Source organism: Pantoea sp. EKM101V (genome assembly GCF_011800325.1).
GTDB lineage: Bacteria > Pseudomonadota > Gammaproteobacteria > Enterobacterales > Enterobacteriaceae > Pantoea > Pantoea anthophila.
Window position 1 is genome coordinate 395,708 of the sequence record NZ_JAALFP010000001.1, and the last position, 406,090, is coordinate 801,797.

The 406,090-nt window shown below is 57.7% G+C and carries 370 protein-coding genes, 3 tRNA genes, 1 other RNA gene, 1 pseudogene and 1 other annotated feature (1 of these 376 only partly in view); of the genes and pseudogenes, 173 read left to right on the plus strand and 202 right to left on the minus strand.

The window, feature by feature from the left end; translation table 11 throughout:
- The 4 genes in view from rhaB to rhaM are tightly spaced (at most 11 nt apart) and all read left to right on the plus strand, a layout consistent with a single transcriptional unit that may run on beyond the window.
- Positions 1–76, plus strand: the 3' portion of a protein-coding gene (rhaB, locus tag HFD92_RS01960) for a rhamnulokinase (RefSeq protein ID WP_167428173.1). It extends 1,397 nt beyond the left edge of the window; the window shows 76 of its 1,473 coding nt (coding positions 1,398–1,473); its start codon lies off the left edge, out of view; the stop codon is at positions 74–76.
- On the plus strand, positions 69–1,325 hold the full coding sequence (locus tag HFD92_RS01965) for an L-rhamnose isomerase (RefSeq protein ID WP_167428174.1): 1,257 nt from the start codon (positions 69–71) through the stop codon (positions 1,323–1,325). Before rhaB ends, HFD92_RS01965 begins: the two co-directional genes overlap by 8 nt.
- An 11-nt stretch (positions 1,326–1,336) precedes the next feature.
- Positions 1,337–2,179 carry a rhamnulose-1-phosphate aldolase gene (gene rhaD / locus HFD92_RS01970; protein ID WP_033736246.1) on the plus strand — a complete coding sequence of 281 codons (843 nt, stop codon included), beginning with the start codon at positions 1,337–1,339 and terminating at the stop codon, positions 2,177–2,179.
- Positions 2,169–2,483 (plus strand): L-rhamnose mutarotase, encoded by a 315-nt coding sequence (gene rhaM / locus HFD92_RS01975; protein WP_058957921.1) that lies wholly within the window; start codon positions 2,169–2,171, stop codon positions 2,481–2,483. The genes rhaD and rhaM overlap by 11 nt, the downstream gene beginning before the upstream one ends.
- A gap of 33 nt (positions 2,484–2,516) precedes the next feature.
- Here rhaM and HFD92_RS01980 read toward each other — a convergent pair whose 3' ends face one another.
- Complete coding sequence (locus HFD92_RS01980) at positions 2,517–3,167, minus strand: TetR/AcrR family transcriptional regulator (RefSeq protein ID WP_167428175.1); 651 nt, start codon at positions 3,165–3,167, stop codon at positions 2,517–2,519.
- A 308-nt stretch (positions 3,168–3,475) separates the two neighbouring features.
- Between HFD92_RS01980 and HFD92_RS01985 the strand changes: the two genes are divergently transcribed.
- Positions 3,476–3,733, plus strand: a complete 258-nt coding sequence (locus HFD92_RS01985) for a DUF1471 domain-containing protein (protein WP_009090125.1) — start codon at positions 3,476–3,478, stop codon at positions 3,731–3,733.
- A gap of 36 nt (positions 3,734–3,769) precedes the next feature.
- A complete protein-coding gene (locus tag HFD92_RS01990; protein WP_046101861.1) occupies positions 3,770–4,027 on the plus strand; it encodes a DUF1471 domain-containing protein in 258 nt (85 codons plus the stop codon).
- Positions 4,028–4,090: 63 nt separating this feature from the next.
- On the opposite strand, the gene HFD92_RS01995 is transcribed toward HFD92_RS01990, so the two are convergent.
- From HFD92_RS01995 to HFD92_RS02010, 4 genes are all read right to left on the minus strand, one after another.
- Positions 4,091–5,275, minus strand: coding sequence for a sugar transporter (locus tag HFD92_RS01995; protein ID WP_167428176.1), 1,185 nt, complete (start codon positions 5,273–5,275; stop codon positions 4,091–4,093).
- 173 nt (positions 5,276–5,448) lie between these two features.
- Complete coding sequence (gene cybB, locus HFD92_RS02000; protein WP_046101860.1) at positions 5,449–5,988, minus strand: cytochrome b561; 540 nt, start codon at positions 5,986–5,988, stop codon at positions 5,449–5,451.
- Between the two features lie 111 nt (positions 5,989–6,099).
- Positions 6,100–6,360 carry a hypothetical protein gene (locus HFD92_RS02005; protein ID WP_009090129.1) on the minus strand — a complete coding sequence of 87 codons (261 nt, stop codon included), beginning with the start codon at positions 6,358–6,360 and terminating at the stop codon, positions 6,100–6,102.
- 178 nt (positions 6,361–6,538) lie between these two features.
- Entirely contained in the window at positions 6,539–7,744 is a 1,206-nt protein-coding gene (locus HFD92_RS02010) for an MFS transporter (protein WP_167431218.1), read from the minus strand.
- 144 nt (positions 7,745–7,888) lie between these two features.
- On the opposite strand from HFD92_RS02010, the gene HFD92_RS02015 reads away from it, so the two are divergent.
- The 4 genes from HFD92_RS02015 (at position 7,889) to HFD92_RS02030 (ending at position 12,499) form a co-directional block, all read left to right on the plus strand.
- Positions 7,889–8,794, plus strand: coding sequence for a LysR family transcriptional regulator (locus tag HFD92_RS02015; protein ID WP_167428178.1), 906 nt, complete (start codon positions 7,889–7,891; stop codon positions 8,792–8,794).
- A gap of 118 nt (positions 8,795–8,912) precedes the next feature.
- Positions 8,913–10,130, plus strand: a complete 1,218-nt coding sequence (locus tag HFD92_RS02020) for an ROK family protein (protein ID WP_058957924.1) — start codon at positions 8,913–8,915, stop codon at positions 10,128–10,130.
- Between the two features lie 113 nt (positions 10,131–10,243).
- Positions 10,244–10,942, plus strand: coding sequence for a dethiobiotin synthase (bioD, locus tag HFD92_RS02025; RefSeq protein ID WP_167428179.1), 699 nt, complete (start codon positions 10,244–10,246; stop codon positions 10,940–10,942).
- A gap of 180 nt (positions 10,943–11,122) precedes the next feature.
- Positions 11,123–12,499: a uracil-xanthine permease family protein gene (locus HFD92_RS02030; protein ID WP_167428180.1), complete on the plus strand. Its 1,377-nt coding sequence runs from the start codon at positions 11,123–11,125 to the stop codon at positions 12,497–12,499.
- A gap of 267 nt (positions 12,500–12,766) precedes the next feature.
- Here the strand turns inward: HFD92_RS02030 and osmV are convergent, their stop codons facing one another.
- The 4 genes from osmV to HFD92_RS02050 are packed head-to-tail and all read right to left on the minus strand — an operon-like array spanning position 12,767 to position 16,205.
- On the minus strand, positions 12,767–13,903 hold the full coding sequence (gene osmV / locus HFD92_RS02035; RefSeq protein WP_009090137.1) for an osmoprotectant ABC transporter ATP-binding protein OsmV: 1,137 nt from the start codon (positions 13,901–13,903) through the stop codon (positions 12,767–12,769).
- The gene (osmW, locus tag HFD92_RS02040; protein ID WP_167428181.1) at positions 13,903–14,550 is read right to left on the minus strand and encodes an osmoprotectant ABC transporter permease OsmW; all 648 of its coding nucleotides are present in this window, start codon (positions 14,548–14,550) and stop codon (positions 13,903–13,905) included. The genes osmV and osmW overlap by 1 nt, the downstream gene beginning before the upstream one ends.
- Positions 14,551–14,559: 9 nt before the next feature.
- Positions 14,560–15,471, minus strand: a complete 912-nt coding sequence (locus HFD92_RS02045) for a glycine betaine ABC transporter substrate-binding protein (protein ID WP_167428182.1) — start codon at positions 15,469–15,471, stop codon at positions 14,560–14,562.
- Between the two features lie 17 nt (positions 15,472–15,488).
- On the minus strand, positions 15,489–16,205 hold the full coding sequence (locus tag HFD92_RS02050; protein WP_009090143.1) for an ABC transporter permease: 717 nt from the start codon (positions 16,203–16,205) through the stop codon (positions 15,489–15,491).
- A 391-nt stretch (positions 16,206–16,596) separates the two neighbouring features.
- Between HFD92_RS02050 and HFD92_RS02055 the strand changes: the two genes are divergently transcribed.
- Positions 16,597–18,063, plus strand: coding sequence for an MDR family MFS transporter (locus HFD92_RS02055; RefSeq protein ID WP_111208398.1), 1,467 nt, complete (start codon positions 16,597–16,599; stop codon positions 18,061–18,063).
- Between the two features lie 39 nt (positions 18,064–18,102).
- Here HFD92_RS02055 and HFD92_RS02060 read toward each other — a convergent pair whose 3' ends face one another.
- A complete protein-coding gene (locus HFD92_RS02060) occupies positions 18,103–18,402 on the minus strand; it encodes a DUF1161 domain-containing protein (protein ID WP_009090146.1) in 300 nt (99 codons plus the stop codon).
- 45 nt (positions 18,403–18,447) lie between these two features.
- Positions 18,448–18,771, minus strand: a complete 324-nt coding sequence (locus HFD92_RS02065; RefSeq protein WP_167428183.1) for a DUF1283 family protein — start codon at positions 18,769–18,771, stop codon at positions 18,448–18,450.
- Positions 18,772–18,904: 133 nt separating this feature from the next.
- Here HFD92_RS02065 and HFD92_RS02070 point away from each other — a divergent pair, with 133 nt between their 5' ends.
- Positions 18,905–19,231: a YnfA family protein gene (locus HFD92_RS02070; RefSeq protein WP_033736535.1), complete on the plus strand. Its 327-nt coding sequence runs from the start codon at positions 18,905–18,907 to the stop codon at positions 19,229–19,231.
- A gap of 30 nt (positions 19,232–19,261) precedes the next feature.
- Here HFD92_RS02070 and ydfG read toward each other — a convergent pair whose 3' ends face one another.
- Positions 19,262–20,008 (minus strand): bifunctional NADP-dependent 3-hydroxy acid dehydrogenase/3-hydroxypropionate dehydrogenase YdfG, encoded by a 747-nt coding sequence (gene ydfG, locus HFD92_RS02075; RefSeq protein ID WP_167428184.1) that lies wholly within the window; start codon positions 20,006–20,008, stop codon positions 19,262–19,264.
- 401 nt (positions 20,009–20,409) lie between these two features.
- Here ydfG and guaD point away from each other — a divergent pair, with 401 nt between their 5' ends.
- From guaD to dcp, 5 genes are all read left to right on the plus strand, one after another.
- The gene (gene guaD / locus HFD92_RS02080; protein WP_167428185.1) at positions 20,410–21,738 is read left to right on the plus strand and encodes a guanine deaminase; all 1,329 of its coding nucleotides are present in this window, start codon (positions 20,410–20,412) and stop codon (positions 21,736–21,738) included.
- Positions 21,735–23,177 (plus strand): xanthine dehydrogenase small subunit, encoded by a 1,443-nt coding sequence (gene xdhA / locus HFD92_RS02085; RefSeq protein ID WP_167428186.1) that lies wholly within the window; start codon positions 21,735–21,737, stop codon positions 23,175–23,177. The genes guaD and xdhA overlap by 4 nt, the downstream gene beginning before the upstream one ends.
- Positions 23,167–25,533, plus strand: a complete 2,367-nt coding sequence (xdhB, locus tag HFD92_RS02090) for a xanthine dehydrogenase molybdopterin binding subunit (RefSeq protein WP_167428187.1) — start codon at positions 23,167–23,169, stop codon at positions 25,531–25,533. Before xdhA ends, xdhB begins: the two co-directional genes overlap by 11 nt.
- Entirely contained in the window at positions 25,520–26,296 is a 777-nt protein-coding gene (gene xdhC, locus HFD92_RS02095) for a xanthine dehydrogenase accessory protein XdhC (RefSeq protein ID WP_167428188.1), read from the plus strand. The genes xdhB and xdhC overlap by 14 nt, the downstream gene beginning before the upstream one ends.
- Before the next feature lie 61 nt (positions 26,297–26,357).
- Positions 26,358–28,403, plus strand: coding sequence for a peptidyl-dipeptidase Dcp (dcp, locus tag HFD92_RS02100; protein WP_167428189.1), 2,046 nt, complete (start codon positions 26,358–26,360; stop codon positions 28,401–28,403).
- 38 nt (positions 28,404–28,441) lie between these two features.
- Here the strand turns inward: dcp and hpxO are convergent, their stop codons facing one another.
- Positions 28,442–29,599 (minus strand): FAD-dependent urate hydroxylase HpxO, encoded by a 1,158-nt coding sequence (gene hpxO / locus HFD92_RS02105; protein ID WP_167428190.1) that lies wholly within the window; start codon positions 29,597–29,599, stop codon positions 28,442–28,444.
- Between the two features lie 603 nt (positions 29,600–30,202).
- Here hpxO and HFD92_RS02110 point away from each other — a divergent pair.
- The 5 genes from HFD92_RS02110 to HFD92_RS02130 all read left to right on the plus strand — a co-directional run bounded on the left by HFD92_RS02110 (position 30,203) and on the right by HFD92_RS02130 (position 33,885).
- Positions 30,203–31,384, plus strand: coding sequence for a glycosyltransferase family 4 protein (locus tag HFD92_RS02110; protein WP_009090167.1), 1,182 nt, complete (start codon positions 30,203–30,205; stop codon positions 31,382–31,384).
- 67 nt (positions 31,385–31,451) lie between these two features.
- The gene (locus HFD92_RS02115) at positions 31,452–31,697 is read left to right on the plus strand and encodes a hypothetical protein (RefSeq protein WP_009090169.1); all 246 of its coding nucleotides are present in this window, start codon (positions 31,452–31,454) and stop codon (positions 31,695–31,697) included.
- Between the two features lie 29 nt (positions 31,698–31,726).
- Entirely contained in the window at positions 31,727–32,881 is a 1,155-nt protein-coding gene (gene ampC / locus HFD92_RS02120) for a class C beta-lactamase (protein ID WP_167428191.1), read from the plus strand.
- An 81-nt stretch (positions 32,882–32,962) separates the two neighbouring features.
- Positions 32,963–33,415: an antitoxin Xre/MbcA/ParS toxin-binding domain-containing protein gene (locus HFD92_RS02125; protein ID WP_009090172.1), complete on the plus strand. Its 453-nt coding sequence runs from the start codon at positions 32,963–32,965 to the stop codon at positions 33,413–33,415.
- Positions 33,415–33,885, plus strand: coding sequence for an RES family NAD+ phosphorylase (locus HFD92_RS02130; protein WP_167428192.1), 471 nt, complete (start codon positions 33,415–33,417; stop codon positions 33,883–33,885). The genes HFD92_RS02125 and HFD92_RS02130 overlap by 1 nt, the downstream gene beginning before the upstream one ends.
- A gap of 17 nt (positions 33,886–33,902) precedes the next feature.
- Here HFD92_RS02130 and HFD92_RS02135 read toward each other — a convergent pair whose 3' ends face one another.
- The 3 genes from HFD92_RS02135 to HFD92_RS02145 all read right to left on the minus strand — a co-directional run bounded on the left by HFD92_RS02135 (position 33,903) and on the right by HFD92_RS02145 (position 38,009).
- A complete protein-coding gene (locus HFD92_RS02135) occupies positions 33,903–35,726 on the minus strand; it encodes a glycoside hydrolase family 15 protein (protein ID WP_167428193.1) in 1,824 nt (607 codons plus the stop codon).
- Positions 35,727–35,816: 90 nt separating this feature from the next.
- A complete protein-coding gene (locus HFD92_RS02140) occupies positions 35,817–36,710 on the minus strand; it encodes an SDR family oxidoreductase (RefSeq protein WP_009090177.1) in 894 nt (297 codons plus the stop codon).
- A gap of 264 nt (positions 36,711–36,974) precedes the next feature.
- On the minus strand, positions 36,975–38,009 hold the full coding sequence (locus HFD92_RS02145) for a LacI family DNA-binding transcriptional regulator (RefSeq protein WP_167428194.1): 1,035 nt from the start codon (positions 38,007–38,009) through the stop codon (positions 36,975–36,977).
- Positions 38,010–38,223: 214 nt separating this feature from the next.
- On the opposite strand from HFD92_RS02145, the gene HFD92_RS02150 reads away from it, so the two are divergent.
- The 4 genes from HFD92_RS02150 to HFD92_RS02165 all read left to right on the plus strand — a co-directional run bounded on the left by HFD92_RS02150 (position 38,224) and on the right by HFD92_RS02165 (position 43,442).
- Positions 38,224–39,252, plus strand: coding sequence for an ABC transporter substrate-binding protein (locus HFD92_RS02150; RefSeq protein ID WP_167428195.1), 1,029 nt, complete (start codon positions 38,224–38,226; stop codon positions 39,250–39,252).
- Between the two features lie 90 nt (positions 39,253–39,342).
- Positions 39,343–41,565 (plus strand): iron ABC transporter permease, encoded by a 2,223-nt coding sequence (locus tag HFD92_RS02155; protein WP_009090181.1) that lies wholly within the window; start codon positions 39,343–39,345, stop codon positions 41,563–41,565.
- Positions 41,562–42,632 (plus strand): ABC transporter ATP-binding protein, encoded by a 1,071-nt coding sequence (locus HFD92_RS02160; protein ID WP_167428196.1) that lies wholly within the window; start codon positions 41,562–41,564, stop codon positions 42,630–42,632. The genes HFD92_RS02155 and HFD92_RS02160 overlap by 4 nt, the downstream gene beginning before the upstream one ends.
- A 15-nt stretch (positions 42,633–42,647) precedes the next feature.
- Positions 42,648–43,442, plus strand: a complete 795-nt coding sequence (locus HFD92_RS02165) for an inositol monophosphatase family protein (protein ID WP_009090185.1) — start codon at positions 42,648–42,650, stop codon at positions 43,440–43,442.
- Between the two features lie 34 nt (positions 43,443–43,476).
- On the opposite strand, the gene HFD92_RS02170 is transcribed toward HFD92_RS02165, so the two are convergent.
- Positions 43,477–43,905: an N-acetyltransferase gene (locus HFD92_RS02170; RefSeq protein WP_140028554.1), complete on the minus strand. Its 429-nt coding sequence runs from the start codon at positions 43,903–43,905 to the stop codon at positions 43,477–43,479.
- A 187-nt stretch (positions 43,906–44,092) separates the two neighbouring features.
- On the opposite strand from HFD92_RS02170, the gene hipB reads away from it, so the two are divergent.
- The 4 genes from hipB (at position 44,093) to HFD92_RS02190 (ending at position 48,595) form a co-directional block, all read left to right on the plus strand.
- Positions 44,093–44,341: a type II toxin-antitoxin system antitoxin HipB gene (hipB, locus tag HFD92_RS02175; protein ID WP_009090189.1), complete on the plus strand. Its 249-nt coding sequence runs from the start codon at positions 44,093–44,095 to the stop codon at positions 44,339–44,341.
- Entirely contained in the window at positions 44,341–45,654 is a 1,314-nt protein-coding gene (locus tag HFD92_RS02180) for a type II toxin-antitoxin system HipA family toxin (RefSeq protein ID WP_167428197.1), read from the plus strand. Before hipB ends, HFD92_RS02180 begins: the two co-directional genes overlap by 1 nt.
- 102 nt (positions 45,655–45,756) lie before the next feature.
- Positions 45,757–46,401, plus strand: coding sequence for a LysE family translocator (locus HFD92_RS02185; protein ID WP_046101837.1), 645 nt, complete (start codon positions 45,757–45,759; stop codon positions 46,399–46,401).
- Positions 46,402–46,549: 148 nt separating this feature from the next.
- Positions 46,550–48,595, plus strand: coding sequence for an FUSC family protein (locus HFD92_RS02190; protein WP_167428198.1), 2,046 nt, complete (start codon positions 46,550–46,552; stop codon positions 48,593–48,595).
- A gap of 178 nt (positions 48,596–48,773) precedes the next feature.
- Here the strand turns inward: HFD92_RS02190 and HFD92_RS02195 are convergent, their stop codons facing one another.
- From HFD92_RS02195 to HFD92_RS21740, 7 genes are all read right to left on the minus strand, one after another.
- Entirely contained in the window at positions 48,774–49,109 is a 336-nt protein-coding gene (locus HFD92_RS02195) for a gamma-glutamylcyclotransferase family protein (protein ID WP_167428199.1), read from the minus strand.
- 72 nt (positions 49,110–49,181) lie between these two features.
- A complete protein-coding gene (locus tag HFD92_RS02200) occupies positions 49,182–49,898 on the minus strand; it encodes a fimbrial assembly chaperone (protein ID WP_167428200.1) in 717 nt (238 codons plus the stop codon).
- Entirely contained in the window at positions 49,864–51,189 is a 1,326-nt protein-coding gene (gene stbD / locus HFD92_RS02205; RefSeq protein ID WP_167428201.1) for a fimbrial usher protein StbD, read from the minus strand. Before stbD ends, HFD92_RS02200 begins: the two co-directional genes overlap by 35 nt.
- 1 nt (position 51,190) lies before the next feature.
- Entirely contained in the window at positions 51,191–53,755 is a 2,565-nt protein-coding gene (locus HFD92_RS02210; RefSeq protein ID WP_370525215.1) for a fimbrial outer membrane usher protein, read from the minus strand.
- The gene (locus tag HFD92_RS02215; RefSeq protein ID WP_167428202.1) at positions 53,727–54,473 is read right to left on the minus strand and encodes a fimbria/pilus periplasmic chaperone; all 747 of its coding nucleotides are present in this window, start codon (positions 54,471–54,473) and stop codon (positions 53,727–53,729) included. Before HFD92_RS02215 ends, HFD92_RS02210 begins: the two co-directional genes overlap by 29 nt.
- 57 nt (positions 54,474–54,530) lie before the next feature.
- On the minus strand, positions 54,531–55,076 hold the full coding sequence (locus HFD92_RS02220; RefSeq protein ID WP_167428203.1) for a fimbrial protein: 546 nt from the start codon (positions 55,074–55,076) through the stop codon (positions 54,531–54,533).
- Positions 55,077–55,096: 20 nt separating this feature from the next.
- Positions 55,097–55,711, minus strand: coding sequence for a LuxR family transcriptional regulator (locus HFD92_RS21740; protein ID WP_255461683.1), 615 nt, complete (start codon positions 55,709–55,711; stop codon positions 55,097–55,099).
- 2,285 nt (positions 55,712–57,996) lie between these two features.
- Here HFD92_RS21740 and uraH point away from each other — a divergent pair.
- A complete protein-coding gene (uraH, locus tag HFD92_RS02230) occupies positions 57,997–58,419 on the plus strand; it encodes a hydroxyisourate hydrolase (protein WP_167428204.1) in 423 nt (140 codons plus the stop codon).
- A gap of 22 nt (positions 58,420–58,441) precedes the next feature.
- Here the strand turns inward: uraH and HFD92_RS02235 are convergent, their stop codons facing one another.
- Positions 58,442–59,365 carry a LysR family transcriptional regulator gene (locus tag HFD92_RS02235; protein ID WP_140028545.1) on the minus strand — a complete coding sequence of 308 codons (924 nt, stop codon included), beginning with the start codon at positions 59,363–59,365 and terminating at the stop codon, positions 58,442–58,444.
- A 152-nt stretch (positions 59,366–59,517) separates the two neighbouring features.
- On the opposite strand from HFD92_RS02235, the gene HFD92_RS02240 reads away from it, so the two are divergent.
- Together HFD92_RS02240 and HFD92_RS02245 are read left to right on the plus strand one after the other, a co-directional pair.
- Positions 59,518–60,267, plus strand: a complete 750-nt coding sequence (locus HFD92_RS02240; protein ID WP_046101828.1) for an SDR family oxidoreductase — start codon at positions 59,518–59,520, stop codon at positions 60,265–60,267.
- Positions 60,268–60,412: 145 nt separating this feature from the next.
- Positions 60,413–61,513: an NADH:flavin oxidoreductase/NADH oxidase gene (locus HFD92_RS02245; protein ID WP_167428205.1), complete on the plus strand. Its 1,101-nt coding sequence runs from the start codon at positions 60,413–60,415 to the stop codon at positions 61,511–61,513.
- Positions 61,514–61,649: 136 nt separating this feature from the next.
- On the opposite strand, the gene HFD92_RS02250 is transcribed toward HFD92_RS02245, so the two are convergent.
- Together HFD92_RS02250 and HFD92_RS02255 are read right to left on the minus strand one after the other, a co-directional pair.
- The gene (locus HFD92_RS02250; RefSeq protein ID WP_111208425.1) at positions 61,650–62,168 is read right to left on the minus strand and encodes a glutamate racemase; all 519 of its coding nucleotides are present in this window, start codon (positions 62,166–62,168) and stop codon (positions 61,650–61,652) included.
- 126 nt (positions 62,169–62,294) lie between these two features.
- Positions 62,295–62,693 (minus strand): VOC family protein, encoded by a 399-nt coding sequence (locus tag HFD92_RS02255; RefSeq protein ID WP_167428206.1) that lies wholly within the window; start codon positions 62,691–62,693, stop codon positions 62,295–62,297.
- Positions 62,694–63,121: 428 nt separating this feature from the next.
- Between HFD92_RS02255 and HFD92_RS02260 the strand changes: the two genes are divergently transcribed.
- Positions 63,122–64,153, plus strand: coding sequence for an NADP-dependent oxidoreductase (locus HFD92_RS02260; protein ID WP_167428207.1), 1,032 nt, complete (start codon positions 63,122–63,124; stop codon positions 64,151–64,153).
- 42 nt (positions 64,154–64,195) lie between these two features.
- Here the strand turns inward: HFD92_RS02260 and HFD92_RS02265 are convergent, their stop codons facing one another.
- From HFD92_RS02265 to HFD92_RS02295, 7 genes are all read right to left on the minus strand, one after another.
- On the minus strand, positions 64,196–65,056 hold the full coding sequence (locus HFD92_RS02265; RefSeq protein WP_009090220.1) for a PfkB family carbohydrate kinase: 861 nt from the start codon (positions 65,054–65,056) through the stop codon (positions 64,196–64,198).
- A 2-nt stretch (positions 65,057–65,058) separates the two neighbouring features.
- Positions 65,059–65,916 carry a MurR/RpiR family transcriptional regulator gene (locus HFD92_RS02270; RefSeq protein WP_009090221.1) on the minus strand — a complete coding sequence of 286 codons (858 nt, stop codon included), beginning with the start codon at positions 65,914–65,916 and terminating at the stop codon, positions 65,059–65,061.
- The gene (locus HFD92_RS02275; RefSeq protein WP_167428208.1) at positions 65,916–66,887 is read right to left on the minus strand and encodes an ABC transporter permease; all 972 of its coding nucleotides are present in this window, start codon (positions 66,885–66,887) and stop codon (positions 65,916–65,918) included. The genes HFD92_RS02270 and HFD92_RS02275 overlap by 1 nt, the downstream gene beginning before the upstream one ends.
- Positions 66,888–66,919: 32 nt before the next feature.
- Entirely contained in the window at positions 66,920–68,422 is a 1,503-nt protein-coding gene (locus HFD92_RS02280) for a sugar ABC transporter ATP-binding protein (RefSeq protein WP_167428209.1), read from the minus strand.
- 16 nt (positions 68,423–68,438) lie between these two features.
- On the minus strand, positions 68,439–69,479 hold the full coding sequence (locus HFD92_RS02285; RefSeq protein ID WP_009090224.1) for a substrate-binding domain-containing protein: 1,041 nt from the start codon (positions 69,477–69,479) through the stop codon (positions 68,439–68,441).
- 67 nt (positions 69,480–69,546) lie between these two features.
- A complete protein-coding gene (locus HFD92_RS02290; RefSeq protein WP_058958215.1) occupies positions 69,547–70,527 on the minus strand; it encodes a TIM barrel protein in 981 nt (326 codons plus the stop codon).
- A gap of 295 nt (positions 70,528–70,822) precedes the next feature.
- The gene (locus HFD92_RS02295; RefSeq protein ID WP_167428210.1) at positions 70,823–73,180 is read right to left on the minus strand and encodes a membrane-bound PQQ-dependent dehydrogenase, glucose/quinate/shikimate family; all 2,358 of its coding nucleotides are present in this window, start codon (positions 73,178–73,180) and stop codon (positions 70,823–70,825) included.
- A gap of 330 nt (positions 73,181–73,510) precedes the next feature.
- Between HFD92_RS02295 and HFD92_RS02300 the strand changes: the two genes are divergently transcribed.
- The 3 genes from HFD92_RS02300 (at position 73,511) to HFD92_RS02310 (ending at position 76,359) form a co-directional block, all read left to right on the plus strand.
- Entirely contained in the window at positions 73,511–73,846 is a 336-nt protein-coding gene (locus HFD92_RS02300; RefSeq protein ID WP_167428211.1) for a hypothetical protein, read from the plus strand.
- 2 nt (positions 73,847–73,848) lie between these two features.
- Entirely contained in the window at positions 73,849–74,859 is a 1,011-nt protein-coding gene (locus HFD92_RS02305) for a GT-D fold domain-containing glycosyltransferase (protein ID WP_167428212.1), read from the plus strand.
- A 177-nt stretch (positions 74,860–75,036) separates the two neighbouring features.
- Positions 75,037–76,359 (plus strand): MFS transporter, encoded by a 1,323-nt coding sequence (locus HFD92_RS02310; RefSeq protein WP_167428213.1) that lies wholly within the window; start codon positions 75,037–75,039, stop codon positions 76,357–76,359.
- Between the two features lie 75 nt (positions 76,360–76,434).
- Here HFD92_RS02310 and HFD92_RS02315 read toward each other — a convergent pair whose 3' ends face one another.
- From HFD92_RS02315 to HFD92_RS02335, 5 genes are all read right to left on the minus strand, one after another.
- Complete coding sequence (locus tag HFD92_RS02315) at positions 76,435–77,850, minus strand: cytosine permease (RefSeq protein WP_167428214.1); 1,416 nt, start codon at positions 77,848–77,850, stop codon at positions 76,435–76,437.
- Between the two features lie 226 nt (positions 77,851–78,076).
- Positions 78,077–78,709: a DapH/DapD/GlmU-related protein gene (locus HFD92_RS02320; protein ID WP_167428215.1), complete on the minus strand. Its 633-nt coding sequence runs from the start codon at positions 78,707–78,709 to the stop codon at positions 78,077–78,079.
- 630 nt (positions 78,710–79,339) lie between these two features.
- Complete coding sequence (locus HFD92_RS02325; protein WP_046101813.1) at positions 79,340–80,641, minus strand: sorbosone dehydrogenase family protein; 1,302 nt, start codon at positions 80,639–80,641, stop codon at positions 79,340–79,342.
- A gap of 12 nt (positions 80,642–80,653) precedes the next feature.
- A complete protein-coding gene (locus HFD92_RS02330) occupies positions 80,654–81,061 on the minus strand; it encodes a DUF2231 domain-containing protein (protein ID WP_009090233.1) in 408 nt (135 codons plus the stop codon).
- A gap of 162 nt (positions 81,062–81,223) precedes the next feature.
- Positions 81,224–82,339 carry an ABC transporter substrate-binding protein gene (locus HFD92_RS02335; protein WP_009090234.1) on the minus strand — a complete coding sequence of 372 codons (1,116 nt, stop codon included), beginning with the start codon at positions 82,337–82,339 and terminating at the stop codon, positions 81,224–81,226.
- A 326-nt stretch (positions 82,340–82,665) separates the two neighbouring features.
- Between HFD92_RS02335 and HFD92_RS02340 the strand changes: the two genes are divergently transcribed.
- The 6 genes from HFD92_RS02340 (at position 82,666) to HFD92_RS02365 (ending at position 87,016) form a co-directional block, all read left to right on the plus strand.
- The gene (locus HFD92_RS02340; RefSeq protein WP_255461684.1) at positions 82,666–82,899 is read left to right on the plus strand and encodes a hypothetical protein; all 234 of its coding nucleotides are present in this window, start codon (positions 82,666–82,668) and stop codon (positions 82,897–82,899) included.
- Positions 82,900–83,172: 273 nt separating this feature from the next.
- Entirely contained in the window at positions 83,173–83,487 is a 315-nt protein-coding gene (locus HFD92_RS02345; protein WP_111208434.1) for an antibiotic biosynthesis monooxygenase, read from the plus strand.
- Between the two features lies 1 nt (position 83,488).
- On the plus strand, positions 83,489–83,899 hold the full coding sequence (locus HFD92_RS02350) for an amino acid-binding protein (protein ID WP_009090237.1): 411 nt from the start codon (positions 83,489–83,491) through the stop codon (positions 83,897–83,899).
- Complete coding sequence (locus HFD92_RS02355) at positions 83,877–84,587, plus strand: helix-turn-helix transcriptional regulator (RefSeq protein ID WP_167428216.1); 711 nt, start codon at positions 83,877–83,879, stop codon at positions 84,585–84,587. Before HFD92_RS02350 ends, HFD92_RS02355 begins: the two co-directional genes overlap by 23 nt.
- A 316-nt stretch (positions 84,588–84,903) precedes the next feature.
- Positions 84,904–86,211, plus strand: coding sequence for an MFS transporter (locus HFD92_RS02360; protein WP_304623148.1), 1,308 nt, complete (start codon positions 84,904–84,906; stop codon positions 86,209–86,211).
- A gap of 10 nt (positions 86,212–86,221) precedes the next feature.
- Positions 86,222–87,016 carry a substrate-binding domain-containing protein gene (locus HFD92_RS02365; protein ID WP_167428218.1) on the plus strand — a complete coding sequence of 265 codons (795 nt, stop codon included), beginning with the start codon at positions 86,222–86,224 and terminating at the stop codon, positions 87,014–87,016.
- Here the strand turns inward: HFD92_RS02365 and HFD92_RS02370 are convergent.
- The 10 genes from HFD92_RS02370 to HFD92_RS02415 all read right to left on the minus strand — a co-directional run bounded on the left by HFD92_RS02370 (position 86,991) and on the right by HFD92_RS02415 (position 93,903).
- Positions 86,991–87,890, minus strand: coding sequence for a LysR family transcriptional regulator (locus HFD92_RS02370; RefSeq protein WP_009090241.1), 900 nt, complete (start codon positions 87,888–87,890; stop codon positions 86,991–86,993). The genes HFD92_RS02365 and HFD92_RS02370 overlap by 26 nt on opposite strands.
- 111 nt (positions 87,891–88,001) lie before the next feature.
- The gene (locus HFD92_RS02375; protein ID WP_046101808.1) at positions 88,002–88,442 is read right to left on the minus strand and encodes a thiol-disulfide oxidoreductase DCC family protein; all 441 of its coding nucleotides are present in this window, start codon (positions 88,440–88,442) and stop codon (positions 88,002–88,004) included.
- Positions 88,411–89,034, minus strand: a complete 624-nt coding sequence (locus HFD92_RS02380) for an ATP-binding protein (protein ID WP_167428219.1) — start codon at positions 89,032–89,034, stop codon at positions 88,411–88,413. The genes HFD92_RS02375 and HFD92_RS02380 overlap by 32 nt, the downstream gene beginning before the upstream one ends.
- Positions 89,031–89,468 carry a PTS sugar transporter subunit IIA gene (locus tag HFD92_RS02385; protein WP_046101806.1) on the minus strand — a complete coding sequence of 146 codons (438 nt, stop codon included), beginning with the start codon at positions 89,466–89,468 and terminating at the stop codon, positions 89,031–89,033. The genes HFD92_RS02380 and HFD92_RS02385 overlap by 4 nt, the downstream gene beginning before the upstream one ends.
- 9 nt (positions 89,469–89,477) lie before the next feature.
- On the minus strand, positions 89,478–89,747 hold the full coding sequence (locus HFD92_RS02390; protein WP_058958229.1) for a hypothetical protein: 270 nt from the start codon (positions 89,745–89,747) through the stop codon (positions 89,478–89,480).
- Between the two features lie 85 nt (positions 89,748–89,832).
- Positions 89,833–90,675 carry a class II fructose-bisphosphate aldolase gene (locus HFD92_RS02395; protein WP_009090250.1) on the minus strand — a complete coding sequence of 281 codons (843 nt, stop codon included), beginning with the start codon at positions 90,673–90,675 and terminating at the stop codon, positions 89,833–89,835.
- Positions 90,662–92,029: a PTS sugar transporter subunit IIC gene (locus HFD92_RS02400; RefSeq protein ID WP_009090252.1), complete on the minus strand. Its 1,368-nt coding sequence runs from the start codon at positions 92,027–92,029 to the stop codon at positions 90,662–90,664. The genes HFD92_RS02395 and HFD92_RS02400 overlap by 14 nt, the downstream gene beginning before the upstream one ends.
- Positions 92,022–92,336 (minus strand): PTS sugar transporter subunit IIB, encoded by a 315-nt coding sequence (locus HFD92_RS02405; RefSeq protein WP_009090254.1) that lies wholly within the window; start codon positions 92,334–92,336, stop codon positions 92,022–92,024. Before HFD92_RS02405 ends, HFD92_RS02400 begins: the two co-directional genes overlap by 8 nt.
- A 10-nt stretch (positions 92,337–92,346) precedes the next feature.
- Positions 92,347–93,327 (minus strand): 6-phosphofructokinase, encoded by a 981-nt coding sequence (locus tag HFD92_RS02410; RefSeq protein WP_111208439.1) that lies wholly within the window; start codon positions 93,325–93,327, stop codon positions 92,347–92,349.
- A gap of 282 nt (positions 93,328–93,609) precedes the next feature.
- Entirely contained in the window at positions 93,610–93,903 is a 294-nt protein-coding gene (locus HFD92_RS02415; RefSeq protein WP_111208440.1) for a hypothetical protein, read from the minus strand.
- Here HFD92_RS02415 and HFD92_RS02420 point away from each other — a divergent pair.
- Positions 93,902–94,816 (plus strand): pyridoxal-phosphate dependent enzyme, encoded by a 915-nt coding sequence (locus HFD92_RS02420; protein WP_111208441.1) that lies wholly within the window; start codon positions 93,902–93,904, stop codon positions 94,814–94,816. The genes HFD92_RS02415 and HFD92_RS02420 overlap by 2 nt on opposite strands.
- A 39-nt stretch (positions 94,817–94,855) precedes the next feature.
- Here the strand turns inward: HFD92_RS02420 and HFD92_RS02425 are convergent, their stop codons facing one another.
- The 8 genes from HFD92_RS02425 to HFD92_RS02460 all read right to left on the minus strand — a co-directional run bounded on the left by HFD92_RS02425 (position 94,856) and on the right by HFD92_RS02460 (position 102,201).
- Positions 94,856–95,440: a YceI family protein gene (locus tag HFD92_RS02425; RefSeq protein ID WP_046101799.1), complete on the minus strand. Its 585-nt coding sequence runs from the start codon at positions 95,438–95,440 to the stop codon at positions 94,856–94,858.
- An 84-nt stretch (positions 95,441–95,524) separates the two neighbouring features.
- Positions 95,525–97,831, minus strand: coding sequence for a pyrroloquinoline quinone biosynthesis protein PqqF (gene pqqF, locus HFD92_RS02430; protein ID WP_167428220.1), 2,307 nt, complete (start codon positions 97,829–97,831; stop codon positions 95,525–95,527).
- Positions 97,831–98,997: a pyrroloquinoline quinone biosynthesis protein PqqE gene (pqqE, locus tag HFD92_RS02435; RefSeq protein WP_167428221.1), complete on the minus strand. Its 1,167-nt coding sequence runs from the start codon at positions 98,995–98,997 to the stop codon at positions 97,831–97,833. The genes pqqF and pqqE overlap by 1 nt, the downstream gene beginning before the upstream one ends.
- Complete coding sequence (gene pqqD / locus HFD92_RS02440; RefSeq protein WP_046101796.1) at positions 98,960–99,238, minus strand: pyrroloquinoline quinone biosynthesis peptide chaperone PqqD; 279 nt, start codon at positions 99,236–99,238, stop codon at positions 98,960–98,962. Before pqqD ends, pqqE begins: the two co-directional genes overlap by 38 nt.
- A 3-nt stretch (positions 99,239–99,241) precedes the next feature.
- Positions 99,242–99,997 (minus strand): pyrroloquinoline-quinone synthase PqqC, encoded by a 756-nt coding sequence (gene pqqC, locus HFD92_RS02445; protein WP_009090267.1) that lies wholly within the window; start codon positions 99,995–99,997, stop codon positions 99,242–99,244.
- A 3-nt stretch (positions 99,998–100,000) separates the two neighbouring features.
- Complete coding sequence (gene pqqB / locus HFD92_RS02450) at positions 100,001–100,918, minus strand: pyrroloquinoline quinone biosynthesis protein PqqB (protein ID WP_140925317.1); 918 nt, start codon at positions 100,916–100,918, stop codon at positions 100,001–100,003.
- A 52-nt stretch (positions 100,919–100,970) separates the two neighbouring features.
- On the minus strand, positions 100,971–101,042 hold the full coding sequence (gene pqqA, locus HFD92_RS02455) for a pyrroloquinoline quinone precursor peptide PqqA (RefSeq protein ID WP_009090272.1): 72 nt from the start codon (positions 101,040–101,042) through the stop codon (positions 100,971–100,973).
- A gap of 142 nt (positions 101,043–101,184) precedes the next feature.
- A complete protein-coding gene (locus HFD92_RS02460) occupies positions 101,185–102,201 on the minus strand; it encodes a dipeptidase (protein WP_167428222.1) in 1,017 nt (338 codons plus the stop codon).
- 164 nt (positions 102,202–102,365) lie between these two features.
- Here HFD92_RS02460 and leuA point away from each other — a divergent pair, with 164 nt between their 5' ends.
- A complete protein-coding gene (gene leuA / locus HFD92_RS02465) occupies positions 102,366–104,081 on the plus strand; it encodes a 2-isopropylmalate synthase (RefSeq protein ID WP_167428223.1) in 1,716 nt (571 codons plus the stop codon).
- On the opposite strand, the gene HFD92_RS02470 is transcribed toward leuA, so the two are convergent.
- Positions 104,002–104,781 carry a helix-turn-helix transcriptional regulator gene (locus tag HFD92_RS02470; protein ID WP_058958239.1) on the minus strand — a complete coding sequence of 260 codons (780 nt, stop codon included), beginning with the start codon at positions 104,779–104,781 and terminating at the stop codon, positions 104,002–104,004. The genes leuA and HFD92_RS02470 overlap by 80 nt on opposite strands.
- Complete coding sequence (locus tag HFD92_RS02475) at positions 104,778–105,638, minus strand: NAD(P)-dependent oxidoreductase (RefSeq protein ID WP_167428224.1); 861 nt, start codon at positions 105,636–105,638, stop codon at positions 104,778–104,780. Before HFD92_RS02475 ends, HFD92_RS02470 begins: the two co-directional genes overlap by 4 nt.
- 195 nt (positions 105,639–105,833) lie before the next feature.
- Here HFD92_RS02475 and pqqU point away from each other — a divergent pair, with 195 nt between their 5' ends.
- Both pqqU and HFD92_RS02485 read left to right on the plus strand, forming a co-directional pair.
- Positions 105,834–107,954 carry a TonB-dependent receptor PqqU gene (gene pqqU / locus HFD92_RS02480; RefSeq protein ID WP_185185183.1) on the plus strand — a complete coding sequence of 707 codons (2,121 nt, stop codon included), beginning with the start codon at positions 105,834–105,836 and terminating at the stop codon, positions 107,952–107,954.
- Positions 107,955–108,298: 344 nt separating this feature from the next.
- Positions 108,299–111,094, plus strand: coding sequence for an autotransporter outer membrane beta-barrel domain-containing protein (locus HFD92_RS02485; protein ID WP_167428225.1), 2,796 nt, complete (start codon positions 108,299–108,301; stop codon positions 111,092–111,094).
- Between the two features lie 75 nt (positions 111,095–111,169).
- On the opposite strand, the gene HFD92_RS02490 is transcribed toward HFD92_RS02485, so the two are convergent.
- The 3 genes from HFD92_RS02490 to HFD92_RS02500 form a co-directional block, all read right to left on the minus strand.
- Positions 111,170–111,727 (minus strand): isochorismatase family protein, encoded by a 558-nt coding sequence (locus HFD92_RS02490; RefSeq protein WP_167428226.1) that lies wholly within the window; start codon positions 111,725–111,727, stop codon positions 111,170–111,172.
- Positions 111,728–111,736: 9 nt separating this feature from the next.
- Positions 111,737–112,168 carry a MarR family winged helix-turn-helix transcriptional regulator gene (locus tag HFD92_RS02495; protein WP_154928147.1) on the minus strand — a complete coding sequence of 144 codons (432 nt, stop codon included), beginning with the start codon at positions 112,166–112,168 and terminating at the stop codon, positions 111,737–111,739.
- Positions 112,169–112,234: 66 nt separating this feature from the next.
- Positions 112,235–112,792 carry a helix-turn-helix domain-containing protein gene (locus HFD92_RS02500; protein ID WP_167428227.1) on the minus strand — a complete coding sequence of 186 codons (558 nt, stop codon included), beginning with the start codon at positions 112,790–112,792 and terminating at the stop codon, positions 112,235–112,237.
- Between the two features lie 143 nt (positions 112,793–112,935).
- Between HFD92_RS02500 and HFD92_RS02505 the strand changes: the two genes are divergently transcribed.
- The 4 genes from HFD92_RS02505 to HFD92_RS02520 all read left to right on the plus strand — a co-directional run bounded on the left by HFD92_RS02505 (position 112,936) and on the right by HFD92_RS02520 (position 121,027).
- Positions 112,936–114,108: a benzoate/H(+) symporter BenE family transporter gene (locus tag HFD92_RS02505; RefSeq protein ID WP_370525217.1), complete on the plus strand. Its 1,173-nt coding sequence runs from the start codon at positions 112,936–112,938 to the stop codon at positions 114,106–114,108.
- A 171-nt stretch (positions 114,109–114,279) separates the two neighbouring features.
- Complete coding sequence (locus HFD92_RS02510; RefSeq protein ID WP_167428229.1) at positions 114,280–115,701, plus strand: SrfA family protein; 1,422 nt, start codon at positions 114,280–114,282, stop codon at positions 115,699–115,701.
- Positions 115,702–115,703: 2 nt separating this feature from the next.
- Positions 115,704–118,667 carry a virulence factor SrfB gene (locus HFD92_RS02515; protein WP_167428230.1) on the plus strand — a complete coding sequence of 988 codons (2,964 nt, stop codon included), beginning with the start codon at positions 115,704–115,706 and terminating at the stop codon, positions 118,665–118,667.
- Positions 118,664–121,027, plus strand: coding sequence for a virulence factor SrfC family protein (locus HFD92_RS02520; protein WP_046101787.1), 2,364 nt, complete (start codon positions 118,664–118,666; stop codon positions 121,025–121,027). The genes HFD92_RS02515 and HFD92_RS02520 overlap by 4 nt, the downstream gene beginning before the upstream one ends.
- An 89-nt stretch (positions 121,028–121,116) precedes the next feature.
- Here the strand turns inward: HFD92_RS02520 and HFD92_RS02525 are convergent, their stop codons facing one another.
- The 3 genes from HFD92_RS02525 to HFD92_RS02535 form a co-directional block, all read right to left on the minus strand.
- The gene (locus HFD92_RS02525) at positions 121,117–121,380 is read right to left on the minus strand and encodes a barstar family protein (protein WP_167428231.1); all 264 of its coding nucleotides are present in this window, start codon (positions 121,378–121,380) and stop codon (positions 121,117–121,119) included.
- Positions 121,380–121,814, minus strand: a complete 435-nt coding sequence (locus HFD92_RS02530; protein ID WP_009090297.1) for a ribonuclease domain-containing protein — start codon at positions 121,812–121,814, stop codon at positions 121,380–121,382. The genes HFD92_RS02525 and HFD92_RS02530 overlap by 1 nt, the downstream gene beginning before the upstream one ends.
- Before the next feature lie 86 nt (positions 121,815–121,900).
- Positions 121,901–122,242: a helix-turn-helix domain-containing protein gene (locus tag HFD92_RS02535; RefSeq protein ID WP_009090299.1), complete on the minus strand. Its 342-nt coding sequence runs from the start codon at positions 122,240–122,242 to the stop codon at positions 121,901–121,903.
- Positions 122,243–122,543: 301 nt separating this feature from the next.
- Between HFD92_RS02535 and HFD92_RS02540 the strand changes: the two genes are divergently transcribed.
- Positions 122,544–123,698 carry an efflux RND transporter periplasmic adaptor subunit gene (locus tag HFD92_RS02540; protein WP_167428232.1) on the plus strand — a complete coding sequence of 385 codons (1,155 nt, stop codon included), beginning with the start codon at positions 122,544–122,546 and terminating at the stop codon, positions 123,696–123,698.
- Positions 123,699–123,710: 12 nt separating this feature from the next.
- Complete coding sequence (gene oqxB / locus HFD92_RS02545) at positions 123,711–126,863, plus strand: multidrug efflux RND transporter permease subunit OqxB (RefSeq protein ID WP_046101785.1); 3,153 nt, start codon at positions 123,711–123,713, stop codon at positions 126,861–126,863.
- A 144-nt stretch (positions 126,864–127,007) separates the two neighbouring features.
- On the opposite strand, the gene HFD92_RS02550 is transcribed toward oqxB, so the two are convergent.
- From HFD92_RS02550 to HFD92_RS02565, 4 genes are all read right to left on the minus strand, one after another.
- Positions 127,008–127,307 (minus strand): contact-dependent growth inhibition system immunity protein, encoded by a 300-nt coding sequence (locus HFD92_RS02550; RefSeq protein ID WP_167428233.1) that lies wholly within the window; start codon positions 127,305–127,307, stop codon positions 127,008–127,010.
- 8 nt (positions 127,308–127,315) lie between these two features.
- The gene (locus HFD92_RS02555) at positions 127,316–128,134 is read right to left on the minus strand and encodes an RNase A-like domain-containing protein (protein WP_167428234.1); all 819 of its coding nucleotides are present in this window, start codon (positions 128,132–128,134) and stop codon (positions 127,316–127,318) included.
- 256 nt (positions 128,135–128,390) lie between these two features.
- Positions 128,391–128,885, minus strand: coding sequence for an Rrf2 family transcriptional regulator (locus tag HFD92_RS02560; protein ID WP_046101782.1), 495 nt, complete (start codon positions 128,883–128,885; stop codon positions 128,391–128,393).
- 207 nt (positions 128,886–129,092) lie between these two features.
- Entirely contained in the window at positions 129,093–130,277 is a 1,185-nt protein-coding gene (locus HFD92_RS02565; protein WP_167428235.1) for an MFS transporter, read from the minus strand.
- A gap of 200 nt (positions 130,278–130,477) precedes the next feature.
- On the opposite strand from HFD92_RS02565, the gene tus reads away from it, so the two are divergent.
- A complete protein-coding gene (tus, locus tag HFD92_RS02570) occupies positions 130,478–131,407 on the plus strand; it encodes a DNA replication terminus site-binding protein (RefSeq protein ID WP_167428236.1) in 930 nt (309 codons plus the stop codon).
- Between the two features lie 39 nt (positions 131,408–131,446).
- Here the strand turns inward: tus and fumC are convergent, their stop codons facing one another.
- Entirely contained in the window at positions 131,447–132,844 is a 1,398-nt protein-coding gene (gene fumC / locus HFD92_RS02575) for a class II fumarate hydratase (protein ID WP_009090312.1), read from the minus strand.
- A gap of 197 nt (positions 132,845–133,041) precedes the next feature.
- On the opposite strand from fumC, the gene manA reads away from it, so the two are divergent.
- From manA to add, 3 genes are all read left to right on the plus strand, one after another.
- Positions 133,042–134,217 (plus strand): mannose-6-phosphate isomerase, encoded by a 1,176-nt coding sequence (gene manA, locus HFD92_RS02580; protein WP_167428237.1) that lies wholly within the window; start codon positions 133,042–133,044, stop codon positions 134,215–134,217.
- A gap of 131 nt (positions 134,218–134,348) precedes the next feature.
- Positions 134,349–135,848: a YdgA family protein gene (locus tag HFD92_RS02585; RefSeq protein WP_046101779.1), complete on the plus strand. Its 1,500-nt coding sequence runs from the start codon at positions 134,349–134,351 to the stop codon at positions 135,846–135,848.
- 189 nt (positions 135,849–136,037) lie between these two features.
- Positions 136,038–137,033: an adenosine deaminase gene (add, locus tag HFD92_RS02590; protein WP_046101778.1), complete on the plus strand. Its 996-nt coding sequence runs from the start codon at positions 136,038–136,040 to the stop codon at positions 137,031–137,033.
- Between the two features lie 70 nt (positions 137,034–137,103).
- On the opposite strand, the gene HFD92_RS02595 is transcribed toward add, so the two are convergent.
- From HFD92_RS02595 to HFD92_RS02615, 5 genes are all read right to left on the minus strand, one after another.
- A complete protein-coding gene (locus HFD92_RS02595) occupies positions 137,104–138,150 on the minus strand; it encodes an oxidoreductase (protein WP_009090319.1) in 1,047 nt (348 codons plus the stop codon).
- Between the two features lie 79 nt (positions 138,151–138,229).
- Positions 138,230–139,147 (minus strand): arabinose operon transcriptional regulator AraC, encoded by a 918-nt coding sequence (araC, locus tag HFD92_RS02600; protein ID WP_009090320.1) that lies wholly within the window; start codon positions 139,145–139,147, stop codon positions 138,230–138,232.
- Positions 139,148–139,223: 76 nt separating this feature from the next.
- Positions 139,224–140,207 carry an L-arabinose ABC transporter permease AraH gene (araH, locus tag HFD92_RS02605; protein ID WP_009090322.1) on the minus strand — a complete coding sequence of 328 codons (984 nt, stop codon included), beginning with the start codon at positions 140,205–140,207 and terminating at the stop codon, positions 139,224–139,226.
- 12 nt (positions 140,208–140,219) lie between these two features.
- The gene (gene araG, locus HFD92_RS02610; RefSeq protein WP_058958391.1) at positions 140,220–141,740 is read right to left on the minus strand and encodes an L-arabinose ABC transporter ATP-binding protein AraG; all 1,521 of its coding nucleotides are present in this window, start codon (positions 141,738–141,740) and stop codon (positions 140,220–140,222) included.
- Between the two features lie 99 nt (positions 141,741–141,839).
- Positions 141,840–142,823, minus strand: coding sequence for an arabinose ABC transporter substrate-binding protein (locus HFD92_RS02615; RefSeq protein ID WP_009090326.1), 984 nt, complete (start codon positions 142,821–142,823; stop codon positions 141,840–141,842).
- 365 nt (positions 142,824–143,188) lie between these two features.
- On the opposite strand from HFD92_RS02615, the gene HFD92_RS02620 reads away from it, so the two are divergent.
- The 3 genes and pseudogenes from HFD92_RS02620 to HFD92_RS02630 all read left to right on the plus strand — a co-directional run.
- Positions 143,189–144,892, plus strand: a complete 1,704-nt coding sequence (locus HFD92_RS02620) for a ribulokinase (RefSeq protein WP_167428238.1) — start codon at positions 143,189–143,191, stop codon at positions 144,890–144,892.
- A 202-nt stretch (positions 144,893–145,094) separates the two neighbouring features.
- Positions 145,095–146,594, plus strand: coding sequence for an L-arabinose isomerase (gene araA, locus HFD92_RS02625; RefSeq protein WP_167428239.1), 1,500 nt, complete (start codon positions 145,095–145,097; stop codon positions 146,592–146,594).
- Positions 146,595–147,849: 1,255 nt separating this feature from the next.
- Positions 147,850–148,137: pseudogene (locus HFD92_RS02630) on the plus strand (GNAT family N-acetyltransferase); the annotation flags it as partial.
- A 30-nt stretch (positions 148,138–148,167) separates the two neighbouring features.
- On the opposite strand, the gene yjfF reads toward HFD92_RS02630, so the two are convergent.
- The 4 genes from yjfF to ytfQ form a co-directional block, all read right to left on the minus strand.
- A complete protein-coding gene (gene yjfF, locus HFD92_RS02635) occupies positions 148,168–149,154 on the minus strand; it encodes a galactofuranose ABC transporter, permease protein YjfF (protein WP_167428240.1) in 987 nt (328 codons plus the stop codon).
- The gene (gene ytfT, locus HFD92_RS02640) at positions 149,151–150,167 is read right to left on the minus strand and encodes a galactofuranose ABC transporter, ATP-binding protein YtfT (protein WP_009090336.1); all 1,017 of its coding nucleotides are present in this window, start codon (positions 150,165–150,167) and stop codon (positions 149,151–149,153) included. The genes yjfF and ytfT overlap by 4 nt, the downstream gene beginning before the upstream one ends.
- Positions 150,160–151,680, minus strand: a complete 1,521-nt coding sequence (locus HFD92_RS02645; RefSeq protein WP_046101773.1) for a sugar ABC transporter ATP-binding protein — start codon at positions 151,678–151,680, stop codon at positions 150,160–150,162. Before HFD92_RS02645 ends, ytfT begins: the two co-directional genes overlap by 8 nt.
- A gap of 63 nt (positions 151,681–151,743) precedes the next feature.
- The gene (gene ytfQ / locus HFD92_RS02650; protein WP_046101772.1) at positions 151,744–152,700 is read right to left on the minus strand and encodes a galactofuranose ABC transporter, galactofuranose-binding protein YtfQ; all 957 of its coding nucleotides are present in this window, start codon (positions 152,698–152,700) and stop codon (positions 151,744–151,746) included.
- Positions 152,701–153,385: 685 nt separating this feature from the next.
- On the opposite strand from ytfQ, the gene ydgT reads away from it, so the two are divergent.
- From ydgT to HFD92_RS02700, 10 genes are all read left to right on the plus strand, one after another.
- On the plus strand, positions 153,386–153,601 hold the full coding sequence (gene ydgT, locus HFD92_RS02655; RefSeq protein WP_046101771.1) for a transcription modulator YdgT: 216 nt from the start codon (positions 153,386–153,388) through the stop codon (positions 153,599–153,601).
- A gap of 109 nt (positions 153,602–153,710) precedes the next feature.
- A complete protein-coding gene (locus HFD92_RS02660; RefSeq protein ID WP_009090340.1) occupies positions 153,711–154,154 on the plus strand; it encodes a DUF2569 domain-containing protein in 444 nt (147 codons plus the stop codon).
- Positions 154,155–154,277: 123 nt separating this feature from the next.
- The gene (rsxA, locus tag HFD92_RS02665) at positions 154,278–154,859 is read left to right on the plus strand and encodes an electron transport complex subunit RsxA (RefSeq protein WP_003853423.1); all 582 of its coding nucleotides are present in this window, start codon (positions 154,278–154,280) and stop codon (positions 154,857–154,859) included.
- Positions 154,859–155,437, plus strand: coding sequence for an electron transport complex subunit RsxB (rsxB, locus tag HFD92_RS02670; RefSeq protein WP_009090345.1), 579 nt, complete (start codon positions 154,859–154,861; stop codon positions 155,435–155,437). The genes rsxA and rsxB overlap by 1 nt, the downstream gene beginning before the upstream one ends.
- Positions 155,430–157,922, plus strand: a complete 2,493-nt coding sequence (gene rsxC, locus HFD92_RS02675; RefSeq protein WP_167428241.1) for an electron transport complex subunit RsxC — start codon at positions 155,430–155,432, stop codon at positions 157,920–157,922. Before rsxB ends, rsxC begins: the two co-directional genes overlap by 8 nt.
- The gene (gene rsxD, locus HFD92_RS02680; RefSeq protein WP_058956537.1) at positions 157,923–158,981 is read left to right on the plus strand and encodes an electron transport complex subunit RsxD; all 1,059 of its coding nucleotides are present in this window, start codon (positions 157,923–157,925) and stop codon (positions 158,979–158,981) included.
- Positions 158,982–158,984: 3 nt separating this feature from the next.
- Positions 158,985–159,617 (plus strand): electron transport complex subunit RsxG, encoded by a 633-nt coding sequence (gene rsxG / locus HFD92_RS02685; RefSeq protein ID WP_058956538.1) that lies wholly within the window; start codon positions 158,985–158,987, stop codon positions 159,615–159,617.
- On the plus strand, positions 159,610–160,314 hold the full coding sequence (locus HFD92_RS02690; protein WP_009090356.1) for an electron transport complex subunit E: 705 nt from the start codon (positions 159,610–159,612) through the stop codon (positions 160,312–160,314). Before rsxG ends, HFD92_RS02690 begins: the two co-directional genes overlap by 8 nt.
- Positions 160,311–160,943: an endonuclease III gene (gene nth, locus HFD92_RS02695; protein ID WP_009090357.1), complete on the plus strand. Its 633-nt coding sequence runs from the start codon at positions 160,311–160,313 to the stop codon at positions 160,941–160,943. The genes HFD92_RS02690 and nth overlap by 4 nt, the downstream gene beginning before the upstream one ends.
- A gap of 160 nt (positions 160,944–161,103) precedes the next feature.
- Complete coding sequence (locus HFD92_RS02700; RefSeq protein WP_167428242.1) at positions 161,104–161,835, plus strand: HPP family protein; 732 nt, start codon at positions 161,104–161,106, stop codon at positions 161,833–161,835.
- Positions 161,836–161,890: 55 nt separating this feature from the next.
- Here the strand turns inward: HFD92_RS02700 and HFD92_RS02705 are convergent, their stop codons facing one another.
- Entirely contained in the window at positions 161,891–162,586 is a 696-nt protein-coding gene (locus tag HFD92_RS02705; RefSeq protein WP_167428243.1) for a CTP synthase, read from the minus strand.
- A gap of 578 nt (positions 162,587–163,164) precedes the next feature.
- On the opposite strand from HFD92_RS02705, the gene dtpA reads away from it, so the two are divergent.
- Together dtpA and gstA are read left to right on the plus strand one after the other, a co-directional pair.
- Positions 163,165–164,661 carry a dipeptide/tripeptide permease DtpA gene (dtpA, locus tag HFD92_RS02710; RefSeq protein ID WP_009090360.1) on the plus strand — a complete coding sequence of 499 codons (1,497 nt, stop codon included), beginning with the start codon at positions 163,165–163,167 and terminating at the stop codon, positions 164,659–164,661.
- A 147-nt stretch (positions 164,662–164,808) separates the two neighbouring features.
- Positions 164,809–165,414 (plus strand): glutathione transferase GstA, encoded by a 606-nt coding sequence (gene gstA, locus HFD92_RS02715; RefSeq protein ID WP_167428244.1) that lies wholly within the window; start codon positions 164,809–164,811, stop codon positions 165,412–165,414.
- Positions 165,415–165,446: 32 nt separating this feature from the next.
- On the opposite strand, the gene pdxY is transcribed toward gstA, so the two are convergent.
- The 4 genes from pdxY to HFD92_RS02735 all read right to left on the minus strand — a co-directional run bounded on the left by pdxY (position 165,447) and on the right by HFD92_RS02735 (position 168,775).
- Positions 165,447–166,307, minus strand: coding sequence for a pyridoxal kinase PdxY (pdxY, locus tag HFD92_RS02720; protein WP_009090363.1), 861 nt, complete (start codon positions 166,305–166,307; stop codon positions 165,447–165,449).
- A gap of 56 nt (positions 166,308–166,363) precedes the next feature.
- Positions 166,364–167,638 carry a tyrosine--tRNA ligase gene (gene tyrS / locus HFD92_RS02725; RefSeq protein ID WP_009090365.1) on the minus strand — a complete coding sequence of 425 codons (1,275 nt, stop codon included), beginning with the start codon at positions 167,636–167,638 and terminating at the stop codon, positions 166,364–166,366.
- 140 nt (positions 167,639–167,778) lie between these two features.
- Positions 167,779–168,435, minus strand: a complete 657-nt coding sequence (gene pdxH / locus HFD92_RS02730) for a pyridoxamine 5'-phosphate oxidase (protein WP_009090367.1) — start codon at positions 168,433–168,435, stop codon at positions 167,779–167,781.
- A 25-nt stretch (positions 168,436–168,460) separates the two neighbouring features.
- Positions 168,461–168,775, minus strand: a complete 315-nt coding sequence (locus HFD92_RS02735) for an MliC family protein (protein ID WP_140925254.1) — start codon at positions 168,773–168,775, stop codon at positions 168,461–168,463.
- A 189-nt stretch (positions 168,776–168,964) separates the two neighbouring features.
- Between HFD92_RS02735 and HFD92_RS02740 the strand changes: the two genes are divergently transcribed.
- The 5 genes from HFD92_RS02740 (at position 168,965) to ycgZ (ending at position 171,146) form a co-directional block, all read left to right on the plus strand.
- The gene (locus HFD92_RS02740; protein WP_009090370.1) at positions 168,965–169,168 is read left to right on the plus strand and encodes a hypothetical protein; all 204 of its coding nucleotides are present in this window, start codon (positions 168,965–168,967) and stop codon (positions 169,166–169,168) included.
- Between the two features lie 382 nt (positions 169,169–169,550).
- Complete coding sequence (locus HFD92_RS02745) at positions 169,551–169,784, plus strand: YgdI/YgdR family lipoprotein (protein ID WP_009090372.1); 234 nt, start codon at positions 169,551–169,553, stop codon at positions 169,782–169,784.
- Between the two features lie 15 nt (positions 169,785–169,799).
- Positions 169,800–170,030: a YgdI/YgdR family lipoprotein gene (locus HFD92_RS02750; protein ID WP_009090374.1), complete on the plus strand. Its 231-nt coding sequence runs from the start codon at positions 169,800–169,802 to the stop codon at positions 170,028–170,030.
- Positions 170,031–170,408: 378 nt separating this feature from the next.
- Complete coding sequence (locus HFD92_RS02755) at positions 170,409–170,681, plus strand: hypothetical protein (protein WP_167428245.1); 273 nt, start codon at positions 170,409–170,411, stop codon at positions 170,679–170,681.
- A gap of 225 nt (positions 170,682–170,906) precedes the next feature.
- Complete coding sequence (gene ycgZ / locus HFD92_RS02760; protein WP_009090377.1) at positions 170,907–171,146, plus strand: regulatory protein YcgZ; 240 nt, start codon at positions 170,907–170,909, stop codon at positions 171,144–171,146.
- Positions 171,147–171,220: 74 nt separating this feature from the next.
- On the opposite strand, the gene HFD92_RS02765 is transcribed toward ycgZ, so the two are convergent.
- Positions 171,221–171,835: a TetR/AcrR family transcriptional regulator gene (locus tag HFD92_RS02765; protein WP_140925478.1), complete on the minus strand. Its 615-nt coding sequence runs from the start codon at positions 171,833–171,835 to the stop codon at positions 171,221–171,223.
- Positions 171,836–172,032: 197 nt separating this feature from the next.
- Positions 172,033–173,274: an MFS transporter gene (locus HFD92_RS02770; protein ID WP_167428246.1), complete on the minus strand. Its 1,242-nt coding sequence runs from the start codon at positions 173,272–173,274 to the stop codon at positions 172,033–172,035.
- A 346-nt stretch (positions 173,275–173,620) separates the two neighbouring features.
- Here HFD92_RS02770 and HFD92_RS02775 point away from each other — a divergent pair, with 346 nt between their 5' ends.
- Positions 173,621–174,502, plus strand: a complete 882-nt coding sequence (locus tag HFD92_RS02775; RefSeq protein WP_046101760.1) for a LysR family transcriptional regulator — start codon at positions 173,621–173,623, stop codon at positions 174,500–174,502.
- Positions 174,503–174,622: 120 nt separating this feature from the next.
- Here HFD92_RS02775 and umuC read toward each other — a convergent pair whose 3' ends face one another.
- From umuC to HFD92_RS02790, 3 genes are all read right to left on the minus strand, one after another.
- Positions 174,623–175,891, minus strand: coding sequence for a translesion error-prone DNA polymerase V subunit UmuC (gene umuC / locus HFD92_RS02780; RefSeq protein WP_167428247.1), 1,269 nt, complete (start codon positions 175,889–175,891; stop codon positions 174,623–174,625).
- Between the two features lie 2 nt (positions 175,892–175,893).
- On the minus strand, positions 175,894–176,313 hold the full coding sequence (gene umuD / locus HFD92_RS02785; RefSeq protein ID WP_009090412.1) for a translesion error-prone DNA polymerase V autoproteolytic subunit: 420 nt from the start codon (positions 176,311–176,313) through the stop codon (positions 175,894–175,896).
- A gap of 649 nt (positions 176,314–176,962) precedes the next feature.
- Positions 176,963–177,187 carry a hypothetical protein gene (locus HFD92_RS02790; RefSeq protein WP_009090413.1) on the minus strand — a complete coding sequence of 75 codons (225 nt, stop codon included), beginning with the start codon at positions 177,185–177,187 and terminating at the stop codon, positions 176,963–176,965.
- A gap of 550 nt (positions 177,188–177,737) precedes the next feature.
- Here HFD92_RS02790 and HFD92_RS02795 point away from each other — a divergent pair.
- From HFD92_RS02795 to HFD92_RS02805, 3 genes are all read left to right on the plus strand, one after another.
- Positions 177,738–177,995 carry a biofilm development regulator YmgB/AriR family protein gene (locus HFD92_RS02795; protein ID WP_033736266.1) on the plus strand — a complete coding sequence of 86 codons (258 nt, stop codon included), beginning with the start codon at positions 177,738–177,740 and terminating at the stop codon, positions 177,993–177,995.
- 277 nt (positions 177,996–178,272) lie between these two features.
- Positions 178,273–179,121: a manganese catalase family protein gene (locus HFD92_RS02800; protein ID WP_167428248.1), complete on the plus strand. Its 849-nt coding sequence runs from the start codon at positions 178,273–178,275 to the stop codon at positions 179,119–179,121.
- Between the two features lie 71 nt (positions 179,122–179,192).
- Positions 179,193–180,056, plus strand: coding sequence for a glucose 1-dehydrogenase (locus HFD92_RS02805; protein ID WP_009090416.1), 864 nt, complete (start codon positions 179,193–179,195; stop codon positions 180,054–180,056).
- Here HFD92_RS02805 and HFD92_RS02810 read toward each other — a convergent pair.
- Positions 180,053–181,057, minus strand: a complete 1,005-nt coding sequence (locus tag HFD92_RS02810) for a UV damage endonuclease UvsE (RefSeq protein WP_111207395.1) — start codon at positions 181,055–181,057, stop codon at positions 180,053–180,055. The genes HFD92_RS02805 and HFD92_RS02810 overlap by 4 nt on opposite strands.
- Positions 181,058–181,158: 101 nt before the next feature.
- Between HFD92_RS02810 and HFD92_RS02815 the strand changes: the two genes are divergently transcribed.
- On the plus strand, positions 181,159–181,524 hold the full coding sequence (locus HFD92_RS02815) for an MmcQ/YjbR family DNA-binding protein (protein ID WP_111207397.1): 366 nt from the start codon (positions 181,159–181,161) through the stop codon (positions 181,522–181,524).
- Positions 181,525–181,603: 79 nt separating this feature from the next.
- On the opposite strand, the gene zinT is transcribed toward HFD92_RS02815, so the two are convergent.
- Positions 181,604–182,254 carry a metal-binding protein ZinT gene (gene zinT, locus HFD92_RS02820; protein WP_369974594.1) on the minus strand — a complete coding sequence of 217 codons (651 nt, stop codon included), beginning with the start codon at positions 182,252–182,254 and terminating at the stop codon, positions 181,604–181,606.
- A gap of 386 nt (positions 182,255–182,640) precedes the next feature.
- Here zinT and katE point away from each other — a divergent pair, with 386 nt between their 5' ends.
- Positions 182,641–184,905, plus strand: coding sequence for a catalase HPII (gene katE, locus HFD92_RS02825; RefSeq protein ID WP_046101753.1), 2,265 nt, complete (start codon positions 182,641–182,643; stop codon positions 184,903–184,905).
- A gap of 85 nt (positions 184,906–184,990) precedes the next feature.
- Here katE and HFD92_RS02830 read toward each other — a convergent pair whose 3' ends face one another.
- Positions 184,991–186,649, minus strand: coding sequence for a methyl-accepting chemotaxis protein (locus HFD92_RS02830; RefSeq protein ID WP_167428249.1), 1,659 nt, complete (start codon positions 186,647–186,649; stop codon positions 184,991–184,993).
- Between the two features lie 214 nt (positions 186,650–186,863).
- On the opposite strand from HFD92_RS02830, the gene HFD92_RS02835 reads away from it, so the two are divergent.
- Positions 186,864–188,120, plus strand: coding sequence for a mechanosensitive ion channel family protein (locus HFD92_RS02835; protein ID WP_009090423.1), 1,257 nt, complete (start codon positions 186,864–186,866; stop codon positions 188,118–188,120).
- 36 nt (positions 188,121–188,156) lie between these two features.
- Here HFD92_RS02835 and HFD92_RS02840 read toward each other — a convergent pair whose 3' ends face one another.
- Positions 188,157–188,450: a hypothetical protein gene (locus HFD92_RS02840; protein WP_046101752.1), complete on the minus strand. Its 294-nt coding sequence runs from the start codon at positions 188,448–188,450 to the stop codon at positions 188,157–188,159.
- Between the two features lie 413 nt (positions 188,451–188,863).
- On the opposite strand from HFD92_RS02840, the gene treZ reads away from it, so the two are divergent.
- From treZ to HFD92_RS02860, 4 genes are all read left to right on the plus strand, one after another.
- Positions 188,864–190,648, plus strand: coding sequence for a malto-oligosyltrehalose trehalohydrolase (gene treZ, locus HFD92_RS02845; protein WP_167428250.1), 1,785 nt, complete (start codon positions 188,864–188,866; stop codon positions 190,646–190,648).
- On the plus strand, positions 190,645–193,173 hold the full coding sequence (gene treY / locus HFD92_RS02850; protein ID WP_167428251.1) for a malto-oligosyltrehalose synthase: 2,529 nt from the start codon (positions 190,645–190,647) through the stop codon (positions 193,171–193,173). Before treZ ends, treY begins: the two co-directional genes overlap by 4 nt.
- A gap of 50 nt (positions 193,174–193,223) precedes the next feature.
- Positions 193,224–195,299, plus strand: a complete 2,076-nt coding sequence (gene glgX / locus HFD92_RS02855; protein WP_111207478.1) for a glycogen debranching protein GlgX — start codon at positions 193,224–193,226, stop codon at positions 195,297–195,299.
- Positions 195,300–195,419: 120 nt separating this feature from the next.
- Positions 195,420–196,184, plus strand: coding sequence for an SDR family NAD(P)-dependent oxidoreductase (locus HFD92_RS02860; RefSeq protein WP_009090434.1), 765 nt, complete (start codon positions 195,420–195,422; stop codon positions 196,182–196,184).
- A 98-nt stretch (positions 196,185–196,282) separates the two neighbouring features.
- Here the strand turns inward: HFD92_RS02860 and HFD92_RS02865 are convergent, their stop codons facing one another.
- Positions 196,283–196,555 carry a hypothetical protein gene (locus HFD92_RS02865; protein ID WP_009090436.1) on the minus strand — a complete coding sequence of 91 codons (273 nt, stop codon included), beginning with the start codon at positions 196,553–196,555 and terminating at the stop codon, positions 196,283–196,285.
- 381 nt (positions 196,556–196,936) lie between these two features.
- Here HFD92_RS02865 and HFD92_RS02870 point away from each other — a divergent pair, with 381 nt between their 5' ends.
- From HFD92_RS02870 to HFD92_RS02880, 3 genes are read left to right on the plus strand one after another with little or no spacing between them, the layout of a single operon-like run.
- The gene (locus HFD92_RS02870) at positions 196,937–197,095 is read left to right on the plus strand and encodes a hypothetical protein (RefSeq protein ID WP_167428252.1); all 159 of its coding nucleotides are present in this window, start codon (positions 196,937–196,939) and stop codon (positions 197,093–197,095) included.
- A 3-nt stretch (positions 197,096–197,098) separates the two neighbouring features.
- On the plus strand, positions 197,099–197,638 hold the full coding sequence (locus HFD92_RS02875) for a TetR/AcrR family transcriptional regulator (RefSeq protein ID WP_167428253.1): 540 nt from the start codon (positions 197,099–197,101) through the stop codon (positions 197,636–197,638).
- Positions 197,638–198,798, plus strand: coding sequence for an MFS transporter (locus HFD92_RS02880; protein ID WP_167428254.1), 1,161 nt, complete (start codon positions 197,638–197,640; stop codon positions 198,796–198,798). Before HFD92_RS02875 ends, HFD92_RS02880 begins: the two co-directional genes overlap by 1 nt.
- Before the next feature lie 96 nt (positions 198,799–198,894).
- Here the strand turns inward: HFD92_RS02880 and HFD92_RS02885 are convergent, their stop codons facing one another.
- The gene (locus tag HFD92_RS02885; protein ID WP_009090441.1) at positions 198,895–199,131 is read right to left on the minus strand and encodes a hypothetical protein; all 237 of its coding nucleotides are present in this window, start codon (positions 199,129–199,131) and stop codon (positions 198,895–198,897) included.
- A gap of 296 nt (positions 199,132–199,427) precedes the next feature.
- On the opposite strand from HFD92_RS02885, the gene HFD92_RS02890 reads away from it, so the two are divergent.
- The 3 genes from HFD92_RS02890 (at position 199,428) to HFD92_RS02900 (ending at position 201,722) form a co-directional block, all read left to right on the plus strand.
- On the plus strand, positions 199,428–199,949 hold the full coding sequence (locus HFD92_RS02890) for a GNAT family N-acetyltransferase (RefSeq protein ID WP_009090443.1): 522 nt from the start codon (positions 199,428–199,430) through the stop codon (positions 199,947–199,949).
- Positions 199,950–200,049: 100 nt separating this feature from the next.
- Positions 200,050–201,261, plus strand: coding sequence for a diguanylate phosphodiesterase (locus HFD92_RS02895; protein WP_009090445.1), 1,212 nt, complete (start codon positions 200,050–200,052; stop codon positions 201,259–201,261).
- A gap of 227 nt (positions 201,262–201,488) precedes the next feature.
- Positions 201,489–201,722, plus strand: coding sequence for a DUF4060 family protein (locus HFD92_RS02900; RefSeq protein WP_009090450.1), 234 nt, complete (start codon positions 201,489–201,491; stop codon positions 201,720–201,722).
- 46 nt (positions 201,723–201,768) lie between these two features.
- Here HFD92_RS02900 and anmK read toward each other — a convergent pair whose 3' ends face one another.
- Entirely contained in the window at positions 201,769–202,890 is a 1,122-nt protein-coding gene (gene anmK / locus HFD92_RS02905) for an anhydro-N-acetylmuramic acid kinase (RefSeq protein WP_154928346.1), read from the minus strand.
- Between the two features lie 282 nt (positions 202,891–203,172).
- Here anmK and slyB point away from each other — a divergent pair, with 282 nt between their 5' ends.
- Positions 203,173–203,640: an outer membrane lipoprotein SlyB gene (gene slyB, locus HFD92_RS02910; RefSeq protein WP_009090452.1), complete on the plus strand. Its 468-nt coding sequence runs from the start codon at positions 203,173–203,175 to the stop codon at positions 203,638–203,640.
- Between the two features lie 37 nt (positions 203,641–203,677).
- On the opposite strand, the gene slyA is transcribed toward slyB, so the two are convergent.
- A complete protein-coding gene (gene slyA / locus HFD92_RS02915; protein WP_009090453.1) occupies positions 203,678–204,115 on the minus strand; it encodes a transcriptional regulator SlyA in 438 nt (145 codons plus the stop codon).
- Between the two features lie 150 nt (positions 204,116–204,265).
- Here slyA and HFD92_RS02920 point away from each other — a divergent pair, with 150 nt between their 5' ends.
- Genes HFD92_RS02920 through HFD92_RS02930 form a run of 3 tightly spaced genes read left to right on the plus strand, consistent with a single transcriptional unit; the run spans position 204,266 to position 207,338 of the window.
- Positions 204,266–204,502 carry a DUF1656 domain-containing protein gene (locus HFD92_RS02920; protein WP_167428255.1) on the plus strand — a complete coding sequence of 79 codons (237 nt, stop codon included), beginning with the start codon at positions 204,266–204,268 and terminating at the stop codon, positions 204,500–204,502.
- 5 nt (positions 204,503–204,507) lie between these two features.
- The gene (locus HFD92_RS02925) at positions 204,508–205,365 is read left to right on the plus strand and encodes an HlyD family secretion protein (protein ID WP_009090458.1); all 858 of its coding nucleotides are present in this window, start codon (positions 204,508–204,510) and stop codon (positions 205,363–205,365) included.
- Positions 205,362–207,338, plus strand: coding sequence for an FUSC family protein (locus HFD92_RS02930; protein ID WP_167428256.1), 1,977 nt, complete (start codon positions 205,362–205,364; stop codon positions 207,336–207,338). The genes HFD92_RS02925 and HFD92_RS02930 overlap by 4 nt, the downstream gene beginning before the upstream one ends.
- A gap of 24 nt (positions 207,339–207,362) precedes the next feature.
- Here the strand turns inward: HFD92_RS02930 and HFD92_RS02935 are convergent, their stop codons facing one another.
- The 4 genes from HFD92_RS02935 to HFD92_RS02950 all read right to left on the minus strand — a co-directional run bounded on the left by HFD92_RS02935 (position 207,363) and on the right by HFD92_RS02950 (position 209,768).
- Positions 207,363–207,830, minus strand: coding sequence for a hypothetical protein (locus HFD92_RS02935; RefSeq protein ID WP_009090461.1), 468 nt, complete (start codon positions 207,828–207,830; stop codon positions 207,363–207,365).
- Positions 207,831–207,960: 130 nt separating this feature from the next.
- Positions 207,961–208,479 carry a superoxide dismutase family protein gene (gene sodC / locus HFD92_RS02940; RefSeq protein WP_167428257.1) on the minus strand — a complete coding sequence of 173 codons (519 nt, stop codon included), beginning with the start codon at positions 208,477–208,479 and terminating at the stop codon, positions 207,961–207,963.
- Positions 208,480–208,563: 84 nt separating this feature from the next.
- On the minus strand, positions 208,564–209,460 hold the full coding sequence (locus HFD92_RS02945) for an aldo/keto reductase family oxidoreductase (protein WP_167428258.1): 897 nt from the start codon (positions 209,458–209,460) through the stop codon (positions 208,564–208,566).
- A gap of 68 nt (positions 209,461–209,528) precedes the next feature.
- Complete coding sequence (locus HFD92_RS02950; RefSeq protein WP_009090473.1) at positions 209,529–209,768, minus strand: DUF1289 domain-containing protein; 240 nt, start codon at positions 209,766–209,768, stop codon at positions 209,529–209,531.
- 174 nt (positions 209,769–209,942) lie between these two features.
- On the opposite strand from HFD92_RS02950, the gene HFD92_RS02955 reads away from it, so the two are divergent.
- The 4 genes from HFD92_RS02955 to rnt all read left to right on the plus strand — a co-directional run bounded on the left by HFD92_RS02955 (position 209,943) and on the right by rnt (position 212,999).
- Positions 209,943–210,539: a TetR/AcrR family transcriptional regulator gene (locus HFD92_RS02955; protein ID WP_167428341.1), complete on the plus strand. Its 597-nt coding sequence runs from the start codon at positions 209,943–209,945 to the stop codon at positions 210,537–210,539.
- Between the two features lie 50 nt (positions 210,540–210,589).
- Positions 210,590–211,687: an alkene reductase gene (locus HFD92_RS02960; protein WP_167428259.1), complete on the plus strand. Its 1,098-nt coding sequence runs from the start codon at positions 210,590–210,592 to the stop codon at positions 211,685–211,687.
- 116 nt (positions 211,688–211,803) lie between these two features.
- Positions 211,804–212,211 carry a lactoylglutathione lyase gene (gene gloA / locus HFD92_RS02965; RefSeq protein ID WP_009090478.1) on the plus strand — a complete coding sequence of 136 codons (408 nt, stop codon included), beginning with the start codon at positions 211,804–211,806 and terminating at the stop codon, positions 212,209–212,211.
- A 119-nt stretch (positions 212,212–212,330) separates the two neighbouring features.
- Complete coding sequence (gene rnt / locus HFD92_RS02970; protein WP_009090480.1) at positions 212,331–212,999, plus strand: ribonuclease T; 669 nt, start codon at positions 212,331–212,333, stop codon at positions 212,997–212,999.
- A gap of 43 nt (positions 213,000–213,042) precedes the next feature.
- Here the strand turns inward: rnt and HFD92_RS02975 are convergent, their stop codons facing one another.
- Positions 213,043–213,378, minus strand: a complete 336-nt coding sequence (locus HFD92_RS02975) for a Grx4 family monothiol glutaredoxin (protein WP_179291196.1) — start codon at positions 213,376–213,378, stop codon at positions 213,043–213,045.
- Positions 213,379–213,743: 365 nt separating this feature from the next.
- On the opposite strand from HFD92_RS02975, the gene HFD92_RS02980 reads away from it, so the two are divergent.
- Positions 213,744–214,532 carry a C40 family peptidase gene (locus HFD92_RS02980; protein ID WP_140925203.1) on the plus strand — a complete coding sequence of 263 codons (789 nt, stop codon included), beginning with the start codon at positions 213,744–213,746 and terminating at the stop codon, positions 214,530–214,532.
- A gap of 47 nt (positions 214,533–214,579) precedes the next feature.
- Here the strand turns inward: HFD92_RS02980 and HFD92_RS02985 are convergent, their stop codons facing one another.
- On the minus strand, positions 214,580–214,669 hold the full coding sequence (locus HFD92_RS02985; RefSeq protein WP_122983609.1) for a YnhF family membrane protein: 90 nt from the start codon (positions 214,667–214,669) through the stop codon (positions 214,580–214,582).
- A gap of 281 nt (positions 214,670–214,950) precedes the next feature.
- On the opposite strand from HFD92_RS02985, the gene purR reads away from it, so the two are divergent.
- The gene (gene purR, locus HFD92_RS02990; protein ID WP_009090485.1) at positions 214,951–215,976 is read left to right on the plus strand and encodes an HTH-type transcriptional repressor PurR; all 1,026 of its coding nucleotides are present in this window, start codon (positions 214,951–214,953) and stop codon (positions 215,974–215,976) included.
- Here purR and punR read toward each other — a convergent pair.
- Complete coding sequence (punR, locus tag HFD92_RS02995) at positions 215,973–216,878, minus strand: DNA-binding transcriptional activator PunR (protein ID WP_140925201.1); 906 nt, start codon at positions 216,876–216,878, stop codon at positions 215,973–215,975. The two genes, purR and punR, sit on opposite strands and share 4 nt — an antisense overlap.
- A gap of 106 nt (positions 216,879–216,984) precedes the next feature.
- Between punR and punC the strand changes: the two genes are divergently transcribed.
- Both punC and cfa read left to right on the plus strand, forming a co-directional pair.
- On the plus strand, positions 216,985–218,187 hold the full coding sequence (gene punC / locus HFD92_RS03000; RefSeq protein ID WP_033736272.1) for a purine nucleoside transporter PunC: 1,203 nt from the start codon (positions 216,985–216,987) through the stop codon (positions 218,185–218,187).
- 308 nt (positions 218,188–218,495) lie between these two features.
- A complete protein-coding gene (cfa, locus tag HFD92_RS03005) occupies positions 218,496–219,644 on the plus strand; it encodes a cyclopropane fatty acyl phospholipid synthase (protein ID WP_167428260.1) in 1,149 nt (382 codons plus the stop codon).
- 238 nt (positions 219,645–219,882) lie between these two features.
- Here the strand turns inward: cfa and HFD92_RS03010 are convergent, their stop codons facing one another.
- Positions 219,883–220,542: a riboflavin synthase gene (locus tag HFD92_RS03010; protein ID WP_009090489.1), complete on the minus strand. Its 660-nt coding sequence runs from the start codon at positions 220,540–220,542 to the stop codon at positions 219,883–219,885.
- 208 nt (positions 220,543–220,750) lie between these two features.
- Between HFD92_RS03010 and HFD92_RS03015 the strand changes: the two genes are divergently transcribed.
- The 6 genes from HFD92_RS03015 (at position 220,751) to HFD92_RS03040 (ending at position 224,826) form a co-directional block, all read left to right on the plus strand.
- On the plus strand, positions 220,751–222,124 hold the full coding sequence (locus HFD92_RS03015; RefSeq protein ID WP_167428261.1) for an MATE family efflux transporter: 1,374 nt from the start codon (positions 220,751–220,753) through the stop codon (positions 222,122–222,124).
- A 153-nt stretch (positions 222,125–222,277) separates the two neighbouring features.
- Positions 222,278–222,354: transfer RNA gene (locus tag HFD92_RS03020), tRNA-Val, on the plus strand.
- A gap of 3 nt (positions 222,355–222,357) precedes the next feature.
- Positions 222,358–222,434, plus strand: a tRNA-Val gene (locus HFD92_RS03025).
- Between the two features lie 11 nt (positions 222,435–222,445).
- Positions 222,446–222,522, plus strand: a tRNA-Val gene (locus HFD92_RS03030).
- A gap of 351 nt (positions 222,523–222,873) precedes the next feature.
- Positions 222,874–224,286 carry a pyruvate kinase PykF gene (gene pykF / locus HFD92_RS03035; RefSeq protein WP_009090491.1) on the plus strand — a complete coding sequence of 471 codons (1,413 nt, stop codon included), beginning with the start codon at positions 222,874–222,876 and terminating at the stop codon, positions 224,284–224,286.
- Between the two features lie 303 nt (positions 224,287–224,589).
- Entirely contained in the window at positions 224,590–224,826 is a 237-nt protein-coding gene (locus HFD92_RS03040; RefSeq protein ID WP_009090492.1) for a major outer membrane lipoprotein, read from the plus strand.
- 76 nt (positions 224,827–224,902) lie between these two features.
- On the opposite strand, the gene HFD92_RS03045 is transcribed toward HFD92_RS03040, so the two are convergent.
- From HFD92_RS03045 to sufA, 7 genes are read right to left on the minus strand one after another with little or no spacing between them, the layout of a single operon-like run.
- Positions 224,903–225,928: a L,D-transpeptidase family protein gene (locus HFD92_RS03045; RefSeq protein ID WP_167428262.1), complete on the minus strand. Its 1,026-nt coding sequence runs from the start codon at positions 225,926–225,928 to the stop codon at positions 224,903–224,905.
- 56 nt (positions 225,929–225,984) lie between these two features.
- The gene (sufE, locus tag HFD92_RS03050; RefSeq protein ID WP_009090494.1) at positions 225,985–226,401 is read right to left on the minus strand and encodes a cysteine desulfuration protein SufE; all 417 of its coding nucleotides are present in this window, start codon (positions 226,399–226,401) and stop codon (positions 225,985–225,987) included.
- A 21-nt stretch (positions 226,402–226,422) separates the two neighbouring features.
- A complete protein-coding gene (gene sufS / locus HFD92_RS03055) occupies positions 226,423–227,646 on the minus strand; it encodes a cysteine desulfurase SufS (RefSeq protein WP_058956645.1) in 1,224 nt (407 codons plus the stop codon).
- Positions 227,646–228,926, minus strand: a complete 1,281-nt coding sequence (gene sufD / locus HFD92_RS03060; protein ID WP_167428263.1) for a Fe-S cluster assembly protein SufD — start codon at positions 228,924–228,926, stop codon at positions 227,646–227,648. The genes sufS and sufD overlap by 1 nt, the downstream gene beginning before the upstream one ends.
- Positions 228,901–229,647 (minus strand): Fe-S cluster assembly ATPase SufC, encoded by a 747-nt coding sequence (sufC, locus tag HFD92_RS03065; protein ID WP_009090499.1) that lies wholly within the window; start codon positions 229,645–229,647, stop codon positions 228,901–228,903. Before sufC ends, sufD begins: the two co-directional genes overlap by 26 nt.
- 42 nt (positions 229,648–229,689) lie before the next feature.
- A complete protein-coding gene (sufB, locus tag HFD92_RS03070; protein WP_046101730.1) occupies positions 229,690–231,183 on the minus strand; it encodes a Fe-S cluster assembly protein SufB in 1,494 nt (497 codons plus the stop codon).
- A 7-nt stretch (positions 231,184–231,190) separates the two neighbouring features.
- Positions 231,191–231,565 (minus strand): Fe-S cluster assembly scaffold SufA, encoded by a 375-nt coding sequence (sufA, locus tag HFD92_RS03075; RefSeq protein ID WP_009090504.1) that lies wholly within the window; start codon positions 231,563–231,565, stop codon positions 231,191–231,193.
- Positions 231,566–231,953: 388 nt separating this feature from the next.
- Here sufA and HFD92_RS03080 point away from each other — a divergent pair, with 388 nt between their 5' ends.
- Positions 231,954–232,358 carry a hypothetical protein gene (locus HFD92_RS03080; RefSeq protein ID WP_009090506.1) on the plus strand — a complete coding sequence of 135 codons (405 nt, stop codon included), beginning with the start codon at positions 231,954–231,956 and terminating at the stop codon, positions 232,356–232,358.
- 33 nt (positions 232,359–232,391) lie between these two features.
- Here HFD92_RS03080 and HFD92_RS03085 read toward each other — a convergent pair whose 3' ends face one another.
- Positions 232,392–235,445, minus strand: coding sequence for an FAD-binding and (Fe-S)-binding domain-containing protein (locus tag HFD92_RS03085; protein WP_167428264.1), 3,054 nt, complete (start codon positions 235,443–235,445; stop codon positions 232,392–232,394).
- Positions 235,446–235,649: 204 nt separating this feature from the next.
- Here HFD92_RS03085 and ydiK point away from each other — a divergent pair, with 204 nt between their 5' ends.
- A complete protein-coding gene (gene ydiK / locus HFD92_RS03090; RefSeq protein WP_370525216.1) occupies positions 235,650–236,768 on the plus strand; it encodes an AI-2E family transporter YdiK in 1,119 nt (372 codons plus the stop codon).
- Between the two features lie 292 nt (positions 236,769–237,060).
- Positions 237,061–237,168, plus strand: an RNA gene (rprA, locus tag HFD92_RS03095) — antisense sRNA RprA.
- Positions 237,169–237,246: 78 nt separating this feature from the next.
- On the opposite strand, the gene ppsA is transcribed toward rprA, so the two are convergent.
- Entirely contained in the window at positions 237,247–239,631 is a 2,385-nt protein-coding gene (gene ppsA, locus HFD92_RS03100) for a phosphoenolpyruvate synthase (RefSeq protein ID WP_167428265.1), read from the minus strand.
- Between the two features lie 430 nt (positions 239,632–240,061).
- On the opposite strand from ppsA, the gene HFD92_RS03105 reads away from it, so the two are divergent.
- Entirely contained in the window at positions 240,062–240,889 is an 828-nt protein-coding gene (locus HFD92_RS03105; protein ID WP_009090518.1) for a pyruvate, water dikinase regulatory protein, read from the plus strand.
- 153 nt (positions 240,890–241,042) lie between these two features.
- On the plus strand, positions 241,043–242,089 hold the full coding sequence (locus tag HFD92_RS03110) for a 3-deoxy-7-phosphoheptulonate synthase (RefSeq protein ID WP_046101726.1): 1,047 nt from the start codon (positions 241,043–241,045) through the stop codon (positions 242,087–242,089).
- A 7-nt stretch (positions 242,090–242,096) separates the two neighbouring features.
- Here HFD92_RS03110 and HFD92_RS03115 read toward each other — a convergent pair whose 3' ends face one another.
- The 15 genes from HFD92_RS03115 to HFD92_RS03185 form a co-directional block, all read right to left on the minus strand.
- Positions 242,097–243,548, minus strand: coding sequence for a YdiU family protein (locus tag HFD92_RS03115; protein ID WP_167428343.1), 1,452 nt, complete (start codon positions 243,546–243,548; stop codon positions 242,097–242,099).
- Positions 243,549–243,633: 85 nt separating this feature from the next.
- Complete coding sequence (locus tag HFD92_RS03120) at positions 243,634–244,380, minus strand: EAL domain-containing protein (RefSeq protein WP_058956570.1); 747 nt, start codon at positions 244,378–244,380, stop codon at positions 243,634–243,636.
- 294 nt (positions 244,381–244,674) lie between these two features.
- Positions 244,675–245,133 carry a C40 family peptidase gene (locus HFD92_RS03125; RefSeq protein WP_009090526.1) on the minus strand — a complete coding sequence of 153 codons (459 nt, stop codon included), beginning with the start codon at positions 245,131–245,133 and terminating at the stop codon, positions 244,675–244,677.
- Positions 245,134–245,201: 68 nt separating this feature from the next.
- Positions 245,202–245,951 carry a vitamin B12 ABC transporter ATP-binding protein BtuD gene (gene btuD / locus HFD92_RS03130; RefSeq protein ID WP_167428266.1) on the minus strand — a complete coding sequence of 250 codons (750 nt, stop codon included), beginning with the start codon at positions 245,949–245,951 and terminating at the stop codon, positions 245,202–245,204.
- Positions 245,952–246,497: a glutathione peroxidase gene (locus tag HFD92_RS03135; RefSeq protein ID WP_167428267.1), complete on the minus strand. Its 546-nt coding sequence runs from the start codon at positions 246,495–246,497 to the stop codon at positions 245,952–245,954. It abuts the gene before it with no gap.
- Positions 246,498–246,537: 40 nt separating this feature from the next.
- Positions 246,538–247,521 (minus strand): vitamin B12 ABC transporter permease BtuC, encoded by a 984-nt coding sequence (gene btuC / locus HFD92_RS03140; RefSeq protein WP_167428268.1) that lies wholly within the window; start codon positions 247,519–247,521, stop codon positions 246,538–246,540.
- Between the two features lie 170 nt (positions 247,522–247,691).
- Complete coding sequence (ihfA, locus tag HFD92_RS03145) at positions 247,692–247,994, minus strand: integration host factor subunit alpha (RefSeq protein WP_003853259.1); 303 nt, start codon at positions 247,992–247,994, stop codon at positions 247,692–247,694.
- A 4-nt stretch (positions 247,995–247,998) separates the two neighbouring features.
- Complete coding sequence (gene pheT, locus HFD92_RS03150; RefSeq protein ID WP_167428269.1) at positions 247,999–250,386, minus strand: phenylalanine--tRNA ligase subunit beta; 2,388 nt, start codon at positions 250,384–250,386, stop codon at positions 247,999–248,001.
- Positions 250,387–250,400: 14 nt separating this feature from the next.
- Complete coding sequence (gene pheS, locus HFD92_RS03155; RefSeq protein WP_009090534.1) at positions 250,401–251,384, minus strand: phenylalanine--tRNA ligase subunit alpha; 984 nt, start codon at positions 251,382–251,384, stop codon at positions 250,401–250,403.
- 71 nt (positions 251,385–251,455) lie between these two features.
- Positions 251,456–251,581, minus strand: a sequence feature (Phe leader region).
- A complete protein-coding gene (pheM, locus tag HFD92_RS03160; protein WP_106120997.1) occupies positions 251,532–251,576 on the minus strand; it encodes a pheST operon leader peptide PheM in 45 nt (14 codons plus the stop codon). (Overlaps the previous feature by 45 nt.)
- A 117-nt stretch (positions 251,582–251,698) precedes the next feature.
- Complete coding sequence (gene rplT / locus HFD92_RS03165) at positions 251,699–252,055, minus strand: 50S ribosomal protein L20 (RefSeq protein ID WP_006118956.1); 357 nt, start codon at positions 252,053–252,055, stop codon at positions 251,699–251,701.
- Between the two features lie 40 nt (positions 252,056–252,095).
- Entirely contained in the window at positions 252,096–252,293 is a 198-nt protein-coding gene (gene rpmI / locus HFD92_RS03170) for a 50S ribosomal protein L35 (protein ID WP_009090535.1), read from the minus strand.
- 100 nt (positions 252,294–252,393) lie between these two features.
- Positions 252,394–252,945, minus strand: a complete 552-nt coding sequence (gene infC, locus HFD92_RS03175) for a translation initiation factor IF-3 (RefSeq protein WP_033736278.1) — start codon at positions 252,943–252,945, stop codon at positions 252,394–252,396.
- A 3-nt stretch (positions 252,946–252,948) separates the two neighbouring features.
- On the minus strand, positions 252,949–254,877 hold the full coding sequence (gene thrS, locus HFD92_RS03180) for a threonine--tRNA ligase (protein ID WP_009090537.1): 1,929 nt from the start codon (positions 254,875–254,877) through the stop codon (positions 252,949–252,951).
- 246 nt (positions 254,878–255,123) lie between these two features.
- A complete protein-coding gene (locus tag HFD92_RS03185; protein ID WP_009090538.1) occupies positions 255,124–255,885 on the minus strand; it encodes a YdiY family protein in 762 nt (253 codons plus the stop codon).
- A 350-nt stretch (positions 255,886–256,235) separates the two neighbouring features.
- Here HFD92_RS03185 and ghoS point away from each other — a divergent pair, with 350 nt between their 5' ends.
- Positions 256,236–256,556 (plus strand): type V toxin-antitoxin system endoribonuclease antitoxin GhoS, encoded by a 321-nt coding sequence (gene ghoS, locus HFD92_RS03190; RefSeq protein ID WP_167428270.1) that lies wholly within the window; start codon positions 256,236–256,238, stop codon positions 256,554–256,556.
- 78 nt (positions 256,557–256,634) lie between these two features.
- Entirely contained in the window at positions 256,635–257,528 is an 894-nt protein-coding gene (locus HFD92_RS03195; protein ID WP_009090540.1) for a fructosamine kinase family protein, read from the plus strand.
- A gap of 8 nt (positions 257,529–257,536) precedes the next feature.
- Here HFD92_RS03195 and HFD92_RS03200 read toward each other — a convergent pair whose 3' ends face one another.
- Entirely contained in the window at positions 257,537–258,073 is a 537-nt protein-coding gene (locus HFD92_RS03200) for a YniB family protein (protein ID WP_009090542.1), read from the minus strand.
- Positions 258,074–258,217: 144 nt separating this feature from the next.
- Here HFD92_RS03200 and hxpB point away from each other — a divergent pair, with 144 nt between their 5' ends.
- From hxpB to HFD92_RS03230, 6 genes are all read left to right on the plus strand, one after another.
- Positions 258,218–258,886, plus strand: coding sequence for a hexitol phosphatase HxpB (gene hxpB, locus HFD92_RS03205; protein ID WP_167428271.1), 669 nt, complete (start codon positions 258,218–258,220; stop codon positions 258,884–258,886).
- A 174-nt stretch (positions 258,887–259,060) separates the two neighbouring features.
- Positions 259,061–259,897 (plus strand): 5-dehydro-4-deoxy-D-glucuronate isomerase, encoded by an 837-nt coding sequence (gene kduI, locus HFD92_RS03210; protein ID WP_058956577.1) that lies wholly within the window; start codon positions 259,061–259,063, stop codon positions 259,895–259,897.
- A 16-nt stretch (positions 259,898–259,913) separates the two neighbouring features.
- Positions 259,914–260,675 (plus strand): 2-dehydro-3-deoxy-D-gluconate 5-dehydrogenase KduD, encoded by a 762-nt coding sequence (gene kduD / locus HFD92_RS03215; RefSeq protein WP_046101719.1) that lies wholly within the window; start codon positions 259,914–259,916, stop codon positions 260,673–260,675.
- A 138-nt stretch (positions 260,676–260,813) separates the two neighbouring features.
- Positions 260,814–261,404 (plus strand): metal-dependent hydrolase, encoded by a 591-nt coding sequence (locus tag HFD92_RS03220; protein ID WP_009090554.1) that lies wholly within the window; start codon positions 260,814–260,816, stop codon positions 261,402–261,404.
- Between the two features lie 151 nt (positions 261,405–261,555).
- Positions 261,556–262,947 (plus strand): L-cystine transporter, encoded by a 1,392-nt coding sequence (locus HFD92_RS03225; RefSeq protein ID WP_167428272.1) that lies wholly within the window; start codon positions 261,556–261,558, stop codon positions 262,945–262,947.
- Positions 262,948–263,134: 187 nt separating this feature from the next.
- Positions 263,135–263,527, plus strand: a complete 393-nt coding sequence (locus HFD92_RS03230; protein WP_167428273.1) for a DUF6515 family protein — start codon at positions 263,135–263,137, stop codon at positions 263,525–263,527.
- A gap of 104 nt (positions 263,528–263,631) precedes the next feature.
- Here HFD92_RS03230 and osmE read toward each other — a convergent pair whose 3' ends face one another.
- Positions 263,632–263,967: an osmotically-inducible lipoprotein OsmE gene (gene osmE, locus HFD92_RS03235; RefSeq protein WP_009090559.1), complete on the minus strand. Its 336-nt coding sequence runs from the start codon at positions 263,965–263,967 to the stop codon at positions 263,632–263,634.
- A gap of 296 nt (positions 263,968–264,263) precedes the next feature.
- Between osmE and HFD92_RS03240 the strand changes: the two genes are divergently transcribed.
- The 4 genes from HFD92_RS03240 to cho all read left to right on the plus strand — a co-directional run bounded on the left by HFD92_RS03240 (position 264,264) and on the right by cho (position 268,282).
- Positions 264,264–265,466 carry a multidrug effflux MFS transporter gene (locus HFD92_RS03240; protein ID WP_046101715.1) on the plus strand — a complete coding sequence of 401 codons (1,203 nt, stop codon included), beginning with the start codon at positions 264,264–264,266 and terminating at the stop codon, positions 265,464–265,466.
- Positions 265,467–265,584: 118 nt separating this feature from the next.
- The gene (gene nadE, locus HFD92_RS03245; RefSeq protein WP_140028465.1) at positions 265,585–266,409 is read left to right on the plus strand and encodes an ammonia-dependent NAD(+) synthetase; all 825 of its coding nucleotides are present in this window, start codon (positions 265,585–265,587) and stop codon (positions 266,407–266,409) included.
- A gap of 60 nt (positions 266,410–266,469) precedes the next feature.
- A complete protein-coding gene (gene yddG / locus HFD92_RS03250; protein ID WP_111207448.1) occupies positions 266,470–267,354 on the plus strand; it encodes an aromatic amino acid DMT transporter YddG in 885 nt (294 codons plus the stop codon).
- Positions 267,355–267,421: 67 nt separating this feature from the next.
- Entirely contained in the window at positions 267,422–268,282 is an 861-nt protein-coding gene (gene cho, locus HFD92_RS03255; RefSeq protein WP_009090566.1) for an excinuclease Cho, read from the plus strand.
- 73 nt (positions 268,283–268,355) lie between these two features.
- On the opposite strand, the gene spy is transcribed toward cho, so the two are convergent.
- The 6 genes from spy to HFD92_RS03285 all read right to left on the minus strand — a co-directional run bounded on the left by spy (position 268,356) and on the right by HFD92_RS03285 (position 275,243).
- The gene (spy, locus tag HFD92_RS03260; protein WP_009090567.1) at positions 268,356–268,850 is read right to left on the minus strand and encodes an ATP-independent periplasmic protein-refolding chaperone Spy; all 495 of its coding nucleotides are present in this window, start codon (positions 268,848–268,850) and stop codon (positions 268,356–268,358) included.
- Positions 268,851–269,157: 307 nt separating this feature from the next.
- Positions 269,158–270,153, minus strand: coding sequence for a succinylglutamate desuccinylase (gene astE, locus HFD92_RS03265; protein ID WP_111207449.1), 996 nt, complete (start codon positions 270,151–270,153; stop codon positions 269,158–269,160).
- A gap of 50 nt (positions 270,154–270,203) precedes the next feature.
- Positions 270,204–271,532, minus strand: a complete 1,329-nt coding sequence (gene astB / locus HFD92_RS03270) for an N-succinylarginine dihydrolase (RefSeq protein ID WP_167428274.1) — start codon at positions 271,530–271,532, stop codon at positions 270,204–270,206.
- Complete coding sequence (gene astD / locus HFD92_RS03275) at positions 271,529–272,998, minus strand: succinylglutamate-semialdehyde dehydrogenase (RefSeq protein WP_167428275.1); 1,470 nt, start codon at positions 272,996–272,998, stop codon at positions 271,529–271,531. Before astD ends, astB begins: the two co-directional genes overlap by 4 nt.
- Positions 272,995–274,026 carry an arginine N-succinyltransferase gene (gene astA / locus HFD92_RS03280; RefSeq protein ID WP_009090571.1) on the minus strand — a complete coding sequence of 344 codons (1,032 nt, stop codon included), beginning with the start codon at positions 274,024–274,026 and terminating at the stop codon, positions 272,995–272,997. The genes astD and astA overlap by 4 nt, the downstream gene beginning before the upstream one ends.
- Positions 274,023–275,243, minus strand: a complete 1,221-nt coding sequence (locus tag HFD92_RS03285; RefSeq protein ID WP_058956582.1) for an aspartate aminotransferase family protein — start codon at positions 275,241–275,243, stop codon at positions 274,023–274,025. Before HFD92_RS03285 ends, astA begins: the two co-directional genes overlap by 4 nt.
- 909 nt (positions 275,244–276,152) lie before the next feature.
- On the opposite strand from HFD92_RS03285, the gene HFD92_RS03290 reads away from it, so the two are divergent.
- Positions 276,153–277,226 (plus strand): porin, encoded by a 1,074-nt coding sequence (locus HFD92_RS03290; RefSeq protein WP_276558942.1) that lies wholly within the window; start codon positions 276,153–276,155, stop codon positions 277,224–277,226.
- A 38-nt stretch (positions 277,227–277,264) separates the two neighbouring features.
- On the opposite strand, the gene HFD92_RS03295 is transcribed toward HFD92_RS03290, so the two are convergent.
- Entirely contained in the window at positions 277,265–278,836 is a 1,572-nt protein-coding gene (locus HFD92_RS03295) for a bifunctional diguanylate cyclase/phosphodiesterase (RefSeq protein ID WP_167428276.1), read from the minus strand.
- 407 nt (positions 278,837–279,243) lie between these two features.
- Here HFD92_RS03295 and HFD92_RS03300 point away from each other — a divergent pair, with 407 nt between their 5' ends.
- The 3 genes from HFD92_RS03300 (at position 279,244) to HFD92_RS03310 (ending at position 281,892) form a co-directional block, all read left to right on the plus strand.
- Positions 279,244–280,788 (plus strand): methyl-accepting chemotaxis protein, encoded by a 1,545-nt coding sequence (locus tag HFD92_RS03300; protein ID WP_046101708.1) that lies wholly within the window; start codon positions 279,244–279,246, stop codon positions 280,786–280,788.
- Positions 280,789–281,109: 321 nt separating this feature from the next.
- The gene (locus HFD92_RS03305) at positions 281,110–281,589 is read left to right on the plus strand and encodes a MarR family winged helix-turn-helix transcriptional regulator (protein ID WP_255461685.1); all 480 of its coding nucleotides are present in this window, start codon (positions 281,110–281,112) and stop codon (positions 281,587–281,589) included.
- Positions 281,590–281,691: 102 nt separating this feature from the next.
- A complete protein-coding gene (locus HFD92_RS03310) occupies positions 281,692–281,892 on the plus strand; it encodes a hypothetical protein (RefSeq protein ID WP_046101707.1) in 201 nt (66 codons plus the stop codon).
- A 90-nt stretch (positions 281,893–281,982) separates the two neighbouring features.
- On the opposite strand, the gene HFD92_RS03315 is transcribed toward HFD92_RS03310, so the two are convergent.
- From HFD92_RS03315 to HFD92_RS03350, 8 genes are all read right to left on the minus strand, one after another.
- A complete protein-coding gene (locus tag HFD92_RS03315) occupies positions 281,983–283,305 on the minus strand; it encodes a PAS domain-containing methyl-accepting chemotaxis protein (protein WP_167428277.1) in 1,323 nt (440 codons plus the stop codon).
- Between the two features lie 176 nt (positions 283,306–283,481).
- Positions 283,482–284,909 (minus strand): YchO/YchP family invasin, encoded by a 1,428-nt coding sequence (locus tag HFD92_RS03320; protein WP_167428278.1) that lies wholly within the window; start codon positions 284,907–284,909, stop codon positions 283,482–283,484.
- Between the two features lie 170 nt (positions 284,910–285,079).
- Entirely contained in the window at positions 285,080–285,877 is a 798-nt protein-coding gene (locus tag HFD92_RS03325) for an SDR family oxidoreductase (RefSeq protein WP_167428345.1), read from the minus strand.
- 11 nt (positions 285,878–285,888) lie between these two features.
- The gene (locus HFD92_RS03330) at positions 285,889–286,956 is read right to left on the minus strand and encodes an ABC transporter permease (RefSeq protein ID WP_167428279.1); all 1,068 of its coding nucleotides are present in this window, start codon (positions 286,954–286,956) and stop codon (positions 285,889–285,891) included.
- 17 nt (positions 286,957–286,973) lie between these two features.
- Positions 286,974–288,500, minus strand: coding sequence for a sugar ABC transporter ATP-binding protein (locus HFD92_RS03335; protein WP_150030006.1), 1,527 nt, complete (start codon positions 288,498–288,500; stop codon positions 286,974–286,976).
- 10 nt (positions 288,501–288,510) lie between these two features.
- The gene (locus HFD92_RS03340) at positions 288,511–289,122 is read right to left on the minus strand and encodes a DUF2291 family protein (protein WP_167428280.1); all 612 of its coding nucleotides are present in this window, start codon (positions 289,120–289,122) and stop codon (positions 288,511–288,513) included.
- A 45-nt stretch (positions 289,123–289,167) separates the two neighbouring features.
- Positions 289,168–290,103 carry a D-ribose ABC transporter substrate-binding protein gene (locus tag HFD92_RS03345; RefSeq protein WP_046101702.1) on the minus strand — a complete coding sequence of 312 codons (936 nt, stop codon included), beginning with the start codon at positions 290,101–290,103 and terminating at the stop codon, positions 289,168–289,170.
- A gap of 55 nt (positions 290,104–290,158) precedes the next feature.
- A complete protein-coding gene (locus HFD92_RS03350) occupies positions 290,159–290,956 on the minus strand; it encodes a GolD/DthD family dehydrogenase (RefSeq protein WP_167428281.1) in 798 nt (265 codons plus the stop codon).
- A 352-nt stretch (positions 290,957–291,308) separates the two neighbouring features.
- Between HFD92_RS03350 and HFD92_RS03355 the strand changes: the two genes are divergently transcribed.
- Positions 291,309–292,121, plus strand: a complete 813-nt coding sequence (locus HFD92_RS03355; protein WP_111207471.1) for a DeoR/GlpR family DNA-binding transcription regulator — start codon at positions 291,309–291,311, stop codon at positions 292,119–292,121.
- Between the two features lie 200 nt (positions 292,122–292,321).
- On the opposite strand, the gene cobA is transcribed toward HFD92_RS03355, so the two are convergent.
- The 7 genes from cobA to HFD92_RS03390 form a co-directional block, all read right to left on the minus strand.
- The gene (gene cobA, locus HFD92_RS03360; protein WP_167428346.1) at positions 292,322–293,155 is read right to left on the minus strand and encodes a uroporphyrinogen-III C-methyltransferase; all 834 of its coding nucleotides are present in this window, start codon (positions 293,153–293,155) and stop codon (positions 292,322–292,324) included.
- Entirely contained in the window at positions 293,155–295,773 is a 2,619-nt protein-coding gene (locus HFD92_RS03365; RefSeq protein WP_167428282.1) for a nitrate reductase, read from the minus strand. The genes cobA and HFD92_RS03365 overlap by 1 nt, the downstream gene beginning before the upstream one ends.
- Positions 295,770–299,834, minus strand: coding sequence for a nitrite reductase large subunit NirB (gene nirB, locus HFD92_RS03370; protein WP_167428283.1), 4,065 nt, complete (start codon positions 299,832–299,834; stop codon positions 295,770–295,772). The genes HFD92_RS03365 and nirB overlap by 4 nt, the downstream gene beginning before the upstream one ends.
- Positions 299,835–299,844: 10 nt before the next feature.
- Positions 299,845–300,633, minus strand: a complete 789-nt coding sequence (locus HFD92_RS03375) for an ABC transporter ATP-binding protein (RefSeq protein WP_111208531.1) — start codon at positions 300,631–300,633, stop codon at positions 299,845–299,847.
- 10 nt (positions 300,634–300,643) lie between these two features.
- Positions 300,644–301,516, minus strand: coding sequence for a nitrate ABC transporter permease (gene ntrB, locus HFD92_RS03380; RefSeq protein WP_167428284.1), 873 nt, complete (start codon positions 301,514–301,516; stop codon positions 300,644–300,646).
- A gap of 11 nt (positions 301,517–301,527) precedes the next feature.
- On the minus strand, positions 301,528–302,778 hold the full coding sequence (locus HFD92_RS03385; RefSeq protein WP_167428347.1) for a CmpA/NrtA family ABC transporter substrate-binding protein: 1,251 nt from the start codon (positions 302,776–302,778) through the stop codon (positions 301,528–301,530).
- A gap of 262 nt (positions 302,779–303,040) precedes the next feature.
- On the minus strand, positions 303,041–304,255 hold the full coding sequence (locus tag HFD92_RS03390; protein WP_167428285.1) for a nitrate regulatory protein: 1,215 nt from the start codon (positions 304,253–304,255) through the stop codon (positions 303,041–303,043).
- Positions 304,256–304,742: 487 nt separating this feature from the next.
- Between HFD92_RS03390 and HFD92_RS03395 the strand changes: the two genes are divergently transcribed.
- The 8 genes from HFD92_RS03395 (at position 304,743) to HFD92_RS03430 (ending at position 313,749) form a co-directional block, all read left to right on the plus strand.
- Positions 304,743–305,234 carry a hypothetical protein gene (locus HFD92_RS03395; RefSeq protein ID WP_009090601.1) on the plus strand — a complete coding sequence of 164 codons (492 nt, stop codon included), beginning with the start codon at positions 304,743–304,745 and terminating at the stop codon, positions 305,232–305,234.
- A gap of 85 nt (positions 305,235–305,319) precedes the next feature.
- Positions 305,320–306,537, plus strand: coding sequence for a type IVB secretion system protein IcmH/DotU (icmH, locus tag HFD92_RS03400; RefSeq protein WP_009090602.1), 1,218 nt, complete (start codon positions 305,320–305,322; stop codon positions 306,535–306,537).
- The gene (gene tssM / locus HFD92_RS03405; RefSeq protein ID WP_167428286.1) at positions 306,537–308,651 is read left to right on the plus strand and encodes a type VI secretion system membrane subunit TssM; all 2,115 of its coding nucleotides are present in this window, start codon (positions 306,537–306,539) and stop codon (positions 308,649–308,651) included. Before icmH ends, tssM begins: the two co-directional genes overlap by 1 nt.
- A 13-nt stretch (positions 308,652–308,664) precedes the next feature.
- Entirely contained in the window at positions 308,665–309,363 is a 699-nt protein-coding gene (gene tagF / locus HFD92_RS03410; protein WP_009090607.1) for a type VI secretion system-associated protein TagF, read from the plus strand.
- Between the two features lie 36 nt (positions 309,364–309,399).
- Complete coding sequence (gene tagH / locus HFD92_RS03415) at positions 309,400–310,536, plus strand: type VI secretion system-associated FHA domain protein TagH (RefSeq protein WP_154928098.1); 1,137 nt, start codon at positions 309,400–309,402, stop codon at positions 310,534–310,536.
- Entirely contained in the window at positions 310,533–311,309 is a 777-nt protein-coding gene (locus HFD92_RS03420; protein WP_009090611.1) for a PP2C family serine/threonine-protein phosphatase, read from the plus strand. The genes tagH and HFD92_RS03420 overlap by 4 nt, the downstream gene beginning before the upstream one ends.
- A 14-nt stretch (positions 311,310–311,323) precedes the next feature.
- On the plus strand, positions 311,324–312,277 hold the full coding sequence (locus HFD92_RS03425; protein ID WP_167428287.1) for a hypothetical protein: 954 nt from the start codon (positions 311,324–311,326) through the stop codon (positions 312,275–312,277).
- Between the two features lie 44 nt (positions 312,278–312,321).
- Positions 312,322–313,749, plus strand: coding sequence for a serine/threonine-protein kinase (locus HFD92_RS03430; RefSeq protein WP_167428288.1), 1,428 nt, complete (start codon positions 312,322–312,324; stop codon positions 313,747–313,749).
- Positions 313,750–313,827: 78 nt separating this feature from the next.
- Here the strand turns inward: HFD92_RS03430 and HFD92_RS03435 are convergent, their stop codons facing one another.
- Both HFD92_RS03435 and chaB read right to left on the minus strand, forming a co-directional pair.
- Positions 313,828–314,502, minus strand: a complete 675-nt coding sequence (locus HFD92_RS03435; RefSeq protein WP_167428348.1) for a gamma-glutamylcyclotransferase — start codon at positions 314,500–314,502, stop codon at positions 313,828–313,830.
- A 225-nt stretch (positions 314,503–314,727) separates the two neighbouring features.
- Positions 314,728–314,958 (minus strand): putative cation transport regulator ChaB, encoded by a 231-nt coding sequence (chaB, locus tag HFD92_RS03440; protein ID WP_009090618.1) that lies wholly within the window; start codon positions 314,956–314,958, stop codon positions 314,728–314,730.
- A gap of 372 nt (positions 314,959–315,330) precedes the next feature.
- Here chaB and chaA point away from each other — a divergent pair, with 372 nt between their 5' ends.
- Positions 315,331–316,422: a sodium-potassium/proton antiporter ChaA gene (gene chaA / locus HFD92_RS03445; protein ID WP_046101690.1), complete on the plus strand. Its 1,092-nt coding sequence runs from the start codon at positions 315,331–315,333 to the stop codon at positions 316,420–316,422.
- A 62-nt stretch (positions 316,423–316,484) separates the two neighbouring features.
- Here the strand turns inward: chaA and kdsA are convergent, their stop codons facing one another.
- Genes kdsA through hemA form a run of 6 tightly spaced genes read right to left on the minus strand, consistent with a single transcriptional unit; the run spans position 316,485 to position 321,807 of the window.
- The gene (gene kdsA / locus HFD92_RS03450; RefSeq protein WP_009090621.1) at positions 316,485–317,339 is read right to left on the minus strand and encodes a 3-deoxy-8-phosphooctulonate synthase; all 855 of its coding nucleotides are present in this window, start codon (positions 317,337–317,339) and stop codon (positions 316,485–316,487) included.
- A gap of 25 nt (positions 317,340–317,364) precedes the next feature.
- Entirely contained in the window at positions 317,365–318,174 is an 810-nt protein-coding gene (gene sirB1, locus HFD92_RS03455) for an invasion regulator SirB1 (protein WP_009090623.1), read from the minus strand.
- Between the two features lies 1 nt (position 318,175).
- Complete coding sequence (locus HFD92_RS03460) at positions 318,176–318,568, minus strand: SirB2 family protein (RefSeq protein WP_167428289.1); 393 nt, start codon at positions 318,566–318,568, stop codon at positions 318,176–318,178.
- Between the two features lie 24 nt (positions 318,569–318,592).
- Positions 318,593–319,426 (minus strand): peptide chain release factor N(5)-glutamine methyltransferase, encoded by an 834-nt coding sequence (gene prmC, locus HFD92_RS03465; protein ID WP_167428290.1) that lies wholly within the window; start codon positions 319,424–319,426, stop codon positions 318,593–318,595.
- On the minus strand, positions 319,426–320,508 hold the full coding sequence (gene prfA, locus HFD92_RS03470; protein ID WP_009090629.1) for a peptide chain release factor 1: 1,083 nt from the start codon (positions 320,506–320,508) through the stop codon (positions 319,426–319,428). Before prfA ends, prmC begins: the two co-directional genes overlap by 1 nt.
- Positions 320,509–320,550: 42 nt before the next feature.
- Entirely contained in the window at positions 320,551–321,807 is a 1,257-nt protein-coding gene (gene hemA / locus HFD92_RS03475; RefSeq protein WP_009090632.1) for a glutamyl-tRNA reductase, read from the minus strand.
- Positions 321,808–322,023: 216 nt separating this feature from the next.
- Here hemA and lolB point away from each other — a divergent pair, with 216 nt between their 5' ends.
- From lolB to HFD92_RS03495, 4 genes are all read left to right on the plus strand, one after another.
- Positions 322,024–322,647 carry a lipoprotein insertase outer membrane protein LolB gene (gene lolB / locus HFD92_RS03480; protein ID WP_009090634.1) on the plus strand — a complete coding sequence of 208 codons (624 nt, stop codon included), beginning with the start codon at positions 322,024–322,026 and terminating at the stop codon, positions 322,645–322,647.
- Positions 322,644–323,501, plus strand: coding sequence for a 4-(cytidine 5'-diphospho)-2-C-methyl-D-erythritol kinase (gene ispE / locus HFD92_RS03485; RefSeq protein ID WP_009090636.1), 858 nt, complete (start codon positions 322,644–322,646; stop codon positions 323,499–323,501). The genes lolB and ispE overlap by 4 nt, the downstream gene beginning before the upstream one ends.
- A gap of 136 nt (positions 323,502–323,637) precedes the next feature.
- Complete coding sequence (gene prs, locus HFD92_RS03490; RefSeq protein WP_009090638.1) at positions 323,638–324,585, plus strand: ribose-phosphate diphosphokinase; 948 nt, start codon at positions 323,638–323,640, stop codon at positions 324,583–324,585.
- Between the two features lie 213 nt (positions 324,586–324,798).
- Positions 324,799–325,950, plus strand: a complete 1,152-nt coding sequence (locus HFD92_RS03495; RefSeq protein WP_167428291.1) for a GGDEF domain-containing protein — start codon at positions 324,799–324,801, stop codon at positions 325,948–325,950.
- Here the strand turns inward: HFD92_RS03495 and ychH are convergent.
- Positions 325,947–326,222 carry a stress-induced protein YchH gene (ychH, locus tag HFD92_RS03500; protein ID WP_009090642.1) on the minus strand — a complete coding sequence of 92 codons (276 nt, stop codon included), beginning with the start codon at positions 326,220–326,222 and terminating at the stop codon, positions 325,947–325,949. The two genes, HFD92_RS03495 and ychH, sit on opposite strands and share 4 nt — an antisense overlap.
- A 255-nt stretch (positions 326,223–326,477) precedes the next feature.
- Here ychH and pth point away from each other — a divergent pair, with 255 nt between their 5' ends.
- Together pth and ychF are read left to right on the plus strand one after the other, a co-directional pair.
- Entirely contained in the window at positions 326,478–327,065 is a 588-nt protein-coding gene (pth, locus tag HFD92_RS03505) for an aminoacyl-tRNA hydrolase (RefSeq protein ID WP_009090644.1), read from the plus strand.
- Positions 327,066–327,172: 107 nt separating this feature from the next.
- Positions 327,173–328,264 carry a redox-regulated ATPase YchF gene (gene ychF, locus HFD92_RS03510; RefSeq protein WP_167428292.1) on the plus strand — a complete coding sequence of 364 codons (1,092 nt, stop codon included), beginning with the start codon at positions 327,173–327,175 and terminating at the stop codon, positions 328,262–328,264.
- Between the two features lie 879 nt (positions 328,265–329,143).
- On the opposite strand, the gene HFD92_RS03515 is transcribed toward ychF, so the two are convergent.
- Complete coding sequence (locus HFD92_RS03515) at positions 329,144–329,476, minus strand: DUF805 domain-containing protein (protein WP_255461693.1); 333 nt, start codon at positions 329,474–329,476, stop codon at positions 329,144–329,146.
- A 1,766-nt stretch (positions 329,477–331,242) separates the two neighbouring features.
- Between HFD92_RS03515 and HFD92_RS03520 the strand changes: the two genes are divergently transcribed.
- The 11 genes from HFD92_RS03520 (at position 331,243) to HFD92_RS03570 (ending at position 347,628) form a co-directional block, all read left to right on the plus strand.
- Positions 331,243–331,986 carry a hypothetical protein gene (locus HFD92_RS03520; RefSeq protein WP_255461686.1) on the plus strand — a complete coding sequence of 248 codons (744 nt, stop codon included), beginning with the start codon at positions 331,243–331,245 and terminating at the stop codon, positions 331,984–331,986.
- A gap of 88 nt (positions 331,987–332,074) precedes the next feature.
- Complete coding sequence (locus HFD92_RS03525; protein WP_167428293.1) at positions 332,075–332,557, plus strand: hypothetical protein; 483 nt, start codon at positions 332,075–332,077, stop codon at positions 332,555–332,557.
- Between the two features lie 79 nt (positions 332,558–332,636).
- Positions 332,637–333,785: a tellurite resistance domain protein gene (locus HFD92_RS03530; protein ID WP_167428294.1), complete on the plus strand. Its 1,149-nt coding sequence runs from the start codon at positions 332,637–332,639 to the stop codon at positions 333,783–333,785.
- Between the two features lie 47 nt (positions 333,786–333,832).
- A complete protein-coding gene (locus HFD92_RS03535; RefSeq protein ID WP_167428295.1) occupies positions 333,833–335,350 on the plus strand; it encodes an SrfA family protein in 1,518 nt (505 codons plus the stop codon).
- 17 nt (positions 335,351–335,367) lie between these two features.
- A complete protein-coding gene (locus HFD92_RS03540) occupies positions 335,368–338,436 on the plus strand; it encodes a virulence factor SrfB (RefSeq protein WP_167428296.1) in 3,069 nt (1,022 codons plus the stop codon).
- Positions 338,436–341,111, plus strand: a complete 2,676-nt coding sequence (locus HFD92_RS03545) for a virulence factor SrfC family protein (protein WP_167428297.1) — start codon at positions 338,436–338,438, stop codon at positions 341,109–341,111. Before HFD92_RS03540 ends, HFD92_RS03545 begins: the two co-directional genes overlap by 1 nt.
- Positions 341,105–342,106, plus strand: a complete 1,002-nt coding sequence (locus HFD92_RS03550; RefSeq protein ID WP_167428298.1) for a hypothetical protein — start codon at positions 341,105–341,107, stop codon at positions 342,104–342,106. The genes HFD92_RS03545 and HFD92_RS03550 overlap by 7 nt, the downstream gene beginning before the upstream one ends.
- Positions 342,103–344,064, plus strand: coding sequence for a vWA domain-containing protein (locus tag HFD92_RS03555; RefSeq protein ID WP_167428299.1), 1,962 nt, complete (start codon positions 342,103–342,105; stop codon positions 344,062–344,064). Before HFD92_RS03550 ends, HFD92_RS03555 begins: the two co-directional genes overlap by 4 nt.
- Positions 344,064–344,792: an ABC transporter ATP-binding protein gene (locus HFD92_RS03560; protein ID WP_140925125.1), complete on the plus strand. Its 729-nt coding sequence runs from the start codon at positions 344,064–344,066 to the stop codon at positions 344,790–344,792. The genes HFD92_RS03555 and HFD92_RS03560 overlap by 1 nt, the downstream gene beginning before the upstream one ends.
- Positions 344,782–345,996, plus strand: coding sequence for an ABC transporter permease (locus HFD92_RS03565; RefSeq protein WP_167428300.1), 1,215 nt, complete (start codon positions 344,782–344,784; stop codon positions 345,994–345,996). Before HFD92_RS03560 ends, HFD92_RS03565 begins: the two co-directional genes overlap by 11 nt.
- 48 nt (positions 345,997–346,044) lie before the next feature.
- Entirely contained in the window at positions 346,045–347,628 is a 1,584-nt protein-coding gene (locus tag HFD92_RS03570) for an SUMF1/EgtB/PvdO family nonheme iron enzyme (protein ID WP_221412760.1), read from the plus strand.
- 252 nt (positions 347,629–347,880) lie between these two features.
- On the opposite strand, the gene HFD92_RS03575 is transcribed toward HFD92_RS03570, so the two are convergent.
- The 8 genes from HFD92_RS03575 to HFD92_RS03610 all read right to left on the minus strand — a co-directional run bounded on the left by HFD92_RS03575 (position 347,881) and on the right by HFD92_RS03610 (position 356,283).
- Positions 347,881–348,489 carry an ANTAR domain-containing response regulator gene (locus HFD92_RS03575; protein ID WP_140028435.1) on the minus strand — a complete coding sequence of 203 codons (609 nt, stop codon included), beginning with the start codon at positions 348,487–348,489 and terminating at the stop codon, positions 347,881–347,883.
- Positions 348,486–349,643, minus strand: coding sequence for a transporter substrate-binding domain-containing protein (locus tag HFD92_RS03580; protein WP_167428302.1), 1,158 nt, complete (start codon positions 349,641–349,643; stop codon positions 348,486–348,488). Before HFD92_RS03580 ends, HFD92_RS03575 begins: the two co-directional genes overlap by 4 nt.
- A 43-nt stretch (positions 349,644–349,686) precedes the next feature.
- Entirely contained in the window at positions 349,687–351,393 is a 1,707-nt protein-coding gene (locus tag HFD92_RS03585) for a nitrilase-related carbon-nitrogen hydrolase (RefSeq protein WP_167428303.1), read from the minus strand.
- Positions 351,393–352,886 (minus strand): cytosine permease, encoded by a 1,494-nt coding sequence (locus HFD92_RS03590; protein WP_167428304.1) that lies wholly within the window; start codon positions 352,884–352,886, stop codon positions 351,393–351,395. Before HFD92_RS03590 ends, HFD92_RS03585 begins: the two co-directional genes overlap by 1 nt.
- A gap of 320 nt (positions 352,887–353,206) precedes the next feature.
- A complete protein-coding gene (locus HFD92_RS03595) occupies positions 353,207–353,848 on the minus strand; it encodes a response regulator transcription factor (RefSeq protein WP_058956608.1) in 642 nt (213 codons plus the stop codon).
- Positions 353,841–355,319, minus strand: a complete 1,479-nt coding sequence (locus HFD92_RS03600) for a PAS domain S-box protein (RefSeq protein ID WP_255461687.1) — start codon at positions 355,317–355,319, stop codon at positions 353,841–353,843. The genes HFD92_RS03595 and HFD92_RS03600 overlap by 8 nt, the downstream gene beginning before the upstream one ends.
- A 126-nt stretch (positions 355,320–355,445) precedes the next feature.
- Complete coding sequence (locus HFD92_RS03605; RefSeq protein WP_058956610.1) at positions 355,446–355,991, minus strand: RNA polymerase sigma factor; 546 nt, start codon at positions 355,989–355,991, stop codon at positions 355,446–355,448.
- 34 nt (positions 355,992–356,025) lie between these two features.
- Entirely contained in the window at positions 356,026–356,283 is a 258-nt protein-coding gene (locus HFD92_RS03610) for a hypothetical protein (RefSeq protein WP_140028432.1), read from the minus strand.
- Between HFD92_RS03610 and sctW the strand changes: the two genes are divergently transcribed.
- Genes sctW through sctU form a run of 11 tightly spaced genes read left to right on the plus strand, consistent with a single transcriptional unit; the run spans position 356,266 to position 366,620 of the window.
- Positions 356,266–357,408 carry a type III secretion system gatekeeper subunit SctW gene (gene sctW, locus HFD92_RS03615; protein WP_167428305.1) on the plus strand — a complete coding sequence of 381 codons (1,143 nt, stop codon included), beginning with the start codon at positions 356,266–356,268 and terminating at the stop codon, positions 357,406–357,408. The two genes, HFD92_RS03610 and sctW, sit on opposite strands and share 18 nt — an antisense overlap.
- Before the next feature lie 10 nt (positions 357,409–357,418).
- Positions 357,419–359,542, plus strand: a complete 2,124-nt coding sequence (sctV, locus tag HFD92_RS03620) for a type III secretion system export apparatus subunit SctV (RefSeq protein WP_167428306.1) — start codon at positions 357,419–357,421, stop codon at positions 359,540–359,542.
- Positions 359,543–359,544: 2 nt separating this feature from the next.
- Positions 359,545–360,411: an FHA domain-containing protein gene (locus HFD92_RS03625; protein ID WP_167428307.1), complete on the plus strand. Its 867-nt coding sequence runs from the start codon at positions 359,545–359,547 to the stop codon at positions 360,409–360,411.
- Complete coding sequence (gene sctN, locus HFD92_RS03630; protein ID WP_140028429.1) at positions 360,411–361,769, plus strand: type III secretion system ATPase SctN; 1,359 nt, start codon at positions 360,411–360,413, stop codon at positions 361,767–361,769. Before HFD92_RS03625 ends, sctN begins: the two co-directional genes overlap by 1 nt.
- The gene (locus tag HFD92_RS03635; RefSeq protein WP_058956615.1) at positions 361,747–362,211 is read left to right on the plus strand and encodes a hypothetical protein; all 465 of its coding nucleotides are present in this window, start codon (positions 361,747–361,749) and stop codon (positions 362,209–362,211) included. The genes sctN and HFD92_RS03635 overlap by 23 nt, the downstream gene beginning before the upstream one ends.
- Complete coding sequence (locus tag HFD92_RS03640) at positions 362,208–362,756, plus strand: type III secretion system HrpP C-terminal domain-containing protein (RefSeq protein ID WP_150030031.1); 549 nt, start codon at positions 362,208–362,210, stop codon at positions 362,754–362,756. The genes HFD92_RS03635 and HFD92_RS03640 overlap by 4 nt, the downstream gene beginning before the upstream one ends.
- A complete protein-coding gene (locus HFD92_RS03645; RefSeq protein ID WP_167428308.1) occupies positions 362,753–363,796 on the plus strand; it encodes a FliM/FliN family flagellar motor switch protein in 1,044 nt (347 codons plus the stop codon). Before HFD92_RS03640 ends, HFD92_RS03645 begins: the two co-directional genes overlap by 4 nt.
- A gap of 5 nt (positions 363,797–363,801) precedes the next feature.
- Entirely contained in the window at positions 363,802–364,455 is a 654-nt protein-coding gene (gene sctR, locus HFD92_RS03650) for a type III secretion system export apparatus subunit SctR (protein WP_058956618.1), read from the plus strand.
- A gap of 7 nt (positions 364,456–364,462) precedes the next feature.
- A complete protein-coding gene (gene sctS, locus HFD92_RS03655) occupies positions 364,463–364,723 on the plus strand; it encodes a type III secretion system export apparatus subunit SctS (protein ID WP_111208903.1) in 261 nt (86 codons plus the stop codon).
- On the plus strand, positions 364,723–365,538 hold the full coding sequence (gene sctT, locus HFD92_RS03660; RefSeq protein ID WP_058956620.1) for a type III secretion system export apparatus subunit SctT: 816 nt from the start codon (positions 364,723–364,725) through the stop codon (positions 365,536–365,538). Before sctS ends, sctT begins: the two co-directional genes overlap by 1 nt.
- Complete coding sequence (gene sctU / locus HFD92_RS03665) at positions 365,535–366,620, plus strand: type III secretion system export apparatus subunit SctU (RefSeq protein ID WP_167428309.1); 1,086 nt, start codon at positions 365,535–365,537, stop codon at positions 366,618–366,620. The genes sctT and sctU overlap by 4 nt, the downstream gene beginning before the upstream one ends.
- Positions 366,621–366,647: 27 nt before the next feature.
- Here the strand turns inward: sctU and HFD92_RS03670 are convergent, their stop codons facing one another.
- From HFD92_RS03670 to HFD92_RS03720, 11 genes are all read right to left on the minus strand, one after another.
- Positions 366,648–367,058, minus strand: coding sequence for a type III secretion system chaperone (locus HFD92_RS03670; protein ID WP_111208906.1), 411 nt, complete (start codon positions 367,056–367,058; stop codon positions 366,648–366,650).
- Between the two features lie 35 nt (positions 367,059–367,093).
- Entirely contained in the window at positions 367,094–372,493 is a 5,400-nt protein-coding gene (locus HFD92_RS03675) for an AvrE-family type 3 secretion system effector (protein WP_167428310.1), read from the minus strand.
- 62 nt (positions 372,494–372,555) lie between these two features.
- Positions 372,556–372,741: an HrpT family type III secretion system protein gene (gene hrpT, locus HFD92_RS03680; RefSeq protein ID WP_058956625.1), complete on the minus strand. Its 186-nt coding sequence runs from the start codon at positions 372,739–372,741 to the stop codon at positions 372,556–372,558.
- A 17-nt stretch (positions 372,742–372,758) separates the two neighbouring features.
- Positions 372,759–374,807: a type III secretion system outer membrane ring subunit SctC gene (gene sctC, locus HFD92_RS03685; RefSeq protein WP_167428311.1), complete on the minus strand. Its 2,049-nt coding sequence runs from the start codon at positions 374,805–374,807 to the stop codon at positions 372,759–372,761.
- A 24-nt stretch (positions 374,808–374,831) separates the two neighbouring features.
- On the minus strand, positions 374,832–375,059 hold the full coding sequence (locus HFD92_RS03690) for an HrpF protein (RefSeq protein ID WP_058956626.1): 228 nt from the start codon (positions 375,057–375,059) through the stop codon (positions 374,832–374,834).
- 76 nt (positions 375,060–375,135) lie between these two features.
- Positions 375,136–375,732 (minus strand): type III secretion system stator protein SctL, encoded by a 597-nt coding sequence (gene sctL, locus HFD92_RS03695; protein ID WP_167428312.1) that lies wholly within the window; start codon positions 375,730–375,732, stop codon positions 375,136–375,138.
- Positions 375,719–376,303: a serine kinase gene (locus HFD92_RS03700; protein ID WP_167428313.1), complete on the minus strand. Its 585-nt coding sequence runs from the start codon at positions 376,301–376,303 to the stop codon at positions 375,719–375,721. Before HFD92_RS03700 ends, sctL begins: the two co-directional genes overlap by 14 nt.
- Positions 376,304–376,306: 3 nt before the next feature.
- Positions 376,307–377,071, minus strand: a complete 765-nt coding sequence (gene sctJ / locus HFD92_RS03705; RefSeq protein WP_185185184.1) for a type III secretion system inner membrane ring lipoprotein SctJ — start codon at positions 377,069–377,071, stop codon at positions 376,307–376,309.
- Between the two features lie 5 nt (positions 377,072–377,076).
- Positions 377,077–377,445 carry an EscI/YscI/HrpB family type III secretion system inner rod protein gene (locus tag HFD92_RS03710; protein ID WP_167428314.1) on the minus strand — a complete coding sequence of 123 codons (369 nt, stop codon included), beginning with the start codon at positions 377,443–377,445 and terminating at the stop codon, positions 377,077–377,079.
- A 62-nt stretch (positions 377,446–377,507) separates the two neighbouring features.
- The gene (locus HFD92_RS03715; RefSeq protein WP_058956631.1) at positions 377,508–377,747 is read right to left on the minus strand and encodes a hypothetical protein; all 240 of its coding nucleotides are present in this window, start codon (positions 377,745–377,747) and stop codon (positions 377,508–377,510) included.
- 140 nt (positions 377,748–377,887) lie between these two features.
- Positions 377,888–378,880: a sigma 54-interacting transcriptional regulator gene (locus tag HFD92_RS03720; RefSeq protein ID WP_167428315.1), complete on the minus strand. Its 993-nt coding sequence runs from the start codon at positions 378,878–378,880 to the stop codon at positions 377,888–377,890.
- A 463-nt stretch (positions 378,881–379,343) separates the two neighbouring features.
- On the opposite strand from HFD92_RS03720, the gene HFD92_RS03725 reads away from it, so the two are divergent.
- Together HFD92_RS03725 and HFD92_RS03730 are read left to right on the plus strand one after the other, a co-directional pair.
- A complete protein-coding gene (locus HFD92_RS03725) occupies positions 379,344–380,012 on the plus strand; it encodes a hypothetical protein (protein WP_167428316.1) in 669 nt (222 codons plus the stop codon).
- A 15-nt stretch (positions 380,013–380,027) separates the two neighbouring features.
- Entirely contained in the window at positions 380,028–381,086 is a 1,059-nt protein-coding gene (locus HFD92_RS03730; RefSeq protein WP_167428317.1) for a hypothetical protein, read from the plus strand.
- A 188-nt stretch (positions 381,087–381,274) separates the two neighbouring features.
- On the opposite strand, the gene HFD92_RS03735 is transcribed toward HFD92_RS03730, so the two are convergent.
- The 20 genes from HFD92_RS03735 to HFD92_RS03830 form a co-directional block, all read right to left on the minus strand.
- Positions 381,275–383,134 (minus strand): hypothetical protein, encoded by a 1,860-nt coding sequence (locus tag HFD92_RS03735; RefSeq protein WP_167428318.1) that lies wholly within the window; start codon positions 383,132–383,134, stop codon positions 381,275–381,277.
- 191 nt (positions 383,135–383,325) lie between these two features.
- Positions 383,326–384,234: a LysR family transcriptional regulator gene (locus HFD92_RS03740; RefSeq protein ID WP_058956636.1), complete on the minus strand. Its 909-nt coding sequence runs from the start codon at positions 384,232–384,234 to the stop codon at positions 383,326–383,328.
- A gap of 170 nt (positions 384,235–384,404) precedes the next feature.
- Positions 384,405–385,226 (minus strand): M55 family metallopeptidase, encoded by an 822-nt coding sequence (locus HFD92_RS03745; protein ID WP_167428319.1) that lies wholly within the window; start codon positions 385,224–385,226, stop codon positions 384,405–384,407.
- Complete coding sequence (locus HFD92_RS03750) at positions 385,223–386,266, minus strand: P1 family peptidase (protein ID WP_167428320.1); 1,044 nt, start codon at positions 386,264–386,266, stop codon at positions 385,223–385,225. Before HFD92_RS03750 ends, HFD92_RS03745 begins: the two co-directional genes overlap by 4 nt.
- 2 nt (positions 386,267–386,268) lie before the next feature.
- Positions 386,269–387,153 carry an ABC transporter permease subunit gene (locus tag HFD92_RS03755; protein WP_046101680.1) on the minus strand — a complete coding sequence of 295 codons (885 nt, stop codon included), beginning with the start codon at positions 387,151–387,153 and terminating at the stop codon, positions 386,269–386,271.
- A complete protein-coding gene (locus HFD92_RS03760; protein WP_167428321.1) occupies positions 387,150–388,082 on the minus strand; it encodes an ABC transporter permease in 933 nt (310 codons plus the stop codon). The genes HFD92_RS03755 and HFD92_RS03760 overlap by 4 nt, the downstream gene beginning before the upstream one ends.
- Positions 388,083–388,166: 84 nt before the next feature.
- Entirely contained in the window at positions 388,167–389,708 is a 1,542-nt protein-coding gene (locus HFD92_RS03765; protein ID WP_167428322.1) for a glutathione ABC transporter substrate-binding protein, read from the minus strand.
- A gap of 22 nt (positions 389,709–389,730) precedes the next feature.
- Positions 389,731–391,596 carry an ABC transporter ATP-binding protein gene (locus HFD92_RS03770; RefSeq protein ID WP_167428323.1) on the minus strand — a complete coding sequence of 622 codons (1,866 nt, stop codon included), beginning with the start codon at positions 391,594–391,596 and terminating at the stop codon, positions 389,731–389,733.
- Between the two features lie 15 nt (positions 391,597–391,611).
- Positions 391,612–392,577, minus strand: coding sequence for an N-acetyl-D-Glu racemase DgcA (gene dgcA / locus HFD92_RS03775; RefSeq protein ID WP_167428324.1), 966 nt, complete (start codon positions 392,575–392,577; stop codon positions 391,612–391,614).
- 1 nt (position 392,578) lies between these two features.
- Positions 392,579–393,586 carry an N-acetyltransferase DgcN gene (gene dgcN, locus HFD92_RS03780; protein WP_167428325.1) on the minus strand — a complete coding sequence of 336 codons (1,008 nt, stop codon included), beginning with the start codon at positions 393,584–393,586 and terminating at the stop codon, positions 392,579–392,581.
- Between the two features lie 348 nt (positions 393,587–393,934).
- Positions 393,935–395,020, minus strand: coding sequence for an ADP-ribosylarginine hydrolase Tri1 (gene tri1, locus HFD92_RS03785; protein ID WP_167428326.1), 1,086 nt, complete (start codon positions 395,018–395,020; stop codon positions 393,935–393,937).
- Positions 395,021–395,238: 218 nt separating this feature from the next.
- Positions 395,239–396,012, minus strand: a complete 774-nt coding sequence (locus HFD92_RS03790; protein WP_167428327.1) for a hypothetical protein — start codon at positions 396,010–396,012, stop codon at positions 395,239–395,241.
- Between the two features lie 700 nt (positions 396,013–396,712).
- Positions 396,713–396,919 (minus strand): hypothetical protein, encoded by a 207-nt coding sequence (locus HFD92_RS03795; protein WP_167428328.1) that lies wholly within the window; start codon positions 396,917–396,919, stop codon positions 396,713–396,715.
- Positions 396,920–396,924: 5 nt separating this feature from the next.
- Positions 396,925–401,343 (minus strand): RHS repeat-associated core domain-containing protein, encoded by a 4,419-nt coding sequence (locus tag HFD92_RS03800; RefSeq protein WP_167428329.1) that lies wholly within the window; start codon positions 401,341–401,343, stop codon positions 396,925–396,927.
- A gap of 3 nt (positions 401,344–401,346) precedes the next feature.
- Complete coding sequence (locus HFD92_RS03805; protein ID WP_140925093.1) at positions 401,347–401,787, minus strand: DcrB-related protein; 441 nt, start codon at positions 401,785–401,787, stop codon at positions 401,347–401,349.
- 14 nt (positions 401,788–401,801) lie between these two features.
- The gene (locus HFD92_RS03810; protein WP_154928076.1) at positions 401,802–402,650 is read right to left on the minus strand and encodes a hypothetical protein; all 849 of its coding nucleotides are present in this window, start codon (positions 402,648–402,650) and stop codon (positions 401,802–401,804) included.
- A 71-nt stretch (positions 402,651–402,721) separates the two neighbouring features.
- A complete protein-coding gene (locus tag HFD92_RS03815) occupies positions 402,722–403,432 on the minus strand; it encodes a hypothetical protein (protein WP_255461688.1) in 711 nt (236 codons plus the stop codon).
- Positions 403,433–403,582: 150 nt separating this feature from the next.
- Positions 403,583–403,945: a hypothetical protein gene (locus tag HFD92_RS03820; RefSeq protein ID WP_140923100.1), complete on the minus strand. Its 363-nt coding sequence runs from the start codon at positions 403,943–403,945 to the stop codon at positions 403,583–403,585.
- Between the two features lie 332 nt (positions 403,946–404,277).
- Positions 404,278–405,057, minus strand: a complete 780-nt coding sequence (locus tag HFD92_RS03825; protein ID WP_167428330.1) for a hypothetical protein — start codon at positions 405,055–405,057, stop codon at positions 404,278–404,280.
- Positions 405,058–405,165: 108 nt separating this feature from the next.
- Positions 405,166–406,090: type VI secretion system Vgr family protein (locus tag HFD92_RS03830; protein WP_167428331.1), on the minus strand; the 925-nt coding region annotated here is incomplete at its 5' end.

The window sequence follows — 406,090 nt, forward strand, 5'->3', positions numbered from 1 at the left end:
TTCAGACGTCTTCGCGGCCAGTCAGGCCCGCTTCGCGACGCTGAGTCAACCCGCAGAGGAACCCGCTTATGACTAAGCAGACAGAACAGGCCTTTGAACTGGCTAAACAACGCTATGCCGATATTGGGGTTGATGCTGAACAGGCTATTCGCCAGCTCGACACGATCCCGGTTTCCATGCACTGCTGGCAGGGCGACGATGTGCGGGGATTTGAAAACCCGCAGGCAGCCCTCACCGGCGGCATACAGGCGACCGGCAACTATCCGGGACGTGCACGCAACGCCAGCGAACTGCGCGGTGATATCGATAAGGCGATGTCGCTGATCCCTGGCCTCAAGCGTCTGAACCTGCATGCACTCTATCTGGAGAGCGACAGGCCGGTTGAGCGGGACGCTATTGAGCCGGTGCATTTCGCGCGCTGGGTCGAATGGGCCAGGGAGCGGGGCGTGGGGCTCGATTTTAACCCCAGCTGCTTTTCACATCCGCTCAGTGCTGACGGGTTTACGCTGTCGCACAGCGATCAAACCGTGCGCCAGTTCTGGATCGACCACTGCAAAGCCAGTCGCCGCATCTCCGCCCACTTTGGTGAGCAGCTTGGCACGCCTTCAGTGATGAACATCTGGGTACCGGACGGCATGAAGGATATCACCGTCGATCGGCTGGCGCCGCGTCAGCGTCTGATGAGCGCCCTGGATGAGGTCATTGCGGAAAAACTCAACCCGCAGCATCACATCGATGCGGTAGAGAGCAAGCTGTTCGGTATCGGCGCAGAGAGCTACACCGTGGGATCAAATGAGTTTTATCTCGGCTACGCCGCCAGCCGTCAGACGGCACTGACCCTGGATGCGGGTCATTTCCATCCTACCGAGGTGATCTCCGACAAGATCTCCGCCGCCATGCTCTATGTGCCGCGCCTGCTGCTGCACGTCAGCCGTCCGGTGCGCTGGGACAGCGATCATGTGGTGCTGCTGGATGATGAAACGCAGGCTATTGCCAGTGAGATCGTCCGTCACCGGCTGTTATACAAAGTGCATATCGGCCTCGATTTCTTTGACGCGTCGATCAACCGGATTGCGGCCTGGGTTATCGGCACCCGCAACACCCAGAAGGCGCTGCTGCGCGCCCTGCTGGAGCCGACCGATCGTCTGCGTCAGGCTGAGAATAGCGGAGATTACACCGCGCGGCTGGTCTGGCTGGAAGAGCAGAAATCACTGCCGTGGCAGGCGGTGTGGGAAGCCTGGTGCCTGCGTCATGACGTTCCGGCTGACGCCAGCTGGTTAAGTGATGTGCGCCATTATGAACAGCAGATTTTGAGCCAACGTTAAGGGATTTCATTATGCAAAGCATTCTTGCTTCAGAGTTTGTAAAGGGAATGGTTAAGGCAACCAGCGACATGTGGCTGAAGGGATGGGATGAACGCAATGGTGGCAACGTCAGCCTGCGGCTGAGTGAGGAGGAGGTGAGCCCCTTCAGGGCTGATTTCTGCCAGGAGCCTCGCTGTTTCGAGCTGAGTCAGCCCGCCCCGGCGCTGGCAAACGACTGGTTTCTGGTGACCGGGTCGGGAAAATTTATGCGCAACGTTCAGCTGGACCCCGCGGACTGCCTGGCACTGCTGCAGGTCGACAGCCAGGGGCTCTCCTGCAAAATTCACTGGGGGCTGGTCAATGGCGGGCTGCCGACCTCCGAGCTGGCGTCACATTTTCAGTCGCATGCGGTGCGCAAGGCAGTCAGCGGCGGCAGAGATCGGGTGATTATGCACTGTCATGCCACCCACTTTATGGCCCTGAGTTATGTGGTTGAGATGGAGTCGGCGCGCTTTACCCGCCTGCTGTGGGAGGGGAGCACCGAGTGTCTGGTGGTCTTCCCTGATGGCGTGGGCGTGTTGCCCTGGATGGTGCCCGGCACCGATGAGATCGGCGCCGCGACGGCGGCGCAGATGCAGTCGCACACGCTGGTGATGTGGCCGTTCCACGGCGTCTTTGGCACCGGCCCGACGCTTGATGAGACGTTTGGGCTGATTGACACCGCCGAGAAATCATCTGAAGTGATGGTTAAGGTGCTGTCGATGGGCGGGATACGTCAGAGCATCACCACAGAACAGCTGGTCGCGCTGGGTAAACGTTTTGGTGTCACGCCCTGGCAACCGGCACTGGATGCGGGGCCTGCCCATGTTGCGTAAAGCCTTTGTGATGCAGGTCAATCCGGATTGTCATGCGGAGTATGAGCGTCGTCACTCACCCATCTGGCCCGAACTGGCTGAAACGCTGAAAGCACATGGTGCCCGTAATTATGCCATCTGGCTGGATGAGGAGCGGCATCTGCTCTTTGCCAGCGTTGAAATTGAATCGGAAGCGCGCTGGAACGCGGTGGCGCAAACGGCAGTCTGTCAGCGCTGGTGGGCCTCCATGAAGGATCTGATGCCCTCTCATGCGGACAACAGTCCCGTCAGTCAGCCGCTCCGGCCGGTCTTCTTTCTCAGCTGAACGTGCAACAGGGCGGGAATCCCGCCCTGAATCTTACCGCTGAGCCTGACACAGTCCTGTCAGGGTAGGCCACATCGCCATCAGCGTATCGATAATACTCTCCAGGTCTGCGCGCTCCGCACCCTCCCGCGCCCGCACTGACATGCCCTGAAGCAGACAGCTCAGATAGCGCGACAGCGCAGCAATGTCCACTGACTCTCCCAGTTCACCACGCTGCTGACGCGAGCAGAGGAAATCCTTTAAAACCTGCTCCTGTGACTGATGCTGCTCTTGCAGCATGGCCGCAATATCCGCGGAAGCCGCCGACAGGGCGCTTGAGGTGCAGATAAAGAAGCAGCCGCCGGGCGAATCGCGTTCGGTAAAGCAGGCCGCGGTAGCGCGGAAATAGGCCTCAACCGCCTCTGAAACCGCCAGCTTATCATCGCCCAGGGCCGCGTCACGCCAGGCGCTGAATTTCTCAACATAGCGCTCCATCGCGGCGCGGAACAATCCCTCTTTATTGATGAACTCCGCATAGAGCGTCGGCGCTTTAGCACCGGTAGCGGCCACCAGATCGGCGAGCGAGGTGCCTTCGTACCCGTGGGTCCAGAACAGGGTCAGTGCCTTATCGAGCGCGGCTTCACGATCGAACACTTTGGGACGGCCACGACATTTCCGGGTATCGCAATCCTGAACCTGACTCATACATCCTCTCTGACTGGGGAACACTCTATTAAATTACCGATCATTATAAAAATGTGCAAGGGCGGAGAGGCAGGCCGTCCTCCGGGGTTGCCATTTTGTGCGCCAGCCCGGTTTTATCGCCCCTATGGTTAAGTCAGAAAAGGGGCTGAAGCCCATAATCACGCCACTTCGCGATTAAAATAACGCTCATTAAATAAATATTGACGGCCAGCCTGATCGGGGTCTATCATTTATTTAACGGTCGTTAATTAAATAGCGACAACCGATTTCAGACCCACTGAACACGATCACTGAAAAGAGAGAAGATTATGAAAACCATCAAAACTACCCTGGCTGTTCTGGCACTCACCACACTGACTTTTGGCGCGTCTGCCGCTGACCTGGTTACCAGCGAACCGGCTAATCAGCAGCCTGTCGGCACCATCTCTGTGCTGGGCGGCACCAACCTGAGTTCAGTCGAAGCGCAGCTCAACGCCAAAGCGGATGAAGCCGGTGCGAAATCGTTCCGCATCACCTCAACCAGCGGTCAGAACAAACTGCACGGCACGGCGGTGATTTATCAGTAACCGGGCATCCGGCAGAAAATGAAGAAGGGGTTCGTTATGAAACGTATCAGCATGATAGTGGCCGCGGCCCTGCTCAGCGGCCTCTCGTTCACCAGCGTGGCGGCGCAGCAGGTGAGCAGCACGCCTCTTGATCAGCAACGCGTGGGCGTCATCAGCGCGACGGGGAGCAGCAATCTGACCTCGCTTGAGCAGCAACTGTCAGAAAAGGCCAGCGATGCCGGAGCAAAGTCTTTCCGCATCACTTCGACCTCTGGCAGCAACAACCTGCATGGCACCGCCATTCTCTATAAATAAGAGAAACAGGCTTCAGATAACCTGATTATCTGAAGCCTTTTTTTTATCCTCTTCGCGCCGGTCTTAGCCATTACTGCGAAGCTGAGGATAACGGCGGAAAATATAGACACACCACAGTAACGCCACCAGACCGATCATCCCCCCGACGTTCCCGACTTCCGACATATTCAGATAGAGACTGACCTGGCTTCCCAGCAGCGCGCCTGCGCCTATGCCGATATTGTAGATGCCGGACATGAGTGACATTGCCACATCCGTTGCATCCGGCGCCAGAGACAGCACCCGCACCTGCATACCCAGTCCAATCATCATCATCGCCATGCCCCAGAGGATGCACAGGATAGCGATCGCCGTCGGACGAACCGCAGCAAAGATCAGCAGTCCCATGCAGAGGGTAATCAGCGCAATCGCGGCAATCAGCAGCGCGGAAGGGAATTTATTGCCCAGGGTGCTGAACAGCACGCTGCCCAGAATACCCGCAGAGCCAAACAGCAGCAGCAGCAGGGTGGTGAAATTGCCGCTGGATTGCGCCACGCTCTGCATAAAGGGTTCGATGTAGCTGTAGGCCGTATAGTGCGCGGTCACCACAATGGTCACCAGCAGATACATGCTGACCAGCGCCGGACGGCGAAACAGCATCGGCACGCTGCTCAGTGAGCCGGTGTGTTCACTGGGCAGACGCGGCAGTATCCGTACCAGCATGATCATCAGTACCAGTGCCGACAGGCCAATCGCGCCGAAGGTGGTTCGCCAGCCAAGATACTGACCCACCACACGGCCAATCGGCACCCCCAGCACCATGGCCAGTGCGGTTCCGGTCGCCAGCATACTCAGCGCCTGCGTTTTCTTTCCGGCCGGGGCCACGCGAATAGCCAGTGAAGCCGTGATCGACCAGAACACCGCGTGAGAGAGGGCGATGCCGACGCGTGAAACCATCAGCGACCGAAAGTCCCAGGCGAAGGTCGACAGAACGTGACTGACGATAAAGATCGTAAACAGCACTCCCAGCAGCAGTCGCCGCTCCACGTTGCGTGTCAGCAGCATCAGCGGCAGTGACAGCAGCGCGACCACCCAGGCGTAGATCGTCAGCATGATCCCGACATCCGCCGTCTGCATGGAAAAGTCAGCCGCGATGTCCGAAAGGAGACCCACCGGTACAAATTCGGTGGTATTAAATACAAAAGCCGCGATGGCCAGCAAGACCACGCGTAGCCAGGCAGTTTTACGTGAAACAGTTGTTGGTTGCATGAGGTGTCAAATCTGTCAGTACAGCGAATTCGGATGTGGCAGACATCCAGCGAAAGTGACCTGCGTCACAAATTACAGACCATTGTAGTGAATAAAGCGGGAAGCGAAACCTGATAACCGGCTTTTAAGGCGGAAATTTTTTTATCGCCCCGTTCAGGGGCGACGGGATGAGATTACTGACCGCGGCGAGGCGGCATCATGCGCAGCAGGGTATTGTCTTTGAGCAGATAGTGATGAAACAGCGCCGCCGCCGCATGCAGCCCGATCAGCCAGTATCCCAGCGGTGCCAGGGTTTCATGCCAGTCGATCAGCGTATCCGCCAGGTCAAAATTGGGCTCCGGTGCAACCGGCATGCTGATGCCAAACAGCCACCACTCCCGCCCCTTAAGATAGCGCGACGACAGGCCGAGGATCGGCAGGGTGATAAACAGGGCATAGATCAGGGTGTGCGTCAGATGAGCCACCCCGGTCTGCCAGCGCGGCGCGGCTGGCGTAATGGGCGGCGTGCGATGACGGGTACGCAGAAACAGGCGGGCGATCATCAGCACCAGAACGGTCGCACCTGCGCTGAAGTGGGTGATGATCATGGCGTACCCCTGCCAGGAGCCGCGCTGCACAAAGCCGCGCAGCTCAATGGTGGCGTAGGCTGTTACGACCAGTAAAAAGGTCAGCCAGTGAAGGGCGATCTGAGAACGCGCAAACTTATCCCGCATCGTGCTTTCCATCAAAAAGAGTCAGGAAGAGTAACATAACGGAAAACGGCGCTGATGCTTAACAAATTAGCGCAGCGGTAGGTAAATTTCACGCCGACACCCTCCGACAGCTTAGCGTGACCCCGGCGTATGTTTCTGGGCGACGCTGAGCGGCGTCTCCGGCAGGTGGCTGGCATTAATCGGGCAGCAGTTCTCACAGCCGATAGCTCCCACGTAATATTTTTTTGCCTGAAGAATGGCGGCATTGACGTGATAAAAACTGCCCAGAAACAGTCGGTTTTCCATGTCGGGAAGATGCGGGCAGCCAGCGGCATGCACCACATGATTATCGTTATATCCCGATTGTTTATTGACGTAGTAGTAGAGAGCCACAGGCGTTCCTTGTTGCCGTGTTAAGAGGCAAAGCAGATGAAATGATTCAATAAAACCGATTATAGCGGGAATTGTGGTGTTTTTTCGCGGGGGATTTTCAGGGAAGAGGATGAGCGACAGTCAGCGTGTGGTGCTGCCAGGCCTGGTGAGGCCATCCGGGCCTGGCAGAAGAGGGAAATCAGAGCTTTTTGCGGTGCAGATGCCAGGCCACCAGCAACGCCAGCAGCAGCAGGGTGCTGATAAACAGCGTGATGCCGTGCCAGCCAAAGTTATGCCAGAACAGACCGCCCAGCGTCCCGGCGACGCTGGAACCCACGTAGTAGCTGAACAGATAAAGCGATGAGGCCTGGCCCCGCGCCCGGCGTGCGCGCGGGCCAATCCAGCCACTGGCAACCGCATGGGCGGCAAAGAAGCCAGCGGTGAACAGCATCATCCCCGGCAGGATCAGCCAGAGCGAGTTGAACGCCGTGATCAGCAGTCCCAGCAGCATAATGGCGGTCGCACCCAGCATCACCGGTCCCCGTCCCAGCCGGCTGGTCAGCGCACCCGCTTTCGGCGAACTCCACGAGCCGGTGAGATAGACCACCGACAACAACCCGACCACGGCCTGACTCAGATGCCAGGGGGCATCCAGCAGCCGGTAGCCGATGTAGTTAAACAGCGTGACAAAGGCACCCATCAGCAGGAACCCTTCGGCAAACAGCCAGGGCAGGCCGGGATCGCGCCAGTGCAGCCGGAAGTTAATCAGCAGGTTGCGCGGACGCAGCGTGATGGGGCGAAAATGACGTGACGCGGGAAGGATCTTCCAGAACATCAGCGCCGAAGCCAGCGAAAACAGGCCAATCACCGCCACGGCGATCCGCCATGAGAAGAGGTCGGTCAGCACACCGCTCAGCAGACGCCCGCTCATGCCGCCGATAGAGTTTCCGCTGATATAGAGCCCCATAGAGAAGGCGACGACCCGCGCATCCATCTCCTCGCTGAGGTAGGTCATGCCCACCGCCGCCACCCCGCTGAGCGACAGCCCCATCAGCGCCCGCATGATCAGAATGCCGTGCCAGCTGCTCATGGTGGCTGAGATCAGCGTGCAGATGGCGGCCAGCATCAGGGCTGTTACCATCACCGATTTGCGGCCGACAGCATCCGAAAGCGGCCCGGTCACCAGCAGGCCCAGCGCCATCAGGCCGGTTGAGATAGAGAGTGACAGGCTGCTGGTTGCCGGTGAGATGCCAAACTGATGCGAGAGCACCGGCAGGATCGGCTGGACACAATAGAGCAGGGCAAAGGTCGCCAGACCGGCGGAGAAGAGCGCCAGCGTCACGCGCATAAACTGCCGCGAACCCCGACGGATATAACCTGACGCAGCCACCGGTTCTGAAGGCATACAACCCGCCTCTTCATTTACCGCGGCGGCCTCTGTTGAGTGACTCACACACTTTCCTTTAAGAGTAAAAAACCTGTCGTCAGCTTAGGCAGGCATCATTATGATGTCTAATATATTAATAATCTTAAATGAGACGTTTCAGATATGAATATTGAGTTGCGTCACCTGCGCTACTTTATTGCGGTGGCCGAGGAGCTCCATTTCGGGCGCGCGGCCCGGCGGCTGAACATCTCCCAGCCGCCACTCAGTCAGCAGATACTGCAACTGGAGGCAGAAACCGGGGCCCGACTCTTTAACCGGACCAACCGCAGCGTTCAGCTGACCGCTGCCGGACAGCAATTGCTGAACGATGCCCGCGCCATCCTGCTGCAGGTTGAGCAGGCGGCCGACCGGGCAGCCCGGCTGCATCGGGGAGAAGAGGGCGGGCTGCGAATCGGTTTCACCTCCTCGGCGCCTTTTACCGCGGTGGTCTCCGACGCGCTGTTTCGCTTTCGCCAGCGCTGGCCGCAGGTGCATATTCAGATGCAGGAAATTAATACCCGCCAGCAGCTGGCCCCGCTGCATGAGGGGCGGCTCGATCTTGGCGTGATGCGCAACACGCCGCTGCCCGCCGATCTCGCGCATCAGCTGCTGATGAGCGAGCCGCTGTGTGCGGTGGTGCACAAAGCGCATCCGCTGGCGGATGCCGGCGCGATCTCCGTCACCGCGCTGGCCGCCGAACCCTTCGTCTTCTTTGATGCGCAGGGCGGAACTGCGCTCTACAGCGATATCCTGGCGCTGCTGCATCGCTATCAGATCCAGCCCTATATCACCCAGGAAGTGGGGGAAGCGATGACCATTCTGGGGCTGGTGGCAACCGGTCTTGGCGTCTCCATTCTGCCCGCCTCCTTCCGCCGGGCGCAGCTGGCCGATCTGGTCTGGCTGCCGCTGACGGAAGAGGATGCCATTTCAGAGCTGTGGCTGGTCTGGTCAGCCAGCCGCGAAATCACCGCACCGATGGCGAATATGATGGCGCTACTGCGGGAGAACCGGCCCGGAAGCGCACCCTGACAGAGGCCAATATGTGCGATAAATCACATTTCTAATCAAATATTTGACGCTGTTGCCTGATCTGCCTCACCATGGCGCATGTTTATTTAGAAGCGCGAAAATAACCGGGAGCAGGGTTGTGAATCCGGACAGTCAACCTGGCCATATTGACCAGATCAAGCAGACCAATGCAGGTGTCGTATATCAGCTGATTGACCGTTATGGTCCCATTTCGCGTATCGAACTTTCCCGCCGTGCCCAGCTTGCGCCAGCCAGCATCACAAAAATTGTGCGTGAAATGCTGGACGCGCATCTGGTGCAGGAGACGGAGTTTCAGGAACCCGGCAGTCGTGGCCGTCCGGCCATCGGCCTGATTCTGGACACGGTGGCCTGGCACTATCTGGCCATTCGTCTGCATCGCGGTGCCATGACCTTTACGCTGCGCGATCTCAGCAGTCAGGCGCTGGCCGAAGAGAGCCTGCCGCTGCCCGATGAATCCGCTCAGCCGCTGCTGACCGCCCTGATTGAACAGGTGGATGCCTTCTTTATCCGTCATCAGAAAAAGCTGGAGCGTCTGACGGCCATCGCCATCACGCTGCCGGGGCTGATTAACGCCGCGTCAGGCGTGGTGCATCGGCTGCCGGGCTATCAGGTGCGTGATATGCCGCTGGGCGATGCGCTGGAGGCGCACACGGGATTGCCGGTGTTTGTGCAGCACGATATCTCCGCCTGGACACTGGCGGAGTCGCTGTTCGGCGCTTCGCGCGGCGCGCAGGATGTGATTCAGATCGTGATCGATGAAACGGTCGGCGCCGGGGTGATTAGCGGCGGCCAGCTGCTGCATAAGCGGGGGCGGGCGCTGGTCGAGATCGGCCATACGCAAATCGATCCTTATGGTCAGCAGTGCTACTGCGGCAATCACGGCTGTCTGGAGACGGTAGCCAGTACCGGCAGTCTGCTGGCGCTGGCGGCGCAGCGTCTGGCGGCCCAGCCCGACAGCCTGCTTAATCGTCAGGAGCTGACGCTGTCGTCATTATGTGAGGCCGCCCTGTCGGGCGATCGCCTGGCGCGCGACACCATCGCCAGCGTCGGTCATCACGCAGGCCGGATTCTGGCGATGATGGTTAATATTTTTAATCCACAACATATTCTTATCGGTTCTCCGCTGAATGCGGCGGCAGAGGTGCTGTTTCCGGCGGTGAGCAACACGATTCTGCAGCAGTCCCTGCCTGCCTACAGTGCGGGGATTCAGCTGGCTCCCACCGAATTCAGCGAACCGGGCACACTCGGTGCCGCCGCGCTGATCAAAGACGCTCTCTATAACGGACACCTGTTAGTGAAACTGTTGCAAGGTTAAGCGGGCCTGAACTTGCGCTAACGCAATCTGTTCTCATTCTGGATTCCTTAAAATGCCGTTTCGCAGCAGAGCTAATCACCGATTAGCCGCAACGCTTTGAGAGGAGAAGTGGAGTGAACAGACTATTTGTTACCGGCACCGATACGGCTACAGGCAAAACGGTGGTGTCCCGCGCCCTTTTGCAATGTTTTATTCAGAGCAACGTCAGTGCCGTCGGCTATAAGCCTGTCGCGCGCTGCGCGGTCAAAACCGCTGATGGCCTGCGTAACAAAGATGCACAGGTTCTGCGAAGCGCTTCATCCATCGACCTGCCTTATGAGGCGATTAATCCGCTGGTGTTTGAGGAGGAGGAGATCTGTACCCACCCCAGCCAGATGATCGACTATTCCCGGCTGACTCAGGGTCTGACACATCTGACGCAGCAGGCCGAACAGGTGGTGGTGGAGGGCACCGGCGGCTGGCGCAGTCTGATGAACGACGGACGTCCGCTCTCGCGCTGGGTTGCAGAACAGCAGTTGCCGGTTGTGCTGGTGGTCGGTATCCAGTCGGGCTGCATCAGTCATGCGCTGCTGACCGCGGAAGCCATCGCGCACGATGGCCTGCCGCTGGTGGGCTGGGTGGCTAACCGCGTCAATCCGGGGCTGGCGCACTACAGTGACATCATTGAGGTGCTGCGTGAAAAGATTGCGGCACCGCTGCTGGGTGAACTTCCTTATCTGCCCCGTCCTGAACAGCGCGATCTGACCTCCTGGATCGATATTTCTCTGCTGGAGCAGCCCGATCTGCACGCTGTGAGTGCAAAGATCGCCTGATAATGAAACAAAACAAGTCATCTGAGCGGGTCGTGAGCCTAAAGTTTCAGGCTCGCGACCCGTTTCCTGCAACTATTTCCGCTTATATTTGAATGACCTGGATCGTTAACCGCAAATCCCCGACGTGATGGCGCAGAAAATGCATTAACTCCGCTAACCACACAGAGCTGGAGCACCACCATGTCGCACTCGCACGAGAAAGGTTTGTTATATGGGCTTGAAGCCCGCATTGGTCCCGTACCGGCATTCTTTGCCGCACTGCAGCATCTGCTTGCCAGCGTCGTCGGCATTATTACCCCGCCGCTGATTATCGGTTCGGTGCTGGGACTGCAGGCCTATATTCCTTATCTGATCAGCATGTCCCTGTTTGTTTCCGGTCTGGGCACCTTTATGCAGGCCCGGCGCTTTTATGGCGTCGGTGCCGGGATGATCTGTCTGCAGGGCACCAGCTTTGCGTTTCTGGGGGTGATCCTGTCGGGTGGGTTAATGATCAAGGGGCGTGGCGGTTCACCTGAAGAGATTCTGGCGATGCTGTTTGGCTGCAACCTGGTGGCGGCACTGATCCCGGTGGTCATCAGCCGCTGCGTCGGCGCGCTGCGCAAGGTGCTGACGCCGGTCGTCACCGGCACAGTGATTACGCTGATTGGTATCAGCCTGATCAAAGTGAGCATCACCGACTGGGCGGGCGGTCACAATGCCACGGACTTTGGCGCGCCGGGAAATCTGGCGCTGGGTGCGCTGACGCTGCTGGTGATTGTGGCGCTGAACCGCTCGCGAAACCGCTGGGCGCGGCTGGTAGCCGTGGTCGCGGGTATCGCCGTGGGGTGTGTGGCGGCGGCGTTAACCGGCCATCTGCAGCTGAAGGCTGCGCCGGAGAGCAGCTGGCTGGTGCTGCCGGCCTTTTTCCGCTTTGGTTTCGCCTTCGACTGGACCATCTTTCTGCCTATCGCGCTGGTATCTGTCATCGCGGTGATTGAAGCGGTGGGCGATCTGACGGCCAACTGTCTGATTTCACAGCAGCCGATCATCGGTAAGCCTTTCCAGCAGCGGTTGCAGGGCGGTATCGTCGCCGATGGCCTGAGCTGCGTGCTGGCCGCGGTTTTTTCGGCCTTTCCTAACACCACCTTCGCGCAGAATAACGGTGTCATCCAGATGACCGGCGTTGCCAGCCGCTACGTGGGGATGCTGCTTGGCATTATGCTGGCGCTGCTGGGGCTCTTTCCGGCGGTTGGCTCCCTGCTGCAGCAGATCCCACCGCCGGTACTGGGCGGCGCGACCGTGGTGATGTTTGGCAGCGTGGTTGCGGCCGGTATCCGGGTGATGACCCAGACACCGCTTGGTCGCCGCGAGATGCTGATCGTCGCCATCGCCTTCGGCATCGGGCTGGGTGTGGAAGCGGTGCCGGACGTGCTGAAGCAGTTCCCGCCGCTGATCGGCAGCCTGTTTGGACATGCGGTCACCACCGGTGGCATCCTGGCCATTGTGCTGAATCTGGTGCTGCCGGATGAGGCGCGGACGGTGGAAGAGGTTGAGGCAGAGACGCTGACGGAGGGATGACCGGCTGAGAGGAATCCGCCAGCGGGACGGGTTGCCAGCCTGTGGCCCGGCTTGCTGTAAGATCGCACCTGCGCAGGGAACAGGGTCAGATCGGAAAGACGCAAAAGATGTCATCCATGACAGGCTCGGCCCGCGCCATCCCTGGCGCGGGACGCTTTCCTCTTCTGACCCTGTTCCCTTCGCCTTAAGCAACGTTATTGCGGTTTAATTCGGGCCTGTCGGCGGTAACAAAAAAGGGCCGTGTGGCCCTTTCATCAACAGAGGTGTTTACGTATTCAGACGACGACGCGTGCGGCCTGAACTCAGGTAGTCGGCGATATAATCCTGCGAAATCTCACCGCTGTAGCGACCCTCCTCATCAACAATCGGCATCCAGACCGTGTTGTGTTCATAGAGCTTTGACAGCACCACGCGCAGGTTCTCTTCCGCTTTGCCGGTCACCTTAAAGGTGTGCAGGCGCTCTTCACAGCGGCCGCTGACGTTGCGCGCCTCGCGACGCTTCACAAAGCCCAGCGGTTTGCCATCCTCATCGACCACGGTAATCGAGCGCATATCGTTCTCATCCATGGTGCCAAAGGCTTCCTCCAGCGGCGTAGAACGACGCACGGTAATGGTGGGCTGCTGATCGGTGACGTCCCCCGCCTGCACCAGCAGCAGGCGCTTCAGCGTGCGGTCCTGACCGACAAACGAGCCGACGAAATCGTTCGCCGGTGTGGCCAGCAGCTCATCCGGGCTGGCGCACTGCACGATCTTACCCTGACCAAACACCGCAATCCGGTCGCCGAGCTTCAGCGCCTCATCGATATCGTGACTCACCAGCATCACGGTTTTCTTCAGCTGACGCTGCATATCAAGAAACTCGTTCTGAATGACTTCACGGTTAATCGGGTCAACCGCCCCGAAAGGCTCATCCATCAGCAGCACCGGTGGATCCGCCGCCAGCGCACGAATCACCCCGATGCGCTGCTGCTGACCGCCGGACATCTCTCGCGGATAGCGATGCAGGAATTTAGTCGGGTCCAGCGCCACCATGCTCATCAGCTCGGTCGCGCGCTCGTGACACTGTTTCTTATCCCAGCCCAGCATGCGCGGCACCACGGTAATGTTCTCTTCGATGGTCATGTTCGGGAACAGTCCAATCTGCTGGATCACATAGCCGATGTTGCGACGCAGGGTGGTGGTGTCCTGCGTACTGGTATCTTCGCCATTAATCAGAATCCGGCCACTGGTGGCAGGGATAAGGCGGTTAATCATCTTCAAGGTGGTGGTTTTTCCGCAGCCCGATGGCCCCAGCAGGACGCACATCTCACCGGCTGGCACATGCAGGCTGACGTTATCGACGGCTTTATTGGTGGTACCGTTTTTCTGGGTAAAGGTTTTCGTCAGGTTTTCCAGCGTGATCATTATCGAATCCCCTTAGGAGTCAGCGCCTGCTGCAAACGGTGCAGCAGCCAGTCAAGAAAAATAGCCAGCAGACAGATCATCAGTGCCCCGGCAATTAACATGCGAATATCACTGCCGCTGATGCCATCCAGCAGCAGCTGGCCCAGGCCACCGGCTCCAATCACGGCGGCAATCGCCATGACGCCGACGTTCATCACCACGGCGGTGCGGATGCCGCCAAAAATGACCGGCAGCGCCATCGGGATCTCCACCCAGCGCAGACGCTGCCAGAAGGTCATGCCGATACCACGACCCGCCTCACGCAGACCGCCCGGCAGGTTCTCCAGTGCGGTGTGCGTGTTGCGCACAATCGGCAGCAGAGAATAGAGGAACACAGCGGTGATGGCGGGCAGCGCACCGATGCCCTGACCGATCATTGAAAAGAGCGGGATCATCAGACCAAATAGCGCAATGGTCGGGATGGTCAGCACCACGGTGGCAATGCCGAGAATCGGGGCCGCCAGCCACCGGACCCGGACAATCAGAATGCCGAGCGGCACGCCAATGACAATTGCCAGTCCGACCGCGACCAGCACCAGCCAGCTGTGCTGCCAGCTCAGGGTCAGCAGGGTATTCCAGTTATCCATGATGTAGTGAAGGGTATCCACAGTGCCTCCTTACAGCATGTTTTTGGATTGAAGGAAATCACGCGCCACTTTCTCTGGTGACTGGTGATCGATGTCGACCCGCTTATTCAGCTCGGTAATCGCCTCATCGGTGATCTGCGCAGAGAGCTGATTGAGCGCGGTGTCCAGACCCGGATGGCTCGCCAGCACATCCTGACGCACCACGGGCGTCACGTTGTAGCTGGGGAAGAAATGCTTATCATCTTCCAGCACTTTCAGGTCGAATCCTTTTACCCGGCCATCGGTGGTGTAGATCAGACCGGCATCGACAAAGCCGTCGCGAATGGCGTTATAGACCAGGCCGGGGTCCATCTGCCGGATCTGCGGGCGATCCAGCGCCAGGTCGTAGGTTTTCTGCAGCGGCTTCATGCCGTCGCTGCGCCCTGAAAACTCCAGGTCCAGCCCGAGTCGCCAGTTATGGTCCGGGTCGGTCTTCCGCACCTGCTCAATCTTTGAGACCAGCTGCGACATCGTGCTGATACCCTCTTTTTCGGCCCGTTTCCGGGTCATGGCAAAGGCGTAGGTGTTGTTCATCGGTGCCGGATCGAGCCAGACCAGCCCCAGTTTTGCATCCAGTTTTTTCACCGTCTCATAGGCCTGCTGAGACGACATCGGCTGGCTGATGTGGTTGAAAATAATCAGTGAAGTCCCGGTGTACTCCCAGACCATATCGATCTGCTTATTCAGCAGCGCGTTACGGCCGATGGTGGTGGCAATATTCCGTTTGGGCACCACCTCAAAGCCTTTCTTCTTCAGCCACAGGACGGTCATGGCGGAGAGAATATGCTGCTCGGTAAAACTCTTGGTCGCTATCACCAGCGGGGCAGCCGCCTGTGCCGTCTGGCTTAGCAGCAGCGTCGCGGTAAGCGCCACCACGCTCTTCTTTATCCAGTGCGTTAGCATTGCAAAGCTCCTTGTGGTCAGACCGCCGCGTGCGGGCTCAGTAAGCGGCCCAGTGCAGCCAGCAACATATCCAGCACCAGTGCCACCAGTGCGGTAGCGACAGCGCCGAGGATCAGCGTCGGAAAGTCATTCAGATAGATGCCGGGGAAGATCAGCTCGCCGAAGCTGCTGGCCCCGATCAGGAACGCCAGCGGGGCGGTTCCGACATTGATGGCCGTTGCGATGCGCACGCCGGAGAGGATCACCGGCAGGGCGTTGGGCAGCTCCACCCGGCGCAGACGCTGCAGTTTAGTCATACCGATGCCGTTGGCGGCTTCAATCAGTGACGGGGGAACGGCGCTCAGGCCGGAGAAGGTGTTGCGGACGATAGGCAGCAGCGAGGCCAGAAACAGGGCTATCAGCGCCGGACGGTCGCCAATCCCGATAATGACCATCGCCAGAGCCAGCACCGCCAGCGGCGGCAGGGTGTTACCGATGTTGAAAATCTGCATCACATACTCGGCCCAGCGGCGGGCAAACGGGCGACTGAGCAGGATGCCGCTGGGAATACCGACCAGCAGGGCGAACAGCATCGACCAGAACACTAAGAAGAGGTGTTGTTGCCCGAGATAAAGCAGGTCGACCTTACGGGCGACCAGCTGATCCCAGCCGAGGCCCCAGATCAGCACCGCAATCACTGCGACCACTGCAAGCAGTGCCAGACCGGCGCGTCGGGCCAGTGAAGCATTTTGCATAGGAGAATCTCCCTGATAACGATCTCAATTGTTATAACAGCGCTAAACAGTCCGACAGATGCAGCAAAAAAGGCCGCCGCACCCAAAACCGAAACTGCGATAAAATGTAGACAAAATGCGTATTTACCTACTCTTTTTCAGTCAACACTGAGAAAGATGCTTTACTGCTATAGCAGCCCTTTACCCGGCAAGCCAGCTTTTCAGCCTTTCTCAGGCGAGTGAGAAACTGGTTAAAATGGTGTTAAGGCCGCGTAGCCACTGGGCTGATGCGTCAATAAAAAAAATTCATCGACTTTTAGTGACACCGTCACAGATGGTGCAGGAAATGCGCACGTTCAGGAAACTGCACGGGCTGATTTTCAGCTAGCCTTGCTGATAAAAAAGGAACCCTATGACTGAAAGCGCACAACTCCGGACCGGACACCGCCACTGGATACTGATTGCCTGCATGCTGGCGATGTTTATGGCGGCTATCGAAGTCACCATCGTGGCCACCGCCATGCCAACCATCATTGCCGACCTCGGCGGTTTTTCGCAGTTTGGCTGGGTCTTCTCCATCTATCTGCTGACGCAGGCGGTCAGCGTGCCACTCTATGGCCGGCTGGCGGATAAGGTGGGGCGTAAAACCATGTTTTTTACCGGCACCTCCCTTTTCCTGATCGGATCGGTGCTGTGTGGCTTCGCCCACTCCATGACCTGGCTGATCCTGTTCCGGGCGTTTCAGGGGCTGGGGGCGGGGGCCATCATGCCGATCAGCTCCACCATCGTGGCGGACATCTATTCGCCGCGCGAGCGCGCCAGCGTTCAGGGCTGGCTCTCCAGCGTCTGGGGCGTGGCGGCCATCGTCGGGCCGCTGACCGGTGCCTGGCTGGTGCAGCACTTCAGCTGGTCCGTGATTTTCTGGGTCAATCTGCCGATTGGCCTGATCAGTATGCTGATGCTGGCGCGCTGGTTACCGGCGCATCAGCAGGAGGAGAAATCGGCTCCCCTCAACCTCGCGGGCAGCGGCTGGCTGATGCTCTGCGTCTCCGCGCTGCTGGTGGCGCTGTTGCAGGCCGAGCTGCTCGGATACTGGCTGATCCCTTTTCTGCTCTGTTCACTGCTGGCAGGCTGGCAGCTAAAACGCCACGAGCAGCGGGCCGCGGCACCGCTGTTTCCGCTGGTGATCTGGCGCAGCCGGCTGATCATTGCCGGTAATGCGGGCAACCTGATTATCGGGGCGGCCATGATGGGGATCAGTGCGTTTCTGCCGACCTGGATTCAGGGGATCCGCGGCGGTACGCCGTTACAGGCGGGCAGCGCGCTGGCGATGATGTCGATTGGCTGGCCGCTGGCCAGCACCCTGAGCGGCAGACTGATGCTGCTGACCTCCTATCGCTTTACCGCCCAGCTCGGCGCGCTGCTGCTGGTCAGCGGCAGCGCCTTACTGCTGCTGCTGCAGCCCGCCAGTTCACTCTATCAGGCGGGCTTTACCGCCTTCCTGATTGGCACCGGCATGGGGATGACCAGCACCACGTTTCTGGTCTCCGTGCAAAACGAGGCGGACTATCAGATTCGCGGCATCTGTACCGCCTCGGTGATGTTCAGCAGGATGATCGGTTCGGCGGTGGGTACGGCGATCATGGGAGCAGTGCTCAATCTCAATCTGCAGTGGCGGCTGCCGCAGGTGGCCGATCCGGTGCAGCAGATTATGTCTGAACCCAGCCGTCAGCAGCTGGCGCCGCAGGCGCTGCAGCAGATGGTGCAGGCGATTGCAGCCTCACTGCACTGGGTGTTTGTGGTGGCGCTGGTGATTGCGCTGTTTGCGCTGGGTGTGGCGTGGATGATGCCGCGTCAGCGGCCGGAACAGGCGGAGTAAACGGCAGGGCGACAGACCGTCGCCCTGATTAACACAGGTTTATTGCTGCGCAGGCGCGTCCTGAGAACTGCCGGCACTGGCGGGCACGCTGGCCTCGTCATCCCGGCCGGTACGCTTGTAGACAATCTTCTGGCTGTCGTTTTCACAATGCCCGACCACCTGACCGCCCGCCTGATCGACCTGATCGTTGGCGACGATGTCGAGAGTGAAGCCCGATTCAGGCACGCCGTTCTGAACAATTTTCTGACTGATGTCGGCTTTTACCGATTCGCAGGAAGCCTGCGCCATCAGCGGCAGCGAGAACAACGCTGCGGTGAACAAAACCCTCTGTAGCTTCATCACGTCTTCCTTATGTTAGTCGTCCGTCATTACTATAGCGCAAATTCAGGGAGTGACCGGGCGGCCTGAGCGGCGGTCCAGACAGCGCAGAGTGTTGGGCTCCCAGTAGGCGTTCAGATTGAGGCTCTGCTCGCACTTGTCGCGGGTGTCGAACGCGCGGTCGGTTTTATCAAACTCTTTTTCTACGCGGCTGTTCACCTTGTTGCGTAGCATCCGCGTGTCATTCCATTGCTCTTTATTCTGGCGAGCCGCTTCGTTACTCAGCGCAGAACTGCCATCTTCGATGATCAGGCGGTTGGTGGTCGCACCCGCCGTTAAGGCGGTACCAGACAGCAGAACCAGAAGCAGAGCAGGGATCATTTTTTTCATCAGGCTATCCTTTCGTTATCGCCAACATCGCCATCCGGGACGGCTGTTGCAGCGGGTCCGGGTAGTATATCATCGCCGTTTCTTTGCTCACCAGTGGTGCGTGGTTTGTTTAAGTTCAGGAGAGGTATGGGTGCTGATTAAAACCGCCTTGCTGTTTTTTATCACCGCCCTGGCGGAGATCACGGGCTGTTTTCTGCCGTGGTTATGGCTGAAAAAAGGCGGCCCGGTCTGGCTGTTACTGCCGGCGGCGGCCAGCCTGGCGCTGTTTGTCTGGCTGCTAACCCTGCATCCTGCCGCCAGCGGCCGGGTCTATGCCGCGTATGGGGGCGTCTATGTGCTCACTGCGCTGCTCTGGCTGCGGGTGGTGGATGGCGTGAAGCTGAGCGTCTGGGACTGGAGTGGCGCACTGATCGCGTTCAGCGGCATGCTGATTATCGTTCTGGGCTGGGGACGTGGCTAGCGCCAGCCGGGAGAGCTGGCGCGCAGAGGATTAAGGCTTGTGCACCTTCAGGCCCGCCAGCGTCTGGCTGACCGGCATCATCTCCAGCGTGTTGATGTTGACGTGCGCTGGCAGTGTGGCCACCCAGTAAACCGCTTCCGTGACATCTTCCGGGGTCAGGGCAGTGGCACCTTCATAGACCTGACCAGCTTTGTCATCATCACCTTTAAAGCGGACGTTAGAGAACTCGGTGCCGCCCACCAGCCCCGGTTCGATATCGGTCACGCGCAGCGCGGTGCCGTGCAGATCGGTGCGCAGGTTCAGGCTGAACTGCCGCACAAATGCCTTTGTGGCCCCATAAACGTTGCCGCCGGCATAGGGCCAGCTACCGGCAATCGAGCCGATATTGATGATATGGCCCACGTTACGCTCGACCATCTGCGGCAGCAGGGCGCGGGTCATATAGACCAGGCCTTTCGTGTTGGTATCGATCATGTTTTCCCAGTCTTCCACACTGGCTTTGTGCGCGGGCTCTATGCCCAGCGCCAGACCGGCATTGTTCACCAGGATATCGATAGCGCGCCACGCCGCCGGTAACTGCGCCACAGCCTCTTCAATCGCGGCGCGGTTCCGCACGTCCAGCTGGACGGTGTAGAGATTCTCACCCAGCTCATCTTTCATCGCTTTTAAGCGTTCGGCGCGGCGTCCGCTGGCGATCACTTTGTGCCCGTTTTTGATAAAGCGGCGGGTAATACTTTCACCAAAACCGGCCGTCGCACCGGTGACAAAAATAATCATCTCACTGTTCCTTATGCCATTTTCAACGTCGATGGCTTCACCATAGCATGCTATTTCGGCTTCTGCGCGCAGAAAAACGGGCAGGGGGGGAAACCCCTTTTTACGGGCAACGTCCTGCGCCTTTTCGGGGCGCACTGCACCGTTAAGGGGCAGGGCAGCAGCCAGCCTGTGCGTCAGACACGCCGCCAGAATCGGCAATTGCGCTTAGCAACCGATTGCGACATGAAAGCAAACGGTTGCTATGCTTTTTACAGGCTTTTTTGTTGCGCAACAAGCGCGAGTTTATATAAGCACTTGATATTTATAGGTTTTAAAGCAGATTAAATCTGGCACGCAGGTTGCAAAGAGTTAAACAGAGAGTTAACTGCACCACCTCATCGCGCTTTCAGAAAGGAAACAGCATGCACCCAGCAACCGACACGGCGATACGCGCCAGCTTCTTTGACTTCACCGGCGTGGTGGATCATCCCGATGATCTGGCAACGCAGGCCCGCTATCTGGAGGATGGCGTGTTGCTGCTGCGTGACGGACGTGTGGCCGGGCTGGAGAGCTGGGAGACGGCTGAGGCGAAGCTGGCGGGCCAGCCGTTCACTGACCTGCGCGGCCGGCTGATCGTGCCGGGCTTTGTGGACACCCACATACACTATCCGCAGACGGAGATGATCGGTGCCTTTGGCGAACAGCTGCTGGAGTGGCTGAATCACTACACGTTCCCGGTGGAGGCGCAGTATCACTGCCCGGATCATGCCGCCCGGATGTCCGCCTTTTTCCTGCATCAGCTGCTCTCCAATGGCACCACCAGCGCGCTGGTCTTTGGCACCGTGCACCCGCAGTCGGTCGAGGCGCTGTTCAGCGCCGCCGAAGCGCTGAACATGCGGCTGATTGCCGGGAAAGTGATGATGGATCGCAATGCGCCCGACAACCTTACGGAAACCCCGGAACAGAGCTATCAGCAGACCCGGGCACTGATTGAACGCTGGCATCAGCGCGGCCGACTGAGCTATGCGCTGACGCCGCGTTTTGCCCCGACCTCTTCGCCGCAGCTGCTGGAAAAAGTGCAGCAGCTGCGTCAGGAGTTTCCCGACACCTGGCTGCACACCCATCTCAGCGAAAACCCGCAGGAGGTGGCCTGGGTTAAAGCACTCTTTCCGGAACGCGACGGCTATCTGGATGTGTACCACCATCATCAGCTCACCGGCCGCCGCAGCGTGTTTGCCCACTGCCTGCATCTGGAAGAGAAGGAGTGGCAGTGTCTGCACGACACCGACTCCTCAATTGCCTTCTGTCCCACCTCTAACCTGTTCCTCGGCAGCGGCCTGTTTAATCTGAAACGCAGCTGGCAGCAGGGCGTGAAGGTGGGAGTGGGCACCGATGTCGGCGCGGGCACCACCTTTAACATGCTGCAGACCCTGGGCGAAGCCTACAAGGTGGGCCAGTTGCAGCACTACCGGCTCAGCGCCGCCGAAGCCTTTTATCACGCGACGCTGGGCGGGGCGCGGGCACTCGATCTCGACCACGCCATCGGGAATTTCAACACCGGCAAAGAGGCGGATTTTGTGGTGCTCGATCCGGCAGTTTCTGCCCTGCAGCAGCTGCGCATCGGCAACAGCAAAGATATCTGGGAAAAACTTTTTGTCTTAATGACGCTGGGCGACGACCGCAATATTGCCCAGACCTGGGTGGCCGGTCGCCCGGTCTGGCAGCGTGACGCACAGGAGCAAGCCGCATGATCCAGTTTCTGCTCAATAACCAGCTGGTCAGCGAAACCGCGCTCGACCCCAACCTCACTATCCTTAACTATCTGCGAACCCGTCAGCAGCGGCCCGGCACCAAAGAGGGCTGCGCCTCAGGCGACTGTGGCGCCTGCAGCGTCACCCTGGGCAAAGCGGTGGATGGCAGGATGCAGTATGAAACGGTCAACAGCTGCCTGACCCTGGTCTCCACGCTGCAGGGTAAACAGCTGATCACGGTTGAAGATTTACGTCACGGACGGGCGCTGCACCCGGCGCAGCAGGCGATGGTTGACTGCCACGGCTCGCAGTGCGGCTTCTGCACGCCGGGCTTTGTGATGTCGCTGTTCACGCTGCAAAAAAATGCCACGGGCTGGGATCGTCATCAGGCGGAAACCGCGCTGGCGGGCAATCTCTGCCGCTGCACCGGCTACCGGCCCATCATGGCGGCCGCCGAGCAGCTCTGTTCGCAGCCGGTGACGGATCAGTTTGATCACAGCGCCGCGAGTACCGTGCAGCGTCTTGAAGCGCTGGCGACCCCGGAGATGCAGGAGACGGGCGCAGCAGGGCGGCGCTGCTTCCTGCCTAAAACCCCGGCGCAGCTGGCGGAGATCTATCTGGCGCATCCCGAAGCGGTACTGATTGCCGGTGGCACCGATCTCAGCCTGCAGATCACCCAGCAGCATAAAAGGCTGCCGCTGCTCATCGCCCTGGAGCAGGTTGCCGCGCTCAAGGTCTGCAGTGAATTTGATGACCATTATCTGCTGGGTGCAGGCGCGTCGCTGCAACAGGTCAGCGATTTTCTGGCCAGCCGCATCCCTGGCGTGAGCGAGATGCTGCAACGCTTTGCCTCCCTGCAAATCCGTCTGCAGGGCACGCTGGGCGGTAATATCGGCAACGCCTCTCCAATCGGAGACGCGTCGCCCATGCTGCTGGCGCTGAACGCAAGCCTGATACTGCAACGCGGCGAGCAGCAGCGCTGCCTGCCGCTGAACGACTTTTTTACCGGCTACCGGCAGACCCGGCTGGAAAAAAGCGAGTTTATCCGCGCGATTCGTATCGATAAGGTGACGGTGTCACCTGACTTTGTCGCCTGGAAAGTTTCCAAACGGCTGGATGACGATATCTCAGCGGTCTTTGCCGCCTTTAACCTGCACACCGAACAGGGCATCGTGACCGATGCCCGCGTCGCCTTTGGCGGCATGGCGGCCACGCCGCAGCGGGCGCAGCACTGTGAACAGGCGTTGATTGGTCAGCCCCTCAATGCCGTGACGGTGTCACGTGCAGCGGCCGCACTGGCCGACGATTTCCAGCCGCTCTCAGATTTTCGTGCCAGCAGCGCCTATCGGCTGCAGGTGGCGCGTAACCTGCTGCGCCGCTTTCTTCATCGCTATAACGGCGAAATAACCTGTACCGAGGTGACCCGCTATGTCTCATAACCGTCCTGAACTCAACGAAGCGGTAATCGAGGCGCAGTATGCCGCCGATCTGCAGAGCGGCGTGGGCCGCAGTAACCGCCATGAAAGCGCGGAAAAACATGTCTCCGGGGAAGCGCGCTTCATCGACGACAAGCCGGAGCTGCCGGGTCTGCTGCATCTCTGTCCGCGCCTGAGCGAGCATGCACATGCGCGGATTGTGCGCATCGACGTGCAGCCCTGCTACGCCGTGCCGGGCGTGGTCAGCGTGTTAACCTGGCAGGACGTTCCTGGCATCAATGATGTCGGGCCGCTGGAGCCGGGCGACCCGCTGCTGGCGCATGACAAAGTCGACTATCTGGGGCAGATCGTCCTCGCCGTGGCGGCGGAGTCGCCGGAGGCGGCCCGTCTCGGTGCCGCCGCCGCAGTGATTGACTATGAGGTGCTGGAACCGCTGCTGGATGTGGAGCAGGCGCTGGCGCAGCGCAGTTTCGTTCAGGAACCGCACGTGCATCAGCGCGGTGATGTGGAAGCGGCACTGGCACGTGCGCCACATCGGGTCAGCGGCGCGTTTCACATCGGCGGACAGGAGCATTTTTATCTGGAAACCCAGACGGCGATGGTGGTCCCCGGCGAAGATCACCAGCTGCAGGTCTTCTCCTCAACGCAGAACCCCACCGAAGTGCAGAAGCTGGTGGCAGAGGTGATGGGCATCAGCCTGAATCAGGTGACCATTGATATGCGGCGTATGGGCGGCGGCTTTGGCGGCAAAGAGACGCAGGCGGCCGGTGTGGCCTGCCTCTGCGCCATTGTCGCCCGTCAGACCGGGCGGGCGGCGAAGATGCGGCTCTCCCGCCGCGACGACATGCGTGTCACCGGCAAACGTCACCCCTTCTTTGTGCGTTATGAGGCGGGCGTGGAGGAGGATGGCCGGCTGTGCGGTATCAAAATCGATCTGGCGGGAAACTGCGGTTATTCACTGGATCTCAGCGGATCGATTGTCGATCGTGCCATGTTTCATGCCGATAACGCCTATTATCTTGGCGATGCGCGGATCACCGGCTATCGCTGCCGCACCAATATCGCCTCTAACACCGCCTATCGCGGGTTTGGCGGCCCGCAGGGAATGGTGGCCATCGAGCAGATTATGGATCACATCGCGCGGGAACGCGGGCTGGACCCGCTGGAACTGCGCAAGCGTAACTACTATGGCAAGCAGGAGCGCAACATCACTCATTACCACCAGCAGGTAGAGGACAATCTGCTGGATGAGATCACGGCGCAGCTGGAGGCCAGCAGCGACTATCAGGCGCGCCGGGCGGAGATCAGCGCCTTCAACGCCCGCAGCCCGCTGCTGAAGCGCGGACTGGCGCTGACGCCGGTGAAATTCGGCATCTCCTTTACCTCCAGCTTTCTCAATCAGGCAGGTGCCCTGATCCTGATTTACACCGACGGCACGGTGCAGCTAAACCACGGCGGCACCGAGATGGGCCAGGGACTGAACACCAAAGTGATCCAGATTGTCGCCGAGGTGCTGCAGATTGAGGTCGATAAGATCCAGATCACCGCCACCGACACCGGTAAAGTGCCTAACACCTCGCCAACCGCGGCCTCCAGTGGCGCGGATCTCAACGGTAAAGCGGCGCAGAATGCCGCTGAGATCCTGCGTGACAGAATGACGGAGATGCTCTGCAGGCTGCATGAGTGTGATGCCAGCGCGGTGAGTTTCCGCAACGGCGTGGTGCGCGCCGGCGAGAAGCATTACACCTTCGCCGAGGTGGCAACGCTGGCGTGGCTGAATCAGGTGCCGCTCTCCGCCACCGGCTACTACCGCGTGCCGGGGATTCATTACGACCGGCTGGCGGGGCGCGGCAAGCCGTTCTACTACTTCGCTTACGGGGCCGCCTGCTGCGAGGTGGTGATCGACACCTTAACCGGCGAATCGCGCCTGCTGCGTGCCGACATCCTGCATGATGTCGGGGCCTCGCTGAATCCGGCCATCGATATCGGTCAGGTGGAAGGGGGATTTGTGCAGGGCGTGGGCTGGCTCACCTGTGAAGAGCTGGTCTGGAACGACAAAGGTCAGCTGCTGACCGATGGACCGGCGAGCTACAAAATTCCGGCCATCAGTGATGTGCCGGCCGATCTCAGGGTCACGCTGGTGGAGAACCGCAGGAATCCAAAGGATACGGTGTTCCACTCCAAGGCCGTGGGTGAGCCGCCGTTTATGCTGGGCATTGCCGCCTGGTGTGCACTGCAGGATGCGGTTGCCAGCGTCGCCGACTACCGGCAGCACCCTCATCTGGATGCCCCTGCCACGCCGGAGCGGATCTTCTGGGGCGTGCAGCGTCTGGCAGGAGCAGAACATGATTTACCATGACTGGATAGGCGTCCTGCATCAGCTGCGGGAGAAGCGGCAGAGCTGCGTCCTGGTCACCGTGCTCAGCGAGCACGGTTCGGTGCCGCGTGACAGCGGCAGCAAAATGGTGGTGACGCAGCAGGAGAGCTTCCTCACCATTGGCGGCGGTCATCTGGAGTTTCAGTGCATCGCCCAGGCCAGGGCGATGCTGCAGAGCGGGGCAGGCGCGCCCCACACCGAGGAGTACAGCCTGGGCGCACGACTGGGCCAGTGCTGCGGCGGCAAAACCACACTGCTGTTTGAGCCTCTGCTGCAGGCGCAGCCGGAAATCTATCTGTTCGGCGCCGGGCATGTCGGCCAGGCGCTGGTGAACCTGCTCTCTACGTTACCCTGTCACATCAACTGGATCGACAGTCGTCCCGGTCAGTTCGGCCACGTGCCTGCCGGTGTGGTGACGCAGCAGCCGGAGGAACCGATCGAGTGCGTGGCGGAGGCTCCCGCCGGGAGCTACTTCATTATCATGACCCACCACCATCCGCTCGATTTTGCGCTGTGCGAAGCGGTGCTGAAACGCAACGACTTTGCCTATGCCGGGGTGATCGGTTCAGAAACGAAAAACCAGCGTTTTCGCTACCGGCTCGCTGGCCGTGGCGTTGGCACGGAACCGCTGGCGCGGCTGCGCTGTCCGATCGGTCTGCCTGACGTCAAAGGCAAGCTGCCCGCCGAAATCGCCGTGGCGATTGCAGGTGAAATAATCAGCTTCTATCAGCAGCGCATCGCCTGAGTTGTCGCCTCAGCCGCAACCTGTCAGGATAGGTCTTTGCGATGCCCATCAGGAGCGAACCATGAACGCCCGTCAGAATCCCTTCTTCAGCGTCAGCACACTGCCTTATCAGGCGCCCCCTTTTGATCAGATCCAGCAGCAGGACTTCCTGCCCGCGCTTGAGGCGGGCGTTGCGGAAAAGCGTCGGGAGATCGATGCGATTGCCCATAACAGCGAGGCTCCCACCTTTTCCAACACCTATGAGGCGCTGGAGAAGAGTGGACAACTGCTCAACCGGGTCAATCTGGTGTTCAGCGCCATGACCTCCGCGCATACCAGCCCTTTGCTGCAGCAGGTGGATGAGGAGATTGCGCCGCAGCTCACCGCACTTAACGATGACATCATGCTCAACCGGCCGCTCTTTTCCCGGCTTGACGCTGTCTATCTGCAGCGCGCCAGCCTGGACAGCGAATCAAAGCGGCTGGTCGAGGTGGTCTGGCAGCGCTTTCAGCTGGCGGGAGCTAACCTGCCGGAGGCGCAGAAACTGCAGCTCAAAACGCTGAATCAGGAGGCGGCGCGTCTCAGCACCCGCTTCACCAATAAACTGCTGGCGGCGACGCAGGCGGGCGGTCTGGTGGTCCGGGATGCGCAGCAGCTGGCGGGGCTCTCCCCGGCCGACCTCGCGGTGGCGCAGGCGGAAGCGCGGGCGCGCGGGCTGGAAGACAGCTGGCTGCTGGTGCTGCAGAACACCACGCAGCAACCGGCGCTGCAGAGTCTTTCCGATCGGGCGACCCGTGAAGCGCTGTTTCAGGCGGGCGTGACGCGCACGGAAAAAGGGGATGACAACGATACCCGCGAGCTGGTGTTACGGCTGGCGCAGGTCAGGGCGGAGCAGGCCCGGCTGCTGGGCTTTACCAGCTATGCCGCCTGGAAGCTGCAGGATCAGATGGCAAAAACCCCTGAGGCGGCGCTGGCCTTTATGCGCAACATCGTGCCTGCCGCGCGTGCCCGTGCGGAACGGGAAGCCGCCGCGATACAGCAGACGATCGATCAGCAGCAGGGCGATTTTCTCCTGCAGGCCTGGGACTGGCGTTTTTATGCCGAACAGGTGCGGCGTGCCCGTTACGATCTGGATGAAAGCCAGATCAAACCCTACTTCGAGCTGAACGCGGTGCTGCATAATGGCGTCTTCGAGGCGGCAACGCGGCTCTATGGCATCCGTTTTACGCCGCGTCAGGATCTGCCGGTTTATCACCCGGATGTGCTGGTCTATGAGATTTTCGATGCTGATGAGACGCCGCTGGCGCTCTTCTACACCGATTTCTTCAAGCGCGACAGCAAAGGCGGCGGCGCATGGATGAGTAATTTTGTAAACCAGTCGATGCTGCTCGACAGCAAACCGGTGATCTACAACGTCTGCAACTACACGAAACCGCCTGCCGGTGAGCCGGCGCTGCTGAGCTGGGATGACGTGATCACGATGTTCCACGAATTTGGTCATACGCTGCACGGCCTGTTTGCCACGCAGCGCTATCCGGGGCTCTCAGGCACCGAAACCCCGCGCGATTTCGTCGAATTTCCGTCGCAGATTAACGAGCACTGGGCCAGCGAGCCGTCGCTGTTCCGTCACTACGCCCGTCACTATCAGACCGGGGAGGCGATGCCGGATGCGCTGCATGAGAAGATCGTCCGCGCCGCTCAGTTCAACAAAGGCTATGAGATGAGCGAGCTGCTGGCTGCCGCCCTGCTGGATCAGCACTGGCACGGCCTGACGCCGGACAACGCACCGCAAAGCGTGGCGGGATTTGAGCAGCAGTCGCTGCAGAGCGACAACCTGGCGCTGGCGGCGGTGCCTCCGCGCTATCGCTCCAGCTATTTCCAGCACATCTGGGGCGGCGGCTATGCTGCCGGTTATTACGCCTATATCTGGACGCAGATGCTGGCGGACGATGGCTATCAGTGGTTTGTGGAGCATGGCGGGCTGACGCGGGAAAACGGCGAGATCTTCCGGCAGAAAATTCTGTCGCGGGGCAACAGCAGCGATCTGAAAACGCTGTATGAAAGCTGGCGGGGCGCCGCGCCTCAGCTGGAGCCGATGCTGAAAAATCGCGGTCTGGCGGAGGAGTAAGGTGACGGGCTGTCTCACTGACAGCCCGGTTCAGGATCTCAGCCCAGCGGGCCACCTTCGATGGTTTCACACATACCGGCCAGCACCCGCTCGCCGGTTTCGCTTTTCAGTGACTGATACCACGCCGCGGTGATCGCCGGGTCGTGCGCGTGGGTCACCTCGCAGCGTTTACGGGCTTTCAGCACCAGATCTTTGACCCGTTCCACCCGTCGCGCCTGATAGCGCAGCAGCGCATCTTCGATCCCCAGTGAGTGAGACGCCAGCGTCGCGGCCAGCACCACCGCATCTTCCATCGCCGCGCAGCCGCCCTGACCGATATCGGGGGTGGTGCTGTGCGCCGCATCGCCGAGCAGGGCGACGCGGCCCTTTACAAAACGGCTGAACGGTTCGATGTCATGGATCTCAACCCGGTTGGTGGTCTCAGGATTGATGGCCGCGATCAGCTGCTGAACCGGCTCAGCCCAGCCCTGGAAATAGCCGGTTAAATCGGCTTTCACCGTGCTGCGATCCTGCGGCAATCCTTTCGGCAGCGGCACATCAAAGAAGAAGTAGAACCGGTTGCCACTGACCGGCATCAGCGATACCCGCTTGCCGTCACCGACAAACGTCGTCCACTGATCGGCAGGCGCGATGCGTTCATCAATGGTCACCAGTCCGTTCCAGTTAACGTAACCGGCATAGCGGCGCTCCAGCTTCTGCTCCAGCACATACTCGCGCACCACCGAATGGGTGCCGTCGGCGGCAATCAGAAAGTCGCCCCGCACCTGACTGTTATCGGTGAAGGTGGCAATGACGCCCTCTGCAGTCTCTTCGACCTGGATGACCCGCTTGCCAAACTGCACCCGTTCACGGCCAAAGGTATCAATCAGCATCGCCTGCAGTTCAGCACGCGCCACCGGGCAGGGGTATTCGCCGACCTGCTGCACCAGCGGGGCCATACTGAAGCGGGTCAGGGGCGCGCCGGTTGCGCCGTCGTGATAGGCCATATAGGCCATGTTGCCGCCCAGTGCGCGCAGTTGCTCTTTCATGCCCAGCGCATTCAGGCACTTTACGCCATTAGGCCAGATAGAGATCGCCGCGCCGACCGGCTTCATCTCCTGCACGGCTTCAAACACCTCGACTTCTATTCCGGCTTTTTCCAGCGCAATGGCGCTGCTCATACCGCCAATCCCGCCACCAATCACGATTGCTTTCATAATGCTCTCCTGTCTGCATAGAGAGGTCGCTGCAACTTTTGTACCAGACCGGCGCATTCAGGGTGCGGGTTGATATTTGAGTTTTAATTCATTGGCTTAGTGGGAGGAAAGGGCGTTTATGGCGCAGGGCCTGACACCCGCAACTGCACCATGATGTGGCAAAGCAGCGGGTCAGCGTGGTGCAGTCGCGGGTGCGCTGTATCATTTGTTTCATCGGCCGTGGGCTGACCACCTGGCGTAATCATCAGCGCGTAGGGGGAACCGTCCGCGTTCTGTTTCGTTTGTTTAAAAGTTTTAAACTATATGCGTCATTTCAGGCGATATTAATTTTCACAAATAATTAAACATTCACATAACAAATGGTCCGTTTATTGCCCGAACAAATAGTGGGATATTCAACAAGGGGTTAGCCTGACACAAAAAAACACAGGTGTTACGAAACTGAGAAAAGATCGCTTTCATGCCTGCTTTATCACCGAAAGCAATCATTAGAAAAAGCGGAGAGGCCGCGCCACGCGGGCCTTTTTAGGATATTGCTCAGACGAAACAGCCGCAGCTGCATGCTATAGATGATGCCGTATACAAGGACTCTGGAGAGCGTGCATGAAAATTGGAATTACGAATAATCAATATCCGGAGCAGCGTAATATTTTAGTGAATCCGGCAAACGAATATATCAATCTGAAAAAAGGCAATCTGTTCTATTTTATTAATCCCCTCCGGACCCGCCTGCTTAAGAAAAATAAAACCTTCGTCTTTCAGCCGGTGCCGTTTTCCGGCGCTTCACGGGCTGACATCCTCCATCTGTTCAATGAAGTTGCGATCACCCACCAGAAGTGGGTCGCCTCGTTTGAAACCGAGCTGCCGCGCGTGCTGCCGGTGCCCGGCGTCGCCAAGCGGGATAACCCGGAGCTGAAGCGCTTAATTCCTCATCTGTTAAAAGAGAACTGCCTCGGATTGATCGCAATCTCCGACGCGACGCTGAATATTCAGATGAAGCTGTTCAGCCCGGATGAGGCGCAGAAAATCCGGCGGAAAACGCTGGTGCTGCATCCGCCCCAGACGCTGTTTGTGCAGCATAAGGCGCCACGCCAGCCGGGTGTGCTGAAGCTGGTCTTTGCCGGTAATGAGTTTTATCGCAAAGGCGGGGCGGAAGTGGTGCTGGCGATCAGTGAGCTGATTGAAGAGCGCCGCCTGGAGGAGTCGCAGCTGGACGTGCAGCTGATCGGTGAACTCACCAAACGTCACAACGTCGCCCATCGCCAGTTTCAGGATGATGACGCCTTTTATCGCGGCATCGAGAGCCGCATCGCCCGTTACCGCTGTTTCACGCATCAGGCGCGGATGGATAACCGTGAACTGATGCAGCTGTTCCGCGAGAGCGACGTCGGCCTGTTGCCGACCTGGCAGGAGACCTACGGCTTTTCCGTGCTGGAGATGCAGGCTAACGGCTGTCCGGTGATCACCAGCAATGTGCGGGCCCTGCCGGAGATCAATCCTGCCAGCGCGGGCTGGGTCATCGCCAGTCCGCTGAACGCCGATCGCGAATACAGCATTACCACGCCGGAGCAGAAATCGCAGCTGCGCCGGTCGCTGGTGGAGGGGCTGAAAGCGACGCTGCTGGAGATCGTTGAGCAGCCGGAACGGCTGCAGGAGAAAGGCGAGGCGGCGATCCTGCGCATCAAAGAGCAGCATGATACCCAGCGTTACATCGCCAGACTGAACGATATCTACACCCGTGGCGTAATAAATGCCACCCAACACCCGCCTGTGGTCTCAATTTGATAAGATTTCCCTGACGCTGCCCGCCAGACTGGCCATACTAGGGGCAGCGTCCTACAGGAGAACTCTTATGAAACGCATCATCACGCTGCTGCTGTCCGGATTACTGGGTAGCAGCGCTTTCGCTCAGCCCGCTTCGCCTTTTCCGGCCCGCGCCCCCCTGGTTCAGCTGACCCCTGCGGCGGCCCGCTGCGATCTGGCGGCCTGTCAGTCCAACTGCTATGTCGAACGCTCCCACTGTAATACCCGCGACAGCGGTGCCTGCAGTACGCAGGCGCAGATCTGCGTGCAGGCATGTGCTGACCAGTGTAAATAATCTGACCCGGTGAACCCTCTTCGTTGCTAATGAAAAAGTCTCTGTTTTGTTTTGTTCTGCTTTCGCTTTCTGTCCGCTGTGTCGCCGCCGATCTCTCTTCACAGCAGGTCACTTCTCTGGTTAAAGCCGCGATTGAACCGCTGATGGAGCAGCAGGCGATCCCCGGTATGTCGGTGGCGGTGCTTTACAAAGGCCGGACGCAGTTTGTGAATGCGGGCGTGGCCGACACCGATTCGGGCCGCCGGGTCACAGAAAACACGCTGTTTGAGCTGGGCTCGGTGAGTAAAACCTTCACCGGCACCCTGGCGGGGATTCTGATCCGCAACGGTGAACTCCGCCTGAACGATCCGGTGCAGAAGGTCTGGCCGCAGCTGACGGGGGCGCAGTGGCGTCCGGTCCGGATGCTGCATCTGGCGACCTACACGGCGGGCGGGCTGCCGCTGCAACTGCCGGAGGCGGTCACCGATCAGGCGTCGCTGCTTCGTTTCTATCAGGAGTGGCAACCGCAGGCGGCACCCGGTACGGTTCGCCAGTACTCTAACGCCAGTATCGGTCTCTTCGGCGCGCTGATGGTGAAGGGGGACTTTGAGGCGACGATGGTGAAATCGCTGTTTCAGCCGCTGCGCCTGACACGCACCTTTATTACCGTGCCGCCGTCGATGATGATTAACTACGCCTGGGGCTACAAAAATGGCCAGCCGGTGCGTGTTTCCCCCGGCATGCTGGATGCCGAAGCCTATGGGGTTAAATCGACCGCTCGCGACATGCTCACCTTCATGCAGGCCAACAGCGATCCAAACGGCCTCTCTGCCGGCAATGCTGTGCTGCGCAATGCCATCCGCACGGCGCAGTCGCGCTACTTCAGAACCGCCAGTTTCTATCAGGGGCTGGGCTGGGAGATCTATGACTGGCCCGTCAGTGCTGACACGCTGATCGCCGACAGTGAGAATGGCGTGGCGCTGAAGCCGCAACCGGTGACCCGCGTGGAACCGGTCGGGCCCTCCCGACGCGCCAGCTGGGTGCATAAAACCGGGTCGACCAACGGGTTTGGTGCCTATATTGCGTTTATCCCCGAGAAGAACACCGGCATTGTGATGCTGGCCAACAAGAGCTACCCCAATCCGCTGCGCATCAGGGCGGCGTGGCAGATTATGCAGGCGCTGGAGCAGGGCGCAGCAGAGTAAGGACGGATACGCGCCGGACTTGCGGTGGTGCCTTCTGTTCATTTGCGCTAAAATAAAAATCAAATGAACAGGAGGGCTGCTATGTCCATCGCCATCTACACACCCGCTCAGCCTCGCCGCCACGCGTCGCTGCTGCATGCCCTTAACCTGCCGGAAACCCTGCCGGATGCGCATCAGCGTATCGCGACAGGGTTCAGCAGCGGCGTGCTGAAACGCACCGCGTCGTTGTCCACCTTCGACGAGGGGTGGCTGTGCCGTCTGGCGGGCATCGATCGCACCACCTACAACCGCAAAGTGAAAGATCCGGCGCAGACCTTTTCGCCCGACCAGAGCGGACGCATCTACATGCTGATTCGCGTTCTCTCTGCCGCCAGCAACCTGTTCCGCGACGACAGGGCGCGTCTGGTGCAGTGGCTGGAAACGCCCGCCAAAGCGCTGGGCGGAAAAAAACCGGCGGAGATGACCACCACGGTGGCAGGGGCGGAAGCGGTGATAAACCTGATCGGCCAGCTCGAGCACGGTGTCATCACCTGATGGCGGTTCCCTTTTTTCGCCTGGTGAAGCGTGAATATGCGATGACCGCCTTTGATGGTTTTGGTGCCCGCACGTATGGCGGGCGCTGGAATTCGGTGGGATCGGTCTGTGTCTACCTGGGGTCGAGCCGGGCGCTCTGCGTGCTGGAGGCACTGGTGCATCTCACCATTCAGGATCTGTCACGCGACTACAGCATGATCGCGATCAGCGTGCCGGAGTCCCTGATCACCGAACTGGCACTGACGGCGCTGCCGGATGAGTGGCAGGCCGACCCCGCGCCCGCGTCCACCCGGCAGATCGGCGATGAGTGGCTCGCCAGCCTGGAGAACGGCCTGATACTCAAAGTGCCCAGCACGCTGACCGGTGAGTGGAATGCGCTGTTCAATCCCCGTCATCCGGCAGCGGCGGGCATCATTGCGAAAGCGGTCGTGGAGCCGTTTTTCTTCGACCCGCGCTTCCAACTGCAATAGTCACCCTGATGCCTTTCTTAAACCTCTCCTTTTGATTCCGATAGCGCCTGTGCCGCGCAGATCAGCGCCAGATGGCTCAGTCCCTGTGGCATGTTGCCACGCCAGCTCTGACTGCGGACGTCATACATCTCATTAAAGATATCGACGTTACCCTGACCGTCCAGCGTCGCCAGAATCTCCTGCATCGCCTGTTCCGCCTGATTCGTGTCACCCATCTGGACCCAGGCTTCCACCAGCCAGAAGGCGCAGGCGAGAAAGGTACTCTCCTCCTGCCTGGCACCGCTGTAGCGATAGAGCATGGCGCTGCCGTCGCCCAGCTTCTGCCGGATAGCACGGTAGGTGGCGAGCATTCGCTGCGGATTTACCGCATTGCCATAGCTGTGAACCAGCGCCAGCGAGGCGTCCAGGCGTGCATCACTGCCGGCGTAAAAGAGATAAGCCTGTAGCTTTTCCGACCAGCAGTGCGACTCAATCCAGTCGCGGATGCGGTCACGTTCCCGCTGCCAGCGGCCCAGCCAGGTCGGTTCGATATGTTTACTTTCCGCCAGCGCCACCGCCCGATCCAGCGCTATCCAGCAGGCCATTTTGGAGTGGGTATAGTGCTGCAGCTCCGGCAGCTCCCAGATGCCGCAATCTTTCTGTCGCCAGTTGTCGGCGCAGCAGTTCGCCAGGTCGCCCAGCAGGCGTGAGGTGGTGATATCCAGCACGTGCCCCGCTTCAATAAAGCGCTGCGCGGTCATGAGCATATCGCCATACATACTGAGCTGCAGCTGATCGCGGGCATTGTTGCCGATGCGCACCGGCTGAGAATGCTGATAGCCGCTCAGGGGCGGATAACGCTCGGCGGGCACCTCATCGCCATTCAGGGTATAGCAGGCGCGCAGCCTGACGCCGTGACGGATGATGGTCTGTGACAGCCAGGAGAAGGCCGCCTTGCAATCTTCCAGCGCGCCGAGATAGACAAAGGCTTTGATAATCAGGCAGGCGTCCCGCACCCAGGCGTAGCGGTAGTCATAGTTTTTCTCGCCGCCGATGCCCTCCGGCAGCGACGTGGTGGCCGCGGCGGCCAGCGCGCCGGTCGGGGAGTACCAGAGAAACTTCAGCGACAGGGCAGAGCGCCTGACCAGCGCCGGGTAGCTGCCGTCATAACTCAGGCTCTCCACCCAGCTGGTCCAGCCGGTGTGGCTGGTTTCAATCCGCTGGTCGATAGCCTCCAGCGGCGGCACGGCCAGCGGCTCCTTTTCGGTGATCAGCAGGGCGCAGAGCGAGCGCGAACCGGCGGTGGTGCGCAGCGTGGCGCAGACCTGTTCATCATCCAGTTCGGTAATGGTGATGTCGTCGCTGGAGCGGAACATCGCCATCGTTTCGGCGATGTGAAACACCTTGCCTTTCTCATTGTCGGCCACCCAGGGGGAACGGGTTTCAGCGGCGGTGCCGAAGCGCAGCGTGATCTGCAACTCCACCTCGCCCTCAACGCCTTCGATGCGGCGGGCCAGCTCACACCAGGGCAGACGGCCCGCCAGCGTGCTGTTGATCGATTCGGTAAGCAGGACGGCGCCGCTGTCGGTGTCAAAGCGGGTCTCCAGCACGTTGCTGTTGTCACGATAGCGTCGCGTAACCTGATAGCTGCCGCGCGGGACGACCTGAAAGTAGCCGCCCAGCCCGGCGTCCAGCAGGCGATCAAACAGCGGTTTCGCATCGAGATTGGGGGCACACCACCAGTCAATGGAGCCATCCGGCGCAATCAGCGCCACCGAACGGCCTTCACCAATGGCGGCATAGTCGCCCAGCCCCGCAAAACCTTCTTTTCTGACCGGCGAATGAAAAACCGGGTTTTTCATGTTCTTTTTCCTTATACCAGGCACAACGATTCGGAGGGGGAGAGAGGCAGGACAAAAAAATGGCCGCTTTACGCGGCCACCAGAAGGGGATTACAGGGTGCCGGTGCCGCCATCAGAGCACCAGACCTGACCGGAGGAGTAGCTGCTCTCGGTCGAGGCCAGGGTGACGTAGAGCGGGGCGATCTCAACCGGCTGGCCCGGACGGCCCATCGGTGAGTCGGCACCAAACTGCTTCACTTTCTCCATAGGCTGCCCGCCGCTGGATTGCAGTGCGGTCCAGTATGGACCCGGCGCTACCGCGTTGACGCGGATGCCGTCGCCGCCCAGCTGTTTCGCCAGGGATTTGGTAAAGGCCACAATCGCCGCTTTGGTCTGCGCATAGTCCAGCAGGATATCGCTGGGTTTAAACGCCTGCACTGACGAGGTGTTAATAATGGATGCGCCGCGTGGCAGATATTCCAGCGCCGCTTTGGTGATCCAGAACATTGCATAAACGTTGGTTTTAAACGTCGCGTCAAAATCTTCTGTACTCAGGGTACGAATGGACTCATTAAATTGCTGACGACCGGCGTTATTAACCAGAATATCCAGACCGCCTAATTTGTCGGCCGCCTCTTTGACCAGCTGCTGACAGAATTCTTCTGAACGAATGTCACCGGGAATAGCGAAAACTTTACGGCCTTCCGCTTCGATTAATTTAACCACTTCATCGGCATCCGGCTGTTCTTCCGGCAGGTAGTTAATCACCACATCGGCGCCTTCACGGGCATAAGCAATCGCAACGGCACGGCCAATCCCGGAGTCGCCGCCGGTGATCAGCGCTTTACGTCCGGTCAGACGACCGGTGCCACGGTAGCTGGTTTCACCGTGATCGGGAACCGGAACCATTTTGCTGGCAAGGCCTGGCGCCTGCTGGGGCTGATCCTCAAAAGGAGGCTTAGGAAAATGATCCAGATCGAGCGTCTTGTTAGTGGGTGTGGCCATTGTATGCTCCTTGAACAGTGTTATCTGAGACTGTAAGCCTGGCACAAATGTGATGTTTGTCACATCTGACTGCTGATTCATTGAGCAGATAAAACCAGAGTAAATTAATAATGCAGATAAAGCGTAGACAGGAAATCGCGATTGCGGGGCGAAGCGGCCGAATATTTTTCCGGGCAGGAGATCGCTATTTAAAGCGAAGCGTAAAACCGGTACTCAATTATTTCGCTGAGAAATAACGTACCGGCTGAAAATAAAGAATGGCGCTCATCCGCCGCGCACCGAACCCCGCCAGACCACATCGACCGGATATATTTTCCGTGCCTGCGGCTGTTCTGTTCGTGGCAGGAGACTTTCCGGTTGCGCCTCTGCCGCCACCAGCCAGTCAATCGCATCGCGGGCGAACTGCTCTACCGGCTGCGCAAAGGTGGTGAGGTCGTAGGCGCTCCAGCCCGACTGCGCGATGTTGTCGTGTCCGATGATGCAGAGATCCTCCGGGATACGCAGCGCAAAACGGTGACGCGCCTCATCCATAAAGCCGCAGGCGAGCAGGTCGGTGGCGCAACAGACCGCATCCGGGCGGACGCTGCGCGTCAGCAGACGCTGCGCCAGAATCTGTCCGCTCTCATAGGAGGTGCTGCCGAACCGTTCCACCTGCACGGCAATGCCGGCCTGCTGCGCCGCAGTCAGAAAATCGGCTTCCCGTTTCAGCAGGCTCGGCGTTCCCGCCAGCGAATTCACAAAGGCGATGCGGCTGCAGCCCGCGCGCAGAAAGGCGTTAACCGCCATCTCCGCCGCCGGACGGGAGTCGAGGTTAAGGCTGAGCGTGCCGGGCAGGGCGTCGTCGCGGTTAATCAGCACCAGCTGCTGACCGTGCCGGTAGCAGAGCCGGGTAATGCCACTGTCAGGCATGCCGGAGAGAATGATCGAGGCGTCGGCGCGGAAATGGATCGCCTGCTGCAGCGCGGCGGAAACCCGCTCATCCGACCGGTCGGTGTTAATCAGCATCGCCACCTTGCCCGCTTCCTGCAGATACTGGGTCATCCAGCGCACCAGGCTGGCACGGTAGGGCGTATCCACCTCTGAGGCGATCAGGCAGACAATGCCGCTGCGGTTTCGTACCAGGCCGCGCGCCAGATGATTGACGTGATAGCCCAGCTCTTCCGCCGCTTTTATTACCCGCTGCCGGGTGGCGTCCGACACGCTGGCCCCCGGTGTAAAGGTGCGGGAGACCGCCGAGCGCGAGACGCCCGCCCGATCTGCCACATCCTGTGCACTCACCACTGCCCTGGGCTGCTGCATCTTCTCTCCTCGTCCTGCCGTTAACCGCACTGAGTCTGCCTGAAAATGCAAGGGTGTGCAAAAGATAACAGGGCAGCGAATGTTTCAAATTTGTGACAGCGACTGACAATTGCTCAACAAGTGAATTGACAGCATGACAGGGTCGCCGTACTACTTTGCACACATGTGCAAAAGCTGGCGCACGCCCTCATCATCCGGCCTCAAGGAGAATCCCATGCGTTATTCCTCTCTGCTCGCTGCTGTTATCGTCAGTTGCCCGGTGTTGCCGTTTGCGGCCACGGCGGCGGGCAGCCTTAATATGATCTGCTCCGCCGATGTGGTGGTGTGTGAACAGATGACCACGCTGTTCAGCCAGTCTCATCCCGATATCCGGCTCAGCATGGTGCGGCTCTCAGCCGGTGAAGCCTACGCCCGAATCCGCAGCGAGGCGCGCAATCCCCGCACCGATATCTGGTGGGCGGGCACCGGCGATCCGCACATGCAGGCCGCAGAAGAGGGGCTGAGCCAGCCCTACAAGTCCCCTTTACTTGACCAGCAGCAGCCCTGGTCACAGAAGGTGGCGGAAATTTCCGGTTACCGGACCGTTGGCGTCTATGCCGGTGCGCTGGGCTGGGGCTACAACACCCGCCTGCTGGCGGAGAAAAAGCTGAAGGTGCCTGCCTGCTGGGCGGATCTCCTTGATCCCGGTTTTAAGGGCGAGATTCAGATCGCCAACCCCAACTCCTCCGGCACGGCGTACAACACGCTGGCGACGCTGGTGCAGATCATGGGGGAAGATGACGCCTTTGCCTACCTGAAGAAGCTCAACGCCAATATCTCGCAATACACCAAGTCCGGCTCGGCACCGGTAAAAGCGGCTGCGCGCGGTGAAACCACCGTCGGGATTGTCTTTATGCACGATGCGGTTGCGATGGAAGTTGAAGGCTTCCCGATCAAACCTGTCGCCCCCTGTGAAGGCACCGGCTATGAGATTGGCTCCATGTCGATTATCAAAGGGGCGCGCAACCTGGCGAATGCCCGGGCCTGGTATGACTGGGCGCTGAGTGCGGATGCGCAGTCCCATATGAAAGAGGCGAAATCGTTCCAGCTGCCCTCCAACCGTCAGGCGGAAATCTCCGAGTATGCGCCGCGTTTCGAGAACATCCGCCTGATCGATTATGACTTCAAAACCTATGGCGACTCGGCGAAACGCAAAGCGCTGCTGGGGCGCTGGGACAGAGAGATTGGTGCCAGCGCGCACTGAAGCGTGGCACCGCCCGGCCATCAGACGCCGGGCACGGGCCGAACCGCGGTGGCATCAGCCAGTTGTCCGCTTCTCCAATCGAGGTGATGTATGAATGCGCACAATCGCCGTTTAACCGGCGCGCTGCTGGCGGGGGCCGTGGCCCTGACGCTGCTGCCCTGGTACAGCCTGGAGCAGGGATTCTTTGCGGGTGACTGGCTCTTTCGTTCTGCGGAGGAGAACAGTGCACCGGCCCTGTGGCAGCTCGCTCAGCAGCCCTGGCTTCTGGTCGCCGTGGCGCTGTGGGGAGGCGTTACCGCCTGCGCCTTTCTGCCTCCCGGCCGGACCCGCAGCACGCTGCTGCTGCTGTTCAGCGTCTCCGGCATCCTGTTTCTGCTGCTGGAGGGGCATGCCATTGGTTTCAGCGGCTGGAACTGGCTGTGGCTGGAGCACCTTACCGGGCCGCTGGCTCAGGGACAGCCCGCCATGGGCGCGGGGGCCTTACTGCTGCTGACCGTTTTTCTGCTGATCTTTGCCTTTGCGCTGGCAGAGCGCGGTGTCCTGAAAGGCGATGCCTTTGTGGTGGCGGCGATTGTGCTGCTGGTGGCGCTGGTCACCACCTTCGTGCTCTATCCGGTGCTCAGCCTGTTTGTCGCCGCGGTGCAGGACAGCGATGGCAGCTTTAAACCCGATGGGCTGATCGCCAGCCTGCAGGACCCGGCCATCTGGAGCCTCGGCTGTTTTACCGGCGGCAACTGCGGGACGGCCTGGCGAACGCTGGGACTGGCGCTGATGACGGCCAGCGGCTCGACGCTGCTGGGGCTGGCGTTTGCGCTGGCGGCGACGCGCACGGCACTGCCGTGTAAGAAAGCGCTGCGGATGCTCACCGTCCTGCCGATTATCACGCCGCCGTTTGTCATCGGTCTGGCGCTGATTTTGCTGTTTGGCCGCTCTGGCGTGGTCACCGAGTCGCTGGCGTCGCTGTTCGGCATTGCGCCGGGACGCTGGCTCTACGGGCTGACCGGGATCTGGATTGCGCAGGTGCTCTCGTTTACGCCGGTGGCCTTCCTGGTGCTGATCGGGGTGGTCGAGGGCGTCAGTCCCTCACTGGAGGAGGCGTCGCAGACGCTGCGAGCCAGCCGCTGGCGGACCTTCTCCCGCGTGTCGCTGCCGCTGATGGCTCCGGGGCTGGCCAACGCCTTTCTGATCAGCTTTATCGAAAGCATGGCGGACTTCGGCAATCCGATGGTGCTGGGCGGCAGTCACGGCGTGCTCTCTACGGAGATCTTCTTTTCAGTGGTCGGCGCGCAAAACGACCCGAGCCGTGCGGCGGTGCTGGCGATGATCCTGCTGGCTTTCACGCTGGCGGCCTTTCTGCTGCAGCGTCTCTGGCTTGCCGGGAAAAGTTTTACCACCGTCACCGGGAAAGGCGACGGCGGCCGTCATGCCATGCTGCCGCGTCCGGTCAGATTTGGCGTATACGGGATGGTGATCCCATGGGGACTCTTTACTCTGGTGATCTACGGCATGATCCTCATTGGTGGCTTTGTCCACTCCTGGGGGCTCGACAACAGCCTGACGCTGGATCACTACATCCGCGCCTTCCGTGTCACCCTCACTCAGGGGGAGCTGGTGTGGCAGGGCGTGGCGTGGAACTCCTTCTGGACGACGCTGGAGATTGCCCTGATTGCGGCGCCTCTCACGGCGATTGTCGGGCTGCTGACCGCCTGGCTGATCGTGCGTCAGCGCTTTGCCGGACGGCAGACCTTTGAGTTCATGCTGATGCTGAGCTTTGCCATTCCCGGTACGGTTATCGGCGTGAGCTATGTCATGGCCTATAACCTGCCGCCGCTGGAGATAACCGGCACCGCGATGATTCTGATTGCCTGTTTTGTCTTCCGTAACATGCCCGTCGGGGTGCGTGGCGGCATTGCGGCGATGAGCCAGCTGGATAAAAGCCTGGATGAAGCGTCACTCACGCTGGGCGCAACCAGTTTCCGTACCCTGCGCAAGGTGGTGCTGCCGCTGCTGAAACCGGCCATCAGCGCGGCGCTGGTGTACGCCTTTGTGCGCGCCATTACCTCCATCAGCGCGGTGATCTTCCTGGTCAGCGCGCAGTACAACATGGCGACCTCGTACATTGTCGGGCTGGTGGAGAACGGTGAATATGGCGTCGCCATTGCCTACTCCTCGGTCCTGATTCTGGTGATGCTGCTGATTATTGGTCTCTTCCAGCTGCTGGTGGGCGAACGCCGCCTGCGCCGTGTTACCCGACCGGCGGCCCTCGCCGCCACTCCCTCTGCATCCACCCTGACTCAGGAGAGCACCGTATGACGACACATCAGGCCGGATCGGTGGTTTTTGACCATGTCTCAAAACGTTTTGCCGGCTTCAGTGCGGTGCCGGATCTGTCACTCACCGTGGAGCCCGGCACGCTGGTGACGCTGCTCGGCCCCTCCGGCTGCGGCAAGACCACCACGCTGCGGCTGCTGGCCGGGCTGGAACATCCTGACGCGGGCCGCATCCTGATAGGCGGTAAGGATGTTACCCATCTGCCCGCCAACGCGCGGGACGTGGCGATGGTCTTTCAATCCTACGCGCTGTTTCCGCACATGAACGCCCTCGACAACATTCTCTATGGGCTGAGCGCCTCGGGGATGAGCCGGCGCGAGGCGCAGGATCGGGCGCGTGAGGGGCTGAAGCTGGTGGGGCTGGAGAGTCAGGGGCAGCGGCTGCCCTCGGAGCTTTCCGGCGGGCAGCAGCAGCGCATTGCGGTGGCGCGCGCGCTGGTGCTGGAGCCGCAGGTGCTGCTGCTCGATGAACCGCTGTCGAACCTGGATGAGCGTCTGCGCCGTCAGGTGCGCACCGATATCCGCGATCTGCAGCAGCGGCTCGGCTTTACTGCGGTCTATGTCACCCATGACCAGGAGGAGGCGCTGGCGGTCTCCGATAAGATTATTGTCATGAAAGAGGGGGATATTGCTCAGGAGGGGACGCCGGAGACGCTTTACCATTCTCCCCGTTCGGTCTTTATCGCGGACTTTATGGGTGAGGCGAACATTCTGCCCTGTGAGGTAGAGCAGGCCGGCGCGGAAGAGGCGCTGATCCGTCTCGGCACGCAGCGCTTCCGGCTGCCCGGAGCGGGAATGCGGACCGGCCCGGCTCAGCTGGCGGTGCGGCCCCGCTTCATGACCCTCTCCGGCGACGGACAGGGCGCACTGCAGGGGGAGATCACCCACAGCACCTGGCTGGGTGACCATATCGAATATGAAGTGGCCACTGAACTGGGCGCGCTGTTCATTATCGATCCGCTGATGGAGCAGCGTCTCCCGCTCGCCACCAGGGTTGGCGTTAACTTCAGGGCGCAGGGGCTGGCCCTGATCGCGCACGAATCTGATTAAAACTGAGGAGCTGGCATGGCATCACATGATGAAATAATGGCGCGTCTGGCTGTCGCTGAGGCCGTTGCCCGTGAAGGCGGCGCGACCGCGCTTTCCTACTTTAACCGTCGCGAGACGCTGGTGGTGGAAACCAAATATGATCTGCAGGATGTGGTCTCGATTGCTGACCGCGACGTGGAGCAGCAGATCGCGGCCCATCTCCGCGCCGCCTTTCCCGATGATGGATTTCTGGGTGAGGAGAGCGGTCTGCAGCCGGGAGCATCGGACTACACCTGGGTAGTCGATCCTATCGATGGCACCAGCCCGTTTCTGAACGGGATGCCAAACTGGTGTGTTTCGGTGGCCGTGCTGCGCGGCGACCTGCCGGTCATCGGGGTGATCTTTGCCCCCCTCTATGATGAATGCTACGTCGCGGCGCTGGGGCAGGGCGCGACGCTCAATGGTCGCCGTCTGGCCGTCGATCCGGCGCGCACGCTGCAAAACCACGTTACCGGATTCGGGGCGAACAGTCACGTGACCCCGCAGCAGGTTGGCGAGATCGTGGCCGCATTGCTGACGGCAGGCGGTAACTTTATCCGACTGGGTTCCGGCGCGCTGATGCTGGCATGGGTGGCCGCCGGACGGGTGGTGGGTTACTACGAGCCCTATATGCACGCCTGGGATTGTCTGGCGGGCTACTGCCTGGTGAAAGAGGCGGGCGGCTGGTATCACCCGTTTAATACTGAAGGCGACCGCCTTACCCGCGGTGCGCAGGTTCTTGCCGTGGCACCCGGTGCCGAAGCCGACCTGCGCCGCATCGCCGGTCTGTGACCCTGTCACGCCAGCGCGATGCGGATCGGTGTGGTTATGCCGGCCGGAGTGTTTTCGTCAGATAGTGACGCTGCATGCCGGTCTGCGGAAAGTCGGGCAGGGACATCTGCTGCTGATATCCCTGCTTCTGATAGAACGGCAGCGCCTGAAAGCTGAACGTATCCACCAGCGCACAGAGACATCCGTCCGTCACCGCCGCCTGTTCCGCCGCGCTGAGCAGTTCACTGCCCAGACCGCTGCCCCGCAGCGTCTCGTCCACCCACAGAAAATCGATACAGAGCCAGTTTCCTTTGCGGGACGCGATTAATCCGCCCCGTAATGTCCCCTGTGTGTCGCGATGCATGACCGACAGCGGCCCCCAGTTCTCAGTCTGGATAAACTGCCGGTTGTACCCGCCGAGTCCTGCCAGTAATGCTTCGCGGTCCTGCTCGCTGATCTGATGGGTGATGCTGAATCTGCTCATTCTCTTCCTCTTTTCTCCGTGGATTATGCGTCCTGAATTATCCCTTACGAGGGATAAATTCCTCATTATCCTCTACAGGGTATAAAAGATAACTTATCCCTTAAAGAGGATAAAAGCACATTTATACCCTTTCGGGGATAATACGGCTGCGCTATGCTTACCCTCTGTGATCCAGAAGGAGTCACCCATGATATATAGTCCGATTCAGCTGGCAAACCGGCTGAAACTTATCCGCCAGCGCAACGGCTGGACCCAGAGTGAGCTGGCAAAAAAAGTGGGCCTGAAGCAGGCGACGATCTCTCACTTTGAAAATGCACCTGACAGCACCTCGCTGGCTACGCTGTTTAAGCTGCTGCAGTCGCTGGAGCTGAGCCTGGAGGTTCAGGAAAAAGCGGCACCGGCGCCAGCGCCACTCAATGACGAGGATGACTGGTGATGCAGAAGCTGATGGCCTGGATGAACGGCGAGCGGGTGGGGGTGCTGACCCGGCAGCGAAACGGCGCACATGAGTTTGAGTATGATGCAGGCTGGCTGCGCAATCCGCTGGCGCGTCCCCTTTCCCTCTCTATGCCGCTGCAGGTCAGGCCGATCACCTCCGCCGCCGTGATTAACTTTTTCGATAACCTGCTGCCTGACAGCCCGGCGATCCGTGACCGGATTGTGGCGCGCTATCAGATAAAATCCCGCCAGCCGTTTGATCTGCTGCAGGAGGTGGGACGTGACAGCGTTGGCGCGACCATGCTGCTGCCGCCGGAGATGGCGCTGCCGCCGCTGCAGGCACGCTATGAGGTGCTGGATGAGGCGCGGCTGGAGAAGGTGTTGTCGGCCTATCAGTCCGATATTCCGCTGGGGATGCTGCGTGAAGAGACCGATTTTCGCATCTCGGTGGCGGGCGCGCAGGAGAAAACGGCCCTGCTGCTGACCGATGAGGGCTGGAGCATTCCGGCCGGGGCGACGCCCACCTCCCACATCATCAAGCTGCCCATCGGGGAGATTAAGCAGCCTGCCGCCACCCTGGATATGCGCGAAAGCGTGGAGAATGAGTATCTCTGTCTGGCGCTGGCCCGGGCGCTGGGAATGGCGGTGCCGCAGGCGACCATTATCCGCGCCGGGGCGATGCGGGCGCTGGCGGTGGAGCGGTTTGACCGGCGCTGGTCCCGCGATAAGACCCGGCTGATCCGGCTGCCGCAGGAGGATATCTGCCAGGCGCTGGGGCTGCCATCCTCAACCAAATATGAGTCAGACGGCGGGCCGGGCATAGAGACGATCATGCAGCTGCTGATGGGCTCCAGCCAGGCGATAGCGGATCGCTACCGCTTTATGCAGTTTCAGGTTTTCCAGTGGCTGATCGGCGCAACCGATGGCCATGCAAAAAACTTCTCCCTGTTTATTGAGCGCGGCGGCAGTTACCGGCTGACGCCATTTTATGACGTCATCTCAGCCTATCCGGTACTGGGTGGCACCGGCCTCAACAAGCGGGCGCTGAAGCTGGCGATGGGGCTGTGCGCCACCAAAGGTAAAAAGATGGCGATCGACAAAATCTATCCGCGCCATTTTATCGCCACGGCAAAGCGCGTCAGTTTTGATCCGGCCAGTATAGAGGAGATTTTTGACTTCTTTATCCGGGCCTTTCCCCAGGCGGTGGTTTCGGTGCGGGAGGCGCTGCCCGCCGATTTTCCGCAGCACATCGCCGACGCCATTTTCAGTCACTCCCTGATCATGCTGGAGCGGTTACGGCACAGAACGTGATGGAGAGCGCGCACACCGGTAAGAGGATGATGGCATTTGGAAAAGGGCGTCCGGGCTGATAAGTTAACGAAAGGTTAAATCTTATTGCTGTCAGGAGTTTTCATGCTGGATATTGTTCATTTTCCGCTGTTTCTGGCGTCGGTGGTGCTGCTCTGCATTACGCCGGGCCCCGATCTCGCTTATGTTGTCGGACAAAGTGTGGCTCGGGGGCGACAGGCCGGTGTTCTCTCGGCGTCGGGCGTGGCGCTGGGAAGCTGTACGCATGCGGTTGCCAGTGCGCTGGGCTTAACGGCGCTGATTGCGGCCTCGCCGCTGCTGTTCACCGTCATTAAATATACGGGTGCAGCCTACCTGATCTATCTGGGGACGAAGATGATCGTGGCGACGTTCCGCGTCCGTCACGTCGTCAGGCCGGAGGGAGTGGAGGCGGTCGCACAGACTGAAACCCGTCAGCTGCTGCTGCGCGGCTTTATTACCTCGATAACCAATCCCAAAGTGCTGCTGTTCTTCATCGCCTTCTTTCCTCAGTTTGTGACGGTGGAGGGCGATCATCATGCCGTCTCCTTTCTGCTGCTGGGTCTGGCCTATGCGCTGACGGGCCTGATAACGGATGTGCTGTTTGCCCTGCTGGCGGGCGGTGCCGCTGGCGCCGTTGCGAAGAATCAGACCCTGCAGAAGGCGCTCGATCGGGTGGTGGGTGCCACCTTTATCGGGCTGGGCATCCGTCTGGCGCTGACGCGTCGTTAACCGCTTTTCATCCCGCCCGAACCAGACCTGTCTCCCCTGAAACCGGCCCCGTCAGGCCGGTAATAATTTGTATAAGTTAACTGAGAGTAAAACGCAGGCGCATCTGTCAGGATACGCGCCTCAGAAAGCTCCTGGTTGCTCTCATTCGATGAAATGGTTTACCAAAAACGCGGTTTTGTTTGCCTGCAAAACTTCTCTTGCCGCGTTTATTGCACTCTCTGTGGCGCTGCTTCTTAACTTTGAAAAACCTGCCTGGGCGCTCACGACCGTTTTTGTGACTTCACAGCTCTATGCGGCCTCAACCGTGTCTAAATCCCTGTTTCGTCTGCTGGGTACGCTGCTGGGGGGCCTCTTTATTCTGCTGATCTACCCCGAAACGGTGCAGTCGCCGGTTCTGTTCAGCCTCTGCGTGTCACTGTGGGTAACGGTCTGCCTCTATCTCTCGCTGCATGACCGCACGCCAAAGAGCTACATCTTTATGCTGGGCGGGTATAGCGCCGCCATTATGGGCTTTCCCGACGTGGATACGCCGTCAGCCATTATCAATACGGTCATTTCACGTATTGAGGAGATCACGCTCGGCATTCTCTGCAGCACCCTGGTTCACCGGCTGGTGTTTCCGGTGTCGATGCATCATCTGCTCGGCCAGAGCGTGAATCTCTGGTTTCAGAATGCGCGCAGGCTATGCGATGAGCTGATCAGCGGAATGGCAAAGAACAAATCACTGGAGCGGGAAGATATCCTGATTCAGATGGCCGGTTATCCGCTGAACGTTGAAACGCTGCTGACCCACTGTGTCTATGAGGGGGAGGCGGCGCGTAACGTCATCCGTCTGGTCAGCGTGCAGTATCAGCATCTGACCTATCTGCTGCCGACGCTCACCGCGATTGAGTCACGGCTGGGCGTACTGGCGGAGCTGAACATTCGTTTTCCAGCGTGCGTGACCGATGTGTTTCAGCAGTTTCTGTTGTGGCTGCATCACGATCGCGTCAATGACATCAACGGACTGCGTGAGGCGATCAATGCCGGGCAGGCCAGCCTTGAGCAGTCGTGGCGGGCAGGGGAACTGGCGACCGAGGAGAGCCTGCTGCTGATCGGTCTGCTGGAGCGGCTGGCCAACTTTGTGCGCATTGCCGATGCCTATGAGAATGTCAGCGCCCGCGCCGGGGATCTCTACAGTCATGGCGACGGGGCGGCTATCCGTAATATCCGTGAGCATCGCCATATCGACAAAGGGCTGTTGAGGCTGTCGGCGCTGACGGCTTTTCTGGCGACCTTTCTCTCCAGTCTCTTCTGGATCGGCAGCGGCTGGGCCGACGGGGCGAATGCACCGCTGATGGCGGCGATTATCAGTTCATTTTTTGCCGGTGTCGATTCGCCGGTGACGCCGATGAAGCTGTTTGTCAAAGGGGTGATGATTGCGCTGGTCGTGAGCCTGTTTTACATCGCTTTTCTCATCCCGCAGGCGAACACCTTACAGGCGCTGATGATCTGTCTGCTGCCTGGTCTGATGTTGCTGAGCCTGGTGATTGCGAATCCGGCCACCAACCTGATCGGGCTGAGCGTGGCGATTCAGATCCCCGGCTTTATCGGGCTGAGTCACCACTTCGTGCCCAACCTTATCGTCACCCTGAATGCGGCGATCTCTTCGATGGTGGGGATTATGTTTGCCGTTGTGCTGACGGCGCTGATCCGCAACAAACGGCCTTCATGGATAGCGCGAAGAGCGGTACAGCGCGGCCTGCGCGATCTGTTAGGGTTTATCAAAATGGTGGAGCGTAACGCCGCCACGCTGCTGTCACGGCAGCAGTTTATTGCACGCATGCTCGACAGGGTGAATATCATTCTGCCGCGGAAACGGCTCGACCCGGTGCCGGATATCGTGGTGGGGGGCTATCTGATTACGGAAACCTGGCTGGGGGCGAACTGCTATGACTTTTATGCGCGCTATCGCGAGGTGCTGGAACGGCATGGAATTGATAGCGCGCAGATGTTTCACGAGCTGGCGCTCTATCTGAAGCGCAAGATGAAGTCGCTGCAGTTAACACCGCATCAGGATTTGCTGGAGGAGCTTGATCTGCTGCTCCTGCGTCTGGAGCCCCTGGCCCGGCAGGATAGTGAGGCAGTCGCGCCCCTGATCCACCTGTTTAACATCCGGGTCTCGCTGTTTCCGCATCAGCGCTGGCCGGAATGAAAGGGCAGAAACGCGGGCTGGTGGCCCGGAACAGGTCATAACGACACTCTATTTTAGTTACATCATACATTAAATCTTTTCATATAACTTGATTTCGGCATAGTGGCTGTTTGTCATGTCTGGCAGAAAAGGGAGGCGGGCTGACAGAATCGCGCCCGGAAGCAGGGCGCGAGGGGTATCAGCCCTGTTCACGGGGCTGAAGCTGATAAATCCAGGCGCTGAGCTGCTGATTATCGTGGGTAGAGACGCACACTTCGACGCGATCATAGCCTTCCTCAAACGCATCCAGCATCGGCCAGTGAGCCGCCAGCTTATCGGAGGTAAAGAGAAAACCCGGCACCTGCGGCCCGTGCTCATCCAGAATAATGCCAGGAAAATCAGCCGCTGCACCCCAGCCGCGTTCATAGAAGGTGCCCGTGACCGAACCGGCGAGCCACTCTCCGCCGATATTCTCCAGGATATGCGCATTTTCACGTCCAGGGCAGAGCGTGCCGTAAACAAATAAACGTTTCATTTTCCCTCATCCAGCCTGCAAACCGAAACAGGCAACTTTAGCGTGCCGGGACGCCATTGTCCTGCAAAACATTCACTTAAAAGCCGTGGTGTAGTTAACCGGAATACCCTGGTCGTTGATCACCGTATAGTTCAGCGCCGTTCCGGGAGAGAGCATGGCCTGGCTCTCTGCCTGCAGTTCCGCGTGCGGGGCGATCATCAGGTTTTTAATCGCTGCCTGACCTTGAGGTTTGACATTCAGGCTCATAAACCAGGGCGTCGGGTTGGTTATCGTGATTTTATCTCCCGTGACGGCGAAACGAAGCTTTTCCGGGTCGGTCGCCTGAGGCGCGTGAAGTCCCGCAGGCCGGATAAGAATCTTCAGCCGGATTCGCAGCGGCAGCACGACTCTGCGTTCAGCCGCATCAGGCGCTTTTTTCAGCGCCGGAATCTGGTAAATATTCAGCCAGAAAAGGCTCTCTTTACCGGCGGGCAGCGCATCGCGTGAAGTCAGCATCAGGCGCAGCGATCGCATCTCGCCCGGAACCATTTTTACCACTGGCGGCAAGACAAGCACGGGCGTGATGCTGGCATCCGGTGACAGCGTCACGTTGCCATCATCCGTCCAGAGTTGCAGAAACGTCTCGGTGTTGCCGCTGTTGACGACGTTAATCGACTGCGTCAGATCGGCCTGATTAAAGATGATCCGGGTCTTATCCACGTTGACCACCGCCCAGACGCTGGACGAGAGCAGAACGCCAGATAACACAATGAGGTTACTGAAAACTGACCACAACCTGTAATTGCGCATTCACTGCTCCTGCTATAAGGGTTTGCCCGCTGATGGCTTCAAGGGAGGCGGTAAAATCACCGCTGTAGATATCACTGCCTCCGGAGGAGACCTGCGAGGTTAAATCTTTGTAGGCATACCAGCCGCGGCTGTTGCCGGTGCCGGTGCTGGCGCGGTCCGGCAGTAAATTGATGGGGGTATTGTTGCTGTCATAAATTCTGATACCGACGCCGGAGGCGGCAGTGCTGCTGCCATAATGGGTATCCAGCAGCCAGGTTAACCCGCCGCCCGAGGTGGTCAGCCCCAGATTTCTCGCCTGTATAACCGCATTAGACTGGTTAACCAGAAAGCCCATGGCGACATTGGCCGAAGTGGTCGTCGACGTGGCGGTGCCGGAGAGTGCGCCCGATTCGCACTGGATGGTGATCGTAAATGGAGCCTGGCTTTTTCCGCCTGCCGCGAGCGTGCTGGCGCTCACGGTAGGCAGCAGTACCACCGACGGATAATCCTGAACTTCACACAGTGCGCCGCGCACATAGGTGACGTTAGAGTAGGTGCTCCACGCTGCCGGCCAGTTACGGTACCAGCCGTACCAGTAAGAGAGGCTGTCCTGGCCCACCTGGAGGCTATTGGTGTCGAGTCCCGGACCTTTGAAAGCGATGTAACCCCGCGGCTGTGTCCAGGTGTCCACGTAACGATTACTGTTGCTGGCGTAATAGCGGGTTGAGTCAATTTTAAACATCTCATACAGCACATTGCTGAAGGCGCTGGCCGGGATGTAGATATAGGTGCCATCGGAATACCAGTCGCTGGCCGTCAGCTGACGCGCTTTCCAGTAGCGGCTGTAATATTCGCCGGTTGAGAGGTTAGTCAGCCTGACCGCGACATTTGCGGCGACATCATAATAAGCCCCGTCCACTTCAGACGTGATGTATTGCCCGGCATAGGGACTGTCGCCGTTGGTGGCGTACATCTCATACAGGCTGTCGGCATCCGCCACGGCGCAGCGGTAGAGAATCTGATTAGCCGAGTAGGGAACGTTGCTGGCCGAGGAGAGAAAGCTCCCCACCGAACTGGCCAGCAGGGTGCCGGAGGGCTGAAAGGTCTTTCCGCTGTTAATGCTGATCACGGACGGCAGCCCGACATTCCCGGAACAGGTGTCGCAGGCACCGGTCCAGCTGGCGGCGGTGTAGCCCGCCGCGATGGCGCTCTGAGAGAGCGAAGAGGTGGAGGTGACCACGCTGCAGTTCGCCCAGGCGGGCACATTAAGCAGCAGTAACACGATATACAGGAGTAATTTTTCGATTCTCACACTATTCACCCTTGCGGCAGACGGCATCCAGGCGAACGATATTCTCATTCACGCGTCCGGTTATCTGATAATTAACGAGGCAGGTTTTATGGCCTTTATTTTGCCAGCTGACCCTTAAGGTGCCGGAATCATGCGGAACGCGGGCATAGACCTGTCCGCCCTGACCGACAATGCCGATGACGGTATTATCCGCGTCACGGACTTCACTCCCCATCGGCGGAATCTCCTGATCGTCACTCTTCAGCGCGATCAAGACCGCCTTGCCCTGCAGGGTGGCAAAATGAATCCGCGTCACGGAACCGGCATAGGGCACCACGCGCTGGCTGCCGCCACTTAATTCCGCATCGCTATTCATGTAGCGGGTATCCAGGCTGACGGTATTCGCCTGATAAGGCGTGAGCGAAGGCAGGATGGCGTAACCCGCATGATCGATAACTGCGCCCTGACCGTTACGCACGCTGGCGCCCTGAGCGCCTTCCGCATGAATCAGCGCAAAGGTATCGCTGGTATAGGGGCCGGCTGTCATGCCGCCGGAATGGATCAGCAACGTGCCTGACAGACCCAGACCCGCCTGACGGTAGTTATCACCCTGGCCATAGTTCGCTCTGACGCCGCCCACGCGGGTATTCTGCTGCACGTTTCCGCCAAACGAGGCGCGCTGGCTGCCGCTATTCTGCGTCTGCCCGGTTCCGCCATACAGCGACCAGGAGAGCTGGTTATTCTCGCCCGATGAACCGGTAAGTGAGAGCGTGGAATTGCGCGTCTCTTTAGACTGGTTGTAGTTGTAGGCCACGGAGGCGTTGTGATTGCTCCAGTTCAGCGGGACGGAAACATTCAGGGCAACAGTATTCTCGGTGTACTTCTCCCGATAGCTATTATCGCCATCGTCCAGGCTCAGCCCGAAGCGATCGCTGCTCCAGGTGGTGCGCTGGCGGGCGACGTTGAGGCTGTAACTGATGTTATGCCAGCTGTTGTTGTAACCGAGCTGAAGCTGGGTAATGCGGGAGCGGTTATTGTAATAATCCGCTGTGCTGGCGCTCAGGCTGATCAAGCCATAGTCAGCCATTGTCTGACTCAGCGTGACAGAAAAGTTATTACGCTGATGCAGCGTGTCGGAGTAGTAGCTGAGGCCACCATCCTGCTGGCGACGCACGCCCAGCACATCCTGCAGGTCGCGATAACCGCTGGTTGAGTAGCGATAGGCAGCCAGGACCACGTTGGTGCCGGTGGTAAAGGTTTTGCTGTAGCTCAGTTCAGCGCGCCATCCCGTGGCAGTCTGGTTCTGTGCCACCTTTGCATCCGAGAAGGTGGTATTCAGTCCCACGGCGCCCGCCGCAGAGCTCCAGACACCACCAAGCAGCCAGGCCTGATAATCCTCAGCCAGGCGCGAACCCGCCGTCGCGGTCAGCTGGTTGCTGATACCGCGCTGCAGCAATCCTTCAAAGAAGGTGTTATTGACGGAGTAGAACTGTCGCACCCGTCCCAGGGCAACGGAGTAGTGCCAGTTACCCGGCCTGACCGAATCGGGCACCGAGGCATAGGGGACGGTAAACGAGGACGTTTTGCCACTCGCTTCAACAATCTCCACGTCGAGATCGCCCTGGCTGCGGGTATTGTACAAATCGTTAATGACAAAAGGCCCCGGAGCCACGCTGGTCTCATAAATAACGCGATTGAGCTGCCTGACGATAACCCGCGCGCTGGAAGAGGCCACGCCCCGGATCTCCGGCGCGTAACCCCGACGGCTTTGCGGGCGCATCCTCTCATCCGTTGTCAGCTTAATCCCGTTATAGGACAGGCTGCCAAACTGCGAACTTTCTGTGTAGCTGTCGCCAACGGTCAGCACACTGTTCAGCGGTTCGATGGGGCGCTGAAGCCAGGTTCTGACCGTGGTATAACGCGCGTCGCTGCCGGTGACGTTATTGTCGATAACCCGCAGATTGCCCTGATGGCGCAGCTGCCAGTTATCGATATTGGTGCCCGCCGTGACACCGCTCCAGAGATACTGATATCGGTAACCGGAGGCAGTATTTTCCGTCCAGCTGTAGTTGGTGTTATGCCGGATGAAAAGGGCGGTGATCCCTTTATCCCACTCGGAAACGGGTATGGTTCCGCGAGGCAGACGGATTAACTCCGCATCCGGAATCGTCAATTGCAGCCGCAGTGATGACTGATCAAATTGCCAGCTGGCCGCGGAGGACCAGTGACGCAAAGGCTGGCATTGCTCGCGGGCTGCGGTTTTATTCAGTGACTTAAGGCGCAGTGATTCCGCCACCTTCAGGGGAAGGCAGGGTTCAATGGGCTGACCTTTTTCTGCTGATAAAAAGGTGAGGGTGACACCGCTTTTGATCAGCTTATTATTCAGATAAATGTCGACATAATAGCTGCCGGGGGCAATCGTCTGATGATTAAACTGTTCGATGTTCTGGCCAAAAGCCGAACCTTTAAACAGCGAAGGATCAAAGTAATATTCCTCAGCGTGTCCATACGTTGAAAAAGTGAAGGAGGCACAGAGAGGTAAAAAAAGGGTGCGGATATTACCTGGCTGCAAGCGGATAATCTTCACTGACTTTCGCTCCCTGGTCATTCATTGCTGAAAGAGAGACCACGCTGTTCGCGGGTAACGCGTGCGTTGCCGCTTTGCACCTGACAATTTTTTTAGAGAAGGGCGCAATCATATCGGCGTCGCAGGCTATTTTTTTGTCTGCTGTTTTTAGGGTTACGTCGGTCAGCGAGAAAAACCAGGGCTGGGTGTTATTGATTTCGAGGCCCTCTTTTTTCGCCGTTATTTTTATTCCGCTGAAAATATCCCCCGGCTGACCAATCGCCGTAGGCCGGTAGAAGAGTTTCATGCGGTTGCGTAACATTAAAACGATACTGTTACGGCCTGACTCGCCCTGAATATTGGCGGGCGGAATTTGCAGGGAGTTGAACCAGTGGACCGTTTCGCGATCCTGCGGTAAGGAGGCCTCTGGCGTGAAGCGGATCCTCAGCACCTGACCAGTCAGAGGCTGAATCCGGAATAGCGGAGGGGTGATAATAAAAGGCACGTCACTCTTATCGCCCGGTTGTGAATCCATATTGCCATTATCAAACCAGGCCTGAATAACATACGGAATATTATCGTTGTTCTTTAACTGAACATCGACGGAGAGAGCATTGCCGGGATAAATAATACGGCTACCCAGAATCGTGACGCTCGCCTGGACTTTATCCGAAATAAACGTCATCAACAGAATGAAAATGACGAACAGTGAGGGGTAGAGCACAATGCGTGAATACATGTCAGAGATCTCAAGCGTGGCGTGCGTACCCGGGATACCGGATACGCACGAAAACGATTACTGATAAGTCACGGCGTATTGCAGTGATGCGGTCACGGTCCCGGCCGTTGGCGTGCCTGATGCATAGTAGCGGGCAGAGTAGGTGGCTGAGCCTGAGGTTTCCCCTGCCTGAAGCGTCATATCGCCGCTGCCGGTGTAACCGCTGGTCAGATCGACGACGGTATCTTTCGGGTCGAGGATCTGAACCTCAACGTTTTTCGCGGTGCCGGTGTTCGACAGGTTGCCGGCAGCGCTGACGTTATTGCCCACGAAAACCGTGGAGATTTTCGTGGTCTTGGTGCTGTCACCGGTACAGCCGCTTACGCCCACGGTGAAGGGGGTTTCGCCCGCTGTCGCACCTGAGGCCGCAAGGTCAGAGGTACTCACGGTTGGCAGCAGAACGACAGGTGAAGCGTTGTTACCGTTCACCGACACCGAACAGGTTTCGGTGGTCACTTCGCCCTGGAAGTTAATGGTGTTATCAGAAGCCGCAGAGACGCTGGCTGAAACCAGCGCGGCACTGATTAACACCGCAAGATTAAGCGTTCTGAAATGGGTGTGCATGTCATACTCCTTTATCATCGTTATACGGAAAGCAATTGGTTGAGGCTGATGCCCATTTTCCGGCGAATAGCCTCTTTGATGTTATAAACACGCTTGATTTCAACTCCCATTTCTCTGGCAATAATCGGCAGTGAGAGTCCATTCACTGCCAGATCAAGGAACTGAACTTCATCCTGTTTAAACGCATTCACTTTTTTCCTGACGTCGCCCTTCAGGCCGAAATAGCAGCCATTGATCTGACGGCTTATCTCATCACGCGACTGATCGGCATAAATAACGGTCTGGATACGCAGGTCTTCTTTTTGCCAGAACGCGGCAAGGGATTGCATATAGCGATCGCTGACAATAATCAGCATCAATCCCGTATTTTTTAAATATTCAATCCAGTTACTGTTGGTAAAATACCTGACATTCTCTCTTGAGAAGTCAATAAATATGCATCCCCGGCAAAAGATGCTTTCATATTTACCCGCCACCATGCTAAGCAGGGATGAAGAGAAAAAATGATTTCTTCCGGGCCAGGTGGTAATTTTTTGCAGCGGACATCGGTGATAAATGTCTGATGCGCGATGGGCGAGATCGCAGCCATATTTACAACTGGCGCAGCGAATTTCCTCTCTGGTTATCTTTATCATAATATTCTGGTGCTGTTGCGAGAGTTGTATTTATTTTATCGATAAAAATCTCCGCGTTTCAAGGCGATGAAAATTACCCGTTATTTCCTGCATTCGGATTTTTCTTAACGCACCCCCTCCGTGCTCCGGCGTAATATTGATTGAAAATTCGGGACAAAAACGTCTGCCGTCCACTCAATCGTACTGAGAGACCTGGATTTTTTTACGTCTGTTAGGAATATTTCGCAAATAACGCTGTTTTGATCAATAAAAATTCCGCACGCAAAGCTAAATATGCGCGAATTTTGATCAGTGTCATTTTTTGTATATTTTTGACGCCGGATTGTTGTTGGGGAATAACCTGTTTTTGTCGCTCTTAATGCAAATCCTCTTATTAATACCCGTTTGTTATTTTTCTAATCCTGTTGAGTCAGAACTTCAGAACTACTATTTATCGCTCAGGAAATCCTTTTATTAAGAAAAGTCCTGGTAACAAAGATGTTAATTGACGCATCTGCAAGAAATATTGATCTAAATCAGTAATTTAGCGCGTGTTATCTGTTCTGTTTTCAGCATTGTCATTAATTCTCTATTTAATTTTACGCAGGAAATGATTATTCAGCTTTTGTATAAAATAATCGCTGCGCATTGACGTTTAGCTGCTCTGGCCGGTTTTAATAAACCAGTAAGGCTGATTACTGAACAGACAGAGCAGGGATGTTATGTTGTTTTGTCTCCCGTAAATGTCTTATCAAAACCGGCTATCTCTGACCGAATCTCTGCAGGTCATCAACAGGCGCGGCCGATGCGGCAGGCCTTATCATGACGATGCGCGGACGTGTACAGGAGCAGGCGTTGTTCGCGCCGCTGAGCGAGAGTAAAAAGCAGGCATTCAGGAGACGCATTTACAGCATTTCTGTGGCCGTCAGCCCTGATAAGAGCGCTAATTTTCACGTAGCGACGTCTCTGGCGGAGTGCGGAAAGCCGCCGGATGGCGTTAAGCGAGCAAAGTGCAGAGATGTACAGACCGGACGCACAATCCAGAGCAAGGTGAAGAGCGATTGAAAAGCTGAGCGCGCAGCATGTCGTGAGCGCTCAATTCATTCACTTAGCCGTAAAGATGAAGCCGGGTGTGATATCTTCGGCATCGGACATTGAAGAGAGTGAGTGAATCAGGCTGCGAAGAGAATGCCGGACGGATGCGCAGCAAATCACAAGGCATTCAGAAAAGCGGATGCGTGGTGGTGAGAAGATGAGGCTGAGTTGCACAGAGATTTACGGCCAGGCAAAAAACAGCCAGGATCGGTGCCGAAAGGTAAACAGCGAGGCCCAACCCTGATAATGATAAATATGCGCATAATGTATATTATGTTAAATAAGATATCTGGTAACGGCTGTGGCTGCGTTATCTCGTTCCCTGCCGTGCTGCTGCCGACTTCGTTCCTGTCCGTCTGATGAGGCAATTATGATTCCCGGTCAACCCGATAACGGCTGTTCCCTTAGCGACGATAACTTTCCGCGTATTCATCTTCCGGCACGTCTGCTGATTAACATCAGGCGATTCTTTGCTTCCACTGATTTGTGCTGCCTGCACTGAAACCTTATCAATCTCTTCGCACTCTCCGAAAGAAAAATGTCCGCCTCACCCGATGATTCCTCTTTCACAGCCATCACCACTATTCCCGGCGTTCCCTGAAAGCCAGCGCTTCTGGCGTGCGTGACTTTGCTGCTTTGCGGATGATGATGCCGGTAAGATCCTGGGTAAATGCATCCTGGCTACCTCTGCTGCCAACGGATTCTGTTTCACGGCCAGTTCAGTAACGGGCGCAGATGACGCCCTGACAGGCAAAGTATTCAGCGTGCGTCGCGCAGGCATACCGGCCCGACGACGCAAACCGCGTGGTTTACGGGCTGTTCGGTGAGCATGGCCCTGAATCTTCTCATCCCTCTGAATCAGCTGGATTTTATCAGCCATCAGAGGCTACAATCCGGGAACTGCAACGGAATAAACCTCTGACACCTGACGGGTTTCTGTGACGCTGTCACGCTTTCTTCACTGTTTTCCGGCCTGCGATTCTGCTGCCCTCTCCTTTTGCATACCTTCTGCCCGCCGCTTCATCCTGATCAGCGATTTCAGCACAGAGCTCAACTCAGGTAATGAGAGAGAGAGTATGTATGATGTAACTAAAAAGACATGCTCTTCTGGGAAATTTCACATTTAGCGCCGTTAAATGTCTCTTTCGCCTCAACCCGATTACGCTTCAGCACAACAACACGCACTCCAACAGTCAATAAAGGAAACATTGATGAAAAAGACAACGGCTCTGATTGCCACCTTACTGATGACCTCTGGCGTATCTGCTGTCGCCGCTCAGCCTGCCGCTGCGAAAAATCCACTCAGCGTACACGTGCTCAACCTGCAGACCGGTCAGCCCACCGCGGGCATTCAAGTCGAGCTGGATCAGAAGCAGCAGGATAACTGGGTGAAACTGGCTTCTGGTGTGACGGATAACAATGGCCGCATCAGCGCCCTGTTCCCGCAGGACAAAACGGCCAGCGCCGGCAGCTATCGCGTGGTATTCAAAACCGGTGATTTTTATAAGAAGAGCAGCCAGAAAACCTTCTTCCCGGAGATCCCTGTGGAGTTCAACATGGAAGCCAGCGGTGAACACTACCATATTCCCTTACTGCTGAGCCCGTTTGGTTACTCAACCTATCGCGGCAACTGATTGATTCTGCCCAATCCGGCATTCAGGTGCCGGATTGGGCCTCTCCCGCTATCCGCGCCGGAAAAGAGGCCACCAGCCAGTCGATAAACACCCGCAGGCGTTGCGTGACGTGCCGGTTCTGCGGATAAACCAGATGAAACGGATACCCGGCAGGACGCCAGTCGCGCAGGATCTCTACCATCTCACCCTGCCGCAGAATCGACGACAGCGAATAGCTGAACGTCTGAATGATCCCCAGCCCGGCCAGCCCCGCAGCCAGATGTCCGTTGCTCTCATTGACGCCAATGCGATGCGCACTGGTTACCTCGATTTTTTCCCCGTCACGTTCAAACCGAAACGGAAAAGGCCTGCCGGTCTGCGGAGAGAGATAGCTCACCAGCCGGTGGCCGTTGCGCAGTTCATCCGGATAGGCCGGTACGCCAAAGGCTTTCAGATAGGCGGGCGTTGCACAGGTGATCAGCGTGGCGTGCCCAATCAGACGGGCGATCAGTGAGGAGTCCATCAGCGGACCGCCGCGGATCACACAGTCAGCATTGTCACTGATCAGGTCGATCGGACGATCCGAAACGCCGAGATCCAGCGTAATGTCAGGATAGCGGGCAAAGAAATCGGGCAGCAGCGGAATCAGAACGTCCCGGGCAGTCGAACCGCCGACATCAATGCGTAACTGCCCGCGCGGCTTACTGCGCAGTGCATTAAAACAGGCATCCACATCCTCAAGGTCGTGCAGAATACGCAGCGCCTTCTCATAATATTCCCGCCCTTCCGCAGTCACGGTCACGCGCCGTGTGGTGCGCTGCAAAAGCCTGACGGAGAGATGCGCCTCCAGCTCCTGCACCAGCTTGCTCACCGTCGCTTTCGGCATGTTCAGCGTATCTGCAGCACGGGTAAAACTGCCGCTCTCTACCACCCGTGAAAAGGCTCTGATCGCCAGCAACTGATCCATTCTCTGCCCCTATTGTCCACCCGTGTGGATAGTCATTTTCATTTTAGCGGATTTATCCGTCAATCCCGCTCTTTTACAGTGGCCCCCTGTCCGGCAGCGACGCTGACCGGGAAGCTTATCCTCATTCACTGACCGACTCCGGAGACGACTTTATGAGCGCATCACTCGCAGGAAAAATTGCCCTGGTAACAGGCGGAACAAGCGGAATTGGCCTGGCCACCGCACGGGAACTGGCGTCACAGGGCGCGCAGGTCTTTATTACGGGTCGCCGTCAGGCGGAACTGGATGCCGCCGTCGCGGACATCGGTGGAACGGTCACCGGTATCCGGGCCGATGCGTCACAGCTGCACGATCTCGACGACGTGTATGCCCGGATTGCGTCACAGTCGGGCCATCTGGATATCCTGTTCGCCAACGCCGGCGGAGGCGACATGCTGCCGCTGGGGGCGATCACAGAGGCGCATTTCGATCGTATCTTCGATACCAACGTACGCGGCGTGCTGTTTACGGTTCAGAAAGCTCTACCACTGCTGGTTGATGGCGCGTCGGTTATTCTTACCGGCTCTACCGCCTCGGCTCAGGGTACCGCAGCCTTCAGTGTCTACAGCGCCAGTAAAGCCGCCGTGCGCAACTTTGCCCGTTCATGGGCGCTGGATCTGAAAGATCGCGGCATCCGGGTGAATGTGGTGAGTCCCGGCCCTGTCCGTACTCCGGGCCTGGGCGGGCTGGTCAGTGATGATCAGCGTCAGGGCCTGTTTGATGCGCTGGCTGCGCAGATACCGCTGGGTCGCCTGGGTGAGCCGCAGGAGGTGGCCAGAACCGTTGCCTTCCTGGCGTCAGATGCCGCCAGCTTTATCAATGCGACAGAACTGTTTGTCGATGGCGGAATGGCGCAGGTGTAACGTTACGCTTCAGACCCTGTGGCTGTCACAGCAGGGTCTGAACCGGGACACAATCACAAAATGTCACGTTGCATTACCCACGGTCTCCTCAATCCCCCGCTATAGTTATTGCCTGTCACATTCGTCATAACACCATGGAGATCACATGAGCCAACTTTTTTCCACTGTCTCACTGGGCGACCTTACGCTGGATAACCGCATTGTGATTGCGCCGATGTGCCAGTACTCAGCCGAAGCCGGTAATGCTACAGCCTGGCACCGCATCCACCTGGGTCAGCTCTCTTTTTCCGGCGCAGGCCTGATGATTATCGAAGCCACGGCGGTAGAAGACATTGGCCGCATCTCTCCCGGCGATCTCGGATTGTGGAATGATGAGAATGAAGCCGCACTGAAAACGGTGCTGGAGGATGTGCGCCGTTACTCCTCGATTCCGGTTGGCATTCAGCTGGGCCATGCCGGACGTAAAGCGTCGTGCGCGGTGCCCTGGGAAGGCGGCAAACAGATTGCACCGGATGCCGGCGGCTGGCAGACCATTGCCCCGTCAGCCGTGAGCTACAGCGCGGATGAAGTCAGACCGGTCGCGATGAGCGCCGATGACCTGGCCCGGGTGAAGCAGGCCTTTGTGGAGAGCGCCCTGCGTGCAGAGCGTCTGGGGCTGGATCTTATCGAAGTCCATGCTGCGCACGGCTATCTGCTGCATCAGTTCCTCTCTCCGCTCTCGAACCAGCGCACCGATGAGTATGGCGGATCGCTGGAGAACCGTATGCGCTTCCCGCTGGAAGTGTTCAAAGCGGTTCGTGACGCGGTTCCGGCCTCACTGCCGGTAGGCGTTCGCATTTCCGCGACGGACTGGGTCGAAGGCGGCTGGGAAATCAAACAGTCCATCGCCTTCTCGCGTGAGCTGGAAGCACTGAACTGCGCCTATATCCACGTCTCCAGCGGCGGACTGTCGGAAGATCAGAAAATCAGCGTCGGCCCTAATTACCAGGTTCCGTTTGCCCGCGATATCCGTGAGCAGGTTTCCGTTCCGGTGATCGCGGTCGGCCTGATCACTGAGCCACAGCAGGCCGAGGATCTGCTGCAACAGGGCGAAGCCGATCTGGTGGCTCTGGCGCGCGGGATCCTCTACGACCCGCGCTGGCCATGGCATGCGGCCGCTGCGCTGGATGGCAAGGTGCAGGTGCCACCTCAGTATCTGCGCTCCGAACCGCATGACGTAAAAGGCATTCTGACCCAGGATCAGTAAGCCTTTCCCGGCAGACCGCTTATACAGCGGTCTGCCGTTAACTTATAAAATGCCCTTCAGCCGCAGATGCTGCAGCAGCATGATGGTCCTGGCATCCATGATTTCGCCCTCTCGAAACCAGGCTGCAATACCCCCATTATCTGAGATCGTAGCAGGCCTGCAGCGCGAGATCGGGGCCGGTGAGCGGACGCTGTGCGGCGGGAAACCGCTGCGCCACCGGCGTCATTGAGCTTTGCGCCAGAGCCACCGCCACCGCGCCCTGCTGATAGGCCCGCTCTGTCGCCGCCGCAATCAGGTCAAAATAGCGGGTCGTGTTACCCGCCTTAAAGGCATCCCATGCCCCCGCCACCAGCTCCGTGTTCACCTGCGTGCCGGGCTGACAGAACAGCGCCCGGGTGGCCGCCACGGTCGATTCTGCCGCGCAGAGCGCCACCGCAGGCCCCGCCTGGCGATGCAGCGCCTCCGCCAGCATTCTGTCGGTGCGCATGACCCTTTCCTGCACGGGGAAATCGTCGGCTACCGGGGCCAGCGTCGAACAGGTGATCAGAATGGCATCAAACTGCGGCAGCACGCCCTCAATCAGCCGGGCCATCCTGAGACGTAAGTCACTGTCCATCCCGCCGCGCTCTTCGGCCTCAGCCAGCAGTGCAGGCATGACCAGATGATTCAGCGGCGGGGTGTGACGCGCCAGCGAGGCGGCGGCAGCATCGAAAATCGCAATGTTACTGGCCGCGGTGTGGAAGCAAAGTATGTTCAGGGGACGCTCCGTTTCATTAAAAGATCAGCTTTCGACATGCCAGGCTGCATGCTGAATCACCACACGATAACCATCATCGTCACTGAATGTCACGCCCTGCCGATCCCAGTAAGGATTAAAAGAAGGCACCCGCCGGAACCCTGCCTCATCCATCGCGGCGCAACGGGCCAGCCAGTCAGGCCAATGCGGCAGGTAAAGCACCAGCAGATCCTCTTGCGACGGTGACGGCGTCAGGGGATGCGTAAGTGACTGTGTAAATTCCAGATGCCAGGCCAGACCCGGCGCGCCCAGCATCACGCCACTGAATTCCTCATGGTCGGTAAAGGCACCAATTTTCTGCAATCCTAACCCGTGACAATAGCGCTGAGACATTTCTGTCAGGCTGGTAACCGGCCGTGCGATTCGCATGTGCTGAATGTGCATGGTTCTCTCTCCTCTCTGTTTACTGAGTTCTATCACACTCATCCGCCCGTCCCCTGGCCCCGGATGCGCTGCAGAATCGCGTGAAGCAGATTAATCAGGGCGCGATTTTGCAAGAGAATGTGAATATCACGCCGTCCGGGCAAGGGGCCGTCATCGCCTGACAGACGCTGTGTCACCCTGCCCGCAACGCTGCAATCGCTGATCAGGGCGCGATTTTGCAAGAGAATGTGAATATCACGCCGTCCAGGCAAGGGGCCGTCATCGCCTGACAGACGCTGTGTCACCCTGCCCGCAACGCTGCAATCGCTGGTGAGGGGAACGGTCTGCCGCCCATCGTGCTAAAGGCATTCCCCTCTCCGTCATCTACACTTTTCCGGTATTCATACGGCGATGCCCTGTGCATTGCCAGGCCATAAAAGGATGACAATATGACTGAAAACGCGCCTCAGAATCACGCCTGGTTACTGGCTTCACGCCCACACGGTGAGCCGACCAAAGAGAATTTCCGCCATGTGGCTCAGCCCGTGCCGGAACTGAAAGAGGGTGAAATTCTGCTGAAGACGATCTACCTGTCGCTCGATCCCTACATGCGTGGCCGGATGGATGAGGGGAAATCCTACGCCCCGCCAGCAGAGCTGGATCAGCCGATGGTGGGCGGCACCGTCTGTCAGGTGGCCGAATCAAAAAACAGCGAGTTTCAGAAAGGCGACTGGGTCCTGTCGCAGAATGGCTGGCAGGAGTATGCCGTTTCCGATGGCAAAGAGATCGCGAAGCTGGGCAACGACCTGCCCAACCCTTCCTGGGCGCTGGGCATTCTCGGTATGCCAGGCTTTACCGCCTATATGGGCCTGATGGACATCGGCCAGCCGAAAGCCGGTGAAACCCTGGTGGTCGCCGCCGCAACCGGTCCGGTCGGCGCAACGGTGGGTCAGCTGGGGAAACAGAAAGGCTGTCGCGTGGTCGGTGTGGCGGGCGGTGAAGAAAAATGCCGTTATGCCATCGAAACCCTGGGCTTTGATGCCTGCCTCGATCACCACAGTGCTGACTTTGAAGAGCAGCTGAAGAACGCCTGCCCGGATGGCATCGATATCTATTTCGAAAACGTGGGCGGTAAAGTCTTTGATGCCGTGTTCCCGCTGCTGAACACCGCCGCGCGTGTGCCGGTCTGTGGTCTGGTGTCGGCGTACAGCCAGCGCGAGCTGCCGGAAGGCCCGGACAGAACCTCCCTGATCATGGCGGGTATCCTGAAACGTCGTATCCGTATGCAGGGCTTTATCATCTTCCAGGATTACGGCGACCGCTACCCTGAGTTCCTGAAGGCGATGACGCCGCTGGTGGAGAGCAAAAAGATCCACTATCGCGAGCACATGATTGAGGGATTGGAGAACGCGCCACAGGCGTTTATCGATATGCTGAACGGCAAAAACTTCGGCAAGACCGTAGTGAAGGTCGGCGGCTGATGGAATTTGTGTGCCACGTCAGTGACGTGGCACACGTCTCGATCAGTGTGGCTGCCGGGAAACGTGTTCGGCAGCCGCTCGGTTAGCCTCTTCTGCCGCTTCTCTCAGCGTTGCCCCGATGCTCAGACGCTGACACAACACGCCGACAAAACAGTCCCCGGCACCATGGGTGCTGACCAGCGTCACCTTCTGCGCCACCAGCGTGTGCGTCTCTCCCGCCTCGCTGAAAGCGACGCCGTGTTCCCCTGCGGTCACGACCACCCTGGCAAAGCGTCCCGCCAGCGATTCCGCGGCCGCGCGGGCTGACGTCAGATCCTGTACGCTTATCCCGCACATATCGCGCGCTTCAATGGCATTGACCACCAGCAGGTCGATACACGCTTCAAACGCCGCCGACAGGGGGCGTGCGGGCGCGGCATTGACGCAGACCCTAATCCCTCGCTGTTGCGCCGCCCGGGCCGCACAGAGATTGACCGTTTCCGGCACCTCGTTTTGCAGCACAAGCAGTGAGACATCCTGCCAGAAGCCTGGCTGTTCGAAAGTCTCCAGCGGAATGTGCTGATTGGCATTGGACACCACGACGGCACCGTAATCCCCTTCGGCATCGGTAATCGCGACACTCATGCCGGAAGGTATCGCCTCGATCACACTCACCGCCGTGCAATCGACGCCAGCCTGCTGCAGAAAGTCCCGCAGAAACTGGCCCTGCTGATCGCGTCCCACCGAACCGGCGAACCGCACCGCAGCCCCCGCCCGGGCCGCCGCCACCGCCTGATTTCCGCCCTTGCCGCCAGACTTATAGTGACAGGCACTGCCCATCACCGTTTCGCCTTTCTCCGGACGATGAGGCGCGTCCAGCATAATGTCGTAATGAAGACTGCCGGTGACTGCAATTTTGCTCATAGCTAGAATTCCCGCAGATCCTGAACCGCATGCTGGGTTTTCATCAGGTTCTTCTCCGCCCGCTTCAGATCTTTCTTGGCGATAGCGACAAACAGCGCGTCCAGAATATTGAGCTGGGCGATGCGTGACGCGGCGTTTTCACCCAACAGATGCGATCCCTGAGAGGTTGAATTGAGGACCACATGCGCACTCTGCGCGATCGGCGATTCGGCGTAGTTGGTAATGGCGATCACTTTCGCACCATTTCTTCCCGCCAGTTTGACCGGATCGTTCACTGCGCGTGTTGCACCCGAGTGGCTGATGGCGATAACCACATCGTCATCAGATAACACGGCGGCTGACATCAGCATGATATGGGCGTCATCATAGGCGGTCGACTTGATGCCTATCTTCAGCATCTTGTGTGACAGATCCCGCGCGACGGCGGCAGAACCGCCGACGGCATAGAGATCGATATGACGCGCTTTAAAGATAATGTCCGCCGCCCGATTGAACTCAGAAACATCCAGAATTGATAAGGTCTCTTCAATCGCCTGGATTGAGGTTCTGAACACTTTGGCCAGCAACTGCTCCGACGAATCATCCGGCTCAATTTCCGCATGCAGCCCCGCTACTTCAGACTGGTTGTAATAGATCAAACCACTTCTGAAATGTCTGAAGCCGGTGAAGTTAAGCTTTTTGGTGATCTTAACGATCATCGCTTCAGAGACATTATTCTCCTGCGCAATCTCTTTTAAGGATGACTGCTCGGTAATGTCGGTTCGGGCAATGATGGCCTCAGCCACCCGACGTTCTAACGGCGTCAGCTGGGGCAAACGCATACGAATCTGAGCACCAATGGCTCGCGGATCTTGCTTCATTACCTGCCTCGGGTCGCCCGGTCAATCAACATCGCTATGATAATAATAAGGCCGGTAGCGAGCAATTGGTAAAAGGCCTGAATGTTCAGCAAGGTCAAGCCATTACGCAGCACGCCGAGGATCACCACGCCAATCAGCGTCCCGAAAATGCTCCCTTTTCCCCCCATCAGTGAAGCCCCACCAATGGCCGCCGCCGCGATAGCGTCCAGCTCCCACAGGTTACCAATGGTTGGCTCGGCAGCACCCAGGCGGCCAATCAGAATCAGCGCGGCCAGTGAGGCCAGCAGGCCGGAGAAGATGTAAACCGTCACCTTGGTGCGCTTCACGGGCACACCGGCAACCCGTGCCGCCTCTTCGTTGCCGCCAATCGCCAGAATATATTCCCCCAGCGGGGTTTTATTCATGACCGTCCACAGCAGCAGCGCGATGATCGCCACAATCACGATGGGGGTCGGGATACCTAAAATCGTGCTGTTGATCAGGCTGCGAAATGTCAGCGGAATACCGAAAACCGGATTTCCGCCGGTCGAGATCAGCGCAATGGCCCGGAACAGCGACAGGCCACCCAGTGTCACAATAAACGGCTGCAGCCCGGCATAAGCGATGAGTGACCCGCTGAACAGACCACACATCGCGCCGACGCCCAGCGTGGCGAGGATCGCCAGCGGCACCGGTACACCTGACGCCATCAGGGTCGCCCCCAGCACCGCCGAGAGAGCCGCGGTGGGGCCGACCGAAAGGTCAATCCCGCCGGAGATGATCACCAGCGTCATGCCCAGTGCAATCAGGGCGTTGATCGAAGACTGCTGCAGAATATTCAGCAGATTTGGCAGTGTGAAAAACACCGGCGACAGAAACGAAAATGTCACCACGATAATCAGTAAGCCGATTAAGGTACCGGCATCCCGTACGTTAAATTTAAGCCGCAGCGCGGGACGGGTATCCGGCCCGGTAGAGGTCTGAGTGGTCATAGTTATCACCTTGGTGAATGTCAGGTAAGCGGTCAGGCAGGCTGGTCGCTCTCTTTAATGGCATAACGGGCAATGTTCTCTTCGGTGATGGCGCTGCCGGTAAGCTCTCGGGTGATCCGCCCTTCTCGCATCACCAGCACCCGGTCTGAGATGCGCATAATCTCGGTCATCTCTGATGAGACCACCACAATGGCTTTGCCCGACTGCGCCAGCTTTTCAATCAGATGATAGATCTCAGACTTGGCGCCAATGTCGATGCCACGCGTCGGCTCATCAAACAGAAACACATTGGCGTCCGCCGCCACCCAGCGACCGATGATCACTTTTTGCTGATTACCGCCGCTCAGCGTGCCGATGGTTTTTTCGATATCGAGCGGGCGCAGCTTCAGATCGCCCATTACGCGCAGCGCTTCCCGATCAAGCCGGGCCTGATTCATCAGCCCCGCCGACGTGAAACGGTGCATCGACGGCAGCGCCATATTCATCTTCACGGCCCGCTCTTTGATGATGCCCTCTTTTTTGCGATCTTCCGGCACCAGACCAATGCCCGCCTTAATGGCGGCGCGCACGTTGTGGTTCTGCACCGGGTTGCCGTTGACGCTCACTGAGCCACGCGTACGCCGATCAATACCGGCAATCAGCTTCAGCAGTTCAGTGCGACCCGCGCCGACCAGCCCGGCGATCCCCAGCACCTCGCCAGCCCGCACGCTGAAGTTCGCCCCAACCACCTCCTTGCCGCGCGTCAGATCCTCGACCCGCAGCACTTCACGATCGCTGACAAACGTCTGATGATGGAGTTTGTCGATCTTCCGTCCGACCATCTTCGCGACGATGCTCTCTTCATTCTCCTCACGGATATTGACCACGCCCACCTGCTTACCGTCACGCATAATGGTCGCGCGGTCGCAGACCCGAAAAATCTCATTCATCTTGTGCGACACGTAGATCAGCGAAACCCCCGTCGACTTCAGATCGCCAATCAGCTCGGCCAGACGGTCAAACTCCCGTGGCGTCAGGCTGGAGGTTGGCTCATCCATCGCGATGATTTTTGCGTCGTCCAGCAGCGCACGGGCAATCTCAACAATCTGCTGCTGCGACACTTTGAGATTCCGGATCGGTGTATCGGGATCGATAGTGGGATCCAGCGTCTTCAGGATCAGCGCAGCCCGCGCCAGCTGTGCTTTTTTATTCACCCATAAGCCTCCGGCGCAGGTTATCGGGCGACCCAGAAACATGTTCTGCGCGACGGAGAGCTCCGGAACGTGCTGCAACTCCTGATGGATCATCGCAATCCCGGCCTGCCGGGCGCTGAGGGGGCTGCGGATCTGAACCTGGGTGCCGTTAACGCTGATCTCTCCGCTGTCCGCACCGCGTACGCCGGAGAGGATGTTCAGCAGCGTCGACTTGCCCGCGCCATTTTCTCCGATCAGCGCATGCACCTCGCCGGGCCGCACCGTAAAATCGACATCCTGCAGCGCGGCGGCGTTACCGTAACTTTTACTGATGCCGCGCATCATTAAGCGAAACTGTTCCATACCCGCTCCCGCTGACTTATTGCTGAACCAGCAGCTGACGCAACCGCGCGTTATCTTTGGTTGAGAACGCGTCGACATTCTCTTTGGTAATCAGCGCCTGAGGCGTTGAAACCACACGCGACAGCTTCTGACCGTTGATCAGACGGATCATGACGTCCATTGCCACTTCACCGGTAAGAACCGGAAAGCTGTCTACCGTGCCGGTCAGTTCACCGCGTTTAATCGAGGCGTAAGCATCAGAAATGCCGTCGGTGCCAAAAATCGCCACCTGTGACGCTTTGTTCTGCGCACGCACCGCTTCCACCACGCCCAGCGCCATCGTGTCGTTGTTGGCGTAGATGCCGATCAGATCAGGGTGCTGCTGCAGAATGGTCGACGCGGCATTAAAGGCCTGCTCGCGACTCCAGTTTGCCGGCACGCTGGCGACAATGGTGAACTTCCCGGCGCTGTCCAGCGTCTCTTTGAATCCACGGGTTCGCTGACCGGCGGCATACACCCCCGGCTGCCCTTCAATGACCGCCACTTTGCCGCCCTGCGGATGGTGCTGAATAAACCATTTTGCTACCCGCACGCCGTTATCTTTCTGGACGTTGCCGACGTAGTAGCGCGCATCCGGCATCACAGCGTCATTGACGTTGACCACCGGAATATTTTTACTGCTGGCACTCTCCAGCGCAGGCTGCAGGTTAATGTCGGTCTGCGGCGAGACCAGCAGGCCATTGAAGCCCTGCGAGATCAGGGTTTCCGCAATCGACAGCTGGCCAAGCTGATCGTCTTCATTAGCCGCCGCCTGATAAGCCACCGTGATGCCATATTTCTTTGCTGCGTTCTGGTAGCCCTGGCCGAGTGAGCGCCAGTATTCATTGGTCAGGGTTTTTGACACCCCGCCAATCTTCAGCGCCTTGTCGACTTTTGGCAGGGCACCATATTTGCTGTCGAGCTGCGTCCAGTCGGTACGATCCGGTTCCGTATCTGACTGCAACGGGGCCAGGTCTGCCGCATAGACGGTGCTGCAGAGCAGTGAGGAGGCGATAAGAGCAAGCAGGCGTTTTTTCATTTTTTTATTCTCAGGGTGTGGGTAACGTTTTTTGTTCTACAGACTCAGGTTACGCAGAAGCGGGCTGTTATCGCGCCAGCATGATGTCATTGACGATCTGCTGGGAGGCAACCGCATCCTGACGCTCGATGGCCGCCAGTAATGCCGCGTTGCCATGCAGCTGGTCACACAACCTCAGCAAGCGGGTGACGGTCGCGATATTGCTTTCCGCTTCCCGAATCGGGTCAAGGCCGCTGGCATCCGGGAACGTATCGAAGTAGTAGGCACCGCGGTAGCCGTCGCGCTGCATCTGCCAGAGAAACTCCAGCGTGGCGCGCGGATTGACCGAGCCGACCATCAGCCCGTCGTCGCGTTTGCCCCAGCCATCATTCAGGTCCAGCCCCAGCAACCGCGAGCGGCGTGCCACCATCGCGGCGGCGAAGGCCGGGATCTCATTGGCAAACAGCACGTGAGCAAAATCCAGAGTGATCCCCAGATTGGCGCAGCCCGCCTCTTCCACCGCCAGCAGACAGGTGGTGGCGTTGGGAAAGATGCTGTAGGCGCGCGGTTCGTTGGGCTTATATTCAATGCTGACATCCACATCCGGGGCGTACTCCGCCACCTCACGCACCGCGCTGACGGCATCCTCCCAGATCTTCTTATAGTCCGCCTGAAAGCAGTAATCGAAACCGTCCTGCCCCATCCACAGCGTCATCAGCCGTGAACCAAACTCCCGACCGGCGTCGATACCGCGTTTGGTCAGCTCGATCGCTTCGCGACGCACTCTGGCATCAGGATGAGTGAACGCGCCAATTTTGAACTGGGGCGCATCCCAGCGCATCTGCATCCCGTTGACCGCCAGACCCGCATCGCTGATCGCCTGGCGCAGCGTGGGAATGTCGCTGGTGAGATGCTGCGGATAGTTAAGATCGAGATGCGTCAGACCTTTAACCTTGCCTGCACGGGCCACCATCTGCAGTACCGAGGGCTTGCCCTGCTGGCCGGGCCAGTAGAGGTGCGCCCCCGAGGCGAAAGAGTTAAGACGGGTAGCAAATTTCAGTTCCGACATGAGCGTCAATCCTTCAGAGTGCGTATTGTGAAGTACTTTTCATATTCACGATTAGTTGTGAAGTTATGGTTTACTCTACGCTTCGCGGCTCAATGCGCAAGTCGGACAGGCCAGGCAAATCGCTAAACCGCGAGCGCTGTCACGAAATAGTTTCGATACGGTATCATCGATAAGGCAGGTTATGCTGGAAGAATAGAAAGGTAATACAACGGGTTGTGGTGCAGAGAGAGAGGGCGAATCGGGCGGACAGAAAAGTAAAAAAACTGAGCGCCAGTATGGCGCTCAGTCTCTGAGGTTACTTCAGGCGGAAAGCGACCACGCTGTCGCCCGCCGTGGTGCCGAGCGAGCCATGCCCCCCCGCCGCAATCACCACATACTGCCGGCCATCTTTACCCATAAAGGTCGATGGTGTGGCCTGCGCACCGGCACTCAGCTCCGTCTGCCACAGCAGTTCGCCGGTGGTGCTGTCGTAAGCGCGGAAGAAGTTATCCGCCGTCGCACCGTGGAACACCAGATCACCCGCCGTCAGCAGCGGCCCACCGTGCGCCACCATGCCCATCGGGAATCCCAGCGGGAAGCGGCCAGGCAGGAAACTGATCTTCAGGTTTTTGGTGGTGCCGACGCGGCGCAGCCACGCGGTTTTACCGGTAGTGAGATCCACCCCCACCATCCGCCCCCACGGCGGCGCAATGCAGGGAATGCCCAGCCCGGAAGCCATCTGCTGAATATGGATCGCGTAGTCACCGTGGAAGTTCTCATTCCAGTATGGCGTGCCATCTTTGGTGAAGGTTCGCTGCGTTTCCGTTTCCGGCGTGCGTTTAATCAGGTTGTATTTGTAGGCCAGACGCACCGGGGTCGCTATCAGCATCTGACGCTGCGGATCGACAGCGACAGAGCCCCAGTTAAAGACACCGATGTTGCCGGGGAAGATCAGCGATCCTTTTTCCGTTGGCGGCGTCCACGGATTGCCATCGTAGCGCAGCTCGCGGAACGTGATGCGGCAGGCTATCTGGTCAAACGGCGTAATGCCCCACATGGCGCTTTCCGTCAGCGGCTGCGGAATGAAGTTCAGGCTGGAAACCGGCTGGGTTGCCGCATACTGCTCGCCCGGGATACCGTCCGTGGAGACCTTCACCTGCTTAACCGGATAAACCGGCTCGCCGGTCAGACGGTTCAGCACAAACAGATTGCCGGTTTTGGTCGGCAGGATCACCGCCGGTTGTGGCTTGCCCTGGTAGCTGATGTCCACCAGCGAGGGCTGCGACGGATTATCGCGGTCCCAGAGGTCGTGGTTCGCGCTCTGATAACGCCATCTGAAAGCACCGGTTTTCAGATCCAGCGCCACCAGCGCATCACGGAATTTCTCGGTATTGCTGGCCGGATCGCGAGCCGTGCCAACTTCATCCGGTGAAGCATTACCAAAGGGTACGTAGACCAGGCCGTTTTTCAGGTCGGCGCTCAGGGTTGCCCAGGCGACCGGGGTATCCTGCGGATAGATGACCGCGTCAGCAACAGGCGCGCTCTTTTCCGGGTTAGCCGGATCGAAGTTCCACACCAGACGCCCGGTGACCGCATCATAGGCACGGATGACACCTGACGGATTGCCGGTGTTAAACCCGTTATCCATGACCGAACTGCCCACGATCACCAGATTACCGGCCACCAGCGGTGCGGCCGTCTGCATCAGTGCGTGCGGACGCAGCTCGCCCATGTTAGCGCGCAGATCCACCTCACCGTTGTTGCCGAAGTCAGCGCAGGGTTTGCCGGTGTCGGCATCCAGCGCCCGCAGGCGGGCATCGGTGGTGGCGTTAAAAATTCGCTTGCGGCAGAGGGCCGGTGCCCTTTCCGTCGCCTGCTGCACCAGTTGACCGGCATCGAAGTAGCTCACACCGCGACAGGTCTGATGCTGCTGCAGCCAGGAGCGGTTTTTATCCGGGACGGCTTTCCATTTCACCGCCCCGGTTTCCGGGTCAAGCGCATGCACTTCGTTGTGCGGCGTACAGAAGTAGAGCATGCCATTAGCTTTCAGCGGCGTCGCTTCAAAGGTGTACTCGGTGGCATCGCCCTCCTGACGCAGATCGCCGGTGTGATAGGTCCACGCCACTTCCAGATTTCTCACGTTATCTTTGGTGATCTGTTTCAGCGCCGAAAAACGCTGACCCTCCGCTGTCCCGCCATAGGCGCGCCACTCCTCATCCGCGCCACCGGTGACGGAACTGTTACGGGCTGTCGTGATGGTCCCCTGCTGCGGCAGCGGATCGTAGAAGCAGAGGCCGGCGACCAGCAGCAGCATCACAATAACCGAGCCGCCCAGAAAAGGATGAAAACGGCGCTGTCCCTGAAACAGAGGACGTACCACCCAAGGCAGCGCCAGCCAGACGCCGAGCACCCCGAACAGATCCCCGCGCGGGATCCACTGCCACTTATCGAAGCCCACTTCCCGGATCATCCAGAACAGCGTGATCCACATCAGCAGCGCATAGAGCGTCAGCGCGCTGCGTTTTTTCATCCACAGCAGAACTGCGCTAAGCAGTACGCCCACACCCATCAGCGCATAAAATGCGCTGCCTCCTGCCAGCAGGAGTTGTCCTCCCATGTAAATCAGGGCAACAGCAAATATCACCATGATTATACTGGTTATTTTATTGATCATGATCCTTCCTCGAGTCATTAGCAGCGTCAGAAACGTTAAATGTGAAACATAATTTCAACGAGATTTTAACTTACGCATGAAATATGTAAAAACGTGTAGAGACGTAAATCATTAATGACTTTTATTAAACCGCACCCGATCCAGACCGGTATTACCGCTTTTTCTGCTTCCGGAAGGGACAATAACGCGATATTCATCACAATAAATTAACCTCAGGCCGCAGGTTATCGCACCTTTTGTTCAAAAGTGGAGAAATATCAGACAAGCCGGGCTTCAGTAACGCTCACTTATGCGTCATCGCTGAATAAAAACGAGTGTCAAATAATCATAATGCTTTTTAATCCCTGTTCAGGGTTTAATCTTATTGCTGAAACTGGCAACGCGACTGTTCCGCATCTTTTATTTTCCAGCGAGCCCCGACTGACGCAGCGCGAAATTATTTTTCGCCCGTTTATTCGGGATAAACATTTATCACCGCCCTGTTTAACCGGCCGGAAAGCAATAATTAATACATTAATGCAGGAAGGCATTCCGGCGCTGAAAACGATTTCAGACTTTCCGCAGCCTGCCGCTTCATTTATCTGTGATATATATCAGCATTATCTTTCCAGTTTATCCGGCCATCAGGCAGGATTTTTTTCATGCAGCAATAACTCAGGCAGGTAATTATGTCCGCATTGAATGCGATTTATCGCAAGCTTCGTTTTCCGTTTAAATTTATACACGCCGCGATTCGTTACCCTGCCGCCCAGGCGCGGGTAAAACGTTATTCGGTTATGTCGATAGAAGAGACGATTGACCTGTTATTGCGTAATCCCCAATTATCGCTGGCCCGTTATGGTGACGGTGAACTGGAGATGACCTGGTATAAAAACATCGGCTTTCAGCCCTTTGATCCGAACCTCTCTGCACGGCTCAAGGCCCTGCTGCAGCAGGATCCGCAGGCCAACCCGAACTGTCTGATCTGCCTGCCCGATGCCTTTCGCACCACCCGTAATATGCGCAGTGGATCGGCCCTGTTCTGGTTCTTCCATAAATCCTTTTATTTCAGGCATTATGACGCGCTGCTGAATAGTCAGTACCGCTATGGAAATACCTCCGTGACCCGCCCCTATCACGACTATAAAGGCAAACAGTTATCCCGGACGATATTTGATAAATTTAAACAGCTCTATAAGGGCCGCCGGGTATTAATTGTCGAAGGCAGCGGAACGCGTCTGGGATTAGGCAACGATTTACTGGATGGTGCCCTGGAGGTGAAACGTATTACCACGCTGAACCGTAATGCCTTTTCTGTTTACGATCGTCTTTTTGACACGGTATTAGCGCAGGCGGTCAGCTTTGATCTGGTCTTAATTTCATTAGGCCCGACCGCTACCGTGCTGGCTTATGATTTAAGTCAGCACGGCATTCGCTGTATTGATAGCGGACACGTTGATATTGAATATGAATGGATGCTGGCCAGCGCCACACATAAAATGAAAGTCGAAGGCAAAAACGTGAATGAGGCGGGCGTACTGCTGGGTGAACAGACCACGGTGGAAGATGCAACCTATCAGCAGCAGATCCTGCAGCACGTTGGCGCAATGCCACCGGCAAAGCCGGGTTCTGATGCCGCGGTGGTCGCGGTCGTGGTTCCCCTGCCGCACGTCAGCACGACTCACCATAACGCGGCCTGAGGCTCCCCATCGGCAGGCAGTGACTGCACTGCATTGATGCGCAGGCGAATAATTAGCGCGATCACTGCCTGATGTGGCGGGCGGGCTGCCCGGCCCGCCGGGCTTTGCCGGACGATGCGCTTTTCCGGCATCAATTTTGCTTCAGCTCTCCTGAAACTATCAATCAGGAGAAGTGAGATGACACCCAGCCGTTACCGTTACACCATATTTTCACTGCTGTTCCTGATCGCGCTGATTAACTATATCGATCGCGGCGCCCTCTCATTCGCAGCCAACGCCATTGCGGCGGAATACCATTTCAGTAAGGTGCAGCTCGGCGCCGTGCTGGGCTACTTTGGCTTTGGTTATCTGTTTGGTTCGCTATGCGGCGGGTTTCTGGCTGACCGCATCGGCACCAAAAAAGTCTGGCTGCTGGCGGGCGTACTCTGGTCGTTACTGGAGATCGCCACCGCCTGGGCGGGTGAGCTGGGTATGGCACTGTTTGGCGGCTCAGCCATTATGGGCTTTGCTGCCCTGCGCATTCTGTTCGGCTTTTCCGAAGGCCCGGCCTACGCGCTGATGAACAAGGCGATTGCCCACTGGGCCCCCGACAACGAGCGTGGCTTTGCGCTGGGCATCGGCCTGCTCTCGACCCAGGTCGGCGCGCTGCTGACCGCCCCGATCGCCGTGGGCCTGCTGCTGCTGACCCATGACTGGCGCATGATGTTTATTCTGCTGGGGGGCTTTTCCCTGCTGGCGATGGCGCTGTTTGCCCGGACCTTCAGTGACAGCCCGGAAAAGAGCGCCGCCACCAATCCGGCCGAGCGCGCGCTGATCCACGCCGGGCAGCGCCGCAGCGCGGCCGACAGTGTGCCTCTGCCCTGGTGGCGCTTTTTCACCAGCCGGACGCTGGTCTGCAACGCGCTGGGCTACTTCTCCTTCCTCTACATCACCTTCACGCTGGTGACCTGGATGCCGAAATATCTGCAGGATAATTTCCACTACGATTTGCACTCGCTGTGGTACGTGGCGATGATCCCATGGAGCGGTGCCTGCCTCACGGTCCTGCTGGGCGGTCGCATCGCCGATGCGCTGCTGGCGCGCTTCCATAACCTGCGGCTGGCGCGCAACCTGTTCGCCGCCGTGACGCTCTGCGGCACCGCCTGCTGCTTTATGGCGATCCCCTATATGCAGTCGGCCGCCGGCATTATTGCGCTGATGACCCTGGGCAACGCACTCAATGCGCTGGTGAATAATGTCTACTGGTCGGTGGTGATCGATGTCAGCCCGAAAGCCTCGGTAGGCACCTTCAGCGGCATGACGCTGGCGATTGCCAATCTGGCGGCGATTATCTCACCGATGCTGTGCGGCTGGCTGGCGGAGTATTACGGCTATAACGCGATGTTCACCGTGACGGCGCTTATCGCCTTTGGCAGCATGCTGGCCATGACGCTGCTGCAGCCGGAAAAACCGCTGGTGGCTGACGCCGGGAGCGGCACCGCCGACGTTTCTGCTGCCTGACAGGTCAGCCGCTGGGGCGCACCCGCACCATCTCAGCACGACAGTCAAAAAAGCCGCCCCTCAGGGCGGCTTTTTTTATCCCGCAGAGGGCTTGCCGCGGCGATCCCAGCGGCTGGCGACGAGCCATAGCAGTGCGGTGACACACCAGCCGATGATCCAGGAGACATCATTGCCGGCAAAAATCCACGTCAGTGAGCCATGATGCAAAGGGTTGTCAATAAACGGCAGCTGCACCGCCACGCCCAGAAAGTAGACCACGATGCCGGTGAGGTTCCAGCGACCATAGCGTCCCTCGGGACGGGAAAGTGCCGGGATATCGACGCGGCCTTTGGTAACGAGGTAGAAATCCGTCAGGCTGATGGCGCTCCAGGGCACAAAGAACGCCAGCAGAAAGAGCAGGAAGTGGGTAAAGGATTTCAGGAAGGCCGGTTCACTGAGCAGAGCGATGACGCAGGCCAGCGTAACCATCAGCACCACAAACAGGATGCGCCCGCCCTGGCTCAGCGTCGTTTGCTGCCGAAAGCCAGAGACAATGGTGGTCAGGGACATGAAACTGCCGTAGGCATTCAGCGTGGTAAAGGTAATCTTGCCAAAGCAGATCGCGAAATAGATCACCATCGCCATCGTGGCCGTGCTGCCCAGACTCACAATGTAGCCGACCTCATTGCCTGAAAACGCGCTGCCGGCAATCGCGGCCACGATCACCCCCAGCGTCATCGACGCCTGGGTGCCCAGCACGGTGCCAAAAAAGACGGCACTGAAGAGTCTCTTCGCGGAAACCTGCGCGGGCAGATAGCGGGAATAGTCGGAGACGTAGGGACAGAACGCGATTTGCCAGGAGGAAGAGAGCGAAACCGCCAGCAGAAAATTTGCCGGGGTAAAGTGCTGGTTCTGCCACACCGCCGATAAATCATGGGTGGTAAACAGGGTAATGAAGAGATAGGCAAAGGCTGCCACGCCAATCACGCTCGCCAGTTTTCCCAGCTGATGGATGACGCGATAACCCAGTACCGCAATGACCACAATCAGGACGCTGAACACCACCATGCCGGTGGCGTTGCTGACGTGAATCAGTCTGGCCAGCGCCTGTCCCGCTAATACCGTTCCGCTGGCTGAAAAGCCCACATACATAATACAGACCAGCACCAGCGGGATCACGGCACCAAAGACGCCAAACTGCATACGGCTGGTAATCATCTGCGGTAAGCCCAGGCGCGGTCCCTGAATCGCATGCAGGGCCATGATCCCCGCCCCCAAGATCTGCCCCACCAGTAAACCGGCCAGCGACCACACCACATCACCACCCAGTACGACAGCCAGCGCACCCGTCACGATCGCCGTAATCTGCAGATTGCCGCCAAACCAGAGTGTGAACTGACTGAAGGGATGACCGTGACGCTCCTGCAAGGGAATGTAATCAATCGAGCGGGTTTCCGACAGGCGCGGTTTCTCTGCGCCTGGATAGTCTGATACAGAGGGTTTGACCGACATAGAGTCCTCGCTGGAACAGTGAGAGATGCGTTGAGTAAAAGAGATCAGTCAGTAAGACGGTTGAAGATACATGTCTATACATGTATCGATGGTGTCATGCGCACCGGAAAGTTACAAGGCAACCTGTCATTCGAAAATGTGATGATAACGACAGGTCCGCCAGGTCGATTATCCTTCCGCGATGACCCGCTGACGATAGCGGGTCCATTTCAGCGTATTCTGCTCACTACTCTCCGTGCCGCTGGCAGAACGCGTCGATATCGCCGTGCTGAAAGTCAGGCAGGTTCGCCAGCAGTTTCTCCAGCGGCCAGTTCCACCAGGCTATGCGCTGCAGGCGGGCGGCAATCGCAGGGGTAAAGCGCATCCGCAGCGGACGCGCCGGCACGCCCCCCACCACGCTGTAGGGGGCGACATCTCTGGTCACCACCGCGCCCGCCGCCAGCACCGCACCATCACCGACGGTCACGCCGGGCAGCACAATTACCCCATGCCCAATCCAGACGTCATTGCCTATCACCACCCGGTCGGCCCGGCGGGCGGCAAAGAAGCCCTGATCGCGGCGGGCGCTGGCGTGATAATACTCCGGGCAGTAGGTAAAGCGGTGCTGTGAGGCGCGATCCATCGGATGATTCGGCGCGCCGATGCGCACCTGATTCGCGATGGCGCAGAAGCGGCCCACGCGGGTATCCGCCAGGCAGCAGTGTTCGCCAACATAGGAGAAGTCACCCAGCTCACTGTATTCCAGCAGGCTATGCGCCAGAATTTCACACTGCTGTCCCACGGTGGTTTCCCGCATCCGCACACTGCCGTCGATCCAGGTGTGCGCAAGCCGGGCAGGCATAACGGCGGCAAGAGACATAATCGTTCCGGTCAGGTAAGCCACGCCCCGCTGGCGTGCTTTTGTCGCCCCACCTTACCCGCTGCGCATGACAGAGAATTGACAAAGAAAAAAGGCGGAGTGGTTAGCTCCGCCTTGTTTCAAGTTCCGGTTAACCTGCGTGACCGGTCAGTTGCATAAGGGCAACGATGATCTGCAAGATGACCCGGATAAGATCCAGAATCAGCTTAGTCAGTTCCATCACTTTCCTTCTCCTTTTACAGGAGCGCGCTGTTCGGCAACCAGGGCTTTGACTCTACCCGCCGGGCGCCTAAGCACATCTTTGTGGAGAGGGCTGAGCGGCACTCAAGGTTAAAGCCACAGGCCAGCACCACCTGATACCTGCCGGGATTTTAAAACCGTGCCCCTGGGAGCGGCCAGTCGACAATGAGGCGAGGCTCAACACTCAACACATGTATAAACATACAGTATTTTGGCGAAACTTGAAATCCTTAGCCGCACATTTTACAATCTGTTCTGTGGAGAGTGCTGAGCACCCCGTTCGCAGCGCGGTTACCAGCCGGGTAGCGAACAAAAAAATAAAGGATTTGGCGCGATGCCAAATCCTTTTTTTATGCCTGCTTTCCGGTAGTGAAAACGGACCCGTCCGGGTTACCTGGCGGCGCTGACCCGCCAGATGGTGTTCCCTGCGTCATCCGCAATCAGCACACCCCCCTCTCTGTCGCTGGCGAGACCTACCGGCAATCCCCGCACCTGCTTTTGATCATCCGTCAGGAAGCCCGAGACCACCGTCTGCGGCTGCCCCACCGGTTTGCCGTTCTCAAATTTCACCCACACCACTTTGTAGCCATTCAGCGGTGTCCGGTTCCAGCTGCCGTGTTCACTGATAAAGGCACCGCCACGATACTGCGGCATGTTATCTGCGCCATAGAAGAGCAGACCCAGCGGGGCGACATGTGAGCTCAGGGCGTAATCGGGTTTGATCGCCTTCGCCACCAGATCGGGACGCTGCGGTTCGGCGCGGGTATCAACATGCTGACCAAAGTAGCTGTAGGGCCAGCCGTAGAACCCTTTGTCCTGCACCGAGGTCATGTAGTCGGGCACCAGGTCCGAGCCGATTTCATCACGCTCATTGACGATAGCCCAGAGTTTGCCGCTCTGAGGTTCCCACTGTAAGCCGGTTGGATTGCGCAGCCCGCTGGCAAAGATGCGGCTGGCGCCGGTGGCGGCATCCACTTCCAGCACCGCGGCACGGCGATACTCTGCGCCAATGCCGTTCTCGGTGACGTTACTGTTGGAACCGACCCCGACATAGAGCTTGCTGCCATCGGGGCTGGCCAGCAGCGCCTTGGTCCAGTGGTGGTTAATCGGGCCGCCCGGCAGTTCGGTCACCTCTTCCGGCGCGGTGCGAATCTCGGTTTCCCCTTCGCGATACGGGAACTTCACCAGGCTGTCCGCATTGGCGACATAGAGCGTGTTGCCAATCAGCTGCATGCCAAACGGGGAATGCAGATTCTCAATAAAGCGGTGCTGCTCCCATTTGCCGTTCACCTTGCGCAGCAGCGTAATCCGGTTGCCGCCTGCACCGCCCTTACCTGAGGCTTTCTGTACGATGCCCATGATGAGCTGCTTCGGCCGGGTCGTCGGTTTGGCCGGGCCGTTTGATTCCGCCACCAGCACGTCATCGTTCGGCAGGACATAGACCTGACGCGGATGCTGCAGATTGTCAGCAATCTTTTCAATCTTCAGCCCGTCAGCCACTTTGGGCATCTCACCCGCCTTCCAGGGCGTGCCTTCCGGCACCTGCATCGGCGGCATAAAGAAACTCTTCGCCTTTGGCAGTTCAGGATTCGGACCGGTCTGCTTCTGGGGGTCGATTTGTGCACCATCATCACAGCCTGCCAGCAGGGCTGCCAGGGTCAGCGCGAGCAGCGTTTTATGCGGTATCTTCATGGTGGCTCCTCCTTAAGCGCTACGCTGACGTAACGCAAGTTGCACATTCGCCAGCAGCAGCAGCGCCACCACCAGCGTCGAAAGCGTCACGCCCAGCGGGATCACCGCGGCGGCATCACGGCTGTGAATAAACGCATTAACGACAGCGATCACAACCGCCACCAGCCAGAGCCAGAAATGGCTCTTCTCCGCACTGTCACTGCCGCGAAACAGATAAACCAGCGCGATGAGTCGCGGCACAATGGCCAGAATCAGTCCCAGCGCAATCAGCCAGCCTGCGGCGTCAGTCCAGAACTGCACAAAGGTCTGACTGTAGAAAATGTCAAACAGCCAGGCCGCAACAAAAAAGCCCAGCGGCACCGGCTCCAGCAGAGCGTACAGCGTCACGGCAAAGGCCGATCTTCCCGAGGTATTGCGCATGTTTCTCTCCATTTTTAGCGTGAATGCGGACGACGACACGTCATGCTGCTCAGAGCAAACGAGGCCGCGCCTGTAAAAGGTTAGTAAATCTGAAGGGAAAGAGCGGGTTTATTCGGCGGGAAGTGCAATGCTGGCGATGACATCCCTGTCATCGCCGGTCAGTCAGGGTTTATCTGCGGGCAACGTCACCCAGTAGCCTGGCTGGTAAGGCAGCGGCAGGAACTTCTGATGAAATTCGCGGAACGTTGCGTCGGGATCGAGATCGGCAAAGAGATCGGGATGCAGCCACTTCGCCAGCGCCTGGATAGCCACAAACTGATAAGGACTGTCGTAGAACTGATGCCAGATCGCGTGGACGTTGCCATTGTGCGCCACCGGCAGGGTTTTAAACGCATCGCGCATCATCAGCGCCTTCAGACGCGCCGTCGCCTCGGTCACATTGGCGCCCGGACCGACGCCGACCCATTTGCCCACGGTATTGTAGTTCTTCCAGTTGGCCCCGGTGACCACCACCACATCGGGCTGACTGGCGATGATCTGCTCCGGGTTCACGGTGCCGAAGGTGCCGGGGATAAGATCTCTGGCAATATTACGTCCGCCCGCTATCTCCACCATCTGACCGAAGTTCTCATTACCAAACGACATGCAGCACTCATCGCTGTAGCCACCGGCGCGGTCGATCATCACTTTCGGGCGATAGCCGGTAAAATTCTTCAGCCGCGAAGTCACCCGCTCAATCTGCTGCTGACGGAACTGGATGATCTCCTGCGCCCGCGCCGGTTTGTTCACCAGTTCGCCCATGATGCGGATACTTTTCTCCGCGTTCACCATCGGCGCTTCACGGAAATCGATAAACACCACCGGCACACCGACCGCCTGCAGTTTTTCTGTCAGCTTGCCTTCATCCGTGGCCGCTTTCGATTCCAGATTCATCAGCACCAGATCGGGCTTCAGGGTTAACGCCTGCTCAATGTTAAAGGTGCCATCTTTCGCCCCGCCGAAGGTCGGCAGTTTCCTGATTTGCGGATAGCGTTTTTCATAAGCCTGATAGCCATCCCAGTCTGCCTTGTGGAGATCGTCCCGCCAGCCGATGACCCGCTTAAAGGGCGCGTCGGTGTCAAAGGCTGCCAGCAGATAGATCTGACGCCCCTCACCCAGAATGATGCGCTTCGCCTCCTGCGGCACCTCAACCTGACGGCCTGCGACATCAGTAATCATTTTGGCCGACGCCATTCCTGACAGCGTGAGCATCCCCAGTGCGAAAAACCATTTTTTCATTGTAAAAACCCATACAGATGATAATGAGAATTATTAATGTAAAGCGGCGTTACTATCACTTAAATCAGCGATCAGGGGAAGAGCGTGAATGAAAAGTTTTTTGCCGTCGTGTGGAGTGGATTTACGTCTGAACAGAGAAAAAAATTTCTGAAAAGGGTTGTCGGATAACTGAATGATTAGCCGGGATTTCCTCTGCATCCCGCGCTGCGCTTAGGCCCGGGTTAAAAATCATTCCATCCCATTCCTGTACAAAATAAGGATCGCTGTATAACTTTAATAGCAACACCAGTGCATTTTTTAACCCGAAACAGGACAATAATATGCCGATGCAAAACACTCTGACCCTGCCGGTCAATCCCACTCTCCCGACCCAAACCGGGTTCAGCTCCTCTTTTGCTGCCTCTGAACAGGACAAACTTAATTTCCTGATCGAGGAGTTACTGGAAGCGGGCAAGGAAAAAAGCTGCATGGAACTGCTGCGCTATCTCGCCTCCGCAGACAGTGCCGAAGAAGAAGCGTGCTGCCGTGAACTGCTGACCATGCTGATGGCGCGGAAATGATGTCTGCTCGTTTTTGTTCCCGCTCCGCGCTCCTCTCTCTGCTTCTCGCCTGACTCCTCTCCGGGTTCAGGCGCAGTTCGCTCTGCCTTTTCCCCGCCCGTAAACCTCGATCTCATTCAGCCAGACCCTTGTCTGCAATATCCGGATATGCCGGATGCGTGCGTTTGTCACATCTGTCCGCGACCAGAGCAGCCGCGCTTATTTCGTTTCCGGCCGAAGCATTAACGCCTCCCGCCCGCTATTTTCCGGCTATCACCCCCAAGGAGAAGCGCAATGATTGCCGTGTTATTTGAAGCTGAAGCCCTGCCGGAACACCAGATGCGTTACAGGCAACTGGCGGCGGACCTCAAACCGCTGCTGATGGAAAACGAAGGATTTATCTCTCTGGAGCGTTTTCAGAGCCTGACCGATGAGAAAAAAATCCTTTCACTCTCGTGGTGGCGCGATGAAGAGTCGATCAGAGCCTGGAAGCGCAATCTGTGCCATCAGGCTGCCCAGCGCGAAGGCCGTGAGACGCTTTTTGCCGCTTATCATCTGCGCATCGTCACCCTCGTCAGAGAATATGCGTTTAACCCGGGAGAAATGTAATATGTTCGACATTCATGTGATCCTGCAAAATAGCCCGGGCACGCTCTCCCGGCTTACCACGTTGCTGGGCGATCAGGGGATTGGACTGGAAGGCGGTGGCATGTTCTCGTCCGGCACACTGAGCCACGCCCATTTTCTGGTGGCAGAGGGTGAACGGGCCCGAAGGGTGCTGGAAGCGGAAGGGATCGCGGTTGAAGCCGTCCATGTTCCACTCATCCGCCGGCTCCCTCAGCAGCGTCCCGGCGAACTGGGTGCCATTACCACACGCCTGGCCGCAGCAGGGATAAATATCCTGGTGCAGTACAGTGACCACGCCAACCGGCTGATCCTGATCACCGACAACAACCTCTCAGCCGCCGGGCTGACTACAGAATGGGCCGTATCCTCCGATGGCAACACCGCAACCCCATAATGCCCCCGACGACAGTGACGCGCTGGAAAACGCCATTGCCGGTGTCGCCGCCGCGATGGCCGATCCCTCGCGGGTCAGGATGCTGTCAGCGCTGATGGATGGACGCGCATGGACGGCCACGGAGCTCTGTGCCGTCACGGATGTCGCGCCCTCCACCGCCAGCGCACATCTGACCCGGCTGATGAATAGCGGGCTAATCGTGTGCCTGGCGCAGGGCCGTCACCGTTATTACCGGCTGAATGGCAGTGATATCGCCACGCTGATTGAGAACATGATGGGCGTGTCGTGGCAACGGATTGCCGCCCCTGAGAGCACAGCGCCACGCGCGCTTCGCACCGCCCGCACCTGTTATGACCATCTGGCAGGTGAAATTGCGGTGCAGATCTATGCCTCACTGGTGCATCAGGGCTGGATCACGCCCGAAGGCAGCGCGGTCACGCTTCACGGCAGACAGCAGTTTCTGGCATTGCAGATTGACCTGTCACAACCCGGACGGCGCAAAGCGTGCTGTGGCTGCCTGGACTGGAGTGAGCGGCAGTTTCATCTCGGGGGCTACGCGGGCGCCGCGCTGCTGACCGGCTTTGAACAGCAGGGCTGGCTGACCCGGCAGGCAGGCTATCGGGAAGTGGCTTTCACCGTGGCGGGTCTCCGCCATCTGCAACAGATTTTCGGTGTCACCCCGCGTTAACGCATAACATGACCTTTTGTTTCCTGCCGCCAGACCCCTTCTGGCGGCACGACAACCGGCGCATCCCCTGCCAGAACCTGTAACACGCCTATGAATCCTGTCACATTTCCGCAAACTCACGTCAGCACCGGTAACAGAAGCAGTCAAAACGCGCAGCTGTCCAACCTTCTGAATCGTAAGCCTTTAAATTGATAACGCCGGGCAATCATGCGGCTGACACATCAATTGATTCTCATTTTGCACTTATTTAGCGCCGGGCGCTGATCCACTCTTCAGTCACAGGCGCGGCAAAAAGCGTCATACCTTACTGGAGCTTCTGATGCAGACCACCTCACCCATGACTCACCGCGCCAGGATTGGCGCAATTTTCCGTGTGACCTCTGGCAACTTCCTCGAACAGTTCGATTTCTTCCTGTTCGGTTTCTATGCCACCTATATCGCTCACACCTTCTTTCCGGCCAGCAGTGAGTTCGCCTCCCTGATGATGACCTTTGCCGTGTTTGGGGCCGGTTTCCTGATGCGCCCTATCGGCGCGGTCGTGCTGGGAGCCTACATCGATAAGGTCGGCCGTCGTAAGGGACTGATCGTCACGCTCTCCATTATGGCGGCGGGCACCTTTCTGATCGTGCTGATCCCCTCCTACCAGAGTATTGGCCTGTGGGCGCCGCTGCTGGTGCTGATCGGCCGCCTGTTGCAGGGCTTCTCGGCCGGTGCCGAGCTGGGTGGTGTGTCGGTCTATCTGGCCGAGATCGCCACGCCAGGCCGCAAAGGCTTCTACACCAGCTGGCAGTCAGGCAGCCAGCAGGTGGCCATTATGGTCGCCGCCGCGATGGGCTTTATTCTCAACGCCGTACTGGCAGAAAGTGAAATCCGCGAGTGGGGCTGGCGTATTCCCTTCCTGTTCGGCTGTCTGATCGTGCCGTTTATTTTCGTGCTGCGCCGCAAGCTCGAAGAGACGCAGGAGTTCAACAATCGTCGCAGCCATCCCGAAGTGAAGCAGGTGTTCCGTATTCTGCTCACCAACTGGCAGGTCGTGATTGCCGGCATGCTGATGGTCGCGATGACCACCACCGCGTTTTATCTGATCACGGTTTACGCCCCGACCTTTGGCAAGAAAGTGCTGCTGCTCAGCGCCTCTGACAGCCTGCTGGTGACGCTACTGGTGGCGGTATCGAACTTTATCTGGTTGCCGATTGGCGGCGCGCTCTCCGACCGCTTTGGCCGTAAGCCGATCCTGGTGGCGATGACCCTGCTGGCGATGGCGACCAGCTATCCGGCGCTGAGCCTGCTGGCGGCGGCCCCCGGCTTCTCAATGATGCTGGGCGTGCTGCTGTGGCTTTCGATGATCTACGGTCTCTACAACGGTGCGATGATCCCGGCCCTGACCGAAATCATGCCGGCTGAAGTGCGCGTCGCGGGCTTTTCACTGGCCTACAGCCTGGCGACTGCTCTGTTCGGCGGCTTTACCCCGGTGATGTCCACCGGCCTGATTGAGCTGACCGGCGATAAAGCGTCGCCCGGCTACTGGATGAGCTTTGCGGCTGTCTGCGCCCTGCTGGCCACCCTCTACCTCTATCGCCGTACCAGCCGTGCGTTATCCCACGCCGGTAAGACCTTTAGCTGAGGAACTGAGAATGAAATCTGCTTTACTGTTAATCCCCCTGTTACTGGGCAGTGCCGGTGCGCAGGCCAAAGAACTGACGGTGATGATCTCCGGCGGGTTTAAAGCGGCCTGGGATACCCTCTCGCCGCGCTTCGCCCGGCAGGAAGGGATCACCCTCCATACGGTTGCCGGTCCGTCGATGGGCAAGACCCCACAGGCGATCCCGGCGCGACTGGCGCGCGGTGAACCGGCCGATGTGGTGATTATGGTCGGCGACGCGCTGACCGGACTGGAGATAAAGGGTGAGACGCTGCCGGGTTCCCGGGTAGAACTCGCCGACTCGCGCATCGGCGCGGTCATCAGACAGGGGGCGACGCCGGTTAAAATCGGCAGCGAAAGTGAACTCCGCGCCACCCTGCTGAAGGCCGGTTCCATCGCCTATTCCGACAGCGCCAGCGGCAAATATGTCAGCAGCCAGCTTTTCAGCCGGCTGGGCATTGAGGATCAGGTCAGGAATAAAGCCGTGAAGGTTGAGCGCATTCCGGTGGCGTCAGAGGTGGCGGCCGGGAAATACAGTATCGGGTTTCAGCAGGTGAGTGAGTTACTGCCCGTGCCAGGCGTCACCTTTATTGGGGAGCTGCCGGCGAAGCTGCAATACACCACCCGCTTTGCCGGTGCCGTGGTTCGCACCTCCGGGCAGCCGGATGAGGCGAGTAAGCTGCTCCACTGGCTCGCGTCGCCGGAAAACCAGAAGGCCGTGCTGGCCAGCGGACTGCACAGCGTGACGGCCTCAAAACCGGTCAGAGAAGCTGATACTGTTCAGTAATCAGGTTTTCCAGTTCGCCCGCGATATGCGACAGCATCCGGCCATTTTTGCGCAGCAGGCCGATGGTGCGTTTCACCTCCGGGTCGGTTAACGGCACGCCCGTCAGCAGGGCGTGATCGTAACCCGGCATCGACATGGCGGGGACGGCAGCAATGCCGAGCCCCGCCTCAACCATTCCCAGCATGGTCGTGACGTGCCGGGTTTCGCAGACACAGGGCTTCTCCGGCACGATCGCCTGCAATGCCTGATCCAGCAGGTTGCGATTACCGGAGGTCTTATCCAGCCCGATCCACTCATACTGATAAAACGCCTGCCAGCTCAGACTCTTTTTTCCGGCAATCGGATGATCGCGCCGACAGGCCGCCACGTAAGGGTCCTCCCTCAGCGGCTGAAAATGGACATCCGGCTGCGAACGGCTGGAGAAGCTGATGCCGAAATCCGCCTGCCCGCCAATCACCGCGTCATACACATTGGCCGCACTGCTGTCGATCAGTTTCACCCGCACTCTGGGGTAGCGCACCTGAAACAGCCGGATGATATTGGGCATGAAGTAGTAGGCCGCTGACGGCACGCAGGCGACCGTAATCAGCCCCGTGCGGGCGAGGCTGACCTCACTGAGATCGGCCATCACCTCTTCGAAGTCTGTCAGCAGCTTGTCTGAGCGCTGCGCAAACGCGTGCCCTTTCAGCGTCAGCGTTACGCGGCGCGTGGTGCGCTCAAACAGTTTGATCCCCAGTGTGGTTTCCAGTTTATCGATCCGGCGGCTCAGCGCCGACTGGGAGAGACAGATCGATTCCGCCGCCAGGCGAAAGTTACCAAACTCCACCAGCGCGCGAAACGCGTAGAGATCGTTGAGATCGAAGTTAACCGGCATGCATCCCTCTATCCGTTGTCTGGCAGCACAGGCGTGCTGTGGTCATGGGCAGCAACAATAACCCCAAGGATATCATTGATCTCAGTGCCGCCCACAGCCACCTTTCGCACTTCAGCGCGGGGCATCAACCTGATGCAGAAAACGTCCGGGATAATCGGGGACAATCGCATGCTGGCTGCTGTAACGGCCAAACAGCCTGTAGCGGTTTAACGCGATGCGGTCATAGGCAAAGTTACTTAGGGTGTCGGGGAAGTGACGCAGCACCGCCAGCCCGCGCCACGGCAGAGGGAGATGCTGCATAACGCGGAATACCGCCTGCGCCCGCAGCCAGTGCTGGTCACCTTTAATGTAGACAATGGTGCTGATCTTCTCTTCCGGCAGTCCGGCCCAGCGCAGCAGCGCCTTGCCCTGCTCGCTCTGCACCGAGGCAAAACGAACCTGCCGCGCCAGCCGGTGGCGCAGCAGAAACTGAACCCAGCCGTTACACAGCTTACAGACGCCGTCATAGAGCACGGCGCTTTCACCGGTTTGCAGATAGGGGGGTGATGTCATCCTGCCGCTCCTCACGTCGCTCATGATGAGCTGAAGTGTAGCGGGTTCTGGTCAGCTGATGTTGCAGCCAGTGAATTACGGCCGTGTCGTCCCGGGCGCAGGCGTCAGTCTCACAGACCGGCCCCAGCGCCATCGGCCTGGCCTGATGCGCCAGCTGGCGCAGCTCCGGCAGATACTCGGCACCGGGATGTCCCGGCAGCCGCTGCGACAGCCGTGCCTGATAGCGCGCCACCGCCACCTCCGGATCAATCTTCAGCCACAGCTCAAGCGCCTCCTCCACGCCGGCCTGTTTCAGCCCCTGCTCCAGCAGCGCACGCGGCTGAAACCCGAACCAGGCGTCGATCAGCCAGATCTGACTGGCCGGTGCCTGACCAACGATGTTCCAGATCGCCTGGTAGGCCGCGCAGCCCAGCTGCCGGTTTCGCGCGCGGTCGACCGGGGTAAAGCAACGCATAAACGGCTCTTTGAGCGCGTCGAGCGTCAGCACCGGCCAGCCAAAATGGTGAGAGAGCGCCTGCGTCAGGGTACTTTTACCCGACGCCGGGATGCCGTTCACCAGCACCACCCGTTTTACCGTATTTGTCAGCGTCATAAGATATCGATGACCTCCGCTGCGCTGCTGGCCTGACGTAACCTGACCAGCGTCTCCTCATCCTCCAGCAGCGACACAATGGCCCGGATCCCCTCTTCGATGTGCGCGTTACTGTCGCGCGCACCAAACATGATCACAATGTCCGCCTTATCGCTGCCCGCAAAGGAGATCGGTTCCTTCAGCAGGATCAGACTGAAACAGTCGCGGATCACCCCCGCTTCCGGTCGCGCATGAGGAATGGCAATGCCCTCCTCAAAGACATAGTACGCGCCATGCGTCAGCGTATTGGCAATCACCGCCTCCGGATAGGAGGCGTGAAGATAGCCGCCGCTGACCAGCGGAGCCGCGGCCAGGGCGATAACCTGACGCCAGTCCGTGGCGTCAATGCCGGTCTGAATGGCGTCGGCCTCCTGTAATAACTGCTTAATGGTCATCCGCTCTCCTCAGATCGACTGGCGAACCACATTGCGCAATTCATCTATTTTGACAAACAGCGCATCGATTTCATTGCGGTAGCGAGGGCTTTTCGCAAATAAGCTTAACGCCCGGTTATATTCCAGCATTAATTCTTTCTGCGTTGCGCCATCGCGCGGATTAATAGCCAGCTGCTCCTCCAGCTGCGTTATTTTGCCGCGGCTGAGTTCCGCCAGATGGTCCTGCTGCTGCGGGCTGACCGGTTCGCCCGCCGGTGACTTTTTCAGAAATCCAAACATAGGCTCTCCTGCCCCGGATTATTTCAGGGGTTCAGTTAAGGCATGAAATAAAAACGTTACGACTGACTGATAACCGATCCGGCGATCAGCGGAATAACTGCATCTTCTCCACCAGCACGTTGGTCACCGCGTCATTTGCCGGCACCAGGAAATTACGCACGCTGTCATTGACCTTGCCTTTTTCAAAGGTCGATTTGCACTGTGCCACCCACTGAACGTTCATTTCCGTTCCGACGTTGACCTTTTCAATCCCGCTGCTCACCGCCAGCCGCATATCTTCGTCGCTGACGCCGGTGCCGCCGTGCAGAACCAGCGGCGTGCGGGTGGCCGCCGTAATATCGGCCAGCCGCTGATGCTGAATGTGCGCCTTGCCGGTGTAAAGCCCGTGCACGGTGCCGATGGAGATCGCCAGCATATCGACGCCGGTTTCCTCCACAAAGCGACGCGCATCCTCCACCGGCGTAAAGGCAATCGCCTCCATCTCCAGGCTTTTGCCATCCTCCGAGCCGCCAATCGCCCCCAGCTCCGCCTCGACCGAGACGTTGTGCGGTCGCGCCATATCGATCACCCGACGGGTGTTGGCAATATTCTCCTCAATCGGCAGATGAGAGCCGTCATACATGACAGAGCTGAAGCCGGCGTCGATCGCCGTCTGAATAGCCGTCAGATCCGAGCAGTGATCGAGATGCAGACACGTCGGCACGCCGGTGCTCTCTGACAGCGATTTAATGGCGTCGACCAGCAGCTTATGGCCGAGATATTTCGCCGTACCGGTGGAGATCTGGATCATTAACGGGCTGCTGGTTTTCTCTGCCGCTTTAAAATAGGCGGGGAGCATCTCCAGACAGTGCAGATTAAAAGATCCCACCGCTTTAAAGTCACGCTGTTTAGCCAGCTGAAGCAGGTCGGCGAAATTATAAAGTTTCATGGATTTTTTCCTCGTGAGGTCGGGTGGATTTGCCATTAACAAACCAGGCAAGCGCGGTAACAAAGGCAATAAACAGGGCGACGAACAGCCAGTTGTTCTGGAAAGCGTGGCCGAGTACCAGTCCGGTACTGATGACGTCGGAATCGCTGAAGGTCACGCCAGTGAAGCCGTAGCTTTCCAGCATCGGCACCAGGATGGCGGGCAGGAACGTGATAAAGAGGCCGTGAACAAAGCCGCCGATCATCGCGCCGCGCCGCCCGCCCATGGCGTTACCAAAGACCCCGGCGGTGCCCCCGGCAAAGAAGTTGGTCAGCAGACCGGGCAGGATCATCGCCAGACCCATCATCGGGAAGAGAAGCATGCCGACGATGGAGCCGAGCGTGGTAGCGAGGAAGCCGACAATTACCGCATTAGGGGCGTAAGGAAACATCACCGGACAGTCCAGCGCCGGTTTCGCATCCGGCACCACCCGCATGGCGATACCGCGGAACGCAGGCACCAGCTCGTTAAGCAGCAGGCGAACGCCGCTGTAGAGCACAAACACCCCGGCAACAAACTGAATCGACTGCATAAAGGCGTACATCAGGTAGTTCATGCCGTTGCTGTACTGTGCGATGAAGGCCGGGCCGGCGGCCAGGGCGGGGATCAGATACATCGGCACCATCACCAGCGCCATCGACAGATAGGTGTCCTGCAGAAACTTAAAGTTATCCGGCAGCTTCAGATCTTCGGTTGAGCGGGAGCCTTTGCCGACCACTCTGGCGACCGCAGCCGTGACCAGATAGCCAATGGTGCAGAAGTGACCCAGCGCGACATCATCCGACTCGGTAATGCGCCGCACCACCGGCTGCGCCAGCGCAGGCATGATGACCGCCATGATGCCGCCGAAGATGCCGCCGGTCAGGATCAGCGGCAGGCCGGTCAGTCCCGCTTTGTAACCGATGACGGCGCCGATCGTCGCCATCCAGAGCAGCGCCTGTCCCGTCAGGAAGATGTACTTAAAGGGCGTCAGGCGCGCGATGATGATGTTGACGATAAAGATCGCCAGCAGCGTCAGCGCCACTTCCGACCCCAGCTCACGGTTTGCCAGCCCGGCAATGGCGGCCACATCGGTGATATAGCCGCGCATGCCGAATCCGTGGGTAAAGATGGTATTCAGAAAGGTCAGCGTACCGACGATAATATTGATACCCGCCATCATAATTAAAAATCCGAGCAGGGTTTTAAAGGTGCCTTCCATCACCTTCCCTGCCGATTTTTTTTGCAGCAGCAGACCGATAAGGGCAATAAAGGCGATCAGAATCGATGCCTGTCCCAGCAGATCTTTGACCAGAAAATCAATCACACTATTCATGGGCGGCGACCTTCAGGTTGCGTTCTTTTAAAAAGGCCAGGATCTTCTGCTCTATTTCCGCTTTATCGGTGAGCCGGTTAAGAATAATGACCCGTTTAATCTGCTCTGGTGTGGCATCCGCATTTAATACATCGGCAAAGGCTTTTTGCGTCAGGATCATATCTGACTTAAACGCATTCGCTTCTGAAATGGTGGTGTGATCGATATCGGCCTCAATTTCCAGTTTTTTTAAAACGGCCTTTGCGCTCATCTCAATGGCAAAACTGGAGCCTAATCCACAACCACAGACACATAATATTTTCAGCATGTTCTTCTCCTCACACGATGTTGAGTTGTTTAGCGAGTTTGTAATAGTGCCCGTCAATATCGACCAGGCGTTTTTGCATGCTTATTAAATCAATCGGGATCGGTTTATTGCTGCCGTTAATAATGACCGCTTTATTCCGCATGCCTGACTGAATACAACGCACCACCTCACTGGCCATAATGGTGCCCTGATAAATCTCTTCGCAGGTGGGGTCACCATTACGCAGTCCGTAACCGAGAATGGTTTTACGGATCCGAACGCCAATCAGGGGTTCAAGCTGTTTGATTAAGGTGTCGATAGCGCCCTGAAAACCGGGCGAATATTCCCGGGTGTAACCTTCTGAACAGAGAATCACCACGCTGTTCTGCTGTTCCAGCCGCCGGGTAATGCGCTGCGCCAGCTGCGGCACCGGGATCTGGCACTCCGGGATAAGCGCAATATCCGCGTTGGCTTTAATCGCGGACTGCAGGGTCAATTCACCGCAGTAGCCGCCGAGCAGCTCCACCATAAATACCCGGCCCGGTAAGGCGCGCCCGGTATTACGCAGCTTCGCCACCTCTTTTAAGACCTGCTCGCAGGCGGTGGAAAAACCCAGGGTGTAATCACTGCCGAAAACATCGTTGTCGATGGTCATGCCGACACCAAAGCAGTTCACCCCGCTCTGTGAGAGCGTGTGAAGAAACTGCAGCGATCCGTCGCCGCCCGCCAGAATCAATACGTCAATCCGGGCGTTTTTCAGCTGGCGTGCAATCAGCTCGTACTCGCTCTGCACCAGTTTTTTTTCGGTGCGTCCCGACTGAATGACCGGAATCGCGGCGATGGAGAAGTCCAGCAGATCGCGCTGGCTGATTTCACGGTGGTTATTGGCCAGCAGGCCGGGAATGCCGCCGTCAAATATCACCATCCCGGCCTGGGTCAGACGGCCAATCTGAAAAACAAAATTATTAATCCCGGTGACATCGCCGCCACTGATGACCATTCCAATCCGCATCATCCTCTCCTCGCTGGCTGAATCTGCTGAGGGTCATTCTTCCGGTAAGCGGAGTTGCACTTTGCAGGTGAGGTCACATTTATGAGCGGTTTTTCGCTGACCGGAATATTGACAGCGGGTTATGAGGCGCATGATTTGTGATGTGAATCACGTTATTCCGACTTATTACATCTGAGACGAATCGATATAAATCATCGGGTTAGCGTTCGGGCTGGCGGGATGAGGAGAACGGCGGAAAAAGCCGTAATCAGGCGAGACAGTGACGTTGCGAATTTGTGACTTTCACCTCATTTTTCCCGGTTTCGCCGCCGGCCGGCGGATAAAAGGATGCCGATATCCCCTGCCCATCGTCATGTTAATCAGATTCAGCATCGCTGTTGCGAACAGGTAACACTCTTCTGTATAACGATTAAAGCCGACAGAAAATGCAGCAGAAGCATGATGATTTGTAAGGAGAATCGTGCGCCTTATCTTCGGCGAGGCGGACGCCTCCTCTGTCCGACGCTGCTCTCCCGCACCCCCGGCCTGACAGTCAGCCGGTTTGTCATCAACGCCTTTGATCAGGATAAGACGCATGGAAATCACTATCCGCACCCCGCTCATTTACTCCCTGCCACTCAGTCAGCACAGCGGGAGCCATGTCTGGCTGAAAATGGAATCAGCACAGCCGACCGGGTCATTTAAGCTCCGGAGTGCGGCCCACATCTGCCGCCATTACGCCGTGCAGGGCGCAAAAGCCTTTATCAGCTCCTCCGGCGGCAATGCGGGTATTGCCGTGGCCCACAGTGGACGCCGGCTGGGACTGCCGGTCACGGTGGTGGTGCCTGAAACCACCTCGGCGCGCGCCAGACAGCTTATTGAACAGGAAGGCGCCAGGCTCATCGTCCACGGCAGGGTCTGGAGTGAAGCGAATGCATATGCCCTGTCGCTGGCGACAGCGGAGAATATCTATATTCACCCCTTTGACAACCCGCTGCTGTGGGACGGCATCAGTACGCTGGTGGATGAAGTGATCGACGAAGGGCTGCGTCCGGATGCCGTCATCCTGTCGACAGGCGGTGGCAGCCTGCTCTCCGGCGTGATGCAGGGACTGGAAAAACATCAGCTCGGCCATATTCCGGTTTATGCGGTGGAAACAGAGGGAACCGCCTCCCTTAACGCCGCGCTGAAGACGGGCGAGCGGGTCACGCTGGAGAGCGTCAGTGGCATTGCCACGACGCTGGCGGCCAGTCAGGTGTGTGAAAATGCGTTTACGGTGGCGCGCCGTTCAGACGTCCGGGGAATGGTGGTGACCGATGATGAAGCCGTGAACGCCTGTCGCCGCTTTCTGGACGATCATCGTGTTCTGACAGAACCTGCCTGTGGCGTGTCGCTGTCGATGCTCTATGACGGGAAGATTAGCTTTAAGCCGGAAGAGAAGGTGCTGGTTATCGTCTGTGGCGGGGCTTCTGTCACGCTGGAGAGCCTGCAGGGCTGGCTGACAGCGTGAGAAACGTGGCGCAGCCGCACGGGCTGCGCCGCCAGCCTGTTATTTCGCGTAGGCTTCGGTAGACAGAGTCAGGGTGACCTCGTCGCTGACCGCTGGCACATATTTATCCAGTTTGAAGTCAGAACGTTTGATGGTGCCGGTGGCATCAAAACCAATCGCCTGCTTCTTCACCATCGGATGCTCGCCCTGCTTGTTCAGCGTAGCGTGCAGCGTAACCGGTTTGGTGATCCCTTTCAGGGTCAGGTTACCTTCAACATCAAATTTGTTGTCGCCTTTCGCGACCACTTTAGTGCTGTGGAAGGTGGCCGTCGGGTATTTCGCGGTATCGAAATAGTCCGCGCCTTTGAATTCTTTCGTCAGTGCTGCAACGTGGCTGTCGATTTTGCTGACCGGCAGGGTCACGTCAACGCGTGAAGCTTCCGGATGATCTTTGTCAAACACCAGCGTACCGGTGGCATCCGGGATATCCGCGGTCGGGTTGGAGAAGCCGAAGTGGTTCCAGGCAACGATAACGGACGTATGCTCAGGGTTCAGCTGGTAGTGCATCGCCTCAGCCTGGGACAGGGGAGCATACAGGGTCGCAGCGGCTAACAGGGGCAGTGCAATACGTTTGAAGTTCTTCACGGTCAATTCCTTATGCGGACAAAAGTGCACTAAGTGTGGTGCAAATTTCCCGTTTTAGACAGTGAAGAGATTTGTCGGTAATTTTCAAATAAATTCAGCAACTCTCTGCCAGGCCTGTGTCCGTTCTCCGTCTGTGAACAGCACCCGCCAGCGGCGGCGATCCTGCATCAGCGTGCGATGCAGCTGCTGCAGATCCCTGAGATCCAGCGCCTGGATCTGCGCCGCATCGGGTTCGGCCAGGCCATTCTCCTGACGCAGCCGTGCCAGCGGCTGATCGCTTTCTCTGCTGAGCAGGCGGGTTTTCAGTGCCACCAGATCGCACTCGCCCAGCGTCGGCGTCAGCGAGCGCAGGAAGTTGCGGCAGTAGCGCAGCAGGGAGAGCGCGCTGTAGTCGGGTGACTGCAGCGCAAACAGTACTCCGTCTTCGTCGGCGCAGCGCAGATAGCGGCTGCTGACCACGTAGCCCACCGGCTGTTCGACCCGATAGCGCTGGAAAAAGCGCGGCTCGTAGATCAGGGCCAGCGCCCGCAGCGCAGCCAGCTGTTCACTCTGCTGCAGCGGGATAAAGAGCAGCAGCGCATTATCGGTGCTGGCATGGGGCAGACGCGTCAGACCGGTCCGGGGCGTCATGCGCGTCGGCGGCGCGGCCGGGTTGACCGGCAGCGACAGCGCACTCAGCCGCCGGGCAATCAGGGCGTGCAGCGCCGCGTTGCCCCCTTTCAGTGCCGCCCGCCAGCTGCCGGGCGCAACGTTTACCGCCAGCTCATAGGGTAACTGCTGCAGCAGCGCACGAATGGCGATGCTCTCCACAGGCGGAGTCGGCCCGGATTCGGCAGGCGGCGTGAGAGCAGGCACAATCAGGCTGAGCGCCCTGTCGGCCACCGCCGCATCCGGCGGCAGCTGCAGCGTCAGTTGCCACACCCCCTCCACTTCCTGCCAGCGCCCATGACCGCCCTGATGGCGCAGCGCGGCAAACAGCGGACGCAGCCGTTTTTCCAGCGCCAGGCCCCTCTCCGGCGTAAAAGTTGTCCAGAATTCCGGGCGCAGGATCAGCGTAGCGTCCCCGTCGTCAGGCTGATGATGGGGTAAGTCTACCGCTGTGGCAGGCAACGGTTCAGCGGTGGCGACGCTGCTGAGCGGATAAAAGGTAAATGAGGCCGGGGATGGCTTCGTGCGGGGAAACGCATTCCGTGGGGAGAGCGGCAGGCTGAATCCCTGCGTGACCAGATTCACCGCCGCCGGTTGCGGCGAGCAGATCAGCCAGCTTTGCGGCGCGCGGCAGAGCGACGCCAGCAGCAGCGGCAACGCAGACTCTGCCTCATCCGGCGCAAAGCCGAAGGCGCGCTGGCGTAACTGATCCAGCGGCGCGAGCGCGGCAAAACGCTGCTGTGCCAGCCGCTGATAGTGCTGATGCTGCGATTCAGTGGTCTGGCGCAGCGCAGCCAGATAGTCATCGATCATGCTGTCTGTCAGCTCAGGCTGGTCGGTCTCCACCTTCAGGGCCAGCCAGTGCGCGTCATCGGCCTGATAGATCCATTGCAGATCCAGCGCCTCCGCCAGCTTCCGCTCGCGCAGCGTCGCCAGCAGTGAACCGGGCGCTTCATCGAGCAGAAACTCACGCCATAACGTGACACCGTCACTACTGTCCAGCAGCCAGCTGCGCCACAGCGCCGCGGGTGCGCCCTCCGCCAGCTGCCAGACAGCCTCACCTGTCAGTCCGGGCGGCGACAGATCCTGCTGCGCGTGACCGGACGGCAGCCCGGCGGCAAAATCCCGCGCCAGCTGCTCCAGCTCATCCAGCGTCTGCGGTCCCTGCAGCCAGAGCCGCATAGTGCCGGAAACGTAATAGCGCTGGTGGAACTGGCGCAGCGCCCGCTGCAGAGCGGGAAGATCATCGCCAAAGGTGGCGCGACTCCCTGCCTGGAAGCGACGGAATGCGGGGGGTGATGTGGCGGCGTGCAGCAATGCCGCCTCCGTGCGTGTCGGCTGATGGCGCTGTAACAGCTGATACTCTGCGTCGATCACTGCCACTTCCTGCCCGATCGCCTGATTGTCGAGCAGCGGATGGGCAATCATATCCTGCAATCGCAGCAGCCCGTCAGCCAGCAGCGATGGCGTAACTTCAAAGAAGAAGGCGCTGCGGCGGGCCTGCGTGGTGGCGTTAACTCTGCCACCCTGCGCCTGGATCCAGCTCATCAGCCGCCCCTCATCAGGCCAGCCGGTGCTGCCGGTGAAAAGCAAATGCTCAAGCAGATGCGCCAGGCCTGGCCAGCGGTCAGGCTCGTCGTGGCTGCCTGCCGCCACCTGAATCAGCGCCGCGGCCTGGCTGGCGTCGGCGTGATGCACCAGCTCAATCGTCAGGCCATTGATCGCCAGACCACGCGTCATCATCAGAGGTTCCGGGTTTTGTAGATTAGCTGTGAGTTACTGCGGTTGCGGAACTGCAGCTGACCAATCCTGATGTCGCTGCAATCCGCCTCGCGGCGGGCCTCAAGGATTTTACCGTGATGCGGTGATTTGCTGCAGACCGGGTCGGTGTTGTCGGCGTTGCCGGTCAGCATATACGCCTGGCAGCGACAGCCGCCGAAGTCTTTCTCTTTCTCGTCACAGGAGCGGCACGGCTCTGGCATCCAGTCGAAACCGCGATAGCGGTTAAAACCGAACGAGTTGTACCAGATATCGTCCAGACTCTGCGTCAGCACCGACGGAAACTCCACCGGCAGCTGGCGCGCACTGTGACACGGCAGCGCGGTGCCTTCCGGCGTGACGCTGAGGAAGATGGCACCCCAGCCGCCCATGCAGGGCTTGGGCCGCTCTTCGTAATAGTCAGGGGTCACAAACAGCAGATTGGTCAGGCTGCCGCTGTCGCTCATGCGCTCACGGTAACGGTTTACCACCGCTTCCGCCTGCGCGATCTGCTCACGGGTAGGCAGCAGGCCTTCGCGGTTCAGCTGCGCCCAGCCGTAGAACTGACAGGTCGCCAGCTCGACATCATCCGCTTCCAGCTCAATACAAAGGTCGATAATTTTATCGATCTGATCGATGTTGTGGCGATGCAGCACGAAGTTGAGCACCATCGGATAGCCGTGGGCCTTCACCGCCTTCGCCATCTCCAGCTTCTGCTGAAACGCCTTTTTCGAGCCTGCCAGCGCGGCATTCAGGGTTTCATCACTCGCCTGGAAGCTGATCTGGATATGGTCCAGACCCGCCTCGCTGAAGGCATCCAGCTTTTTCTCTGTCAGGCCGATGCCGGAAGTAATGAGGTTGGTATAGAAGCCGAGATCGCGCGCGGCCTTAATCAGCTCCGGCAGATCTTTGCGGGTCAGCGGCTCGCCGCCGGAAAAACCGAGCTGCACGCTGCCCATGGCGCGCGCCTGGCGAAACACCTCAATCCACTGCGCCGTCGTCAGCTCCTTCTCCTGCTGTGCAAAGTCGAGCGGATTCGAGCAGTAGGGACACTGTAGCGGGCAGCGATAGGTCAGCTCGGCCAGCAGCCAGAGCGGCGGATTTACGCCAGGTTTATGCGGGGTCACGGAACTGTATCCACTTCTGTTCATAGGCTGACTGCAGGAACTCTAAAACGTCTGCACCCACGCCGCCCGCTTCCGGGAAACGGCTGTCGAGCGTCGCGATAATCGCGGCGATATCCTGTTTGCCATCCACCAGCTCAAGAATGGCGGCGGCGGTTTCATTCAGTTTCGCCATCCCTTCCGGATAGAGCACGACGTGGCTCTCCTGGGCGGCTTCCCACTGCATGCGGTAGCCGCGACGAAACGCGGCAATCGAGTTCTCATTCATCGGTTATACCAGTCGGGTGGTGTGCCACGCCGCCTTGTCAGTGACGGTGTGATAAGGCGGACGTTTCAGCTCGTAAGCCATGGTCATCGCATCCAGCATGCTCCATAAAATATCGAGCTTAAACTGCAAAATTTCCAGCATGCGGTTCTGGCTCTCTGCGGTGGTGAAAAAGTCCAGCGCCAGCGCCAGGCCATGTTCCACATCGCGGTTCGCCTGACCCAGGCGGCTGCGGAAGTAGAAGTAGCCCTCTTCTTTAATCCATGGATAGTGCTGCGGCCAGCTGTCGAGCCGCGACTGATGGATCTGCGGCGCGAACAGCTCGGTCAGTGAACTGCACGCGGCCTCCTGCCAGTTGGCGCGGCGGGCAAAGTTGATATAGGCATCCACCGCAAAACGCACGCCGGGCAGCACGTGTTGCTCCGACAGCAGTTCCTCACGCGTCAGACCGACGGCCTCGCCCAGCCGCAGCCAGGCTTCGATGCCGCCCTCTTCGCCATTACTGCCGTCATGGTCAAGGATGCGCTGCACCCATTTGCGCCGGGTAGCCGGATCGGGACAGTTCGCCATGATCGCCGCATCTTTCAGCGGAATGGTGGTCTGGTAATAGAAGCGGTTGGCCACCCAGCCCTGAATCTGCTCGCGGGTCGCCTGACCGTTGTGCATCGCAATGTGATAAGGGTGATAAATGTGGTAGTACGCACCCTTGTCGCGCAGAGCCTGTTCAAAAGCCTGTGGCGACAGCGTTTCGGTGATCTGCATGATTTAGCCCTGAAGGTGGATCGCCATTCCGTCCCAGCTCACCTCGATGCCCTGCTCTGTCAGAAACTGACGCTGGGGTGACTGCTCGTTAAGGATCGGATTGGTGTTGTTAATGTGGATCAGAATTTTGCGTTTTGCCGGCAGCGACGCCAGCAGCGCCATCAGCCCCTGCTCTTCTGCCAGTGCCAGATGGCCCATCGCCCTGCCGGTGTTGTGGCCTACGCCGGTGGCGAGCAGCTCATCATCCTGCCAGACGGTGCCGTCAATCAGCAGGCAGTCTGCCTTGTGCAGCCACGGCAGAATGACGTCATCAGGCTCTCCCAGACCGGGTGCATAGAGCAGCGTCTGGCCGCTGGCGCGGTTTTCGATAAACAGCGCCACGTTGTGACCCGGCAGCGGCCGATCGCGATAGGGCGAGTATGGCGGCGCGTTGCTGATGATCGGAATCGCGGTAAACACCAGATCGCGACAGACATCAACGCTGAACGGCGTCAGTGGCGCAATGGGCCGGTGCTGTAAGCCGCCGTTCCAGTGGCTGAGCATCGGAAAAATGGGGAAGCCGGTGCTGAGGTCGGCATGCACCTCAGGGGTGCACCATACCTGATGCGGACAGCCTTCACGCAGGCTGAGCAGCCCGGTGGTGTGATCGATCTGACTGTCGGTCAGGATAATGGCACCTATCGCGGTGCCGCGCAGTACCCCTTTGCGGGTCAGCTCGGGCGTATGCAGGATCTGTTGACTGATATCGGGAGAGGCATTGCACAGCACCCAGTCCTCGCCGTTATCGCTGAGGATAATCGACGACTGTGTACGCATGCTGGCCTGAATCGTGCCGTTTCGCACGCCGTGGCAGTTGGCGCAGTTGCAGTTCCACTGCGGAAACCCGCCACCCGCGGCCGAACCGAGGATTTTGATAAACATAGAGGAAAACCAGAAGTTGAAAAAATGCCCGCTCAGAAGGCGGGCATAACGATTAACGGTTGGAGATGTAGAGAGTCACTTCCAGACCGAGACGCAGATCAACGAAGGTTGGTTTTTTCCACATAATTTATATCCTCTTTATTAACAGTAATTTAGCTGCCTGGAATCAGCGTGACAGTGATTAAATGAGAGCACTGTCACAATTTCCAGGCAGATGGTGCGCCAATGGCGCGTCGGGATCAAGTCCGGACGTAAGGAAATTGTTATCACAGCCCGGTCAGATGTAAAACCCGCTGCCAGTTTCCCCATGCCAGCTTCTCTGTCAGTGTCTGATCATAGCCCGCTTCCCGGAAAGCCGCGAGCAGACGCGGCATCCCGCTGACATCCCCCAGCGCATCCGGCGGGGTGATGCCGTCGAAATCGGAGCCAAAGGCCACATGGTCGCTGCCCATTATCCTCAACAGATGATCACAATGCTTAACAATTTCTGTTAATGGCGTGTCGGCATCGCGTTTACCGTCCGCCCGCAGAAACGCGTTGCCGAAGTTGATGCCGACCAGCCCCCCGCTGTCGCGGATCGCCATCAGCTGCGCATCCGTGAGATTGCGCGGCTGCGGGCAGAGGGCGTGCGCGTTAGAGTGGCTGGCGACCAGCGGCACAGCGGCGATCCGGGCAGTGTCCTGGAAGGCCTTTTCATTCATGTGAGAGACGTCGATCATCATATTGAGTGCGCTGGCCTGCTGGATCAGCCGTTCACCGGCCGGGGTCAGCCCCGGCCCGGTATCGGGCGAGCCGGGGAAGCTGCCGCTGACGCCCTGACCAAAGCGGTTAGGCAGATTCCAGAACGGCCCGATGCTGCGCACCCCCGCCTGCCAGAAAGCGTGCAGCTGTTCGCCCTCTTCATCCAGCGCATCGGCCCCTTCGATATGCGCCATCATCGCCAGCACACCCGCCGCCCGGCACTCTGCAATCTCCTCCACGCTGCGGCAGAGACGCGCCCGCCCCCCTGATTCATCGGCCAGTTGCTGCAGGATCTGCAACTGCTGCCACATGATCTCAAGCGGTTGCCAGGGTTCACCGGCACGGGCTGGCACGGTGCGGGCAATGTACTCCTGTGGCGGCACAAAAATCGCAAACAGCCCGCCGCCAAAGCCGCCCTGCTGAATGCGCGGGAAATCGAGGTGGCCCCGTTCAATACCCTGATAAAACGCCTGCGCAGGCGCATCCCGATGATGCAGCCAGAGGTTAAGCAGCAGGTCGTTGTGACCGTCAAAAATCAGCATAAGTGTTCACCCGGAGAAACAGGCGATCATGCTAACCCCGCCCGGCAGATTCATCAAACCGGAGCGCACGCAGGGTGTTGTCACTTTTGCGCATCAGGTTGTCAGCATTGCGCGCGCGGCGGAGAGGCGCTGGCGGCAGACTGATAAAAAACAAGGAGAACCCTATGCTGACGCAACCCGCTGATAAATACCGTCCCGCCCCGCTGATGTCGCTGCCCGATCGTCAGTGGCCTTCACGCCAGCTCACTCAGGCACCGCGCTGGCTCTCTACCGATCTGCGCGATGGCAATCAGGCGCTGGCAGAGCCGATGGATCGCGAGCGCAAGATGGCCTTCTGGGATCTGCTGCTGCGCTGCGGTTTCCGGGAGATCGAGGTCGCCTTTCCCTCAGCATCGCAGACAGATTTTGATTTCGTTCGCGATCTGATTGAACAGCAGCGCATTCCGCAGGATGTAACGCTGCAGGTGCTGACGCAGGCGCGTGCCGATCTGATCGCCCGCACCTTCGAATCGCTGCATGGGGTGCCGCGCGCCATTGTGCATCTCTATAACGCTACTGCGCCGCTGTTTCGCGAGCGGGTTTTTAAACAGAGCAAAGCGGAGATTATCGCCCTCGCCACCGCAGGCGCGCGGCAGATCCGCGCCGGATGCGAGGCGCAGCCGGCAACCCACTGGACCTTTCAATATTCACCCGAGACGTTCTGTTTCACCGAACCGGCGTTCGTTCTGGAGATTTGCGAGGCGGTGGCGGATGTCTGGCAGCCTGATGTCACGCGGCCGATGATCATCAACCTGCCCGCCACGGTGGAGGTGAATACGCCGAATGTCTATGCCGATCAGATCGAGTATTTCTGCCGCCACTTCAGCCGCCGCGATGCCGTCTGTATCAGCGTCCATCCGCATAACGATCGCGGCACCGGCGTCGCCTGCGCGGAGCTGGCTCTGCTCGCGGGCGCTGACCGGGTTGAAGGCTGCCTGTTTGGCAACGGCGAGCGCACCGGCAATGTCGATCTGGTCACGCTGGCGCTGAATCTCTACACGCAGGGCGTTTCGCCGCAGCTCGACTTCAGCAAAATGCAGGAGGTAATTGAGGTGGTGACCCGCTGCAACCAGTTGCCAGTGCATCCCCGCCATCCCTACGCGGGGGAGCTGGTCTTCACCGCCTTCTCCGGTTCGCATCAGGACGCGATCAAAAAAGGGTTCGCCATTCGCGCCGAACAGCAGGAGACGCTGTGGCAGATGCCCTACCTGCCCCTTGACCCGGCCGACATCGGCTGCAGCTATGAGGCGGTGATCCGTGTCAACAGCCAGTCAGGCAAAAGCGGAGCCGCCTGGCTGCTGGAACAGAATCACGGTTTACAGCTGCCGCGTGCCCTGCAGCAGGATTTCAGCCGTTGTGTGCAGCAGGAGACAGACCGGCACGGTGGCGAGATGACGCACTTCGCGCTGTGGCAGCTCTTTTGCCGCCGCTACGGTGTGACGCAGCCGGCAATCACCCTGGAGCAGGCTGACAGCCAGAGCGACAGCGCCGGACAGACGCAGATGCGCGCCAGCGTCCGCTGTCAGGAGCGTCCCGTGACGCTCACCGGCCGGGGCAATGGCTGGCTGTCGGCGGCGGTCAATGCCCTCGCGGGTGCGTTCGATCTTCATCTGACCATTGAGGATTATCATGAACACACGCTGGGGCGGCGCAGTGACAGCCGTTCCGTGGCCTATATCAGCTGTGTGGATGCGCGTGGGGTGCGGGCCTGGGGTGTGAGCATCGACAACGACACGACCCGTGCGGCCCTGCAGGCACTGCTCAGCGCGGCGGGCTGCTTTCTGGCGGCGGAAAGTAGTCCGTCGGTGACACGCCCAGCAGACGACGAAACATCGCACTGAAGGCGCTGGGGCTTTCATAGCCCAGCTCCAGCGCCACCCGCAGCACCGCGTCGCCCTGCGCCAGTCGCGTCAGGGCGATCGCCAGCCGGGCGCGTCGCACCCAGTCGCTGAACTGCAATCCGGTTTCGCGCATAAAATGGCGGGCCAGCGTCCGGCCCGAGACGTTCAGGTGGGTACTGGCGCGCAGTAGCGTCCAGTTTTCGCCGGGGGTCTGCTGGATCCGCTCACACAGCGCCTGAAGCCGGGCGCTGTGTGGCGTCGGCAGCGCAAACGGCAGCACATCCATGCCGCGAATTTCATCCAGAATCAACTCCATTACCCGCTCAGCCCGGCTGCCTGCTTCGTAATGCACCGGCAGCGCGAGTGCGGTAACAATCAGCTCACGCAGCAACGGCGAAATCTGCACCACCTGACAGCTGGCGGGCAGATCGGCGCGTGCCAGCGGATCGATAAACAGCGTGCGCGCCGCGACGCTGCCGGTAATCTGCAACGCATGACGGGTAAATGCGGGCAGCCAGACGCCGCGGCTCGGTGGCACGATCCAGCTGCCATACTCCGTTTCCACCCGCACCACGCCGCTCAGCGTGTGGATCAGCTGTGCGCAGGTATGGTGGTGCCAGGGCTCACTGGCACCGTGCAGGTAGTCGTGCGCCAGCGGCACCAGCGGACGATGGCTGAAGTCAACCGGCTGCTGGCTCATTGCGCCTTCAGATAGCGGTAGATCACCGCCAGATCCTCTTCACCGTGTCCTTCATCAACCGCCTGCTGCCAGAGCCGGGAAATATTCTCCAGCGCCGGCAGCGGCGTTTCTGCGGCATCGAGCGCCAGTCGGGCATCCTTCAGCGCCCAGACCAGATGCATCTGCGGGGTGTAGTCATCGCGGGCCATCATCTCCAGCTTCATTTTTGCATAAGGGGCCGCGAGCGGACCGCCCTCCAGCACCTGCCAGAGATCGTCGGTGGAGAAGCCGAACTGCGCTGCCAGCTGGGTACTCTCAGCCAGGCTCTGCATCATGCCAATCAGCCAGCTGTTGATCACCAGCTTCATACGGCTGCTTTTACCCGCTTCGCCCAGCCACTGCGTACCTTTACCGATGGCGGCAAACACCGCTTCTGCCGCCTGCGCCCGGCTCTGATCGCCACTGGCGAGCACCAGAATCTGCGCGTTTTCGGCCGGTGCCTTGGTGCCGGAAACCGGCGCATCAATAAACAGCAGATCGGGACGGGCCTCTGCGAAAAAGGCGATCAGCGCGTCCGTTTTTTCCACCCCGATGGTGCCCATCTGGCACAGCGTTGCACCCTGTTTAAGGGCTTCCTTAACCTGATGCAGCACCTGCTCAGTGGTATCACCGTCCGCCAGCATGGCGATCACGACATCCGCCTGCCGCACCGCCTCGTCCGGCGAGTCAGCCAGCTGCAACCCCGCGTCCAGCAAATCTTCGCCGCGTGCGCGGGTGCGATTCCAGCCGTGCACGGTAAAGCCTTTCTTCAGCAGATTAGCGGCAAATGCGTGCCCCATTGCGCCTAATCCCAGAACCGCTACTTCAGGTTGTTTCATGCTGACTCCCTTGAGTTATCTGACGGCACCCCACAACGGTAGATGCCCGTGACCAGTAAAGTTGCGTTTCAGCCTGGCGGTAAACAGAGAAAAAATCCAGCCCGAAACGGTGTACCCCAACCGGGCAAACCCTTACCATACGCGACAATTGTTCCATCTGGTTCAATACCTCTTCTCTTTTCCAGGCGACTTATAATGAAAATAATTTCTCTGCGTCAGATGACGCTGGTCATGTTGCCCGCCATGCTGCCGCTGCCGCTGCTGGCGGCGGATAATGACGCGACCCTGGTCGTCACCGCCGCACCGTCAGAACAGGGCCTCAACGAACTCGATACCCCCGCGGCTCTGAGCGTGGTCAGCGGCGACGATATGCGCCAGGCCGCCCCGCGCGTGAACCTGTCGGAAAACCTCAGCAGCGTGCCCGGTCTGCAGATCCAGAACCGGCAGAATTACGCTCAGGACCTGCAGATTTCGATGCGCGGCTTTGGCTCCCGTTCCACCTATGGCGTGCGCGGCCTGCGCATTTATGTGGATGGCATTCCGGCGACCATGCCGGATGGGCAGTCACAGACCTCAAATATTGATATCGGCTCGGTTGACCATGTTGAAGTGCTGCGCGGCCCCTTCTCTGCACTCTATGGCAATGCGTCAGGCGGGGTCATCAACGTCACAACACAGCAGGGGCAGCAGCCGGCGACGCTGGAAGCCGGCAGCTGGTACGGCAGTTATGGCAGCTGGCGTAACAGTGTCAAAGCCAGCGGCGCGACCGGTGACGGCACGCATGCCGGCGATGTGAACTACACCGTTTCTGCCTCCCGCTTTACCACCCACGGCTATCGCGACCACAGCTCCGCCCAGAAAAACCTCGGAAACGCCAGACTCGGCGTGCGCATTGATGATGTCAGTACCCTGACGCTGCTGTTTAACAGCGTTCACATCGACGCACAGGACCCGGGCGGCCTGACCGCGGCACAGTGGCGCGACAATCCGCGTCAGGTGGTGAACAATGTCTCGCTCTATAACACCCGCAAAACGGTCGATCAGACCCAGGGCGGTCTGCGCTATCAGCGCCAGATGAGTGAAAATGACGACCTCAGCCTCATGCTCTATGCGGGCATGCGCGAAACGACCCAGTTCCAGTCGATTCCCGCCGCCGTGCAGCTTAAACCTTCCCATCCCGGTGGCGTGATCGCCCTGACCCGCCATTATCAGGGTGCAGACACCCGCTGGACTCATCGCGATACCCTGCTCTCCATTCCGGTGGCGCTGACCGGTGGCCTCGACTATGAAACCATGAGCGAGCGCCGTAAGGGCTACGAGAACTTCACCGTCAGTGATGGCGTTACGCACCTGGGCGAACAGGGCAATCTGCGGCGCAACGAGCGCAACCTGATGTGGACGCTCGATCCCTACCTGCAGACTGCCTGGCAACTGACGGATAAGCTTTCGCTCGATGCGGGCGTGCGCTTCAGCACCGTCAACTTTGACTCGAATGACTTCTACATTCGTCCCGGCAACGGCGACGACAGCGGGAATGCGCGCTATCACAAGTGGCTGCCCGCGGCGGCGCTGAAGTATGCCGTTGATCCCGGCTGGAACGTGTGGATCTCTGCCGGGCGCGGCTTTGAAACCCCGACCATCAATGAGCTTTCCTATCGTTCGGATAATGCGACCGGCCTGAACCTGGGACTGAAACCCGCCACCAGCGACACGCTGGAGGCAGGCACCAAAAAACGTATTGGCAATGGCCTGCTGAGCGCGGCGCTGTTCCAGACTGACACCCGCGATGAGATTGTGGCAGATGCCAGCAGCGGCGGTCGTACCACCTATAAAAACGCTGGTCAGACACGCCGTCGCGGTCTTGAGCTGAGCCTGGACCAGCAGTTTGCCTGGGACTGGCGGCTGAAGATGGCTTACACCCTGCTGGATGCGCGCTATCGCAGCAACGCCTGCGGCAGTGACAGCTGTGACGGCAACCGTATTCCGGGCATTGCCCGCAACATGGCCTACGCAGGCCTGGGCTACCTGCCGGAAGAGGGTTTCTATGCGGGAAGTGAAGTGCGCTACCTGAGCCAGATTGCCGCTGAAGATCAGAACAGCGTTAACACCCCCTCTTACACGGTGGCCGCACTGAACAGTGGCTATAAATGGAAACTGGACGCGTGGACGCTGGATCTGTTTGGGCGGGTCGATAACCTGTTTGACCGGCATTACGTGGGGTCGGTGATTGTGAACGAGAGTAATGGCCGTTATTTCGAGTCTGCGCCCGGTCGTAATTACAGCGCTGGATTCACGGTGAGTTACGCATTTAACTAATTTAATAAGTGGCTTTTATAAAGCCACTTATTACCGCCCAACCCTGCATTGCCAATTAATAATATCCGTTACGTTCTTAGTTGATTAATAACCCACACAAGCCCGCACTCATAAGAAAAGCCCCTTATTTACCCACCCCCGTAACCTTAATGTAACCAGAACCCTCTTTTGATAATAGAAACCGGGACACATTTGGGATAAATCAAAAATAGAATCTGCCTTCCCTGATAAATTATTATCAGCTCAAACGTATCTGCTTAGCCGCACATTGAATAATTAATCTTTCTGTGTGCGCGTTGATTTTTTCGTGCCACACAGGGAATGTTTTGCTGATGAATAAGATAATGAGTCGTTTAACGCCGCTGGCGTTACTGACAGGATTTATGATGAGCGGTAACGTGGCGGGTGAGAATATCGGAAGCCAGACAGGGGCCAATATAACCCTGAATGATGGCGACATTCTGACCGGAGACGCCACCTATTCAGGCGGGCTATATGGCGTCGTCAATCCCTACAATCAGACCGGAATTGTTAATCTGGGTCGTCACGCTGTTATAAACGTTACTGATGCCGATAATTATGCACGCGGTGTAGTCATCTGGGGGAATGAGAGCCAGCTGTCTGCGGAAGGACTTACTCTCAATATCAGTGGAAATAGTGCCCTGGGCATTAATATTACGGGTCAGGATATTACTGCCGATCTGGGGACGGGAACCACTGTCAATGTGACCGGAACCGCTACCGCTTCCGGCATCCTGATTCGGGGAGCGTCATCGCTGAAAGCAGAAGCGCTTACGGTGAATCTGACAGGAGACAGTGGTTTAGGCCTCAGCGTCAGCAATGCGGGCACCCGCGTGGATCTGGGAAGCGGCAGCACCATTTCGACTCAGGGTACTGGCAGCCACGCTATCAGGGTCCATACCCTGAATGGGAGAGCATCATCCAGCCGCACATCACTGACCGCAAATCAACTGACGCTCACCACGACAGGCGATAATGCTTATGGTCTCAATCTGCAGGCCGATTCGCTCGCAACACTGGGATCCGGAAGCACCATCACGACAAGTGGCGCGAAGGCCTTTGGCATCTGGAGTTATGGCGAACTCTCCGCTGATAATCTGACCATTAATACGACAGGAAGCGGATCAATCGGTCTTGAGGTGCGTCAGAATGGCGTTGCTGATATTGGTCCCGGCAGTCAGGTAACGTCTGCTCAGGCTGGCAGCATCGTCGCCAGCGGCACGTCAGCAATCATTAACTTCAAAGGAACAGCAGAACAGCGAAACAGCCTTCATTCAGGCGGTTCTTATGCCGCATCTGCCCAGACGTCTGGCTCCTTTGTCACGCTTGATGAGACCGATATTACCAGCGCCGACATGGCGCTGTGGGCGCTGAACGCGGGTCATATCTCGGCGAATAATGTTTCCATCAGTAGTTCAGTGACTCCCAGAGCGGCGCTTTATGCAATGACAGGCGGCGAGATCAATCTGACCGGTAATGTCGATATCGCTATGGCTTCGGCAGATCAGTTCGCCATCGCCACGCAATATAACGAAGGTTATGCACAGGGCGTGGTTAATATCGACGGCAAACTGAATATGACGGGTTCCGTTTATTCCCGCGGCGGATTCGTTGATTTAGCGCTGCAGCCCGGTTCGGTCTGGCAAGGCGCAGCCATCAGCGACGGTGTGAATAAGGGGTATCTGAATACGACACTGGATAAGAGTGACTGGTATGTCAGCGCAAATTCAAATGTAGACCGGTTAAACATGAATAAGGGGCGGATTGATTTTACCCGGTCAATCTCTGCATCCGACTATTCCACCTTAACCGTTGCCGATCTGTCAGGTAGCGGTAATTTCAATATGCGTGTTGATCCGGTGGGTGAAGGTGATGGCGTTAATAACCGGGGCGATAAGCTGGTTGTCACCAACAGCAGCCAGGGTGACTTCACATTGTCATTTGTTAATCAGGGCAGTCTGGCGACAACAGGCCATGAGTTATTAACCGTGGCAGAAACTCCTGACGGGATAGCAAATTTTACCACAGCATCAGATATTGAACTGGGCGGCTATCTCTACTCAGTGCGTAAAACCGGCACGAACTGGGAACTCTACTCTTCCGGCGCCGCATCAGCACCGGAACCAGAACCCGCTCCGGATCCGGCACCAGAGCCAGCCCCTGCCCCAACACCCGCGCCAGCTCCGGCACCGACGCCAGCCCCTCCGATTACCACCACGGCAGATGCAGGCGGTAATTTCCTGCATATCAGTTACCTGATGAACTATGTCGAAACGCAAACCCTGCTTCAGCGCCTGGGCGACATCCGTCAGGACAATGCGAAAGGGAATGTCTGGCTGCGGGGCTTCGGCGGTAAACTGAACACCTTCTCAGGCGGCAGACTGAGTGACTTTGAAATGGGCTACAGCGGCTATCAGTTTGGCGCAGATAAGCACCTGGCCGACGATATAAATGTGTCAGGCGGCCTGTTTATGGGGACCACCCACGCCTCACCTCACTACCGCGGGGGCGAGGGTACGGCCAAATCAGAACATGTGGGGGGCTATCTGACCTGGGTCGCCGATAACGGTTTTTACATCGATCAGGTCGTTAAGATCAACCGCATCCGCAATCAGTTTACGGTAAAAGATAGCCAGCAGAATCTGGTTTCCGGTCAGGCCAAATCAAACGGATTCACATTTTCCGTTGAGGCGGGCAGGCGTTTTCACTTCTCTCCTGATGACCAGGGCTTTTATCTCGAACCTCAGGCTCAGATTACCGCAGGCCGGCAGAAAGGGTCTCAGACCCGGACCAGCAACGGTCTGATTATCGCGTTTAAAGATTATCATTCCGTTAACGGTCGGGCAGGCGCGCTGGCAGGATACAGTCAGAAAAGTGGAGCCACGAATTACAATGTCTATTTCAAAACCGGCGTGGAACGCGAGTTTTCAGCCAGCATGCAATATGCTCTGAACGGTTCAACGGAGAAAGCGGATTTCAGCGGAAATGCCTTGCGCAACGGACTGGGAGTCAGTGCCGATATAGACACCGCACATCATCTTTATCTGGAAGCCGATTTAACGACCGGTCAGCGCTTTGATCAACGCCAGCTTAATGCCGGTTACCGTTTTAGCTTTTAACTGAAGAGTTGACGTGCAGCCATCCCTGTCCTGCCCTCCGTGGCAGGACTTTTTTTTGCCTGATACTCAGTCAGATCAGGCCTGCGGCAGCAGCGCAACAATCTCCTCACAGCTGCCGGTTTCACCCAGGCGCGGGAAGATCAGTTTGATGCTGTTATTGTGCGTATCAATGTTGAGATCGGTCATCGCATCGGTCGCCAGCGTGACGTTGTAACCCGACTCATAGGCCTGTCGCGCCGTGGACTCCACGCCGATACTGGTGGCGATCCCGCAGATCACCACCTGGGTGATGCCGCGCTGCTGCAATTCCTCGTGCAGCGCCGTGGCCTGAAACGCGCCCCAGCTCTTTTTGGTGATGGTGATGTCATTCTGCTGCGGCGTCATTGCCGGAACCAGCGTCGCCCAGTCGGCAGGCAGTTCACCGCTGTGACGGGCCTGCTCAGTGCGGCCTGGCGCACCACCGGCCACGTTAACCAGCACAACCGGCAGATTATGCTGGCGGAATGCCGCCGCCAGCGCGGCACAGCGTTCGATCACCGGCTGCGGCTCATGAACCAGTGGCAGCGCCACAATGCCATGCTGCAGGTCGATAACAATCAGCGCCGTTTTTGCATCAAGTGTGGTTACAGCCATATTAAATCCTTAAAGTGAATGGTCAGCGAGTCGCTGCAGTAAAGGGAGAACATCGGTCAGTTGCTGCTGTTCAGCCGCTGTCAGCCGGGCCTCCAGCGTCCGTACCAGCCAGTCGTCACGCATCGCGCGGCTGGAAGCAATCACCGCCAGGCTGGCCGCGGTCGGCAGGTAACGGGTCTTGCGTCCATCGTGCGGGTCGGGTTCCCCTGTCACCAGATCCGCCGCCAATAACCCCGCAACGGTGCTGCCCATCGACTGGCTGCGCACGCCTTCCGCCGCGGCCAGCTGCGTCACCGTCATCGCCCCGTCCCGCACCAGATGGCCCAGTACGGCCACCTGTGACCAGGTTAACTCACCGGGTGGGGCCGATTCGCGCAGGCGGCGACTCAGCTTACCCACCAGCATGCGCAGCAGGGCTGCTGATTCAGTCAGATCGCTCATTGCCGGTCTCCATAGCCAGGCGAAAGTATAGAGATACGAAGGTAAACTGTGTAGTTTGCTCAGGTATCAATTTGTAACGTCCGGCCGCTGCAGATAGTGGATCAGACTGTGAAAACGCAGTGGCGTCGCCAGCGGATTACGGTAGCTGTGTGTCACATCCGCCCTGAACTGAAACGCCTCTCCCGCCACCAGTCGTCGCCAGATATCACCGACGCCCAGCAGCAGCTCGCCCTCAATCACCACCACCTGCTCGACACAGCCCGTTTCATGGGGGGACGACTGGCTCTGCGCGCCCGCTGCCAGCTCAACCGCCAGCAGATCAAAACGCAGCTGCGGATCGTAAGGCAGCAGCGGATGAACCGTCATCTCGGCGTTGGCCTGGCTGAACCCGGCGACCGCGCCAGAGGGAAGCACCCGTCCGTCGATAAAAAAGGAAAAGGGAACGCTGAAACCGGTGGCGATCTTCCACAGCGTGGCCACGGTCGGACTCGATTCGCCGCGCTCAATCTGCCCCAGCATCGCTTTACTGACGCCGGTTCGCTCCGCCGTGAGCGTCAGGCTCCAGCCGTTGGCCTGGCGCAACTGTCTGAGCGCGGCGCTCAGGTGTTGCTGAAAATCTGCCATTTTTTCTCCTGCATTTTTCGTCAATGAGCTGACGTTATGCTGCCAGTGTAGCACTTGTGCGTTATAGCGTATCATGCAATCATGTGCGCTATAACGCACAACCCAGATTCACCTTCGCTGAGGGTGAGAGAGAGCGAGCGATGATGAAAAGAGTGGAACATCCCCGTTTTACCCTGCCGATGGTGGTTTCCGGCTTTGTCGCCGTGCTGGTGGGCTACAGCAGCAGCGGCGCCATTATTTATCAGATGTTTCAGGCGGCGGGCGCCACACCGGCGCAGATCGGCGGCTGGCTCTCCGTACTGGGCATCGCGATGGGGATCGCCTCGCTGGGATTGTCGCTGCGCTACCGCATGCCGGTGCTGGCCGCCTGGTCAACACCCGGCGCGGCGCTGCTGGCCACCAGCTTTCATGGCATTTCGCTGAACGAGGCGGTGGGCGTCTTTGTGTTCTCCAATCTTCTCATCGTCCTGTGCGGGGTCACCGGACTGTTTGCCCGACTGATGAATCACATTCCCGCTTCGCTGGCGGCGGCGATGCTGGCCGGTATTCTGCTGCGCTTCGGGCTGCAGACCTTTGCCGATTTGCAGACCAACTTTGTGCTCTGCAGCAGCATGTGTCTCGCCTGGCTGCTGGCCCGCCGCTGGCTGGCCCGCTATGCCATTCTGGTCACCCTGCTGATCGGTATCGCCGTCGCGCTGGCGCAGCACGCCATTCACTTTCCGCCGCAGCCCTTAAGCGTAATGCTGCCCGAACCGGTGATGCCGCACTTTACCCTGACCACCCTGCTGGGGATGGGTGTGCCCTATTTCCTGGTTACGATGGCGTCGCAGAACGCCCCCGGTATCGCGACCTTACAGGCGCACGGTTATCGTGCACCGGTGTCTGCCCTGATGAGCTGGACTGGCCTGACGGCGCTGCTGTTATCACCGTTTGGCGGTTTTTCCGTCTGTGTGGCGGCCATTACCGCGGCGATCTGCATGAGTGATGAGGTCGACCCCGATCCGCAGCAACGCTGGCGCGCGGCGGTGCTGGCGGGAATTTTCTATCTGCTGGCGGGTGCGTCCGGGGCGTTGATCGCCGTGCTGTTCAGCGCCCTGCCTGGAGTGCTGATTGAAGCGCTGGCGGGACTGGCTCTGCTTGCCACGCTGGGCGGCAGCCTGCAGCGCGCGCTCGAACAGCCTGCTGAACGCGACAGCGCGCTGATCACTTTTCTGATCACCGCATCAGGCGTCTCGCTTCTGGGTATTGGTCCGGCCTTCTGGGGCCTGGTGGGCGGCATTGTCGCCCATCTGCTGCTGGTGCGCAGACGCGCCTGAATCTTCTGATCTCACTGAACTGGCGGTTGTTTTTCCGCCAGCCAGTGAAAAAAACGCTGGATTTAGCCCCTTTTCTGCCGTTTGATTTGTCATTGCCCCGCGTAAAATCAACGTAATCGTCGATAACACGCGATTTTCTGCCTCAGACAACGACCGATAAGGGCCCAACAGGTGGCAAAAACTTTTCTGCGCAGCGGTAATTTAGATGCAGTTCTGGCATTAGGTGAAAATGGCCAGCCGGTCTACGCCTCAGCACTGCAAATTCGTGAAACCCTGCGCCTGCGCCGTCAAAGCGCACTGGCAGATTGCCTGGCCATTCCCCAGGCCAACGACCGGGGCGACCGCCTCGACTGGTATGCCCCTTTCAGCGGCCGGGTGAAATCCTGGCTGGGCGCGAGCGATCATGAGCGTCGCGCGGCGCTGCAGCACCTTACCGCCTGCCAGCAGGATATGCAGGATCTCAGTGCGCGCGCGCGCGCGGCAGAGAATCCGTCTATGCGCCTGTTTGGCGCGCTGCTGAGCAAAACCCTGCAATTTCCCGACCAGCAGTATGTTTATCTGGTCGATGGCAAACCGGTGATCACGTTCTGGGGCTTTGTCGACGCACAGGCGCGCAGCCGCGATGACGCGCTGGCCTGCCTGCGTGACACCCTGGAAGAGAATCTGCCGGTGGCGCTGGTTGAACCGCCACCGGCTGTGTTGCCTGCCGCGCCTGTCGTGGCAGAGCCGGAGATCCTCGCGCCGCCACCGGTTCCGGAACCTGAGATCCTGCCTGAACCGGAACCCCAGCCTGCTGCGCCTGTCGACGCTCAGCCCGTTGCGCCTCTCCCGGCGCGTCGCCGTTTCCGCGTCTGGTATCTGCTCCCACCGGTCGCGATTGCCGCCGCCGTCATGGTGGCGGTGCTGCTGCATCGTCAACCCTCTGAGTCCACCCCGGTGGCAACGGCGAAGCCAGCGGCGACCCCGGCGACGGTACCTGCTCCCGCCACGCCGGCAGTCACGGCGAGCCAGCCTCCGGTGGCTGCTGCACCGACCGAGGCCGCCAGCGTGCCCGCGGTGACGACGCCGGCCACCCTCACCCCGCCAGCGGTGACGGCCACGGCTGAAGCGCGCCCGGACACACAGCCGCAGTCAGCGGCCAGCACCACCGAGACCCCGCCTGCTGCCGCGTCTGCTACCCTTGCCAGTGAAGCGACCCCGACGGTACCGGCGAAGCCAGACGATCTGATTGTGACGCCGGATGCGGTGCGTGACGGGCAGGTGCAGGTAATCGATGGCCGCTGGCGGGTCACCATCAACCAGATGCCGACGCCAACCGGTAAGCCACCCGTGATGCGTTTCCAGTTTAAGAATGGTAAAGGCAGCGTGCAGGTCACTCAGGGTAATACCAGCTGTAAAGCCGATGTCAGCGCCGCCATGACCAGCGCCGGTAATCTGGTGATTGAGAGCCGTTACACCGCGAAGTGTCAGAACAATTCGCGCTACCGTATGCCGCTGCTTGTCTGCCACGCCAGCATTGGCGCCGCGCAGTGCGAAGCGCAGTTTGCTGAAGACCGGGTCTTCCCGATGACGATTAAGCGTGAGAGTAAATAACGATGCTGGCTCCCCTGATCGATGACAAACAAAAAATTTCGCTGATTGAAAACAGCGGCGTGCAGTTTCTGGATTTTGGCCTGCAACTCTCAGATACCCCGGCGCGCCGTCAGTTTGTGCGCCAGACGGCCAACGGCCCGCTGCTGCGCCTGAACGTCGATGGCAACAGCGGAAAGTTCCTGCTCTATCCGGAAGATGGCGGCGCTGCCGAAGTGGTGCGCCCGGAATCCGATATCGCGCTGGCGGACTCCCTGACGCTGCTGTCAGCCTGCTGGCTGCCGCTGCCCATGCTGCGCTGTGCCAGCGGACGTCGTTTTATCGGTGGCCCTGAAAACTGGGCGCGCATGCGTCTGGTTGCCCTGCCCGCACCGGACGCAGCGGGCAATACCCATCGCGTTACCCTTGCCTTTGATACCCGCTGCGTGGCGGAAGAGGATGGCGGCGAGCAACTGGGCCTTACCCCGGCGGATGCGCAGAATGGGGTCACCTTTGCCCTCGCCTGGCACAACTACGAGCTGGGCGACTTTCTCGATCTGACCTGGGTCGATGGCTGGCTGCGCGAATCCTTTACCGACCGCGTCAGCGACCGCCGCGAGCAGGCGATCAAACAAGCGCTGCGTGAATTTGAGTATCAGGCGCACTATCTGAATCTGCTGGAGCTGCTGGGCCAGCAGCTCGACCTCAGCGAGATCCACATTCAGGCCACCACACTGCAGACCCCAGCGGTCAACGTCGATATCATCCTTGATGTGGGCAACTCCCACACCTGCGGCATCCTGGTGGAAGATCACCCGGAAGAGAGCAACGGCCTGAAGCAGACCTATGAATTGCAGCTGCGCGACCTCTCTCAGCCGCATCAGGTTTACAACGAGCTGTTTGACAGCCGTCTGGAATTTGCCGAAACCCGCTTTGGTAAAGCGAACTTTTCGCTGGAGAGCGGGCGCGAACAGGCGTTTATGTGGCCGTCACTGACGCGTGTCGGTCGTGAGGCGAGCCGTCTGGCCCTGCAGCGTGCGGGACTGGAGGGCAGCACCGGCCTCTCCAGCCCGCGCCGTTATCTGTGGGATGAGGCACGCTATCAGCCGGGCTGGCGCTTTAACACGCCGGGCGAGCAGGCCGAACCGCTGGCTTATGGTGCCCCCTTTACCACGCTGCTGAATGATGAAGGCCAGCCGCTGTCGACGCTGGCGCCGGACGATCGTCTGCCGGTCTTTTCACCGCACTACAGCCGCAGTTCGCTGATGACCTTTATGCTCTGTGAGCTGCTGGCTCAGGCGCTGATGCAGATGAATAGCGCGGCTCAGCGTCAGCGTATGCCGCAGAGTCACGCGCCGCGTCAGCTGCGCCATGTGATCCTGACGCTGCCGTCCGCGATGCCCAAGCCGGAGCGTGAAATCTTCCGTCGCCGGATGCAGGAGGCGCTGGCGCTGGTCTGGAAAGCCGAAGGCTGGCTCGCGGATGAGGATGACCTGGCGCCGGCCGTCTCGCGTCAGAACCCGAAACCGCTGCCGGATGTGCAGATGGAGTGGGATGAAGCCACCTGTGGACAGATGGTCTGGCTGTTCAATGAGACGCAGGTCAACTTTGCCGGTCGCGCTGAAGACTTTTTCAGCAGCATGGCGCGTCCGGATCGGCCGCGCGATGAGGGCGAACTGCCAGGTAAAAGCCTGCGCATCGCCTCGATTGACATCGGCGGCGGCACCACCGACCTGGCGATTACCCAGTATCGTCTGGATGATGGTCAGGGCAACAACGTTAAAATCACGCCGCGCCTGCTGTTTCGCGAAGGCTTTAAGGTGGCGGGCGATGACATCCTGCTGGATGTGATTCAGCTGTGGATCTTACCGGCGCTGCAGCAGCACCTGCAGAAAGCGGGCCTGACGCTGGCGGAACCGCTGATGAACAAGCTGTTTGGTCACGACAGCCGCATGGACGGTCAGGCCACGCTGCGTCAGCAGGTTACGCTGCAGCTGTTTATTCCGCTGGCGCAGGCGGTGCTGGAACGCTATGAGAACTGGGATCCACTGGAGAGTCACGCAGAAATCAACGCCCTGTTCGGCGAACTGGTTGAGCAGACGCCTGGCGAGGCGGTGCTCGCCTTTGTCAACGGCGAGATCCAGCGCGAGCTGGGCGGCAACAGCCGCTTTGATCTGCTGCAGGTGCCGCTGGTCGTGAGCCTCGCGCAGCTGCACGGCGAGTTTATGCAGCACCGGATGGCCATCATCCCGGCGCTGCGCTCCATGTGTGAGGTGGTCTCGCTCTACCAGTGCGATGTGCTGCTGCTGACCGGGCGTCCGTCACGCTTCCCTGGCATTCAGGCGCTGGTGCGCCATCTGCAGCCGCTGCCGGGCAGCCGCATTCTGTCACTGGAAGGCTATCACACCAGCGACTGGTATCCGTTTAACAAGCACGGCCGCATCGACAACCCGAAATCGACCGCCGCCGTCGGCGCGATGCTCTGCCTGCTGGCGCTGGATCTGCGCCTCAGCAGCTTCTGGTTCCGCGCGGGCGATTTTGAACCTTACTCGACCATCCGCTATCTGGGTATGCTGGATGAAAACCAGGCCCTGACGGATGAGAATCTCTGCTACAGCGACATTGACCTCGACGATCCCGGCTTTGCGCTGGACCGGAAACGCAGTTTCCGTATCCGGGGTAACGTCTGTCTGGGCTTCCGCCAGCTCGATAACGACCGCTGGCCCGCCTCACCGCTTTACAGCCTGACGCTGAACGACCCGACGCTGGCGCGTAAAGTGGCGGGCGAAAGCGTGCTGCGCATCCGCCTGGCGGTCAAAGCCGGCCCCGGTGCGTCCGGCCCGGAAAACCTGGTGCTAAGCGATGCGCAGCTGGATGATGGCACCCGAGTGCCGCTGGAGCAGTTGAGTCTGAAGCTGAATACCCTGTCGGCGACCGGCAACGCCAATGCGCAATACTGGATTGACAGCGGGAGCGTGTGTAAACGATGAAAGCCCTGAAACCCCGCCAGCCTCAGACGCTGGCAAAACGTCTGGGCCTGTTACAGGACGCCCTGAACAACAGTCTGGAATGGATTGAGAACAGCCGTGAGCAGTCGCCGCGTCTGGCGCTGGAGGCGGAAACGCTGACGCTGCAACTGCGTCAGGCTCGCGTGCAGACCCAGGCGCTGGCACAGCAGGTCGCCCGTCCGGTGACGCTGGCCCTGTTTGGTCAGTCGCAGGCCGGCAAAGCCTGGCTGCTTAACGAGATGGTGGCCGATGCACAGGGCCAGCTGGTGACCCGCATGGGCGACAAACAGCTCTACTGGTTCCAGCATGTCAATCCCGGCAACCTGGATTTTGCCACCGCCACCCGCTTCAGCCATCAGCGCGAGCCGCTCTCGACTGAGTGGCCGGTTGAACTGACCCTGCTGAATGACGCGGAAGTTATCCGTCTGATGCTCGCCTGTTCCGCTGCAGGCACACCCGACGTGGCGCAGATCGACAGCGGGCTGCAGCGTCTGCAGCGCCATCGCCTCGCCTCGCCACTGGCCGGTCTGGACAGTGATGCGCTGGTCACGCTCTGGTCCTGGTGCCGTCGCCGTCCGCACTACGATGCGCGCCTGGATCGCCACTTCTGGCCACAGGCGGTCGAGCTGGCGCCCTGGCTGAGCGTCGACGACCGGGTGCAGCTGTTCTCCCTGCTCTGGCCCGCTGAACCGGCGCTGAGCGAGATGCTGCGCACGCTGCTGCATCTGCGCCATCAGCTGCGTAACAGCAGCCGGGTGCTCGCCCCCTTAAGCCTGCTGGTCGATAACGCCCTGCTGCCTGCCGGACAGCTGATTGTTCCAGCCAGCGAACAGGATCAGCAGCAGCCGGTGGAAGTCTGCCCGCTGAACGGCAACCGCATCGGCAAGGCCCAGCGCGTCCCGCTGGGCCTGCTGGCTCTGCTGACGCTGGAAGTGCTGGTGCCGCTGAGCTCCACCCCGCGCACCGCGCTCTATGATGACGCTGACATGCTGGAGCTGCCCGCGCCCGGTCACGCCAGTGATGTGGCGACCCAGGAAGATCGTCAGCGCCTGCAGCAGCAGGACCCGCTGCGCGCACAGCTGCTGGAACAGAAACGCGCCCTGCTGCCGGGCTTTTATGCCGCGCGACAGGCGATCGATCTGCTGCTGGTCTGCACGGCGGCCAGCCAGCGTCAGGATGCGGATCGGGTCAGCGAAACGCTGCGCGAATGGCAGCGCCAGCAGCCTGCTCAGGAGGCCGCAGAGAAACCGCGCCTAATCTGGGCCATCACCCCCTTCGACGCCCGTCATCAGCAGATTAATGTGGATGAGGCGGTGCAGCGGCAGATGGGACAGCCCGGTCAGCACTGGGGTTCCATGCTGGCCCTGGATCGCGCGGGCGTCGATCGCATGGCGAGCTGGCTGCAGGATGAGATGCAGCCTGACGCCCGCCGCGACATGCTGCTGGCCCAGCTCGCGCAGATTCAGCACACCGTCGTAGAGCGGCGTTTACTGCCGTGGACCGAAGCGGGTGCCAGCCCGGAACAGGCGGCACGCAAGCAGAACATCGCCGACACGCTGCTGAAATGTTTACAGCATCGCACCGGCCTGCATGGCGAGCTGCTGGAGCGTCTGCAGCCGCCGCGTGAAGCCCTGCGTCAGCTGTGGCTCAATCAGGCGACCCTGCCGGGCAGCAAACCGGCCCATCAGGCGCCGGAGAATCAGTTCGGCATCGGGTTTGAATTTGACCTGTTCAGTGACGCACCCGCTGACGTACCGGCTCAGCCGCGTCAGAGCCTGCACAGCAGCCAGCAGTTTCCGCGCCAGGTGCTGCTGCTGTGGCTGGATCACCTGCGTCAGCTGCCGGAAAACCGCAGCCTGCTGGCGTTACTTAACGTGGATAAGGCGACGATGGAGTGGCTGGTAGAAGAGCTGATCACCGCCGGGTTCCGCACCGATATTGCGCAGAAACTGCAGCAGGCGCTGCACGAACCTGACACGCAAAGCGTGACGCACGAATCCCGCGCCGACCGGCAGGTGACGCGGGCGATGACGGTGCTGGGCGATTTTGTGGCCTGGCTCGGCTTTTTACAGCGCCCGGAATCAGAACGTCCCGCCAGCCGCGTTAACCGCGGTCAGGTGATTTTCTCGCGCCCGCCCGCTCCCAGCGTCAGCTTCGGTGCCGGTCAGCGCCTGACCCGACTCTCTGCGGCACCGGCGAATCACACCGCCTATTACATCTACGACTGGCTGGTGGGACTGAATCAGGTGATCGTTGAGAACAACGGCTATACCGGCGGTGGGGATCTGCCGCTGGCGGCCCGCGAGGCGCTGATTGCGCTGCTGAAGCCGCTGCGCACGTAACCGATAATCGGGTGCAGTTTGCCTCTGTGCGACTGCACCCTGCCTCCCGGCCGACCTGAGACTGAGACGGCAATAAAACCGTTGCCGGCTTACTCCACGATCAGGTGCAGTTCGCCTTCCAGCGACTGCGCCGCTTCTTCCAGCAGCGCCAGCACCGGCGCTAAATCAGCCTGATGCGCCGCGTAATGCTGCAACCGCAGTGTGGCAGGCAGCGCCATGCCGCCCGTCAGCCAGTCCCACAACGCATCCAGGTTATGACCAAAGGTCGGCGGACAACCGCTCTGCCCGGCAAACTCGCGATAAAAAGCCGCGCGCGTGGTGAGTTCGCGCAGATCAAAGTCCAGTTCAAGCATCAGGGCACCTGTCTGAAGCTGCGGTAGTGATCGGTGGAGAGAAACACCAGCCCGTCAGAGGAGTAGACCAGACGATCGGCGTCGCGATGTCCGCAGCGGTAATTCACATCCGCTTCATACCACTGGCGACCCGCACGCGGGGGCAGCCGCTTTTCGCGGTTAGCAAAACGGTCACCGCCGATGGCCCTGCCAGGCAGAACCTCACACAGATTACCTTTGGCCGGATTCCAGCCGCGTTGCCGCGCTTCGTTTTTGGTCAGGTAGTAGTCCGGTAACTGCTGATGCTGCAGCACCCAGCGCGCCACGGTGTGGGCATCGGTCAGGGTGGCGATATCGGCCTGAGCCGGCGCAGAAACGGTGTTGAGATAAGGTTTAAGGCCATAAAAGCAGGCCGCGAGGACAAAGAAAAGTCCAATCCAGAGTTTTTTTGACATGATGGCATCCGTGACGACAGGATGCAGATGATACCAGTTTTGCGCCCGGAGGAAAGCGCGGGCCAGACAGGCTGGCCCTGGCGAAGTTATGCAGCGTGCGAATCACCGCTGTGACGACGCCATGCACCCGGTGCCACACCATACTGGCGTTTAAAGCTGCGGTTGAAAGACTGCTGAGAGTCAAAGCCCAGGGAAATTGCGACGTTCAGAATCGGTTCATCGGTGCTGGTCAGGCGATCGGCAGACTTTTTCAGCTTCTTCACCCGGATGTACTCACCCAGTGGATAGCCGGTGTGCTCTTTGAACATGCGCTGCAGGTGCCACTTGGAGTAGCCCGCGCGCTCTGAAACGGTATCCAGATCCAGACGTGCTTCGATGTTGTTATCAATCCAGTCGATTAAATCGTGAATAAAGGCGTCACTCATCATTCCAGTCTCTCCTGTCGCTGTAGCGAAAAGTATTAGTATCAGTTGCAGTTACACTTAAAGGTGGCTGACTATGCCATTTAATGCAAGTTTTATTGGTACATTAAATGCCGCACTTTTTTCAGGGTTTTTCCCGGATTGCTCAGGCTTTCATCGCCCCGTACTAAACCGCACATAAAGTGTATCTGTTATTCTTGCAGTTGACCGCGACGCAAGCCTACACTCCCTGCGATTAATTGCAATCTTAAAAGTTGCAAATATTGGCCTGCAGGTCGTCTTTTCTATTTATCGCGGAATAACAACAATGATTACGAACCGGGTTCGTCAGGGGTTGACCCTGTCAGGGATGGTCATATTTATCAGCCTGCTTAGCGGCTGCGATAAGGGCGTGGCGCAGAACGCCCCGCCGCCACCGCCTGAAGTAAGCGCCGCGCCGGTGCTCATCAAGCCGGTGAGCCAGTGGGACAACTTTAATGGTCGCGTTGAAGCGGTGCAGAGCGTGCAGCTGCGTCCGCGCGTCTCTGGCTACATCGAGTCAGTGAACTATCACGAAGGGGATGAGGTTAAAAAAGGTCAGGTGCTCTTCACCATCGACGACCGCAGTTATCGTGCGGCGCTGGAACAGGCCCGGGCGGAGCTGGCCCGGGCGCGCAGCCAGGCGAGTCTGGCGCGCAGCGAATCGGGTCGCAGCGAGAAGCTGATTGGCACCCAGGCGATTTCGCGTGAGGTGTGGGAACAGCGTCGCGCTGCCGCCAGTCAGGCGCAGGCGGATGTACTGGCCGCCGAAGCCGCCGTCGATATGGCGCAGCTGAACCTGGACTTTACCCGCGTCACTGCGCCGATTGACGGTCGCGCCAGCCGCGCCATGATTACCCCCGGCAATCTGGTGACCGCCGGTGACAGCGCCAGTGTATTGACCACGCTGGTGTCGCAGCAGCAGATGTATGTCTATTTCGACGTCGATGAAAACACCTTCCTGCACTATCAGGCGATGGCGCGTCAGGGCCAGCAGCGTCATGCGCTGCCGGTTGAGATTGCGCTGGTCGGCGATCAGGGTTTTCCGCATCAGGGCAAGGTCGATTTCCTGGATAACCAGCTGACCGCCAGCACCGGCACCATTCGTATGCGCGCCCTGCTCGACAATCAGGCGCGTCAGTTTACGCCCGGTCTGTTTGCCCGCGTGCGTCTGCCAGGCAGCGCACAGTTCGAGGCCATGCTGATCGATGATAAGGCGGTGCTGACCGACCAGGATCGCAAATATGTCTACGTGGTGGATGGGGAAGGCAAAGCTCAGCGGCGCGATATTCAGCCCGGCGCGATGGTGGAAGGTCTGCGCATCGTCAAATCGGGTCTGCAATCGGGCGACCGGGTGATCGTCGCCGGACTGCAGAAAGTGTTTATGCCCGGCATGCCGGTCACTGCTCAGCAGGTCGCCATGCGTGCGGCAGCCGCTCACTAATTCGAGGCCGCTATGGACTTTTCCCGCTTTTTTATCGACCGGCCTATTTTTGCGGCGGTGCTGTCAATCCTGATCTTCGTGACCGGGGTGATTGCTATCCCGCTGCTGCCGATCAGCGAATATCCCGACGTGGTGCCACCCAGCGTGCAGGTGCGCGCCGAGTATCCCGGCGCTAACCCGAAAGTGATTGCAGATTCCGTGGCGACGCCGCTGGAAGAGGCGATCAACGGTGTCGAAAACATGATGTACATGAAATCTGTGGCCGGTTCTGACGGCGTGCTGGTGACGACCGTCACCTTCCGTCCCGGCACCGATCCCGATCAGGCGCAGGTTCAGGTGCAGAACCGCGTCGCGCAGGCTGAAGCGCGTCTGCCGGAAGATGTGCGTCGTCTGGGTGTCACCACCCAGAAGATGTCGCCGACCCTGACGCTGGTCGTCCACATGTTTTCACCCAACAATACCTACGATTCACTCTACCTGCGTAACTACGCCACCCTGAAGGTGAAAGATGAGCTAGCGCGTCTGCCGGGCGTCGGTCAGATCCAGATCTTTGGCGCGGGCGAATATGCGATGCGCGTCTGGCTGGACCCGAACAAGGTGGCGGCGCGTGGCTTAACCGCCTCAGACGTAGTGACCGCGATGCAGGAGCAGAACGTGCAGGTTTCTGCCGGTCAGCTCGGCGCCGAGCCGCTGAAAAAGCAGAGCGATTTTCTGCTGTCGATCAACACGCAGGGACGGCTGGAGAGCGAACAGCAGTTTGGCGACATTATCCTGAAAACCTCAGAAGATGGTTCGCTGGTGCGCCTGCGTGATGTGGCGCGTATTGAGATGGGGTCCGGCAGTTACGCCCTGCGCTCACAGCTGAACAACAAAGATGCGGTCGGTATCGGTATCTTCCAGGCTCCGGGTGCCAACGCCATCGATCTCTCCAATGCGGTGCGCGCCAAAATGGATGAGCTGGCAACCCGTTTCCCCAATGATGTGAAATGGGCGGCTCCTTACGATCCGACGGTGTTTGTTCGTGACTCGATCAAAGCGGTGGTGCAGACCCTGCTGGAAGCGGTGATCCTGGTGGTGCTGGTCGTCATTCTGTTCCTGCAGACCTGGCGCGCCTCCATCATTCCCCTGCTGGCGGTGCCGGTGTCGGTGGTCGGAACATTCAGCGTGCTCTATCTGCTCGGCTTCTCGCTCAATACCCTGAGCCTGTTCGGGCTGGTGCTGGCGATCGGGATCGTGGTGGATGACGCCATTGTGGTGGTGGAGAACGTTGAGCGTAACATCGAGATGGGCCTGTCGCCGCGCGCGGCAGCCCATCAGGCGATGCGTGAGGTCTCCGGCCCGATTATCGCCATTGCGCTGGTGCTCTGTGCCGTATTTGTGCCGATGGCGTTCCTCTCCGGCGTGACCGGACAGTTCTATAAGCAGTTCGCTACCACCATCGCGATCTCCACGGTCATCTCCGCCATTAACTCCCTGACGCTCTCTCCGGCGCTGGCGGCGATGCTGCTGAAAGATCACCACGCGCCGAAAGACCGGCTGACGCGGATTATTGATGCGCTGTTTGGCTGGCTGTTCCGGCCCTTCAACCGCTTCTTCCAGCGCAGCGCACATGGCTATGAGTCGCTGGTTGGCCGAACGCTGCGTCGGCGTGGCGCGGTGTTCGCGGTTTACCTGCTGCTGCTGGCCGGTGCCGGATTTATGTTCCACACCGTGCCGGGCGGCTTTATTCCGACTCAGGATAAGCTCTACCTGATTGGTGGCGTAAAGATGCCGGAAGGCTCCTCGCTGGCGCGCACCGATGAAGTGATCCGTAAGATGAGCGAAATCGGGATGCAGACCGAAGGCGTCGCCTATGCGGTGGCGTTCCCCGGCCTGAATGCCCTGCAGTTCACCAATACGCCTAACAGCGGCACGGTGTTCTTCGGCCTGAAACCGTTCAGCGAGCGTAAGCACACCGCGGCGGAGATTAACGCGGAGATCAATGCGAAGATTGCCCAAATCCAGCAGGGCTTTGGCTTCTCGATTATGCCACCGCCGATTCTGGGGCTGGGTCAGGGCTCAGGCTATTCGCTCTATGTGCAGGACCGCGCGGGTCTGGGTTACGGTGCGTTGCAGACGGCGATTAATACGCTGTCGGGCAGCATCATGCAGACGCCGGGGATGCACTTCCCTATCTCCTCCTATCAGGCCAATGTGCCACAGCTGGATGTGCAGGTGGATCGGGATAAAGCCAAAGCGCAGGGGGTGTCACTGACGGCGCTGTTCAGCACGCTGCAGACCTATCTCGGCTCCTCTTACGTGAATGACTTTAACCGCTTTGGTCGCACCTGGCGGGTGATGGCGCAGGCCGACGGCGAATTCCGCGACAGCGTCGAGGATATCGCTAACCTGCGCACCCGCAACGACCGCGGAGAGATGGTGCCGATTGGCAGCATGGTCAACATCACCACCACCTACGGCCCCGATCCGGTGATCCGCTACAACGGCTACCCGGCGGCCGATCTGATTGGCGATGCCGATCCGCGCGTGCTCTCTTCAGCGCAGGCGATGCGTCAGCTGGAAACGATGTCCGGTCAGCTGTTACCTAACGGCATGAACATCGAGTGGACCGACCTGAGTTATCAGCAGTCAACGCAGGGCAATACCGCACTGATTGTCTTCCCGATGGCGGTGCTGCTGGCCTTCCTGGTGCTGGCCGCGCTCTATGAGAGCTGGACGCTGCCGCTGGCGGTGATTCTGATTGTGCCGATGACCCTGCTCTCTGCCCTGTTTGGCGTCTGGCTGACCGGTGGAGATAACAACGTGTTTGTTCAGGTCGGACTGGTGGTGCTGATGGGGCTGGCCTGTAAGAACGCGATACTGATTGTCGAGTTTGCGCGCGAGCTGGAGATTCAGGGCAAAGGCATTGTAGAGGCGGCGCTGGAAGCCTGTCGTCTGCGTCTGCGTCCGATTGTGATGACCTCCATCGCCTTTATCGCCGGTACGGTGCCGCTGATTCTGGGTGAAGGCGCGGGCGCAGAGGTGCGCGGCGTGACCGGTATTACCGTCTTCTCCGGGATGCTCGGCGTGACGCTGTTCGGCCTGTTCCTGACGCCGGTGTTCTACGTCGCACTGCGTAAGCTGGTGACGCGCCGGTCAGGAGATGCCGAAACCGTGACGGCGTAAACCCTCAACGTTAAAAGGGGCGATCGGATGATCGCCCCTTTTTTTGTCCGTCATTCACAGACCAGTGCAGCACTGCCACACGAATCAACGCTGCCCTGATACCAGGCAAAAGCTCCGGTTAACGTCATGAAACGCCGTTTACCTTTAACGTTGAAGTCTTGCACTCAGATAATTTTTTATCTTTTCCAGGAAGCTTCGTTCGGTTTCTCCCCAGGGTTCAGGATTGAACTCTCCCTGGCTGATGGATTCAAAAGTCTCAGTAAGTGATTGTTCATTCAGCGACAGCAAATACTCTGCCTCCAGACATACTTTTTCCGCTGTTTTTGGGTTCTCAGTTTCTAAATAACTGTCCAGCACTTCTTCGACCGTTTCCCCAAACAAATCATAATCCTGACCAAAAAACACCCGAATGAGGGTTCCAATATTTTTACAGCTTGTATTCATTGATAGCCTCAAAAGGACGGATATGCAGTCAGAAGATAATAGGGTTTGCCGTTAAACATTTTACGGTGCAAAACAATCCTGACAGCATAAGCTTCCAGACGGGTTGTACTACTCTGCCTGAAACCATAACCGACTACGGTCCGGGCCTGCCAGGTTAATTCCAGTATGCTTTCGCTTTTGGCTGCAGCCCAATACATGATCTTCCAGCGGTTCGCTTTCAAGCCAGCGCTGATGAATCGTTCTGCTTGCTCTATATTAACAAACGAGCTCGCAAGAGGTGTCTTTGGACTTCGTGCAAGACGTGCGAGTAAATCTGCTTCAGGAATGTTTACATGCTTAGCGATAGTATGTCCGCCAGCCTTAATACCTCTGACGGCTTCATGCTCCGCCAGCTTTAACTTACCGAATCGGACAGAGGCGACGCGTGCTGCGCCGGCAGCAAACGCAAACGCCATAGGTACAGAAATATCTACAGTTAAACCTATATTCATTGCAGTCTTATCATCAGCGCCAAGCTTTTGAGCCGTCGCTGATGCAACCTGGAAAGTTGCTGTACGCGTATTTCTGCCAGTCAGTATCTGATTAGCAGCCGCATTAATAGTATCAAGGCTGTATGCACCAACAACAACACATGCCGCTTTTGTCAATCCAGATGGATCTGGCGCGATACACAGCGCGGTTGCTCCGGTTAATTCCAGCGTTCCTAATGCAAGATTCAGCCCACCATACAATCGGTTACTGAGCGTTTCTCCTTCAGTTACCGTTTTATCCGAAATAACAGCGGTGAGCTGAACCGGGGACATCATGATTTTTATGCCATCATCCATAATGAAACCTCATTTGACCATTAGATACACAGCCGGATTGTATCGATCTTTCAGGTTTCAGATCCAACCAAAGTCAGAAAACATATTGACATAAAACTATTCATAAATGATTTCGGATGACGGGTAAAAATAATATTTTATAATTTTCATAATCTTAAATTATTGATCGTGAAGAACGGTGTCAGGCAGAGAGCTATCAGCTTTAAGTGTTTTTGAGGCAGGCATCACTATTTACTGGCATAAAAAAAGCCGCTCATCAGCGGCTTTTTTTGCAGAGATCGTCAATCTCTTCGGGTTCCGGTTCCGGCACGGCGGTGCAGTTACTGGTATCGCGCTTTTTCAGCTCATTCAGCGCATCGGCGACGGTGCGTTTTGCCAGCACATCCAGTGACGCCTGCTCGGCTTCATCGGCTATCGATTTAAAGTACCAGCAGAGGTTAGCACTGACCAGACAGCGCGGAGCGACGTCGGGACGCGCAGCCCAGATTTTTTTATCCTCAATGACGGAGACATAGATATCCTTGAGGGTAATTTCCGCAGCCGGACGGCCCAGATGAATCGAGCCGGTACGGCCCAGCGTGGAGACGATAATGCCATCACGGGTCAGCGGGACCATCAATTTTCGTATGAAACTGGGATTCGCTTCCAGCCCGTAGGCCAGAATCGCGCTGGTAGAGCGTTTTCCCATTTGCTCCGCCATCGCTACGCTCAGAACCATTTGCAAAGCTGTCGGGAAGCGGTAATCAAGCATTTATTTATCCTGAGTTGCGGTGCATCTTCTTGTTTTATTGCCGCATAAATGAACAATCAATGAGCAATAAATATAACAAACACTGTTGCTTTTTTGAAGCAAACCGGCAGTCACAAGGCACGTATTCACCAAAGGCAGAGGCCCGATAGCACAAGCTGCTTAGCCTGTTTACTGCCCTGTTCCGGCAGAATCTGGAGCCGCACGCCTTCACGCAGAACGGGTCGATGCCGCCGGTAATTGCTGCTTCAGCGCTATCACCAGTACCACGTTAAAGATTGCCAGGCCGCAAAGCAACCACAGCGTCGCCGTTGCGCCCATGCTTTCAAAGACATATCCGCCAATCAGCGGCGTCATTGCCTGCCCCATCAATGCCGGGCGCGCCATCTTACCCATCACAATGGCGTAAGACTCTGGTTTGACCATCGCCAGCGGTAAAGTTCCACGCACGATGGCACGTAGGCCATTTCCTGCGCCATAAAGCACCATACTCAGCAGCGCCATCTGCGGCATTAATGCCAGCAACAGCAGGCCCAGCGCCACCAGCCCGACAGAAAAAAAGGCGGTACGGATAGGATGGCTGCGTTTAAAAGCGACATCGACAATACGGGAGCCCACCTGACACGGGCCGATCACGGCGCTGATCGCCAGCGCCGAAGCCAGCGTGTGACCACTCGCCTGCAACAGCGTAATAAGCTGCACTGAAACGGCGGTCATGATCACTGAAGCCAGAGTAAAAATGGCGCAGAGCAGCCAGAACAGCGCTGGCGCGATCTCTGCCGTAGCCGGCTGCGCCGGACGCTTTTTTAATGACCGGGTGAGATGACCGGCAGGCAAGGCAAAGAGATAAGCAGGCAGCACGCACGCCACCATCAGCGCAGCAACGATCAGCGAGGCGTCACGCCAGCCAAAACCGTGGATAAGCAGAGCCGTTCCCGGCCAGGCCAGCGTGGTGCAGAAACCGGAAATCAGCGTGATCCCGGTGATGGCAGCCCGAGCCTGACCGCCATAGCAGGTGCCCAGCGTGGCAAACAGTGCATCATACAGGCCCATCGCCATACCCACGCCGATAATGACCCAGGCAAACAGAAACAGTGGCAACGCGTGGCTGAGCGCCATGATGACCAGCCCCACCGCCATCACCAGCCCACTGAGTGCCAGCAGGAGACGGCCACCGGTACGGGCTATGATTCTGCCTGCCAGCGGTGACAGCAGGCCCGACACCAGAATCCCGAGCGACAGCGCACCGTAAATCCACTGCTGGGACCAGCCTGTCTCAGCCGCGATGGGATTTGCCATCACCGCCATCAGGTAGAACGAGCCTCCCCAGGAAAGGATCTGCACACAGCCCAGGGTAAAAATGGCGGCGATGCCCGGTTTTATGTTCTGATTCACATCGACTCTCTTCGTTAGCAGGCAAACCGTTTTATATCATGTTCCGCAGGCAGCCTGCATGCATCACGCACTTCTGACCTGATGACCGGCAGTCTGCACGTTTTTGTATAGCTGATTTGACGTATGTTGTAACTATATGGCGCTTGCAACTGCCGCTGGCTTCTGCCACATTGTGGACGTTGTAACTATGGAGGCTCATCATGACGCGCTACGACTTAGTGGCTGATATGCATCAATGTGTTAACGACCTGGAGCAGGCGCTGGGTGAACTGCGGGAGCAGATTGAAGCGCAGCCGCTGCTGATCGCCCGCGTTTTCAGCCTGCCGCCGGTGGTGAAAGGTCGCGAGCATGACGCGATATCCCGCATTGCCGTTGAGCAGCATCTGGGCGACAGCGCGCGGAAGATGGCGCTCGACCACTACTGCCGCCTCTTTATGCAGCATCAGTCAGAGCAGCTGAGTACCAAGGCCGCCGTGCGTCTGCCCGGTGCCCTCTGCATTGAATGCGATGCAGAACGGGAAGCGGAGATCGGCGCGCTGGTCGATTTCATTAACCAGCTGAAAGCCCGGCTGGAGCAGCTGATTACGGTGGATTCCGGCCTGCCGAGTGAGGCGCGATTCGAGTTCGTTCACCAGCATCTGCGCGGGCTGATTACCCTGAATGCCTATCGCACCATCACCCTGCTCAGCGCCCCGGACAGTCTGCGGTTTGGCTGGGCCAACAAACACATCATCAAAAATCTTAAGCGCGAAGAGGTCATTGCCCAGCTGGAAAAAAGCCTGAAGGCGGGACGCGCGCAGGCTCCGTGGTCGCGCGAACAGTGGGCGGAGAAAGTGCAGGAGGAGCTGGCCAGCGTGCGCGCCCTGCCCGCTTCAGCCCGCCTGAAGATTAAGCGTCCGGTTAAAGTCCAGCCGGTGGCGCGCGTCTGGCGCGCAGAGGAGAAAAAGCAGACTCAGCTGGCATGCCCGTCACCGATTCTGGTGATCTGCCGCGATCGCAGTCAGGTTCCGGTAGTGGGCGAGTTGCTCAACTATGACGCCGATAACATTACCTATCGTCATAAACCGGCCGCTGAGCCGCTCAATCTGCTGATCCCCCGGCTGCACCTCTGGGTTGACTGCCCGGTTTAACAGAGAGGCCGGAACGAACCGGCCTCATCGCGCATCACGTTACGACTTCATGCTGCCAACCATCTCTTCCGGCCGCACCCAGGCGTCAAACTCCTCTTCGGTGAGATAGCCGAGCTTCAGCGCTGAGCCTTTCAGGGTCAGCCCCTCTTTATGCGCCTTTTTGGCAATTTCGGCCGCTTTGTCATACCCGATATGGGTATTGAGCGCGGTCACCAGCATCAGTGATTCGTTGAGCAGCTGATCGATTCGCTCGCGCACCGGTTCAATGCCGATCGCACAGTGATGGTTGAAGCTGTCCATGCCATCCGCCAGCAGGCGAATCGACTGCAGGAAGTTATGGATAACCATCGGACGGAAAACGTTCAGCTCGAAGTTACCGGATGCGCCGCCCATGTTGATCGCGACGTCATTGCCCATCACCTGACAGCAGAGCATGGTCATCGCTTCGCACTGCGTCGGGTTCACTTTGCCCGGCATGATTGAGCTGCCAGGTTCATTTTCCGGAATAGCGATTTCCCCGATGCCGCAGCGCGGGCCGGACGAGAGCCAGCGAACGTCGTTGGCGATTTTCATCAGGGACGCGGCCAGACCTTTCAGCGCGCCGTGCGCATGCACCAGCGCATCACAGGTGGCCAGTGCCTCAAACTTGTTAGGGGCCGTAACAAACGGCTGCTGTGTCAGTTCGGCCAGCGCCTTCGCCACGCGCACCGCATATTCCGGGTGCGTGTTGAGGCCGGTGCCGACGGCGGTTCCGCCCAGCGCCAGTTCTGCCACGTGCGGAATGCTCTGCTCGATATGCTTCAGGTTGTGCTCCAGCATCGCTACCCAGCCCGAGATCTCCTGCCCCAGGGTCAGCGGCGTGGCATCCTGCAGGTGGGTACGGCCAATCTTAACGATATCTTTGAAGGCGTCGGACTTCTGGCTCAGGGTAGCTTTCAGCACGTGGATCTGCGGGATCAGCTGTTCGCGCAGGGCGATCACGGCGGCAACGTGCATGGCGGTCGGGAAAACGTCGTTGGAGCTCTGGCTCTTGTTCACATCATCATTGGGATGGACCAGGCGCGACATCCCCCGCTCCCCGCCGAGGATCTCACTGGCGCGGTTCGCCAGCACTTCATTCATGTTCATATTGGTCTGGGTGCCGGACCCGGTCTGCCAGATTGCCAGCGGAAACTCATCACCATGTTTGTCAGCCAGCACCTCATCTGCCGCGCTGACAATCGCGTCCGCGCGGTCAGCAGGCAGCAGCCCCAGATCCCGGTTAACGCTTGCCGCGGCGCGCTTGGTCAGCGCCAGAGCATGAACCAGTGCCGTCGGCATCTTTTCGGTTGAAATGCGAAAGTGTTCCAGCGAGCGCTGCGTCTGCGCGCCCCACAGTTTGTCTGCCGGTACGTCGATGGGACCCATTGAATCTTTCTCAATGCGGTTGGCTGCCATGAATACGTCTCCTTAGCTTTAGTTTTAAAAATGACCGCCCGGCCGCGCTTCGCGTCTGGCACCAGGGCGTTCAGGATAGTAATACACAATAATTTAACATTATCAGAGCTTAGCGTCCTTTTGCGCTGGATATGTATTTTTACCGGCGGTTTCTGCTTTAATACCGGCAATCATTTCCCGTGAGAAAGGGTTAAACGATGCAAAAAATGAACAACTCGCTGCAGAATTACGCGTGGGGCAGTAAAACGGCGCTGACGGCGCTCTACGGTATCGCGAATCCTGAGGGTCTGCCGATGGCGGAACTCTGGATGGGTGCACACCCGAAAAGTCCCTCTGCCGTCATGGATCAGGGCCGCGAACGTTCGCTGCGCGACGTGATTGATGCTGCGCCTGACGCCATGCTGGGCGAGGCGGTGGCACAGCGTTTTGGTGAGTTACCCTTCCTGTTCAAGGTGCTGTGCGCCGACCAGCCGCTCTCCATTCAGGTTCATCCCAGCAAACACGCCGCGGAAGCGGGCTTTGCCCGTGAGAACGCGGCGGGTATTCCACTGACGGCCGCCGAGCGCAATTACAAAGATGCTAACCATAAGCCGGAGCTGGTCTTTGCGCTGACCCCATTTCAGGCGATGAACGGTTTTCGTCCGATGACGGAGATGGTTTCCCTGCTGGAGCCGGTGGCGGGCGCACATCCGCAGATTGCCCACTTCCTGCAGCATCCCGACAAGGAGACGCTGGTCACCCTCTTCCGGACGCTGCTCTCTCTGGAGGGGGACGCCAAATCGCTGGCGCTGGGCGTGCTGAAATCCGCACTTGACGCACAACAGGGTGAGCCCTGGCAGACCCTCCGCGTTATCGCGGCGGAATACCCGGACGACAGCGGACTGTTTTCCCCGCTGCTGCTGAATGTGATTACCCTGCAGCCGGGCGAAGCGATGTTCCTCTATGCCGAAACTCCGCATGCCTATCTTAACGGCGTGGCGCTGGAGGTGATGGCGAACTCGGATAACGTTTTACGCGCCGGGTTGACCCCGAAATATATCGATATTGCTGAGCTGATGGCGAACCTGAAATTTGAGGAGAAGCCTGCCAGCGCGCTACTGACCCAGCCGGTCCAGCAGGGTAACGCGCTGCGCTTCCCAATCCCGGTGGAAGATTTTGCCTTTGCCATTCATACCCTGAGTACAGAACCGCAGCCGCTGGCACAGCAGAGCGCCGCGGTGCTGTTCTGTATTGAAGGTCAGGCCGTGATCGCCAGCGCTGCGCAGCAGCTGACCCTGAAGCCGGGCGAATCATGCTTTATTGCGGCCAGCGAATCGCCGGTTACGGTCGCCGGAACGGGCCGGCTGGCGCGGGTATTTAACGAGTTGGGGTGAAGCGGCTGACGGCATCGCGGTTAACTGCTATTATTTCAATCTATTAGCGCTAAACGCCTGCGGGCGTTTTTCTTCGGTCGTCGGGGTTAACCTGCGGCATAAGCGGACTCAAGGATAAGGACGAATCAGCAATGAAAAAGACCAATGTTGCCGTAGGTGTCATCATCGCACTGGGCGTGATCTGGACAGGCGCGGCATGGTTCACCGGCAAGCAAATCGAAAGTCACAGGGATGAGCTGGTACAGAATGCCAATGCTCAGCTGAATGCTTATGCCCCAAACAGCCGACTGAAGATCAGCTATCAGGATTACCAGCGCGGCGTGTTCAGCAGCAAAGTAAACCTGGTGGTGCAGGCTGACTCGCAGACGGAAGATAATCCCCTGCTGAAGCCGGGTCAGAGCGTTATCCTGAATGAAACCATCGACCATGGCCCCTTCCCGTTCGCTCAGCTGAAGCACTTCAATCTGATCCCGAGCATGGCGTCGGTGCATACCGAACTGGCTAACACCGATGCGGTGAAGAAGCTGTTTGAGCTGACCGGCAACAAGTCGCTGATTAATGCAGACACCCGCATTGGCTACAGCGGTGCCACCGATACGGCGCTGCGCATACTGCCCGTGGATTATCAGAATGCACAAACCGGTGAGCGTCTGGCGACCAATGGCGGAACCTTCAATGTCAGCGCGGACAACAAAGGCGATAAAGTCTCGCTGGACAGTGACGTCGATAGCCTGGCACTGACCACGAAAAATGAGATGGGCCAGCCGGTTCTGTTTACCGTCAATGGACTGAAACTGAGCGGGAATACGCACCTCAGCCCGGAAGGCGTGCGGATCGGTGACCAGGCGGTGGATATTGAGAAGGTCAATGCCAGCATCAACGGTCAGGACGCTCTGACACTTCACAGGATGAAAGGCAGCTCCTCTTTCGATAACAGCAACGGCAAGATTGGCGGCAATATCGATTATAAAGTGGAAAGCGTGCAGCTCCAGAAGCAGGACTTTGGTCAGGCGGCGCTGAAGATGAAGCTGTCACAGTTTGATGCGCAGGCGGTGAAAGCCTTCTCCGATCGTTACAATGCGCAGATGCAGACGTTGCTGAATCAGCCGGGGATTACCGAGGACCCGATGCGTTATCAGGCGGGCGTCCATCAGATTCTGATGAGCAATCTGCCCCTGCTGCTGAAGGGCTCGCCTTCTGTCAGCATCGCGCCACTGAGCTGGAAAAATGATAAAGGCGAGAGCACCTTTAACCTGACGGCGAATTTCAACGATCCGTCGACCGTGACCGGCGAAGCGCAGAGTCTCAGCGCGATGGTGGATCGGGTGCTGAAAACCCTGGACAGCAAGCTGACCATCAATATGCCCATGGCGACTGAAACCATGCATAAAGTGGGTCTGGCCGAAGGTTATCAGGCGGATGACGCGCAGAAGCTGGCCGATCAGCAGGTGAAAGGTCTGGCAGCCATGGGGCAGATGTTCCGTCTTACTCAGCAGCAGGATAACAATATCGTGACCAGCCTGCAGTACGCTAACGGCCAGGTGAACATGAACGGCGATAAGATGACGCTGGAACAGTTCCTCTCCCGCTATATGCTGGGCATGCCAACCAGCGAAGGGATGCCCCAGTAATTTTCTGAGCCCCTTTAAGGCGACCTTCGGGTCGCCTTTTTTATGCCTGAAGGCCCCGGCCCCCTCGTTTAACGCCGGTAGTGCGTAATTAAGCAGCATCCGGCGCCGCTGTTGCGCAAATAACTGGCGTGGTTGCGCAAGATATTTTTATAATGCTCTGCACTTCACCGACAACTCAGCGAGTGCGCCATGATCGATTCTAAAATTCCTCTGACTGACATTCATCGCCACCTTGATGGCAACATTCGTGCACAAACCATTCTCGATTTAGGCCGCCAGTTTAACCTTGCCCTGCCCGCCTCAACGCTGGAGACCCTGCGCCCGCATGTGCAGGTTGGCGAGAATGAACCCGATCTGGTGAGCTTTCTGCAAAAGCTCGACTGGGGCGTGAAAGTGCTGGGCGACCTGGATGCCTGCCGCCGGATTGCGCAGGAGAATGTGGAAGATGCGGCCCGTGCGGGCATTCATTATGCGGAACTGCGCTTCTCGCCAGGCTATATGGCGATGACCCACAATCTGCCGATTGCCGGCGTGGTTGAAGCGGTGATCGACGGCGTGCGTGCAGGCCGTCAGCAACATGATGTTGATGTGCGCCTGATTGGCATCATGAGCCGCACTTTTGGCGAAGAGGCCTGCCTGAGTGAACTGGATGGTCTGTTGGCCCATCGCGATCACATCACGGCGGTCGATCTGGCGGGTGATGAGCTGGGCTTCCCGGGCAGTGAGTTTCTGAGCCACTTTAATCAGGCGCGCGACGCCGGTTTCCGCGTCACGGTGCATGCCGGTGAAGCGGCCGGCCCGGAGAGCATCTGGCAGGCGATTCGGGAGCTGGGCGCGGAGCGTATCGGCCACGGCGTGAAAGCCATTGAAGATCGTGCGCTGATGGATTTCCTCGCGGAGCATCATATCGGCATTGAATCCTGCCTGACCTCCAATATTCAGACCAGCACCGTGTCGTCACTGGCACAGCATCCGCTGAAGACGTTCCTGGAGCATGGCATTCTGGCGACCATCAACACCGATGACCCGGCGGTTCAGGGGATCGAGCTCGCCCACGAGTATCATCATGCCGCCCCGGCAGCGGGACTGAGCGCCGCACAGATCCGTCAGGCGCAGGAAAACGGTCTGACGATTGCGTTCCTCAGCGAAGCAGAGAAAGCGGCTATCCGCGCCCGCGTGCAGTAATCTGCCTGTAAGCCATAAAAAACGGGCCGGAAATCCGGCCCGTTTTCAGTGCTGCGTCACACGCTGCGGATCAGACGCGCTTCAGCGACATCGTCTGGCGCTTCTCGGCGGATTGCAGACCCAGTTCGATCAACTCCATCACCTGAATCGCCTCTTCCGCGGTGACCGGATTGTTTCCGCGTCCGGCGATCGCATCCCGGATGCCCGCATAATAGGCCGGATAATTTCCCGGCTGAGTCAGCTGGGTGGTTTCCGTCAGAGCATCGCCCTCGACCAGCGTCAGGGTGCCATCGCGCATGTCATAACCCCAATCCTCCTGTGGCGGGAAGTTCCCCGACTTCAGACGATCTTCCTGCGGGTCCAGACCATATTTGATGTAACTGCCTTGCGTGCCGTGAACGGTATAGCGGGCGGATTCCGCTGCCACCAGCATGCTGGCGTGTAACACCACCCGACGCTGCGGATAGGTCAGCGTGGCGTGGAAGTAGTCTGTGGTCTGCGCGCCCGGACGCATCTCTGCCAGGTCAACGTTGATGGCGACCGGCGGACCAAACAGCTGCAGCGCCTGATCCAGCAGGTGCGGCCCCAGGTCATACCAGATGCCGCTGCCTGCGCCTTTCATTTCGCGCCAGCGGTTGCGCACTTCCAGACGGAAGCGGTCAAAATGCGACTCGAAGTAGCGCACCTCGCCCAGCGTGCCTGCCTCCAGCAGGGATTTCAGCGTCAGAAAGTCGCTGTCCCAGCGGCGGTTGTGGAACACGGAGAGCAGCAGCCCTTTGGCTTTCGCCAGCGCATCCAGCTCGCGCGCCTGTGACAACGTCACGGTAAAGGGCTTATCCACGACGACATGCTTACCGGCATTCAGCGCCGCTTTCGCCAGTGGAAAATGCGTGTCGTTCGGGGTAGGAATCACAATTAACTGCAGGGTCGGGTCGTCCAGCAGTGCCTGAGGATCGGACACGACCTGAACGGCGGGCCAGTCGGCGTGGACTTTGCTGGCGTCGCTACTGGAGATGGCGGCCAGCTCAACGTCCGGCGTTCCCGCGATCAGCGGGGCGTGAAACGTTTTACTGGCAAAACCGTAGCCGATCAGACCAACACGTAATTTATCGCTCATTTTGGTTCCTCGTTGTCGCTAACCTGATTGATTTAAGACCATTAACCAGGTGAGAACAAGGCGGAATTCCCCGAAAAAACTAAGAGATAGCACTTCGGGCCAGCGGCCAGGCGGTCTGGGCGGCCAGGCTGTCGTGTGCATCCTGATTGCGGCGGCGGAAATCGCTGGGACTGACGCCGACCCGCTTGCGGAATACCCGGGAGAAGTAAAGCTGGTCGTCGTAGCCCACTTCACGGCCGACCGAAGCGATTGGCTCCTGGGTGGTCTGCAGCAGCAGTTTTGCACGGATGACCCGCTGATCTTCACGCCAGCGCAGCAGGTTAACGCCCATCTGCTCGCGGAACAGGTGCGCCAGCCGCGACGGTGACAGACAGACGTGGCGCGCCACCTCCTCTATCCTGACCTCGCTGGCGAGATGATTGGTGACATACTGGCAGGCTTCAATGACGCGCGGATCGCGGATTAACTGATGGCTGCGCGGATCTTCTTCTACCGCACGCAGCAGCAGCCGTTCCAGCAGGTTCATCGCCAGCTCTTCAGCAAAGCGGCGGCCGGAGTTATGTGTCTGTTCGATACTGGCAAACAGGCGGTCGAACTCACCGCGCAGCGACTCCGGCAGCAGCAGGCGGCCGACGCCCTCCTGCTCATCCTGCCAGCGCAGCCAGTCGTGCCAGTAGGCGCGAGGACGGAAGTAAACCCAGCGATGGAACCACTGCGGGCTATCCGGTGCGCGGCCATAATAGTGGGCGGTCTTAGGCTGAAACAGCAGCATTTCGCCGGGCTCGCAGTCAAAGGCCCGCTCGCCATCAAACACCCGCCCTTTTCCTTTAATGGTGAGATTCAGAATGTAACCTTTCATGCCGTGCGGGCGATCGATAAAGAAGTCGAGCGGTCCTTCTGCGGTGATGGGCGTCAGCCCTGCCACCAGCCAGGCATTGAATGAATAGCCGGGCAACAGGGGGTTTTGCTGCCCGGCCGGTAATTCGCGGTGATACATAGCGTCCTCACTCAGTCTGTTATTGTTCAGATAGCCCGCAGAGGCGTCAGCGTCTGCGGGCCAACGGCTCGCGCAATCAGGCTTTTTTCTGTTTGTAACGGTCGAATATCACCGCAGCTAACAGTATCAGACCGCGCACCACATACTGTGAGAATGGCGAGATATTCAGTAAATTCATTGCATTCTCAACGGTGCCGAGGATCAGGACGCCCGCCACCACGTAGGAGATTTTACCGATGCCGCCCTTCAGCGATACGCCACCCAGAACACAGGCGGAGATCACCACCAGCTCATAGCCGATGGAGGTCATGGGCTGGCCGCTGGTCATACGCGATGCCAGGATGATGCCCGCCGCCGCCGACACCAGGCCGGAGAGAACAAAGATAATGATGCGGGTCCGCACCACCGGCACACCCGCCAGCCGCGCCGCCTCTTCATTGCCACCGATCGCCAGGGTGTTGCGACCAAAGGTGGTTTTGTTGAGCAGGAAGCCGAAGATCAGCATCGTGGCCAGGGTCAGCCAGATTGGGGCCGGCACGCCAAACCAGTTCGCAAAGCCCAGTTCAAAGAAGCGCTCATCTTCAATGCCGACCGCCTTACCGTCAGAGAAGATGTAGGCCAGACCGCGCACGATCTGCATGGTGGCCAGCGTGGTGATCAGCGCATTGATTTTAAGACGGGCAATCACAAAGCCGTTGATAAAGCCGGTGATCATGCCGAGCACCAGACCGGCGGCAACGCCAATCCACAGGCTTTCGGTCATGTTGATCACCACCGCGGTAACCACCCCTGCGCAGGCGATCACCGAAGCGACCGAGAGATCAAAATCGCCGGAAGCCAGACAGAAAAGCATGCCGCAGGCGACCATGCCCGACATCGACATCGCCAGGCCCAGGCCTTTCATATTGATAAACGAGCCGAAGTTCGGCACAAAGATCGCACAGACAATAAACAGCAGTGCAAATACCACCAGCATGCCGAAGTTGTCCCAGATGCGACCTAACTGCAGGCCGCCGCGTGATGCAGGCTGCGGCGTATTTGAGGTCGTGGATGAAGCCATGATGATCTCCTGTCAGGCCACGGCGGCCGCTTGAGTGGTTTTGGGCATGGCCAGGCTCAGCGTCTGCTGCTCCGTGGCGTCGTCGTGCAGCAGTTCACCGGCGATAGCACCTTCGCGCATCACCACAATCCGGTCGGCCAGGCCCATCACCTCCGGCAGGTCACTGGAGGCGAACAGCACCGCAATGCCCCGGTTCGCCAGCTGATAAATCAGGTTATAGATTTCATGCTTGGCGCCGACATCGATACCGCGCGTCGGCTCATCGAGCAGGATCACTTTCATCTCCTCGGAGAGCCAGCGCCCCAGGATCGCCTTCTGCTGGTTCCCGCCGGAAAGGTTCATGATCAGCTGATCGGCGCTGGGCGTTTTAATGTTGAGTGAGCGGATATGGCTGTCGGCGTTTTTGCTTTCCCAGCCATTTTTAATCAGGCATCCGGCGGTCAGGTTGTGGCGACGGGCGCTGATGTTGATGTTGTCACGCACCGAGTGCACTGGGATGATGCCTTCGGCTTTGCGATCTTCCGGACAGAGCATGATCCCCGCCCGGATGGCGTCGATCGGCTCGCGCAGCGGCAGCGGTTTGCCATCCAGGATCACCTGACCCCCGCGCAGACGGGTGCCGCCAAACAAGCCTTTCAGCAGTTCGCTGCGTCCCGCGCCGACCAGACCAAACAGCCCGACAATTTCCCCGGCATGGACTTTCAGTGAAATCGGTGTCCGCACGCCCTTCGCTTCGACGCGATCCAGCTCCAGCCGCACCGCACCCACAGGCCGTGGCGCATAGCCATAAATATCGCCGAGGTTACGGCCCACCATCGCCTGCACCAGATCGTCGTGATGGGTATTGGCCATATCCGTAAAGGTGCGCACATACCGGCCATCTTTGAAGACGGTGATGGCGTCGCTGAGGGCAAAAATTTCCTCCATGCGATGCGACACATAGAGCACCACCCGGCCCTCCTGGCGGAGCTGGCGGATGACGCGGAACAGGTTGTCGATTTCACGCGCCGACAGTGAACTGGTCGGCTCATCAAAGGCGATAATACGCGCGTTGCGCGCCAGCGCTTTGGCAATCTCCACCATCTGCCACTGTCCCAGCGACAGATATTTCAGCGGCATATCGGGGTCGATATCCATGCCGAGATTTTTCAGTTGCAGGCCGGCTTCGTAACGCATCAGCCGGCGGTTGACCAGCCCATGTTTGTGCGGGATCTGACCGAGATAGATGTTCTCCGCCACGCTCATTTCCGGCACCAGATGGAGCTCCTGGTAAATAATGGCCACGCCCGCATCCAGCGCATCGGTGGTGCGCTGAAAGTTCATCGGCTGGCCTTTGATCCGAATCTCACCGCCGCTCGGCTGATAACTGCCGCTGAGTATTTTTAGCAGCGTCGATTTGCCTGCGCCGTTCTCGCCCATCAGCGCATGGACTTCACCGCCCCGGCAGTCGAAGGAGATATCCTGCAGCGCTTTCACGCCAGGAAAGGTTTTACTGATGCCATGAAACGACAGAAAAGCTGAATCAGTGTTCATGTTTATCCTCACTCTTGCACGTCGCCGGCCTGTGCGGGCGGGCGACGTGAAGCAGGCTATGCAGGATGCCAGGCGGCGAAACGCCTGGCAGGCTCAGGGTTACATCAGTCCTTTTTTCGCCAGTTCAGTTTTGAAGTTGTCACGGGTGATCAGCACCACATCGGTGACCTCAGTGAATTTCGCCGGCTCTTCGCCTTTGCTCACCCAGTTGTAGAGCATCTGGCTGCTCTTATAACCATGGATATCCGGGCTTGGCAGCAGCGAGCCGTAGAAGCCGGTCGCTTTGTCTTTCGACAGTTCACTGACCGCATCCACGCCGTTAATACCGATGCCGATGACGTCAGCCGCTTTAAAGCCCTGACCTTCCGTCGCGCGCACGCCGCCCAGCACGGTGTTGTCGTTCATGCCAACAATCAGCCAGTGTTTGACCTCAGGATGCTGCACCAGCAGGGAGTTACCGGCGTCAAAGGCGCCAGGGATGTCGTTGGATTTGGTCGGAACCTGATAGATCTGAGCGGCCGGGAAGCCCGCAGCTTTGATGGCGTCCATCGATCCACCGGTACGACGGCGTGCGGTATCCAGTTCGTTGGCGGTAATCGCCATCACGCCGGTGGTTTTCACATCCCAGCCGCGCTTCTGCATCTCTTTATAAAGCTCCTGCCCCTGACGCTCGCCGATTTTGGTGGCGGCCATCATCACCAGCGGCACGGTATCCATCGGTTTGCCTTTGGCGGTCACAAACTGATCGTCTACGGCAATGACTTTCAGGCCGTAGCCCCGCGCTTTCGCCATGATGGCGGAGCCCAGCTTGGGATCGGGCGTACAGATGACGAAGCCTTTCGCGCCGTTTGCAGCAAGGCTGTCGATAGCATTCAGGGTTTTTTCACCATCCGGGACGGCAATTTTGATGACGTCGAAGCCGAGATCTTTGCCGGCTTTATCGGCAAATTTCCATTCCGTCTGGAACCAGGGTTCTTCTGGTTGCTTGACTAAAAAACCCAGCTTCATGGTCTCGGCGATAGCGGATTGTGACATAACCGCTGCCAGGCCGATGGCCGCGAATGCTTTAGTGAATTTATGCATGATGCTCTCCGGTACCAGGTTATTTTTCGCTGCTCATAACGAATCGGTGTAAGCGCTACCAGTTGGTCTTATTTTGAGGGTACAGCCATAAATCAGTGCGTTAGGTTGCTATGTGTTGTCAGCCTGTCCAGACGCTGGGCTAGTTTTAGCGGTATTGGCGGAGAAAAATGTAGAGCGGTATCACATCTTAAAATCACGACAAAATGATCCATATATTCAGCAAATTTAACCGGAGCTTAACTTTTGCAATGGATCACAAAATCACTGCCGATGGCAGGAAAGTGCATATTGTCAGCCAGCCATGACTAACTGTTCCGGCGCGCCGAACCCAGGATACAGGAGTTAACTAACTACAGGAGATTCCGATGCGTGCTGGAGCCATCACCCTTGGGCTGGACTTTGGTAGTGATTCGGTGCGTGCGCTGGCCGTCGATTGTCACAGCGGCAGCGAGCTGCAGAGTGCGGTGTGTAGCTACCCGCGCTGGCAGCAGGGTCTGTACAGCGATCCGCACACCAATCGTTTTCGTCACCATCCACAGGATTACATCGACGCCATGGAGCAGGCGCTGCTCGGCGTACTGAACGCCCTGAGCGAAGATCAGCGCAAGGCCGTCGTCGGCATTGGCGTCGACAGCACTGGTTCGACTCCGGCGCCCATCGATCGCGACGGCAATGTACTGGCGCTGCGCCCGGAGTTCGCCGACAACCCCAACGCAATGTTTGTGCTGTGGAAAGATCACACCGCAATAGAAGAAGCGGAAGAGATCAATCAGCTCTGTCACAGCGGCCGTTTCACGGATTACAGCCGCTATATCGGCGGCATCTACTCCTCTGAATGGTTCTGGGCAAAAATTCTGCACGTGTCGCGGGAAGATGCGGCGGTGCGTGATGCGGCGGTCTCCTGGGTGGAGCTGTGCGACTGGGTGCCTGCCCTGTTAAGCGGCACGACCGCGCCCGACAGACTGCGCCGTGGCCGCTGCGCAGCCGGGCATAAAGCCCTGTGGCATGGCGACTGGAACGGCCTGCCGGATGTGGATTTCCTCAACGCGCTGGACCCGCTGTTAACGCAACAGCTGGACTCGCCTCTCTTCACTGAGACCTGGACCGCCGATCTGCCGGTCGGCACGCTCAGTCCGGAATGGGCGCAGCGTCTGGGGCTGACGCAGACCGTTACGCTCTCCGGTGGCGCGTTTGACTGCCATATGGGCGCGGTCGGAGGCGGTGCCAGACCTTACACCCTGGTGAAAGTGATCGGCACATCAACCTGCGACATCCTGATCGCTGACAGCGAAAAGGTCGGCGATCGCGATATCAAAGGCATCTGTGGTCAGGTGGATGGCAGCGTGATACCGGGAGCGATTGGGCTGGAGGCGGGTCAGTCCGCCTTTGGTGATATCTACGCCTGGTTCAGCCGGTTGCTGGGCTGGCCGCTGCAACAGGCGGCTGAGCGTCACCCTGAGCTGAAACCTCAGCTGGCGGAGATGCAAAAGAGTCTGATTAAAGATCTGACCGACGCCTGGGCTGCTAATCCGCAGCTCGACCATCTGCCGGTGGTGCTGGACTGGTTCAACGGTCGCCGCACGCCGAATGCCAATCAGCGGCTGAAAGGGGTGATTACCGATCTGAATCTGGGTACCGATGCCCCGGCGCTGTTTGGCGGTCTGGTCGCGGCGACAGCATTTGGTGCGCGCGCCATTATGGAGTGCTTCGAGCAGCAGCAGATCCCCGTCGAGAGCATTCTGACGCTGGGCGGCATCGCGCGCAAATCCCCGGCGATTATGCAGGCCTGCTGTGACGTGATGAACCGGCCACTGGATATTGTCGCCTCTGATGAGTGCTGTGCGCTGGGTGCGGCCATTTTCGCCGCCGTCGCTGCCGGTGTTCACGCCAGCGTTGCCGAGGCGCAGAAGGTGATGGCCAGCCCGATCGCCGTCACGCTGCAACCCGATCCGGCACGTGTCGCCCGCTATCAACAACTCTATCAACGCTATCAACAATGGTGCGTGACGGCTGAACCGCAGTACGCCGCCCGCCCCGCTTCCGCTACGAGCCTGGACCAGCAGGCGTAATTGTTGCAGGCAGTCTGGACACGGACAGCGCGGAACAAGCAGGCGTACACGGAGTACGTGAGGATCACTCGCTGTGCTCGCCCCTTCAGGGCCGCACTTCAGGGCGTTCAGGTTGCTAAAGCAGCCTGTGTGAGCACTGCCCGGGTTCAGAATGACAAATAAATTAGCCTATTAGGTAGGCGCAAAGTAAAGGAGTGGTTTTATGGAACAGTCAAACAGCTACAGCGTGTGGTTTGTCATCGGCACGCAGCACCTCTACGGGCCAGAGACGTTACGCCAGGTTGAACAGCATGCGCGTCAGATCGTCGAGGGCCTGAATCAGTCCGGGTTACCGCTGCGCCTTGAGCTTAAGCCGCTGGTGAAATCACCGGATGAAGCGCTGTCCCTGTGTCGCGACGCTAACTATGACCAGCAGTGCGCCGGCATCATTACCTGGCTGCACACGTTCTCTCCGGCCAAAATGTGGATTGGCGGCCTGAGCGTGCTGAATAAGCCTCTGCTGCAATTTCACACCCAGTTCAATGCGGAGATCCCGTGGGACAGCATGGACATGGATTTTATGAACCTGAACCAGACGGCGCACGGCGGTCGTGAGTTCGGTTTTATCGGTGCCCGCATGGGGCTGCAGCACAGCGTGGTGACCGGACACTGGCAGGATAGCGCCAGCCAGCAGCGTCTGGGCAACTGGATGCGTGCGGCCCTGGCGAAGCAGGCCAGTCAGCAGCTGAAAGTGGCGCGTTTTGGCGACAACATGCGTGAAGTGGCCGTGACCGAAGGCGATAAGGTCGCCGCACAGATTCAGTTCGGTTATTCGGTGAATGGCTGGGGCGTGGGCGATCTGGTTGAGGTGATCAATGGCGTCAGCGATGGCGATGTGAATGCGCTGATCGACGAGTACGAAAGCCTCTACCGCTTTTCCGATGTTGCCGCCGCCGGTGGTGACAAGCGGCAGAACGTGCTGGATGCGGCTCGTATCGAGCTGGGTCTGAAGCAGTTCCTTGAAGCGGAAGGCTGTCACGCCTTTACCACCAACTTCCAGACCCTGCATGGCATGACCCAGTTACCGGGTCTGGCGGTGCAGCGTTTGATGGGTCAGGGGTATGGTTTTGCGGGTGAAGGCGACTGGAAGACCGCTGCGCTGCTGCGTATTTTCAAGGTGCTGGCTGGCGATCGCAAAGGTGGCACCTCATTTATGGAGGATTACACCTATCACTTCTCACCCGGCAACGACCTGGTGCTCGGCTCGCATATGCTGGAGGTCTGTCCGTCGATCGCCATTGAAGAGAAGCCGCTGATCGATGTGCAGTTCCTGGGCATTGGTAATAAAGCTGACCCGGCAAGGATGATCTTCTCCACCCCGGCCGGTCGTGCGATTAATGCCAGCGTAATCGATATGGGCGACCGTTTCCGTCTGCTGGTGAATGTGGTCGATGCGATTGAACAGCCGAAACCGCTGCCGAAATTGCCGGTTGCCCGTGCACTCTGGAAAGCGCAGCCCTCCCTGGCGACCGCATCTGAAGCGTGGATTCTCGGGGGTGGCGCACACCATACGGTGTTCAGCCAGGCGCTGACGCTCGACGACATGTATCTGTACGGCGAGATGAACGATATCGAGGTGCTGGTGATTGATGAGCACACCCGCCTGCCTGCGTTTAAAGACGCGCTGCGCTGGAACGAGGCGTACTACCGGTTAAAGCGTTAATCACCCTGGGATATAGCCATGCTGCTTTTCGTTGTGATTAGCAGCGTTACCAGCGTGATTAAAAGGGTGACGCAGGAATCAGTTTTGCGTCACTTTTAAACAAATAGTGCTATTCAGTCGGGAATGACGGGCGTTCCGTAAAGTCGCCGTAAATACCTCCCTGTAGGCTCGGCCGCCGCATCCATGCGGCGGACGCTTTACTCCACTGCCCGCCATCCCTCCTTTTTGTAGCGCCTGAGCGAATGTTCAGACACCCAGTGCATCAACAATTGTGAATAAAACACCGAGTCAGATCCGCCTCCGACCCGTTCCTCCTGCCTCACATTCCGCTCGATTTTATTACAGCAATGATTAAGCCCGACCGGGAAGGAATGGTATGCCTGAAGAGCAAAGCGTCCGCGCCAGGGATGGCGCGGCCGATCCGCATGGATGCGGGAATCCTTTGCGATCAGGCATACCTTTCCTGACCTTGCACCTGCCATCAACAGCGACGCCTTTTTGTGCAACTAGCACACAAGCCCGTGCTTTTCAGTCGGGAATGGCGGGCGTTCCGTAAAGTCGCCGTAAATACATCCCTGCAGGCTCGGCCGCCGGACGACTCGCCTCATCCCTGAGGCTCGCCCGCAAGCGGGCCAACACTTCGCATTGTTCAAAAACGCTCCGGGCGTTTTTGTCCATGCGGCGGACGCTTTACTCCACTGCCCGCCATCCCCTCCTTTTTGTGACATCTAAGCGAATAATTCACAACTAATAGCATCTGTTGAGTAAGCAAACTCATGTGTTGGATGCTTTACTCCATTACTCTCCATTCCCTCACTCAACGCAATTTCGCACGGATTTCTCTCAGCAATGATCAAGCCCAACCGGGAAGGAATGGTATGCCTGAAGAGCAAAGCGTCCGCGCCAGGGATGGCGCGGCCGATCCGCATGGATGCGGGAATCCTTTGCGATCAGGCATACCTTTCCTGACCTTTCACCTGCCATCAACAGCGACGCCTTTTCGTGCAATTAACACACAAGCCCGTGCTTTTCAGTCGGAAATAATGGGCGCTCCGTAAAGTCGCCGTAAATACCTCCCTGTAGGCTCGGCCGCCGGACGATTCGCCTCATCCCTGAGGCTCGCCCGCAAGCGGGCCAACGCTTCGCATTGTTCAAAAACGCTCCGGGCGTTTTTGTCCATGCGGCGGACGCTTTACTCCACTGCCCATCATTCCCTCCTTTATGTGGTATTTGAGCTTGTCTTTAAAAGCTAAATACCAGGGCCGCATTCTGTAGCGTTATTCGTTATGAACTGGATGACATCGCGGCAAGGGAATACTGGTTGGGTGAGGTCGTGACAGACAAAAAATTCCGCGGCCAGGGCGTGGCAAAGGCACTGATTCAGCGGGCGATTGCACGTGCCAGACAACGGCAGATCGCTGAACTCTGGCTCTATACCCCCGATCAGCAGGCGTACTATCAGCGTTCAGGATGGCAGGCGGTGGAGCAGCGGCACATAGCCGGAGAAGAGGTGACCGTGATGGTGCTTAACCCTGCGCAGTAACGGGCGGCTCCTGTGAACCGCCCTCTCATATCAGGAACTCAATCGATTAACCGGCGCGTTCTGCTGACGATCCCAGATCACCGTCAGTAACCGCTGCAGGGCGATAAAGGCAAACAGCAGAATCCCGATGGCGATTTTGGTCCACCAGGAACTCAGCGTGCCGTCGAAATTTATCCATGTCTGAATCAGCCCCTGAATTAACACACCAAACAGCGTGCCTAACACCGTGCCGACACCGCCTGACAACAGCGTGCCGCCAATCACTACCGACGCGATCGCATCCAGCTCTACCCCCAGCCCGGCCAGCGCATAGCCTGCTGAGGTATAGATCGAAAACACAATCCCGGCCAGCGTGGCCAGCGTGGTGGAAAGCATATAGATCTTAATGGTGGTGGCGCGCGTCGACACCCCCATCAGCTGCGCCGATGTCAGATTGCCGCCGATGGCGTAAACCCGATTACCAAAGCGGGTGCGGTGCGCCAGAATAATCCCGCCCACCACTACCAGCAGCATAATCACTGCCAGCAGACTCAGGCGCCCGCCGCCCGGTATTTTCCACGCCAGACCCGACAGCGTCGTGTAAAACGGATGATCGATGGGAATCGAATTCTCGGACACCAGATAGCTGCATCCGCGCAGGAAAAACATCCCTGCTAACGTAATAATAAAAGCCGGGATCTTCAGCGCATCGATCAGCCAGCCCATCATGGCACCAAACAGCGCCCCCAGCGCCAGAATCAGCGCAAACGCAAGCAGCGGATTGAGATGAAAATCGCCAATTGCGCGCGCCAGAAAGACGCCGGTAAAGGCGATCACCGCGCCGACCGACAGATCGATACCCCCCGATAAAATCACGAAGGTCATTCCCACCGCGATAATGCCCAGAAACGCATTGTCGGTCAGAATGTTGCAAATCACCCGGGTTGAGGCAAAGCCCGGAAACTGCGTCAGGCAAAACAGGTAACCCGCCACAAACACCAGCAAGGTGATCATCAGCGGAAGATGACGTTTGATCATGTCGGCCGTCTCCGTTTCAACATCGCAATAAATCGCGGTGACTGCAGCAACAGCACGCACATCACCACCACCGCTTTCACCACCTGGTTCAGCTCAGGCGGGAAACCAGAGAGCAGAATCCCGGTATTCATCGACTGAATGATCAGCGCCCCAATCAGCGACAGCACCAGATTAAAACGACCGCCCATCAGCGAGGCTCCGCCGATCACCACAGCCAGAATCGCATCCAGCTCCAGCCATAAACCGGCGTTGTTCGCATCCGCACCGCGAATATCCGCCGCCACAATCAGCCCCGCCACGGCGGCACAGACACCACTGATCGCGTAGGTCGACATCACCACCAGCCAGCCTGTCACCCCGGCATTGCGGGCCGCGCGCAGGTTGATCCCGACCGCTTCAATGAACAGACCCAGCGCGGTCTTGCGCGTCAGCAGCCACACCGCCAGCGCCACCACCAGCGTAATCCAGACCGGCACCGGCAACATCCACAGCGCGCCGTTACCAAACCAGCCCAGACTGTCGCTGTCGAAGGTCACAATCTGCCCCTGCGTAATCAACTGGGCGATACCCCGTCCGGCCACCATCAGGATCAGCGTGGCGACAAACGGCTGAATGCGCAGCAGCGCCACCAGCACCCCGTTCCACACGCCGCAGGCCAGCCCGGTTCCCAGCGTGGCAAGGATGATAAACGGCACCCCGTGACCGGCTACGGTCAGCGTCGCGGCGGTTGCGCCGGCTATCGCCATCACCGCCCCCACGGAAAGATCGATGCCGCCGGTTGCGATCACCAGCGTCATACCAATCGCCAGCAAGGCGACGGGCGCCGCGCGGTTCAGGATATCGATCGGGCTGCCGAACAGACGACCCTCCTGCAGATGCACGGCAAAAAAGTTATTCGCCACCAGACTGTCAATTAACAGCACCAGCAGCAGCGCCGCAATCTGCGGCATCCCCTGCGGCAGCTTCAGCTTACGACGCGGCGTTTTTTCAGAAGTCATAGGAGACTCAAGCATGTTTTACTCCTCCGTCAGCGATGGCATTGACAATCGACGCGACCGAAAGCTGCTCCAGGGGGATTTCAGCCACCTGCTTCAGATCGCGCATGATCAACACCCGATCGGCATAGCCCACCAGCTCTTCGAGTTCAGAGGAGATCACCAGCAGCGCCAGACCGTCGGCGCACAGGGATTCGATTAAACGGATAATCTCGGCGTGCGCGCCCACATCAATGCCGCGCGTCGGCTCGTCGAGGATCAAAAACTGCGGTTTTGTCACCAGCCAGCGCGACAGCAGCACCTTCTGCTGGTTGCCGCCCGATAACAGCTCTACTGGCTGCTCCGCGTGCGGTGTACGGATGCCCAGACTTTTAATGAAACGGTCGGCAATCGCCTGCTGCTCGCGCTTTTTAATCGGGCGTAGCCAGCCACGCTGCGCCTGCAACGCCAGGATGATGTTTTCCCGAACCGAGGCCGCGCCAATAATCCCGTCGGTCTTACGATCCTCCGGGCAAAAACCCATTCCCAGCTGTGAGGCTCTGGCCGGGTTGGTAATGCGCTGCACTTTACCTTTGATCTTCGCCGTGCCGCGATCGGCGCGCCGGATGCCAAACAGCACTTCAGCGGTTTCGGTGCGTCCGGATCCTAACAGCCCCGCCAGCCCGACCACTTCGCCGGGGCGGACCGCCAGGTTAAAGGGTTCAATGGTGCCTTTTCTGCCGTAATCTTCAAATGAGACGACCGGCTGATTGCTGCGCAGCGTGCTGCCCTGCCGCTGCAGCGCCGTCTCCAGCAGTTCGCGTCCCAGCATCAGCTTGATCAGCTCAATCTGCGGCAGCGTGGCGGTATCGCGGGTGGCAATAAACTGCCCGTTGCGCAGCACGGTAATCCGATCGGTAATGCGGTACACCTGGTCGAGAAAGTGGGTAACAAAAATCAGGCTCATCCCGCGGGCTTTCAGCTGCGCCATCAGGGTAAAAAGCATCTCCACCTCGCTGGCGTCCAGGCTGGCCGTTGGCTCATCCAGGATCAGCACCTGCGCCGAAAGATCGACCGCCCGACAGATCGCGATAATCTGCTGCATCGCCACCGAATAGTGGCCCAGCGGACGGGTGACATCGAGCGAAAAACCGTAATTGCGCATTAGCGCATCGGCATCACGCACCATCCGGCGGCGATCGATCATACCGAAACGCCGTGGTTCACGGCCAATATAGAGGTTATCCGCCACCGACATGTTCGGCAGCATATTCACTTCCTGATAGACGGTGCCGATGCCCATCTCCTGCGCCTGCGCGGTGTTGTGCGGCGTAATCGCCTCGCCATTCAGGATGATGGTGCCGGCATCCCGGCTGTAGACGCCGGTCAGCACTTTGATCAGGGTCGATTTACCGGCACCGTTCTCACCCAGCAGCGCCATGATCTCCCCTTTGCGGATATCAAAGGAGACATTGTTCAGTGCTTTGACGCCGGGAAACCCTTTGCTGACGCCGCTGATGGACAGCAGCGGTGCTTCATTTTGCGTGGTCATTCTGCTCACTCCGCCTGGTCATAAAAAACCGCCCCACAGGGCGGTCTGCGGCTGGTCTGCGGATCAGTAGCCCATGCCTTTTTTCCTCTCCAGCTCCTTCTCAGCGTCAGCAGGCAGGAACAGTTTCGACTCGGTCTTGATCACTTTTGGCGGCAGCGTGCCATCTTTTTTGAATTTCTCCAGCGCATCAAACGCCGGGCCAGCCATGTTCGGCGTCAGCTCCACGTTGGCATTTGCCTCACCCGCCAGCATCGCTTTGTAAATATCCGGCACCCCGTCAATCGAGCCGGTCAGGATATCTTTGCCCGGTTTCAGACCCGCCTCTTTAATGGCCTGAATGGCACCGATCGCCATATCATCGTTGTGCGCATAGACCATGCAGATATTCTTGCCGTTGTTCTCCGCCTTGATGAAGCTCTCCATCACCTCTTTACCTTTACTGCGGGTAAAGTCACCGGACTGAGAACGGATCACTTTAATGTTTGGATGGTTGCTGATCGCTTCAGCAAAGCCTTTCTTGCGATCGATCGCGACGCTGGCCCCGACGGTGCCCTGCAGTTCCACCACGTTACACTGCTTGTCGCCGACGGTTTTCACCAGCCAGTCACCGATCAGCTTGCCCTCCAGCACGTTATCCGCCGTAACCACCGCCTGATAAAGCGACTTGTCTTTCACAACGATGGCCCGGTCCAGCAGATAGACCGGAATTTTGGCGTCTTTGGCTTCTTCCAGCACCGGTTCCCAGCCCGTCTGCACCACTGGCGCGATGAAGATGGCATCCACGCCCTGCGCGATGAATGAACGTACGGCCTTGATCTGATTTTCCTGTTTCTGCTGTCCGTCGGCGATTTTCAGGGTGATGCCGCGTTTTTTCGCTTCGCTTTTCGCCACATTGGTTTCCGCCGAGCGCCAGCCAGATTCTGAACCGACCTGCGAGAAGCCGACCGTCATGTCTGCCGCAAGCACCGGGCCGGTTAATGCGGCGCTGACCAGCGTGGTCAGAAGTAAACGTTTCCACATAGTTTTCATTCCTCTGAAGGGCGTTTGCTGTTTAGGGTAGAGAGCACGCTTAGCCTGGACTAAAAAAGGGTGCATAATGGCGACGCGCCTCACAAAACAGAGCAATTTAAAGGAGTTACGTGTAACGAGAGGGGGGTGCTGGCCGTGGCGTTATGGAGAGAACTGCTGAGAAATAAAAACTTTGCGGTTAAATAATTGTAATAAACAGAATCGCTTATGTGTAATGGCGCTGGAAACGATTACAGCCAGGCGTACAAAACGGGTTATGACGCTGAGCCGCAACAAAAAACAGGTTTTGTGACTGCCCGCACAGTCGCCTGCTGACACTGTCCGGGAGCGAAACGTTTCTCTGACGACAGCGAAGAGGTTCAGGATAACGCTGGAGTAAAAACCACGAAAAAAAGCCACTGACAGGCGATTCGCGCCGGGAGCGCAAAAACCGGCTTTTATCGTGGCAGGCAAAGCGGTTTTTTGCCGCTTCTGCCGTTGAGGATGAAACATTCACGCGCAGCCAGAGACGGGATAATGGCTGTGGACAGTGGTAAAAAAATAAAACTACGAATTTTCATCGTGTTTACGGTGCGTTAGTCTGATTTTCACCTTTTCTTACCTGCGCGATCTGGACAGGCAAGGCCCGCCCCCTATACTGAGCACTCCTTTGTTACTTCTATCTGTTATGGCAATGATGACTGCGCACGATTACCTGCTTAAATTCCGCAAAGTAAATAATTCAGACAGTCTGGAAAAGCTTTTCGACCACCTCAACTACTCACTGACGAATGATATCGAGATCATCAACATGTATCGGGCTGCCGACCACCGGCGTGCTGAGCTGGTCTCCGGCGGACGCCTGTACGATCTCGGCTGTGTTCCGAAAACAGTGTGGCGTTACGTGGTCTGACTTTCTGCTGTTAACCGCTCTTTTACCCCCTGACCTGTCCGGATGGGCGAGTCCTTCCGGACATGTTATCCTGCTGCGCTTCGACTCTCCGAGACAGGAATAACTCCCGATGAATGAACAGGTTGCTGCGCCACGTATTGGCGGCTGGCTTTTGCTGCCGCTGGCCTGGCTGATAATGACTCTGTTAACCACCGTTCTGGTGCTGGCGATGTATCTCACCCCGCTGTTCAATGCTGAATGGCGTGTGGCGCTCTTTTCGCACGGCAGCACGCTCTTCTCCTACTGGGCCATTTCCCTGCTTACGGCCGTCGCGGTCTGGGCCTACAGCCTCTGGATCAGCTGGCTGTTCTTCAAGCGATCGCATCGCCTGCCGCGTCACTACCTGCTCTGGCTGCTGATTACGGTGCTGTTAGCGCTGAAAACTTTTGCGTTCACGCCGGTTGCCGACAGCCGTGCGCTGCAGACGCTGCTGTTGTCGCTGCTGGCCGCTGCGGTTTTCGCGCCCTATTTCAAACGTTCAAAGCGGGTGAAAGCGACCTTCATTGCGCCGTAACGCTGTGAGTTATGTCAGGAATTTAATTCTGAGTGCGGTCTGCCGCTCTGCCGATGGCGCGGGTGTTGAGATACGTCGCGCTATCAATGATAATAAGCCGCTTTCTGGCTCCCAGGCGAAAAAATGACCGATTATCTGCTTCTCTTTGTTGGCACCGTGCTGGTAAATAACTTCGTTTTAGTGAAGTTTCTCGGCCTCTGCCCTTTTATGGGCGTTTCCAAAAAACTGGAAACGGCGATTGGCATGGGCCTCGCCACGACTTTCGTGATCACGCTGGCCTCGATCTGCGCCTGGCTGGTCAACCATCTGATCCTGCTGCCGCTGGATCTGGTCTATCTGCGTACCATGGCCTATATCCTGGTGATCGCCGTCGTTGTGCAGTTCACCGAGATGGTGGTGCGTAAAACCAGCCCGTCGCTCTATCGTCTGCTGGGGATCTTTCTGCCGCTGATCACCACCAACTGTGCGGTGCTGGGCGTGCCCCTGCTGAGCGTCAACCTCAACCACACCTTTATGCAGGCCGCGCTCTATGGCTTCAGCGCCTCTATCGGCTTCTCGCTGGTCATGGTGCTGTTCGCCGGTATGCGTGAGCGTCTGGTGCTGGCCAATGTTCCCGCCCCGTTTAAAGGTAACTCCATCGCCCTGATTACCGCAGGCCTGATGGCACTGGCCTTTATGGGCTTCAGCGGGCTGGTGAAATTCTGATGACCGCGATCTGGATTGCTATTGCTGTACTGAGTGCGCTGAGCCTGGTGTTCGGCGGCCTGCTGGGTTACGCCTCGCGCCGCTTTGAGGTGGAAGAAGATCCCATTGTTGAGCAGATTGATGCCGTTCTGCCGCAGAGCCAGTGCGGCCAGTGCGGCTATCCTGGCTGCCGTCCCTATGCCGATGCGGTCGGTAACAACGGTGAAGCGATCAACAAGTGCGCGCCGGGCGGTGAGCAGACCATGCTCAAGCTGGCGGCCCTGCTTAACGTTGAACCGCAGCCCATCGATGGTGACGAAACGGCGAAAGAGCCGGTGCGCACCGTGGCCTTTATTGATGAAGCCAACTGTATTGGCTGCACCAAATGTATTCAGGCCTGTCCGGTGGATGCGATTGTCGGGGCCACCCGCGCCATGCACACCGTGCTGAGCGATGTCTGCACCGGCTGCGATCTCTGTGTCGCCCCCTGCCCGACTGACTGCATCGAAATGCGTCCGGTTGCCACCACGCCAGCTAACTGGAAGTGGGATTTGAATACCATTCCTGTACGGGTGATCCCGGTAGAAACTCATGCTTAATCTGTTTAACTTCCTGAAAAAAGAGAAGGTCTGGGATTTTCAGGGCGGTATTCATCCGCCCGAAATGAAAACCCAGTCCAACGGCACGCCGCTGAGCGAACTGCCCCTGCCGGACCGTTTCGTTATTCCGTTAAAACAGCATATCGGCCATGAAGGCGAAATCTGCGTGGCGCCTGGCGATAAGGTGCTGCGCGGTCAGCCGCTGACGTTTGGAACCGGCCGTATGCTGCCGGTTCATGCGCCCACCTCCGGGGTGATTGATGCGATTGGCCAGCACATGACCGCGCATCCTTCCGGTCTGTCCGAACTCTGCATCTTTATGACGCCCGATGGCGAAGATCGCTGGGTGCCGCTCGATCCCCTGCCTGACTATCGCCAGCATCCGCGCGCCGATATTGTGCAGCGCATTCACGATGCGGGCGTGGCGGGCCTGGGTGGCGCGGGCTTCCCGACCGCCACGAAACTGAAAGGTGGCCTGCGCGGGGTAAAAACCCTGATTATCAATGCGGCAGAGTGCGAGCCTTACATCACCGCGGACGATCGCCTGATGCAGGATTATGCCGCCGAGGTGCTGGAAGGCAGCCGCATTCTCGGCTGGGTGCTGCAGGCTGAGCGGGTGCTGATCGGCATCGAAGATAACAAACCCGAAGCGATTGCCGCCCTGAAGCAGGCGCTGGGCAGTGAGCGTGATCTGCAAATCCGGGTGATCCCGACCAAATACCCCTCGGGCGGTGCCAAGCAGCTGACCCGCATCCTGACCGGCAAGGAAGTGCCACACGGCGGGCGCTCAACCGATATCGGCGTGCTGATGCAGAACGTTGGCACCGCGTGGGCGGTGAAGCGCGCCATTATCAACGGCGAACCGATTACCGAACGCGTGGTCACCCTGACCGGTGAGGCGATTGCTCAGCCGCGTAACGTCTGGAGCCGTCTGGGTACGCCCATCAGTCATCTGCTGCATCAGGTGGGATTCACCCCTGCGCCGCGCCAGATGGTGATCATGGGCGGTCCGCTGATGGGCTTTACCCTGCCGTCGCTGGATGTGCCGGTGGTGAAGATTACTAACTGTATTCTGGCGCCTTCTGCCATTGAGATGGGCAACAACGACGAAGAGCAGTCCTGCATTCGCTGTTCAGCCTGTGCCGATGCCTGTCCGGCGAAGCTGCTGCCACAGCAGCTCTACTGGTTCAGCCAGGGCGGCGATCACGATAAAGCGCGCGCTCACCATATCGATGACTGCATTGAGTGCGGTGCCTGCGCCTATGTCTGCCCGAGTAACATCCCGCTGGTGCAATATTACCGGCAGGAAAAAGCGGAACTGCGCGCCATCGATCTGGAAGCCAAACGCACGCTGGAAGCGAAAGCGCGCTTTGAAGCGCGTCAGGCGCGACTGGAGCGTGAAAAGCAGGCCCGCGAAGCACGCCACGAAGAGGCCAAGCAGCGTGTGGCTCGTACGGATAACGGTGAACTGGCCGCCGCAAAAGCGCGGGTGAACGCGCGTCCGGCTGCCCAGCCGGATGAAGCGACGCTTGAGGCGCAGCGTGAAGCCCGCCATGCGCAGGCGCGTCTGCGTCAGGCCGAGGCGCAGGCTGAAACCCAGCCGGTCACGCGTCAGACCACCGATCCGCGTAAAGCGGCGGTAGAAGCGGCGATTGCCCGCGCCAGAGCGAAGAAAGCGGCACAGCCGGAGGCGGAAACAGCGCAACCGGCTGCTGAAGTCACGCCAGATGCACCGGCCGAAACCGATCCGCGCAAGGCCGCCGTGCAGGCTGCCATCGCCCGCGCCAAAGCGAAGAAAGCCGCGCAGGCGGAGAATGCGGAAGCGTCCACGCAGGCTGTCACTGACGGCGCCGCAGACGCACCGGCTGAAACCGATCCGCGCAAAGCCGCCGTGCAGGCCGCCATCGCCCGCGCCAAAGCGAAGAAAGCCGCGCAGGCCGAGAATGCTGAAGCGTCCACGCAGGCTGTCACCGACAGCGCCGCAGACGCACCGGTTGAAACCGATCCGCGTAAAGCCGCCGTGCAGGCCGCCATTGCCCGCGCCAAAGCGAAGAAAGCCGCGCAGGCGGACAATGGGGAAGCGCCCACGCAGGCTGTCACCGAAAGCGCCGCAGACGCACCGGCTGAAACCGACCCGCGTAAGGCCGCCGTGCAGGCCGCCATTGCCCGGGCTAAAGCGAAGAAAGCCGCACAGGCGCAGCACGCTGAACCCGCTACGCCCGCCACCGACAGCGCCCCTGAGCCCTCACAGGCGGAACAGGAGGCGGACGCCGCGTCACGCGACGCCGCAGCGCTGGCGACCGCCGCGCATTTTGCGGTGGAGAAAGCGGAGCAGGCTCAGGAGCAGGCAAACAATGCGAATGCCGAACCTGAACAGGCACCTGAACTGAATCAACCCGATGATGCGCGCAAAGCCGCTATTGCTGCCGCCATCGCCCGTGCCAAAGCGCGTAAAGCGCAGTCGTCTACGACGCTTGAGGATTAAATGGCTTTTCGTATCGCAAGTTCTCCTTACACCCACAATCGCCGCAGCACCGGCAATATCATGCTGCTGGTGGTGCTGGCTGCGCTGCCCGGTTTTGCCGCACAGTGTTATTTCTTTGGCTACGGCACCCTGTTACAGGTTTTACTGGCGACGCTCACCGCCTGGCTGACCGAAGCGGCGATTCTGCGGCTGCGCAAAGCGCCGGTTGCCAGCACGCTGGCAGATAACTCAGCGCTGCTGACCGCCGTGCTGATCGGCATCAGCCTGCCGCCGCTGGCACCCTGGTGGCTGGTGGTCGTCGGTACGCTTTTTGCCGTGGTCATTGCGAAACAGCTGTATGGCGGGCTGGGTCAGAACCCCTTTAATCCGGCAATGGTTGGCTATGTGGTGCTGCTGATCTCCTTCCCGGTGCAGATGACCAGCTGGCTGCCGCCCGATACCCTTCAGGCGATCAAACCCAGCCTGCTCGACAGCCTGAGCATGGTTTTCCGCGGGCATACTCTGGCGGGCGATACCATGCAGCAGCTGCAGATGGGTGTGGATGGCATCAGCCAGGCGACCCCGCTGGATACCTTTAAAACCGGCTTACGCGCGGGTCACAGCGCTGAACACCTGCTGGCCCAGCCGATTTACAGCGGCGTGCTGGCGGGTCTCGGCTGGCAGTGGGTCAACGTCGGCTATCTGGCGGGCGGCCTGTTCCTGCTGTGGAAAAATGCCATCCGCTGGCATATTCCTGCGGCGATGCTGCTGTCACTGGCCGTCTGCGCCACGCTGGGCTGGTTCTTTTCACCGGACTCGCTCAACAGCCCGCTGATCCACCTGTTCTCCGGTGCCACCATGCTGGGCGCGTTCTTTATTGCGACCGATCCGGTGACAGCCTCAACCACTAACCGGGGCCGCCTGATCTATGGTGCGCTGATTGGCCTGCTGGTCTGGCTGATACGCAGCTTCGGCGGCTATCCCGATGGCGTCGCCTTTGCCGTGCTGCTGGCGAATATCTGCGTGCCGCTTATCGACTACTACACCCAGCCGCGCGTTTACGGCCATCAGAAGGATTAAGCGATGCTGGAGACAATTCGTAAAAATGGGGTAACGCTGGCGATGTTTGCCGCCATCACCACCGCGGCGACCGCCGTGGTAAACACCGTGACCAAACCCACGGTTGAACATCAGACGCAGTTACAGCAGAAAAACCTGCTGGATCAGGTGGTTCCGACCACGCTTTATGACAATAATATTCAGCAGGATTGTTACGTTGTCACCGATCCGGCACTGGGTAACAGCGCGCCCCATCACCTCTATCTGGCGCGCAAAGGCGATCGGCCGGTGGCTGCCGCACTGGAGACCACCGCGCCTGACGGCTATTCTGGTGCCATACAGATGCTGGTCGGTGCCGATTTCCAGGGTAAAGTACTGGGCGTGCGGGTGATTGAACATCATGAAACGCCCGGCCTGGGCGACAAGATCGAACTGCGGATTTCTGACTGGATCAACAGCTTTAACGGCAAAGTGGTTCAGGGCCCCGGCGATAAGGCCTTTGCTGTGAAAAAAGATGGCGGCGAGTTCGATCAGTTTACCGGTGCCACCATTACCCCGCGCGCGGTGGTCAATGCCACCAAACGCACCGCGCTGTTAATGAAAACGCTGCCGGAGAAACTTTCTTCGTTACCGCAATGTGGAGACGCAAATGAGTGAAGCTAAAAGTCTGCTGGTTGGCGGATTGTGGAAGAACAACTCGGCGCTGGTGCAGCTGCTGGGCCTCTGTCCGCTGCTGGCGGTCACCGCAACGGCCACCAATGCGCTCGGCCTGGGGCTGGCGACCACGCTGGTGCTGACCCTGACCAACAGTTTTATTTCCGCCTCGCGCCGCTGGGTCCCCTCGGAAATCCGCATCCCGATCTACGTGATGATCATCGCTTCGGTGGTGAGCTGCGTGCAAATGCTGATTAACGCCTATGCCTATGGACTCTATCAGTCGCTGGGGATCTTTATCCCGCTGATCGTGACCAACTGCATCGTTGTGGGCCGTGCCGAAGCCGTGGCCTCTAAAAGCAGCATTCCGCTGGCGGCGCTCGATGGTTTCGCCATCGGCATGGGCGCGACCTGCGCCATGGTGGTGCTGGGCTCGCTGCGCGAAATTATCGGCAGCGGCACCCTGTTTAACGGCGCCGATCAGCTGCTGGGGCCGTGGGCAAAATCGCTGCGCATTGAAGTGGTCCATTTTGATTCGCCGATGCTGCTGGCCATGCTGCCGCCTGGCGCGTTTATTGGCCTCGGCATGATGCTGGCGGGCAAATACCTGATCGATCAGAAGATGAAGCAGCGCGCGGCACTGCGTGCTGAAGCCGCGGCCAGCGCCGCACCGCAGGGCGCAGCCGGGAAAGCCGTGTGAATCAGACGAAACGCACCGAGATCCTGCGGCGTCTGCAGGAACATAATCCGCATCCGACCACCGAGCTTCACTTCAGCTCGCCGTTTGAACTGCTGATTGCGGTCCTGCTTTCCGCGCAGGCGACCGATGTCAGCGTCAATAAAGCCACCGCGAAACTCTATCCGGTGGCCAACACCCCTGCCGCCATGCTGGCGCTGGGAGTGGATGGCGTGAAGTCCTATATCAAAACCATCGGCCTGTTTAACAGCAAAGCGGAAAACGTCATCAAGACCTGCCGCATTCTGCTGGAACAGCACAACGGCGAGGTGCCGGAAGATCGCGCGGCGCTGGAAGCGCTGCCGGGCGTCGGCCGCAAAACCGCCAACGTGGTGCTCAACACCGCCTTTGGCTGGCCAACCATCGCTGTCGACACGCATATCTTTCGCGTCAGCAACCGCACCCGGTTTGCTCCCGGTAAAAACGTGGAGGAGGTCGAACAGAAGCTGCTGAAAGTGGTTCCGGCGGCGTATAAGGTCGATTGTCATCACTGGCTGATTCTGCACGGCCGTTACACCTGCGTGGCGCGCAAACCGCGCTGTGGCTCCTGCCTGATTGAGGATCTCTGCGAGTATCCTGAAAAAACGGACTGACCCGCTGCGGCGGGTTTTTTATCGTCTGATTGCCCTCAGCTTCTCTCTCTGCCACCGCCCTCCCTGCCGTTCTGAATAACGTCACAGTTTGTCGGGTTGTTACCTCACTGTTGATGATGGAAAATCGCCGCCCCTGACGATAAGAAAATGTTATGACCCGGTGAGTAAAGCAAAGAATGAACGGCCTCCTGCTGCGAGGCATCCTCTGCGCCAGTTCCTGGCGCGACTCTGGCCGCACCCGCTGGCGGTCACGCAAAAGCATATCCTGTTCGCCGCGCTGGGTGCCGGCTGCGGATTGATGCTGACCAGCCTGCTGAGCCACTGGATGCTGGGTGAGCTGAACCTCTGGTTTGTCGCGCCGGTCGGCGCCTCGGCCGTGTTACTGTTTGGTGTGCCCGCCAGTCCGCTGGCGCAGCCGTGGGCCATCGTCGGCGGCAACAGCCTGTCAGCGCTGGCGGGCGTGACCGTCAGCCTGCTGATCCCCGATCCGGCAATCGCCTGCGGCGTGGCAGCCTGTGTGGCGATCCTGCTGATGTTTCAGCTGCGCTGCCTGCATCCGCCCGGCGGCGCGGTGGCGCTGACCGCCATTCTGGGCGGACCTGCGGTGCAGCAGCTGGGCTATCAGTTTGTTCTGACGCCGGTTCTGCTCAACTCTCTGACGCTCGCGCTGCTGGCGCTGCTGTTTAATAATCTGGCCGGTCGCCGCTATCCGCATCCGCTGGCTCCCGCAGAGAGTAAACCTGAGCCGGTGGCGATGCCGGTGCCGCTGACCCGCGCCGATCTGCATCAGGCGATGCAGGGCGGTGAACTGCTGGATATCGATGAAGAGGATCTGCAGGCCCTGCTGCTGCGCGCTGAACAGATCGCGCAGCGCCGCCAGCTGAATCGCTGACGATTATCATCGCGCCCGACCGGTTATCCGTGACGGTGTCACCTGATGATGCCTGTCAGCGCTGCGCCAGCGCGGCCTGCATCCACGCGACCACCAGCGGAGCGTCCTTCTCCTGCAGGGCGGCGCGCTCTGACTGAAACAGCGTTGCGATAAAGAAGGGATGGTCGGGCAGCTCAACGCCGCGCACCTCACCCGCCTCATCCCAGGCGGTAATGCGCAGCGTGTTCTCGCCCAGTGCGGTACTGAATGCCGGGTTGACGCCAAAGTTGCAGTGGTAGCCTTCATCGCTGCTGAGCGCCCCATAGGCCAGGGCGATACGGGAGTTCGCTTCAAATCTTACTGTGCCGCGCTTCTCCACCAGCGAACAACTCAGTGGCGTAATCACCTGTCGCCCGCCCGTTTCCGTTTCGGCGTGACGCGCATCCTGCCAATCCAGCACATTGCGCGCGTATTCGATGACCGCATACTGAAATCCGCCGCAGGAGCCCAGGAAAGGTTTGCCGCTTTCCCGCGCCCGGCGAATGGTGTCGAAGACACCCGCGTCATTATGATAAGGACTGCCCGGCACGACCCAGATAGCATCGCTCTGCGCCAGATGCGCCTCGCTAAGCTGTTCAGTGGGGATCCATTCTGCTTCCGCAGTGATATTCAGCCGACGGGCGGCACGTTCAATCGCAAGGGGAATAGCCTGATGGGCAACCGCACTGGCGCGGTAATCACCGACCAGTGATAAACGCAGGGAGGAGGACATAGCGGGTTCCTGTAAGGGGAAATTGAGAGGCTACAGGAATGTGAATATTCTGTCGAGCGCACTCAGCAACACGGGTTTTCGTACCCGCCAGCCCCGCGCAATCGATTTCTTGTTTTACTTTCTGAAATAAATCGCCGTTTTGTGTTCCGGATCGTCACCCGGACGCTTTTTCATCAATGCGGCAGGCTTAACGTTTTAATTTTCGGCAGATCGCCTGGGAAATAGCCATCTTCTGCCGGTTAGTGCTGTTGAATTATCATCCGGCAAACGTTTAATCTGCATAAGGCGCCATTAGCAGTTAATATTAATTTCATCCAGTAAGCCGCCCTCATTTGGCATTTTTATACTGAAGTGATATTTCAGATCAATATTAAAATCTGCCTCATCGTTTATTGTAAGATTTTTAACCTGACATTATCAGGTTACACGGGGTGTCAGAAAACTCTTGCCCTGCTGCCCGTAATCAGCCAAATTAGTCGCCGCTCCTCCCTTCTGATAACAATTTTGCGCATGGAACACTCACATGACGCAGACTTAATTCCTGTCCCGAAACAGGATGTGACAAAACTGAGGTACAAGTGTCAACTGCAAACAAACACACTGATGAGGCTGTCAGCCTCAATGCGTTTAAACAGCCAAAGGCGTTCTACTTAATCTTTTCGATTGAGTTATGGGAACGTTTTGGCTTCTATGGCCTGCAGGCCATTATGGCGGTTTACCTGGTGAAGCAGCTGGGATTGTCTGAATCAGACTCTATTACCCTGTTCTCTTCATTCAGTGCGCTGGTTTATGGTCTGGTCGCCATCGGCGGCTGGCTCGGTGATAAGGTGCTGGGTACCAAACGCGTTATCGTACTGGGTGTACTGGTGCTGGCGCTGGGTTATGCGCTGGTCGCCTTCTCCGGCCACAACGTCAGTATCGTCTATCTCGGTATGGCCACCATCGCCGTGGGTAGCGGCCTGTTTAAAGCGAATCCCTCTTCGCTGCTTTCGACCTGCTATGAGAAAGATGACCCGCGTCTCGACGGTGCGTTCACCATGTTCTACATGTCGATTAACATCGGTTCGCTGTTCTCGATGATGCTGACACCGTGGTTAGCCGCAAAATATGGCTACAGCGTCGCTTTCTCCCTCTGCGTCATCGGTCTGGTCATCACCCTGTTCAACTTCCTGTTCTGCAAACGCATGGTCAAAGATTACGGCTCTAAACCGGACTTTGCGCCGCTGCAGGTCGGTAAACTGCTGATGACCCTCGTGGGCGTCGTGGTGCTGGTCGCACTGGCAAACTGGATGCTGCATCACCAGGCGATTGCACGCGTGGTGCTGGCGGTGATTGCACTGGGCATCGTGCTGGTGTTTGCCAAAGAAGCCTTTGCGCTGCAGGGCGCAGCGCGTCGTAAGATGATCGTGGCCTTCCTGCTGATGGTTGAAGCGATTCTGTTCTTCGTGCTCTACATGCAGATGCCGACCTCCCTGAACTTCTTCGCTATCCGTAACGTTGAGCACACTATCTTCGGCATTACCTTTGCTCCGGAGCAGTTCCAGGCGCTGAACCCGTTCTGGATCATGCTGGCCAGCCCGCTGCTGGCGTCGCTCTACAACAAGCTGGGCGATAAGCTGCCGATGCCGCACAAATTTGCCTTTGGTATGGTGCTCTGCTCCGCCGCGTTTCTGGTGCTGCCGCTGGGCGCGAAGTTTGCCAGCGATGCCGGTATCGTTTCTGTTAACTGGCTGATCCTGAGCTATGCGCTGCAGAGTATCGGTGAACTGATGATCTCCGGTCTCGGCCTGGCGATGGTCGCGCAGCTGGTGCCTCAGCGTCTGATGGGCTTTATCATGGGCTCCTGGTTCCTGACCACCGCCGGTGCGGCGGTGATTGCCGGTAAAGTCGCTAACCTGATGGCTGTGCCTGAAAACGTGACCGATCCGCTGATTTCACTGGCAACCTACAGCCGTGTGTTCCAGGAGATTGGTATCACTACGGCAGTGATCGCCGTGCTGATGCTGATTACTGCGCCGCTGCTGAACCGCATGACGCAGGACTCTGAAGCAAAAGCCCGGGATGTGCAGGCCTGACAGCCACCCTGTCATCTCTCAGCCGGGCTCTGCCCGGCTTTTTTATGGCTGACGTCTCCCCCTGATTATTCCCTGATCCCTGTCACTGGCAATTCTGCTCTGAGCATTTACTATGCAGTAACCCCATTGCCACAAGGAGACCGGGTTATGAAACTGTTTTGCAAAGCGGGTGCCTGTTCGCTCTCACCTCACATTGTCATGCGCGAATGCGGGCTCGACTTCACCCAGGTCAGCGTTGATCTGGCTACAAAGCTCACCGAACGCGGCGACGACTTTCGCCAGATCAATCCCAAAGGTCAGGTGCCCGCCCTGCAGCTCAGCGATGGCACCGTGCTGACGGAAGGTGTCGCCATTGTGCAGTACCTGGCGGATCTCAAACCCGATCGCCACCTGCTGGCACCGGTTGGCAGCCTGACGCGCTACCAGACCGTTGCGTGGCTCAGCTACGTTGGCAGCGAGCTGCATAAAAGTTTCGGGCCGCTGTTCAGGCCGGGTTACTCTGATGAGGTAAAAGCGCAGACCCGCGGCCAGCTGGAAGCAAAATTCCGTTTTGTCGATGAATCACTGCGTGACAGACAGTGGCTGATGGGGCTGCACTTCAGCGTGGCCGATGCGTATCTCTTCGTGGTGACGCGCTGGGCAAACGCGCTGGGACTGGATCTGTCTGAGTATACGGCGCTCAAGGCGTGGTTTGAGCGGGTTGCAGAGCGGCCTGCGGTGCAGGCGGCACTCAGGGCCGAAGGATTAGCCTGAGTGAACAGGGCCGGATAACCGGCCCTGATGCGTTACAGCTTTTCAGCCGCGAAGTGCTGGGTAGGATGGGCGATGGCATCCTGTGCCGCCACCAGCTGCAGCTCATACTCACCCATCTGATGGGTTTTCAGCATCACCTCATAAACGGCAGCGGTGACGTGCTCCAGCGCATCCTGCAGCGATTTACCGTGCAGCAGATTAACCAGCAGCAGTCCGCTGGTCAGATCCCCCACGCCGACCGGCTGACGGACGCCAAAGTCCACCAGCGGACGGCTGATGTGCCAGGCATCCTCTGCCGTCACCAGCAGCATCTCAAAGCGATCGCTGCGACGCCCCGCACGCGCCAGATGTTTCACCAGCACCACGCGCGGCCCCTGAGCGATCAGCGCCCGTGCTGCGTCCACCGCCGCGTCCACATCAGTGACGGTGCGTTCGCTCAGCATCTCCAGCTCCAGCAGGTTCGGCGCGATGATGTCGCTGGCAGGCATCGCCATTTTGCAGTGAAACTCTGCCACGCCCGGGGCGACGATACAGCCTTTCTCCGGATGGCCCATCACCGGATCGCAGAAGTACCAGGCGTTCGGGTTAGCCGCTTTGACCTGACGGACAATCTCCAGAATCTGCTCGCCCTGCTCCGCCGAGCCGAGATAGCCGCTCAGCACCGCGTCACAGGTTTTCAGACGGTCGATGTCCGCAATGCCTTTCACGATGTCGGTTAAGTGCGTTGCTGGCATCACCGTGCCGGTCCAGTGGCCATATTGCGTATGGTTGGAAAACTGCACGGTATTCAGCGGCCAGACGTTTGCACCCAGGCGGCGCATCGGAAACTCAGCCGCCGCATTCCCGGCGTGACCAAAAACAACGTGCGACTGAATCGCTAAAATATTTTTCACTTGTTTGCCCTGTCCTGCCTTGCCATAAAAAAGGGCCGGATACCGGCCCTGAAATCTTACTGCCAGTTAATCAGGCAGTAATGTTTCTTACCGCGACGCAGCAGCGTGAAGCGGTTAAACAGTTTGTCACTGTCACTGAAGCGGTATTCCGCGTCAGACTGCTTTTCACCGTTCAGAGAGACGGCGTTGGAGCCAATCATGGTGCGAGCCTGACCGCGTGACGGCACCAGCTCCGCTTTCACCAGCGCCTGCTGCAGATCGTCTTCAGCGCTCAGGGTGATGGTTGGCATGCCATCCTGCGCCAGCTGCTCGAAATCCGCTTCGGTCATATCGCTCACGGCGCCGGAGAAGAGGCTGGCCGTGATGCGTTTCGCCGCCGACAGACCCGCTTCGCCATGCACCAGACGCGTGACCTGCTCAGCCAGCACATACTGCGCACGTGGCGCGGTGCCGCTGTTTTTGTCCTCTTCTTCCAGCGCGTTGATCTCTTCAATGCTCATGAAGGTGAAGAACTTCAGGAAGCGATAAACATCTGCGTCCGCGGTGTTGATCCAGAACTGATAGAACTTGTACGGACTGGTCTTCTTCGCATCCAGCCAGACTGCGCCGCCTTCGGTTTTACCGAACTTGGTGCCGTCAGATTTGGTGATCAGCGGCACGGTCAGGCCAAACACCTGGTTCTGATGCAGACGACGGGTCAGGTCGATACCGGAGGTGATGTTACCCCACTGATCCGATCCGCCAATCTGCAGCGAGACGCCGTGGCGCTCATTCAGGCAGGCAAAGTCATAGCCCTGCAGCAGATTGTAAGAGAACTCGGTAAAGGAGATGCCCTGATCGTCACGGTTCAGACGCTGCTTCACCGCTTCTTTGTTGATCATCTGATTGACGGAGAAGTGCTTGCCGATATCACGCAGGAAGGTCAGCACGTTCATGCTGCCAAACCAGTCGTAGTTATTAGCGGCGATTGCGCTGTTGCTGCCGCAATCGAAGTCGAGGAAGGGAGCCACCTGCTGGCGGATCTTTTCAACCCATTCACCGACGGTTTCGCTGGTATTAAGTTTACGCTCTGCGGCTTTGAAGCTCGGGTCGCCAATCAGGCCGGTTGCGCCACCGACCAGTGCCACCGGCTTGTGGCCGGCATCCTGAAAACGCTTCAGGCAGAGCAGCGGTACCAGATGGCCCAAATGCAAGCTGTCGGCTGTGGGGTCAAAGCCGCAATAGAGCGAAATTGGCCCCTGCGCCAGTTTCTCTGTCAGCGCCTCTTCATCCGTCACCTGGGCGATAAGGCCCCTCTCCTGCAATTGTTGTATCAGGTTACTGCTGGTCATTACTGACTCCAAATTGATCAGACTGCACCTAGGCTGGTACACAGCTTTCCGCCGGGATGCGGAATCGAAAAAAATCAGGGCTATAGCATAAAGCGCTGACGCTCTCTGTGCCAGCGCTGATAGGGGAGAATCGTGCAGATTCAGGGCGCCAGACGGTCGATTTTCCAGCCATCGTGATCGCGCTGGTAGATGAAACGATCGTGCAGGCGATGTTCGCCCCCCTGCCAGAACTCCAGCGTATGAAATTTCACCCGATAGCCGCCCCAGAAACTGGGCAGCGGCACGTCACCCTGCTGGAACTTCTGCTTAAGCTCAAGGAACTTCCCTTCCAGAATGCCGCGCGCCGAAATACGGCTCGACTGCTTCGACACCCAGGCCCCGATCTGACTGTCACGCGGACGGCTGTGGAAATATTTCAGCACTTCCAGCGGCGAAAGTTTTTCCACTTCGCCCAGTACCATCACCTGACGCTCCAGGTAGTGCCACGGGAAGTGCAGGCAGATGCGCGGATTGTTTGCCAGCTGTAACGCCTTGCGGCTGCCGAGGTTGGTATAGAACACCATGCCCTGCGCATCGAAGTGCTTCAGCAGCACGATACGCTGCCACGGCTGGCCCTGTTCATCCACAGTTGCGACGGTCATGGCTGTCGGATCGGGCAGTTTTGCCTCGCAGGCCTGGCTCAGCCACTGTTCAAACAGGACGACGGGATCATCCGGCAGATCCTTCCGACGTAATCCGCCGCGGGTATATTCACGCCGCAGATGGGCAATGGTGTGTAGCGTTTCGCTGTCGCTCATAATGCTCGCCTTTTCAGATAAAGAGTCAGCTGGCAGGTTGCAGCTCACAATCGTTCACGACAATTTTATCGTTCCGTTCAATAAATGCGCCGTTGCCTTTAGACCAGAAAACATAGGTGCCATCGCTGTAACGGGCACCGGACGCCGATACGGTCTGCTTCAGCGTCAGCGGCTGGCCGTCCATAATGAAACTGACCTGCTGCTGACTCTCATCCAGCGTCACGGTCAGCGGCAGCGTCCCACAGCGATAGTGCAGCGTCTGCGGCGCTGGCGGCTGTTTATGCAACAGGCTGCAACCCGACAGCAGCAGCACAGCGGCAACGATTAATCCTTTCGACATAAGCGGGTCCCCTTCACAAGTGAAGCTGGCATTATAAGAAGGATTTGGCGTGAAGTAAGTGGGAATCCGCGCCAATCGAATGAATGGCGCTGACCAGAGAGAATTATTGTCGCTTTTCAGGCGGTTGTCTGAATGCAGAGGTCGCGTTATCAGGCTACGCTCTATGCATCTTAAGCGAGGGAAACCAACATGAAATTTGATAATGAAGATGCATTCAAGCTGGCTGTGGCGTTCATGAATCACAAAGAGAATGCCACCATTGCCAGCAGCTACTTTAAGACCTTTATCGACACCTACCAGAAGTTTGACCGCTGGCTGAGCGCCTCCGATCCGGTCAGCGCTATGAAGGCGGAAAAAGCGGCCGCCAAAGCAGGCGAAGACTCTGTCCTCTGATAGCCTCTCTGGCCCGGGATCGCACCGGCTTCGGGCCACTCATCCTCCTCTGCAGGAGAGCTCTCCCCGGCGCCCGCGTTCCGCGCTGCGATCTATTCTCCTGCTGACGGTTCGGACGTTAACAAAATAGCGGCCCTTATCTCCGATCTTATTTTAGCCTTTGGCTTTGTGTTTATTGTGACGGGATGCCAGCGCCGCAAAACGTCCGTGCCGACAATATAAAGTTGCAATAAATGCTATTTCCCGGACTCAGCGTCGGAAATAATCACAGCGGCCACTGTTTTTGCTTAAAAAAAACGCAACGGAGCGGGTCAGGGCCAGCAAAATTTATAAAGGCGTCTATGCTGTAAACGTCTGGATATGAATTCATGGAGAACAAAAAATGAAAATGAAATCCCTGTCAGCTATCGCATTGCTGGCTCTCTCTTTAGGCACACTGGCAGGCTGCTCTTCAAATCAATCGATTAAGACCACTGATGGCCGCACCATCGTGACCGATGGTAAACCGCAGATTGATTCAGATACCGGTCTGGTTTCTTATCGCGATGCTCAGACAGGAAAAACTGAGCAAATCAATCGCAATGAGATCAGTAATATGAGTGAACTCGATAACTAATATAAGGTGAATAAGATGAAAAAAGCGCTGATTTTACCGCTCGCCGCATTGATTGGTATGACTGTATTAACTGGCTGCACCCGCACCAGCTATGCGATTCAGACTAACGATGGACGCACCATTATTAGTGATGGCAAACCGTCAGAATCTGATGCAGGCCTGCTGGCTTACACCGATGCAAACGGCGTGAAGCAACAGATTAATAAAGCCGACGTTAAAGCGGTTTCCGAAGTACCGAATAAATAACGCTCTCTGTGGAATAAAGCCGCCTTCGGGCGGCTTTATTCTGTCTGTCAGCCGTCCGCCTCTTTTTATAAACCCCCTCTCCTTTCTCTGTTGCTGAAACAGGCGCGCTTTAATGTGACCCTGTGCCTGGCCAGAGTCGCTGGCTTATCTGAATTTCAGGCATCTCCCTCTCTGTTTAATCGTCAAAATCGCTCAGTTATTTTATGAACAGAGGTGTCTGAAATTTTTTATGCTGCAATATTAACAGGTTAGCGCTTCGCTTTGAGGTGCCGTTTATTTTGGGAAAAGACCGATCGTTTTGACCTGCTATTTCTGCTCTTTTAGTCAGAGACGCCTTTAACTAAACTGGCGTATGGCTCATTAATCAGGAGATGACATATGGTGTATTATGACAAAAACGTCGGTCATATGATTCTTGGTGAAGCGGCAATTAATCTGGCTTTTACAGAGCAGGAAATCACGCTCGTTTCACTGATTCGCCAGCTGGGTGAAATGGCCGAGCATGAGCGCAGTGATGAACGCGTCGCCCAGATTGCCGATGCGCGAAACTGGCTCAAAAGTTTCTCCGAAGCCGCATCGCGCGACCGCGCCGAACTTAACTGGCTGGTTGAGACCGGACAGGCACCGGTTTTCCTGAAAGATTACCGCTAGCTATGCTGCAGGCCAGGCTGTCGGGTGCATTCAGTCTGCGCCCGCCTGCTGGTTTTGCACCCTGCGCCGACTCCGCTCATCCTGTTTTTTACCCTGCCACTGTCAGCGCAGCCGTGCTGAATAAAAAGCAGGCGATTTCTGCCAAAATAGCTGTACAACACAGACAATATTGTATAACTTTGTACCTATTCGTTAGATGCTGAACTATCCGCCAGGAAACGACCCATGTACCCGAACCAGAGACTGCCACAAACGGCAGACGACATTGCCCGTTATTTTAATGCGGCAAGCCTGCCTTCACAGCAAGAGACGCTGGGACAGGTGGTGGTGGAAATTCTGAATGCCGGTCAGAACGTGAATCGCAAATCGATCTGCACCAAACTGCTGCGCCGCCTTGAAACAGCCTCGTCACAGGAAGAAGAGCGCCACTATCACGCGCTCATCAGCCTGCTGTTCGGCCGTTAATCGTCGGGGGCGTTTCAGCCCCCCGCGTGCCGGAGATGCTCCGGAGGGTGTCGCGTCACACAGCGGGCTCGCTGTTACCCCAGCACCTTCAATGCCAGTGCCAGCGTCTGCTGTTCATTGACCATATCGCCCACCTTGCCTGTCACCCGCATACCAAACGCAATGCAGAGAATCAGACCCGCTGCCGCTTCACTGTCCAGCGTGTTATCGATAGAGCCATCCCGTTGCCCCAGCTCCAGCAGTGAAACCAGGAAGCGCTGATTACGCTGCACAACTTCATTGATGCGCTGCGCCAGCGCCTCATCCATTGTCTGCAACGCAATGGCACTGGCGACAACCAGGCAGCCGCGCCGTCCCTCCGTCGCCCGCGCCGAATCCAGATAGAACTGTAACAGCTCGGTGATCTTCTCCCGCCCGCTCACGCAGGGGGCCAGACGACGGCGCAGATCGGCATTGCGCAGCAGCAGATAGCGCTCGAAGACCAGCAGAAACAGTGAGCGTTTATCTTTGAACGCCTTATAGATACTGCCTGCAGAGAGGTTCATCGCCTCACTCAGATCGCCGATGGAGGCTGCATGGTACCCCTTTTGCCGGAAAACGATCATCGCGTGATCCAGAGCCTGTTCGATATCGAACTCTCTGGGCCGTCCCCGCTCTCTGCTTTTTTGCGCTGTCGCTGTCGTGATCATTATTACCGGCCTGAAGAGGTGCATTTCGGTCAAATCAACCGGGGATTCTAGCGCAGGCGCAGGCAACAAGTACAGATGGTCAGCACGACAGTGCGTTATACGCCTCCGATAAAAAGCGGCAAGGCTGCAGGAAATGAGGCGCAACAGCCGGTAATGGCCGTCACGGCAGCCATCAGACTACGCCTGATGGCTGAAGATTAGTCGCGTTTTTCCATTTTTATCCAGAACACCGTGATGCTCAGCAGTAAACAGATAAACGCACCGACGCTGAACAGCAGATCAATGGCCAGATTCAGGCTGGCGTGATCCACCACCGCACCTAACAGCACAGGCACCCAGTTAGCGATATAGGCAATGACGTAAAACAGTGAAATCAGTTTTGCGTGACTGGACGCTGGGGAGATCATATTGACCAGTGTCGCGCTTCCCACAAAAATCGCACCATAAGAATATCCGGCCACGAGCAGTCCGGCACATGCCCCTGTTAAAGAGTGAGTGCTGATAGCCCAGGTAAAAAACAGGATAGAAATGACCTGAGTAAGACAGCCTGCCGCGAGAGAGGTGCGAGCGCTAATCCGGCGGCTTAAAATCTGGCTGATACCAGCGACCACCAAATAGACTGCTATTACATAGCCATACACACCCTGACGATGAATGTCGAGGAGATGCTCAGCGACCGCCGGTCCAATCGATAAAATGCTGGCGGCAAATGCCCAGCTCATAAACAACGCACCTGCACACAGAAAAAACCGTATACCCGTCGCTTTCAGTCCGGTTTTTAGTGCTGCATCCGCTGAGATGGCGGACGAGGATGACACAACCCTGGGCTGGTCATGGTGATGCGCTGGCCAGCTCAGGCGCAATCCAGTAAGGGCGATCGCGGCCGTCATCATAATCAGTACAAACGGCAGCGTCTGGCTGTAGAAATCTGTCTGAATCGCCACGCCGCTGAAAACGGGCCCCAGCGCCAGGCCGGTTGTGAAAGAGAGCGTTGCGATCAGAGCTGCAGCTTTACCACCATCTTTCGGGCCAAAACGCAAAAGAGCAATATTGGCTGCGCCGGTTAATGCTCCGGTTCCGAGGCCCGCCAGCAGACGTGCCATAAACAGACAGGCAAACGAGTCGGCCAGGGAAAACAGCAAGGCACCCGCAAAGACGGCCAGCAGCGCAGGCATCATCAGACTGCGCAGGTCAGCCACTTTACCGGCAAGATTTCCCACACTGAATAACGCAATTAAAACCCCTCCCGCATACGCACCATAGATTATCGTCAGGCTGACAGCGGTTAAACCTAACTGCTGCTGATAGAGGGGATAAAGCGGCGTTGGTGCACTGCTGTTTAATAAGGCAGCGACCAGCGCCAGTGCAATAAAGCATAAGGTGCGCATCTTTACAGTGGCGTGATGAGAACTATCCGCCATGAGGTTAACTTCTGACATGTTTATTATCCTGAGCGCATGCTTCATAAGCATGACCGGGTCATATTGACGTTCGGGCGTAATGAGAGGCGGGCATCATAGGGCCTGGCAGAGAACCGGTACATCCCCATAACTGCATCACAGGGCTTCAATAATGCTGCTTGTCACATCGGTCCAGACATGCTCAGGCTTTAAGACTACGCAGCATGGGATAAACCTGCAGCCTGTGTCGTCAGGATACGAATGGAGTCACAAACGTCACGCCGTACCGGCAGGTTATTCTGCCGTTAAAAGATTGATATTGAATCCGTGAACATTGACACTTGCCGCGGTAAGAACGTGTTCATGTTAAGGAAGAAGGTAAGAGATGAACTGGGATGATGTCCGTTTTTTCCTCGCGCTGGCGAGACAAAAAACGTTGCGGGGTGCTTCAAAATCATTGAACGTCGACCAGGCGACAGTAGGACGACGTATTGCCGCATTTGAAAGCGCACTCGGTTCGCGGTTGTTTATACGCACGCCCCGGGCCTTTACGCTGAGTGAGTTTGGCGATCAGGTGATGACAGAAGCCACGGCTATGGAAAGTGCCATGCAGGCGATGAGTCGTAAAGCCGCCTGCGGCGATAACACCCTTGCAGGTAACGTGCGCATCGCCAGCACAGACACGCTTGCCACTGTATTTGTCATGCCTGCCATTCAACGTCTGCGCGAACAATATCCGGATATCACCGTAACCCTGCTGACCGGAATCGGTTTCTCCGATATCTCATACCGCGGCGCGGATATCGCCATTCGTGGTGCCCGCCCCGATTCAGAAGAGTTAATCGTTAAACGCCTGGCGACCATTGAGATGGGACTCTATGCCAGCCAGCGTTATCTGGATCGGTTCGGAGCACCGAATCAGGAACACGGATTAAGCGGTCATCAGCTGGTCATGTTTCCGGCAGACAGGGTGCCACGTCATCGGCAAAACCTGTGTGGCTTTACAGTTAACAGTCAGCAGGTCGTGCTGGAGTGCAATACGCAGTTGCTGATGCAGTCCGCTATTAAACGCGGGATGGGTATCGGTCTGCTTTCAACATTTTTAGCTAACAGCGATCCGGAATTAATCCCGGTTTTGCCTGAAAAACGCGATCCGGTTGATATCTGGCTGGTGCTCCATCCCGATTTGCAAAAAGTCGCACGCATCAGGGCTGTGATTACGGCGCTGGAGCACTGTTTTGCCGAAGAAATCAGGGCCAGAGACTAAGGGCATCAGATAAATATCAGGTACATACTACCAGGCACCTGAAATAAATCGGGTCGCGGGGTTATCCGACATTTTTGCCTGGCATTACGACGCGGACCGCATAACTAAACAGGAGAGTCTCTATTTAAGCGCCGCCACAGGCAGATCCGTTACCCGTGTGGTATAGGCAGGCGACAACATATCGCGCTTCATCGCCCAGGCTTTGTTTACGCCCTGACCTGCAAACCACAGCTTCCCGCTACCGCGCGTGTTAATCCTGTCGATGAGTTGCATCAGCTCTTCACTATTTCGGCGTGGCTGATGTTCATCGAAGAGATCAAGCTGAGCCACTCCCTGACTGAAAAAATCCGTCAGCACAATCCCTGCCTTCATATAGCGATGGCCCTCAATCCAGATATTATCCAGACACGCCATCGCGACACGGATAATGTCGCGGGTGTCGTGAGTCGGGATCAGAAGCTGGGCGGTCGATTGGTTGCCATAAAAAGGCTCATCAGCGGCATGCGGGCTGGTGCGTACGAAGACCCCGACCTGACGACAATATTGCTTCTCGCGACGCAGCTTTTCTGCCGCACGCTCAGCATAGGCACAGACAGCTTCCCGCATCTGATGATAATCGGAGATGCGGTAGCCGAATGAGCGTGAACACATAATCTGCTGCTTATCAGGCTCGTCCGGTTCCAGATCCAGACAGGATTCGCCGCGTAGCTCTCTGACGGTACGTTCCATTACCACACTGAATTGCCTGCGGATCAAATCGGTACTTTGCTCCGCCAGATCTTTTGCCGTCATCACGCCCATCGCGTTGAGCCGTTTACTGATACGGTGCCCGACACCCCAGACGTCGGCGACATTAATCAGCGCCAGCAGCTTTCTCTGTCGTTCGGGGTTTGACAGATCAACAATCCCGCCGGTTTTTGTCCACTTTTTAGCCGCAAAATTTGCCAGTTTGGCCAGCGTCTTCGTCGGTGCAATGCCGACACCCACGGTCAGATGGGTCTCTTTACGTATCCGTTCCCGGACCTGTTGACCAAACGTCTCCAGCGCCACAGCGTTCTGCACGCCGGTGAGATCCATAAAGGCTTCATCAACCGAGTAGATCTCCACCGATGGGGCCATCTCTTCCAGTATGGTCATCACCCGATGGCTCATGTCAGCATAGAGCGCGTAATTTGAGCTGAAGACCTGTACCGCGTGACGCATCAGCTCTTCACGCATTTTAAAATAGGGAGCGCCCATTTTAATGCCGAGTTTCTTTGCCTCAGCACTGCGTGCAATCACACAACCGTCGTTATTCGACAGCACGACAACCGGCTTGCCTTTCAGATCGGGCCGGAAAACTGTTTCACATGACGCGTAAAAGCAGTTCACATCCACCAGCGCAAACATGCTTAGTGCGTCGATTTAATCACAAAGGTGACGACGCCAAACACTTCCAGCACATCTTCAGTCTGGATGGCGATGGGCTTAAATTTGGTGTTCATCGGCATCAGTTGCAGGCAGGGATGAAGCTGCAGGCGTTTCACGGTAAATTCCCCGTCGACGGCGGCTACCACGATGTCCCCATGCCCGGCGGTGAGAGAGCTGTCGACCACCAGCATGTCACCATCATTGATGCCCGCCTCTATCATCGATTCGCCGCTGACCCGGACAAAATAGGTGGCGCTGGGGTGCTGTACCATCAGGGTATTCAGATCGATACGCTGTTCAACATAGTCCTGCGCCGGGGAGGGAAATCCGCACGGGACACGTTCGATATAGAGCGGCAAGGCCATTGCGGCGCGTATGTCCGCAGGTTTGATAAATTCCATCATTGTTCTCCTCTTCCGGATTACTGTATATAAATACAGTAATATTGAATCCCCCTTTTAATCAAGCGAAACGAGGTGTTTTTAAGTAAAGCGCCTGACAACCACACACTTTTTTTAATCTTTCTTTCTGGCTGCCGCGATATTAAGCGAAATCAGATGATTTTCTCCGCAGCGATAAAATAACGCTGAGAGCGACTTACATTCATTCTTCTTATAAATTCACCCGCTGACTTTTTAACTTAAGCACAATCGGATCACGCCCGGCGGCCATTTAAACAGGCAACGCAGCCTGATTATTCCGCTTTTTTAAACGGCAACGCGCGACAGCCTTAATGCGGTGACGCTGGCTGAAGGACATTTATCGCAGGCAGAAAAAGAGAATGTTCAGCCGCGTGCGCTGAATCATTCCGGGAATGAAAAGAGGTCAGATAAGAGAGTGATCGTGCGCAAAAACAAGAAGAGCGGAGCGGTCGGGAGAAAGGAAATAAGCAGATCACAGGCTCTGCCACGCTATTCAGTCTGAGCCGGGGGCGATGAGATACCCCCTTTCCGGCAGTGCCCGACAGCGACCAATCGCAGGCTGTGCGGGACGCTGCCACCGCCCTGTTCTCTTCCGTCTCAGCGGCGGCGGCGGCCTCGCCGTCAGCGTTTAAACCGCGCTGTCGCTCTCCAGCGCATCCTGAATCGCGTCGGCCAGATTGCCAATTTCATTGGCCACTGCCTGCAGATCCCAGGAGGCTTTAGAGCCGGTAGCCGAGGTCGAGGCGCTGACGGACTCTTTTGCCACTGACAGGGCAGCCGCCACGGCGACCGAACGTTTGTGTTGCTCCTGAGTGATGCCCGCAGGCGGTATCGCGAAATAGTCGTGAACCATGATCGTTTCCTTGTGATGAATTAGGGGTCAACCTTAGTCTTCTGCCTCCGGCGTGTGAAGTGAATTATGCGTCCTGACCGGCCGGACGGTCAGGATTCCAGCAGCCGCGGTGCACGCTGATCCTGTGCACCGCAGAAACCTGTACAGGCTGTACAGGTTTCTGGAGAAAAACGGCGTAAAAAAGGCAGTTGTAACGTTTTTACCGGGTGGTCGCAAAATAAACGGGTACTTTACCCTTCCCGTAATGCTGGCCGGGATGATAAATTAACCCACTGTATTTACTCACATAAAAGAACAAAACCTGCCATTTTCCCGGAAAACTCAACCCACCAACACCTCCGACCAGTACGCTTTTATCAGATTTCATTGTACAAGTTTCTCATTCTTGTATAACTTTACTGCGTGACGATAAATCACTTGTAACGAAGGGTGCTTTGCACCGCATCTGAAGGTGTTGTGGATTTCCACCTTCAGATGCAATTTTTTTTGCGTCTGCCGGTCACCGGATCTGAATCGACGCATCAACCCCCAATTTCTTATGAGGCCTGACATGCAACCTACGATGAATACAGAGTCTCAGATTTCTGATTACTTCATGAACTCTGGCAAGACACTGACGACTGAAAAACAGGTTATCGCGGCTGTCCATGCTGAACTCGCCCGTGCTAAAGCCCACGTTTCCGATAAAGATGTCGTGCTGGGCCTGATTAACCGCCTGGAGAGTGAGCGTGACGTGGTTAAACAGGACGTTTACCGTCAGGCTCTTGAACATGTTCTGCAGCGTGCGCCGGCAGCCAGCGCCAGCTAAAAAACCTGTGTCTGTTACGATGGAACGCGAATTAGCATGGATGCGTTTCCTGTCCGGAATCTGCCCCTGATAAGGGGCTTTTTTTGTCCTGCAACCCCCCTTTCTGTCCCCTCTTTTCCGCCCTCTCTTACAGCCAGATATCGTGCCAGATTTAACCATTTTTGCCGCTTATTTCACCATCAATTGCGGTTAATTGCTCTCGGTTCGCTTTATTTATCCGATATCTGTGTCCAGGCTTTTTCTGCATCTCCTGCAAACACAGACGAGGAAAATAATCATGTTTCATCATTCATCAAAACTTCAATTTCCGGTTCGTGTAGAGAAACCCGATCCAGAGTTTGCCATGCTGTTACAGCAGGCGATCGGCGGCGTCGAAGGTGAAATTCGTGTAGCGATGCAATACTTTTTCCAGGCAATGGGCGCACGCGGTGATGTGCGGATTCGCGATCTGCTGATCTCAACCGCCACCGAAGAGCTGAGCCATATCGAAATGCTGGGCTACGCCGTGGCGCTTAATCTGGAAGGTGCCCCCCTCTCTTACCAGGAAGCCTCCGCGAAAGATCCGGTGGTCAATGCGATTCTGGGTGGCATGAACCCGCGCCATATTCTCTCTTCCGGCCTGGCCGCAATGCCGGTGAACGCCAACGGGATGCCGTTCGACATGAGCCACATCTACGCCTCCGGTAACGTTGCGGCGGATATGCTGGCCAACGTCACCGCAGAGGCCACCGGTCGCGTGCTGGCTACCCGTCTCTACAACATGACCGAAGATAAAGGCATGAAGGATTTCCTCTCGTTCCTGATCGCCAGGGACACCATGCACCAGCAGCAGTGGCTGGCGGTGATTGAGGAGATGGGCGGACTGAACGCCTCGCTGCCGATCCCGAACAGCTTCCCGCAGGAAAATGAGGCGCAGGAACACGCCTACTACTGCCTGAACACCTCACTGGATAAACCGCTGCCGGAAGGCCGCTGGAGCAGCGGTCCGGCTTACGATGGTCAGGGTCAGTTCAGCGCGAAACAGCAGCCCGATATTCTGGGTGACGAACCGCTGCTCGGTAACGCCCGCCCGGGTTCCGGTGCCCAGGCAGAGCAGATTGACGGTATCACGCCGCCGAAACCTTAATCACTCATGCTGCACGCCTGTCGGGGAGTGACGCCCTGACAGGTTTCGCCCCTTTTACTGGAGGAATAGCCATGTCATCCACTCAGCGTCCACAACCGCCTTTCGCCGAACAGCAGCAGACGTGGCCAGGTAGCACTGCCGCGATGCAGCCGCAGCCCGATCATGGCGAAGAGAGCTATCAGGGATCAGGCCGCCTGACGGGTAAAAAAGCCATTATTACCGGTGGCGACTCCGGCATTGGCCGGGCTGTCGCCATTGCGTTTGCCCGTGAAGGTGCCGATGTGCTGATCTCCTATCTCGATGAACATGAAGATGCGCAGGATACGGCCCGGCTGGTTGAGGCCGCCGGTCGCAAAGCCGTGCTGGTGCCCGGCGATATTACCGAGGCGTCTCACTGTAATGCGCTGGTCGATCGGGCCGTAGAGGCGTTCGGGGAGGTTAACATCCTGGTCAACAACGCCGCCTTTCAGATGACGCGTATGTCGCTGGATGAGATCAGCGATGAAGAGTTTGACCGCACCATGAAAACCAACCTCTACGCGATGTTTTACCTGACCAAAGCCGCCACCCGGCATATGCCGGCGGGCGGGTCGATCATCAACACCGCCTCAATCAATGCCGATCAGCCAAAACCGAAGCTGCTCGCCTATTCGGCCACTAAAGCCGCCATCGTCAACTTCTCCGGCGGACTGGCCGCTCTGCTGGCTGAAAAAGGTATCCGCGCCAATGCGGTCGCGCCCGGCCCTATCTGGACGCCGCTGATCCCCTCAACCATGCCGGTTGAACAGGTGAAAAACTTTGGCAGCGAGGTGCCGCTGCAGCGGGCCGGTCAGCCTGCTGAGCTGGCACCCACCTATGTGATGCTGGCCAGTGACGAAGGCAGTTACATTTCAGGGGCAACCATCGCCGTCACCGGCGGCGTGGCGATTATTTAACAGGACGATTCCCTGGCACACTCTGCCAGGGGATCGGCTATCCGCTGCTGCGCTATCGCCCAGGCGTAGAGCGGTTCCCGCGCCAGATTCTTCATTTTCACTTCGCACATAATGTCGAAATCCTGAAACGACAGCGCCCATCCATTCAGCGTCGGGTTAAAGAAGTAGTCAGAGTGCGCCCGCAGTTTGCTTTTGCTCACCCCCAGCGCCGCCTGATCGGGCCAGCCCTGCGGCGGAATGATCCCCTCCTGCGAAATCGAGTAGTGCAGCACCGGACGCACGCCGCGCCAGGAGTCGATGACGCGGGCAACACGCGGATCGTCTGGCTGAATAAACTCACTCTCTTTTACCCAGTGATGGTGAATATCCAGCACCACCGGACAGAGCGGTGCCGCCTGCAGCACGTCATCCAGCGAACAGGAGATCTCATCATTCTCCACCGTCAGCATCCGTTGCGCTTCCGGGCTGAGCTGCTCAAAGGCGCGTTTAAATCCGTCGAACCCCGCCTTGCCGTTCATATGGATGTTGATTTTGAAATCCTGAAACTGTTTGCCGTAGCCCATCAGCGTAGCGCAGAGCGTGTGATACTCCACATCCTCCAGCGCGCGGGTCACCACATCGGGATTATCGGAGGCCAGCACGGTGTACTGGCCCGGATGGAAGGAGAGCCGGATATCATTTGCCCGCGCCAGTTCACCACAGCGGGCAAACAGCGGATGGAGTTCGGGCAGAAACGCCGCAAACAGCGGTGTGGCTTCGGGCACGGTGTAAAGCGGCAGCAGATCGCTGCCGATACGCATCATCCGGAGAGGCGCGGGTAAGGTAGCCAGTTGCTCCAGCGTCTGATAAAGATGATTCAGGTTGGTCACGCTGATCTCATAGACCAGCTGATAACGTTCATCATGCGATAAACTCAGAAACCGTTTACGGGTGGTGGCGCGAAACGGGAAAAATTGTTTGCCATCACTGTTGAGATACTTACATGCAAAGCCTAATTTCATGACTGCTCCTGATTGATGCTTATCAGAAGTGTAACAGGCCTTTGGCGACCAGCCAGTCGCGGGGCGCAGAGGCAGGCTATAGAGTGACAGGGAGAAACGCTATGCAGGGCCATGAAATCCAGTGCATCGCCATCGACGCAGCGGAGCGGCTGCCCGCCGCCGAATGCAGCTATCCGTTCGGGCCGAAACATCAGGTATATAAAGTGTGTGGAAAAGTGTTTTTGCTGCTGACCGAACTGCGCGGGGTGCCCATCATCACGCTGAAATGCGAGCCGCAGCAGGCGGAGCTGCACCGGGTCATCTACCCCTCTATTACCCCCGGCTATCACATGAATAAGCGTCACTGGATCACGGTCTCGCCCGGTGACGGCCTCTCGCCCGGCCTGATTCAGCAACTGGTGGAGGAGGCTTATCGCCGCGTCGTGATGGGTATCCCCGCTTCGCGCCGCCCGGTCTGGGTGGGCTGACAGCGCGGCCACGGGTCAGGAGAAGGACGGCGGACAGGAGCCCGACCCGCCGTCACCCGTGAGCCATCTTACCCCGCGCTTAGTGGTGCAGCATCTCCTCCACCACCTCAGCATTCATCATCTGGTAGGGATAATAGGTCGGCCAGTTCTCCATCTCCGCCAGCAGCGCCTGGTGAGAGTCGTTGCCCGTGAAGATATGGAAATGGGCAGACTTACGCGGTCCGATCGTGTGGTCGCTGAACTGCACATATTTTGGCGCGCGGCTGTTCGCGTCTTCACAGGTAAAGAGGTAGCGCACCCCTTTTTTGCCAGAGCTGTAGGTCAGGATTTTATAGCCGTCATAGCGGTAGTGACAGGCGCTGACCTGGTCGCCCACGTGAAACTCCATGACGCCATTTTCAATACCGATGGTATCGACGCGGGTGGCATACCCTTTGCGATAATATTCTTTATATTCTGCGGCCGTTTTATGGGGATCCTGCTGCGCTTTCTTCTGCCAGACCGGATCCAGCTCGCCACTCTGCAGCAGCGGATAGACCGACTGCCACAGCCCATCCCAGTCAGAAAGCGAACGATCTTTCACGTCGCTGTCAGCAAAGACCCCTTCTGCGGCTTTCTGCTCCTGCGCTGACAGCGGTTTGCCATGTGCGTGACTGCCGTGTGCCTGCACCTGCTGCGTGATTAACAGTGCCGCCACGATCCCTATCCATTTACCTGCATGATTCACCACAACCTGACCCTCAGTAAAAGTTACAAAATGAAATGTTATGATATAACATTTCCATATTCAACCCGTTTGCCGCTTTATCAACATTAAATCTGTTTATGGTTATCTCCCCGGTTCAGCGCCTCAGCGGGGAGAGATGGCAGGTCAGGCTGGCGGAGGGAAAACAGAGCGGATGGCCTGGCGGGCGGGCACTGACGCGCCGATAAGCCAGACGGCACAGGGGGTGAATAAACGAAGCGACGAGGCGTACCCGCAGATAAGCGTGCGTTTTCAGCCGGACGAAAAAGCGGCAGCCATCCGGATTAAATGCCCCGTTTACCCTCAGCATTGTTCAGGTTGTTCTATATTTAGTGTCGTCGAAAATAAAACAACAGCCGGAGCATGGATTAATGTCGAAAGAAACTGAGAAGAAACCCCTGAGCCACCGTGCGCCCACTACCGGACCAGAGTCATCAGAGCCGGGTCTGGGTTCGCTGGCACCGAAAGATGGTTCGCATCAGCCACCCGCCGAACCCACTCCGCCAGGCAAGCAGCCTACTGCCCCAGGCAGCCTGAAAGCGCCACAGACCCACAACGCTAAACTCGACCAGCTTGAAGCCAGCCGTAAAAACGGCACGAACCAGCCGCTGACCACCAATCAGGGCACCCGCATCGCCAACGACCAGAACTCCCTGCGAGCCGGTACGCGTGGTCCGACCCTGCTGGAAGACTTCATCCTGCGTGAGAAGATCACGCACTTTGACCATGAGCGTATTCCTGAGCGTATCGTGCATGCACGCGGCTCAGCGGCACACGGCTACTTTCAGCCTTACCGCTCACTGAAAGATCTGACCAAAGCTCAGTTCCTCAGCGATCCGAATCAGACCACCCCGGTTTTCGTGCGTTTCTCCACCGTACAGGGGGGTGCTGGCTCTGCCGATACCGTGCGTGATATCCGCGGTTTCGCCGCCAAGTTCTATACCGAAGAGGGCGTGTTTGACCTGGTCGGTAACAACACCCCGGTGTTCTTTATTCAGGATGCGCATAAATTCCCTGACTTTGTGCACGCCGTTAAGCCGGAGCCGCACAATGAAATCCCGCAGGGCCAGAGCGCCCATGACACCTTCTGGGATTATGTCTCCCTGCAGCCGGAAACCATGCACAACGTCATCTGGGCGATGTCCGATCGCGGCATTCCGCGCAGCTATCGCACCATGGAAGGCTTCGGGATTCACACCTTCCGCCTGATTAACGCCGAAGGCAAAGCGACCTTTGTCCGCTTCCACTGGAAGCCGGTGGCCGGTAAAGCCTCACTGCTGTGGGATGAGTCGCAGAAACTGACCGGCCGCGATCCGGACTTCCACCGCCGCGATCTGTGGGAAGCCATTGAAGCGGGCGATTTCCCGGAATATGAACTGGGCCTGCAGCTGATCCCGGAAGAGGATGAGTTCAAATTTGACTTCGACATTCTCGATGCCACCAAACTGATCCCGGAAGCGCTGGTGCCGGTTGAAATTGTCGGCAAAATGGTGCTGAACCGTAACCCGGACAACTTCTTTGCCGAAACCGAGCAGGTGGCATTCCATCCGGGTCATATCGTGCCGGGGCTCGATTTTTCCAACGATCCGCTGCTGCAGGGTCGCCTGTTCTCCTATACCGACACGCAGATCAGTCGTCTGGGCGGCCCGAACTTCCACGAGATCCCGATTAACCGTCCGACCTGCCCTTACCATAACTTCCAGCGTCAGGGGATGCATCGTCAGGACATCGACACCAACCCGGCTAACTACGAGCCGAACTCGATCAACGACAACTGGCCGCGTGAAACCCCACCGGCGGCGAAAGGCGGCGGTTTCGAGAGCTATCAGGAGCGGATCGAAGGCCACAAGGTGCGCGAGCGCAGCCCCTCCTTCGGCGAGTACTATGCCCAGCCGCGCCTGTTCTGGCAGAGCCAGACCGAGGTTGAGCAGCAGCACATCATCGGTGCCTATTCGTTTGAGCTGAGCAAAGTAGGACGTGCCTATATTCGTGAGCGCGTGGTGGATCATCTGGCGCGCATCGATACCAAACTGGCGCAGGGTGTGGCCGATAATCTGGGCATCGCCCTGACCGACGAGCAGCGCAATATCCAGCCGCCGGCACCGGTCAACGGCCTGACCAAAGATGACAGCCTGAGCCTCTATGCCGTGCCGGATGGCGAGATCAAAGGCCGTCAGGTTGCACTGCTGCTGAGCGACGGCGTGAAAGCGGACGGTGTGCTGGCGATCCTGCAGGCGCTGAAAGCGGAAGGTGTGCACGCCAAACTTCTGGCGCCGCACATGGGCCAGGTGCGTGCCGACGATGGTTCTGTACTGCCGATCGACGCCACCTTCGCCGGTCTGCCTTCGCTGACCTTTGATGCGGTGATCGTACCGGATGGCAACATCGATGCGCTGCTGTTAAGTGGCGATGCCCGCTACTTCCTGCTGGAAGCCTACAAGCACCTCAAGGTCATTGGCCTGGTGGGCGACGCGCGCCGCTTCAAAGCGCAGTTCGGTCTGGGTGATGGCGATCAGGAAGAAGGCATCGTGCAGGGTGACTCGGCGGAAAGCGCCCTGACCTCTGAATTTACGCAGGCGATGAAAGCGCACCGCGTCTGGTCCCGCAGCCAGAAGGCACAGTCTGTTCCGGCCTGATGCCTTAAGTGAATAAAAAAACCGCCCCCCGGGCGGTTTTTTTTATGGCGGAGAAAGCGGAACCCTGACGTAAAAGGCGTTCCCGTCAGAAGCTCTGCCAGTTGTCGTTGTCGGCCACGGCGACAGGCTGACGCTGTGGCGCGGCGATCGCCTTCGCGACCGGTGCGGCTGTAAACGCGGCGTGCAGCGTGCCGGTTTTGAAAACCGCGACCGTTTTACGCAGGTAACTTGCCTGCTCCTCCAGCGAGGCGGCGGCACTGGCAGACTCCTCCACCAGCGCGGCGTTCTGCTGCGTAACGCCATCCATCTCTGAAACGGCGATGCAGACCTGCTCAATGCCACGGGTCTGTTCGGTCGAGGAGGCGGCGATCTCTTCGATCAGCTGCGTGACCCGGCTTACCGATGTCACGATGCTCTCCATCGCGCTGCCCGCCTGCGCGGCGTAACCGGCACCGGTTCTGATCCGCTCAGCAGAGCAGTCAATCAGGCCGCGGATCTCCTGCGCGGCCGTGGCGCTGCGGCCAGCCAGCGAGCGCACTTCACCCGCCACCACTGCAAATCCCCGACCCTGCTCCCCGGCGCGCGCCGCCTCAACGGCCGCATTCAGCGCCAGAATGTTGGTCTGAAACGCGATGCTGTCGATAATAGCAATAATCCCGGCGATCTGACCGGAGCTTTCGCTGATCTGATCCATGTTGGCGATGACCCGGGCCACCGTCTCGCCGCCCTGCACCGCCGTGGTTGACGCCTCTTTTGACACCGTGGTCGCCTGGCGGGCGTTGTCGGCGTTGAGTTTCACCGTCGAGGTGAGCTGCTCCATGCTGGCCGCGGTCTGCTCCAGCGCGGCGGCCTGCTGTTCGGTGCGGGAGGAGAGATCGCTGCTGCCCGCGGAGATCTCCGCCGCACCGGTGAAGATTGAACGGGTAGCGTCATCAACCGAGGTGATGGTCACCACCAGCGCATCGCGCATCTGCTGCAGCTCCTGAACCAGCAGCCCCATCTCATTGCGCCCTTCCTGCTGAATCGCGGAGGTTAAATCACCGCCCGAGATGGCACGCATGTAACCGGTCAGCCTGCCGAGCGGGCCGACCAGCAGTTTTTGCAGCCCGACCCAGACCGCTGCGGCCACCACAACGGTAATCAGACCGATGGTCAGCAGCGTCCAGAGTGCATCCGTCAGGCTGCGCTGATTATGCTCGGAGGTCGCTTTCATCAGCTGGATGTTCAGCGCACGCCAGGCCTGATAGGCGCTGTCGAGCTGATCCTGGGCGGCCTGCGCCTCCAGGTTGCCGTAAGCCGGATAGTTGCCCTGCTTCAGAAAGGTGATGGAGGCGAGCATGGTTTCACGCATCTGCTGATAGGCCGCCTTCACCTGCGTCGCCTGCGCGTCGCTCTGTTTCTCCTGCTGCGTCAGCCCCTGCCAGGCGGTGAAGTCGGCGTCGGCCGCCGCCGCAGACTGTCCCGCCTGCTCCAGCAGCGTCGCCATCGCCGCCAGCGATTTCGGGTCCTGCTGATTCTTCAGGAAACGGATCGCCACACGGTTGATGGTGACGCGGGTTTTGATCAGGGTTTTCACGGCATCGCTCAGGTGCTGCTGCTGCAGCGTCAGCTGCTCAGCGGCCACGAAGTTTTTATCGGCCTTTGCCATGCCGTTGTAGAACAGGAAACCGGTCAGGGTGAGTAAAATGATGAAGACGGCCAGCACCGCCAGAATACCGTGCGTTATTTTAAGATTTTTTATCATGTGAGCAGGCTCATATCAGAGGAGATAGTAGCGTTATCGGCCAGCGCCGCGTTTATCTGAGTGCCTGATGGAAAAGCTTTTTCACGGCGTGATGCCAGGCACACTCAGCCGGACAAAAAAAGCGCCGCGAAGGCCTCTGAGCGCATTCGCCGCTTAACATCCGCCCCTCTGCTGTGGTTGAATTCGCCCCTTACATTTTTTGCACGTGGTTATCATGCATTACATACAGAGTCTGATGCGTTTTATTGAGGGAAACAGCGTGTTGTCGGCCAGCTTCAGCCTGCTGCTGCTGATTATGGCCGGGATGGTCACTCACCTGATCTGCAAATTCTTCATCGTCAAAGTGGTCAGGAAAGTCTTCTTCAGCAGCCACAAACAGGGCGTGCCGCTGGACAAAGATGTGCGCCTCTCGCAGAAGCTCTCCAATTTTGTGCCGGTCATTGTGGTCTACAATTTCCTGCAGTTCATGCCCGGCCTGCCGGAGCATCTGAAGATCGCCGTGCAGACCATCTGCGGCATCCTGTTCTTTATCTATCTGTCGATCTTCTTCAACGAAGTGCTGGAGATCGTTAACAGCTCCTATTCGCGCAAATCGAAGCGCAAGAATCACTCGATTAAAGGCTACATCCAGATCGGTAAAATCCTGGTGCACATTATCGCCGCGATCATGATTCTGGCGATTATGTCCAACAAGTCACCGGCGATCATCATCTCCTCGCTGGGTGCGGTGGCCGCCGTCCTGATGCTGATCTTTCAGCATACGCTGCTGTCGCTGGTGGCCAATATTCAGCTCTCCTCCAACGACGTGCTGCAGCTGGGCGACTGGATTGAGATGCCGGATAACAATATCAGTGGTGAGGTGATCGATATTGCGCTGCACACCATCACCATCCGCAACTGGGACAACACCATTTCGCGCATCCCGACCAAGAACTTCCTGACCGAGACCTACACGAACTGGCAGGCGATGTTCTCCTCCGGTGCGCGCCGTATCATGCGCAGCTTTTATCTGGATCAGAAGTCGATCACCTTTGTGAATCAGGAGATGTTGCAGTCGATGAGCCAGATCCGCATCGCCAGCGAAGCGATCACCGGGCTGCTGGACGGGCGCGACATCAGCGCTGTGGGCGACCGCTGGTTTATGGAGAACGGCATTACCAATCTGATGGTGTTTCGTAAATTCCTGACCGCCTGGCTCGCCCAGCGTCACGATATTCAGAAAGAGATGTATATCGTGGTGAGGCCGCTGAAACCGTCACCGGATGGGTTACCGGTGGAGATCTACTGCTTCACCTCCTCCATTCTGTGGGTGGATTATGAGAATACCCAGGCGGAAATTTTTGAGTTTATCTATTCGATGGCCCGTCTGTTTGAACTGCAGATCTATCAGCATCCGGCGGGGTCCGATTTCGCCCGGCTGGCTCAGCCGCACCCCGGGAGCCGGGACGCGCAGCAGAGCAGCGAACAGTAACCCCCCCACGCGCGGCGGCCCCTGCTGCCGCGCGGTTCAGCTTTTACTCAGCGCATAGTTCAGCACTCTGTCATTTTTCATCTGCACGGTCAGCGTCTGCCCCTCGGTGGTATTCAGGGTGCGCGCCTCACTGTAGGTCCATTTCAGCAGGCGCTGCCCGTCCGGGTAGGGTGTTTCACTGTCGGGCTGGCCGAACAGGGCGATCAGCTGGGCTTTGGTGGTCTGACCGGCATGAATCTGCTGCAGATGCGTATTGTCCAGCCGGTGTCCGACCCGGTTAGAGCAGGCAGAAAGCAGCAGCAACACGGCTAACAGGGCGTTTTTCCTCACATCCTCTCCTTAAACATTCAGCGTCACGGGCGAGCCTGTCCGGACGTGCCTGAGCTTATAGCGAATCCGCCCCCTCCGTCAGCCTTTTCTGCGCCGTCCCCGCTTTCACTCATCCCGGATCACGCTGATACAGCGTCATAAACGCAAATTTTGTTCACCAGCCCCTCCGCCGCCCGGCGAGGGCAACATCTTAGTCTATGATTATTCACTGTAGCCGCGTGGAAGCGGTCTCACCGCCCTTTTCCACCGCATCACACTGAATACCAGTCCAGCTTCCTGGCTGAAGAGACGCGCCGGCCCACCCGGCATCCTGGTCTCGCTGGCAGGTTTATGATTTTTGACATTTGCATGATCAACATCCTTTTCGCGCGATGGACGCCATTGCGCATTTCCAGGCTAAATGAGGCAACTGAATGGAATCCAAATCTTTTTCCAAAAGCTGGGGCGCTGAACGGGTTGCCCGTGATGAGGTGCGTTTTCGCCTCTGGGCAACCGGCCAGCAACGTGTAACGCTGCGCCTCTCCGGTAAAGACATAGAGATGACCCCGCAGGCTGACGGCTGGTTTGAGACGCAGGTTGCCGGTGTGGCCGCCGGCGCGGAGTATGACTTTGTGCTGGCCGATGGCACAGCCGTGCCCGATCCCGCCGCCCGCGCCCAGAAAGCGGAGGTCAACGGCCCCTCTCTGGTGATCGATCCTGATGCTTATCAGTGGCAGAACACGGCGTGGCGCGGTCGTCCGTGGCCGGAGTCGGTGGTGTATGAACTGCACATCGGCACCTTTACCCCCGAAGGCACTTTCCGGGCCGCGATTGAAAAGCTTCCGGTGCTGGCGGAAACCGGCATTACCATGATCGAGGTGCTCCCGGTGTCGCAGTTTGGCGGCAACCGCGGCTGGGGCTACGACGGCGTGCTGCTCTATGCACCGCACGCCGCCTACGGCACACCCGATGATTTCAAAGCCTTTATCGACGCAGCGCACGGCCACGGTCTGTCGGTGGTGCTCGATATCGTGCTGAACCACTTCGGCCCGGAGGGCAACTATCTGCCCCTGCTCTCGCCTGACTTCTTCCATCAGGAGCGCAAGACGCCGTGGGGCGCAGGCATCGCCTATGACGTTGATGCGGTTCGGCGCTACATTGTGGAGGCGCCGCTCTACTGGCTGCAGGAGTTTAATCTCGACGGCCTGCGTTTTGACGCCATCGATCAGATTGACGATCCCAGCGAAAAGCATGTGCTGATTGAGATTGCCGAGCGCATCCGCTCGACGATTACCGATCGCCCTATCCATCTCACCACCGAAGACTGCCGCAATGTCACCTTCCTTCATCCGCGTGATGAAAAAGGCGACGCTCCGCTGTTCACGGGGGAGTGGAACGATGACTTCCACAACGCCGTGCATGTGCTGGCGACCGGGGAAGATCACGCCTACTACCAGGACTTTGCCGATCATCCGGCGCAGCAGGTGGCGCGGGCGCTGGCAGAAGGCTTTGTCTATCAGGGCGAAGTGTCGAAGCAGTCAGGTGAACCGCGTGGAGTGAAAAGCAGCAGCCAGCCGCCGGTGGCCTTTGTCGACTTTATCCAGAACCACGATCAGACGGGCAACCGGGCGCAGGGCGAAAGGCTCATCAGCCTGGCTGGCGCGGCGCGCACTCAGGTGCTGCTGGCCACCCTGCTGGTCTCGCCGCATATCCCGCTGCTGTTCATGGGCGAAGAGTATGGCGAAACCCAGCCGTTCCTGTTCTTCACCGATTTCCACGGCGATCTGGCTAAAGCGGTGCGCGAAGGCCGCGCCAGAGAATTTGAAGGCCATGCCGGTCACGGTGAAACCGTGCCGGACCCTAATGATGTGACCACCTTTGAACAGTCGAAACTTAACTGGCAAAAGAGGGAGACGCCGGAAGGCCAGCAGTGGCTGGCACTGACGCGCCAGCTGCTCAGCCTGCGTCAGCAGCATATCGTGCCGCTGCTGCAGAGCGCCGGGGGGGACGCCGGCCAGGTGATCACGACGTCAGAGGGCTTCCTCGCGGTGCGCTGGGACTTCCCGGCGGGCACGCTCTCCCTGGCGCTGAACGTCAGCAACCGCACGCAGCCGATCCCCGATCTGCCGGGTAAGACCCTGTTTGCCTGGCCGCAGGCCGCAACTGAACTCACGCCTGACTCTATCGTGGTGCGTCTGGCTAAGGGAGAAACCGCATGACTATTCCAACCGCAACCTATCGCATCCAGTTCCGCAACGGCATGACCTTTGACCGCGCCGCGGCGCTGGTGCCCTATCTGAAACAGCTTGGGATCAGCCATCTCTACGCCTCGCCGATCTTCAGCGCGACCGCGGAGTCCACCCACGGCTATGACGTCACCGACGTCAACGAGATCGAACCCGCCATTGGCGGACGCGAAGGATTTGATCGGATGGTCGCCGCGCTGCAGGCCGCCGGACTGGGCCTGATCCTCGACATTGTGCCGAACCATATGGCCGCGTCGCTGGAGAACCCGTGGTGGCGCGACGTGATCGAACATGGCGAACAGAGTCGCTACGCTAGCTATTTTGATATCGACTGGTCACATCGCCTGACACTGCCGTTCCTCGGTGACACCTTTGAGGCGGTGCTGGCGAATGGCGAGATCAGCGTGCAGCGTGACCCGCAGAGCGGCAAGCCGGCGCTGGCCTACTTTGACAATTTCTACCCGCTGGACCCACGGACCTGGCAGGATCGGGAAGAGGCGGTGCTCGCCCTGCGCGATGCCGCAGAGATTGCGGCCCTGCATGACCAGCAGCCGTGGCGACTGATGTCCTGGCGCGATGCGCCGCGCGACCTCTCCTACCGGCGTTTCTTTGAGGTGACCGGTCTGGTGGGCGTGCGCGTGGAGGACAAAACGGTCTTTGACGCAGCGCACCAGCTGATTCTTGAACTGGTTCACAGCGGCGCGGTGCAGGGCTTGCGGGTGGATCACGTCGATGGCCTGGCCGATCCGCGCGGCTATCTGGAGCAGCTGCGCCAGGCGGCGGGTCCCGACTGCTACCTCACCGTGGAGAAGATCCTAGGTGAGGATGAACAGCTGCCGGATGAGTGGCCGGTTTCCGGCACCACCGGCTATGAGTTTATGGCGGCGCTCGCCAACCTGCTGGTCGACAGCGATCGCCTGAGTGGCCTGCGCAAAGCCTATCAGGCGGTGATTGGCAAAACCGTGGACATGAAAGCGGAGCTGCGCGCCGCCAAGCTGTTGATGGCGAACCGTAATTTTGCCGGAGAATTTAACCGGTTACTCCAGCTGGCGCTGACGATCGCCGACGCAGAGGGCACGCCACAGCCGGAGCCTGAGCTGAAAAATGCGCTGCGCGAGCTGCTGGTAGCGTTCCCGGTCTATCGCACCTACGGCACCCCGGAGGGCCTGACCCCTGCCGACCAGCAGCTGCTGCAGCAGGTGGTCGGCCAGGTGAAAGCCAGCGCCACGGCACCAGACAGCACGGCGCTCGACTTTCTGACCCGGATTCTGCGGGCAGAGGTCGCCTCTGCGGCCCGCGAGGATGCCACGCAGTTCCGCACCCGCTTCCAGCAGCTGACCGGCCCGCTGATGGCGAAGTCTGTCGAAGATACGCTGTTCTTCCGTCAGCACATGGCGCTGGCGCTGAATGAGGTCGGCGCTGAACCGCTGGCGCGTCACTTCTCGCTGGCGCAGTTCCACGCCGAAATGCAGGCGCGGCGCGAACATCAGCCCGATGCACTGTCGGGTACCTCAACGCACGACACCAAACGCGGTGAAGATGCGCGTGCGCGGCTCTATACCCTGACCGAAGCGCCGCAGCGCTGGGCGGATTGCGTGAGCCGCTGGCGGGAGATGAATCAGGATCAGGTCGTCCGGCTGAAAGATGGCCCGGCACCGGAGCCGGCGGTCGAATGGATGCTCTATGAAGCGCTGGCTGGCGTCTGGCCGACCACCCTGCAACCGGACGACGCGGAAGGTCTGGCGGCGCTGGAGGCCCGCTTTGTGGTTTACGTAGAAAAAGCGCTGCGTGAAGCCAAGCTGCGCACCGACTGGGCCGACAACAATGACGCCTATGAAGAGGCGGTGCTGGGCTATGCCCGTCACCTGCTCTCGCCCGCCAGTCACGCCTTCCTTAATGACTTCTGCGAGGCGCTGCAGCCCTTTATCCGCGCGGGCCTGGTCAACAGTCTGACCCAGACCGTGGTGAAACTCACCGCGCCGGGCGTGCCCGATATTTATCAGGGCAGCGAGGCGCTGGACTTCAGCCTGGTCGACCCCGATAACCGCCGCGAGCCCGACTTTGACGCGCTGGCCGCCATGCTCCGTGCGCCGCAGCACGACGGCAGTGAGGCCCACTGGCGACGTGGCCAGGTTAATCAGCAGGCGATTGTGAAGCTGCTGGCGCTGCGCCAGCAGCAACCTGACCTGTTCCGCCACGGCGACTATCTGGCGCTGGAAGCCGGGGGTGGGCAGCCGGACAAGGTGCTGGCCTTTGCCCGCACCCATGGGGATCAGGCGGTGATTGTCATTGTGTCGCGCCGGGTCTTTGACGCCCTGCCGGAAAACCTGGATCAGCCGCCTGCGGCGCGCTGGGCAGAGATCAGCCTCGCCCTGCCGGACGGGCTGCGTCAGCGCCATTATGAGGATGTGCTGAGCGGTAACACGCTCGATGCAGGCGATGCGCTGGCGCTGGGCGACCTGGCGTCGCAGTGGTGCGCCGTGCTGGTGGCACGCTGAAATCTTTTTTCTGTTACGCGTCAATCTGTTCACTGAATAACGAGGCATCAATGTCAAACAGTCAGCGTTTTGAAATTACGGCGGGTTACAGCCATTTGCTGGGGGCAAACTTTGATGGTCAGGGCGTAAACTTCGCCCTGTTCAGCGCCCACGCCGAGCGGGTGGAACTCTGTCTGTACGATCCCAGCGGTAAAACGGAAATCGCCCGTCTGGAATTGCCGGAATATACCCATGAAATCTGGCACGGCTATGTGCCGGGTCTGAAGCCGGGTGCACTGTATGGCTATCGTGTCTATGGTCCCTACGACCCGGAAAATGGTCATCGCTTTAACCCGAACAAGCTGCTGCTCGATCCCTACGCCCGCGAACTGGCGGGCGACATCGCCTGGAACGAGGCGCACTTCGCCTACGATCTCTATCACGATGATAAAGATCTCACTTTTGACAGCCGCGACAGCGCGCCGTTTACACCGAAGTGCCGGGTTATCGATCCCAACGAGTTTGACTGGCAGGACAGGAACCGTCCGAACGTGCCATGGCCAAAAACGGTGATCTATGAAACCCACGTTAAAGGCTTTACCCAGCTCAACACGGCGCTGCCGCCCGAACTGCGCGGCACCTTTGACGGCATGGGCCATAAAGCGACCGTCGACTACATCAAAAGCTTAGGCATTACCTCGGTCGAGCTGCTGCCGGTGCACTGGTTCCCGGACGATCAGCATCTGCTGGATAAAGGGCTGAAAAACTTCTGGGGCTACAACACGCTGGGCTTCTTTGCGCCCGCGACCCGCTACTTCGGCCCGCGCGGCATTCAGGGCTTCCGCGACATGGTTCGCGCCTTTCATGATGCCGGCATTGAGGTGATCCTCGACGTGGTTTACAACCACACCGCCGAGGGGAATGAGCTGGGGCCGACGCTGTCGTTTAAAGGCATCGATAACTTCTCCTACTACCGGACCCTGCCGGATCAGCACCGCTACTACATCAACGACACCGGAACCGGCAACACCGTCAATACCTCGCATCCGCGCGTGCTGCAGATGGTGCTCGATTCGCTGCGCTACTGGTCTGAGTCGATGCATATCGACGGTTTCCGTTTTGACCTCGGCACCATTCTGGGGCGCGAACCGGATGGCTTTGACCCGCGCGGCGGCTTCTTCGATGCCGTGATGCAGGACCCGATCCTGTCACAGAAAAAGCTGATTGGTGAACCCTGGGATATCGGACCGGGTGGCTATCAGGTCGGCAGCTTCCCGCCAGGCTGGGCAGAGTGGAACGATCAGTATCGCGACACGGTGCGCGACTACTGGAAAGGCAACAACGTCTCGACCGACTTTGCCGCCCGTCTGCTGGGATCCGGCGATCTTTACGATCAGCACGGCCGTCGCCCGTGGGCCAGCGTCAACTTCGTGACGGCGCACGATGGCTTCACGCTCAACGACCTGGTCTCCTACAACGACAAGCACAACGATGAGAATGGCGAAGATAACAACGACGGTCACAACGACAACCGCTCGTACAACTATGGCGCAGAAGGCCCGACGGACGACGAAGGCATCAACGCCGTACGCGAGCGTCAGAAGCGCAACTTCCTCGCCACCCTGATCTTCTCACACGGCACGCCGATGCTGCTGGCAGGCGATGAGTTTGGCCGCAGCCAGATGGGCAACAACAACGGCTACTGCCAGGACAGTGAAATCTCCTGGGTTCACTGGGATAACCTGCCGGAATCCGCCGAAGCGCTGCGCGCGTTCACCCGCCAGATCCTGAGCCTGCGTGCTCAGCAGCCTCTGCTGCGTCGCGAGAACTGGCGCGACGGCATGGATATCAAATGGTTCAACGCCGGCGGCGGGTTCCAGCAGAGTGAGCAGTGGGATGAAGGCTCCACGCTGGGCGTCTATATCGGGCGGCCCGACCTGCAGACCGAAGAGGGTATCTGGCACGATGTGCTGATGCTGCTTAACCCGTTTGAGGGCAACGTGCCCTTCCGCATCCCGCAGTTTGGTGAAGGGGGCTGGGTGCTGGAGCTGACCACCAGCGACGTGGCGAAACGCGGTCTGGTTATCACCAAAGAGAAGGATTTTGAGCTGGAAGGACGCAGCTTCGCACTGTTCAGACGTCCCTGATTAGGGATGACGGTAAGGCTTCAGGCGCAGCGCCTCTGACGCTGCGCTTGAATTTCTGGCAATCACTGCCAGGCTTAACCGGTTGTTAAACGTGAAAATTGATGCTGATAAGGAGGCATAATGTCCAGATTTACGCAGAAAGTTGTGGTTGTGACAGGTGCCGGGTCCGGCATTGGTGAGGCGAGCGCAAAACGCTTTGCAGAAGAAGGCGCGTCAGTGGTGCTGGTGGGACGCACCGCGCAGAAACTCGAAGAGACGCTGGCCGGACTGACGCCGGGTGACCACCTGGTAGCGGCCTGCGACGTCTCAGACGCAGCCCAGGTTAAACAACTGTCAGAAACCGTGCTGAACAAATATGGCCGGGTTGACGTGCTGGTGAATAATGCTGGCGTGATTGTCCAGGGCCGCATCCATGAAGTGGACCTTGAGGACTGGAAAACGCTGATGAAAACCGACCTGGACGGGGTTTTCCACGGCGTTCACTACTTCATGCCTGCCCTGCTGAAGAGCAAAGGTAACGTGGTTAACATCTCCTCGGTCTCCGGCTTAGGCGGTGACTGGGGTATGAGCATCTACAATGCCGCCAAAGGGGCGATTACCAACTTTACGCGCGCCCTGGCGATGGACTACGGCGCGGACGGCGTCCGCATCAATGCGATCTGTCCGGGCTTTACCTTTACCGATCTGACGGAAGATACCAAACAGGATCCGGCGCTGCTTGAGCGCTTTTACGATCGTATTCCACTGCGTCGCGCGGGTGAGGCGGATGATATCGCCAGGGCTATTGTCTTTATTGCCAGCGATGAGGCGAGCTATATTACCGGCGTCAATCTGCCGGTCGATGGCGGGCTGACCGCATCAAACGGACAGCCTAAACAGGCATAATCCTCAGGGCAGCGTATTAACGCTGCCCTTTTTTAATTCAGACTACCCCCGCTTTTATTCCCGCCCTTATCTGCTTTCCCGGAAAAAGAGCCCGGCGCTTAATGTTTTGGCGTATGACGGGTTGGCGTGGCAGCGCGTGCCGGTTTAATTACCGTACTGCTGCCCGGACAAATAAAAGTACTCAGGCAGGCATTACAGAGAATGGCATTGGCATGATGTATTTTCGCCACGGCCAGCGCCTGCTGACGGGTATAAAGCGAACCAATAAACACGCGCTTATCGTTCTTTGACAGATTAACGCAACCTTCTTTGTGTAAAATCCATCCACCCATGGGACGCGGGCACAGATAATAATAGCTGGCTTTGAGCATGGTAGTCATCCTGATAGTTGCTGTATGTGTCTTAAAAAAACGAACCAAAATTCGTAAGAGATTTTATTTGTAATCTGAAGCTTTATTAAACTAACTGAGAATTATCCCTAAAACCACTTTATTACAGAGGGCGGACTGACTTTGAGAATATGCCCTTTTTACCCGCCTCACTCGCTTCAGCTATTTATCGCCGCCGATCCCCGCCTGCCGCTTCAGCGCGTTATAAGCATTTACCGTGCTAATGCATGCCAGAACAGCGAAAAACTATAATTATCTATAAATATCATCTATTTAATGAAATAACTTTACGGAAAATCCGCTTCTGCCGTCCGGGTCATATCAGACGCAGCGCTGAAATCACTTACCCCCGCAGGGGTAATTATGAGTATTAATGAACTGAAGCTGAAAAAGCGTGAAAGTGACAGAGGGCGCGCCTTTAAGCGGAACGCTAAGTCCCCTGGCTTCGCGGATTTATCAATACCGGTGGACGCATCCAGCCGTGCCCGGTTTGCAAAAGTAAAACGAACGGTTTACTTTTAAAGGATGAAAAAACGCGATGACATCATTCAGGCTGCCGAGCGGCTGTTTTACACCCACGGGTTCCACGCCACCAGTACCGACCAGCTCTGTCGGGAAGCGGGCGTTTCCACCCGAACCTTCTATCATCACTTTCCCTCACGCGAGGCGATGACCGCCGCGGTGATGGCGGCGCGTGAGCAGCGCTTTATGGCTGAGCTGCTGCCGGCCCAACAGCCGGAGGCGATCGCGCAGCTGTTTAGCGTGCTGGCCAGCTGGACAGAGGCAAACGGTGCGCACGGCTGCTTCTTCCTTAAAGCCTGGGGAGAATATGCCGGACGGGATCAGGCGCTGGCAGAGCAGGCGCTGGCATTCCGCGCCGCCATGCGCCGCTACATCGCCGACTGTGTAACCTGCCTGCACGGTGCCGAAGATCGATCATTGAGCGATGCCATCTGGATGCTCTTTGAAGGGGCGATTACCACCGCGCTGATTACCGGCCCCGCCGCCGCGCAGCATGCGGCGCAGATCGCCAGCCAGCTGCTGCTTCAGAAAGGGGCTTCCTGATGAGGTCGCCTGCTGCGCTGGCTCTGACCGGCTTCAGCCTGATCGCGGTAACCTATGGCATGGCCCGCTTCTCATGGGGGCTGATGCTGCCCGCCATATCGGCAGCGATCCCGTTAAGCCCGCAGCAGACGGGTCTGCTCTCCGCCTGCAGCTTTGTCTCTTACTGTCTGACCATTCTCAGCGCCGCGACGCTGGCCCGGCGCTACGGTGCGCGGCTGACGGCGCTACTCGCCTCACTCTGTGCGACAGCTGGTCTGCTGCTGCTTGCCCTCGCCACCTCGCCGCTGCTGCTGGCGGCCGGGCTCTTTATCGCCGGATTCAGTTCCGGCCTGGCATCTCCCGCCCTGGCGGCGGCAGTCAGTGCCTGTGTGCCCGCGGCGCGCCAGCCGCGCATCAACACCCTGATCAATGCCGGTACCAGCGCAGGAATTATCCTCTCCGTTATCATTCTCGGCACGCTGCCGGGCGGCTGGCGCGCCGCCTGCGGGCTCTTCGCCCTGCTCGCTCTGGCCTGTGCGCTGCCGGTGATGCGTCACATATCCTCTCACACCGCTGCTCACAGGCCGCAAAGGCGTCACGGGCAGCCACGCCTGTACTGCCGCGCACTGCGGCGGCTGATGGGCATTGCGCTTGTTTCAGGCCTGATCAGTGCGGCCTGGTGGAGTTTTGGATCGGTGCTGTTGCGTCAGCACGTCGGCGTGGATGCGGAGAGTGCCCGTTTGCTCTGGCTGATTGCCGGAGGAGCGGGCATTGCCGGTGTGCTTACCGGCCCGCTGGCTGCCCGTATCGGACTGAATGGGGTCTACCGGCTCGCGCTGTGCGGAATGGCCGTGCCGCTGCTGGTGCTGGCTTTGAGCCGGGGCGACTCTGCGGGCTTAATGGTGGCGGTGGCCTGTTGTGGCGCAGGCTATGTCACGCTGTCAGGGGTGTTACTGGTCTGGGGCGCGCAGGCCACCGCTGACGATCCGGCAACCGGTGTCGGGATGCTGTTCTTTATGCTGGCGGCAGGTCAGGTGGTGGGATCGCTGCTGTTTGGCCAGCTCTATGCCGCGCTGGGCGCCGTTACGGCTTTGACGCTGTTTGCTGCCAGTGCCCTGCTGCTGCTGTTTGTTGCCCCGCACCGTGTGAAAGCGCCACAGCGCGATCGGCGGCAGCCGTGAACAGAGCGAAAAGAGGGATAACGCACATTTTCTGGCGAATAAATATAACCTCCGCACGCGAAGTATATTAAGCGTGGCGGGCGATAGCGGAATTAATCAGTTCAGCGCCCGGATATTATTAATGCGCGGATTAATCGTCTGCTCAGTTAAATCGTCATCAGCACCAAGATAATAAGGCACGACGCAATGCCTGCCATCTTTGGTAAAAATAATCTGGTTATCGTGCAGAAATAGCGCAGTGAAATGACCGAGCACCACACCATTTAATTCAAAGCAGTGATTTCTCGCGGCGCGCAGCCCCTGCTTACTTTTCAGAAAATCAACAAATCGCATCACGCCGCACTCCCGGATATTAAATCAGCTCAACCGAAACCGCAGAGATAATAGCCCTAACACTGGAATGAATCATCCGGCTGGCGCGGTTTTCAGAAAAGGCTTAATACCCCCGGATATTGCCTCTTTCATGCTGCCTGGCATTCTGCCCTCCGATTTGCCAGGATTAATCCTGGTAAGCGAGCCGACAGGAGAGAATGCGCACCCGCAAGATTTTCATTGCGTCCCCTGACGACCCGCTATACCGTTGTTTTTTCACCAGGTACAGCCGTTAAAGATAATACCGGAGCGTGACAATGGAAATTTTTGCAGCAGAGGATGTTCATATCCCGGCGATTCAGCAGATTTACGCCTGGCATGTTCTTAATGGCACCGGCTCCTTTGAGACGGTTCCGCCTGATGTCGCCGAAATCGCCGGGCGGATGCATAAGATTCAGCAGGCGGGCCTGCCGTGGTTTATCGCCGTCAGCGACGGTGAGGTGCGCGGTTTCTGCTATCTGGCCCCCTATCGTCCGCGCCATGCGTACCGGCACACGCTGGAAGATTCGATCTATATCGATCCGGGATTTCAGCAGCGTGGCGTCGGGTCACGCCTGTTACATCATGCGATTGCCTGGGCAGAGCAGGCGGGGTTTCGTCAGCTTATCGCTAACGTGGGCGACAGCGGGAACCAGGGCTCCATTGCGCTGCATCGCGCAGCGGGCTTTGAGATGACCGGCATCCTGCGTTCGGTCGGGTTCAAACAGGGCCGCTGGCTGGATACGGTTTTTATGCAGCGTGCGCTGGGAAAAGGTGATTCAGCGCTTCCTGTCGACTAAAATAGTTCCAGAGTAAGAAAGGCGCACTCCCCCTCGTTCTCCCCAGGAGAACCTTCTGGTAAGGTGTGTTAACAAAAAATAAAAAATCCCGGAAATCTTTATGTTGTCGACAATCATCTACAGAAGCCACATCACTGAAAATGTGTCACTGGGGCTTCTGCATGATTTGGCATTAAAAGCGAACAAAATCAACAAATCATCCAGCGTCACCGGGATTCTGTTGTTCAATGGAACACACTTTTTTCAGCTGCTGGAAGGTCCGGAAGCGGCCGTAAAAGCGGTCTATAACCGGATTTGCCAGGATCCGCGCCATCATAATCTGGTTGAACTGTTGCGCGACTACGCCCCGGCGCGACGGTTTGGTCACGTCGGTATGGAACTGTTCGATCTCCGTCTGCACGATAAAGAGACGGTACTGGAAGCGGTGCTGGAGAAATGCACCACCCGCTACCAGATGACCTATTCCGACCGCGCTCTGCAGTTCCTGCGTACCTTTGTCGAAGCGCGGGAAAAAGAGAACTATTTTGAGATCCCTTCCGCCAGCGGCTGGACCTTTATCCGCGACGAGTCAGAGCAGCGTGAAGGCGATGCCGCACTGATGGCGACGGATGAGGTCAGCTTCGCGTTTCAGCCGATCGTCGATCCTTTTGCCTGTGAAATCGTTTCACTGGAGGCACTGCTGCGCGGCCCGCAGGGTGAACCGCCACTGGATTATTTTGCAGGGCTGTCACGTGAACAGCTCTATCAGACCGATCTGCAGTCGAAGAAAATCGCGTTTGCTCAGGCAAAACAGCTGGGGATTGAGGGAATGACCCTGTCGATCAACCTGCTGCCGATGACCCTGGTGGAAGTGCCCGATGCGGTTCCGTTTTTGCTGGAGGCGATCGCGGCCCAGGGGCTGGTGCCGGAGCAGATCATGGTGGAGTTCACCGAGAATGAAATTATCTCGCAGCCGGATGCCTTTGAAGCGGCCCTTCGCCAGCTGAAGGCGGCGGGCATCAGCCTCGCGCTGGACGATTTTGGCGCCGGCTTCGCCGGGCTGTCGCTGCTGACCCGCATTCAGCCGGACAAGATCAAGATTGACCGGGCGATTATCTCAGGCGTGCATAAAAGCGGACCGAAGCAGGCGATCATTCATGCCATTCTGAAATGCTGCTCGTCACTGGAAATCGGCGTGATCGCGGAGGGCATCGAACAGCCCGAAGAGTGGATGTGGCTCGAAGCGGCAGGCGTGACCCAGTTTCAGGGCTTCCTCTTCTCAAAACCTGAGCTGAACCGCATTGCGGCCGTCGCCTGGCCAGAGCTGCTTTAACCCCCTGCGACTTGGATGATTTTGCGCTTCCCTGCCTTGCCGGATCCCCTGGCGACTGCTAAATAATAAACAGCGCCGGGCAATCATTTTTCTGTCATCTTCGCCCGGCAGAGTCAGTTATTGCCCAGTCTGTGATTACCGATTTAGCAGTCAGATGTTCAGTGTTTAGGCCAGCGCAACGCGCCATGCGTGCGACGTGACTCCAGGGACAGCATTTGAGGAACTGAATGAAGCAAATCATCCGCGGTGATAAAGAACCCTCCCATATCCTGGCAGCAACCCGTGCGCTCGAAGCGCACTACGCCCGCTACGGAGAAGGCAACAAGTACCATCCCATCATCTACTCCATCGCCTACCGCAGCCGTTTTTATCAGGTCGAAGTCATTACCCGACGCGAAACCATGGTGGCAACCGTGATTACCGGCGTCCGTAACCTCACTCATCTCCCCGGTGCCGCCTGACGGTCACCCCTTACCCAGCGGGGGCTGACCGCCCCCGGTTCGCAGGTTAACGCCGGTAGAGCGCATTGGCCGGATAGATGGCGCCAATCACGCTCTTCTCCCGCGCGCCCGTTACCGCAGGCAGATTGCCCGGCAGCCCGGAGAGCGTGCGAAACGCCAGCCAGGCAAACGCCAGCGCTTCCATATCGTCACCGCTGATACCCGCCGCATCGGTGGTGGTCACTTCGGTGCCGGGAAGATGAGCAGCCAGGCGCGCCATCAGCAGCGGATTGCGGCCGCCGCCGCCGCACACCAGCAGACGGTCACAGCCATCGTTCAGCAATATCTGCTGGGTGATGGTTATGGCGGTCAGCTCCACCAGCGTCGCCTGCACATCCTGCGGAGCCAGCCCCGGGAAATAGCGCAGATGCTGCTCCAGCCAGCCCAGATTAAAGTGCTCGCGCCCGGTGCTTTTGGGTGGCGGAAGCGCAAACCAGGGCTCCCTTAAGAGCGCCTCCAGCAGCGCCGGAACCCGCGTACCGCTTCGCGCCCACTGTGCATCTTTGTCATACGGCAGGCCCTGATTCCGCCAGATCCAGGCATCCAGCAGCATATTACCGGGACCGGTATCGAAACCCCGCACCGGCTGCCCCGGTATCAGCAGCGAAAGGTTGGCGATGCCGCCAATATTCAGCACCATGCGGCGTTCCGTGGCATCCATCAGCAGGGCCTGATGAAAAGCCGGCACCAGCGGCGCGCCCTGCCCGCCCAGCGCCATGTCACGGCGACGGAAGTCGCCCACCACCGTGACGCCGGTCGCCGCCACAATCTGGTTGTTGTCGCCAATCTGCAGGGTGTTGGGCGCGTCGCTCTGCGGCTCATGCCAGACGGTCTGACCGTGACAGCCAATCGCCGTGATATCGCTGGCCTCAAGGGATTCGCGCTTCATCAGCGTGACGACCGCCTCGGCAAACAGCTGGCCGAGACGGGTGTCCAGCTGCCCCAGCTGCGACAGCGTCAGGGATTGTCCCTGACAAATCGCGAGGATCGCCTGGCGCAGCCCGGCGGGGATAGGATGCGAATAGCTCGCCTGCTGAGCCACCATATTTTCGTCAATGGCCGCCAGCACCACATCCACTCCATCCAGGCTGGTGCCTGACATTACTCCGATATAGCGTCCTGATTTCATAGCCATTCCTTACATCCGGCGGGAGGTGCAATTTATCTGCGGCTAGCCTGACAAATTACACCCGCTAATTCTATGATTAATTTGTTTTTATCCAAATGTGCTGACCGGTAACGCTGCGGGACTATTTTTGATCCACGATTGAATTATTGTTGATCTTACATAGTCTATGCTTCGTTCAACCGTGTTTTATTCGGACAGGGATTAATTTGCCAGGTTTGTGTCTTATACTGTGAGCAGGATACAGCGGTAAACGTGGCGCCTTCTCGACTAAAGGAGTTTCAGATGATTAAGCGTGTAATTGTGGTCGCTCTGACCGGTGTCATGCTGGCAGGTTGTAGCAATACCAGTACGCTGTCGGGTGATACCTACAGTGCCAGTGAAGCCAAGCAGGTGCAGAGCGTCTCTTACGGTACGTTAGTTTCCGTTCGCCCGGTGAAAATCCAGGGCGGCGATGAGAGTAACGTTATCGGTGCTATCGGCGGTGCCGTGCTGGGTGGCTTCCTGGGTAACACGATTGGCGGCGGCGCAGGTCGTAGCCTGGCGACAGCCGGTGGTGCGGTGCTGGGCGGCGTTGCGGGCCAGGGCGTTCAGGGCGCAATCAATAAAACCGATGGCGTTGAGCTGGAAATCCGTAAGGATGATGGCAACACCATCATGGTGGTTCAGAAACAGGCCGCCTCACGCTACTCCGTTGGCCAGCGTGTCGTGATGGCCTCTAACGGCAGCCAGGTCACCGTTTCACCTCGCTGAGATAGCAAAAAAAAACCGACGCCTGGGCGTCGGTTTTTTATTTCTCTTTGTTCTGCAGTTCGAGAATGTTTTTCTCAAGCCGGGCGATAAGCGTCACCATCTGGCTGATCTCTTCCCGACTGATGCCGGACAAAATGTCGTCCCGCGTCTCATCAATCACGCTCTCCACCTGCTCAATGATGGGCTCCGCCTGCTGCGTGAGTTTGATGCGCTTGGCGCGACGATCGCTGGCACAGGTCGAGCGGGTAATTAACCCTTTTTCTTCCAGCTGATCCAGCGTGCGGACCAGAGAGGGCTGTTCAATGCCAATCGCCTTGGCTAACTGGATCTGCGACTGTTCGGGCGGCAGTTGATGAATATTGTGCAGCGTCACCCAGTGAGTCTGAGTCAGCTCAAGCGGCTTCAGCCGCTGATCAATCAACGCGCGCCAGATGCGCACCAGGCGAGATAAATCCGTTCCGAGGGGCGTATCCATTTCATCTCCTTATAATTAGCTTGCTAGCTATCAAGCCAGATTCTACACTATTCTGCGAGTTTACAGGACAAATTACAAATCCCGGGCCAGGCCAGGAAATCGCGGCAGCGCTCTCCCCCTGCCGTTTGGGTTAACGAGGGATGTTATCACGTGCTCACCTCCGCTTTATCCGACGCGAAACCGCTGACCGATCTGGTCGTGGGCGCCTCACTGTTTTTTCCGCCGATATTCAAGGCGGTGCTCCTTGGCTTCTTTTTCTGGCTGCTGATCCACCCCCTGGTGCGCGGCTGGATCTACTCCGGCGACGTCTGGCATCCCACTCTGTTTGATCTCTCCCTGTTTGTGCTGTGCGTTACCGCCGCACTCTGGCTCATCGGTCACGGATAATCGATATGAAATTTAACGCGGTAAAATATTTTTCCACCCTCATCGTCTTCGCCCTGGCGCTGCTGGCGGGGGGCTGGCTCTGGAACTACTACATGCAGTCCCCCTGGACCCGCGACGGTAAGGTGCGGGCAGAGCTGGTGGATATTACCCCTCAGGTGTCGGGCCGGATTGCTCAGCTCAGCGTCACCGATAATCAGTTTGTCCATCAGGGCCAGCAGCTGCTGACGCTCGACCCGGTGCCGTGGCAGATTGCGCTCGACAACGCCGCCGCCCAGCTGAGCAAAGCGCAGGCGGATCTGGCGAAAGCGCAGCATGAATTTAACCGGCGCGCTCATCTGCCGCGTAACATTATCTCTGCAGAAGATCTCGATGCGGCACGCCTCAGCGCCGGGGCCGCGGCTGCCAGTGCCAAAGCGGCGCAGGCGGAATGGGAGCGGGCACGCTGGAACCTGCAGCAGACGACGCTGACCGCCCCGACAGATGGCTGGATCACCAATCTGACGCTGCGGCCGGGCAACTATGCCGCGGCGGGAACGCCCCTGTTTGCGCTGGTGGACAGTCACTCTTACTACGTGATGGGCTATTTTGAAGAGACCAAGCTGCGCCATATTCATCCGGGCGCCGCAGCACAGGTGGTGCTCTACAGCAATGGCGCACAGCTGCAGGGCCAGGTGGAGAGCATAGGTCGCGCCATTTACGACCAGAGCATTGAGACGGACAGCGGTCTGGTGCCCGATATCAAACCCAATGTGCCCTGGGTACGGCTGGCGCAGCGGGTGCCGGTGCGCATTCGTCTCGACCCGCTTCCGGCACACACTGAGCTGATTGCCGGTACCAGCTGCACCATCTCCATCCAGCCATGAATATGCAGTGGCTGGCCTGGGATCAGCTGCCCTGGATTAAGGCGACGGGCGGACAGTGGCGCTACGCGTTGCGCAACGCAATATCGATGTGTCTGGCGCTGAGTATCGCCTACGGTCTGGATCTTGATGAACCTTACTGGGCGATGACCTCTGCCGCCGTCATCAGCTTTCCCACGGTCGGCGGGGCAATCAGTAAAAGCCTCGGCCGCATCGCCGGCAGCCTGGTCGGGGCGAGCGCCGCCCTGCTGATTGCCGGTCACACGCTGAATGAACCGTGGCTGTTCACCTTTGCCATCGCTGGCTGGCTGGCGCTCTGCACCGGCATTGCCAGCCACTATCAGAATAATGTCGCCTACGCCTTCTCCCTGGCCGGCTATACCGCCGCCATCATCGCCTTCAGCAGCGTCAATATTACGGACATTACCGCATTGTGGACCATCGCCCAGGCGCGCGTCTGCGAAGTGATCTCCGGCATCCTGTGCGCCGGGTTGATGATGATGGTGCTGCCGAGCACTTCCGATGGTGAGACGCTGATTACCTCGCTGAAACAGATGCACGCCCGGCTGCTGGAACATGCGGTCCTGCTGCTGCAGCCTTCCGCCAGCGAGGGGATCCGCACCGCGCATGAGACGGTCATCAGCCAGATCCTGACCATGAATCTGCTGCGCATTCAGGCGTTCTGGAGTCACTATCGCTTTCGCCGCCAGAACAACGTCCTGAACTATGTGCTGCACCAGCAGCTGCGTCTTACCAGCGTGCTCTCCAGTCTGCGCCGCATGCTGCTGAACTGGCCCGACGCCCCTGCCGCGCTGTTTGAGGCGCTGCAACAGCTGCTGGCGGAGCTGGCGAAACCGGACTGCGACAAATACCGGCTGGCACAGATCCTGCGCAGCGTGACACCGGCGGCGTCGGGTGACTATCGGCAGCGCGCGTTCTCTCACCGGCTGCGCTACTTCTGCTGGATGTACCTCAACGTGCTGCGCTGGATCCGGCTGCTGGATCGTGCCGATGCGGATACCCGCTTTCAGCCTCCGCCGGTTCCGGCGCTGGCGCGCGACAGTGACAGTGCCGAAGCGGGCTGGAGCGCCCTGCGCACCTTCTGCGTTATCGTGCTGGGCTGCGCCTTCTGGATCAACACGCAGTGGTCTTCAGGCGCTTCCGCCCTGACTCTGACCGCGATCGCCTGTGTGCTCTACGCCTCTGCGCCCTCACCCGGCGGCAGCGTGACGCTGCTGCTGAAAACGCTGCTCTGGCTGTTTGCCTTCAGTTTTGTGATGAAGTTCGGCCTGATGGTGCAGATCAGCCTGCTGTGGCCCTTTTTACTGGTTCTGTTTCCGCTGCTGGTGACGCTGCAACTCTTTAAGTTACAGCAGAAACAGCGTGCCGGAATGTGGGGACAGTTCATCGTCTTTATGGGCTCGTTTATCGCGGTCACTAACCCGCCCGTCTGGGACTATCAGGCGTTCTTCAACGATAATATTGCCAAAGTGTGCGGGGTACTGCTCGCCTGGCTGGCTTTCCAGATCCTGCGCCCCAGCTCCGATGCCCGGCGCAGCCGACGGCATATCCGGGCACTGCGGCTGGCGTTCCTCGATCAGCTGCGGCGACAGCCCCGGCTCAGCGAAAGTCGCTTTGAATCGCAGATCTACCATCGCATCAGCCAGCTCAGTCACAGCCGGGATGAACAGGCGCGGGTCTGGCTGCTGCGCTGGGGGGTGGTGCTGCTCAACTGCTCGCATATTGTCTGGCAGCTGCGTGACTGGGATGCCGGTCCGGCGTCGCTGCTGCGGTTTCGCGATGAGAGCCTGCAGAATTTACAGCAGATTATCAGCAGCCGTGGCGTGCAGCACAGCTCGCTTGATCGGATGTTGCTGGAACTGGAGGAGACGATCGCCTCGCTGCTGGCGCAGGGCAGCAACGAGGCCAGTGAACTGGCGGGGATTATCTGGCGCCTGCGCTGTTCGCTGGCATAGCTGAAACAGGCGGTACCGGCCTGACTACTGACAATACTGCTGCTGCTGGCGGTTAAAATCGTCCTGCAGCTGTTGCAGCGTCTTGTGCCCCTCAAAACGGGTCTTATCCATCTCGGTCATCGGTTCGATCACCAGCGCTTTCTCATCCGGTGAGAAGATAAAGCGGCGCGTCAGTTCGCTGCCGGTGAAACTCTGACCGTGAATGCCGCCGCACACCATGGTCATGGTGCGGCGATAAATCGTGGTTTCAGTGAAATTGGTTTCCGTGGCGCTGCGGAAGACCTGATCGCACCCTTTCGCTTCCAGCCTGCGCACCGTGCTGCGGCTCAGCCATTCGCGACCTTTGGCAATCTTTTCGCAGGTGACACGCATCGGGCTGGTATCGATGGTGCGCTGAAGCTCCCGCCCGGTTTCAGTAACCAGTTGCGTATCATTGGGTTTATCGCATCCCACCAGCAGCAGACTCAGCAGTAATGCGCCCTTGAATTTCATGTTCCTGCTCCTTTCCCCATCACGCTTTCGTACCTGAATCAATATCATAGGGGGGAAATGCAGGGGATGGTACAACAATTAATAAACCGGCAGGAGAAAAGCGGGCGGCTGGCATGGGCCGCCCGGAAATTCAGATAACGCCGCAGGCGTAACGTGCCCCGCCACCGCCCAGCGGTTTGGGATGGTCGGCATGGTTGTCACCGCCGACATGGACCATCAGCGCTTTGCCTTTAATCTCACTCAGCGACTTCAGTCGTGGTGCCAGTACCGGATAGGTTGCGTTACCCTGGTCATCAACATAAACCGCAGGCAGGTCGCCCAGATGCCCTTCCGCATACGGCCCCAGATGTTTGCCGGTGTTAGCCGGATCGAGATGCCCACCGGCCGCCCCGGCAGCCACCACTTTGCCCTCAGACTCGCCCGGCTCACAACTGCCTTTGGCATGGACATGGAATCCATGAATGCCCGGCGTCAGCCCTTTCAGATCCGGTGTGAACTTCAGACCATACTCTGTCTCATCAATCTTTACGGTGCCCAGCGATTTCCCTATGCCCTCAGCGGTGACCTGATGAACCGTCACCTGTTCACTGGCGGCGTTGGCTGACCCACAGGCGATCAGCGCGAATAGCGCGACTGCTTTCATTTTCATGATGACTCCGTTTGCATACCAGGGTGTGCAATAAGTCTGGTCGCTGTTGCGCTACTCTGCTGAAAATTGACGCAGTTTTACGCTTCAGGGCACATCGTAACCCAGCGCGGCCTTACGAATGCGGAACCACTGCTGACGTGACAGCGTCACGCTCAGCGCACCGACCGCGTCGCTGACCCGCGCCGTTTTGCCCGACCCGATGATCGGCAGCGGACGCGACGGCAGCATCAGAATCCAGGCATAGACCACCTGATCCAGGCTGCTCGCCCCGGTCTCCTGACGCACCCGCTCCAGTTCATCGCGCAGTGGCTGGAAGTGGGGATCATTAAACAGGCGACCGCCACCCAGACAGGACCAGGCCATTGGCCGGATACGCAATTGCTGACACTGATCCAGCGATCCATCCAGCAGTCCGCTCTGCTGCACAGGGGAGATCTCCAGCTGGTTAGTGACCAGCGAGAACGGCAGGCGCGACTGCAGCAGGGAGAACTGGGCCGGGGTAAAGTTGGAAACGCCAAAGTGCAGTACCTTGCCGCTCTGATGCAGAGCCATAAAGGCATCGGCGACCTGATCCGCGTCCATCAGCGGATCGGGACGATGGATCAGCAGCAGGTCGAGACGATCGGTGTGCAGGTGACGCAGCGAATTTTCTGCGCTCTGGACAATATGCTGTTTATCGGTGATGTAGTGACCAATCTGGTTTTCCGGGCGGGCGCGGGTAGCGATGCCGCATTTGGTCACAATCTGCAGCCGATCGCGCAGGCCAGGAGCCAGCTTCAGCGCCTCACCAAACGCTGCTTCACACTGATAGTCACCATAGATATCGGCGTGATCAACGGTGGTAATACCGAGGCTGAGGTGATGCTCAATAAATGCGAGCCGCTCCTGAGGCGGCATGCCCCACTCCATCAGACGCCAGTACCCCATAACCAGCGGTGAAAAATCGGGCCCCTGCAGAGCAATGGCTTGCGGTTGTGACATGACGATCTCCCTGTTGCACGTTGGCTGACATTAGCGTGTCAGAGAGTATAACGGAAAGCGCCAGGCCGTCAGAATAACTCCGGCTGCTGCGGTGCGGGTGGCTCCTCGCCCTTTTGCTGGCGCAGCAGACGCTGACGCCGCATCTGGCACAGGCGAATCACCTCGCGCTTCTGGGCATCACTGAAGCGCAGCCAGTTAAACCGCTCATCACGGCTGCGTAAACATCCCAGGCAGTAGCCGCGCGCATCGCTCTCGCAGATGCCGCGACAGGGGCTGGGAACCGGGAAAAACTCAAGCTGCTCGGCCACTACGTCTCCGGAGTCACAGAATAACCAGTCAAAGTAACAGCGTAGCCTGGTTGCACAGGAAATGAGCCTCAGCCGGTCACAATAATCGGGTTGTCGCACGAACGGGTGAACACTCTGTGCCATCGTGTGGGCCGATCGTTGCAACCGACCGACTGGTCTACTATTCTCAGTGCCATGAATAAGACGCCACAACGCAACGAAACCCGCGAGCACCTGCTTCAGACAGGTGAGCAACTCTGTCTGCAACGCGGGTTCACCGGAATGGGCTTAAGCGAACTGCTGTCACAGGCGGCCGTACCGAAAGGCTCCTTCTACTATTACTTCCGTTCCAAGGAGGCGTTTGGCGTGGCGTTACTGGAACGCTACTTTGCGCGCTTCCTGCAGGATGTGGAATTACAGCTCAGCCGGACGGATGGCACCCCGCGCGAACGCCTGCTCAGCCACTTCCGTTTAGCGGTCGATCTGTTCGTTCAGCAGGGCCACATTATGGGTTGCCTGGGCGTGAAAGTCTCTGCGGAAGTCTGCGATCTCTCTGAGCCGATGCGCGATGCCCTGCAGCAGGGTGCGGCGAAAATCACCGCGCTCTATGCGCGGACGCTGACTGAGGCGGTGCAGCAGGAGTCGCTGAACCTGCCGCAGCCGCCTGCACAGATGGCGGAGTTGCTGTCGCTGCTCTGGCTGGGTGCCAGCCTGCAGAGCAAAATTTCCCGCGAGGCGCAGCCCCTGCGCCTCGCACTGAGTACCATCGAACAGTGGCTAGAACGCCACTGATTTTTAAAAAACGTGTTTGTAGACGACTGGTCTACTAATCAGGAGCTATTATGGCGAGTACCCAGCTGTTTCGTCCGCTGAAAGTTGGCGCAATTAACGTCCCAAACCGCGTCTTTATGGCACCGCTGACCCGTCTGCGCAGCATTGAGCCAGGCGATATCCCGACGCCGATGATGGCGGAATATTACCGTCAGCGCGCCAGCGCCGGTCTGATCATCACCGAAGCCACGCAGGTCTCTTTCCAGGCTAAAGGCTATGCCGGTGCGCCGGGTTTACATACCCAGCCGCAGATTGCGGCGTGGAAACGCATTAACGAAGGCGTACATCAGGCGGGCGGCCACACCGCCGTGCAGCTGTGGCACACCGGTCGTATTTCCCACAACAGCGTTCAGCCGGAAGGTAAAGCCCCGGTCGCCCCGTCGGCGATTGCGGCGGGTACCCGAACCTCACTGCGTGCTGAAGATGGCAGCGTCTACCGCGAAGAGACCTCAGAGCCACGCGAACTGACGATTCCTGAGATCCAGCAGATCGTGGCCGATTTCGGCCAGGCGGCCGCGAATGCGCGTGAAGCGGATTTTGACCTGCTTGAGCTGCACTCGGCACACGGTTACCTGATTCATCAGTTCCTGGCCCCGGATTCCAACCAGCGTACCGACGAATATGGCGGCAGCATCGAAAAACGCGGGCGTTTCGCGCTGGAAGTGGTGGATGCGGTCATTGCAAACTGGTCAGCCGATCGTATCGGTATCCGCGTTTCGCCGATCGGCAGCTTCCAGAATCTGGATAACGGCCCGGATGAAGAAGAAGCGGCGCTGTGGTACATCGGCGAGCTGGCGAAACGCAACATCGCCTACCTGCACCTTTCAGAACCAGACTGGGCGGGCGGCAAGCCTTACACGGATGCCTTCCGTCAGAAAGTACGTGACCTGTTCCCGGGTGCCATTATCGGTGCCGGTGCCTACACGGTCGAGAAAGCGGATGATTTGATTAGTCGCGGTCTGATCGATGCCGTCGCGTTTGGTCGCGACTACATCGCGAACCCGGATCTGGTTGAGCGTCTGCAGCAGGATGCTCCTCTGAATCCTCAGCGTCCGGAAAGCTTCTATGGCGGCGGCGCGGAAGGCTACATCGACTACCCGACACTGTAAACCTGTCTGGCTGCCGTCCGGGACGATGACGGCGGCCATTATTCAATGGCGATTTTCATCGCTATACTTAGCGCCTGGGTCATCCGGCGATGGCGTTTTACTTCAAAGAGGATGTTATGCGTTTACTACATACCATGCTGCGCGTTGGCGATCTGCAACGTTCAATTGATTTCTACACCCGTGTGCTGGGCATGCGTGTGCTGCGTCAGAGCGAAAACACCGAATATAAATATACCCTGGCTTTTGTGGGCTACACCGACGAAAGCGAAGGCGCGGTTATCGAACTGACCTATAACTGGGGCGTGGACAAGTATGATCTCGGCAACGCCTATGGTCATATCGCGCTGGGCGTGGATGACGCGGCAGCCGCCTGCGAACGTATCCGTCAGAATGGCGGTAACGTGACGCGTGAAGCGGGCCCGGTGAAGGGTGGCTCCACCATTATCGCTTTTGTTGAAGATCCGGACGGCTACAAAATCGAGCTGATCGAAAACAAAGATGCCGGTAAAGGCCTCGGCAACTGATCCTGCCGCCAGCCTGCCCTCCCGGGCGGGCTGAATCCCCTTCTCTGCGCTTCATCTGCTGCACCCGGCCACGTTTTTTGCCATAATGCGCGCTGCCCTTTTCCTGCAACGAGATCCTGATGTCTGAATCGAATTCACCTAATGCACTCAATCAACGTTTCCGTGGCTTCTATCCGGTGGTCATCGACGTGGAAACCGCCGGTTTCAACGCACAAACCGATGCGTTACTGGAAATTGCCGCTATCACGCTGAAAATGGATGAAGAGGGATGGATTCAGACAGACCAGACGCTGCATTTTAACGTCGAACCTTTTGTCGGATCGCTGCTGCACCCTGAAGCGCTGGCCTTTACCGGTATCGATCCCGCTAATCCGCTGCGCGGTGCCGTCAGTGAATATGAAGCGCTGCACGCCATTTTTAAAATGGTGCGCAAGGGGATCAAAGACAGCGGCTGCAATCGCGCCATCATGGTGGCGCACAACGCCACGTTTGACCTGAACTTTATGTCTGCGGCGGCTGAACGTGCCAGCCTGAAACGTAACCCGTTCCACCCCTTTGCGACCTTTGACACGGCAGCCCTGAGCGGGCTGGTGCTGGGTCAGACCGTGCTGGCGAAGGCGTGTATCGCTGCGGGAATGGAGTTTGACAGCAGTCAGGCACACTCGGCGCTGTATGATACGCAGCAGACCGCAACGCTATTCTGTGAGCTAGTGAACCGCTGGAAGCGGTTAGGTGGCTGGCCCCTGCCCTTTGCCGAAGGCGATGCAGACACCAGCGCCTCCGTCTGAGGAATGCCACAACGAAAAAGGCCGACATTGCGTCGGCCTTTTTTTATTCTGCTTCTTTAAATTTTTCTGCGGTCTCTTTAATCAGCGACTGCAGTTCACCACGCTGTAACATCTCAACGATGATGTCGCATCCACCGACCAGTTCACCGTCTACCCACAGCTGCGGGAAGGTTGGCCAGTTGGCGTACTTTGGCAGCTCTGCACGAATGTCCGGGTTCTGCAGAATATCCACGTAAGCAAAACGCTCACCGCAGGCTGACAGTGCCTGCACCGCCTGTGCAGAGAAGCCGCAGCTTGGCAGCTTCGGAGAACCTTTCATGTACAGCAGGATCGGGTTTTCTGCGATCTGGCGCTGAATTTTTTCTACAGTACTCATAATTGCCTTCCTTAATTCTTCACTTCGTGTTTGTTTATTGTAGCGACTTCGCAGCGTGACTGAAAACGAGATTTTGATCGCTGCCTGCTGAAATCGCCATCCTGGTTAAATCATGACAGGCACAGCGTGAATTCCTGATTATTAACAGCCGGTAACAGATTAATAATTCGTAATAATTTCGTTGATATAAGACGCTGAAAATGTTCATTTTCAGCACAATCGCGTGGGTTGCAAAGATTAACAATAAAAGGCATTACAGTTTTTAAAAGAACTGGACTAGAATGGCTTCGGCGCTGATCCTGGATCAGATTAATCTCAACTTTGTCGCGGTGCGTAGTGGCCCTGACAACTTAACTACTTAATGGACTATGCGTTTAATCATTACGCTTTTTATGCTGGCCTTTGCGCAACTGTTCTTCAACATCGCCGCCGCGTCTCCGCACGCTCCGGTGAACGTCAGTACGCATAAAGCAGAGAAAAAGAGTGCGCGCGAGGATGAGCGCCGCAAACGTCGCGTGGTGAAAACCACGACAAAAAAAACCCGTCTCAGCCCGGTTCAGAAACTCAAAACGAAAAAACAGAAAAAAGTTGAACTGACCGCTAAACAGACACCTGCCAAAAAAACCTCGCTTAAGACCGCCCGACTCAGCACCAAAGAGAAAAAACGCTACGGCCACCAGCGCCTGCTGAAAAACGCCGATGCCAGCGAGACCGGCACCATTAAAATGAGCAAATCTCACCGTCAGCGCTACCAGAAAGCGCGTGAAACGGCGATGACCAAGCTCATGGGCCAGCTGGGCAAACCTTATCAGTGGGGCGGCACCTCCCCCCACACCGGCTTCGACTGCAGCGGACTGGTCTGGTACGCCTATAAAGATCTGGTGAAGTTTAAAATTCCGCGCACCGCTAACGAGATGTATCACCTGCGTGACGCTGCCCCTATCAAACGTGAGTCACTGGAAAAAGGCGATCTGGTCTTCTTCCGCATTAATGGCCGCGGAACCGCGGATCACGTCGGGGTTTACCTGGGTGGCGGCAAGTTTATTCAGTCACCGCGTACCGGCAAAGATATTCAGATCAGTGCGTTAGGGGAAGATTACTGGCAGCGTCACTATATTGGTGCGCGTCGTGTGATGACGCCGAAAACCATTCGCTGAGCTGATGCAGCGTCAGAAAAAAGCCGGGAGAAGTCCCGGCTTTTTTATCAGTGCAGTACAGCGGTAAAACTAAAGGCCACAATCATCAGCAGGCAGCCGACAGTGGTCATTAACGCCAGTTTAAGATCGGTACTCATGGGTTGCTCCTTAACCACGTAATCATTGTGGTTATTCTATTTTCCCACAGCCGTGGGTAAAAATCTCGTTTTATCCGTTCAGCCTTGTTAGAATCCCGCCCTTGTTGCGCAACGCGCGCAGCCCTGATTCCGTTTGCGCACTTTTTCAGGCATTTATTCTGCGTCGGCCGCCGGTTTAATGCGCCATAACACGGCATTTTTGCGGAAAATACCCTGAGCAGACGCAAACGTTTAACACTACGCTTATCATACAGTTAGATAAGTCCTGGAGTCCGATTTTCATGGCAACAATTAAAGATGTGGCAAAACGCGCTGGCGTCTCCACGACCACGGTTTCGCACGTCATCAATAAAACCCGCTTCGTGGCTGAAGAGACGCGCGATGCGGTCTGGCAGGCGATCAAGGAACTGCACTACTCGCCGAGCGCCGTGGCGCGCAGCCTGAAGGTGAATCACACCCGGACGCTGGGGCTGCTGGCCACCTCCAGCGAAGCGCCCTATTTCGCTGAGATTATCGAAGCGGTCGAGAATCACTGTTTTGACAAAGGCTATACGCTGATTCTGGGGAATGCGCATAACGATCTGCAAAAACAGCGCGCCTACCTCAGCATGATGGCGCAGAAGCGCGTCGATGGCCTGCTGGTCATGTGCTCTGAATACCCGGACGACCTGCTGCAGATGCTGGAAGAGAACCGCAATATCCCGATGGTGGTGATGGACTGGGGCGAGTCGCGTGCCGACTTCACCGATACGGTGCTGGATAACGCCTTCCAGGGTGGCTATCTGGCGGGACGCTATCTGATTGAGCGCGGCCACCGCGACATCGGCGCCATCCCCGGTCAGATGGAGCGCAACACCGGGGGCGGACGTCATGCCGGTTTCCTTAAGGCGCTGGAAGAGGCGGGCATTCAGCCGCGCGCCGAGTGGATTGTGCAGGGTGACTTTGAGCCGGAGTCGGGCTATCAGGCGATGCAGCAGATCCTGTCGCAGAAGCAGCGCCCGACGGCGGTGTTCTGCGGTGGCGACATCATGGCGATGGGGGCGATTTGCGCCGCTGACGAGATGGGTCTGCGCGTTCCGCAGGACATTTCGGTGATCGGTTATGACAATGTGCGCAACGCGCGCTATTTTGCGCCTGCACTGACCACCGTCCATCAGCCCAAGGCTCAGCTGGGTGAGAAGGCGCTGGATATGCTGCTTGATCGCATCACCAGCAAGCGCGAAGTGTCGCAAACGATTGAAGTCCACCCCACGCTGATTGAACGCCGTTCAGTTGCGGATGGTCCGTTCCGCGACTATCGCCGTTAATCCTCGCTTAACCACTCCTGATTAAGCGTTTGCGCATCACCCAGATAGCTGAGTAACCAGCCTGTTGCCGGTGATGCGCGATCCTCTGCCCAACTGACACAGCAGGGGCTGTCCGGAAACGCCTGCGGCAGCGTGAGCTCCACCAGTGCGCCGCTGTCGAGCAGTGGCCGGGCCAGATGGCCTGGCACCATCGCCACGCACAATCCCGCCTGCACACACTCCAGCCCGGTTTGCCATTCCGGCACCACCAGCCTGCGCTGATTGTCCAGCGTCCACGTCATGCGCCGCGGCAGCGCCCGTGACGTATCCTCCAGCACCAGCGACGGCCAGTGACGCAGCGTGTCATCATCAATCCGGGTTGCCTGCGTCAGAGGATGATCGGGTGCAACTACGCAGCGCCAGTTGAGCTTCCCCATATCCCGAAACGCAAACCGTCCGCCAACCGGTATCGCCTGGGTCGCACCAATCGCGACATCGACCCGGCCATCGGCCAGGGCATCCCAGACCCCGTTGAAGACCTCATAGCTGATGTGCAGCTCCATGTCCGGGAAGTGGCGATAAAAGTCTTTAACCAGCTGCCGGGTACGCTGCGGTTTGGCGATGCGGTCAACGGCAATGCTTAGCTGTCCGCGCCAGCCGTTAGCCAGCTGCTGACACTGCTGCCGGGTTGCGAGCATTTTTTTGATGACGCTGCGCCCTTCCCTGACAAAATGCTCTCCCGCCGGGGTCAGTACCACTTCACGGTGCTGACGCTCAAACAGCGGCACCGCCAGCCAGGTTTCCAGCTGGCGAACCGTATAGCTGATGGCAGACGGCACCCGATGTAACTCCTGCGCGGCGGCGCTGAAACTGCCCCCGCGTGCAACCGCGTCAACCACTTCCAGTGCATACTCTGACCACATAATCTGCCTTCAAAAATTTTAACAGCAACCGGCAAATATTACCGTTTCACAGCCGCAAACGCACCTTTTACACTCTGCCGCGTTTACCCTGCAAAATGAGAATCTGATGTTGTCGAATAAAGGATTTATGCCCTACCTCGCTCTGCTCAGCATGCTGGGCTTTTTAGCCACCGATATGTACCTGCCCGCCTTTGGCGCGATGCAGGAGACGTTCCGCACCTCGCCCGGCCTTATCAGCGCCAGCATGAGTCTGTTTCTGGCCGGCTTCGCCTGTGGTCAGCTCTTCTGGGGCCCGCTCTCCGATCGCATCGGCCGTAAACCCGTGCTGCTGGCCGGGCTGGCACTGTTCGCCGCTGGCTGTGCGGGTATGCTGTGGGTGAATGATATCTTTCTGATGCTGGCGCTGCGCTTCATTCAGGCGATTGGTGTCTGTGCTGCCGCCGTAAGCTGGCAGGCGCTGGTCATCGACCGCTATCCGGCGGCGCGCGCCAGCAAAGTGTTCGCCACGATTATGCCGCTGGTGGCCCTCTCACCGGCGCTGGCGCCGCTGCTCGGGGCCTGGCTGATCGGCCATTTCCACTGGCGTTCGATTTTCCTGGTGCTGACCCTGATTGCGGTGGCGCTGATCCTGGTTACGCTGCGTCTGCCCGCGGTGAAACCCGCTCCGCAGGAGAAAGGGGCACAGCCAGGCTTCTTCACGCTGCTTAAATCCCGCGTCTACAGCGGTAACGTACTGATCTACTCCGCCTGCTCCGCCAGCTTTTTTGCCTGGCTGACCGGCTCACCCTTTATTCTGGCGGGCCTGGGCCTTTCCCCCGCCGACATTGGCCTGAGCTATCTGCCACAGACGCTCGCCTTTTTAATCGGTGGCTTCGGCTGTCGCGCCCTGCTCAACCGCTTTAACGGCGCCCAGCTGCTGCCCTGGCTGCTGGGGGTCTACAGCCTGAGCATTCTGGCGCTGTTTGCGGTCGCGCTTTCGGGTCAGGGAACGCTGCTCAGCCTCATGGTGCCGTTCTGCGGAATGGCGCTGGCTAACGGAGCGATCTATCCGATTGTGGTCTCCAGTGCGCTGATGCCCTTCCCGCACGCCACCGGCAAAGCCGCCGCGTTGCAGAACACGCTGCAGTTGGGCCTCTGCTTCCTCGCCAGCCTGGCGGTGTCGGCGGGATTAACTCAGGCACTGCTGACCACCACGCTGATTATGACAGTGACGATTCTGCTCGCCCTGATCGGGTACGTCATGCAACGCGCCGCAAGCGCACAAACTGTTGTTGCCACTGCGCAACCTGCCTGCCAGGATAATCATTAAGACGCTAACCTTTTAGTTAGCGCCCTAACAATAAGTCATTGAATATTGACCCGCGTGAGAATATACTCATCCGGGTCAACAAATCTGTAATAAATCAACAATATAATAACGTAATAATCTGATTGGCACGCTGTTGCCGGGACGGTATTCGCACGCGTTATTCCCTCTTACCGGCCCTGCTTCAGCCTGTTCCAGTCCTCTGTATCTTACAGATAATCGGTTTGCGGAATCCTCCGTGACGTTTCTCAATGCCTGACGAATTGGCTATTCTTTGTTCAGGTTCAGATTGGACAGGTGGTGGAAAAGCTATGAGTTCATCTTACGCAGAAGCAGTGACTCCTGAAGATAATCATTGGTATCGCATCGTTCACGAACTGCTGGAAAAAGCGGATATCGAAATAAATGGCTCACGTCCGTGGGACATCCGCATTCATCATCCCGGTTTTTTTAAGCGTGTTCTGCAGGAGGGATCGCTGGGGCTGGGCGAAAGCTATATGGAGGGATGGTGGGACTGCGACCGTCTGGATATGTTCTTCCACCAGGTGCTTAAACATAGACTGGATCAGCAACTTCCGCACCATTTCAAAGATACCCTGCGCATCGCCGCCGCCCGCTTAACCAACCTGCAGTCCCGCAAGCGGGCCTGGATCGTGGGCAAAGAGCACTATGATCTCGGCAACGATCTCTTTTCACTGATGCTTGACCCCTACATGCAATACTCCTGTGGCTACTGGAAAGAGGCCACGACGCTGGCGTCGGCGCAGGAAGCCAAGCTGGATATGATTTGTCGTAAATTAGCGCTGGAACCCGGGATGTCGCTGCTGGATATCGGCTGCGGCTGGGGCGGACTGGCGGAATTTGCCGCACGTCATTATGGCGTCAGCGTGCATGGCGTGACCATCTCCGCCGAGCAGCAGAAGCTGGCGCAGCAGCGCTGTGAAGGGCTGGATGTGACGATTCTGCTGCAGGACTATCGCGATCTGAACGAGCAGTTTGACCGCGTGGTGTCGGTCGGTATGTTTGAGCATGTCGGGCCTAAAAACTACGCGACCTATTTCGACGTGGTCGATCGTAATCTTAAGCCTGACGGGATTTTCCTGCTTCACACCATCGGCGCGATTAAAACCGATATGCGCGTTGACCCGTGGATCGATAAGTATATTTTCCCCAACGGCTGCCTGCCTTCGGTGCGTCAGGTGGCCGATGCCAGCGAGCCCCATTTTATTCTGGAGGACTGGCACAACTTTGGCGCAGATTACGACAGGACGCTGATGGCATGGCATGAACGCTTTTTGCAGGCCTGGCCTCAGCTGGCTGAGAGTTATGGCGATCGCTTTAAGCGTATGTTCGCCTACTATCTCAACGCCTGTGCCGGTGCATTCCGCGCGCGCGATATTCAGCTGTGGCAGATCGTCTTCAGTCGTGGCGTAGAGGGGGGATTGCGCGTGGCGCGGTAGAGGGCCCGGTTGCGCCGCAAGGCCTGCCGAAGTCAGATCCGCGTTAACCGCAACGGAGAAGTTAAAGGCGCAGGGAACAGGGTCAGAAGAGGAAAGCGTCACGCGCCAGGGAGGGCGCGTGTCGAGCGTGTCAGGGATGACGGCTTTTGCGTCTTTCCGATCTGATCCTGTTTCCTGCGCAGGTGCAATCTCACAGCGAATCGGGTCAGCGGTTCAACAGGCGCTGTCGCGCCTGATATTAACTCTCTGCGGCAGGTTGCCCGGTAAGCGCACTCATGGCTGCCGCAGCATCACGCTGGGCGAGCACGCGCTCCACGGTCTCGACGATCGCCTGAGTGTGTGGATCGATCTCAATATTGACCCGCTGTCCAAAGGTCTTCGCTCCCAGCGTGGTGCGCTCCAGCGTTTCCGGGATCAGATAGACGCAGAACTTCGTTCTGGTCACATCCCCGACCGTCAGGCTGATGCCGTCGATACCGACGAACCCTTTATGCAGAATATATTTCATCTGCGCCGGGTCCTGGATTTTAAACCAGACTTCGCGGTTATGTTCTGACTGGATAATTTTGCAGATCTCAGCCGTGGTCATAATGTGGCCCGACATCAGATGCCCGCCGATTTCATCGCTGAATTTTGCTGCACGCTCGATGTTGACCACGTCGCCCTCACGCAAATCGCCGAGGTTCGTCACCCGCAGCGTCTCTTTGATCAGATCAAAGCTGACGCGATCGCCGTCGATTGCCGTCACGGTTAAGCAGCAGCCGTTATGCGCGACGGATGCGCCCAGCGCCAGACCCGGCAGGAGTTCTTCCGGCAGCCGGACAGTATGGGTACGAAACAGCTCTTTCTCTTCGATGGACACGATCTCCGCCATGCCCTGCACAATTCCGGTAAACATAATCTTTGCCTCTGAAAATCCGACGTTTGTGCCAGTTTACCACAGCTCAGCCCCGCTGTTAGATTTCAGCCCCTGCCACGGCGTTGAGTCAGTGCAAACCGCATTGTGTGACAAAGATTGGCGAATGGGGTTACGCCAGTTACACTAACTCACGAAATTCCCCGGGCTTTTTGCCCCTTTTCTTTCCTATAACTCGTCAGGTGTTAACGTGCAGAAGTATTTAACAGAAGCGCGTCAATTGCTGGCCCTTGCGATCCCGGTCATCCTTGCTCAGGTGGCCCAGACCGCAATGGGATTTGTGGATACCATTATGGCCGGCGCCGTCAGCGCCACGGATATGGCCGCCGTTGCTGTCGGCACCTCTGTCTGGCTTCCGGCCATCCTGTTTGGTCATGGTCTTCTGCTTGCATTGACGCCCACCGTTGCGCAACTCAACGGTTCAGGTCGCCGCGAACGCATCGGTGAACAGATCCGCCAGGCATACTGGCTCGCCTTTTTTGTCTCCCTGCTGATTATGGTGCTGCTGTGGCACGCGGGTTACCTCATCCGCGCAATGCACGATATCGATCCCCGGCTGGCCCTGAAGGCAGAAGGCTATCTGCATGCCCTGCTGTTCGGCGCACCCGGCTACCTCTTCTTCCAGGTGCTGCGCAACCAGTGTGAGGGATTGTCGAAAACCAAGCCGGGTATGGTGCTGGGCTTTCTCGGCCTGATGTTTAACATCCCGCTCAACTATGTCTTTATTTATGGTCACTTCGGGATGCCGGCACTGGGCGGGGTGGGTTGTGGTGTGGCAACCGCGTCGGTCTACTGGGTAATGTTTATCTGCATGCGCTTCTGGGTGCGCCGGATGGGATCGATGCGTGATATCCGCATGGAGAGCCGCTGGTCGCCGCCTTCGCGTGTCATTCTCACCCGCCTGATGGCGCTGGGATTGCCGGTGGCGCTGGCGCTCTTTTTTGAGGTCACCCTGTTTGCCGTGGTGGCGCTGCTGGTGTCGCCGCTGGGCATCGTCAATGTCGCCGGCCACCAGATCGCGCTGAATTTCAGTTCACTGATGTTCGTGTTACCGCTGTCGCTGGGCGTCGCGACCACCATCCGCGTCGGCTACCGCCTGGGTCAGGGCTCCACCGAGCAGGCCCGGGTCGCCGCGTGGACGGCGCAGGGTGTCGGCATCAGCATGGCGGCGCTGACCGCGATTTTTACCGTGACGTTCCGTCACCAGATCGCCCTGCTCTACAACGACAATCCTGAGGTGGTAACGCTGGCCGCACAGCTGATGCTGCTGGCGGCGATTTATCAGTTCTCCGATTCGATTCAGGTGATCGGTAGCGGCATTCTGCGCGGCTATAAAGATACGCGATCCATTTTCTTCATCACCTTTATTGCCTACTGGCTGCTCGGTCTGCCTGCCGGGTATCTGCTGGCACTGACCGACTGGCTGGTGCCGCGTATGGGACCTGCGGGCTTCTGGTGCGGTTTCATTATCGGCCTCACCTCGGCGGCGGTGATGATGATCTGGCGCATCAGACGCTTACAGCGTTCACCGGCGACAATTATCCTCGCCCGCGCGGCGCGATAATCCACAAAAGCGGGCCATTTATGGCCCGCAGCGCCGAAAAAAACGACGGTTAGCACAGTTGCTGCGCAGTCACAGTGAAAAAACGATTTTCCCCTTGCCAGCCTCACACGCTGCCGTTAATATTCGTCCCCGCTGTCGCCCTGACAGCATGTTGCGCTCTTAGCTCAGTTGGTTAGAGCACCACCTTGACATGGTGGGGGTCGATGGTTCGAGTCCATTAGAGCGCACCAAGTGCGTCCGTAGCTCAGTTGGTTAGAGCACCACCTTGACATGGTGGGGGTCGGTGGTTCGAGTCCACTCGGACGCACCAATATTCAGTATGCGCTCTTAGCTCAGTTGGTTAGAGCACCACCTTGACATGGTGGGGGTCGATGGTTCGAGTCCATTAGAGCGCACCACTTTCAGAATTACTTCAGCTTGCGCAACTCCCTTTATATTGATCTGCATCGCGTCCCCCTTCTGCTTTTTGATTGGTTTTCGCATACTTAGCGTCTATACTGTCCCCCGTTGTTTACTTGAAAGGTTTCAGCGATCACGTGCTTACTGCGATAACTCAAATGATTTGCGCAACAACAGCGTGGTGGTTACCAACCGTAGCCGCACAACTTCCCTGCACGCCTGGCCTTCGTCACCTATTCTTATTCAGTACTGCCCTTTTCAGTTTCAGTCTCAAATCAGAAATTTCACTTCGATGCGCTGCCATCGGATTCCGCCCTTATTCATCCATCACAACTTACAGATAATCCGTCATGAAAAAGACTAAAATCGTTTGTACTATCGGCCCGAAAACCGAATCCGAAGAGATGCTGACTCAGCTGCTTGAAGCAGGCATGAATGTTATGCGTCTGAACTTTTCTCACGGCGACTACGCTGAGCACGGCCAGCGCATTACCAATATGCGCGCCGTGATGCAGAAAACCGGTCGTCAGGCCGCTATCCTGCTGGACACCAAAGGCCCTGAAATCCGCACCATGAAACTGGAAGGCGGTAACGACGCGGCGCTGAAAGCGGGCCAGACCTTTACGTTCACCACCGATCAGAGCGTGATCGGCAACAGCGAGCGCGTTGCCGTAACCTACCCGGGCTTCACGGCTGACCTGAAGATCGGCAACACCGTGCTGGTCGATGATGGCCTGATTGGGATGGAAGTGACCGAAGTCACCGAAAACACCGTAGTCTGTAAAGTACTGAACAACGGCGATCTGGGTGAGAACAAAGGCGTTAACCTGCCAGGCGTCTCAATCCAGCTGCCTGCGCTGGCTGAAAAAGACAAACGCGATCTGATTTTTGGCTGTGAGCAGGGTGTGGACTTTGTCGCGGCTTCGTTCATCCGTAAGCGTTCAGACGTGCTGGAGATTCGTGAGCACCTGAAACAGCACGGCGGTGAGCACATCCAGATCATCTCCAAAATCGAAAACCAGGAAGGCCTGAACAACTTCGACGAAATTCTCGAAGCGTCAGACGGCATCATGGTTGCGCGTGGCGACCTGGGTGTTGAGATCCCGGTTGAAGAAGTGATCTTCGCGCAGAAGATGATGATCAAGAAATGTAATAAAGCGCGCAAAGTGGTCATCACGGCGACCCAGATGCTCGACTCCATGATCAAAAACCCACGCCCTACCCGCGCAGAAGCCGGCGACGTGGCGAACGCCATCCTGGATGGCACCGATGCGGTCATGCTGTCAGGTGAGAGCGCCAAAGGTCGCTATCCGCTGGAGTCGGTCACCATCATGGCGACCATCTGTGAGCGTACCGACCGCGTGATGAAATCGCGCATCGACAGCCAGAACGATACCCGTAAGCTGCGTATCACCGAAGCCGTCTGCCGCGGTGCCGTCGAGACCGCTGAGAAGCTGGAAGCGCCACTGATTGTGGTGGCGACCGAAGGCGGCAAATCGGCTAAAGCGGTGCGTAAATACTTCCCGAACGCCACCATCCTGGCCCTGACCACCAATCAGACCACTGCACGCCAGCTGATCCTGAGTAAGGGCATTGAGACACGTTTGGTTTCTGAGATCGCGTCGACCGATGATTTCTATCGTCTGGGTAAAGAAGCGGCGCTGGAAAGCGGCTACGCTCAGAAAGGGGATGTCGTGGTGCTGGTTTCCGGTGCATTAGTACCAAGCGGAACTACCAACACCGCGTCCGTACACGTCCTGTAAAACCTGCGTCAGCGGTTATTTAGAAGCGCCTTTAAGAGGCGCTTTTTTTATTTCCTCTTAAACCAAATACCAGAAAATTCCAATCGAAAATAACTATTCAAATACTCTTAATATTAAGGTTAATCCGATTAAATCTCTCTGTTTTCGCTAAATTTTTTTATCATATTCTGGGATTCGCTGCTTCTTTGAGCGAACGATCAAATTTAAGCATCTTCTCATCAAAAATTTATTCTCAACTTAAAAAGCTTTGTGTAATACTTGTATTGCTACATGGAGATTAACTCAATCTAGAGGGTATAAATAATGAATCGTACTAAACTGGTACTGGGCGCGGTAGTTCTGGCTTCAACTCTGCTGGCTGGTTGCTCAAGCAACGCTAAAATCGACCAGCTGTCTTCAGACGTTCAGACTCTGAACGCGAAAGTTGACCAGCTGAGCAACGACGTGAACGCAGTGCGTTCAGACGTTCAGGCTGCTAAAGATGACGCAGCACGCGCTAACCAGCGTCTGGACAACCAGGCTCACTCTTACCGTAAGTAAGAGTTCTGGTTTAAAAATGGCGCCTTTATGGCGCCATTTTTTTTGCCCCTGCCAGGCTCTATCCGGCACCTTTCTGTCAGGGTTTAACGTTCTTCGCCTCCTTCCCTGCTGCCGCACTCTCTGCCGGCACAGCGGCACTTTCCAGCCCTTCGGGCGGCACGGTATCACTCTCTACCGGTTCACCACTGCTGACCAGCACAGGCATGCCTGAGCGTCGTGCGATGCTGGCTTTAATCAGCGCCCGGTCACTCTTCTCACTTTTCATAAACTGCCTGAGTCCGTCGCTGAGCGCAATGGTCTGCGTCTGCGGATCATCTTTGTCACTGCGTGACAGCGGCTGGTGCACTTCAACGTAGCGTTTACCATCCGGCTCGATAGCGTACTTCACCGGCTGATTGATAATCTGTACCCGTGTCCCCTCTGGTACGGCGTTAAACAACGCTTCGATATCTTCGGAACGCAGACGGATGCAGCCGGAGCTGACGCGCATGCCGATGCCAAACTTCGCATTGGTGCCATGGATCAGATACTGGCCCGTGCCGCGCGCCAGACGCATGGCAAACTGCCCCATCGGGTTATCCGGTCCCGCAGGCACCACGGCGGGCAGCGTGACACCCTCTTTCGCGTAGCGTTTGCGGATATTAGGGGTCGGCGTCCAGGTAGGGTTGGGGATCTTCTGGCTGATACGGGTGACCATCACGGGAGTGGCTGCCCCTAACTGGCCAATGCCGATGGGATAGACGATGACTTTGTTTTCGCCTTTGGGAAAGTAGTAGAGACGCAGCTCGGCAAGATTCACCACAATGCCTTCGCGTGGCGTATCGGGCAGGATCATCTGTAGCGGTATCGTCAGTTGCGTGCCCGCCTTTGGCAGCCAGGGATCGGTGCCGGGATTCGCCTCCAGCATCCCCAGCAGACCAACCTGGTAGCGGGCCGCAATCGCTTCCAGCGGCTGTTTGTTATCGGGGACCTGAGTCAGGACGTTTTCGCCAATCAGGCGACTGTCAGGTGGCGGCAGCGGATATTCCGTGGCGAATGCGGGTGCAGAGAGCCCAAAACAGGTCAGCAGCAATGCACCGGCTAAACGTAAAGCTGGTTTCATGCAATTTTCTCGTCAGATAAAAAAACAGACGCCGGATGGCGTCTGTCGAGTGTAGCTTAGCTGAGGTTCTGAGCGGTATGGCGAATAGACCGAATCATCGCCTCCAGCCCCTGCGACCGGGTGGGCGTCAGGTGCTGCATCAGGGCCAGTTCGCCAAACCAGTGGCGGACATCCAGCGCCAGAATTTCGGCAGGTGGCAGGTTCTGATAGAGACTAATTACGATAGCAATCAGTCCCTTAACGATCGCGGCATCGCTGTCACCTTCGAAGGCGATGGTGCCATCGGCCTGCGGCGTCATTCTGATCCACACCTGGCTCTGGCATCCCGAGATGACGTTTTCCGGCTGGTGCAGGGTTTCAGAGGATTCCGGAAGTTTCGAACCCAGTTCAATGATGTACAGGTACTTCTCTTCCCAGTTGGCGCAACGGTTAAAGTTACGCACCAGTTTCTCTTTTTCAGGCAAATTCGCCATCAGTCACTCCGTTAAAACTGTTCAGCCGCCCAGCAGACGATGAATGCGCGTCAGACCCGCAGCCAGACGATCCACCTCTTCTTCACTGTTATAGAAGGTGAAGGAGGCGCGGCACATCGCAGGCACGTTGTAGTGCTGCATCAGCGGCATGGCGCAGTGATGGCCGGTGCGGATGGCAATACCATACTGATCGAGGAAGCTGCCGACATCGTAAGCGTGGTGCTTACCGAGATTGAAGGCGATAACACCGGCGCGCGACTGCGGGCCATAGATGCGGATGTCCGGGACGGTGCCAAGTTTGTCGAGGGCATAGTTCATGAGCGCCGTTTCACGCTCATGAATGGTATCAAGTCCCAGCGCCTGCACGTAGGCCAGTGCCGCACCAAAGCCGATAATGCCGCCGGTATTGGGGGTGCCGGCTTCAAAACGCCACGGCGCGCTGTTCCAGGTGGTGCCCGTCGGCAGCATGACGCGGTCAATCATCGACCCGCCGCCCTCCCAGGGTGGCATCTGGTCCAGCAACGCTTTGCGTCCATAAAGGATACCCACGCCGTTCGGGCCGTAGAGTTTATGGCTGGAGAAAACATAGAAATCACAGCCGATATCCTGCACGTCAACTTTGTCATGCATTACCGCCTGCGCACCATCCACCAGAGTAACAACACCCGCGGCTTTGGCCTGCGCCACGATCGCTTTGACCGGGTTAACCGTGCCGAGCACGTTTGAAACATGCGTCACGGCCAGCAGGCGCGTGCGGCTGTCAATCAGCCCCGCCAGCTGCTCAAGCGCCAGCTCACCGTTGTCATTCAACGGCAGCACACGCACTTCGGCTCCGGTGCGCTCAGCCAGCATCTGCCATGGAACGATATTGGCGTGATGCTCCATCTCAGTAATGATCAGGTTATCGCCAGACCGGAGCTGACTGCTGCCCCAGCTGTTGGCCACCAGATTGATGCCTTCGGTGGTTCCTTTGACGAAAACAATCTCTTCCTGCGACGAAGCGTTCAGGAAACGGGCGGCCTGATCGCGCACGTTCTCCATATCACTGGTTGCCTGCTGGCTCAGCGTATGGATGCCGCGATGCACGGCCGCATAGCCGTGCTGGTAAAAATGACTCTCAGCATTGATCACCGAGAGGGGACGTTGTGCGCTGGCGGCGCTGTCAAGGTAGGCCAGCGGATGACCGTTGACCTCTCGCTTCAGGATAGGAAAATCAGCCCTGATGCGGTCGAGATCGAAGTTCATCATACGTCGCCTCCGGGAAAACGTTGCGCGATACGCTGCAGTACGGCCTGACGCATCACCGGATTTTCCAGTGTTTCGGTCAGTTCTGCCGCAAAGGCGTGGATAATCATGGTCTGCGCAGCATCCTGCTCAATACCGCGCGAACGCAGATAGAACATCTGCTCGTCATCGATACGGCCGATGGTGGCGCCGTGGCTGCACTTAACGTCATCCGCATAGATTTCCAGCTGCGGCTTGGTATCGACCTCCGCCAGCTTGCCCAGCAACAGGTTGTTGTTGGTCATCTGCCCGTCTGTCTTCAGTGCATGCTGTGCCACTTTGATGTGACCGTTAAACACCGCACGGCCTTTGTCGCGCACGATGGTTTTATGCATCTGACGGCTGACGCAGTGGCCTTTACTGTGCTCCAGGTAAGTACGGGTATCCGCGACTTCCTGTTTCACCGGCAACACCAGGCTGTTAATCGCCAGCGTACTGTTCTCGCCGTTCAGCTGCGTGCTGGTATTGTGGCGCGACAGACCGGCACCCAGCAGGAAGCTGGAACTGCTGACCTGCGCATCGTTACCCACCACCAGATCGTTGTGCGCAAAGTGATAGCTGTTGCTGCTTTCAAACGCCAGTTTGGTGTGGGTCAGCTTTGCATTATCTCCAATCGCGCAGGTAAAGCGCGAACCGGTGAAATGGGCCTGATCGTTGAGTGAAACGTAGTGCTCAATCACTTCCGCTTCGGCGCTCTCTTCCAGCTGCAGGTGATGACGATAATGAACAGTGTTCATGCCCGTCTGCTGACCGCTGGTGATATGCAGCAGGTAGACCGGGCGCGCTGCAGATTTACCGCGTGCCAGACGCAGGGTGGTCACCTCTTCTGCCAGGCTTTCGGTCAGATGCAGAAACACTTCCGGCTGAACGGCAGCGGGCAGCGGACGACGCTCGGCGGCCACGCTGTGCTGAATCTCAAACAGCTCGGTGTCGCGGCTGCTCAGCGCCGCCTGGAACTGACCGTCAACGAAGACCAGGCGGATGGCATCCAGCGGCAGCGCCAGTGCATCAACCTGTTCAGCGCTCAGGGTCTGAGGCGCGTCAGGCAACACAAACTGCTGTGACAGCAGCGTGTCCAGCGGGGTGTATTTCCAGTTTTCATGCTTGCGGGTTGGCAGGCCAACGCGCATCAGTTGCTGCCAGTGCTGCTGAGCCTGCAGAGAACGCACGTCGCCGCGCGACTCAAACAGGTGATGCCACTGTTGCAGCGCAGAATCACTCTTCGTCGGTAAGCCAGCCATAACCTTGCTCCTCCAGCTGTTTCACCAGCGAGAAGTCGCCAGATTTCACGATTTTGCCCTGATACAGAACATGAACGAAGTCTGGCTTGATGTAGTCCAGAATACGCTGGTAGTGGGTCACGATGATAAAGGCACGCTTTTCGTCACGCAGGCTGTTCACACCATTGGCAACGATTTTCAGCGCATCAATGTCCAGACCGGAGTCGGTTTCATCCAGAATGCAGAGCTCAGGCTCCAGCGCCGCCATCTGCAGGATGTCGTTACGCTTCTTCTCACCGCCGGAGAAGCCGACGTTAACGGAACGGGTCAGCAGATCTTCCGGCATCTTCAGCAGCTGAATTTTCTCTTCGATGAAGTCCTGGAAATCAAAGCGATCCAGCTCTTCCTGCTGACGGTATTTGCGCACCGCGTTTACCGAAGTCTGCAGGAAAAACTGATTGCTGACGCCGGGGATCTCGACCGGATACTGGAACGCCATAAAGATACCTTCACCTGCGCGCTCTTCCGGTGCCAGCTCCAGCAGATCTTTACCGTTGAAGCTCACCGAACCGCCGGTCACTTCATAATCTTCGCGGCCTGCCAGCGTGGCTGACAGCGTACTTTTACCTGAGCCGTTCGGGCCCATGATGGCATGCACTTCGCCTGGTTTAATTTCGAGATTCAGGCCACGCAGAATGGCTTTATCTTCAACACTGACCTGCAAATCTTTAATGCTTAACATACTTATTCCTTCACGTTGCTTCCGGCAAGGCGTGTGACGGCATCAGCCCACACTGTGCTCAAGGCTGATGGCTAACAATTTCTGGGCTTCCACGGCAAATTCCAGTGGCAGCTCGGAGAATACGTCTTTACAGAAGCCGTTCACGATCATCGAGATGGCGTCTTCTTCACTGATACCGCGTTGCAGACAGTAGAACATCTGATCTTCGCCGATGCGTGATGTCGTGGCTTCGTGCTCCAGCTGAGCGGTGTTATTGCGGGTCTCCACATACGGGAAGGTATGGGCGCCGCAATCCGGGCCGATCAGCATCGAGTCACACTGCGTAAAGTTACGCGCGTTGGTGGCGGTTGGCATGATTTTCACCAGACCGCGATAGGTGTTCTGACTTTTACCGGCCGAGATCCCTTTAGAGATGATGGTCGATTTGGTGTTTTTACCAATGTGGATCATCTTGGTGCCGGTATCGGCCTGCTGACGACCGCTGGTCAGCGCCACGGAGTAGAACTCACCCACCGAGTAGTCCCCGCGCAGAATGCAGCTCGGGTATTTCCAGGTGATTGCAGAGCCGGTTTCCGACTGTGTCCAGGACATTTTGCTGTGGTCACCTTCACACAGCGCACGCTTGGTCACGAAGTTGAGGATACCGCCCTCGCCTTCACCGCCAGGGAACCAGTTCTGAACCGTGGAGTATTTCACTTCGGCGTTTTTGTGGATGATCACTTCCACCACGGCCGCATGCAGCTGATAGCTGTCACGCACCGGGGCTGAGCAGCCTTCGATGTAGCTGACATAGCTGTCTTCGTCGGCAATCAGGATGGTGCGCTCGAACTGACCGGTTTTCGCAGCGTTGATGCGGAAATAGGTCGACAGCTCCATCGGGCAGCGCACCCCTTTCGGGATATAGACAAAGGTGCCGTCTGAGGCGACCGCGGAGTTCAGCGCGGCAAAGAAGTTGTCATTCGCCGGCACGACGGTGCCCAGATACTGCTTCACCAGCTCAGGGTGTTCCTGAATCGCTTCGCCAAAAGAGCAGAAGATGATGCCCTGCTCCGCCAGCTTGCCGCGATAGGTGGTGGCGACTGAAACGGAGTCGAAAATCGCGTCAACCGCCACTTCGCGGCCTTCGCGGACCGGCACACCCAGCTGATTAAAGGCGTTTTCCACTTCCTGCGTCAGATACTCACTGGCGGGCGCGCTGCCTGAGGCCTGAGTGGCACCCGGCTCCGACGCGCAGCTATCGTCACAGCTGCCGCATGAGGGCGCGGAGTAGTAGCTGTAATCCTGATAGTCGAGCTTCTCGTAGTGCGCTTTCAGCCAGTGAGGCTCTTCCATTTCAAGCCAGGCATGAAACGCTTTAAGACGAAACTCCAGCATCCACTCTGGCTCGTTACGCTTGGCCGAAATCGCGCGCACGACATCTTCGTTGATGCCGTTGGCAAATTCTTCGGTTTGCAGTTGGGTAAAGAAGCCCTCTTTGTAGTTGAGCTTGCCTTCCCAGATTTGTACATCGTCAGATGTTTCGCTGTGTCGTGACATATTTCACTTACTCGACGCCAAAGCTCTCACCGCACCCGCAGGCGTGCTGAGCTTTAGGGTTATTGAATTTAAAAATCTGATTCAGGCCTTCGCGAACATAGTCCAGCTCGGTGCCATCAACGAATGGCATCGCCTGAAGCGGCACAAACAGCGTTGCGCCGTAGAATGAAAACTGCAGATCGTCTTCGACAGGCTCTTTCACCAAATCCATAACGTAGCCGAACCCGGCGCAGCCGGATTGTTTCACGCTGAGTCGCAGCCCCTTGACATCAGGGTCCTGAGCCGCCAGATTGAGAATTTGTTGCGCTGCGGTTTCAGTCAGCGTCAGCCCTTTCCAGACGAAATCGTCAGGTGAGAAAGAGTCTGTATTAACGGATGCCATATTGATACCTCCTGAGTCCGGACCTTTTCAGGCTATCCCCCTATGGTAGTGATCTCACCGATCACTTCAACCTCTTGTTTTGCAGGGATAATCATCTTGTGCTGTTTTATTTGCTTAATAATTAAGCATAGCCTCTTCAGCTCACTGTGTGGTGAGAACGTCAGCCTTAATAAGCCAGTGATAACCTATTAATAAATCACTCATTTTAAAATAACCCTTTTTGATAAAAAGGCTTATTGATAGGTTACGCCTTTCTGCGATGTAAACAGATTGTTATTTCCGATTATACCGACAGGCAGGATAAATCGTTAAATTTTTCTGCCCGCGCATTGCAATCCCTGAACAGTTGAATATGATAATTATTATCATTCACATTCAGGATGGTTTCATGACGCTCTCTGTCTCAGCCTGGCTCCAGCACAAAATCGATGAATACCAGTTCAGCATCCGCGATATCACCGTCGACTTTTACATGGCGCAGGCAAAGCTTGATCGGGCCGACTGCACGATACATCAGCTGCGTCAGTTCAACGATGCCTGTCAGGATATGGCAGAGATCTGCCAGTTGAATGGTGACGACCAGAGTTACCTGCATGCGATGGGAAAACTGCATCATCGCCTGGTTCAGGAGATGGGAAACAGCGAACGCGACCGCCTGTTCCGTATTCAGGCTTACCAGCTGGCGCGCCTCTCCCTGACCCGCCTCTGCCATCAACTGGCTCTCGTCGGCGAGTGGAACAAAGCCTCCGCGCTGCAAAGCGACTTCGTACGTCACGCAGGCTGGATATTCTAATCCAGCCATGCCGTGACGTCGCGCACAATTTTTTTACATTAATGCTAACAAAGCCTGAAGCGGATGACGCATGCCGTTACCTTCCACCCGTTTGACCTGACTGCGGCAGGAGTAGCCGGTCGCCAGACAGCGCTGACGCGGCAGCCGCTGAAGCTGCGGATGCCATGAGAGCGCATAGATCCCCAGCGAGTTCTCCAGGTTTTTACTCTCATGGCCATAAGTTCCGGCCATGCCGCAGCAGCCGACGTTGATATTCTCCAGTTTCGCACCAAACCGGGCAAAGATATCCTGCCACTGACCGGGGGCTGAGGGCAGCGCAGTCACCTCGGTACAGTGCGCAAACAGATACCATGACTCACCGCCCGTGGCCTGTATGTCACGCTCTGCCAGCGCCCGCTGCAGCCATTCATGCACCAGTAAAACACTAAAGTCGCCGCGCGCGTCGCCCAGCGTCTGACGATACTCATCGCGATAGCAGAGCACGGTGGCCGGGTCGACCCCGACCATCGGCAGACCCAGTTTTGCCACCCGGTTGAGGAAGTCGGCCGTCCGGGCTGCGGTTCGGGCAAAGCGCTGCAGGAAGCCTTTAACGTGCTGTGCTTTACCATTGGGTGAGAATGGCAGCAGAACCGGACGATAGCCCAGCTTCTCAATCAGCCGGATGAAGTCACTGACCAGCTGCGCCTCATAGAAGCTGGTAAAGGGGTCCTGAACCACCAGCACACAACGCTCACGCTCCGCGGCGGTCAGCGCTTCCAGCTGCTCCAGCGTCATGTTCATCGCCGGATGTCCGCTGAGCTGCTGCTTCAGATTGGGCGCAGAGAGCAGAGGCAGGTCGACCATGCCGATATGCGTTTTGCTCAGCTCTTTCAGCCACGGCTGGCGCAGGAAGAAGTTGAACACTTTGGGTGCCTTCGCCATCAGCGGCGCATAGCTCTCAACCGCTGCCACCAGATGATCGCTCGCCGGGCGCAGATAGCGGGTGTGGTAGAGCTGCAGGAAGCGTGAGCGGAACGCAGGCACGTCGATTTTGATCGGACACTGGGTCGAGCAGGCTTTGCAGGCCAGACAGCCTGACATCGCCTCTTTGACCTCATGCGAGAAGTCATACTCCCCTTTGCTGGCGTGCCAGCTGTTGCGGGTACGGGCGATCAGGGCGCGCAGCGACAGACGGTTTTCCGGCAGCTGCTTCTCCAGCATCAGCGGATCGACGCCCTGCCCGGCCAGCAGTCGCAGCCACTCCCGCGTCAGGCTCGCCCGTCCTTTGGGCGAGTGAATACGGTTGCGGGTGATCTTCATGGACGGACACATCGGGCTGCGGGCATCGAAGTTAAAACATAACCCGTTGCCATTACACTCCATCGCGCCACGCCACTCATCCCGCACCGTTAACGGAATCTGCCGATCCCAGGTGCCACGCTTGACCGCATCAACCTGCATCATCTCGTCATGGCGGTTGAAGGGGGTACAGATCTTGCCCGGATTAAGACGGTTAAGCGGATCGAATGCCGCTTTGATGCGGCGCAGTTCGTTAAACAGCGTTTCGCCGAAGAAGGCCGGACTGTACTGGGCGCGGAACCCTTTGCCATGCTCTCCCCACAGCAGGCCACCGTAGCGCGCGGTCAGCGCCACCACCTCGTCGGAGATCTGTTTCATCATCATCTCCTGCTGCGGGTCACACATATCCAGCGCCGGACGGACGTGCAGCACGCCCGCGTCAACGTGTCCGAACATGCCGTAACTCAGACCGTGGCTGTCGAGCAGCGCGCGAAACTCGACAATGTAATCCGCCAGCTTCTCGGGCGGCACGGCCGTGTCTTCCACAAAGGGGATCGGTTTTGCCCGCCCTTTGGCGTTGCCCAGCAGTCCGACTGCCTTTTTACGCATGTTATAGATGCGTTCGATGCCCGCCAGGTCGTTACAGAACTGATAGCCAATCACACCGCCCTGCTGCTGCGCCATCAGCGCATCGAGGCGGGCACTGAGCCGTTCAATCTGCTGGTCGATCAGTGCGGCGTTGTCGCCGGCAAACTCAACGATATTCAGCCCCTGCATCTCTTTATCGGGCACATCGGCGATCAGTTCACGCACCGAGTGCCAGACGATATCTTCACGGGCCAGATTGAGCACCTTGGAGTCCACGGTTTCAACCGACAGCGCCTGGGCTTCTACCATAAAGGGTGCATTGCGCAGCGCAGAGTCAAAGGAGTCATATTTGATGTTTACCAGCCGCCGCACTTTTGGCAGCGGTGTGATATCAAGCCGGGCTTCGGTGACAAACGCCAGCGTCCCTTCCGCGCCACAGAGCAGCCGCGTCATGTCAAAGGTCTGCATGTCATCGCTGAAGACATGGCGCAGGTCATAACCGGTCAGGAACCGATTCAGCTTTGGAAACTTTTCCAGAATCAGCGCCCGGTGTTCACGGCAGCGGGTCAGTACCTGCTGATAGAGCCGCCCTTCGGGGGTCGCCGTCTGCGCCAGCGTTTCCGCCAACGCGGTGGCCATCGGCCGCGTATCCAGGATATCGCCGCCCAGCAGCACGGCGCGCAGGCCCAGCACATGATCCGAGGTCTTGCCATACACCAGCGATCCCTGACCCGAGGCATCGGTGTTGATCATACCGCCCAGCGTCGCCCGGTTACTGGTGGACAACTCCGGGGAGAAGAAAAAGCCGAAAGGCTTCAGCCAGGCGTTGAGCTGATCTTTGATCACGCCCGCTTCCACCCGCACCCACCGCTCTTCCGTATTGATCTCCAGAATGCGGTTCATATAGCGCGACATGTCGACCACAATCCCCTGATTCAGCGACTGCCCGTTTGTACCGGTGCCGCCGCCGCGCGGTGTAAACACCAGGCTGGCGAAGCGGGCCTCTCCCGCCACGCGGGCGAGCAGCGCCACATCCGCGGTGGAGCGCGGAAACAGCGCCGCGTCAGGCAGCAACTGATAGATGCTGTTATCGGTGGAGAGTGAGAGACGATCGGCATAGCTGGTGGCCATGTCGCCGGTAAAACCCTGCTCTTTCAGCGACTCAAGGAACGTCAGCACCAGTTGAACGAGGCCCGGTGCCTGCGAAATCTGTGGGATCATGATTGTCTGACCGAAGGTGTTGTAAACGTTTGCGTTTATGCGTTAGCGATTTCCCGTTTTAACATATTTTTTCTGCGTCTGCCGTTTTTTCAGAAAAGCCAAAACCTTTCTCTGTAACGCTGTTTAATCCTCAGTAAATAGATCATGATGAAAACCGGCATCGCTATGCCGGAAAATGAAGGATTAAGACGAGGTTATGAGTCAATGATGAAAAGCCAGTACCGGGATATGGATTTACCGCAGATTCTCTTTACCCTGATGTTCATTCTGCTGCTGATTGTCGCCTGCCTGTGGGTGGTGCAGCCGTTTATTCTGGGCTTCGCCTGGGCCAGCATGGTGGTCATTGCTACATGGCCGCTGATGCTGAAATTTCAGCGACTGCTCTGGGGACGCCGTTCGCTGGCTGTGATCGTGATGACCCTGCTGCTTTTGTTGCTGTTTATCATCCCTATCGCCCTGCTGGTCAGCAGCCTGATTGATAACAGCGCACCGGTCATTGCGTGGGTCACGCAGGGGCACACGATGCCGAAGCTGGTGTGGCTCAAAGAGATCCCGATGGTCGGCAAAAAGCTTTATGTCAGTTATGACACCCTGGTGGCGAGCGGCGGGGCCGGGATCATGGCCAAGATACAGCCCTATATCGGGCGCACCACCGGCTTTTTTGTTGCTCAGGCCGGTCATTTCGGACGCTTTATGATCCATCTGGGCGTGATGTTACTTTTCAGCGTGCTGCTTTACTGGCGCGGTGAGCAGGCCGCTCAGGGCATTCGCCACTTTGCCTTTCGTATGGCCGGACGCCGTGGGGATGCCGCCGTGCTTCTGGCGGCGCAGTCCATTCGTGCCGTGGCGCTGGGCGTGGTAGTCACGGCGCTGGTACAGGGCGTACTCGGCGGTATCGGTCTGGCTATCTCCGGTATTCCCTACGCCACGCTCTTAACAGTGCTGATGATCCTCTGCTGTCTGGTCCAGCTCGGCCCGCTGCTGGTGCTGGTTCCGGCCATCATCTATCTCTACTGGAGCGGCGACACCACCTGGGGAACCGTGCTGCTGGTCTGGAGCTGTGTGGTGGGCACGATGGACAACGTCCTGCGTCCGATGTTAATTCGTATGGGTGCCGATCTGCCGATGATCCTGATCCTCTCTGGTGTTATTGGTGGTCTGTTTGCGTTTGGCATGATTGGTCTTTTTATCGGACCATTGGTGCTGGCGGTCTCTTATCGTCTCGTTTCCGTCTGGGTGCATGAAGCGCCGGCCCCGGATAACGATCCGCAGGCGGTGGCGGAAGCCCTTGCCGATCACGATGGCACCCCGCCCGCTGTGTGATACGGAACGGTAACAGGTTCTCCCGACAGCCTGTTTAAGGATTGATTAGTGCGGTTAATGATGATTAACCGCACACCCCCCTGCGGATCGGATAAATTTCCCTTTCCATTAGCGATTTTTAAGAAAAAAGCCATTTCCGGCCCAAAACAGACCTTTTTCGGCTAAAAAAGATTATTTTCTGCACTGTTTCTTAAGCCAAATGGGGGAGTTTAGGGGGCAAAAGATTATCGGCTTTAAACTAATAAGAGGATTCTTAAAGACGCCAGCCAGCCATATGAATAACATGTTTCCTATGTTCGAAATCAACTTACTGATTTCTAAACAACCTTATTCCCCTGAGTAGAGTAAAGAATTGCTGTGTGTAGTCTTTGCCCATCCCCTGTGATGGGCTTTTTTTTTGCCTGAATCTGACCAGCAATAAAAAGAAAAAGGCCCGCAATGCGGGCCTCAGGATTTGACAACAGCAGGGGTGAGGCCGTCAGGCCGTTTTCTTTAACTGCGCCAGACTCACCCAGGTTTCCACGACGGTGTCCGGGTTGAGCGACAGACTGTCAATGCCCTCTTCCATCAGCCAGGCGGCGAAATCCTGGTGATCGGACGGTCCCTGACCGCAGATGCCCACATATTTCCCCTGCTTTTTCGCGGCCCTGATCGCCATCGACAGCAGTGCCTTCACCGCCTCGTTTCGCTCATCAAACAGCGCAGAAACCACGCCTGAGTCGCGATCCAGTCCCAGCGTCAGCTGCGTCATGTCGTTAGAGCCGATAGAGAAGCCATCAAAGTGCGCCAGGAACTGCTCCGCCAGCAGGGCATTCGATGGGATCTCGCACATCATGATAATCTTCAGCCCGTTCTCACCGCGCTTCAGCCCCTGACGCGCCAGCTCCTCCACCACCGCCTGCGCCTGGTCCACCGTGCGCACGAACGGAACCATGATTTCGACGTTGGTCAGGCCCATCTCATTGCGGACACGTTTTACCGCTTCACACTCCAGCGCAAAGCAGTCCCGGAAGCTATCGGCCACATAGCGACCTGCGCCCCGGAAACCGAGCATCGGGTTTTCCTCTTCCGGCTCATAGCGTTCGCCGCCCACAAGGTTGGCATATTCGTTAGTTTTAAAGTCGGAAAGTCGGACAATTACGCGTTTCGGTGCGAATGCCGCGCCAAGGGTAGCAATTCCCTCGGTCAGGCGGGCGACGTAAAACTCCACCGGATTATCAAATCCTTTGGTCATTTTACGAATCTGCTGCTGCAGTTCCGGGGTCTGCTGGTCGAACTCCAGCAGCGCTTTCGGATGCACGCCAATCATGCGGTTGATGATGAACTCCAGCCGCGCCAGGCCGACGCCTTCATTCGGCAGACAGGCAAAATCGAAGGCACGGTCGGGATTGCCCACGTTCATCATGATTTTCAGCGGCAGTTCAGGCAGTGAGTCAACCTGAGAGCTGGTGATATCGAAGTCCAGCAGGTCATCATAGACATAGCCGGTATCGCCTTCGGCGCAGGAGACGGTAACGTTGTGCCCCTCTTTCAGCCGATCGGTGGCGTCACCACAGCCCACCACGGCCGGAATGCCCAGCTCACGCGCGATGATCGCCGCATGGCAGGTTCGTCCGCCCCGGTTAGTGACGATAGCGGATGCCTTCTTCATGATCGGTTCCCAGTCCGGGTCGGTCATGTCCGTCACCAGCACATCCCCTTTCTCAATCCGGTTCATTTCGCTGATATCGTGGATGACCTTCACCGTACCGGCGCCGATACGATGACCGATAGCACGGCCTTCCACTACCACGCTGCCCTGCGCCTGCAGGGTGTAGCGCTCCATCACCTGACCGTTTGAACGCACGGTTTCAGGACGAGCCTGAACGATGAACAGTTTGCCGGTGTGACCATCTTTGGCCCACTCAATATCCATCGGGCGCTGATAGTGCTGTTCGATCAGCACGGCCTGCTTCGCCAGCGCCTGCACCTCTTCATCGTTCAGGCAGAAACGATCGCGTTCGGCTTCGGGCACATCTTCAATCCGCACCTGCTCACCGTGGGCCTGAGAGTCGGCGTAGACCATGCGAACCTTTTTCGACCCCATGTTGCGGCGCACGATAGCGGGACGATCGGCTGCCAGAGTCGGTTTGTGGACATAGAACTCATCCGGGTTAACCGCACCCTGCACCACCATTTCACCCAGCCCCAGTGCAGCCGTGATAAACACCACCTGATCAAAGCCGGATTCGGTATCAATGGTAAACATCACGCCAGACGCGGCCAGATCCGAGCGTACCATGCGCTGAATGCCGGCAGAGAGCGCCACACCGCGATGATCGTAGCCCTGGTGGACGCGGTAGGAGATAGCACGGTCGTTAAACAGCGAGGCGAAGACGTGCTTCACCGCCACCATGACGGCGTCAATACCTTGCACATTCAGAAAGGTCTCCTGCTGACCGGCAAAAGAGGCATCGGGCATATCCTCTGCGGTTGCTGAGGAGCGGACGGCAAACGAGGCGTCATGATCATCGGCAGAAAGCTGCTCGTAGGCGTCCAGAATGGCGGACTCCAGTTCCGGCAGGAAGGGGGTCTCAACCACCCACTGACGAATCTGTTTACCCGCTTTGGCCAGCGCTTCGACATCATCAATGTCGGTTTCATCCAGCAGCGCATAGATACGCTGGTTCAGCCCGCTTTGATCCAGGAAGAGGTTAAAGGCGTATGAGGTCGTCGCAAATCCGTTGGGCACGGAGACACCCAGCGACGAGAGATTCGTGATCATTTCACCCAGAGAGGCATTTTTGCCGCCCACCCGATCAACATCATGCATGCCAAGCTGGTTATACCAGAGCACAAGTGGCTGTGCGTCATTACTGGCCATTAAGCGTATCCTTTTCAATGAATGGGGACAGGGAGTCATCTGTCCTCAGCCTGGCATATCACTTAAGCAATCACGATCTGTTGAATCGTTAAAGCAGAATTTCAGAAGCAGTTTCGGAATTGTGAGCGTTTCATTTTGCCGTTGCGCAAAATCGCCATTTTAATATAAATAACTGATATTTCATCATAAATTAAATTTTCACCTCTGAGGGCACTGTTTTTTGTTGCGCAACAAATCCGCGCAGACGCTGCCAGAAAACCGCCCCTCAGACGGTTAAAACAGCAAAATCACCGCGTTCGCTTTGTAGCCAGTGCCTTGAATCTCCGGATAAATAACCCGGATAGCGATTCCAGAAATGAACATCCGGCATGATTTTTTTCGCCGCATGACGCATGCTGATAACTCACTCTTGTTCAGGACAGAAGCGGTTATGACAACTGACAGAAGCGTTTTCTATATTTCCGATGGTACCGCCATCACGGCTGAAGTGCTGGGCCATGCGGTGTTGTCGCAGTTCCCGGTCAATATCACCAGCCTGACGCTGCCATTTGTTGAAAACGTCCAGCGGGCGCTGGCGGTTAAAGCTCAGATCAACGCGCTGTATCAGCAGAGCGGCGTCCGGCCGCTGGTCTTTTTCTCGATAGTCACACCGGAAGTGCGCGACATCATCGTGCAGAGCGAGGGCTTCTGTCAGGACATCGTACAGGCGCTGGTCGCCCCGCTGCAGCAGGAGCTGGGTTTAGCGCCTGCGCCAGTGGCTCACCGCACCCACGGTCTGGATGCCAGTAATCTGGGGAAATATGATGCCCGCATCGCGGCGATCGATTACGCCCTGGCCCATGATGACGGCATCTCGCTGCGCGGGCTGGAGGATGCGCAGGTGATCCTCGTCGGCGTCTCACGCTGCGGCAAGACGCCCACCAGCCTCTATCTGGCAATGCAGTTTGGTATCCGTGCTGCCAACTATCCGTTCATTGCTGACGACATGGACAACCTTAAGCTGCCGCCCGCCCTGCGCGCGCATCAGAACAAGCTGTTCGGGCTGACCATCGATCCGGAACGGCTGGCGGCCATCCGCCAGGAGCGGGCGGAAAATACCCGTTACGCCTCAATGCGCCAGTGCCGGCTGGAAGTGGGCGAAGTGGAGGCCCTGTTCCGCACCCACCAGATCCGTTATCTGAACAGCACCAACTACTCGGTGGAGGAGATAGCCACAAAAATTCTCGACATCATGGGTCTGACACGCCGCATGTACTAGGAAGCGGGAGCGGGCCGACGATGTAAAGCGTTGCTGCCGTCGGTTCTGATTTCATTATCAAATTCCGGGTTGAATTCGCACCCTGATGGTTTATTGTGACCACCATCACTTCCCGGTATTTCACCGCTGCGAAGAACCGTTTTCGAGAAACTCATGAATAAAACTGACGAACTGCGTACCGCGCGCATTGGTAATCTGATTACGCCTGCCAGCCTGGCGGCTGAGCACCCTGTCTCTGCGGCGATTGCCGATAATGTCACCGCAGCCCGCAAACGTATTGCCCGTATTCTGACCGGTGAAGATCCCCGCCTGCTGGTGGTGATCGGCCCCTGCTCGCTGCACGATCCCCGAGCGGCGCTGGAGTATGCTGAGCGCCTGAATGCGCTTCGCAGTCGCTATGCCGACCGACTGGAGATTGTTATGCGCGCTTACTTTGAAAAGCCGCGCACCGTGGTGGGCTGGAAAGGATTAATTTCCGATCCGGATCTGGATGGTCGTTATGACGTGAACCGTGGCATCTCTATTGCCCGCAAGCTGCTGATCGACATCAACGCCCTGGGCCTGCCTACCGCCACCGAATTTCTGGATATGGTGATCGGCCAGTTTATTGCCGACCTGATCAGCTGGGGCGCGATTGGCGCTCGCACCACCGAAAGCCAGATTCACCGCGAAATGGCCTCCGCCCTCTCCTGCCCGGTCGGCTTTAAAAACGGCACCGATGGCAACGTCCAGATTGCCGTGGATGCGATTCGTGCCGCGCGCGCCAGCCATATGTTCCTCTCGCCGGATAAGCTGGGCCAGATGACCATTTATCAGACCAGCGGCAATCCGCATGGTCATGTAATTCTGCGTGGCGGTAAACAGCCCAACTATCATGCCAGTGACGTCGCGGCGGCGGCTGAGAGTCTGTCAGCCTTTAATCTGCCAGAGCAGCTGGTCATCGATTTCAGTCACGGCAACTGCCTGAAGCAGCACCGTCGCCAGAAGGATGTGGCCGCAGATGTCGCGGAGCAGATCAAAGCAGGCTCTCGTGCCGTGGCGGGCGTCATGATTGAAAGTTTCCTGCAGGAGGGCAATCAGAAGGTGGTGAGTGGTGAGCCCCTGGTTTACGGCCAGTCGATTACCGATCCCTGCCTCGGCTGGGAGGATAGCGAAGCTGTTCTCGCCCTGCTGGCCGAGGCGGTTTCTCACCGCCTCTGAGTCTCTGTCAGCTGGAGCAGCTCACCTCAAGCGTTTTACCCCAGTCTGGTGGCCGCTGACGATAGTCGGCGGCGGTTTCATCACTGAAGGGTTGCTGCAGCGCCTGGTGCAGACGCGCCAGCGCCCCCTGCTCTCCCTGCTCAGCCTCTTCAATCGCCTGCTGTGCCAGATAATTTCTGAGGATCACCGCCGGGTTTGCCGCCTTCATCACCGCCTGACGCTCCGCATCGCTGACCTGTTCATCCATCAGGCGGCTGCGGTAGTGCTGATACCAGCGGTCAAAGGCCTCACGATCTATGAACTCATCCCGCAGCGGTGAGCGGCTTTCCGCCTGTTGCGTCTCACTCAGTTGCCGGAACGTCAGGGTGTAATCGCTGTGCTCCTGCGTCATCAGCGCCAGCAGGTCGGTCAGGATCTGATTGTCGCTGCTCTGCTGAGTCAGTAAACCGAGTTTAGCCCGCATCCGCTCTCCCCACACCCGCATCAGTTCAGGTTCATAGGCGCTGAGTGCCGTGCGCAGTTGTTCAGTCGTCAGCAGCCCTGACAGCGCATGGGCCAGGCGGTTAAGGTTCCACATGCCTATCATTGGCTGATTTTCAAAACTGTAGCGCCCCTGATAGTCGCTGTGGTTGCAGATGAAGTCAGGCTGATAATCATCCAGAAAACCATAGGGGCCGTAGTCGATGGTCAGGCCCAGAATCGACATGTTGTCCGTGTTCATCACGCCATGCGCGAAGCCCACGCTCTGCCACAGCGCAATCAGCCGGGCAGTGCGCACCACAACGTCGGTAAACCAGCGCTGATAGCGATCCGCCTCCTCCACCAGATGCGGCCAGTGATGGCGGATGGCGTAGTCGGCCAGCTGCTGCACTTTCTCCTGCTGCTGGCTGTAAAAGAAATGCTCGAAATGACCAAAGCGCAGATGGCTGGGTGAAATGCGCATCAGCATTGCACCGCGCTCCGCCGTTTCACGGTAAACCGGCTCATCGCCAATCGACAGGGTCAGGGCGCGCGTGGTGGGGATCCCCAGATGGTGCAATGCTTCAGAGGCCAGGAACTCGCGAACGCTGGAACGGATCACCGCCCGCCCATCCCCCATGCGGGAATAGGGGGTCAGGCCCGCGCCCTTAAGGTGCCAGTCAAGTTTCTGGCCATCCTCTGTGCGCTGTTCTCCCAGCAGGATGCCGCGCCCGTCGCCCAGCTGACCGGCCCAGACGCCAAACTGATGGCCACTGTACACCTGGGCCAGTGGCTGCATGCCGGGCAGCAGTGCCGCGCCGTGCCAGACGTCATGCCCGTTACCGGCGAAGAGTGCGCTATCCAGCCCCATTGAGGCGGCCAGCGGGGCGTTATGATAGAGCAGGCGTCCGCCTGCCAGCGGCGTTGGGTTAAGCGCGGTATAGCATCCGGTAAGCTCCCGGAACCAGGTATTGTCAAAAGATAGCTTGCCTGAGGACATTGTTTCTCCCATGCGATGCTCAGCGAGACGTCGGTTTGCCAAAACCTTCAGTGTAACGCTGATACCGGGGATTAAACAGGTTCCATCAGCCAGGATGCTGAGAAGAGGGTCGGCGACTGTCGGCGCGGATCAGGGAACGCAACGCGTCAGATTTAACCACCGGGAACAGTGCGCCCTGAAAATCGACCCCACTGAGCTGGCTCACTTTATCCAGTAGCCGATCATCGTCGATGCCGCAAATAATCAGCCGGTCACAATGGGTGCGGAAATTATCGATAATGCTCTGCATGAACGGCACAAACGACGCGCGCTTTGCCAGTGAGTGAATAAACTCTTTATCCAGACAGATCCAGCTGAATAAATTATCGTAGACCGCATTCGAGGGTGTTTTGCCAGCCCCAAAATGGGAAAGCGCTAAATTAAACTCATCATGCAGGCTCGCCAGCAGCGGATTATTTTTTCCAAGCTTCAGCTGCGGAAACGTTTCAGTGATATTCAGCAGAATGAAGGGCAGCTGCTTTATTTTGCGCATCACTAATTCGCTGGCCAGCAGCGTCCGGGCCATCCCTTCATCAATACGGATAAATGCGGAGACGTCATGCGACTCGAATAACGCACGGTTCTGCTCCAGCAGGCTAATCTGACTTTGCAGCAGGCGTAACTGCTGCGACTCATCGAGCTGCGGCAGCAGCAGATCCTGAGGCAGTGTGATCGGCGCACTTTCATGCACAAACTGCGTAACCAGCTCAACAGCAGCCAGCCGTCCGTCAGCATCACAGACAGGATAAAACCAGATTTCCGACTGATAGTCGGCCGAAAGATGAATTTTCATTTTAATGCCAGAATATGCGGCGATGTTGATATCGTATAGTAATGGTCAGGCTCAGGCAATAGCGCCAAATCATTGAAGAGACGACCTTCTTTGCCCTTCCACCACCGTTTGCCAGCCTGCGATGACGCTTAAGCCAAATAGTGACGACAAAACTGCGCTTATTAGCGGAATTAAACCAGCATTTATTATGCCTAATAAAATCCCCGCTCAAAAACTGTCATTTAAAATAAAACTTTTAACGGCTGTTTTTTCTCTATTCTAAATTGGACTTAAGTCTTATTTCAGACTCTCCGGTTAAATACGGCGAGCCTGCCAGAAGACTTTGCGCCAGTAGACGTTGTCCAGCGAGGAGCGGATCACCCCCTGGCTGGTGGAAGCATGAATAAAGGCATTATCACTGTCGTAGATGCCGACATGCAGGCCATTCTCCCCGCGACCGGTTTTAAAGAAGACCAGGTCGCCGGGCAGCAGTTCATCTTTACTGATACGGGTGCCGATATCACTCTGTGCTGAGGTGGTGCGCGGCAGTTGCAGCGCAAAGCGGTCGCGGAAGGTCAGATAGACAAAGCCAGAGCAGTCGACACCGTTGCGGCTCATGCCGCCATAGCGATAGGGCGTGCCGTGCCAGTGACCGAGCTGGTCGTTCAGCTCTGCAATCACGGTAATTGAGTCGGAGAGACGACCATTAATCGGCGGGGCGTGATGACTGCATCCCGTCAGCAGCAGAACCAAAATCAGCAAACCCAGGCGCATCGCCAAATGTCCTTATCAGAAGTTGCAACCGGTTTAATGTAGCGGTAAAGCCCGCCGGGTAGCAAGTGTCAGGGCAGGACGGTCAGCAGCCTGCGTCCTTCAAGCTCAATCTGCCGGAAGGCGATGCCATAAAGCGGTGTCAGCCGCTGCGGCGTCAGAACCGCGGCCGGTTCACCCTGCGCAATGACCTGTCCCCTCTCCATCAGCCAGACCTGATTCGCCTGATGCAGCGTGTGGTTGAGATCGTGACTGCTGGCGATCACGCTGATGCCCGCCGCACAGAGTCCGGCGATCAGATCGTCCACCGCTTTCTGCTGAGCGATATCCAGCGCGGTCATGGGCTCATCCAGAATCAGCAGCCGTCCGTCTGGATTGATGCGCGGATCAATTTGCAGGCAGACCGCCGCCAGGCGGACACGCTGCCACTCCCCGCCGGAGAGCCGGGTCAGTGAGTGGGCGAGTTTATCCTGCAGCTGAAGCTGCAGCAGCAGCGTGCTGAGCCGATCTTCATCCTGCGTCCCCCTCTGTTTCAGATGCAGCCGTAAATAGTGCCAGACCGGCATCTGACTCAGGGGGGCCTGCTGCTGGGGAAGCCAGCCGCGAGCCCGGGCCAGCGCCGGGCCGCTCCACCCGGACAGCGGACGGTTATCCAGCACGATCCTGCCGGACGCGGCCTCCAGTCCGGCAACAACGCTGAGCAACGTGCTTTTTCCCGCGCCGTTCGGACCGGCGACATGCAGCAACTGACCGGCGGCAAGCTCACCGTTGAGTGAGCACAGCCGCCCGGCGAGCGCCATCTGTTGCAGGCGCAGCAGCATCTATTTCGCCAGGGCCTGCTTAATGGTTTCCAGAATAATGGGATCTTCCGGCGTCATATCAGGCGCGAACCGCTGGACAACGCGACCGTCCCGGCCAATCACGAATTTTTCAAAGTTCCACAGGATGTCGCCCGGCGCTTTCGGTCCGCGCCCTTTGCTCACCTGACGCTCATAAAAACCGCTGCCTTCGGGACGAACGGCGTCAGGACAGGCTGCGATCATCTGAGCATAGAGCGGGTGACGCCCTTCCCCATTAACGTCGGTTTTGGCAAACATCGGGAATGTCACGCCATAGGTGGTGCTGCAGAAGGTTTTGATCTCTTCGCTGCTGCCAGGCTCCTGCTCCAGAAACTGATTGCAGGGAAAACCCAGTACGCTGAAGCCGTGATCCTGCCAGGCCTTCTGCAGATTCTCCAGCTCCTCATACTGCGGGGTGAGGCCACATTTCGAGGCGACGTTTACCACCAGCAGTACCTTGCCCTGCCACGCAGAGAGCGTGGTTTTTTCACCATCAAGCGTAACCAGTTCAGTGTCATAAATGTTCATGCTGAATTCCTGTTGTGGATGCAGAGTAGCCAGCCGAAAGCTAGCGCGAAGATTTTACCAGTAAAAGAATAAACAGCGGCGCGCCGAGTGTCGCCGTGACCACGCCTATCGGTAATTCGGCCGATGTCAGCGCCAGACGCGCGACAATATCGGCCGCTAACAGCACGCCTGCGCCAGCCAGCGCAGAGGCGGGCAGCAGATAACGGTGATCGCTGATGCCGCTCAGCCGCAGCAGGTGCGGGATCACCAGCCCGACAAAACCAATGGCACCGGCCATGGCAACGCTGATACCGACCAGCCAGCCCATCGCCAGCACCAGCAGATTGCGCCAGTAGAAAAGAGAGAGACCGAGCTGACGAGCGGAGATTTCCCCCAGCGCCAGCAGATTCAGTATGGGTCCCGTCGCATTCAGGGCCAGCATCACCGGCAGCAGCGCCAGCATCATTCCGCCATAGCGCCAGTCAATGCCGCTGAAGCCGCCCATCATCCAGTACATCAGCTGACGCAGGTCGAGGCTGGTGCTGAAGTAAACAGCCCAGGTCATGATGGCACTGCAGATAATCCCCAGCGCCACGCCCGTGAGTAACAGCCGGGTCACCGAGAGCTGACGGTGCGCGAAACAGAGCAGGATCAGCGTAATCATGAGTGCCCCGGCCATCGCGGCCAGGCCGAGGCTCCACAGCGAGCCGCTGCCCAGCAGCACGCCCAGCACCAGACCGATGCCCGCTCCGTTTGAGACGCCCAGCAGGCCAGGCTCGGCCAGCGGATTGGTAAACAGCGCCTGCATCACGACGCCGCACACCGCCAGGGATGCACCGACCAGCATCACCGCCAGACTGCGCGGCAGCCGCAGCTGCCAGACAAAGAGCTGGCCGCTCTCCGTAAACCAGTCTGAGGGCGCGATCCAGCTGTCACCGGCACACAGGCTGCCACAGAGCAGCGCAAGCAGCATAAGAGCTAAAGTAATAAGCCATTTCTGGCCGCGCTGGTCGGCCTGAAGCGCGAGCGGGTCAAGCAGAGACATAGGCTGGATTTGCTGAGAAAACAGAGATTTGATTGTAGTGGGATTGCAGAAAAAAGAAAGGTGGTTGAGGCGGTGTGCGCCCTGCTGGCAGACGGGCGCGCCAGCGCAGTTACCGGCGGGTGAGACCATGAAAAAAGGCCGCTTGCGCGGCCTTTTTGAAACGCTGAAATTCAGTCAGTCTCTTTGGGTGTAGCGTTCTCTACGCGGCTTTTCAGCTTCTGTCCCGGGCGGAATGTCACTACGCGACGCGCGGTGATCGGAATATCTTCCCCCGTTTTCGGGTTTCTGCCAGGACGCTGGTTTTTGTCACGCAGGTCAAAATTGCCAAACCCAGACAGTTTTACCTGTTCTCCATTTTCCAAAGCGCGACGTACCTCTTCGAAAAACAGCTCTACTAACTCTTTGGCATCGCGTTTGCTCAGCCCGAGTTTCTCAAACAGGTACTCTGACATCTCAGCTTTTGTAAGCGCCATAGGTTCAATCCCTCAAGGTTGCCTGGAATCGCTCTTTTAATGCCGCAACACATTTGCCAACGGTCGCGGCAATCTCCTCTTCTTCGAGTGTCCGGCTGGTATCCTGCAAAATCAGGCTGATTGCGAGGCTCTTGAAGCCCTCAGAAACGCCCTTACCGCGGTACACGTCAAACAAGTTTACGCCAACTACCTGATTTACGCCAACTTTCTTACACTCCGCGATGATATCTGCTGCAGGGACGTTTTCAGCCACCACAACAGCAATATCACGACGGTTAGCCGGGAAGCGAGAAATCTCGCGCGCGTCAGGCAGGACGCGGTCTGCGACCTTATTCCAAAGCAGTTCAAAGACTAAGGTGCGGCCGTTGAGATCCAGCTTACGTTCCAGCTCAGGATGAACGACTCCGATAAATCCGATTCGTTCATCGTGCAAATAAATCGCCGCGCTCTGTCCCGGATGCAACGCCGGATTGGCTTCAGCCCGGAAGCTGATCGCATCCAGTTTGCCGGTTAAATCGAGCAGCGACTCTAAATCGCCTTTTAAATCATAGAAGTCAACTGCCTGGCGCGCCAGATCCCAGTGCTCTTCAACACGGTTTCCGCTGATAACACCGGCCAGCATAAGATCCTGACGGATGCCTAAATCTGCCTGCGTGTCGGGCACAAAGCGTAAGCCGCTCTCAAACAGACGTACGCGACTCTGCTGACGGTTCTGGTTGTAGACGACTGCGCTGAGCAGGCCGGTCCACAGTGAGAGACGCATGGTCGACATCTCGCTGGAGATCGGGCTTGGCAGCAGCAGCGCCTCTTCACCCGGATGCAGCAGCTGCTGAACCTTCGGATCAACGAAGCTGTAGGTAATCGCTTCCTGATACCCCTTATCCACCAGCAGGTTTTTCACGCGTTTCAGCGACAGGTTCGCTTCGCGATGCTGAGTCATGACCAGCCCCGCCTGCACCGGCACGTTCGGGATGTTGTTGTAGCCGTAAACGCGGGCCACTTCTTCAACCAGATCTTCCTCAATCGCCATGTCGAAGCGCCAGCTCGGGGCGATCGCCTGCCACTCACCTTCGCCTGTCGTGACGTCGCAGCCGAGACGGGTCAGAATATCGGTAACCTGCTCATCGGCGATGACATGACCAATCAGGCGATCCAGTTTTTCCCGGCGCAGGGTGATCGTCGCCGGAACCGGCAAGGCGGCCTGATGCGTCTGATCGATGATCGGGCCGGCTTCACCCCCGCAGATGGAGAGCAGCAGCGCGGTTGCACGCTCCAGCGCGATATGTTGCAGCGCCGGATCAACGCCTCGTTCATAGCGGTGTGACGCGTCGGTGTGCAGACCGTGACGACGGGCGCGGCCGGTGATCGCCAGCGGGTCAAACCAGGCGCACTCAAACAGAATGTTCTGCGTTTCGCTGTTCACGCCCGAATGTTCGCCACCAAAGATACCCGCCATCGCCAGCGCCTGCTGGTGATCGGCGATGACCAGCGTGTCTGCCTGCAGGCTGGCTTCAGTGCCATCCAGCAGCGTCAGCTTTTCGCCCTCTTTCGCCATGCGCACCACGATGCCGCCGTTAAGGCGATCGAGGTCGAAGGCGTGCATCGGCTGACCCAGTTCCAGCAGCACATAGTTGGTGATATCCACCACCGGATCGATTGAGCGGATACCACAGCGACGCAGCTTCTCTTTCATCCACAATGGCGTGGCCGCACCAACGTTAACGCCTTTTACCACGCGACCCAGGTAGCGCGGACAGGCCTCCACCGCATCAACCTGAATCGGGAAGGTGTCACTCAGCGTGGCAGCGACCGGCTGAATCTCTGGCTTGTTCAGCGGCAGACCATTCAGCACCGCCACATCACGCGCGATACCGATCAGGCCCAGACAGTCCGCGCGGTTAGGCGTGACGCTGATTTCAATGGTGTTGTCATCCAGCTGAAGCCAGGCGCGGATGTCGGTGCCCACGGGCGCATCGGCAGGCAGTTCGATAATGCCGTTGTGGTCGTCACTGATTCCCAGCTCGGAGAAAGAGCAGAGCATCCCTTCTGACGGCTCACCGCGCAGCTTGGCCGCTTTGATTTTAAAATCACCCGGCAGCACGGCACCTACAGTGGCGACGGCGACTTTCAGCCCCTGACGGCAGTTCGGCGCGCCACAGACGATATCCAGCAGACGGTCGCCGCCCACATTAATTTTGGTCACCCGCAGTTTGTCAGCATTCGGGTGCTGACCGCACTCCACCACTTCGCCAACCACGACACCGTTGAACGCACCGGCGACGGCCTCAACGCCATCCACTTCCAGACCGGCCATGGTGATTTGTTCAGACAGCGCGGCGCTGTCCAGGGCTGGATTTACCCATTCGCGTAACCAGAGTTCACTGAATTTCATTGGTTAACCTGCCCTTACTTAAATTGTTTGAGGAAACGTAAATCGTTTTCGAAGAATGCGCGCAGATCGGTCACGCCGTAGCGCAACATGGTCAGACGCTCCATGCCCATACCAAAGGCGAAACCGGAGTAAACTTCCGGGTCAATGCCAACATTGCGCAGCACATTAGGGTGCACCATGCCGCAGCCCAGCACTTCCAGCCACTTGCCGTTTTTACCCATGACGTCCACTTCTGCTGAAGGCTCAGTAAACGGGAAGTAGGACGGACGGAAACGAATCTGCAAATCTTCTTCGAAGAAGTTGTTCAGGAAATCGTGCAGCGTGCCTTTGAGATTGGTAAAGCTGATGTTTTTATCCACGATCAGCCCTTCCATCTGATGGAACATCGGCGTGTGGGTCTGATCGTAATCGTTACGGTAGACGCGGCCTGGCGCGATGATACGAATCGGCGGCTGCTGAGCCTGCATGGTACGGATCTGCACGCCGGAAGTCTGGGTACGCAGCAGACGGGTGGCGTCAAACCAGAAGGTATCGTGATCGGCACGCGCCGGGTGGTGAGCAGGAATATTGAGTGCATCAAAGTTATGATAATCATCTTCAATTTCCGGCCCGGTGACGACAGCAAAGCCTAACTCACCGAAGAAGGTCTCGATGCGATCCATCGTGCGGGTGACCGGATGCAGGCCGCCATTTTCAATGCGGCGACCCGGCAGTGACACATCGATGGTCTCTTCCGCCAGACGCGCATTCAGCGCCGCCGATTCCAGCGCCTCTTTACGCGCGTTCAGGCGGTCGGTGACCTGCTGTTTCGCTTCGTTGATTACCGCACCGGCTGCAGGGCGCTCTTCAGCAGGCAACTCGCGTAAGGTGGTCATCTGTAATGTCAGATGCCCTTTCTTACCGAGATATTCGACGCGCACCGCGTCAAGGGCGGCGATATCTGTCGCCCCGTCGATAGCCGCCGTGGCGCTGGCCACCAGTTCTGCGAGTTGGGACATAATTTCCTCTTTTTCCAGTCAGGCTGGTCAGTTCTTGTTGGGACCTGCCGGTCCAGTATGCTAACGCCAGAAACAAAAAAGCCTCCACGAGGGAGGCTTTTAGCGCGATTTTTCGTTTCTTTTCTTATGCGCAAAAGCCCCCGGATGTCAGGCGCTAAAGTAAAAAAAGAAACGGAAAATAGCAGCATTCATGCTTGCAGTTACCTTGTCATGCTTTACGAGGGCACTATTGAAATGCGCGGAGACGAAAATGTCAATCTTTTGCGCAGCTTACAGGCAATAAAAAAGGGAGCAAGCTCCCTTTTTCATCTGACTTACGCCAGAGCTGATTTCGCTTTTTCGACCAGTGCAGTGAAGGCCACTTTGTCGAATACGGCGATATCGGCCAGGATCTTACGGTCGATCTCAATGGCTGCTTTTTTCAGACCATTGATGAAACGGCTGTAAGACATGCCGTTCTGACGAGCCGCTGCGTTGATACGCGCGATCCACAGCTGACGGAACTGACGCTTACGCTGACGACGGTCACGGTAAGCATACTGACCAGCTTTGATAACAGCCTGGAAGGCAACGCGGTAAACACGTGAACGTGCACCGTAATAGCCTTTAGCTTGTTTTAAGATTTTTTTGTGACGTGCGCGAGCAACTACACCACGTTTAACGCGAGCCATGTGAGCTCTCCTGTTCTATATTCTGTTTAAAAAAATGGACTTATGCGTACGGCAGGCAGGCAGAAACCAGACCCAGATCGCCTTTTGACACCATGCCTTTAGGGCGCAGGTGACGTTTACGCTTAGTAGATTTTTTGGTCAGAATATGACGCAGGTTTGCGTGTTTACGCTTGAAGCCGCCAGAAGCGGTCTTCTTGAAGCGCTTAGCCGCGCCACGTACAGTTTTAATCTTTGGCATTTTTAAAAATATCCACTTCGCATTGTTGATAACATGACCCAGACAGGCGAACAGAAAACCGCACAACGCGAACGCTGCGCGGTTAATGTTACTTGAAAGCCTACTGTTTCTTCTTAGGAGCGAGCACCATGATCATCTGGCGGCCTTCGATCTTCGAAGGGAAGGATTCGACAATGGCCAAATCCAGATCTTCACACAGGTCTTTACGGACGCGGTTAAGCACTTCCATACCGATCTGCTGGTGCGCCATCTCACGACCACGGAAACGCAGCGTGATTTTGGCTTTATCGCCATCTTCCAGAAAGCGAATCAGGTTGCGTAGTTTGACCTGATAGTCGCCATCATCGGTTCCAGGACGGAATTTAATTTCCTTAACCTGAATAACTTTTTGCTTCTTCTTCTGTTCCTTAGAAGATTTGCTTTTTTCGTAGAGGAACTTGCCGTAATCCATAATACGGCAAACCGGCGGTTCGGCGTTCGGGCTAATTTCGACTAAGTCAGCACCCGATTCCTCGGCTTTTTCCAGAGCTTCGCGTAATGAGACGATGCCAAGTGGCTCGCCATCCATGCCCGTTAAGCGCACTTCAGTTGCGCGGATTTCGCTGTTAATTTTGTTCGGACGCGTCGGTAGTACTCGTTTTCCGCCTTTAATACTTTATTCCTCCAGTTGATGAAGATTTCGGCTGCGAATCTCTTGTTGCAACTTCTCAACAAAGAGATCGACATCCATCGACCCCAGGTCTTTACCACGGCGGGTGCGAACGGCAACTTTGCCTGCTTCCACCTCTTTATCACCGCAGACCAGCATATAAGGGACGCGACGTAATGTGTGCTCGCGGATTTTAAAGCCTATCTTCTCATTTCTCAAGTCTGCCTTCACACGAATGCCAGCATTCTGCAGCTTACGCGTTAAAGACTCAACATATTCCGCTTGTCCATCGGTAATATTCATGACCACGACCTGCTGTGGTGCCAGCCAGGTTGGGAAGAAACCAGCAAATTCTTCGGTCAGAATACCGATGAAGCGTTCCATCGATCCCAGAATCGCACGGTGAATCATCACAGGCGTCTGACGATCGTTATTTTCACCCACATACGTCGCTTCAAGACGTTTTGGCAGGGAGAAGTCTAGCTGAACGGTTCCACACTGCCAGGCGCGATCAAGACAATCGTACAGGGTAAACTCAATTTTCGGGCCGTAGAAGGCGCCTTCGCCTGGCTGGAACTCAAACTCAATGTTGTTTTCGTTCAGCGCGGCAGCCAGATCTTCCTCGGCGCGGTCCCACATCTCATCGGTGCCGATGCGCTTCTCAGGACGGGTAGAGAGTTTGACCACGATCTTTTCGAAGCCGAAGGTGCTGTACATGTCATAAACCATGCGGATACAGCTGTTCACTTCGTCACGCACCTGCTCTTCTGTACAGAAGACGTGGGCATCATCCTGGGTAAAGCCGCGTACACGCATCAGGCCATGCAGCGCACCTGATGGCTCATTACGGTGACAGCTGCCGAACTCGGCCATACGCAGCGGCAGGTCACGGTACGATTTCAGACCCTGATTAAAGATCTGAACGTGTCCCGGACAGTTCATCGGTTTAATACAATATTCACGGTTCTCAGACGAGGTGGTGAACATCGCTTCTTTATAGTTTTCCCAGTGCCCGGTTTTTTCCCACAGGACGCGGTCCATCATGAACGGACCCTTCACTTCCTGGTACTGGTACTCTTTCAGCTTGCTGCGGACAAACACTTCCAGTTCGCGGAAGATGGTCCAGCCGTCGTTATGCCAGAAGACCATACCGGGTGCTTCTTCCTGCATGTGGTAGAGATCCAGCTGCTTACCAATCTTGCGATGGTCACGCTTTGCCGCCTCTTCCAGACGCTGCAGATAGGCTGCCAGCTGCTTTTTGTCTGCCCATGCGGTGCCATAGATGCGTTGCAGCATCTTGTTGCTGCTGTCGCCGCGCCAGTAGGCACCGGAGATCTTCTGCAGTTTAAAGTGATGGCAGAACCGCATGTTCGGCACGTGCGGACCGCGGCACATGTCGACATATTCTTCATGATGATAGAGGCCAGGCTTATCGTCGTGGCTGATGTTTTCATCAAGAATGGTGGTTTTGTAGATTTCGCCGCGCGCCGCAAAGACGTCACGGGCTTCCTGCCAGCTGACCTTTTTCTTCACCACATCGTAGTTGGTCTCAGCCAGCTGATGCATGCGTTTTTCCAGCAGGTCGATATCTTCCTGGGTCAGCGTACGATCGATGTCGACATCATAATAGAAGCCGTTATCAATGACCGGGCCAATCGCCATTTTCGTATCCGGCCACAGCTGCTTGATGGCATGCCCTAACAGGTGCGCGCAGGAGTGACGAATGATTTCCAGACCGGCTTCATCTTTAGCAGTGATAATCGCTACGGCGGCGTCTTCGGTGATGGGATCGACCGCATCAACCAGTTCACCGTTCACGCGGCCAGCGATACAGGCTTTCGCCAGACCTGGCCCGATGTCCAGCGCGATATCCATCACACTGACAGGGCGGTCGAACACACGCTGGCTGCCATCAGGAAGCGTAATTACAGGCATTTCTAATCCTTATTTGCAGTGGTAGGCCACACGAAAGCCTACATGCAACGTCATGTAAAATGGGTGACCTGGCGTAACATCAGACCCACATTGTCGGAATGTCGCCAGGATTGCCGTGCGGGGCAGATGATAGCAGTTTTCCTGGTCGAGAAAAACCATCCCCTTTTTGCTAAGCCGTGGAGAGATCAAAAAAAAGCGGCCTGACAGAGTGTCAGGCCGCCGGGCAGACCACGGTTAAAAATGCGCTTACATCGCGTAGGAGAGCATAACCGAGGTTTTGGTGTCGGTGCGATCCGGCGCAGATTCCGGCGGATTGTTGTTCCAGGTCACGTTGTACGCCAGCTTCAGGGCGAAGTGGCTGTTAATTGCCACCTGCAGGCCGGTTTCAGAGTTCACGGTGGTATCTTCACCGAAGCTGCTCAGTACAGACACACCCTGGACAAATTTGGTGGTGTCAGTGAGCTGCCACTGATAGCTGACCGCGCCATAGCCCAGCGCTTTGGTTTCGTGGCCGCCATCGTGGAAATCGTCATAGCGCACACCCGGACCAAATTCCGCACGCAGTGAATGCACCGGGCCGTTCAGGATCTGACGACCGTAACCGGCTGTCAGAACGTCGCGCGAATCGTAACCATTGAAACGATCGCTTAACCAGCTCGCCTGACCAAACAGGTAGTCATAGTTGCTGACGTTGTAACGTGAACGGCCGCCGATGCTGTAGGTCTCGGAAGAGCGTTCATCGTTTGACGAGGTGTTGGCCGCGTTACCCCACAAGCTGTAAGCCATTGATGACTGATACCAGGTCATATTGGTCTGAGCGGTCATTGATGAACTGGTGGTGTTACCGGTTTGCGCCAGGTATCCCGCAGCAGCTGAGCCTTCAAACGGCTTTTTCGCCGTAGAGGGGTCATCCATTGAGGTGAATACGGCGTTATCGGCCAGTGCCTGGTGACAAAATGCTCCGGCGGAGAGCAGAAGAACAGCAGACAGCTTGTTATAGGCTTTCATTAAATGTGATCCGTGCGACAGTTTAAAAAACGAAGAGTCTGAAGCGTTTTGCCCGGCATTCAATGCAATTTACGGTAAGTTTTGTAAAAAAATATTAACTCACCCGAAATGCGTGGAATCAGCCCTGCAACACGTGTTAATTGGGACTCATCTGATTAACGTCGCGCATTATAGTGCTGCTAAAGGGAAAAGATAGCCGTAGCCGCAGAAGATTTTTCCACCCCCGCGCACCTGCCTGACAGGAATTTACGTCCGGCATCACGGCAGACACCGCGCATCCCCTTCATAATTCGCCTGATTTTTCACCATGGTCTACGCTCAGTTCAGTTTCCCTTCCCCGGAGGTGCCTCATGAGCAACAACGCCTTAACACGCTATATCGTGACCTTTCACTATCAGGAATCGGGATTAAGCGACATCCTGGAACTGACCAGCGCCATGACGGCGGCCGGTTTCACCACCACCCTGGCTGATGATGAGGGCCACCCGCATGAGCTCGGGACCAACAGCTTTGGTATTGTCAGCCCGCTGTCGCCTGAAGCGCTGCAGCAGCAGGCCACTGCGGCGGGTGAAAGCGTGCTGGGTCAGCGGCCGGACGTGACCGTGACGACCTTCGAAGCGTTTCTGCGCGACACCGCTGAACATCGCTCCACCCGCTCCGCACCAGAATAAGAGGTGCAATCGGGCTGGTTTTGGTGAATATTTACGCAGTACAATCTGTCTTACGCAGCGAATAACGAGGATAGCCCAATGTGGTCAGCCATTAGTCGTCTGTTAAGCGAGCAGTTAGGCAATGCCGAAATCACCGAACGTCACGCCCTGGCCGGCGGCGACATCCATCCCACCTGGCGTATCCGCTACGGTGATCACGACGTGTTCGTCAAAAGTAACAGCCGGGACAGGCTGTCACTCTTCACCTGGGAAGCTGACCAGCTGGCGCTGCTGGCGCGCACCGGCACGGTTCGCGTGCCGGAGGTCTATGGCGTAGGCCAGCACCGCGAGGAGAGCTTCCTGCTGCTGGAGTATATTCCGCCTCAGCCACTTGATGAGCAGAGTGCCTGGCGGCTCGGGCAGCAGCTGGCGCACCTTCATCAGTGGAGCGAGCAGACACAGTTCGGTCTCGATTTCGACAACAACATCACCACGACTCCTCAGCCCAACAGCTGGCTGCGCCGCTGGTCGGTCTTTTTTGCCGAGCAGCGCATCGGCTGGCAGTTACAGCTGGCGGCAGAAAAAGGGGTGCTCTACGGGGATACCGAGCTGATCATTGCTGCCGTGCAGCGGGTGCTGGCCTCCCATCATCCGCAGCCGTCGCTGCTGCATGGCGACCTCTGGCCAGCCAACTGTGCCAGCAGCCACAGTGGCCCCTGGGTGTTCGATCCTGCCTGCTACTGGGGCGACCGGGAGTGCGATTTAGCCATGCTGAGCTGGTACCCCGACCTGCCGCGTCAGATTTACGACGGCTATCAGTCGGTCTGGCCGTTACCGGATGGGTTCTCGCAGCGTCTGCCGGTCTATCAGCTCTACTATTTGCTGAACCGGGCTAACGTCTTTGGCGGGCACTGGCCGGACGACGCACAGTTCGCCATCGGCCAGTTGCTGGAAGAGGATGCGCTGAGCGCCAGTCAGGCCAGACCGGCCTGACGACGCCCTCAGATAAAGCCGAGCAGCGACAGCACGAAATAACCGGCTACCGCAATGACCACGGGCAGGATGTAAAGCGGGAAGATCTGCAGGAAGATGGTGTGACGGGGTACGCGCACCTTCTCTTCCAGTTGCTGACGGCTTCGCCCCTCGCTGCCCTTTGCCTGCTCCAGGATCATCTGATCTTCAATGCCCTCTCTGACATGACGGGCCTGACGCCCCATGCGCGCGCCGGATGACTCCAGGGCCAGTCCGACAAAAATCAGGATGTAGATCAGCCAGAATCCCAGGTTCATCTGACCATTAAATTCCGGCACCGGGGAGTTGTGCCAGAAGATGTTCAGGAAGGGGGTGTTAAAGCGAAGCATATCGACGATAACATGAACAAAATCGAGCATTACCGCGTCGATACCTGGCTGCTTCTCACTGTGCTTAAACATAAAGCTCAGCACCGAAATAATGGTCGACAGAAGCGCCACCAGAAAGAGCACCCAGCCTGCCACACGCTTAAGGATGGCGATGCGGCCAGCCTGTTGATAGGTCATAATATCTCCTGAACCCGAAATCCGATTTGCCGTAAGTCTACCTGCCAATGAAGAAATTTCCCAAAAAAAGCATGGCCGACGGGCGAAGCGTGCGCCAGCCGGGAATGATGCTATGGTAAAACCGACTTTAAAAGGAGACCTCTGATGCCCTATCACCGCCCTGTTCTCGCCGCCCTGTTTGATATGGATGGTTTACTGATCGATTCTGAGCCGCTGTGGGATCAGGCTGAACTGGATATCTTTTCAACGCTGGATGTTGACCTGTCACGTCGCAGTGAAATGCCCGACACGCTGGGTTTGCGCATCGACCAGACGGTGCGGATGTGGTACGAAACGCTGCCGTGGCAGGGTCCGTCGCAGCAGGAGGTCACGGAGCGGATTATCGTGCGCGCCATGACGCTGATGGATCAGACCCGCCCCCTGTTGCCGGGCGTGGAAACCGCACTGCAACTCTGTCAGGAGCAGGGACTGAAGATTGGCCTGGCGTCCGCCTCTCCGATGGCGATGCTGGAACAGGTGCTGGAGATCTTTAATCTGCGCCACTATTTTGATGTGCTCTCCTCCGCAGAAGCCCTGCCCTACAGCAAGCCCCATCCGCAGGTCTATCTCAATGCCGCCGCCAGTCTGGAGATCGATCCGCTGAACTGCGTCACGCTGGAGGATTCGTTTAACGGCATGATCGCCACTAAAGCGGCCCGCATGCGGTCGATTGTGGTACCTGCCGCTGAGCACCGCGACGATCCGCGCTGGGCGCTGGCGGATGTCCGGCTGGACAATCTGACGCAGCTTAGCCCGACGCATCTGAAAGGCTGACCCCCCGCCCGCTTTAAGCGGGCTTTTTTTTGCTCAGGTATTCTGCGGTTGATCTGAATCTCAAAAAATTAAAACAGCGTTTCATTTTTATTGAATCGCTGTCTCACCCTGCCTAAGATGCCCACATCGTCCCCTGATCGGGGGATGAATAACCTGACTCCAGAGGGGCACGAGATGGACATTCGCCAGAGCATTCACAGCGATCACGCTAAACAACTCGACACTGACGCACTGCGCCAGGCATTTCTGATTGAAAAGATATTTACCGCCGATCACTACACCCTGACCTACAGCCACATTGACCGCATCATTACGGGCGGCGTCATGCCGGTGAATCAGCCGGTCACGATGGGGGATGAGATGGGCAAACAGCTGGGCGTCGCCTGGTTTCTCGAACGCCGTGAACTGGGCATGATCAATATTGGCGGTCCGGGTCTGGTGGAGGTGGATGGCAAAACGTGGGAAATCGGTCACGAAGAGGCGCTCTATATCGGCAAAGGGGCGCGCGATCTGCTGTTTCGCAGCCTCGACGCATCGCGGCCCGCAAAATTTTATTTCAACAGTGCACCGGCGCACACCACCTTTCCGGACAGGAAGATCACGCTGCAGGAGGCGGTCAACGCCACGCTGGGCGATGCGGCAAGCGCTAATCGCCGCACCATACACAAATTTATCGTGCCCGACGTGTTGCCTACCTGTCAGCTCACGATGGGCCTGACCAGGCTGCATGAGGGCAGTCTCTGGAACACCATGCCCTGTCACACCCACGAACGCCGCATGGAAGTCTATTTCTATTTCGACATGAGTGAAGATCACGCCGTCTTCCACATGATGGGAGAGCCGCAGCAAACCCGTCATCTGCTGGTTCATAACGAGCAGGCGGTGATCTCTCCCAGCTGGTCGATACACGCGGGTGTCGGTACCCAGCGTTACGCCTTTATCTGGGGAATGGTGGGTGAGAATCAGGTCTTTGATGATATGGACGCGGTCAGAATTAGCGAACTGCGTTAAGCGGAGGACAAGCCGAATGGTACTGAACAGATTTGATTTGACAGGCAAAGTCGCCATCGTGACCGGCTGTAATACCGGGCTTGGCCAGGGGATGGCACTGGGGCTGGCGCAGGCTGGCTGCGACATTGTGGGCATCAACCGCATCGAACCGGCTGACACGCAGCATAAAGTGGAGGCACTTGGCCGCCGCTTCTGGTCCGTTTCAGCCGATCTGATGTCTCCTGAGGTCATCCCGCAGGTCGCGGAAGAGGCGGTCGCCGCGGCAGGCAGAGTGGATATCCTGGTCAACAATGCCGGGATTATCCGTCGTGAGGATGCCCTGAAATTCAGCGTGCAGGACTGGGATGATGTGATGAATATCAACTGCAAGACGGTGTTTTTCCTCTCACAGCAAATCGCGCAGAGGTTTATCGCGCAGGGAAGCGGCGGCAAAATCATTAATATTGCGTCCATGCTCTCGTTTCAGGGAGGCATTCGCGTCCCCTCTTACACCGCCTCAAAAAGCGCTGTCATGGGCTTAACCCGTCTGATGGCTAACGAGTGGGGACGGCATGGCATCAATGTTAATGCTATCGCGCCGGGCTACATGGCGACCGATAATACCGAACCCCTGCGCAAAGATGCGGCGCGCAGCGCTGAGATCCTTGATCGCATTCCGGCAGGCCGCTGGGGCGTGCCGGATGACATGATGGGGCCGGTGGTCTTTCTGGCCTCGTCTGCAGCAGACTATATTAATGGTTACACGCTGGCGGTTGATGGCGGCTGGCTGGCCCGCTAGAAAACGGGGTGAGCCGTGACATGCCGCGGCTCGCCCTGTAAAAAAATTCACTGTTAGTTACAGCGTCACATGTTCTCATTTACTGGATAAATCCCTATACTGGATGCATCGACAGTTTCTTAGCATCCAGGTTCTATCATGACGGGCGAAGGCCACATCATTTTTGCCATTGCCAGCGCTATTTTTGCCAAACGTGCGGAGCTGACCCCGGTTCTGGCGCAGGCCGATTGGTGGCATCTCGTTCCCTCAGCCCTGCTGACATGTCTGTTGCCCGACATCGATCACCCTAAATCCCTGCTGGGACAGCGGCTGCGCTGGCTCTCACAGCCGATTGCGCGCGCTTTTGGTCACCGGGGCTTTACCCACAGCCTGCTGGCGGTGGCCGCCGGTTTATGGCTTTTTCAGATTAACCTGCCCAAATCGTCACCCATACCGCCTGATGTCTTGCAGGGTCTGACCCTGGGCTACCTCAGCCATATTGTGGCAGATATGCTGACGCCTGCGGGGGTGCCACTGCTGTGGCCCTGCCGCTGGCGCTTCCGCCTGCCGATTCTGCGCAGCCAGAAAGGCAATCAGCTTGAGCGGGTATTGTGTCTGGGCCTGGTGGGCTATGCGCTCTGGTTTCCGGTGGGAATGCCTTCCTTTGGTGCAAACGGCTGGCCGACCCAGCTGTTTGATACGCTGCAGAATGGGGTCGGACGGTTAATTTCCAGTCATACCGCGCAATAAACCCACAAAAATCAACAGTTAGTTATAAACCATGCCATTTGGATATAAGGCAGCCTCTCCGGCTGCTGTTACCATTCCTGCTGTCTTAATTCGTGATTAACATTATGCGGCCTCTCCCGGACGACAGGCCGCATTACTCTGGAGTTTCGGTATGGACCTTCCTCTTACGCTTAATATCGCGGCCTTCGTGGTGCTGCTGATATTACTCTCCCGCTTCAGCCGCCATAGCTGGAGCCTGTCGAAGAAAGTGTTGATCGGTCTGGTGATCGGTGTGCTGTTCGGCCTGGTGCTGCAGCTGATCTACGGTGAAAACAGCGCCGTGGTCAAAGCGTCGATCAGCTGGTTTAACATCGTCGGTAATGGCTATGTCCAGCTGCTGCAGATGGTCGTCATGCCGCTGGTGTTCGTTTCGATTCTGAGTGCGGTCGCCCGTCTGCATAATGCCTCGTCGCTGGGAAAAATCAGCGTACTGACCATTGGCGTACTGCTCTTTACCACCGCGATTTCTGCGCTGGTCGGCGTCTTCGTGACCGGTCTGTTTGGCCTCAGCGCGGAGGGTCTGGTGCAGGGTGTCCAGGAAACCGCACGCCTGAGTGCGATCCAGAGCAACTATGTCGGCAAGGTCTCCGATCTGAGCGTGCCTCAGCTGGTGCTCTCCTTTATCCCGAAAAATCCGTTTGCCGATCTGACCGGTGCTAATCCGACCTCCATCATCAGCGTGGTCATTTTTGCCGCCTTCCTGGGGATGGCCGCTCTGCAACTGCTGAAAGATGACCAGGAGAAAGGTCAGCGGGTGCTGGTGGCGATTGACACCCTGCAGTCGTGGGTCATGAAGCTGGTGCGTTTAGTGATGAAGCTGACGCCGTATGGCGTGCTGGCGCTGATGACCAAAGTCGTGGCCGGTTCTAACCTGCAGGACATCATCAAGCTGGGCAGCTTTGTGGTCGCATCTTACCTCGGCCTGGCGATAATGTTTGCGGTTCATGCCCTGCTGCTGTCGGTAAACGGCATCAACCCGCTGCGCTTCTTCCGCAAAGTGTGGCCGGTGATTACGTTCGCCTTTACCAGCCGCTCCAGCGCCGCCAGCATTCCGCTGAGCGTAGAGACTCAGACCCGTCGCCTGGGCGTGCCAGAGTCTGTGGCGAGCTTTGCAGCCTCCTTTGGTGCCACGATCGGCCAGAACGGCTGTGCCGGTCTCTATCCGACCATGCTGGCGGTGATGGTGGCGCCTACGGTTGGCATCAACCCGTTTGATCCGCTGTGGATTGCAACGCTGGTCGGGATCGTCACCCTGAGTTCAGCCGGTGTGGCCGGTGTCGGCGGCGGTGCGACGTTTGCCGCCCTGATTGTGCTGCCTGCGATGGGCCTGCCGGTGACCCTGGTTGCGCTGCTGATCTCTATCGAGCCGCTGATCGATATGGGCCGTACCGCCCTGAACGTCAATGGCTCCATGACCGCCGGTTCACTCACCAGCCGCTGGTTAGGCCTGACCGACAGGCGCGTGCTGGAAAGTGACGACCACGCCGAACTGGCGCACCGTTAATCTCTGCTTAACCTGGCGCATCCGCGCCAGGTTAATCCCTTCCCGCTCTCCATAATCTTCCCTGTTCATGGCGACGCCGTTAAGAAAGCGTTAAGCGTGGTAAACAGGCGAAAATCCGCCGCTTTAGCGCTTGTCTTTCTTCTGTAAAAAGCGAATTCTGCCTCCACTCGTCTGTGGAGAATGCCCGATGAAAAAAATGATCGCCTCACTTCTGACGCTGACACTCTTAGCGCCCGCTCTGGCTTCTGCGCATCCCGGTGGCTGGGGACCGCATGAGGGATGGGGCCGGCACGGTGGCCCCGGTCCGCGCTGGGGAGGGCCAGGTCCGTTGCGCTTTCTGCCCGAGGCCGCCACCGCCGTGTTGATTGGCGGGCTGACCTACTACCTGCTCAACGGCAACTATTATCAGCGTCACGGTGAGGAGTATGTCGTGGTGGCGCCACCGCCAGAGACGCGGATCAGCGGTGAGATGCGGGTGCTGGATTTTAACGGCAGGCGTTTTTATGTGCAGGATGGCCACTACTACCAGCGGCAGATTGACGGCGATTATGTCGAGGTGCCGCGCCCGGCAGGATTGTAACGGCAGGCTTGCCACCCACTCTTCGCGGCGGAGGGCATGAAACAGTGCCCCAACGAAAAACGGCCCGTCATAAAGACGGGCCGTTTACCATTCAGAAGCAGCGATTACTGCTGAACCTGCGGATCGGTGTCATACTCCGCGCAGCTCTGGAAGCCGTAGTTCATGACACGGCCGGTGTCGTTATAGCTCACGAAGTAAGTCTGTGCTTTACCGTCGCGCTGACCCAGAACATACGTCTGGCAGGTGCCGCGCGCGTGAACCATGGTAATTTCAGTTGAAGGCGAACCGGCGATCTGACGAACCTGATCGCGGGTCATCCCCTTTTTAACATCCTTAACAACTGGCTTAGTCACGTAGCTTTCCGCACGATCGTAAGTCGTACAACCAGACAGTGCCGCCAGTGTCAGCGCCGCAGCGATACATCCCATCACCTTCTTCATCTTGTTGTTCCTCATTTATTGTCCATGTGGCATCAAGCCTGGAACATAAATGCAGGTTTATCAAGTTTATGGCGGCCTTTTTGTGGCAGACGGAATGTCAGGATTCCGTAAAGAAGGCTGTTTTGCTGTCAGCAGAGACGTATACTCCCCGGCATCCGAACCCTCTGATTTTGCGCCGTTTCCGTGACGCTGTCCTGCGCGGATGCCGATCAGGGTGCCCGCCGCACTGCCGGACGCTCTCTGGCGCAGGCTGGCCCGCTTTCTCTTCACCCCATCGCTGACGACCCCGAGGAATAATGACTCCTGCACACTCCAACCGCCTGGTTTATGCCATCACGCTGGGCCTGCTGGCCGCACTGGGCCCGCTCTGTATCGATCTCTATCTGCCCGCTCTGCCTCAGATGGCGCGGGACCTCAACACCGAAACCGCCACGGCTCAGCTGAGTCTGACCGCCGGCCTGCTGGGGCTGGGAGTTGGCCAGCTGCTGTTTGGCCCGATGAGTGACAAGTTCGGCCGTCTGCGTCCGCTGACCCTGTCACTGGTGCTGTTGTTTATCGCCTCGCTGGGCTGCGCACTGGCGCAGGATATCCACCAGCTGCTGGTGGCGCGCCTGTTCGAAGGCTTAGCCGGGGCCGGTGGCGCGGTGCTGTCACGGGCGATAGCGCGCGATATGTACAGTGGTCATGAACTGACGCGATTCTTTGCCCTGCTGATGCTGGTCAATGGCCTGGCGCCCATCGGCGCACCGGTGCTGGGCGGCGTGCTGATGACGATCGTCGACTGGCGCGGCATTTTTATGGTGCTGGGCGGCATTGCCATTCTGCTGATCCTGCTGGCGCGCTGGAAGCTGCATGAGACGCTGCCGGAAGCCCGCCGCAGCAAAGGATCGATCTTCTCCGCTTACGCCGCGCTCGGCCAGGTGGTGACCCATCGTCCTTTCATGGGCTTCTGCCTGACCCAGGGCTTTATGATGTCGGGCATGTTCGCCTACATCGGCGCCTCTCCGTTCGTGCTGCAGCAGCTCTACGGTCTGTCGCCGCAGGCGTTCAGCTTCTGCTTTGCGGCCAACGGCATCGGTCTGGTGATCGCCTCCCAGACCAGCGCCCGCCTCTGCCCGTTGTGGGGCGAATATCGGGTGCTGAAAGGCGGCCTGACGCTGGCCTTTGTCGCCTCCAGCCTGCTGCTGCTCTGCGCCCTGTTTCAGGCACCGCTGGCGCTGCTGCTGGTCGCGCTGTTCTTTACCATCGCCAGCAATGGGGTGATTGCCACGACCGCCTCCTCACTGGCGATGCAGAGTCAGGGCCATCGCGCCGGCAGCGCCTCTGCGGTGATTGGTGTCACCATGTTCACGCTGGGGGCGATTACCGTGCCCATCACCGGCATCGGCGGTACCTCGGTGCTGAGCATGTGCGGCACGATCTTCGGCTGCTTTATGCTGGCCATTTTAATGTTTACCGTGCTGGCGAAAAAACCCGAGCCTCAGCTAAAAACTCACTGATTTCGCAATGGTTAGCGCGAATCAGTTAGCGCTTTGGCTTGTTGTTTTCGTGAAGGCACGTTAGCTTTAATAACACGTTCGCATCGAGCCGACAGGCCACTGACCTGAGGAGAAGTTCATGTCACTGCAGCAGGAAATTATTGAAGCCCTGGGTGTGAAGCCCACTATCGACGCCGATCAGGAAGTGCGGGTCAGCGTCGATTTTCTCAAAGCCTACCTGAAACGCCACAGCGGACTGAAAACGCTGGTGCTGGGGATCAGCGGCGGCCAGGACTCTACCCTGGCGGGCGCGCTGTCGCAGCGGGCCATTACGGAGCTGCGTGAAGAGACCGGCGATAACGACTACACCTTTATTGCCGTGCGTCTTCCCTATGGGGTGCAGGCGGATGAGCAGGATTGCCAGGACGCGCTGGCCTTTATTCAGCCTGACCGCTCACTGGTGGTTAACATCAAAGAGTCGGTTCTGGCCAGCGAGCGCGCGCTGAAAGAGGCCGGGATTACCCTGTCCGATTTTATCCGCGGCAATGAAAAAGCGCGTGAGCGCATGAAGGCGCAGTACAGCATCGCCGGCATGACCAAAGGGGTGGTAGTCGGTACCGATCACGCCGCGGAAGCGGTGACCGGCTTCTTCACCAAATATGGCGACGGCGGCACCGACATTAACCCGCTGTTCCGCCTTAACAAGCGTCAGGGCAAGCAGCTGCTGAAACATCTTGGCTGTCCGGAGCACCTCTATCTGAAGAAGCCGACCGCCGACCTGGAAGATGACCGTCCGGGCCTGCAGGATGAAGTGGCGCTGGGTGTCACCTACGAGATGATTGATGACTATCTGGAAGGAAAAAGTATTCATCCTGACAGCGCGAAAATCATTGAAGGCTGGTATCTCAAAACCGAACACAAACGTCGTCCGCCGATCACGGTTTTCGACGATTTCTGGAAGTAATCCTGCGCCTCCTTTGCACAGGCAAGGGGGGCTCCTTTCATTCACGCTGTTGATCGCTACATGCCTGCCACCGTTTCACGCGCCACCCTGATCGGGCTTATCGCCATTCTGCTCTGGAGCACCACTGTCGGCCTGCTGCGCAGTGTCAGTGAGGCCTTTGGTGCCACCGGCGGCGCGGCGCTGATCTACACCACCACCGCCTGTCTGCTCTGCCTGACCCGGGGTCTGCCCAGGCCAGGGGCGATGCCTGCGATCTATCTCTGGATCGGCGGCGCGCTCTTTGTCGGCTATGAGATGGCGCTGGCGCTGGCTATCGGACTGGCGAGCGATCGCCGTCAGTCGCTGGAGCTGGGGATGATCAACTATCTCTGGCCCTGCCTGACGATCGTGCTGGCGATCCCGTTTAATCAGCAGCGTTTCCGCGTCTGGCTGTGGCCCGGTCTGCTGCTGTCGCTGCTGGGTATCGTCTGGGTGATGAAAGGCAGCGGCAGTGGCGCGCCGGCGCTGCTGTGGCAGAACATGCTGCGCAATCCCGTCGCCTATGCTCTTGCCTTTCTGGCCGCCCTGACCTGGGCGCTTTATAACAATTTCACCCGCCGCTATGCGCGCGGTGCCAACGGCGTCACGCTCTTTTTTATCCTGACCGCGCTGGCGCTGTGGCTGAAATTTGCCGTCAACCCGACACCGCTGACCTTTGCGCCGCTGCCGCTGCTGGAAGTCCTGTTTGTCGGCCTCTCCACCGCCATCGCCTATTCCGCCTGGAATCACGGCATTCAGCAGGGAAACCTGACGCTGCTGGCGACGGCCTCCTACTTTACGCCGGTGCTGTCGGCCCTGCTGGGATCGCTGTGGCTCGGCCTGACGCCACCGCTCGCTTTCTGGCAGGGCGTGGCGATGATCACCCTGGGCTCCCTCATCTGCTGGCTGGCGACACGGCCGCGCTGATCAGACGGCTGGCGATCATTTCACCGGTTTGTTATGCTGTATGGACAACCAGTAAATGGAGTCCACTTTGGTCAGACGTGCTGCCTCGCATCGCCTCGAACCCGACGCGAATGCGCTATATCAATATCCCGAACACCTGCGTGAGTGGCTGGAAGGCCTGCCGAATCACCCTGGCGTCTACACCTTCCACGGCGAGAGTGAGTCGCTGCCGCTCTATATCGGCAAAAGCGTGAATCTGCGCTCGCGGGTGATGTCCCATTTTCGCACCCCTGACGAGGCGAAGATGCTGCGCCAGTCGCGACGCGTCAGCTGGATCCCCACCGCGGGCGATCTCGGCGCGCTGCTGCTGGAAGCACAGATGATCAAAACCCAGCAGCCGCTGTTTAATAAACGCCTGCGCAAAAACCGGCAGCTCTGTTCATTGCAGATCACCCACGGCAAACCCGAAGTGGTCTACGCAAAGGATCTCGATTTCAGCCAGTCACCTAATCTCTTCGGGCTTTATCGCAGCCGGTTTGCTGCGCTGGAACGGCTCAAGCAACTCGCCGATGAGTATCAGCTCTGTCACGGTTTGCTGGGTCTGGAAGCCCTGAGTCCGCAGCGGGGCTGCTTTCGTTCGGCACTGCGCCGCTGCGCCGGGGCCTGCTGCGGTAAAGAGCCGGTCAGCGATCACCAGGATCGGCTGCTGGAAGCGCTGGAGAACGTGCGGGTCTTCTGCTGGCCGTGGCAGGGTGCCGTGGGGCTGGTGGAAGAAGGCAAACAGATGACGCAGATCCACGTCATCGATCACTGGTTCTATCTGGGGTCGGTCAGCAGCATGGAAGAGGCAAAAAAACTGCAGCGGCCCAAAGGGGGATTCGATCACGACGGCTACAAAATCCTCTGCCGTCCTATCCTCTCGGGTGACTACCCTATCCTGCCGCTGTAAAAAAACCGCCGGTGCTGTCCACTTACCTGCAGTGGACAGCACCGGCGGTCTCAGAAACGCCGCTTAGCTCAGATTATTCAGCCGGTGGTGCCGGTGGCGCCATGTTGCCTTCGCGCGGGCCTTTTTCGGTCAGGCGCTGCTCAAAGTTGGCGTTGTACTGTTTCTTCTGCGCCGGCGTCAGCACGTTATAGAGTTTGTTCTGGGTTTCCAGCATCTTCAGCGCATGCTCTTTACCGTTAGCAGACATCTTCTCTGCCTGCGCTTCGGCTTTGCTCTTATCGAAGCTGTCAGCCGCGATGATGTCGTGCATCGCACGGCGATCATCCTGTGACGGACGCTGCATATCTTTGTGGCTCTCTTTCATGATGTCGCGCATCTGGGTTTTCTGCGCGTCGGTCAGATTCAGACCGTGGAACATCATCTCCATGCCGTGGCGCATTGGCGGCTTATGCATCGCTTTTTCGCTGCCGGCTGGCGGAGGCGTCAGGGAATCCGCGGCGGCATGGACGGCGCTGGCTGCACCAAACGCCAGCGAAGAAGCCAGTAACAGGGAAGTCAGTTTGCGCATAATAGTGTCCTTATGATTCATGATAATGACGACAGCACTCTGTCGCGTCTTCGGAAACAAGAATACGACGCTGAACGTCAACTACTCAGAGCCTGAGTAAAGCCGTGAAAGCATAAAAGACAAAAATCCGGCAATCATGAAGAGAATGAGAAGAAAGGCGTGAGGAATTGAAAAACTTTATGAATTTACAGCGAATTTCGCAGAAATCGTGGAGGAGTGTAAGGGTTTCGGCAGGAAAGCGGAAGAGGATCTCCCGCTTTCCTGCCGATTTTTAGCGCGGATCGCTGTAACCCGTCAGTTACCCACGTCAGAGAGGCAGCGCCTGGGTCTGTTCGCCCTCTTCAATCAGCATCAGGCCGGCACGCAGCCCGGCAGCAACGCCAGGATTCGGGAAAAGCACATATTCCCGCGCCTGCTGCACGTAGTAGCGGGTATCCCCATCCTCGGCCAGCAGCGTGCCCTGAGGAAAGGCGGTAAAGTTCAGCGTCTCCGGCGTCATGTGCAGCCTGAAGTGCTCACTCAGCCGGGTGATCTGCTGCGCAACCCGATAGTGGCGCGGCTTCACGCGGGTGGCGGGCATGGGGTCACCAAAGAGCAGCGCCGCCAGCGCCTGCTGTGCGGCACTAAACTGGCGCAGGTCGTTTTCGCCAAACGGCAGCGCCTTCCCCAGCTCCAGGGTGCAGCTGGCCGCACCGAAATGTTCACAGCTGAAATGGGTAAAGGTTCCGCCCGGTGCGCGATGAAAGACCAGCGCCTCCAGACCGGCAGCCGCCAGCCAGTCGAGAAACGCGGAAGGCCAGGGACGATCGTTTTGCGGCATGACGCCGAACTGCGGATGGTATGAGCCGCGAATCGCCGTGTGCATATCGAGATGCCAGCGCGTCTCATCGCATTCGCCCAGCAGCCAGAAGTTCTCCAGCGCCTGCTCCAGCCGCAGCACGCGGCGCGCCTCATCGCCATCGTCCACCTGCTGCCAGCGTCCGCCAAACAGCCGGTTAATATCATAACGGACATAGCGTTTGCCGGTGCGCAGCGCAGAGGGATTGCCCAGAATCACCAGCATCCGCTGCTGTAGCGGCTTTTCGCCGCGAAGCAGCGCATTGACCAGCTGATTCATGATTTCCACCGGGGCCGTTTCATTGCCGTGGATCCCTGCCGAGAGCACCAGCGCCTGCTTAACGGGCACAACCGGCTCCATCAGCAGGATGCCGTGATACAACCACTGCCAGCGAAGATGCGCCGTTTCCCCCCTGCGCTTTCGCGGTGCCTCACCGGACAGTGTCTGCTGCAAAAAGTCCTGCATCGTTCCTCCTTTACGCCTCAGGCAGGTGGCAGCCCGTGCTGCCATCGCCTTCACTGCTGAAATGCATACACATTTCCTAAGTCTAGCAGCTTCGTCAGTTCATCCAGCGCGTCACGACCCTCCCGCAGCAGCTGCGGATCCACCAGGTCGGCCTGGGTCAGCCGATCGCGGTAGTGGCGGTCAACCCAGCTGTTCAGGGCGGCGAACAGCCGATCGTTCATCAGCACGGCGGGATTGACGGCCTGCTGCTCCTGAGGCGTCAGCACCACCCGCAAACGCAGGCAGGCTGGCCCACCGCCGTTGTACATACTTTCACGCAGATCAAACACCTTCAGATCCTTCAGCGGCCCATCCCCTTCCACCTGCTCGCACAGGTAACGCCAGACGTCCGGATGCTGACGCGACTCTTCCGGCAGCACCAGCATCATGGTGCCGTCGGGACGGCTCAGCAGCTGGCTGTTAAACAGATAGGTGTCGACCGCATCTTTTACCGACACCCGATTGTCCGGCACTTCCAGCGCCACAAATCCGGGCACGCGTGCCCGAAGCTGCGCCAGCAGTGCAGGCTGATCGACAAACGCCTGCTGATGGCAGAAGAGCATCTGCTGGTTACTCACCGCGATCACATCGTTATGAAAAACCCCCTGGTCGATAACCGCCGGATTCTGCTGCGCAAACAGCAGGTGTTCAGGTGAGAGCTGATGCAGACGGGCGACCGCTTCACTGGCCTCGCGCGTCTGGCGCGCCGGATAGCGCTGCGGGGCTTTCCCCTCATGGCTGCTGTCACGGCCATAGACAAACAGCTGTACGCCCCGCTCGCCATAGTCGCCCCCCAGGCGGTTGTGATTTGCGGCTCCTTCATCGCCGAACATCGCCACCTGAGGCAGCGCATCGTGCACCGCAAAATGGTCTCTGTCGCGGAAGATGGCGCGCAGCAGCCCGGCGGTTTCCGGGGCTTCCATCGCGCGGTGAAATTTATTGTTCAGGTTGGCCACCGTCAGGTGAACCCGGCCATCACCGCTGTCGGCTGACGGCGACACGGTGGCCGCATTGGCGACCCACATCGCCGAGGCGGAACTGGCGGCAGAGAGTAAGCCCGGCGCGGTTTTCCCGGCCGACGCCACGACCTGCTCGTCACTGCCACGGAAGCCAAGCTGACGCAGCGCCGCGATATTAGGACGCTCATGCGGGGGGATCACCCCCTGCACAAACCCCATATCGGCCAGCGCCTTCATCTTCAGCAGCCCCTGCTTTGCCGCCAGACGGGGATTCGAGGGCTGCAGCTGATTGCGGGTTGAAGCTTCATTACCAAATGAGAGCCCGGCATAGTGGTGGGTCAACCCCACCAGACCGTCAAAGTTCGCTTCGGTGGCCTTCATAGCAACGTCTCCGAGGGTGAGAAATCCAGGCCTGGTGAAAGCGTGGCGGGCAGCGTCAGATCCGGCGTCTCCAGCGAGGCCATCGGCCAGGCGCAGTAGTCTGCCGCGTACCAGGCGCTGGCCCGATGGTTACCCGAGGCCCCAATGCCGCCAAAAGGCGCGGTACTGGCGGCACCGGTGAGCGGTTTGTTCCAGTTGACGATGCCGGCCCGCGCCTCCAGCAGCAGCTGATCAAACTGCGCGCGCAGGGGGGAGATCAGGCCACACGACAGGCCGTAGCGGGTCTGGTTCGCCAGCGCTATCGCCTCGTCAAAGGTGTCGTAACGGATCACATTAAGCAGCGGGCCAAAAACCTCCTCATCCGGAATGCCCTGCACGCCGGTGATATCAATGATGCCGGGGGTCAGGATCGCGCTGTGGCGATCCGGCCAGCGCATCGCCAGCAGCACCTCGCCGCCCGCCTCTATCCGCCGCTGCCACTCCGCCATGATCTTCTCTGCCGCGCCGGTTGAAATCACGCTGCCCATAAAAGGGGGCGGTTCGGCATCCCAGGCCGCCGGCTGCAGCCGGCCTGCAACCTCTACCAGCCGCTGCAGAAACGCCTCTCCCGCCGCTCCGCGCTTCACCAGCAGGCGACGGGCACAGGTACAGCGCTGCCCCGCCGTAATAAAGGCGGATTGCAGCGTGATGTTGACCGCCGCATCCAGGTCCGCCGGATCCTCGACAATCAGGGCATTGTTGCCGCCCATCTCCAGCGCCAGCATCTTTTCAGGCTGACCGGCAAACTGGCGATGCAGCTGATAGCCGGTATGGGCGCTGCCGGTAAACAGCAGGCCGTCGATCTGGCTGCAGCTGGCCAGCGCCTGGCCCGTTTCACGTCCGCCCTGCAACAGCGCCAGCACACCGGCAGGCAGGCCTGCCGCCAGCCAGATCTGCACGGTTTTTTCGGCGGTCAGCGGCGTCAGCTCACTGGGTTTGAAGACCACGCAGTTTCCCGCCAGCAGCGCCGGCACGATGTGGCCGTTTGGCAGATGACCGGGGAAGTTATAGGGGCCGAACACCGCCAGCACGCCGTGGGGACGATGGCGCAGGGAACTTTCGCCCTGCTGCTGTTCACCGGTGCGGCTATGGTAAGCCTTCACTGAAAAGCCGATTTTATTGATCATCGCCGCCACTTCGGTCAGCGCTTCCCAGCGCGGTTTCCCGGTTTCACGCGCAATGGTATCGGCCAGTTCCGCTTTTTGCGCGTCCAGACCGGCCGCAAATTTTTCGATGATCGCCTGGCGCTCCGCCAGCGGGCGGGTTGCCCAGCCCGGAAACGCGGCGCGCGCCGCCTCGCAGGCGGCGGTGACCTGCTCTGCTGAAGCCGCCTGCCCCTGCCAGAGCGGTTCCCCTCTCACCGGGTCCGCTTTCGTCAGGTGCTCTGCCTCGCCGCTCTGCCACTCTCCCTTAATCAGGTGCGTCATGCTGTTTTCTCCTCTTTGCAGAGCGTCACCACCCGCAGGCTGTCGCCCGGCTGGCAGTGGAGCGCCCGCATCTGTTCGTCCGTCAGTTTTATGCTGTCACCGTCGGCATCTGCCGGGATCAGCGCCACACGGAACTGGCGGTAATGGTTATTGGCGACCAGGCAGAGCGGTGCATCCGCCGGATTTTCACCCCGCTCTGCGCCGCGCAGCCGGCTTTTGCGGATGGCGCGGATGCGGTCGATGTCGCACTCCAGTGTCGGGCCGCCATCAAAGATGTCGATATAGTTGAGGTAGCGGAAGCCCTCCGCTTCCAGTACGGCCCGGGCAGGTGCCGTCTGCGGGTGAACCTGGCCGATGACCGCCTGCGCCTCCGGGGTAAGATAGTCGATATAGAGCGGATGTTTCGGCATCAGTTCGGCAATAAAGGCTTTCTGGCCGGTGCCGCTGAGGAAGTCCGCTTTGCTGAAGTCCATTGAGAAGAAGCGGCTGCCGACGCTCTCCCAGAAGGGTGAGTGGCCCTGCTCATCGCTGACGCCCCGCATCTCCGCGACTACCCGCTCCATAAAACGGTCACGGAAGTTAGCCATAAACAGGAAGCGTGATTTGGAGAGCAGATAGCCATTTTTGCCGTCACGATACTCAGGGTCGAGAAACAGGGTGCAGAGCTCGCTACTGCCGGTGTGGTCGTTACTCAGCGACAGGGTCGGCAGCGCGGCGTAGACGTTCAGCTCTTTCGACGCGTGCACCTGGGTGCCGACGCGGAAGTTATACCAGGGGTCCTGCAGGCCCACCGCCACCTCAATGGCGCAGATGCCCACCGCACGATTATCTTCACTGTCGGCCAGCACAAAGACGTAGCCCTGCTCAGCGCGCGGCAGCGTATCCTGCCAGGTTTGCAGCGATCGATCGATTCGCGCCTGAAGCGTGGCGCTATCGACCGGCAGCGAGGTCAGCCCGCCGCCGGTTTTGCCTGCCAGCGTCATCAGCTGGCTTAAATCATCGCGTTCAACCGGACGGATTACCATCATGATGCGGACCCTCGAACCAGGCTTTCACAGGCCTCGGCAAAGCGTGCCATACCCAGCTTCACCTCCTGCTCGCTGATGTTCAGGGCCGGGGCAAAACGCACCACGTTCGCGCCCGCAATCAGCACCATGACGCCCATCTCAGCGGCAGCCAGGTTAATCGCTTTGGCTTTGCCGGCATACGCATCGCTCAGCACCGCACCTATCAGCAGGCCCAGGCCGCGCACCTCTTTAAACAGCTGCAGACGCTGGTTGATCTCCGCCAGAGCCGAGACGATCCACTGGTGACGCTCTGTTACTCCCGTCATAAAGTCCGGCTGATTGACCAGTTCCATCACTTTACCGGCCACCGCGCCCGCCAGCGGATTACCGCCATAGGTGGTGCCGTGTGTGCCGACACCCATCACGCTCGCCAGATCGTCGCGCGTCAGCATCGCCCCAATCGGGAAGCCACCGCCGAGCGCTTTGGCGCTGGTCAGGACATCGGGTGTGACGCCGTAGTGCATATAGGCATAAAGCGAACCGGTGCGGCCCACGCCGCTCTGCACTTCATCAAAAATCAGCACGGCCTGATGCCTGTCGCAAAGTTCACGCAGTCCGCGCAGGAACGCCGGATCGGCAGGCAGCACGCCGCCCTCCCCCTGAATGGGTTCCACAATCACTGCGCAGGTCTGGTCATTAATGAGTTCCGCCGCGGCCGCCAGGTCATTAAACGGGGCGTGCTGGATGGCAGGTGGCAGCGGCGCAAAATCCTGAGAGTAAGCGGGCTGTCCCCCGGCGGTGACGGTAAAGAGCGTGCGGCCATGAAACGCATTCTTAAATGCCACAATGCCACTTTTCTCCGGGCCGACCCGATCGTGGGCCACTTTGCGCGCCAGCTTCAGCGCCGCTTCGTTGGCCTCCGCACCGGAGTTACAGAAAAAGACCCGGTCAGCAAAGGTGGCATCAATTAACTGTTTCGCCAGTCGCAGGATCGGCTCATTGGTGTAGCCATTGCCGGTGTGCCATAAACGGGCGGCCTGCTCCTGCAACGCCTGTTGTAATGCCGGATGCGCATGCCCTAACGCATTCACGGCGATGCCACCGGCGAAGTCGACGTAGTCTTTGCCATTCTGATCCCAGACGGTTGAGCCCTCCGCGCGAACCGGGACAAATGTCGCGGGTGCATAAACCGGCATCATCCATTGATCGAAATCGTGACGTGAAACGTGCAGTGCCATAACCCATTCTCCTGCTTTCCCGGTCGGGTAAAGCTATTGTTTTAAAATTGTTAAGGGATGTTGTAATGCAGCCCTACTGTAGAGTGCAGTTAACGTGCCAGCCAGAGAATTAACTGCATAAAATCGTCACCCTGACGCAATATCAATAATTTACACGCCTCTGCTATTCACTTTTTTTGCATATATAGTGAATAATTTTCTGATTGCAGCGGCAGAGCCGGGTTTTAAATAGCGGAATTATGCAATCGCGGGATGAAATATCGCTTTTGTGATCGCTGATAAACAATCACTCCGCAAAAGGCCCGAAGAGTGCCCTGTTTTAGCGCAGCCTGCCTCGCAACGGTGCAGGATGAGGCGCAGAGTATTCAGCGAGAGAGGGTGCCGACATGCCAGGATTTAACAGAATCTTTTCATTTAAGCGGGCAGATCGACGTCTGGCCTGATTATTTTTTATGCGGAAAAATAAAATGAAAACGATTTCTTCTGTATTATTCCCGATGTGATTATTGGCAGCGAAATAACCTTTAAAATAAAGATGAACAGATATTACTACGCAGACTAATGGTTAGAATAAAACCCTTATCGCTTATTTGCGTTAATGCCTTATCCATAATTTAATCAGCGGGAATGATGATTTAAAAACATACAAAATGCCGGGAATAGAAAAGCAACAACCACCAATTAAACACTGATAATCATCACTTTTTTATTAAATAAAATAAAACCCATCAGAAGGAATTCTTATTGCATCCGAATTTAATCGTCTTTCAGACACGCATTTTCCTTTACTGAATATGCATATCACATTTTGTTACTTTTATTGCGCTTTGTAATTTTAACTTTTTGTGTCATTTTCTTTTCTCCCCGCAACCGGGGCATAATAATTAATGAATACAGGGTAATGAATAGATGATGAAGCGCACTTTACTGGCGGCTGTCATGCCGTTACTGCTCGGCCTCTCTTCAGTGCAGGCCGCAGAAATTTATAACAAGGATGGAAATAAGCTGGATCTGGTCGGCAAGATTAACGTGTCGCACCTCTTTTCTGACGACGATAAGAACAACGGTGATACCTCCTCTTATTCCCGCCTGGGTTTTAAAGGCGAAACAAAGATTACCGATCAGCTGACCGGCTACGGTTTCTGGCAGTATCAGTACAGCCTGCACAACTCAGAAGGCAGCGATGCGCAGAGCGGCAACCGTACCCGCCTGGGTTACGCTGGCCTGAAGTTTGGCGAAGCCGGTGCGCTGGATTATGGACGTAACTACGGCCTGGTGTATGACGCGCTGAGTTACACCGATATGCTGCCCTTCTTTGGCGGCGATTCCGGCTACACCGACGCCTTCCTCTCTGGCCGCTCAACCGGCGTGCTGACCTGGCGTAACAGCGATTTCTTTGGCCTGGTTCAGGGATTAAACGTTGCCGCGCAGTATCAGGGTAAAAACGATCGCAGCGCTAACACCGACGGCGTTCGTCGTTCTAACGGCGATGGCTTTGCCCTCTCTGCCTCTTATGACTTCGATTTCGGCCTGAGCTTCGCCGGCGCCTTTGCCAGCCTGGATCGCACAACGGCGCAGAACGCCGCCCCACGCGGTGAAGGCGAAAAAGCGCAGCACTGGGCGACCTCAGTGAAATATGATGCGAACCAGGTTTATCTGGCCGCGATGTATGGTGAAACCCTGAACGCCACGCCGATCACCAACGGTTTCGCAAACAAGGCGCAGAACTTTGAAGCCGTTGCTCAGTATCAGTTCCTGAATGGTTTCCGTCCGTCTGTGGGTTACGTCTCATCGAAAGGTAAAGAGATTGAGAATATCGGCGACGCCGACATTGTCAAATACACCGCGGTGGGTGCGACCTACTACTTCAACAAGAATATGTCGGTCTATGGCGAATACCGCATCAACCTGTTGAAAGACAACAACCCGCTTAAACTGGCCACGGATGATATTACGGCCGTGGGTCTGATCTATCAGTTCTGATGCCCGTGCGGCCCGGCACACGCTGCCGGGCCCGTTTTTTATCGCTGTGCCAGCTGAGCCTCCGGGTCTGGCTCAATAACGGAGACGGCGGCTTCCTGAATGAATCCCTCTGCATCCGCCGACGCCAGCAGCAGTGTAGCCTGCTCAGCCGGTATCGGACGACTGAAGAGATAGCCCTGACCGTAGTCACAACCGCGCTTTCTCAGCCATCTCAGCGTTGAGACATCCTCAATACCTTCTGCGGTAATGATGACGTTCAGCTCCTGACAGAGCGTCAGCAGGGTTTCCACCACCTTGCGCTGCTCCGACCCGGTGACGATCCCGGCAATAAACGACTGATCGATTTTGATTTTGGTAATCCCCAGCCCCAGCAGCACCGACAGGTTGGAGTAGCCGGTGCCAAAATCATCCAGCACGACCCCAATCCCCTCCTCCCTGAGGCGTCTGATCGCCTGACGGGCATCGTCGGAGATCGCCATCACGTTCTGTTCAGTGATTTCGAGCTCCAGCATCACCGGCCCGGCCTGCTGCATAATGGCGGAGAGGCAGTTGGTCAGCGCAGGTCTCAGCAGCTGCTCCGGGGTGATATTCAGCGACAGACCGAGCCCGGCAGGCCATGCCCGCGTGGCGCTGACGGCATCCTGCAGCAGCGCCACGGTCAGGCTGTCCATCAGCCCGAGCCGCTCCACCACGGGCAGAAACTGCGCGGGTGCCACCGTCTGACCGGAGGCGGTGATCCAGCGCGCCAGGATCTCAAACCCGGTGATGTTGCCGGTGCGCAGCGAAACCAGCGGCTGCAGGAAAGGCACGATGGCATGCCCGCTGACGGCGGCGGCGACCTCATGCTCCAGCTTCTCCCGCTGCAGGAAGCGCAGCGCCATATCTGGCGTGAAACGGGCCAGAGAGGCCTCTTTATTGCGCTTCGCCTCACAGAGCGCCAGATCGGCGGCCCGCACCACATCCTCCTGTCCCGGACAGTCAGAACTGGCAATACCGGCAGAGAGGTGCATAACGGTATGCGGCCCGGTGCGGATGGATGAGGCATGCTCACAGATCCTGCCGGCCTCCAGCAGCGCCTGCTCGGCCTGAGACGCCGCCACGACCAGGGCAAACTCATCGCCACCGATGCGAAACACCTGACTTTCCGTGCCAGCCGACGCGGTCAGCATCGACGCGAGCGCCACCAGGATAGTGTCCCCCTGACGATGGCCGTTGAGATCGTTGATAGTTTTGAAATCATCGATATTAAGCAGCGTCAGGGTATAGGGCATCCCACAGGCATCCAGCGCGGCGATATGCGCATTGAACGATCGGCGATTGAGTACGCCGGTCAGCGCATCGGTTCCGGCCAGCCTGAGCGCATTTTTTTCGGCCAGCAGCATTTTGCGGATCAGACCCGCAATCAGCAGCGCCGGAATCACCATCGCCAGCCCGGCGAAAGCGGTCGATGTCAGGATGAACCGTAAGCGTTCGCTGGTTTCAAAATCCAGGTTATAGCTCAGGCCGAGCAGATGAGCGAGGTGCGCCTCAAGCCCATATTCCCACAATGTGGAAAGTAAAAAGATGGTCGCAATATTCAGCATTGCGAGCCAGAAAAGTTTCAGGCGCATGCGTTAATTCCTGGTGATGAAAGGTGTCAGAGTGTTGTTTTAATTTTTCTGTAAAAAACCGGGGCGTGATGGTTAAACACGGTCTGCGCGTAGCTGACAATAATGACCCCTTTTGTTTTGCCTGGTACCAATCAGGCGTTATCACTGGCTGTGTGACAGTGAGGCAGAGGATCGCTCCTGACCGGCAGGGGCAGAACTGATCACTCATACCAGTCAGGGATCTATCGGCAGCGGCGGGCGTTTTAACAGGTCCGACCGGATAAATTAATCCCCCTGCGGGGTTTCTTCCCGGCAAGTCACTGAATAGCACGGCAATAAATAGTGCTCAATTTAGTTAATAGCAACCCTCCAGAATTGCCGCTGACGGCCGATACCGTCTTAACTAATGACCCCTTCCGGAAAAACACATGAAAATCTCAACGCGTCTGAGTGCAGGTTTTGGTTTACTGATTTTGCTGTTAGTTATCTGTGCTGGCACAGCGATTCACGCCCTGGACAGTGCCCGCGATGGCATGAACGAGGTGGTGAATGTGCGGCTGAAAAAGTATCAGACGGTGCTCGATATGCGGGGCGGCGTCCGTGATATGGCGATTGCCGTGCGCAACCTTGCCCTGCTGACCGATCCGAAGGCGATGCAGCCTGAGTGGGAACGCCTGCAGAAACAGCGGGCGCTTTACATCAGCAACCGCGAAGCGCTGGCACGCATGATGCAAACGGACGCCGGGCAGGCCGGGCGGGAAGCGATGGAGCGGATTGAGTCCAGCGAGGGTGCGGCCCTCTCCACGCTGATGACGGCGGGGAAACTGGGGCTGGAAAACCGTCAGCAGGAGGTCACAGATTATCTGTTAAACGTCGCGCGACCGGCACAGCAAAGCCTGCTGAAGGCGATAAACGATCTGACCGAGCTTGAGATGCGCAGCAGCCAGGAGACCGTCGTGGAGAATGGCAACAGCATTGGTCGCACCACCCGCATACTGATGATCCTGACGGTCATCTCCCTGCTGGCGGCGGTCGCCACCTGCACATTCATTGTGCGGATGCTGATGCGCCAGCTGGGCGGCGAACCGATCCAGGCGCAGACGCTGGCGGCAGCGATCGCGGCCGGTGATCTCACCTCGCCGGTCACGCTGCGGACGGGTGACACGACAAGCCTGCTCGCCTCACTGAACAGCATGCAGACACACCTGCGCAGCATGGTCACGCAGATTAAAGACGCCTCGGCGTCGGTTGCGCTGGCGGCCGATGAGATTTCCCAGGGTAACACGGAACTCTCTTCACGCACCGAAGAGCAGGCCGCGGCCCTGCAGGAAACCGCAGCCAGTATGGAGCAGCTGACCGCCACGGTGAAAAGTAATGCCGCAGGCGCGCAGCAGACAGCGGGTTCTGCGCGCGAGGCGGCCATGCTGGCCCATGACGGCGAAGCGGATGTGCATCGTCTGGCGCAGACCATGCAGGAGATTTCGCTGAGTGCGGTCCGGGTCCGGGATATCACCGCGGTGATTGAAGGGATCGCCTTCCAGACCAATATTCTGGCGCTCAACGCCGCCGTGGAAGCGGCGCGCGCCGGTGAAGAGGGTCGCGGATTTGCGGTCGTTGCCGGTGAGGTCCGTTCACTGGCCCAGCGCAGCGCCACAGCAGCCCGTGACATCAAACAGCTGATTGAGCAGGCCGTGACGCAGGTCGAAGGCGGTGTGAGCGTCGCGGCGGGAACGGGTGAACGTATTCTGAAGATTGTCAGCCGCGTCGGTGAACTGGCCGATGCGATGGACAACCTCTCACTCTCCTCCAGCGAGCAGATGCAGGGTATCTCTCAGGTCAGCGTTGCGGTAAGTCAGATGGATGGGGTTACCCAGAACAACGCCGCGCTGGTGGAGGAGTCCTCGTCAGCCTCGCAGTCACTGCTGGCCCAGGCGCGCGATCTGCGCGGCATGGTCGAGACCTTCACGGTTTAACGCTCTCCGGCAGACCACGCCGCGCCGAACGTGTCGGGTGGAGACGTGCTGAACGCGCAGCCGCTTCAGCACGTTGTGCACCCGGCGTGGCTGCCGGTTGGGTTGACTTCAATTTAATTTGACTCAATACTGGTTTGCCTTTCCATCCGGGGGCAACGGAACCGGTTTCTTCCCGCCGCAACGGCCCCCGACAGAGCGGGAGCCTGACAGCGTAAAGCGAGGCGGCCGCCAGGGTTGCCGACCCGGAGCAACCGCGGTGCCCTTACAGCGGAGACGCATCAGGATGCCGCCCCCCACCCCCGACTCAGAATGAGTAAACATATGAACGATGAAACCACGGGGATCTGTGAAACGCCGCCTGGCGCAGCACCGGAAACGATCGATCAGTTTCTCTGCTTTGCGCTCTACTCCGCCTCCCTCGCGATGACGAAACTGTATCAGTCACGGCTGAAGCCGCTGGGGCTGACCTATCCGCAGTATCTGGTGCTGCTGGTGCTGTGGGAAAAAGATCGCCTGACCGTTTCCGAAATCGGGGCGCGCGTCCGGCTCGACTCCGGCACGCTCAGTCAGCTTCTTAAGCGGCTGGAGAGTGCGGGCGTGATCTGCCGCCAGCGTGATACCGGCCAGGATGAGCGCCGGGTATGGGTCTCCCTGACCGAGCAGGGCCACCAGCTTAAAGTGACGGCGGCGGGCGTGCCGGCAGATATGATTTCGGTGATGGACACGGCATGCCATGAGCTCGTCGATCTGACAGCCCAGGTCGCTACACTGCGGGACAAATTAGTGAAGGCGTTACCATGATGGCCGCACACATCAGGGCGGCGGCCAGCTTGTGTATGCGGCATCGCCTCAGCAGACCGCTTTCAGAAAATATTGATCAACACTGTTGCGCGGGGGTCGCCTTTGAGCACGAATAAACCGGTCGACATGGATGAGGTGCATGCCGTGGTCGGCCACGCGGTCGCCAGCCTGCTGAAGTCTGGCCAGCCTGCGGGCGCGGAGGAGATCCTGGCGTTTCTCCGGCAGCAGGAGGCGCGCTCCGTCAACGGCCAGAGAGATATCTATACCCATGCATTACGGGTGGTGATGGCCATCGTGCGCTGACAGACGCACTGCCGGACGACAGGCTGACGGGATGCAGGCCCTGCCGGGCCGCTGTTGCGGCGGACTGTTCAGCCCGCCTTTTATGCGCGACTACTCGCCGTGTGCCGCCCGGGCAACCTCACGCACAGCGCTCTCGACCCGCTCCGAATCTTTCTGAATGCTGACGATAACCTCGCCCGCCTCACGCATCAGGCTCACTCCCTGACCGGTACTCGCCAGCGACGTTTCAATGCCGCGCAGCACCTCTCGCGCCAGTTCGTTATTGCCCGCCACAACCCGTTCGATCTCCTCAGTCGCGCTGCTGACGCTGGCGGCCAGGGTGCGCACCTCGGCCGCGACGACGGCAAAACTGCGGCCCGAGGCGCCTGCCCGCGCCGCCTCAATGGCGGCATTGAGGGCGATCAGTCGGGTCTGCATAGCAAAACGCCGGATGGTTTCTACCATGCCATCGATGCTGGCAGACTGACTGTTGAGGCGCGAGACATCGGCCGACACAACGCCCATCTCCTGAGCGATCTGGCTGATCTTCTGAATGCTGTTTTCAATCACATTGGCCCCGGCCTGCGCACTGCCCCGCGTCTGAACCGCCATATTCCAGGCGTTCAGCGCCGCGTCATATTCCTGCTGATTACGCAGCACCTGCTCAGTCACATCGGTGGCGAACTTCACAATTTTGTCGAGCTGCCCGTCGCTGTTGAAGACCGGATTGTAGGTCGCCCTGAGCCAGAGCGGTTCGCCCCGCCGGTTGAGCCGGGGAAACTGCCCCGAAAAGAATTCACCCTGATTCAGCCGCGCCCAGAACTGACGGTACTCCTCGCTCCCTGAAAGTTCTGCTGAACAGAAAAGCCGGTGATGCTGTCCCACCACCTCCGCAGCCTGATAGCCGGTGGCCTGGAGAAAGTTGTCGTTTGCCTCCAGCACAATCCCGTCAGGGCTGAAAGCGATCATCGCCATCGAGCGGCTGATCGCATTAATGATGGATTCTTTCTCCAGCGACGACTGCATCCTCTCTGAGATATCGGCGGCGATCTTGATGATTTTGAACACCCGGCCGCGTCGATCGGTCACCGGAATATAGCTGGCCTCCAGCCAGACCGGGCGCATGCCGTTAGCCAGCCGCAGATATTTGTCGCTGAAGCTCTCCCCTGCCGCGAGGCGCTGCCAGAAACGCTGATATTCAGCCGAGTTCACCAGCGCAGGCGGACAGAACATGCGGTGATGCTGACCCACGATCTCCTCCGCCCGGTATCCCATCGTCGCCAGAAACAGCGGACTGGCCCGGCGGATAATGCCAGCCGGGGTGAACTCAATCACGGCCATGGCGCCGCCCAGCGACGTGAACGACGCGGCAGCGTGCAGGCCACGCTGACGGATAAAAGAGGGAAGCAGAGTTTTCAGTACATTCAGGCGCATCAGCAAATCCGAAAAGGAGTGGGAACTGCTGTAGTTATCGGCATTTTCCCGTCACGCCTTATCCATTGCTGCGATAGTTGCGGCTGATGATTGCAACATGATGTTACTGCTTTTCAGCCCCCGCCCGGCTCAGTCAGAGCAGCCGGGACACGCCGCCGCAGAGGCCGCGGAGGTGGTTACAGCGCCGTGCCGGGAGCCATCAGATCGAAGCGATCGTTCTGCGACACGTCATCCATCGGCATCGGTGGCGCAATCTTCAGGGTGATCCAGTTCGAGGTCACGCGCTGCTGTTTGCTGTCCTCCAGCGTTACCGACAGGCGATATTCGTTGCTGGCATCGGGTGACGGATCCCACTGCGGCAGGATCACACTCCAGCCCTGCGGATCGGCATTGTTGGCAGGCGGTGTCAGGCTCAGTGCCTGCGTATCGCCCTGCCAGCTCACCGCCCGGATAGCATAACTGGCGCGCACCTGCAGCTTCAGCGGCAGACTCTCGCCACTGCTGAGCTGCCAGGGCGGGGTCGCCAGAAAGACCGACAGGGTTTTACGCTGACGGAAGGCGAGCACCGGCGTCTCACTGCGGGTCACCGTATCGTAGCGGCTGCCGCGCAGCGAGTGCGCTTCAGCGACGTTATCGGCATCAAGCTGGCGGCGCAGCGCCACGCCGAAACGGTAGTTGAGCTTCAGACCCAGCTGATCCTGGCTCTCGCCGGCGCTGCTGGTTTTGTGGGTGGCGGAGAGCGTCACCAGAGGCACCGGCGTGTAGGAGAGACCAAACGACATGGCGGAAGGGTTGTGATAGCGGTTGCCGCTGTTAAACAGATCGACATTCTCCCCCAGATAGCGCTGATAGCTCACGGAGACGCCGAGCTGCCGGTAAAACGGCAGATAGCTCTGGCTGGTGATGTCATAGCCGCGCGCCATCCGCTGCTGCCGGGAATCGCTCAGGTTTTTCCAGCCGGAGAGAGGCTGATAGTAGTTGGCGGAGAGGCGCAGCGAATCGCTCCACGCCTCTGTGCCGACCGAGGCGCGCTGCAGGCCGCTGCTGAAGGTGCGGTCGACAAAGCCGTTGTAACCCAGCAGCCAGTTACCCGCCTCCCAGCGCTGGCCCAGTCCGGCATTGCCGACCAGCCCATCGTCAGTTTCGTGCAGGCCAAGCTGGCTGAAGGTGAGCAGGCTGTTTTCATCGGCCAGGGCGCTGAAGAGATCGCCGCCGGTGCCGGTGAAGTTTCCGTCCATGTCCACTTTCAGATCGAGCTGTGCAGTGCCGTAAGGCGACAGCAGCGACTGCCCTTCGCTCTCTACCCGTTCGGCCACCTCATCCCGCAGATGATTGAACGCCCAGATGCCCGCCTGCTGGCCAAACGTGACGTTGCTGTCGTTTTTGCTCGCCTCGCCGATACTTTTGGCGACGGCCGCCAGCTTTTTGCTCCACGCCTCATCCTGATCGCTGGCACTGCCGAGGGTCGGCAGGGCGTCGCTGTAGCGCGCGGGATCGTCGAATGGCGTCTCTGACACGGCGGTGTCGGTCTGAAACGCGTGCGCGGCGGGTATCGCGGAGAGCGACAGCGTGATTAAGGCGAGAAAACCCGTTTTCCGTATCATGTCACCTGGTAAATTGATTGATTCGTTGCTGCAACAAAAGCCAAATTATCAATCATTACCTTAACATATTGTGACGGCGATGCAGGACAGCAGCGGCAAAATGTGCATATAACAGAAAAGTCTGGCTGAAAAAGCCCGCCTGCGCGGCAGGCCAGCCGCATCCGACACCGTCAGGAGAAGATCAGCCCCCCATCCACATTAATGGTCTGACCGGTGATGTAGCGCGCATCCTCGGAGGCCAGAAAGGCCACCAGTCCGGCCACATCCTCCGGCTGTCCGGCGCGCTTCAGCGGAATGTTGTTGACCCACTCCGCCATCAGCTCACCTGTGCCGTAGGTTTTCTTTTCGCTGCTGAGGATCGCTCCCCAGACCCGATCGTTATAATCCCACATCTCACTCTCAATGATACCGGGACAAAAGGCGTTGACCGTGATGTTCCACGGGGCCAGCTCCAGCGCCAGGCTCTGCGTGATGCCAATCACCCCCATTTTGCTGGCGGCATAGTGCGGCGTGTAGATAAAGCCCTGCCGTCCCTGCCCCGACGAGGTGTTGATCAGGCTGCCGCTGCGCTGCGTCACCATATATTTTGCCGCTTCACGACAGCAGAGCCAGACGCCGGTGGTATTGACCGCCAGAATCCGCTCAAAGTCGCTTTTTGGCAGCGTATCGAACCGGTCAATGGTAATGACCCCCGCATTCTGGATCGACACATCTATCTGACCAAAGTGTTCGGCGGCCTGCTGATAGAGCTGCTGCACCGCGGCTTCATCGGTCACGTCAGCCTGCAGTGCCAGAATCTCACTGCCATACTGCTGCCGCAGCTGGTCGGCGGTGGCAAACACCCGGTCCGCGTTGGACACCATCACCAGCCGCGCCCCGTCGCGGGCGAACCGCGCGGCGATACCGGCTCCAATCCCCCGGCAGGCACCGGTGATCACGACAGTTTTTCCCTGCTGTTTTCCGTTCATCATTGCTCCTGTTACGTGTGACGCACATCAGTGAGGGGTGCCGGCTGCGGCTTTTTTTCATGGCGACGCAGCAGCACCACTTTGCTTTGCAGACGCTGCTGGAACTGATCAATCACCACGGCCGTGACAATCACCAGCCCTTTAATCACCATCTGCCAGAAATCGCTGACGCCCATCATCACCATGCCATCCGCCAGGAAGACGATAACGAAAGCGCCAATAATCGAGCCGGAGACGCGCCCGCGTCCCCCCGCCAGCGCGGTGCCGCCCAGTACGGTGGCCCCGATGGCGTCCATTTCAAACATGTTGCCGGTCATCGGGTGCGCGGTCTGCAGCTGAGACGCCACCACCAGCCCCACCAGCCCGGCGCAGAGGCCGGAAAAGGCGTAAACAAAGATTTTAACTTTGACGATCGGCACCCCTGCCAGCCGTGCGGCGGACTCGTTGCCGCCCGTGGCATAGATATAGCGCCCCAGCGGCGTTTTGCGCGTCAGGTAGAGTCCCAGCAGTAAAAAGCCGAGCATCAGCCAGATAGGCAGATAGACACCCAGCAGGGTGCCGGACCCCAGTACGGCAAAGCCGGTGTTACCCAGGGCAGGCAGCCCGACCAGATTGGCGTAGGTGCCGCCATCGTTAAACAGCAGCGCCGCGCCCCGCGCCACATACATCATGCCCAGGGTGCAGATAAAGGGCGCCACGCCCAGCCGGGTGATCACCGTGCCGTTAATCAGTCCGGCCAGGATGCCAAAGAGGGCTACCACCAGAATCACTTCGGGCACGTTCAGGAACAGCGTGTTGCCGCCCCATAGCGGAATGCCATTGGTCAGCAGCGCGCCCGCCACCATCCCGCAGATCCCGGCCACCGCGCCCACCGAGAGGTCTATGCCGCCGGTCAGGATCACCAGCGTCATCCCTATCGCCAGCAGCCCGGTGATCGCCACGTGCTGCGTCATGATCAGCAGGTTAGAGGGGGTAAGAAAGTTCGGTACCATCACGCTGAAAAAGCAGACCACGATCAGCAGCGCAATGAAGGTGCGCGCTTTGAGCAGGTACATGTAGAGCAGATATTTTTGGTTCATCAGATTCTCCGGCCCGCTTAATCCTGCGGGGTTGATGCCGCGATGAGGTGTTCGCGCGTGGCCGCTGCGCGGGGCAGATCGGCCGTTATCCGGCCATCGGCCATCACTAAAATCCGGTCCGCCAGTGCCATCACCTCATCCAGTTCGGAGGAGGAGAACATCACCGCCAGCCCCTGCTGCGCCAGATTGCCAATCAGGTGATAGACATCGGTCTTCGCGCCCACGTCGATCCCGCGTGTCGGCTCATCCAGCAGGACCACCTGCGGCCCGGTCATCAGCGCCTTACCCAGCACCACCTTCTGCTGATTACCGCCGCTCAGCGACGTGACCGGCAGGTCGGGATCGCTGACTTTGATCGCCAGATGGCCGATCATCTCACTGACCCGCTGCTGCTCGCGACGCGGGTTGAGCCGCCCCAGCGCCCGACGAAAGCCGCGCAGGCTGAAGTCCGAGAGCGTCATGTTGGCGGTGATCGACATCAGTTCAATCACCCCTTCGCCTTTGCGATCCTCCGGCACCAGCGCAATACCGCTTTTCAGCCGCTGCTGGAAGCTGCGTCTGGCCAGATCGCGGCCCGCCAGCCGCACCCGACCCGACTGGCAGGGCATCAGGCCAATCAGCCCTTTAAACAGTTCTGTCCGACCGGCGCCGAGCAGGCCATAGATGCCGATCACCTCCCCCTTGCGCAACGTAAAACTCACCGCATTCAGCCTGTAGCCTCCGTTCTGATGCAGGGCAGTCAGCTCCTCCACCTCCAGCACGGTTTCCCCCTGCGGGGCAGGCTGAAAGTCGAACTGTTTTTTCCGGTCGCCTACCATCTGCGCGATAATCCACGGCACGCTGGCGTCGCGCACCTCGCGCTCACTGATAAAGCGGCCATCGCGGAAAATCGTGATGTGATCGCCGATCTCCATCAGCTCCTCCAGCCGGTGGGAGATGTAGATAATGGTGACGCCGCGCCGCTTGAGCTGCTCAATGACGCTGAACAGCACTTTCACCTCCGACTGGCTGAGCGCGCTGGTCGGCTCGTCCATGATCAGCACCCGGGTATCCTTGGAGAGCGCCCGGGCGATCTCCACCAGCTGCTGATGACCGATACCCAGCTCACCCAGCGGCGCAAAGGGATCGACATCCAGCTGCAGCCGCTCCAGCAGCGACTTCGCCAGCGCATACTGATACTTCTCGTTGATCACCCCGCGCTGGAAAAACTCGTTGGCGATAAAGATGTTGTCCATGACGTTCATGTTGGGAAACAGGTTCAGCTCCTGAAAAATGATGCTGATCCCCTGTTTCTCCGCCTGCTGGGTGGAGTGAAGCGACACCGGCCGGCCATCCAGCAGAATCTCGCCCGATGAAGGGGTCTCCACGCCGGCCAGCATCTTCATCATGGTGGACTTCCCGGCGCCGTTCTCGCCGATCAGGACATTGACTTTGTTGCGGTAAACCCGGTAGTTGACCTGATCGAGTGCGGTTACGCCGGGGTAAAGACGCGACAGGTTGCGCGTTTCAATAATCACATCGCCGGGCTGTTGAGGTTGCTGCATCTGCCGCTCCTTATTGCCGGGAAATGGCGGCCGGGGTGATATCCGGCAGCTGTTGCGGAATGTCCCAGCTGCTGAACACGCCGGTCACCTTCACCTTATCGCCCACCTTCGGCGCGAACTGCTGCATCATCTGCGAGGCGTGCTGATTAATCGCCTTGCCGAAGTCACCGAACAGCACCTGGTCGTTAAAATCCTGATAACCTGCGCCCCGGTAGCCATCACGCAGCGCGGTGCCACGAATGATCGGCCCGATCTGAATAGTGACACTGTCACCTGATTCATCTTTTACGGTCATCTTTCCGCTGCGTGAGGTGGTGTTGACTGCCGTCACATCGCCCTGTACCGAGACGCTGAAGATGCAGGGATTCTCCGCCTGAGTGCGATAGCCGTCGGTCTGACAGGCAGTGTCAAAATCTTTGGCTGACCGCATTGAGGTCAGCAGCGCTGACACGGGCCGCGCCTCCGCCTGGAGCTGCGGCACTAGCTTCTGCTGCCAGAGCTGGTCAATATCAGCCATCTTCGGGTTAGGGGGATTTTTCAGGTCAGCCAGCTCCTGCTGCGACACAATTCGGCAGCCACTCAGCAGCGTGACCACCAGCGTCAGCCAGACTTTTCGGGACATCTTCTTCTCCCAGGCGCCCGCCAGCGCAGGCGCGGCAGCGGTTAATTACGACTTGTAGTTGAAGTCCTGAACGCCTTTGGCATTCTCCGGGGTGATCAGAATGCCGCGGAACATCACCCGCTGTTTTTCCGGCTTCACGCCCTTCTGAATGAAGTTGTCGAGATCGGTCACCCCTTCGGCGGCAATCGCCTGCGCCTGCAACATGACGGTGGCTTTCAGCGTGCCGGCTTTCACCGCGTCGCGTTCGTCGTTGCTGCCGTCAATTCCCACCACAATCACGTCGTCACGCCCCGCCGCTTTCAGTGCCGCAATCGCCCCCAGCGCCACCGGACCGTTGCCGCAGATAACCCCTTTTACATCCGGGTGCGCCTGCAGGATGCTGTCCATGATGCGCTTGCCGTCGATCAGCGTGCCTTTGGCATCCTGACGCGCCACGCTCTGCATGTCGGGATATTGATCCAGCACCTGATGGAACGATTTCGAGCGTGTCACGCAGTTGTTATCCGCCAGGTTGCAGGCGAGTTCGGCGTACTTACCCTTTTCACCCATCTTTTCCACGAAGACGTTGGCCACGTCTGAGCCGGCCTGAAAGTTGTTGTGGGTGATCTGGGCCAGCGCCACGTCATCTACCGGAATTTCACGGTTGATCAGCACCACCGGGATCCCGGCATCTTTGGCTTTTTTAATGGCCGCCACGCTGGCAGTGGAGTCAGCGTTATCGAGCACGATACCCTGCACTTTTTTACCAATCGCGGCGTCGATCAGTTCGCTCTGCTTCTTCACATCCTCACCATGCGACAGCACGGTGGTTTTGTAGCCCAGTTCCTGCGCTTTGAGATTGGCCCCTTTGGCCTCTGACGCGTAATAGGGGTTATCGAGTGAGTTAACCAGGATCATAATGGTGCCTTTTTCGGCGGCAAACGCCGCCTGTGAAACCAGACAGGCAGCCACGGCACTACACAGCAGGGTACGGTTTTTCATGATGTTCTCGCTTATCGTTATGTCAGGGTGTTCATTCCCGGGTGTCAGCGTGGCGTTACCAGATCGTGAAGCCCCCATCGATCATCAGGTCCGCGCCGGTAATCATGTCGCTGCCGTTGCTGGCGAAAAAGAGCACGGCGGCGGCGATCTCGTCGGTGTAGGCAAAGCGTCCCAGCGGGATCAGCTTTTTCATCTGCTCGCCCTTCTCGCCGCGCCACGCTTTTTCGCCCATTGGCGTCAGCACCACGGTGGGCGACAGGGTGTTTACGTTGATACGATGCGGGGCAAACTCTTTCGCCATGACTTTGGTCATGCCGAGCAGGCCCGCTTTGGCTGAGGTGTAGGCGACATGGTTGTCGATAGCGATCGAGGCAGCCTGCGAGGCGATATTGATAATTTTGCCGCCCGCACCCGCCCGGATCATCAGTCGTGCAGCCGCCTGTGAGCAGAGAAAAGGCCCGGTGAGGTTGACGGCGATCTGCTTCTGCCACTCGGCAAAGTCTGTCTCCACCACCGGCTGCAGCATCACGTAGCCTGCGCAGTTCACCAGAATGTCGATGCGGCCATAGTGGGCAGCCACCGTCTCAAAGGCGGCGTCGACAGAGGCGGGGTCGGTGACGTCACAGCAGACAAACCGGACCCGGTCGGCGGCAAAGTCCTTCTGCAGACTGGCAACCTTCTCCGCTTCAAACGGCGGATAGAGCAGTGCCAGACGCGCCCCCTTCTCCAGCAGCATGCCGTTGGTGGCCATCGCAATCCCGCCCAGCCCGCCGGTCACGACGGCCACTTTGTCACCCAGATTCAGGGCAGTATCCACGCCGTAGCGCAGGTTTACGTCATATTCACCACTCATCCCACTCTTCCCCTCAGATTTTTGCTGATGCCGTTGGCTTACTCATTTTCGAACAAAAATATATGCTATCGAAAAGAAATGATATGTGGAGCAGATCAAATTTCGACCATCTCACAGCCCGCGCCGCTTATCTGATTGAAAAGGCGTGATCTGGCTTGCAGTTGTGAAATAAAGCCTGACAGGCGCGTTCCGGAAAGCGTGCGAGATTCAACAACCTGTCTGCTTTTTATTTTCATTCGAAAATCAATGACGCGCCGGGCCATCTCGCATTCAGAAAAAGGGCGCGTTAAACTCAGCCACAAAGAGCCTGTTTGCCCGACCCGTCAGGTCACTGGAAAAGGGAGCATTTCGATTGAAAAGCAAAAGTGAGCAGTTCGCTGACATGCAGCAACGCCGCGAGAAAATTCTGGAGATGATCCGTGAGGATGGCACCGTCACGGTTAAAGCCCTGACGGAGACCTTTGGGCTGACGGAGGCCACCCTGCGCAGCGACCTGCGTATGCTGCAAAAACAGGGGTTTGTACAGCGCTATCACGGCGGCGCGACCCTGATGACCGGTAAACAGAACAGCGGTGCAATGCTGCTGGAGCGGCAGACACATCTGGAAGAGAAAGAGGCAATTGGCCGACTGGCGGCGCAGCACATCGAAAATGGCGATACGGTGATTTTCGATTCCGGCACCACCACCACGGCCATCACTGATGCCCTCAGCCATATCCGGCGTCTCTCCGTGGTAACGACCGCCGTGAATATCGCCCTGAAGCTGGGTGGCGAGCCGGGGATCAACATCCTGCTCACCGGGGGCACCTTTAAATTTCCGACGCTCTCCACCTCTGGCGAAAAAGCGGCCAGTTTCTTTGAGAACGTGCTGGCTGAAAAACTCTTTCTGGCCACCGCCTGCATTTCGCCGCGTCTCGGCCTGAGCTTCCCCAGTGAAACCGACATCAAGGTAAAACTGGCGATGATCAAATCGGCCAGCACGGTTTACGTGGTCGCCGATTCGAGCAAAATCGACAAAGTATCGATGTTTGCGCTGCCCTGCGACTGGAGCCACATTCACTATCTGATTACCGACAGCGGCATCAGCGCCGCTCAGGTCAGCGCGTTCGAAGCGCTGGGCGTGAAAGTGCTGGTGGCCCCTCTACCCATGAAGCGGGCGATGTAACGGATTAGCACGCAGCGTTTTGAGCTAAAGAAAGCACCGCCGTCAGCCGGGCAGGTAAGGCCTGCCTGAAGAGCAAAGTGTGCGAGCCAGGGAGGGCGAGCCCAATCCGCAGGGAGGCGGGAATCCTTTGCGATCAGGCAGGCCTTTCCTGCACGACGCACCGCTCTCACAGCCTGCCCCTGCTGCACGACGCCCCGCCCTCACAGCCCGCTCCAGCCTGCGCCTGCTGCACGCACAACGCCCTGCGCCTGCAAATCTGCCCGGTAAAACCGCACGACGTCCCCCACCATCAGCAGCGACGGCGACACCGGCTGCGCCTGCGCCACCGTCTCCGCCAGCCCGCCCAGGGTGGTGATCAGCACCCGCTGATCCGGCCGGGTCCCCTTCTCGATAATCGCCACCGGCGTCTCCCTGTCGCGCCCGTGCGCCTGGAGCTGCGCACTGATCGAGGCACTCCAGCTCAGCCCCATATAGAACACCAGCGTCTCATTCACCGCCGCCAGCGCAGCCGCATCCAGCTGCGGCTCGCCCAGCCGCCCATGCCCGGTAATCAACCGCAACGACTGTGCGCAATCCCGGTGCGTTAACGGGATGCCGCTGGCCGCCGCACAGCCCACCGCCGCGGTGATCCCCGGCACCACCTCACAACGGATTCCGGCCTGCTGCAGGCTCACCATCTCCTCGCCACCGCGACCAAAAATAAAGGGATCGCCGCCTTTCAGCCGGATCACGTTGCGCCCGCTGCGCGCCAGATCCACCAGCAGCTGGTTGATCTGCGCCTGCTTCAGACCATGCGCGCCCGGCTGCTTGCCCACGTCAATCGACAACGCGCTCTCCGGCACCTCCGCCATCACCGCGTCGCTCACCAGCCGGTCATACACCACCACCTCCGCACGCTGCAGCAACCGCAATGCCTTCACCGTCAGCAGATCCACATCACCCGGCCCGGCACCAACCAGCCAGACCCTGCCCGCCTGCCCGCCCGCACCGGCCGGAGCCAGTAACTTATCCAGAGAATCAATTGCCCGCGTCATCATTCCTCCACCACCACGTCAGACAACAACAGCTGCTTCAGCTCCGGAATACAGGAGCCGCACTGTGTGCCGCACTTCAGCCTCTCGCCCAGCGCCTGAGTCGACCGGCACCCCTGCGCCATCGCCTGCAAAATCGCCTGCTCACCCACCGCCATACAGCTGCAGATTATCCGGCCCGTCGCCCTGCCCTCTGCGGCCCGACCGGCCAGCACGCTGTGCCGCCCGGCCGCATCCTGCGGGGCAGTCAGGAAGGCCGCCGCGACAAACGCACTCTCCAGCGCCGGCTGCGCTGTGCCGGCGTAAAACGCCAGCTGCAACGCGCCGTCGCGCCAGGCCAGCAGCCGGTAATCACTGCCGCTGCCGGTGGCGACCTGCAGCTCACAACCGGTCAGATCCGCATGACCGGCCAGCCACGCCTGCGGCGAACCCTCGCCCGCCACCGCAAACCGCTGCACCGCCGGATAGGGCACGCGCGCCCAGTAACGCAATCCGGCGGGCGGTGTCATCCCGCGCTGCCAAAGCCAGCCCTGCCACTTCACCGCCAGCGGCAGGATGCGCACGGGCGTCTGCTTCAGCGCAGGCTGCCCGGAAAAAGGGCAGGCCCGGGCGGCAACCAGCATGTCGACGTGCCCCTGCTGACTGAACTGCCGGTTCCAGTGCATCGGCACAAACAGCTCGCCACGCCGCATCCCGGCATCCGCACGCACCCGCACGCTGATCCAGCCCTGCTGCGACTGCACCCGCGCCAGCCCGCCCGGCGTCACACCATACTGCACGGCATCCGCCGGATGCAGTGCCGCAAACGGCTCATCACAATGCTGCATCAGGCGCGGCACCAGCCCGGTCCGGGTCATGGTATGCCACTGGTCGCGCACCCGGCCGCTGTTCATCAGCAGCGGATAAGCCGCATCACGCGGCACAGCGTGCGGCGTTGCCGGCACCCGTAGCTGCGCTTTACCGTCCGGATGATAAAAGCGCCGATCGCTGAACAGCCGGGCGCAGCCCCGGGGGTGGTCAGCGTTTACCGGCCACTGCACCGGATGCAGCGCGTCGTACTCCGCCTGACTCAGCTGCGCCAGCCCGCTGATATCGAATGCCCGCTGCCCCCCGTTCTCAAAACCGGACAGCGCAGCATGTTCGCGGAAGATCTCCGACGGATGCTGCCAGTTAAACCCCTCACTGAACCCTAACCGCTGCGCCACCTGAGCCAGCAGCCACCAGTCTGGCCGGGTATCACCCGGTGCGCTGACGAAAGCGCGCTGACGTGAAATCCGCCGCTCTGAGTTGGTCACGGTGCCACTCTTCTCGCCCCAGCCCTGGGCAGGCAGCATGATATCGGCAAAGGCGCTGGTGTCAGTCTGCGCCATCACATCGGACACAATCACCAGCGGACAGGCCGCCAGCGCCTGCGCCACCCGATTGCCCTCAGGCATCGACACCGCCGGGTTGGTCCCCATTATCCACACCGCTTTCACGCTGCCCTCCCCGATCGCCCTGAACAGTTCCAGCGCGGTCAGCCCCGGCTGGCGGGCTATCACCGGACTGCGCCAGAAACGCTGCACCCGGTCGCAATCTTCTGCGGTAAACGTCATGTGCGCCGCCAGCTGGTTCGCCAGCCCGCCCACCTCGCGGCCACCCATGGCATTTGGCTGTCCGGTCAGCGAAAAGGGACCGCAGCCCGGGCGGCCTATTTTGCCGCTCAGCAGATGCAGATTGAGGATGGCCTGATTGTTGTCGCTGCCGGTGACGGACTGATTGATCCCCATACACCAGAGCGTCAGCACCCGATCGTGCTCACTGAACAGACGGAAAAAGTGCGTCACCTGCTGCACGGTTAAATCGCACTCCACCGCCACCCGAACCACATCCCACGCCGCCGCCGCGGCCAGCGTCTCTGAGACGCCGTTGAGGTGCGGCAGCATGCTGGCATCCAGGCCCTTCGTCTGTGCCAGCCAGTGCAGCAGGCCGGAAAACAGCACCGCATCGCTGCCGGGACGCAGCGGCAGGTGCAGATCAGCCTGATCGCCGCTCGCGGTCCGGCGCGGGTCCAGCACCACGATGCGCATCGCCGGACGCTGCTGCTTCGCCTGCATCAGCCGCTGCCAGACGACCGGGTGCGCCCAGGCGGCGTTAGAGCCGACCAGCAGCACCAGATCGGCCTGCTCCAGATCCTCATAACAGCAGGGCACAGCGTCCGCGCCCAGCGCCCGCTTATATCCCACCACGGCGGACGCCATACAGAGCCGCGAATTGGTGTCGATGTTGGCGGCGCCGATGTAGCCCTTCATCAGTTTATTGGCGACGTAGTAATCCTCGGTCAGCAGCTGACCGGAGCCGTAAAACGCTACCGCCTCCGGCCCATAGCGATCGATCACCGCGCGCAGCCCCGCCGCCGCCGCATCCAGCGCGGATGTCAGGCTGACCGGCTGGCCGTCGACCCTGGCCGTCAGCAACCGGCCTTCCGGGGTCAGCGTCTCGCCCAGCGCCGCGCCCTTGACGCATAACCGGCCCAGGCTGGCAGGATGGTGCGGATCGCCGGTGACAACGGCCTGCTGCGAACCCTGCGGCGTGACGCAGACGCCACAGCCCACGCCACAATAGGGACAGGTGCTGTTCATGATGCCTGCGCCAGCGGGTTAAGCGGACGGTTTGCCAGCCAGATCTGCCCCGCTTCCAGCTTCACCGGCCAGCAGCGCAGCTGATGCTGCGGGTTATCCAGGCTCTGTCCGTCACGCAGCCGCACCCGCTGTTTATAGAGCGGGGAGATCACCACCGGTTCGCCGCCCACATCGCCCAGAATCCCGCGCGACAGCACGCTGGCATCGCTGCCGGGCTCGCGATCCTCCAGCGCATAGAGCGTCTCGCCAAAGCGGAACAGGGCCACCCGTTCGCTGCCGAGGCGCGCACCGATCCCCGCCTGAGGCGGAATCGCCTCCAGCGTACAGATGGCACTCCACGGCTCGGCGGGCAGCTGTAACAGCGGCCGCGCGGCCACCGCTTCAGGCTGACGCTGACCGCGCACCCGGCTGTAGTGCAGCGTCTCATCCGGCTGCGCGCTGTTGAGGGTTGGGGTGAACAGCGCCAGGCGCGACGGGTCCGCCAGCGTGGTCTGCCACTCGCACTGGTAAGCGTCGACCACCTGCTGCATCTCCGCCTCCAGCGTCGCGCCCAGCCCGAGGCTATCCTCGATGATCACCTGCCGCAGATAGTCCAGACCGCCCTCCAGATTGTCCATCCAGACGCTGGTACGCTGCAGACGATCGGCGGTACGGATATAGAACATCAGCAGGCGATCCACATAGCGCAACAGCGTGGCATCATCGAGATCGCTGGCGAAGAGGTCGGCGTGACGCGGCTTCATGCCGCCATTGCCGCAGACGTAGAGGTTCCAGCCCTTGTCAGTGGCGATCACCCCGATATCCTTGCTCTGCGCCTCGGCGCATTCGCGGGTGCAGCCGGAGACCGCCATCTTGATCTTGTGCGGCGCGCGCAGTCCCTTGTAGCGGTTCTCCAGGGCGATAGCGAAGGCGGTCGAGTCCTGCACGCCATAGCGGCACCAGGTCGATCCGACGCAGGACTTCACGGTGCGCAGCGACTTGCCATAGGCGTGACCGGTTTCAAACCCGGCGTCGAGCAGCGTCTGCCAGATGTCGGGCAGCTGGTCGAGCCGCGCGCCAAACAGATCGATACGCTGGCCGCCGGTGATTTTGGTGTAGAGATCGTAGCGCGCCGCCACCTCACCAATGGCAATCAGCCCCTGCGGCGTGATTTCGCCCCCCGGCACGCGCGGCACGACGGAGTAGGTGCCATCTTTCTGGATGTTGGCGAAGTAGCGATCGTTGGTGTCCTGCAACGGCAGATGCGCCGGTCTGAGCAGGTAGTCGTTCCAGCAGGAAGCGAGCAGCGATGCCACCAGCGGTTTGCACACTTCGCAGCCCTGGCCTTTGCCGTGAGACGCCAGCAGCGCATCGAAGGTTCTGAACTCCCCCGCCCGCACCAGGTGATACAGCTCCTGACGCGAATAGCTGAAATGGTCGCAGACATCCTTCTTCACCTCTACGCCGAGGTTTTCCAGTTCATACTCCATGACCTGCTTCACCAGTGCCGCGCAGCCGCCGCAGCCGGTGGCGGCTCGGGTGCAGCTTTTGATACTGCTCATCTCCCCGCATCCGGCCTGAACCGCCGCACAGATATCGCCCTTGCTGACGTTGTGGCAGGAGCAGACCTGCGCACTGTCGGGCAGCGCCGCGACGCCGGGCGCTTTCGTCGCACCGCCCAGCGCAGGCAGGATCAGGCTTTCCGGGGTTGCGGGCAGCGGCAATGCATTGAGCATCATCTGCAGCAGCGAGGTGTACTCACTGCTGTCGCCCACCAGCACGCCCCCCAGCAGCCGGGTGTTATCCGCGGAGACCACGATCTTTTTGTAGATGCCTTTAGGGCCATCACTCCAGTAATAGTGCTGGCTGCCCGGCGTGCGCCCGTGCGCGTCGCCGAACGACGCCACCTCCACCCCCAGCAGCTTCAGTTTTGTGCTCATGTCGGCACCGCTGAAGGCCGCAGGCTCTCCAGCCAGATGTCCGGCAAGCACCCGTGCCATCTGGTAACCGGGGGCGACCAGCCCGAAAATCTGCCCGTTCCACAAGGCGCATTCGCCAATGGCAAAGATCGCCGCATCGCTGGTCTGGCAGCTGTCGTTAATTTCAATGCCGCCGCGGGGGCCGAGCGTCAGGCCCGCCTCCCGCGCCAGCTCATCCCGCGGCCGGATACCGGCGGAGAAGAGCACCAGATCGGTGGGCAGCGCGCTGCCGTCGGCAAACCGCAGCACCACGCTGCCGTCCGGCTGCGGCTCAATGATGTTGGTCTGCTTCGAGGTGTGAACCGTGACGCCCAGCGCATCGATCTTCTGGCGCAGCATCAGCGCCCCGCCCTCATCCAGCTGCACCGCCATCAGCCGTGGCGCAAACTCCACCACGTGGGTTTCCAGCCCGAGCTGCTTCAGGGCGTTCGCTGCCTCCAGACCGAGCAGGCCGCCGCCAATCACCACACCGCGCTGACTGTGGCGGGCGCAGGCTGCGATCGCATCCAGATCGTCCAGGGTGCGGTAGACAAAGCAGCGGTCGCCATCGTGGCCCGGCACCGGCGGCACAAACGCGCGTGAACCGGTTGCCAGCACCAGCCTGTCCCACGCCAGCTCATTGCCCGCGCTGTCGCGCAGGCTGCGCTGCGCCCGATCGATTGCCACCACCTGACAGCCGCTGCGCAGTTCAATCCCCTGCAGGGCAAAAAAGTCTGCGCTGACCAGCGACAGCGCGTCCGCCGCTTTGCCGCTGAAGTAGTCGGAGAGATGAACCCGATCGTACGCCGGCTGCAACTCCTCGCCGTACACCACGATGTGGTAGTGCTGATGCAGCTGGCGGGCAACGAGTTGCTCAAGAAAGTAGTGACTGACCATACCGTGACCGACCACGGCTAATACGGGTTTACTCATCTCAGGACTCTCTGCAGCCTGCGGCTGCGGTTCAGGTTGATCGGGGTCGAACAGGGCGTTAAGCGTGACCGCCTCGCCCCGCTGCAGACGCGCCAGCAGTGCCGGGCCCTGCCGGGTGTCGCCAGAGAGCAGCACCCCGCGCAGGCGGCCCTGGCGAAGAAACAGACGGCGATAGTCGCCGGAAAGCGGATCGAAACTGTGGAGGGATTCCCCCTCACTGATATCCCCGGCGCTGAACAGCGAAATGCCGCTGACTTTGAGCCGGGTCGCCAGCGGCTGACTGACGAAATCGGGCTGCGGCGATCCCGCCAGCTGCGCGGCCAGAATCTCAGCCTGCGCCAGGCAGGGGGCCACCAGCCCCAGGGTTTCACCCTGGTGTTCACAACACTCGCCCACGGCATACACCCCGCTGACCGCGCTGCGCAGCTGGCCATCGACCAGAATGCCGCGCTGACAGGGCAGCCCCGCCGCCCTGGCCAGCGTCACCTCCGGCTCAACGCCGATGGCGATCACCACCTGACGAGCGGCGCAGCGCTGGCCATCCGTCAGCGTCACATCTGCTTTGCCGATGGCCGCAATGCCGCTGTTCAGCAGACAGCGGATACCGCGCTGCTCCAGAGCCGCCTGTAACAGCCCGCCCGCCTGTGCATCCAGCTGGCGATCCAGCAGCCAGGGCTTGTGATGAACCAGCGTCACCGCCCGTCCCCGGGCGCGCAGCGCCGCCGCGGCTTCAATTCCGAGATAGCCGCCACCCAGCACCACGACCGGCCCCTCACCCGCCAGCAGCTGCCGGACATCTGCAATACTGCGAAACGTCACGACGTTATCGCCCTCAATGCCGGGGATCGCAGGACGGCGCGGCCGTGAGCCGGTGGCAAACACCAGCCGATCCCAGCCGAGCCGGCGCTGACAGGTCTGCAGCGTGCGGGCCGCCAGATCGATCTGCAGCACGGTTTCACCGCTCAGCAGCGTGACGCCGTGCCGCTGATACCAGTCAGGGTCATGGATCAGGGTTTCATCGAACACCATTTCCCCGGCCAGCACCGGCGAGAGCAGCACGCGGTTGTAGTTGCCGTGCGGCTCGCGGCCAATGACCGTGATAGCAAAGCGCTGCGGCGCACGCTGCACCAGCCGCTCCACCATCTGCATCCCTGCCATGCCATTGCCTATCACCAGCAACCGTTGCCTCATGGTCTGCTCCCTATGCCGCCGTGGTCTGTTTTTCATAGAGGAAATGCAGCACCTTCTGGCGCAACTGGTGATAGCGCGGCTCATCGGCCAGCGCCACTCTGGCGCGGGGACGCGGCAGATCGACGGTGAGGATCTCGCCAATCTGCGCGGCAGGGCCATTGGTCATCATCAGCACCCGATCGGAGAGCAGCACCGCCTCATCGACGTCATGGGTAATCAGCACGATGCTGGTGTTCAGCTCCTGCTGAATGCGCATCACGCTGTCCTGCAGATGGGCGCGGGTTAAGGCGTCCAGCGCGCCAAACGGCTCATCCAGCAGCAGCACGCGTGGCTTCATCGCCAGCGCCCGTGCAATGCCGACGCGCTGCTTCATGCCGCCGGAGATTTCGCCTGGCCGCTTGTGCATGGCGTGGCTCATCTGCACCCGATTCAGGTTGTGCTCGATCCAGTCGTGCATCTCCGCGCGGGTGAGACGTCCTTTAAACACCTGCTGCACCGCCAGCTCGACGTTCTGAAAGGCCGTCAGCCACGGCAGCAGCGAATGGTTCTGAAACACCACGGCGCGCTCCGGGCCGGGACCGGTAATCTCACGGTTGTCACACAGCAGCACGCCGCTGCTGGGGCGGGTCAACCCGGCGATCAGGTTGAGCAGCGTCGATTTGCCGCAGCCGGAGTGACCGATCAGGCTCAGGGTTTCGCCTTCGTGGAGATCAAAACTGACGTTGTCGAGGGCCAGGAACTCGCCGCTGGCGGTGTTAAAACGCTGGCTCACCTGCTGAACGCGAATAATGTGTTTCATGCTCTTCCCCTTATTTTTCCCAGCTGAAGCGACGCACCAGCAGCATCAGCCCCTGCTCCAGCAGCAGGCCGACCACGCCGATAATCAGAATGGCGATCAGGATGTTGGCCACGTTGAGGTTGTTCCACTCATTCCAGATCCAGAAGCCGATGCCCAGTCCGCCGGTCAGCATTTCAGCGGCGACGATCACCAGCCAGGCGATGCCGATAGAGAGGCGCACCCCGGTAAGGACAGCGGGCAGCACGGCGGGCAGCAGAATACGGCGCATCACCGTCCATTCAGAGAGCTGTAACACCCGCGCCACGTTGAGGTAATCCTGCGGAATGCGCTGCACGCCTTCGGCGGTGTTGATAATCATCGGCCAGATGGAACAGATGAAAATGGTCCAGCTGGCCGCCGGCTCGGCGCGCTGAAACAGCAGCAGGCCAATTGGCAGCCAGGCCAGTGGACTCACCGGGCGCAGCAGGGCGATGACCGGATTGCCCATCCGGGCGAGAAAGGTGAACCGCCCGAGCAGAAAGCCTGCCGGAATGCCCACCAGCGCGGCGAGGCCAAAGCCGATGGCGACGCGCTGCAGCGAGGCCAGCACGTTCCAGCCGATGCCCTGGTCGTTGGGACCGTTGCTGTAGAACGGATCGGCGAACAGGGTCTGCGCGGCCTGCCAGGTCAAGTAAGGCGACGGAAACGCCGGTTCCGCCAGCGCGGCGAGCTGCCACACCAGCAGGAGCAGCAGCAGGCCGCCCGCGGCCGGAATGGTGCGCTGCAGCAGAGGCCGCAGACGCGCCGGACGGGGCGCGATTTTTGGGGTGACCTGTAACGGGATCACGGTGGCACGGCTCGGGGGGTTCACCGGCTGCGCCACGGCGCGCGCGTCAGTTTTCATAACAACCTCTCTTAACGTTTGATAGCGAAACTGGCGGCGTAGGCGGCAGGGTCACTGCCATCCCAGACTTTGCCGTCGATCAGGGTGCTGCTGCGCATCTCACTGCCGGGCACGGCAACCTGGCCCACCGCGCTGGCCGCCTCTTTATAGATATCGAGGCGGTTGATCTGGCGGGCCACCGCGAGGTAATCGGGATCGTGGGTGAGCAGGCCCCAGCGTTTCATCTGGGTCAGGAACCACATGCCGTCGGAGAGCCACGGAAAACTGACGTTGCCGTTGTCGAAAAAGCGCATCGGATGGGCGTCCTGCCACGTCTGGCCCAGACCGTTCTCATACTGGCCCAGCATCCGCCCCTGCAGAGTGTCGACGCGGGTGTTGATCCAGGCGCGTCCGGCCAGCACCTGCGCGGTTTCGCGGCGGTTATCGTCTGAGGCGTCGATCCAGCGCGCGGCGTCCAGCACGGCGGCGGTCAGTGCACGGGCGGTGTTGGGGTTCTCTTTCACCCACTGCGCGCGGGTGCCGAGCACTTTCTCCGGATGCTCCGGCCAGATCTGCTGGCTGGTGGCGGCGGTAAAGCCGATGCTGTCGCTGATGGCACGCTGGTTCCACGGCTCACCGACGCAGAAGCCACTCATGTTGCCGATCTTCATGTTCATCACCATCTGCGGCGGCGGCACAACCACGGTGCGGATATCCTCAAACGGATTAATTCCGGCACTGGCCAGCCAGTAGTAGAGCCACATCGCGTGGGTGCTGGTGGGAAAGGTGTGGGCGAAGGTCAGACTGCCTTTGGGGCGGCTGTCGACCGCCTTTTTCAGGCTCGCCAGATCGGTCACGCCCTGGCCCTTCAGCTGGTTCGACAGGGTAATGGCCTGGCCGTTATGGTTGAGCGTCATCAGGTTGGCCATGTCGTGCTGTGGCCCCGCCACGCCGAGCTGCAGCGCGTAGATCATGCCGTAAAGCACGTGCGCCGCATCCAGTTCACCGGAGGTCAGCTTGTCGCGCACCGCTGCCCAGCTCGCCTCTTTGCTGACCTGCAGCGTCAGGCCATACTTTTTGTCGAAGCCTTTCACCGACGCCATCACCACCGGTGCACAGTCGGTCAGCGGAATAAACCCGACTCGCACCTGCGCTTTTTCCGGCGCGTCCGACCCGGCCGCCCAGACCGCATTGCGTAATCCCGGTATGATCCAGGCTGCGCCCAGCGCCGCGCCGGAAAGCAGTGCCTGACGTCGTGTCAGTGAAAATGACGGTTTGCTCATCATGTTGCCCCTGAACAGAAATAAAAAAAGGCGTCCTCCGACAGACCGAAGTCTGCGGATGGACGCCTTTATCCAAAGCACTGATCCCACCGCCATTGGCGGGCGCAATGCATACTCTCTGTAAGGTTAAAGCAAAGGGTGTGCCAGTTTTTTCAACGCCGTCAATGGCGGTTCACCGGCCTCCCTCTGCTGAAAATCTGACCGTTTTTGCACGTTTGTGACGCAGGTTGCGCACGGCGGTTGTGCAGCTACCTCTTCCGGGTTAGCTGCGCAGCGTCGCGGCGACCGCCAGCACCGCCTGCGCGATCTCCACGATCCGCTTGTTCTGATTCATGGCACTTTTGCGCAGCGCCTGCCACGCGGCCTCTTCGCTGAACCCCTGCTGCTGCATCAGCCAGTGTTTGGCCTGATCGACCACCCGCCGCTCGTCGAGGGAGGCGCGCATCGATGCCAGCTCATCCGCCTGCTGCTGCAGACGCTGCGACTGCTCGCTAATCAGCGACAGCACCGAGCGCCCGAGCTGGGGTGCCAGTCCGTCACTGTCGAGCGCCGCCGCGCCGGGCAGCCAGTCAGCGCCGGAAACATAGAGCGCAAAGGTGCTCTCCCCCTGGACAACCTGCCCTGTCGCCTGCTGCTGCGCCTGATCGATGGCCGCGCGACAGCGCTGCATCAGCGTGACCGTCAGGGCATCCTCCAGCGTTTTCATCTGATCCAGCCGCTCTGAGAGCAGAGAAAACCAGTGCAGTGCACCGTTCTCCTCACAGGGGCCACCGGTGCAGGCGATACGCCGCAGACGTTCGATGTCCCGGCTGGCCTGGGCCAGCGGCTGCCAGCGTTCACAGGCGGTGCTGTCGGCAAACTGCCGGAAAGTGGTAAAACTCTGCTCCTGCGCCGCAATCAGCGCCACCATCTGGCTGCGCTGCCCGTCGGTAAACTGTCGCGCCGCAAAACCGGCGGAACCGATAGCCCGCTCCTGCCCGGCCAGCTCTTTGCCCTGCATAAAACTGAACAGGGCGATCAGCGCGCGGGAGATGTCGGGATGGCTGGCGGTGTCGGCCGCCTCAAACACCAGGTTCAGTAAGGTGCGGATCACCTGATTAAAGGCAGCCATCGCGGCGGCCTGCTCACGTTCACGCAGGCTGATCTGCTGACGCAGCGCGGGTAACCCCTCCAGCGCCTGCAGGGCGGTGGCAATCAGGTTGCAGAAGCGGCTGAAGCCAGGCTGGGCCACGGCGGGCGGAAGGGCCTGATAAAAGTGCTGCAGCGCCTCACTCACCGCCTGCTGACGGGCGCCGCGCTCTGCGCTGAACAGCGCACCGTCCGAGCAGAGCCAGAGGTTAGTGGCGCCGCGTTCCCGCTGCAGCCGATGAACCAGTTCGCTGACGGCGGCCATCAGCTCGCCGGTCTGAAGCAGCCGCTGCAGGCTGGCGATATCGCTCTCACGTGAAGCCTGCAGCCAGGCCAGGGCGTCAGCCATTTTTCATCTCTCCGCGCCGTAAAATCCTTCTGAAGCAAAAGGCGTGCCGCTTTCCGAAAAAAAGCGGCATAAACCGCCCCGGATATTCTGATTTTGAAAAGATTCTTTTCCTGCGCCGGGAAAATTTTCCGGCAATAAAAGGTTAGTGATACTTAATAGTTTCCCATCGAACCCATTGCGTGTCAGAATGGGAAGCTACGTTATCAATCAGTTTGTCTGTGCGATCATTCAGTTCGCTTTAACTATCACTTTATTCGCGGCTTTTTTCAGGGCATATCACGCCCCGGAACCGCCCGCTATCACGCATCGGCAGCAGGCGCAATGGTTTGAAATCTCAAAAGTCTTAGGTAGACTAAACGCGTTACTATCCCGATGTAATCTGACCGTTTTTTAACAAACAGACTTTCAGCACGATGCGGCGCCTGAATCAGCGTTTTCTGCATCGGGCCTGGCAATATGCAGATACTTTGATGAGATCACGAGGAACATGGTGAAAAAGAGTCTTGCGTTAACACTGCTGGCGGTACTTACCCTGGCAGGCTGTAAGGCCCCGCCGCCGCCCGTCACTGACGATACGCTGGTCACCAGCGAAATTAACGGCGTCAAACTGGTCCATCGACACGCTGTCGCGGCACCCACTGCCTTTGAGCCGGTCAATCAGACCTGGCGTGCGCTTTATGGCGCCTCCGTGATGACCTCCCCCGACTACGGCGGCAAGGTGGTTCGCTATCTCGAAACGGGTAAACCGTTTGAAGTATTAGGCAATGTAGAACACAGCTGGCTGGCGATTGCTGACCAGGCTGATGGCCCGTTAATCGGTTACGTCCCACTGAAAGCGGGCGTGGAGAGCAGTCGTTACGACGCCACCGTGCAGAGCGATCGCCCCCGTCCCCGCAAAGCGAAACAGGTCTGTGTGGCCGTCGGCGGCGCCAGCAAAGCCTGCCGCACTAACGATACCGCGACCTGGATCTTAGACTGACTATGAAATCCGGCGCATATTGCCCGCAGCACCGTGCCGTGCTGCGGGCACAGGCATTTGCCATTAGCTGGAAGATCACACTGTAATGACTGTGGAATCCCCTGCGCGTGAGGCGTCCCCCTCAGGCAATGAGAATCTGTTACTTCAGGCTGCAGCCCCCCTGCTGAACGCGGTGGTGCAGATTCGTCAGGCAGCCACCCATGACGACCCTGCCGGGCTGCGTCAGTCTCTGATCGATGAAATCCGTCAGTTCGAACAGCGCTGCAAACAGGCCGGACTGCCGTTTGAGATGATTATCGGCGCGCGTTACTGCATCTGCAGCGCGCTGGATGAAGCGGCAGCCCAGACCCCCTGGGGCACCCGCGGCGTCTGGTCGGGCAACGGCATGCTGGTCACCTTTCATAATGAAAGCTGGGGCGGCGAGAAATTTTTTCAGCTGCTGTCACGCATTTCGCAGAGCCCGCAACAGCACCTCTGGCTGCTGGAGGTGGTTCACTACTGCCTGCTGCTGGGCTATGAGGGGCGCTATCGCGGCAGCGAAAATGGCCGAACCCAGTGCGACGGCATCCGTAAACGCCTGAAAACCCTGATAGATGAAACCCGCGCGCAGCGCGAATCCCCGCAACCGCCGCTGGTGGAGGTGCATCCGCTGGTGAGCACCCTCGCCCGCCCGATGGTGCCGCTCTGGGCGTGCGCCATGCTGGTCGCGCTGGTCGGCTGCCTGATCTACAGTGGCCTGAACTGGCGACTCGGCAATGCGGCGGAGCCGCTGCTGCGCACCATTTATCAGACGCCGCTGCCGCAGATCACCGCCGGACGTCGCCCCTCTTCGCCGCAGGCGCTGCTCGATCTGCGTCAGCGCCTGAACGATGTCATCGCGGCCGGTCAGCTCGAAGTGAGCGACGGCGCGTTTGGCAGTAAAGTGATTATCCCGGCGGATAAACTGTTTGCCCAGCAGGGCACGGTCATCAATCCGGTAGGCCGGGCGCTGCTGGCTCGTGTCTCAACCGCGATGAATGATGTCAAAGGCACCATTCTGGTGTCGGTGTTTACCGACGATCATCCGGTGGATAACAGCCGCTTTGCCTCCAGCTACGAGTTCTCCTTTGCCCGCGCCCGTGCCATCACCCAGCTTCTGCAGGTGCAGCTGGCTGACGGCCATACGGTTCGCTCTGAAGGCCGCGGCGACAGCGACCCGCTGCTCCCCAACGACAGCAGCGAAAACCGGACCCGCAACCGCCGCGTAGAGATCACCCTTTTTGCCGCGCCTGAAACGCTCAGTAATCACCAGGGAGCCCGATAATGCGCGCCTCACTTCGTCTGTTGTTAACCCACCGCCTGCTGTGGAGTTTTATCGGCGTCACGGCGCTGAGCTGCCTGGTCTGGATGCTGGGACCGTTCTGGACATGGGACGAGTCACGTCCTCTGGAACCGGCGCTGCCCCGCCAGCTCACCGTCGGCGCACTCTTTTTTCTCTGGATCCTGTTCCAGCTGATCCCGTCACTCTATCGCGCCTGGTTTAACAGCCGCCTGCTGACGCAGCTCCAGCTGGCCGACAATGAGGATCCGGCCGAGCGTCAGATGACCGAAGAGCGGCTCAATCAGCGCTTCAGTGAAGCCGTGATGCAGCTGAAACGCACGCAGTTTGGCCGCCGCCACAGTGGCGGCTGGCTGGCGCGCGTTAACGCCAGCTACCTCTATCAGCTTCCCTGGTATCTGGTGATGGGGGCCCCCGGTGCCGGTAAGACCACCGCGCTGCTGAATGCGGGGCTGGACTTTCCGCTGACCGACACGCTGGGGAAAAATGCCATTCGCGGCGTCGGCGGCACCCGCAACTGTGACTGGTGGTTTACCGACAGCGCCGTGCTGATTGATACCGCCGGGCGCTATGCGCTGCAGGAGAGCCAGCGCGTGCGCGACGCCGCGGAGTGGCACAGTTTTATCAATCTGCTCAAACGCTACCGCACCCGCCAGCCGATTAACGGCGTCATCATGACCATCAGCGTCGCCGACCTGCTGAGTGACTCAGCCGAGGCGCGTTTCGCTCAGGCAAGCGCCCTGCGTGAGCGCATGGCGGAACTGCATCAGCAGACCGGCATTCATTTCCCGGTCTATGTGATGGTGACCAAAACCGACCTGCTGAAAGGCTTTATGAGCTATTTTGGCTCGATGGATAAGGCGCGGCGTGACGCCATCTGGGGCTTCACGTTTAACCGTGAACCGGGCAAATCGCCAAAGAGTGACTGGCATCACCACTTTGGCCAGCAGTTTCAGCGGCTGGAGCAGCAGCTTCAGCAGCAGCTGGCGGATCAGATGACCCAGGAGCGCGACCTGAACCAGCGCGCCGAGTGTTTCCTCTTCCCGCAGGAGTTCGCTTCACTGCGTCCGCTGCTGAACGAATATCTGGATATCGTCTTTTCTGACCATCAGGATGCGGTGGCCTGGAGTCCGCGTGGCCTCTTCTTCACCAGCGGCACCCAGGAGGGGCTGCCCTTTGATCGGGTGATGGGTGAACTGAGCCGTAAGCTGCAGTTGCGCCAGGCGGGCGATCACTCCATCGCGGCGTGGGACAGCGTTAATCGCAGCCGCCCCATCCCCGGCAACAAAGGCCAGAGCTTCTTTATCCGCGATCTGCTGAGCGATCTGATTTTTAAAGAGAGCGGCCTGGCGGGCAGCAATCGCCGCTGGGAGTACCGCAATCAGCTGTTCCACTGGATTGGCTACGGTGTGCTGGCGGGCGCGCTGTTGATCGCCTCCAGCCTGTGGTGCCTCAGCTACTATCAGAATCAGCACTATCTGCAGGAGGTGGCGGCACGGGTGCCGGCCATCCGGTCGCAGAGTCAGCAGGTTATTCATCAGCCTGCAGATAATATTTTTGATCTGCTACCCTTTCTGAATAACCTGGTGAAGCTGCCGCTCTCGCCGCGTTTTTCTCTCGATAATCCACCGCTTACTATGCGGGCGGGCTTATATCGCGGGAGTCAGGTGAGCGATGCGGCCTGGGTGCTGTATCAGAATGCACTCAAGTCGCTGCTGCTGCCGCGCGTAGCCCAGCAGATCACCAATATCCTGCGCAACGATCCGGGTGACGATAACGCCTACAGCCGCAATGCGCTGCGCGCTTATCAGATGCTCTATCAGCCGCGTAATTATGATGGCGAATTTTTACGGGCCTGGCTGCTGCAGAACTTACAGCGCTCGCTGCCCGATTCGGTCAGCGCCCGCGACCTTCAGCAGCTCGACTGGCACCTGAGCCAGCTGCTGGATCAGCAGATTCAGTCGTCGCCCTATGCCCGCGACAACGCCCTGATGATGCGTAAACTGGCGGAAAATCTGAACATTGCGGGCCAGTCGGGTCCGGTGCTGGCGGCGACGCCCCGGCACGCTGTCCCGCAATTTTCCTCGCATAGCGAGTAATGGTGAGGTAAACATGGCTGCTTACACGGCCCCCGGCTGGTATGGCAAGCTGCCGTCGACCGGTGACTTTCTGCACCATCGACTGAGCGAACAGCAGATTAGCCCCTGGAATCACTGGTTTCAGCAGGGACTGATGCACTGGCACCAGCAGGCGTATGCGATCAGCGCGAACTTTCTCCACGCGCCGGTGTGGAACTTTGTTCTGCCGGTGACGGCCACCCGGCCACAGATACAGATGGGCTGCCTGCTGCCCTCCTGTGACCGCGTCGGACGCGCCTGGCCGCTGCTGGCCCTGCACAGTTTTCCGCTGGCGCAGTGGCATCCGGCGCAGCTGAGGATCTCCGGTGACTGGTTTCAGGATCTGGGCGCCACGCTGTTACGGGCGGTGCAGACGCCGCTGAACGGCGAGCAGCTGGAGCAGGCGATTCAGGCGCTGCCCCCGCTGCTGGTGCCCGCCCGCAAGCCGTCTGAAATCATGGATGTGATCGGTTTTCAGGACCTGCCCTGCACGCTGAGCTGGCGTGAAGTGGCGGAACGCTTCGACCCGCAGCAGCATATGAGCTACTGGTGGAGTAATCGCAGTGACGGGTTTGTGCATGCGACCCACAAGCATAGCGGCAACCTCACCGCGCAACTGTTTTCGTTACTGTTCAACCCGGCGGCAGGTTCACAGCCGGGACGTAATGGCCTCTATCCGCCGATGTTCGAATGAGGCCGGATGCGTTTGCCGTTTAATCTGGGATAACTCATGCAATTTACCATTGTGCAGTGCACTACGGATGTTCCGGTCAAAAGCGTCGCGTTTCAGCCGCCTGGCGGCACCATTGGCCGCAGTCAGGATAATGATCTGGTGCTGCCCGATGAGACGCGCGCCATTTCGCGTCTGCAGGCGCTGGTTCATCTGTCGCAGGAGGGCGAGTGTCGCCTGACCAATCAGGGCAGCGTGACGCCAGTGGAGCACAACGGCATTACCCTGGGACGCGGCATGCAGGTGCTGCTGAAACATGGCGATGCGCTGCGGATCGGCGACTATGCGCTGGAAGTGCGCGACCCTGCCTGCCACGCCGCCCAGAGCGATCCGCTGGCGCTGTTTGCCGGTGACAGTGCACAGCCCGCCAATCCGCTCGGCATTCACGAACATCACGACATTGAGGCGCGGCTGCTGGTCAGCGAGGCGGCGCCCGCCCGCCACGAACGTCACAGCGATGCGCGGCTGGCCATCGACCCGCAGGCGAATGAGCCACGCCGCACGCTGACAGCCCAGCCGGTGGATCAGGATCGGCTCATCGCCGCGCTGCTGGACGGTATGGGGCTGAGCAACGGGCACGCCACGCCGATTGATGAAGAGCAGATGCGGATTACGGGCCGGATGCTGAGCCTCTTCTCGCAGGGCACGGTCGCGCTGCTCTCCTCACGCTCCATTCTCAAGCGCGGCGTGAAGGCAGACATGACGATGATCCTCAACGAGGCCAACAACCCGTTTAAGATCCTGCCCTCCGGGAAGACCGTGCTGATGCAGATGTATCAGAGCCAGATGCCGGGCTTTATGCCGCCGGAACAGGCGGTGCGCGATGCGCTGGTCGATCTGCAGGCCCACCAGCTGGGCATGATTGCCGGCATCCGCGCCATCATCGCCGCGATGCTGCAATCCTTTAATCCGCAGCGGCTGGAGGAGCAGGCGCGCGCCGACGGCGTGGTCTCTAAACTGCCCTTCTCCACCGTGAAGAAAGCGGCGCTGTGGGACTACTTTACCCGTAACTATCAGCGCACCGCCGGGGAGATCGAGGATGATTTCCATACGCTGTTTGGCGAAGCGTTTCTTCATGCTTATGACATGGAAGTTAACCAGTATAAGGATTCTCAGACGCGGGTAGATGAAGCATGAAGATTGTGTTTGCCAGTCGCTGCCAGCAGGGACTTCGCGATGAGAATCAGGATCGCACCGGTGCTGAACTGGATGATCATAAAGCCTGTTTTGTGGTCTGCGATGGCGTCGCCGGTCTGCCGGGCGGCGAGATGGCGGCTCAGCTGGTGCGCGACACCCTGCTGAGTCAGTTGCAGGCGTACGACGCCTTTACCCCGGAAATCACCCATCAGGCGATTGAGCAGTGCCGTCTGGCGCTGCATGAGGCACAGGGTAAAAATCCGAAATTTTCACGCATGAGCACCACGCTGGCGGCCCTGTTTATAGACCGTAAAAAACAGCGTGCATGGTGGGCCCATGCGGGTGACAGCCGGGTTTACCACTTCCGCCGGGGGGTGCTCAACGAGGTGACCCGGGACCACAGTCTGGCGCAGCAGCTGAAAGAAGCAGGCTATGAAAATACCGGCATTAACAGTAATTTACTTTATAATGCGCTCGGTGCTGAGCCGCCTCGCTTAGTGAGCTTTTCACAGGAGATGGCGCTGGAGGATGGTGACGCGTTTCTGGTCTGTACCGACGGCTTCTGGCTGAATCTGACCACCGGCGAAATGGAACAGGCGCTGCGCATGGTGAATGCCTGCGAAGAGTGGCTGGCGCTGATGGAGCAGGCGGTCAGCCGCAACGTTAAAAAAGATAATCTCAGCGCACTGGCGGTCTGGATTGGTGAGCCGGAAGAGGCCACGCTGCTCTATTCACTGGCTGATTCGGCGCGCTTTCTGCCGCCTCGTTTTTGATTCCAAGGATCCTTATGAAACTGTGGTTGCCCGGCATCATCACTCTGCTGATGGCCTTTCACGCCCAGGCTGAAAATTATCGTGTGGTCTACTCCCCCAGCCTGGAGCTGGAGGTTTATATCGATGATGTGGTCAGCAAAGCGCCTGACGACTGGTGTAAAGAGACGCTGCCGCTGCGCATCGTCTCTGGCAAGAGTAAGGATTCGGCGGTGCTGACCACCTTTTTGCCGCGCGTTGGCACCCTGCTCGCCAACCAGTGCGGCCTGCTGGATGTGCTGCCCTGGCAGATGACCAGTAAAGAGGGAAGCGTGCTGGCCAGCGGCAGCGCCAGCAAGCTGCAGAACTGGCGGCCTATCGTGATGGCTGATGCCACCGCCAGCGCCAGTGAGAGCAACGCCGCGCCGCTGGACCTGTCGCGGCCGGCTGACAGCACGCCGCTGCAACACTTTGATCTGCCCAGCGGCTGTCATTTTCGTACTGCCTGGGATGAACATGCTCACACCCTGTTTATCCCGGACGTCAGCAAGCAGCAGTGCTCGCCGGATGGCTGGGCAGAAGGCAAAAGTGAAATGACGCTGGTTACACCGGATCAGAAGACGCCGGTCGCCGTCACCTTCTATCAGGGCTATCCCATCGCCAACCTGACGATCCCGGACAGCCGGCTGGAAGTGATTGCCGCCAATAATCAGCGCATGATCGTGACCCGGACGGATGCCGCAGAGAGCTGGCTGGTGCTGCCCTTTGATGACCAGCATCACGTCTGGCGCTTCAACGGGGCCCTGTTAATCAAAATGGATAAGAATGCTGCGCAGCAGAGTGCTGACGCTGTGAAATCGCGGGTCGATACCTTGCGCAGCCAGTGGGCGCCCTATTTCATGCCACAGCAAAAAGTGAATGTGTTACTCATCGACACCCTGCACGCGGATCTGGTTGATCCTGCCATTGGTGCCTGGCGTAACATCAATTAATTACCGCGCAGCCTGGCGAGCAGGCCGTGTACAGAGAGTTCACTATGTCGGCAAATGAAAATCCGAAAACCGTTCCGAATGCCCTGCCTGACGGATACCGTTTTAACGAGTTTGAGATCAAGGAAGTGATTGGCGGCGGCGGCTTCGGCATCGTCTATCGCGCCTGGGATCATCAGCTTGAACGCACCATCGCCATTAAAGAGTATATGCCGGTGTCGCTGGCCGTCCGTGCTGCGGATCTCACCCTGGAATTGCGCGGTGAGCGTTTTCAGAAACTGTTTAATGCCGGGCTGAACAGCTTTATTCAGGAAGCGCGCCTGCTGGCCCGCTTTAACCATCCGGGCCTGCTGCACGTGCTGCGCTTCTGGGAACAGAACGGCACGGCCTATATGGGCACACTCTATTACAGCGGCATGACCCTGAAGGAGTGGCAGCTCACCAGCCCGGAGTCGATCTCTGAAGCCTGGATACGCCGCCTGCTGCCTCCGCTGCTGGGGGCGATCAGCACCATCCATCAGGCGGGCTATCTGCATCGCGATATCTCGCTCGACAATATCCAGATTCAGGAGAATCAGCTGCCGGTGCTGCTCGATTTCGGCTCGGCGCGCAAAGAGATTGGCAACCTCTCTGATGAAACGGAAATCATGCTCAAACCCGGTTTTGCGCCGATTGAGCAGTACAGCGAAGAGGGAGAAGTTGAACAGGGCCCCTGGACCGACATCTACGCGCTGGGCGCGGTGCTGCACAGCCTGATTACCCATAATCCGCCGCCGGTCAGCGTGGTGCGCTGCATTGAAGATAACTATCAGCCGCTGGTGGAACGTCAGCCGGAGGGCTACTCGCTGCCGCTGCTCCATGCGATTGACTGCGCGCTGGCGATGAAGCCAGGCGATCGCCCGCAGACGATTGATGCCTTTGCGGCGCTGATTGATCTGCCGGTCAGCGATGTGGAAGCCGTGGTCAACAGCTTCCCGGTTCCCGGTGAACCGCCTGCTGCGCGGGTGGAGGAGCCGGTCGAGGCCGCGCCGCCGGTGGTGATGGCCATGAATCATGCCGCGGCGTCGGCTGAACCGGTGACACCGCGCACGACGCGCCGGCTGTCGCCCGCCCTGCTGGCACTGGCTGCGGTGGCGGTGCTGGCGACCGGGGCCGCCGTCTGGCTGGCGAACCGTCACAGCGCCGCGCCGGAAGCGGCAGACTCCTCAGCGGTCGTCACGCAGGCGCCCGCCTCTGCGCCGTCAGCGGCCGCCGTTCCCGCCGCGTTGGCAACCGTCTACCTTAAGCTGGAGAGCGGCGAAAGCGTGGTGCTTAACGGCCAGCCGGTGGAGGTCAAACCCGGCAGCAGTGGCTTTGCCGCGCTGAACCTGGCGGCGGGTCAGTATAAAATCGATATTCACAATGGCAGCGTGACCCACTCTCAGTCCCTGACCATTGATAAGCCCGGCACCTGGCTGATCAATCCGGGTAACTGAGTTTCGCGGGCTTGCAGCAGAAAAGAGAAAGGGCGCACGAGGATGCGCCCTTTCTCTGTTAAGAAGGAAAGCGGTGTGTCAGGCCTGTTTCAGGCAGGTTTGCTGTAATGTCCGCACCTGATGCGCCAGTCGGCTCAGCCCCTCCTCCTCCATGCCGCGGCGGGTCAGCTCCTCCTCCAGGGCAAACAGATACTGCGCATTCGAGCCGAGCGGGCCGCTGGCCACGGCAATTAACGGCGCAACCGCATCCGGACAGGAGTCCGACTCATACAAAGGGTGACGCGGGTCCATAATAAAGGTCAGCGCCGTAACGCTGCGGCCATCATCCAGCTGGAGCTCACACCAGGTAGGCAGGTAGCAGCCGGTGACCATCTCACGCTTCCACAGCAGCGTCAGCTCTTCATGCAGGCGCGCTTCCGGCAGGCGAAAGGCCAGGCCGCTGGTTCTGCCGCCCTGCTTCAGCGCCAGCATGCGGCCGGGATGGGAAGCGGTGCCGCGACCAGCAATCAGTCGCAGACAGAACGCGCGATGCCAGCCTTCCAGCGAACCGGACGCGACCTCATCCGCCTCAAAGATCGGGTTCCACATCAGCGAGCCATAGCCAAAAATCCAGACCGGGCTGTGATCGGGACGGCAGGCCAGCGTGGCGGCCAGCGACGCCGCACGCTGCTCGCAACTCCAGAGCAGCGTCTCTTCGATATCCCCGAACGACGTTTTACAATCCGCTTTTAACAGAAATTCCCGGGTAAGCAATGCGACCTCCTCAACATCAACGGCGTCCTGCGCACCAGCTCCTGTCACCTGATCGCCAGAGGCTTCTGGCGTTTCGGTCATGAAATTGACATTAATCTATTTTCGCGCGGGGTTTCAAGCGTGAGGCGGGTCGCAGCTTAAAAAAAACCAGATAAACCTGATAGCGCAGACGAAAAAAAGGGCCAGCTGATGCCGGCCCTCAGGCGGTGCGGAGAAGCAGCAGGGTTAATGCTTCGGATGCCACTTGTCGTCATCGCCCTTTTCATACTCTTTTTTGACGGCGGACCAGGCCACTTTATGTGCCACCTCTTCCCGCGAATCATCGCCGCGTCGATCTTCCGCCTCTTTATACTGATCCCAGGCGCTGTTGAACGCCTGCTGATAGATATCCTGGGCGTGGGCGGGCAGAACGTGTTTAACGTTGTCAGGTAAATCACTTCGGCTGGCGTAAGGCATAACGGCTCCTCTGTTGACGGATTCCTGTTAAGCCTGGCGCAACTGCGCAAAATTTCAAATGGTCACTTATCCCTGTTTCAGTCTGAAAACCGACTACAGGCGTAACAAAGGCAAATTAACTGCGGATTTTCAGGCACAGAATGCCAGGATGGTCTGGCTTATCGGGAATGTTGCAGACTGATTATTATTACATTATTCGGGATAACTTCAGGTTAATGCAGCTTCAATCGTTTATTGCATTTTAGTAAAAAGCAGTAAATTTTTCCCTGTCGGGCCGGTGAAAAGATAAACTGCGCCCTGCTCCAAAACTGATTATATTTCTAACAGCAGTTCGCGCTGCGTCGGACAATCATTAACCAGAGAGGATGGTGAATGCCTTCACATGAAAAAACACGTCACAAGGAATTCTCGCTGATATTTCCGATTATCACGCTGGGTATCCTCTATTTTTTTGGTGCGCAGACCTCTTTTCCGGTGGTCGTCGGAATTAACCTGCTGGCGCTGATCGCCATCCTGAGCAGCGCGTTCAGCGTGGTGCGTCACGCCGACGTGCTGGCTCACCGGCTTGGCGAACCCTATGGTTCCCTGATCCTGAGTCTCTCCGTGGTGATTCTCGAAGTGAGCCTGATCTCGGCGCTGATGGCCACGGGCGATGCGGCGCCGGGGCTGATGCGCGATACGCTCTATTCGATTGTCATGATTGTGACCGGCGGGCTGGTGGGCTTTGCGCTGCTGCTGGGAGGCAATAAGTTTGCGACCCAGTACGTCAATCTGGCCGGCGTGAAACAGTATCTGATCGCGATATTCCCGCTGGCGATTCTGGTGCTGGTCTTCCCCAACGCGCTGCCCGGCGGGAATTTCTCTGTCACCCAGGCACTGCTGATTGCGGCTATTTCAGCGGCGATGTATGGCGTTTTCCTGCTGATACAGACGAAAACCCACCAGAGCCTGTTCGTCTATGAGCATGAGGATGAGAGTGACGACGGTGACCCGCATCACGGTAAACCCTCGGCGCACAGCAGCATCTGGCACACCGTCTGGCTGATCGTACATCTTATTGCGGTGATTGCCGTGACCAAGATGAACGCGAATACGCTGGAAAGCCTGCTGACAGAGATGAATGCTCCGGCGCAGTTCACCGGCTTCCTGGTGGCCCTGCTGATCCTCTCGCCGGAAGGCCTGGGCGCGATTAAGGCGGTGCTGATGAATCAGGTGCAGCGCGCCATGAATCTCTTCTTCGGTTCCGTGCTGGCGACCATCTCCCTGACGGTGCCGGCGGTGACCATCATCGCCACCCTGACCGGACAGGAGCTGATTTTTGGTCTGGAGCCGCCGCAGATGGTGATTATGATGGCGTCCCTGATCCTGTGTCAGATCTCCTTCTCCACCGGCCGCACCAATGTCCTGAACGGCGCGGCGCATCTGGCCCTGTTTATCGGCTATCTGATGACCATCATGCTGTAACGGCACCGGACGTCAGGCGAAAAAAAAGAGCGATTTCTCGCTCTTTTTTTTATACCGCAGACTTATTTGCTGGTATCGAGTTCCGGGAAGCTTTTCACCAGATCGTCAATCGCTTTCATCTGCACCAGGAATGGCTCCAGCTTATCCAGCGGCAGTGCGGAAGGACCGTCACACAGGGCGTGGTCCGGGTCCGGATGCGCTTCGATAAACAGACCGGCAATGCCGACCGCCATACCCGCACGTGCCAGCTCACCCACCTGGGCACGACGACCACCTGATGCCGCACCAAACGGATCGCGGGTCTGCAGCGCATGGGTCACGTCGAAAATGACCGGACTGTTTCGGGTCACTTTCTTCATCACGTTGAAGCCGAGCATGTCCACAACCAGGTTGTCGTAACCGAAGTTGCTGCCGCGATCGCACAGGATAACCTGCTCGTTGCCGCCTTCTGCAAACTTATCCACGATGTTACCCATCTGGCCAGGGCTGACGAACTGCGGCTTCTTGACGTTGATTACTGCGCCGGTTTTCGCCATCGCTTCCACCAGATCCGTCTGACGCGCCAGGAAGGCGGGCAGCTGGATCACATCGACCACTTCAGAAACCGGCTGCGCCTGAGCGGCTTCATGCACATCGGTGATGATCTTCACACCGAACGTCTGCTTCAGCTCCTGGAAAATCTTCATTCCCTCTTCCAGGCCCGGGCCACGGTAAGAGTGGATCGAGGAACGGTTCGCTTTATCAAAGGACGCTTTGAATACGTAAGGAATACCCAGCTTACCGGTGACGTTCACGTAGTGTTCGCAGATACGCATCGCCAGGTCACGGGACTCCAGCACGTTCATCCCGCCAAACAGCACAAACGGCAGATCGTTTGCTACTTTGATGTCACCAATACTCACGACTTTCTGTGTCATGCCCTTTCCTTTTCAGTGGGTCCGCTTAGTGCAGCGTGACCTGTTTTTGTTCGATTGCATGAATCTGAACTTTGATCATTTCGCTGACCGGGTCTTCAGGACACTGCTCAACGAAGTACGTTAAATCATTCAGCGCGATATGTTCGCACTCCAGCTGCGCGTATATCAGACCGCGATCGCGGATCTCATAGGGATCGTCAGGGTCGATACGCAGCAGCACCTGACTGACGTTCAGCGCCAGCTCCATCTTCTTCTCTTCCATCAGCGCCGCTTTCAGGGTATCGAGCATCTTGCGCATCACAGTGACGGTTTTGGCTTCGTCGAGATCGTCATCATACAGGCGTGCGGTCGGGCTGATATTGCCCTTGAGCCACACTTCCAGCGTGTGCCGGTCGAGGGTTTCCCCGTTAAACGGATTGATCATCCACTTATCGCCATCAATCCAGTCCGCACGCAGAATCAGCTGTGTCGGGAAGATCACCGGCATCAGCGGCAGGTCCAGCTCGGCGGCGATGTGCAGCAGAATGATGCCCAGTGAGACCGCGGTGCCCTGACGGGTCCGCAGAACGTTGTCGATCCACAGCGCATCAGAGAGATTGTAGACACCGCTGGCACCGCCAAATCCCCACTGGCGATAGAAGAGCTCCAGCAGCTTTTCGAGCTGCAGATCGGCATCTTCCGTATGGCTGACATAATCACGGGCTTCGGCGACTAACGCCGCCAGCTGCGCTTCCACCGAGATCGCCGGAAAATCGGCGCGGATGGCTTGCGTTGCGCCAATCACCGCTTCACACAGCGGTGTCTGGCTGAAATCTAATTGTTCGGTCGAGGTCATGCTATCCCCATAACGGCATTTTGGTCAGCGCCAGCGTAATGATGGTCACCAGGGCGATTAACGCCACCAGAAAAGCGATCCAGCGGGTGCGATCAGTGCGTGGACGGCGACTCAATGCCACAAATCCTAAGGCGATGTAGATGATAACCGCTAAAAGCTTCTCCGTCAGCCAGCTTCCTTGCGGTGTGAAGGGATAGAAGTGAGTAATGATCACCAGCGCGACGCCGCTCAGCAGTAACAGGGTGTCATTGACGTGCGGCAGAATGCGGACCCAGCGCCGCGTCAGCAGGGGTGAGCCGCGCCGCAGCCAGTAAAAACGCAGCAGAAACAGCGTTACGGTGATCCAGACCGTCACCAGGTGAAGATTTTTAATCAGGGGATAAAAAGCGATCATGCTGCGTCCTTTTCTCAAGCGCTTTCAGGTAAGAAGTTGTCCCAGGGTCACGCGCGGGTTGCCGCCGTAATCTTCAAGGGTTTCGACGGCCTGATAGCCGTTTTGCTGCATCAGCGCTGCCACCGCCTCGCCCTGCTGCCAGCCATGTTCCAGCAGCAGCCAGCCTCCCGGCAGCAGCCACGCGGGGGCCTGCTCGATCAGCGTGCGCAGATCGGCCAGCCCCGCTTCGTCGGCGACCAGCGCACTGCGCGGCTCAAAGCGCACGTCGCCCTGCGCCAGGTGACTGTCGCTGGCATCGATATAGGGCGGGTTACTGACGATGAGCGCAAACCGCTGCGGCGGCAGGGAGCGAAACCAGTGACTGAGCAGAAAGGTGGTATTAGTGAGGTTAAGCGCCTGCGCATTCGTGCGGGCCAGCGCGACGGCGGCGTCAATGCGATCCACGCCCGTCACCTGACAGTCGGGACGCTCGCTGGCCAGCGCCAGTGCAATTGCCCCGGTGCCGGTGCCCATATCCAGAATCGCCGACGGGGTGGCAGGCAGACGTGTCAGTGCCTGCTCCACCAGCAGTTCAGTATCAGGACGCGGGATCAGCGTGGCGTCATTGACGCGCAGAGGCAGCGACCAGAACTCCCGTTCGCCCACCAGATGCGCCACCGGTTCGCCCCGGGCACGACGTGCCAGCAGGCTATCCAGCTGTTCGCGCTGTGCTTCCGTGAGCACGGTCTCATCGAAGGCGATCAGCCAGCTGCGCGATTTACCGGTCACGAAACCTAACAGGATCTCCGCGTCACGCTTCGGGCTGTCGCCACCACACAGCGTGGCGGTCGCCTGTTTCAGCCAGTGACGAATATCCATTAATCCTGACCAGCCAGCGCCGCCAGCTGATCCGCCTGATACTCCTGCACAATCGGTTCGATCAGGCTGTCGATTTTACCTTCCATCACTTCATCCAGACGGTAGATGGTCAGGTTGATGCGGTGGTCGGTCACGCGCCCCTGCGGGAAGTTATAGGTACGGATGCGGTCGGAACGATCGCCACTGCCCAGCAGGTTGCGGCGGGTGCTGGCTTCCGCCGCGTGACGGCGGGCCATTTCGGCGGCGTGAATGCGCGCGCCCAGCACGGCCAGCGCTTTGGCTTTGTTTTTATGCTGTGAACGTTCGTCCTGACACTCCACCACGATGCCGGTTGGCAGGTGGGTAATACGAATTGCGGAGTCGGTGGTGTTGACGTGCTGACCGCCTGCGCCCGATGAGCGGAAGGTGTCAATCTTCAGATCGCCGGCATTGATCTCCGGCAGTTCCGCTTCCGGGATCTCCGGCATTACGGCGACCGTACAGGCCGAGGTATGGATACGACCCTGCGATTCCGTTTCCGGTACGCGCTGCACGCGGTGTCCGCCAGATTCAAACTTCATGCGGCCATAGGCACCCTCTCCGGTCACCCGGGCAATCACCTCTTTGTATCCGCCGTGCTCACCGTCGTTGGCACTGACGATCTCCACACGCCAGCGGCGGCCTTCAGCATAGCGGCTGTACATGCGGAACAGATCGCCCGCGAAGATCGCCGCTTCATCACCGCCGGTACCGGCGCGCACTTCAACGAAACAGGCGCGTTCATCATCGGGATCTTTTGGCAGCAACAGCACCTGCAGCTGCTGCTCCAGAGTTTCGCCCTTCTCGCGCGCCGCCTGTAACTCCTCCTGCGCCATGTCGCGCATTTCGGGATCATCGAGCATCTGCTGCGCGGTTTCGATATCTTCCTGCACCTGCTGCCAGTCGCGGAAGCAACGGGTTACATCGGTCAGCTGAGCATATTCACGTGACAGCGCACGGAAACGCTCCTGATCGGCAATCACGCCAGCATCCCCCAGCATCGCTTCCACTTCTTCGTGGCGCTCCTGCAGGGCTTCCAGCTTGGCAACTATAGAGGTCTTCATTAAATGTGGGATTCCCGTAAACAGGTGGCGACAGCAGTGTGCCTAATCGAGACCCAGGCTGTCGCGTAAAATCTGCAGGCGTTCATTATCGCCGTCGCGGGCGGCCTGCTGAAGTGATTTGGTTGGGGCATGTATTAAACGGTTGGTCAGCTTGTGCGCCAGTTCCTGCAGAACTTTCTGCGGATCGGTGCCCTGCTGCAGCGCCTGCAGCGCACGGCCTTCCAGCTCAGCGCGGATCTCATCCGCCTGAGAGCGATATTCCCGGATGGTGTTAACTGCGCCCTGCGAGCGCAGCCACGCCATAAATTCGCTGCTTTCCTGCACCACGATGCTTTCGGCCTGCACTGCCGCCGCTTTGCGCTGCGCCAGGTTCTGCTCGATAATCGCCTGCAGATCGTCCACGCTGTAGAGATAGGCATTAGGCAGATCGCCCACTTCCGGCTCGACGTCGCGCGGGACGGCAATATCCACCAGCAGCATCGGCTTATTACGACGCGCTTTCAGGGCGCGCTCCATCATCCCCTTACCGATAATCGGTAACGGACTGGCGGTGGAGGAGATAATAATGTCCGCCTCCGCCAGACGGGCGTCGATCTCCGCCAGGGTAATCACCTCGGCACCCACTTCCGACGCCAGCGTTTCGGCGCGCTCGCGGGTGCGGTTGGCGATGATCAGATTTTTGACCTGGTGTTCGCGCAGGTGGCGGGCCACCAGCTCGATAGTCTCACCGGCGCCGACCAGCATGACATTGACGGTGGAGAGTGATTCAAAGATCTGACGGGCCAGCGTACAGGCCGCGAACGCCACCGAGACGGCATTGGCACCGATGTCGGTTTCTGTGCGCACGCGTTTCGCCACCGAGAAGGTTTTCTGGAACATGCGCTCCAGTTCACTGCTCAGCGCCTGACCACGTGAGGAGTCGGCAAACGCTTTTTTCACCTGACCGAGGATCTGGGGTTCGCCCAGCACCAGGGAATCGAGTCCGCTGGCGACCCGCATCAGGTGGCTGACCGCCTCATTATCCTGATGCCAGTAGAGGCTGTTACGCACATCCTCTTCATTCAGCTGATGATAATTGCACAGCCAGCTCACCAGACGCGCCTGTAAATCCGCCTGCTGCTCTACACTCAGGTAGAGCTCAGTCCGGTTACAGGTGGACAGCACCACGCCGCTCTGCACCATTGGCTGCGATAACAGGCTGTTTAAGGCCTGCTCAAGCGTCTCCGGCCCGAACGTAACACGTTCGCGCAGAGCAATGGGGGCGGTCTTGTGGTTGATTCCGAGAGCGAGCAGCGTCATGGTGATTTTGGTTGGGATGTCCCAATAATGTCAGGGTTTTGTGAGGCGCATTCTACAAGATGCGACAGATCAAGAAAAGCCATACAAAGGCTATGACTGTAATAAGATTAACCCGATCATACGCAATTTGCTGCATAACAGCATTGACGGTTAAAACCGTGACGGTTAGCGTTATCCGTTGCCAATAATAAATGTGTCCGAGGAGATGACCACTTGATGCTTACTTCACCACGCAATCTGTTGCGCCTTTTGCCCCTTGCCAGCGTGCTGCTGGCGGCCTGTAGCGTCAACAAACCGCAGGGTCCGGGCCCCAGCGTCACCGCGCCGCAGTGGCAACAGCATCAGCAGGCGGTCTCAAAGGTCACGCACTATCAGACCCGCGGCGCCTTTGCCTACCTCTCCGACAAACAGAAAGTGTATGCCCGCTTCAACTGGCAGCAGACCGCGCCTGACCGCTATCGCCTGCTGCTGACCAATCCGCTGGGCAGCACCGAGCTGCAGCTGGATGCGCAGGGCTCGGTCGTGCAGATTGTCGATAACAAGGGCAAGCGTTACGTCAGCAACGACGCACAGAAGATGATTTCCCAGTTAACCGGCATGGACATCCCGCTGGCTAACCTGCGTCAGTGGATGATGGGTCTGCCAGGCGATGCCAGCGACTATCAGCTCAACGAGAGCTATCAGCTGCGCAGCCTGAACTACAGCCGCGACGGTCAGACCTGGCAGGTCTCCATCGCCGGTTACGACAGCAAAGTGACTCCGCCACTCCCTTCCAGCCTGGAGCTGAAAGAGGGTGACCAGCGGATTAAACTGCGCATGGACAGCTGGACCGTTCAATGATCACCCACTGGCCCGCCCCGGCAAAACTGAATCTTTTTCTCTACATTACCGGCCGTCGTCCCGACGGCTACCACAACCTGCAGACGCTGTTTCAGTTTCTCGATTATGGTGACGAGTTGCAGATTCACGCTGACCAGAGCGGTCGCATTCAGCTGCTGACGCCGCTGGCGGGTGTGGCAGACGAGGACAACCTGATTGTGCGCGCCGCGAACCTGCTGAAACAGGCGGCGCTGCAGAGCAATCGCCTCTCTGCCAGCGCGGGTGCGCAGATTGCTATCGAGAAGAGACTGCCCATGGGGGGCGGCATCGGCGGCGGCTCGTCTGATGCCGCTACCGTGCTGGTGGCGCTGAATCATCTGTGGCAGACCGGCTTTTCGACAGAAGAACTGGCGGCGATGGGTGTGACGCTCGGTGCCGATGTCCCGGTGTTTGTCCACGGCTTCGCGGCGTTTGCGCAGGGCGTGGGCGAAGAGCTTCAGCCTGCCGACCCGGCTGAAAAATGGTACCTCGTTGCACACCCTGGCGTGCATATCAGCACGCCGGTGGTGTTCGGTGATCCCGACCTGACGCGTGACACCCCAGCGCGCAGTTTATCGACACTTTTAGCCTCCCCCTTCGCCAACGATTGTGAAGCAGTGGTAAGAAAACGTTTTCGCGAGGTTGATGAGCTTGTTTCCTGGCTGCTAGAATACGCGCCGTCACGCCTGACTGGCACGGGCGCTTGTGTGTTTGCTGAATTTGACACCGAGTCTGCTGCCCGCCAGGTGCTGGAGCTTGCCCCGAATGGGGTGCGCGGATTTGTAGCCCGGGGCGTTAACGTGTCGCCGCTACAGCGTACCCTGCGAGGCGATTAGCAAAAGCGTGACAGTGTCACCACGTTCCGGACACTGCACCTTTTGCATCAACACACCCGTGTGAACGCCCATGACCGTGCACGCCGGTTACGGTCATGTCGTTCATTCTCTGGACGCAAAGCCTGAGGTTCTTCTCGTGCCTGATATGAAGCTATTTGCTGGTAACGCCACCCCGGAACTAGCACAACGTATTGCCAACCGCCTTTACACCAGTCTGGGAGACGCCGCTGTCGGACGTTTCAGCGATGGTGAAGTGAGCGTACAGATCAACGAAAATGTACGCGGTGGTGATATTTTCATCATCCAGTCCACCTGTGCCCCCACCAACGATAATCTGATGGAACTGGTTGTGATGGTCGACGCGCTGCGTCGTGCTTCTGCTGGTCGTATTACCGCAGTCATCCCCTACTTTGGCTATGCCCGTCAGGATCGCCGCGTGCGCTCTGCGCGTGTGCCGATCACCGCTAAAGTCGTGGCTGACTTCCTTTCCAGCGTCGGTGTTGACCGTGTTCTGACGGTTGACCTGCACGCCGAGCAGATCCAGGGCTTCTTCGACGTCCCGGTTGATAACGTATTTGGCAGCCCGATCCTGCTGGAAGATATGATGCAGATCGGACTGGAAAACCCGATTGTTGTTTCTCCCGATATTGGTGGCGTAGTACGTGCCCGTGCTATCGCTAAACTGCTGAACGACACCGATATGGCTATCATCGATAAACGTCGCCCGCGCGCGAACGTCTCTCAGGTGATGCATATTATTGGTGACGTTGCTGGCCGCGACTGCGTGCTGGTCGACGACATGATCGACACCGGCGGCACGCTGTGCAAAGCGGCTGAAGCGCTGAAAGAGCGTGGTGCCAAACGCGTGTTTGCTTATGCAACCCACCCAATCTTCTCCGGCAACGCGGTTGAAAACCTGCGTAAATCGGTGCTCGATCAGGTGATTGTATGTGACACCATCCCTCTCTCTGAAGAGATCAGGGCGCTGCCGAACGTGCGCACACTGACCCTCTCAGGCATGCTGGCTGAAGCCATTCGCCGCATCAGTAACGAAGAGTCCATCTCGGCGATGTTCGAGCATTAATCTTCGCGGAAACCGGGCCCTGTGCCCGGTTTTTTTATGCCTGTTCCTGCCCGCTTAACTCTCTTCTTTTTCTGAGATTAGCGCGATAAATTTTTCCGCTCGCCCCGGTTTGCAACGCCACGCACTCTTTTCATCAATGGCCTCGTTTCCCGCTTCTGCCCGCTGCCGTTAAATGGTAATTTGCTGCCCATTTCTCATCAGAACCCGGCCATCATGACTCTCGATATCTATACCCTGTTTATTTGCGAGCTCTATGTGCTGGGCTTTTTAAGCCTGATCATGATTTTTGCCTGGGTCGGATCGCAATACGATCGCGTGCTGGGCTTTACCCTGCTGTCGCTGGTCCTGACGCTGGTGGCGGTCTTTTTAAGCAGCCTGCGCAGCAGCGGCTTCCATTTTCTGCCGGTGGCCGTCGGGAACGTGCTGGTGATGCTGGCCTATGGCGGGTTGCTGAATGCCTTTCGCCGCTTCTGTGACAAACCCATCGGCAGCCACTGGCTGCTGGGTGCCCTGCTCTGGGCGCTGCTTTGCTGTTTCCCGGCATTTTACGACAGCCTGCCGAAACGGGTAGTGGTGCTCTGTCTTGCCTGCGTCGCCTATACCGCCGCCCTGATCCAGCTGGTCTGGCTGGCTCGTGACACGCTGAAAGCCACCTTCTGGCCGGCCCAGCTGCTGCTCTGGATCCATCTGCTGTTTCATCTGGCCCGGCTGTTTCTGGACAACGCCGTTGCCAGTGGTCTGCCTGGCGCGATTGGCGGGTCGGCTTTCTCGGTTTACGTTATCCTGGAGTCGATTCTGTTTGTTATTGGCCTCACCTTCACCATTCTGGCGATGGTGAATGAACGGATGCAGCAGACCCTGAAACATGCTTCCCTGCACGACCCGCTGACCCGCGTCTGGAACCGCCGCGCCCTGTTCAGCGAAGCAGAGAACATTGCGGCGCGATGCCATCGCCAGAACCGGCCCTTCAGCGCCATCCTGTTTGACCTGGACCATTTCAAAAGCATCAACGATCGCTACGGGCATCAGCAGGGCGACCAGATTCTGATCCACTTTTGCGAGGTGGTAAGCGCACTGATTCCGGCAGGGGGACGTTTTGCGCGACTGGGCGGGGAGGAGTTTGCGGCCATCATTCCGGCGACGGCACAGGAGACAGAAGCGTGGTGTGAGACAATCCGGCTGGCGGTCTGTGCATCGCAACATAATGCGATTGCCTATTCGGTCAGCATTGGCTTTGCTACGGCCACACATCATCAGCAGGGTTTTGAAGCGTTACTGGTGCAGGCGGATGCGGCGCTCTACCACGCCAAGGCCAGCGGCCGGAACCGCACCGCGCAGCATCCGCTGCCTGCTGCCATTCTTTAGTGGTGTGAGTTATGTGACCGGCGGCAGCGCTGGTCATAGTGACGCACCCAGTAATAACGATCTTCTATCTTTTCCCGGCCACTGACCCGGGCGCCTACCAGCCAGAGCAGCGCACCAATAAAGATGCTGAAGATAGCGCCCTGCGCCAGAGACTGAGGCAGATCGAGCGCGGGCAGCTGGTTCATAATAGAGAAACCGACACCCAGAACCATGGTAACTAACCCCAGTACCATTAGCGTGTTACCCGCTACACGGCAGTGATGATGTTTCATAATGCACCTCCATCCATAAGAGCCAATAACCGCACACAATGTTAAGCGTCATAAGTTTAGGCAATGGCTCAGCCCCGCGATGCGGGCTGGATCACACATCAACCATAAAGCTTCGCCTGGTCCTGATTGCAGACTGTTGATTCCGATAGAAAATGATTAATCACGCTGATGAACCATTTGACTGCTTCTGCTTTGTCATCTCGCCTGTCGCGAAGTAAACTAACGCCCTTTCGCGATAACAGCAGGATAATCATTGTGAGCAGCATTAAACTGATTGTGGGACTGGCCAATCCTGGCGCTGAATATGCCGCCACGCGCCATAATGCGGGTGCCTGGTATCTGGATTTACTGGCGGAACGCCACAATCAGTCTCTGAAAGAGGAAGGCAAATTCTATGGTTACACCGCCCGTCTGGCGATAGCCGGAGAGGATGTCCGCCTGCTGGTGCCGACCACCTTTATGAACCTGAGCGGTAAAGCGGTGGCGGCGATGGCGACCTTTTATCGCATCGCGCCTGAAGAGATTCTGGTGGCGCATGATGAACTCGATTTACCGCCCGGTGTCGCGAAATTTAAGCAGGGTGGCGGCCACGGCGGCCATAACGGTCTGAAAGACATCATCAGCAAACTGGGCAACAACAACAATTTTCACCGCCTGCGCATCGGTATTGGTCATCCCGGCGATCGCAATAAGGTGACCGGATTTGTGCTGGGTAAACCGCCCGTCAGCGAGCAGAAGCTGATTGATGAAGCCATTGATGAGGCGGCGCGCTGCACTGAGCTGTGGCTGAAAGAGGATCGCATCAAAGCCATGAACCGGCTGCACGCCTTCAAACCTGCTTAAACGCCCGAATCGACGCGATTCCGTGTATAATGCGCGGAATTTTCAATTCTTCTCCGACAGCTCGCCATCAGGCGCACTGTCCATCCAGTTATAAAGGGTATCAAACCATGGGATTCAAATGCGGTATCGTGGGCCTGCCGAACGTCGGTAAATCCACTCTGTTTAACGCGCTGACCAAAGCGGGTATCGAAGCGGCTAACTTCCCCTTCTGCACCATTGAGCCTAACACGGGCGTGGTGCCCATGCCTGACCTGCGTCTCGACCAGCTCTCGGAGATTGTTAAGCCGCAGCGCGTGGTGCCGACTACCATGGAATTTGTCGATATCGCGGGTCTGGTGAAAGGCGCGTCTAAGGGTGAAGGTCTGGGCAACCAGTTCCTGACCAACATCCGTGAAACCGAGGCGATCGGTCACGTGGTGCGCTGCTTTGAAAATGAGAACATCATCCACGTCGCGGGTAAAGTTAACCCGGCGGAAGATATCGACGTGATTAACACCGAGCTGGCACTTTCTGACCTTGATACCTGTGAGCGTGCGATTCAGCGCGTGCAGAAGAAAGCCAAAGGCGGCGACAAAGATGCGAAAGCCGAGCTGGCTGCGCTGGAAAAATGCCTGCCGCACCTTTCTGAAGCGGGCATGCTGCGCTCTCTGAATCTGGATGCCGATGAGAAAGCGGCGATTCGCTATCTGAGCTTCCTGACCCTGAAACCGACCATGTACATTGCTAACGTCAATGAAGACGGTTTTGAGAACAACCCCTATCTGGATCAGGTTCGCGCTATCGCAGCAGCGGAAGGTTCAGTGGTGGTACCGGTGTGTGCCGCAGTGGAATCTGATATCGCCGAGCTGGAAGATGAAGAGCGTGACGAGTTCATGGCGGAGCTGGGACTGGAAGAGCCGGGCCTGAACCGCGTGATCCGCGCCGGTTACGCCCTGCTGAACCTGCAGACCTATTTCACCGCAGGCGTGAAAGAAGTGCGTGCCTGGACTATCCCGGTGGGCGCGACTGCCCCTCAGGCCGCCGGTAAAATTCACACCGATTTTGAAAAAGGTTTTATCCGCGCGCAGACCATCGCATTTGATGACTTTATCGCCTGCAAGGGTGAACAGGGTGCGAAAGAAGCCGGCAAGATGCGTTCAGAAGGGAAAGAGTACATCGTGAAAGATGGCGATGTGATGAACTTCCTGTTTAACGTCTGATTAAAATCTGTTGTTTCATGGGGTTGATTGAGTCTCATGAAGTTCGTATGAATCGATAAAATCCACGCAATTGCGTGGATTTTTTTATAGCTGTTCAAATCGTCGCTTAACAATGCACTCTAAAATGATTATTTGAATGAGTAAAACCTACATCTATCTTTATTTTAAACTAACAGATTATCGATAAATCAAAATATAAATTCGCTATTTAATTGCTAATTGATGTCGTATTGCCAGAGCTAAAAGAATCGCTATTTGGCTAATGGATTGATTGTTCTGAATTGTGCCAACGCATTCCACTGTGTTATTCAATTGAAATTACCGATAAAAAGGCCAAATTGCGATATAGATTTTTATTTCCATCTATCAAACAGGCCAGTAAATGAATAGTTGCAATTGACTGATTTGGTCAGCAAGGTAGCCCTCCCGCAGCTCATTTTCTTTACTGATGAATTTGATAATATTTGATAATTTTTCAAAGGCTGACTAAAACCAAATACATCATCAAACTTATATTCGAACTACAAAAACTCTTATCTTTTGCCATAGAATATTGTCTATGAGACATGGTCAGTATAATGCTGCGGGAAATACTTCTTTCTGAACGTCTTCAGCCCTATAACGTTTGCCATAAGCTCATTATAAACATGCATTCGGATGAATCTTCAGGATTTTTTTAGAAATACCTGATATGGAATTGAGTTCTGTTGAGAGTATTTAAGCAAAAACGCTAAAAAGGACATTATGCGAATGGATAAAATCTGCCGGTCACGCGACAACTGTCAGGGGCATCCGTCTATACCAGTGCTGGTTAAATTTGTCTTATGCTCAAATTAAACAATAAGCAAGTGGTATAGACGGGTTTACATTACCCGTAGATTAAGCGACTTCTTTTGGATCCGAACCAAACCGGTTGGTGCCGGATTGCCCTTCAAGCGCCAGGAAGACGATATTGACGATAGGTAACAGCAGCCACCATCCGCTGCGATCGGTGTCATGTAATCGACGAACACCAACTGCTATGCCCGGAATTAATACGGCCAGGCTATAAAGATTTGAAAGGATATCTCCAGCACCAATTACCGTTTCGACAATCCCTAGCAGGAAAGCAATGAGGATGTTAAACAGAGTGAACATCCAATACTCTTTTCTCCTGGCTCTGCCTGTAAATACAGCATATTTTTTTAATACACCCAGGTACCATTGATTTATGGCTCCGCCCGTATTTTCTGAGGTGACAATCTGTTGGTTTGTCTGGGGTGCACCACACTGTGGGCAAGCTTTGGCAGTAACGTGAATTTCCTTGCCACATCCGCGGCAAAAAACCATATTCATAATCCATCCTTAATTAATAAAAACTTAACAGGCAAGTTCAGAATACTGAAGATTGACAACAGAATCTCTAAATTAGCCATAGTATGACCACGTCTTTTTTCACTAACGTTATCACTTAAGATATCTGATCAATAGCCGCAAAAACTATCAGGGCACCGAAAACCTCTTTTCCCACTCAGATTGATCACAGAAAACAGCCAGCAACAACGTACACCAATAAAAAAACAGAGATGCTCTGGTATATGCTGGTCGCCATTTTAGTGGCAGAAATGCCAGCATGCTTGTCTGCACTTCAGTCCGGAGTAATTGGCTTTGCTATGATGAGCTCCCCTGATCAGTTATAACAAACATCGTTGCAACTCTCGTTTTCAATCCAGACAACCCTGGTACCCTGCTCTCAGGGTTATCGTCACACCAGGCAAAATCATTAGCAAAATTTTAGAATAAAGTGAAAAATGACAATCTGTCATGGATTTCGTTCATTCCAGTCGTAGCGCAGACGCAAGAATAATCCCAACAGCCGTGGAATAAAATAAATATTTTTCAATTGACTGATAGAATGACATTACTGGAAACCTTCGAAAGCACTCAAACCCTTCCTGTTTCGCTTTAAACGCATGGCAAGGATGACATAAGACTTAATGAAGCAAAGATCGTATTTCCTGTCAGAATCTGATTTACCCGACTGGTTCTGACAAGAGGTTCTTAAGCAGTTTGCATCGCTGATTGCAAAACCTAAGCATAGAACGTATCCGGTTATCAGACTTCACAGCAGGTCACTTTTCTTTCGTTACTAAAAGGCTAATGAAGCATGTAGTCTCTTTCACTCTGTCAGAAGAGGCAAAATGGTAATTCCTGAAAAACTCTATATCAATACACTCACCCCAGACTTATCGTGTTACCAATCAGAAACGCTTGCTGGCTTGCCTATCGTATAAACATAAGGAAACAGCGATGATGCGAAGCATTCGGTGCTAATTTATTTGCCATTACCTACTCCCCCTTACTTTGCTTGACAAAACCGCCTGCCACAAAAATGGGATAAAAAACCAAAAAAATTAAATCTTATAGCATAAAACAATAAAAAATCGGGAGTTAAAACTGGAAAGTTGCACCATGAAATTTCCAAAAATATTATTTCACACATCTTTACGATTCATATAGAATCATAATCACATTAGCTTTACGTCACTTTTACAGTAAAGGTTAAGTCAGGAACTGGAGCATAGAGTTCCATCAAACTAAATACATGAAATAATTAACCTCCGAAACTAAGTATCTCTGGAGCGTTCTGGCAAGACTGACTCGCTATTGAAGTTTGATTCACCTGCCGCGACATTACCTGAGCAGGATTTTCAGGTAACGGCTGCAATGTTCGGACAATGAAATTGGTAATATTTTCTTCTTAAACTAAATTTCTGAAAATATACGCCGATACTCTCCATACTCAGAGGGGATGCTGGTTGTTTTAGCACAGGAATTGATTTTCAGTTAAATATGGGCCTCTCTCTTAACCTGAACGTTATTGATGAAGATTTTGCCTTGCCTTCGGCAGCCAGATCCTGAATTACTTTTAACAGCAACGTGTCTATGGACAGCACACTTTTTTAAATGCTGATCCATTTGGTCATTTAAGGATAAAAATGATGTCAAATAAATGTAAACATACCTCAACTGCTCTCCTGGTCTCTGTTTCCCTTCTGCTTAGTGGTTGTGCCAACACAGGTAGTTCTTTGCTCTCTGGTACTAAACCTGACTCACGCTTGACCAGTGGTGAACAGTCGCAGTTATTCAGCAGTTCAGCAGCTCAGGGTTGTGGCATGGGTGCGTTAGCGGGTGCAGGTATGGGCGCGCTGGCAGGTGTGCTGGCAGGCAATAGTAAACAAGTACTGGCCGGTGCCGCCATTGGCGGCGCTGCAGGGTGCGCCGCTGGCGTGGCAGCAAACTATTATCTGGATAGTCTGAAAAAAGATTACGCCACTACTGCCGATCGCCTGCAAGCCATGGACACTGACATCAAAAAAGACACAGCCGATATCGCCAAAACCACTGAAGCGATGAAAGCCGTGATCCGTGATAATCAGGCGACATTAACGCAGATCAGTATTAAAAAAGACCAGGCTGGCTTTGATAAGGCTAATGCCAAAAAAGACCTGGCTAAAATTGATGCCAACATCAGCACTATGCAGAAAAAAATCAAAGTGATGAAAGATAAGAGCGAGGCCTATAAAGTCGCGCTGCAAGGACAAGGCACCACCAGCGCGGCGGATAAAGCCACGCTGAAACAGCTGAACAATGAATATAGCAACCTGAATAATCAGATTGCCGTACTGGAGTCTGAAACCAACGGTCTGTATAGCCAGCGTCAGGCTATTTCCCTGGGTTAATCCTGACGGGCTGATGATTTCGTCGGCCCTGTTTAATGCGTTTAATTCCAACTTTACAGTTCTGCATGATAGATACAGGGATGCCTTCATGAAATTTTATGTTTTAGTCGCTACGCTGCTGCTTGCCGGGTGCGCTTCCACTCCTCAGGATTGCAATCTGCATGCACAGGACCCCAGTTTTATCACTAAATTAAGCTGTGCCACCTCTGGCGGTTACCGGCAGAAAGTCGACGACCAGGAACGCCAAATCTTACAAAGCCAGCGTGATAACCGCATTGCTCAGCAAAATCTGGCTGACACGCAAGCCAGAGAGCAAGTATCCAGCCAAAAGCTGGCAGACGAAGAAAGCCGTTTAGCGGCAGCACGTTCTGATCTGTCACGAACCCTGAAAAAACTGAAATCAGTTAAATCCACCAATTTGCAACGTCAGCAAGAGATTAGACAACTGGAAGCATTGCAACGTCAGTCTCAGCAGACTACCAGTGCCAGTGATGTCGCAAGTCTTGAGGCAAAAATTGCGGCAGCGAAAAAACGAGTCGCTGCGCTCGAAAACGCAAATATGTCGCAATAAATCATTGTCGATGTGGCGAAATGAAAGACTCGCCACATCGTGCTTCTTCCCGCTGCTAATGACACATTAAATCTGAGCTATGCAACGATTAAACCGATCAGCGCCCATTGACGACGTGACCCTCAAAAGTTACGAGAAGACCGTTGCGATCATCCATCGCCATCTTCCCCCGTCCCTTGCCCTCCTGTTTGCTGAAGCACGGCAGAATTCCGAAGGTAATCTGGAATGGTGGACCGCGCGAGAGGGTATTGCAGCGCCGCTCTCTTCACTGGGCGAGGCAGAACAGACTGCAATTCACACTAAACGTCAGCAATATATGGATACGATTGCCAGCCTGATTGAGCAGCTCAACGCCAGAGGCGAAACAAAATCGGCTCAGGCACTACAGTCATTGCTGACACACTCACAGACGCTGCCATGCTATGGCGTCGGTGGAGAGCCCGTATTTACCAACTGGACCATTCCGCCAGAGGTTTCGCCTGCAATAATCCTGCCTGAAGCACGGACAGAGCGACATTTTCCGTGGTTGCTCCTGTTTCTGTTTCTGCTGTTACTTCTCGCGTTAGCTGGGTGGTGGTTTATGAACCTAAAACGCGAGTCTCCTGCGCCGAAACTCCCTCCCCCAACGTCTGCAGTAGCTGACGCACCGGTACCCGTAAAAACCGAGCTAACGCAGGCGAATCCAAGCGTGAGTCTCGCTAAAGGCACCAACTTCGGTCGAATTAGCGTCAATCTCACCTGGCAACAGGGGCAGAATAAAAAGCCAGTTGACCTCGACCTGGCTGCTTTTATTCGTCTGAAAAACGGCAAAAATGCTGGCGTTGAAGCACTCAGTAAATACTTTGGTGATTACGACAAAGCGCCCTTCATGCTGCTGCAAAAAGATCTGCGCGATGGCGACAATAAGGATGGTGAATGGATTTTCATCAATGGGAGCCAGTGGCAAGAGATTGATGAAGTCCTGATTTACAGTTTCATTTATGGTGGCGCAAATAACTGGAGCGGACTTGATGCCAACATCACGCTCTCTGTTCCTGACCAGACGCCGATCAGTTCCAGCATGGTTAATAACGGTCAGCGCAATGAGGTCGCAGCTATTGCACGTTTGAAGAACGTTGATGGTGATATCAAGGTTGAGCGGCTCAATAACTTCTTCCCCGATCGGGAAACACTGGCTAAGCACTATGGCTGGAATTTTGAGTGGACGCCTGGTGCTAACAAAAATTAACCACATCCATGTGACTTGCGCTCATCAACAGCCCTAAAGGTTAGAAAATGCGAAATTCGATTCAGGGACCACTGTTACGTACCGGGAATAATTCTTCGTTTAAAGCGCTGGGTGAAACTGGCTATCCCGTTTTCCGGATGGCATTCCAATTGCGCGAAGCTATCTACCGCCTGGATGCCGGGCGTGATTTAGCACGTCACCTTGCGGTTCCACAAAATGATCAGGGGGGGGATAGAACCGACTGGTATAGCAGCTTTGCGGGTGATGTGATTCCCTGGAGTAGTGCATCCGAAAGCGAGCGAGCCTTAGCACGTCAGCAATTTACCGAATTCCAGATGGCGGTCCAGGCATTAAGCGAACGAATGCTAAATACCGAAGAGAGTGGTACAGGCGGTGACCGGCACGTATTTGCCCAGTTGTTAAAATCAGTTGTAAATTTCCCCGATGATGAGTTCCTTTATCTGGTCAACGGGGTATTGGTGATCACGTTCTGGGGGTTTGTGCATCCTACGGGGGAGCAAAAGAGCCCAATGCACTGGCTTCAACCCGATTCAGTACCGGCGCAAACGCCTGTTGCTCCCATCGCTCCCGCTACGCAGTTATTGGCTCAACCGCTAACCAGGACGGCTGATACGATTAAGACCCTCGAGACCGTGACACACACTCGCAGCAGGAGATGGGACTGGCGCTGGTTGCTGTGGTTACTGCTCGCCCTGCTCTCTCTGGCGCTGATTCTGGGACTATTACGGGGCTGTGTGCCCTCGCTCGCACTGCCTGGTCTCACTCTTCACAGCCAGCCAATCAAAGATGCGAGCACAAGCCCAACGGATAAGGATCAAACTCCGGTCGGGTCAGGCGTAGGGGGTCCTGCAGCTTCAGTTGCAGATGTTCCCACCAGTTCAGTTCCAGCCAACAGTACGTCAGTATTAAATTCAACTGGAGTAGTGCCGGAGAATACTCCTCTTCAGGTGGACAGCGAGTCTCTAACAACTGATGCAATTGTCCCTGGAACACACGCTTCTACTGAGGCTCAACAGCCTGTCACCAATGTTGAAGCACCCGTAACGGAGTCTGAGACTAATACTGATCCCTCTGCAACGCCAGCCCCTGTAGCTGCTCCCCATAGCAGTGAGCCGCAATGGCCTGCAGAACAATCCAATATAGTGCCACCCATTAAGCCAGAACAGGGAAAAGCACTGACGCTTCCTGCTGCACTGCCCGATGGACCTGCACAATTTCTTAACGGGCAATGGCGTGTGAATGGCGGTATTCAGGACAAACTCACTGGCCGTCCATTGCAGTTGCAATACGACTTCAGGCAAGGCAATGGCTCGGTCAGTGTACGCCAATCTAATGGCGTCATCTGTAACGGTCCAGCCCAGGGGAGCATGAAAGACGGCGCACTTAACATCACAAATCCTGAACAGATGAAATGTAGCGATAACTCTAACTTTATTGGCCCAACCATAGAGTGCAAAGCGCTCAATGCTGCTCGCACCGATTGTGTCGGTAACAATGCCGGGGACAAAAATTTCCCTATCCGCATGTTGCAACCCCATTCATAAACAGGGACGAATAGATCATGTTGCCTGAAATTATTTCTTATGCTCGCCAGGTCACACTGGTGGGTGATTCGGGAATTCAGTTTATGGATTTCGGTTTAACCCTCAAATCTCAGCCCGCGGGCGAATTTGTTAAACTCGCCAACGGCGTACTGACGCGTTTGATTTACAACGAACCCCGTGACTATCATTTCTACCAGCCGACACCGGACAAGATTGAAAAGGCGAAAAGCCAATATGACATTCCCGTCGCGCAAAGTCTTAAATTGCTGGATGGCACCTGGTTGCCGCTGCCTCTTTTCCGTTTTAGCTTGCCCAACATTTACCAGGAAGGACCGCTGAACTGGGCACGTTTTCGTATTGTAAAGCTGTCTGAAAAAGATATGGATGGTCACACCCATCGCATGACACTGGCCGTTGATACCCGCATCATGGCCAAACAACAATCGGCAGCTGACCTCAGTCCTAATCATGAAGATGTGAATGCCGGTGCAACCTTTGCGGTGGCTACCGCGACTTACGCGCTCAACTGGTACTTAACGCAAAACTGGGTGAAAGATTGGCTAGTCGACGCGTTCAATGATGCGAGCAAAGGCCGGGATCTCGATGAACGTGAGGATGAAATAGCCCAGCAGTATCCGCTGGCCCACTATCTCAATCTGCTTTCACTCATGGCCGAGCCGCTTGAAGGTCTGCAAGCGGAGACAGAAGCTGCTATCGCACTGCCGCAGTTTAAGGTGGTCGCCAATCGTGAAGTGAACGCTATCAAACCGATTCCTGTCGATCTGATCCTTGATGTCGGCAACTCCCGTACCTGCGGTATTTTAATTGAGGATCACGGACAGTCTGGATCGGGCCTCATGCACAACTATGTGCTAAAACTACGCGATCTTAGCGCGCCTGAACAGGTTTATACCGACCCTTTTGAAAGTAAGGTTGAGTTCTCACAAGCCTCTTTTGGCAAAGATATTTATTCCGTACGCAGCGGCCGCCATGATGCTTTTCAATGGCCAACCATCGCCCGTATTGGCGGGGAAGCGAGCCGCTTAGCCTCACGCCGTCGAGGAAGCGAAGGATCTACAGGCTTATCCAGTCCAAAACGTTACTTGTGGGATGAAAAATTCTATGGCCAAGGCTGGCGCTTTAACAGCGGCTCGGCGCAGGATAGTAACCCTCTCGCCACTGCTGCCCCCTTTGCCAGTTTAATCAATGAAAAAGGCGATGCCCTGCATACCATCGAAGATGAGATGGATCGCATTCCGGTATTTACACCGCGCTACTCTCGCAGCTCCCTGATGACCTTTATGTTAGCGGAAGTGTTAACTCAAGCCATTAGCCAGATTAACAGCCCCGAACAGCGCATTCGCGAAGGGCATGCGGGTCTGCCTCGCCAGCTTCGCCACATTATTCTGACCGTACCGCCAGGTATGCCGATGGCGGAACGCTGCATTCTGGATGACAGAATGCGACAGGCCGTAGGCTTAGTCTGGAAGTCTCTACGCTGGTGCAGTGGTGAAAATGATCCTTATCTGGATGAAAAGGATGACCACAGCAAATCGAATATCAGGATCCCACTACCTAAAATCCGCGTAGAATGGGATGAAGCATCCTGTGCTCAACTGGTCTACCTCTATACCGAGATAAACCAGAACTTTGCCGGTCACCCGGAAATATTTTTCGAAACTCTGGGCCGTCCCGATCGTCATGATCGGGAAAAACTCACCATTGCCTCAATCGACATTGGTGGTGGCACTACCGATCTGGTGATTACGGATTATCGTCTGGACCGAAATGGGCTGTCCGGCGGTGGTGCAAATGTACATATCATTCCTCAGCAGCGCTTTCGCGATAGCTTTAAAATCGCCGGTGATGACATATTACTAGATGTCATCCAGTCCTATGTGATCCCCGCTTTTGAATTATCGCTGCGTGAAGCCGGTGTACGTTCGGTCGAGACATTAATGTCTCATTTATGCGGTGCGCAAAACATCAGTGCCTCAGAAGCGGTACTACGCCAGCAACTCAGCCTGCAGCTGTTTGTTCCGCTGGCGCTGCATATTTTATCCTGCTATGAGCAATACGATCCGCAGAATGAACAAACTCATTTGCTGATCAATCAGCGCGTAAATGAAATATTGCCCACAGGCAGTTTCAGTGCCGAAGTTGAGGGATTTGTGTCGCGGGAAGTGAAAAAGTCTGGAGGTAAGGATGGCTTCAGACTCACTGACATTACCCTGAACATCGCACTGACAAAAGTGCATAGCGATGTATGCTCAGGTAAGTTCAACATTGATAAAGTGCTTACTGCCCTGTGTGAAGTCCTCTCCTGTTATCACTGCGATCTCTTACTGCTAACAGGACGTCCCTCACAGCTTCCGGGCATTCAAGCCATTGTTCGTCGCAATTTGCCACTACCGCCAGGGCGCATTCTCGCGTTGCATGGATACCGGACCGGCACATGGTATCCGTTCCATAAAAATGGTCACATCCACGATCCGAAAAGCACTGCCTCCGTGGGGGCGATGCTGTCACAGCTCTGTGCTAATCACAGTATTCCTAATTTCCATTTTCGCATTTCGGCGTTGAAGCCTTATTCCACCATTCGCCATATCGGCACCATTGATATGGATAACCTGATTCACGATGCCGACGTGATTTATCGTCACATCACATCTGAAAACGGACAGATTACGTTGCCGGTAATTACAAATGAGGCAGGAGAAAGCACAACAGCCAGCATTGTGATGCGAGGGGATATGCGCCTGGGCTATCGCCAGCTGGATGCCGAGCGCTGGTCTGCGTCACCGTTATACACGCTGCGGTTCAGCGAATCTGGACGTGAAAAATTCTCAAAAGCTGTCTCTCCAGACGGTCAATCCCCGTATCTCAACGTCAGACTAACAATTGATAAAGACAAGGCTGCTCACAAATTGGGGCTGATCAGCGATCGCCTGACTATCGCTGATATCAGCAGCAACACCGATAAAACCTTTTCAAAGAAAGATTTAGAGCTGGAACTCAATACCATGCCCGATACGGGACTCATTGATAGCCGACACTGGCTCGACAGCGGGAGTGTGAAAAAATAATGAACAACCATCAAAATACCCTGCAGCAGGGATGGGCGGCTATCGCTCAGGGCTGTCAGGATGCGCTGAGTTGGGTGAATGACGTGCGAACCGGTTCTCGCCGACTGGATAACGAGGCCGATAAGCTCACGCTGGATCTGTTACGCACGCGTAATCTGGCAAACAGTCTTTCTCAGGTCTCTACCACACCGATGACTGTCGGTTTCTTTGGTATCTCGCAGGCGGGTAAGTCTTATCTGATCTCGGCATTAGCTGCGGGCAGCAATGGCGAACTGGAAGCACGCTACGGCAGTAAAGTGGTGAACTTCATCCGAGAGGTCAATCCGGTTGGCGGCGGCAAAGAGGCGACCGGGTTAGTCACGCGTTTCACCCGACATGCGCCAGAGGCACCAGAAGGTTATCCAATTCCGTTGCGTCTGTTCAGTGAAATTGACCTAGCAAAGATCCTCGCTAACACCTGGTTTAATGACTTTGATCATGAGCAACTGGATTACAAAATTGAAGAGCGCATTGAAGAGCGCCTGCGCCCCTATCTGCAATACGCAGGTCAACCGAGCGCAAATAACGGAGTAAGTCCTGAGGACGTGGTCGCTTTGTGGGATTATGTCAACGCCTCATTTAAGAATTCGGTTGGCACGCTCGAACACGCCTGGTTACAGCAGGCTCTGGCTATTGCTCCTGCTCTCAGCTCACATGAACGTGCCGAATTTTTCTCTCTCTTATGGGGCGAGCAGCGTGAACTGACAGAAATTTATCGTTCACTGGCTCAGGTGTTAGCAAAACTCAACCACGCCACAATGGTGTTTGCCCCGTTAGACACACTGACTGACCATAGTAACGGCAGCATCATGAATGTAGATAGCCTGAGCCGCCTTGGTTCCAGTCAGGATCGTGCTGTAGAAATTCGTTTCTGGCAGGAGGACCATCAGGTCGGAAAAGCTGTATTAACTCAAGCAGAGTTGGCGGCGTTGACCTCAGAACTGATTTTCCCGCTGGCAGATGTCGCTAACCCTAGCGTGACGGAGCAGGTCGATTTACTCGACTTCCCTGGTTATCGCGGACGACTTAAGCTTACTGACGTAAAAGACGCCGTTCAGGGTGGGCAGAATCCGGTTTCACAACTGCTGCTTCGCGGAAAGGTTGCTTATCTTTTTGAGCGTTATACCGACAACCAGGAAATGAATGCCTTAGTAGTGTGTGCCAGTTCGGTTAAGCAAAGTGATGTATCTGATGTTGGCCCTGTTCTCACGCGCTGGGTTAACAAAACGCAGGGCAAAAAAGCTGAGGAGCGGGGGAAAAACAACCCCGGCTTATTCTGGGCCATCACCATGTGTGATTTGCGCATTGCTGACAACCTTAAAAAAAGCGAAAGCCAGTTACAAGAGGCCTGGGAAGGCATGCTGCAGATGACCTTGCTGGAACGTTTTGAACAATATAGCTGGCTCACAGAGTGGTCCCCTGGCAAGCCGTTTAATAACTGTTTCCTGGTGCGCAAACCGGGAATGGAAACCCCTTTTCTGACGCTGGAAGATGGTTCCAATTCAGAAAGCGCGATAGAAGCAGGCATTTCTGAACGTCATCGCGAAGTGCTTGATACCATGGGCAGATTATTCAGCGCGGGCAAAAGAGTCTCTAACCATATTGCTGAACCACAAACAGCATGGCGTGAGATGCTTAAACTCAACGACGGCGGAATCTCGTATCTGACCGAAGGCCTGCGCAACGTTGCCAATCTGGAATATAAATTGCAGCGACTGCATGAGCAGTTAAAGCAGTGCCGGCTTGAGAAGGTCGATAAACATCTCGGTCGCTGGTACCAACATGATGGCGAAGGTCAACTTGTAAAAAAACAGGCGATTGCTAAAGAGCTGTGGCAGGGCCTTTCCGCCTCGCCGCAGAGTATGGGCGAAATCATCAGTCGTTTAGATCTCTCCTCGAATGAATTACGCAGTATCTATCTAAGCATTCGCGACCAGGATCCAGACCCGCAAGCTGGTGTGGAACAACGTCCGCAGAATGCATTTGCCGCGAGTTTGTTTGGCAGTAATCCGTTTGGCGAAGAGTCGGACGATGAACAGACCACTGCCACTGAACAGACGCCGGAACGCATCGGTCAGGATGACGAATTTGCCCATCGGGCTTTCAAAGCCTGGGTCGCTCATCTGAGGGAGCTTCCGAATCAAAACGCATATTGGCAGCAATTAGGGATTAAAAGTGAGGCAATCAATCTGTTGTGTGAAGAACTGATCACCGCCGCCACACGTCAGGATCTGGAAGGCACGCTCAAACGCGCGCTGGCCGGTCAGGAGCAGGCAGGAGCGCTGCGTCAGCAACTACTGGCACGACAGACTCTCCGTGCTCAGTTAGCGATAAGAGATTTTATTGCCTGGTTTGGCTACCTTGCGATGCCGGAATCACAAGTGCCCGAAAGCTATATCGGTGAAAAGAAGAAAGTCTTTGCCCGTCAGGTCTCCCTTGCCAGCGATGAATTACCGCAATTGCCCGCAGTCGCCCCACAGCCCGGAGTCACGTATATGGGCGATTGGTTGTCAGCATTAATGAAAATCACGCTGGATAACGCGGGCCACAGCGCTACGAGTGACATCTCCGCTGAACAAAACCAGAGACTCGGCCAGATTATTGGCAAGATGAAAGAAGAGAACCAGCCATGTTAGCAAAAATATTTCCCTGCCAACCTTCAGAGCCGGGTTTCGCACAATTGATGATTCGCCTGCGTGGCGAAGACGCCTTACTGTCAACACTGAACTTTACGTTGTGCAACAACGAGCAGAACTATCTGCAGCCTGACCGTAGCTGGAGCCCCGCACCCCATCTGTTTACCATCACGGGTGGTTATCCGTTCAATGGTGGCAGCGGTTTCCGTATTAGCCCTGACATACTTGATCCTTTGCTGGCAAGCACCAGCCAGGTACAGATTCAGGTACAGTTGCTCTCCGATGAAACCCGGAGTACGACACTGCAATTGGTTCGTGATGAACTGTTCTCTTCAGGTGCTCGAGGGCAAACTGCCGACTACGGTGGTAGCAGCGTGCTGGATACACCTGCAGCAGAATCTGAACGTACGCCTGCATCTGAAGTGGAGACAGGACCTGAGTCGATGCCACCCGAACCGAGTCGCGTGCCAGTGACACCGCGTCCCAAAGGTAATGCTTCGCTTATTCCGTTAATCGTTGCAGTTTTGCTGGTACTGCTAATTCTAGCCGCTGCGGCGTGGTGGTTCGTTGGACGAGGCCACACCACGCCACCAGCAGCAGAAAAACAACCGGAAACGCCAGTCGTTTCCGCCGCAGCCACACCTGCAGCAAGTGAGTGTTCCCCAGCCAATCTGGACAGACAGAGTGAACTCGAGTTCGTACAAAACTGCGTGCAACAAAAGCTCGACAGTGACAAGTTGCTGGCCATCATTCAGACAGCAAAAGAGACCAAAAAATGTGGTGTAGCTCAACGCCTTTATGCGCACAGCGCTCAAGGTGGCGATTCTAAAATCGCTCTCGCTTATGCCGCTGAATATGACCCGAAAGATCATAAAGCAAGCGAATGTTTTAAAACTCCAGACCCGGATACCGCCGCTTACTGGTATGACACCGTGCTACAAACTGATCCAGAAAACCAGAAAGCGAAGCAGCGTCTTGAGGAGTTAAGAAAATGATGACTAACCATTTTCTGCGGCTCGCCCTGCCGTTATGTGGTCTGCTTTTGACCAGTCAATTGCATGCAGCAGAGGGAGACAAACCCCTGTTGCAGGAAGGTAAGAAAACATTGTTCCAGCGCGTGTTAACCACACCGGGCTGTAAACTGGGCACCGAAGCGGGTGATGATAAGGGTCCGCTGCAACCCGCCTTCAGCAGCTTTTATGTTTATCAAAAAGCAGATATCAACGGGCAAAGCTGGGTAAAAGTGGGGCCAGATAGTTACGGCAAAACCATTGGCTGGCTACCTCAGTCCTGTACTGTGGACTGGAAAATGCAGTTAACGCTGGCCTTTACTAACCCGGCGAACCGTGACCGATTGGTGTTCTTCAAAGATAAAAAAAGTCTGGAGGAAATTCTCAATGCGCCGGATCCTGTTTCGATAGTGGCCCCGTTACGTGCCCATCTGAAACGTGACGGTCATGCTGAGGGGGTGTTAGCACAGGAACCAGAATACTTTGTCGATCTTCAAAAGCAGTTCTACCTGCTGCCGATTCTCAGTGGTGAAGAGGTGATGACAGAGAGCGGCTTTTACACGCGCTTGCTTAACGTCGCTTCTGTGAGCAAGGCGGATCCCAACGCAAAACCGGTCGACGATGTCAATCAGCTTAAAGGCTTTAACGCCTCAGTGGTTTTTGTTATTGATTCCACCATCTCGATGGGTCCGTACATTGATCGCACTAAAGAAGCGGTCAACAAAATTTATGACAAGATTAAACAGGAACATCTGCAGGAACAGGTAAAATTTGGTCTGGTTTCCTTCCGCTCAAATACTAAAGCTGTACCCGGACTGGAATTTACTTCAAAAATATTCGCCGACCCCAATCAGGTGAAAGATGGCGCAGACTTCCTGCAAAAAGTTGCCGGTCTGAAAGAAGCCACGGTATCCAGTTCTCTGGTCGATGAGGACGCCTACTCGGGTGTGCTTTCCGCGATTGATAACATCAACTGGCGTCCGTTTGGCGCGCGTTACATCGTCTTAATCACCGATGCGGGTGCCATCGATGGCAGTAACAAACTTTCGTCAACCGGACTTGATGCTAAGCAGTTGCGTCTGGAGGCAGGCAACAAAGGCATTGCCCTTTATACTCTGCACCTCAAAACCCCTTCAGGTAAAGCTGACCATGTGAAAGCAGAAGGTCAATATCGTGATCTTTCTAACTTTGACAGCACCCAATCCAATTTGTATCAATCCGTTGATGCGGGCGACCTGAATGCCTTTGGGAAACAGGTAGATACACTGGCAGCCGCTATTACCGATCAGGTCAAATCTGCCTATATGGGCGATGCTGCTATTGGCAGTGCGCTCTACTCTAAGGACGATAACAGGAAGTCAGGGCCTGAAGACAAATTGCTTGAAGATACTGCGCTGATTGGTCATGCCATGCAACTGGCCTGGTTGGGTAAAAAGAATGACACTCAGGCACCGCTGGTGTTCAAAGCGTGGATTAGTGACCGCGATCTTATCAAGCAGAACATCCCCACCACGGACGTCCGCGTTCTGCTAACCAAAGGTCAATTGAGCGATTTAAGCGATGTTGTAAGCCAGATCCTGCAAGCCGCAAACGAAGGCATGATTTCACCAAACAAAATGTTTGAGCGCTTGCGTACTGTGGCCGCGACAATGGGTGCCGATCCCAACCAACTCAAGCAACAGGACAACGCCAGAATCAACGATCTCGGTGTGTTAGGCGAATATCTGGCCGATCTCCCCTACCGCAGCGACGTATTGAATCTTGATGAAGAAACCTGGAAAAGCTGGGATGGCCTGTCTCAGGAGAAATTCATTCGCACCCTTTCAACCAAATTGCGTTATTACCAGAAATACAATGCGGATGTAGACCGCTGGGTGGAACTCGCCAAAGGGAGCGACCCTCGCGATCGCGTGTACCCAGTACCGCTGGAAATGATGCCCTGATGCTACACATCGATAATTTGTGTGTCGTGCGGGGTCGGGGAGATCAGTCGCACACCGTATGCCTGCCGCAGCTCAGTCTGCGGCCTGGCCAGGTGATGGCAGTAACCGGTGAAAGTGGCTGCGGTAAGAGCACGCTCCTTGAAGCGATTGGTCTGTTATTGCAGCCCGCCAGCCTCGGGCGATTCACACTGGAAACTGAAACGCTGCTCGATGTGGGCATCCTCCTTAGCCAAAATCAGCAAGCAGAACTGGCCGATATTCGCGCTCGCCATTTGGGCTTCGTGCTGCAAAATGGCGGTCTGCTTCCTTTTCTTAGCGTGCAGGATAACATCACCCTGCCCTGCCAGTTGCTTGGTAAAGAGGCGGACAGTGCGATGTTAACAAGGGTTATTGATACGTTAAAACTTGGCCCATTATTAAGCAAGCTTCCTGCACAACTCTCTTTTGGCGAAAGACAACGCACCGCATTTGCCCGGGCTATTCTGCATCGACCTGGACTGGTGCTGGCTGACGAGCCTACTGCTGCACTCGATCCTCACAATGCCCAGCACCTATTCCGTTTGTTTATCGATTTGGTGGCTCAGGAGGGCATGATGGCACTGGTTGTCTGTCACGACTGGCCTCTGGTCCAGCGCTTCAATCTGCCCTGTTTAGTTGCCCGTACGGGTTCAGGTAGAGCAGATCTGTCAGAGGATCAGAACCAAAGGGGGACTCACTTTGTTCTTTAACCGTACCCTGCTGCTAGGGCGTTTAGCACTGCAGGATCTATGGCACGATCGCATCATTTCATTTTGTATAGCTTCCTCCCTGGTTGCAGTCATCGCTCCACTGCTGCTGCTTTTTGGATTGCGGTTTGGCATTGTCAGTCAATTACAGAATGAGCTCGCCAACGATCCGCGTAACCTTGAAATCAAAATGTTGAGCAGCGGCAGCTATGGTCCCGAGTGGATAGAACAATTGCGTCTGCGTCCGGATGTAGGATTTGCCATTGGGCAGACGCGTTCACTGAATACGCTGGCAGACCTGCAAGTGGACAGCAGCCACTTTATTGAAAATGCTGAAGTGATCCCTACCGACGAGGGTGATCCCCTGACAGGTAGTCTCAGGATTCAGCAAGAAAATGAGGTGGTGCTAACGCAGGAAGCTGCACGAAAACTGGCGGTAAGAGCGGGTGATATCGTGACAATACGCGTCAGCCGACAACTCAATGAGCGCCAGGAGTGGGGGCGTAGGAGACTGGTAGTGGCAGGCATATTACCCGCCACATATTTTAATCGGGCAGCGATTTTTACCCAATCTTCTCTGCTGCTGACGCTTGAGCATTTCAGAGACGGTTACGCGACTCCTGAACTTGGGGTAAGCAGCGGGCAGCCGTTAAATTCCAATCCGCCACGTTATGCGCGAGCCAGGTTATATGCCAGAAGCATCGACCACGTTGCCAGCCTTGAGCGCGATCTGCGCGCACAACGTATCGAAACCTCAAGTCGACTGGCTGATATCGAAAATGTGAAAAGCATCAATCGCGTACTGGGGCTGATCTTCAATATTATTGCCGCCACCGCCCTGGTGGGTTGCATCGCTTCGCTTATCGGATCTTTTATCGCTAACGTCGATCGCAAACGCAAACATATTGCCGTCCTGCGGCTTTTGGGTTTTACCGGCCCGGCAGTGGCAGGTTATGTCATGGCGCAGGGCTGCCTGTTAAGCCTGATTGCCTATTTCGGAGGCTATGGCATTTACCTGATTGCCAGCCAGATTTTTAATCGGGCACTGGCAGCTAGCCAGGCGACAGATCAGATGCTGTGCAAAATTACCGTAACACACAGTCTGCTGGCCATGCTCATCACCGTGCTCGTAGCCCTGGTGGTTGCCAGTATTGGCGCCTATCGGGCCATCAAAATTGAACCTGCGCAAAGTCTGCGTGAGGTTTGATTGATCTTACCCACTTTTTAGTCAACGAAAGATTAGCGGAGAATGTTCGTGACCTTAACACCAGTCTCACTTCCTTACTGGTTAGCTCTCGGCCTGCTTGCCAATGCCTCTTTAGCCCTGGCGGAACCCTGGACAGAGAACACCTGGAATCCTAAACCCGATGGCGAAGATATTGTTCTGCCTATGCCCTGTGAAGGTTCAATGGCGTTCCGTCGGGTCGAAATCCCCATGGCAGGCCCACTTGATGATTTGCCGATCACTCTGGGTCAGGACAGCGGAGACTGGGGTGTCATTGAACACAGTTATCCTGCCTTTATCGCCGGTAGCTTCACGGATAAAAAGGCGAAAGGACGCTACTATCTGGTAGCCAAATATGAACTTACCACACTGCAGTATCAGGCTTTAACACAGGGCACATGCCCTACACCTTCGCGCAAACTCAGTTTACCCATGACAGGAATAAGCTGGTTTGACGCGGTGAGCGCTGCCGATAAATACAACCAGTGGCTGCGCAGCAATGCCATGGATAAGTTGCCAAAAGAAGACGGTGCTGCTGGTTTCTTACGTTTACCAACAGAAGTTGAGTGGGAATTTGCCGCGCGTGGCGGATTAAAGGTCAACAGCGCTGAATTTCGCGACCAGCATTACCCGATGGATGATATGAAAAACTTTGAGTGGTACTCAGGTGCTCAATCATCTAATGGCAGAGTGCAACTCATTGGATTACTGCAGCCCAATCCACTGGGTTTGTATGACATGCTGGGCAATGTGTCAGAGATGATGTTCAATCCATTTTATCTCAATAAGCTTAACCGTTTACATGGCCAGGCCGGAGGTTTCGTTGTGCGTGGCGGCAATTTTCTCTCAGGCCCAACAGAAATTCGCAGCGCAACGCGTAAAGAAGTGAATTACTATGATCAAGCTACCCCTTCCCTGAGCAAAAGCACTGGCCTGCGTCTGGTTCTGGTGGCCCCCACTATTACCTCAACAGATAAAGTTAAGCTCCTGGAAAAAAGCTGGGAAAACCTCGGGGCTGAAAGTCAGGCTAATACTCCAAAAGAGGACGGAACCAAAGACACGGTTAAAGCGCTGGGCACACTTGCGTCGGATGTGGATGATGTAGCGCTGAAGCAGAAGCTTAAAGACCTGGAAAATCAACTTCGTGCCAGTAATCAGAAACAACAGGAAGAACGCAATCAGTCGATTCGCGCCAGCCTGAACCTGGGTTCATTCCTCTGTACCAAATTACAGGATGATGGCCGCTTTCTCGATTTCTTAAACCATAACTACGAACTACTGTGCAAAAACAAAGACGCCAGTGACAAAAACTGCGTCATTCGTAAAACCAAGCTGGGTGAACAATCTGCCAGCCTGCAGCAACTGACAGGATACTATGCCAGCAGTCTGGTCGATGCGGCCACCCTGTATGGGAAAGAGGGGTTGCAGCATGAAGTCACTGTGTTTGATCAAATGCTCACGTTGAATAAACGTCTTTCAGGACTAAAGCCTTTCCTTGCCGCTCACTGGCAGAATCAGCAGAAGTATCTGGAGAATGGCAAGATTGATACCGCTGGCTGGCTCGAAAGCTGTAAACAAATCAACGCTCCGCAAGCCATCACTCAGGCTAAATAAAAGAGAACATCAAACCGACCATAAAGTTTAATAGCAACGCTAATATTCAGCCTGGGCTGGAATTCGACCTGCCAGGCTGAAGAAGTACAGTGCTATATCACTATCAGCAATATCGATAGCTTGTAAATCTGAGATGTTTGTTTACTCATATTCATGCTGGATAACGGTTTAATCTTTGCGTTTAAAGGGCTTGCGATAACAGCACACCAGCCGACAGCTCAAATGCGGGTACAGCACCACAAAAAAAGCCCCCTATTCTACCAGCAGTGATTTCAGCCGGCTGAGCCAGGCCTCCGTGTCGTTCAGCAGCGCACAGCTGAGATTTTCAATGGTCATGTGTTGCGCCATTGAGGCGCGGCGCAGCAGGCTGTAGGCATCATCCTCATCCAGCCCCAGCGCGTTCATCACCCGCAGCTGTGCGGAGAAGAGAAACTTACGCGCCCTAAGTCGCTCCTCCTGCCGCCGGAGCTGCGCGTCGAGCTGGCTGATGTGCGCGGCATGGTTGAGCGCCAGGGTAAAAGCGGTCATCACACCATCAAAGCGCACCGGTTTACGCATATAGCTGTCGATCTTCTGTTCAGCAATCCACTGCAAGCGCGAGGGCGTTTCAATGGCGGTAAGCGCTACCTTTGGCAGCGCGGGCCACGGGAGCGGGTTCGTGGGGTGAAACAGGGTGGAGTTATCCCCGTCGAACACCAGTAACTGCTGGTCAGCCAGCTGGCTCTCGTCCGGAAACACCGTACAGAACAGGCCCTCAATGCCTATGCGGCTGAACTGCTGCGCCAGATGGTGGTTATCACGGTCGGAACAGCCGATCACACACACTTTTAATCCGCGCATCTGTACGTTTTTTCGGCTCATTCGTCACCTCCGTGTGGCATGAGGCTCGCGAGATCCACCCTGGCCAGCCAGGGATCGGGTTTCACCGCAGCTTCCGCCTGCCAGAAACTCTCCAGCCTGCCGTTGTGGCATCGCGCCAGATGCGGGGTCAGCCAGCAGTGATTATTGTCGGCGTCGAGGCGGATCCGTCCGGCGGGCGAATCCATCTCATCCTGCAATACCGCATTGCGCACACCGTCCACATCCGCATTGCCGTGGCGTGCAATGGCTCTCGCCAGCAAATGTCCGGCGAGCCAGGCACTCTCGCTGTCCACTGACGGGGAAACCTGCTCACCAAAGCGCTGATGATAGCTGCTCAGAAAACGGTGGTTGGCGGCGCTGTCAATCGACTGAAACCAGCTGGCAGAAACCAGATACCCCTCTAACGCCTCTGCGCCAATTAACTGCACTTCTGGTTCACACAGCGTCAGGCTGAGCTTCAGCACCTCGTTTAGCCACGGCTGCTGCTGGCAGGCCTGGTGCCAGGCGCGATAAAAGCTGTAGGCGCTTTTGCCGACCATGGTATTCAGGAGGACTTTCGGGCGGCAGGCGATAATATCCGCGATTAACGCCTCCACGTTTTCGTCCCCCATCGGCAGTAATTTACTCTGCAATACGCTGCCGCCCGCGGGGATGACGGCTTCACGGGTCAGGCGATCCATCTCCCATGACCAGACATAGTTAGAACCAATGTGATAGATCTCCGCCGCCTGCTGCTGTAACAGCCAGCTGAGCATCGGCAGGATATGCTGGTTGGGACTGGCCCCCAGGTAAATCACGCTATTGCTGCTCTCAAACCCCTCATAGCGTGCGGAATGCCACAGCAGCGCGTTGGCACCTTCGATCAGTGGCAGAATGGTCTTACGCGCCGCAGACGTATAGCAGCCAATCACATGACGCACCCCGTGGCGATAGAGTAAGTCGTGGCAATAGTCGTAATAGAGATCCAGTGACCCCTGCGGATCGCGGATGACGGGCGCCAGGGTAAACGGATGGGCGGGATTGGCGTTGATCTCCTCAATCGCCAGCAGGATGCCGTTGAGCATCTCGCGCCCGATCACCGCATAATCCCCTGATACTGAATAGAGAATACCGACCGGAATAACGGGTTTCGGCAGCGGCTGAGTGGCAGTCATAATAGCTCCTGAATCAGCGCGGCCCGCAGGCCGCGTCTGTGGCTCATTTCGGTGATTGAGCAATCAGCGCAGTGTAGAAATGCGGCTGACGCATCAGCACCAGGTCTTTACGCCTTACCACATGATCGGGGTAAGGATCGCCGGCTGACCCCGTGGAGATATCCAGCAGCGCCAGCCCCTTCGCACCGGTCGCTTTCGCTTCCCTGCGTGGAAAGGCAAAGGTATCCGGCCCGTATATCCCGCTCAGGCCAAAGCTTTCGCCTGCGGCGGCGGGCCAGTTGGCAAAAGCCAGCCAGACATTATTCTCTCCCGCCCGAACGCGTGGCAGCAGCCAGTGGTAGGGATCGGCGCCGCGCGGGATCGGCCAGACATGCGGTATCGCCGTGCCCGCGTGCGCCATGGGCAGAGGTGAATGAAGCTGCGCCGGGCAGGCGATGATGTCGCAGCCTTCCAGCGCCAGAATGCGGGCCGCTTCCGGCACCAGCAGATCCTCACCCAGCAGAATACCGACACGCCCGCAGGGCAGATCGCACGTCACCCACTGATCCCCTGCGCAGGCCCAGTGCCGATCCTGGTCGCTGAGATGAATCTGGCGATAGTACGCGTTGACTCCTTCACTGCTCACCAGCATCGCGCTGTTGTAGCACTGCTCCCCTTCCCGCTCGGCGAACCCTGCAAGCAGCGCGATATCCAGCTCCATCGCCAGCGCGACCAGCGCCTGTACAGGCGCATCCTCCCGCGTCAGCGCGCAATGGCTGCCCTCCCCGCCGGTCAGCGCGCGCTCCGGCAGGATCAGCAGTTCCGCGCCCTCTGATTTCGCCTGTCCGGCCCAGTGCCGAATCTGTGCCAGATTGGCATTCACCTCGTCTTGCGGGCGAAACTGCGCCACCGCAATACGGGACGCTTTGCCGTCAGGCAGGGGATCACGCCCATATAAGCCAAAAAAGTCCGCCGGATTCCAGAGGAAAGTATTGGTCATCAGCCGCTGATAGAGCTCAGGCCGGCGCTTGTTCAGCTGTGGATTCTCCTGCGGAAGGGGTAACTCAGCGCTGAGTACCTGATCGCCGCTGTCGCAGCTGGCCAGCACATTTCCCTGGCTATCCACAATGCAGCTGCCGCCGCTGAACTGCACGCCCCGCTCCCATCCCCAGCGGTTACTTTCAATCAGCGCACAGCCATTCTCCCAGGCGCGCGTGAGCCAGTAAGGCGCAGGAGTGCGTTCAGCCAGCCAGTTACTGATGTGGCAGATAATCTGTGCGCCCCCCAGCGCAGCCAGCCGGGCAGTTTCAATAAAGTGAATATCCATACAGACCAGCAGCGCAATATTGCCGATCTCAGTCTGAAAGACCTGATGCCCGCCATCACCGTTAGCCGCCCATTTCGGTTCCGAAATATAGGGATGGGTTTTTCGGTGGACGCCCATCACGCCCTGCGGGCCGACCAGAATGGCGCTGTTATAGTAGAGGTCGGTTACCCTGTCCCGCTCCGGCATGCCAAAGACCAGAAAGCAGTTAAACTCACGCGCAATCGCAGCGAATGCCTGGCTGGTGGGGCCATCCGCCGTTTCTGTGTAGGGGGCGACCTCCGCACGATCCTGCCAGCAGTAGCCGGTAGTGGCCATTTCCGGCATCACGATTAAGCGTGCGCCGTCACGTGCCGCCTGAGTGGCTGATGCCAGCAGCCGGGCGACGTTTTCCTCTTTTCTGAACTGCGTAGGTTCAAACTGAATGGTTGCAACGTTGATGCGCATTATTCGGCCTCCTTGCTCAGTAAGGGTTTAAACACCGGTTTCGGCCCCTGGTATGCATCAGAGGGTTTCCAGCTGGTTTGCATATCTTCCGGGAAGGTTTTGAAGTAGTAGCTGCCGCGGGTCGCCACGCTGATAGCGACATGCAGCACAGGGCCAACCAGCATGGCAATAAATGAGGCGTACACCATCGGATAGAGGCCCAGCACGCCTGCCGCGCCTGTTGCCACCGCGACGCACAACGCAATGACGCCGGACGGATTCCACATCCGCAGATACGCTTTGCGATACTCCACGAAATCGGAAGGCGCAAGGTGCAGCACTTTGCGGCAGATAAAGTAATCCGCAAGGATAATAAAGACCCAGGTGTTGGTGAGAATTCCGGTAATGGAGAGGAACGTGCCGGTATACTGCAGAATATTGCAGATATAGAACAGCACGCCGAGCAACCAGACCAGCAGCATCCACCACTGGCGTCCCGGGCGATAGTTAAACGCCATATCCATGGTGTTCGACAGGGCTATCGAACCTGAGTAGAGATTCAGGACGTTGATGCGGATCTGGGTAATCACTGCAAATAACACGCCGGTCAGCCCCATAATCAGCGGGAAGACGAAGCCCGGATCGAGCGCCAGCGACCAGACATCCTCGCCCTGAATATGCGGCATCAGGGTGTAGGCCATAAAGGCTCCAAACAGCATGACGACAACAATCGGGATCAGCATCCCCAGCATGATCGTTGCGGTGCCTTTATGCGTGATCCCCGGACGGGCAAAACGACCGTAGTCAGTGGCCATCAGTCCCTGAAAAACGATCTGCCCGTTGGCCATATTCATCACCAGCCACAGGGCGTTACTGTCCGCCTCTCCTTTCGCCTGCCAGCCGCTGAAACTGACCGCCGGATAGTGGTGCGTTAACTGCCAGATACAGAAGCCAAACAGCACAATGAAAATGGGAACGCCCCAGGTTTGCAGGAACTGCATGGATGACATGCCCTTCCAGACAAACCAGATGGCGGCCAGCCCCATCAGCGCAAAGATAGCGATACCGGTCAGGGAGTTGACCGGCACGCCCGCATAGTTGGCGATGGCGTGAGACACAATGGTGCCTTCAAACAGGAAATAGAAGATGAAGTTGACGGCGTAAATCAGCGAGGTGAAGGCGGAGCCCATATAGCCAAACCCCAGGCCGCGCGTCATCAGATTGAGTGAGAGCCCCTCTTTACTCGCCATCTTCATAATGCATGAGCCAATCAGGGTGGCGAACACCACCATATAACCGATCGGCAACAGCAGCATTGGCCAGCCGACCTGGTAGCTCATGTCTGCCCCGAGGCTGAACCAGAACATCGCGGTAGAGTTGCCCAGTAGCACCAGAATAATGGCCGGAATGGGCCAGCGATAGTGCGCCGGCACACGGCCCACCGCGTAATCTTCAACGGCCTCTGCTTCGGTAATATCCTGCGGCCCCTGAAACCATGCTTTTAACTTACTCATAGATTTGCTCCAAAAAAAAGCCCCGCCGGCAGCATTGCCGGCAGGGCTTCTTCGCCTGAAATCGATGTTGTGGAGTGGCTGCTCGCCACAGGCCGCTTACCAGGCTACGGTGCCTGTTCCTGCCCGGCAGGATGCGGTAACGATAAGGAAGCAATTAATGCGCCAACTGTTAAAAGTGGCGCATACAGGCGGTAGAGAGGCGGATGGCAGGCGAGAGACGCATAATGCCGGTGCAGCGCGCACCATGATGATTCAGATGCAGCAGGCACGTTTTGACAGAGAGCCACCGCCCGAAATGCATCTGGCGGTGGCTGACGACTTTACTGTACCAGGTTATGGCGCAGGGAATATTTCACGATGTGGGCGTTATTGGTAAATTTCATCCGCTTCATCATGCGTGACTTGTAGGTGCTGACGGTTTTATTACTGATGGAGAGCGCATCGGCGATCGCATTGATCGACTCCCCGTGAGCCAGCATGATCATGATCTGCCGCTCGCGCATCGTCAGACTCTCATGAGGCGCACGATTATTACTCTGGTAGTCGGAAAAGATAATCTCCTGCGCCAGATCATGATCGATATAGCGTGATCCCTGCGCCACGGTGCGGATCGCTTTCAGTAAAACATCCGGCGACTTGTCTTTCGTGATATAGCCCAGCGCGCCATTGTTTAACACCCGCCGGGTAATCTGTGGCTCGTTGTACATGCTCAGTACCAGAATACGCAGCTGAGGATAGAGAGGCATCAGGCGCGTGATCAGATCTTCTCCGCTCATGCCCGGCATCGAAATATCCAGCAGCAGCAGATCGACCTCGTGCTGGCGCAGGCGTTCCAGCACCTGGCCGCTATCTGAGGCTTCGGCTGCCACTTCGATGTTGTCATCCAGCGCAAAAATCTGCTTCAGGCCCTCGCGCATAATGGCATGATCGTCGGCAATCATCAGACGTATGCATTTACTCATCGGTTAATACTCCCGGTTTTCGGACAGGATGGGCTGATTTAACACTTCCGGAGAGAGGAAACTTCAGTTTAACCCGGGTGCCTTTACCGGGTGTGCTGGTGATGGTCGCTTCTCCATTCAACATGCGTCCACGCTCCTCGATCCCGTGCAGCCCGCACGTTCCCTTCTTCACACGGTGCAGATGAAAGCCTTTCCCGTTATCGACCACCTCAATCAGCAGCGCATCCGGCGTCAGTTTAACGAAGATATAGACGTTGCTGGCCTGGGCATGACGGACGATATTGGTGAGAGATTCCTGAACCACGCGGAATGCCGCTGTCAGCGTCACCTCATCCAGCACCACGGTGTGTTCGTCAGGTGCCAGCAGAATGCAGCGGATGCCATTGTTTTTTATAAACTGATCCCGCAGCCACTCCAGCGCAGGAACCAGGCCCAGATTGAGAACATTGGGACGCAGGCGGGTCGAGACATCACGCACCACCTGGATAGTGCTGTCCAGATGCGCCATCAGCGCCTGAATTTTCGCCTCCTGCGCATCGACAGAGAGATCTTTACGCATCGCCAGCAGCGATAACCCCGTGCGCAGCGCGGTCAGCTGCTGGCCCAGCTCGTCATGAATATCACGCGCCAGCTGTTTCTTTTCCGCTTCCCGCGCCCGCTCCAGATTATGCGTCAGCAGCCTTAACTCCTCTTCGGTCTGGCGGATAGCGGTAATATCGCGCCCGACCGCCAGCACACTCATCAGCTCGCCGTGCAAATCATATTCCGGTACGCAGCGCACATGCAGGATGCGTTTCTCTCCCTTACGCCTGACCACCAGCTCATCTTCAGCCACTTTTTCATCCACCATGGTGCGTGAGACCAGCTTAAACAGGCTCAGCCCGATTCCCCCGCGCTGCACGCTTTCGGTCAGCGGCAGCCGGGTGATGTCGGTTTCGCTAAGGTTAAACCCGCTGCGGACCGCCAGGTTGGCGTAGAGGCAGCGGGTCTGCAAATCAAAACGTAAAATGAGGTCGGGAGAATTTTCCACGACCTGATGAAGCTGTTTTTCCCGCAGTTGCTGCTGCTCTTTTTGCCGACGGATTTCATCCATGTCGCGCACAATGCATAAGATATGTAATTCACCCTCCTGTTCATATCCGCTGCAACTGACCTCAACGGGAAAAACATGATGGCGACCGGTGTGATGTGACGTGAATTGTATGCCTTCCGGGCGGGTACTGAGTTTCCACCACAGGGCAAAAACATCCTTGTCGCGCAGCTCTTTATCAATGACGTCAAAGCTGATTTGCGAAAATGTTTCGCGCGAATAGCCTGTCAACTGGCAGGCCTTGTCGTTGACATATTTGATACAGAGCTGACTGTCTATCAAATATATTGCATCATGAATTTTGTTTAAGGCGATATCTGATAAGCTGGTGATATTCGCCTCATGATTGTCATCCTGGTCAGATACACCCTGTAAAAGCATTATTCCCTCCGGAGATTTATCACGCCGCAGAGAATAAATTTCCAGCGGCATGACAGTCTTTACCCGCTAAATATTAACGAGCTGATAATTTTAGCAGTGAATCTGCCATTTTTCGTATTTGCCCGATCAGGCGTAAATTCTCCCCTTCAGCGTTTCCCGTGCCCGTGAAAGTCGGGATCGGACAGTGCCGACCGGGATATCTAACTGCTGCGCAATATCCTGATAGCTGCCCTCTTCCTCAACCAGGATAGAGAGCATAACCCTGACATCTTTCGATAAAATTTCAAGAGAGGCCAGCGTATGGCTGAGTAACTGCCGGTTTTCCGTCAGATCGCTGGGGTCATTATCCAGCAACAGATCGGCGGTAATTTCATCGTTAAGATGATCAAACAGATAGTGGATCTGTTTCGCTTTGTAATAGTTACGAATCAGATTTACCGCAATACCAAATACCCAGGTTTCCGGGCGGGATGCGCCACGGAACTTATGCCGGTTACATAACACTTCAAGACAGGTCATTTGCAGGATGTCATCGGCATCTTCATGACTGGCAATACGTTTCCGGATGAAGTTTAACAGCTTCTTATTATGCGTAACGAAGATCTCATCCCAGTTGACGTTAATTGCAAAGGGTGACTCTGCAGCAGCGGATACGAGCGTTGAATTGATCATCTTTTCTCTCTCTGAGTGGTAGCCAGTGATTACGCTACTCAGCAAGAGATATGCCATCCGCTGCCCTCTTAATAACTCCCTGTTTGTGAAAACAATTAATTTTTAATACAGATTTTTCTGAGAAATTTTTTTCCTTACCGCTGGCTGATTGATGCAAAAAATTGCACTGATTTCCCGGCGAAATTATTTTCACTTTTTTTTGCTGCTTTTTTTCGGAACCGATATGCGTGCTTTGACACAGAAAGAGAGTAATGACCACTGAGGATGGCTGGCGATGCTCAAAATACAACATGCGATTCCGGCACTGGCGCACTCGCTAAAAGCCCTGCATAAAAACACGCCACAGACCGTGGTTAAAAATAGCGTGCCGGATAATGTCCGCGTGCGGGAAACGTCCTTGAATGACGCGATGGAAGAAATTGGCGCCGCGTTCAGTGAAAAGATGGAGCGTAAACAAAAGGCGCAGGAGCGCCGCAATGCCTCACGTCACCTGCAGCGTGGCAGACACGCGATCAGCAAGGTCGGCGAGCTGAACGCGCTATTTTCCCTGCTTGATGGCGGTGATGAACAGCAGACATCAGAGCAGATGGCGTGGCTGCGCAGCGCGCTGCGCCAGACTCCGCCTCCGGACAGCGACACCGTGCTGGAAAAAAGCGGCGGCGATCCGGCACGCACCGCGCTGCTGCTGCGCATGCTGGGCGAACAGGCACAGGATGAAGGCGACAGAGAACTGGCCACGCAGGCCGAAGCACAGCTGGAAAGCCTGCAGAAAAACCACGGTCAGACCATTCGGGCTGGCAACAACACGGCATCAGCTATCGCCGGCTATACCCGTGACCCGCAGCGAAAACAGTCGCTGCGCGACCTTTATTACGACGGCATCGTCCACCAGCAGTCTGCCACCATGATGCTGGATATGCTGCTGGAGAGGATGGGCTCGCGTCATCTCCAGCCGACGCTGCGCACCCTGCAGCGCGCGCTGGCGGATGATATCGCCGCCCTTGCCCCCTCCATCAGCGTGACGGCCCTTTGCCGAATCCACCGCAGCCTCCGCGATGCCGCCGGGATAAGCCAGACGCTGAGCGACAGCCAGGTCTTTCTGCAGCGCATGCGGAGCAGAGTGCCCGACGTTGCCATGAACAGCCTGACGCTGGCCCGGCGTATGTTGCAAATCAGCCATAACGGCGCCTGGCAGAGTGATTTTAACGGTCTGGCAGAGGAGATTGTCGGCCAGGAGAAGCACCATCGGCCGCTCTTTTTCAGTTCGCTGTTTCCGCTGCTGTACGGTGTGCCTCCCTCACTGTGGCACGAGCGGGAAAACCGTGACAACGCGCTAAAACTGCTGCGCAGCATCATTACGGACGTCAACAAAACAGAGCAGCAGCAACAACGCCGCAACCGGACCGCGGCGTCGTGAGGCCATAACGATGAATACCCTGTTTCAAATACTGAATCGCATCGCAATCAGCGCCATGCAACGCTCCGAAGTCGTGGGGGCGGCATTTGCTATGGCGCTGGTGTTTATGCTCATCATACCGCTACCGCTGCCTTTAATTGATGCGCTGATAGCGCTCAATATCTGCCTCTCCTCCCTGCTGGTCGTACTGGCCATGTATCTGCCAAAGCCGCTGGCGTTCTCAACCTTTCCCGCCGTGCTGCTGCTGACCACCATGTTTCGACTGGCGCTCTCTATCTCGACGACCCGCCAGATCCTGATCCAGCAGGATGCCGGTCATGTGGTGGCCGCCTTCGGTAATTTTGTGGTGGGTGGCAACCTGGCGGTAGGGATGGTGATGTTCCTGATCCTGACCGTGGTCAACTTCCTGGTGATCACGAAAGGTTCCGAACGGGTGGCCGAAGTGGCGGCGCGGTTTACCCTGGATGCAATGCCCGGTAAGCAGATGTCTATCGACAGCGATCTGCGTGCCGGCCTGATTGATGTGGTGCAGGCAAAAAACCGGCGCAGTGAGCTGGCTAAAGAGAGCCAGTTGTTCGGAGCAATGGATGGCGCAATGAAGTTTGTTAAGGGTGACGCCATTGCCGGGCTGGTGATTGTGGTGATCAACCTGATTGGTGGCATCAGCATTGGTGTGCTGCAGCTGGGTATGCCTGCCGGTGAAGCGATGCATATCTACTCGATTCTGACCATTGGTGACGGACTGATCGCGCAGATCCCGGCGCTGTTAATTTCGCTGACCGCCGGGATGCTGATCACCCGCGTCTCCTCAGACGATGAACAGACGGTCGATCATAATATCGGCCGCGAGATTGCCGAGCAGCTGACCAGCCAGCCAAAAGCGTGGCTGCTCTCCTCAATGGGGATGGTGGGCTTTGCCCTGCTGCCCGGTATGCCCACGGCGATCTTTTTAGTACTGGCCGCGCTGACGATGATTAGCGGTGGTTTTCAGATCTGGCGTGTCAGAAAAACCCTGAATCTGGCGCAGCCACAAATGGAAAATGAGGTCATTCCGCCTGAGCTGAACGGCAGGGAAGATCTGCGTCAGTTCAATCCCACGCGACCTTATCTGATCAACTTCTCCTCCTCATGGCGGGGTCATCCGGAGATGCTGGAGCTGGTGCAGGATATTCGCCGCCTGCGTAACCGCATCGTTTACCACTTCGGCTTTACCCTGCCCGCCTTCGATATCGAGTTTCTCGACCAGCAGGCGGAAGATGAGTTTCGTTTCTCGGTGTATGAGATCCCGAAAGTAAAAGGCACCTTTACCGTGTCGCACCGGGCGGTGAAGCGCAGCTGGCTGGACACGTTAGCCGCTGCCGACAGGGAGAGCGTGACAGAGGGTGATGTGCAGCGTCGGGAGGAGGACATTATCTGGCTGACGGCAGATCATCCGCTGCTGCAAAACGAAGAGGTCGAACAGTGGTCGGCACGCGAAATCCTGGTCAGGCGCATGGAGAACGCGATTCATGCCAGCAGCCCCCATTTTATTGGTCTGCAGGAAACCCGCGCACTGGTGAGCTGGCTGGAATCGGAGCAGCCGGAGCTCGCCCAGGAGTTACAGCGTGTGATGCCCCTCTCACGTTTCTCCGGTGTCCTGCAAAAACTGGTTGCCGAACGGATTCCGCTGCGATCCGTCCGCGCGATAGCCGAAGCCCTGATCGAACATGGACAGCATGAGCGCGACATCTGGCTGCTGACCGATCAGGTGCGTATCTCGCTAAAAAATCATCTCTGTTACCAGTATGCCCGGCCGGACGGCCTGCATGTCTGGCTGCTGACACCGGAACTGGAAGAACAGTTACGCGACTCGCTGCGTCAGACGCAAAACGACCTGTTCTTTGCGCTAACCCATGAGCAGATCAGCGCCATTCTCCCGCTCATCGCCAGCGCCTTCCCGGTTGACACGCCGGAAAGCGCCGTGCTGCTGGTCGCGCAGGATTTGCGCAGCCCGCTGCGCGGGCTTATCCAGGAAGAGTTCCACTATGTGCCGGTGCTCTCGTTTGCAGAGTTGCAACCTCATCTCGCCGTCAATGTGCTGGGGCGTATCGCGCCGGATCCGGCCGCTTATTCACTGAACTCGTGGGAGAATTAATCATGTTCGAGCTGCGCGTGCTGTCTGGCCTGCATTTAGGCGCCGCGTTACCCCTCTTCGGCGAGAGCTGGCTGATTGGCCACGCCGAAGAGGCCGATCTTATGCTTAGCGATGCGCACGTGGCTGCCCGTCACTGCCAGTTGCGCCGGACCGGGACTGGATGGCAGATTCAGCCGGACGGCGGCGAAGCATCGGGTATCAACCCTGAAGAAGCATTTCAGATCGCTGACGTCTGGCTCTGCGTTGCGCGCATAGAGACACCGTGGGCCGCCTGTATGCCTCCTGCGTCGCCACCCCAGCCCGACGAACCGGCTGCCGCGACACCTGAGCGCGTTCCCCCTGCTGCTGCACGCAAAGGGATATTCCCCCGCACGCTTCGCACGCTGGCCTGGAGCCTGATGCTGCTGCTCACCCTGACGGTCATGAGCTGGGTTTTGCAGCCTACCGTTGCCCAGACCCAGGTTACCGCTCCCCGGTCACAGCACACCCACGCCGCGATGCAGGCCCCGTTACAGAAAATGTTGCGTGAACGCGATCTGGCACGCGTCGTGAAGCTGGATATGCACAACCAGCGACTGCGTCTGCGAGGGCACCTCACTCAGTCACAGATGCAAATCTTTAACCGGATGCTCGCGCGCTTTAACGCCACCTACCCCAGCGAGACTCCGCTGAATAATCAGGTCCGGCTGCTGAAGGTCAGGCTGCCATTTCGTATTGTGCAGATCACCACCGGAAGCCGCGCCAATATCGTCACCGATGAGGGGCAGCGTCTGTTTGTCGGCGATGAAGTGGACAACCTGCGGCTGGTCGCGATAACCCCTGACCAGATCGAGTTTAACGGTCGCGAAAACATCAAGGTGAGCTGGTAATGACAGTGGCGCTGGAACAGTGGTATCAACAGCAGCGGCAGCGGATTGCCCGCTTTTCGCCGGTCGAAAGCTTTGGCCGAATCACCGGGATTAACGGGATTTTGCTGGAAAGCAGCCTGCCTCAGGCGCGGATTGGCGACCTCTGCCAGATCGTCAGGGATGACGGCCAGAGGGTGCTGGCAGAGGTGGTCGGCTTCAACCCGCAGCACACGCTGCTCTCAGCCCTCGGCCAGCTCGACGGCATTGCCCGGGGGGCGCGCGTGATTCCGCTGCGTCTGCCGCACAGCATTGTGGTGTCGGACGCCCTGCTTGGCAGCGTGCTGGACGGCTTTGGCCGCCCTCTGGATCCCGACCAGCACGGCGCATTCGCCCTGCCCGGTACCGCAGAAAATGCCGTGAGCGTGCTGGGTGATGCCCCGGCTCCCACCGATCGTCCGCGCATTGCGACGCCGCTCCCAACCGGCATTCGCGCAATTGACGGTCCGCTGACCCTCGGCGTAGGACAGCGCGTAGGGATCTTCGCTGGCGCGGGCTGCGGGAAAACCACCCTGCTGGCGGAGATCGCCCGTAATACGCCCTGTGATGTCATCGTTTTTGGCCTGATCGGAGAGCGTGGACGTGAACTGCGCGAGTTTCTCGACCATGAACTGGATGAGGCGCTGCGCAGCCGGACGGTGCTCATCTGCGCCACATCCGACCGCAGCAGTATGGAGCGCGCCAGGGCGGCGTTCACCGCCACGGCTATCGCTGAAGCCTGGCGCGACAAGGGCAAGCGCGTGCTGTTGATTCTCGACTCCCTGACCCGCTTTGCCCGCGCCCAGCGTGAAATCGGTCTCGCACTGGGCGAGCCGCCGGGCCGCGGCGGCCTGCCTCCTTCGGTTTATACCTTGCTGCCTACCCTGCTGGAGCGCGCCGGGCAGACCTCACGCGGGTCGATTACCGCTCTCTATTCCGTGCTGATTGAAGCCGACTCGATGAACGACCCGGTCGCGGACGAAGTGCGATCCCTGATTGATGGCCACATTGTGCTGACCCGTCGTCTGGCGGAGCGCGGTCACTACCCGGCTATCGATGTACTGGCCAGCCTGAGCCGCACCATGAGCAACGTCGCGACGCGCGAGCATCTGCACGCCGCCACGCAGCTGCGCCGCATGATGTCCGCCTGGCAGCAGGTCGAGATGTTAATCCGCCTGGGGGAATACCAGCCGGGCCATGATGAGATGACGGATGCGGCAGTCTCGGCGCAGACGGCAATTAATCACTATCTGCAACAGGTGATGCACGCGCCCTGTGACTATGACACCACACTGCACCACTTATCGGAGGTAAGCCAGCATGCGCCATCATCCGCTGCCTGATCACGACACACTCCCTGATGAGACAAACAGAGAGCTGGAGCAGGCCTTTTCTCTGCTGCTGCCGATTCGCCGCCAGCGCTTACGCCGCTGTGAACGGTTGCAACGGCAGGCGGAGCAGGTGCTGCGCGAAACAGAATGTCAGGCCGCCGAAGCGGAAAGCCAGCTCGACGCCGCCCGGCAGCATTATCAGCAGCTGCGCGAAAGCTTTGCCGGACGCCACCAGTCGGGGCTGCAGAAGCAGGAGCGTCTGGTCGGCGGCCTGGCCAGGGAGCGCGAGGCCAGCGAGGCGGTAAACGGGCAACGCACTCAGCTGCAACAGTGCCGCACAGAGCAGGTGACGCAGCAGCAGCAGGTGCAGCACGCACAGCAGCAGACACAGGCACGTCTGCGTGATGTGGAAAAGCTGGAATATCTGATGGCGCACAGCGAGGCATTACGATGACAGCCTTACCCCACCCGCCGCAAAAGCATACGGCAACGCCTGCCCGTCCGGAGGTGTCGCGCCGTATGCCGCAAAGCGGCTCTTCAGAAGCGACGGCATCCGGCCGGCCTTCCCGCGCCGAACCGTTCCGCGAAGCGCGCGCTGAGTTTGATGCGCTGCTGCTCACGCCCGGCGAAACGCCGCCACTGCCACAACCGCTGATCCTGCCGTGGGAAGGCCCCTGCTCTTCCGGTCCGTCGTTATCCCCGGATGAAGCCCCTGCCGCCTCGCCGGTCAGGGCCTGGCAACAGCTGGAGCCGCCTCTGTGCGGCATGGTGGAAAAGCAGCCTGCCGGACCGGTCGCCATGACGCTGCTGCTGCCGCTGCTGGGCGAAGTGGATGCCCGTCTGACGCCTTTTGCGGCGGGCTGGGATATCAGCCTGCGCTTTGCGCCCCCCGCCATGAACATGATGGCAGCCCATCAGGAGCGCTGCCGGGCCTCGCTGCGCCGCCGGATGGCCTGTGCTGTACGCCTCCGCTTTGAACAGCGCGGAGGCCAGGAATGACGCCCCTGATCCTGCGCACCTTGCCGCGCGAGGAAGCCAGCCTGCGCCAGCGTATCGGCCACGGTCTTCGCTTTGCGTTCACCCTGGCAGGCGACGCGGGTGAGCTTCAGCTTCGGCTTGCCGACGCCGCCGGGCGGCCACCGACACACCACTTCTTCTGCCGGGCGGGAGAGTTATCCCTGACGGGAAGCGAAGCGCTGCTGAGTCTCTTTTCCACCTGCCCGCTGATGCCCGATGCCGGGGCGTGCGCGGAGTGGTACTGGCCGCTCTTTAACCAGCATCTCAGCCCGGCGCTGCGCGCGCTGTTTGGCGACCTGACGCCGCATGACACGGCCTGCCCTCCGGTCGGAGGGATGTGGCTGACGCTGAGCGTCACGCTCAGCGAGGCGCAGGCGCACAGTCAACTCTGTCTTACGCCCGCTACGCTCGCGGCGTTGTTAAACCAGCCCGGCTGGGCGCCGCTGCCTGCGCCCCCCTGCAGCGATCTGCCGTTATCGCTGCCGCTGACACTGGGTGCGCTCTCGTTTACCCCCTCGCAGTTACGCACACTTCGCCCCGGTGATGTGGTTTTCCCTGCTACCCCCTGTTTTTTCCCGACCGGTCGCGGCGAGCTTCGCCTTGCACAGTTACACCTTGAGGGCGAATTGCTGTTCGGGGAGGGGCATCCTGCCCGTTTTCTTATTACCCGTCTGGAGAATACCTACATGAATGTGACCCCCGAAGAGAATATGCCTGCCGATACCCCCCAGCCGGAGGGCGAGCTGACGGAAACCACGACGTCCGTGGCATCGCCTTTTGATGCGCTGCCGCTGGCTTTAACCGTGCGCTGTGGCCATCTCAGACTGACGCTGGGTGAGCTGAATCGTCTGGATGTCGGCTCGACGGTCACGGTCGAGAATGTGGTGCCCGGCGAAGCGCTGCTGTGTCACGGCGAGTTTCCGCTGGCGAAAGGCGAACTGGTGGATGTCGAAGGACGGCTGGGACTGCAGATTACCCATATGCTGCCGGGCGTGGCGAGCGTCGGGGATGTAAACAGATGATGCCGATGGAGATGGGGCCGCTGAACCCGATTATGCTGGCGCTGTTTCTCGGCGCGCTGGCGCTGCTGCCGATGATGCTCATCATCTGTACCAGCTTTTTAAAAATTACCATGGTGCTGCAATTAACGCGCAACGCCATGGGCGTGCAGCAGGTGCCGCCGACGATGGCCCTGAACGGCATCGCGCTGGCCGCCACGCTGTTCATTATGGCCCCGGTGTTCAGCGAGATGACCGACCGGCTGAAAGCGATGCCCGTCGATTTCAGCAGTATGGAGCGGCTCGACGATACCGCCGCTAACGGTATCGAACCGCTCAAAACCTTTATGCGCAAAAACAGCGACCCGGACATCGTTATCCATCTGCAGGAAAATGCCCAGCGTATGTGGCCTGAGAAGATGGCGAAAACGGTCACCCCGGACAATATGCTGCTGATAATCCCGGCCTTTGTGCTGTCGGAGCTGCAGAACGGTTTCAAAATCGGCTTTCTGATCTTTATTCCTTTTATTGTCGTGGACCTGATTGTCTCCAATATCCTGCTGGCGCTCGGGATGCAGATGGTGTCGCCGATGACTGTTTCGCTGCCCCTGAAAATCCTGCTCTTTGTGCTGATCAGCGGCTGGACACGGCTGCTCGACGGGCTGTTCTACAGCTATTTATGAGGTTTTTATGGATATTCTGACGCTGTTTCGCCAGGGATTACTGCTGGTGGTGATCCTCTCCGCGCCGCCGCTGCTGGTTGCGGTCATCGCCGGGGTGATTATTTCACTGGTGCAGGCCGCGATGCAGTTGCAGGATCAGACCCTGCCGTTCTGCATCAAGCTGGTCGCCGTCGGCCTGACGCTGGCGCTCACCGGTCGCTGGGTCGGTGTTGAGCTGATGGAGCTGGCGCAGGCTGCGTTTGCGATGATGTCAACGGTCAGTGCCTGATGCTGACAGGTTACCCCCTCACTGATACCTTTCACGCGATCCTCGCGCTGGGACTCGGCATGGCGCGTATCTTCCCCTGCCTCCTGCTGACGCCGATATTCTCCTTCAGCGTGATTAAAGGGGGACTCCGCACCGCCATTGCCGTGGCACTGGCGCTGTTTATTGCGCCGGGCATCAAAGAACAGATTGATGCGCTTGAGCCGTCGATGCTGCTGCTGGCCGGCCTGGTTCTCAAAGAGTTACTGATAGGCATCCTGCTCGGCTTGTTGCTGGCGTTGCCTTTCTGGCTCTATGAGTCTGTCGGGGCGTTGTTCGATAACCAGCGTGGCGCGTTAATGGGGGGGCAAATCAACCCGCAACTGGGGCCGGATGTGACGCCGCTGGGGAAACTGATGCAGCAGCTGCTGATACTGCTGCTGGTCACCGGCTTGGGATTATCGACCATCACGCAGGTGATCTGGGACAGCTATCATCTCTGGTCCGCCACACAGTGGATCCCTTTTCCTGGCGAGGCGGGGTTTCACGTCTGGCTTACGCGGGTGGGAAAACTCTTCAGCGATATGGTGCTCTATGCCGGACCGCCGGTGGCGCTGATGCTGCTGCTCGATTTTGCCATCGGTGTGATGAGCCTCTATAGCCCGCAGCTTCAGGCGACGGCCCTGACCATTCCGCTGAAATGCCTGCTTGGCATGCTGTTTTTTATCCTCTATCTGCCGCTGCTGGACCATCTGGGTCATGCGCGATTGTATGAACTGCGCGATCTCATCCCTCTCCTGTCACGGATCGTTGCCCCTGCAGCCGGAGGAACGCCATGAGCGAAAAAACCGAAGATGCCACTCCCCAGAAACTCCGGGAGTCGCGTAAAAAAGGCCAGGTCAGCCAGAGCCAGGATATCCCTAAGCTGCTGATCTCAATTGGTATCCTTGAAACCCTGTTTGCTATGGTGGAGAGCGGGATGCAGCGGATGCAGGCGATGATGCTGCTGCCGCTCTCCCGCCTGCGCGATCCGTTCGATCATGCGATGGAGGAGGTGATCGGGGAAAGTGTCACCGTTCTGCTGGTGCTGGTGGGGATCGCGTGCGCCATCGCCATCCTGCTGCGGGTCGTGGGTGGCTGGCTGCAGTTCGGCCCACTCTTTTCCACCGACGCGCTGACGCCGAAGCTGGATGCACTGAATCCGGTTAATCATCTGAAGACGCTCTTTTCCGCCCGTCAGTTTACCCAGCTTTTAACCAGCATCGTGAAAGCCGTCGTGATAGGCCTGGTAGTCTGGCAGGCGATCATGCCTGACCTCGGCAGCCTGGCTCAGCTGGCCCTTGGCGACCTCAACGGCTTCTGGCAGGGGGTGATGGCGCTGTTTATGAAAGTGTCGCGTCGGGTACTGATGGTCATGCTGATTATCAGCCTGTTCGATTTTGGTATTCAGCGCTATTTCTTTCTGAAGCAGCAGCGCATGAGCCATGAAGATATCAAAAACGAGTTTAAGCAGAGCGAAGGCGATCCGCATATGAAAGGCCACCGTCGCCAGGTGGCGCAGGCGATCCTGAATGAAGAGCCGGTGCCTGCCCGCGAGGTGAATGTGGAAGAGGCGGATGTGTTGCTGGTTAACCCGACCCATTTTGCCGTCGGCCTCTATTACCGGCCGGATGAGACGCCGCTGCCCCGTCTGCTGTTCAAAGCGTGTGATGAAGAGGCGCGCGCATTAATTGAAGAGGCGCAGAGCAAAAAGAGACCAGTGATCCGCTTTATCTGGCTGACACGCACCCTGTGGCGCACCACCCGCGAAGGCGCCTATGTTCCCCGCGAAACGTTAAATGCCGTCGCCCACGTCTACCGTCTGCTGCGGGAGCTGGAAGATCACTACCTGGATGAGGTGATTGAGATTCGGGAAGCGTGATGCGGAGGGCCACTCCGCATCAGTGCATCAGGCAGCCAGCATCTCCGGCAGCAACGTCCGGACTTCCTGAGCCTGGTGAATAAAGGCGAGCATCAGGGCGTTAAACGCAGCCGGCGTTAAACCGGCCAGCGGCTGCTGATAACAGAGCCGCATCTGCTCCTCTTCATCCAGCGCCAGCCAGCATCCACGCATTGCATACATGTCAAAGTTGAGTTTCATTAACCGCTGCCAGGTCACGAGCTGCGCGGCAAGCCGCGCTGAGGCGAAGAGCTGGCAATGCAGCAGTAACGTATCACTTCCCGGCGGAAGCTCCAGCACTACCGCCTCCCGGCCCTGCTCATCCTGCAACGCGCAGACGCCGTTGTCGAGCGTCAGAGCAATGCCCTGGCGGCGACCAAAATCGTCGAGCAGCCGCTGTACCTCTTGTTGCTGTATCATCTTCAGCTCCTGTCAGTGTAAGGGGTGATTCGGGCTTAGCGTCGCCCGCGCTTGTCCTGCTGTCCGGCATTCGTTAACGCGTCCACCAGCGTCTGGCTGGCATGGGTTATATCGCCCTCCAGTGTGAAGGCGACAGGTGACCGCTGATTAACACCATAGTTAAAGGTAATTTTCCCCAGGTTACGGCTGATACTGACGCTGGCGGCACTGCTGCCCCCGGCGACAAACAGCGGCACAGAGATCCCCTCCTGCTTGGTATTGGTTTCACTAAAACCAATCGATTTAACCCGCAGGTATGTCCGGTCGCGCAGCAGCGCGGCGACCCTCTCCGGCTGGGTTTCCTGACGCAGCCACGCCTGCTGAAGGGCATAGCGCTGTTCATCATGCAGCTCAAGGGTGACCACCGCCTGGGTGTTACGGTTTTTTTGCAACTCGCGGATGATGGCTTTAAGCATGGGCTTCTCCTCCATAAAGCGGCTGATTGCCTCTGCGGCACTCTCTGGCAGTTCGCTGGCGAAGAGGCTATGCACGACATGCATCAGATTATTGCGGTCTACTTTGCGCAGATTACTGTATGTGCTCTGATACTCGGCACTGTTGAGCTGATGGCAGTGCAGCGCATGCGCACGGCGCTGCAAATCCAGTGCCCGGGCACTGTTAATGACGCCATACTGGCCATTTCCGGCTGGCGTCAGCGCCAGCAGATGGGTCAGCAGTTTGTCGAGCCTGTTCGCTGTGGCCTGCGACTCATCCTGAAGAAAGGTACTGAACCTGTCACTGCGTGCCTGTGCTGAGGCCGTTGTCGTGCCGTCCGCCTTATTCAGCGCCTCAAGCCTCTTTTTTTCGCCTTCAGACAGCGGGCGCAGGGTGCCAGGATGCGCCTGGCGTTCGCTCAGGCTCTTTTTCAGCAGCACGTTCAGACCTGCAGAGCCCTCACTTTTCACTTTCTCTGGCGCGTTGTCCGCGTCTCTGAGCGCCTGCAGCAGCGCATTGGTCTGCGGATCGTCAAAGTGCGTCTCTGCCTGCTCGATCAGCTTCTCCAGCTGGCGACGCTGAACAGGCTCCGCCCGGGCGATATCTATACTCATGCTGTGTCGGGTGCGGTTATCCATACTGGCCTGAATCGTGGTGCTGTTGACGCCAAACAGGGGGATACGCAGCCCGGATGAAGGACTCGCGGTAATGCCCACCCCGCCATTCAGACCAATGCTGGCGCTGACGGTGTTGAACATCCGCAGACGGTTATCACTGCGGCCCAGTGTACTGCCCGCCTCGCTCCGGGTGGTGGCACGCTCACGCTGCGCATTCAGGATATTCGTTCCCATCTGCGCCATGCCACCCGCGCGGATCATCACACGATTTTTCCTGCCTTCTCCGCCACTGATGGGATAGCGCAGGCCGCCACTGGCCAGCGCCATCGCAGTGGCATCCACGTTAAAGGTGAGTGTCGTGCCCTGCTTCACTTTATGACTGACACCTTTTTCCAGCAGTTCACCGGGATGAAGTTCACCCTGAGTCAGCTGCGTGATAAAAGGCTGAAGTTCCGCCTCGCTCAGGGTAAAGCTGACGCTGTTCTGTAACTGGCGCTGCAGGGCAATGGCCACCATGCCACCCAGCCGCAGCGAGGGAACGATGCTGCGGTTGCCGCCAGACGCCGGGAGGGTCGTGGCGTCCGGCTGGCTCAGCGGGTTCCAGCCTGCGGCGCCAAGCACCGTGCCGGTGCCGCCCCCGTTCCGGCTGAAGGTGACGTTGATACCAGTTTCGCCGCGGGCGAAACTGGCGCTGTAGGCGCGATCAAGATTGCCCCGCACGCCCGGAATACCGATCACTTCCCCGCCGGGGATGACCGAGAGGGTCACCATGCCGCCGTAGTTGCGCCCAAAGCCGACGTTTTCCCCCGGCTCCAGCGCGTTGAGCGTCGCAAGAAGTTGCGCCGCCATCTGCTGCTGATCGGAGGCTTTCAGAACCGTGCGGGTCGTCATATTCAGGCCGTGGTGCGGCTTACTCAGCGCATTAATAAAAGATTTCATCGCGTCATAGCAGGCCTCCAGCTGGCGGTTATTCACAAAACCCTGAGCGGTGGCTTTCTGCACCAGATTTTCGTCATACTCCTCATCACGTAACAGACGCAATCGCGCTTTGATGGCTGCGATCTGTGTCGGGCTGGCCTGGCCGTGATCAACAGAGGCAGCCATCTGATCCACCACATCGTGCAGGGCGGCCATCATCAATCCGTCGAGGATCAGACGGGATTTCACCAGCCCCATCTCATCATGAGGATCGCGCATTCGCCCCAGTGGCGGCCGCGCCTTCTGGTGCCCGGCCACGACGCCGTTCGCGTGTAGCTGGCCAATCGCTGCCGGGCGCCCCTCACGGAGTGGATAGCGCCGGCAGACTTCATCCAGCCGGGCCAGCAGATTCTCATCATCACTGTACGGGTTGATCGCCTGGGTGGCTGCCCTGAGCCGTGAGGGATGAAACGCCTCTTTTTCACTTCCGTCACCGTGCAGCGCCCCGCTATGCTGACCGAGCAGGCTGCTGTGGTGCTGTACGCTGTCGGCAACCGTGTCGATAAAGGCGTGCAGATGGTCAATAAACGTCCGGTCGAAGGCGCGCGTATCGAGTGCAGCGAGGCGCGCCTGCAGCGTGCCGTACGCTGCCGCGTCAGGCGTGGCCAGCAACGTTTTAAGCCGCTCATAAAGATCCGCCTGTTGCGCATAGAGCGGACGCAGTCCTTCACGCCCCTGCCAGTGATGGCGCGTGGCGTACCAGGCGTTTTTCAGGGGTCTTGGCGTTGTCATCCGGGTATTGAGTAAATGCGCGCCAAGCCGATCGCGCAGGCGGCTGTTGACATGATTACCATCACGTCCGCTCATCCCGGCAATAGTAGTTTCTGCCTTCAGCGTCATGCCACGCACGTTGACACTTTTTGAGGCTTCATCAAGCCGCGCTATCGCTTTCAGCGGCGTCTGTCGCGAGACACCAGGGGGCGGCGCTGTCAGCTCAGATGCCGACATGACCCGCCAGCGGTCCTCATCCGTGAGGGGGGGCAGCGGGCCTGCACCGTCCGGCTGCCCCTCTGCCCTTTCCGGCGACGTTGCGGCCAGCTGCCATATCGCACTGCGCCCCTGTTTGTCGATCACCATCAGCGCTCCGCTGGCACTGTTATGCAGTCGCGCTAAGGGGCCCAGTTGCGGAGGCAGCGTGACTGGCTGCCAGCGTGCATCCGGGCGGCTGCCAGGCGAGGCGCGCCAGTCCGCTTCCGGCATCGTCCAGAGCCTGCCCTGTATGTCGAGGAGATAGAGACTGCGATTCTGATCGGTCGTGATATCGGTCAGCGTATTGCCTTCGCCGTTCGCGGGCAGCGTCGCGCGGGTGTGCGGCTGCGCGTTCGCAATGCCCGCCTTAGTCAGCGTTTGCATCATCCTGTACGCCTGACGACGCCCGGCCTGGGTGCGGTGATATTGCAGGGTGTTGCTTTCACTGATTGCCGCACAGTTTTCGCCATCCAGTGGTGCAATGGCGCGTGCTTTATTGTTTTCGTCAAACCCCGGCAGAGGCAGCTCTACGCTCAGGCTGACGTTTAACTGCCGCAGGGCAAAACGGTGATGCGCGCCGTCAATCCTGTCACTCTTCTGGCTGATTTTTACCCGTGAAGGCAACCCGTCGCGGATCACCCAGCCATTTCCGTCCTGCGCCCGCTTCAGCGTGTCCGCCTTCTCCTGGCTCGCCTCCCAGCGCCCGGCATTTTTATCCCAGGCATACAGTTTGCCTTCATGAACCGTTAACTGTCCGGTGCGGCCCGTATCGACTCTCTCATGCGCCAGGGGATGCGGCTGCAATAATCCGTTGTGATGATCCAGCACCAGACTCTCGCTGAGATTCCAGCGCGCCTCAAACCGCCCCTGCGCATTCAGCACACAGAGATGTTTCTGGTCTGCCTCGCTTTTCACCACGGCCATCAGTTCGCCATCCCGGTGGGAAACCAGGCTGCTTATCATGACCCCAGCCCCCAGCTGCTCTGAGAGGACTGTCTGATTCAGATCAGGCTGTAACACGATCTCGCTGCCCGGCTGCGCTGGCGGGAATGCTGCGCTCCAGAGCGTCCCCTCGCTGTTCAGCGCATAGAGACGTCTGTGATGCAGCGCCATACCGGTGGCGTGAAACGCCTGCCTGTCACCCGCCTGATTCCGGGCGCTGAGGGTTATTTTCTGCTGTTCCTCTTTTTTCGCGCTGAGGCGACTGAGCCACATAACCGACTGTCCGGCAGTTTTCTCATCACTGAGAAGCAGGAGTGCGGCACCGTGCGAGCCGACGCAGTAGGCGGTAATCTTATCGGTTTTTGCCGACTTTTCGCCGCTGGAGAGATTGTGCAGGCTCTTCTTATCGTAAATGGCATACAGCATCCCATCAGGCTGCCTGCTTAACCGGCTGAAACTTTTTTCTTCCTCTTTATCGACCTGTTCCCAGCACATAGCGGCGTCGTTAAGCCGATAGAGCCGCCCGCCATGCTCCCGCCATGGCTCCGACACCGGCGCGCCTGACGGGGTCATCCCGGTTTCCTCGTCATCTGAGGGTTGAGGGATGTGATGAAAGATGCCGGTCATCAGCGCAGAGACTGCCGCATCCGGTAGCGCCGCAAGCCGCTGCGGCGCGGTCAGCTGTGGCCAGGCAGGCATTGGACGGCTGCTGGTCAGACCGATAAACATCGTGGGCGACCCCTGCAGCGAAAAGAGCCTGCCGTCAGGGGCGATCAGGCCGTGCTGGCAATCGTCGTCGCTGGCCTGATGCGCCAGCCAGCGAAACTGCGGACTGGCCAGCGTTTCGCTGAGGAGAGCGGTAAGCGATTCCGACGCGCTACGGATGACGTTTAACGTGCCATCCTCTGCCAGCGCCAGTCGGGCAGACTGCGGCTGCAGACCGCCCTGCCCGGTGGTCGCCTCCTCTTCGGCCGCACGGAACGCCTGCTGCTGCAGTGAATTGCGCTGGCTCTCCTGCAGCGCGCTGTAGCGTTCTTCTGCAATGGGCGAAAGCAGATGGCGGCGGCGTGACGGCCAGGGTTCCGGCTCAGTCATCGGACGTAAGGGGGGGACCTCGGGCGCGGCGTCACTGTGACGCCTCTCCACCGCCAGGTCGCGGCGGTTCAGCTCCGGCGGGCGGGTGCTCTCTGGCACATCGGGCGGGGGCTGGCGGCGGCACTTATCCCGCAGGCGGCTGAGGCTCTGGCGCAGGCTGCCTGTGCGCTGGCGGGCATCCGCTGCCCGCTGGCGCAGGGCTGGCGCGGGCTGACGGCTTACCTCCTGGTGCAGGGCGCCACCTGCGGTCTGCTGCGGGCGGCGGGAAAACTGACGTAGTGGAATAGCGTTATCGCTGCGGGCAGGCGACACAGATTGCGTCGCACGCAGGCTTCCCGAAAACGGGAGGTGAATCGCCATGGTTGATCCTCGCTCAAATACGGCCCCGGCGATCAACCGGGGTCTGAGACTACCGAATGCGGTCAGTTATCTACGGCTATCCGCGTAAAGTCATCCGGACCATTACGCAGTTGGGGTTGCCACCAGATGGTGAGGGTGTGCAGGTCGGATGAGGGGCGGCAGCTCACCTCGTTGCACCCGGCCTGTGGCCGTGCGCAGGCACTCAGCATCAGTGCGGCGGCGGCCAGCCCGATTGTTCTCAGTAACATGCTTTTTCCTTATCAGCTCAGAAGACGTTTTTGGCGGGTGCGCCGCCTGATGCAGAGAGCAGCGAAGCGCGCGACGGGCGGGCCGGCGCATGGCTGTCAAACGCCACAAACACCTCTGCCGATTCACCCGGCCGCAATTCCCCGCGTGGCCAGACCCCTACCGCCAGCGTGCGGTCACTGCGGCACACACTCTCATCAAACCGCTGCGTCTGACGCGTGTTATTGGTGATCACCCCGACGGTTATCTGTACGCTGCTGTTGCCATACCACTGATGGCGGCGGAAATCGCTGCCGAACGCCCCCGGAATACGACAGAGTGAGGAGAGCGTCTGGCCTGTGCCGCCGCTGGTCATCCCCGTCGGCACACGGTTCAGTGCCAGGTCGCGCATCGCCCCTTCGACCATCCCTTTGATGTCGGTATATTTATGACGGTTGCTCACCTCATCCATCGCATTATTCAGCTGTTCGCGCGACTCGGCGGCGATATAGCGGGAGGGGTCGACCTGATCGCCAATCAGATGCGGCGTGATGATAAACAGCCGCTCACGCTGAGAGGTTTCATAGCGTGTTGAGGTAAAGAGTTTGCCGATCAGCGGAATACTTCCGAGGATCGGGATACGTCGCTCGCGATCGCCGGTTTCTTTAGAATGGAATCCCCCCAGCACCAGCGAACGACGCGCCTCCACCAGCGCCTGGGTACTGACCGCGGCATTGTGAGTTCCCTGGGCATCGCCCTCGTCATCTTTATCGAGCTTGCCATCTTCTACATCCACAATGAGCTGGATGGCCGATTTCTGTGAGGTGCTGATCGCGCGTGGCGTGACCCGCAGGCTGGTTCCGGCGGTGACAGACTGAATATCAGCCACCCGCTCGCCAATGGCGCGAATAAAGGCGGTATCGCTGAAATCAATCACGGCCGGCTGATTCTCCAGCGTGAGGATGGTGGGGTTAGCGATGATTGATGCCGTCCCTTCCCCCTCCATCGCTTCGATGCTGGCAAAAAAGCGCTGGAAATCGGTAACAAACAGGGTGCTGGCACCGGAGAGCATATTGGCACCGCTGACGACGCTGCCAAACTGACCGGCCAGGTTGCTGGAGAAGCGCTTCAGCGCGCTGCGGTCAATATCGACGATCACCGCATCGATTTCGATCAGCTTCTGCGGCACATCAATGGCGCTGATTAATGACTGATAGGCTCCCCGGGTTTTCGGATCGTCACGGACCAGCAGCAGGTTGTTACGGACATCCGCCGAGACTTTCCCCGCCAGCCTGCTGGCTGACGCTTTTTTACGTCCGGAGACCGGGATATTGCGATTAATCAGCTCATTGAGCACGCTTTGCGACTGTTCACGCGAAACCTGTTCATCCTCTCCCTGCCCCGATGCCTGGCTGCCGGAAGAGGCATTGCCGGCCTGCCCCAGCAGCTCATTCAGGATAGTTGCCACCCCCGGCACCCGCAGTTCCTGATCGCGATAGCGGATGGTGCGATCCGCCACGGCGGCGTACCGTAGCGGAAATGCCATCATATCTTTGTTACCCTCGGCTTCAGGTTTACTCTCCGATTTACGGGCAAATTCCGTTATCTGACGCACATACTCCGGCGGCCCGGTGACCAGAACCACGCCCTCATCGGGCAGCTCACCCCAGCCGAAGCGGGGCTCCAGCAGGCCGACCCCGCGCAGCGCCTCTTTCAGATCGGGTGCCGCTTCCGGCGAAATCTCAATACGCTGGGAGGTCTGGGCAGCCTGTGGGCTGACGTAGAGCGTGCTGTTGTAAACATACCACTGAAAGCGATACTCAAGCGCCAGGCGATTGAGGAACGCCTCTGGGCTTTCTGCGCGCAGTTTACCCGTGACATTGCTGTCGGGCAGCGTGCCCAGATTGACCTCGACACCAAAGCTGCTGGCAAAGTCATCAAGAATAATGTTAAGCGGGGTGTTGTCTGCCGAGTAGGCATAGGCACCGCTCTTCCATTCATCCGGCACCCGGGCGCAGGCGTGGCCCACACTCAGTACCAGCAGGGTAATGACCGCCAGCAGGCGGCCCGGAAAAGAAAAGGTAAACACGCCTGACTCCTTGCTGACAGGGGCTCAGTTAACAGCGTCGATAATCGCTTTACGGATGCCAAACTTGAACTGGGTATATTGCGAACTCGCCCAGCTGGCATTGGACATATCCTGCAGGCGATTCTGGAAAGCATACATATCCGCAATGCTGAACGATTCGCCCGAGATATCGCGGGCAAACTGATAGGCTTCATGATGTTTGCGGTGGGAGTTGGAAGAAAGCTGACGCTGGAACAGATCGTTTGAACTCATGATGGTGACTCCTCTTGTTAGGCACCCCTGTTAAGTGGCGCAGCACGCAAAGCAGTTCCACAGATTTTTTGTTTTTTTATGTGCTCTCCTCTGCCAGCGCGGGTGCGAGCTGCTGATGCAGCGTCCGCCAGTCCACGACCAGCTCACCGGTGTCGGTTATCAGCCGCAAACGATCGGGCTCAAGCGCCGGGTCGGCGTACAGCGTCCAGCGCAGCGACGGCTGCGTGGCCAGCCAGTCGGCAATCTGCTGCACCTGCCCGCTGGCGCAATAGAGCGTAGCCTGCTGCTGACGCGGAGAGTGACGCAACAGCTGTCTGATCAACACCTGAAACCGGCGCTCATCGTCCACCTCATCAAGCAGTTGCTGCAGCGCCTCGTTAACGACCTTGCCGGCCAGTACCACCAGCTGTGCCTCTTCGGCGGTGCGCTGATGCTGCCAGTCAGTGAGGAGCGTCTGCGCCTGCTGCCAGAACAGGGCTTCCCATTCGCGCAGGCTGGCCTCTTTTTCAGCCTGCGCTTCGGCACGGGCCTGTTCACGGATCGCCTGCGCCTGCTGGTGCGCCTGGCGGATAATGGCAGCCGCTTCCAGCCCAAGCGCAAGCGCCTCGCGGCGCAGCAGCGTACCCGATGACGGGCTGCCCTCCGGCAGGGAAAGGCTTTTAAGTTTCCACATTGCGCATCGCTCCCGAAGGATGTTGCACCTGCCAGAGCGCCACTTCCAATAAGGGGCGCAGGCGGTGATCGGGCAGTGAAAGTGCCGGGCTTACCGGCGCTTCCTCTGCCGGAAAAAGCAGCCGCAGACGCGGCCAGATTGTCGGGAATAACGCCTGCAGCAGGCAGAGGCTGTCGGCACTGCCGCCGGTGGTGAAAAGCCCGGCAGGCAGCCAGCATGCAACGCGCGTCCCCTTCGCCAGACGCCGCAGCCAGATCTTCAGCTCAGCGGAGAGTGGCATGGCCCCGCCGCAAATTTCAGCGACCAGAATGAGGAGTTGCGCGCGCTGCTCAGGGGGCAAATCGCTGATAGCCAGCACCATCGGCTCGGGTGCGGCCAGCTCCCCTGAGATACCCAGCGTATGTTGCCAGCACGAGGCGTGCTGACGCAGATACTGCCTCTGCACAGGGACAGATAAACGGGCCAGCGGTGGCAGACACCAGCTTTCATCCGCCTGCAGCCAGCACTCCGTGTGCCACCAGCGCAGCCAGCGCAGAGCCAGTTCTTCATCGGGTGCAGCGTTATGCATCATGCCTCACTTCGCCTGAGCAGCCAGGCGCTTACGGCTCAGAGCCTGACGAATGAAGGCATTGGCCACCAGTAACAGCAGCAGCACCCCAAAGCATGTTGTAACTACCTTCACCATCCCGTATCGTTCCGGGGTAAGCTGAAACGGCCCCAGCTGCACCATTTCAGGCTTATCCTGCCAGGCTTTCGCTGGCACAAAAACGATCGCCAGGTCGCGATCGTCGCGGCCGACCAGCCCCGGAATACTGGTCGCCACCAGCCGCCGAATACGCGGTTCGATACTGTCCGGATCGAGATTTTCATGATATTTGATAAATACCGACGCGGACGCGGGCTGAACCGGCTCGCCAGGGGCGATACGCTCTGGCAGGACAACGTGCACGCGCGCCACCACGACGCCATCGATCTGTGACAGGGTTGCTTCGACCTCCTGCGACAGCGCATAGATATAGCGGGCGCGCTCCTCCAGCGGGCTGGAGATGACCCCACTTTTCTGAAACACCGCGCCGAGATTGGTTCGCGCCTGATGCGGCAGCCCGGCGGCATTCAGGATATTGACCGCCCGCTCGATATCGCCGCGCGCGACGCTCACGCTTACCCCCTCTTTAGAAACCTGTTTTTCCGCCTCTATCTTAAAGCGGCTCAGTTCTGCCACGACATCATTGGCATCGTTTTCCGAGAGTCCACTGTGCAGCTGCGTCTGGTCGCCACAGCCGGTCAGCAGCAGCGCCAGACACAGGGCGCAGAGGCATTTCATTACGGAGCCATTCATAGGATTCACTGCAGATTGCTGATTTTGTCGACTGACTGAACGGTTTTGGCGATCACTTTGGCGTTCATCAGGCTCTCGATGTAGTAATCAGAGAGTTGCGCATTGGCGCGGGAAAAATCTTCCGCACTGGAGGATCGCGACGCGACTCTGAGATCGTGAAAGGCCTCTTTTTGCGCACGCTGGTTGCCGCTCAGCGATTGCAGGATATTGACCACCACGCCGGGTTCCGAAGCGGTCCCACTGTGACCGTCAGGTGCCGGGCCATTCAGCTGTGCGTTAAACCATTGAATATCCCCCTCCGACGGCGGATCGCTGTACATCTCAACTGAGGGAACCGGTTCGGAGGTAAGTGAAGAAGATTGAGAGACTTTCATCCGTAGCACTCCTGTGGCATGAAAGAGCAGGGAGACAGGAACTGGCCCCCTGCCGGAGCGGATTAATACTGAATTTTGACCTGGGCAGCCGCAGAGGCAGCCTGCGCATTACTTTCGGCGATGCCGTTAATGCGCTGGAACTCTACATCACGATCCATTTTATCGGCCTGATTTTCCTGCATTTTGTCCATCGCCTGCTGTGACCGGACCATATATTTCGCACCGCTGTAGGCTCCGGCAACCTGCGTGTAAGCAGACGCTGCGTTGGTGATGCCGTTAGAAAGTAAGCTCGCACCTGACATAATAATTCCTCGCGTTGATGATGAGTTGTCGTTGGGTGTTGCCTTCATTAAGTAAAAAAGGAGGCGATCCGGTTCCATCGCAAAGTAAATATTTCTGCCGGTAAGGCGTCTGGCCCACCCCGGGTGAGGCGGGCGACTGGTCAGGCGATAAGTTTCAACAGCTTCAGGCGGTGATAGAGGGTACGTCTGGGGATACCTAATTCAAGAATGACATCGTCGATACGATGATCGTGGCGGTTCAGGCAGTCGTGGATCAGGCTGCGCTCAATGCGCCGCATTCTCTCCTTGAGTAATCCACCCCCTTCCTGCCTGATCTCACTGCACAGCGGCGGCAGGCCCAGCACAAAGCGTTCAGCCGCCGCTTTCAGCTCGCGGATATTTCCCGGCCAGCTATGCAGCAGCAGGGTTTCATCAAGCGCGGGCGACGCTGGCGGCAGTGGCTGATTGAGGCGCAGCGCCGCCTCCTGGGTAAACTGGCGAAACATCGGCAGAATCAGCTCCGGTCGTGATCGAACGGTTGGCGTGGCAATTTTAATCGTGTCGAGGCGAAAGAAGAGATCCCGGCGAAAACGCCCCTGCGCTACCAGCTGCGCCAGCGGAATCTGCGAGGCGACAACGATGCGCAGATCCAGTCCGATACTTTTAGTGCTGCCCAGGCGCTCCACCGCGCGGTTCTCCAGGACGCGCAGCAGCTTGGCCTGCATCGTCAGCGGCATACTGTCAATTTCATCCAGAAACAGCACGCCGTGATTGGCACTCTCTATATATCCCGCCCGGGAACTGCTCGCGCCGGTATACGCCCCGGCCATGACGCCAAACAGCTCGCTTTCGGCCAGCGTTTCCGGAATGGCTGCACAGTTGACCGGCACCATCGGGCCGCGACAGCCGGACAGCTGATAGAGCCGCTGGGCCAGCGCATCTTTCCCGGTGCCCGTTTCTCCCTCAATTAAGACATCGATGTTCAATGGCGCAATCGTATTCAGAATCTTATACAGATGGGTATGGATATCGGTTACGGGTTCGGCATCTCCCGTCACTACAGAGGAACGGGAATCAACCTGACGTAAAACGCTATCCGCCCTCTCCTCATCAACAGTCGCCTGGCCTGACTGTGTCCTGTAAAGACGAACCATACATTCTCCGTTAGCTTCACTTAAGCGCGTCTTACAGAAGACACGCGGATAATTCAGCACGTTTGGAAATTCCGGAAGCAGAGCCTGATGTAAAGAATTACAAATTTACCGCGGCTTCACTCTCACTCAATCTGTCCAGGCCCGCTATCAGTCCAGGATTATTGTTTTGTAGGGATTGACGTGCAGCCGGTAAGGATTACCTTACAGGATTTAATAAAAAATCTTATCAAACATGAAGATATGATTTTCCTGAAGGCGCCTCTGCGTGGTGAGAATCTGAACCCGTATCACAAAGAGAATATTCAGCCTGGAACCAGCCCGGAACAATCGCCACTCACAGTGCGAGGTAGCATCAGCCTGAAAAGTAAAATTGTGCAATCGGCAGAAAATAGGATTGCAAAATATTACGGCTTCAGCGGCTGCCCATTTCATCACTGACTGATTAATACTGAGGAGTAACATCATGAAAATTCCAGGATTGGGTGGGGGTGCGGCAAATGCGAACAGAGTCGATCTGTCGTCGGCCACAATGCCCGGCAAAGCGGGAGGCACTCCGGCAGGTAAAGCTGATTTACCCGATCAGCCGGGTAAATCATCGTTATCTTTTCTTGATAATGCGAAAACCAACCCCCTCTCGTTTGCCAGTAACGCCTTTGGCGGCCTGAGCACGCTGGCTTCGCTGACCGGTTCAGGCGGCAGCCAGAACAATAGCCCGTCAAAAGGAGCCAGCTCGCCTGACGCTCTGGGCGGCGGTGGCTTACTGCAGCAGATTATGATGCTGACCGGCCTGCAACAGCTGCTGGGCGGGGGAAACAAAGCGCAGCAGCCGGCGGAAGCGACGACCCCGGCGCCGTCACAGGGCGCGAACAGTAGCAGCAATCCGCTTGAGCAGCTGATGCAGATGCTTCAGCAGTTGCTCCAGCAGATGATGGGGGCTGATAAAGGTAAAGGCGCAGAGAGCGGAGAATCCGGCGGTAATGCCCCACAGGCACCGGGTCAGGGCGCAACGGATAATGGAGGCCAGGGTGGCATGATGCAGAACCTGCTGTCGCTGTTGGGGCTCTCTTCATTGTTGCAGGGGCTGCTGGGCGGTGGCGAGGGGCAATCTTCCGGGAAAAATACGCAAAGCTGATGCAGGGGAAACTCTATGGTGATGAATATACCTGGCGCAGGCGGCATCACGCCTGCGTTTTCACCCGGCAGGCAACTGCCGGGTAATCTGCCCTTGCCCGCTTTCCAGTCCGGCGCTTCGCTGGCGGGTGCGGGGCGTGATCTTCCCGTCTCCTGGGCCAGTGCAGGCGGAACCCCGCTCGCGGGGCTGACCGATCCGACGTGCCAGCTGGATCAGCTGTTATCCCAGCTGGGTTCAGGGGCGCTGGTCGATCCGGCCGCCGCTGATGAAGGCGCGCTACCCACGGCGTTATTTGTCAGCGAAACAGCCGGTGAAAACGTTCCGCAGGCAGCGGGCGATGGCGTGCGGAGCAGTGAGAAGGACACCCGCGTCAGGCCGACAGAGGAGAACCTGACGGGCCGCCCGCCGGGGGATAACCGCAGCGCCGAACAGATCATTGATGAGAATCCGGTGCTGAAAAACCTCGGAAATCAGAAAGATATCAAGCGCGAGCAGCTTAAGGAGCGCTTCGGCGACTGGACGGATGCCAATAAGGATCCGAAGAGTCGTGCTGATGCAGCCTATAACATGGCCTGCGTGCTGAACAGCATCAAAGGTCTTAACGCCCGCGACGGCAGCGAGCGAAAGGAGATCTCAGCGAACGACAAGATTGAGGGCATCACCAGGGATGGCGACGCCCGCCACGGTACCGAGGCGGGTGTACTGAAGGATATCGCCGAGCAGGGGCTGAAGATGCTGCCGGAGAATAAACAGCTGCCACAGACGAACGATACGCATGTGCGTCCGGATGGAACCAATAAAGATAACTTCCAGTGGGGGATGGGTGAGTTTGGCAAGATATTGTCGAATATCCCCATCCTGAAATCTGTTGCTGCGCCTTTCTTTAACAATATTGGTGAGGCGCGCAACGTGGGTGAAGTCTTTACCGGCGGCCTGAAAGGACTCGCCGAAGGCGGACTGAGTGCAGCACGAGGGCCGGTTGGCTGGGGCATTACGGCAGCCACCGATACCGTGCAGATTGCGATGGAGAATGCCGGCGGAAAAGGAAAGAACGATCCGCCACCGTTTGCCTGATCTCTGACAGCTGACGTTTGTCCCTGTAGCCGATACAGGGACTTTTTTTTGCTCAGGCCGCTAGCGTGGTCGCCATAACGCGCGCTTCCGGGGGTGGACAGCGCAGATGCGGGTTACGGCGGACGTGTGAGGCCGCGCAATTCAGGCATAAAAAAAGCCGCATCGCTGCGGCTTTCAGACGGGAGGTATCAGGAAGGTTTTTTCGGTTCGGCGGCTTCTGCCGGAGCGGCGGCGGCTGCCGGGGCTACCGGTTCTGGCGATCCTGCGGCTGGACCGGCGGCGTCTGATGAGGCAGACAACGAGGTTAAGGCGTCTGACAGCGGGATCATCTCTTCGATACGCTCCTCCATGCTGGCTGTTTCTATGTTCAGCAACGCATCAAGGGCTGCCTTATCAGCCTCGGTATGCTCTTTCGGATCTGTCTTTATCGCTTCCGTCGAGGGGAACTCTTTCCACCAGGCATGGGTATCGCCCGTCTCGTGCATCTGTTGTGAGCGTGCTGGCGGGCTGTTTCTCAGCTCGCCGGAATAGCCCGACTGCACACTGCCGTTGTCTGACACGTCTGCTTCTGACGGCGTTGCGGTTCCGGTTCTTTCAGCTGGCGCTGGCGTTCCGGCCGGGGATGCCGCCCTGGCATCCGCGTCTGAGGCTGGCATTGATTCATGCAGGCTCGCTCCGGCGCTGCCATCTGGCGCAGGCGAACCTTCAGGTGTTCCTGCGCCCGAAGCGATATGGGCGTCACCGTCCGTGGTGTCAGTGGCGGCAGATGATGAAGAGCCTGTATTGCCTTCGTCATTCAGGCCCAGTTTGTTTTTCACCGCTTTTTTCAGCTCATCATAGGCAATGGCGGCCGCCCCTTGTGAAAAATAGGCCCCCGCCGCCACCGGGATATAGGCCCCCTGACCTGCAAGTTCACGCACGGCGCGGTTAGCCGGATTTTTCATGACCTCCTCGATACTGCCCAGCCCTTTGGCCATAGACGATGCCATAGCCTCACTCGCGCCTCTTTTCGACATATTTGCCAGTCCCAGCCCGCCGCCCAACGCGAAGCCTTCAACCAGCTGAGAGAGCGCGACAAGATTTCGCACGGCACTGCACCAGGTTTTTGGCGTCTTCGCATTGTTCATCAGAGCATCAAAACGGCCACCTTGCGCGCTATGCCCCTGCCCGCTGGCTAAGGCGTTATAACGTTCCTGCCAGTCAGTGCGGCCAAATAAGTACTCCGCATTATTCAGGCGGTCGAAACGGTTCTGCGCAACCCCACTTGCCGCCCCGGCACCGTAGGTTAAGGCCATACTGGCCATCTGACTGCCAAGATAAGCCGCTTTACCTGCACTCTTCAGGATACTCATGGGTTGCGCACCCGGCGCGTTTTCTGCGAGTGTCTGTGTACCCGCGGAGATCGCTGCGTTAATCGGGTTGCGCAGGTTATACCCTGTCCCACCCAGCGCCGCCTGCTGTGTCTTATGCCCCAGCGTGTCGTGCCTTTTCATTACCTCCTGCATAAAGGGTTCGAGGTAATTTTCGTCAGCCTGCATCCACTTACCCTCTTTAAGGCTGTTATCGACAAGTTTAGAGACAACCGCCTTGAAGGCGACCGCCGTCAGTCCAGCGGTGAGACCTGTCACAAAATCGTGTGCTTTGGTGCCCGGCTCCAGATTGAGCTGATGTGCCAGCAACTTACCCGCCAGGTCACCGGGCACGCCGGAAAGTCCGTAAGCCAGCCCTATCGCAGACTCGGCGAGTGCCGATGTTCGTCTGTCACTGTCGCGGGCGTGTTTAAGCACATCGCTGACATTATCTGCAGTCTGCCCCATTTCATCATGTAGCGTGACAGCGACCCGCTGCATGTGTTCGTGCACGCCGTCGGCACTACTGGATTCATTTTTCAGGACCTGCTCAATACGCGCAATCTCCTGTAGCCGGTTTGCCGCGGCGGCATCAACGCCCGCCGCTGCGCCGGTCGACGCCGTCGTACGTGACCGCAGGGCGATCTCCTCATGTCCGGATGCAGGTGTGCGCCCGTGACTTCTGATTCCATCCATCATTCTCACTCCGCCAGGTTGTGCCGGTTACCAGCAACCGGTCAGTTGATGACTTGCGAAGTGAGTGACTCACCCCGCAACGTGAGAGTTGAGTGCGGCAGGCGCGAGTCCGGTTTCATACCCGAGCGACATTCTTAAGGTTTTGTGATGCACGTCATAAAACGCCCTGTCGGGACGCGGGAATGCGCGACGTCTCAGCCAGCAATAAACTGCGTTTCACACTGCCGGGCAATCTCCCACAGTCGGTTGCGGATCACCTGCTTAAGCTGCAGCGTGGACTGCGACTGAGGCAGGTCGCGCCGGCTGATCAGCATCACTTCAAACGGCAGAGGCTGGGCCACGGGCAGCAATTTCAGCTGGTCGGCATAGCGGCAGGCGGTGAAGAGATCCACGACGCCCACGCCGCCGCCCGCCAGCACCATATCTGCGATGACCGAGTAGGTTTTAATCGATAACGACACGGCGGGGTTCAGTTTTTTATCGCGCAGCGCACGATGCAGAACGCGCCCTAAGGGGTCCTGGGCCTGCATCATCAGCAGATTGTTGTCGCATAACCACGCCAGCGTAACGGGGTCAGCCTGGGGATGATGACGTGGCAGCAGCGCCACCATGGAGGAGTGAAACAGGGGTTCAGCCAGCAGAGCCGCGTCGACCTGCTGACCGAAAACCAGGGCAAAATCGAGCTGATTCTCCAGGATCATCTGGCATAAGGTACTGAAGTGCTCGGTGACCAGTTCAACGCTGACAGAGGCCATCTGCTGCCGCCAGGTCACCAGGGCGGGAGCCATCACCATCTGACCAAATGCGTGAGCCGCCCCGACGCGCACTAACTGCCCTTCGCCGCGTCGCAGCTGTTCGGCGAGCTGAGTAATGGATTGCAGGCGCTGACAGAGTTCGTCGATTTCCGGCAGCAGGCGCCGCCCCTCTGCTGTCACGCTCATCCCCTGAATACGGCGTTCAAACAGCGCAAACCCCAGCTGCTGCTCAGCGTGATTCAGCACCCGGCTGATGTTCGGCTGCGACACATTCAGCAGGCGCGCCGCTGCGCTGATGCTGCCGGTCTGAACGATGGCCTGAAAGACCTCTATATGGCGGAGCCGCATAATTTTTACCCTGGATGGAATAGCGAATAAAGGCGCCTCCGCCAGGTGGCCTGATCAGGTCCGGGCGGAGGAGAGGCGAATCGTCTCCTCATGCAAAAACTGTACCGCAAAGCCAGAGAGGAGGCAGTTACCCGCCTCACAGACAGGGTTACATCTACGGGGTAATGTCGCTACGACTGGGTCGTCGCCAGATAAGAGAAGGCACTGAGCAGGCTGATTAACGTCGCCATTTTCTCCGCCCGATAGCCGACGGTGACACCATCAAGACGCGTGACGCCGGGGATCAGGCAGAACAGATCGGCCAGCACCGGTCTGCTGGCCTGCAGCCGCATCGCGTAGGGTGCCGTCAGGCGGGTCGTGCTCACCTGAGGCTGATGCTGCGATGCGGTGCGTGCCGCGGCAGCAATCGCACGCTGCGCGGCGTGAGGGCTGATCGATTCCGCGCAGGTGTGGGAAATGGCGCGTTTGACACAGACGTAATCGACCGTTGGGTAGTGTTCCGCTATCCAGCCCTGCAGCTGATCGTCGCCCGTCACCAGCAGCAGTGGCGTGCCCTGCTCAGCCGCGGCGGCGGCGTAAATATCGGTTTCGCCCATCACCAGACCATTGATATGGATACGCCAGAATGCCCGGCCGTTAATGGTATGCGCCAGCACGCCGGGTTCACCCGCGGCACTGTGATAGCCCACCAGAAATAAGCCGTCGAACTGCTGCTGTTCAATGCCTTCCACCATCGACAGCCCGCGAGGTTTGCCCTGCACCAGCCGGGCGCGGGAATCGATATTTTCCGCCCGCAGGTTGGTCATCCGGGCATGGCTGTCTGCGACCACCACGTCCGTGGCGCCGCCTGCGAAAGCGCCCTCAATCGCAGCATTGACTTCCTGCTCCATCAGCCCCCGGGCCAGCTGGTACTCCGGGTTGCCTGGGGTGCACTGCTCCGGGCACATGACGCCCGCAATGCCTTCGATATCGGCAGAGATAAAAATTTTCATGAGGTTAACCTGTCCAGTATCTGAGTCAGTGAGGGCCGATGATGACCCCGAAAGCCGGTCACGGCCTCCGCGCTCAACAGGGCGTCCAGTACAGCCTGTTCGGTGGCATCGGCCGCGGCGGCAAGCAGCGGCTCCAGCTGCTCCTCCTGTGGCGGTTGCGGCAGCGGTTGCGTTGAAAACGCCACCGCAATGTCGCCCGAGCCGTGGCCCCAGTGGCTGCCCAGCCGTCCCAGGCCGGCACCGGCGCGCTTCGCGAGGCGCTTTAACTGTCGCGCCTCCAGCGGCGCATCCGTTGCCATGATGATGATGACAGAACCGGCATCGCGCTGCGGCGTGTGGCCTGGCAGCAGCGGCGCAATCATCTCACCGGCCCGCACGCCATCGAGCGTCAGGGCCTCCAGGGCACCAAAATTGGCCAGCACCAGCACGCCAAGCGTGGCGCTGAGCGAGGGGATCAGCCGCGAAGCGGTGCCGATCCCCCCTTTCAGGCTGAAACAGCTCATGCCGCGTCCGGCCCCGACGCTGCCGCGCGCGAAGTCGGCTGAGGCGGTCTGCAGGGCCGTCTGCGCCATCGCCTCGCTGACAGCCAGTGCCTGAATATCGTTGAGCCAGCCATCGTTACACTCCAGCGCCAGGGGATTGACCGTTGGCAGCGTTCGCCCCAGCTCCGGGTTGCGACGGATGGCATCCCGTACCAGCGTGGTAAACAGCGTGCCGACCGCCAGCGTGTTGCTGAGCAGAATTGGCGTCTGCAGCACGCCAAGCTCCTCGATCTGAACCAGCCCGACCGGTTTGGCAAACCCGTTCAGGACCTCTGCCCCGCACGGCAGCGGCGTCAGAAACAGATTGTCGCCCGGCGGCACGATAGCGGTGACGCCTGTCTGCGTCTCGCCTGCATTCAGCGTAGAGTGGCCGACCCGCACGCCCGCCACATCGCTGATGCGATTAGCAGATCCGCAGGCACTGCGCGGCTGACCCAGCTGACGCGTCTCACGCCAGCGCTCCAGCAGCAGCGTGCGCTGCACATGTTGAAAATCCATCGTCAGCCCTTGAGTTTGGGATCGAGGGTGTCGCGCAGCGCATCCCCAAGCAGGTTAAAGGCCAGCACGGTCAGAAAGATCGCCAGCCCCGGAAAGACGCTCATATGCCAGGCCCCGGCCATCATCATGCTGCGGCTCATCGCCAGAATATTGCCCCATTCCGGCACGTCAGGCTCCGGGCCCAGTCCGATAAAGCTCAGGCCCGCCGCCGTGAGAATACTGGTGCCAATGCGCATGGTGAAATAGACAATTACGCTGGAGAGCGTGCCGGGCAGAATATGCCGCAGAATAATCACCCGGTCTGGCGCACCGGCGCAGCGCACCGCCTCAACATACGCCGCCTGTCGCAGTGAAAGCGTCGAAGCACGCACGATGCGGGCAAAGACCGGTACGCTGAACACCGCGACCGCGATGATGACATTGTTCAGGCCCGTTCCCAGCAGCGCCACCACCGCGATGGCCAGCAGCATACCGGGAAAGGCGAACAGCACGTCGGCGCCGCGCATAATCAGCATATCGATCCAGCGACCATAGTAGCCGGCCAGTAAACCCAGTATCACCCCGGCGATCATGCCAAGCGTGACCGACAGCACCCCAACATAGAGCGAGATGCGGGCGCCGTAAATAATCCGGCTCAGCAGGTCACGCCCCAGCTCGTCGGTCCCCATCCAGTGGGCGGCCGTAGGCGGCGACGATAACGCCATCCAGTCCGGTGCCATCGGGTCCCAGGGGGCCAGCCAGGGCGCAAAGAGGGCGACCACAATCAGCAGCAGCACAAATCCGCCCGACACCAGCGCCAGGGGATTACGCACAAAGGCGTGCAGGAAGTCGCGCCAGGGTGAACGAATGATCTGTGGCGGGTTTTCAGTCAGTGATGACGAACTCATCTCGGCTCCTGTCGCAGACGAATGGCCGGATTGACGACTGCATAGAGCAGATCGACCAGCAGGTTAATCACGATAAATTCAAACACGAACAGCATCACCAGCGCCTGAATGACCGGCTGGTCCTGCGCCTTGATTGACTCAATCAGTAACCAGCCCAGACCAGGCCAGTTGAAGACGCTCTCCACGACGATAGAGCCCCCCAGCAGAAAACCGAACTGCAGGCCCAGCATGGTGATCACCGGGATGAGTGCGTTGCGCATCACATGTTTCCACGTCACCAGCCGTTTTCGCAGCCCTTTCGCTTTTGCGGTGCGCACGTAATCTTCCTGCGCCACTTCAAGAAAGGCCGAACGGGTAAAGCGCGCCATCACGGCCGCCACCGACGACCCCAGGGTGATGGCAGGCAGGACAATATCGCTGGCCCTGTTAAAGCCGCTGACTGAAAAGAGCCCAAACGGCATCGCGACGAACTGGATCAGCAGCAACCCCAGCCAGAAGACGGGCATGGAGATGCCGCCGACGGCCACGCTCATCAATGTCCAGTCCTGCCACTTCCCCCGTTTCAGCGCCGCCAGAACGCCGAAGAGCAGGCCGAGGATCACGGACCAGGTAAACCCTGCGAGGGCGAGCCACAGTGTCGGCATGAATCCCTGCGCGATCACCTGCCGCACCGGTTGCTGCGTGCGGTAGGTGATGCCGAGATCGCCCTGCAGCAGGCTGCCGACCCAGTGGAGATACTGCTGCGGCAGCGGATCGTTCAGCCCGAGATGCTGACGTGCCGCCTCTACCGCCTCGATGGGCGCATCCGGTCCGGCATAGATGCGCGCCGGATCGCCCGGCAGCAGCTTGATAAAACCGAAAACCAGCAGCGAGACCACCAGCAAAACCGGGATCATCTCGAGCAATCGGCGAAGGATATATGCAAACATGCGATTCCCTGAAACAGAGGTGCGACGGGCCTTTCCACGCCCCCTCTCCCGCATGGGGTCAGGGGCGTGGAGGAAGAAATCGTCTTATTTAAAGGACGCCTGAGTGAAGATAAAATTGCCATCAGGCAGCATTGAAACGCCGCTCAGGTTGCTGCGCTTGCCCACCAGGTTGTCTGGCGTGCCAAGAAAGGCTACCGGTGCCGCTTTCCATAGCGCCGTCTGGGCCTGCGCATAGGCGATGCCACGCTTCGCCGCATCGGCCGTCACCAGCCCGGCGGCGATCGCTTTGTCCACTTCCGGGTTGCTGAAGTAAGAGACATTATAGGAGGTCGGCACCCAGGACTCGGTGGCAAACAGCGGGCGCAGCGCCCAGTCCGCATCGCCGGTAGAGGTCGACCAGCCGCCATAATAGAGGTCAAACTCCGCCATTTTTGGATCCTTTACGCCCCACAATTTTGCATTGCGCGTTCCCGAATCCATCGGGGTAACCGTGGCACGAATACCCACCGCGGCCAGCTGTGCCTTCAGCACCTGACCGGCTCGCACGGCGGCCGTGGCATTGGTGACCCAGAGCTTGAGATCCAGCCCCTGCGGATAGCCTGCCGCTTTCAGCAGGGCTTTGGCCTTATCGGGTGCATAGTGGTAATCGGGATCCGTTTGTTTCTGATAGAACTGCACCCCTTCCGGCATAGCCGAGGTGGCCGGTTTGCCCAGACCGGCAAAGGCCACTTTCAGCCACAGATTACGGTCAATTGCATAGTTGATGGCCTGACGCACGCGAACATCCGCCAGCGGCTTGTGCTGCGTGTTCATCGCCATGTAATAGAGATAGATGCTCGGGTCGCGCTGCACCGTCAGATGGCTGTCCTGCTGCACCGCCGCAATGAGGTCGGACGGCAGTGGCCAGATGGCATCCACCTGCCCCGATTTTAACGCCGCAACGCGTGTCGCATCTTCCGGGCTTGGCGAGAAAATCACCTGGTCGACTTTCGGCCACCCCGCCTGCCAGTAACCCGCATACTTCGCCATCGTCACGGCTTTGCCCGGTTTCCAGTCGACAAATTTAAACGGACCGGTTCCTACCGGATGCAGCCGGAGCTGGGCTTCGTCCGGGTATTGCTTCAGGATCGCCGGGCTCCACATCACCGCCGAGGGGTGCGCCAGCGTGTTAATAAAAGCCCCGAACGACTGATTCAGGTCGATTCTGACCTGGTCGGGTGCCAGCACCGTCACCCTGTCGATCATTTTGTAGAGGCTGTTGCGCTTCAGCCCTTTTTTCTGGTCAGCCAGACGATCGAGGTTGGCTTTGACGGCTTCCGCATCAAAAGGGGTGCCATCCTGGAAGGTGACGCCCTTGCGCAGCGTCAGGGTAAATTCGGTCGCGCTCTCATTGGCGGTATAACCGGTCGCCAGCCAGGGTTGCAGCTTCATCTGCGGATCAAACTGGAACAGGCGTTCAAAGATACCGCTCTGTACGGAGTAGCTGATGTTATCCGAGGTGTCGTGCGGGTCCAGCCCCGTGATATCGGCATACATGGAGATACGCAGATCCTGCGCCTGCGCAGCAGAGACCAGCATCGTCGTCAGGGCGAAGGCGAGTGAGGTACGGCGAAAAATGAGTTTCATGAAATCTCCTGGTCGTTGAGGATTATCGCAATGCAATGCCGTCAGCGACCCAGTGCTGAGGCGCAACCTGTCGATAACGGGGCTTAGTGACCGTTTCGCCCACCTTACGTAACGGCGAAGGGATCTCGCTGTCATCGACAAGGCGGGGCTGACGGTTCTCAGGATCGGCTACCGGCACGGAGGCCAGCAGACGCTGGGTATAGGGGTGCTGCGGATGATTAAATACCGACTGGCGCGGTCCCAGCTCCACAATCTGGCCGAGGTACATCACCGCCACGCGATTCGCAATGCGCTCTACCACCGCCATATCGTGAGAGATGAAGATCCACGCCACGCCGGTCTGCTGCTGAAGGTCCATCATCAGATTGACCACCTGCGCCTGAATCGAGACGTCGAGGGCTGAGACCGCCTCGTCGGCGATAATGACTTTCGGCTTCAGTGCCATGGCGCGGGCGATGGCAATCCGCTGACGCTGCCCGCCCGAAAATTCGTGTGGATAGCGACGCGCATGCTCCGGCAGCAGGCCGACGCTCTTCAGCAGCGCATCAATCTGCGGCGAAGCCTCCTCCAGCGATTTCACGATGCCGTGCAGGAGCAACGGCTCGGCGATGGTGAAACCCACGGTCAGGCGGGGATTCAGTGAGGCGTAGGGATCCTGAAAGACCATCTGAATTTCACGTCGGAGCGGCTGGAATGCCGCCTCTTTCAGGTCGGAGATCTCTCTTCCCTCAAAGTGAATGCTTTCGGCCTCACTGCTGATGAGGCGCATCAGTGCGCGTCCGGTGGTCGATTTGCCGCAGCCGCTTTCACCCACGATGGCCAGGGTTTCACCAGGCCACAGCGTGAAATCAATCTGCTCCACCGCATGCACATGGTGCGTCAGGCTCGATAAGATGCCGCTGCGGATCGGGTAATAGACTTTCAACCCGCGCACATCGAGCAGTGGCGCCACGTCATAGCGCGCGGTCTGCTGTTCGCGTTGCACCGCGTCGCGGGCACCCGGCAGAGGAAAGCGTTGCGGCCAGTTGTGCTCCCGCATATCACCGAGTCTGGGCACGGCCGCCAGTAATGCTTTGGTATAAGCGTGCTGCGGAGCGGCAAAAATCTCAGAGACGGTGCCCTGCTCGATGACTTCGCCGCGCAGCATCACCACCACCCGATCGGCGATTTCTGCCACCACGCCCATATCATGAGTGATAAACAGCACCGCCATCTGTTTCTCGCGTTGCAGTTCCCGCAGGATATGCAGAATACGCGCCTGCACGGTCACATCCAGCGCGGTGGTCGGCTCGTCGGCGATCAGGAGCTGCGGGTCACAGGCCAGCGCCTGCGCAATCATGACACGCTGCCGCATCCCACCGGACAGCGAGTGCGGATAGCTTTTCATGACGCGATCCACATCGGCGATACGCACCTGTCGCAGCAGTTCACGCACGCGCGCCTGCGCCTCTTTTCTGCTGCACTGCTGGTGATCGCGTAACGCTTCGGTCAGTTGATCATCAATGCGCAGCACCGGATTCAGCGAGGTCATGGGCTCCTGAAAGATCATCGCCATTTCACGGCCCCGCAACGCGCGACGCTGATTCTCATCCAGCGTTTCCAGCGCATGCACGTTTCCACGGCGATCGCGAAACTGCATGCTGCCGCGATCGACACGGCCGCCGCTTGCCAGTAAGCCCATCACCGCCAGCGACGTGACAGATTTACCGGAGCCGCTTTCGCCTACCACGGCGACAATCTCACCCGGGTTGATGGCAAAACTGATCCCCCTGAGAGCCTGATTCTCACCGCTGCGTCCCCGAAACGAGACGCTGAGATCCTGAATCGCCAGTACGGGAGAGGCAGAGGCTGTGCGCGCTGCAGAAGAGGTAAGTCGTGTGTCCGTCATCGTCGCCTCGCAAAGTTATAGCCAGATGCGGCCCTGGGAGTAGCTCAAAAAAGGAGAACTGTCGGCGGCCAGCCAGATGGGGCCATCCAGGTCGATGAACTCCGCATTAACCGCGACGGGTAAGGCGGCCTCCATCGCCAGTGACGAACCCAGCATGCAGCCAACCATAATGCGCATATTCTGCGCCCGGGCCGCCTCCACCATCGCCAGCGCTTCGGTCAGGCCCCCGCACTTGTCGAGTTTGATGTTGACCATCTCGTAACGATCGCGCAGTTCCGCAATATCCGCCCGCGTATGACAACTCTCATCGGCACAGACCGGGATGGGATGCTTAAAGCGTTGCAGGTCATGATCCTGTCCGGCGGGCAGCGGTTGCTCCACCATCGCGATGCTGAAGGCCTTCAGTGCCACCAGCAGGCTCTCCAGATCCAGCCCCGACCAGGCTTCATTGGCATCGATAATAAGCGTGGCGCGCGGTGCCGCCGTACGGATCGCGGCCACCTTTTCCAGAACCGCATCGCGGTCGAGCTTAATTTTGAGCAGGATGGCCCCGCGTGAGACGGCCTCTGCCGCCGCGAGCGCCATATTTTCCTGCGTGTCGAGGCTGAGGGTTTCGGCCGTCACCACCGACGGTGGCTGAGAACACCGGCTCTTCTGCCACAGCGTCTGATGCGTCCGTGCGGCGTCGAGTCGCCATAGCGCACAGTCCAGCACGTTGCGTGCGGCGCCGGCGGGTAAGCGCTGTTGCAGATCGTCATGGCTCAGGCCCGCCTCTACGTCAGCACGTACGGCTTCAAGCATCGCCTGCACGCTTTCCGGCGTCTCACCGTAGCGGGCCGTCGGAGTGCATTCGCCCTGCCCGATGAACCCGTTTTGCTCCAGGGTGACCCGGATGACCGTCACGACGGTCCGGGTTCCACGAGAGATGGCAAAGGGGCGCGCCAGCGGCAATGCCACCACATCGATCTGCAATGTTCTCATTTCAGCCACGCTCCTGAAGCAGCGCGGCGATCCCGTCGATACCAAAACGCACAGGATCGGTTGCCGGCAGGCCAAACTCAGCGGTGATTTCAGCGCAATACGCGAGCGCCTCTTCTTCGCTGTAATTTGAGGTGTTAATCGCAAAGCCTGCGAGCTGTACCGACTCACTGGTCACCTGCGCGGCGCGCAGATTGGCTTCAACGCACTCCTTCAGGCTGACCATCGGCTGGTGGGGCAAATGACGCATATGCGGGCGTCCCATTTCATGACACATGACCAGCCAGTGCGGTTGCGCACCGTGCATCAGCCCCATACTCACGCCCGCATAAGAGGGATGGAACAGTGAGCCCTGCCCTTCGACGATGTCCCAGTGGTCCGCGTCATTCGCGGGTGACAGCGCTTCTGCCGCGCCAGCAATAAAATCCGCGATGACCGCATCCACAGCAATGCCCTCACCCGCGACCAGAATGCCGGTCTGGCCCGTAGCGCGAAAATCGGCTTTCATGCCGCGCGCACGCATCGCTGCCTCCAGCGCCAGGGAGGTGTACATCTTGCCCACTGAGCAGTCCGTACCGACGGTCAGGATGCGCTTACCTGAACGCTTCTTGCCGCTGCCAACACTCAGCGTTGGACGCATATGGCGCAGGTCAAACAGCGAAACGCCCGACGCCTGCGCAAGCGTGACCAGCTCCGGTTCGTCTACCAGTCGGTGATGCAGACCACTGGCCACATTCATGCCTGCTTTAATGGCACTTTTGATGGTTTCCAGCCAGTGCGCAGGCAGATAGCCCCCTGCGTTGGCGGTGCCCAGCACCAGCGTTTTTGCGCCACGCGCTTTGGCACCGGGAATATCCAGTTCATCCAGACCCAGACTGACTGTGCAGCCCGGCAGTTTGATTTCGCCAACGCACTGCTCCGGCCGCCAGATATGAATACCGCGCGCCGTTTTTGCCGCAAGGGGATCGGTCACATCGCCAAGAAAGAGTAAATAGGGTTGTGGAATTAGCATGTTGTCTCTCGTTTCAGCCAAAAGATCAGGTTCTGAAACCACTATTTCATGCGGTCTGAAAGGTGACGAATGCTTGTTTAGCAGGAGGGTATAACGGCAGGTTATAGTCAGAGGTAAGAGTGATGATGGGTGGGCTTTTCAGGGGGAAGTGAGCGTCAGAGGGACTCAAACCGGGAGGGGGTCATAGGAAAAGAAGATGTTTGGGGAGGCGTTTAGGATGGCGATTGGAAGGAGAAAGAACTTTCTCACCCGGGGCACTGGCGAGTGCATGAATGGCGGATGCCAGCGCCCCTGTCAGGCTGAGTCAGTGTTACAAAAAATCACTTACCTGACACAGAGGGAGCGGAATCACTCTGTTTCTTCCTGCGCGAGATTAAATAGCGTTTCTGCCATCGAGAGGATTCTGTCTTTTTGTACTATCTTCTCAACCCATTCCTGAGGTATACCTGACAGTCCATACAATGCGCCCGCTAACTGGCCTGCCGTCGCCGCTACGCTATCAGCATCATCAGCAAGATTTGCCGCCAGTAAAATGGCATCTTTGAAATTGTCTGTATGCCAGACGGCCCATAATGCTGCTTCCAGGGTGTCGATAACGTAACCGGAGGAGCGAATTTGGTCACGATGCTTTTCTTTATATTCACCGGCATTGATGATTAGAAGTCTTACCATTAAAGACATTTTATGAGGCGCGAAGGCTTCATTTTTACCATAACCCATTAAAAGATAATGCAGGATGGCATTCAGATACTGGCAGCTATTGATTGATTCCGGAGCAGAGTGTGTAGCCCTGCTCTGAATAGCGGCATCTCTCCAGCCATCAATGAAAGATTTCCGTCTGAAAATAGCGACAGGGGCATGACGAATCAGGGCAGCATTCCCTGCGCTTTCAGGAGAGGCGTTGCCTGTCCAGTCTGACCCATGCCTGATAACCTGTTCAAGCGCATAACGGGTTGCATTACCAATATCGAAACAAACGCCATTCGAACTATTATGGCCAGATTTATACCACTGGATTAATTTATCCCTGAAAAAAGCAGTGTCGCAGCTTTTCTGTTCAATGTACGTTTCTGCCAGACAGAGCGCCATTGACGTGTCATCGGTCCATTCGCCTGCCTTCAGCCTGAATGGGCCACCGCCAACCATATCGTTGATGTGAGAATTGTCGCGAGTCTGGAATTCCAGCGTGGTTCCCACTGCATCACCAACAGCGAGTCCCATGAGTAAACCTTTGGCTTTATCCAGAGCCTCAGCATCAGTAATTCTTTGATTAAGTGTCTGCATCCACTCTGGTTTTGCTGGCTTTTCATCAGGCATTGGCTGATGATCGTAAGCCATCCTGTTTCTGAGTTGCGGCGAAATTTCAGGAAGTAAATGGGCATATTTACGGGCGTAAATATTAAGGTCAAAATCCGGCAATCTGAGGTCGATCATATAAAGTCCTTAATCATACCTTAAAGAGAAATGCGCTCTATTTCAAAGCGATTTCCTTTTTTTTCAACTGGTTGAGTTGTTTATGATGTATTTCATTGTGGATTGCTACAATTCTCATCCGGCAGCGGACCTAAATCAACAGTAGTCTTTTGGCTTTATTTATCCTTTCCATCCATGATGTTTAGTGCCGCAAGGCATTACAATGCCAGCCTGTTAATTTATCCGGACACATCGTTCCACTGCCCCGTTTCTGAAACTAAAATCTTTCCATGAACGATAACGGAAAGAGTATTGATGACGTTATTGATAAGATAACTTGCATCATGATTCCGAAACATATAAGTAAGCACGGGGCAAGAAAGTTTACCGCAGTCACTTTCTATTGATTCACCTCTTAACCGGACTATCGCTCCGTCTGACTTCCTGACACCTTCGTAACTTACATCATTGCAATCAGAATCGGACATAATGAGTGGGGTTATTTTAATCCTGAAGTGCGTTGTTTCGAAATAGCGTGATTTCATGCTGTGCTTTTTCTGCGGATTCTTACAGGCTGATGACATCTTTTTATCAAAACGCTGTGCCCAGCGAGCAATATCCTCCTGCATACTGCTCTTTTCTGGTGCGTTAGTGGCATAACGCACTTCATTGTTTTCAGGCGATAACCACGCAGCATAAATTTCACCATCAGGCTGTATAACAAACGCTGAAGCCTGTACAAGGTAAAGGTCCTTCAACCACCCCTCAGCGAATAACCCGCCCTTTTTAGTTTTATGAGGTTCACCAAATACATCAAAACTCTGACTAAATTCGCTATAGTCTTTGCCCAGCACGGATTTCAGGCTGGAAATAACCGCTTGGTTATCTAAGATAGTGGGAATTTTGGCCAAACTGTTGTACTGAGATAGTGCCCAGGAGTTATCAGAAGCTATAGCACCGGTTGTGATACATGAAAAAATAATCAAAAATATTGCTTTTCTAAAGGAACTCACCGTTACCTGCCTGAATAAATATATTGGCCGATATTATCTTTGTAACCATCCAAATTTTAAAACTATAGTTATGATATCAGAGTGCGTACCTTTTAAAGCCATAACCAAAACTCAATGCTTATTTGAACAACTCTCAGTAATGACCCCTCGTATAAAATATTTACCAAGACAAGATAAGATTTCATTGTAATAATTTCGGTCAACGACTGACTTAAGAATGAAAACAACATAACCATTTAATGCTGGATTGCCACTAAAAACCAAACACATAGTAATATTCGATGTGACAATCAGTGATTTACATTCAACATTAGTTAATATTGAATTAGGAGGTGCAGGGCAATGAAATCAACCAGTTAAAGACGCAAACCACTTCGCTTCATATTTATCCTGCTCGGATGGATCGGATGCCAATCCCTCATTTGCATAGCCGAATATATTAACTAAAGTTTCTCTACGCGCTGACGCCTAAAGTCTTTTCATAAGTACTCAACCCTTTGGTCATTTGCCTTGTCATTCTCGAATGAGATGACATTAATTGTAGCACTTTTGCAATAATAAACCATTCCCTTATCTAATTATTCCATTCATTTCATCCAGTGACAAAACAGACCCGAAAGCATGTGCTGGCGCGCCTGCTTCAGGTCAGCGGTTAAAAGAATAAAGTCGAAAGGACAATTGAGATGCCTTCAGCATACTATCAGCAAAAGTGAAAATAAATATCGCTGATTAATTCACCATCATGCTCATCGACAGTTGTTATTTTCACCCTATTAAAATCTGCCAAAATTCCTTTAACAGGCACATCCTCTCTTGAAATAAGCTCATAAAAAGGTTCTCTTTCACCTTCTGGCACATACTTATCGATTAAATAGACAAGGTTTTCTCTTAACTCTTTCTCTGTCATAGGATTTACTCTGGGATAATATCGACTTTGTCGAAGAGTACTGAGTAACCTTTCTCAGTCGGCAATAATTGTAGTGCACCACCTCTACCATACTCTGGATATGCACTTGTGAAAAGCTCATATCCCGGTCCTTTGTCGCCATTGGCAAGCGGAACTTTAACCTGTGGAACACCATTCTTGTAAAGCTGTAAAGTATCAAATTCTCCTAATAATCGGGCATCGCTCCACGATTCAGGATTACCTTTTTCATAAAAGATTTGATAAGCATCCCTAGCCTCACGGCCAGTTTTATATTTTGTATAACCAAAATAACTTAATGGAGCTGACTTACTTTCCATAGTTTGCTTAGCAAACTTAGTGTTCATATAACGATAAGCAGTAGAAGGCATGGTCGCACTTGGTCCATCAGGGCCCACATAAAAATCAGGTTTACATCTACTCAACCCCCACGGATCCACCCACCCCAGCGCATTCGGCGCATACTGGTAAAGGTTGACCCCGCCCGCCAGCCCTATCGGGTCCTGCTGGGTAAACCGTCCGCTGTCTGGGTCATAGTAACGAAACAGATTGTAGTGCAGTCCGGTTTCACGATCCAGGTACTGACCCTGCATACGCAGGTTCTGCTGCACGGCAGGCAGCCGCTGGCTGGACTCGCGCAGCAGTTTGCCCCACGGGCTGTTGATCCCTTCCCAGGCTTTTTGCCCTTCCGCATCAGTCAGCAGCTCCGGCATTCCGTTGGCCGCATTATGGAACCAGTAAATCTCGGGGCTTTCCACACCATCAATACGTGCCAGCGGATCATAGCTCTGGCTGTCGCTGTAAACATAGGTCAGCGGAGTGCCGTCGTGGATCTCCTGCAGCAGCCGGTAACCTTCCCACACGAAGCGCGTCGTGACGGCGTTGCCAGATAGTCTCCCCTGTAACAGCTGCTGGCTGGTTTTACTGATACGGCGTCCCAGCGGATCGTAGCGAAAACTCACCTTCGTGCGCGGCTTATTACGGTCCCGCGGCTCACTGATGACCTCCGTCAGGCGATGCTCACCATCGTAGCGATAGCGCCAGCGGGTCTGGCCGTCATCTTTCTCAGTGGTGCGGCCATGAATGTCATACTGCCAGCGGATACCGTTCAGTCCGGTGACACGGTTGTGCATGACATGAGCGGCACTATGGCGATCCAGCGGGTTGCCTGCGCCATCCCAGCGCCACTGTTCATTACCCGGCTGCGCACCGTCCTGTGACAACAGCCGGCCGGCATTATCGTAATTCCATAATGTCTGGCTGAACGGATTATCGTCACGCTCTTCACGGATCAGGTTATTACCGTAATCGAAGTCGCGCCGACGGGACCAGACGCGCGGCGCAGGACGCTGCGCGTCACCCCTGAACACGTCACGGCGGCGCAGTCTGCCTAAGCGGTCATATTCACTGCGCATGGTCAGGCCGCCCTGTGTGCGGCTCAGTTCCCGATGCAGCGTGTCACGGGTAAATTCCGTGACCGGCAGGTTGTCCAGTGCGATGCTCAGCAAATGGCCGCTACCGTAATAAAGCTGCTTCAGGTTCCGACCATCCGGCAGGGTTAAGGCCGTGCAGTTACCCAGCGCGTCATACGCCCACGCCAGTTCGCCCTGCTCCCCCTGTTCAGCAACGATGCGGCCCAGCGCATCATATTTAAAGGTAATCTCCTGCTCAGCCTGCTGGCTCCACTCGGTGTCAGACAGCGGCAGATGCTGCGACACTTTACCGAGCTGGCCGACACCGCTGTAGTGATAGCGCGTCTGACCCTCCGGCGTGGTTCGCGCCAGCAGTTGCCCCGCGCGGCTCCAGTGGTAACGATGGGTGATGGCCTGAGGATGGCCGGCGGCAAAGGTACGCGATAGCGTGCGGCCCGCCGCGTCATAGTCGTATCGCGTGGCAACACCATCCAGTCCCACCTGAGCCAGCAACAGAGAGTCTGCGCCCCATTCGAACTGGTACTGCTCACCGTTCTCATTTTTCAGCGCCGTGAGGCGGCCACGGCTGTCCCAGCTTCGCTGAACCGTCTCACCCTGTGCGTTGCGGTTGGCGATCAGTCGTCCGACATTGTCGTAACGGAATTCACTGCGCTTACTATCCGCCGACTCATGGGCCAGCGGCAGGCCGTTTTCACTCCAGTGCAGTCGCTCTTCCCAGCCCTCTGCGCGCTCCAGCTGGAGAGGACGGCCTGCGGCGTCATAGTGATAACGGGTTTCTTCACCATCCGGCGCGGTGACAGAGCTGAGCCAGCCCAGAGGATGATAACGGTAGCGCGTGGTCAGCCCTGAACAGTCGGTTTCACGGATAACCTGTCCGGCATCGTTAAACTCCCGGCGATAGCTGTTACCTGCTGCGTCGATCTCCTCGACAACCAGTCCGGACTCATCCCGCTTATAGATCGTGCTTTGCCCGAGCGCATCAACGACGCGCTCAAGACCGTGATGGGGATCGTAATAGTATTTCGTCGTGGAACCATCCGCTCCGGCAACCACGGTGGGCAGCGCACGGTGTGACAGCCATTGCACCGCCTGCACACCGCCGTCAGCATCTTTCTCTTCAACGCGGTTGCCCAGATCGTCATAGGTGAAACTCACCGTGTTGCCGAGTGGATCGATGCGGCGCGTCAGGAGTTCGTTTTCATCCCACTCATAGCGCCACTTCTCGCCCCGCTCATCAATGAAACAGGTGATGAGGCCCGCGGCGTTCCAGTGGTGTTCGCGCTGCTGACCGTCATAGGTCGACACGCGCGTGATACCCGCCGCAAGATCGTAATGCATGCGGCAGCCGTCACCGCTATTGGTGCGGTTCTCGACCACGCGCCAGTGATCCAGCTTCTGCCAGCGGTATTCACTTTCCAGCCCGCCGGGCAGCTGATGCCAGACCATCAGTCCGTCGTCGTTGTAACGGAACCGGCGGGTAACAACGTCTGCCGCATCGGTCACGCTGGCAAGCTGGCCCTGTTGGCTGTAGGTCCAGCGCGTCAGAGGCCAGTGCTGCTCGCCATCAAAATGGCTGGCTGACGTCGGTCGCCGCGGATGCTGTCTGTCGTCGTAGTGCAGCGTGACGTCAATAGCCAGCGGCGCGTCATGGATACGCACCAGACGGGCCTGTTCATCCCAGCCCGTCTCCAGCGCGTTGCCGTACTCGTCGCTGAGTGACGCCAGTCGCAGCACCTGCGGATCGGCGGCCGTGCGCCGGTAAAGACGCCATACCGCACCGTCGTCATCGGCAATGGCGATATCGCCAGTCTCGCTGCGCCGCACCATCAGCCCTTCGCTGATGCTGTAGAGCACCTCTTTTTCACCGGGAACGTTAAAGCTCAGCTCGCGCCCGTTGTCGTCAAACCAGGTTGCCCGGTTGCCTTCCAGCGTCAGATAGCTGTCAAACACCGTGGCCCAGCCCTGACCGAACAGGCCTGCGCGCTGAGTCAGGCTGTTATAGCTGCGCTGAAAACTGAGCGGGAAACGGCCGGGAAGAGAGAAATCGCGTTCGGCATCATCATTAAGGACTTTGACGCCGGTTGCGGCATGAACCGGGAACAGCGATGAGAAGGCGGCGTTGATGGACATATCCGCCATCATGCCGCCCGCCGCACCGGCCAGCGCGCAGGGCATATTTTTCAGGATCTGGCTGGGGCGACCGCGTATGAGCGAAAGGCCGATCATCATGACCGCGAGACCCGGCACCTTGCCACTTTTGATCTCTCTGACCGTAACGGTTTCACCTCCGATGATGACATTGGGGGAAACAGCATCACTTACCGTAGCGTCACAGGTCGTTTTGTCCTTTGCCCGCACCGCAGGCTGGCCATTGATAAAAACGCTTTTCGATCCCTGAGCCAGATACTGCGGCGCACTGTGTTTTTCACAGGCCACTTTATCCTGCTCAAGCGGAGAACTCCCCGCATCGGCAGAGGCGACCGTGGGCTGCCACATAGCACTGCCGAACTGGCCCACCGCAGAGAGCAGCATGCCGCCGTAATCCGCGAAGCTCTGCGGTGATTGCGGTTCCGGTGGCGGTGTCTCACCCGGCGTCATCATCCCGGCCGCGCGAGCGGCCATAAGACCATTCACGCGTACATTGTCTGAACCGCTGGCGATCACCCCGGCGGGTGAAGGCGGGAATATCATGTCGCCCAGCCCCTCTGCCGCTTCAGAGATGTCGTCCGACAGGCCCGCAGCATTGGCTAACACACCGCCAATGATGCCGCTGAGCAGACAGCTGGAACCGATAGCGGCAACCCCGGCCGCCGCCATGCCGGCACCCAGTAAAGGCGCAGCCAGTGTTGCCGCCGCTCCTACCGCAGCCCCGATGACGGCATAAGCCGCCCCTTCAGCCACGACACTGGTGATATCAGCGAAAATGCTGGAGTGAATGATCTCGTCGCCCACGCGGGCCGCATGGTTATCCATAAGTTAATCTTTCCGTGGCGTATTCAGACTCAGGCTTTGTTTGAAAGCCTGCCAGCGCTGACCGTCTTCCTCATTGAATGGGCGCATCGCGGAGAGCGTAAAAATCATAAAGATGTTCGACTCAGGAACCTGTGCAGCCAGCTGTTTCTGCCACACCTGTTGTCCGTTACGGTCAAACAGGGTTTCAACTTCTGTCGCAGGTAAGGTGTTATTCACACCGGCCATCACAGGAACAAATTCACTCTGCTGAATGTGCCCCATCTGGCTGCGCAATGTGTCCCACTGACGCTGAAACTCTTTTTCTGCATCACTGCCTTCTGCAATAACACCACGACTCACCACCCACGCCAGTCCACTGGCCTCATCACGCAGAATGTTCATGGTGTTGTCCTGCCAGGCAGCAGGAAAAAGCGCAAAAGCGCCCTCATTGAATTGGTAATGCATATCGGATGTCCGTCTTATTCATTGTTTGTGGCAGGAGAATTGAGGTCGCGATAATCACCATCAACGTTATCGGCGTTAGTGAGTATCTGCGTATTATCACGCGCAACTTTAATATCAAAAAGTCGGTGCGAAATATCAGGGTCGCCACCGCAACTGATATCCCGATTATCTTCACGGACCGTGATGATATAGAAGTTTTTCTCACGGCTTTCATCGAGATCGTAACGCAGGCATTTATCATCGAGAGTGGTCAGGTGCCAGGTATGAATGGCTTCGGTGGCGATACCGATAGCCTGGTCAGGGCTGATTTCGCTTTGCTCTGCACCCGGGTCTGTTTTCAGCATGATGTCACTGACTTTTCCCTGAACGATATGGAACATCAACTGTTTTTTGCCCGACTGATAAACAAGCCAGTGCTGATTATCACTGTTATCTTCTTTTCCGGGTCCATAGGCTTGCTGAACCTTTTCCAGGCTGTCACCAACCATGATATTTCGGGCCGTCGGCACGCTGGCATTTTCCAAAAGAATCTCAGCCAGAATCGGGTGCATTCCCTTTCCTGCCGCCGTCGCGCTGAACAACTCAAACCCGTTATAGGTATGCTGGAAATATTTATATTGCTGATTATCAATCACTACCTCTCCAGCCAGATCGGAGCTCAGTGCCTCGCCTGCGCGTATGAAGCTTTCGTCACTCCACATATCACCGGGCGTGAAAACATAGTCATTAAGCAGAACCGAAAAATCACCCTCATTAAGAGCAGGAGCAAGCGACTCCGTGCCGGATTCAGCCCTGACAATGCAGGACAAAAAGAGAAGAACAGGCACGATTATAAAGCTGGTTAAAAAGCGATTCTCAATCATTATATTTTATCGTAGTGGATAATAAAAAAATGAATTAATGTTCAGGCAGGGATTAAAGAGACCTTTAACTTTCACTCCCATTTACCACTTTGATCCACAAGTATTTTATCCCCTTGTGTTACTTTTAACGCAAGCGGATTAAATCTCACAACATAATCCACGCTGCCATTACTGAAAATCATCCCGTCAGCCCTGTCTGAGTTAACTGACTGCGTGGTTTTACCTGAGAGAGTGATTTGCTTTCCGTCTTTATTTCTGAGGCCTGAGTATTTTACATTATCACATACGGTATAAAAATCTCCGCAACCGTTTAATAGCGTAACGGTAAATTCAGGTGTTGAAAAAACCTTTACATCCGGCTTTAACTCTCCATCATTAACTTCTTTATCGAGCGTGTAAGTTTCTGGAGCGTAGAAATCGCCACTCTCAGGCTCTTTAATTAACCTCCATAAAATTTTATCATTTTTAATTTCTAAACGTGCCTTACCCTTTACTCCACCAAAAGAAGAGTCAAAATCAACTAAAGTATTAGTTCCATTTGCAATGCCTTGAACATTCATTGCATCATCTTCAGGGCAATCTATTTTGTTACCGTTTCGGGTAACATAACAATACCTCCCTGTTATATTATTATGATCCTGCTTTAGCTTTAAAGTTAAAGTAGAAAAGAGTGATCCGTCATCATTTTTTTCTTGCCCACTCCAATGACCGGTAAAGCTATCAGAAGCAAACAAGGGCAATGAGGAGATTGACAGCAAAACCGCTAAACCCGCCTTAAGCATTCAATTAACCTTTACTTTGCAGGTCATTATTGACCCTGTTATTTCAGCTGTTGAGAACATTTCAATACCAACGCGATTGTAAATGTCACCACAAATTTTCATCCATAATGCAGTGACTCTCATTACCATTCCGGTTAAAAAGTGCAATGCCTATTTTTGGGCATCATAATCAGGTGCAATACCATACTTTGTTTCAACCAGCCTGTCTTTTTTAACCCAGCCATCAACCTGATTCCCGTCATCAGAAACATACATTACACTGTAATATTCTCCATATTCAACATAAGCATATAACTCATTACCAGGAACAACAAAAACGTCTTTTTCTATACATTTTTCATTGGGAGCAGAATAAAAGTGCAACCTGCCTTTTCCGCCGACCTTATAGACATTATCGGTATTGTCAAAACGAACACCTCTATTGTTAGCTTCGTTGCTCAAAATGTGGCAGAACTCATTGGCAAATAGTGCCGGAGGACATAAAAAGGCAATCAACAATAGAAATTTAAACATATCCCCCCTGACATGCCTGATAAAACATCCATATCAAAATAATAAAACATAATTTTATCCTGTATGAAATGTCATGCATTGTTACTTTCAGTCATTTGAATTGAGCGTCATCATAATATGGCTGAATTTTTACTATCCAGCTGAAAAGAGATATGTCTTTCATCCGCATCATAATTTAACCAGTGCTGATTATCACTGTCAACGACCGTACCCTGACCACATTTACTGACCAACACATTCTGACTATGATCGGGTCCAGCCTTGCTGAAAAATGATGGATAAAAATCACGAATAGTGGTGCAGAAGTCAGCAACCACTACGCGATAATACGTTTATTTGGGGTTACTCTCCCACTTCCCGTCTTCAGATAATACAATCTTATTATTAACAACAACAGTAAGATTACTAATCACATTGTTGATAATATAGACCGCGTCATGATTTCGGAATTTATAACTCAGTACAGGACAGGTTGCTTGACCACAATCACTTTTCGTGGCTTTCCCTTTTAATCTGACAATTGCCCCATCTGATTTCCTGACTCCCTCGTAACTAACATCATTACACTCCGTACCCTCAGCACAGAGCGACATTATTTTAATTCTGAACTTTGCGGTCTCGAAAAACTTCTCACTACTATTTTGAAGTTCTTTTTGGACTTTATCGGGAATAATTAACTGTTCTTTACCAAAACGTTTTGCCCAGTTCGCAATGTCTTCCTGCATTTTGCTATTTGTACGATCATTGCTCACATAATGTGTTTTATTATCTTCAGGCAGAATCCATGCAGCATAGACTTTACCGTCAGGCTGTATCACAAAAGCCGATGCCTGAACCAGATAAAGATCTTTTAACCAGCCCTCGACGAATATCCCACCATTCATTGTTTTATGGGGTTCGCCAAAAACATCAAAATTCCGGCTGAAGTCACTGTAATCATCACCCAAAACAGTTTTTAAACTGGAAATAACTTTCTGATCGTTGAAGATAGTTGAAACACTACTGAGGCTATTATATTGAGCATAAGACGCCCGGGTATCCGATGCTGTAGCAATACCTGATGAGCCACATGTAAAAAAACCTAAAAAAAGCAATCTAATAAATAAATTCATTTATTTACCTGAAATAATCTTAAAATTCGGTAACCTCCTGGTCATAGCGTCTGGTGGAGCCATCTGAGTAATATCTCCACCAGTAATATGAGCCCATTTTTCACCGTTCTACTTCGGCGGGAAAAGGTTTTCTACGGCCTGGCTGATGTTCTGTTTATGACCTGAACCCGGGGCGCTTGTGCCCGGTTTAGCGCCATCTGTGTTCAGATTCAGTTTGCCGCCGGATGTGGTGATATGCCCGTCGCCCTGCACGAAAATATTGAATCCCTTGCCGACGATATTTATCTGGCCATTCGCGTTAAGTTCGATAGCGCTCTCTCCGCATTCCAGGCGAAGTTGAGTGCCCGATCCCACTACATAGGTATCGACTACCGCATCGAGTTTGCCCTTACCGGTCAGCTGCTCTTCGCCACCTTTTACACCGTGGACACGGTTGGTTTCGACACGGTAAAGCTCATTGCCACCTGCGTAATGGCTGTGATTATTAGCGACTGAATGGCTGGCGTCATTTTTAACATGGGTATCCATGTTCTTCTGCGCCTGGATCCAGAGGTGCTCCTCACCCGCCTTGTCCTCAAACCTCAGCGCGTTCGCGGTGTCCGCCGTGCCGTCCTTTGACCGGCTCAGAAAACCCATCTGCGTCGCCGCCGCCGGCAGCGCCCACGGCGGCATGCTCGCCTCGTTGTACACCCGACCAATGATCAGCGGACGGTCCGGGTCGCCGTTGATGAAGTCCACCACCACCTCGTCGTTCACGCGCGGGATCTGCACCCCGCCGAAGCCCTGGCCCGCCCACGCGCTCGACACGCGCACCCAGCAGGAGCTGGTGTCGTCACCCTTCGCCAGACGGTCCCAGTGAAACTTCACCTTCACCCGCCCGTAGCGGTCCGTCCAGATGGACTCCCCCTTCGGCCCCACCACCTTCGCCGTCTGCGGGCCGTGCGTCTTCGGCCACGGCGTCTCCGGCGGCGTGCGCCACGTCACCGACGACGGCAGCACCGTGAAGTCAATGTTGTGGCGGCTCTCCCCGCCG

What these genes read in the sequence shown, in the direction of transcription:
- HFD92_RS01965 (WP_167428174.1), top strand. Translation starts at nt 69, where the DNA reads ATGACTAAGCAGACAGAACAGGCCTTTGAACTGGCTAAACAACGCTAT.
- rhaD (WP_033736246.1), top strand. Translation starts at nt 1,337, where the DNA reads ATGCAAAGCATTCTTGCTTCAGAGTTTGTAAAGGGAATGGTTAAGGCA.
- rhaM (WP_058957921.1), top strand. Translation starts at nt 2,169, where the DNA reads ATGTTGCGTAAAGCCTTTGTGATGCAGGTCAATCCGGATTGTCATGCG.
- HFD92_RS01980 (WP_167428175.1), bottom strand. Translation starts at nt 3,167, where the DNA reads ATGAGTCAGGTTCAGGATTGCGATACCCGGAAATGTCGTGGCCGTCCC.
- HFD92_RS01985 (WP_009090125.1), top strand. Translation starts at nt 3,476, where the DNA reads ATGAAAACCATCAAAACTACCCTGGCTGTTCTGGCACTCACCACACTG.
- HFD92_RS01990 (WP_046101861.1), top strand. Translation starts at nt 3,770, where the DNA reads ATGAAACGTATCAGCATGATAGTGGCCGCGGCCCTGCTCAGCGGCCTC.
- HFD92_RS01995 (WP_167428176.1), bottom strand. Translation starts at nt 5,275, where the DNA reads ATGCAACCAACAACTGTTTCACGTAAAACTGCCTGGCTACGCGTGGTC.
- cybB (WP_046101860.1), bottom strand. Translation starts at nt 5,988, where the DNA reads ATGCGGGATAAGTTTGCGCGTTCTCAGATCGCCCTTCACTGGCTGACC.
- HFD92_RS02010 (WP_167431218.1), bottom strand. Translation starts at nt 7,744, where the DNA reads ATGCCTTCAGAACCGGTGGCTGCGTCAGGTTATATCCGTCGGGGTTCG.
- HFD92_RS02015 (WP_167428178.1), top strand. Translation starts at nt 7,889, where the DNA reads ATGAATATTGAGTTGCGTCACCTGCGCTACTTTATTGCGGTGGCCGAG.
- HFD92_RS02030 (WP_167428180.1), top strand. Translation starts at nt 11,123, where the DNA reads ATGTCGCACTCGCACGAGAAAGGTTTGTTATATGGGCTTGAAGCCCGC.
- osmV (WP_009090137.1), bottom strand. Translation starts at nt 13,903, where the DNA reads ATGATCACGCTGGAAAACCTGACGAAAACCTTTACCCAGAAAAACGGT.
- HFD92_RS02045 (WP_167428182.1), bottom strand. Translation starts at nt 15,471, where the DNA reads ATGCTAACGCACTGGATAAAGAAGAGCGTGGTGGCGCTTACCGCGACG.
- HFD92_RS02050 (WP_009090143.1), bottom strand. Translation starts at nt 16,205, where the DNA reads ATGCAAAATGCTTCACTGGCCCGACGCGCCGGTCTGGCACTGCTTGCA.
- HFD92_RS02055 (WP_111208398.1), top strand. Translation starts at nt 16,597, where the DNA reads ATGACTGAAAGCGCACAACTCCGGACCGGACACCGCCACTGGATACTG.
- HFD92_RS02060 (WP_009090146.1), bottom strand. Translation starts at nt 18,402, where the DNA reads ATGAAGCTACAGAGGGTTTTGTTCACCGCAGCGTTGTTCTCGCTGCCG.
- HFD92_RS02065 (WP_167428183.1), bottom strand. Translation starts at nt 18,771, where the DNA reads ATGAAAAAAATGATCCCTGCTCTGCTTCTGGTTCTGCTGTCTGGTACC.
- ydfG (WP_167428184.1), bottom strand. Translation starts at nt 20,008, where the DNA reads ATGATTATTTTTGTCACCGGTGCGACGGCCGGTTTTGGTGAAAGTATT.
- guaD (WP_167428185.1), top strand. Translation starts at nt 20,410, where the DNA reads ATGCACCCAGCAACCGACACGGCGATACGCGCCAGCTTCTTTGACTTC.
- xdhA (WP_167428186.1), top strand. Translation starts at nt 21,735, where the DNA reads ATGATCCAGTTTCTGCTCAATAACCAGCTGGTCAGCGAAACCGCGCTC.
- xdhB (WP_167428187.1), top strand. Translation starts at nt 23,167, where the DNA reads ATGTCTCATAACCGTCCTGAACTCAACGAAGCGGTAATCGAGGCGCAG.
- xdhC (WP_167428188.1), top strand. Translation starts at nt 25,520, where the DNA reads ATGATTTACCATGACTGGATAGGCGTCCTGCATCAGCTGCGGGAGAAG.
- dcp (WP_167428189.1), top strand. Translation starts at nt 26,358, where the DNA reads ATGAACGCCCGTCAGAATCCCTTCTTCAGCGTCAGCACACTGCCTTAT.
- hpxO (WP_167428190.1), bottom strand. Translation starts at nt 29,599, where the DNA reads ATGAAAGCAATCGTGATTGGTGGCGGGATTGGCGGTATGAGCAGCGCC.
- HFD92_RS02110 (WP_009090167.1), top strand. Translation starts at nt 30,203, where the DNA reads ATGAAAATTGGAATTACGAATAATCAATATCCGGAGCAGCGTAATATT.
- HFD92_RS02115 (WP_009090169.1), top strand. Translation starts at nt 31,452, where the DNA reads ATGAAACGCATCATCACGCTGCTGCTGTCCGGATTACTGGGTAGCAGC.
- ampC (WP_167428191.1), top strand. Translation starts at nt 31,727, where the DNA reads ATGAAAAAGTCTCTGTTTTGTTTTGTTCTGCTTTCGCTTTCTGTCCGC.
- HFD92_RS02125 (WP_009090172.1), top strand. Translation starts at nt 32,963, where the DNA reads ATGTCCATCGCCATCTACACACCCGCTCAGCCTCGCCGCCACGCGTCG.
- HFD92_RS02130 (WP_167428192.1), top strand. Translation starts at nt 33,415, where the DNA reads ATGGCGGTTCCCTTTTTTCGCCTGGTGAAGCGTGAATATGCGATGACC.
- HFD92_RS02135 (WP_167428193.1), bottom strand. Translation starts at nt 35,726, where the DNA reads ATGAAAAACCCGGTTTTTCATTCGCCGGTCAGAAAAGAAGGTTTTGCG.
- HFD92_RS02140 (WP_009090177.1), bottom strand. Translation starts at nt 36,710, where the DNA reads ATGGCCACACCCACTAACAAGACGCTCGATCTGGATCATTTTCCTAAG.
- HFD92_RS02145 (WP_167428194.1), bottom strand. Translation starts at nt 38,009, where the DNA reads ATGCAGCAGCCCAGGGCAGTGGTGAGTGCACAGGATGTGGCAGATCGG.
- HFD92_RS02150 (WP_167428195.1), top strand. Translation starts at nt 38,224, where the DNA reads ATGCGTTATTCCTCTCTGCTCGCTGCTGTTATCGTCAGTTGCCCGGTG.
- HFD92_RS02155 (WP_009090181.1), top strand. Translation starts at nt 39,343, where the DNA reads ATGAATGCGCACAATCGCCGTTTAACCGGCGCGCTGCTGGCGGGGGCC.
- HFD92_RS02160 (WP_167428196.1), top strand. Translation starts at nt 41,562, where the DNA reads ATGACGACACATCAGGCCGGATCGGTGGTTTTTGACCATGTCTCAAAA.
- HFD92_RS02165 (WP_009090185.1), top strand. Translation starts at nt 42,648, where the DNA reads ATGGCATCACATGATGAAATAATGGCGCGTCTGGCTGTCGCTGAGGCC.
- HFD92_RS02170 (WP_140028554.1), bottom strand. Translation starts at nt 43,905, where the DNA reads ATGAGCAGATTCAGCATCACCCATCAGATCAGCGAGCAGGACCGCGAA.
- hipB (WP_009090189.1), top strand. Translation starts at nt 44,093, where the DNA reads ATGATATATAGTCCGATTCAGCTGGCAAACCGGCTGAAACTTATCCGC.
- HFD92_RS02180 (WP_167428197.1), top strand. Translation starts at nt 44,341, where the DNA reads ATGCAGAAGCTGATGGCCTGGATGAACGGCGAGCGGGTGGGGGTGCTG.
- HFD92_RS02185 (WP_046101837.1), top strand. Translation starts at nt 45,757, where the DNA reads ATGCTGGATATTGTTCATTTTCCGCTGTTTCTGGCGTCGGTGGTGCTG.
- HFD92_RS02190 (WP_167428198.1), top strand. Translation starts at nt 46,550, where the DNA reads ATGAAATGGTTTACCAAAAACGCGGTTTTGTTTGCCTGCAAAACTTCT.
- HFD92_RS02195 (WP_167428199.1), bottom strand. Translation starts at nt 49,109, where the DNA reads ATGAAACGTTTATTTGTTTACGGCACGCTCTGCCCTGGACGTGAAAAT.
- HFD92_RS02200 (WP_167428200.1), bottom strand. Translation starts at nt 49,898, where the DNA reads ATGCGCAATTACAGGTTGTGGTCAGTTTTCAGTAACCTCATTGTGTTA.
- HFD92_RS02215 (WP_167428202.1), bottom strand. Translation starts at nt 54,473, where the DNA reads ATGTATTCACGCATTGTGCTCTACCCCTCACTGTTCGTCATTTTCATT.
- HFD92_RS02220 (WP_167428203.1), bottom strand. Translation starts at nt 55,076, where the DNA reads ATGCACACCCATTTCAGAACGCTTAATCTTGCGGTGTTAATCAGTGCC.
- HFD92_RS21740 (WP_255461683.1), bottom strand. Translation starts at nt 55,711, where the DNA reads ATGATAAAGATAACCAGAGAGGAAATTCGCTGCGCCAGTTGTAAATAT.
- uraH (WP_167428204.1), top strand. Translation starts at nt 57,997, where the DNA reads ATGAAAAAGACAACGGCTCTGATTGCCACCTTACTGATGACCTCTGGC.
- HFD92_RS02235 (WP_140028545.1), bottom strand. Translation starts at nt 59,365, where the DNA reads ATGGATCAGTTGCTGGCGATCAGAGCCTTTTCACGGGTGGTAGAGAGC.
- HFD92_RS02240 (WP_046101828.1), top strand. Translation starts at nt 59,518, where the DNA reads ATGAGCGCATCACTCGCAGGAAAAATTGCCCTGGTAACAGGCGGAACA.
- HFD92_RS02245 (WP_167428205.1), top strand. Translation starts at nt 60,413, where the DNA reads ATGAGCCAACTTTTTTCCACTGTCTCACTGGGCGACCTTACGCTGGAT.
- HFD92_RS02250 (WP_111208425.1), bottom strand. Translation starts at nt 62,168, where the DNA reads ATGCCTGCACTGCTGGCTGAGGCCGAAGAGCGCGGCGGGATGGACAGT.
- HFD92_RS02255 (WP_167428206.1), bottom strand. Translation starts at nt 62,693, where the DNA reads ATGCACATTCAGCACATGCGAATCGCACGGCCGGTTACCAGCCTGACA.
- HFD92_RS02260 (WP_167428207.1), top strand. Translation starts at nt 63,122, where the DNA reads ATGACTGAAAACGCGCCTCAGAATCACGCCTGGTTACTGGCTTCACGC.
- HFD92_RS02265 (WP_009090220.1), bottom strand. Translation starts at nt 65,056, where the DNA reads ATGAGCAAAATTGCAGTCACCGGCAGTCTTCATTACGACATTATGCTG.
- HFD92_RS02270 (WP_009090221.1), bottom strand. Translation starts at nt 65,916, where the DNA reads ATGAAGCAAGATCCGCGAGCCATTGGTGCTCAGATTCGTATGCGTTTG.
- HFD92_RS02275 (WP_167428208.1), bottom strand. Translation starts at nt 66,887, where the DNA reads ATGACCACTCAGACCTCTACCGGGCCGGATACCCGTCCCGCGCTGCGG.
- HFD92_RS02280 (WP_167428209.1), bottom strand. Translation starts at nt 68,422, where the DNA reads ATGGAACAGTTTCGCTTAATGATGCGCGGCATCAGTAAAAGTTACGGT.
- HFD92_RS02285 (WP_009090224.1), bottom strand. Translation starts at nt 69,479, where the DNA reads ATGAAAAAACGCCTGCTTGCTCTTATCGCCTCCTCACTGCTCTGCAGC.
- HFD92_RS02290 (WP_058958215.1), bottom strand. Translation starts at nt 70,527, where the DNA reads ATGTCGGAACTGAAATTTGCTACCCGTCTTAACTCTTTCGCCTCGGGG.
- HFD92_RS02295 (WP_167428210.1), bottom strand. Translation starts at nt 73,180, where the DNA reads ATGATCAATAAAATAACCAGTATAATCATGGTGATATTTGCTGTTGCC.
- HFD92_RS02300 (WP_167428211.1), top strand. Translation starts at nt 73,511, where the DNA reads ATGCTTTTTAATCCCTGTTCAGGGTTTAATCTTATTGCTGAAACTGGC.
- HFD92_RS02305 (WP_167428212.1), top strand. Translation starts at nt 73,849, where the DNA reads ATGTCCGCATTGAATGCGATTTATCGCAAGCTTCGTTTTCCGTTTAAA.
- HFD92_RS02310 (WP_167428213.1), top strand. Translation starts at nt 75,037, where the DNA reads ATGACACCCAGCCGTTACCGTTACACCATATTTTCACTGCTGTTCCTG.
- HFD92_RS02315 (WP_167428214.1), bottom strand. Translation starts at nt 77,850, where the DNA reads ATGTCGGTCAAACCCTCTGTATCAGACTATCCAGGCGCAGAGAAACCG.
- HFD92_RS02320 (WP_167428215.1), bottom strand. Translation starts at nt 78,709, where the DNA reads ATGTCTCTTGCCGCCGTTATGCCTGCCCGGCTTGCGCACACCTGGATC.
- HFD92_RS02325 (WP_046101813.1), bottom strand. Translation starts at nt 80,641, where the DNA reads ATGAAGATACCGCATAAAACGCTGCTCGCGCTGACCCTGGCAGCCCTG.
- HFD92_RS02330 (WP_009090233.1), bottom strand. Translation starts at nt 81,061, where the DNA reads ATGCGCAATACCTCGGGAAGATCGGCCTTTGCCGTGACGCTGTACGCT.
- HFD92_RS02335 (WP_009090234.1), bottom strand. Translation starts at nt 82,339, where the DNA reads ATGAAAAAATGGTTTTTCGCACTGGGGATGCTCACGCTGTCAGGAATG.
- HFD92_RS02340 (WP_255461684.1), top strand. Translation starts at nt 82,666, where the DNA reads ATGCAAAACACTCTGACCCTGCCGGTCAATCCCACTCTCCCGACCCAA.
- HFD92_RS02345 (WP_111208434.1), top strand. Translation starts at nt 83,173, where the DNA reads ATGATTGCCGTGTTATTTGAAGCTGAAGCCCTGCCGGAACACCAGATG.
- HFD92_RS02350 (WP_009090237.1), top strand. Translation starts at nt 83,489, where the DNA reads ATGTTCGACATTCATGTGATCCTGCAAAATAGCCCGGGCACGCTCTCC.
- HFD92_RS02355 (WP_167428216.1), top strand. Translation starts at nt 83,877, where the DNA reads ATGGCAACACCGCAACCCCATAATGCCCCCGACGACAGTGACGCGCTG.
- HFD92_RS02365 (WP_167428218.1), top strand. Translation starts at nt 86,222, where the DNA reads ATGAAATCTGCTTTACTGTTAATCCCCCTGTTACTGGGCAGTGCCGGT.
- HFD92_RS02370 (WP_009090241.1), bottom strand. Translation starts at nt 87,890, where the DNA reads ATGCCGGTTAACTTCGATCTCAACGATCTCTACGCGTTTCGCGCGCTG.
- HFD92_RS02375 (WP_046101808.1), bottom strand. Translation starts at nt 88,442, where the DNA reads ATGACATCACCCCCCTATCTGCAAACCGGTGAAAGCGCCGTGCTCTAT.
- HFD92_RS02380 (WP_167428219.1), bottom strand. Translation starts at nt 89,034, where the DNA reads ATGACGCTGACAAATACGGTAAAACGGGTGGTGCTGGTGAACGGCATC.
- HFD92_RS02385 (WP_046101806.1), bottom strand. Translation starts at nt 89,468, where the DNA reads ATGACCATTAAGCAGTTATTACAGGAGGCCGACGCCATTCAGACCGGC.
- HFD92_RS02390 (WP_058958229.1), bottom strand. Translation starts at nt 89,747, where the DNA reads ATGTTTGGATTTCTGAAAAAGTCACCGGCGGGCGAACCGGTCAGCCCG.
- HFD92_RS02395 (WP_009090250.1), bottom strand. Translation starts at nt 90,675, where the DNA reads ATGAAACTTTATAATTTCGCCGACCTGCTTCAGCTGGCTAAACAGCGT.
- HFD92_RS02400 (WP_009090252.1), bottom strand. Translation starts at nt 92,029, where the DNA reads ATGAATAGTGTGATTGATTTTCTGGTCAAAGATCTGCTGGGACAGGCA.
- HFD92_RS02405 (WP_009090254.1), bottom strand. Translation starts at nt 92,336, where the DNA reads ATGCTGAAAATATTATGTGTCTGTGGTTGTGGATTAGGCTCCAGTTTT.
- HFD92_RS02410 (WP_111208439.1), bottom strand. Translation starts at nt 93,327, where the DNA reads ATGCGGATTGGAATGGTCATCAGTGGCGGCGATGTCACCGGGATTAAT.
- HFD92_RS02420 (WP_111208441.1), top strand. Translation starts at nt 93,902, where the DNA reads ATGGAAATCACTATCCGCACCCCGCTCATTTACTCCCTGCCACTCAGT.
- HFD92_RS02415 (WP_111208440.1), bottom strand. Translation starts at nt 93,903, where the DNA reads ATGCGTCTTATCCTGATCAAAGGCGTTGATGACAAACCGGCTGACTGT.
- pqqF (WP_167428220.1), bottom strand. Translation starts at nt 97,831, where the DNA reads ATGATGACGCGTGGTCTGGCGATCAATGGCCTGACGATTGAGCTGGTG.
- pqqE (WP_167428221.1), bottom strand. Translation starts at nt 98,997, where the DNA reads ATGAACAGAAGTGGATACAGTTCCGTGACCCCGCATAAACCTGGCGTA.
- pqqD (WP_046101796.1), bottom strand. Translation starts at nt 99,238, where the DNA reads ATGAATGAGAACTCGATTGCCGCGTTTCGTCGCGGCTACCGCATGCAG.
- pqqC (WP_009090267.1), bottom strand. Translation starts at nt 99,997, where the DNA reads ATGCAGATCACCGAAACGCTGTCGCCACAGGCTTTTGAACAGGCTCTG.
- pqqB (WP_140925317.1), bottom strand. Translation starts at nt 100,918, where the DNA reads ATGTTTATCAAAATCCTCGGTTCGGCCGCGGGTGGCGGGTTTCCGCAG.
- HFD92_RS02460 (WP_167428222.1), bottom strand. Translation starts at nt 102,201, where the DNA reads ATGCTGATTTTTGACGGTCACAACGACCTGCTGCTTAACCTCTGGCTG.
- leuA (WP_167428223.1), top strand. Translation starts at nt 102,366, where the DNA reads ATGCTGACGCAACCCGCTGATAAATACCGTCCCGCCCCGCTGATGTCG.
- HFD92_RS02470 (WP_058958239.1), bottom strand. Translation starts at nt 104,781, where the DNA reads ATGAGCCAGCAGCCGGTTGACTTCAGCCATCGTCCGCTGGTGCCGCTG.
- HFD92_RS02475 (WP_167428224.1), bottom strand. Translation starts at nt 105,638, where the DNA reads ATGAAACAACCTGAAGTAGCGGTTCTGGGATTAGGCGCAATGGGGCAC.
- pqqU (WP_185185183.1), top strand. Translation starts at nt 105,834, where the DNA reads ATGAAAATAATTTCTCTGCGTCAGATGACGCTGGTCATGTTGCCCGCC.
- HFD92_RS02485 (WP_167428225.1), top strand. Translation starts at nt 108,299, where the DNA reads ATGAGTCGTTTAACGCCGCTGGCGTTACTGACAGGATTTATGATGAGC.
- HFD92_RS02490 (WP_167428226.1), bottom strand. Translation starts at nt 111,727, where the DNA reads ATGGCTGTAACCACACTTGATGCAAAAACGGCGCTGATTGTTATCGAC.
- HFD92_RS02495 (WP_154928147.1), bottom strand. Translation starts at nt 112,168, where the DNA reads ATGAGCGATCTGACTGAATCAGCAGCCCTGCTGCGCATGCTGGTGGGT.
- HFD92_RS02500 (WP_167428227.1), bottom strand. Translation starts at nt 112,792, where the DNA reads ATGGCAGATTTTCAGCAACACCTGAGCGCCGCGCTCAGACAGTTGCGC.
- HFD92_RS02505 (WP_370525217.1), top strand. Translation starts at nt 112,936, where the DNA reads ATGAAAAGAGTGGAACATCCCCGTTTTACCCTGCCGATGGTGGTTTCC.
- HFD92_RS02515 (WP_167428230.1), top strand. Translation starts at nt 115,704, where the DNA reads ATGCTGGCTCCCCTGATCGATGACAAACAAAAAATTTCGCTGATTGAA.
- HFD92_RS02520 (WP_046101787.1), top strand. Translation starts at nt 118,664, where the DNA reads ATGAAAGCCCTGAAACCCCGCCAGCCTCAGACGCTGGCAAAACGTCTG.
- HFD92_RS02525 (WP_167428231.1), bottom strand. Translation starts at nt 121,380, where the DNA reads ATGCTTGAACTGGACTTTGATCTGCGCGAACTCACCACGCGCGCGGCT.
- HFD92_RS02530 (WP_009090297.1), bottom strand. Translation starts at nt 121,814, where the DNA reads ATGTCAAAAAAACTCTGGATTGGACTTTTCTTTGTCCTCGCGGCCTGC.
- HFD92_RS02535 (WP_009090299.1), bottom strand. Translation starts at nt 122,242, where the DNA reads ATGATGAGTGACGCCTTTATTCACGATTTAATCGACTGGATTGATAAC.
- HFD92_RS02540 (WP_167428232.1), top strand. Translation starts at nt 122,544, where the DNA reads ATGATTACGAACCGGGTTCGTCAGGGGTTGACCCTGTCAGGGATGGTC.
- oqxB (WP_046101785.1), top strand. Translation starts at nt 123,711, where the DNA reads ATGGACTTTTCCCGCTTTTTTATCGACCGGCCTATTTTTGCGGCGGTG.
- HFD92_RS02550 (WP_167428233.1), bottom strand. Translation starts at nt 127,307, where the DNA reads ATGAATACAAGCTGTAAAAATATTGGAACCCTCATTCGGGTGTTTTTT.
- HFD92_RS02555 (WP_167428234.1), bottom strand. Translation starts at nt 128,134, where the DNA reads ATGGATGATGGCATAAAAATCATGATGTCCCCGGTTCAGCTCACCGCT.
- HFD92_RS02560 (WP_046101782.1), bottom strand. Translation starts at nt 128,885, where the DNA reads ATGCTTGATTACCGCTTCCCGACAGCTTTGCAAATGGTTCTGAGCGTA.
- tus (WP_167428236.1), top strand. Translation starts at nt 130,478, where the DNA reads ATGACGCGCTACGACTTAGTGGCTGATATGCATCAATGTGTTAACGAC.
- fumC (WP_009090312.1), bottom strand. Translation starts at nt 132,844, where the DNA reads ATGGCAGCCAACCGCATTGAGAAAGATTCAATGGGTCCCATCGACGTA.
- manA (WP_167428237.1), top strand. Translation starts at nt 133,042, where the DNA reads ATGCAAAAAATGAACAACTCGCTGCAGAATTACGCGTGGGGCAGTAAA.
- HFD92_RS02585 (WP_046101779.1), top strand. Translation starts at nt 134,349, where the DNA reads ATGAAAAAGACCAATGTTGCCGTAGGTGTCATCATCGCACTGGGCGTG.
- add (WP_046101778.1), top strand. Translation starts at nt 136,038, where the DNA reads ATGATCGATTCTAAAATTCCTCTGACTGACATTCATCGCCACCTTGAT.
- HFD92_RS02595 (WP_009090319.1), bottom strand. Translation starts at nt 138,150, where the DNA reads ATGAGCGATAAATTACGTGTTGGTCTGATCGGCTACGGTTTTGCCAGT.
- araC (WP_009090320.1), bottom strand. Translation starts at nt 139,147, where the DNA reads ATGTATCACCGCGAATTACCGGCCGGGCAGCAAAACCCCCTGTTGCCC.
- araH (WP_009090322.1), bottom strand. Translation starts at nt 140,207, where the DNA reads ATGGCTTCATCCACGACCTCAAATACGCCGCAGCCTGCATCACGCGGC.
- araG (WP_058958391.1), bottom strand. Translation starts at nt 141,740, where the DNA reads ATGAACACTGATTCAGCTTTTCTGTCGTTTCATGGCATCAGTAAAACC.
- HFD92_RS02615 (WP_009090326.1), bottom strand. Translation starts at nt 142,823, where the DNA reads ATGCATAAATTCACTAAAGCATTCGCGGCCATCGGCCTGGCAGCGGTT.
- HFD92_RS02620 (WP_167428238.1), top strand. Translation starts at nt 143,189, where the DNA reads ATGCGTGCTGGAGCCATCACCCTTGGGCTGGACTTTGGTAGTGATTCG.
- araA (WP_167428239.1), top strand. Translation starts at nt 145,095, where the DNA reads ATGGAACAGTCAAACAGCTACAGCGTGTGGTTTGTCATCGGCACGCAG.
- yjfF (WP_167428240.1), bottom strand. Translation starts at nt 149,154, where the DNA reads ATGATCAAACGTCATCTTCCGCTGATGATCACCTTGCTGGTGTTTGTG.
- ytfT (WP_009090336.1), bottom strand. Translation starts at nt 150,167, where the DNA reads ATGCTTGAGTCTCCTATGACTTCTGAAAAAACGCCGCGTCGTAAGCTG.
- HFD92_RS02645 (WP_046101773.1), bottom strand. Translation starts at nt 151,680, where the DNA reads ATGACCACGCAAAATGAAGCACCGCTGCTGTCCATCAGCGGCGTCAGC.
- ytfQ (WP_046101772.1), bottom strand. Translation starts at nt 152,700, where the DNA reads ATGTGGAAACGTTTACTTCTGACCACGCTGGTCAGCGCCGCATTAACC.
- ydgT (WP_046101771.1), top strand. Translation starts at nt 153,386, where the DNA reads ATGACTGCGCACGATTACCTGCTTAAATTCCGCAAAGTAAATAATTCA.
- HFD92_RS02660 (WP_009090340.1), top strand. Translation starts at nt 153,711, where the DNA reads ATGAATGAACAGGTTGCTGCGCCACGTATTGGCGGCTGGCTTTTGCTG.
- rsxA (WP_003853423.1), top strand. Translation starts at nt 154,278, where the DNA reads ATGACCGATTATCTGCTTCTCTTTGTTGGCACCGTGCTGGTAAATAAC.
- rsxB (WP_009090345.1), top strand. Translation starts at nt 154,859, where the DNA reads ATGACCGCGATCTGGATTGCTATTGCTGTACTGAGTGCGCTGAGCCTG.
- rsxC (WP_167428241.1), top strand. Translation starts at nt 155,430, where the DNA reads ATGCTTAATCTGTTTAACTTCCTGAAAAAAGAGAAGGTCTGGGATTTT.
- rsxD (WP_058956537.1), top strand. Translation starts at nt 157,923, where the DNA reads ATGGCTTTTCGTATCGCAAGTTCTCCTTACACCCACAATCGCCGCAGC.
- rsxG (WP_058956538.1), top strand. Translation starts at nt 158,985, where the DNA reads ATGCTGGAGACAATTCGTAAAAATGGGGTAACGCTGGCGATGTTTGCC.
- HFD92_RS02690 (WP_009090356.1), top strand. Translation starts at nt 159,610, where the DNA reads ATGAGTGAAGCTAAAAGTCTGCTGGTTGGCGGATTGTGGAAGAACAAC.
- HFD92_RS02705 (WP_167428243.1), bottom strand. Translation starts at nt 162,586, where the DNA reads ATGTCCTCCTCCCTGCGTTTATCACTGGTCGGTGATTACCGCGCCAGT.
- gstA (WP_167428244.1), top strand. Translation starts at nt 164,809, where the DNA reads ATGAAACTGTTTTGCAAAGCGGGTGCCTGTTCGCTCTCACCTCACATT.
- tyrS (WP_009090365.1), bottom strand. Translation starts at nt 167,638, where the DNA reads ATGACCAGCAGTAACCTGATACAACAATTGCAGGAGAGGGGCCTTATC.
- pdxH (WP_009090367.1), bottom strand. Translation starts at nt 168,435, where the DNA reads ATGAGCGACAGCGAAACGCTACACACCATTGCCCATCTGCGGCGTGAA.
- HFD92_RS02735 (WP_140925254.1), bottom strand. Translation starts at nt 168,775, where the DNA reads ATGTCGAAAGGATTAATCGTTGCCGCTGTGCTGCTGCTGTCGGGTTGC.
- HFD92_RS02740 (WP_009090370.1), top strand. Translation starts at nt 168,965, where the DNA reads ATGAAATTTGATAATGAAGATGCATTCAAGCTGGCTGTGGCGTTCATG.
- HFD92_RS02745 (WP_009090372.1), top strand. Translation starts at nt 169,551, where the DNA reads ATGAAAATGAAATCCCTGTCAGCTATCGCATTGCTGGCTCTCTCTTTA.
- HFD92_RS02750 (WP_009090374.1), top strand. Translation starts at nt 169,800, where the DNA reads ATGAAAAAAGCGCTGATTTTACCGCTCGCCGCATTGATTGGTATGACT.
- HFD92_RS02755 (WP_167428245.1), top strand. Translation starts at nt 170,409, where the DNA reads ATGGTGTATTATGACAAAAACGTCGGTCATATGATTCTTGGTGAAGCG.
- ycgZ (WP_009090377.1), top strand. Translation starts at nt 170,907, where the DNA reads ATGTACCCGAACCAGAGACTGCCACAAACGGCAGACGACATTGCCCGT.
- HFD92_RS02765 (WP_140925478.1), bottom strand. Translation starts at nt 171,835, where the DNA reads ATGATCACGACAGCGACAGCGCAAAAAAGCAGAGAGCGGGGACGGCCC.
- HFD92_RS02770 (WP_167428246.1), bottom strand. Translation starts at nt 173,274, where the DNA reads ATGTCAGAAGTTAACCTCATGGCGGATAGTTCTCATCACGCCACTGTA.
- HFD92_RS02775 (WP_046101760.1), top strand. Translation starts at nt 173,621, where the DNA reads ATGAACTGGGATGATGTCCGTTTTTTCCTCGCGCTGGCGAGACAAAAA.
- umuC (WP_167428247.1), bottom strand. Translation starts at nt 175,891, where the DNA reads ATGTTTGCGCTGGTGGATGTGAACTGCTTTTACGCGTCATGTGAAACA.
- umuD (WP_009090412.1), bottom strand. Translation starts at nt 176,313, where the DNA reads ATGGAATTTATCAAACCTGCGGACATACGCGCCGCAATGGCCTTGCCG.
- HFD92_RS02790 (WP_009090413.1), bottom strand. Translation starts at nt 177,187, where the DNA reads ATGGTTCACGACTATTTCGCGATACCGCCTGCGGGCATCACTCAGGAG.
- HFD92_RS02795 (WP_033736266.1), top strand. Translation starts at nt 177,738, where the DNA reads ATGCAACCTACGATGAATACAGAGTCTCAGATTTCTGATTACTTCATG.
- HFD92_RS02800 (WP_167428248.1), top strand. Translation starts at nt 178,273, where the DNA reads ATGTTTCATCATTCATCAAAACTTCAATTTCCGGTTCGTGTAGAGAAA.
- HFD92_RS02805 (WP_009090416.1), top strand. Translation starts at nt 179,193, where the DNA reads ATGTCATCCACTCAGCGTCCACAACCGCCTTTCGCCGAACAGCAGCAG.
- HFD92_RS02810 (WP_111207395.1), bottom strand. Translation starts at nt 181,057, where the DNA reads ATGAAATTAGGCTTTGCATGTAAGTATCTCAACAGTGATGGCAAACAA.
- HFD92_RS02815 (WP_111207397.1), top strand. Translation starts at nt 181,159, where the DNA reads ATGCAGGGCCATGAAATCCAGTGCATCGCCATCGACGCAGCGGAGCGG.
- katE (WP_046101753.1), top strand. Translation starts at nt 182,641, where the DNA reads ATGTCGAAAGAAACTGAGAAGAAACCCCTGAGCCACCGTGCGCCCACT.
- HFD92_RS02830 (WP_167428249.1), bottom strand. Translation starts at nt 186,649, where the DNA reads ATGATAAAAAATCTTAAAATAACGCACGGTATTCTGGCGGTGCTGGCC.
- HFD92_RS02835 (WP_009090423.1), top strand. Translation starts at nt 186,864, where the DNA reads ATGCATTACATACAGAGTCTGATGCGTTTTATTGAGGGAAACAGCGTG.
- treZ (WP_167428250.1), top strand. Translation starts at nt 188,864, where the DNA reads ATGGAATCCAAATCTTTTTCCAAAAGCTGGGGCGCTGAACGGGTTGCC.
- treY (WP_167428251.1), top strand. Translation starts at nt 190,645, where the DNA reads ATGACTATTCCAACCGCAACCTATCGCATCCAGTTCCGCAACGGCATG.
- glgX (WP_111207478.1), top strand. Translation starts at nt 193,224, where the DNA reads ATGTCAAACAGTCAGCGTTTTGAAATTACGGCGGGTTACAGCCATTTG.
- HFD92_RS02860 (WP_009090434.1), top strand. Translation starts at nt 195,420, where the DNA reads ATGTCCAGATTTACGCAGAAAGTTGTGGTTGTGACAGGTGCCGGGTCC.
- HFD92_RS02865 (WP_009090436.1), bottom strand. Translation starts at nt 196,555, where the DNA reads ATGCTCAAAGCCAGCTATTATTATCTGTGCCCGCGTCCCATGGGTGGA.
- HFD92_RS02870 (WP_167428252.1), top strand. Translation starts at nt 196,937, where the DNA reads ATGAGTATTAATGAACTGAAGCTGAAAAAGCGTGAAAGTGACAGAGGG.
- HFD92_RS02875 (WP_167428253.1), top strand. Translation starts at nt 197,099, where the DNA reads ATGAAAAAACGCGATGACATCATTCAGGCTGCCGAGCGGCTGTTTTAC.
- HFD92_RS02880 (WP_167428254.1), top strand. Translation starts at nt 197,638, where the DNA reads ATGAGGTCGCCTGCTGCGCTGGCTCTGACCGGCTTCAGCCTGATCGCG.
- HFD92_RS02885 (WP_009090441.1), bottom strand. Translation starts at nt 199,131, where the DNA reads ATGCGATTTGTTGATTTTCTGAAAAGTAAGCAGGGGCTGCGCGCCGCG.
- HFD92_RS02890 (WP_009090443.1), top strand. Translation starts at nt 199,428, where the DNA reads ATGGAAATTTTTGCAGCAGAGGATGTTCATATCCCGGCGATTCAGCAG.
- HFD92_RS02895 (WP_009090445.1), top strand. Translation starts at nt 200,050, where the DNA reads ATGTTGTCGACAATCATCTACAGAAGCCACATCACTGAAAATGTGTCA.
- HFD92_RS02900 (WP_009090450.1), top strand. Translation starts at nt 201,489, where the DNA reads ATGAAGCAAATCATCCGCGGTGATAAAGAACCCTCCCATATCCTGGCA.
- anmK (WP_154928346.1), bottom strand. Translation starts at nt 202,890, where the DNA reads ATGAAATCAGGACGCTATATCGGAGTAATGTCAGGCACCAGCCTGGAT.
- slyB (WP_009090452.1), top strand. Translation starts at nt 203,173, where the DNA reads ATGATTAAGCGTGTAATTGTGGTCGCTCTGACCGGTGTCATGCTGGCA.
- slyA (WP_009090453.1), bottom strand. Translation starts at nt 204,115, where the DNA reads ATGGATACGCCCCTCGGAACGGATTTATCTCGCCTGGTGCGCATCTGG.
- HFD92_RS02925 (WP_009090458.1), top strand. Translation starts at nt 204,508, where the DNA reads ATGAAATTTAACGCGGTAAAATATTTTTCCACCCTCATCGTCTTCGCC.
- HFD92_RS02930 (WP_167428256.1), top strand. Translation starts at nt 205,362, where the DNA reads ATGAATATGCAGTGGCTGGCCTGGGATCAGCTGCCCTGGATTAAGGCG.
- HFD92_RS02935 (WP_009090461.1), bottom strand. Translation starts at nt 207,830, where the DNA reads ATGAAATTCAAGGGCGCATTACTGCTGAGTCTGCTGCTGGTGGGATGC.
- sodC (WP_167428257.1), bottom strand. Translation starts at nt 208,479, where the DNA reads ATGAAAATGAAAGCAGTCGCGCTATTCGCGCTGATCGCCTGTGGGTCA.
- HFD92_RS02945 (WP_167428258.1), bottom strand. Translation starts at nt 209,460, where the DNA reads ATGTCACAACCGCAAGCCATTGCTCTGCAGGGGCCCGATTTTTCACCG.
- HFD92_RS02955 (WP_167428341.1), top strand. Translation starts at nt 209,943, where the DNA reads ATGAATAAGACGCCACAACGCAACGAAACCCGCGAGCACCTGCTTCAG.
- HFD92_RS02960 (WP_167428259.1), top strand. Translation starts at nt 210,590, where the DNA reads ATGGCGAGTACCCAGCTGTTTCGTCCGCTGAAAGTTGGCGCAATTAAC.
- gloA (WP_009090478.1), top strand. Translation starts at nt 211,804, where the DNA reads ATGCGTTTACTACATACCATGCTGCGCGTTGGCGATCTGCAACGTTCA.
- rnt (WP_009090480.1), top strand. Translation starts at nt 212,331, where the DNA reads ATGTCTGAATCGAATTCACCTAATGCACTCAATCAACGTTTCCGTGGC.
- HFD92_RS02980 (WP_140925203.1), top strand. Translation starts at nt 213,744, where the DNA reads ATGCGTTTAATCATTACGCTTTTTATGCTGGCCTTTGCGCAACTGTTC.
- HFD92_RS02985 (WP_122983609.1), bottom strand. Translation starts at nt 214,669, where the DNA reads ATGAGTACCGATCTTAAACTGGCGTTAATGACCACTGTCGGCTGCCTG.
- purR (WP_009090485.1), top strand. Translation starts at nt 214,951, where the DNA reads ATGGCAACAATTAAAGATGTGGCAAAACGCGCTGGCGTCTCCACGACC.
- punR (WP_140925201.1), bottom strand. Translation starts at nt 216,878, where the DNA reads ATGTGGTCAGAGTATGCACTGGAAGTGGTTGACGCGGTTGCACGCGGG.
- punC (WP_033736272.1), top strand. Translation starts at nt 216,985, where the DNA reads ATGTTGTCGAATAAAGGATTTATGCCCTACCTCGCTCTGCTCAGCATG.
- cfa (WP_167428260.1), top strand. Translation starts at nt 218,496, where the DNA reads ATGAGTTCATCTTACGCAGAAGCAGTGACTCCTGAAGATAATCATTGG.
- HFD92_RS03010 (WP_009090489.1), bottom strand. Translation starts at nt 220,542, where the DNA reads ATGTTTACCGGAATTGTGCAGGGCATGGCGGAGATCGTGTCCATCGAA.
- pykF (WP_009090491.1), top strand. Translation starts at nt 222,874, where the DNA reads ATGAAAAAGACTAAAATCGTTTGTACTATCGGCCCGAAAACCGAATCC.
- HFD92_RS03040 (WP_009090492.1), top strand. Translation starts at nt 224,590, where the DNA reads ATGAATCGTACTAAACTGGTACTGGGCGCGGTAGTTCTGGCTTCAACT.
- HFD92_RS03045 (WP_167428262.1), bottom strand. Translation starts at nt 225,928, where the DNA reads ATGAAACCAGCTTTACGTTTAGCCGGTGCATTGCTGCTGACCTGTTTT.
- sufE (WP_009090494.1), bottom strand. Translation starts at nt 226,401, where the DNA reads ATGGCGAATTTGCCTGAAAAAGAGAAACTGGTGCGTAACTTTAACCGT.
- sufS (WP_058956645.1), bottom strand. Translation starts at nt 227,646, where the DNA reads ATGAACTTCGATCTCGACCGCATCAGGGCTGATTTTCCTATCCTGAAG.
- sufD (WP_167428263.1), bottom strand. Translation starts at nt 228,926, where the DNA reads ATGGCTGGCTTACCGACGAAGAGTGATTCTGCGCTGCAACAGTGGCAT.
- sufC (WP_009090499.1), bottom strand. Translation starts at nt 229,647, where the DNA reads ATGTTAAGCATTAAAGATTTGCAGGTCAGTGTTGAAGATAAAGCCATT.
- sufB (WP_046101730.1), bottom strand. Translation starts at nt 231,183, where the DNA reads ATGTCACGACACAGCGAAACATCTGACGATGTACAAATCTGGGAAGGC.
- sufA (WP_009090504.1), bottom strand. Translation starts at nt 231,565, where the DNA reads ATGGCATCCGTTAATACAGACTCTTTCTCACCTGACGATTTCGTCTGG.
- HFD92_RS03080 (WP_009090506.1), top strand. Translation starts at nt 231,954, where the DNA reads ATGACGCTCTCTGTCTCAGCCTGGCTCCAGCACAAAATCGATGAATAC.
- HFD92_RS03085 (WP_167428264.1), bottom strand. Translation starts at nt 235,445, where the DNA reads ATGATCCCACAGATTTCGCAGGCACCGGGCCTCGTTCAACTGGTGCTG.
- ydiK (WP_370525216.1), top strand. Translation starts at nt 235,650, where the DNA reads ATGATGAAAAGCCAGTACCGGGATATGGATTTACCGCAGATTCTCTTT.
- ppsA (WP_167428265.1), bottom strand. Translation starts at nt 239,631, where the DNA reads ATGGCCAGTAATGACGCACAGCCACTTGTGCTCTGGTATAACCAGCTT.
- HFD92_RS03105 (WP_009090518.1), top strand. Translation starts at nt 240,062, where the DNA reads ATGACAACTGACAGAAGCGTTTTCTATATTTCCGATGGTACCGCCATC.
- HFD92_RS03110 (WP_046101726.1), top strand. Translation starts at nt 241,043, where the DNA reads ATGAATAAAACTGACGAACTGCGTACCGCGCGCATTGGTAATCTGATT.
- HFD92_RS03115 (WP_167428343.1), bottom strand. Translation starts at nt 243,548, where the DNA reads ATGTCCTCAGGCAAGCTATCTTTTGACAATACCTGGTTCCGGGAGCTT.
- HFD92_RS03120 (WP_058956570.1), bottom strand. Translation starts at nt 244,380, where the DNA reads ATGAAAATTCATCTTTCGGCCGACTATCAGTCGGAAATCTGGTTTTAT.
- HFD92_RS03125 (WP_009090526.1), bottom strand. Translation starts at nt 245,133, where the DNA reads ATGCGCCTGGGTTTGCTGATTTTGGTTCTGCTGCTGACGGGATGCAGT.
- btuD (WP_167428266.1), bottom strand. Translation starts at nt 245,951, where the DNA reads ATGCTGCTGCGCCTGCAACAGATGGCGCTCGCCGGGCGGCTGTGCTCA.
- HFD92_RS03135 (WP_167428267.1), bottom strand. Translation starts at nt 246,497, where the DNA reads ATGAACATTTATGACACTGAACTGGTTACGCTTGATGGTGAAAAAACC.
- btuC (WP_167428268.1), bottom strand. Translation starts at nt 247,521, where the DNA reads ATGTCTCTGCTTGACCCGCTCGCGCTTCAGGCCGACCAGCGCGGCCAG.
- ihfA (WP_003853259.1), bottom strand. Translation starts at nt 247,994, where the DNA reads ATGGCGCTTACAAAAGCTGAGATGTCAGAGTACCTGTTTGAGAAACTC.
- pheT (WP_167428269.1), bottom strand. Translation starts at nt 250,386, where the DNA reads ATGAAATTCAGTGAACTCTGGTTACGCGAATGGGTAAATCCAGCCCTG.
- pheS (WP_009090534.1), bottom strand. Translation starts at nt 251,384, where the DNA reads ATGTCCCAACTCGCAGAACTGGTGGCCAGCGCCACGGCGGCTATCGAC.
- rplT (WP_006118956.1), bottom strand. Translation starts at nt 252,055, where the DNA reads ATGGCTCGCGTTAAACGTGGTGTAGTTGCTCGCGCACGTCACAAAAAA.
- rpmI (WP_009090535.1), bottom strand. Translation starts at nt 252,293, where the DNA reads ATGCCAAAGATTAAAACTGTACGTGGCGCGGCTAAGCGCTTCAAGAAG.
- thrS (WP_009090537.1), bottom strand. Translation starts at nt 254,877, where the DNA reads ATGCCTGTAATTACGCTTCCTGATGGCAGCCAGCGTGTGTTCGACCGC.
- HFD92_RS03185 (WP_009090538.1), bottom strand. Translation starts at nt 255,885, where the DNA reads ATGAAAGCCTATAACAAGCTGTCTGCTGTTCTTCTGCTCTCCGCCGGA.
- ghoS (WP_167428270.1), top strand. Translation starts at nt 256,236, where the DNA reads ATGAGCAACAACGCCTTAACACGCTATATCGTGACCTTTCACTATCAG.
- HFD92_RS03195 (WP_009090540.1), top strand. Translation starts at nt 256,635, where the DNA reads ATGTGGTCAGCCATTAGTCGTCTGTTAAGCGAGCAGTTAGGCAATGCC.
- HFD92_RS03200 (WP_009090542.1), bottom strand. Translation starts at nt 258,073, where the DNA reads ATGACCTATCAACAGGCTGGCCGCATCGCCATCCTTAAGCGTGTGGCA.
- hxpB (WP_167428271.1), top strand. Translation starts at nt 258,218, where the DNA reads ATGCCCTATCACCGCCCTGTTCTCGCCGCCCTGTTTGATATGGATGGT.
- kduI (WP_058956577.1), top strand. Translation starts at nt 259,061, where the DNA reads ATGGACATTCGCCAGAGCATTCACAGCGATCACGCTAAACAACTCGAC.
- kduD (WP_046101719.1), top strand. Translation starts at nt 259,914, where the DNA reads ATGGTACTGAACAGATTTGATTTGACAGGCAAAGTCGCCATCGTGACC.
- HFD92_RS03220 (WP_009090554.1), top strand. Translation starts at nt 260,814, where the DNA reads ATGACGGGCGAAGGCCACATCATTTTTGCCATTGCCAGCGCTATTTTT.
- HFD92_RS03225 (WP_167428272.1), top strand. Translation starts at nt 261,556, where the DNA reads ATGGACCTTCCTCTTACGCTTAATATCGCGGCCTTCGTGGTGCTGCTG.
- HFD92_RS03230 (WP_167428273.1), top strand. Translation starts at nt 263,135, where the DNA reads ATGAAAAAAATGATCGCCTCACTTCTGACGCTGACACTCTTAGCGCCC.
- osmE (WP_009090559.1), bottom strand. Translation starts at nt 263,967, where the DNA reads ATGAAGAAGGTGATGGGATGTATCGCTGCGGCGCTGACACTGGCGGCA.
- HFD92_RS03240 (WP_046101715.1), top strand. Translation starts at nt 264,264, where the DNA reads ATGACTCCTGCACACTCCAACCGCCTGGTTTATGCCATCACGCTGGGC.
- nadE (WP_140028465.1), top strand. Translation starts at nt 265,585, where the DNA reads ATGTCACTGCAGCAGGAAATTATTGAAGCCCTGGGTGTGAAGCCCACT.
- yddG (WP_111207448.1), top strand. Translation starts at nt 266,470, where the DNA reads ATGCCTGCCACCGTTTCACGCGCCACCCTGATCGGGCTTATCGCCATT.
- spy (WP_009090567.1), bottom strand. Translation starts at nt 268,850, where the DNA reads ATGCGCAAACTGACTTCCCTGTTACTGGCTTCTTCGCTGGCGTTTGGT.
- astE (WP_111207449.1), bottom strand. Translation starts at nt 270,153, where the DNA reads ATGCAGGACTTTTTGCAGCAGACACTGTCCGGTGAGGCACCGCGAAAG.
- astB (WP_167428274.1), bottom strand. Translation starts at nt 271,532, where the DNA reads ATGAAGGCCACCGAAGCGAACTTTGACGGTCTGGTGGGGTTGACCCAC.
- astD (WP_167428275.1), bottom strand. Translation starts at nt 272,998, where the DNA reads ATGACGCACCTGATTAAGGGAGAGTGGCAGAGCGGCGAGGCAGAGCAC.
- astA (WP_009090571.1), bottom strand. Translation starts at nt 274,026, where the DNA reads ATGATGGTAATCCGTCCGGTTGAACGCGATGATTTAAGCCAGCTGATG.
- HFD92_RS03285 (WP_058956582.1), bottom strand. Translation starts at nt 275,243, where the DNA reads ATGGCACTGCACGTTTCACGTCACGATTTCGATCAATGGATGATGCCG.
- HFD92_RS03290 (WP_276558942.1), top strand. Translation starts at nt 276,153, where the DNA reads ATGATGAAGCGCACTTTACTGGCGGCTGTCATGCCGTTACTGCTCGGC.
- HFD92_RS03295 (WP_167428276.1), bottom strand. Translation starts at nt 278,836, where the DNA reads ATGCGCCTGAAACTTTTCTGGCTCGCAATGCTGAATATTGCGACCATC.
- HFD92_RS03300 (WP_046101708.1), top strand. Translation starts at nt 279,244, where the DNA reads ATGAAAATCTCAACGCGTCTGAGTGCAGGTTTTGGTTTACTGATTTTG.
- HFD92_RS03305 (WP_255461685.1), top strand. Translation starts at nt 281,110, where the DNA reads ATGAACGATGAAACCACGGGGATCTGTGAAACGCCGCCTGGCGCAGCA.
- HFD92_RS03315 (WP_167428277.1), bottom strand. Translation starts at nt 283,305, where the DNA reads ATGCGCCTGAATGTACTGAAAACTCTGCTTCCCTCTTTTATCCGTCAG.
- HFD92_RS03320 (WP_167428278.1), bottom strand. Translation starts at nt 284,909, where the DNA reads ATGATACGGAAAACGGGTTTTCTCGCCTTAATCACGCTGTCGCTCTCC.
- HFD92_RS03325 (WP_167428345.1), bottom strand. Translation starts at nt 285,877, where the DNA reads ATGAACGGAAAACAGCAGGGAAAAACTGTCGTGATCACCGGTGCCTGC.
- HFD92_RS03330 (WP_167428279.1), bottom strand. Translation starts at nt 286,956, where the DNA reads ATGAACCAAAAATATCTGCTCTACATGTACCTGCTCAAAGCGCGCACC.
- HFD92_RS03335 (WP_150030006.1), bottom strand. Translation starts at nt 288,500, where the DNA reads ATGCAGCAACCTCAACAGCCCGGCGATGTGATTATTGAAACGCGCAAC.
- HFD92_RS03340 (WP_167428280.1), bottom strand. Translation starts at nt 289,122, where the DNA reads ATGTCCCGAAAAGTCTGGCTGACGCTGGTGGTCACGCTGCTGAGTGGC.
- HFD92_RS03345 (WP_046101702.1), bottom strand. Translation starts at nt 290,103, where the DNA reads ATGAAAAACCGTACCCTGCTGTGTAGTGCCGTGGCTGCCTGTCTGGTT.
- HFD92_RS03350 (WP_167428281.1), bottom strand. Translation starts at nt 290,956, where the DNA reads ATGAGTGGTGAATATGACGTAAACCTGCGCTACGGCGTGGATACTGCC.
- cobA (WP_167428346.1), bottom strand. Translation starts at nt 293,155, where the DNA reads ATGACGCGGGCAATTGATTCTCTGGATAAGTTACTGGCTCCGGCCGGT.
- HFD92_RS03365 (WP_167428282.1), bottom strand. Translation starts at nt 295,773, where the DNA reads ATGAACAGCACCTGTCCCTATTGTGGCGTGGGCTGTGGCGTCTGCGTC.
- nirB (WP_167428283.1), bottom strand. Translation starts at nt 299,834, where the DNA reads ATGAGGCAACGGTTGCTGGTGATAGGCAATGGCATGGCAGGGATGCAG.
- HFD92_RS03375 (WP_111208531.1), bottom strand. Translation starts at nt 300,633, where the DNA reads ATGAAACACATTATTCGCGTTCAGCAGGTGAGCCAGCGTTTTAACACC.
- ntrB (WP_167428284.1), bottom strand. Translation starts at nt 301,516, where the DNA reads ATGAAAACTGACGCGCGCGCCGTGGCGCAGCCGGTGAACCCCCCGAGC.
- HFD92_RS03385 (WP_167428347.1), bottom strand. Translation starts at nt 302,778, where the DNA reads ATGAGCAAACCGTCATTTTCACTGACACGACGTCAGGCACTGCTTTCC.
- HFD92_RS03390 (WP_167428285.1), bottom strand. Translation starts at nt 304,255, where the DNA reads ATGGCTGACGCCCTGGCCTGGCTGCAGGCTTCACGTGAGAGCGATATC.
- HFD92_RS03395 (WP_009090601.1), top strand. Translation starts at nt 304,743, where the DNA reads ATGGTGAAAAAGAGTCTTGCGTTAACACTGCTGGCGGTACTTACCCTG.
- icmH (WP_009090602.1), top strand. Translation starts at nt 305,320, where the DNA reads ATGACTGTGGAATCCCCTGCGCGTGAGGCGTCCCCCTCAGGCAATGAG.
- tssM (WP_167428286.1), top strand. Translation starts at nt 306,537, where the DNA reads ATGCGCGCCTCACTTCGTCTGTTGTTAACCCACCGCCTGCTGTGGAGT.
- tagF (WP_009090607.1), top strand. Translation starts at nt 308,665, where the DNA reads ATGGCTGCTTACACGGCCCCCGGCTGGTATGGCAAGCTGCCGTCGACC.
- tagH (WP_154928098.1), top strand. Translation starts at nt 309,400, where the DNA reads ATGCAATTTACCATTGTGCAGTGCACTACGGATGTTCCGGTCAAAAGC.
- HFD92_RS03420 (WP_009090611.1), top strand. Translation starts at nt 310,533, where the DNA reads ATGAAGATTGTGTTTGCCAGTCGCTGCCAGCAGGGACTTCGCGATGAG.
- HFD92_RS03425 (WP_167428287.1), top strand. Translation starts at nt 311,324, where the DNA reads ATGAAACTGTGGTTGCCCGGCATCATCACTCTGCTGATGGCCTTTCAC.
- HFD92_RS03430 (WP_167428288.1), top strand. Translation starts at nt 312,322, where the DNA reads ATGTCGGCAAATGAAAATCCGAAAACCGTTCCGAATGCCCTGCCTGAC.
- chaB (WP_009090618.1), bottom strand. Translation starts at nt 314,958, where the DNA reads ATGCCTTACGCCAGCCGAAGTGATTTACCTGACAACGTTAAACACGTT.
- chaA (WP_046101690.1), top strand. Translation starts at nt 315,331, where the DNA reads ATGCCTTCACATGAAAAAACACGTCACAAGGAATTCTCGCTGATATTT.
- kdsA (WP_009090621.1), bottom strand. Translation starts at nt 317,339, where the DNA reads ATGACACAGAAAGTCGTGAGTATTGGTGACATCAAAGTAGCAAACGAT.
- sirB1 (WP_009090623.1), bottom strand. Translation starts at nt 318,174, where the DNA reads ATGACCTCGACCGAACAATTAGATTTCAGCCAGACACCGCTGTGTGAA.
- HFD92_RS03460 (WP_167428289.1), bottom strand. Translation starts at nt 318,568, where the DNA reads ATGATCGCTTTTTATCCCCTGATTAAAAATCTTCACCTGGTGACGGTC.
- prmC (WP_167428290.1), bottom strand. Translation starts at nt 319,426, where the DNA reads ATGGATATTCGTCACTGGCTGAAACAGGCGACCGCCACGCTGTGTGGT.
- prfA (WP_009090629.1), bottom strand. Translation starts at nt 320,508, where the DNA reads ATGAAGACCTCTATAGTTGCCAAGCTGGAAGCCCTGCAGGAGCGCCAC.
- hemA (WP_009090632.1), bottom strand. Translation starts at nt 321,807, where the DNA reads ATGACGCTGCTCGCTCTCGGAATCAACCACAAGACCGCCCCCATTGCT.
- lolB (WP_009090634.1), top strand. Translation starts at nt 322,024, where the DNA reads ATGCTTACTTCACCACGCAATCTGTTGCGCCTTTTGCCCCTTGCCAGC.
- ispE (WP_009090636.1), top strand. Translation starts at nt 322,644, where the DNA reads ATGATCACCCACTGGCCCGCCCCGGCAAAACTGAATCTTTTTCTCTAC.
- HFD92_RS03495 (WP_167428291.1), top strand. Translation starts at nt 324,799, where the DNA reads ATGACTCTCGATATCTATACCCTGTTTATTTGCGAGCTCTATGTGCTG.
- ychH (WP_009090642.1), bottom strand. Translation starts at nt 326,222, where the DNA reads ATGAAACATCATCACTGCCGTGTAGCGGGTAACACGCTAATGGTACTG.
- ychF (WP_167428292.1), top strand. Translation starts at nt 327,173, where the DNA reads ATGGGATTCAAATGCGGTATCGTGGGCCTGCCGAACGTCGGTAAATCC.
- HFD92_RS03520 (WP_255461686.1), top strand. Translation starts at nt 331,243, where the DNA reads ATGATGTCAAATAAATGTAAACATACCTCAACTGCTCTCCTGGTCTCT.
- HFD92_RS03525 (WP_167428293.1), top strand. Translation starts at nt 332,075, where the DNA reads ATGAAATTTTATGTTTTAGTCGCTACGCTGCTGCTTGCCGGGTGCGCT.
- HFD92_RS03530 (WP_167428294.1), top strand. Translation starts at nt 332,637, where the DNA reads ATGCAACGATTAAACCGATCAGCGCCCATTGACGACGTGACCCTCAAA.
- HFD92_RS03535 (WP_167428295.1), top strand. Translation starts at nt 333,833, where the DNA reads ATGCGAAATTCGATTCAGGGACCACTGTTACGTACCGGGAATAATTCT.
- HFD92_RS03540 (WP_167428296.1), top strand. Translation starts at nt 335,368, where the DNA reads ATGTTGCCTGAAATTATTTCTTATGCTCGCCAGGTCACACTGGTGGGT.
- HFD92_RS03545 (WP_167428297.1), top strand. Translation starts at nt 338,436, where the DNA reads ATGAACAACCATCAAAATACCCTGCAGCAGGGATGGGCGGCTATCGCT.
- HFD92_RS03550 (WP_167428298.1), top strand. Translation starts at nt 341,105, where the DNA reads ATGTTAGCAAAAATATTTCCCTGCCAACCTTCAGAGCCGGGTTTCGCA.
- HFD92_RS03555 (WP_167428299.1), top strand. Translation starts at nt 342,103, where the DNA reads ATGATGACTAACCATTTTCTGCGGCTCGCCCTGCCGTTATGTGGTCTG.
- HFD92_RS03560 (WP_140925125.1), top strand. Translation starts at nt 344,064, where the DNA reads ATGCTACACATCGATAATTTGTGTGTCGTGCGGGGTCGGGGAGATCAG.
- HFD92_RS03575 (WP_140028435.1), bottom strand. Translation starts at nt 348,489, where the DNA reads ATGAGCCGAAAAAACGTACAGATGCGCGGATTAAAAGTGTGTGTGATC.
- HFD92_RS03580 (WP_167428302.1), bottom strand. Translation starts at nt 349,643, where the DNA reads ATGACTGCCACTCAGCCGCTGCCGAAACCCGTTATTCCGGTCGGTATT.
- HFD92_RS03585 (WP_167428303.1), bottom strand. Translation starts at nt 351,393, where the DNA reads ATGCGCATCAACGTTGCAACCATTCAGTTTGAACCTACGCAGTTCAGA.
- HFD92_RS03590 (WP_167428304.1), bottom strand. Translation starts at nt 352,886, where the DNA reads ATGAGTAAGTTAAAAGCATGGTTTCAGGGGCCGCAGGATATTACCGAA.
- HFD92_RS03595 (WP_058956608.1), bottom strand. Translation starts at nt 353,848, where the DNA reads ATGAGTAAATGCATACGTCTGATGATTGCCGACGATCATGCCATTATG.
- HFD92_RS03600 (WP_255461687.1), bottom strand. Translation starts at nt 355,319, where the DNA reads ATGCTTTTACAGGGTGTATCTGACCAGGATGACAATCATGAGGCGAAT.
- HFD92_RS03605 (WP_058956610.1), bottom strand. Translation starts at nt 355,991, where the DNA reads ATGATCAATTCAACGCTCGTATCCGCTGCTGCAGAGTCACCCTTTGCA.
- sctW (WP_167428305.1), top strand. Translation starts at nt 356,266, where the DNA reads ATGCTCAAAATACAACATGCGATTCCGGCACTGGCGCACTCGCTAAAA.
- HFD92_RS03610 (WP_140028432.1), bottom strand. Translation starts at nt 356,283, where the DNA reads ATGTTGTATTTTGAGCATCGCCAGCCATCCTCAGTGGTCATTACTCTC.
- sctV (WP_167428306.1), top strand. Translation starts at nt 357,419, where the DNA reads ATGAATACCCTGTTTCAAATACTGAATCGCATCGCAATCAGCGCCATG.
- HFD92_RS03625 (WP_167428307.1), top strand. Translation starts at nt 359,545, where the DNA reads ATGTTCGAGCTGCGCGTGCTGTCTGGCCTGCATTTAGGCGCCGCGTTA.
- sctN (WP_140028429.1), top strand. Translation starts at nt 360,411, where the DNA reads ATGACAGTGGCGCTGGAACAGTGGTATCAACAGCAGCGGCAGCGGATT.
- HFD92_RS03635 (WP_058956615.1), top strand. Translation starts at nt 361,747, where the DNA reads ATGCGCCATCATCCGCTGCCTGATCACGACACACTCCCTGATGAGACA.
- HFD92_RS03640 (WP_150030031.1), top strand. Translation starts at nt 362,208, where the DNA reads ATGACAGCCTTACCCCACCCGCCGCAAAAGCATACGGCAACGCCTGCC.
- HFD92_RS03645 (WP_167428308.1), top strand. Translation starts at nt 362,753, where the DNA reads ATGACGCCCCTGATCCTGCGCACCTTGCCGCGCGAGGAAGCCAGCCTG.
- sctR (WP_058956618.1), top strand. Translation starts at nt 363,802, where the DNA reads ATGGAGATGGGGCCGCTGAACCCGATTATGCTGGCGCTGTTTCTCGGC.
- sctS (WP_111208903.1), top strand. Translation starts at nt 364,463, where the DNA reads ATGGATATTCTGACGCTGTTTCGCCAGGGATTACTGCTGGTGGTGATC.
- sctT (WP_058956620.1), top strand. Translation starts at nt 364,723, where the DNA reads ATGCTGACAGGTTACCCCCTCACTGATACCTTTCACGCGATCCTCGCG.
- sctU (WP_167428309.1), top strand. Translation starts at nt 365,535, where the DNA reads ATGAGCGAAAAAACCGAAGATGCCACTCCCCAGAAACTCCGGGAGTCG.
- HFD92_RS03670 (WP_111208906.1), bottom strand. Translation starts at nt 367,058, where the DNA reads ATGATACAGCAACAAGAGGTACAGCGGCTGCTCGACGATTTTGGTCGC.
- HFD92_RS03675 (WP_167428310.1), bottom strand. Translation starts at nt 372,493, where the DNA reads ATGGCGATTCACCTCCCGTTTTCGGGAAGCCTGCGTGCGACGCAATCT.
- hrpT (WP_058956625.1), bottom strand. Translation starts at nt 372,741, where the DNA reads ATGTTACTGAGAACAATCGGGCTGGCCGCCGCCGCACTGATGCTGAGT.
- HFD92_RS03690 (WP_058956626.1), bottom strand. Translation starts at nt 375,059, where the DNA reads ATGAGTTCAAACGATCTGTTCCAGCGTCAGCTTTCTTCCAACTCCCAC.
- sctL (WP_167428312.1), bottom strand. Translation starts at nt 375,732, where the DNA reads ATGTGGAAACTTAAAAGCCTTTCCCTGCCGGAGGGCAGCCCGTCATCG.
- HFD92_RS03700 (WP_167428313.1), bottom strand. Translation starts at nt 376,303, where the DNA reads ATGATGCATAACGCTGCACCCGATGAAGAACTGGCTCTGCGCTGGCTG.
- sctJ (WP_185185184.1), bottom strand. Translation starts at nt 377,071, where the DNA reads ATGAATGGCTCCGTAATGAAATGCCTCTGCGCCCTGTGTCTGGCGCTG.
- HFD92_RS03710 (WP_167428314.1), bottom strand. Translation starts at nt 377,445, where the DNA reads ATGAAAGTCTCTCAATCTTCTTCACTTACCTCCGAACCGGTTCCCTCA.
- HFD92_RS03715 (WP_058956631.1), bottom strand. Translation starts at nt 377,747, where the DNA reads ATGTCAGGTGCGAGCTTACTTTCTAACGGCATCACCAACGCAGCGTCT.
- HFD92_RS03720 (WP_167428315.1), bottom strand. Translation starts at nt 378,880, where the DNA reads ATGGTTCGTCTTTACAGGACACAGTCAGGCCAGGCGACTGTTGATGAG.
- HFD92_RS03725 (WP_167428316.1), top strand. Translation starts at nt 379,344, where the DNA reads ATGAAAATTCCAGGATTGGGTGGGGGTGCGGCAAATGCGAACAGAGTC.
- HFD92_RS03730 (WP_167428317.1), top strand. Translation starts at nt 380,028, where the DNA reads ATGGTGATGAATATACCTGGCGCAGGCGGCATCACGCCTGCGTTTTCA.
- HFD92_RS03735 (WP_167428318.1), bottom strand. Translation starts at nt 383,134, where the DNA reads ATGATGGATGGAATCAGAAGTCACGGGCGCACACCTGCATCCGGACAT.
- HFD92_RS03740 (WP_058956636.1), bottom strand. Translation starts at nt 384,234, where the DNA reads ATGCGGCTCCGCCATATAGAGGTCTTTCAGGCCATCGTTCAGACCGGC.
- HFD92_RS03745 (WP_167428319.1), bottom strand. Translation starts at nt 385,226, where the DNA reads ATGAAAATTTTTATCTCTGCCGATATCGAAGGCATTGCGGGCGTCATG.
- HFD92_RS03750 (WP_167428320.1), bottom strand. Translation starts at nt 386,266, where the DNA reads ATGGATTTTCAACATGTGCAGCGCACGCTGCTGCTGGAGCGCTGGCGT.
- HFD92_RS03755 (WP_046101680.1), bottom strand. Translation starts at nt 387,153, where the DNA reads ATGAGTTCGTCATCACTGACTGAAAACCCGCCACAGATCATTCGTTCA.
- HFD92_RS03760 (WP_167428321.1), bottom strand. Translation starts at nt 388,082, where the DNA reads ATGTTTGCATATATCCTTCGCCGATTGCTCGAGATGATCCCGGTTTTG.
- HFD92_RS03765 (WP_167428322.1), bottom strand. Translation starts at nt 389,708, where the DNA reads ATGAAACTCATTTTTCGCCGTACCTCACTCGCCTTCGCCCTGACGACG.
- HFD92_RS03770 (WP_167428323.1), bottom strand. Translation starts at nt 391,596, where the DNA reads ATGACGGACACACGACTTACCTCTTCTGCAGCGCGCACAGCCTCTGCC.
- dgcA (WP_167428324.1), bottom strand. Translation starts at nt 392,577, where the DNA reads ATGAGAACATTGCAGATCGATGTGGTGGCATTGCCGCTGGCGCGCCCC.
- dgcN (WP_167428325.1), bottom strand. Translation starts at nt 393,586, where the DNA reads ATGCTAATTCCACAACCCTATTTACTCTTTCTTGGCGATGTGACCGAT.
- tri1 (WP_167428326.1), bottom strand. Translation starts at nt 395,020, where the DNA reads ATGATCGACCTCAGATTGCCGGATTTTGACCTTAATATTTACGCCCGT.
- HFD92_RS03795 (WP_167428328.1), bottom strand. Translation starts at nt 396,919, where the DNA reads ATGACAGAGAAAGAGTTAAGAGAAAACCTTGTCTATTTAATCGATAAG.
- HFD92_RS03800 (WP_167428329.1), bottom strand. Translation starts at nt 401,343, where the DNA reads ATGGATAACCATGCGGCCCGCGTGGGCGACGAGATCATTCACTCCAGC.
- HFD92_RS03805 (WP_140925093.1), bottom strand. Translation starts at nt 401,787, where the DNA reads ATGCATTACCAATTCAATGAGGGCGCTTTTGCGCTTTTTCCTGCTGCC.
- HFD92_RS03810 (WP_154928076.1), bottom strand. Translation starts at nt 402,650, where the DNA reads ATGATTGAGAATCGCTTTTTAACCAGCTTTATAATCGTGCCTGTTCTT.
- HFD92_RS03815 (WP_255461688.1), bottom strand. Translation starts at nt 403,432, where the DNA reads ATGCTTAAGGCGGGTTTAGCGGTTTTGCTGTCAATCTCCTCATTGCCC.
- HFD92_RS03820 (WP_140923100.1), bottom strand. Translation starts at nt 403,945, where the DNA reads ATGTTTAAATTTCTATTGTTGATTGCCTTTTTATGTCCTCCGGCACTA.
- HFD92_RS03825 (WP_167428330.1), bottom strand. Translation starts at nt 405,057, where the DNA reads ATGAATTTATTTATTAGATTGCTTTTTTTAGGTTTTTTTACATGTGGC.